The sequence below is a fragment of the Pseudomonas sp. AN3A02 genome, assembly GCF_011765255.1.
In the GTDB taxonomy this organism is placed as follows: Bacteria; Pseudomonadota; Gammaproteobacteria; order Pseudomonadales; family Pseudomonadaceae; genus Aquipseudomonas.
Genome location: NZ_JAARNI010000001.1, coordinates 276,905 through 728,790, shown reverse-complemented (window position 1 = coordinate 728,790; position 451,886 = coordinate 276,905). Strand labels below are relative to the sequence as shown.

418 protein-coding genes, 2 tRNA genes, 1 other RNA gene, 3 pseudogenes and 2 riboswitches (2 of these 426 running past the window's edge) are annotated in these 451,886 nt (G+C 60.3%); of the genes and pseudogenes, 230 read left to right on the top strand and 194 right to left on the bottom strand.

Translation table 11 applies throughout. The annotated features are described in order from the left end of the window. The 5 genes from HBJ59_RS03500 to HBJ59_RS03480 all read right to left on the bottom strand — a co-directional run. A protein-coding gene (locus HBJ59_RS03500) for a TonB-dependent receptor (protein WP_167662782.1) crosses the window boundary here: on the bottom strand, positions 1–1,279 show its start. It extends 1,280 nt beyond the left edge of the window; only the first 1,279 of its 2,559 coding nucleotides appear in the window; the start codon lies at positions 1,277–1,279; its stop codon lies off the left edge, out of view. A 128-nt stretch (positions 1,280–1,407) separates the two neighbouring features. Continuing rightward, entirely contained in the window at positions 1,408–2,376 is a 969-nt protein-coding gene (locus HBJ59_RS03495; protein ID WP_167662781.1) for a FecR domain-containing protein, read from the bottom strand. After that, on the bottom strand, positions 2,373–2,912 hold the full coding sequence (locus HBJ59_RS03490) for an RNA polymerase sigma factor (RefSeq protein WP_167662780.1): 540 nt from the start codon (positions 2,910–2,912) through the stop codon (positions 2,373–2,375). The genes HBJ59_RS03495 and HBJ59_RS03490 overlap by 4 nt, the downstream gene beginning before the upstream one ends. A gap of 206 nt (positions 2,913–3,118) precedes the next feature. Beyond that, complete coding sequence (locus HBJ59_RS03485; protein WP_167662779.1) at positions 3,119–4,006, bottom strand: dihydrodipicolinate synthase family protein; 888 nt, start codon at positions 4,004–4,006, stop codon at positions 3,119–3,121. A gap of 27 nt (positions 4,007–4,033) precedes the next feature. Then, positions 4,034–4,816: an aldolase gene (locus HBJ59_RS03480; protein ID WP_076015980.1), complete on the bottom strand. Its 783-nt coding sequence runs from the start codon at positions 4,814–4,816 to the stop codon at positions 4,034–4,036. Between the two features lie 104 nt (positions 4,817–4,920). Between HBJ59_RS03480 and HBJ59_RS03475 the strand changes: the two genes are divergently transcribed. After that, complete coding sequence (locus HBJ59_RS03475; RefSeq protein ID WP_093200858.1) at positions 4,921–5,463, top strand: helix-turn-helix domain-containing protein; 543 nt, start codon at positions 4,921–4,923, stop codon at positions 5,461–5,463. 845 nt (positions 5,464–6,308) lie between these two features. Here HBJ59_RS03475 and HBJ59_RS03470 read toward each other — a convergent pair. Next, a complete protein-coding gene (locus tag HBJ59_RS03470; protein ID WP_167662778.1) occupies positions 6,309–7,325 on the bottom strand; it encodes a DUF4917 family protein in 1,017 nt (338 codons plus the stop codon). A 127-nt stretch (positions 7,326–7,452) separates the two neighbouring features. Here HBJ59_RS03470 and yiaY point away from each other — a divergent pair, with 127 nt between their 5' ends. Continuing rightward, complete coding sequence (gene yiaY / locus HBJ59_RS03465) at positions 7,453–8,601, top strand: L-threonine dehydrogenase (protein WP_076015978.1); 1,149 nt, start codon at positions 7,453–7,455, stop codon at positions 8,599–8,601. On the opposite strand, the gene HBJ59_RS03460 is transcribed toward yiaY, so the two are convergent. Further along, entirely contained in the window at positions 8,568–9,755 is a 1,188-nt protein-coding gene (locus HBJ59_RS03460) for an MFS transporter (protein ID WP_167662777.1), read from the bottom strand. The genes yiaY and HBJ59_RS03460 overlap by 34 nt on opposite strands. Positions 9,756–9,870: 115 nt before the next feature. On the opposite strand from HBJ59_RS03460, the gene HBJ59_RS03455 reads away from it, so the two are divergent. The 5 genes from HBJ59_RS03455 to HBJ59_RS03435 all read left to right on the top strand — a co-directional run bounded on the left by HBJ59_RS03455 (position 9,871) and on the right by HBJ59_RS03435 (position 15,217). Continuing rightward, positions 9,871–10,545 carry an NAD(P)H-binding protein gene (locus HBJ59_RS03455; RefSeq protein ID WP_076015976.1) on the top strand — a complete coding sequence of 225 codons (675 nt, stop codon included), beginning with the start codon at positions 9,871–9,873 and terminating at the stop codon, positions 10,543–10,545. Next, positions 10,546–11,457, top strand: a complete 912-nt coding sequence (locus tag HBJ59_RS03450) for a LysR substrate-binding domain-containing protein (protein ID WP_102604146.1) — start codon at positions 10,546–10,548, stop codon at positions 11,455–11,457. It begins immediately after the preceding gene. Positions 11,458–11,697: 240 nt separating this feature from the next. Then, entirely contained in the window at positions 11,698–12,891 is a 1,194-nt protein-coding gene (locus HBJ59_RS03445; protein WP_167662776.1) for a CaiB/BaiF CoA-transferase family protein, read from the top strand. After that, entirely contained in the window at positions 12,888–13,826 is a 939-nt protein-coding gene (locus HBJ59_RS03440) for a hydroxymethylglutaryl-CoA lyase (RefSeq protein WP_167662775.1), read from the top strand. Before HBJ59_RS03445 ends, HBJ59_RS03440 begins: the two co-directional genes overlap by 4 nt. Before the next feature lie 59 nt (positions 13,827–13,885). Then, complete coding sequence (locus HBJ59_RS03435; protein ID WP_167662774.1) at positions 13,886–15,217, top strand: MFS transporter; 1,332 nt, start codon at positions 13,886–13,888, stop codon at positions 15,215–15,217. On the opposite strand, the gene HBJ59_RS03430 is transcribed toward HBJ59_RS03435, so the two are convergent. After that, entirely contained in the window at positions 15,218–15,706 is a 489-nt protein-coding gene (locus HBJ59_RS03430) for a DMT family transporter (protein WP_167662773.1), read from the bottom strand. A 68-nt stretch (positions 15,707–15,774) separates the two neighbouring features. On the opposite strand from HBJ59_RS03430, the gene HBJ59_RS03425 reads away from it, so the two are divergent. The 3 genes from HBJ59_RS03425 to HBJ59_RS03415 all read left to right on the top strand — a co-directional run bounded on the left by HBJ59_RS03425 (position 15,775) and on the right by HBJ59_RS03415 (position 17,834). Beyond that, entirely contained in the window at positions 15,775–16,698 is a 924-nt protein-coding gene (locus HBJ59_RS03425; protein WP_076015970.1) for a LysR family transcriptional regulator, read from the top strand. 27 nt (positions 16,699–16,725) lie between these two features. Then, positions 16,726–17,130, top strand: coding sequence for a fosfomycin resistance glutathione transferase (fos, locus tag HBJ59_RS03420; RefSeq protein ID WP_076015969.1), 405 nt, complete (start codon positions 16,726–16,728; stop codon positions 17,128–17,130). Between the two features lie 176 nt (positions 17,131–17,306). Beyond that, complete coding sequence (locus HBJ59_RS03415; protein WP_003212082.1) at positions 17,307–17,834, top strand: DUF4142 domain-containing protein; 528 nt, start codon at positions 17,307–17,309, stop codon at positions 17,832–17,834. 56 nt (positions 17,835–17,890) lie between these two features. Here HBJ59_RS03415 and HBJ59_RS03410 read toward each other — a convergent pair whose 3' ends face one another. Beyond that, entirely contained in the window at positions 17,891–18,304 is a 414-nt protein-coding gene (locus HBJ59_RS03410; protein ID WP_076015968.1) for a low affinity iron permease family protein, read from the bottom strand. 177 nt (positions 18,305–18,481) lie between these two features. On the opposite strand from HBJ59_RS03410, the gene HBJ59_RS03405 reads away from it, so the two are divergent. After that, positions 18,482–19,285, top strand: a complete 804-nt coding sequence (locus tag HBJ59_RS03405) for a GNAT family N-acetyltransferase (protein WP_076015967.1) — start codon at positions 18,482–18,484, stop codon at positions 19,283–19,285. Here HBJ59_RS03405 and HBJ59_RS03400 read toward each other — a convergent pair. The 5 genes from HBJ59_RS03400 to HBJ59_RS03380 all read right to left on the bottom strand — a co-directional run bounded on the left by HBJ59_RS03400 (position 19,255) and on the right by HBJ59_RS03380 (position 21,905). Further along, positions 19,255–19,764, bottom strand: coding sequence for a methylated-DNA--[protein]-cysteine S-methyltransferase (locus tag HBJ59_RS03400; RefSeq protein ID WP_076015966.1), 510 nt, complete (start codon positions 19,762–19,764; stop codon positions 19,255–19,257). The genes HBJ59_RS03405 and HBJ59_RS03400 overlap by 31 nt on opposite strands. A gap of 89 nt (positions 19,765–19,853) precedes the next feature. After that, complete coding sequence (locus tag HBJ59_RS03395; protein WP_167662772.1) at positions 19,854–20,186, bottom strand: hypothetical protein; 333 nt, start codon at positions 20,184–20,186, stop codon at positions 19,854–19,856. Positions 20,187–20,208: 22 nt separating this feature from the next. Next, on the bottom strand, positions 20,209–20,619 hold the full coding sequence (locus tag HBJ59_RS03390) for a type II toxin-antitoxin system HicB family antitoxin (protein WP_003212074.1): 411 nt from the start codon (positions 20,617–20,619) through the stop codon (positions 20,209–20,211). A 23-nt stretch (positions 20,620–20,642) separates the two neighbouring features. Beyond that, positions 20,643–20,825 (bottom strand): type II toxin-antitoxin system HicA family toxin, encoded by a 183-nt coding sequence (locus HBJ59_RS03385; RefSeq protein WP_003189411.1) that lies wholly within the window; start codon positions 20,823–20,825, stop codon positions 20,643–20,645. Between the two features lie 171 nt (positions 20,826–20,996). Then, a complete protein-coding gene (locus tag HBJ59_RS03380) occupies positions 20,997–21,905 on the bottom strand; it encodes a LysR family transcriptional regulator (RefSeq protein ID WP_167662771.1) in 909 nt (302 codons plus the stop codon). A gap of 95 nt (positions 21,906–22,000) precedes the next feature. Here HBJ59_RS03380 and HBJ59_RS03375 point away from each other — a divergent pair, with 95 nt between their 5' ends. Both HBJ59_RS03375 and HBJ59_RS03370 read left to right on the top strand, forming a co-directional pair. Beyond that, complete coding sequence (locus HBJ59_RS03375; protein WP_167662770.1) at positions 22,001–23,164, top strand: MFS transporter; 1,164 nt, start codon at positions 22,001–22,003, stop codon at positions 23,162–23,164. Beyond that, positions 23,161–24,351 carry an MFS transporter gene (locus HBJ59_RS03370; RefSeq protein WP_167662769.1) on the top strand — a complete coding sequence of 397 codons (1,191 nt, stop codon included), beginning with the start codon at positions 23,161–23,163 and terminating at the stop codon, positions 24,349–24,351. The genes HBJ59_RS03375 and HBJ59_RS03370 overlap by 4 nt, the downstream gene beginning before the upstream one ends. Here HBJ59_RS03370 and HBJ59_RS03365 read toward each other — a convergent pair. From HBJ59_RS03365 to HBJ59_RS03355, 3 genes are all read right to left on the bottom strand, one after another. Then, positions 24,344–24,652, bottom strand: coding sequence for an addiction module antidote protein (locus tag HBJ59_RS03365; protein ID WP_003212064.1), 309 nt, complete (start codon positions 24,650–24,652; stop codon positions 24,344–24,346). The two genes, HBJ59_RS03370 and HBJ59_RS03365, sit on opposite strands and share 8 nt — an antisense overlap. A gap of 2 nt (positions 24,653–24,654) precedes the next feature. After that, complete coding sequence (locus HBJ59_RS03360) at positions 24,655–24,948, bottom strand: type II toxin-antitoxin system RelE/ParE family toxin (protein WP_063032679.1); 294 nt, start codon at positions 24,946–24,948, stop codon at positions 24,655–24,657. Between the two features lie 161 nt (positions 24,949–25,109). Then, positions 25,110–25,922: a helix-turn-helix transcriptional regulator gene (locus HBJ59_RS03355; protein ID WP_167662768.1), complete on the bottom strand. Its 813-nt coding sequence runs from the start codon at positions 25,920–25,922 to the stop codon at positions 25,110–25,112. A 95-nt stretch (positions 25,923–26,017) separates the two neighbouring features. Between HBJ59_RS03355 and HBJ59_RS03350 the strand changes: the two genes are divergently transcribed. The 3 genes from HBJ59_RS03350 to HBJ59_RS03340 all read left to right on the top strand — a co-directional run bounded on the left by HBJ59_RS03350 (position 26,018) and on the right by HBJ59_RS03340 (position 28,002). Beyond that, entirely contained in the window at positions 26,018–26,914 is an 897-nt protein-coding gene (locus tag HBJ59_RS03350) for an SDR family oxidoreductase (RefSeq protein ID WP_076015960.1), read from the top strand. A 318-nt stretch (positions 26,915–27,232) separates the two neighbouring features. Beyond that, positions 27,233–27,472: a DUF6124 family protein gene (locus tag HBJ59_RS03345; RefSeq protein WP_167662767.1), complete on the top strand. Its 240-nt coding sequence runs from the start codon at positions 27,233–27,235 to the stop codon at positions 27,470–27,472. 80 nt (positions 27,473–27,552) lie between these two features. Further along, entirely contained in the window at positions 27,553–28,002 is a 450-nt protein-coding gene (locus HBJ59_RS03340; RefSeq protein WP_076015958.1) for a GNAT family N-acetyltransferase, read from the top strand. Between the two features lie 109 nt (positions 28,003–28,111). Here HBJ59_RS03340 and HBJ59_RS03335 read toward each other — a convergent pair. From HBJ59_RS03335 to HBJ59_RS03290, 10 genes are all read right to left on the bottom strand, one after another. After that, positions 28,112–28,185 (bottom strand) — tRNA-Gly (locus HBJ59_RS03335). Positions 28,186–28,322: 137 nt separating this feature from the next. Then, a complete protein-coding gene (locus HBJ59_RS03330; RefSeq protein WP_076015957.1) occupies positions 28,323–29,207 on the bottom strand; it encodes an alpha/beta fold hydrolase in 885 nt (294 codons plus the stop codon). Between the two features lie 305 nt (positions 29,208–29,512). Next, a complete protein-coding gene (locus HBJ59_RS03325; RefSeq protein ID WP_167662766.1) occupies positions 29,513–30,205 on the bottom strand; it encodes a pseudouridine synthase in 693 nt (230 codons plus the stop codon). Next, the gene (locus tag HBJ59_RS03320; RefSeq protein ID WP_076015955.1) at positions 30,205–30,417 is read right to left on the bottom strand and encodes a cysteine-rich CWC family protein; all 213 of its coding nucleotides are present in this window, start codon (positions 30,415–30,417) and stop codon (positions 30,205–30,207) included. Before HBJ59_RS03320 ends, HBJ59_RS03325 begins: the two co-directional genes overlap by 1 nt. A gap of 73 nt (positions 30,418–30,490) precedes the next feature. Next, positions 30,491–34,120 carry an urea carboxylase gene (uca, locus tag HBJ59_RS03315; RefSeq protein ID WP_167662765.1) on the bottom strand — a complete coding sequence of 1,210 codons (3,630 nt, stop codon included), beginning with the start codon at positions 34,118–34,120 and terminating at the stop codon, positions 30,491–30,493. A gap of 304 nt (positions 34,121–34,424) precedes the next feature. Further along, positions 34,425–35,057 (bottom strand): urea amidolyase associated protein UAAP2, encoded by a 633-nt coding sequence (locus HBJ59_RS03310; RefSeq protein WP_076015953.1) that lies wholly within the window; start codon positions 35,055–35,057, stop codon positions 34,425–34,427. Between the two features lie 9 nt (positions 35,058–35,066). Continuing rightward, positions 35,067–35,792: an urea amidolyase associated protein UAAP1 gene (locus HBJ59_RS03305; protein WP_167662764.1), complete on the bottom strand. Its 726-nt coding sequence runs from the start codon at positions 35,790–35,792 to the stop codon at positions 35,067–35,069. Beyond that, positions 35,789–36,553 carry an ABC transporter ATP-binding protein gene (locus tag HBJ59_RS03300; protein ID WP_076015951.1) on the bottom strand — a complete coding sequence of 255 codons (765 nt, stop codon included), beginning with the start codon at positions 36,551–36,553 and terminating at the stop codon, positions 35,789–35,791. Before HBJ59_RS03300 ends, HBJ59_RS03305 begins: the two co-directional genes overlap by 4 nt. Beyond that, on the bottom strand, positions 36,550–37,365 hold the full coding sequence (locus HBJ59_RS03295) for an ABC transporter permease (RefSeq protein WP_017479272.1): 816 nt from the start codon (positions 37,363–37,365) through the stop codon (positions 36,550–36,552). The genes HBJ59_RS03300 and HBJ59_RS03295 overlap by 4 nt, the downstream gene beginning before the upstream one ends. Before the next feature lie 12 nt (positions 37,366–37,377). Beyond that, positions 37,378–38,445 (bottom strand): putative urea ABC transporter substrate-binding protein, encoded by a 1,068-nt coding sequence (locus tag HBJ59_RS03290; protein WP_093200780.1) that lies wholly within the window; start codon positions 38,443–38,445, stop codon positions 37,378–37,380. Positions 38,446–38,506: 61 nt separating this feature from the next. Beyond that, a riboswitch (guanidine-I (ykkC/yxkD leader) is annotated at positions 38,507–38,607 on the bottom strand. Positions 38,608–38,909: 302 nt separating this feature from the next. On the opposite strand from HBJ59_RS03290, the gene HBJ59_RS03285 reads away from it, so the two are divergent. After that, a complete protein-coding gene (locus HBJ59_RS03285) occupies positions 38,910–39,263 on the top strand; it encodes a hypothetical protein (RefSeq protein WP_167662763.1) in 354 nt (117 codons plus the stop codon). A 159-nt stretch (positions 39,264–39,422) separates the two neighbouring features. After that, a complete protein-coding gene (locus tag HBJ59_RS03280; protein WP_076015948.1) occupies positions 39,423–39,857 on the top strand; it encodes a DUF3757 domain-containing protein in 435 nt (144 codons plus the stop codon). 10 nt (positions 39,858–39,867) lie between these two features. Here the strand turns inward: HBJ59_RS03280 and HBJ59_RS03275 are convergent, their stop codons facing one another. Beyond that, the gene (locus tag HBJ59_RS03275; protein WP_076015947.1) at positions 39,868–40,980 is read right to left on the bottom strand and encodes an enoyl-CoA hydratase/isomerase family protein; all 1,113 of its coding nucleotides are present in this window, start codon (positions 40,978–40,980) and stop codon (positions 39,868–39,870) included. Between the two features lie 132 nt (positions 40,981–41,112). On the opposite strand from HBJ59_RS03275, the gene ung reads away from it, so the two are divergent. After that, positions 41,113–41,805, top strand: a complete 693-nt coding sequence (gene ung, locus HBJ59_RS03270; protein ID WP_167662762.1) for a uracil-DNA glycosylase — start codon at positions 41,113–41,115, stop codon at positions 41,803–41,805. 139 nt (positions 41,806–41,944) lie between these two features. Here ung and HBJ59_RS03265 read toward each other — a convergent pair whose 3' ends face one another. From HBJ59_RS03265 to HBJ59_RS03245, 5 genes are all read right to left on the bottom strand, one after another. Next, a complete protein-coding gene (locus HBJ59_RS03265; RefSeq protein WP_167662761.1) occupies positions 41,945–42,982 on the bottom strand; it encodes an AbrB family transcriptional regulator in 1,038 nt (345 codons plus the stop codon). After that, positions 42,975–44,489, bottom strand: coding sequence for a tripartite tricarboxylate transporter permease (locus HBJ59_RS03260; RefSeq protein ID WP_076015944.1), 1,515 nt, complete (start codon positions 44,487–44,489; stop codon positions 42,975–42,977). Before HBJ59_RS03260 ends, HBJ59_RS03265 begins: the two co-directional genes overlap by 8 nt. 1 nt (position 44,490) lies before the next feature. Next, positions 44,491–44,949, bottom strand: coding sequence for a tripartite tricarboxylate transporter TctB family protein (locus HBJ59_RS03255; protein WP_167662760.1), 459 nt, complete (start codon positions 44,947–44,949; stop codon positions 44,491–44,493). A 130-nt stretch (positions 44,950–45,079) separates the two neighbouring features. Next, a complete protein-coding gene (locus tag HBJ59_RS03250) occupies positions 45,080–46,066 on the bottom strand; it encodes a tripartite tricarboxylate transporter substrate binding protein (protein ID WP_167662759.1) in 987 nt (328 codons plus the stop codon). A 28-nt stretch (positions 46,067–46,094) separates the two neighbouring features. Further along, positions 46,095–47,375, bottom strand: a complete 1,281-nt coding sequence (locus HBJ59_RS03245) for an OprD family porin (RefSeq protein WP_167662758.1) — start codon at positions 47,373–47,375, stop codon at positions 46,095–46,097. Between the two features lie 238 nt (positions 47,376–47,613). Here HBJ59_RS03245 and HBJ59_RS03240 point away from each other — a divergent pair, with 238 nt between their 5' ends. Together HBJ59_RS03240 and HBJ59_RS03235 are read left to right on the top strand one after the other, a co-directional pair. Then, positions 47,614–48,285: a response regulator gene (locus HBJ59_RS03240; protein WP_003212008.1), complete on the top strand. Its 672-nt coding sequence runs from the start codon at positions 47,614–47,616 to the stop codon at positions 48,283–48,285. Then, the gene (locus HBJ59_RS03235; protein ID WP_076015940.1) at positions 48,278–49,663 is read left to right on the top strand and encodes a sensor histidine kinase; all 1,386 of its coding nucleotides are present in this window, start codon (positions 48,278–48,280) and stop codon (positions 49,661–49,663) included. Before HBJ59_RS03240 ends, HBJ59_RS03235 begins: the two co-directional genes overlap by 8 nt. Here HBJ59_RS03235 and HBJ59_RS03230 read toward each other — a convergent pair whose 3' ends face one another. Both HBJ59_RS03230 and HBJ59_RS03225 read right to left on the bottom strand, forming a co-directional pair. Next, positions 49,664–50,485 carry an HDOD domain-containing protein gene (locus tag HBJ59_RS03230; RefSeq protein WP_167662757.1) on the bottom strand — a complete coding sequence of 274 codons (822 nt, stop codon included), beginning with the start codon at positions 50,483–50,485 and terminating at the stop codon, positions 49,664–49,666. A 36-nt stretch (positions 50,486–50,521) separates the two neighbouring features. After that, positions 50,522–51,463 carry a folate-binding protein YgfZ gene (locus tag HBJ59_RS03225; protein ID WP_167662756.1) on the bottom strand — a complete coding sequence of 314 codons (942 nt, stop codon included), beginning with the start codon at positions 51,461–51,463 and terminating at the stop codon, positions 50,522–50,524. Positions 51,464–51,602: 139 nt separating this feature from the next. Between HBJ59_RS03225 and HBJ59_RS03220 the strand changes: the two genes are divergently transcribed. Continuing rightward, positions 51,603–51,857 (top strand): succinate dehydrogenase assembly factor 2, encoded by a 255-nt coding sequence (locus tag HBJ59_RS03220; RefSeq protein WP_003212000.1) that lies wholly within the window; start codon positions 51,603–51,605, stop codon positions 51,855–51,857. Next, entirely contained in the window at positions 51,841–52,293 is a 453-nt protein-coding gene (locus HBJ59_RS03215; protein ID WP_167662755.1) for a protein YgfX, read from the top strand. Before HBJ59_RS03220 ends, HBJ59_RS03215 begins: the two co-directional genes overlap by 17 nt. On the opposite strand, the gene nadB is transcribed toward HBJ59_RS03215, so the two are convergent. Continuing rightward, positions 52,262–53,878: an L-aspartate oxidase gene (nadB, locus tag HBJ59_RS03210; protein ID WP_063032633.1), complete on the bottom strand. Its 1,617-nt coding sequence runs from the start codon at positions 53,876–53,878 to the stop codon at positions 52,262–52,264. The two genes, HBJ59_RS03215 and nadB, sit on opposite strands and share 32 nt — an antisense overlap. 467 nt (positions 53,879–54,345) lie before the next feature. On the opposite strand from nadB, the gene rpoE reads away from it, so the two are divergent. The 4 genes from rpoE to HBJ59_RS03190 all read left to right on the top strand — a co-directional run bounded on the left by rpoE (position 54,346) and on the right by HBJ59_RS03190 (position 58,200). After that, entirely contained in the window at positions 54,346–54,927 is a 582-nt protein-coding gene (gene rpoE, locus HBJ59_RS03205; protein ID WP_003172477.1) for an RNA polymerase sigma factor RpoE, read from the top strand. Positions 54,928–54,958: 31 nt separating this feature from the next. Then, entirely contained in the window at positions 54,959–55,546 is a 588-nt protein-coding gene (locus HBJ59_RS03200) for a sigma-E factor negative regulatory protein (RefSeq protein ID WP_003172479.1), read from the top strand. A 16-nt stretch (positions 55,547–55,562) separates the two neighbouring features. Continuing rightward, positions 55,563–56,519 carry a MucB/RseB C-terminal domain-containing protein gene (locus HBJ59_RS03195; protein WP_076015936.1) on the top strand — a complete coding sequence of 319 codons (957 nt, stop codon included), beginning with the start codon at positions 55,563–55,565 and terminating at the stop codon, positions 56,517–56,519. Between the two features lie 244 nt (positions 56,520–56,763). Beyond that, a complete protein-coding gene (locus tag HBJ59_RS03190) occupies positions 56,764–58,200 on the top strand; it encodes a DegQ family serine endoprotease (RefSeq protein WP_076015935.1) in 1,437 nt (478 codons plus the stop codon). Between the two features lie 67 nt (positions 58,201–58,267). Here the strand turns inward: HBJ59_RS03190 and HBJ59_RS03185 are convergent, their stop codons facing one another. Further along, the gene (locus tag HBJ59_RS03185) at positions 58,268–59,701 is read right to left on the bottom strand and encodes a M48 family metalloprotease (RefSeq protein ID WP_167662754.1); all 1,434 of its coding nucleotides are present in this window, start codon (positions 59,699–59,701) and stop codon (positions 58,268–58,270) included. 96 nt (positions 59,702–59,797) lie between these two features. Between HBJ59_RS03185 and HBJ59_RS03180 the strand changes: the two genes are divergently transcribed. Both HBJ59_RS03180 and HBJ59_RS03175 read left to right on the top strand, forming a co-directional pair. After that, a complete protein-coding gene (locus HBJ59_RS03180) occupies positions 59,798–60,037 on the top strand; it encodes a sulfurtransferase TusA family protein (RefSeq protein ID WP_003211989.1) in 240 nt (79 codons plus the stop codon). 40 nt (positions 60,038–60,077) lie between these two features. Then, positions 60,078–61,148 (top strand): AI-2E family transporter, encoded by a 1,071-nt coding sequence (locus HBJ59_RS03175; protein WP_003211986.1) that lies wholly within the window; start codon positions 60,078–60,080, stop codon positions 61,146–61,148. 110 nt (positions 61,149–61,258) lie between these two features. Here HBJ59_RS03175 and HBJ59_RS03170 read toward each other — a convergent pair whose 3' ends face one another. Together HBJ59_RS03170 and HBJ59_RS03165 are read right to left on the bottom strand one after the other, a co-directional pair. Next, the gene (locus HBJ59_RS03170) at positions 61,259–61,732 is read right to left on the bottom strand and encodes a peroxiredoxin (protein ID WP_017479251.1); all 474 of its coding nucleotides are present in this window, start codon (positions 61,730–61,732) and stop codon (positions 61,259–61,261) included. Between the two features lie 10 nt (positions 61,733–61,742). Next, on the bottom strand, positions 61,743–62,303 hold the full coding sequence (locus HBJ59_RS03165) for a glycine cleavage system protein R (protein WP_003172487.1): 561 nt from the start codon (positions 62,301–62,303) through the stop codon (positions 61,743–61,745). Between the two features lie 261 nt (positions 62,304–62,564). On the opposite strand from HBJ59_RS03165, the gene dapA reads away from it, so the two are divergent. The 11 genes from dapA (at position 62,565) to HBJ59_RS03110 (ending at position 69,745) form a co-directional block, all read left to right on the top strand. Beyond that, positions 62,565–63,443 carry a 4-hydroxy-tetrahydrodipicolinate synthase gene (gene dapA / locus HBJ59_RS03160; protein WP_076015930.1) on the top strand — a complete coding sequence of 293 codons (879 nt, stop codon included), beginning with the start codon at positions 62,565–62,567 and terminating at the stop codon, positions 63,441–63,443. A gap of 17 nt (positions 63,444–63,460) precedes the next feature. Beyond that, complete coding sequence (bamC, locus tag HBJ59_RS03155) at positions 63,461–64,576, top strand: outer membrane protein assembly factor BamC (RefSeq protein WP_076015929.1); 1,116 nt, start codon at positions 63,461–63,463, stop codon at positions 64,574–64,576. Positions 64,577–64,580: 4 nt separating this feature from the next. Then, positions 64,581–65,339, top strand: a complete 759-nt coding sequence (locus HBJ59_RS03150) for an MBL fold metallo-hydrolase (protein WP_167662753.1) — start codon at positions 64,581–64,583, stop codon at positions 65,337–65,339. Between the two features lie 28 nt (positions 65,340–65,367). Then, positions 65,368–66,081, top strand: coding sequence for a phosphoribosylaminoimidazolesuccinocarboxamide synthase (purC, locus tag HBJ59_RS03145; protein ID WP_003211975.1), 714 nt, complete (start codon positions 65,368–65,370; stop codon positions 66,079–66,081). An 83-nt stretch (positions 66,082–66,164) separates the two neighbouring features. Continuing rightward, positions 66,165–66,254: transfer RNA gene (locus tag HBJ59_RS03140), tRNA-Ser, on the top strand. Between the two features lie 121 nt (positions 66,255–66,375). Beyond that, positions 66,376–66,771 (top strand): nucleotidyltransferase domain-containing protein, encoded by a 396-nt coding sequence (locus HBJ59_RS03135; RefSeq protein WP_167662752.1) that lies wholly within the window; start codon positions 66,376–66,378, stop codon positions 66,769–66,771. Then, the gene (locus tag HBJ59_RS03130) at positions 66,761–67,195 is read left to right on the top strand and encodes a DUF86 domain-containing protein (RefSeq protein WP_167662751.1); all 435 of its coding nucleotides are present in this window, start codon (positions 66,761–66,763) and stop codon (positions 67,193–67,195) included. Before HBJ59_RS03135 ends, HBJ59_RS03130 begins: the two co-directional genes overlap by 11 nt. A 76-nt stretch (positions 67,196–67,271) precedes the next feature. After that, positions 67,272–67,829 (top strand): cytochrome b, encoded by a 558-nt coding sequence (locus HBJ59_RS03125; RefSeq protein WP_167662750.1) that lies wholly within the window; start codon positions 67,272–67,274, stop codon positions 67,827–67,829. Positions 67,830–67,872: 43 nt separating this feature from the next. Further along, positions 67,873–68,424: a tetratricopeptide repeat protein gene (locus HBJ59_RS03120; RefSeq protein WP_076015924.1), complete on the top strand. Its 552-nt coding sequence runs from the start codon at positions 67,873–67,875 to the stop codon at positions 68,422–68,424. Positions 68,425–68,483: 59 nt separating this feature from the next. Further along, the gene (locus tag HBJ59_RS03115; RefSeq protein WP_076016007.1) at positions 68,484–68,981 is read left to right on the top strand and encodes an RNA polymerase sigma factor; all 498 of its coding nucleotides are present in this window, start codon (positions 68,484–68,486) and stop codon (positions 68,979–68,981) included. Then, positions 68,978–69,745, top strand: coding sequence for an anti-sigma factor (locus tag HBJ59_RS03110; protein WP_167662749.1), 768 nt, complete (start codon positions 68,978–68,980; stop codon positions 69,743–69,745). Before HBJ59_RS03115 ends, HBJ59_RS03110 begins: the two co-directional genes overlap by 4 nt. Positions 69,746–69,787: 42 nt before the next feature. Here the strand turns inward: HBJ59_RS03110 and HBJ59_RS03105 are convergent, their stop codons facing one another. Beyond that, positions 69,788–70,729, bottom strand: a complete 942-nt coding sequence (locus HBJ59_RS03105) for a LysR family transcriptional regulator (protein ID WP_167662748.1) — start codon at positions 70,727–70,729, stop codon at positions 69,788–69,790. A gap of 159 nt (positions 70,730–70,888) precedes the next feature. On the opposite strand from HBJ59_RS03105, the gene HBJ59_RS03100 reads away from it, so the two are divergent. The 5 genes and pseudogenes from HBJ59_RS03100 (at position 70,889) to HBJ59_RS31950 (ending at position 76,293) form a co-directional block, all read left to right on the top strand. Beyond that, complete coding sequence (locus HBJ59_RS03100; RefSeq protein WP_076015921.1) at positions 70,889–72,199, top strand: MFS transporter; 1,311 nt, start codon at positions 70,889–70,891, stop codon at positions 72,197–72,199. Positions 72,200–72,221: 22 nt separating this feature from the next. Then, positions 72,222–73,451: a Zn-dependent hydrolase gene (locus HBJ59_RS03095; protein ID WP_167662747.1), complete on the top strand. Its 1,230-nt coding sequence runs from the start codon at positions 72,222–72,224 to the stop codon at positions 73,449–73,451. An 11-nt stretch (positions 73,452–73,462) separates the two neighbouring features. After that, on the top strand, positions 73,463–74,488 hold the full coding sequence (locus HBJ59_RS03090) for a histone deacetylase family protein (RefSeq protein ID WP_167662746.1): 1,026 nt from the start codon (positions 73,463–73,465) through the stop codon (positions 74,486–74,488). A gap of 155 nt (positions 74,489–74,643) precedes the next feature. Beyond that, positions 74,644–75,435, top strand: a pseudogene (locus HBJ59_RS31955) (MCP four helix bundle domain-containing protein); the annotation flags it as partial. Beyond that, positions 75,430–76,293, top strand: coding sequence for a methyl-accepting chemotaxis protein (locus HBJ59_RS31950; RefSeq protein ID WP_372241458.1), 864 nt, complete (start codon positions 75,430–75,432; stop codon positions 76,291–76,293). The pseudogene HBJ59_RS31955 and the gene HBJ59_RS31950, both read left to right, overlap by 6 nt. On the opposite strand, the gene HBJ59_RS03080 is transcribed toward HBJ59_RS31950, so the two are convergent. From HBJ59_RS03080 to HBJ59_RS03070, 3 genes are all read right to left on the bottom strand, one after another. Further along, positions 76,262–77,143, bottom strand: a complete 882-nt coding sequence (locus tag HBJ59_RS03080) for a hypothetical protein (protein WP_076015917.1) — start codon at positions 77,141–77,143, stop codon at positions 76,262–76,264. The two genes, HBJ59_RS31950 and HBJ59_RS03080, sit on opposite strands and share 32 nt — an antisense overlap. Before the next feature lie 97 nt (positions 77,144–77,240). Then, entirely contained in the window at positions 77,241–77,561 is a 321-nt protein-coding gene (locus HBJ59_RS03075) for a type II toxin-antitoxin system RelE/ParE family toxin (protein ID WP_167662744.1), read from the bottom strand. Then, positions 77,558–77,839, bottom strand: coding sequence for a type II toxin-antitoxin system ParD family antitoxin (locus HBJ59_RS03070; RefSeq protein WP_083676694.1), 282 nt, complete (start codon positions 77,837–77,839; stop codon positions 77,558–77,560). The genes HBJ59_RS03075 and HBJ59_RS03070 overlap by 4 nt, the downstream gene beginning before the upstream one ends. A 382-nt stretch (positions 77,840–78,221) precedes the next feature. On the opposite strand from HBJ59_RS03070, the gene HBJ59_RS03065 reads away from it, so the two are divergent. Then, positions 78,222–79,124 carry a LysR family transcriptional regulator gene (locus tag HBJ59_RS03065; protein WP_076015915.1) on the top strand — a complete coding sequence of 301 codons (903 nt, stop codon included), beginning with the start codon at positions 78,222–78,224 and terminating at the stop codon, positions 79,122–79,124. Here HBJ59_RS03065 and HBJ59_RS03060 read toward each other — a convergent pair. After that, entirely contained in the window at positions 79,116–79,874 is a 759-nt protein-coding gene (locus HBJ59_RS03060; protein WP_167662743.1) for a substrate-binding domain-containing protein, read from the bottom strand. The genes HBJ59_RS03065 and HBJ59_RS03060 overlap by 9 nt on opposite strands. A gap of 12 nt (positions 79,875–79,886) precedes the next feature. Next, a complete protein-coding gene (locus tag HBJ59_RS03055; protein ID WP_076015913.1) occupies positions 79,887–81,179 on the bottom strand; it encodes an MFS transporter in 1,293 nt (430 codons plus the stop codon). 198 nt (positions 81,180–81,377) lie between these two features. On the opposite strand from HBJ59_RS03055, the gene HBJ59_RS03050 reads away from it, so the two are divergent. Next, positions 81,378–81,524 (top strand): hypothetical protein, encoded by a 147-nt coding sequence (locus HBJ59_RS03050; RefSeq protein ID WP_008437901.1) that lies wholly within the window; start codon positions 81,378–81,380, stop codon positions 81,522–81,524. Positions 81,525–81,644: 120 nt separating this feature from the next. Here HBJ59_RS03050 and HBJ59_RS03045 read toward each other — a convergent pair whose 3' ends face one another. Beyond that, entirely contained in the window at positions 81,645–82,037 is a 393-nt protein-coding gene (locus tag HBJ59_RS03045) for a VOC family protein (protein ID WP_076015912.1), read from the bottom strand. Between the two features lie 135 nt (positions 82,038–82,172). On the opposite strand from HBJ59_RS03045, the gene HBJ59_RS03040 reads away from it, so the two are divergent. The 6 genes from HBJ59_RS03040 to HBJ59_RS03015 all read left to right on the top strand — a co-directional run bounded on the left by HBJ59_RS03040 (position 82,173) and on the right by HBJ59_RS03015 (position 88,427). Further along, positions 82,173–82,895 (top strand): GntR family transcriptional regulator, encoded by a 723-nt coding sequence (locus HBJ59_RS03040; protein ID WP_003211913.1) that lies wholly within the window; start codon positions 82,173–82,175, stop codon positions 82,893–82,895. Then, entirely contained in the window at positions 82,892–83,680 is a 789-nt protein-coding gene (locus HBJ59_RS03035; RefSeq protein WP_010176559.1) for an SDR family oxidoreductase, read from the top strand. Before HBJ59_RS03040 ends, HBJ59_RS03035 begins: the two co-directional genes overlap by 4 nt. An 83-nt stretch (positions 83,681–83,763) precedes the next feature. Continuing rightward, positions 83,764–84,696, top strand: coding sequence for a 3-keto-5-aminohexanoate cleavage protein (locus HBJ59_RS03030; protein WP_003211908.1), 933 nt, complete (start codon positions 83,764–83,766; stop codon positions 84,694–84,696). A 69-nt stretch (positions 84,697–84,765) separates the two neighbouring features. Beyond that, positions 84,766–85,644, top strand: a complete 879-nt coding sequence (locus HBJ59_RS03025) for an SMP-30/gluconolactonase/LRE family protein (protein ID WP_167663420.1) — start codon at positions 84,766–84,768, stop codon at positions 85,642–85,644. 75 nt (positions 85,645–85,719) lie between these two features. Further along, entirely contained in the window at positions 85,720–87,042 is a 1,323-nt protein-coding gene (locus tag HBJ59_RS03020; protein ID WP_167662742.1) for an MFS transporter, read from the top strand. A gap of 59 nt (positions 87,043–87,101) precedes the next feature. Continuing rightward, positions 87,102–88,427 carry an MFS transporter gene (locus tag HBJ59_RS03015; protein ID WP_076015908.1) on the top strand — a complete coding sequence of 442 codons (1,326 nt, stop codon included), beginning with the start codon at positions 87,102–87,104 and terminating at the stop codon, positions 88,425–88,427. Here the strand turns inward: HBJ59_RS03015 and HBJ59_RS03010 are convergent. Beyond that, positions 88,382–88,558, bottom strand: coding sequence for a hypothetical protein (locus HBJ59_RS03010; RefSeq protein WP_167662741.1), 177 nt, complete (start codon positions 88,556–88,558; stop codon positions 88,382–88,384). The genes HBJ59_RS03015 and HBJ59_RS03010 overlap by 46 nt on opposite strands. A gap of 130 nt (positions 88,559–88,688) precedes the next feature. Here HBJ59_RS03010 and HBJ59_RS03005 point away from each other — a divergent pair, with 130 nt between their 5' ends. The 3 genes from HBJ59_RS03005 (at position 88,689) to HBJ59_RS02995 (ending at position 91,271) form a co-directional block, all read left to right on the top strand. Further along, positions 88,689–89,624, top strand: coding sequence for a LysR substrate-binding domain-containing protein (locus tag HBJ59_RS03005; protein ID WP_167662740.1), 936 nt, complete (start codon positions 88,689–88,691; stop codon positions 89,622–89,624). Between the two features lie 26 nt (positions 89,625–89,650). Then, positions 89,651–90,838, top strand: a complete 1,188-nt coding sequence (locus HBJ59_RS03000; protein WP_167662739.1) for a low temperature requirement protein A — start codon at positions 89,651–89,653, stop codon at positions 90,836–90,838. Between the two features lie 70 nt (positions 90,839–90,908). Then, the gene (locus HBJ59_RS02995; protein ID WP_076015904.1) at positions 90,909–91,271 is read left to right on the top strand and encodes a 5-carboxymethyl-2-hydroxymuconate Delta-isomerase; all 363 of its coding nucleotides are present in this window, start codon (positions 90,909–90,911) and stop codon (positions 91,269–91,271) included. 110 nt (positions 91,272–91,381) lie between these two features. Here HBJ59_RS02995 and HBJ59_RS02990 read toward each other — a convergent pair whose 3' ends face one another. The 4 genes from HBJ59_RS02990 to HBJ59_RS02975 all read right to left on the bottom strand — a co-directional run bounded on the left by HBJ59_RS02990 (position 91,382) and on the right by HBJ59_RS02975 (position 96,980). Beyond that, entirely contained in the window at positions 91,382–92,317 is a 936-nt protein-coding gene (locus tag HBJ59_RS02990) for a LysR family transcriptional regulator (RefSeq protein WP_076015903.1), read from the bottom strand. 137 nt (positions 92,318–92,454) lie between these two features. Further along, positions 92,455–93,642: a cyanate transporter gene (locus HBJ59_RS02985; protein WP_076015902.1), complete on the bottom strand. Its 1,188-nt coding sequence runs from the start codon at positions 93,640–93,642 to the stop codon at positions 92,455–92,457. Between the two features lie 273 nt (positions 93,643–93,915). After that, positions 93,916–95,358: an aldehyde dehydrogenase family protein gene (locus HBJ59_RS02980; protein ID WP_167662738.1), complete on the bottom strand. Its 1,443-nt coding sequence runs from the start codon at positions 95,356–95,358 to the stop codon at positions 93,916–93,918. Continuing rightward, on the bottom strand, positions 95,355–96,980 hold the full coding sequence (locus HBJ59_RS02975; protein WP_167662737.1) for a 5-guanidino-2-oxopentanoate decarboxylase: 1,626 nt from the start codon (positions 96,978–96,980) through the stop codon (positions 95,355–95,357). Before HBJ59_RS02975 ends, HBJ59_RS02980 begins: the two co-directional genes overlap by 4 nt. A 111-nt stretch (positions 96,981–97,091) precedes the next feature. Between HBJ59_RS02975 and HBJ59_RS02970 the strand changes: the two genes are divergently transcribed. Continuing rightward, complete coding sequence (locus tag HBJ59_RS02970) at positions 97,092–97,970, top strand: LysR substrate-binding domain-containing protein (RefSeq protein WP_167662736.1); 879 nt, start codon at positions 97,092–97,094, stop codon at positions 97,968–97,970. Positions 97,971–98,088: 118 nt separating this feature from the next. Here HBJ59_RS02970 and HBJ59_RS02965 read toward each other — a convergent pair whose 3' ends face one another. Both HBJ59_RS02965 and HBJ59_RS02960 read right to left on the bottom strand, forming a co-directional pair. After that, positions 98,089–98,703, bottom strand: coding sequence for an NAD(P)-dependent oxidoreductase (locus HBJ59_RS02965; protein WP_167662735.1), 615 nt, complete (start codon positions 98,701–98,703; stop codon positions 98,089–98,091). A gap of 34 nt (positions 98,704–98,737) precedes the next feature. Further along, a complete protein-coding gene (locus tag HBJ59_RS02960; protein WP_167662734.1) occupies positions 98,738–99,610 on the bottom strand; it encodes an MBL fold metallo-hydrolase in 873 nt (290 codons plus the stop codon). Between the two features lie 104 nt (positions 99,611–99,714). On the opposite strand from HBJ59_RS02960, the gene HBJ59_RS02955 reads away from it, so the two are divergent. After that, positions 99,715–100,620 carry a LysR family transcriptional regulator gene (locus tag HBJ59_RS02955; RefSeq protein ID WP_167662733.1) on the top strand — a complete coding sequence of 302 codons (906 nt, stop codon included), beginning with the start codon at positions 99,715–99,717 and terminating at the stop codon, positions 100,618–100,620. A 100-nt stretch (positions 100,621–100,720) separates the two neighbouring features. After that, the gene (locus HBJ59_RS02950; RefSeq protein ID WP_167662732.1) at positions 100,721–100,897 is read left to right on the top strand and encodes a hypothetical protein; all 177 of its coding nucleotides are present in this window, start codon (positions 100,721–100,723) and stop codon (positions 100,895–100,897) included. Here HBJ59_RS02950 and HBJ59_RS02945 read toward each other — a convergent pair. Next, on the bottom strand, positions 100,881–101,777 hold the full coding sequence (locus HBJ59_RS02945; RefSeq protein ID WP_076015894.1) for a helix-turn-helix domain-containing protein: 897 nt from the start codon (positions 101,775–101,777) through the stop codon (positions 100,881–100,883). The genes HBJ59_RS02950 and HBJ59_RS02945 overlap by 17 nt on opposite strands. 189 nt (positions 101,778–101,966) lie before the next feature. On the opposite strand from HBJ59_RS02945, the gene pobA reads away from it, so the two are divergent. Both pobA and HBJ59_RS02935 read left to right on the top strand, forming a co-directional pair. Continuing rightward, on the top strand, positions 101,967–103,151 hold the full coding sequence (gene pobA, locus HBJ59_RS02940; RefSeq protein ID WP_178124255.1) for a 4-hydroxybenzoate 3-monooxygenase: 1,185 nt from the start codon (positions 101,967–101,969) through the stop codon (positions 103,149–103,151). A gap of 73 nt (positions 103,152–103,224) precedes the next feature. Then, positions 103,225–104,736 (top strand): MDR family MFS transporter, encoded by a 1,512-nt coding sequence (locus tag HBJ59_RS02935; protein ID WP_076015892.1) that lies wholly within the window; start codon positions 103,225–103,227, stop codon positions 104,734–104,736. A gap of 833 nt (positions 104,737–105,569) precedes the next feature. Here the strand turns inward: HBJ59_RS02935 and HBJ59_RS02930 are convergent. Genes HBJ59_RS02930 through HBJ59_RS02920 form a run of 3 tightly spaced genes read right to left on the bottom strand, consistent with a single transcriptional unit; the run spans position 105,570 to position 107,606 of the window. Then, the gene (locus HBJ59_RS02930; protein ID WP_076014822.1) at positions 105,570–106,409 is read right to left on the bottom strand and encodes a cache domain-containing protein; all 840 of its coding nucleotides are present in this window, start codon (positions 106,407–106,409) and stop codon (positions 105,570–105,572) included. Positions 106,410–106,464: 55 nt separating this feature from the next. Continuing rightward, on the bottom strand, positions 106,465–106,935 hold the full coding sequence (gene cynS / locus HBJ59_RS02925) for a cyanase (RefSeq protein ID WP_003210659.1): 471 nt from the start codon (positions 106,933–106,935) through the stop codon (positions 106,465–106,467). A gap of 29 nt (positions 106,936–106,964) precedes the next feature. Further along, on the bottom strand, positions 106,965–107,606 hold the full coding sequence (locus HBJ59_RS02920) for a carbonic anhydrase (RefSeq protein ID WP_063032552.1): 642 nt from the start codon (positions 107,604–107,606) through the stop codon (positions 106,965–106,967). 110 nt (positions 107,607–107,716) lie between these two features. On the opposite strand from HBJ59_RS02920, the gene cynR reads away from it, so the two are divergent. Beyond that, complete coding sequence (gene cynR / locus HBJ59_RS02915) at positions 107,717–108,583, top strand: transcriptional regulator CynR (protein WP_076014820.1); 867 nt, start codon at positions 107,717–107,719, stop codon at positions 108,581–108,583. Here cynR and HBJ59_RS02910 read toward each other — a convergent pair. Beyond that, on the bottom strand, positions 108,558–109,334 hold the full coding sequence (locus HBJ59_RS02910) for a transporter substrate-binding domain-containing protein (RefSeq protein WP_167662730.1): 777 nt from the start codon (positions 109,332–109,334) through the stop codon (positions 108,558–108,560). The two genes, cynR and HBJ59_RS02910, sit on opposite strands and share 26 nt — an antisense overlap. Before the next feature lie 386 nt (positions 109,335–109,720). On the opposite strand from HBJ59_RS02910, the gene HBJ59_RS02905 reads away from it, so the two are divergent. The 6 genes from HBJ59_RS02905 (at position 109,721) to HBJ59_RS02880 (ending at position 118,074) form a co-directional block, all read left to right on the top strand. Further along, on the top strand, positions 109,721–111,094 hold the full coding sequence (locus HBJ59_RS02905; protein WP_167662729.1) for a glutamine synthetase family protein: 1,374 nt from the start codon (positions 109,721–109,723) through the stop codon (positions 111,092–111,094). Positions 111,095–111,238: 144 nt separating this feature from the next. Beyond that, positions 111,239–111,889: a class I SAM-dependent methyltransferase gene (locus HBJ59_RS02900; protein WP_076014817.1), complete on the top strand. Its 651-nt coding sequence runs from the start codon at positions 111,239–111,241 to the stop codon at positions 111,887–111,889. A 122-nt stretch (positions 111,890–112,011) separates the two neighbouring features. After that, positions 112,012–113,145, top strand: a complete 1,134-nt coding sequence (gene rnd / locus HBJ59_RS02895) for a ribonuclease D (RefSeq protein WP_167662728.1) — start codon at positions 112,012–112,014, stop codon at positions 113,143–113,145. Further along, positions 113,142–113,435: a YcgL domain-containing protein gene (locus HBJ59_RS02890; RefSeq protein ID WP_003210667.1), complete on the top strand. Its 294-nt coding sequence runs from the start codon at positions 113,142–113,144 to the stop codon at positions 113,433–113,435. Before rnd ends, HBJ59_RS02890 begins: the two co-directional genes overlap by 4 nt. A gap of 117 nt (positions 113,436–113,552) precedes the next feature. Beyond that, positions 113,553–114,485 (top strand): D-2-hydroxyacid dehydrogenase, encoded by a 933-nt coding sequence (locus HBJ59_RS02885; RefSeq protein WP_076014816.1) that lies wholly within the window; start codon positions 113,553–113,555, stop codon positions 114,483–114,485. Between the two features lie 121 nt (positions 114,486–114,606). Beyond that, a complete protein-coding gene (locus HBJ59_RS02880; RefSeq protein ID WP_167662727.1) occupies positions 114,607–118,074 on the top strand; it encodes a hypothetical protein in 3,468 nt (1,155 codons plus the stop codon). An 84-nt stretch (positions 118,075–118,158) separates the two neighbouring features. Here HBJ59_RS02880 and HBJ59_RS02875 read toward each other — a convergent pair whose 3' ends face one another. Then, positions 118,159–118,758 carry a nitroreductase family protein gene (locus HBJ59_RS02875; RefSeq protein ID WP_076014814.1) on the bottom strand — a complete coding sequence of 200 codons (600 nt, stop codon included), beginning with the start codon at positions 118,756–118,758 and terminating at the stop codon, positions 118,159–118,161. Positions 118,759–118,911: 153 nt separating this feature from the next. Here HBJ59_RS02875 and HBJ59_RS02870 point away from each other — a divergent pair, with 153 nt between their 5' ends. After that, positions 118,912–119,361 carry a YcgN family cysteine cluster protein gene (locus tag HBJ59_RS02870; RefSeq protein ID WP_076014813.1) on the top strand — a complete coding sequence of 150 codons (450 nt, stop codon included), beginning with the start codon at positions 118,912–118,914 and terminating at the stop codon, positions 119,359–119,361. A 12-nt stretch (positions 119,362–119,373) separates the two neighbouring features. Further along, positions 119,374–120,612 (top strand): hypothetical protein, encoded by a 1,239-nt coding sequence (locus tag HBJ59_RS02865; protein ID WP_167662726.1) that lies wholly within the window; start codon positions 119,374–119,376, stop codon positions 120,610–120,612. Between the two features lie 106 nt (positions 120,613–120,718). On the opposite strand, the gene HBJ59_RS02860 is transcribed toward HBJ59_RS02865, so the two are convergent. The 3 genes from HBJ59_RS02860 to HBJ59_RS02850 all read right to left on the bottom strand — a co-directional run bounded on the left by HBJ59_RS02860 (position 120,719) and on the right by HBJ59_RS02850 (position 122,144). Next, the gene (locus tag HBJ59_RS02860; protein ID WP_076014811.1) at positions 120,719–121,069 is read right to left on the bottom strand and encodes a DUF2892 domain-containing protein; all 351 of its coding nucleotides are present in this window, start codon (positions 121,067–121,069) and stop codon (positions 120,719–120,721) included. Positions 121,070–121,138: 69 nt separating this feature from the next. Continuing rightward, positions 121,139–121,606: an RNA methyltransferase gene (locus tag HBJ59_RS02855; protein ID WP_167662725.1), complete on the bottom strand. Its 468-nt coding sequence runs from the start codon at positions 121,604–121,606 to the stop codon at positions 121,139–121,141. A gap of 163 nt (positions 121,607–121,769) precedes the next feature. Continuing rightward, complete coding sequence (locus tag HBJ59_RS02850; RefSeq protein WP_003210675.1) at positions 121,770–122,144, bottom strand: YajD family HNH nuclease; 375 nt, start codon at positions 122,142–122,144, stop codon at positions 121,770–121,772. A 286-nt stretch (positions 122,145–122,430) separates the two neighbouring features. Here HBJ59_RS02850 and HBJ59_RS02845 point away from each other — a divergent pair, with 286 nt between their 5' ends. The 3 genes from HBJ59_RS02845 to rarD all read left to right on the top strand — a co-directional run bounded on the left by HBJ59_RS02845 (position 122,431) and on the right by rarD (position 126,058). Further along, positions 122,431–123,675, top strand: coding sequence for an OprO/OprP family phosphate-selective porin (locus HBJ59_RS02845; protein WP_167662724.1), 1,245 nt, complete (start codon positions 122,431–122,433; stop codon positions 123,673–123,675). 33 nt (positions 123,676–123,708) lie between these two features. Further along, the gene (locus HBJ59_RS02840; protein WP_167662723.1) at positions 123,709–124,614 is read left to right on the top strand and encodes a ParB/Srx family N-terminal domain-containing protein; all 906 of its coding nucleotides are present in this window, start codon (positions 123,709–123,711) and stop codon (positions 124,612–124,614) included. A 559-nt stretch (positions 124,615–125,173) separates the two neighbouring features. Beyond that, positions 125,174–126,058, top strand: coding sequence for an EamA family transporter RarD (gene rarD / locus HBJ59_RS02835; protein WP_076014825.1), 885 nt, complete (start codon positions 125,174–125,176; stop codon positions 126,056–126,058). Between the two features lie 22 nt (positions 126,059–126,080). Here the strand turns inward: rarD and HBJ59_RS02830 are convergent, their stop codons facing one another. Then, a complete protein-coding gene (locus HBJ59_RS02830) occupies positions 126,081–126,767 on the bottom strand; it encodes a spermidine synthase (RefSeq protein WP_167662722.1) in 687 nt (228 codons plus the stop codon). Between the two features lie 78 nt (positions 126,768–126,845). On the opposite strand from HBJ59_RS02830, the gene HBJ59_RS02825 reads away from it, so the two are divergent. Further along, the gene (locus tag HBJ59_RS02825) at positions 126,846–127,133 is read left to right on the top strand and encodes a hypothetical protein (RefSeq protein WP_017479183.1); all 288 of its coding nucleotides are present in this window, start codon (positions 126,846–126,848) and stop codon (positions 127,131–127,133) included. Here HBJ59_RS02825 and HBJ59_RS02820 read toward each other — a convergent pair. Further along, positions 127,130–127,603, bottom strand: a complete 474-nt coding sequence (locus HBJ59_RS02820; RefSeq protein WP_076014807.1) for a cyclic nucleotide-binding domain-containing protein — start codon at positions 127,601–127,603, stop codon at positions 127,130–127,132. The genes HBJ59_RS02825 and HBJ59_RS02820 overlap by 4 nt on opposite strands. 84 nt (positions 127,604–127,687) lie before the next feature. Continuing rightward, complete coding sequence (locus HBJ59_RS02815; RefSeq protein ID WP_167662721.1) at positions 127,688–129,742, bottom strand: S9 family peptidase; 2,055 nt, start codon at positions 129,740–129,742, stop codon at positions 127,688–127,690. Positions 129,743–129,763: 21 nt separating this feature from the next. On the opposite strand from HBJ59_RS02815, the gene HBJ59_RS02810 reads away from it, so the two are divergent. The 3 genes from HBJ59_RS02810 to HBJ59_RS02800 are packed head-to-tail and all read left to right on the top strand — an operon-like array spanning position 129,764 to position 131,670. Continuing rightward, the gene (locus HBJ59_RS02810; RefSeq protein ID WP_167662720.1) at positions 129,764–130,309 is read left to right on the top strand and encodes an MFS transporter; all 546 of its coding nucleotides are present in this window, start codon (positions 129,764–129,766) and stop codon (positions 130,307–130,309) included. 30 nt (positions 130,310–130,339) lie between these two features. Beyond that, a complete protein-coding gene (locus tag HBJ59_RS02805) occupies positions 130,340–131,116 on the top strand; it encodes a class II glutamine amidotransferase (protein WP_003210683.1) in 777 nt (258 codons plus the stop codon). Positions 131,117–131,127: 11 nt separating this feature from the next. Next, complete coding sequence (locus HBJ59_RS02800) at positions 131,128–131,670, top strand: DUF2937 family protein (protein WP_017479178.1); 543 nt, start codon at positions 131,128–131,130, stop codon at positions 131,668–131,670. Between the two features lie 110 nt (positions 131,671–131,780). Here the strand turns inward: HBJ59_RS02800 and HBJ59_RS02795 are convergent, their stop codons facing one another. Further along, complete coding sequence (locus HBJ59_RS02795; protein WP_167662719.1) at positions 131,781–132,719, bottom strand: LysR family transcriptional regulator; 939 nt, start codon at positions 132,717–132,719, stop codon at positions 131,781–131,783. A 176-nt stretch (positions 132,720–132,895) separates the two neighbouring features. On the opposite strand from HBJ59_RS02795, the gene HBJ59_RS02790 reads away from it, so the two are divergent. From HBJ59_RS02790 to HBJ59_RS02780, 3 genes are read left to right on the top strand one after another with little or no spacing between them, the layout of a single operon-like run. Beyond that, complete coding sequence (locus HBJ59_RS02790) at positions 132,896–133,639, top strand: 5-oxoprolinase subunit PxpA (protein WP_076014803.1); 744 nt, start codon at positions 132,896–132,898, stop codon at positions 133,637–133,639. Further along, entirely contained in the window at positions 133,636–134,340 is a 705-nt protein-coding gene (locus HBJ59_RS02785; RefSeq protein WP_167662718.1) for an allophanate hydrolase subunit 1, read from the top strand. The genes HBJ59_RS02790 and HBJ59_RS02785 overlap by 4 nt, the downstream gene beginning before the upstream one ends. Continuing rightward, positions 134,337–135,260, top strand: a complete 924-nt coding sequence (locus HBJ59_RS02780) for a biotin-dependent carboxyltransferase family protein (protein ID WP_167662717.1) — start codon at positions 134,337–134,339, stop codon at positions 135,258–135,260. The genes HBJ59_RS02785 and HBJ59_RS02780 overlap by 4 nt, the downstream gene beginning before the upstream one ends. A gap of 136 nt (positions 135,261–135,396) precedes the next feature. On the opposite strand, the gene HBJ59_RS02775 is transcribed toward HBJ59_RS02780, so the two are convergent. The 3 genes from HBJ59_RS02775 to HBJ59_RS02765 all read right to left on the bottom strand — a co-directional run bounded on the left by HBJ59_RS02775 (position 135,397) and on the right by HBJ59_RS02765 (position 138,745). Beyond that, a complete protein-coding gene (locus HBJ59_RS02775; protein ID WP_003210689.1) occupies positions 135,397–136,575 on the bottom strand; it encodes a VWA domain-containing protein in 1,179 nt (392 codons plus the stop codon). An 11-nt stretch (positions 136,576–136,586) separates the two neighbouring features. After that, complete coding sequence (locus HBJ59_RS02770) at positions 136,587–137,432, bottom strand: MoxR family ATPase (RefSeq protein ID WP_003210690.1); 846 nt, start codon at positions 137,430–137,432, stop codon at positions 136,587–136,589. Between the two features lie 236 nt (positions 137,433–137,668). Continuing rightward, entirely contained in the window at positions 137,669–138,745 is a 1,077-nt protein-coding gene (locus HBJ59_RS02765; protein ID WP_167662716.1) for a DUF748 domain-containing protein, read from the bottom strand. Positions 138,746–138,868: 123 nt separating this feature from the next. On the opposite strand from HBJ59_RS02765, the gene cysK reads away from it, so the two are divergent. Both cysK and HBJ59_RS02755 read left to right on the top strand, forming a co-directional pair. After that, positions 138,869–139,843 carry a cysteine synthase A gene (gene cysK / locus HBJ59_RS02760; RefSeq protein WP_063032516.1) on the top strand — a complete coding sequence of 325 codons (975 nt, stop codon included), beginning with the start codon at positions 138,869–138,871 and terminating at the stop codon, positions 139,841–139,843. Positions 139,844–140,029: 186 nt separating this feature from the next. After that, complete coding sequence (locus HBJ59_RS02755; RefSeq protein ID WP_076014799.1) at positions 140,030–140,968, top strand: aspartyl/asparaginyl beta-hydroxylase domain-containing protein; 939 nt, start codon at positions 140,030–140,032, stop codon at positions 140,966–140,968. A 258-nt stretch (positions 140,969–141,226) separates the two neighbouring features. Here HBJ59_RS02755 and HBJ59_RS02750 read toward each other — a convergent pair whose 3' ends face one another. Continuing rightward, entirely contained in the window at positions 141,227–141,766 is a 540-nt protein-coding gene (locus HBJ59_RS02750; protein WP_167662715.1) for a hypothetical protein, read from the bottom strand. A 429-nt stretch (positions 141,767–142,195) separates the two neighbouring features. On the opposite strand from HBJ59_RS02750, the gene HBJ59_RS02745 reads away from it, so the two are divergent. After that, positions 142,196–143,056 (top strand): DMT family transporter, encoded by an 861-nt coding sequence (locus tag HBJ59_RS02745; protein ID WP_076014797.1) that lies wholly within the window; start codon positions 142,196–142,198, stop codon positions 143,054–143,056. A 109-nt stretch (positions 143,057–143,165) separates the two neighbouring features. Here the strand turns inward: HBJ59_RS02745 and HBJ59_RS02740 are convergent, their stop codons facing one another. Together HBJ59_RS02740 and HBJ59_RS02735 are read right to left on the bottom strand one after the other, a co-directional pair. Beyond that, positions 143,166–144,062 (bottom strand): DMT family transporter, encoded by an 897-nt coding sequence (locus tag HBJ59_RS02740; protein WP_167662714.1) that lies wholly within the window; start codon positions 144,060–144,062, stop codon positions 143,166–143,168. A 72-nt stretch (positions 144,063–144,134) separates the two neighbouring features. Continuing rightward, positions 144,135–145,745 carry a methyl-accepting chemotaxis protein gene (locus HBJ59_RS02735; protein WP_372241457.1) on the bottom strand — a complete coding sequence of 537 codons (1,611 nt, stop codon included), beginning with the start codon at positions 145,743–145,745 and terminating at the stop codon, positions 144,135–144,137. Between the two features lie 426 nt (positions 145,746–146,171). Here HBJ59_RS02735 and aceK point away from each other — a divergent pair, with 426 nt between their 5' ends. From aceK to HBJ59_RS02700, 7 genes are all read left to right on the top strand, one after another. Beyond that, positions 146,172–147,893 carry a bifunctional isocitrate dehydrogenase kinase/phosphatase gene (gene aceK / locus HBJ59_RS02730; RefSeq protein ID WP_076014794.1) on the top strand — a complete coding sequence of 574 codons (1,722 nt, stop codon included), beginning with the start codon at positions 146,172–146,174 and terminating at the stop codon, positions 147,891–147,893. 70 nt (positions 147,894–147,963) lie between these two features. After that, the gene (hrpA, locus tag HBJ59_RS02725; RefSeq protein ID WP_076014793.1) at positions 147,964–151,875 is read left to right on the top strand and encodes an ATP-dependent RNA helicase HrpA; all 3,912 of its coding nucleotides are present in this window, start codon (positions 147,964–147,966) and stop codon (positions 151,873–151,875) included. 355 nt (positions 151,876–152,230) lie between these two features. Further along, positions 152,231–153,352, top strand: a complete 1,122-nt coding sequence (locus tag HBJ59_RS02720) for a beta-ketoacyl-ACP synthase III (RefSeq protein WP_167662712.1) — start codon at positions 152,231–152,233, stop codon at positions 153,350–153,352. A 25-nt stretch (positions 153,353–153,377) separates the two neighbouring features. After that, entirely contained in the window at positions 153,378–153,992 is a 615-nt protein-coding gene (locus HBJ59_RS02715; RefSeq protein WP_017479164.1) for an RNA polymerase sigma factor, read from the top strand. Next, on the top strand, positions 153,986–154,219 hold the full coding sequence (locus HBJ59_RS02710; protein WP_167662711.1) for an anti-sigma factor: 234 nt from the start codon (positions 153,986–153,988) through the stop codon (positions 154,217–154,219). The genes HBJ59_RS02715 and HBJ59_RS02710 overlap by 7 nt, the downstream gene beginning before the upstream one ends. A gap of 338 nt (positions 154,220–154,557) precedes the next feature. Next, positions 154,558–155,892: an OprO/OprP family phosphate-selective porin gene (locus HBJ59_RS02705; RefSeq protein WP_167662710.1), complete on the top strand. Its 1,335-nt coding sequence runs from the start codon at positions 154,558–154,560 to the stop codon at positions 155,890–155,892. 228 nt (positions 155,893–156,120) lie between these two features. Next, positions 156,121–157,245 (top strand): GNAT family N-acetyltransferase, encoded by a 1,125-nt coding sequence (locus HBJ59_RS02700; RefSeq protein ID WP_167662709.1) that lies wholly within the window; start codon positions 156,121–156,123, stop codon positions 157,243–157,245. A 313-nt stretch (positions 157,246–157,558) separates the two neighbouring features. Here the strand turns inward: HBJ59_RS02700 and aqpZ are convergent, their stop codons facing one another. The 5 genes from aqpZ to HBJ59_RS02675 all read right to left on the bottom strand — a co-directional run bounded on the left by aqpZ (position 157,559) and on the right by HBJ59_RS02675 (position 162,660). Beyond that, complete coding sequence (gene aqpZ, locus HBJ59_RS02695) at positions 157,559–158,257, bottom strand: aquaporin Z (RefSeq protein WP_167662708.1); 699 nt, start codon at positions 158,255–158,257, stop codon at positions 157,559–157,561. A 179-nt stretch (positions 158,258–158,436) separates the two neighbouring features. Next, positions 158,437–160,269, bottom strand: a complete 1,833-nt coding sequence (locus HBJ59_RS02690; protein WP_167662707.1) for an ABC transporter ATP-binding protein — start codon at positions 160,267–160,269, stop codon at positions 158,437–158,439. Positions 160,270–160,352: 83 nt separating this feature from the next. Next, positions 160,353–160,916 (bottom strand): peptidylprolyl isomerase, encoded by a 564-nt coding sequence (locus HBJ59_RS02685; RefSeq protein WP_167662706.1) that lies wholly within the window; start codon positions 160,914–160,916, stop codon positions 160,353–160,355. Between the two features lie 3 nt (positions 160,917–160,919). Beyond that, on the bottom strand, positions 160,920–161,723 hold the full coding sequence (locus tag HBJ59_RS02680) for an alpha/beta fold hydrolase (protein ID WP_076014785.1): 804 nt from the start codon (positions 161,721–161,723) through the stop codon (positions 160,920–160,922). A 13-nt stretch (positions 161,724–161,736) separates the two neighbouring features. Further along, positions 161,737–162,660 (bottom strand): LysR family transcriptional regulator, encoded by a 924-nt coding sequence (locus HBJ59_RS02675; RefSeq protein WP_076014784.1) that lies wholly within the window; start codon positions 162,658–162,660, stop codon positions 161,737–161,739. 49 nt (positions 162,661–162,709) lie between these two features. Between HBJ59_RS02675 and HBJ59_RS02670 the strand changes: the two genes are divergently transcribed. The 5 genes from HBJ59_RS02670 to HBJ59_RS02650 all read left to right on the top strand — a co-directional run bounded on the left by HBJ59_RS02670 (position 162,710) and on the right by HBJ59_RS02650 (position 166,327). Further along, the gene (locus HBJ59_RS02670; protein WP_167662705.1) at positions 162,710–163,024 is read left to right on the top strand and encodes a 3-phosphoglycerate kinase; all 315 of its coding nucleotides are present in this window, start codon (positions 162,710–162,712) and stop codon (positions 163,022–163,024) included. 151 nt (positions 163,025–163,175) lie between these two features. After that, a complete protein-coding gene (locus tag HBJ59_RS02665) occupies positions 163,176–163,775 on the top strand; it encodes an FMN-dependent NADH-azoreductase (protein WP_167662704.1) in 600 nt (199 codons plus the stop codon). A gap of 203 nt (positions 163,776–163,978) precedes the next feature. After that, positions 163,979–164,848, top strand: a complete 870-nt coding sequence (locus HBJ59_RS02660) for a carboxylate/amino acid/amine transporter (RefSeq protein WP_167662703.1) — start codon at positions 163,979–163,981, stop codon at positions 164,846–164,848. 142 nt (positions 164,849–164,990) lie between these two features. Continuing rightward, the gene (locus HBJ59_RS02655) at positions 164,991–165,962 is read left to right on the top strand and encodes a hypothetical protein (protein WP_167662702.1); all 972 of its coding nucleotides are present in this window, start codon (positions 164,991–164,993) and stop codon (positions 165,960–165,962) included. A 2-nt stretch (positions 165,963–165,964) separates the two neighbouring features. Further along, on the top strand, positions 165,965–166,327 hold the full coding sequence (locus HBJ59_RS02650; protein ID WP_167662701.1) for a hypothetical protein: 363 nt from the start codon (positions 165,965–165,967) through the stop codon (positions 166,325–166,327). A 47-nt stretch (positions 166,328–166,374) separates the two neighbouring features. On the opposite strand, the gene HBJ59_RS02645 is transcribed toward HBJ59_RS02650, so the two are convergent. After that, positions 166,375–167,673: a mechanosensitive ion channel family protein gene (locus HBJ59_RS02645; protein WP_167662700.1), complete on the bottom strand. Its 1,299-nt coding sequence runs from the start codon at positions 167,671–167,673 to the stop codon at positions 166,375–166,377. A 193-nt stretch (positions 167,674–167,866) separates the two neighbouring features. On the opposite strand from HBJ59_RS02645, the gene HBJ59_RS02640 reads away from it, so the two are divergent. Further along, on the top strand, positions 167,867–169,213 hold the full coding sequence (locus tag HBJ59_RS02640; RefSeq protein ID WP_167662699.1) for a DEAD/DEAH box helicase: 1,347 nt from the start codon (positions 167,867–167,869) through the stop codon (positions 169,211–169,213). A 46-nt stretch (positions 169,214–169,259) separates the two neighbouring features. Here the strand turns inward: HBJ59_RS02640 and HBJ59_RS02635 are convergent, their stop codons facing one another. Next, positions 169,260–169,535, bottom strand: a complete 276-nt coding sequence (locus HBJ59_RS02635) for a hypothetical protein (protein ID WP_063032478.1) — start codon at positions 169,533–169,535, stop codon at positions 169,260–169,262. 154 nt (positions 169,536–169,689) lie between these two features. Between HBJ59_RS02635 and HBJ59_RS02630 the strand changes: the two genes are divergently transcribed. Continuing rightward, complete coding sequence (locus HBJ59_RS02630) at positions 169,690–170,079, top strand: transcriptional regulator (RefSeq protein WP_167662698.1); 390 nt, start codon at positions 169,690–169,692, stop codon at positions 170,077–170,079. Between the two features lie 3 nt (positions 170,080–170,082). On the opposite strand, the gene HBJ59_RS02625 is transcribed toward HBJ59_RS02630, so the two are convergent. From HBJ59_RS02625 to HBJ59_RS02615, 3 genes are all read right to left on the bottom strand, one after another. Continuing rightward, entirely contained in the window at positions 170,083–170,949 is an 867-nt protein-coding gene (locus tag HBJ59_RS02625) for a DUF6279 family lipoprotein (protein WP_167662697.1), read from the bottom strand. Positions 170,950–171,015: 66 nt separating this feature from the next. Next, positions 171,016–171,741, bottom strand: a complete 726-nt coding sequence (locus HBJ59_RS02620; RefSeq protein ID WP_003210721.1) for a TorF family putative porin — start codon at positions 171,739–171,741, stop codon at positions 171,016–171,018. 206 nt (positions 171,742–171,947) lie between these two features. Beyond that, positions 171,948–172,127, bottom strand: a complete 180-nt coding sequence (locus tag HBJ59_RS02615) for a hypothetical protein (RefSeq protein WP_003210722.1) — start codon at positions 172,125–172,127, stop codon at positions 171,948–171,950. A 324-nt stretch (positions 172,128–172,451) separates the two neighbouring features. Here HBJ59_RS02615 and HBJ59_RS02610 point away from each other — a divergent pair, with 324 nt between their 5' ends. From HBJ59_RS02610 to HBJ59_RS02600, 3 genes are all read left to right on the top strand, one after another. Then, positions 172,452–173,288: a S1 RNA-binding domain-containing protein gene (locus tag HBJ59_RS02610; RefSeq protein WP_076014775.1), complete on the top strand. Its 837-nt coding sequence runs from the start codon at positions 172,452–172,454 to the stop codon at positions 173,286–173,288. A 142-nt stretch (positions 173,289–173,430) separates the two neighbouring features. Continuing rightward, entirely contained in the window at positions 173,431–173,838 is a 408-nt protein-coding gene (locus tag HBJ59_RS02605; RefSeq protein ID WP_167662696.1) for a DUF2177 family protein, read from the top strand. A gap of 199 nt (positions 173,839–174,037) precedes the next feature. After that, entirely contained in the window at positions 174,038–175,480 is a 1,443-nt protein-coding gene (locus HBJ59_RS02600; protein ID WP_167662695.1) for an NCS1 family nucleobase:cation symporter-1, read from the top strand. Here HBJ59_RS02600 and HBJ59_RS02595 read toward each other — a convergent pair. Further along, entirely contained in the window at positions 175,392–176,600 is a 1,209-nt protein-coding gene (locus tag HBJ59_RS02595; protein WP_167662694.1) for an MFS transporter, read from the bottom strand. The genes HBJ59_RS02600 and HBJ59_RS02595 overlap by 89 nt on opposite strands. A gap of 104 nt (positions 176,601–176,704) precedes the next feature. Between HBJ59_RS02595 and HBJ59_RS02590 the strand changes: the two genes are divergently transcribed. The 3 genes from HBJ59_RS02590 to HBJ59_RS02585 all read left to right on the top strand — a co-directional run bounded on the left by HBJ59_RS02590 (position 176,705) and on the right by HBJ59_RS02585 (position 180,947). Continuing rightward, positions 176,705–177,598 (top strand): LysR family transcriptional regulator, encoded by an 894-nt coding sequence (locus tag HBJ59_RS02590; protein ID WP_167662693.1) that lies wholly within the window; start codon positions 176,705–176,707, stop codon positions 177,596–177,598. 137 nt (positions 177,599–177,735) lie between these two features. Beyond that, entirely contained in the window at positions 177,736–177,858 is a 123-nt protein-coding gene (locus tag HBJ59_RS31350) for a PA1414 family protein (protein ID WP_003210728.1), read from the top strand. Positions 177,859–178,847: 989 nt separating this feature from the next. Further along, positions 178,848–180,947 (top strand): FAD-dependent oxidoreductase, encoded by a 2,100-nt coding sequence (locus HBJ59_RS02585; protein WP_167662692.1) that lies wholly within the window; start codon positions 178,848–178,850, stop codon positions 180,945–180,947. Positions 180,948–181,009: 62 nt separating this feature from the next. On the opposite strand, the gene HBJ59_RS02580 is transcribed toward HBJ59_RS02585, so the two are convergent. From HBJ59_RS02580 to speB, 4 genes are all read right to left on the bottom strand, one after another. Further along, the gene (locus tag HBJ59_RS02580) at positions 181,010–182,392 is read right to left on the bottom strand and encodes a sodium:solute symporter (protein ID WP_167662691.1); all 1,383 of its coding nucleotides are present in this window, start codon (positions 182,390–182,392) and stop codon (positions 181,010–181,012) included. 111 nt (positions 182,393–182,503) lie between these two features. Continuing rightward, positions 182,504–184,009, bottom strand: a complete 1,506-nt coding sequence (locus HBJ59_RS02575; protein WP_167662690.1) for a cytosine permease — start codon at positions 184,007–184,009, stop codon at positions 182,504–182,506. Positions 184,010–184,030: 21 nt separating this feature from the next. After that, a complete protein-coding gene (locus HBJ59_RS02570; RefSeq protein WP_167662689.1) occupies positions 184,031–184,456 on the bottom strand; it encodes a nuclear transport factor 2 family protein in 426 nt (141 codons plus the stop codon). Next, the gene (speB, locus tag HBJ59_RS02565) at positions 184,456–185,406 is read right to left on the bottom strand and encodes an agmatinase (RefSeq protein ID WP_003210733.1); all 951 of its coding nucleotides are present in this window, start codon (positions 185,404–185,406) and stop codon (positions 184,456–184,458) included. The genes HBJ59_RS02570 and speB overlap by 1 nt, the downstream gene beginning before the upstream one ends. A gap of 244 nt (positions 185,407–185,650) precedes the next feature. Between speB and HBJ59_RS02560 the strand changes: the two genes are divergently transcribed. The 7 genes from HBJ59_RS02560 (at position 185,651) to HBJ59_RS02530 (ending at position 193,424) form a co-directional block, all read left to right on the top strand. Continuing rightward, positions 185,651–186,544: a LysR family transcriptional regulator gene (locus HBJ59_RS02560; protein ID WP_003210734.1), complete on the top strand. Its 894-nt coding sequence runs from the start codon at positions 185,651–185,653 to the stop codon at positions 186,542–186,544. 5 nt (positions 186,545–186,549) lie between these two features. Beyond that, the gene (locus HBJ59_RS02555) at positions 186,550–187,146 is read left to right on the top strand and encodes a tRNA-uridine aminocarboxypropyltransferase (protein ID WP_167662688.1); all 597 of its coding nucleotides are present in this window, start codon (positions 186,550–186,552) and stop codon (positions 187,144–187,146) included. Positions 187,147–187,246: 100 nt separating this feature from the next. After that, complete coding sequence (gene cysM, locus HBJ59_RS02550) at positions 187,247–188,149, top strand: cysteine synthase CysM (protein ID WP_076014758.1); 903 nt, start codon at positions 187,247–187,249, stop codon at positions 188,147–188,149. Then, complete coding sequence (rlmD, locus tag HBJ59_RS02545) at positions 188,149–189,501, top strand: 23S rRNA (uracil(1939)-C(5))-methyltransferase RlmD (RefSeq protein WP_167662687.1); 1,353 nt, start codon at positions 188,149–188,151, stop codon at positions 189,499–189,501. Before cysM ends, rlmD begins: the two co-directional genes overlap by 1 nt. A 135-nt stretch (positions 189,502–189,636) precedes the next feature. Then, entirely contained in the window at positions 189,637–191,880 is a 2,244-nt protein-coding gene (relA, locus tag HBJ59_RS02540; protein ID WP_076014756.1) for a GTP diphosphokinase, read from the top strand. A 139-nt stretch (positions 191,881–192,019) separates the two neighbouring features. Beyond that, complete coding sequence (gene mazG / locus HBJ59_RS02535) at positions 192,020–192,853, top strand: nucleoside triphosphate pyrophosphohydrolase (RefSeq protein WP_167662686.1); 834 nt, start codon at positions 192,020–192,022, stop codon at positions 192,851–192,853. 25 nt (positions 192,854–192,878) lie between these two features. Continuing rightward, positions 192,879–193,424, top strand: a complete 546-nt coding sequence (locus HBJ59_RS02530; protein WP_167662685.1) for a DUF2058 domain-containing protein — start codon at positions 192,879–192,881, stop codon at positions 193,422–193,424. A 234-nt stretch (positions 193,425–193,658) separates the two neighbouring features. On the opposite strand, the gene HBJ59_RS02525 is transcribed toward HBJ59_RS02530, so the two are convergent. The 4 genes from HBJ59_RS02525 to purM all read right to left on the bottom strand — a co-directional run bounded on the left by HBJ59_RS02525 (position 193,659) and on the right by purM (position 196,530). Further along, a complete protein-coding gene (locus HBJ59_RS02525; protein WP_076014753.1) occupies positions 193,659–193,847 on the bottom strand; it encodes a hypothetical protein in 189 nt (62 codons plus the stop codon). Positions 193,848–194,099: 252 nt separating this feature from the next. Then, positions 194,100–194,813, bottom strand: a complete 714-nt coding sequence (locus tag HBJ59_RS02520) for a DUF3108 domain-containing protein (RefSeq protein ID WP_003210742.1) — start codon at positions 194,811–194,813, stop codon at positions 194,100–194,102. A gap of 8 nt (positions 194,814–194,821) precedes the next feature. Beyond that, positions 194,822–195,472, bottom strand: a complete 651-nt coding sequence (purN, locus tag HBJ59_RS02515) for a phosphoribosylglycinamide formyltransferase (protein WP_167662684.1) — start codon at positions 195,470–195,472, stop codon at positions 194,822–194,824. Beyond that, complete coding sequence (gene purM, locus HBJ59_RS02510) at positions 195,472–196,530, bottom strand: phosphoribosylformylglycinamidine cyclo-ligase (RefSeq protein WP_063032448.1); 1,059 nt, start codon at positions 196,528–196,530, stop codon at positions 195,472–195,474. The genes purN and purM overlap by 1 nt, the downstream gene beginning before the upstream one ends. Before the next feature lie 359 nt (positions 196,531–196,889). On the opposite strand from purM, the gene HBJ59_RS02505 reads away from it, so the two are divergent. From HBJ59_RS02505 to HBJ59_RS02485, 5 genes are all read left to right on the top strand, one after another. Then, a complete protein-coding gene (locus tag HBJ59_RS02505; RefSeq protein WP_167662683.1) occupies positions 196,890–197,930 on the top strand; it encodes a DUF2066 domain-containing protein in 1,041 nt (346 codons plus the stop codon). 53 nt (positions 197,931–197,983) lie between these two features. Then, positions 197,984–199,057 carry an AI-2E family transporter gene (locus tag HBJ59_RS02500; RefSeq protein ID WP_076014750.1) on the top strand — a complete coding sequence of 358 codons (1,074 nt, stop codon included), beginning with the start codon at positions 197,984–197,986 and terminating at the stop codon, positions 199,055–199,057. 217 nt (positions 199,058–199,274) lie between these two features. After that, the gene (gene hda, locus HBJ59_RS02495; protein ID WP_167662682.1) at positions 199,275–199,979 is read left to right on the top strand and encodes a DnaA regulatory inactivator Hda; all 705 of its coding nucleotides are present in this window, start codon (positions 199,275–199,277) and stop codon (positions 199,977–199,979) included. A 213-nt stretch (positions 199,980–200,192) separates the two neighbouring features. Continuing rightward, positions 200,193–200,822, top strand: coding sequence for a C40 family peptidase (locus HBJ59_RS02490; protein ID WP_076014748.1), 630 nt, complete (start codon positions 200,193–200,195; stop codon positions 200,820–200,822). A gap of 144 nt (positions 200,823–200,966) precedes the next feature. Beyond that, positions 200,967–201,509, top strand: a complete 543-nt coding sequence (locus HBJ59_RS02485) for a C40 family peptidase (RefSeq protein WP_076014747.1) — start codon at positions 200,967–200,969, stop codon at positions 201,507–201,509. Between the two features lie 133 nt (positions 201,510–201,642). Here HBJ59_RS02485 and HBJ59_RS02480 read toward each other — a convergent pair whose 3' ends face one another. Beyond that, positions 201,643–202,956: a sorbosone dehydrogenase family protein gene (locus HBJ59_RS02480; RefSeq protein ID WP_167662681.1), complete on the bottom strand. Its 1,314-nt coding sequence runs from the start codon at positions 202,954–202,956 to the stop codon at positions 201,643–201,645. Between the two features lie 99 nt (positions 202,957–203,055). Beyond that, positions 203,056–203,293, top strand: a riboswitch (cobalamin riboswitch). Between the two features lie 79 nt (positions 203,294–203,372). On the opposite strand from HBJ59_RS02480, the gene cobO reads away from it, so the two are divergent. From cobO to HBJ59_RS02415, 13 genes are all read left to right on the top strand, one after another. Beyond that, entirely contained in the window at positions 203,373–203,984 is a 612-nt protein-coding gene (gene cobO, locus HBJ59_RS02475; protein WP_003210751.1) for a cob(I)yrinic acid a,c-diamide adenosyltransferase, read from the top strand. After that, positions 203,981–205,372 carry a cobyrinate a,c-diamide synthase gene (locus HBJ59_RS02470; protein WP_167662680.1) on the top strand — a complete coding sequence of 464 codons (1,392 nt, stop codon included), beginning with the start codon at positions 203,981–203,983 and terminating at the stop codon, positions 205,370–205,372. The genes cobO and HBJ59_RS02470 overlap by 4 nt, the downstream gene beginning before the upstream one ends. Next, complete coding sequence (gene bluB / locus HBJ59_RS02465; RefSeq protein ID WP_167662679.1) at positions 205,369–206,019, top strand: 5,6-dimethylbenzimidazole synthase; 651 nt, start codon at positions 205,369–205,371, stop codon at positions 206,017–206,019. Before HBJ59_RS02470 ends, bluB begins: the two co-directional genes overlap by 4 nt. Continuing rightward, the gene (cbiB, locus tag HBJ59_RS02460; RefSeq protein ID WP_167662678.1) at positions 206,016–206,924 is read left to right on the top strand and encodes an adenosylcobinamide-phosphate synthase CbiB; all 909 of its coding nucleotides are present in this window, start codon (positions 206,016–206,018) and stop codon (positions 206,922–206,924) included. Before bluB ends, cbiB begins: the two co-directional genes overlap by 4 nt. Next, positions 206,917–207,906, top strand: a complete 990-nt coding sequence (gene cobD / locus HBJ59_RS02455) for a threonine-phosphate decarboxylase CobD (protein ID WP_167662677.1) — start codon at positions 206,917–206,919, stop codon at positions 207,904–207,906. Before cbiB ends, cobD begins: the two co-directional genes overlap by 8 nt. Continuing rightward, positions 207,903–209,354, top strand: a complete 1,452-nt coding sequence (locus tag HBJ59_RS02450) for a cobyric acid synthase (RefSeq protein ID WP_167662676.1) — start codon at positions 207,903–207,905, stop codon at positions 209,352–209,354. The genes cobD and HBJ59_RS02450 overlap by 4 nt, the downstream gene beginning before the upstream one ends. Positions 209,355–210,085: 731 nt before the next feature. Further along, positions 210,086–210,607: a bifunctional adenosylcobinamide kinase/adenosylcobinamide-phosphate guanylyltransferase gene (gene cobU, locus HBJ59_RS02445; protein ID WP_167662675.1), complete on the top strand. Its 522-nt coding sequence runs from the start codon at positions 210,086–210,088 to the stop codon at positions 210,605–210,607. Then, a complete protein-coding gene (gene cobT / locus HBJ59_RS02440) occupies positions 210,604–211,659 on the top strand; it encodes a nicotinate-nucleotide--dimethylbenzimidazole phosphoribosyltransferase (RefSeq protein WP_167662674.1) in 1,056 nt (351 codons plus the stop codon). Before cobU ends, cobT begins: the two co-directional genes overlap by 4 nt. Next, positions 211,656–212,231: an alpha-ribazole phosphatase family protein gene (gene cobC, locus HBJ59_RS02435; RefSeq protein ID WP_076014739.1), complete on the top strand. Its 576-nt coding sequence runs from the start codon at positions 211,656–211,658 to the stop codon at positions 212,229–212,231. The genes cobT and cobC overlap by 4 nt, the downstream gene beginning before the upstream one ends. A gap of 2 nt (positions 212,232–212,233) precedes the next feature. Next, the gene (locus tag HBJ59_RS02430) at positions 212,234–212,962 is read left to right on the top strand and encodes an adenosylcobinamide-GDP ribazoletransferase (protein WP_167662673.1); all 729 of its coding nucleotides are present in this window, start codon (positions 212,234–212,236) and stop codon (positions 212,960–212,962) included. Between the two features lie 42 nt (positions 212,963–213,004). Next, positions 213,005–213,409, top strand: coding sequence for a MarR family winged helix-turn-helix transcriptional regulator (locus HBJ59_RS02425; RefSeq protein ID WP_167662672.1), 405 nt, complete (start codon positions 213,005–213,007; stop codon positions 213,407–213,409). 62 nt (positions 213,410–213,471) lie between these two features. Beyond that, a complete protein-coding gene (locus HBJ59_RS02420; protein WP_167663419.1) occupies positions 213,472–214,671 on the top strand; it encodes an MFS transporter in 1,200 nt (399 codons plus the stop codon). A gap of 150 nt (positions 214,672–214,821) precedes the next feature. Beyond that, on the top strand, positions 214,822–215,373 hold the full coding sequence (locus HBJ59_RS02415; protein ID WP_167662671.1) for a glutathione peroxidase: 552 nt from the start codon (positions 214,822–214,824) through the stop codon (positions 215,371–215,373). Positions 215,374–215,438: 65 nt separating this feature from the next. On the opposite strand, the gene HBJ59_RS02410 is transcribed toward HBJ59_RS02415, so the two are convergent. The 3 genes from HBJ59_RS02410 to HBJ59_RS02400 all read right to left on the bottom strand — a co-directional run bounded on the left by HBJ59_RS02410 (position 215,439) and on the right by HBJ59_RS02400 (position 217,847). Further along, positions 215,439–216,728, bottom strand: a complete 1,290-nt coding sequence (locus HBJ59_RS02410; protein WP_076014734.1) for an OmpP1/FadL family transporter — start codon at positions 216,726–216,728, stop codon at positions 215,439–215,441. 146 nt (positions 216,729–216,874) lie between these two features. Then, on the bottom strand, positions 216,875–217,357 hold the full coding sequence (locus HBJ59_RS02405) for a hypothetical protein (RefSeq protein ID WP_076014733.1): 483 nt from the start codon (positions 217,355–217,357) through the stop codon (positions 216,875–216,877). A gap of 265 nt (positions 217,358–217,622) precedes the next feature. After that, the gene (locus HBJ59_RS02400) at positions 217,623–217,847 is read right to left on the bottom strand and encodes a hypothetical protein (protein WP_003214941.1); all 225 of its coding nucleotides are present in this window, start codon (positions 217,845–217,847) and stop codon (positions 217,623–217,625) included. Between the two features lie 845 nt (positions 217,848–218,692). Here HBJ59_RS02400 and HBJ59_RS02395 point away from each other — a divergent pair. Beyond that, positions 218,693–219,016, top strand: a complete 324-nt coding sequence (locus HBJ59_RS02395; protein WP_076014732.1) for a hypothetical protein — start codon at positions 218,693–218,695, stop codon at positions 219,014–219,016. Positions 219,017–219,191: 175 nt separating this feature from the next. Continuing rightward, positions 219,192–220,556 (top strand): DNA recombination protein RmuC, encoded by a 1,365-nt coding sequence (gene rmuC / locus HBJ59_RS02390; RefSeq protein WP_167663418.1) that lies wholly within the window; start codon positions 219,192–219,194, stop codon positions 220,554–220,556. Positions 220,557–220,658: 102 nt separating this feature from the next. Here the strand turns inward: rmuC and HBJ59_RS02385 are convergent, their stop codons facing one another. Further along, complete coding sequence (locus HBJ59_RS02385; RefSeq protein WP_167662670.1) at positions 220,659–224,129, bottom strand: PAS domain-containing hybrid sensor histidine kinase/response regulator; 3,471 nt, start codon at positions 224,127–224,129, stop codon at positions 220,659–220,661. A gap of 120 nt (positions 224,130–224,249) precedes the next feature. Then, positions 224,250–224,996, bottom strand: a complete 747-nt coding sequence (locus HBJ59_RS02380) for a 3-oxoacyl-ACP reductase family protein (protein WP_063032408.1) — start codon at positions 224,994–224,996, stop codon at positions 224,250–224,252. Positions 224,997–225,110: 114 nt separating this feature from the next. Between HBJ59_RS02380 and HBJ59_RS02375 the strand changes: the two genes are divergently transcribed. Continuing rightward, a complete protein-coding gene (locus tag HBJ59_RS02375) occupies positions 225,111–226,034 on the top strand; it encodes a LysR family transcriptional regulator (RefSeq protein WP_076014728.1) in 924 nt (307 codons plus the stop codon). A 118-nt stretch (positions 226,035–226,152) separates the two neighbouring features. On the opposite strand, the gene HBJ59_RS02370 is transcribed toward HBJ59_RS02375, so the two are convergent. From HBJ59_RS02370 to HBJ59_RS02360, 3 genes are all read right to left on the bottom strand, one after another. Next, entirely contained in the window at positions 226,153–226,881 is a 729-nt protein-coding gene (locus HBJ59_RS02370; protein ID WP_167662669.1) for an aspartate/glutamate racemase family protein, read from the bottom strand. Positions 226,882–226,894: 13 nt separating this feature from the next. Then, positions 226,895–228,424 carry an NCS1 family nucleobase:cation symporter-1 gene (locus tag HBJ59_RS02365; protein WP_167662668.1) on the bottom strand — a complete coding sequence of 510 codons (1,530 nt, stop codon included), beginning with the start codon at positions 228,422–228,424 and terminating at the stop codon, positions 226,895–226,897. A gap of 352 nt (positions 228,425–228,776) precedes the next feature. Next, positions 228,777–229,511, bottom strand: a complete 735-nt coding sequence (locus HBJ59_RS02360) for a phosphoadenylyl-sulfate reductase (RefSeq protein WP_003214958.1) — start codon at positions 229,509–229,511, stop codon at positions 228,777–228,779. A 152-nt stretch (positions 229,512–229,663) separates the two neighbouring features. On the opposite strand from HBJ59_RS02360, the gene thrH reads away from it, so the two are divergent. After that, on the top strand, positions 229,664–230,281 hold the full coding sequence (gene thrH, locus HBJ59_RS02355; RefSeq protein WP_167662667.1) for a bifunctional phosphoserine phosphatase/homoserine phosphotransferase ThrH: 618 nt from the start codon (positions 229,664–229,666) through the stop codon (positions 230,279–230,281). A gap of 12 nt (positions 230,282–230,293) precedes the next feature. Here the strand turns inward: thrH and HBJ59_RS02350 are convergent, their stop codons facing one another. The 6 genes from HBJ59_RS02350 to HBJ59_RS02325 all read right to left on the bottom strand — a co-directional run bounded on the left by HBJ59_RS02350 (position 230,294) and on the right by HBJ59_RS02325 (position 235,581). Next, positions 230,294–230,650 carry a type II toxin-antitoxin system HigA family antitoxin gene (locus tag HBJ59_RS02350; protein WP_167662666.1) on the bottom strand — a complete coding sequence of 119 codons (357 nt, stop codon included), beginning with the start codon at positions 230,648–230,650 and terminating at the stop codon, positions 230,294–230,296. Then, positions 230,650–230,952: a type II toxin-antitoxin system HigB family toxin gene (locus HBJ59_RS02345; RefSeq protein WP_167662665.1), complete on the bottom strand. Its 303-nt coding sequence runs from the start codon at positions 230,950–230,952 to the stop codon at positions 230,650–230,652. The genes HBJ59_RS02350 and HBJ59_RS02345 overlap by 1 nt, the downstream gene beginning before the upstream one ends. A gap of 225 nt (positions 230,953–231,177) precedes the next feature. Next, entirely contained in the window at positions 231,178–232,518 is a 1,341-nt protein-coding gene (gene pabB / locus HBJ59_RS02340) for an aminodeoxychorismate synthase component I (protein WP_167662664.1), read from the bottom strand. Between the two features lie 5 nt (positions 232,519–232,523). Continuing rightward, positions 232,524–233,510, bottom strand: a complete 987-nt coding sequence (locus HBJ59_RS02335; RefSeq protein WP_003214969.1) for an alpha-L-glutamate ligase-like protein — start codon at positions 233,508–233,510, stop codon at positions 232,524–232,526. Beyond that, positions 233,510–235,042, bottom strand: coding sequence for an inactive transglutaminase family protein (locus HBJ59_RS02330; RefSeq protein ID WP_008432680.1), 1,533 nt, complete (start codon positions 235,040–235,042; stop codon positions 233,510–233,512). Before HBJ59_RS02330 ends, HBJ59_RS02335 begins: the two co-directional genes overlap by 1 nt. Positions 235,043–235,047: 5 nt before the next feature. Then, positions 235,048–235,581 (bottom strand): ATP-dependent zinc protease, encoded by a 534-nt coding sequence (locus tag HBJ59_RS02325; RefSeq protein ID WP_167662663.1) that lies wholly within the window; start codon positions 235,579–235,581, stop codon positions 235,048–235,050. 270 nt (positions 235,582–235,851) lie between these two features. Here HBJ59_RS02325 and HBJ59_RS02320 point away from each other — a divergent pair, with 270 nt between their 5' ends. The 6 genes from HBJ59_RS02320 to prpD all read left to right on the top strand — a co-directional run bounded on the left by HBJ59_RS02320 (position 235,852) and on the right by prpD (position 244,392). Continuing rightward, positions 235,852–236,565, top strand: coding sequence for a GntR family transcriptional regulator (locus HBJ59_RS02320; protein WP_026078184.1), 714 nt, complete (start codon positions 235,852–235,854; stop codon positions 236,563–236,565). Then, complete coding sequence (gene prpB, locus HBJ59_RS02315; protein ID WP_003214976.1) at positions 236,562–237,455, top strand: methylisocitrate lyase; 894 nt, start codon at positions 236,562–236,564, stop codon at positions 237,453–237,455. The genes HBJ59_RS02320 and prpB overlap by 4 nt, the downstream gene beginning before the upstream one ends. A gap of 201 nt (positions 237,456–237,656) precedes the next feature. After that, complete coding sequence (gene prpC / locus HBJ59_RS02310; protein ID WP_167662662.1) at positions 237,657–238,784, top strand: 2-methylcitrate synthase; 1,128 nt, start codon at positions 237,657–237,659, stop codon at positions 238,782–238,784. A 201-nt stretch (positions 238,785–238,985) separates the two neighbouring features. Then, on the top strand, positions 238,986–241,580 hold the full coding sequence (acnD, locus tag HBJ59_RS02305) for a Fe/S-dependent 2-methylisocitrate dehydratase AcnD (RefSeq protein WP_076014719.1): 2,595 nt from the start codon (positions 238,986–238,988) through the stop codon (positions 241,578–241,580). A 42-nt stretch (positions 241,581–241,622) separates the two neighbouring features. After that, positions 241,623–242,813 carry a 2-methylaconitate cis-trans isomerase PrpF gene (gene prpF, locus HBJ59_RS02300; RefSeq protein ID WP_167662661.1) on the top strand — a complete coding sequence of 397 codons (1,191 nt, stop codon included), beginning with the start codon at positions 241,623–241,625 and terminating at the stop codon, positions 242,811–242,813. A 94-nt stretch (positions 242,814–242,907) separates the two neighbouring features. Continuing rightward, positions 242,908–244,392 carry a 2-methylcitrate dehydratase gene (gene prpD, locus HBJ59_RS02295; RefSeq protein ID WP_167662660.1) on the top strand — a complete coding sequence of 495 codons (1,485 nt, stop codon included), beginning with the start codon at positions 242,908–242,910 and terminating at the stop codon, positions 244,390–244,392. A gap of 113 nt (positions 244,393–244,505) precedes the next feature. Here the strand turns inward: prpD and HBJ59_RS02290 are convergent, their stop codons facing one another. The 7 genes from HBJ59_RS02290 to HBJ59_RS02260 all read right to left on the bottom strand — a co-directional run bounded on the left by HBJ59_RS02290 (position 244,506) and on the right by HBJ59_RS02260 (position 253,254). Continuing rightward, complete coding sequence (locus tag HBJ59_RS02290) at positions 244,506–245,828, bottom strand: AAA-associated domain-containing protein (RefSeq protein WP_076017164.1); 1,323 nt, start codon at positions 245,826–245,828, stop codon at positions 244,506–244,508. Positions 245,829–245,842: 14 nt separating this feature from the next. After that, positions 245,843–247,588 carry an ABC transporter permease subunit gene (locus HBJ59_RS02285; protein WP_167662659.1) on the bottom strand — a complete coding sequence of 582 codons (1,746 nt, stop codon included), beginning with the start codon at positions 247,586–247,588 and terminating at the stop codon, positions 245,843–245,845. A gap of 226 nt (positions 247,589–247,814) precedes the next feature. Then, positions 247,815–248,543 (bottom strand): alanyl-tRNA editing protein, encoded by a 729-nt coding sequence (locus HBJ59_RS02280; RefSeq protein ID WP_076017166.1) that lies wholly within the window; start codon positions 248,541–248,543, stop codon positions 247,815–247,817. A 2-nt stretch (positions 248,544–248,545) separates the two neighbouring features. Further along, positions 248,546–249,538, bottom strand: coding sequence for a serine O-acetyltransferase (locus HBJ59_RS02275; protein WP_167662658.1), 993 nt, complete (start codon positions 249,536–249,538; stop codon positions 248,546–248,548). 22 nt (positions 249,539–249,560) lie between these two features. Continuing rightward, the gene (locus HBJ59_RS02270) at positions 249,561–250,475 is read right to left on the bottom strand and encodes a PLP-dependent cysteine synthase family protein (RefSeq protein WP_063034033.1); all 915 of its coding nucleotides are present in this window, start codon (positions 250,473–250,475) and stop codon (positions 249,561–249,563) included. 24 nt (positions 250,476–250,499) lie between these two features. Next, on the bottom strand, positions 250,500–252,359 hold the full coding sequence (gene moeB, locus HBJ59_RS02265) for a molybdopterin-synthase adenylyltransferase MoeB (protein ID WP_167662657.1): 1,860 nt from the start codon (positions 252,357–252,359) through the stop codon (positions 250,500–250,502). A gap of 1 nt (position 252,360) precedes the next feature. Beyond that, positions 252,361–253,254, bottom strand: a complete 894-nt coding sequence (locus HBJ59_RS02260) for a DMT family transporter (protein ID WP_167662656.1) — start codon at positions 253,252–253,254, stop codon at positions 252,361–252,363. 150 nt (positions 253,255–253,404) lie between these two features. Between HBJ59_RS02260 and HBJ59_RS02255 the strand changes: the two genes are divergently transcribed. Then, positions 253,405–254,829, top strand: a complete 1,425-nt coding sequence (locus HBJ59_RS02255; RefSeq protein WP_017479080.1) for a PLP-dependent aminotransferase family protein — start codon at positions 253,405–253,407, stop codon at positions 254,827–254,829. 172 nt (positions 254,830–255,001) lie between these two features. Here the strand turns inward: HBJ59_RS02255 and HBJ59_RS02250 are convergent, their stop codons facing one another. Further along, positions 255,002–255,820 carry a pyruvate, water dikinase regulatory protein gene (locus HBJ59_RS02250; RefSeq protein WP_003215001.1) on the bottom strand — a complete coding sequence of 273 codons (819 nt, stop codon included), beginning with the start codon at positions 255,818–255,820 and terminating at the stop codon, positions 255,002–255,004. A 178-nt stretch (positions 255,821–255,998) separates the two neighbouring features. Between HBJ59_RS02250 and ppsA the strand changes: the two genes are divergently transcribed. From ppsA to HBJ59_RS02210, 8 genes are all read left to right on the top strand, one after another. Then, on the top strand, positions 255,999–258,374 hold the full coding sequence (gene ppsA / locus HBJ59_RS02245) for a phosphoenolpyruvate synthase (protein ID WP_076017171.1): 2,376 nt from the start codon (positions 255,999–256,001) through the stop codon (positions 258,372–258,374). A 107-nt stretch (positions 258,375–258,481) separates the two neighbouring features. Next, positions 258,482–259,471: an alpha/beta fold hydrolase gene (locus HBJ59_RS02240; protein WP_076017172.1), complete on the top strand. Its 990-nt coding sequence runs from the start codon at positions 258,482–258,484 to the stop codon at positions 259,469–259,471. A 222-nt stretch (positions 259,472–259,693) separates the two neighbouring features. Then, positions 259,694–260,185, top strand: a complete 492-nt coding sequence (rraA, locus tag HBJ59_RS02235) for a ribonuclease E activity regulator RraA (RefSeq protein WP_003215007.1) — start codon at positions 259,694–259,696, stop codon at positions 260,183–260,185. Positions 260,186–260,210: 25 nt separating this feature from the next. Then, positions 260,211–261,206: a zinc transporter ZntB gene (locus tag HBJ59_RS02230; RefSeq protein WP_076017173.1), complete on the top strand. Its 996-nt coding sequence runs from the start codon at positions 260,211–260,213 to the stop codon at positions 261,204–261,206. An 86-nt stretch (positions 261,207–261,292) separates the two neighbouring features. Next, positions 261,293–261,538 carry a hypothetical protein gene (locus HBJ59_RS02225; RefSeq protein ID WP_003215011.1) on the top strand — a complete coding sequence of 82 codons (246 nt, stop codon included), beginning with the start codon at positions 261,293–261,295 and terminating at the stop codon, positions 261,536–261,538. Between the two features lie 2 nt (positions 261,539–261,540). Further along, a complete protein-coding gene (locus HBJ59_RS02220) occupies positions 261,541–262,365 on the top strand; it encodes a mechanosensitive ion channel domain-containing protein (protein ID WP_008432650.1) in 825 nt (274 codons plus the stop codon). 87 nt (positions 262,366–262,452) lie between these two features. Then, positions 262,453–263,043 carry an RNA polymerase sigma factor SigX gene (gene sigX, locus HBJ59_RS02215; RefSeq protein WP_076017174.1) on the top strand — a complete coding sequence of 197 codons (591 nt, stop codon included), beginning with the start codon at positions 262,453–262,455 and terminating at the stop codon, positions 263,041–263,043. Between the two features lie 107 nt (positions 263,044–263,150). Then, positions 263,151–264,134, top strand: a complete 984-nt coding sequence (locus HBJ59_RS02210) for an OmpA family protein (RefSeq protein ID WP_076017175.1) — start codon at positions 263,151–263,153, stop codon at positions 264,132–264,134. A 60-nt stretch (positions 264,135–264,194) separates the two neighbouring features. Here HBJ59_RS02210 and cobA read toward each other — a convergent pair whose 3' ends face one another. The 8 genes from cobA to HBJ59_RS02170 form a co-directional block, all read right to left on the bottom strand. Further along, complete coding sequence (gene cobA, locus HBJ59_RS02205) at positions 264,195–264,938, bottom strand: uroporphyrinogen-III C-methyltransferase (RefSeq protein ID WP_076017176.1); 744 nt, start codon at positions 264,936–264,938, stop codon at positions 264,195–264,197. A 9-nt stretch (positions 264,939–264,947) separates the two neighbouring features. Then, positions 264,948–267,656 carry a nitrate reductase gene (locus tag HBJ59_RS02200; protein WP_167662655.1) on the bottom strand — a complete coding sequence of 903 codons (2,709 nt, stop codon included), beginning with the start codon at positions 267,654–267,656 and terminating at the stop codon, positions 264,948–264,950. Next, the gene (gene nirD / locus HBJ59_RS02195) at positions 267,656–267,973 is read right to left on the bottom strand and encodes a nitrite reductase small subunit NirD (RefSeq protein WP_063032355.1); all 318 of its coding nucleotides are present in this window, start codon (positions 267,971–267,973) and stop codon (positions 267,656–267,658) included. The genes HBJ59_RS02200 and nirD overlap by 1 nt, the downstream gene beginning before the upstream one ends. Continuing rightward, a complete protein-coding gene (gene nirB, locus HBJ59_RS02190) occupies positions 267,970–270,423 on the bottom strand; it encodes a nitrite reductase large subunit NirB (RefSeq protein WP_076017178.1) in 2,454 nt (817 codons plus the stop codon). Before nirB ends, nirD begins: the two co-directional genes overlap by 4 nt. A gap of 232 nt (positions 270,424–270,655) precedes the next feature. Further along, complete coding sequence (locus tag HBJ59_RS02185; protein WP_167662654.1) at positions 270,656–272,326, bottom strand: bifunctional protein-serine/threonine kinase/phosphatase; 1,671 nt, start codon at positions 272,324–272,326, stop codon at positions 270,656–270,658. Then, positions 272,326–273,537 carry a NarK/NasA family nitrate transporter gene (locus HBJ59_RS02180; RefSeq protein WP_093200446.1) on the bottom strand — a complete coding sequence of 404 codons (1,212 nt, stop codon included), beginning with the start codon at positions 273,535–273,537 and terminating at the stop codon, positions 272,326–272,328. Before HBJ59_RS02180 ends, HBJ59_RS02185 begins: the two co-directional genes overlap by 1 nt. A 1,082-nt stretch (positions 273,538–274,619) precedes the next feature. After that, the gene (locus HBJ59_RS02175; protein WP_167662653.1) at positions 274,620–275,195 is read right to left on the bottom strand and encodes an ANTAR domain-containing response regulator; all 576 of its coding nucleotides are present in this window, start codon (positions 275,193–275,195) and stop codon (positions 274,620–274,622) included. 12 nt (positions 275,196–275,207) lie between these two features. Further along, on the bottom strand, positions 275,208–276,407 hold the full coding sequence (locus HBJ59_RS02170; RefSeq protein ID WP_076017181.1) for a CmpA/NrtA family ABC transporter substrate-binding protein: 1,200 nt from the start codon (positions 276,405–276,407) through the stop codon (positions 275,208–275,210). Between the two features lie 237 nt (positions 276,408–276,644). On the opposite strand from HBJ59_RS02170, the gene sctC reads away from it, so the two are divergent. From sctC to HBJ59_RS02150, 4 genes are all read left to right on the top strand, one after another. Beyond that, positions 276,645–278,108, top strand: coding sequence for a type III secretion system outer membrane ring subunit SctC (gene sctC / locus HBJ59_RS02165; RefSeq protein ID WP_167662652.1), 1,464 nt, complete (start codon positions 276,645–276,647; stop codon positions 278,106–278,108). A gap of 172 nt (positions 278,109–278,280) precedes the next feature. After that, positions 278,281–278,646: a winged helix-turn-helix domain-containing protein gene (locus HBJ59_RS02160; RefSeq protein ID WP_076017183.1), complete on the top strand. Its 366-nt coding sequence runs from the start codon at positions 278,281–278,283 to the stop codon at positions 278,644–278,646. Beyond that, complete coding sequence (locus tag HBJ59_RS02155) at positions 278,643–279,104, top strand: transglycosylase SLT domain-containing protein (RefSeq protein WP_167662651.1); 462 nt, start codon at positions 278,643–278,645, stop codon at positions 279,102–279,104. Before HBJ59_RS02160 ends, HBJ59_RS02155 begins: the two co-directional genes overlap by 4 nt. Positions 279,105–279,190: 86 nt before the next feature. Continuing rightward, positions 279,191–280,216, top strand: coding sequence for a quinone-dependent dihydroorotate dehydrogenase (locus HBJ59_RS02150; protein ID WP_076017185.1), 1,026 nt, complete (start codon positions 279,191–279,193; stop codon positions 280,214–280,216). A gap of 121 nt (positions 280,217–280,337) precedes the next feature. On the opposite strand, the gene rmf is transcribed toward HBJ59_RS02150, so the two are convergent. Then, complete coding sequence (rmf, locus tag HBJ59_RS02145; RefSeq protein ID WP_002553055.1) at positions 280,338–280,553, bottom strand: ribosome modulation factor; 216 nt, start codon at positions 280,551–280,553, stop codon at positions 280,338–280,340. Positions 280,554–281,084: 531 nt separating this feature from the next. Between rmf and rlmKL the strand changes: the two genes are divergently transcribed. Beyond that, positions 281,085–283,349 (top strand): bifunctional 23S rRNA (guanine(2069)-N(7))-methyltransferase RlmK/23S rRNA (guanine(2445)-N(2))-methyltransferase RlmL, encoded by a 2,265-nt coding sequence (rlmKL, locus tag HBJ59_RS02140; RefSeq protein WP_063032336.1) that lies wholly within the window; start codon positions 281,085–281,087, stop codon positions 283,347–283,349. 140 nt (positions 283,350–283,489) lie between these two features. Further along, a complete protein-coding gene (locus tag HBJ59_RS02135; protein WP_167662650.1) occupies positions 283,490–285,889 on the top strand; it encodes a diguanylate cyclase in 2,400 nt (799 codons plus the stop codon). Between the two features lie 77 nt (positions 285,890–285,966). Here HBJ59_RS02135 and dacB read toward each other — a convergent pair whose 3' ends face one another. Next, entirely contained in the window at positions 285,967–287,427 is a 1,461-nt protein-coding gene (gene dacB / locus HBJ59_RS02130; protein ID WP_167662649.1) for a D-alanyl-D-alanine carboxypeptidase/D-alanyl-D-alanine-endopeptidase, read from the bottom strand. Positions 287,428–287,663: 236 nt separating this feature from the next. Here dacB and HBJ59_RS02125 point away from each other — a divergent pair, with 236 nt between their 5' ends. Beyond that, the gene (locus HBJ59_RS02125; RefSeq protein ID WP_003219101.1) at positions 287,664–288,008 is read left to right on the top strand and encodes a YggL family protein; all 345 of its coding nucleotides are present in this window, start codon (positions 287,664–287,666) and stop codon (positions 288,006–288,008) included. A 54-nt stretch (positions 288,009–288,062) separates the two neighbouring features. On the opposite strand, the gene HBJ59_RS02120 is transcribed toward HBJ59_RS02125, so the two are convergent. Beyond that, positions 288,063–289,253, bottom strand: a complete 1,191-nt coding sequence (locus HBJ59_RS02120) for a benzoate/H(+) symporter BenE family transporter (RefSeq protein WP_167662648.1) — start codon at positions 289,251–289,253, stop codon at positions 288,063–288,065. 331 nt (positions 289,254–289,584) lie between these two features. Here HBJ59_RS02120 and HBJ59_RS02115 point away from each other — a divergent pair, with 331 nt between their 5' ends. After that, on the top strand, positions 289,585–290,349 hold the full coding sequence (locus HBJ59_RS02115) for a GntR family transcriptional regulator (protein ID WP_167662647.1): 765 nt from the start codon (positions 289,585–289,587) through the stop codon (positions 290,347–290,349). Positions 290,350–290,523: 174 nt separating this feature from the next. Here the strand turns inward: HBJ59_RS02115 and guaD are convergent, their stop codons facing one another. The 4 genes from guaD to xdhA all read right to left on the bottom strand — a co-directional run bounded on the left by guaD (position 290,524) and on the right by xdhA (position 296,641). Continuing rightward, positions 290,524–291,828, bottom strand: coding sequence for a guanine deaminase (guaD, locus tag HBJ59_RS02110; protein WP_076017190.1), 1,305 nt, complete (start codon positions 291,826–291,828; stop codon positions 290,524–290,526). 7 nt (positions 291,829–291,835) lie between these two features. After that, positions 291,836–292,678, bottom strand: coding sequence for a xanthine dehydrogenase accessory protein XdhC (xdhC, locus tag HBJ59_RS02105; protein ID WP_076017191.1), 843 nt, complete (start codon positions 292,676–292,678; stop codon positions 291,836–291,838). A 122-nt stretch (positions 292,679–292,800) separates the two neighbouring features. Then, positions 292,801–295,200, bottom strand: coding sequence for a xanthine dehydrogenase molybdopterin binding subunit (gene xdhB / locus HBJ59_RS02100; protein ID WP_167662646.1), 2,400 nt, complete (start codon positions 295,198–295,200; stop codon positions 292,801–292,803). Next, entirely contained in the window at positions 295,193–296,641 is a 1,449-nt protein-coding gene (gene xdhA / locus HBJ59_RS02095) for a xanthine dehydrogenase small subunit (protein WP_167662645.1), read from the bottom strand. Before xdhA ends, xdhB begins: the two co-directional genes overlap by 8 nt. 280 nt (positions 296,642–296,921) lie before the next feature. Between xdhA and HBJ59_RS02090 the strand changes: the two genes are divergently transcribed. From HBJ59_RS02090 to HBJ59_RS02055, 8 genes are all read left to right on the top strand, one after another. Continuing rightward, a complete protein-coding gene (locus HBJ59_RS02090) occupies positions 296,922–297,581 on the top strand; it encodes a GntR family transcriptional regulator (protein WP_076017194.1) in 660 nt (219 codons plus the stop codon). Positions 297,582–297,583: 2 nt separating this feature from the next. Further along, a complete protein-coding gene (gene smc / locus HBJ59_RS02085) occupies positions 297,584–301,072 on the top strand; it encodes a chromosome segregation protein SMC (RefSeq protein ID WP_167662644.1) in 3,489 nt (1,162 codons plus the stop codon). A 259-nt stretch (positions 301,073–301,331) separates the two neighbouring features. After that, positions 301,332–302,183, top strand: a complete 852-nt coding sequence (gene zipA / locus HBJ59_RS02080; RefSeq protein ID WP_076017196.1) for a cell division protein ZipA — start codon at positions 301,332–301,334, stop codon at positions 302,181–302,183. Positions 302,184–302,270: 87 nt separating this feature from the next. Then, positions 302,271–304,628 carry an NAD-dependent DNA ligase LigA gene (gene ligA / locus HBJ59_RS02075; RefSeq protein WP_167662643.1) on the top strand — a complete coding sequence of 786 codons (2,358 nt, stop codon included), beginning with the start codon at positions 302,271–302,273 and terminating at the stop codon, positions 304,626–304,628. A 136-nt stretch (positions 304,629–304,764) separates the two neighbouring features. After that, positions 304,765–305,928, top strand: a complete 1,164-nt coding sequence (locus tag HBJ59_RS02070; protein WP_076017198.1) for a putative zinc-binding metallopeptidase — start codon at positions 304,765–304,767, stop codon at positions 305,926–305,928. Positions 305,929–306,135: 207 nt separating this feature from the next. Beyond that, an RNA gene (ffs, locus tag HBJ59_RS02065) (signal recognition particle sRNA small type) lies at positions 306,136–306,232 on the top strand. A gap of 311 nt (positions 306,233–306,543) precedes the next feature. Further along, complete coding sequence (locus HBJ59_RS02060; RefSeq protein WP_167662642.1) at positions 306,544–307,590, top strand: N-acetylmuramidase family protein; 1,047 nt, start codon at positions 306,544–306,546, stop codon at positions 307,588–307,590. Position 307,591: 1 nt separating this feature from the next. Further along, entirely contained in the window at positions 307,592–308,206 is a 615-nt protein-coding gene (locus HBJ59_RS02055; protein WP_167662641.1) for a hypothetical protein, read from the top strand. A 116-nt stretch (positions 308,207–308,322) separates the two neighbouring features. Here the strand turns inward: HBJ59_RS02055 and HBJ59_RS02050 are convergent, their stop codons facing one another. Continuing rightward, positions 308,323–309,234: a DUF2167 domain-containing protein gene (locus tag HBJ59_RS02050; protein WP_167662640.1), complete on the bottom strand. Its 912-nt coding sequence runs from the start codon at positions 309,232–309,234 to the stop codon at positions 308,323–308,325. 61 nt (positions 309,235–309,295) lie between these two features. Then, a complete protein-coding gene (locus HBJ59_RS02045; RefSeq protein ID WP_167662639.1) occupies positions 309,296–310,159 on the bottom strand; it encodes a LysR family transcriptional regulator in 864 nt (287 codons plus the stop codon). Between the two features lie 97 nt (positions 310,160–310,256). Between HBJ59_RS02045 and HBJ59_RS02040 the strand changes: the two genes are divergently transcribed. Continuing rightward, the gene (locus HBJ59_RS02040) at positions 310,257–311,225 is read left to right on the top strand and encodes a DMT family transporter (protein WP_167662638.1); all 969 of its coding nucleotides are present in this window, start codon (positions 310,257–310,259) and stop codon (positions 311,223–311,225) included. Here the strand turns inward: HBJ59_RS02040 and HBJ59_RS02035 are convergent. Both HBJ59_RS02035 and HBJ59_RS02030 read right to left on the bottom strand, forming a co-directional pair. Beyond that, positions 311,139–311,510: a VOC family protein gene (locus HBJ59_RS02035; protein WP_076017204.1), complete on the bottom strand. Its 372-nt coding sequence runs from the start codon at positions 311,508–311,510 to the stop codon at positions 311,139–311,141. The genes HBJ59_RS02040 and HBJ59_RS02035 overlap by 87 nt on opposite strands. Before the next feature lie 147 nt (positions 311,511–311,657). Continuing rightward, entirely contained in the window at positions 311,658–311,972 is a 315-nt protein-coding gene (locus HBJ59_RS02030; protein WP_003219061.1) for a helix-turn-helix domain-containing protein, read from the bottom strand. Between the two features lie 460 nt (positions 311,973–312,432). On the opposite strand from HBJ59_RS02030, the gene HBJ59_RS02025 reads away from it, so the two are divergent. Together HBJ59_RS02025 and HBJ59_RS02020 are read left to right on the top strand one after the other, a co-directional pair. After that, entirely contained in the window at positions 312,433–313,998 is a 1,566-nt protein-coding gene (locus HBJ59_RS02025) for a PAS domain-containing methyl-accepting chemotaxis protein (protein ID WP_076017205.1), read from the top strand. Between the two features lie 18 nt (positions 313,999–314,016). Beyond that, positions 314,017–315,708 (top strand): bifunctional diguanylate cyclase/phosphodiesterase, encoded by a 1,692-nt coding sequence (locus HBJ59_RS02020; protein ID WP_076017206.1) that lies wholly within the window; start codon positions 314,017–314,019, stop codon positions 315,706–315,708. Positions 315,709–315,862: 154 nt separating this feature from the next. On the opposite strand, the gene HBJ59_RS02015 is transcribed toward HBJ59_RS02020, so the two are convergent. Further along, positions 315,863–316,612 (bottom strand): ABC transporter substrate-binding protein, encoded by a 750-nt coding sequence (locus tag HBJ59_RS02015; protein ID WP_167662637.1) that lies wholly within the window; start codon positions 316,610–316,612, stop codon positions 315,863–315,865. A 133-nt stretch (positions 316,613–316,745) separates the two neighbouring features. Between HBJ59_RS02015 and dnaX the strand changes: the two genes are divergently transcribed. The 5 genes from dnaX (at position 316,746) to HBJ59_RS01990 (ending at position 322,505) form a co-directional block, all read left to right on the top strand. Next, on the top strand, positions 316,746–318,800 hold the full coding sequence (gene dnaX / locus HBJ59_RS02010; RefSeq protein WP_167662636.1) for a DNA polymerase III subunit gamma/tau: 2,055 nt from the start codon (positions 316,746–316,748) through the stop codon (positions 318,798–318,800). A 43-nt stretch (positions 318,801–318,843) separates the two neighbouring features. After that, complete coding sequence (locus HBJ59_RS02005; RefSeq protein WP_003193199.1) at positions 318,844–319,182, top strand: YbaB/EbfC family nucleoid-associated protein; 339 nt, start codon at positions 318,844–318,846, stop codon at positions 319,180–319,182. A 271-nt stretch (positions 319,183–319,453) separates the two neighbouring features. Next, a complete protein-coding gene (locus HBJ59_RS02000) occupies positions 319,454–320,488 on the top strand; it encodes an NADP-dependent oxidoreductase (RefSeq protein ID WP_167662635.1) in 1,035 nt (344 codons plus the stop codon). A gap of 65 nt (positions 320,489–320,553) precedes the next feature. Beyond that, positions 320,554–321,156 carry a recombination mediator RecR gene (recR, locus tag HBJ59_RS01995; RefSeq protein WP_003219049.1) on the top strand — a complete coding sequence of 201 codons (603 nt, stop codon included), beginning with the start codon at positions 320,554–320,556 and terminating at the stop codon, positions 321,154–321,156. Positions 321,157–321,356: 200 nt separating this feature from the next. Further along, positions 321,357–322,505 carry an acyl-CoA dehydrogenase family protein gene (locus HBJ59_RS01990; RefSeq protein WP_167662634.1) on the top strand — a complete coding sequence of 383 codons (1,149 nt, stop codon included), beginning with the start codon at positions 321,357–321,359 and terminating at the stop codon, positions 322,503–322,505. A gap of 132 nt (positions 322,506–322,637) precedes the next feature. Here the strand turns inward: HBJ59_RS01990 and HBJ59_RS01985 are convergent, their stop codons facing one another. Together HBJ59_RS01985 and fnr are read right to left on the bottom strand one after the other, a co-directional pair. Beyond that, positions 322,638–323,186 (bottom strand): adenine phosphoribosyltransferase, encoded by a 549-nt coding sequence (locus HBJ59_RS01985; RefSeq protein WP_017477175.1) that lies wholly within the window; start codon positions 323,184–323,186, stop codon positions 322,638–322,640. 80 nt (positions 323,187–323,266) lie between these two features. Next, entirely contained in the window at positions 323,267–324,001 is a 735-nt protein-coding gene (fnr, locus tag HBJ59_RS01980; RefSeq protein WP_003219044.1) for a fumarate/nitrate reduction transcriptional regulator Fnr, read from the bottom strand. A 153-nt stretch (positions 324,002–324,154) separates the two neighbouring features. Between fnr and HBJ59_RS01975 the strand changes: the two genes are divergently transcribed. Next, positions 324,155–324,643, top strand: coding sequence for a hypothetical protein (locus tag HBJ59_RS01975; RefSeq protein ID WP_167662633.1), 489 nt, complete (start codon positions 324,155–324,157; stop codon positions 324,641–324,643). Between the two features lie 7 nt (positions 324,644–324,650). On the opposite strand, the gene hemN is transcribed toward HBJ59_RS01975, so the two are convergent. From hemN to ccoN (HBJ59_RS01895), 16 genes are all read right to left on the bottom strand, one after another. Further along, complete coding sequence (gene hemN / locus HBJ59_RS01970) at positions 324,651–326,033, bottom strand: oxygen-independent coproporphyrinogen III oxidase (RefSeq protein ID WP_076017212.1); 1,383 nt, start codon at positions 326,031–326,033, stop codon at positions 324,651–324,653. Between the two features lie 103 nt (positions 326,034–326,136). Then, positions 326,137–326,820, bottom strand: coding sequence for a sulfite exporter TauE/SafE family protein (locus HBJ59_RS01965; RefSeq protein WP_076017213.1), 684 nt, complete (start codon positions 326,818–326,820; stop codon positions 326,137–326,139). Then, positions 326,813–327,031, bottom strand: coding sequence for a cbb3-type cytochrome oxidase assembly protein CcoS (ccoS, locus tag HBJ59_RS01960; protein WP_003219033.1), 219 nt, complete (start codon positions 327,029–327,031; stop codon positions 326,813–326,815). Before ccoS ends, HBJ59_RS01965 begins: the two co-directional genes overlap by 8 nt. 22 nt (positions 327,032–327,053) lie before the next feature. Continuing rightward, complete coding sequence (locus tag HBJ59_RS01955) at positions 327,054–329,504, bottom strand: heavy metal translocating P-type ATPase (RefSeq protein ID WP_167662632.1); 2,451 nt, start codon at positions 329,502–329,504, stop codon at positions 327,054–327,056. An 8-nt stretch (positions 329,505–329,512) separates the two neighbouring features. Beyond that, positions 329,513–330,052, bottom strand: coding sequence for a FixH family protein (locus tag HBJ59_RS01950; protein ID WP_010176382.1), 540 nt, complete (start codon positions 330,050–330,052; stop codon positions 329,513–329,515). Between the two features lie 16 nt (positions 330,053–330,068). Further along, a complete protein-coding gene (gene ccoG, locus HBJ59_RS01945; RefSeq protein ID WP_076017215.1) occupies positions 330,069–331,484 on the bottom strand; it encodes a cytochrome c oxidase accessory protein CcoG in 1,416 nt (471 codons plus the stop codon). 207 nt (positions 331,485–331,691) lie between these two features. Next, positions 331,692–332,102, bottom strand: a complete 411-nt coding sequence (locus tag HBJ59_RS01940; protein ID WP_076017216.1) for a type II toxin-antitoxin system VapC family toxin — start codon at positions 332,100–332,102, stop codon at positions 331,692–331,694. After that, entirely contained in the window at positions 332,102–332,356 is a 255-nt protein-coding gene (locus HBJ59_RS01935; protein WP_010176379.1) for a type II toxin-antitoxin system Phd/YefM family antitoxin, read from the bottom strand. The genes HBJ59_RS01940 and HBJ59_RS01935 overlap by 1 nt, the downstream gene beginning before the upstream one ends. Positions 332,357–332,527: 171 nt before the next feature. Continuing rightward, on the bottom strand, positions 332,528–333,505 hold the full coding sequence (ccoP, locus tag HBJ59_RS01930; protein ID WP_076017217.1) for a cytochrome-c oxidase, cbb3-type subunit III: 978 nt from the start codon (positions 333,503–333,505) through the stop codon (positions 332,528–332,530). Continuing rightward, entirely contained in the window at positions 333,502–333,687 is a 186-nt protein-coding gene (locus tag HBJ59_RS01925) for a CcoQ/FixQ family Cbb3-type cytochrome c oxidase assembly chaperone (protein ID WP_008437575.1), read from the bottom strand. The genes ccoP (HBJ59_RS01930) and HBJ59_RS01925 overlap by 4 nt, the downstream gene beginning before the upstream one ends. 5 nt (positions 333,688–333,692) lie before the next feature. Continuing rightward, a complete protein-coding gene (gene ccoO, locus HBJ59_RS01920; RefSeq protein ID WP_003193167.1) occupies positions 333,693–334,301 on the bottom strand; it encodes a cytochrome-c oxidase, cbb3-type subunit II in 609 nt (202 codons plus the stop codon). Beyond that, positions 334,301–335,743, bottom strand: coding sequence for a cytochrome-c oxidase, cbb3-type subunit I (gene ccoN / locus HBJ59_RS01915; RefSeq protein WP_076017218.1), 1,443 nt, complete (start codon positions 335,741–335,743; stop codon positions 334,301–334,303). The genes ccoO (HBJ59_RS01920) and ccoN (HBJ59_RS01915) overlap by 1 nt, the downstream gene beginning before the upstream one ends. Positions 335,744–336,216: 473 nt before the next feature. Continuing rightward, the gene (gene ccoP / locus HBJ59_RS01910; protein WP_076017219.1) at positions 336,217–337,164 is read right to left on the bottom strand and encodes a cytochrome-c oxidase, cbb3-type subunit III; all 948 of its coding nucleotides are present in this window, start codon (positions 337,162–337,164) and stop codon (positions 336,217–336,219) included. Beyond that, positions 337,161–337,367 (bottom strand): cbb3-type cytochrome c oxidase subunit 3, encoded by a 207-nt coding sequence (locus tag HBJ59_RS01905; RefSeq protein ID WP_008437576.1) that lies wholly within the window; start codon positions 337,365–337,367, stop codon positions 337,161–337,163. The genes ccoP (HBJ59_RS01910) and HBJ59_RS01905 overlap by 4 nt, the downstream gene beginning before the upstream one ends. A 3-nt stretch (positions 337,368–337,370) precedes the next feature. Further along, the gene (gene ccoO / locus HBJ59_RS01900) at positions 337,371–337,979 is read right to left on the bottom strand and encodes a cytochrome-c oxidase, cbb3-type subunit II (protein WP_076017220.1); all 609 of its coding nucleotides are present in this window, start codon (positions 337,977–337,979) and stop codon (positions 337,371–337,373) included. Between the two features lie 10 nt (positions 337,980–337,989). After that, positions 337,990–339,414: a cytochrome-c oxidase, cbb3-type subunit I gene (gene ccoN / locus HBJ59_RS01895; RefSeq protein ID WP_167662631.1), complete on the bottom strand. Its 1,425-nt coding sequence runs from the start codon at positions 339,412–339,414 to the stop codon at positions 337,990–337,992. Positions 339,415–339,493: 79 nt separating this feature from the next. Here ccoN (HBJ59_RS01895) and HBJ59_RS01890 point away from each other — a divergent pair, with 79 nt between their 5' ends. Then, positions 339,494–340,183: an alpha/beta family hydrolase gene (locus tag HBJ59_RS01890; protein WP_167662630.1), complete on the top strand. Its 690-nt coding sequence runs from the start codon at positions 339,494–339,496 to the stop codon at positions 340,181–340,183. A gap of 81 nt (positions 340,184–340,264) precedes the next feature. Here the strand turns inward: HBJ59_RS01890 and HBJ59_RS01885 are convergent, their stop codons facing one another. From HBJ59_RS01885 to acnA, 3 genes are all read right to left on the bottom strand, one after another. Beyond that, positions 340,265–341,830 (bottom strand): PAS domain-containing methyl-accepting chemotaxis protein, encoded by a 1,566-nt coding sequence (locus HBJ59_RS01885; protein WP_167662629.1) that lies wholly within the window; start codon positions 341,828–341,830, stop codon positions 340,265–340,267. A gap of 84 nt (positions 341,831–341,914) precedes the next feature. Beyond that, the gene (locus HBJ59_RS01880; RefSeq protein ID WP_003219003.1) at positions 341,915–342,706 is read right to left on the bottom strand and encodes a CPBP family intramembrane glutamic endopeptidase; all 792 of its coding nucleotides are present in this window, start codon (positions 342,704–342,706) and stop codon (positions 341,915–341,917) included. Positions 342,707–342,817: 111 nt separating this feature from the next. Further along, positions 342,818–345,559, bottom strand: coding sequence for an aconitate hydratase AcnA (gene acnA, locus HBJ59_RS01875; protein ID WP_076017225.1), 2,742 nt, complete (start codon positions 345,557–345,559; stop codon positions 342,818–342,820). 191 nt (positions 345,560–345,750) lie between these two features. On the opposite strand from acnA, the gene rlmM reads away from it, so the two are divergent. Then, positions 345,751–346,824 (top strand): 23S rRNA (cytidine(2498)-2'-O)-methyltransferase RlmM, encoded by a 1,074-nt coding sequence (gene rlmM, locus HBJ59_RS01870; RefSeq protein WP_003219000.1) that lies wholly within the window; start codon positions 345,751–345,753, stop codon positions 346,822–346,824. Between the two features lie 94 nt (positions 346,825–346,918). Further along, entirely contained in the window at positions 346,919–347,170 is a 252-nt protein-coding gene (tusA, locus tag HBJ59_RS01865) for a sulfurtransferase TusA (protein WP_076017227.1), read from the top strand. Positions 347,171–347,260: 90 nt separating this feature from the next. Here the strand turns inward: tusA and HBJ59_RS01860 are convergent, their stop codons facing one another. Continuing rightward, positions 347,261–348,652, bottom strand: coding sequence for an MATE family efflux transporter (locus tag HBJ59_RS01860; protein WP_167662628.1), 1,392 nt, complete (start codon positions 348,650–348,652; stop codon positions 347,261–347,263). 190 nt (positions 348,653–348,842) lie between these two features. Here HBJ59_RS01860 and pdxB point away from each other — a divergent pair, with 190 nt between their 5' ends. Beyond that, the gene (pdxB, locus tag HBJ59_RS01855; protein ID WP_167662627.1) at positions 348,843–349,985 is read left to right on the top strand and encodes a 4-phosphoerythronate dehydrogenase PdxB; all 1,143 of its coding nucleotides are present in this window, start codon (positions 348,843–348,845) and stop codon (positions 349,983–349,985) included. A 51-nt stretch (positions 349,986–350,036) separates the two neighbouring features. Here pdxB and HBJ59_RS01850 read toward each other — a convergent pair whose 3' ends face one another. After that, a complete protein-coding gene (locus HBJ59_RS01850) occupies positions 350,037–350,210 on the bottom strand; it encodes a PA1571 family protein (RefSeq protein ID WP_010176367.1) in 174 nt (57 codons plus the stop codon). A gap of 255 nt (positions 350,211–350,465) precedes the next feature. Here HBJ59_RS01850 and HBJ59_RS01845 point away from each other — a divergent pair, with 255 nt between their 5' ends. Together HBJ59_RS01845 and HBJ59_RS01840 are read left to right on the top strand one after the other, a co-directional pair. Next, entirely contained in the window at positions 350,466–352,232 is a 1,767-nt protein-coding gene (locus HBJ59_RS01845) for an ABC transporter transmembrane domain-containing protein (protein ID WP_167662626.1), read from the top strand. 71 nt (positions 352,233–352,303) lie between these two features. Then, positions 352,304–353,068 (top strand): annotated as a pseudogene (locus tag HBJ59_RS01840) (Fic family protein); the annotation flags it as partial. Between the two features lie 87 nt (positions 353,069–353,155). Here HBJ59_RS01840 and HBJ59_RS01835 read toward each other — a convergent pair. Next, entirely contained in the window at positions 353,156–355,084 is a 1,929-nt protein-coding gene (locus tag HBJ59_RS01835) for a transglycosylase SLT domain-containing protein (protein WP_076017232.1), read from the bottom strand. 212 nt (positions 355,085–355,296) lie between these two features. Here HBJ59_RS01835 and HBJ59_RS01830 point away from each other — a divergent pair, with 212 nt between their 5' ends. Then, positions 355,297–357,219 (top strand): ATP-binding cassette domain-containing protein, encoded by a 1,923-nt coding sequence (locus HBJ59_RS01830; RefSeq protein ID WP_167662624.1) that lies wholly within the window; start codon positions 355,297–355,299, stop codon positions 357,217–357,219. Between the two features lie 198 nt (positions 357,220–357,417). Here the strand turns inward: HBJ59_RS01830 and HBJ59_RS01825 are convergent, their stop codons facing one another. Beyond that, positions 357,418–357,855 carry a universal stress protein gene (locus HBJ59_RS01825; protein WP_076017234.1) on the bottom strand — a complete coding sequence of 146 codons (438 nt, stop codon included), beginning with the start codon at positions 357,853–357,855 and terminating at the stop codon, positions 357,418–357,420. 105 nt (positions 357,856–357,960) lie between these two features. Here HBJ59_RS01825 and HBJ59_RS01820 point away from each other — a divergent pair, with 105 nt between their 5' ends. The 7 genes from HBJ59_RS01820 (at position 357,961) to HBJ59_RS01790 (ending at position 366,283) form a co-directional block, all read left to right on the top strand. Next, the gene (locus tag HBJ59_RS01820; RefSeq protein WP_076017235.1) at positions 357,961–358,398 is read left to right on the top strand and encodes a hypothetical protein; all 438 of its coding nucleotides are present in this window, start codon (positions 357,961–357,963) and stop codon (positions 358,396–358,398) included. Positions 358,399–358,850: 452 nt separating this feature from the next. Continuing rightward, positions 358,851–360,998 (top strand): fatty acid oxidation complex subunit alpha FadB, encoded by a 2,148-nt coding sequence (fadB, locus tag HBJ59_RS01815; protein WP_167662623.1) that lies wholly within the window; start codon positions 358,851–358,853, stop codon positions 360,996–360,998. A gap of 29 nt (positions 360,999–361,027) precedes the next feature. Continuing rightward, the gene (gene fadA, locus HBJ59_RS01810) at positions 361,028–362,203 is read left to right on the top strand and encodes an acetyl-CoA C-acyltransferase FadA (RefSeq protein ID WP_076017236.1); all 1,176 of its coding nucleotides are present in this window, start codon (positions 361,028–361,030) and stop codon (positions 362,201–362,203) included. Positions 362,204–362,300: 97 nt separating this feature from the next. Continuing rightward, the gene (locus HBJ59_RS01805) at positions 362,301–362,537 is read left to right on the top strand and encodes a DUF1653 domain-containing protein (protein WP_010176359.1); all 237 of its coding nucleotides are present in this window, start codon (positions 362,301–362,303) and stop codon (positions 362,535–362,537) included. Positions 362,538–362,651: 114 nt separating this feature from the next. Continuing rightward, positions 362,652–365,273 carry a type I DNA topoisomerase gene (gene topA, locus HBJ59_RS01800; protein ID WP_017477200.1) on the top strand — a complete coding sequence of 874 codons (2,622 nt, stop codon included), beginning with the start codon at positions 362,652–362,654 and terminating at the stop codon, positions 365,271–365,273. A gap of 146 nt (positions 365,274–365,419) precedes the next feature. Further along, the gene (locus tag HBJ59_RS01795) at positions 365,420–365,941 is read left to right on the top strand and encodes a DUF6586 family protein (protein ID WP_076017237.1); all 522 of its coding nucleotides are present in this window, start codon (positions 365,420–365,422) and stop codon (positions 365,939–365,941) included. Positions 365,942–366,049: 108 nt separating this feature from the next. Next, positions 366,050–366,283, top strand: coding sequence for a hypothetical protein (locus HBJ59_RS01790; RefSeq protein WP_003218969.1), 234 nt, complete (start codon positions 366,050–366,052; stop codon positions 366,281–366,283). Positions 366,284–366,394: 111 nt separating this feature from the next. Here HBJ59_RS01790 and sulA read toward each other — a convergent pair whose 3' ends face one another. Both sulA and lexA read right to left on the bottom strand, forming a co-directional pair. Further along, positions 366,395–366,868, bottom strand: coding sequence for an SOS-induced cell division inhibitor SulA (gene sulA / locus HBJ59_RS01785; protein WP_010176355.1), 474 nt, complete (start codon positions 366,866–366,868; stop codon positions 366,395–366,397). Between the two features lie 10 nt (positions 366,869–366,878). Next, complete coding sequence (gene lexA, locus HBJ59_RS01780) at positions 366,879–367,487, bottom strand: transcriptional repressor LexA (protein ID WP_003172575.1); 609 nt, start codon at positions 367,485–367,487, stop codon at positions 366,879–366,881. 262 nt (positions 367,488–367,749) lie between these two features. Between lexA and psrA the strand changes: the two genes are divergently transcribed. Both psrA and nagZ read left to right on the top strand, forming a co-directional pair. After that, positions 367,750–368,457 (top strand): transcriptional regulator PsrA, encoded by a 708-nt coding sequence (gene psrA / locus HBJ59_RS01775; protein ID WP_003218964.1) that lies wholly within the window; start codon positions 367,750–367,752, stop codon positions 368,455–368,457. 170 nt (positions 368,458–368,627) lie between these two features. Further along, positions 368,628–369,638, top strand: a complete 1,011-nt coding sequence (nagZ, locus tag HBJ59_RS01770) for a beta-N-acetylhexosaminidase (protein ID WP_076017238.1) — start codon at positions 368,628–368,630, stop codon at positions 369,636–369,638. Between the two features lie 112 nt (positions 369,639–369,750). On the opposite strand, the gene HBJ59_RS01765 is transcribed toward nagZ, so the two are convergent. Genes HBJ59_RS01765 through mfd form a run of 3 tightly spaced genes read right to left on the bottom strand, consistent with a single transcriptional unit; the run spans position 369,751 to position 376,481 of the window. Further along, on the bottom strand, positions 369,751–372,441 hold the full coding sequence (locus HBJ59_RS01765; RefSeq protein WP_167662622.1) for a DEAD/DEAH box helicase: 2,691 nt from the start codon (positions 372,439–372,441) through the stop codon (positions 369,751–369,753). Positions 372,442–372,450: 9 nt separating this feature from the next. Then, on the bottom strand, positions 372,451–373,020 hold the full coding sequence (locus HBJ59_RS01760; RefSeq protein WP_167662621.1) for a CsiV family protein: 570 nt from the start codon (positions 373,018–373,020) through the stop codon (positions 372,451–372,453). A gap of 11 nt (positions 373,021–373,031) precedes the next feature. Then, complete coding sequence (mfd, locus tag HBJ59_RS01755; protein ID WP_167662620.1) at positions 373,032–376,481, bottom strand: transcription-repair coupling factor; 3,450 nt, start codon at positions 376,479–376,481, stop codon at positions 373,032–373,034. 339 nt (positions 376,482–376,820) lie between these two features. On the opposite strand from mfd, the gene HBJ59_RS01750 reads away from it, so the two are divergent. Beyond that, complete coding sequence (locus tag HBJ59_RS01750; RefSeq protein ID WP_092247393.1) at positions 376,821–378,284, top strand: glyceraldehyde-3-phosphate dehydrogenase; 1,464 nt, start codon at positions 376,821–376,823, stop codon at positions 378,282–378,284. A 188-nt stretch (positions 378,285–378,472) separates the two neighbouring features. On the opposite strand, the gene HBJ59_RS01745 is transcribed toward HBJ59_RS01750, so the two are convergent. Together HBJ59_RS01745 and HBJ59_RS01740 are read right to left on the bottom strand one after the other, a co-directional pair. Then, entirely contained in the window at positions 378,473–379,771 is a 1,299-nt protein-coding gene (locus HBJ59_RS01745; protein ID WP_076017243.1) for an MFS transporter, read from the bottom strand. Positions 379,772–380,057: 286 nt separating this feature from the next. Next, on the bottom strand, positions 380,058–380,600 hold the full coding sequence (locus HBJ59_RS01740; RefSeq protein WP_076017244.1) for a chalcone isomerase family protein: 543 nt from the start codon (positions 380,598–380,600) through the stop codon (positions 380,058–380,060). A gap of 235 nt (positions 380,601–380,835) precedes the next feature. On the opposite strand from HBJ59_RS01740, the gene sthA reads away from it, so the two are divergent. Further along, a complete protein-coding gene (sthA, locus tag HBJ59_RS01735; RefSeq protein WP_076017245.1) occupies positions 380,836–382,230 on the top strand; it encodes a Si-specific NAD(P)(+) transhydrogenase in 1,395 nt (464 codons plus the stop codon). Between the two features lie 42 nt (positions 382,231–382,272). Here sthA and HBJ59_RS01730 read toward each other — a convergent pair whose 3' ends face one another. Together HBJ59_RS01730 and HBJ59_RS01725 are read right to left on the bottom strand one after the other, a co-directional pair. Continuing rightward, entirely contained in the window at positions 382,273–382,995 is a 723-nt protein-coding gene (locus HBJ59_RS01730; protein ID WP_167662619.1) for a glycerophosphodiester phosphodiesterase family protein, read from the bottom strand. 66 nt (positions 382,996–383,061) lie between these two features. Next, positions 383,062–383,646: a PilZ domain-containing protein gene (locus tag HBJ59_RS01725; protein ID WP_003218944.1), complete on the bottom strand. Its 585-nt coding sequence runs from the start codon at positions 383,644–383,646 to the stop codon at positions 383,062–383,064. 94 nt (positions 383,647–383,740) lie between these two features. Here HBJ59_RS01725 and HBJ59_RS01720 point away from each other — a divergent pair, with 94 nt between their 5' ends. Genes HBJ59_RS01720 through HBJ59_RS01710 form a run of 3 tightly spaced genes read left to right on the top strand, consistent with a single transcriptional unit; the run spans position 383,741 to position 386,985 of the window. Beyond that, entirely contained in the window at positions 383,741–384,991 is a 1,251-nt protein-coding gene (locus HBJ59_RS01720) for a lipoprotein-releasing ABC transporter permease subunit (RefSeq protein WP_076017246.1), read from the top strand. Positions 384,992–384,998: 7 nt separating this feature from the next. Continuing rightward, positions 384,999–385,682, top strand: coding sequence for a lipoprotein-releasing ABC transporter ATP-binding protein LolD (lolD, locus tag HBJ59_RS01715; RefSeq protein ID WP_167662618.1), 684 nt, complete (start codon positions 384,999–385,001; stop codon positions 385,680–385,682). Between the two features lie 58 nt (positions 385,683–385,740). Next, positions 385,741–386,985, top strand: a complete 1,245-nt coding sequence (locus HBJ59_RS01710; RefSeq protein WP_076017248.1) for a lipoprotein-releasing ABC transporter permease subunit — start codon at positions 385,741–385,743, stop codon at positions 386,983–386,985. A gap of 115 nt (positions 386,986–387,100) precedes the next feature. On the opposite strand, the gene HBJ59_RS01705 is transcribed toward HBJ59_RS01710, so the two are convergent. Together HBJ59_RS01705 and HBJ59_RS01700 are read right to left on the bottom strand one after the other, a co-directional pair. Further along, the gene (locus HBJ59_RS01705; RefSeq protein ID WP_167662617.1) at positions 387,101–388,453 is read right to left on the bottom strand and encodes a heavy metal sensor histidine kinase; all 1,353 of its coding nucleotides are present in this window, start codon (positions 388,451–388,453) and stop codon (positions 387,101–387,103) included. Then, positions 388,453–389,133: a heavy metal response regulator transcription factor gene (locus HBJ59_RS01700; RefSeq protein WP_167662616.1), complete on the bottom strand. Its 681-nt coding sequence runs from the start codon at positions 389,131–389,133 to the stop codon at positions 388,453–388,455. Before HBJ59_RS01700 ends, HBJ59_RS01705 begins: the two co-directional genes overlap by 1 nt. Positions 389,134–389,289: 156 nt before the next feature. Here HBJ59_RS01700 and HBJ59_RS01695 point away from each other — a divergent pair, with 156 nt between their 5' ends. Both HBJ59_RS01695 and queF read left to right on the top strand, forming a co-directional pair. Next, positions 389,290–389,820 carry a plastocyanin/azurin family copper-binding protein gene (locus HBJ59_RS01695; protein WP_076017251.1) on the top strand — a complete coding sequence of 177 codons (531 nt, stop codon included), beginning with the start codon at positions 389,290–389,292 and terminating at the stop codon, positions 389,818–389,820. A 57-nt stretch (positions 389,821–389,877) separates the two neighbouring features. After that, complete coding sequence (gene queF / locus HBJ59_RS01690; protein WP_167662615.1) at positions 389,878–390,708, top strand: NADPH-dependent 7-cyano-7-deazaguanine reductase QueF; 831 nt, start codon at positions 389,878–389,880, stop codon at positions 390,706–390,708. A gap of 126 nt (positions 390,709–390,834) precedes the next feature. Here queF and HBJ59_RS01685 read toward each other — a convergent pair whose 3' ends face one another. Continuing rightward, positions 390,835–391,101 (bottom strand): DUF4404 family protein, encoded by a 267-nt coding sequence (locus HBJ59_RS01685; RefSeq protein WP_076017253.1) that lies wholly within the window; start codon positions 391,099–391,101, stop codon positions 390,835–390,837. A gap of 110 nt (positions 391,102–391,211) precedes the next feature. Beyond that, entirely contained in the window at positions 391,212–391,823 is a 612-nt protein-coding gene (locus HBJ59_RS01680) for a phosphatase (protein WP_076017254.1), read from the bottom strand. Positions 391,824–392,019: 196 nt separating this feature from the next. Between HBJ59_RS01680 and HBJ59_RS01675 the strand changes: the two genes are divergently transcribed. The 3 genes from HBJ59_RS01675 to rssC all read left to right on the top strand — a co-directional run bounded on the left by HBJ59_RS01675 (position 392,020) and on the right by rssC (position 394,719). Further along, positions 392,020–392,709, top strand: a complete 690-nt coding sequence (locus HBJ59_RS01675; RefSeq protein WP_167662614.1) for a VacJ family lipoprotein — start codon at positions 392,020–392,022, stop codon at positions 392,707–392,709. A gap of 346 nt (positions 392,710–393,055) precedes the next feature. Further along, positions 393,056–394,237 (top strand): two-component system response regulator RssB, encoded by a 1,182-nt coding sequence (rssB, locus tag HBJ59_RS01670; protein ID WP_017477221.1) that lies wholly within the window; start codon positions 393,056–393,058, stop codon positions 394,235–394,237. Then, complete coding sequence (gene rssC, locus HBJ59_RS01665; protein ID WP_003218919.1) at positions 394,237–394,719, top strand: anti-sigma factor antagonist RssC; 483 nt, start codon at positions 394,237–394,239, stop codon at positions 394,717–394,719. Before rssB ends, rssC begins: the two co-directional genes overlap by 1 nt. Before the next feature lie 198 nt (positions 394,720–394,917). Here rssC and tal read toward each other — a convergent pair whose 3' ends face one another. The 3 genes from tal to HBJ59_RS01650 all read right to left on the bottom strand — a co-directional run bounded on the left by tal (position 394,918) and on the right by HBJ59_RS01650 (position 397,399). Continuing rightward, complete coding sequence (tal, locus tag HBJ59_RS01660) at positions 394,918–395,844, bottom strand: transaldolase (protein ID WP_167662613.1); 927 nt, start codon at positions 395,842–395,844, stop codon at positions 394,918–394,920. Positions 395,845–396,159: 315 nt separating this feature from the next. Then, on the bottom strand, positions 396,160–397,155 hold the full coding sequence (dusA, locus tag HBJ59_RS01655; protein ID WP_167662612.1) for a tRNA dihydrouridine(20/20a) synthase DusA: 996 nt from the start codon (positions 397,153–397,155) through the stop codon (positions 396,160–396,162). 106 nt (positions 397,156–397,261) lie between these two features. Beyond that, positions 397,262–397,399, bottom strand: a complete 138-nt coding sequence (locus HBJ59_RS01650; RefSeq protein ID WP_167410166.1) for a hypothetical protein — start codon at positions 397,397–397,399, stop codon at positions 397,262–397,264. Between the two features lie 226 nt (positions 397,400–397,625). Between HBJ59_RS01650 and HBJ59_RS31345 the strand changes: the two genes are divergently transcribed. After that, entirely contained in the window at positions 397,626–397,847 is a 222-nt protein-coding gene (locus HBJ59_RS31345) for a hypothetical protein (protein ID WP_167662611.1), read from the top strand. Positions 397,848–397,934: 87 nt separating this feature from the next. On the opposite strand, the gene HBJ59_RS01640 is transcribed toward HBJ59_RS31345, so the two are convergent. The 3 genes from HBJ59_RS01640 to HBJ59_RS01630 form a co-directional block, all read right to left on the bottom strand. Then, a complete protein-coding gene (locus tag HBJ59_RS01640; RefSeq protein WP_167662610.1) occupies positions 397,935–399,122 on the bottom strand; it encodes an MFS transporter in 1,188 nt (395 codons plus the stop codon). Between the two features lie 116 nt (positions 399,123–399,238). Next, complete coding sequence (locus HBJ59_RS01635) at positions 399,239–400,129, bottom strand: alpha/beta fold hydrolase (protein WP_167662609.1); 891 nt, start codon at positions 400,127–400,129, stop codon at positions 399,239–399,241. After that, positions 400,126–401,202: a sugar phosphate isomerase/epimerase gene (locus HBJ59_RS01630; RefSeq protein ID WP_076017262.1), complete on the bottom strand. Its 1,077-nt coding sequence runs from the start codon at positions 401,200–401,202 to the stop codon at positions 400,126–400,128. The genes HBJ59_RS01635 and HBJ59_RS01630 overlap by 4 nt, the downstream gene beginning before the upstream one ends. A gap of 109 nt (positions 401,203–401,311) precedes the next feature. Here HBJ59_RS01630 and HBJ59_RS01625 point away from each other — a divergent pair, with 109 nt between their 5' ends. Continuing rightward, positions 401,312–401,938 carry a TetR/AcrR family transcriptional regulator gene (locus tag HBJ59_RS01625; protein WP_167662608.1) on the top strand — a complete coding sequence of 209 codons (627 nt, stop codon included), beginning with the start codon at positions 401,312–401,314 and terminating at the stop codon, positions 401,936–401,938. Positions 401,939–402,215: 277 nt separating this feature from the next. Beyond that, a complete protein-coding gene (gene mqo, locus HBJ59_RS01620; RefSeq protein ID WP_167662607.1) occupies positions 402,216–403,862 on the top strand; it encodes a malate dehydrogenase (quinone) in 1,647 nt (548 codons plus the stop codon). 87 nt (positions 403,863–403,949) lie between these two features. On the opposite strand, the gene HBJ59_RS01615 is transcribed toward mqo, so the two are convergent. Continuing rightward, complete coding sequence (locus HBJ59_RS01615; RefSeq protein WP_167662606.1) at positions 403,950–404,603, bottom strand: NADPH-dependent F420 reductase; 654 nt, start codon at positions 404,601–404,603, stop codon at positions 403,950–403,952. 97 nt (positions 404,604–404,700) lie between these two features. Between HBJ59_RS01615 and HBJ59_RS01610 the strand changes: the two genes are divergently transcribed. Further along, positions 404,701–405,597: a LysR family transcriptional regulator gene (locus HBJ59_RS01610; RefSeq protein WP_256670779.1), complete on the top strand. Its 897-nt coding sequence runs from the start codon at positions 404,701–404,703 to the stop codon at positions 405,595–405,597. On the opposite strand, the gene HBJ59_RS01605 is transcribed toward HBJ59_RS01610, so the two are convergent. Next, positions 405,594–406,442 carry a LysR family transcriptional regulator gene (locus tag HBJ59_RS01605; protein ID WP_076017267.1) on the bottom strand — a complete coding sequence of 283 codons (849 nt, stop codon included), beginning with the start codon at positions 406,440–406,442 and terminating at the stop codon, positions 405,594–405,596. The genes HBJ59_RS01610 and HBJ59_RS01605 overlap by 4 nt on opposite strands. 97 nt (positions 406,443–406,539) lie before the next feature. Between HBJ59_RS01605 and HBJ59_RS01600 the strand changes: the two genes are divergently transcribed. Together HBJ59_RS01600 and HBJ59_RS01595 are read left to right on the top strand one after the other, a co-directional pair. Then, positions 406,540–407,439 carry a DMT family transporter gene (locus HBJ59_RS01600; protein WP_167662605.1) on the top strand — a complete coding sequence of 300 codons (900 nt, stop codon included), beginning with the start codon at positions 406,540–406,542 and terminating at the stop codon, positions 407,437–407,439. Between the two features lie 157 nt (positions 407,440–407,596). Beyond that, the gene (locus HBJ59_RS01595; RefSeq protein ID WP_167662604.1) at positions 407,597–407,926 is read left to right on the top strand and encodes a YXWGXW repeat-containing protein; all 330 of its coding nucleotides are present in this window, start codon (positions 407,597–407,599) and stop codon (positions 407,924–407,926) included. 15 nt (positions 407,927–407,941) lie between these two features. Here the strand turns inward: HBJ59_RS01595 and HBJ59_RS01590 are convergent, their stop codons facing one another. Both HBJ59_RS01590 and HBJ59_RS01585 read right to left on the bottom strand, forming a co-directional pair. Further along, positions 407,942–408,316 (bottom strand): hypothetical protein, encoded by a 375-nt coding sequence (locus HBJ59_RS01590; protein ID WP_076017269.1) that lies wholly within the window; start codon positions 408,314–408,316, stop codon positions 407,942–407,944. Positions 408,317–408,405: 89 nt separating this feature from the next. Next, positions 408,406–408,543: a hypothetical protein gene (locus tag HBJ59_RS01585; protein ID WP_167662603.1), complete on the bottom strand. Its 138-nt coding sequence runs from the start codon at positions 408,541–408,543 to the stop codon at positions 408,406–408,408. A gap of 115 nt (positions 408,544–408,658) precedes the next feature. Here HBJ59_RS01585 and HBJ59_RS01580 point away from each other — a divergent pair, with 115 nt between their 5' ends. Further along, positions 408,659–409,051, top strand: coding sequence for a RidA family protein (locus HBJ59_RS01580; protein WP_167662602.1), 393 nt, complete (start codon positions 408,659–408,661; stop codon positions 409,049–409,051). A gap of 1 nt (position 409,052) precedes the next feature. On the opposite strand, the gene ppnN is transcribed toward HBJ59_RS01580, so the two are convergent. Both ppnN and HBJ59_RS01570 read right to left on the bottom strand, forming a co-directional pair. Next, a complete protein-coding gene (gene ppnN, locus HBJ59_RS01575; RefSeq protein WP_003218868.1) occupies positions 409,053–410,426 on the bottom strand; it encodes a nucleotide 5'-monophosphate nucleosidase PpnN in 1,374 nt (457 codons plus the stop codon). A 147-nt stretch (positions 410,427–410,573) separates the two neighbouring features. After that, positions 410,574–411,398 (bottom strand): aspartyl/asparaginyl beta-hydroxylase domain-containing protein, encoded by an 825-nt coding sequence (locus HBJ59_RS01570; RefSeq protein ID WP_167662601.1) that lies wholly within the window; start codon positions 411,396–411,398, stop codon positions 410,574–410,576. 384 nt (positions 411,399–411,782) lie between these two features. Here HBJ59_RS01570 and fabV point away from each other — a divergent pair, with 384 nt between their 5' ends. Beyond that, a complete protein-coding gene (fabV, locus tag HBJ59_RS01565) occupies positions 411,783–412,976 on the top strand; it encodes an enoyl-ACP reductase FabV (protein WP_076017272.1) in 1,194 nt (397 codons plus the stop codon). Positions 412,977–413,076: 100 nt separating this feature from the next. Then, positions 413,077–413,700, top strand: coding sequence for an HAD family phosphatase (locus HBJ59_RS01560; protein ID WP_167662600.1), 624 nt, complete (start codon positions 413,077–413,079; stop codon positions 413,698–413,700). Here HBJ59_RS01560 and HBJ59_RS01555 read toward each other — a convergent pair. Next, positions 413,697–414,602, bottom strand: coding sequence for a LysR family transcriptional regulator (locus tag HBJ59_RS01555; RefSeq protein ID WP_167662599.1), 906 nt, complete (start codon positions 414,600–414,602; stop codon positions 413,697–413,699). The two genes, HBJ59_RS01560 and HBJ59_RS01555, sit on opposite strands and share 4 nt — an antisense overlap. Positions 414,603–414,705: 103 nt before the next feature. Between HBJ59_RS01555 and HBJ59_RS01550 the strand changes: the two genes are divergently transcribed. Next, entirely contained in the window at positions 414,706–415,875 is a 1,170-nt protein-coding gene (locus HBJ59_RS01550) for an aspartate aminotransferase family protein (RefSeq protein ID WP_167662598.1), read from the top strand. 61 nt (positions 415,876–415,936) lie between these two features. Here the strand turns inward: HBJ59_RS01550 and punR are convergent, their stop codons facing one another. Then, positions 415,937–416,866 (bottom strand): DNA-binding transcriptional activator PunR, encoded by a 930-nt coding sequence (punR, locus tag HBJ59_RS01545; RefSeq protein WP_076017276.1) that lies wholly within the window; start codon positions 416,864–416,866, stop codon positions 415,937–415,939. 122 nt (positions 416,867–416,988) lie between these two features. Here punR and punC point away from each other — a divergent pair, with 122 nt between their 5' ends. Beyond that, positions 416,989–418,182: a purine nucleoside transporter PunC gene (punC, locus tag HBJ59_RS01540; RefSeq protein ID WP_076017277.1), complete on the top strand. Its 1,194-nt coding sequence runs from the start codon at positions 416,989–416,991 to the stop codon at positions 418,180–418,182. Here the strand turns inward: punC and HBJ59_RS01535 are convergent. After that, positions 418,179–419,012 carry a nucleoside-binding protein gene (locus HBJ59_RS01535; RefSeq protein ID WP_167662597.1) on the bottom strand — a complete coding sequence of 278 codons (834 nt, stop codon included), beginning with the start codon at positions 419,010–419,012 and terminating at the stop codon, positions 418,179–418,181. The two genes, punC and HBJ59_RS01535, sit on opposite strands and share 4 nt — an antisense overlap. Positions 419,013–419,156: 144 nt before the next feature. Further along, complete coding sequence (locus tag HBJ59_RS01530; RefSeq protein ID WP_076017279.1) at positions 419,157–420,107, bottom strand: LysR family transcriptional regulator; 951 nt, start codon at positions 420,105–420,107, stop codon at positions 419,157–419,159. Positions 420,108–420,279: 172 nt separating this feature from the next. On the opposite strand from HBJ59_RS01530, the gene HBJ59_RS01525 reads away from it, so the two are divergent. Beyond that, positions 420,280–421,791: a nucleobase:cation symporter-2 family protein gene (locus tag HBJ59_RS01525; RefSeq protein WP_167662596.1), complete on the top strand. Its 1,512-nt coding sequence runs from the start codon at positions 420,280–420,282 to the stop codon at positions 421,789–421,791. Between the two features lie 115 nt (positions 421,792–421,906). Here the strand turns inward: HBJ59_RS01525 and HBJ59_RS01520 are convergent, their stop codons facing one another. Together HBJ59_RS01520 and HBJ59_RS01515 are read right to left on the bottom strand one after the other, a co-directional pair. After that, positions 421,907–422,839, bottom strand: coding sequence for a proline iminopeptidase-family hydrolase (locus HBJ59_RS01520; protein WP_167662595.1), 933 nt, complete (start codon positions 422,837–422,839; stop codon positions 421,907–421,909). Positions 422,840–422,934: 95 nt separating this feature from the next. Next, positions 422,935–423,699, bottom strand: a complete 765-nt coding sequence (locus HBJ59_RS01515; RefSeq protein ID WP_076017282.1) for a LuxR family transcriptional regulator — start codon at positions 423,697–423,699, stop codon at positions 422,935–422,937. Between the two features lie 182 nt (positions 423,700–423,881). Between HBJ59_RS01515 and HBJ59_RS01510 the strand changes: the two genes are divergently transcribed. The 6 genes from HBJ59_RS01510 to HBJ59_RS01485 are packed head-to-tail and all read left to right on the top strand — an operon-like array spanning position 423,882 to position 430,061. After that, entirely contained in the window at positions 423,882–424,769 is an 888-nt protein-coding gene (locus HBJ59_RS01510; protein WP_017477306.1) for a proline iminopeptidase-family hydrolase, read from the top strand. A 3-nt stretch (positions 424,770–424,772) separates the two neighbouring features. Further along, positions 424,773–425,720, top strand: coding sequence for an ABC transporter permease (locus tag HBJ59_RS01505; RefSeq protein WP_167662594.1), 948 nt, complete (start codon positions 424,773–424,775; stop codon positions 425,718–425,720). Continuing rightward, the gene (locus tag HBJ59_RS01500; protein ID WP_167662593.1) at positions 425,717–426,574 is read left to right on the top strand and encodes an ABC transporter permease; all 858 of its coding nucleotides are present in this window, start codon (positions 425,717–425,719) and stop codon (positions 426,572–426,574) included. The genes HBJ59_RS01505 and HBJ59_RS01500 overlap by 4 nt, the downstream gene beginning before the upstream one ends. Next, entirely contained in the window at positions 426,571–427,527 is a 957-nt protein-coding gene (locus tag HBJ59_RS01495; protein WP_076017285.1) for an ABC transporter ATP-binding protein, read from the top strand. Before HBJ59_RS01500 ends, HBJ59_RS01495 begins: the two co-directional genes overlap by 4 nt. Beyond that, positions 427,524–428,495, top strand: coding sequence for an ABC transporter ATP-binding protein (locus HBJ59_RS01490; protein ID WP_167662592.1), 972 nt, complete (start codon positions 427,524–427,526; stop codon positions 428,493–428,495). Before HBJ59_RS01495 ends, HBJ59_RS01490 begins: the two co-directional genes overlap by 4 nt. A 51-nt stretch (positions 428,496–428,546) precedes the next feature. After that, a complete protein-coding gene (locus HBJ59_RS01485; RefSeq protein ID WP_167662591.1) occupies positions 428,547–430,061 on the top strand; it encodes an ABC transporter substrate-binding protein in 1,515 nt (504 codons plus the stop codon). Positions 430,062–430,201: 140 nt separating this feature from the next. Here the strand turns inward: HBJ59_RS01485 and HBJ59_RS01480 are convergent, their stop codons facing one another. From HBJ59_RS01480 to HBJ59_RS01465, 4 genes are all read right to left on the bottom strand, one after another. Continuing rightward, on the bottom strand, positions 430,202–430,942 hold the full coding sequence (locus HBJ59_RS01480) for a YciK family oxidoreductase (RefSeq protein WP_076017288.1): 741 nt from the start codon (positions 430,940–430,942) through the stop codon (positions 430,202–430,204). Positions 430,943–431,130: 188 nt separating this feature from the next. Continuing rightward, positions 431,131–431,802: an N-acetylmuramic acid 6-phosphate phosphatase MupP gene (gene mupP / locus HBJ59_RS01475; protein WP_063032175.1), complete on the bottom strand. Its 672-nt coding sequence runs from the start codon at positions 431,800–431,802 to the stop codon at positions 431,131–431,133. A gap of 4 nt (positions 431,803–431,806) precedes the next feature. Next, positions 431,807–432,505 carry a bifunctional 2-polyprenyl-6-hydroxyphenol methylase/3-demethylubiquinol 3-O-methyltransferase UbiG gene (gene ubiG / locus HBJ59_RS01470; protein ID WP_017477312.1) on the bottom strand — a complete coding sequence of 233 codons (699 nt, stop codon included), beginning with the start codon at positions 432,503–432,505 and terminating at the stop codon, positions 431,807–431,809. Positions 432,506–432,569: 64 nt separating this feature from the next. Continuing rightward, on the bottom strand, positions 432,570–433,901 hold the full coding sequence (locus HBJ59_RS01465; protein WP_167662590.1) for a TRZ/ATZ family hydrolase: 1,332 nt from the start codon (positions 433,899–433,901) through the stop codon (positions 432,570–432,572). Between the two features lie 108 nt (positions 433,902–434,009). Here HBJ59_RS01465 and mtnA point away from each other — a divergent pair, with 108 nt between their 5' ends. From mtnA to HBJ59_RS01400, 14 genes and pseudogenes are all read left to right on the top strand, one after another. Further along, on the top strand, positions 434,010–435,086 hold the full coding sequence (gene mtnA, locus HBJ59_RS01460; RefSeq protein ID WP_167662589.1) for an S-methyl-5-thioribose-1-phosphate isomerase: 1,077 nt from the start codon (positions 434,010–434,012) through the stop codon (positions 435,084–435,086). Between the two features lie 301 nt (positions 435,087–435,387). Next, the gene (gene gyrA / locus HBJ59_RS01455; protein WP_167662588.1) at positions 435,388–438,042 is read left to right on the top strand and encodes a DNA gyrase subunit A; all 2,655 of its coding nucleotides are present in this window, start codon (positions 435,388–435,390) and stop codon (positions 438,040–438,042) included. 211 nt (positions 438,043–438,253) lie between these two features. Beyond that, the gene (gene serC / locus HBJ59_RS01450) at positions 438,254–439,339 is read left to right on the top strand and encodes a 3-phosphoserine/phosphohydroxythreonine transaminase (protein ID WP_167662587.1); all 1,086 of its coding nucleotides are present in this window, start codon (positions 438,254–438,256) and stop codon (positions 439,337–439,339) included. After that, positions 439,339–440,433, top strand: a complete 1,095-nt coding sequence (gene pheA / locus HBJ59_RS01445) for a prephenate dehydratase (RefSeq protein ID WP_003218812.1) — start codon at positions 439,339–439,341, stop codon at positions 440,431–440,433. The genes serC and pheA overlap by 1 nt, the downstream gene beginning before the upstream one ends. A gap of 9 nt (positions 440,434–440,442) precedes the next feature. Further along, the gene (hisC, locus tag HBJ59_RS01440) at positions 440,443–441,555 is read left to right on the top strand and encodes a histidinol-phosphate transaminase (RefSeq protein WP_076017293.1); all 1,113 of its coding nucleotides are present in this window, start codon (positions 440,443–440,445) and stop codon (positions 441,553–441,555) included. 28 nt (positions 441,556–441,583) lie between these two features. Continuing rightward, positions 441,584–443,794 carry a bifunctional prephenate dehydrogenase/3-phosphoshikimate 1-carboxyvinyltransferase gene (locus HBJ59_RS01435; protein WP_256670802.1) on the top strand — a complete coding sequence of 737 codons (2,211 nt, stop codon included), beginning with the start codon at positions 441,584–441,586 and terminating at the stop codon, positions 443,792–443,794. Continuing rightward, entirely contained in the window at positions 443,791–444,480 is a 690-nt protein-coding gene (gene cmk, locus HBJ59_RS01430) for a (d)CMP kinase (RefSeq protein WP_003172653.1), read from the top strand. The genes HBJ59_RS01435 and cmk overlap by 4 nt, the downstream gene beginning before the upstream one ends. Before the next feature lie 119 nt (positions 444,481–444,599). Continuing rightward, entirely contained in the window at positions 444,600–446,294 is a 1,695-nt protein-coding gene (rpsA, locus tag HBJ59_RS01425) for a 30S ribosomal protein S1 (protein ID WP_003218806.1), read from the top strand. A 339-nt stretch (positions 446,295–446,633) separates the two neighbouring features. Next, positions 446,634–446,930 carry an integration host factor subunit beta gene (gene ihfB / locus HBJ59_RS01420; RefSeq protein WP_003218804.1) on the top strand — a complete coding sequence of 99 codons (297 nt, stop codon included), beginning with the start codon at positions 446,634–446,636 and terminating at the stop codon, positions 446,928–446,930. Positions 446,931–446,954: 24 nt separating this feature from the next. Then, on the top strand, positions 446,955–447,197 hold the full coding sequence (locus HBJ59_RS01415; protein WP_167662585.1) for a LapA family protein: 243 nt from the start codon (positions 446,955–446,957) through the stop codon (positions 447,195–447,197). 395 nt (positions 447,198–447,592) lie between these two features. After that, the gene (locus tag HBJ59_RS01410; protein WP_167662584.1) at positions 447,593–448,867 is read left to right on the top strand and encodes a Wzz/FepE/Etk N-terminal domain-containing protein; all 1,275 of its coding nucleotides are present in this window, start codon (positions 447,593–447,595) and stop codon (positions 448,865–448,867) included. Between the two features lie 78 nt (positions 448,868–448,945). Next, positions 448,946–449,261 (top strand): annotated as a pseudogene (locus tag HBJ59_RS31340) (helix-turn-helix domain-containing protein); the annotation flags it as partial. Between the two features lie 270 nt (positions 449,262–449,531). After that, positions 449,532–450,764, top strand: a complete 1,233-nt coding sequence (locus HBJ59_RS01405; RefSeq protein WP_167662583.1) for an oligosaccharide flippase family protein — start codon at positions 449,532–449,534, stop codon at positions 450,762–450,764. Beyond that, a protein-coding gene (locus HBJ59_RS01400) for a glycosyltransferase (RefSeq protein WP_167662582.1) crosses the window boundary here: on the top strand, positions 450,761–451,886 show its 5' portion. 89 nt of this gene lie beyond the right edge of the window; the window shows 1,126 of its 1,215 coding nt (coding positions 1–1,126); its start codon is at positions 450,761–450,763; its stop codon lies beyond the right edge, outside the window. The genes HBJ59_RS01405 and HBJ59_RS01400 overlap by 4 nt, the downstream gene beginning before the upstream one ends.

Genomic DNA, 451,886 nt, shown 5'->3' with positions numbered 1-451,886 from the left:
TGGGGTCACGCTCGTCGGTCTGGTCGGTGTTGGATTCGGAGTACTTGATGGTCAAGTCCACCAGCGGGTTATTCATCGGCTGGTATTCGTACTTGCCGGACCAGGTGGTGTCGACGGTGTTGCGGTTGGCCAGGAAGCGTTTCAGCGCGGCTTCGTAGCCATAGCGGTCGATGTTGGCCTGGGTCGGCGGTGTCGGGTAGCTGGCGGCAGAGAAGGGCGTCCAGCGCTGGCTGTTGGAACGCGAATACGACAGGCCAAGGCTTTGCTCATCGGTGAAGTGAGCATTGAACTTGAACAGTTTGCCGTCCACATTCTGCGCGCTGTTGGGCAGGCGCTTGGGGTTGATCGGGTACTGGTTGTTGTCGTTGGGCAGAGTGGCAGCCAGCTTCATGTCGCCGCCGTCGCGTTGGGTCAGGTAGGCCAGGGCGTCGAAGCGGCCATCATCGGTACGCCCGTAGACCGCGCTGCTGTAGACCTGTTCATGGTCGTTGCTGGAGTAACCGTACTTGAGCATGGCGCCGCTGTTGCGGCCGTCCTTGAGCAGGTCCGGGGCATCCTTGGTGGTCATGTTGACCGTACCGCCAAAGCCGCCGTTGCCGCTGAAGGGCGAGTTGGGACCTTTCTCCACTTCGATGCTCTTGATCAGCTCGGGCTCGATAAACACAGTGCCCTGCTGATAACGCTCAAACCCGCTTTTGGTGGCGCCATCGACGGTCAGCGGCACGTCTTCGGCGTCGCCGAAACCCCGGATGTTGATGGTCTGGCCGCCGGGCTTCAGCGAGCCGCCCTGGCTGATACCGGGCAAGGTTTGCAGCAGGCTGGGGATGTTATTGGACTGGTAGCGGTCGATGTCGGCCTGGCTTAGGGTTGAACGGCCGACGGTGGTGGAGTCCACCTCGTTACCGGTGCCGATCACGCTCAGGGCCTCCAGCTGAATCGCGCTGCTGTTGGTGGTCTTGCCTTCTTCGGGGCGTACCACGTAGGTGCTGCCGACCTTGAGCAACACGAACTCGCCGTCCTTGAGCAAGGTGCGAATCGCCACTTCCGGTGTGAAGTCACCATTGAGGGCCGGCGCCTGGACGTTTTTCAGCAGCGCTTCATCGAACAGCAGCTGGATTTTCGCCTGCTGCGCCACCTGGCTCAAGGACGTGGCCAGGGATTGGGCCGGCAATTGCAGTTTGAACGACTCGGCCTGGGCATTAAGGCTGAAGGCCAGGCAGGCGGCAATGGCGGTGGGTCGAAGAAACAGGTGCTGAACGTGGCAAGGCGCGCGAAACATGTAATCCCCCGGAGTAGCCAAATGGCCAAAAAGGTGTGCGTATCAAACGCAGACCCGAGGAAGACGCGGCAGGAAAGATAATCCTCACATGCGAATGCAAAATATTCTCAAGTGAGCGTATCGAGGGATTATTTTCGAGGCTCAATCCTGATGTTGCCGTCGGCCAGGGGCACGGTTTTCACCGGCAGCAGGGCGGGCAGGGCGGTGAGCAGGGCGTCCGGATCATTCACGTCCAGATTGCCCGAGACCTTCAGCTGCGCCACTGCGCTGTCCACCAGCAACGGCGCCTGTGGCCGGTACAGGCTTAACTCGTCCATCAGGCTGGCCAGCTCGCGATTACGAAACGACACGTGCCCGCCGCGCCAATCGGCGACCTCGCCGACAGTGAGGGTTTGCTGCTGCAGCGTGCCCTTGGCATAACTGAACGTAGCGCGCTGATCGGCGCCGAGCAGGGTGGCCGGCAGCCTGGAATCCGGATCGAACGCCACTTGCCCGTGGGCCACACTGACCACCAGTTGCTGCTTGCTGCGCCGCACATCAAAGCCGGTGCCGACCACTCGCACATTGGCTTCGCCGGCCTGCACGTACAGTGGCCGTTCCTTATCAGGTGCCACTTCGATATACAGCTGGCCCTGATCCAGATGCACGATGCGCTGGTGACTGTTGAAGTCCACCCGCAGGCGCGTGTTGGCGTTGACGTACAAGGTGCTGCCATCGGGCAGATGCAAGGTGCGCGTGCCTTTGGCATGGGCCGCGACCTGGGCGTGGAACAGCTCGCGCGGGGCGCCGAGGTTGCTTGCCAACAGGGCACATACCAGGGCGGCAGCCACCGCCAGGGCCGGGCGCCAGGCGGGTGTCTTGCGCACGGGCATCGGTGTGGGTTTGTTCAGTTGCTGCAACTGGGCCAGGTCGGCCCACAGCTGTTCGAATTCGGCATAGGCACGGGCATGGGCCGGCTCGGATTGCCAGGCGGCAAACGCCTTGCGGTCGGCGCGGCCCGTGTCATTGCGGTTGCGCGCAAACCAGCTGGCGGCCTGGGCATCGATGGAGTCACTGGCCTCGATGTCACAGGTGTCGATATCGCTCAGGCGGGTCATTCTGGCTGCTCCTTGCCCTGGTCTTGTTGAAGTCGCTGCTTGCAATGCAGCAGGGCAAAAGCGATGTGCTTTTCCACCATGCTGACCGAGACGCCCATGCGCTCGGCGATCTGCGCCTGGCTCAGGCCCTCGAAGCGATGCAGCATAAGGGCTTCTCGTCTTCTGGGCGAGAGTTCAGAGAGGACTTCTTTCAGCTGTTCCAGGCGTTGCAGGCGTTGCGCGGCGGCCATGGGATCGTCTCGCGAGTCGCTGACAGGCTCGGCATCCAGTTCGGCCTGTTGCTGGTGGACGGTGTGCCGCACCTTTTGTTTACGCCAGTGATCGCGCAGTAGATTGCGCGCCATCTGGAACAGAAACGCCCGGGGCTGCTCGACCTTAGCCCGGTCGCGGTAGTCCAGCCATTGGGTAAAGACATCCTGGGTCATGTCTGCCGCGTCGCTGGCGTTGTCCGTGCGCTTGCGCAGGAAATGCAGGATATCTGCATAAAACCCGCGAAAGGCATCGGCCGACGGCGGGTCGGGCTTGAGACGAGACATGGATATCCTTCTTGACGAAGCACGACGTGGAAAAGTCGCGAATGATATCGAGAATTATTGTCATTTGTCTCTATTGAAATTCTACGGGGGGATGCGGACTAAATGTGGGAGCGGGCTTGCTTGCGAAGGCGGTGAGTCAGTCAATTAATTTGTCGACTGACTCACCGCCTTCGCGAGCAAGCCCGCTCCCACATTTGGATCGCGTTTCAGCGCAACAGGGTCAGCAGCTCCTGAAGCTGAACACGGCCAGCCTCACCCAACGGGAACACCGGCAACCGTGGATCACCCGACTCCAGCCCCGTCAGCCGCAAACCGGCCTTGATCGTCGCCGGCAAGCCGCCTTTGAGGATGAAGTCCAGCAGCGGCAACTGGCGATAGAACAGCTCCCGCGCTTTCTCCAAGTCATTGGCCAAAACGGCTTCATACAAATCCAGGTTGAGCTGCGCAATCAGGTTCGGCGCCGCCGTGCACCAACCCTTCGCCCCTGCGGCAAACGCCTCCAGTGCCAGCGGATTGCAGCCGTTGTAGAACGGCACCTCGCCCTCGCTGCGCCGATGCAGTTGGTGCATGCGCTGAATATCCCCGGTGCTCTCCTTGACCATGGTCACGTTATCGACGCTGTTGACGATGCGCAGGATCAAGTCCACCGACATATCGGTGCCGCTGGTGGCCGGGTTGTTGTAGAGCATGATCGGCACACCGATGCTGTCACCAATGGCCGCATAGTGAGCGAGGATTTCCGCTTCGCTGAGTTTCCAATAAGAGGCAGGCAATACCATCACCACGTCGGCACCGTGAGCTTCGGCAAACTGCGCGCGACGCACGGCCTTGGCGGTGGTCAGGTCGGAGACGCTGACGATGGTCGGCACGCGTTTGCCCACTTTCTGGAGGCTGTAGGCGGCGACTTCATCCCACTCAGCATCGCTGAGGTAGGCGCCTTCGCCGGTGCTGCCCAGCGGGGCGATAGCGTGCACGCCGCTGTCTATCAAGCGGTCGATCGAGAGCCCCAGGGCGTCCAGGTCAATGCGCTGGCCGTCTGTGCTGAACGGGGTGATGGTGTAGCCGATAATGCCGTGAATAGAAGGGCTGGACATGGAAAAGTCTCCGGTCGAAAAAGGGTTTCAGTTCAGGCAATCGGCGTGTTGACGCAGGTTCTGCCGAGCGTAGTAGTTGAACGCGGCGCCGTGGCGCTTGGGCTTGGAAATCCAGTCATGGGCTTCGCGGCCCAGCTCCGGCAGGATCGGTTTGATTGTGCCGGCGGCCATCGCCAGCAGCTGCAACTTGGCGGCACGTTCGATCAACTGTGCGATCACACACGCTTCCTCGATGCTCGCCCCGGTGGACAGTTGGCCGTGGTGAGAAAGCAAAATCGCGCGTTTATCCCCCAGGGCCGCCGTGATGATTTCACCTTCCTCGTTGCCTACCGGCACGCCGGGCCAGGCTTCGAGGAACGCGCAGTCTTCGTACAGCGGGCAGAGGTCCATGTGGGACACCTGCAGCGGCACTTCCAGCATCGACAACGCAGCGATATGAGTCGGGTGAGTGTGGATGATGCAGTTCACATCCGGGCGACCGCGGTACACCCAGCTGTGGAAACGGTTGGCCGGGTTGGGCATGCCGTGGCCTTCCAACACCTCCAAGTCTTCATTGACCAGCAGCAGGTTGCTGGCGGTGATTTCATCGAAACCCAGGCCGAGTTGTTGCGTGTAATAAGTGCCAGGTGTCGGGCCACGAGCGGTGATCTGCCCGGCGAGGCCGGAATCGTGGCCGTTTTCGAACAGGATCCGGCAGGTGAGTGCCAGCTTTTGCCGGTCGGTCCACGTATTATCCGCCAGGGTGTTTTGCATCTGGCTCAGCGCTTGCTTGACCAGTTGGTCTTTCGGGAGTGCTAATGTCTTGGCCATATCAGTGTCCTTGTTGGTCGCAAATGACACGAAAGAGACTATATGACACAAAGTGTCATTGGCAAGCATTCATCATCGCCTCTTTAATGGATTAACCGCTGCACATGTCTATCCGTTTGAAAATACTGAGAAAAAAACTTGGCGTGACCTTGGAGTCGCTCGCGGAAAAATCCGGGATGACCAAGAGTTACCTGTCGAAGGTCGAGCGCGGGCTGAATACGCCTTCGATCGCTGCGGCGCTGAAGTTGGCCAAGGCGTTGAACGTGAAGGTTGAAGAGCTGTTCAGTGAAGACAACGTCAGTCTCGACAGTTACAGCCTGGTGCGCAGCCATGAACGGCAGGCGTTGTCGGGTACCGATGCGTCACCGGGATATGCGGTGCTGGCGCATCAGGTCAGTGAGCGCAGTTTGTTGCCGTTTATCATTTACCCGCCGGCTGAGTTCACCGACAAGACCTTCAAGGAGCATTTGGGGGAGGAGTTTTTGTTTGTGCATGAAGGTCAGGTTGAGGTGGACTTCATGAGTGAGCGGGTGGTGTTGAATCGAGGGGATGCGTTGCATTTCAATGCGCAGAAGCCGCATCGGATTCGGTCGGTGGGGGAGGTTCAGGCGCAGCTTTTGGTGGTGGTGCATAGCGCTGAGGAGTGATTGCGGGGGTGGGGGCATATCCGTTATTTGGGTGATGGCTGGTATTGGTTCCGCTCTTACAGCGGCTCACTTTTGAAGAGCGCAAAAGTAAGCAAAACGCTCTTGCCCCACCACTCGGCACCTCGCCTAGGCTCGGTGTGCCCTCACTCCGGCTTTGGAGCGTGGGCCGCCGCGATGGGCCATCCTTGGCCCAGCGCGGCTAACCCGGCGTCCTGCCGGGTTACCCACGCTCCAAAGCCTGCGTTCGGCCAGCGTGGTTTAACGGGGCGCCTAAGATCAAGATCAAAAGCAGATCAAGAGCACAGCGGCCTACCGGCCGGCTTGAGTGTGGTGAAGCAACAGCAACAGCAGAATCAAAAGCTAAAGCGGGCACGGTCCAAATGTGGGAGCGGGCTTGCTCGCGAAGGTCGTTAACGATGACGCGGGCATTCTGATTCAACGCGGCGGTCTCAGGTTTTTCGCGAGCAAGCTCGCTCCTACAGGAAAGCAGCTCTGCTTTCGCTCTTAACACTCAAGCCGGCCGGTAGGCCGCTGTGCTCTTGCTTTTGATCTTGATCTGCGGGCCCCGTTAACCACGATGGCCGCAAGTAGGCACGGTGGAGCGGGTAAATCGGCAGGGAAGCCGATTTAGCCGCGCCGGGCCATGGATGGCCCGTCGCGGCGGCCCGCGGAGCCGAGCCGGAGTGCGGGCATGCCGAGCCTAGGCGAGGCACCGAGTGGTGGGGCAAAGCGTTTTTTGGTTACTTTTTTAGGCGTTTGTAAAAAAGTGACCCGCTGTAAGAGCGGAACCCTAAGTAGCCGTTACCGCAGCAACGGATATGTACACCTCACCCCCGCCCCCCCCATCACCGCTCCACGGGCACCGAAAGCCCCGAATCCCCAAGCGCATGACTACGCGCATCAAAAAACCGCAACTCCACCTCCACCCCTTCAAACAACTCCGCAAAACGCCGCTTCTGCTGCTGAATAAACCCCGCACTGCGCCCAAACACCGAAATCGCCAACGTCTTGATCTTCGCCTGCCGAATCGCCTGCACCAGATGCACATCCTGCGCGCCGAGGTGATGCCCGAAAATGCAAAGCGCGCCCTCATGGCTCAACAACTGCTCGTAACAGAACGACAAATAGTCAGAACTGCGAATAGTCTTCAGCTTCTCCTCAACCTTGCCCTCGCTGACAAACAACGGCACATCATCCAGCGTCTTGATCGTATTGTTGATCGCAAAACTGCTAAGCAACGTGCTGTCAGTGGTCGGTAATTTACGCGCCGTACCGTCAAGGTTACGCACCAAGTGCAAACCACCATGCAAATACAAAATGCGCGTGCTGTCGGTGACAGTATTACGCAGGTCAAAGCTCGCATCCGCGCTGCGAAACAGATCATCGATGCCCGGCGCCTGCAGGATCGCCCAGTAGTTGAGCAAGTCGTAATTGCTGGTGAAAACCGTCGGATAACTCGCCAACTCCTGATGAATCGTCGCCAGCGTCGAAGGCTTCACCAGGCGCCACGGAATATGCACGCTGTGGATCGTATTGATCAGCGCTTCCTTGATCGCGTAGTAGCGATTACGTGGCGCCGCCGAGCTGACCGCCAAGGCCTTGTTGACCCGGCTGGTGGTTTTCAGCGCGCCCAGCACCTGTTCGAAACTGCGGGTCTGCATCGCGTCAAACACGCTGAGTTCGGACTGGCTCAGAGGTTTTTCTTCCACGGCGCGGGCGTTTTCGAACAGTGAGTCGTAGGCAAAGTCTTCCCACACTGCGCGGCTGGCGCCGTTGCCGATCAGGATCCCGCTGAAGGCGGTACTGCTGCGCAAGGCGTTCCAGTCTTCAAGGTGGGCGTCAAAATCCTGGGAATCCTTCATTGCGGCGTGTCTACTCAAAATCGGCTGGGCGGTGACTTTATCACGAGCGGGCGTTGATCCTGGTCAAGATGCCGCAGGCAATCGAGGTCGATGCTGTAGGCATAACGACTTTCGAGGATTAGCCACCATGAGCAGCACCTTCTTCATTCCATCCGTCAACATCATGGGCATCGACTGCCTCGACGAAGCCATGATCGCGATTCGCAACTATGGCTTTCGCAAGGCGCTGATCGTCACTGACGCCGGGATGGCCAAGGCAGGTGTCGCCAGCATGATCGCCGAGAAACTCGCGATGCAGGACATCGACTCGGTGGTCTACGACGGCGCCAAGCCCAACCCGAATGTCGAGAACGTCGAAAAAGGCCTGGCGCTGCTGCAACAGAGTGCCTGCGATTTCGTGGTCTCCCTGGGCGGCGGCTCGCCCCATGACTGCGCCAAAGGCATTGCCCTGTGTGCGACCAACGGCGGGCACATCGGAGACTACGAAGGCGTCGACCAGTCGGCCAAACCGCAACTGCCGCTGGTGGCCATCAACACCACCGCCGGCACTGCCAGCGAAATGACCCGCTTCTGCATCATCACCGACGAAACCCGTCACGTGAAAATGGCTATCGTCGACCGCAACGTTACGCCGCTGCTGTCGGTCAACGACCCGGCGCTGATGGTCGGCATGCCCAAGGGCCTGACCGCCGCCACCGGCATGGATGCGCTGACCCACGCGATCGAAGCCTACGTGTCCACCGCCGCCAATCCGATCACCGATGCCTGCGCGATCAAGGCCATCGAACTGATCAGCGCCAACCTGCGGATTGCGGTGCGCGACGGCCAAGACATGGCCGCCCGGGAGAACATGGCGTATGCGCAGTTCCTTGCCGGCATGGCCTTCAACAATGCGTCCCTGGGGTTCGTGCACGCCATGGCGCACCAGTTGGGCGGGCTGTATGACTTGCCCCACGGCGTGTGCAATGCGGTGCTGTTGCCCCACGTGCAAAGCTTCAACGCCAGCGTCAGTGCCGAGCGCCTGAGCCATGTGGCACGGGCCCTTGGCGCAGACATCAAGGGGACCTCAGTGGAAGAGGGCGCCCAGGCGGCCATCGCGGCGATTCGCAGCCTGTCCCAGGACGTGGAAATTCCTGCCGGGCTGCGGGAGTTGGGCGCCAAGTTGCAGGACATCCCGCTGCTGGCGTCCAACGCCCTGAAGGACGCCTGCGGTCTGACCAACCCACGGCGCGCGGATCAGCGTCAGATTGAAGAGATCTTTCGCAGCGCGTTCTGATCAGCCCTGGCCATGGCGACGCACAGCAGTGCGCCGCCCGCCAGCGCCACGCATAACACCGCCAACGGCCAGGCCTGCTGACTCGCCAACAGGCTGGCCACCCCGCCGATCGCCGCCGCCATCAACTGATGCATGAAACCGCTCAAGGCCATGGCGTAGGAGCCGCTCACCGGTGATTCATCATTGGCCAGCGACAGGCTGATGGGATAACTCATCGACTGCCCGAACACCGCCAGGCAATACGGCAGCCACAGCAGGATCGCCAGCCCATTGGCGAACAGGCTGCCCAGCAACATCGTCGCGCTGCCGCACATCACCAACGCCACGCCCCAACTCATCATCGACAGGCGCCCGGTGCGGGCGACGAGGCGATTGACCATCAACGCCCCCGCCAGATACGCCCCGCTGATCGGCCAGCCGAGCCAGCCATATTGCGCAGCGCTCCACTCGAAATGGCCCTGCAAAATCAACGGTGCGCAGGTGTTGAACGCGATGATCACCCCGTAACCCAAACCGCCCGCCAATGCAGGCCGCAGGAACGCCGGATGGCGCAGGATCGTGCCGTAGATGCGCCAGGCCGAGGCGTGTCCAGAGGCGTTTTCCAATCTCGGAAACACCACCCGTTGCAGCGCTATCATCAAGCCGACAGCCGCCACCGACAGCCCATAAAAGATCGCCTCCCAGCCAAACGCCACCTGCAACAGCGAGCCCACAAACTGCCCGATGCCCAAGGCGATCACGAACGTCATCCCCAGCCACGACAAGCCTTTGGCCAACAGGGCACCGCTGAAACTGTCGCGGACCAACACCCGCGCCATCACCGACACGCCGCCCGCGCCGAGGCCTTGAACCAGCCGCAGGCCGAGGAACGATTCGAGGCTGTAGGCGGACGGAATCGCTGCACTGGCCAGCGCATACAGCGTCAACGCCGCCAGCAACACCGGCTTTCTGCCCAGCCGCTCACCGAGGCTGCCCCAGGCCAACATCGGCAACGCCATGCCGATCAAATACACCGCCAGGGCCAGTGCTACCTGATCCTCTGCGGCGGTCAATGACAAGGCAATTGCCGGCACGGCAGGCAGATAGCTGCTGATGCCAACCTGGGACAGAAAGGCCGCGCTGCAGGCGATGGCGAGGGTGGTGGTACTTTTCAAGGGGCAAAAGATCCTGTTGAGCAGTAAGCTGCAAGCCGCAAGCTACAAGCTGCTAGTGTGTTTGTCTCTAGCTGGCAGCCTGAAGCTAACCGCTTGTCGCTTAGGAACCAACCTTATGAGAGTTCTATTATTCGGCGCCACCGGCATGGTCGGCCAGGGCGTGTTGCGCGAGTGCCTGCTGGCCGGTGACGTGCAGGAAGTGGTCGCCGTAGGCCGTACCGCACTGGCCCAGGAACACGGCAAGCTGCACCAGGTGCTGCATGCCGACATGTTCGATTTCCAGCCGCTGGAGCATCTGCTGCAAGGTTTCGATGCCTGCTTCTTTTGCCTGGGTGTTTCTTCGGTGGGCATGGACGAGGTCAAGTACACCCATTTGACCTACGACCTGACCCTGGTGGCCGCCAGCACCCTGGCCCGGCTCAATCCGCAAATGACCTTCATCTACGTGTCCGGCGCCGGGACTGACAGCAGCGAAACCGGCAAAACCATGTGGGCGCGGATCAAGGGCAAGACCGAGAATGCGTTGCTGCGCCTGCCGTTCAAGGCGGTGTACCTGTTCCGTCCCGGGGTGATCCAGCCGTTGCACGGTGTGCGTTCGAAAACCCCGCTCTACCAGTCCATCTACACCGTGGTCGGCCCGTTGTTGTCGCTGCTGCGCCATGTGCGGCCGGCGTGGGTAGTGAGTACGGAAACCGTTGGTCGCGCGATGCTCTCGGCCGTCCGGCACGGCGCACCTCTGCCGGTGGTGGAGCAGGCCGATATCAATCGCCTGGCCACCGAGCGCGCCTAGATGCTGCACAAAAGCCTGGTTCGTCGCCTTGATCTGATCACGCTGCAGTTGTTTGTGGCGGTGCATGAAGAAGGCACGCTGACCCGCGCTGCCGCCCGTGAAGCCATCGCGGTCTCGGCGGCCAGCAAGCGTTTGATGGAATTGGAACAGGTGCTGGGCGTGAGCCTGTTTGTGCGCCAGGCCAAGGGCATGCAGCTCACGGCCGCCGGCGAGACCTTGCTGCACCATGCGCGGCAGATGCTGTTCAACGTCGAGAAAATGGGCCTGGAACTGGGCGAACACAGCCACGGCGTGCGCGGCTATGTGCGGATGCTGGCGAATCTCTCGGCGATCATTCAGTTCCTGCCTGAAGACTTGCGCGACTTTTCCGCGCTGCACCCGCAGGTCAAAGCCGACCTGGAAGAGCGGCCCAGCAATGGCGTGGTCCAGGGCGTGATCGATGGGGTGGCGGACCTGGGTATCTGCTCCAGCGACACCGACACCAAAGGCCTGCCCGGCGTGACCTATCGCCGGGACAAACTGGTGGTGCTGATGCCGGCGGATCACCCGTTGGCCTCGCGCAAGACACTGGCGTTCGCCGAGACGCTGGACAGCGACTACGTGGGGCTGCATTCCGCCAGCTCGATCAACATGCGCACCCACGCGGCGGCACGGGAGGCGGGCAAGGTGCTGCGCCTGCGGATCCATGTGCCGGGTTTTGATGCCATGTGCCGAATGGTCCAGGCCAACATGGGCATCGGCATCCTGCCGCAAAAGGCCTATGAATTGTTTGGCCGGGCGTTGGGTTTGCACGCGGTGCCGCTGACGGATGCCTGGTCGGATCGCAGCCTGATCCTGGTGGTGCGTGATGAAGCGCAGTTGTCGCCGGTGAGCCGGTTGTTGTTCGATTACCTGCGGCGGGAGCAGGCGTAAGCAAATACCCTGTGGCGAGGGAGCTTGCTGTGGCGAGGGAGCTTGCTCCCGCTGGGCTGCGTAGCAGCCCCAAAAAAAGCCGGGCGCTACGCACTCCAGCGGGAGCAAGCTCCCTCGCCACGACCAACTCTGACTCTAGCCTTCGCATTTGGCGAACGCTCGTTGCCAACTGACGGTTGGATTTCTACTGCCTGCGTCCTCTAGCCTTGGCCCACATTCCAAGAACAAGAGGTACACCCCATGACGGCTCCCCTGAGCGGTATCAAGGTGATCGAGATCGGCACCCTGATTGCCGCGCCGTTCGCCGCCCGGCTGATGGCCGAGTTTGGCGCCGAGGTGATCAAAATCGAAGCCATGGGGCAGGGCGATCCGCTTCGCAAATGGCGAAAGCTGCACGAAGGCACGTCGCTGTGGTGGTACCTGCAATCGCGTAACAAGAAGTCCCTGGCCCTGGACCTCAAGTCCGCAGAAGGCCTGGACCTGGTCAAACAATTGCTGTGTGACGCCGACGTGCTGATCGAAAACCTGCGCCCCGGCGGCCTGGAAAAACTCGGCCTGGGCTGGGACGTACTGCACGCCCTCAATCCCAAGCTGACGTTGGTGCGCATCTCGGGCTACGGCCAGACCGGCCCTTACCGCGACCGCCCGGGCTTCGGTGCCATCGGCGAGGCCATGGGCGGGATTCGCTACACCACCGGCAACCCGGACTCGCCACCGGCACGGGTGGGCGTGAGCCTCGGTGATTCCCTGGCCTCACTGCACGGTGTGATCGGTGCGCTGATGTCGCTGTTGCGGGTCAAGACCGGCCAGGGCGACGGCCAGATTGTCGACGTGTCCCTGGCCGAAAGTGTGTTCAACCTGATGGAAAGCCTGGTACCGGAATACGACATGCTCGGCCATGTACGCGAACGCAGCGGCGGCGCCTTGCCCGGCATCGCACCCTCCAACACCTACCTGACCGCCGACGGTGCCTATGTGGTGATCGCCGGCAACAGCGACCCGATCTACAAGCGCCTGATGCTCGCCATCGGGCGCGCCGACCTGGCCGAAGCGCCGGAGTTTGCCCACAACGATGGCCGCGCCGCCAAAAGCGGCCTGCTCGACGCCGCCATCACCCACTGGACCAGCAGCCTGCCCATCGACCAGGTGCTCAGCGCCCTGGAAGCCGCCGAAGTACCGGCAGGGCGCATCTATTCAGTGGCTGACATCGTCGCCGACCCGCACTACCAGGCCCGCGATATGTTGCTCAGCGCCGACCTGCCCGGCGGCCTCACGGTGAAGATGCCCGGCATCGTGCCCAAGCTGTCGGAAACCCCCGGCGCCGTGAACTGGCAGGGCCCGAGTCTGGGCCAGCACACCGATGCAATCCTCGGCGACCTGGGCTTGAACGGGGCCGATATTCAACGCCTGAAAACCTCGGGAGTGGTGCAATGAAAAGCTATTCCGATGCCTTGATCGTGCAGGAAGTCTCGCCTCGGGACGGCCTGCAAATCGAGCCGACCTGGGTCGAGACTGTCGATAAGATCGCGTTGATCGACCAACTGTCCCTGGCGGGTTTTTCCCGGATCGAAGCCGGTTCGTTTGTTTCACCCAAGGCCATTCCCGCCTTGCGCGATGGTGAGCAGGTGTTCCAGGGCATTACTCGCCGCCCCGGCATTATCTACGTGGCGTTGATCCCTAATCTCAAGGGCGCCCAGCGCGCCGTCGAGTCCCGGGCCGATGAGTTGAACCTGGTGATGTCCGCCAGCCAGACCCACAACCTGGCGAATATGCGCATGCGCTGCGAAGCGTCGTTGGCGGCGTTCGGCGACATCGTGAGTTTCGCTGCCGACTATCCGGTGCTCCTCAACGGCAGCATCGCCACCACCTTCGGCTGCCCGTTCGAGGGCAAGATTGATGAAGACCGTGTGCTGCAATTGGTCGACGCCTACCGCGAGTTGGGCATTCAAGGCATCAGCCTGGCGGACACCACCGGCATGGCCAACCCGCGTCAGGTCGAACGCCTGGTCACGCGTGTGCTGGAGCGTATTCCGGCGAGCGACCTGACCCTGCATTTCCACAACACTCGCGGCCTGGGTTTGTGCAACGTGCTGGCCGCGTACGAGGCCGGGGCCCGAAGGTTTGATGCGGCGTTGGGCGGCCTCGGCGGCTGCCCGTTTGCTCCGGGCGCGTCGGGCAATATCTGCACCGAAGATTTGGTCAACCTGTGTGAGGAAGTCGGGATTCACACGGGCATCGACCTGCCGCACTTGCTGAAAATGTCGCGGCAATTGCCGCCCCTGCTCGGCCATGAACTCCTGGGCCAGGTGGCCAAGGCCGGGCGCAATTGCGACCTGCATCCGCCACCGGCCTACATCGCCACCTTGTAAGCCGCCACCAGACAACAAAAACAATCGGACGCCTGTGAGCAGTCCGCTGGAGAGAAACAATGAGCCTTAATACGTTGGAGGCCGGCGTGCGCCCGGCCGCTGAGCACGATGCCGAAAAAGCCCTGGTCAGCAAGGTCGCCTGGCGCCTGATGCCGCTGATCATGGTCTGCTACCTGTTCGCGTTTTTTGACCGCATCAACATCAGCTTCGCCAAGTTCCAACTGCAGACTGACCTGAGTTTGAGCGACACCGCCTACGGCCTCGGCGCCGGGCTGTTTGTGGTCGGCTATGTGATCTTCGAAGTGCCGAGCAACATGATGCTGTACAAGGTCGGCGCCCGCCGCTGGATCGCGCGCATCATGATGTCGTGGGGGCTGGCGACGGCCGCCATGGTGTTCGTCACGGCGGAATGGCAGTTCTACGGCCTGCGCTTCATCATCGGTGCGATGGAGGCCGGGTTTGCCCCAGGCGTGTTGTATTACCTGACGTTGTGGTTCCCGCAGCACTACCGTGGGCGCATCACGTCGATGCTGTTCCTGGCGTCGGCGTTTGCCGGGCTGGTGGGCGCGCCGTTCTCCGGGCTGGTGCTGGAACACCTCGACGGCGTGCTGCAGATGCGCGGCTGGCACTGGTTGTTCCTGCTCGGTGGCTTGCCTTGCGTTGGGCTGGGTTTCCTGGTGCTCAAGCTGCTCAAGGACCGCATCGAGGATGCCCACTGGTTGACCTCGGCGGAGAAGACGCTGCTGGCCAGCCGCATTGCCGTGCATGAACCCCACAAGAGCGGCGGCTCATTGCTGGCGGCTCTCAGGATTCCCGGCTTCCTGATGCTGGGCTTTATCTACTTCCTGATCCAGGTAGCGTCCTACGGCCTGAACTTCTGGGCGCCACAGTTGATCCGCAGCGCGGGCACCCAGAGCCCGGTGATGATCGGCCTGCTGACGGCGATTCCCTACGTCTGCGGCGCCATCAGCATGGTGGTGATCGGGCGCTTGTCCGACGCTACCGGCGAGCGCCGCAAGTTCGTCAGTGGCCTGGTGGCGCTGGGCGCGGTGGGGTTCTTCTGTGCAGGAATCTTTGCGGACCACACCACGTTCTTGATCGTCGCTCTGAGCTTGCTGGGCGCGGGCATCATTGCCTCGATTCCGACCTTCTGGACCTTGCCGCCGAAGCTGTTGGCCGGTGCCGGGGCGGGCGCGGCGGGCGGGATTGCGGTGATCAACACCCTGGGCCAGTTTGGCGGCATCGTCAGCCCGGTGATGGTCGGCCGGATCAAGGACCTGACCGGCAGCACCACGCCGGCGCTGTATGTCATCGGCGTGTGTGCGCTGCTGGCGGCGGCGCTGTTGCTGTGGGGCTTGCCGCAGAAACTGCGCACCCTCGACAAACACTGATCAGCCCGCGGTTACCAGCGATCGGGTGGGCGTGGCGCTGAACTGAATCAGTGCCACGCCGCCGATCAACATCAACGCCCCGATCAAACGGGGCGCAGTGAGTTGACGCTCCACCAGCCCAAACAGGCCGAAGTGATCCAGCATCAACGAAGCGATGATTTGCCCGGCCATCGCCAGGGCGATAAACCCCGAAGCGCCGAGCTTGGGCATCAGGATCAGTGCCAGCGAGATAAAGCACACACCGAACGCACCGCCGCTCCACATCCACAGCGGCGCCTTGGTGATAAAGCCAAGGTTGGGCAGCGGCAGGCGTAGGGCCAGGATCACCGGCAGCAGCACGATAATGCTCACCAGCAGCGAGGCGAGGGTGGCCCACAACGGATGGCCCAGGCCGCGTCCCAGGTTGGCGTTGATCGCACTTTGAAACGGCACCACCGCCCCGGCGAACGCCGCCAACAGCAATAAACCTACCCAATGCATCGTCGTCATCATCAATCTCCCAGAGGTTTTGCTGGACTCTAGGCTATTCGTCGCGCAAATTTAAATTCCAAGTTCTTATGCAGAACATGCAGCTGATGAATGATCTTCGACGCATCGACCTTAACCTGCTGGTGATCCTCGACGCCTTGCTCAGCGAGCAGCACGTCACCCGTGCCGCCGAGCGCTTGCACTTGAGCCAGCCGGCGGTAAGCCACGCCCTGGCGCGGTTGCGGGATTTGCTCGGTGATCCGTTGCTGGTACGCCAGGGCAGCTCGTTGGTGCCCACCGCGCGCGCCCTGGAACTGGCAATGCCGCTGGCGGAGGCGTTGGCCCAGGTGCAGGCGTTGCTGGCGCCCAATCGCTTTGATCCGGCCTCGGCCAAACGTACTTTTCGGGTGGCGATGTCGGACTACGGCGCGGCGATTTTCTTGCCGGAGCTGGTGCGCACTTTGCGCCGGGAAGCGCCGGGGATTGATTTGCAGATTATCCAGGCCAGCCGCGAAGGCATGCTGGATGGCGTGCTCAATGGCGACATCGACCTGGCTGCCGGGGTGTTTCCCGACATGCCTGCCGAACTGCGCAGCACGCCGTTATTTGAAGAGCATTACGTATGCCTGGTGGACCGTGACAGCCTGCCTGACAACGGCGTGCTTGACCTGCCCACCTACCTGGCGCGGCCCCACGTGTTGCTGGAAATGCGCGGCAGCGGCACTCCGGAAATCGAACGGGCGCTGACGGCGATTCGTGAGCGCCGGCACGTGGCTATCAGCTTGCCTCATTGGGGTGTCGCGCCGCAGTTGATCCAGGGCACGGACCTGATTCTTACCGTGTCGTCTCGCGGGCTGCTCAACATTGATCACGAACGGCTACTGGCCGTGCCGCCGCCGTTTCATATCCCGTCGTTTGCGTTTGTGCTGGCATGGCATTCGCGGCGCGGTGGAGACCCGGCGTTGCAGTGGTTGAATGGGCAGGTGCAGGGTGTATTGTTTGAGCGCGTTTGATAAGCACAGTGTTTAAGGAAGAACTCCATGCTCTTAGGCCTCAATCACCTGACTCTCTCCGTCACCGACTTGAACCGCAGCATCCGTTTCTACAATGAGCTGCTGCAACTGCGCCTCGACGCGACCTGGGACAACGGCGCCTACCTGTCGCTGCCGGGGCTCTGGTTGTGCTTGTCCTTAGAGTCACTAAGTACACCCGCTGCCGGATACACCCACTATGCGTTCACCGTTGCTGCCGAGGACTTTGCCTCAGCGGTGGCCCGCCTGCGAGCCGTCGGTGTAGCCGAATGGCGCGACAACCGCAGTGAAGGCGCTTCGTTCTATTTCCTTGATCCCGACGGTCACAAGCTTGAGGTTCACGTTGGTGACTTGGCGTCACGCCTGCAAGCCTGTCGCGATAAGCCGTATGTAGGGATGAAGTTTTATCCTTAGCAGCAGAACAGGCAGAACGCTTCCAGCCCCGTGCGTTACCGGGCCTGTTTGGCAGCAAGGCCTGACGACCGTTCGTCGCACTGACAAGTTTTTTCTAAACCTTTATCGCCCTGAAAATTCAGATTCAGGGCGGGGTTCGTTTCCCTGCACCTGTTTATTACCTGGAGGAACCCATCATGAGCCGCATGGCTATCCGGTTACGCACCGCCAGTTTCGCGATGCTGCTGGGCCTCGGCGCCAGCAATGCTTTCGCCCAGTCGCCTGCCGATTTCATCGAGCAGGCTTCGGCCAAGGGCATGGCCGATATCGAGACCAGCCGCATGGCACACGCCAAGACTTCGTCCCAAGAGATCAAGGACTACACCATCGAAGTCATCAATGAACGCACCCTGGCCAATCAGCACCTGGCGGCAATCGCCAAGAAGCTCGATTTGCCGGTGGCCCCACGGGACAAGATCGTCGACAAGGCCGAATCGCTGATGCCCGAGCTCAAGGACGGCGATTCGTTTGACGCCGCCTACACCGCCCAGCAGATCAAGGCCAATGAAGACGCGATCGCCTTGTTCAAGCAGGAAGGCGCCGAGTCGGATATTCCGGAAATAAAGGCCCTGGTGGATGAGACCCTGCCCAAGTTGGAGGAGCGCCTGGAGAAAGCCCGGGCGCTGGCGTCGACTTACGGTAAAGGTCACCAGGGCGACGGTTGATTGCCTTGAGTCGTTCATAAAAAACGGCGGTTGGATAAGTTCCAACCGCCGTTTTTTTATGCTTGATTCAGGTCGGTCTTGGGCTGTTCGCGTTCAGTCGTCAGCGTGGTGACGGTGATGGTTTCGCTGTCGCCCATGGTCTTGTATTCCTTGCGCAATTTCTCAAGCTGCTTGCGATCAAGGCCATCGAGGCTCAGCACCGCGTTTTGCGCGTCCTTGGTGGCGCGCAGCAGTTCGTCGATCTTGATATGCAAAATGTCGTTGTCGCGGTTTTGCGTGTTCTGGATCAGGAACACCATCAGGAAAGTGATGATGGTGGTGGAGGTGTTGATGATCAGCTGCCATGTGTCGTTGTAGTGGAAATAAGGCCCGCTCAAACTCCACAGGAAGATCAACGCCACCGCCGCGTAGAACGTGCGGGCACTGCCTGCCCAACGGGACAGGGATTGTGAGACTGCGGAGAATTTCATGACCGTTTTCCTTAAAGGGTGGGTGATGAAAATACTGACCGCAGGCGTGCGCTGAAATTTCTTTTAACAAATGAGTTTTGAGCAGAATTGTATGTTTTTCCGTTGGCCCTTTAGGACGGGTCCTACGCTGCCTTGAAGCGCGGAGGGGAAGACTAGGCTTTTGTCCGGACTTGCCCCATGCATTCCACCGCAACCTGCGATTTGGTTACCCTTTATCACCATACCGAAGAGCATTTCTTAACGGCGCTCTGCCCGCTGCTTCACCGCTACAGTGCCTGCGTAAATGCGTATTTTGCCGACGAGCATTCCGTCCCCTGGAACCTGCTGATTGTCCTGGTGGGCAGTTCGGCACTGGAGCACTCAATGGACGCTCCGCTGGAGCTGATTCGCCGTACCCCACTGCCGACACGTGTCTTGATTCATGACGACAAGGTGGAGGGCCTGGGCGAAGTGCTGACAGGGATGGGCTTTGTTGCAACAGAGCGGACGACAGCCATGTTCCTGGAACTATCGACGTTTATCCCGGTGTCGGGAGACAGTCATCCGAACGTCCAGCTGACTCGGCACTTGAGCGAATGGGCCGGCCCGATTGGCCGGGCGTTCGGGATGTCGCAGGGCAGTGTCGGGCACTATCAGGCACGGCATCAGAGAGCCCTGGACAGCGATCAAGCCCTTTACCACTTCACACTGTCAGTCAGCGCCGGTGTGGTGTGTTCGTTGACGTTATCGATGTGCGATGGCGTGGCCCGGCTTAATGACATCGCGACTGAGATCGCCTGGCGGGGTAAAGGCTATGCCACCCAACTGATTCACGCGGCACTGGCTCATGCCCAGGCCCTGGGCGCCCGGCGCTGCTTTCTTGAGGCAACGTCACAGGGTTTCTCGCTTTATCGCAAGCAGGGTTTCAACCCGTTGTTCGAATATCAGGTGTTCATGCGTGAGGCCGTGGTTCAAGCGGAACCGGATGGCGTTTGTGCCTGAACGCCATCCTCAAGCTCCAAGAGGTATTGCTTGGCTTCAAGCCCGCCGGCGAAACCGGTCAAGCCGCCTGAAGCACCGATCACCCGATGGCACGGTGCGACAATCGAAATCGGATTGCGCCCATTGGCTGCGCCCACCGCACGCACTGCCTTGGGGTTACCGATCTGTGCGGCGATCTGGCTGTAGCTGCGGGTCTGTCCGAACGGGATGGTCAACAGCGCCTGCCAGACTTTCTTCTGGAAGTCGGTGCCGGCAAAGTCCAGTTCCAGCTCGAAACGGTTGCGGGTACCGGCGAAGTATTCTTTCAACTGCCGCTCGGTTTCCCGCAACACCGGGCTGTTGTTGGCCTCTTGCAGGACCCCCAGCCGAACACGGTTGGGGCGCTCTTTTTCCCAGAGGATGGCGGTGAGTTTTCCGTTACGGGCGACGAGAGTCAGTTGGCCGACGGGGGAGGGCATGTATTGGTATTCATAGGACATGGTCGGGCTCCTTGAGGGTGTACGGCTCTACTGTAGGTGGGCCGGTCCAGGGTGGAACTACGTTTCTTGCGGTCGAATTCGCGAAAGACTTAGAAGTTCCAGTAAACCCAATCGGCGTAATACGGATACCCGTAAAGCCACGAGAACCAGTACAGCGCCTTGAGTACCGATGCCGTGCCAATGACAAAAAATGAAGCGATGTTGAGCAGCGTGATGATCACGGCAAATACGGTTACACGTCGGCTGGCATGCAGTTGGGCAAACCGGGCGCCGTAAACGGAGGCTGCGATGGACGCCAGCGCCAAGACGAGTCCCAACGGAAAGGGCAGCCTGAGAAACGAGAGCAGCAGAGGCGCAATCAGCACCCAGCCCAGTACCTTGCGCAGTACGGGTTTTGGAGTGCGTTGTGCGGGAGGGAGCATTGAACGATTCCTTGAAGTGCTGTTACCGGTCTTGTTGCAACACTTTGAGCGCAGCAGACGCAAGAAAGCCCGAACGGCTTTTTTCTTCCGGATGATGCAGGACGTATTCGTCAATGCGGTTCAGCAGATAGCCGGGCAACGTGATATTGAGTTTCTGTGCCTTGCCCAGGTACTTGGTGACATCAATATCCACCACCGCCCAAGTGCAGCCGGCATATTGCGGGTTAGCGGCATGGAGGGTGACTTTCTGTGCTGTAGGAATGGGCGCACCGTCTTCTGCGAGGATCTCGAAGTGGCCTTCGATCGCTTCGCGGGCCATGGCCATGGCGTCGTCCAGATCATCTCCAGCTGAGAAGCAACCGGGAATGTCCGGGACTTCCACACCCCAGGCATGGTCCTCGTCACCGGTTGAAATTGCGATTGGGTACAGCATGTTTGTTGTCCTCCACGAACGTATTAGCTGAGCAGCGCCTGTTTCAAAATGCTCTTTGCGGTCTTGTCCAGCAGGTCCTTTTTAGGATGGGGAATCGTCACCAGCCCCGGCTTTGTCGGGTGCTTGAAATGGTGATGGCTGCCTCTGATTCGCACCAGATACCAGCCATCCGCAACGATGTGACCTATCAAATATCGGCTGTCCACATCACCTCCTTGTGGTGTGTGTTGGTGGTGACTATAACCACTGAAGATAAATTATCAACACTCTACCTACCAGCGGTCGACGACCGATGTTGCTGTAGGTGGCGTATGCAGTGTATGAGCGTGTGGGGACTGCGCCCGGCGGAGGTATTGCGAGGTTTTTCGGCAGAGCAATCAGGCTTGCTGACGAGCCTGTAGCAACTCATCAATCACGCTCAAAAATGCCCTAACCATCAAGCTGCTTACATCGTTGCGCGTCAGAACAAGTAAACGGGCATACGCATCCTCGTCCACCAACGGCCGATACGTCACGCCCTTATTCATCAAACTCTGAGTGCATTCCGGCACCAGTGCCACACCTTGGCCCGCCGCCACCAGCGCAATGATCGAGGTGATTTGCCGCCCCGAAGGCCCGGCTCGCAGTGGCAAACCCTTATGCCGATAAAGCTGCTCGATGGACTGGTTGAGGCCCGAGCCGTAATCGGCTGGAAACAGAATCAGTGGATACACGCTCAGCTGCGCCAGGCTGACCTCGGCCTGGCTCGCCAACGGGCTGTCGCTGGACACCGCAGCGACCAGCCGCTCCTCACCCAACGACAACGCTTGCACCTCAGTCTGACCTTCCTGGGGCAGTAACCGGCTGAGGCCAATATCCAGGCGCCCATCAGCCACCTGTGCGCCCAGGCTCCCGGAGGCGCATTCCACCAGTGTCAATTGCACATCGGGAAAGCGTTGGGCGAAGGCCTGAATCGCCTGGCTGAACAAATCCGACAGGGCTATGGAACTGACATAACCCAGCGCCAGTTGCCCGGCGGCACCTGCAGCCAGTTTGCCGGCAATGACCTCGGCGAGGTCGACCTGCTCCAGCACCGCCCGTGCATAGGGCAGAAACGAGCGCCCTTGGGCGGTGAGCGAAACCGTGCGACTGGTGCGGTCGAACAGGCGAAACCCCAGTTCAGCCTCCAGCGCGGAAATCTGCCGGGTCAACGGTGGCTGGGCCAGGTGCAGGCGCAGGGCGGCGCGGCCGAAGTGCAGTTCTTCGGCGACGGTCAGAAAGTAACGCAGCTTGCGTAGGTCGAGCATCCTGGCCCCGGGGTATTGATCGGTCCGAAATCGGTATTGGTCTCGGGTGTGCGGGTCATTCTATAAAGGCCTCTGATAATAAAACGAGAGGTTTCATGAAACCGCGCCTGCATTGTGCCCGTCTTGCCCTGTTCCTGTGTGGCTGCGCGGCGTTTCTCAGCCTCTACGCCACCCAGAGCATTTTGCAGACGCTTGCCGCCAACTTTGAAGTGAGTGCCAAGGCCGCCGGTTGGAGCATTACCGTCACTACGTTGGCGGTGGCGCTGACGGCGCCGTTTGTCAGCCGCCTGACCGGGCGGTTTGAGCAACGCACCGTGATCTCGGTGGCCGCGCTGTTGCTGGCGCTGCCGGCGCTGATGACCGCCTATGCCAGCAGCTTTGCCGAGTTGCTGGTGTGGCGCTTTATCGAAGGGATGCTGATTCCGGTAGTGTTTGCCACCAGCGTGGCCTACATCGGCGATCGCTGGCGCGGCGGCACCGTGACCGAAGTCACCAGCCTCTACGTGGCCGGCACCGTGCTCGGCGGTTTTGCCGGGCGCTTCGTCAGCGGGGTGATGACCGAGTATGTCGGCTGGCGTGAAGCCTTTGAACTGTTGGCGGTGTTGAGCCTGATGGTGGGCGGGTTTATCCAGTTTCTGCTGCCGGACAATCCTCCCCGTGTTGCCCAACCTGCAACTACCTGGAGCGATGTGCTCAGCACTCCGCTGTTGGCAGCCTACGCTGTAGGATTTTGCGTGCTGTTCTCCCAAGTGGCGACCTTTACCTACGCCGGACTTTACCTCAGCCAAGCCCCCTTCGACCTCGGCCCGGCGGCGCTGGGCACCCTCTACCTGGTGTTCCTGCTGGCACTGGTGGTGATCCCCATCGCCGGGCGCCTGAGCAAATCCCGCCCGCAATCCGAGCTGCTGACCGCCGCTGCGGCACTCGGCGTCTGCGGCTCGGCGCTGACCTTATTGCCGTCCCTGTGGTGCATCGTACTGGGCCTGGCCCTCAGCTCCACCGGCGTATTCCTCGCCCAGGCCGCCGCCAGCGCCTTCACTACCGCCACCGCCCGCCACAACAAGGCCGGCGCCGTGGGCCTGTACCTGACCTGCTATTACCTGGGCGGCAGCTTCGGCGCCATCGCCCCCGCGCTGATCTGGGGACGCTGGGGCTGGACGGGATGCGTAGCGCTGATCATCGGTTTCCAGTTACTGTCACTGGTGATCGCCCTGGCGGGCTGGAAGCCCCTCCAACCTGAACTGAGCAAGACCTCATGAACGACGCCGTTGCCTTGCCCGTGCCCGAGACTTCCGCCCGTCGCCGCTCGTTGATCGCAGGGTGCAGCGCCCACGCCATTCATGATGGCCTGACCGATGTGATCTACGTGCTGCTGCCGATCTGGCAAGCGCAGTTCGGCATGACTTACGCCCAGATCGGCCTGCTGCGTGGGGCGTACTCCGGGATGATGGCAGTGTTCCAACTAATGGCCAGCCGCGCTGCCAAACGTTGGGGGCGCACGCCGATGCTGGTGGGTGGCACGGCGCTTGCCGGTTTTGCCTATCTGTTGGTGGGGCAGGCGACCGGGTTGGGCATGTTGTTGCTGGCGCTGCTATTGGGTGGGCTAGGGGCGAGTACTCAACACCCGCTGGCTTCCTCGATGATCACCGACAGCTATGAGAGAGGAGGCGGGGTCAAGGAGGCGCTGTCTCAATACAACTTTTCCGGGGACATCGGCAAAACCCTGGTTCCCGGGTTGGTTGGCCTGTTGCTGACCGTCATCAGTTGGCGAGCGAGCGTCACGTTGTTGGGCCTGCTGGGATTGGCGGCAGCGGGGTTGCTGTGGTGGCTGATACCCACGCAGGCAGCTTCATCCACTTCCGGAAAAGCCGCCAAGACCTTGATCGGAAGTGGCTCGGTCAGCGGCCTGCGTGCGCTGATCGTTACGGGCACACTCGACAGTGCCGTGCGCATGGGCTTTCTCACGTTTTTGCCCTTTCTTCTGCAAGCTAAAGGCGCTGGTACTGCGGGTATCGGCCTGGCGCTGACCATGCTGTTTATCGGCGGCGCCTTCGGCAAATTGCTTTGCGGCTACCTCGGCGCACGTATCGGCATGATGAAAACCGTATGGCTGACGGAGACCAGCACAGCGCTGTTGATCGTCGCGGCGGTGTACCTGCCGTTGAGCGGGTTGATGGTGATGTTGCCGGTGTTGGGGCTGGCGCTGAATGGCACGTCGTCGGTGCTTTACGGCGCGGTCCCGGACCTGGCCCGCGCGGGGAAACGAGAACAGGCATTTGCGGTTTTCTACACCGGCACCATCGGCGGCGGCGCACTGGCGCCGGTACTGTTTGGTGGCTTGGGGGACTCGATGGGCGTGCCGGTGGCGGTGATGGTGCTGGCGGGGATGTTGTTGCTGACGTTGCCGTTGGCGTGGGTGGTGCAGCGGGGTTGCTCACTCAAATAATCGAATGATTGGCGACATGCCCCGGCTGCGCTTGCAGATCGATACCCAGGGCGTGAAGCACCTTAAGTACGGTTTCGAAGCGGGGCTTTGCTCCAGGGGCAAATGCCTTGTACAGGCTTTCACGGCCCATGCCCGTATCGGTCGCGACCCGCGCCATTCCACGAGCTTTGGCCACGTACCCGACGGCCCTGAGGAACTCCTCGTTATCGCCGTCTGCCAGGACTTGAGAAAGATATTCGCTGATGGCTTCGTCACTGTCGAGCAGTGCTGCCATATCAAATGTCGTCAGTGTTTGGCTCATTATCAAACTTCCTTTGCCAGTTTTTTTGCTCGCCGGATGTCGGCGTCTTGTGAGGATTTGTCGCCACCGGCCAGCAAGACGATGACGGTTCTTCCTCGCTGCGTGAAATACACTCGATAACCCAGACCGATATCTACGCGCATTTCCGAGACACCATTGCCTACCGTCTTTATATCGCCCAGATTGCCAGCAGATGCGCGATCGATGCGCCGGGCGATGGCGATTTTTGCGCGTAAATCACGTATTGCTGAATGCCAGGTAATGAAGGTCTGCGTTTGCTGGACAAGATAGTTCACGGGTTCTCACTGTATCCATATGGATACTGACTGGCAATAGGCATGAGCACGCGCGCGCGGTGCGGTTAGGCGCAGGAGAATGATGTGAGTAAGGCCAAGGATTCAAATGCTCTCTTGTTGCGAGCGATTGCAGTGTCGAAGTCTCTTGCAGTTGCTGACCCCTAATCCATCAAGGATGCGATCCGCTGCGCATCCTCCGGCGTCGCCGGGTTGTACACCACCATATTCAGATCCTTGCGCCCATCGACCGCAAACACCGAATACTCAAATTCGATCGGCCCCAACACCGAATGGCGTATTCGCTTGATGCGATCACCATGGGCACCCTGAACATCGTTTTCGCTCCACATCGCCTTAAATTCAGGGCTGCGTCGACACAGTTCATCCACCAGCGGCTGCACCTGCTCCGCCGCGCCTGAGCGCGCCGTATCAATCCTGAAAGCCCCCAACACAAACCGCGCCACGCTTTCCCAGTCGTATTGGGCCGCGCGGGAATTGGGATCAAGGAACATGAACCGCAGAATATTTCGCTGTTCCGGCGCCTGGGATCCGTAGTCCATCAACATGACCGTCGCCGCCTGGTTCCAGGCCACCACATCCCAGGTCGCCGTACGCAGGATCGCGGCGCTGGGGTTCAAGGCATCCAGCACCCGTTGCAGGCGTGGCGTCACCGTTTCGTTTTGCTGATAGCGCACTTCGGGTGGGCGTCCGAAGGCCAGCAGGAACAGATGCTCGCGTTCGATATCGGTCAGCATCAGGGATTGGGCAATCCGCTCCAGCACTTCCACCGACGGCGCGCCGCCACGGCCCTGTTCGAGCCAGGTGTACCAGGTGGGGCTGATGTTCGCGCGTTGGGCCACCTCTTCGCGGCGCAAACCTGGCGTACGCCGTCGTGCCGATGAGAAGCCGAATGCCGCCGGATCAAGCCGGGTACGTCGGTCTTTCAGATAGCTGCCCAACGGGTTCCCACTCATAGCCTGTTAGCCTCTATACCCTGATAACTTCACTACTTTACCCGTATAGGGCAAGCGCACAGATTAGTCTCTGAATACACACGGAGATACGGTTTATGCGCATATTTATCACGGGTGCCAGCGGATTTATCGGGTCGGCTGTCGTCAAGGAATTGATCTCGGCGGGCCATCAGGTGCAGGGGTTGTGCCGCTCGGATGACAAGGTGGCGGCGCTGGAGGCCGCCGGGGCTCAGGTACATCGTGGGTCGCTTGAGGACCTGGAAAGCCTCAAGTCTGGTGTTGCCCAGGCGGATGGCGTGATTCACCTGGCGTTCAATCATGACTTCTCGAAATTCGTCGCGAACTGCGAGGATGACCGCCGGGTTATCCGGGCATTGGGAGACGCACTTGCCGGGTCGGATCGACCACTGATCATTACCTCCGGTGTCGGGATCGCGAGCACCGTGCCGGGGCAGTTGGCGACGGAGGATGGTGCGGTGGTTACCTCAGCGCAAATTCCTCGTGCAGCGTCGGAAGAAGCGGCTAACGCTGTAGCCGCGACGGGGGTGAATGTGTCGGTGATGCGTTTGCCTCAAGTACACGACACCGTCAGGCAGGGGCTGGTTAGCCCGGTGATCGAGTTGTATCGCGAGAAGGGTGTTTGCGCTTACATCGCCGACGGGAAAAACCGTTGGCCGGCGGCACATATTCTGGATGTAGCTCGGCTCTACAGACTGGCGATTGAAAAGGCGGAGCCGGGCACGAGGTATCACGCGGTGGCGGAGGAGGGTGTGTCGCAGCGGGAGATTGCCGAGGTGTTGGGGACGCGGCTAGGGTTGCCGGTTAAATCCATTTCGGCACAAGAGGCTCAGGGGTTTTTTGGTTGGTTGGCAAGGTTTACCGCTCACGATATGCCGGCATCCAGTGCGATCACGCGCAAGAAGTTGGGATGGGAGCCTGTGGGGCCGGGGTTGCTTGCGGATCTTGCGCAGTTGGAGGGAATTGAAGGCTGAAGCGCGGATTGGTCTGAACATTTGAACCTTGCTCCATTGCCTACACAACCATCAGAATCGTCCCGGTTGTACGCCTTGGGCGACCTCTTTAAGGTTCGTCAGCCGCTGCCCATCAGCGGTCGGGTTTAGTAGCCCTGTGAAGTTTTGGCGTACGGCTGTTCTGTCGGTCAGGCATTTTATTGCCTGTGCCTAATGGTAGCTGTGCGCAGGGCGTCTTCGGGCGCGCCGGTTCTGAAACTTCCCGGTCTACTAACCTGCGTACAGCTGCCACCCTATTTTCCGTAACACTGGGTGGTGGTCCTTCTTGAGGATCAACAGATGTGTACTGAGTCGTATAATTCACCCGTAAGAATATTCAGCGTACGTCCCGAAATCGGTACCGATGCATTGCTCGCCAACGCCTACGAAACCATTGCTGGCGCTGGCGCAATGACCAACGAATTTGCCGATAACCTGCCAGACGAGCATCGCTGTCTGGCCTTGGCGATTCAGCAAATGATTGAGTTGGGGCTTTTGCTGGTAGAAGCCGTGCAGGACCGCGTGGATTGCGTTTCTTGAATTTGTAACAGGCTTTCCCTTCCAGGCCGCACATACCAAGGGAAGGGCAGCCGATTTTGATGTGTTGGGAGTCCGCACCGATGACCTGGAACAGCGAAACCAAAATAGCCCCGTTCATCCGAGAGGCAACGCTTGAAGACGTGAGTGCAATGGTTGAACTCGACGCTTTCGCGAAATCGAATGTCAGCCGTGGCGAGCTTATTCGCGAGGCCGTTGAGAGGCGTCAATGCCTGGTTGCAGTAGAGTCCGGCAGCGTCGTCGGTTATCTCGTACTTACCCACGATTTCTTCGGGAATGGCTTTGTTTCACTGGTGGTTATCTCTCCTGCACATCAGCGCAAAGGTATCGCGCTTCTGCTGCTTGTTGCCGCCGAATCCGCGTGTAAAACGGACAAGCTCTTCACCTCAACGAACCGCTCAAACGTCGCTTCACAGCAACTCATGTCCAAGGCTGGATTCTTGCGCAGTGGCGTTATTGAGAATCTGGATGAGGATGATCCGGAGCTTGTCTATTTCAAGGTTATTCGGTGATCGGCAGCCCTCTCAAATTTCGAGCATAAAAAAACCGGCCACCAAGGACCGGTTTTTTTTTTTACACATCCCCCGTCAAAACCATCCTGACGCTGGACCAAAATCTGAGTGGAGCGGGTAGAGGGAATCGAACCCTCATCTAAAGCTTGGGAAGCTTTCGTTCTACCACTAAACTATACCCGCTCAGAGCGGCTGACTTTGTACCAGATGTGCTCGCGGATTTGAAGTTTTTCTTCGAAAATTCTGTGTTTTACGTGCCAACGGTCGGCCGTGGGCAGGCGGACCCCTATGGAAATCCAGCCCACCCACAACCCCACCGCTCATACGGCAAATGCATGCTGTGGCTGCGACGCGTGGTACCGCAACCGGCTCGGTTGCTGCTCCGGCCTCAAAAAACCCATCAACGCCTCCCGGCTATCCCGGCAAGCAGCCTTGTGCTCCATATCCAAAAAGTGCCCGGTCGCTTGAATCGTCCCGAAGCTGCTTTTCGCAATATGCTGCCCAAACAACTTGGCATCCTGGGCGCTGGTGTACTCGTCCCATTCGCCGTTCAAAAACAACACCGGAATATCAATCTGCTTCGCCGCCTTGAGGTAGCAAAGCCGGTCGCTGTTGAGCACGTGGCTGATGTGAAAGTGCATCTGCCCATACTCATGCTCGGCCAGGCTGCTCACGTGTTTGTAGTTGAAGCGTTTGAACAGCGACGGCAGGTGTTTGCCGATGGTGCTGTTGACCAGGTTGCCCACGCGGTCGCGGTCGAGGCTGCCGAGGTAGTCGACGCCGCGCTCCAGGTAGTCGCGCATCGGTGCGTTGATCACCGGGGAAAATGAGCTGATCACGGCCTTTTCCACACGGCGCGGGCGGTGGGCGAGGGCGACGAGGGTCGCGGCGCCGCCCCAGGAAAAGGACAGCACGTGTTCGGCGGCGAAGTGGTCGATGAGTTCCAGAAGGATCTGGCCCTCGACTTCTTTCGTCAGCATATGCTCGTGGCGGTTGTGGATTTTTGAGCGACCGGCGTAGGGCTGATCGTACAAAACCACGTTGAACGTCGGATGCAGGCTTTTCACGGTCTGGGCGAAAGACGCAGTGGTGGCCATTGAGCCGTTGACCAGGATGATGGTCTTGGCAGCTGCGTCCGCGCGATAGAACTCCGTGTAAACCCGATACTGACCCTGTATATCCAGCACAGCGATTTCTGGCCTCATGTCGTAAGACTCCTGGCAAGCGGGTAATGCGCGCAGATCACTCTGCACGAGCTTTGTGACAGGTAGGCATACGCCTGGAAGTGAGGGCCCATGTCGATCCGGTGCTGGCTGGCCGACGGGTGTTGTTATGGCGGGCAATTTGCCGTGAGATGCCCGCAGATCAAGCGTGCGGACGGGCAAAGTGTTTCTTGTAGGTAGGGGTGACTCGCCAGTCAGTTTGCGGCTGGCTCGGTTGATTCAAGCATCAGGGATGCCAGTTCGCCAGTCGATGGCGTGGTTTTTTGCCATCATCGGCTGAACGGTCATCAGACCTGTTGGATTTCAGCGTCCGTAAGCGCCCGGTACTGGCCTTGGGCAAGGGCTGAGTCCAATTCCAAAGGCCCCATGCGCTCGCGGTGCAGGCGGGTCACTTTGTTGTTGAAGTGCCCGAACATGCGTTTCACCTGGTGATAACGCCCTTCAATGATGCTCAGGCGCGCCGTTCTGGGGCCCAATAGCTCAAGTTCTGCTGGTTGCGTGGTGAGGTCTTCAAACGCGAAGTACAGGCCGGCGGCAAAGGTGGCTGCGTATTCCGGGCCAATGTTTTGCTCTGTCTCGACGTAGTAGACCTTCGGCAATTTGGTTTGCGGCTGGGTCAGGCGGCGCGACCACTGGCCGTCGTTGGTGATCAGCAGCAGGCCGGTGGTGTTGAAATCCAGGCGGCCGGCGATGTGCAGCTCGTGCTTGTCCGGTTCGTCCAGCAGGTCGAGCACGGTGGAGTGTTGCGGGTCGGCGGTGGCGCTCACGCAGCCCTGGGGTTTGTGCAGCATGAAGTAGCGCGCGGGTTTGCCCGCTTGCAGCACTTCGCCATCCAGCAGCACACGGCTGAACTCGCTCACCGGGTGATGTGGATTGCTGACTGCCTGGCCGTCGACGGTGATCCGCCGCTCCACCAGCAACAGGCGTACTTGCTTGCGGTTGAAACGGGGCAGGTTGCTGAGGAAACGGTCGACACGCATTACGTGGGCTCGGCGCCGCGCAGTTGCTCGTCCACCTGGGCACAGCGCGGGCACAGGCAGGCTTTATTGCGCAGTTCCGGCGGCAAGGCTTCAAGCACCGCAGGGTCGATGCTGACGCTGTAGCACCAGCAGGCCTGGTCGGCAGTGCGCGGGTCGGCCAGGGCGCAATCGTTGCGGGCGCCGCAGGCGGGGCAGAGGGTTGGCGTGGTCATCGGTCGGTTCAGGCTGTATCGGACAAGGTCCCGGTGAAACCCGGTGTGCCTTGCACGATACAGCCCCGAGGCGTTATTGCAAATCACGCTCCAGCACGACCACCCGTTGCCCGGCGCCAATGCCGCTGCCCGGTTGCACAGGGATTTCCCTGACAGTGCCGGCAAACGGTGCGAGCACCGGGATTTCCATTTTCATCGACTCCAGGATCACCAGCACATCACCCGCCGCCACGTGTTCGCCAGCGCTCACCTGTACTTGCCAGAGATTGCCGGCGATGTGGCTGTCGATGCTGTATTCGTTGGCCTGCAACGGCGTGTCTTCGCCCAAGGGTGCTGCGAGTTCTTCGCTGTCGAAATGCGCCTGGCCGCTGGCGATCCAGCGTTCGCGTTCGGCGTTGAACGCGCGCTGCTGTTGCCCGCGAAACTCGCCAATGCTCTCGGCTTCCTGCGCGAGAAAGGCCTGGTAATCCGTCAGGTTCAACTGGCTGTGTTCGATGCTCAGTTCAAACCGCCCAAGGGGGAAATCCCGGCGGATCTGCACCAACTCATCCGCACTCACTGGGTAAAAGCGGATCTGGTCGAAGAAGCGCAGCAACCACGGTTTACCATCGAACGCCGCGACTTCGCGGTAGCGGTTCCACATCTGCAAGGTGCGCCCGACGAACTGATAGCCGCCGGGGCCTTCCATGCCGTACACGCACAGGTAGGCGCCGCCGATGCCCACGGAGTTTTCGGCGGTCCAGGTGCGTGCCGGGTTGTACTTGGTGGTGACCAGGCGGTGGCGCGGGTCCAGCGGCGTGGCCACGGGCGCGCCGAGGTAGACGTCGCCCAGGCCCATCACCAGGTAGCTCGCGTCGAACACGGTGTGGCGCACCTCGTCGAGGTTGGCCAGGTCGTTGATGCGGCGGATGAACTCCAGGTTGCTTGGGCACCACGGGGCGTCCTTGCGCACGGTGGTCATGTATTTTTCGATGGCCAGTTGGCAGGCGGGGTCGTCCCAGGAGAGTGGCAGGTGGACGATGCGCGACGGCACTTGCAGGTTTTGGCTGGCGCAGACGGCGTGCCATTCGGTGGTGATCAACGCCAAGAGGTCGGCGAGGGGCAGTTGTTCGGGCTGGTAGTGGATTTGCAGGGAACGGATGCCGGGTGTCAGGTCGATGACGCCGTGCAGGGCTCGGCTTTCGAAGGCTTGCATCAGGGCGTGGGCGCGAAAGCGCAGGACCAGGTCGAGCTCCGGGGCGCCGATTTCCAGGAGCAGGTGGGTGTCGCCGGCGAGGCGGGCGACGAGGCGGGTGTCGGCTTGGCCGATGTCCAGAACAACAGGCGACTCAATCAAATGTGGGAGCGGGCTTGCTCGCGAAAGCATCGCCTCGGTTTGCCTGTCGGACCGAGTTGCCTGCATCGCGAGCAAGCCCGGCTCCCACACTTGATCCCATTTCAGGGCCAGGTTTCGGGCGGTCTTGATGTCGACCGGAGTGAAGCGGATTTTGTCACCCGCCTTGAGCTGGCCCAACTGCCACAAGTCCGCCTCGATCACCGTCACCGGGCACACAAACCCACCCAGGCTCGGGCCGTCGGGGCCGAGGATCACCGGCATATCCCCGGTAAAATCCACCGCGCCAATCGCATAGGGATTGTCGTGAATGTTGGACGGATGCAGTCCCGCTTCACCCCCATCCGTACGCGCCCACAATGGCTTTGGCCCGATCAACCTCACGCCGGTGCGGCTGGAGTTGAAATGCACTTCCCACTGAGTGGCGAAGAACGTCTCGATGTACTCAGGCTTGAAGTATTCCGGCGCGCCGTGAGGGCCGTAGATCACCCGCAGTGTTCGCACCTCGGCAAGCGGTTCAGGCGCTAACGTGTTGCCGCAACTGACATCTTCCAACGGCAGCAAGTGCAACACGTCACCCGCCCGTAACGCCCGCCCGCCATGCCCGCCAAACTGTCCAAGGGTGAAGGTGCTTTTGCTGCCCAGATAATCGGGAACCTGCAGCCCGCCGCGCAGGCAAAGGTAGCTGCGCGCACCGGCCCCGGCGAGGGTGCCCAGGCTCAAGGTCGCACCCGCCGGCACCAGCAGCGCGGTGTTCATTGGTACCACTTCATCATTCAACCGCAGCGCAATGTCCGCCCCGGTCACCGCCACCACTGCCGCGCAATTGAAGCGCAGCATTGGCCCGCTCATGGTGATTTCCAGCGCGGCAGTACCTTCGGCATTGCCCAGCAAGCGGTTACCCAGACGCAGTGCGCGACTGTCCATCGGCCCTGACGGCGGCACGCCCACGGCCCAGTAACCGAGGCGCCCCGGATAGTCCTGGACACTGGTTAGTGTCCCGGCGCTGAGTACCTCAAACGTGTCTGCGCGGTAGACCAAATCCTCAAGGCAGCGCGTCCACGGCCGGCCACTGGCGAACGGTGCGGCGAGCAGGATCTGGCGCAAGTAATCGCGATTGGTTTCCACGCCGTACAGCTGGCTGCTGTTCAGGGCTTGATGCAGATCCAGGCGCGCCTGTTCGCGGGTCGGCGCCCAGGTGATGAGCTTGGCGATCATCGGGTCGAAGTAGGGCGGGATCTCGCAGCCGGCCTCCACCCAGGTGTCGACACGCAGGCCTTCAGCGATCGGAAAATCCACGCAGGTCAGAAGCCCCGGGCTCGGCTGAAAATCCCGTCCCGGATCTTCGGCGTACAGGCGCGCCTGAATCGCGTGGCCGTGAGGCTTCAATTCCAGCTCCCGCAGCGGCGGCATTTCTCCGGCGGCCAGTTGCACCATCCAGCGCACCAGGTCCACGCTCCACACTTGCTCGGTGACGCCGTGTTCCACCTGCAATCGGGTGTTCACTTCCAGAAAATAGAAGCGGCCGTCGGCGCTATCAAAGATAAATTCCACGGTGCCGGCGCTGCGATAATTCACGGCCTTGGCCAGGGTGATTGCGGCATGGCACAGCTCATCCGCCATCCCGTCGGGCAAGTTTGGCGCCGGGGTTTCCTCGAGCACTTTCTGGTTGCGCCGCTGCACCGAACAATCGCGCACACCGAGGGCGATCACCTCGCCACACCCATCACCAAACACCTGTACTTCCAGGTGCCGGGCGTGCTGGATGTACTTCTCGATAAACACGCCGGCGTCGCTGAAGTTGTTCTGGCCCAGGCGTTTGACTGCCTCGAAACAGTCGCGCAATTCATCGGTGCTGTTGCACACGCGCATGCCGATACCGCCACCGCCCGCCGTGCTTTTGAGCATGATCGGATAGCCCACGCTTTCGCCGGCCAGCAGTGCAGCGTCAAGGCTGTTGAGCAGCTCGGTGCCTTCCAGCAGCGGGATGTTGTGCTGCTTGGCCAACGCGCGCGCGGTGTGCTTGAGGCCGAACACTCGCAACTGCTCTGGCGTCGGGCCGACGAAGGCGATGCCTGCTGTTTCGCAGGCTTCGGCGAAGGCGGCGTTTTCCGAAAGAAAGCCATAGCCGGGATGGATCGCGGTGGCGCCACAGGCCTTGGCCGTGGCGAGGATTTTCTCGACCGACAAATAGGTGCCGGCCGCCGCGCCTTCGCCCAGGCTGTAGGCCTCGTCGGCTTGCTGGATGTGCAGGCTGGCGGCATCGGCTTCGGAATACACCGCCACGCCCTTGACCGAAAGCTCACGCAAGGTGCGCAGGATGCGGCAGGCGATGGCGCCACGGTTGGCGATCAACAGTTTTTCGAACATGGCAAAACCCCGCAGGCCGATGCATGTTCGGCCTTGTCCTGGGATGCGGGCCGTCCCGCAAATGTGGATGGCGCTACGGTCGTCCGGAGCGCATGCAGTCAGTGTGGGAGGTAGAGTGTGGGAGCGGGCTTGCTCGCGAATGCGGTGGTTCAGTCAATACATCAGTCGCCTGATACGCCGCTTTCGCGAGCAAGCCCGCTCCCACACAAGCCCGCTCCCACATTTGATCCTTAGCGCTTTTTGAGGCACTGCCCGGCTCGCGCCTGGCACAGGGCGAACAACCACTGACGCAACCGCTTCATTTTCAGTTCCATACCAGTAACTCCGCCGGGGTGGGGTTGTAGCCGTTGCACGGGTTGTTCAGTTGCGGGCAGTTGGAGATCAGTACGATCACGTCCATCTCGGCCCGCAGGTCGACGTACTTGCCGGGGGCGGAAATACCATCCTCGAACGTCAGCCCGCCATCAGCGGTCACCGGCACATTCATGAAGAAATTGATGTTCGGTCCGATGTCGCCTTTGCCCAGCCGGCCATCGTGGGCGCAGGCCCGCAGGTAGTTGTCGCGGCAGCTGTGCATGTAGCGTTTTTCCAGGGCGTAGCGCACGGTGTTGCTCTCTTGGGCGCAGGCGCCGCCGAGGGTGTCGTGGCGCCCGCAGGTGTCGTCGACGATGGTCAGCATCGGCTGGCCGAGGTTGGAATACAGCACGCTGCCGGTGCTCAGGTACACGCTGTTTTGCCGGCGCAAGGTGCGCTGCACGTCGTAGCGTTCTTTGGGGTTTTTCAGGCTGTAGAACAACGTGTCGACCGCCTGGTTGCCTTCAAGGTCAAGGATGCGCAAGGTCTGGCCGGCCTTGACTTCCATCAGCCAGGGTTCGCCGGCGGGGATGGTCGCGCGGTACACGGCGGCGTCCGGTTGGTTGGCGAGTGCGATAGACATGGCAGGTCCTCAGGCGAACAGACGGTCAGTGTTGATAAAACCGCGCTCGTTTTCCGGGCGCGAGGTGCGGCAGTGTTCGGCGACGCTGGGGCCGGCGTTCATCCAGCTGAGTTTCAGCGGCTGCGGCGCGTATTCGGGATTGGGGTCCATGGGGTGTTGCAGGGCGGTGAGCACCACCAGCGTGTCCATCGGTGCGTAGAGTTCGATGTAGTCGCCGGCCTTGGTATGGCCTTCGGCGAAGTGCAGCGTGCCGGCGTCATCCACGGTGATTTTGCTGAACAGGTTGAGGGTCATCAGCAGGTCGGACAGCCCCAGGCCCCACTTGCCTAACTCCACCAGCAGGTTGTCGGTGCCGTTGCGGTAGAAGCCGTTGCGCAGCTCTTGATAGCGGCCCTGGCCATATTTTTCCGCGACTTCGGAGGCGCATAACACGCCACCGATGCTGTCACTCCAGCCGCAGGTGTCGGCGGTGATTGCGGCCAGTACGCGGCCCATGTCCGAGTACAGGCAATGGCCGCTGGTGAGCTTGGCGGTGTGTTGGCATTTGAGGCTGTCGGGCAGGTTCAGGCGCTCGGTTTTTTCATTGGCGTTGAGCAGGGTCAGGCTGACGTTGGCCCCGCCGCGAATGTCGGTGAGGCGCAGCAGCTGGCCGCGCTTGAGCACAAAGGAGCGGTGGCCGCCGCCGGGGAGCATTTCCTCGGCGAAGGGTGGGAACAATTGAGTCGAGTCGGTCATTTGGAAGTGGCTCCAAGTTCGGCGGCGATCGCCTTGCGGCGCTCGCTGTTCAAAGGGATGTCGTAGGTGATGCGGGCGCCGTAAGCGCCGGGGGCGTGCGGGTCGAGGCGCACCTTGTCGAACACCAGCAAGCGGGTGCCGAGGCTGAAGCCTTCGCTCAGGTCGTGGGTGACCATGAACACCGTCAGCCTGGTTTCGCGCCACAGCTCCAGCAACAGCAAGTGCATGTCTTTGCGAATGCCCGGGTCGAGGGCGCCGAAGGGTTCGTCCAGCAGCAGCACGCGGGGCTTCATGATCAGCGCCTGGGCGATGGCCAGCCGCTGTTGCATGCCGCCGGAAAGCTGTGCCGGGTACTTGTCCAGGGCATGGCCCAAACCGACTTTGTGCAGCAGGGCCGCCGCCTGTTCGCGAGCGTGTTTTTTCGCAGTGCCAAACAGGCGACCGAGCAATGGCGAGCGCGGCAGTTCAAGGCCGAGTGCAACGTTGTTCAGCACCGTCAGATGCGGGAACACCGAGTAGCGCTGGAACACCACGCCACGGCTGGCGTCGGGTTCGGCGGCCAGAGGTTTACCGTCCAGCAGGATCTCGCCATGGCTGGCGGTTTCCTGCCCCAGCAACAGGCGCAGGAAGGTCGATTTGCCGCAACCCGAAGTGCCGACCAACGTGCAGAATTCGCCTTCGGCCACGTGCAGGTTCAGGCGCTCCAACACCACCTGGTCGCCATAGCGCTGCCACACATTGTTGACGCTGATAAAACTCATGCCCGCGCTCCTTCGTACCAGGGGAACGCACGCCGGGTCAGGGCCTTGAGGCCCCAGTCCATCAGCCAGGCGAGCAGGGTGATCCACACCACGTAGGGCAGGATCACGTCCATCGCCAGGTAGCGGCGCACCAGGAAGATCCGGTAGCCCAAACCGTCGGTGGAGGCAATGGCTTCGGCCGCGATCAGGAACAGCCACGCCGAGCCCAGCATCAAGCGCAGGGAGATCAGCAAGCGCGGCAGCAACTGCGGCAGCACCACCCGCAGCATCAGGGTCCAGGTCGAGGCGCCGAGGGTCTGCGCTTTCACCAGTAACTCGACGGGAATTTCCCGCGCCCGCTGTTCCAGGTCCCGCGCCAGGGCCGGGGTGATGCCGATCACGATCAGCATCACTTTCGACAATTCCCCCAGCCCAAACACGATGAACAGGATCGGCAGGATCGCCAGCGGCGGCACCATCGACAGCACCGTCAGTAACGGCGACAACGGTGCGCCAAACAACGGCAAGGTCCCGGCAGCGATGCCCAGGCACAGGCCGGCGAGGGCGCTGATACCGAGGCCGATCGCCAGGCGACGCAGGCTTGAGGCGCTGTCTTGCCACAGCACATATTCACCGGTGCGCGCGTCGGCACTGAAGGCCAGGCGTTTCACCGCGTCGCCCATTTGTGCGGCGCTGGGCAGCAGCTTGTCGTTGGGGTTGTCTGCCAGGCGCTCGGCCGAGCCCACGAAGTAGGCGAACAGCAACAAAGCGAAGGGCAGCAGCACCAACAGCAGGCGACTGGAGCGTTCCGGGTGACGGTTGATCAGGCGCATGGCCGGGTCCTCTTACAGCGTGCCGTCGGCGGCCATCTGTACGTAGCTGGGGTCGAAATGCAGCTTGAGGTTGGCGGTGTCGCCGCGGGTCACGCCGTTGGCGAAGCTCATGCCCACGGCGTTGGTGTCTTTGGCACCTTCACCGAGCAGGCCGTGTTTAAACGAGAACTCGGCGACCTTGCCCATGGTGGCGGGCAACTGCGCACTGGTGGCGAAGGCCAGGGCTTCCTTGGGCGTGGCGAACAGCTTGGTGGTGTCCAGTTGCGACTGGAAGCCCTTGAGGTCGGTGCCGGAAGCCTTGGCCATGTGTTCCAGGGCGTCGGTGCTGGCGGCATTTTTTGCGTTCATCAGCGCGACCACTTCAAACCAGGCGCCGGTGAGTGCTTTGCCCAGCTTGGGGTTGTCTTTGAGGGTTTGGGTGTTGACCACCATCATGTCCATGATTTCGCCGGGCACTTTGCTGGAATCGAACACTTCAGTGACGCCGGGCTTGGCTTTTATCTCCGAGAGCATCGGGTTCCAGGTGGTGACGGCCTTGACCTGGTCGGTGTTGAAGGCGGCGGCGATGTCGGCGTCGGATGTGTTGACCACTTTCAGGTCTTTTTCGGTGAGGCCGGCTGACTCCAGGGCGCGGGCCAGCAGGTAGTGGGACACGGAGAGTTCCACCAGGTTGACGTTCATGCCCTTGAGGTCGGCAACGGTCTTGCCTTCGCCCTTGATGACCACGCCATCGTTGCCGTTGGAGAAGTCGCTGACCACCAGCGCGGTGCTGTCCACGCCACCGGCGGCGGGGATGGTCAGGGCGTCCATGTTGGTCATGGTGCAGCCGTCGAACTGGCCGGCGGTGTACTGGTTGATGGACTCGACGTAGTCGTTGAGCTGCACCATGTCGATCTTGATGCCGTACTTCTTGGCCCACTTGTCGAGGATGCCTTGGCTGCCGGCGTACTCCCACGGCATCCAGCCGGCATAAATCGTCCAGCACACGCTGAAATGGTCTTTGGGGGCGGCTTGGGCGGAAAAGCTCACCACGGCGGCGAAGGCGGCGGCGAGCAGGGCGGGTAAACGTATCGAGGGCATGGATGCTTCTCCAGTTGATCAAGGGCGAGCAGGAGCAACGCGGCACCGTAAACGGTGGCTTGTCTCCCGGGCTTTTATCCCGCCGTGTAACCTCAACTGGAGGTCGCCAACTCTCGGACCAGCCACTCGCCTTAGCGAGCCGGAACCCTAGTCAGCCATTGCAAATTGTGGTGCCGCGAACCTGTGATGACTCTTGCACGGGAGAGGTAAAGCGAGAGTCGTGCCAAGTGGCATGGGCGCAGTAGCGGCGCGGGTTGGCGAGAGGAGGAGGGCGCAGGGCGCGCTGAAGGTGCGTTGTGCTGGTGCAAGGTTGCACTGCAATGAGGCGGTGAGCAGATGTATCAATCTATGTCTGAATCGCACCAGATTCCGATTTTGATGTCAGATATTTCGTCAGGCAGTGAAAGCTGTTTGCCGCCCCCCAGCGTCGCTGGGTGTGCTCTTCCGCGGTCCAGGAGGCCGCCATGTATCGTCGACTGCTTCTTATCGCTTTGTTCGGCTTGACCCTTTCTGCGTGCGCGCCTTATTACGGTGGCGGCCAGGCGTACTACGGTTCCGAGGTCTACACGGCGCCTGCGCCGTCGTATTACTACGGCGGCGGACCCTACTACCATTACCGTCAGGGTTACTACCCGCCACCGCAACGCTATTACCCGTCGCCGCGTTATTACCAGCCGGCGCCTCGCTATTACCCCGCGGGGCCGCGAGCCGGTTACCGGCCTTACCCAAACCAGGGTTGGGGCAACGGCCACTGGGGTAATGGTGGCGGACGTGGCCAGGGTGGCGGTCACGGTGGAGGCCGTGGCGGGCATCGCTGATCGTATTAATTGGAAAAACGGCGCTCAGGCGCCGTTTTTGCTGACCGCTGGTCGGTACTGTCATATTTGACAGCTATTCTATGGGCTGAGACTGTAGTTAATTGGGAGCGGACGCTATCTGGCGTGTCGTTTCCTGCATCGACTGACGGAGCCCATACCATGCGAGTCGGCCCGCTTTACTTGTTCTGTTTTGTTCTTTCAGGCTTCAGCACGTTGGCGGCGGCGCAAGGCTGTCCTTACCCGAGTGCCGTACGGTACGTTGATGGCCATTTTCAGGGAACTGACAAAGAGTCTCCATGGATAAGCCAGGCAATGAACGGCCAGGACCTTTTGGAAACCTTTGTGGGCGCGATTTTTATTCCGAGGGAGTCGGATGAGCGCAAGCATGGCTACCTGGAAAAGTGCGTGTACAAAACGGTGAGGGGCAATACGGTCGCCTTGAGGTACGGCCCGGCCAAGGGCGGGGGGACGATGTCACTGGCAGAAACCACGCACTGGCATCCGGGCACCGATGTTTTCGGGCAACCCACCTTCCAGTGCGACGACCGTCAGCCCGATAACTGCGCCTTCACTTTCGAGGCAGCAAAGCGCTGACGGCGCTCACTCAATAGTCAGACAAGTCCGCCAGCGGATGCCGCCCTTCCCACACCTTGTGGAAGTGCGCCTGCACCACGGCCTCGGGGATCAAGTTGATGTCCGGCCAATGCCAGTGGGGCCGTTGGTCCTTGTCGATCAACCGCGCCCGCACGCCTTCGCTGAATTCCGGGTGACGGCAGCAGTTCAGGCTCAAGGTGTATTCCATCTGGAACACCTGAGCCAGGGACAGGTGCCGCGCACGATGGATCTGCTCCCACACCAGTTGCGCGGTCAGCGGGCAGCCTTCGCTCAGGGTCTTGCCAGCGCGGCTGAACAGCGGGTCGGCGTGGTCGCGCAACTGGCTCAAGGCACGCCACGCGCAGCGCACATCGCCGACGTCCAGCCACTCGTCGATCTGCGCCCGGCGCGGCAGCCATTGGGCGTCAGGCAACTGACCGGTGGCTTCCTGGGCCAGGGCCTTGAGCAGGCTATTGAGCTGCATGTCGGTCTGTTCCTGCCAGTTCAGTTGCAGCAGGCCTTCGAGCAGCTCGTCTTGTTGTTCATCCAGCAGAAAACGGTCAGCCAGGCCCAGGTCCAGGGCGTCGCGGCCATTCATGTGGGCGCCGGTCAGGCCGAGGAACAAACCCAACTTGCCGGGCAGGCGGGACAGGAACCAACTGGCGCCCACGTCCGGGTACAGGCCGATGCTGATTTCCGGCATGGCCAGGCGGCTGCTCGGGGTGACGATGCGCACTGCGGCACTTTGCAGCAAGCCCATGCCGCCGCCCAGCACATAGCCGTGACCCCAGCAGATCAGCGGTTTCGGGTAGGTGTGCAGGCGGTAGTCGAGACGGTATTCAGCGGCGAAAAATTGCGCGGCCAGCGCCGGTACTTCCCCGGGATGTTCACGGCAGGCCTGGGCCAGGCTGCGTACTTCGCCGCCGGCGCAAAACGCCTTGGGGCCATTGCCGCGCAGCAGCACGCAGACGATTTGCGGGTCTTTGGCCCAGGCATCCAGGCGCTCGCTCAGGGCCAGGATCATCGGCAACGACAGGGCGTTGAGGGATTTTTCCGCGTCCAGGCTGGCGATGCCAATGCGGGCGCCGTCGGTGCCAATCAGCTCTTCGAAGTGCAGGTTCATCATGACCTCAATCGAGAAAGTGAAGGTTCAGTATGATCGCTTCACGGGAAAGTGTCGGTTCTGCGTCAGATCAATTGACAAGCAGGGTGGGCTTTCCTAGGGTTCGCACCATTGTTTTTTCTGGATGCAACCATGACCACCGACGACCGTATCAAACTCGAACCCAGCTGGAAACACGCCCTGCGTGACGAGTTCGACCAGCCGTACATGGCCCAGCTGCGGGAATTCCTGCGCCAGGAGCACGCGGCCGGCAAGGAGATCTACCCGCCGGGCCCGATGATCTTCAACGCGCTCAACTCAACGCCGCTGGACAAGGTCAAGGTGGTGATCCTCGGTCAGGACCCGTACCACGGCCCTGGCCAGGCCCATGGCCTGTGCTTCTCGGTGCAACCGGGCGTGCCGGCGCCGCCGTCGCTGGTCAATATCTATAAAGAACTCAAGCGCGACCTGAACATCGACATCCCCAATCACGGCTACCTGCAAAGCTGGGCTGACCAGGGCGTGCTGATGATCAACACCACCATGACCGTGGAGCGCGCGAATGCCAACGCCCATGCGGGCAAAGGCTGGCAGTTCTTTACCGACCGGATTATCGAAATTGTCAGCGCGCACCAGCCGCATCTGGTGTTCTTGCTGTGGGGCGCCCATGCGCAGGGCAAGCAGAAGCTGATCGACGCCACCAAGCACCTGGTGCTGACGTCGGTGCATCCGTCGCCGCTGTCGGCGTATCGAGGGTTTATTGGCTGCGGACACTTCAGCCGCACCAACAAGTTTCTTGAGCAGAATGGCGAAACGCCGATCGAGTGGCGATTGCCGCCGGTTTGACATAGATCCAATGTAGGAGCTGTCGAGCTTTAGCGAGGCTGCGAGACGGCGGCACAGTCAACATTAATGTTGCCTGACCCACCGCTATCGCAGCCTCGCTAAAGCTCGACAGCTCCCACATTTGAACGGGGTTATGGCTTCAAAGCTTTTCCGGTTGCCGGTTCCAGTGCCGAAACAACGGCTCCGCCAGGAACAACACAAACAACAAGCGCATCACCTGCATCGCCGTCACCAACGGCACCGACAGTTGCAGGGTTTCCGCCGTCAGGCTCATCTCGGCGATCCCGCCGGGCATCATGCCCAGTGTCAATGAGCGCAGATCCAGATGCGTCAAGGCACTCAAACCCACCGCCGCCAGCGTCGCGATCAACATGGTCAACGCCGTACCGATCAACGTACGCCCCATGAACATTGGCGCGCGCCGGAAGAACTGCCGGTTGAAGTGGCAGCCCAGGCCGCTGCCGATCAGCCACTGGCCGATCTGGCTGCCTCCATCGGGCAGGCCGATGTGCAGGTCCCAGGTGATACTGACGGCGGCACTGATCAGCAGCGGTCCGAACAGCCACGGGTTTGGCTGACGCAAACGCTGCCAACCCCAGGCCACCAAAGCACCGACGGGGAACAGCACCGCCAGCCAGGCCCAATCGACGGTCGCGGGATGAAACTGCGGAGCACCTTCGCCGAGCAAGTACTTGAACGCCGCCGGCACACACAGCACCACCACCAACACCCGCAAACTCTGGCCTGCCGCGACACGGCTGAGCACCGCGCCATTGCGTGCGCCAAGGTTGACCATCTCCCCCGACCCACCCGGCATGCTCGAGAAAAACGCCGTGGCGCGGTCTTCACCGCTACGCCGCATCAACCACACCCCCACAATACTGGAGAGGCTGGTGACCAGCGCGCCGAAAAAGATCAGGCCGAAGTGGCTCATCACCTGCTCCATCACCACCGGGGTGAAGTGCAGGCCGATGCCGATGCCCACCACCCATTGGCCGCATTTGCGGCCGCCGGGAATTTCTGCCAACTGCCAGGGTGTGAGGCAGCGCACGAGGATGATCGCCAGCAACGAGCCGACCATGTACGGCAGTGGCCAGCCGACCTGGCTGGCGAGGTACCCGCCCAGCAGACCGACCAGCGGTGTCGCCCACCAGTTTTTAAACGTGGCCTCAGACATCGGCCACGGCGCGACGCTGCAAGGAACGCTTGCGCCAGATACGCAGGATCGGGAACAACAGCATCAACGCGGTCAGGACCCAGACGCCGAAGGTGATCGGGCTCGACCAGAGGATCTGCAACTCACCGTTGGAAATCGACAGCGCACGACGCAGGTTCTGCTCCATCAAACCGCCGAGGATAAAGCCCAGCAACACCGGCGACAGCGGGAAATCCAGCTTGCGCAGGATATAGCCGAAGATACCGATGCCGACCATCAGGAACAGGTCGAAGGTGGTGGCGTGAACCGCGTACACGCCGATCGCGGTAATGATGGCGATCACCGGCACCAGCGCCCAGTTCGGCACGGCGAGGATGCGGGTGAAGATGCGGATCATCGGGATGTTGAGGATCACCAGCATGATGTTGGCGACAAACAACGAGGCGATCAGGCCCCAGACGATGTCTGGTTGCTGTTGGAACAGCAGCGGGCCGGGGGTGATGTTGTAAAGCGACAGCGCGCCGATCATCACCGCCGTGGTGCCCGAACCAGGTACGCCGAGGGTCAGCATCGGCACCAGGGCGCCGCAGGCGGAAGCACCGATCGCGGTTTCCGGCGCTGCCAGGCCGCGCATGTCACCCTGGCCGAATTTACCGCTGGCACCGGCCAGGCGTTTTTCGGTCATGTAGGCCACCGCGGAAGCCAGTGTTGCACCCGCGCCCGGCAGTACACCCATGATGAAACCCAGCAGGCCGCAGCGAATATTCACGACGAATACCGAGGAAGCTTCCTTCAGGTTGAACATCATCCGTCCGGTGGCTTTCACGGCTTCCTGGCCGCGGTGGGTTTTTTCCAGCAGCAGCAGGATTTCGCTGATGGAGAACAGGCCCAGCACCAGCACCACGAATTGAATGCCGTCGGTCAGATGGATGTTATCGCCGGTGAAGCGGTACACACCGCTGTTGGCATCGATACCCACCGCAGACAGAAACAGGCCGATCAACGCCGCGACAAAGGTCTTCAGCGGTTTGTCACCGGCCATGCCGCCCAGGCAGACGATGGCAAACACCATCAGTACGAAATATTCCGCCGGGCCGAAGGCAATCGCCCATTTGGCCAGCAGCGGGGCGAATAGCACCATGCCGCAGGTGGCGATAAACGCACCGATGAACGAACTCCATGCCGACAGCGACAACGCCACGCCCGCCAGGCCTTTACGGGCCATCGGGTAGCCGTCGAGGGTGGTCATCACGGTGGAGGCTTCACCCGGGATGTTCAGCAGGATCGAGCTGATGCGCCCGCCGTATTCGCAGCCCAGGTACACGGCGGCCAGCAGGATCAATGCCGACTCAGGCGGCAGCCCGAGGGCAAAGGCGATGGGGATCAACAGCGCCACGCCGTTGATCGGCCCGAGGCCCGGCAACAGGCCAACGACGGTGCCGATCAAGGTGCCGCACAGTGCGGTGATCAGGTTGTAAGGGGTCAGTGCAACGCCGAAGCCCTGGCCCAAATAGCTGAACGTATCCATATCAGTTCTCCAGAACTTCAAGCAGGCCGAGCGGCAGCGGTACATCCATGGCTTTGTCGAACAACAGGTAAAGACCGATGCTCATCAAGGTCACGATCACCACGCTGGGCTTCCAGCGGCCGCCATACAAGCGGGCCATCGGAATGCCGATCAGCATGCTGCTGAGGATGAAACCCAGGGATTCGAAGGTGCCGGCAAACACCAGCAACAGCGCGACGCACGCGCCGATCTTGATCAGGGTTTCGCGGTCCAGTGCCGGTTCTTCTTCAGTGTGCTGGGTGGGCTGTGGGCGAAACAGCATGTAGAGCAAACCCAGGCCCATCAGCCCGAGCATCAACAGCGGGTAGGCTCGAGGCCCTACCGGCTCGTAGGAAAACGACGCCTGATACGGCCAGGCCATCAGTGCGAGGCCGGCGCAGACCAACAACATCACTGAGGCGAAAATGCGTTGTAAGAGCATGGGGAACTCCTTGGAGACTCTTGTAGGCGCGAGCTTGCTCACGAAGAACGCCAGGACGTCGCGTTTATACAGGCGGCACGCGTCATCGTTGAAGTTTTTCGCGAGCAAGCCCGCTCCCACAGAGGGGCGATTACTGGATCAGGCCGAACTCTTTGGCCAGTACTTTGTAGTCGGCTACCTGTTTCTTCACGTAGGTGTCCAGCTCCGGGCCGGTCATGGCGAACGGGAACAGCTCGCGCTGGTCACGCAGCTTGGCGAACTCGTCGGAAGCCAGCAGTTTGTCGAAGGCGTCTTTCCACCAGGCGTAGTCTTCGTCGCTGACTTTTGGCCCGAGGTAGAAGCCGCGTACCACCGGCCAGACGATGTCGTAGCCTTGTTCCTTGGCGGTCGGAATGTTCTTCATTTCCGGCTCGTCCAGGCGCTCGTCGGAGAACACTGCCAGCAGGCGCATGTCGCCGCTGAGAATGTGCGGCATGGAGTCGGAGATGTCCGTGCTGCCCACCTGGATGTGGCCGCCAAGCAACGCGGTGGCGATTTCACCGCCGCCTTCCAGTGCCACATAACGCAGGTCACGCGGGTTGATCCCGGCGGCCTTGGCGATCAGTGCGGTTTGCATCCAGTCCTGGCTGCCGACGGTGCCGCCGGAACCGATGACTACGCTGCCCGGATCTTTCTTCAGGGCCTTGACCAGATCGTCGAGGTTTTTGTAGGGCGAATCGTTTTTCACCGCGATGGCACCGTAGCTGGTGCCAACGGCGGCCAGCCAGCGCACGGCGCTTTCATCGAAACGGCCAAACTTGCCCTGGGCCAGGTTCAGCAGCGAGCCGCTGGACCACGCCACCAACGTGCCGGCGTCGCCCGGGCGCTGGGCCACGACGGCGTTATAGGCCACCGCGCCCACGCCGCCAGGCATGTAGGTCACACGCATCGGCTTGCTCAGCAGCTTCTGGTTGACCAGCGCGCTTTGCGCCAGTTTGCAGGTCAGGTCAAAACCACCGCCCGGGGACGCCGGGGCGATGCATTCCGGGCGCTTGGGTTCGGCGGCCATCAATTGGCTGGCGAACAGCATGCAGCTGGCCGTCAGGGCAAATTTACGCAGTGAAAGGGTCATGTTCATCTCCATCGTTGTTGTTATGAGGTGGCGACTACCAAAGCGCGACGCTGTAGCTCACCAGCAAACGCACTTCATCCGCATCACGGGCCGAATAGTTGGAACGGTAGGTGGCATTACGCAGGCGCACGGCCACGTCCTTTAAGGTGCCGCTTTGCACCACGTAGCGAATCTCGCTGTTGCGTTCCCACTCCTTGCCGGTCTCGCCGTTTTTGAGCTTGATGTTGTCACCCGACAGGTAACGGCTCATGAAACTCAGGCCGGGAATCCCCAGCTTGGCGAAGTCGTAGTCGTAGCGTGCCTGCCAGGAGCGTTCTTCGGCGCCGGCAAAGTCGTTGATCTGCACGAAGTTGACAAGGTAAGGATCGCTACCGTCCACGTAGGGAAAGGCGCTATCGCCGGACATGTGCTGATAGCCGGCGCTGAGCTTATGGCCATTGAGGGCATAGCTGAAGAGACCGTTGAGGGAGGTGTTGTCGATCTTGCCGCCGCGGGCTGCGCCGGTGTCATCACTGACGGCCAGGCGCAGGTCGGCGCCGAAGGTACCGGGGCCCATTGGGCGCGAGGCGACCAGACCGAGGAAATGCTGGCGGTACACGTCGTCGAGTTGGGCAAAGTGATAGCTGCCGGTGATCTTGTCGGCGAACTTGTAGTCCACGCCGCCGAAATCGAAATGCTTGCCGGTGGCGCCGCTGAGAAAGCGGCTGTTCTTGTTGTTGAGGCCGATGTCTTCGTAGTTGGTGTCGTCGCGGTCCTTGGCCTTGTTCAGGCGGCCACCGGTGAACACCAGGTTCTTGAATTCCTTGGAACTCAGCAAGCCGCCCTCGAAGGTCTGCGGCAGGATGCGCCCGTCGTTGGGCTTGAGGATAGGCAGCTCGGGGATCAGCGCGCCGATCTTCAGCTCGGTGGCGGAGATCTTCACTTTGCCGGTCAGGCCGAGTTTGGAGTATTCGTTGGCGGCGCGGCCGTCATCGTGGGTGGGCAGCAGGCCGGTGCCGGTGCGGTCGGGGCTGGAGTCGAGCTTGACCCCAAGCATGCCCAGCGCATCCACGCCAAAGCCGACGGTGCCATCGGTGTAGCCCGACTGCAGGTTGAGCATGAAGCCCTGGGCCCACTCGTCGCGCTTGGATTGTTGCGCGCTGGTGCCGTCGCGAAAGTCGCGATTGAAGTACATGTTGCGGGTTTCGAGGGTGGCGGTGCTGTCGTCGAAAAAGGCGGCTTGGCCTACGGGCGAAAAGCCGGCAAAGGCGGCGGCACTGGCAAGGGCGGTCTGGGTGAGACGAGAAGAACGAGCGGGCGGCTGAGTGCGCAGCATCGTAGGTGTACTCCGTTTTATTGTTCTTATTTTGGCGAAAACGCTTCGAGGCGTTTTTCGGGCGCTACAGGTGAAATAGCTCGGCAGGCGAAACCCACCGTGGCTGGATGCTAAAGGGCGAAGCTTTCACTAACCTTTCAGTAGCCTTTCAATGTTTTCGGGCTTCACAGCGCAGGTGGCGCCTGTAAACTCCCCGGCAAAGCGTGGCGCCGACCACCCCCGAACGAGGTAAAACCCCATGCGTGTCCTTCTGGTTGAAGACCATTTGCAGCTAGCCGAAAGTGTCGCCCAGGCGCTCAAGAGCACGGGTTTGACCGTCGACGTGTTGCACGATGGTGTGGCCGCGGACCTGGCCTTGAGCAGCGAGGAATACGCGGTGGCAATCCTCGATGTAGGGCTGCCGCGCATGGACGGTTTCGAGGTATTGGCACGGTTGCGGGCGCGTGGGAAAAATCTGCCTGTACTGATGTTGACCGCCCGCAGTGACGTGAAAGACCGGGTGCACGGCCTCAACCTGGGGGCGGATGACTACCTGGCCAAGCCATTCGAACTGACGGAACTGGAAGCCCGAGTCAAAGCCCTGCTGCGCCGTAGCGTGCTGGGCGGTGAGCGCCAGCAGGCGTGTGGCGTGCTGATTTACGACCTGGATACACGGCGCTTCACCCTGGGCGGCGAACTGCTGACCCTGACCTCCCGCGAGCAGGCGGTGCTTGAGGCGCTCATTGCACGTCCGGGCCGGGTGATGAGCAAGGAGCAACTGGCCTCCCAGGTGTTCGGCCTGGATGAAGAGGCCAGCCCCGACGCCATCGAAATCTACGTGCACCGCCTGCGCAAGAAGCTCGATGGACAGCCGGTGGCCATCGTCACCTTCCGTGGCCTGGGGTACTTGCTGGAAGCCCGCGATGCATAAGCCCAGCAGCCTGCGCTGGCGCCTGCTGTGGAACCTCGCGCTGTTGCTGGTGGTATTGATGCTCGCCAGCGGCTTGAGCGCTTACTGGAATGGGCGCGAGGCGGCGGACACGGCTTACGACCGCACGCTGTTGGCCTCGGCGCGGACCATTGCGGCCGGCGTGTCTCATCGCGACGGGACCTTGAGCGCCGACGTGCCGTACGTGGCCCTGGATACGTTCGCCTACGACAGCGCCGGGCGAATCTACTACCAGGTCAACGATATTCACCAGAAGCTGATTTCCGGTTACGAAAACCTGCCGGGCCCTCCGCCGGGTACGCCGCGCACTGATGACTATCCGGCGCTGGCGCGCTTTTATAACGCCAAGTACCAGGGCCAGAACGTGCGGGTGGTCAGCTTGCTCAAGGCGGTGTCCGAGCCGAACATGAACGGCATGGCGGAAATCCGCGTGGCCGAAACCGACGAGGCGCGGGTCGCGATGGCCCGCAGCCTGATGGCCGATACCTTGCTGCGCTTAGGGATGCTGGCCATCGGTGCGTTGTTTTTGGTGTTCTTTGCGGTGAGTGCGGCGTTGCGGCCGCTGGAGCGTCTGCGCACGGCGGTAGAGGAGCGTCAGCCGGATGATCTGCGGCCGTTGCCCTTGGTGGAGGTGCAGCATGAGCTGGGCCCGCTGGTGCGTGCGCTCAACCATTTCACCGAACGCTTGCGCGGGCAGTTCGAGCGCCAGGCGCAGTTTATTGCCGATGCCGCCCATGAGCTGCGTACCCCGCTGGCGGCCCTCAAAGCCCGGCTGGAACTCGGCCTGCGCGCCGAAGACCCGGCCACCTGGCGCACCACCCTGGAAACCGCGGCCCAGGGCACCGATCGCCTGACTCATCTGGCCAATCAGCTGCTCTCACTGGCCCGCATCGAAAACGGTGCCCGGGCGATTGCCGAAGGCGGGGCGCAGTTGCTGGACCTGAGCCAGTTGGCCCGCGAATTGGGCATGGCCATGGCGCCGCTGGCCCATGCACGTGGCGTGGCCCTGGCGCTGGAAGCGGATGAGCCGGTGTGGCTGCGAGGCGAGCCGACCTTGTTGAACGAGTTGTTGAGCAACCTGGTGGACAACGCTTTGGCTCACACGCCACCGGGCGGCAACGTGATCCTGCGGGTAACGGCGCCAGCGGTACTTGAGGTGGAAGACGACGGCCCGGGTATCCCGCTGGATGAGCGGGACCGAGTGTTCGAGCGGTTCTATCGGCGCAGCCAACAGGGCTTGGGTTCGGGCTTGGGGCTGGCGATTGTCGGTGAGATCTGCCGGGCACATCTGGCGCAGATCAGCTTGCATGACGGTGAACTGGCGGGGTTGAAGGTGCGGGTCAGTTTTATTGCGGGGTAATCAGTAAAACATCGACCGCGCTTCATCCAGCTCGGCACGCAAGGCGTCGCTGCAGGGATCGAGGCGCAGTTTGTTGATTGCAGGCAGCGTCGCTATCGGCACGCTGGCCAGCGGGTGATTGGTGTTGCGGTGGCAATACAGCACGGCGATCTGCACCAGGTCGATATAGTCCAGGCGCGCGGAGTCGCGCTCCAGGTCGAGGTATTGCCCTGGCAGATTCACCAGCATTTCCGGGAAGTCCCAACGTCGCAGCAGTTTGTCCCCCAGCAGCGGGTGGATGCTTTCAATCACGTGGTTGAGGCTGACGGGGTCGGCCAGCAGTTCATAGTGATCTTCGGCGTAGGTCAGGATCGGCAGCACGCCAATCTGGTGCACCAAGCCACCGAGGGCCGCCTGATCAGGCTTCAACTGGCTGTGGTTGCGGCAGAGCGCGTAGCTCACGCCGGCCACTTCCAGGCTGCGTCGCCACACATCGCGCATCTTCTGTTCGACTACATCGGAGCGGGCGTGAAAGATCTGTTCCATAACCAGCCCGATCGACAGGTTACTGCTGTAGTTGGTGCCCAGCCGGGTGATGGCGGTGTGCAGGTCGGTGACTTCCTGGGTCGCGCGCAACAGCGGGCTGTTGACCACTTTGATCAGCCGCGCCGACAAGGCGGTATCGCGGCCGATCACTTTGCTCAGATGGCTGATGCTGATGTCCGGGTCTTCGGCGGCCTGACGAATCTTCAGGGCCACTTCCGGTAGCGTTGGCAGAACCAGGTCATCGTTATCGATGGCCACAACCAAAGCCTGTTGGACTTTTTCCGCCAGCTTGTTCATTCATGATCTCTAGGGTGTTGCAAAAAGGTACGACGATCAGCGCTGGATCTCGCGATCACGGTCCAGCTGGTAGGGGAGGTCGAGCAACTGCAGGCCCGGGCCTTCCAGTGTGCCTACATGCACATCGCCACTCTCTGCTGCTTCGGCTTGCAGCACCGCTAGAAGTTCAATCGCCTCGCCGGCCCGGGCGGCAATCACCACCTCGCCGATGGCGCTGTTGTGAGTCGGGGAAAACAGGGGGGTGCCAGGCTCCGGCAATTCGCTGGCATTCAAGCTCAGGCGGTACAGGCGACGCTTGAGCTTGCCCAGGTACTGCATGCGCGCGACGATTTCCTGGCCGGTGTAGCAGCCTTTCTTGAAGCTGACGCCGCCGACGGCTTGCAGGTTGAGCATCTGCGGGATGAACAGTTCGCGGGTCTGAGGCATGACCTGGCCGATGCCGGCACGGATCTGGCCCAGCAACCATTGGTTCAGTTCACCTTTGTTCAATTGCGCGGCGAGTTGGCTGTGCAGGTTTTCGGCTTGAGCGGCAGGGGCCCAGAGTTCGGCGCGGCCCGGCGATACGCGGATGGCGATCAGAACGTCGCTTCGCACCACGCTGTCGGTCTCGGTGGGTAGCTCGAGGCCGAGGCTGGCCAGTACCTGATCCGCATCCGACACACCGAAGCGCACCCAGGCGGCGCTTTCGTCGGTGAGTTTGGATTTGGAGAACACGGCGTACTTCTTCAGGTCCGCCAGTTGCGGCTCCAGCAACTCGGTGGCCATCGCCAGCAGCACGCCATCGCCTTGCAGCAGGATGCGGAAGCTCGACTGCATGCGCCCTTTTTGGGTGCAGCGCGCGCCCAGGCTGGCCTGGGTGTCACTCAGGTAGTTGAGGTTGCAGGTCAGTTGTCCCTGGAGGAACTTGGCAGCGTCGGAACCGCGGACGGCGAGAACGCCTTCGTGGGACAGGGAGCAGAAGAAAGCAGAGTCAGCCATGGGTCATCGCAGGTTAAAAAATCATGAGTGCATCATAGAGGGGCGCCCGGCAAATGGATAGTTTCGGTATGGCCGACCAAAGCCGACTGTTCCAGGCAACGTCGGCCTGTATACTTGCGCTCTATTTGAGGAGCGCTCCATGGTCGAAGATGTAGAACTCAATCGCCTCTACTGGCACAGTCGCCGCGGCATGCTTGAACTGGACGTGTTGCTGGTACCGTTCGTCAGGGAGGTCTATCCGCACCTCAACGACGTCGACCGCGACTGCTATCGCAAGCTGCTGGAATGCGAAGATCAGGACATGTTCGGCTGGTTCATGGAACGCGCCGAATCGGAAGACCCGGAACTGCAGCGCATGGTTCGGATGATTCTGGATCGTGTCCAGCCCAAGTAATACGTTCGAATGCCGCTGGCATGCCTCCGGGCAGTTGCTGGCGGTTTATCTTTTCGCCCAGGCGTTCGCAGTGGGTGCGTTGTGGTTTCTCGATGTGTCCCCGTGGGTTGCAGCCGTAGGCGCCTTGGTATGCCTGGTTCATGCCGGTTGGGTGCTGCCGCGTCATATCCTGTTGACTCACCGTTCGTCGATTCGTGGCCTGCGTCGCGGTGAGGATGGCTGGCACCTGTGGAGCGCTGCACGTGGCTGGCACAGCGTGCAACTGCGCCCCGACAGCCTGGCGTTGCCGTTGATCGTGGTACTGCGCTTTCGGGTGCAGGGTGACTGGCGGGTGCGTTCGATATGTGTGCCGCGGGATTCGCAGGCCACCGATGTGCATCGGCGCCTGCGGGTACGCTTGAAGTTCAGCCGCCGTAGGTGGTTGGCACCAGAATAGTGTCGCGCGCTTCGGGCAGCATCTGCGGGTAGTCGAGGGTGTAATGCAGGCCCCGGCTCTCCTTGCGCTCCATGGCTGAGCGGATCATCAGTTCCGCCACCTGGGCCAGGTTGCGCAGCTCGATCAGGTCGCGGCTGACTTTATAGTTGCTGTAGAACTCGTCGATCTCATCCAGCAGCAGCCGAACCCGGTGTTGCGCCCGCGCCAGGCGTTTGTTGGTGCGCACGATTCCCACGTAGTCCCACATGAAGCGCCGCAGCTCGTCCCAGTTGTGGGCGATGATCACGTCTTCGTCCGAATCGGTGACCTGGCTGGCATCCCAGCGGGGCAGGGCGGCCGGCACCGGGATGCGTGGCAGTTGTTCAAGGATGTCGGCGGCGGCGGAGCGGGCGTATACGAAACATTCCAGCAGCGAGTTGCTGGCCATGCGGTTGGCACCGTGCAGGCCGGTGAAGCTGGTTTCGCCGATGGCGTACAGGCCGGGTACGTCGGTGCGCCCGTGTTGGTCGACCATCACGCCGCCGCAGGTGTAGTGCGCCGCTGGCACGACCGGGATCGGGCCTTTGGTGATGTCGATGTTGAACGCCAGGCAGCGCTCGTAGACGGTCGGGAAGTGAGTCTTGATGAAAGCTTCGGGCTTGTGGCTGATGTCCAGGTAGACGCAGTCGATGCCCAGGCGCTTCATTTCATGGTCGATGGCCCGGGCGACGATGTCTCGCGGGGCCAGCTCGGCCCGTGGGTCGAAGCGCTGCATGAAGCGTTCGCCGTTGGGCAGTTTCAAGTGCGCGCCTTCGCCCCGCAGGGCTTCGGTGATCAGGAAACTCTTGGCTTGCGGGTGATACAGGCAGGTGGGGTGGAACTGGTTGAATTCCAGGTTCGCCACCCGGCAGCCGGAACGCCAGGCCATGGCGATGCCATCACCGCAGGCGCCGTCGGGGTTGCTGGTATAGAGGTAGACCTTTGCTGCGCCGCCCGAGGCGAGAATCGTGAAGCGCGCGCCGTAGGTGTCGACTTCGCCACTGGCACGGTTGAGCACGTAGGCGCCGAGGCAGCGTTCGCCCGACAGGCCCAGGCGTTTTTCGGTGATCAGGTCAACGGCGACTCGCTGCTCCAGCAGTTCAATGTTGGGGCGTTGTCGGGCCTGGTCGAGCAAAGTCTTGAAGATCGCGGCGCCGGTGGCGTCGGCGGCATGGATGATGCGCCGATGGCTGTGGCCGCCTTCGCGGGTCAGGTGGAACTCGAAGCCGCCGTCGTCGGTGCCGGAATGTTCATCGCGGGTGAAGGGCACGCCCTGGTCGATCAGCCATTGGATGGCTTCGCGGCTGTGCTCGACGGTGAATCGCACCGCCTCTTCATTGCACAGGCCGCCACCGGCATTCAGGGTGTCTTCGACGTGGGATTGCACGGTGTCGGTGTCATCCAGCACCGCTGCGACGCCGCCTTGGGCCCAGAATGTCGAACCGTTTGCCAGGTCACCCTTGCTCAGAACGGCTATGCGCAGGTGGCTCGGCAGGGTCAATGCAAGGCTCAAGCCCGCGGCGCCGCTGCCAATCACCAGGACATCGTGTTGAAACTGTTGGCTCATTTGAAGGATTCCGCAAAAAGCGATCCGAAGGGGGCGCAAACAGGACGCCTGGATCGGCGAATCAAAGGGTCACACGGCCCACTAGTATATAGCGGGGGGGAGCGGCACAATAGCCGGGCATTCGTGGCATTGTGAGACTACGGTCAACGAACTGCACGGCTTTCGTGAAACTGACAGCGATTGGGATGGGAACTTTTTGCATAAGCCCAGACTCAATAGCAGGATGCCCGAAAGCTGGGAACACGCTGGATTTGCTGATCGGCGCCTGTGTCAGGTGCGTCAGGAAACTGGCGACAGATTATTCGCGCAGCCGGCATAGCCCGCGCTGCGTTTTTCGTGTGTGCCAAATCAGTGCGTACCGGAAACTTGCTTGGAGGGGGAGAACTTTTGCGAAAAGCCCGAGTCTATGTTTGCAAGCCTGATCGATTAGTTATGCAAGCCTCCTTCAAGTACAACGAGGAGTGTTCATGCTAACCCAGGAAGAGGATCAGCAGCTGGTTGAGCGCGTTCAACGCGGCGACAAGCGGGCATTTGATCTGCTAGTGCTGAAATACCAGCACAAAATTCTCGGGTTGATCGTGCGGTTTGTGCACGACACCCATGAAGCGCAGGACGTTGCACAGGAAGCCTTTATCAAGGCGTACCGTGCACTCGGTAATTTTCGCGGTGATAGTGCGTTTTATACGTGGCTTTATCGCATCGCCATTAATACGGCGAAGAACTATCTGGTTTCTCGCGGTCGCCGCCCACCGGATAGTGATGTTAGTTCGGAAGATGCTGAATTTTATGATGGTGATCACGGCCTCAAAGATCTCGAGTCGCCGGAGCGTGCATTGCTGCGCGACGAGATTGAAGGAACCGTCCATCGCACTATTCAACAACTGCCAGAAGATTTGCGTACCGCGTTAACTTTACGTGAATTCGATGGTCTGAGTTACGAAGACATTGCGAGCGTCATGCAATGTCCGGTGGGTACCGTACGTTCCCGGATTTTCCGGGCTCGGGAAGCCATCGATAAAGCCCTGCAGCCGTTGTTGCAGGAAAACTGAGACAGCGGCGACAGCCAAGAGAGGAACCGCCATGAGTCGTGATGCCCTGCAGGAATCGCTGTCCGCAGTGATGGATAACGAAGCGGATGAACTGGAACTTCGTCGAGTGCTTAATGCATTTGATGATGCCGAAACCCGTGATACCTGGTCTCGTTACCAAGTCGCTCGGGCGGTGATGCACAAGGATCTTCTAATCCCTCGTCTGGATATTGCTGCGGCCGTTTCTGCTGCGCTGGCTGATGAAGCCGTTCCGGCAAAAGCTGCTCGCGGTCCTTGGCGTAGCCTGGGTCGTCTGGCAGTCGCTGCTTCGGTGACCGTCGCTGTACTGGCAGGTGTTCGCCTGTATAACCAGGACGAAATCGCCGGTGCCGAACTGGCCCAGCAGACCCAGCAACCGGTCATGGCCGGTCCACAGGTCAAGGGTCCAGCTGTGCTGGCCGGCTACAAGGAAAGCTCCGATACCACCGGGCCTATGGCCAACGGTGTACTTCAAGGGCAATCCGGCTGGCAAGATCAGCGTCTTCCAGGCTACCTGCGCCAACACGCACAGGAATCGGCCTTGAAAGGCACTGAAAGCGCCCTGCCATACGCTCGTGCTGCAAGCCTGGAAAACCGCTAGTCCGCCAAGGAGCTTTATGCGCGCCATACCGCTCCTTGCGCTTTTGCTCAGTGGCTGGTTTGTAGTCCCCGCCCATGCCGACGAAGCCCAAGACTGGCTGACGCGTCTTGGGCGGGCGGAGCAGCAGCAAAGCTTTCAGGGCACGTTCATCTACGAGCGTAATGGTAGTTTTTCTACCCATGACATCTGGCATCGTGTCCAGAATGGTCAGGTCCGTGAGCGGCTTTTGCAGCTCGATGGTTCCGCTCAGGAAGTCCTGCGCGTTGATGGCCGTACCCAATGCGTGAGTGGCACGCTGGTTGCCGGGCTTGGGGGCTCCCCCAACGCCGCAGCACGCGCCCTTGATCCGCAAAAACTCAAAGCTTTCTACGACCTTGCCGTCATCGGCAAATCGCGCGTGGCTGGTCGAAATGCGGTAATCGTCTCAATTACGCCTCGTGATGCATACCGTTATGGTTTTGAGTTGCATCTGGACCGCGAAACCGCCTTGCCGCTGAAGTCCTTGTTGCTTAACGATCAGGGTCAGTTGCTGGAGCGATTCCAGTTTACCGACCTCAGTACGTCGGTGCCTGACGATCGCGAGTTGCAGCCCAGTGGCGAATGTACGCCGGTCTCGGTAACCAGCGCCAAGGCTCCGGAAGTCGAACTCCCTCAGGATTGGCGTCTCGATTGGTTGCCGCCAGGCTTCCAGTTGGTCAACCGCAGTGCCCATAAAGACTCTCATACCAAGGTAATTGTCAGCAGTTTGATGTATGACGACGGCCTGGCGCGTTTTTCGGTATTCCTGGAGCCGCTCAACGGCGCGGCCGTGACCGAGACCCGTACCCAACTTGGTCCTACCGTCGCAGTTTCACGGCGTCTGAATACCCCGGAGGGTGAAGTAATGGTGACTGTCGTCGGTGAAATTCCGATCGGCACTGCCGAGCGAATTGCGTTGTCTCTCCGCAGCGGCACCACGCCCGCCAAGCCGTGAGTTGTTAATCCTATGTTCATCCTGATATTTCAATGTTGCGCAGGAGATAGTCGATGCCTGCCTCTGTCGAGAGACATGAAATGTCTGGATCATTTTTTTCACTTGCTAATATCCCCTATGTTTTTTATAGGTCAGGGCTTAACGGCCTTGGCCTTGTTTTGTTCGCGGAACAAAAATGTCGGTCGCAGTTTTCGACGTTTATTGAACCCTGTCGCTCAACCCTGCTCGTCGTAACGGGAGCTGTATGTCGATACCACGTTTGAAGTCTTACCTTTCCATAGTCGCCACGGTGCTGGTGCTGGGTCAGGCCGTTACCGCGCAAGCGGCCGAGCTGCCTGATTTCACCCAACTGGTGGAGCAGGCGTCGCCTGCCGTGGTGAACATCAGCACTACGCAGAAGCTGCCGGATCGCAAAGTCTCCAACCAGCAGATGCCTGACCTTGAAGGCCTGCCGCCGATGCTGCGGGAGTTCTTTGAACGTGGCATGCCCCAGCCGCGCACGCCGCGTGGCGGTGGTGGTCAGCGTGAGGCACAGTCCCTGGGCTCGGGTTTCATCATCTCGCCTGACGGCTACATCCTCACCAATAACCACGTGATTGCTGACGCCGACGAGATTCTGGTGCGCCTGGCTGATCGCAGTGAGTTGAAAGCCAAGCTGGTGGGCACGGATCCACGTTCCGACGTGGCCCTGCTGAAAATCGAAGGCAAGGACCTTCCGGTGCTGAAACTGGGCAAATCCCAGGACCTGAAAGCCGGGCAATGGGTAGTCGCCATCGGTTCGCCGTTTGGTTTTGACCACACCGTGACCCAAGGTATCGTCAGCGCCATCGGCCGCAGCCTGCCGAACGAAAACTACGTGCCGTTCATCCAGACCGACGTGCCGATCAACCCGGGCAACTCCGGTGGTCCGCTGTTCAACCTGGCGGGCGAAGTGGTCGGCATCAACTCGCAGATCTACACCCGCTCCGGTGGTTTCATGGGCGTGTCGTTCGCGATTCCAATCGACGTGGCCATGGATGTTTCCAACCAGCTGAAAACCGGTGGCAAAGTCAGCCGCGGCTGGCTGGGCGTAGTGATCCAGGAAGTGAACAAGGACCTGGCTGAATCCTTCGGCCTCGACAAGCCGGCAGGTGCCTTGGTCGCGCAGATCCAGGACGATGGCCCTGCAGCCAAAGGTGGCCTGCAAGTCGGCGACGTGATCCTGAGCATGAACGGCCAGCCGATCGTCATGTCCGCAGACTTGCCACACCTGGTGGGCGCACTCAAGGCCGGCAGCAAAGCCAAACTGGAAGTGATCCGTGATGGCAAGCGCCAGAACGTTGAACTGACCGTCGGCGCGATTCCGGAAGAAGGCGCGGCGCTTGATGCGCTGGGCAACAGTAAGCCGGGTGCCGAACGCAGCAGCAACCGCCTGGGCATTGCCGTAGCCGAGTTGACCGACGAGCAAAAGAAGAGCTTCGACCTCAAGAGCGGTGTAGTGATCAAGGAAGTCCAGGACGGTCCTGCCTCCCTGATCGGCCTGCAACCGGGTGATGTCATCACTCACCTGAACAACCAGGCCATCAACTCCACCAAAGAGTTCACCGACATCGCCAAGGCGCTGCCGAAGAACCGCTCGGTTTCGATGCGTGTCCTGCGTCAAGGCCGTGCCAGCTTCATTACCTTCAAGTTGGCCGAGTAATCCGCTAGCCCAATAAAAAGCCCCGCTCTCGAGCATCGAGAGCGGGGCTTTTTTGTGGCCGTAAGGTTTAGCTCATCATGCCTTTGACCAGGCGTTCCTGTTCAATCAGCTCACGCTGGCGTGCATCGATGCGCGAGGAGAGCGGGAAGTTGCTGCCTGCACGACGCTTGGCGAAATCCAATTGCTGGATGGCCTGCTGGAAATCACCCACCAGCGCGAAATACTCGGCGCGGGCCTGATGCAGGCCAATGATATTGCCCGACAAACCACGGGTTTCTGCGACCTGATACCAGACATCCGGGTCGTCCGAGCGTGATTTAAGCAGACCTTCAAGGGCTTTTTCCGCGTCAGCGGTGCGGTTCTGCTTGAGCAGCAGATCCACCCGCACCTGATTCAGCGGATAGTTGCCAGGATATTGCGTCAACATCCGGTCTGTACGCTGTTGTGCGTCCGGCAGGCGGTTGTTGGTCATGTCCAGCTCGATCTGCGCCAGGTTGTAGGTAATGTCGTTGGGCGCCTTGGCCAGCAGCAGCTTGAGGTTTTCCCGGGCGAGGTTGAACTGGGCACCTTTGATCTGGGCGATGGCGAGGCCATAACGTGCCACATCGTTTTTCGGGTTTTCATCCAGCTGGGCCTGGAAGCGTTTGGCTGCCAGTCCGGGAGTATCTTCGTAATACAGCTGCACGCGAGCGCGGATCAGCTGATAGCGCAGGCTGTCCTCAATACCGCCTTGCTTGGCTTGCTCTGCACGGTTGCGGGTGTCGGCGATCCGCGATTCGGTCACCGGGTGAGTCAGCAGGAATTCTGGCGGCTTGGCGTCGAAACGGTACTGGCGCATCAGGCGTTCAAACATGGTCGGCATGGAGCGCGGGTCGTAGCCAGCTTTCTCCAGGTTGAGAATGCCGATGCGGTCAGCCTCTTGCTCGTTTTGCCGGGAAAAGCGGCGTTGCTCCTGGATCGCGGCGGCCTGGCTGCCGGCAATCGCCGCAATGCCGGCATCACCTGCGCCAGCGGCAGCGGCGATGATGCCGCCGAGCAGTGCAGCCATCATCGGGATCTGCATGCGTTGCTGCGCTTCCACGCCTCGGGCGAAGTGGCGTTGGGACAAGTGAGCTAATTCGTGGGCCAATACCGAGGCATATTCGCCTTCGGTCTGGGCGTTGAGGAACAGGCCGCCGTTGACCCCGACGATGCCGCCCGGTGCAGCAAAGGCGTTCAACTGCGGGCTGTTGATCAGAATGAATTCCAGGCGCCGGTCGTTGACCTGGCTGGTCTCCACCAGTTTGTACACGCTGGTTTCGACGTAGTCCTTGAGCTGCGGGTCGTTGAGCTGCGAGACCTGGCCACGCAGGTAGGCCAGCCATGCCCGGCCCAAATCGTATTCCTGTTTTGGCGAGACAATGGCAGAACTGGCGTCGCCAAGTGACGGCAGGTCGTCAGCGAAGCCTGGAGAGGCCAGCAGGCAAGCCAGCGTCAGCAGGGTAGGGCGCAAAAAAGTCATGCACAAAGCCTTTCGACAAAGACCTTACTGTAGCCGGACACTGAGCTTCGGACCAGATATTCTAAGCGCCCCCCGATGCCCACCCGGAGCAAAACCATGACCGACGCTGTAGCCTTCGATGCCGAACTGGATGCCAGTGGCCTTAACTGCCCGCTGCCATTGCTCAAGGCCAAGCTGGAACTCAATCGGCTGGCCAGCGGCGCGGTGCTCAAGGTGATCGCCACGGACGCGGGCTCCCAGCGGGATTTCCGTACGTTTGCCAAGCTGGCCGGCCACACCTTGCTGCATGAAGAAGACGAAGCAGGCGTCTATCGTTACTGGTTGCGCAAGGCCTGAATCGCTTGAATGTGCTGTCCTTATCGCCTGAGGTTTATTGATGTTCAAAGTGTTACGTGACTGGATTCAGCGCTACTTCTCCGACGAAGAAGCCGTGGTGCTGGCCGTCCTGCTGTTTCTCGCCTTTACCGCCGTGCTTACCCTGGGTGGCATGTTGGCGCCAGTATTGGCGGGGATGGTGCTGGCGTACCTGATGCAAGGCCTGGTCTCCATCCTGGAGCGTTTGCGTTTGCCGGGTGGGGCGGCGGTGGGCCTGGTGTTCGCCTTGTTCATGGGGCTGCTGCTGGTGTTTATCGTGATCGTGGTGCCTTTGTTGTGGCATCAGTTGATCACCTTGTTCAACGAACTGCCGGGAATGCTCGCCAAGTGGCAGTCGCTGTTGTTGCTGTTGCCCGAGCGCTATCCGCACTTGGTGTCGGACGAGCAGGTACTCCAGGCGATTGAAGTAGCCCGCGGTGAAATCGGAAAGTTCGGACAATGGGCGCTGACCTTTTCCCTTTCGAGCTTGCCGCTGTTGGTCAACATCATGATCTACCTGGTACTGGTGCCGATCCTGGTGTTCTTCTTCCTCAAAGACCGCGAGATGATCGGTCGTTGGGTGCGTGGCTACCTGCCGCGTGAACGGGCGCTGATTACCCGGGTCGCCGAGGAAATGAACCGGCAGATTGCCAATTACATCCGTGGCAAGGTCATCGAGATCTTTATCTGCGGTGGTGTCACGTACATCGGTTTTGTCGCGCTTGGACTGAACTACGCTGCCCTGCTGGCGCTGCTGGTGGGTGTTTCAGTGGTGGTGCCATACGTCGGCGCGGTGGTGGTGACGGTGCCGGTGATGTTGATCGCGCTGTTCCAGTGGGGCTGGAGTGATCAGTTCATCTACCTGATGGCGGTGTACGGCATCATCCAGGTGTTGGATGGCAACGTGCTGGTGCCGCTGCTGTTCTCCGAGGCGGTGAACCTGCATCCGGTGGCGATCATCTGTGCGGTGTTGTTGTTTGGCGGGTTGTGGGGCTTCTGGGGGGTGTTCTTTGCGATTCCCCTGGCGACGCTGTTCAAGGCGGTGCTGGATGCCTGGCCCCGGCAGGAACCGGTGGTGGCGCCGTTGTTGTAACGGTAGGAGCGAGCTTGCTCGCGAAGAGTTCATAGGCAACGCGCCCATTCAGGTAGGGCGCGCTACCGTTAACGACCTTCGCGAGCAAGCTCGCTCCTACAGGTTCGGTGTCAGGCTTTATTCAGCGCCTGCGCCGCTGCCAGCACGGCATCCACATGCCCTGGCACTTTCACACCACGCCATTCCTGACGCAGCACGCCATCCTTGTCGATCAGGAAGGTGCTGCGATCAACACCCAGGTATTCCTTGCCATACAGCTTCTTCAGCTTGATCACATCAAACAGCTGGCAAACAGCCTCGTCCTTGTCGCTGATTAGCTCAAAGGGGAATTCCTGCTTGGCCTTGAAGTTCTCGTGGGACTTCACGCTGTCCCGGGACACACCAAATACCTCGGTATTGGCCGCCTTGAACGCTGCGTGCTGGTCACGAAAGCCCTGGCCTTCGGTGGTGCAGCCCGGGGTGCTGTCTTTCGGGTAGAAGTAGATCACCACTTGCTTGCCCTTGAGCCCTGCAAGGCTGAAGGTCTGCCCGCTGGTGGCCTGGGCTTCGAAGTCGGCTACCGGTTTGTCGATGACTACTGCCATGAAAACTTCCTTACATTGGGTTCTGTGGGCGCCAAGGCTCGATCAGTGCGTCGAGGTTCAGGGCATCGGCGAAATCCAGGAACTGGTCGCGCAGCCAACTGATCTGCACGCCGGCCGGCAAGGTCACGGTAAAGGTGGCGTTGAGCATGGTGCCGCCGGTCTGTGGGGCCTGATAGGTGTCGCAGGTCAGGTTTTCCAGCTCGACGTTATGGTCGATAAAGAACTGGCACAGCTCGTTGACGATGTCCGAGCGGTAGGCCGAACTGACATAGGCGACATAAGGCAGAGCCTGGGGGCGGTTCTCCAGGGCAGCGCTACGGACCACGTTGACGGTGAAATCGTGCTTCTTGGCCAAACCCGGCAAGCCGGTTTCAAGGCGGGCCAGGGCATCCCAGGTCCCGGAAATCTGCAGGACCAGCGCGCTGCACTCGCCATGGCGGGTCAGGCGGGAGGTCACGACGGCGCAGCGGTTTTCATGGCTGGCGCGGCACAGGACGTTAGTCAGCTCCATGGGGTTGGCGCCAAGGGCACTGATGACAAGGAATTGTTCGCGGACTGTGGGGGTGGACATGCAGCCTTCCTAAAGCGATGAGCGGTCGATACGATGAAAGCGGTATCAATCAAAGGATGAAGGGTAGCGAAAACCATCGCCAAGGGCTAGGAGGTGGCGTTTTCATTACGTAATCAGCTTCATCAAACCCAGCTTTGGCCGAATGATGGCGTTGCTGCGAACTAAGTTGATCCAGAACGCATCCTCAGGCGGTACTTCGCTTGTACAAGCATCTTGGCGCCAGTACCATTACCGCTCTCTTTTTCCGGCAGGAGCGGTTGCATGATTGCGGGCAGTATGGTGGCACTGGTCACACCCATGGATGCACAAGGTAATCTCGACTGGGACAGCCTGGGCAAACTGGTGGACTTCCACCTGCAAGAGGGCACCAACGCCATCGTGGCGGTCGGCACCACGGGTGAATCGGCCACACTTGATGTGGAAGAACACATCGAAGTGATCGAGTTCGTGGTCAAGCGCGTTGCAGGGCGTATTGCTGTCATCGCCGGCACGGGCGCCAATTCGACCCGCGAAGCGATCGAATTGACCAAGAACGCCAAGAAAGCCGGCGCCGATGCCTGCCTGCTGGTGACCCCGTACTACAACAAGCCGACCCAGGAAGGCCTGTACCTGCACTTCCGCGCTATTGCCGAAGCGGTCGACATCCCGCAGATCCTCTACAACGTGCCTGGCCGTACCGCCTGCGACATGAAGGCCGAGACCGTGATCCGCCTGTCCACCGTACCGAACATCATCGGTATCAAGGAAGCCACCGGTGACCTGCAACGCGCCAAGGACATCCTGGCCGGCGTCAGCAGCGACTTCCTGGTGTATTCCGGTGACGACGCCACTGCCGTCGAACTGATCCTGCTGGGCGGCAAAGGCAATATCTCGGTGACTGCCAACGTCGCACCGCGCGCCATGAGCGAGCTGTGCGCCGCGGCCATTGCCGGTGATGCGGTCAAGGCCCGGGCGATCCACGAACAATTGGCACCGCTCAACAAAAACCTGTTTATCGAATCCAACCCTATCCCCGTGAAATGGGCGCTGCATGAGATGGGCTTGATGCCGGACGGTATCCGTCTGCCGCTCACCTGGCTCAGCGAAGCCTGTCACGAACCGCTGCGACAGGCCCTGCGCCAGTCCGGCGTCCTGGTTTAATTGAGGAAGCACTACGCATGAAGCGATTGGCCGGACTTTCCGCACTTGCCTTGATTATCTCCAGCACCAGTGGCTGCGGTTGGATCTGGGGCCCGGAAGGCTACTTCCGCGACCGCGGTAGCGATTACCTGGAAGCCCAACAAACCGCCCCGATGAAATTGCCGTCGGACGTCAATGTCGCCAAGCGCCTTGACCCGTTGCTGCCGATTCCGCGCAACGTGGCCGACGACACCTTCAAGGGTGAGTACGAAGTGCCGCGTCCACAGCCGCTGTCGGCCGTGGCCGATGCCAGCGACTACAGCCTGCAGAAGAGCGGCGATACCCGTTGGGTCATGGCCCAGCGTCCGCCTGCCGAAGTCTGGCCGGTGGCCGTGCAGTTCTTCCAGGACAACGGTTTCCGCATCGATGAGCAACGCCCGCAGACCGGTGAATTCACCACCGCGTGGCAGCACACCAGCGAACTGTCGGCGTCCATGGCCAAGCGCCTGCAAGCCGGCGGCGTAGCCAATGACAGCGAAGCCCGCATCCGCGTGCGCATCGAGCCAGGCGTGCAGCGCAACACCAGTGAAGTCTATGTGGTAAGCGCCGAGCGTCCTGCCGGCAGCACCGCCAACGTCGACTTCACCCCACGTTCGGTCAACACCGGCGTGGACGCTGCCCTGGTCGACGAAATGCTCGCCAGCATGAGCCGTATCTCCGAGAAGGGCGGTTCCGTCTCCCTGCTCGCCGCCGGTAGCTTTGACACACCTAGCCGCGTCAGCCTCAGCGAAGACGGCAGCGGTAACGTCGTGCTCAACCTGGGTGAAGACCTGGATCGCGCCTGGTCGAGTGTCGGTCGCGCGCTGGAACACGGCGAATGGCGCGTTGAAGACATCAACCGCAGCCTGGGCCTGTACTACATCAACTTGGCTGAAAAAGCCGAGAAGAAAGACGAAGAGCCAGGTTTCTTCAGCAAGCTGTTCGGCAGCAAGCCGACCAAGGAAGAAGTCGAGACTCGCGCCGAGCGTTACCAGGTTCGTTTGAGCAAGGTAGGCGAAAGCGTGCAAGTCACCGTCGAGAAAAACATCAACACCGTGGCGCCGGCAGAAGTGGCGCGCAAAGTGTTGGGCGTGATTCAGGACAACCTGGGCTGATCCGATGCGTTTTGCCGTTCTCGGCAGCGGTAGCCAAGGGAACGGCACGCTTGTAGCCCACGACGACACGTACGTCCTGGTGGATTGTGGTTTCTCCCTGCGGGAAACCGAGCGGCGCCTGCTGCGCCTGGGGGTTCACCCTGCGCAGCTGAGCGCGATTCTGGTGACCCACGAACATGCCGACCACGTGCATGGCGTGGGTTTGCTGTCTCGGCGCTACAATCTTCCGGTGTACCTGAGTCGCGGTACCTTGCGCGGGATGCGCAAACCGATTGAACCCGCAGGTTTGCTGGCTGGTGGCGAGCAATTGCAGATCGGCGCCTTGAGCATCGCTGTGATTGAAGTGGCCCACGATGCCCAGGAGCCGACGCAATACGTATTCAGTGACGGTGAACGGCGCTTCGGCCTGCTCACCGACCTGGGTTCCTACTGCGCCAGGGTGCTGGACGGTTATCGCGACCTCGATGCATTGATGATCGAGTCGAACCACTGCCGTGACCTGCTTGCGCGGGGTCACTACCCGGCCTTTCTCAAGCGGCGGGTTGGCGGGCAGTTTGGACATTTGAACAACCACCAGGCGGCGTACCTGGTGTATGAGTTGGGCTGGCAAGACCTGCAACACCTGGTCCTGGCCCACCTGAGCAGCAAGAACAACCTGCCGCAGCTGGCCCGGCAATGTTTTGTCGACACTCTTGGGTGCGACCCGGACTGGCTGCAACTGGCCGATCAAGATTCAGGGCTTGACTGGCGGCACATCGCCTAGCCCACCTACTTAGCAAGCGGAGCCCATCATGGAAAAACGTGAAGAACTCTACCGCGGCAAAGCCAAATCGGTTTACAAGACCGACGACGCCAACCGCTTGATCCTGCTGTTTCGCAACGACACCTCGGCGTTCGACGGCAAGCGCATCGAACAGCTCGACCGCAAAGGCATGGTGAACAACAAGTTCAACGCCTTCATCATGCAGAAGCTCGAAGCGGCCGGCATTCCGACCCAATTCGACAAACTGCTGGGCGACAACGAATGCCTGGTGAAAAAGCTCGACATGATCCCGGTCGAGTGCGTCGTGCGTAACTACGCGGCCGGCAGCTTGGTGAAGCGTTTGGGCGTGGAAGAGGGGCTCAAGCTCAACCCTTACACCTTCGAACTGTTCCTCAAGGACGACGCCAAGGGCGACCCGTTCATCAACGAATCCCACGTAGTGGCATTCGGTTGGGGCACCGCTGAGCAACTGGCGCGCATGAAAGAACTGTCGCTGAAGGTCAACGACGTCCTGAGCAAACTGTTCGACGACGCCGGCCTGTTGCTGGTGGACTTCAAACTGGAATTCGGTGTGTTCCACGACGGCTCCATCGTCCTGGGCGACGAATTCAGCCCGGACGGCTGCCGCCTGTGGGACAAAGACACCCGCAAGAAGATGGACAAAGACCGCTTCCGCCAGGGCCTCGGTGACGTCATCGAAGCCTACGAAGAAGTCGCCAACCGTCTCGGCGTACCGCTGTAATCGACGCAAGCATCTGATAGCACGGAAAAAAATCGCTTTGGCGCTTTGCTTCCAGGAAACAGGCTGTTATGATGCGCGCCGTTGGAGAGATGCCAGAGTGGCCGAATGGGACGGATTCGAAATCCGTTGTACCTTCACCGGTACCTAGGGTTCGAATCCCTATCTCTCCGCCATTATTGAAAAATGAAAAACCCCCGATAACTTCAGTGTTGTCGGGGGTTTTTTGCTTTCAGTCAGAAACTGCATAATGAATTCTGCTACGGTCTTCGTTAATTGGCGCTTCGGACATCAGTCATGAATTTTAAAAAAGTACTGGCGCGTTTGCAGGCTGAAGTTCCCGAGCTATTGGCTGTGTATGTGTTCGGTAGCCAAGTGTCTGGTGAGGCTGGTAGTGAGAGTGATCTGGATGTTGCGGTACTTTCTGCGGGAACGGTCGAGCCTTTGTTGCTATGGCAGCTCTCCGGGGAGTTGGCCGATATAGTTGGAGTTCCAGTCGACTTGCTTGATTTGCGCGCAGCCTCAACAGTAATGCAATACCAAGTATTGACCACTGGGCGTCGGCTCTGGTCCGGGAATGTCCAGGCGGGTCTATTCGAGAGCTACGTCCTGAGCGAAAAAACCGCGCTGGACACGGCAAGGGCTGAGTTGTTGGCGGATATCCAGAAGGAGGGGAAAGTTTATGGTCGATGATGTTCTCATCAATAAAGCAGCCAGCATTGAACGGTGCGTTGCTCGCGCCCGTCAGGAATACGATAAAGATCCCACCAGCTTCGCCACAGATTTCACGCGCCAGGATGCGGCGATTTTGAATATTCTGCGTGCCTGTGAGGCAGCGCTGGACATGGGCCAACACTTGATTCGTCGTGAGCGCCTGGGGGTTCCACAAGGGGCTCGTGACGTGTTTGAGTTGTTGTGTCAGGGCGGTTGGGTCAATCCTGCGTTGCTGACCAACCTGAAGAACATGGTCGGGTTCCGTAACATTGCTGTTCACGAGTACCAGACGCTTCAGTTGCCGATTACCGTAGCGATCATCACAAAACACCTGGGTGAATTTCTAGCATTTAGTTCGCATATTTTGACCAAGGATGCTGGGTTGGAAAATAAACAGGTCTAATCTGTAAATTTTCCCCTCCCTCTGAATAAGTTTTCCTGCTGCGGTGTTCACCACACAGACCACCCAGGAAACGCCCATGAACAGCCTCGCCGACCGCTACGACCGCCTGACCCGCACCTTCCACTGGCTAACCGCCGCGTTGGTGATCTTCATGTTCGCCAGCGCCCACATCTGGGAAAACCTGGAAAAAGGCACGCCACTGCGCAAAGGCCTGCAATCCGTCCATATCTCCCTCGGCATCGCCATGGCAGTGCTGATCGCGGCACGTATCCTCTGGCGGCTGTTCGGTGGTAATCACCCAAAGGCCGACAACCACCCTGCGCTTAACCTGGCCGCCAAGATCGCCCACGGCTGTCTATACCTGTTACTACTGACGCAAGTGACCCTGGGCTTCCTGTTCCGCTGGGCCCAGGGCGAGCCGTTCAACTTTTTCGGACTGTTCCCCCTTCCCGCGCCATTCGTGATTGATCACGAATGGCGCGGCACCCTGGGTGGGCTGCACAACAATGTCGCCTGGGCGATCATCGTGCTTGCGGGGCTGCATGCCTGCGCTGCGCTGTGGCATCACTACATCCAGCGCGACGGTACGCTGCGCCGCATGCTGCCCGGCCCTTGGGGCGATCTTCAACACTGAGTTTGCTGCTGTACTTTCCCTATCGTTACGGAGCATGAGCGCCATGAACAATCGCCACGAACACGCTGTTGGTTACCGTACCGCTTTGTTCTTCGGTGCCTGTATGGCCGCCGCACTGCTGGCCGGTCAGGCTCATGCTTCCGGTGACGAATCGGCGCCACCCAAGCCCAACTGCCCCAAAGGCCAGGTCTGGGATACCAAGACCGGCAAGTGCGTGCTGCAAACCAGCAAAGCCACGTCGGACGCCGACCGCACTGATTACGCCTATCGTCTGGCCAAGGACGGGCGTTACGAAGAAGCCCTGTCACTGCTCGACACCCTGCAAAACCCGAACACTGCCAAGGCCCTGAACTACCGCGGCTACGCCACCCGCAAGCTGGGCCGCACCGACGAAGGCATCAGCTACTACCTGAAATCCGTGGCCCTGGACCCCAACTACGCACAAGTCCGTGAGTACTTGGGTGAGGCCTACGTCATCAAGGGCCGCGTGGACCTGGCCCAGGAGCAACTGGTGAAAATCAAGGCCTTGTGCAGTACCACCTGCGAAGAATACGAAGACCTGGCCGAAGCTATCGCCGCCGCGCCTCAGGCTTAAACCCGTGAGCGAACAGTCGGGAGATTGCCATCAGCAAAGACGCTGAGTTGCGTCGTGAGTTGAGCCAGTTGTTGCCACGTTTATGGCGATACGGGTTGGTGCTGTCGCGACAAAAGCATGTGGCGGATGACCTGGTGCAAGCCACTTGTGTGCGGGCACTCGAGCGTGCAGGCCAGTTCATGGCCGGCACGCGACTGGACCGCTGGTTGCTGACGATCATGCATTCGATCTGGCTTAACGAATTGCGCTCGCAGCGGGTACGGCAAGGCCAGGGGTTTGTCGACGCTGAGCAAGAGTTGTCGTTCGACGGTGAAACACTGGCTCAGGATCAAGTGCTGGCCGCGCAGGTGATCAAGCGCGTCAATGCGTTGCCTGAAGCCCAGCGAGAGACGGTGTTTCTGGCCTACGTCGAAGGGCTTTCATACAAGGAAATTGCCGAAGTCCTGCATATCCCGGTGGGAACGGTGATGAGCCGGCTGGCCGCTGCGCGCTTGAAACTGGCTGAAACGGCGCACTCAAGCGGCGTGTTGGATAAATCGAGCGGAGAACGACGATGACTCAAAACACCCCACCGTCGGATGAACTGCTGGTGGCTTATCTGGACGGTGAGTTAGACCCTAAGCAGCGTCAGGTTATCGATAACCTGCTGGGGATCGATCCAGCCATGACTGCCCGCGTAGAGCAGCTCAAGCGCGGGCACCTGTCGTTCAAATCAGCTTTCGATTCGGTACTCGATCAAGCCCCCACTGAACGTTTGCAGGCGATGCTCGATAGCCTGCCGCCGGCGCAAACATCGACCCTGAGTCGACGCAGGTTTATCGCGGTAGCGGCAAGCTTTGCGGTGGCCGGTGTGGTCGCCGATCGGTTGTTCATGACCTTGCCCCGGCCTGAACCGGGTTCGGGCTGGCGTGCCTCGGTCACCGAATACATGGCGCTGTATACGCCCCAGACCTTGGAAAACCTCAGCGCTGATCCCGACTCGCTTATCGCCCAACTGAGTTCGGTAGGGCGCCAGCTCGGTCTGCCGCTGAGCCCAGAGGCGATAAGCCTGCCGGGCGCCGAGTTCAGGCGCGCACAAATCCTCGATTACGATGGCGTATTAATTGGCCAATTAACGTACCTCGACGCACGTCACGGCCCGCTGGCGCTCTGTATTACGTCTGCGAAAAAAGGCCTGATGCCCATGGCCACCGAACAGCGTCGTGGAATGAACGTGGTTTTTTGGTCCAATCCAACCCATGCCTTCATGTTGATTGGCAGAAATCCATTTGAAGATTTGCAGATCATGGCGCGCAGTGCCGAGAAGGCCCTGGCCGTGTAGTCATTGGCATGGAATAACCCTTCGACTGTTCACCAATGGCACTCATTCGGCAGCCAATCGCGCCGACAGGCTTTCAATAAACACCGTCTCCGCCCGGCTCATCTTCTGCTCGCGGTTCCACAGCAGGTGGATATCCACGTCGGTAATCCCTTCGTCCGGCGGCAAGCGCCAGAGCAATCCATTCTTCACATCTTCGGCCACCACATGAATCGGCAGGCAGCCCAGGCCAAACCCGGCAATCACCAACCGCCGCACTTCCTCCAGGCTGGAGGAGGACGCCACGATGCGCCCGCTGAAGCCCTGCTGGTCACGAAAGATGGTCAACGGAGAGAGCATCCCGCCGATCTGGTCACTGGTGAAACTCACGAAGTTCTCCGACTGCAAATCGCCCTCCGCCAAACCGGTACGCCCGAATAACGGGTGATGTCGGCCGCAAAAAAAGGCATAGCGCTGACGCAGAAACAGATGCTGCTCCAGTCGTGGTTGCGGCCGGCGATTGAGGCTCAGGCCCAACGTCGCGGTTTTCTCCAGCAGGGCGCTGACGATGTCCGAGCTGCGCATCACCTCAACGTCCAGTTCGACCCTGGGATGCTGACGATGGAAGTCGGCGAGAAAGTCATCAAAGGTGTCTGAATTGATCCGGCTGATCATCAGCAACCGCACCTTGCCGATCACCTCGTCACCGGGCTTTTGCAGGGCGTTGCTCATCTGCGAGACCTGGCCGTACATCTCGCCGGCGATCGAGAATATCTGCTCGCCGGCTTCGGTCAGCACAAAACGTGGGCCGCGTCGGGCAATAAGCTGGCAGTCGAGTTGCTCTTCCAGGCGCTTGAGCGCCTGGCTGATGGCCGGTTGGGTCAGGTGCAGGCGCGCGGCGGCGCGGCTGATGCTCAGTTCCTGGCCGATTACCCGGAAGGTGCGCAACAGGTTCCAGTCCAGGCGGTCGTTGAGCAGCGGGTGAACATCGCGGCGGTTTTCAGACATGGCGACAGCTCGATAATAAGCAGGATTTATAATTGGAATAATAAATAGAAAATTGACTAATCATAGCGTCGAGACGAAAAATCACCCTCAACCAGCGCCATCAGAGCGCGAGCGCCAGACCTTTCTCCTGCCAAAAAAATAACCAAAGGAGCCAACCCCATGAAGCCTTCCGCTTCGCCGCAGCCTCGCCGTGCCGCGGCCGCCGCCTTCATCGGCACCATGATCGAGTGGTATGACTTTTACATTTACGCCACCGCCGCGGCGCTGGTGTTCGGTCAGCTGTTTTTCCCTTCCGACGACAAACTGTTCAGCACCATGGCCGCGTTCGGTACCTTTGCCGTGGGCTTCTTTGCCCGGCCGTTGGGCGGCATTGTGTTTGGGCATATTGGTGACCGTATCGGTCGCAAGAAATCCCTGGTGATCACGCTGGTGATGATGGGCGTGGTGACGGTGTGCATCGGGCTGTTGCCGACCTACGCACAGATCGGCGTAGCGGCGCCGGTGCTGTTGGTACTGCTGCGTGTCGTGCAAGGCATCGCCGTTGGCGGCGAGTGGGGCGGGGCGGTGCTGATGGCCGGCGAACATGCGCCCAAAGGCCGTCGCAACTTTTTTGCTTCCTTTGCGCAGTTGGGCAGCCCGGCGGGTTTGATCCTGTCGTTGCTGGCCTTCAGCGCGGTAACCCGTTTGCCGGAAGCCGACCTGCTCAGTTGGGGCTGGCGCGTGCCGTTCCTGGCCAGTGCCTTGTTGTTGATCGTCGGCCTGGCGATCCGCTTGGGCGTCAATGAATCGCCCGAGTTCCTCGAAGACAAGGCCAAGGCGGAAAAAGCCCGGGCCATCACCCAGGATCAGGCACCGGTGATCGAAGTGCTGAGGACTTCATGGCGCCCGCTGTTGCTGTGCATTGGTGCCAATACCTTGGGGATTGCCGGGGTGTATTTCACCAACACCTTCATGATTGCCTACACCACCCAGCAACTTAACCTGCCGCGCTCGTTGATTCTGGAATGCCTATTTGTCGTGGCCATCATCCAGTTCTGCGTCCAGCCGCTTGCGGCCTGGGTGGCGGAGAAGGTCGGTGCCACACGCTTTTTGTGTGCGATGACCGTGCTCGCGATGGCCTCGCCGTATCCGATGTTCGTGCTCGTCAGCAGCGGCCAGGCGCCGTTGATCATCCTCGGCATCGCGCTGGCCGTGGTGTGCATGGCTTCGTTTTATGCGGTGATCGCCGGCTTCGTCAGCGGCCTGTTCGAAACCCGCGTGCGCTACACCGCCATCTCCCTGGCCTATCAAGTGTGCGGCGCGCTGGCTGGCGGCCTCACGCCGTTGATCGGCACCTGGCTGGCCCATGAATACCAGGGCCAGTGGTGGCCGATGGCAGTGTTCTACAGCGCGATCGCGGCGGTTTCGCTGGTGTGCGTACTGGCGTTGTCCCGTCGCCACGCTACCGCCCACCGCCTTGAAATGGCTTGAAGCGTTTGATTGGAGAGTGTGTATGTTGAAGATTAATGGCGAGCGCCTGTGGGCCAGCCTGATGGCCATGGCCGAGATCGGCGCGACGGCCCGCGGTGGCAGTTGCCGCCTGGCGTTGAGCGCCGAAGACCAGGCTGGCCGCGCGCTGTTCAGCCGCTGGTGTGAAGACGCCGGGCTGACCTTGAGCGTGGACGCTATCGGGAACCTGTTCGCTCGCCGAGCGGGCAGCGATAACGAGGCTGCACCAGTAATGATGGGCAGCCACCTCGACACCCAGCCGGAAGGCGGGCGCTTTGATGGCGTCTATGGTGTGTTGGCTGGATTGGAGGTGATCCGCAGCCTCGACGACCACGGGATCAAAACGCGCAAGCCGCTGGAAATCGCCGTGTGGACCAACGAGGAGGGTGCCCGTTTTACTCCGGCCATGCTCGGCTCGGCGGTGTTCACCGGCACCTTGGCGTTGGACAAGGCGCTGGCCACCCAGGATGTCGACGGTGTCAGCGTGGCGGATGCGTTGCGCAGCACTGGCTACAACGGCGAGCGCCCATTGGGTGGCGCGGTGGATGCGTATTTTGAAGCGCACATCGAACAAGGCCCTATTCTGGAAGACAACGCCAAGAGCATCGGCGTGGTCACCGGTGGCCAGGCGATTCGCTGGCTCGATGTACGCGTGGAAGGCATGGCCGCCCATGCCGGGACCACGCCGATGCCGCTGCGCAAGGACGCCTTGTACGGCGCCGCGCAGATGATTCAATCGCTGGAAAACCTGGCGGCTGATTTTGCGCCTGAAGGCCTGACGACGGTGGGCGAATTGAACATCGCCAAGTCGTCGCGCAATACCATTCCCGGCCTGCTGAGTTTCACCGTCGACCTGCGCCATCACCGCGACGCCGACATCGAAGCCATGGAGCAACAAGTGCGCGTCCGTTTGCAGGATATCGCCGCGCAACGTGGCCTGAGCGTCACCGTCAGCCCGCACTGGATCAGTCCCGCCACGCCGTTTGATGCCGAGTGTGTGGCGTGTGTGCAGTCGGCGGTAGATACGTTGGGGTATGCGCAGCAATCCATCGTCAGCGGCGCGGGCCACGATGCTATCCACCTGGCGCGGTTCTGCCCGACGGCGATGGTCTTTATTCCGTGCGTCGGCGGCTTGAGTCATAACGAAGCGGAAGACGTGTTGCCCGAGGATGTTCGCCAGGGCACCGATGTATTGCTCAATGCCGTGTTGAAACGTGCCGGCCAGGTTCAGTAAGGAGAAATCCCATGCGTACTTTTTTTCATCCCGAACAACTTTTGCACCATCCTCGCAGCTACTACTCTCGTGGCCAGATGCGCACGCCGCAGGAGGTCCCGGAGCGCGCCCGCAACCTGCTGCTGGCCGCCCAGACCCTGGGCTTCGAGATCCAGCAACCGCACGACCACGGCCTTGATCCACTGTTGGCTGTACATGGCGCCGCCTACCTGACCTTCCTCCAGGAAGCCCACCAACGCTGGAAAGAAATCCCCGAAGACTGGGGCGACGAAGTCATGTCCAACATCTTCGTGCGCGAGCCCAACGCCCTGCGCGGCATCCTGGCCCAGGCGGCGCGCTATCTCGCCGATGGCAGTTGCCCGATTGGTGAACTTACCTGGCGTTCGGCGTATTGGTCAGCCCAAAGCGCGGTCGCCGCAGCCAAAGACATCCTCGACGGCGCGCCCGCCGCTTATGCACTGTGCCGCCCGCCAGGCCACCACGCCCGCTTCGATGCTGCCGGTGGGTTTTGCTACATCAACAATGCGGCGGTGGCGGCGCAGGCCTTGCGCGATGGCTTCGAGCGCGTCGCCGTACTCGATACCGACATGCACCACGGGCAAGGCATCCAGGAGATTTTCTACGACCGCGATGACGTGCTGTACGTGTCGATTCATGGCGATCCAACCAACTTCTATCCCGGCGTTGCAGGTTTTGAGCAAGAGCGTGGCCATGCTTCGGGCGAAGGCTTCAACCTCAACCTGCCGATGGCGCATGGTGCCAGTGAGGCGGTGTTCTTTGAAAAGCTGGAGCTGGCGTTAAAGGCGGTGAAGGACTTCTCGGCGGACGTGCTGGTGTTGTCGCTGGGGTTCGATATCTACGAGCTGGACCCACAGAGCAAAGTGGCGGTGACGCGGGAAGGGTTTGCGCGGTTGGGTGAGTGTATTCGTGGGTTGGGGCTGCCGTGTGTGATCGTGCAAGAAGGCGGCTATCACCTGCAAACGCTGGACAGTAATGCGCAGGCGTTTTTTGAAAGTGCTCAGGCGTGGTCGATCTAACCTGCTGAATAAAGAAACTCGGACTGCCTTGGAAATACATTCAAGGCGTGTCCGTTCCGTAGGGCTTTCAGGTAGGTAATTTATATCCGTTAACTTCTGGTCAATACCTCTCAAGTCCTGCCCAGGCTGGCCGAAACTCTGTCATACGATGTCGTATGCCCATAATGAGAACAATCGCCATGTCGCTTCGCAGCCTGTCCATTGCCCGCCGTGCGGGTCTCGGTTTTGCCTTGATTGCTTTGCTCGTGGCGCTGCTGGGGTTCTTTGCCCTCTCGAACATGGCGAGCATTCGCGAAAGCGCGGTGCAGGTGGAACGTGGCCTGGTGCCGAAAATGCGCCTGGTGTCGGACATTCGCGAAATCATGCTGCGTATCCGCACCATTTCCCTGCGCATGGCCCTTGATTCCAATGCTGCTAGCATCCCGCAATACCGCAGTCAGATGGACACCCGCAGCCAGGACCTGACGAAAAAACTCGCCGACCTGAATGCCGTCATCGACACACCCGAAGTGCGCACTCTCTACGATCAGTTCCAGGTGTCCCTGCGTCAGTACCAGCAAGGCCTGACTCAGTCGTTCATCCTCGCCGACAAGCAGCAGCTCGCCGAGCTGAACAAGTTGCTGCTGGTGGACATGAAAACCGTGGTCGACGGCTCCGGCAATCAGCTCAATGCCCTGGCCGACTACTACAACGCCCAGATAAATATGCAGGGCCAGATGGCAGAGCTGCAGTACAGCCGCTCGCGCACAATGGTCTTCGGTTTTGTTCTGCTGGCCGCGTTGAGCACCGTGGCGCTGGCCTGGTTGCTGACGCGCAGTATCGTTGGCCCTTTGAGCCACGCGGTGCGCGCTGCAGAAAATGTCGCCCAGGGCGATTTGACCCAGACCGTTGAAGTGACCGGTGACGACGAAGTCACGCGCCTGCTCGTGGCACTGCAAAGCATGCAAGGCAGCCTGCGCAGCACCTTGCAGTTGATTCGCCAGTCAGCCGGGCAGATGGCAGCATCGGCCACCGATCTCAATGGCATCACCGACCAGAGCAGCCGCAGCCTGCAAAAGCAGACCGCTGAAATCGAGCAAGCCGCCACCGCCGTCAATGAGATGACTTCGGCCGCCGATGAGGTGGCACGTAATGCCGTTTCCACCTCCGAATCGACCCGCCTCTCCAATGAAACGGCCCGCGACGGTCAGCAGCGCGTCGGTGAAACGGTCAGCGCGATTCAGGCGCTGAGTACCAACATCGGCGAAACCTCGAGCCTGGTGCAAAACCTCGCCGATCAGTCGCGGGACATCGGCAAGGTGCTGGACGTGATTCGCTCCATCGCCGAGCAGACCAATTTGCTGGCGCTGAACGCCGCCATCGAAGCGGCGCGTGCTGGTGAGTCCGGGCGTGGTTTTGCCGTGGTGGCGGATGAAGTGCGTGCACTGGCCCATCGCACCCAGCAATCGACCCTGGAGATCGACCAGATGGTCACTGCGATGCGCAGTGGTTCCAGCCAGGCGCTGACATCGATGCAATCGAGCACCCAGCGGGCCAGCGAAACGCTAATCCTGGCCGAAGGAGCCGGTGGCGCACTGAGCCAGATCACCGACTCGATCGACCAGATTCATCAGCGTAACCTGGTCATCGCCAGCGCCGCCGAGGAGCAGGCCCAGGTGGCGAAGGAAGTGGACCGCAACATCGTCAATATTCGTGACCTGTCCGCGCAGTCGTCCTCGGGTGCGGGGCAGATCAACGGATCGAGCCACGAGCTGGCGCGGTTGGCTGTGTCGCTTAATGAGGCTGTGGCGCGGTTTCAGCTGTAGCGCGGTTCTCCAGTGCCAGGGACGGCACCAGTTCCAGGATACGGTTACGGCCACCTTCGGCCACCAGGTACGTTCCCTTCGTCGTACGCACAATCGACTGTGGCGCCTTCAGGAAAGACAGAATTGTCTGCTGGCGCCCGTGCTTGTCGATCAACAACAAACGCGCACGGTGGGTTGAATCCTCGTTGATCCATAACCCGCGTTCATCGCACATCAGGAAGGTGGGTTTGTTCAACTGGCTCAGTACCACCGGGTCGCTACCGTCGATGGTCAGCTCTCGCACCACGCCCTTTTTCTTTTCTGTGTAGAGCATGCGCCCATCCGTGCAGCGAACAATCGACTCGCCTTCGCTGAGTTGGTCACGCACGACGCTCAGTGTTTTATCGCTCCAGTGATAGCGCAATATCCGGGCACCTACCTTGCGGTCTTCGATGGCATAGAGATACTCGCCGTCGTCCCATAGCCCTTGCACGCTTTCTCCCTTGAACAGCTCGGTGACGACGCCGTCCTTGAGGAAACTGACCGGCGCGCCATCCACTTCCTGGCTGAACACCCAGCCGCCCTGAGTGGCGACCATACCATCGGGCTTGGAGAGATTTCCTACCACCAGTTCGCGTTTTCCGTCCGGCAAGATGCGCACGATACTGCCAAGCCCATCGCTCAATTCCTGGCTCACCATCAGTGAACCGTCGGGCATCGGCATCAGTGATGCGGCCTTTGCTACGTCGCGGTGAACGACATGAACACTCCAGTCTTCGGCTGCACTGACCGGGTAGAAGCTTTGCCAGGCGAAGAAGCCCAGAGCTGCAAAACAGAGTGACCCCACGAGCCACAATCCCGGTCGAAACATGCGGTAGAGTGGTGCGGGGCGGAAAGTCCTTTTTATTGTTTTATCCATTGATTGAGTTACCGGTAGCTATTCGTGAATAGAACGATTGGAGCCGAAGTTAACCGTTGTCCTCGTCCTGCAAGAGGGCTGCGTAATCTTGCCCTCCGTAGAACACCCCTACAATCGATACCGTTTCAGTGTCGGCATCTACTGTAAAAGCGACGATGGTGGTGTGCCGATAGTGAGTGGTACGTAGAGTGGGTAACAAGTCTTCACGGCTGATGCCGCGCAGAGGAAACAGAGACAGGTTTTCGCAGTAAGTGATGATGGCATCTACATAGCGCGCAGCGACGACGGGTGAGCCGGCCTGGGTGATGTAGTCTTCAAGTTCTTCGAGTTGCGTTACTGCCTTGGGTGAAAAAGCTACCGTGTAGGTCACGACTTACGGTTGCCTTTCTGTTGGCGTTTGGCTGCCATGTGTTCGCGGACCTGGGCGGCAGACAGCGCGCTGTCTGGATCGGCCTTGAGGGCGACGGCTGCTGGAATCACTTGATCCCGAAGCCAGTTTTCCATTGCGCGGTCACGTGCCAGCAAGATTCGCAGCCCGTCGCGTATGACTTCACTTTCACTGGCATATTCGCCAGTGCTCACTTTGGCTTTGACGAGTGCAGCCATCTCAATCGGCAAGGTGATGCTCATTTGCTGGGTTGAGCGCATGGTAGCGTCCGCTTTTGCTGGGTAGGATTTAATCCTACTCAACGCTGGGCGTGTTGCAAGCGGTAACTGACCAGTGTGAGTCGCTAGAGTCTCCTGAACTGACCAGCGTGCTGTCTGTTTCGTGCAGATACTGATGGGGTAATCCATCGTCAAAGACTTTTCCATAGTGGGCCTAAAAGTGAGAGCTGGATTTGAGGCTGTCAGTATTGACGCTTTTCAGGAGTCTCGTTTCTCACCCACGCAAATTCCCTGCTGATATGTATGACCGCATATTTTCCGTAGGGTTATTGGCTGATCCCGAGTATGTGGGCCGCGCCAATAGCATCCCGCCAGCCCCCATACGATAATGCTCGCCACATCTGCTCAACCAACGGCTGCCCTCGTGATCATCAACTTCGACCTCAACGACCTCCAAGCCTTCCGTGCCGTCGTAGACAAGGGCAGTTTCCGTGCTGCAGCCGAAGCCATCCGTATCTCCCAGCCGGCCCTCAGTCGGCGCATCGAAAAGCTCGAGTCCGCCCTCGACGTCAAACTCTTCGAACGCACCACGCGCCGTGTCAGCCTGACCATGGTTGGTCGCGCGTTCCTGCCGCAAGTCGAGCGCATGCTCGATGACCTGGACATCGCCCTGATGGGCATCAGTAACGTGGCTTCAACCCGTATGGGCAATGTCACCATCGCCTGTGTGCCGTCTACGGCGTACTACTTCATGCCCCACGTGATCTCCGAATTCCACAAGCTCTATCCGAAGATTCGACTGCGGGTATTGGACGCGAGTGCGGGCGAGGTGTGTGCGGCGGTGGAAAGTGGCGAGGCGGATTTCGGCGTGAGTTTCAGCGGCAGCCTGGCGGATGGGGTGGAGTTCGAGCTGTTGTTGCAGGAGCGTTATGTGCTGGCCTGTCGCCGGGATCATCCACTGGCGGACCGTGCCAGTGTGACGTGGGCCGAGGCGTACGAGCATGACTACATCACCGTGGACAAGACCTCAGGCAATCGCTTTTTGCTGGACCAGGCCCTGCGCGGGGTGCGGGTGAAGAAGCAAAGCATCTGCGAAACCCATCACGTGACCACGATGATCGGGCTGGTGGAGGCGGGGTTGGGGGTGGCGATGGTGCCGTCGATTGCGATGCCGGGCGGCAAGCATCCGATTCTGACGAGTGTGCCGCTGGTGGAGCCGGAGGTGGTGCGCAACGTGGGGCTGATCAAGCGCCGCGGGCGTACGTTGACGCCGGCGGCACTCGAGTTGGAGCGGTTGACCCGGCAGATGCCCTTCCGGTCAGTGTGATACCGAGTCCAGGCCGGTGGCTTGTACCACCGGTTGCGCCTGGGGTGAGGCGAGGAATTGCAGGAGCTTTTTCGCCTGCGCCGGGTGTTCGGCATTCACTGGAATGCCTGCGGCAAAACGGGTGACGGACTGCACGTCTTCAGGGATTTTTCCGACGTAGGTCACGCCCGGAATCGGCAGCAGTTCGGACACCTGTTGCAAGCCCACTTCGTAGTCACCCTTGGCGACTTGGGAGGCTACCGGGATGCGTTCGATCATGGTGCCCTTGGACGGCATGCCGAGTTTCTTGAACAGTTCCTTTTCGACGTAGACGCCGCTGGCGCTGTCCGAATACGCGACGGATTTGGCGTTGCTCAGTACCGTCTTCAGTTCGGCGTCGGTGGCAATCGAAGGCTTGGTTGCGCCTTCCTTGACCACTAGGCCGATACGCGAATCCGCCAGTTCAACGCGAGAGGCCTTGTCGACCTTGCCTTGCTTGATCAGCTCATCCAACGCGTAGCCGACCATGATCACCACGTCGGCGTGTTCGCCACGGGCCAGGCGGTTGGGAATTGCTTCCGGCGCCTTGCCCATCGACGGGCCGAGGATGGTGTCGAGGGTATCGCCGCTCTGGGTGGCGTATTGCGCACCCAGCACCTTGTAGGCAGCGGTGAAGCCGCCTGAGGTCATGACTTTCAGCTCTTCAGCGTGGACCACCATTGCCAGGGAACCGATCGCCAGTGCCACCAGTGTTTTCAATAGGGTTTTCATCGACGTGACCCCTCAGGCAACTTGCAGACGGGCGCTGGCGCGGCGATACAGCGCAAACGTCGCGCACAGTGCGCACAGCGCGGCAAACATCAACCAGTAGGCCGGCGACGCCTTGTCGCCCGTCTCGTGGATAAACCAGGTTGAGATCGCCGGGGTAAAACCACCGAAGATCGCGGTCGCCAGGCTGTAGGCCAGGGAGAAGCCCGCCACGCGCACTTCCACCGGCATGATTTCGGTCAGCGCCGGGATCATCGCGCCGTTGTACATGCCGTAGAGGAAGGAGAACCACAGCAGGGTTTCCAGCATGTGCGCGAAGCTTGGCGCATTGACCACGTAGGAAAGTGCCGGGTAGGCGGTCAGCACAGTCAGAGTGGTCATGGCGATCAGCACCGGCTTGCGGCCAAAACGGTCACTCAGGGTGCCGCCGATGGGCAGCCAGATGAAGTTCGACACGGCCACCAGCAAGGTCACCAGCAGGGCGTCGGAGGTGGTCAGGTTAAGCACGGTTTTGCCGAAGGTCGGCGCGTATACGGTGATCAGGTAGAACGCGGTGGTGGTCATCGCCACCATCATCATGCCGCCGATGACGAGGGTCCAGTTCTTCACCAGGGTGGCCAGCACTTCGCGCATGGTGGGGCGGTGCTTGCGGTTGGCGAACTCTTCGGTTTCCTGCAGGTTGCGACGCAGGACGAAGATGAACGGGATGATCACGCAGCCGATGGCGAACGGAATACGCCAGCCCCAATCGGCAACCACCGCCGGTTCCATCCATTGGTTCAGGCCATAACCCAGGGCGGCCGCGACCACGATGGAGATCTGCTGGCTACCCGATTGCCAGCTGGTGTAGAAACCCTTGCGGCCCGGTGTGGCCATTTCGGCCAGGTACACCGATACACCGCCCAGTTCTGCGCCGGCCGAGAAGCCTTGCAACAGGCGGCCCATCAGCACCAGCAGCGGTGCCCACAAGCCGATGGTGTGATAGCCCGGTACCAGCACGATTAGCAGCGTGCCACTGGCCATAATCGCGAGGGTCACGATCAAGCCTTTACGGCGGCCCACATCGTCGATGTAAGCACCGAGGATAATTGCGCCCAGCGGACGCATCAAAAAGCCTGCGCCGAACACGGCGAAGGTCATCATTAATGACGCAAATTCATTAGCAGCGGGGAAGAAGGCGGCAGCGATATAGGTGGCATAGAAACCGAACAGAAAGAAGTCGAACTGTTCGAGAAAGTTGCCGGAGGTGACGCGAAAGACCGCGCCGACTTTGGAGCGGGCAGAGTCAGGCCGTGAAGGATTTTGCATTTTTTTGTGTCTCCAGCGTTCTTTTTAAAGTGCTTGTTTCGCTTAAGACCGCGGATAGTGGCTGACACATTTAGAAATGATAAGTGAGTAATTTACATGCATTGATGCGTCTTGGTTATCAATGACCGGAGTCACACAAAACCGCTCCCTCATCTATGCTTGCCCAGTGTGTCCAATTCTTACGGACGGGAGGTGGGTATGAGCAACGAACACAAGCAACGTGATGAGTTGGAGCAGGAGCGCGCCAGGAAGCTTCGCGAGGAAGAAAAACCGCAGACCTGGAAGCATCCGGACGATGGCACCGAGCTGTCCGAGCGTGACCAGGAGCGCCCGCTCAAGCCTTAAGTCCTTGTTTCCTGTAGGAGCGAGCTTGCTCGCGAAAAACCTGAGGGCGACGCGGGGCACCTGGTTTCCCGCGTTATCGTTAACGGCCTTCGCGAGCAAGCTCGCTCCTACAGTGTTTCTTCAGTTCTGAATCGGCGTACACAACTCCACCAGCGTGCCATCCGGGCAACGCACATACGACACCACCTGCCCCCAAGGCTTGGTGCTCGGCGCAGCAAGCTCTGTCGCACCCGCCGCCAGCGCTCTGGCATGGGCCTTTGACACATCCTCGGTAACAAACCCCAGCTCCATCCCCAGCGGCTGCTGTGAGGCATGCGCCTCCACATGCCCGCCCTTGAAGTTCATCTCGCCCAACTCATGCGCCGCGAAGGAGAGCGTGGTGCTACCCGTCTCCAACTCGCCATACGTTCCCGACTCATGCAGGAAACGACGACTCAAACCGAAGGCTTTTTCGAAGAACTGCAGGGAGGCAGCGACGTCCGGGACGTAGACGATGGTGTAGGCGAATTTCATGGTTCAGCGGTCCTTGCTTGAGAGAGGAGGGCATTAGAGTCAGGGTCGTTCATACCGTCAACGGGAAACTATTTGACATATTTGATTTGTGATCACATATTGGAGCCATAAGAACGACAACACAGGTTTTGACTCATGACAGATGGCCCGCTTCTCCTTCCCACCTTGCGCCAGGTGTCCCGCGATACCTTGCAAGACCAGGTCTATCGCCAGATCCGTGAAGCCTTGATGAGTGGTCGTTTTCAGCCCGGCCAGAAACTCACCATCCGCGGCCTCGCCGAAGCCCTCGGCTCCAGCCCCATGCCGGTGCGCGAAGCCCTCCAGCGCCTTAGCGCCGAAAACGCCTTTGAAGTCACCGAAACCTCCCGTCTACGGGTCCGCATGATGACGGTCGAACGCCTGCGCGAGATTCGCGATGCGCGGGTCGCCCTGGAAGGTTTGCTGGCAGAAAAAGCCGTACTGCTCCTGGAAAAAGCCGACCTCGACGAAATCTCCGACCTCTGCCAACAGATGCAACAAGCCGCCGACGAAGTCGACGTTTCCCGCTACCTGTGGACCAACTTCGCCTTTCACCGTCGGATCTATGCCGTCGCCCAGGCCGAATTGACCATGGCCGCCGTGGAAAACTTCTGGCTGCACATGGGCCCGTGTTTTGCCCTGGTCGCTCCCGATAAAGCTCACTTGCAGCGCTCGATGGAGGCGCACACGCGCATCGTCGAAGCCCTGGCCGCCCGCGATGGCGCCGGTGCCCGCGCTGCCGTGACCGATGACATCATGCAGGCCGCCGATTCCCTGGCGCGCCTGCTCGTCAAGAACGACCGTTCGCGGTCGTCTGTTTCAGGAGGTAAACGTGCATGAGTGTCCTACAGCGGCTGCAGCCCTATCCTGGGTTACGTGTGTTGATTTCCGGCGGGGCTGCCGGCATCGGTGAAGTGTTGGCGGCGGCCTATCTGGAGGCGGGTGCCAAGGTGCATGTGTGTGATGTCAGCGAACCAGCCCTGGCGGCGTTTCGCGACAAGTACCCGGGCACTGTCGCCACCCGTGCCGACGTGAGTGATGCCGCGCAGATCGAGGCGGTGTTCCAGGTGCAGCGCGAGCAATTTGGCGGGCTGGATGTGCTGGTCAATAACGCCGGGATTGCCGGTCCCACCGGCGGCATCGACGCCATCAGCGATGCCGAGTGGCAAGCCACGATCAATATCAACCTGACGGCGCAATACCGTTTTGCCCATCACGCGGTGCCGATGCTCAAGGAGTCGTCCCACGGCCATCTGCTGCATATCGCCTCGGTCGCGGGCCGTCTTGGCTACGCCTGGCGCACGCCGTATGCCGCGACCAAATGGGCCATCGTCGGCCTGATGAAATCCCTGGCCTCGGAGCTGGGCGAAAGCGACATCCGCGTCAACGCCTTGCTGCCCGGCATCGTCGAAGGCCCGCGCATGGACGGCGTGATTCGCGCCCGTGCCGAACAGGTCGGCGTACCGGAAGCCGAGATGCGCCAGGAATACCTCAACAAGATCTCCCTCAAGCGCATGGTCACCGCCGAAGACGTCGCGGCCATGGCTTTGTTTCTCTGCTCGCCCGCCGCCCGCAATGTCACCGGCCAAGCGATCAGTGTCGACGGTAACGTCGAGTACCTGTAGGCCGCGTCAGCGTTTAGCCAAGGAAGAACACACAAGCCACACCCGGGATTTTTTTTCATAAGAATAAAAGTCGGAGAATCGTCATGTCCAAAAATCGTCCTGTGATCATCACCTGCGCCGTCACCGGTGCCATCCATACGCCGTCGATGTCGCCGCATTTGCCGATCACCGCGCAGGAAATTGCCGACGCCGCCATCGGTGCCGCCGAAGCGGGCGCCGCTATTGTTCACCTGCATGCCCGTGATCCCATCGATGGCCGTCCCAGCCAGGACCCCGCGCTGTTCGCCGAATTCCTGCCGCACATCAAAGCCGCCAGCGACGTGGTGATCAACATCACCACCGGCGGCGCACCGACCATGGGTGTTGAAGAACGCCTGCAACCGGTGATGCAGTTCAAGCCGGAACTGGCCTCGCTGAACATGGGCTCGATGAACTTCGGCCTGTATGAAATGCTCAACCGCTTCACCGAGTTCAAGCACGACTGGGAGCGTCCGTACCTGGAAGAAAGTGACGACCGGATCTTTCGCAACACCTTCCGCGACATTACCCACATCCTCAATTCCTGCGCCGAGAACCGCACACGTTTTGAAATCGAGTGCTACGACATTGGCCACCTGTACACCGCCGCCCATTTCCTGGAGCGCGGCCTGCTCAAGCCACCGCTGTTTATCCAGTCGGTATTCGGTTTGCGTGGCGGTATCGGCGGCCACCCGGAAGACCTGGCCCACATGCGCCGCACCGCCGACCGGCTGTTTGGCGACGACTACGTGTGGTCGATCCTCGGCGCCGGCCGTGGGCAAATTCCGCTGGCCACCATGGGCCTGTCCATGGGCAGCAATGCCCGGGTCGGCCTGGAAGATTCGCTGTGGGATGGCCCGGGCAAACTGGCCGCGTCCAACGCCGATCAGGTACGGCGCATTCGCACGGTGATCGAAGCCCTCGGCCACCGGGTCGCCACGCCGGATGAAGCGCGAGAAATCCTCGGGCTCAAGGGGCGCGATCAGGTCAATTTTTAAGGCACAAACCGGCCGCGTCACGGCGCGGCCATGTCCATCCCGCACAACAACAAAAAAGGGGATAACACCATGCGTATCGAAGTGCTTGTGGACGTGAAGACCACCCTGGGCGAAGGCCCGGTGTGGGACGTCGAGCAACAACGGTTGTACTGGATCGACAGCGCCGACGGCCGAATCCTGCGCTGCACCGATGATGGCCGCGAACTGCGCGCCTGGGACGTGGGCCAGAAAATCGGCTCCATGGCCCTGCGGCATAGCGGCGAGCAAGCCATCGTCGCCCTGCAAAACGGCGTGCATCTGCTCGACCTGAACAGCGGCGAACAGACGCTGGTCATCGACCCGGAACCCGCACTGCCCAACAACCGCCTCAACGACGGCAAGGTCGACCGCCAGGGCCGCTTTGTCTTCGGCTCCATGGACACCCTCGAAGACAGCGCCAGCGCCAAACTTTACCGCCTCGACACGGACCTCAGCCTGCACACCCTGGACGAAGGCATCATCGTGTCCAACGGCCCGTGCTGGAGCCCGTCGGGCGACACCTTGTACTTTTGCGACACTTGGTCCGGCGAGATCTGGGCCTATGACTACGACCTCGCCACGGGGGCCGTGAGCAATCGACGCACCTTCGCCAAGGTCGACACCAGCAGCGGTGGCGCCGCCGACGGCTGCACCGTGGATGCCGAAGGCTGCCTGTGGCAGGCGCTGGTCTACGCCGGAAAACTGGTGCGCTACACACCGGATGGACAGGTCGACCGGATCATCCAGATGCCGGTGAAAAAGGTCACCAGCCTGACCTTTGGCGGGCCGAACCTGGACACCCTGTTTGTCACCTCCATGGCCAAGCCGCCGTTGCCGCGTTTTCCGGCCGACGGTCAGCAGCGCGGGGCGCTTTTTGCGATCACCGGGCTGGGCGTGCAAGGAATAGCCGAGCGACGGTTCGCCAGCTAGCGCGTTTTTTTCAACAAGGCACATTCCTTCCGCAACCTTGTGTCAGTGCGCGCCCTCGCGCGCCTGGAGAAACCCATGGCAACCTTGAAAAAAGCCTCGCTGCGCAGTATTCACCGGCACTCCTGGGTGTCGTTGCTGGTGTGCTGGATGATCTGGATCCTCAACGCCTACGACCGTGAGATCGTGCTGCGCCTGGGGCCGACCATCTCCAAGCATTTCGATTTGTCGGCTGATCAGTGGGGCACCATGGCCACGGTGATCATGCTCGCCCTGGCCCTGCTGGATATTCCCGGCTCGATGTGGAGTGACCGCTACGGCGGTGGCTGGAAGCGCGCGCGGTTCCAGGTGCCGCTGGTGCTGGGCTACACGGCGATCTCGTTTCTTTCCGGGTTCAAGGCTCTCAGCGGCAACCTCGTGACCTTTATTGCACTGCGGGTTGGCGTCAACCTTGGCGCAGGCTGGGGCGAGCCGGTGGGCGTGAGTAACACCGCCGAATGGTGGCCGGTGGAACGTCGTGGTTTTGCCCTTGGCGCGCACCACACCGGTTACCCGATTGGCGCCATGCTCAGTGGCATTGTCGCCAGCTTTGTCATCAGCACCTTTGGTGAAGACAACTGGCGCTACGTGTTCTTCTTCGCGTTTGTGGTGGCGTTGCCGTTGATGATTTTCTGGGCGCGGTATTCCACTGCCGAACGCATCACCGCGCTGTACGTCGACATTGCCGCCAAGGGCATGACCCCGCCAGACAACGCACCCGCCAGCCAAGTGAAGGGCCATGCCTGGCGCACGTTTATCGCCACGTTGCGCAATCGCAATATCGCCCTGACGGCGGGTAATACGATGCTGACCCAAGTGGTGTACATGGGCGTCAACATCGTGCTGCCAGCCTACCTGTACAACATCGCCGGATTGTCCCTGGCCGAGTCGGCGGGGATGAGCGTGGTGTTCACCTTGACCGGGATTCTCGGGCAACTGGTGTGGCCGTCGCTGTCGGACATCATTGGCCGGCGCGTCACCTTGATCATCTGCGGCGTGTGGATGGCCGCCAGTGTCGGCGCGTTTTACTTCGCCAACACCCTGACCCTGATCATCGTCGTGCAACTGCTGTTCGGCCTGGTGGCCAACGCGGTGTGGCCAATCTACTACGCGGTGGCCTGCGACTCGGCCGAGCCGTCGGCGACCTCCACCGCCAACGGCATCATCACCACCGCGATGTTTATCGGCGGCGGCCTGGCGCCGGTGCTGATGGGCAGCCTGATTGCCATGGGCGGCGGCTGGACCACCTTGCACGGCTACACGGTGTGCTTCTTCGTAATGGCCGGTTGTGCCCTGGGCGGGGCGCTGCTGCAACTGTTTTCCCATCGCCCGCCGGCGCTGGTTGCGCAACTCGAATCCTAGAACAACACCGATGCGTCCCCCAGCCGTTGCGCTGGCGGGGCGCCAAGAGGAATTGCCCGATGAAGACTGCCAACACTGCCCGTGAACCACGGGAGTTGAACAAACTGATGTTCGTCAAGTTGATGCCCTTGCTGATCATCGCCTACGTGCTGAGCTTTCTGGACCGCACCAACATCGCCCTGGCCAAGCATCACCTGGATGTTGACCTGGGGATTTCAGCGGCGGCTTACGGCCTGGGCGCGGGGTTGTTCTTCCTGACCTATGCGCTGTCGGAAATCCCCAGCAACCTGATCATGCACAAGGTCGGCGCGCGGTTCTGGATTGCCCGGATCATGGTGACCTGGGGGTTGATTTCAGCGGCCATGGCGTTCGTCCAGGGTGAGACTTCGTTCTATGTCCTGCGGCTGCTGCTGGGCATTGCCGAAGCCGGTCTGTTTCCCGGGGTGATGCTGTACCTCACCTACTGGTTCAACCGCGAGCAACGGGCGCGGGCCACCGGGTATTTTCTGCTCGGCGTGTGTTTTGCCAACATCATCGGCGGCCCGGTGGGCGCGGCGTTGATGCGCATGGATGGAATCCTCGGTTGGCACGGCTGGCAGTGGATGTTCCTGCTCGAAGGCCTGCCGGCAGTGGCATTTGCCTGGGTGGTGTGGCGCAAGTTGCCGGACCGTCCGAGCAAGGCGCCGTGGCTCTCGGCCGAAGAGGCGCGCGGGATTGAACAGCGCATCGCGATGGAGACCGAAGAGGGCGCAGGCGAGGGCGGGCATTCCCTGAAAAACTGGCTGACCCCGCAAATCCTGCTGGCGATCTTTGTGTATTTTTGCCATCAGATCACCATTTACACGGTGATCTTTTTCCTGCCGAGCATCATCAGCAAGTACGGTGAATTGAGCACCATGAGCGTCGGCTTGCTGACCTCACTGCCGTGGATTGCCGCAGCAGCCGGCGCGGTGTTGCTGCCGCGTTTTGCGACCACGCCCACCCGTGCCCGGCGGCTGTTGATTACCGGCTTGCTGACCATGGCGTTGGGGTTGGGTATTGCCTCGGTGTCCGGGCCGGTGTTCAGTCTGCTGGGCTTCTGTGTGTCGGCGGTGATGTTCTTTGTGGTGCAGTCGATCATCTTTCTCTACCCGGCTTCACGCCTCAAGGGCGTGGCACTGGCGGGCGGCCTGGGCTTCGTCAACGCCTGCGGGTTGCTCGGCGGGTTTGTCGGGCCATCGGTGATGGGCGCGATCGAAATGAGCACTGGCAACGCAATGAATGGTTTGAAAGTGATTGCCGTAGTGCTGGTGGTAGCCGCGTTGGCCGCCTTGCGTTTGCGCCAGGGACAGGAGCCCGATCACACCAGCAATGAGGTCGGAAACCCCGAAGCCAGCACCAGATAAGCCACGACGGCCGCCAGGCATAAACCGACAAATACCCGCAACAGTGTCCTGGCGGTAGGGTGAGCGACGAATTTGATGGCCCAGAGCAAAATCCCGGCAAGCAGGATGCTCAAGGCAGAAATGACCAGCACGATGGTGTTCTCACAAGCCTTGGAAGCTGCTTTATAGTCCCAAAGGCCCGTGTTGAACAGTGTGCGCATAGACGCAGGGCCCCGGGTGTTTCTAAACTGCTGCTTATCCAGGGCAGTGGGGCGAGCGCCGATGAATCGCAATGAATTACGCAAGGCCGACATCAACTTGATGGTGGTCTTTGAAACCTTGATGCTCGAGCGCAATGTGACCCGGGTGGCGGAGAAGCTGTTTCTCGGCCAACCCACCATCAGTTCGGCCCTCAATCGCCTGCGCACGCTGTTCAACGACCCGCTGTTCATTCGCGTCGGCCATCGCATGGAACCCACCGCGCGGGCCGAGGAAATCATCAAGCACCTGTCGCCGGCCCTCGACTCATTGTCGTCGGCCCTGAGCCTGACCCACGACTTCGACCCGTCCATCAGCACCATGACCTTTCGCATCGGCCTGTCCGATGACGTCGAGTTCGGCCTGCTGCCGCCGTTGCTGCGGGCGTTGCGCCAGGAAGCACCGCAGGTGGTGTTCGTGGTGCAGCATGTGGACTACTGGCGCATCCCTGACCTGTTGGCTTCCGGCGATATCACCGTCGGCATCACCCAGACGCGCGGCCTGCCGGCGAATGCCAAGCGCAAGCTGTTGCGGCATATCCGGCCGTGCCTGTTGCGGGCGGACGCCTCGGACAAACCCCTGACTCTCGATGAATACTGCGCACGGCCCCATGTGCTGGTGTCCCACACCGCCAACGTGTCCGGGTTTGCCGATGAATGGCTGGCGGAGATCGGTCGCAAACGCCACGTGGTGCTTTCGGTGCCGCAATACAGCGCGCTGCCGGCGCTGCTCGCCGGCACCGACATGATTGCCAGCCTGCCCGACTACACTGCCCAGGCCATGGCTGCCGGGGGGAATCTGTTCTGCGAGCCGTTCCCGTTCGAAACCCCGACACTGGACTTGTCCATGGTCTGGCTCAGCCACGTGGACACCGACCCGGCGGAACGCTGGATGCGTTCGCGGCTGGAGGCGTTCATGAGCGAGCGGGACATGCTGCCGGTAGTCGCCCCCAAATCTTGAGATAGACCTTTCAGGGAGATCCACCCATGACCCCATCCCGGTCCTTGCTGCGTGGGCGCGGCAGTCATGACAGCGGCAAGGTTGGCATGGTCGAGTTGTTCTTCGACCTGGTGTTCGTGTTCGCCGTGACCCAGTTGTCCCATTCGCTGCTCGCGCACCTGTCCATCGGCGGCGCGGTGCAAGTGGCGTTGATGATGGTTGCGGTGTGGTGGGTATGGATCTTTACCTCGTGGGTCACCAACTGGCTCGACCCGGAAAAAATCCCGATTCGTATCGGCCTGTTCGGCTTGATGGTGGCTGGCCTGCTGTTGTCCTCGTCGATTCCCAAGGCGTTTACCGACCGTGGCCTGCTGTTCGCCGGCGCCTATGTGTTCATGCAGGTTGGACGCACGCTGTTTGCCTTGTGGGCGGTGCGCGGCGAGTCGCTGAACATGACTCGCAACTTCCAGCGGATCCTGGCGTGGATGCTGCTTTCCGGGGTGTTCTGGATCACCGGCGCGCTGCTCGAAGGCGAACAGCGTTTGGCCTTCTGGGCCCTGGCGCTGTTGATCGAGTTGGTTTCCCCGTCGGTGTATTTCTGGGTGCCCGGGCTTGGTCGCTCCACGCTGTCGGACTGGAATGTGGAAGGCAACCACATGGCCGAACGCTGCGGTCTGTTTGTGATCATCGCCTTGGGTGAGTCGTTGCTGGTGACCGGCGCGACCTTCGCTGAATTGCCCTGGAGCGTGGAAGGGCTGGCGGCTTTCCTGGTGGCGGTGGTGGGCAGCATCGCCCTGTGGTGGATCTATTTCGACAGCGGCGCCGAGCGTGCCCACCACCGTATCGCCAGTTCTGCCGACCCCGGCCGTCAGGCGCGGATTGCTTACACCTACCTGCATGTATTGATCGTCGCCGGGATTATCGTCAGCGCAGTGGCCGACGAACTGGTGCTGGTGCACCCGGGGCACGCCAGCCAGGCCGGCGTGGTGGCGATTATCGCCGGCCCGTGGTTGTTTCTGCTGGGCAGCGCGCTGTTCAAGTGGGTGATGAGCGACCGGCCGTTGCCGCCTTTTTCCCACCTGGGCGGGCTGTTGATGTTGTTGGTGTTATTGCCGCTGGGATTGCAGCAGCTGTTTTCGGCGTTGGTGCTGGGCGCGCTGACTTCGGCAGTATTAGTGATCGTGGCGTTCTGGGAAAATCGTTCGCTGCGCAGCGTGACTGAAGTTTCACAGTGAAAGCAGTCTGGTTCAGCTTGGCCGCGTGCTATATGTATGACTCTTTTCCTACAACAATTCGGAGCCTTTCATGCCGCATCTGCATCTGGAATACACCGCCAACCTCACAGAACTGGCCGTTGAGAAAACCTTGTTGCGGCTCAACAACGTGCTGATGGCGTCCGGGCAGTTCGGTTCCGAGTTCGATATCAAAAGCCGGGCGCTGAAGGTGGAGACGTTCCAGGTCGGCACGTCCTTGAGCCCGCGGGCGTTTATCGCGGTGAAACTGTCGCTGCTCAGCGGGCGCTCACCGCAGGTCAAGAAACAGTTGTCGGAAAGCCTGCTGGCAGCGCTGCAGGACCTGGGCGATTGGCCTGCAGATTTGCAGGTTCAGCTAAGCGTCCTGTTGGTAGACATGGACCGCGAGTCCTACAGCAAAGTCACCATCGGCTAACTACTGTAGGAGCGAGCTTGCTCGCGAAAAACTAACAGACGACGCGGGAATCCTGAATGCCCGTGTCATCGTTAACGTTCTTCGCGAGCAAGCTCGCTCCTACAAAAAAGTTATAGCAACCCCTGATCCGCGCACACCTTCACCACCTGCTCCCTGAACCACGTGTTGGCGCTGTCCTGCTCGCTGTGTTCATTCCACTGCATATCCAGGGTAAACCCCGGCAACCCGTTCGGCGCTTCGCAATGGCCGAACACGGCCTTGTCTGCCAGCAGCTTCTGCACCCGACGGGGCAGGGTGACGATAAAGTCGGTGCCGGTGATCATCTTCAGCGCCGCGCTGTAGCTGTTGGCCCGGGCGATCACCTGGCGTTTGTGGGACTGGCGCGCGAGCCAGCCATCGATCATGTTGGTGTCGGAACTCCAGGGCGTCGGGAACACATGGCGCCGGGCGACAAAGGATTGCAGGCTGAACGCCGGCTCCCGTGGCGCCGAGTGCTTGTCGAACACGCACACCAGGTCGTCCTCCAGCAGCATCTGGGTCTTGATGTCCTTGTGCTCGCGATGAAAGTGCGGCCCGAAGCAGATCACCAGGTCCAGGCGCCCGTCGCGCAAGGCTTCGGCCGGGATCTCGGTTTCGAGCTTCTGCACATTGACGATCACCGGCAGGTCGGCGTGATCGAAGTTTTTCAGCAGGCGCGGCAGGATCAGTTGCTCGAAGTATTCGGGGGCGCAGACGCTGAAGGTCACGGCCTTCTGGGTGGGGTCGAAAGCTTGGCTGCCGGCATGGCACAGGTTGATGCTTTCGAGGATTTTCTGCACATGCCCGTACATGGTGGCGGCTTTGTACGTAGGACGCATGCCCGCCCGGGTGTTGATAAACAACTCGTCTTCAAAGCTGGTGCGCAGCTTCTTCAAGCTGTAGCTCACGGTGGACTGGCTGACGAACAGCGTTTCGGAGACCTCAGTGACGCTGCTTTGATCGTAAACAGCGACAAACACCATCAGGTCCTGCATATCGAGCTTTCTTAGCAAGTTGCTGTTTAGCATCCGTTCCGTCCGCAAGCGCTTTGTACCGAACTCGGTACAAGACAATACAAAATGTTAACGGAACGTTCGTGCCAATAGAAAGCGCTGTCGGACCTTTCTATGTTTAAGGTGGGACAAATAATGTTTACAACACGACGTCAGCGAATATGCCGCGCGTAATACCGCGGGTCGAAGCGCAGCAGGATCAGCAACATCACCACGACGACGGCCGTCAGTGACCACCAGGCCCACTCGAAGCTGCCCAGTTGGTCGCGGATCATCCCGGCAATCAGCGGCGAAAGACCGGCGATCAAGTAGCCGATGCCCTGCACAAAGGCAGTCAGGCCGCCGGCGCGGCGTGGGTTGTCGAGGTGGTCGAGGGACAGGATCAGGCTCATCGGAAACAACCCGCCAATCCCCAGGCCCAGCAGGCACGGCCACAGCAGGCTCAGGTGTTGCGGGCTGAGGATCAGGCCGCAGAAGCCGGCGATGATCAGCACCAGCAGCACCGCGACCACGCCGCGCTTGTCTTGGCGGCGGTTGGCGATGGCCGGGGTGACCAGGCCGGAGACCACTTCCATGGCCGTCAGAAAGCCCAGCAACAGGCCGGCATTCTGCTCGCTCCAGCCCAACTCCACGTAGTACGGCGCCAGCCAGGCCAGCACGCAGGTGTAGGCGGCGGTGCCGAGGCCGAAAAAGATCGCCAGCAGCCAGGCCCGGCGATTGCCGAAGAACGACTCCTGTTGGCCCGCGCCGGCTTGGGGCAGTGGCGGCAACACTGAGCGTTGGGCGTACCAGAACACCAGCGCCAACACGGCGAGAGCCGCCCAGATCGCCAGGCCAATGCGCCAGCTGCCGGTTTGCACCTGGATGAACGGTGAGAACGAAGCAGCCAGGGCTGCGCCGCCCATGATCGCGGTGACGTACAGGCCCATGAACAGTGAAACGTTGTCGCTGAAGCGCGACTTGATCAAGGCGGGCATCAGCGCCTGGATCATCGCGATGCCTACGCCGGCGGCGATGGCGCTGAGGATCAGCTCAACCGCCGAGTCCAGGAACAACCGGGAGACGGTGGCCAGGCCGATCACCACCAGCGACAGCACAATGCTGCGATGCTCGCCGAACCGTTTGGCCACGCCCATGCCAAAAAACATCGCCAGGCCCATGGCCATGACCGGCAGCATGGTCAGCAGGGAGGCGGTGCTGAAACTCAGGGGCACCTCTTCGCGGATCGACGACAACAACGGGCCGACTGCTGCCATTGAAGGGCGCAGGTTGAGAGCGACCAGCACGACGCTGATCATCAGCCAAAGGGCGGTGGCGGGTTTTGCGCGGACGTTTTCCATGGGCAGGCCTTGAACTGACAAGGGCAGTATTAGGCCGGGCGTGGGGGAGGCGGGGCAAATGAGAAAGTCGTTGGGGCTATTGAAAAAATGCGGGTGGGCTTTTTTGTGGTCGGGAAGCCTCCTGTGTAGAGGGGGTCTTGTCCTGTGGCGAGGGGGCTTGTCCCCCGTTGGAGTGCGAAGCGCTCCCGCTTTTTCTGGGGCCGCTTCGCAGCCCAACGGGGGACAAGCCCCCTCGCCACAAAAGCTCCCTCGCCACAGTGTTGTGTAGTGGTTTCAGATCGCCCGAATCACATGCTTGATCTCCTGAAACGCCTGCAACCCCCACGGCCCCAGTTCCCGGCCAATACTGCTCTGCTTGTAACCACCCCACGCCGTTTGCGGGAAGATCACCTGCGGTGCATTGATCCACACCAAGCCCACCTGCAGCGCATTGGCTACCCGCTCAGCCGCTTCCAGGTTGCTGCTCAGCACACTGGCGACCAGGCCAAACTCGCTGTCATTGGCCAGCGCCACCGCCTCGGCCTCATTGGCAAAACTTCGCACACATAGCACCGGGCCGAAGATTTCTTCGTTCCACAACGCGCTGTCCAGCGGCACCTCGGTGAAGAGCGTCGGGCGAATGAAATAACCGTGAGGCAAATCCGCCGGGCGCCCGCCGCCACACAGCAACTTCGCGCCGGCTTGCACGCCACGCTCGATATGCCCCAGCACCCGCTCGTACTGCGCACGGTTGACCAGCGCACCCATTTCCACGTCTTCGGCAAACGGGTCTGCCACGCGAATATTATCGGCCTTGGCCTGTAAGCGAGTCAGAAACTCGTCCGCCAATTCGTCGGCGACCAACACCCGGCTGGTGGCGGAGCACATTTGCCCGGCGTTGAAGAAACCACCGCCGCAGGCCAGTTCCACGGCCAGGTCGAGGTCGGCATCCGCCAGCACCAGCAACGACGATTTTCCCCCCAGTTCCAGGCTCACGCCCTTGACCGTTTCGGCAGCGCGCTGCATCACTTGCACGCCCACGGCATTGCTGCCGGTGAAGGAGATTTTCGCGATCCGCGGGTCAGCCGCCATTGGCGCGCCCACTGCCAGGCCAGTGCCGCAGACCAGGTTGAACACACCTGCAGGCAGCCCTACCGAGGCGATGATCCTGGCCAGTTCCAGCTCCGCCAACGGTGTGACTTCCGAAGGCTTGAGCACCACGCAGCAACCGGCCGCCAGCGCCGGGGCGAGTTTCCAGGCGGTGGTCACCATCGGGAAATTCCACGGCACGATCAGGCCCACCACACCGCACGGTTCCCGGCGTACACGGGCGCTGAAATCCTCAGTAGGCAGCACCACCGGACGGTCCTGGATGGCGTCCATTTCGTCCGCCACACCGGCGTAATACTCAAACGTGGCGATCACGTCGTCCACGTCAATGCCTGCCTCAAACAGCGGCTTGCCGTTGTTGCTCGATTGCAGGCGCATCAGGTGATCACGCTGGGTGCTTACGCCCTCGGCGATCTTGCGCAAAAGGGCGGCGCGGTCGCGGCCGGTGCTTTTTGACCAGTTCGGGAATGCGGCGCTGGCGGCACCGACGGCCTCGGTCACCGCACTTGCATCACCCACGTTCACTTGAGCCAACGTGGCCTCGGTCGCCGGGTTGATCACGTCCAGCACGTCATGGCCCGCACGCCACACGCCATTGATATACAGCCCGTTCAAGACCGCGCTCATACCGCCACCGCCTTCATCCAAAGTCCCTGGTCGATTTCAATCAGCGTCGGCCCCTGGCGATCCGTGGCGGCGCGCAATGCGCTACGCAGTTCTTCAACACCGTGCACGGCCTGGGCAGCGCAGCCCAGTGCCTTGGCCACGCCGATAAAATCCGGGGTGTAAATGTCCACGCCCACCGGCTCGATGGCGCGGTTGACCATGTATTTCTTGATCTCCTCATAGCCCTGGTTATTCCACAGCAGCACGATCACCGGCGTGCGCGCTTCCACGGCGCTGGCCAGTTCCGGCAGGGTGAATTGCAGGCCGCCGTCGCCGATCAGGCACACCACCGGTGCGCCGTTGCCGCGCCCCAGCCACGCACCGATGGCCGCCGGCAAGGCGTAGCCGAGGGTGCCGTAGCCGGTGGAGGAGTTGAACCAGCGACGCGGGTGGTCGAGGTTCAGGGTCAGGTTGCCGGTGTACACCGGTTGGGTAGAGTCGCCTACCAGTACGGCGTCGGGCAACTCATCCAATACCGTATTGAGGAACAGGGTTTGCGCGCGGGTCGCAGCGTCCCAGGTGGGTTCCAGTTCGCTCCACAGGCGGGCGACGCGATGTGCGCCCCAGTTGCTGTCGCGAGCGGCCAAAGGCTTGGTGCCCAGTTCGGCGAGCAAGGCTTGAGCAGCGATTTGCGCGTCAGCCACCAGCGCGACGTGCGGTGGGTAGTTACGTACGGTCTGGTCGGAATCAATGTCGATACGCAGCAGGGCACCGGGAATTTCGAAGCCGCCGGCGAAGGTCACGTCGTAGTCGGTTTCTGCCAGCTCAGTGCCGATCGCCAGTACTACGTCTGCCTCGGCGACCAAGGCGCGGGTGGCGACCAGGGTCTGGGTCGAGCCGATCAGCAGCGGGTGGTTGGACGCCAGCATGCCCTTGGCATTGATGGTCAGCGCCACTGGCGCGCCGAGGGCTTCGGCCAGTTGCGTCAACTCGGGTGCTGCGTCGATGGCGCCACCACCGGCAAGGATCAGCGGACGTTTCGCCGCCGCCAGCAGTTGGCTCATCTGCTTGACCGCCGACGGCGCAGCACCGGCGCGGGAAACACTGATGGGCTCGCTGCCGAGCAATGCGTCGGCGTTTTCCACCAGCACATCCAGCGGGATTTCGATATGCACCGGGCGCGGTCGCCCGGCTTGGAACAGCGCAAATGCCCGGGCCAACACGCCTGGCAATTCGGCCGCCGACATCAAGGTATGGGAGAACGCCGCCACGCCCGCGATCATCGCGCTCTGGTTCGGCAGCTCATGCAGCTTGCCGCGCCCGCCGCCCAGCTGACTGCGGGACTGCACGCTGGAAATCACCAGCATCGGGATCGAGTCGGCGTAGGCCTGGCCCATGGCGGTGGTGATATTGGTCATGCCGGGGCCAGTGATGATGAAGCACACGCCAGGCTTGCCGCTGGTGCGCGCGTAGCCGTCGGCCATGAAACCGGCGCCCTGTTCGTGACGCGGGGTGACGTGGCGGATGCTTGAGCGCGCCAAGCCCCGGTAGAGTTCCACGGTGTGCACGCCGGGGATGCCGAACACTTGGTCCACGCCGTAGCCTTCCAGCAGGTTGACCAATACTTCGCCGCAGGTCGCCATTGTCGTCGCTCTTATTGTTGATAAAGGCCCGTATTGGAACGGCTGGCCCGTAGCGGCAACAATCGATAAAAAGTCATACTAGCCATGTCCTCACGTCATGGCTGCGCCCTTATGAAACGCCTTCCGCCGTTGCCGGCCTTGCACACCTTTTGGGTCACGGCCCAGTGCTGCAATTTCACCCGTGCCGCCGAGCAATTGCACATCACCCAGGGTGCGGTGAGCCGGCAGATTGCCGGGCTGGAAAGTCATCTGGGCTATGCGCTGTTCCAGCGCCAGGCTCGTGGCTTGAGCCTGACCGAAGAGGGCCGTGAATGGTCGCTGCGGGCGCAGCAGGTGTTCGGCCTGATCGGTGACGCGGTGGAGCAGATCGGCACCCGCCGCGAGACCTTGCAGCTCAAGGCTTCCACCTGCGTGATGCGCTGGCTGTTACCGCGCCTGATGCAGTGGCAGCAAGAGCGCCCGGACGTGCCGGTGGAACTGACCACCACCGTGGCCTACACCGTCGACTTTCGCCGCGAGCAGTTCGATGCCGCGGTGATCTACGCACCGATTGCCGAGCAGTCGGCCCAGGCCCGGCATTTGTTTGATGAGCGACTGACGCCAGTGTGCGCACCGGCCTTGCTCGGTGGTTTGCACACGCCCGCAGACTTGCAGCAACAGGTGCTGCTGCACCCTACGCGGGATGAACGGGATTGGTCATTGTGGTTGAAGGCGGCGAATACACGTTTGAGCAATCTTGCCCAGGGGCATCATTTTGAAACGCTGGATCTGGCGATGACAGTGGCGTCCCAAGGTTCGGGCGTGGCGATTGGCGACAGCGCGCTGATTGGCGAGGATCTCAAGGCGGGGCGGTTGGCGACACCGTTTGAACTGCGGGTGCCGACGGGGATGGGGTATTACCTGGTGTACCCGCCGGGGACGGAGCCCTCGGCAGGGCTGGAGCAGCTTATGGATTGGTTGGTGAGCCAGGCGCAGTCGCCGTCACAATGAAGATCAAAATGTGGGAGCGGGCTTGCTCGCGAAGGCGCCGTGTCAGCCAATACATCTGTTGACTGAAACACCGCCTTCGCGAGCAAGCCCGCTCCCACATTTTTAGTGCGCGTCAGGCTTAATAACCGACCGTAAACCGCTGGTGCGAATGCTTCGGCGTTTCCACTTCGTCAATCAGCGCAATCGCAAAGTCGGCAAAGCTGATCCAGCTGCGGCCTTCGCTGCTCACCAGCAATTCATCCTGGCCCAGGCGGAATTTGCCGGTGCGCGCGGTCTCGGTGAACTCCGCCGAAGGCGAAAGGAAGGTCCAGTCCAGGTCTTTTTCCTGACGCAAGGTGTCGAGGAAAATACTGCCGGCGCTGGCTTCGGTTTTGTATTCCTCGGGGAAGCCCGGGCTGTCGATGACCTTGGTGCCGCCCGACAACAGCAACGAACCGGCACCGCCCACCACCAGCAGGCGCTTCACGCCGGCTTTTTTCACCGGGTTGATCACCGCTTCAGGCGGCAGGGTGGCGAAGTGCGCAGCACTGATTACCACGTCGTTGCCGCTGATGGCCTGTTCCAGCGCCTGGGCATCCAGCGCATCCACTTGCTTGAGGGTGACCCCTGGGCGCACGCCAATCTTGTCGGTATTCCGTGCGATGGCCGTGACGGTGTGCCCGCGACGCAACGCTTCTTCCAGCAGTTGGCTACCGGCACGACCGGTGGCACCAATGATTGCGATCTTGCTCATGACGTTCTCCAGTTCGGTTAAGGGTTGAATCAATTCACCACTGCATTTCGCCCTTGGCGACTTTGGCGCCCAGTTCCAGGGTGCTTTCGTCGCCCAGGTTCGGGTAACGCTTTTTCATCGCCGCGATCAGGGCGGCAGAGTCCTTGGCCTTGGCGGTTTCTTCGTCAAACGCCTTGATGTAGTCGGCGGTGAACGCCACGGATTTGAGCGACGGTGTGCCCAGGTAGTGACCCGGAATCACGGTGCGCGGTTTCAAGTCCTGGATACGTTGCAGGGTTGCCAGCCAATCGGTGTGGGACTTCGCGGTCTGCGTGTCGGCCATCCACACATGGATGTTCTCGGAGACGACCACGCCACCGACGACTGCCTTGATCGACGGGATCCACACAAAGGTGCGCTCCGGTTGTGCGCCGTCGAGACCGATCACTTCCAGTTGCTTGCCTTCGAGGGTCAGGCTGTGGCCTTCAAGTACCTGCGGGATGACAGCCTTGGCAGGCTTGTCGGCCCCCAGTTTCGGGCCCCAGAACGCCAGTTTGTGTTCAACGGTGGCCTTGATGTGGTCGACCACCGGCTGCGGCGCCAGGACTTTGGCCTGGGGGAAGGCGGCGGTCAGGGTGTCGAGGCCGAAGTAGTAGTCCGGGTCGCCATGGCTGATGTAAATGGTCGTCAGGTGCTTGCCGCTGGCGCGGATTTTTTGCACCAGTTGCTCGGCCTGAGTCTTGCCGAATTGGGCGTCCACCAGGATCGCGTCTTTGTCGCCACTGACCAGTACCGAGGTGACCGGCATCATCGCGCTTTCGCCCGGGTTGTAGGCGTCCAGAGTCAAGTCGGCAGCCGTGGCGTGCGCGGCGAAGGCCAGGGTGGCGGCGGTCAGGGCCACGCGCTTGAGCGGGGAGAATCCAAACATGTGCTGCTCCAGTCATCGGTAAGGTGTGGACAGAGCTTAGTTGCACTAAACGCTACAAAAAATGCGATGCTTGGACATAGTTTGTTTCTAAAAGCGGGCAAATCATGGATCGTCTTCAAGCAATGCGCGTGTTTGTGACCGTGGTGGACTTGGGCAGCCAGTCCGCAGCGGCCGACCATCTGGACTTATCACGCCCGGTGGTATCGCGCTACCTGGCGGAGCTGGAAGACTGGGTCGGCGCGCGGCTGATGCACCGCACCACGCGCAAACTCAGCCTGACCGCCGCCGGCAGCGAAACCTTGCCCCGTTGCCGGCAGATGCTGGAGTTGTGCAGCGACATGCAGGCCGCCGTCAGTGAGCCGGACGAAGCGCCCCGTGGCCTGCTGCGCCTGAGCGTCAGCACCTCCTTCGGCCAGGCGCAGTTGGCCGATGCCATGGCCGAATACGTCAAGCGCTACCCGCTGGTCAGCATCGACATGCAGATGCTAGATCGCACAGTGAACCTGGTGGACGAACGTATCGACCTGGCGATCCGCACCAGCTTTGAACTGGACCCCAACCTGATCGCCCGCCGCCTCACGTTGTGCCGTTCGGTGATCTGCGCATCGCCCGCTTACCTGCTGGAGCATCCGCAGCCCCGGCGGGTCCAGGACTTGGCCCGGCACAATTGCCTGACCCACTCCTACTTCGGCAAAAGCCTGTGGCACTTCGTGGAAAACGGCGAGCCGGTGTCGGTGCCGGTGCAGGGCAATATCAGTGCGAATGAGGCGAGCACCTTATTGCGGGTGACGCTGGCGGGGGCCGGGGTGTCGCGGTTGCCGAGTTATCAGGCCGGCGACTACATCCGCAGCGGCGAGCTGATCCGCCTGCTGCCCGAGGCCGAGCCGCAGCAGATGAACATCTACGCGGTGTACGCCTCGCGCAAGCACATGCCGTCGGCGCTGCGCAGCTTGCTGGATTTTTTGGTGTTGAGGTTTCCGGAGGAGCCAGTGTGGGACGTCGGTCTCTGAGCCGACATAAACATGTCGAATATCGTCCGATAATGGCGACTTGCCCCAGTTGACCTATGCTTATCAAAGCACCTTCTTGATCGGATCAGAGGTCAGCATCATGTCGATCAAAACAAGAAAGTACCTGATGATTTTCACCCTGTGCGCCGCCGCCACAGCGCTCTACGGCACTGCCGCCTACCGCGTCGAACAGGCCCGCATGCAGCCGAGCTACGCCTCCAGCTGCAATCACGGTCAATGCGTTGGCCACATGGCCGCCTTCAGTTCGCTGCGCTAGCGTCCTGGTCGGCTTTCAACTGCTCCCGAAACGCTTTCGGAGAGAACCCGACGCGACGGCGAAACAGCCGCGAGAAGTTGGTCGGGTCAGAAAAGCCCAATACCTCAGACATCTCATTGATGGTCATGCTGGTGTAAGTCAGCAGGCGCTTGGCTTCCAGCAATTGGCGGTCGTGCATGATCTGCAACGCGGGCTGCCCGCCCAACTCCCGACATGTACCGTTCAGGTGTGAGACCGAGATCCCGAGCTTGTGGGCCAGGTCTTCGATTTTCGGGTGTTCGCGGTAATGCTGTTCCACCAACTGGGTGAACCGGCGGAAATATTCGCGGCCCCGGGGCGCCCGTGGATGCCGGCGCTGGATGGCCTGTCGGCTGATCCAAACCAGCAGCACACTGACCAGCGCGTGCATCATCATGTCCCGTGCCGGTTGATCGCTGGCGTACTCGTCCTGCAACCGCGCAAAGAGGCTGTTGAGGTAGTCACTGTCGTTGCCGGCAGGGTAGCTGCCCAGGGCATTCAGGCCATCCAGCGCCGCGCCCAGTTGCCCCTGCAGGTGCGCCATCAGCGGCGCGGCCAGGGTCACCACAAAGCCTTCGACGTTTTCGGAAAACCGAAAACCATGCACGCACAACGGCGGCAGCACCTGCAGCGTCGCTTCGCTCAGGGTGCTGCGCTGGCCTTCAATTTCCAGTTGCGCCTGGCCCTTGTGCACGTAGAGCAATTGGCACAGGTCCGCATGCCGGTGGGGCTGGATTTCCCACTGGTACTCACGGCTGCGCCGGGAGATGGTTTCGCAGTGCAACAAATCCGGGGTCGGCCATTGCTGGCTCTCACCGTAGAGTTTGAATACTGGAATCGCGGCACTGGCAGTTTTGGTCATGGCTTCATCCGATACTTCGGGATAATTGTGCGGTAATCGCCCCAATTGGCGAAAAGCGCAGCTTTGGGCTCAGTTTTCACCTTCTTATGCCGGGCACTCAAGTGAAAAATGTCAGCAACACCTTCAATGACAACTCTTTCACCGGATACGTTCGGGTGAAGCTTGCGGGCCATAAAAATAATGAAAACGCTGAAAACCCAAGTCGCCATCATCGGCGCCGGCCCGTCGGGGCTGTTGCTCGGGCAACTGCTGCACAACGCCGGGATTGAAACCCTGATTCTAGAGCGCCAGACCCCGGATTACGTGCAAGGTCGCATCCGTGCCGGGGTGCTGGAGCAAGGCATGGTCGACCTGTTGCGCCAGGCCGGCGTCAGTGCGCGGATGGATGCCGAAGGCCTGGTACATGATGGCTTTGAGCTTGCACTGAACGGGCAACTGACCCACATCGACCTTAAGGCGCTGACCGGCGGCAAGACGGTGATGATCTACGGCCAGACCGAAGTCACCCGCGACCTGATGGCCGCGCGCCAGGCCAGCGGCGCCACTACTGTGTACGAAGCCAGCAATGTGCAGCCTCATGATCTGAAAAGCGCAGAGCCGTGGCTGAGCTTCGAGCATGAAGGTGAGCAGTATCGGCTGGACTGCGATTACATCGCCGGCTGTGACGGTTTTCACGGTGTGGCGCGTCAGTCGATTCCCGCTGAGGCATTGAAGGTCTTCGAACGTGTCTATCCGTTCGGCTGGCTCGGCATTCTCGCCGACACCCCGCCGATCCACGATGAACTGGTGTACGCCAAGCACGAGCGCGGTTTTGCCCTGTGCAGCATGCGCTCACCGACCCGCAGCCGCTATTACCTGCAAGTGCCGGCCGATGAGTCGGTTGGCGACTGGTCCGATGAGCGCTTCTGGGATGAACTGAAAACCCGGCTGCCTACGTCGTTGATCGAGCAACTGGTGACGGGCCCGTCCATCGAAAAGAGCATCGCACCACTGCGCAGCTTTGTGGTGGAGCCAATGCAATACGGCCGCCTGTTCCTGCTGGGCGACGCCGCGCACATCGTGCCGCCCACCGGCGCCAAGGGCTTGAACCTGGCGGCCAGCGATGTCAGCACCTTGTTCACTATTTTGCTCAAGGTGTACCGCGAGGGCCGAGTGGAATTGCTGGAGAAATACTCGCAGATTTGCCTGCGGCGGATCTGGAAGGCCGAACGGTTTTCCTGGTGGATGACCTCGATGTTGCACCAATTCCCGGAGGCCGACGGCTTCAGCCAGCGCATTGCCCAGAGCGAACTGGAGTACTTCGTCGACTCCGAGGCCGGGCGTAAAACCATTGCAGAAAATTACGTCGGGCTTCCTTATGAGGCTATCGAATAGCCAGCTATCTAGTACACTGACGAGCATTCCCGCGGGCCTCCTTTTCCCGTGGGGCTTGCTCGCAGGTTCTGCCGTGACCAACCTCAATCAGCCCGCCACACCCGCTATTCGCAGTGTCCTTGTCGCCTTGATGATGGCGATCTTTCTCGGGGCCCTGGACCAGACCATCGTTGCTGTATCCATGCCGGCGATTTCCGCCCAGTTCCATGACGTCAACCTGCTGGCCTGGGTGATCTCCGGCTACATGGTGGCGATGACCGTGGCGGTGCCGATCTACGGCAAGCTCGGCGACCTGTACGGGCGCCGGCCGATGATGCTGATCGGCATGGGCCTGTTCACCCTTGCTTCGCTGTTCTGCGGCATGGCCCAGAGCATGGAGCAGCTGGTGCTGGCGCGGATCCTCCAGGGCATTGGTGCCGGTGGGATGATTTCGGTCAGCCAGGCGATTATCGGTGACATCATTCCGCCCCGTGAGCGTGGGCGTTACCAGGGTTACTTCAGCAGCATGTACGCGGTGGCGAGCGTGGCCGGCCCGGTGTTGGGTGGTTACATGACCGAGTACCTGTCGTGGCGCTGGGTGTTCCTGATTAACCTGCCGCTGGGCGCGGGTGCCTGGTGGGTGGCCCATCGCACGTTGGTGGGGCTGCCGGTGCCGCAGCGCAAGCCGGTGATCGACTATCTCGGCACTGTGTTGATGATCGTCGGTTTGACGGCGCTGTTGCTGGGCATTACCGAAATTGGCCAGGGTCATCATTGGCGCGACGATGAAGTGCTGGGGTTGTTGGTTTGCGCGTTGGTGGCGTTGACGGTGTTTGTGTGGCACGAGCGCCGGGCGCGGGAGCCGTTGTTGCCGATGCACTTGTTTGCCAACCGCAGTGCGGTGTTGTGTTGGTGCACGATTTTCTTTACCAGTTTTCAGGCGATTTCCCTCACGGTGTTGATGCCGCTGCGTTACCAGACTGTGACCGGTTCCGGTGCTGACAGTGCCGCTTTGCACTTGCTGCCGCTGGCGATGGGGTTGCCGATGGGGGCGTATTTTGCCGGGCGTATGACTTCGGTGACTGGACGCTATAAGCCGATGATTCTGATGGGTGCTTTCCTGAGTCCGATCGCGATTCTCGGCATGGCGCTCAGTGCGCCGCAGGCTGTGGCAGTGACCAGTTTGTTTATGTTGCTGTGTGGGATTGCCGCCGGGATGCAGTTTCCGACTTCGCTGGTGGGGACGCAAAATTCGGTGGAGCAGCGGGATATTGGGGTGGCTACCAGCACCACGAATCTGTTTCGTTCCCTGGGCGGTGCGGTCGGGGTGGCGTGTATGTCGGCGCTGTTGTTGGCGTTGTTGCAGGATTCCAGTTTTGCGCACCTGGCCAGTGGGGCGTTGGTGGCTGAGGGGAGTTCCGGGAATGTGCTGTTGGATGGTTTGAATGCGGCGCCTGGGCCGGCGCAGGATGCGTTGCGGGGGGAGCTGCTTGTGACCTTCAGGCATTTGTTGATGGTGAGTGCGGGGGTTTCGTTGTTGGGGTTGGCGGCGGCGATTGCCATGCCTAATCGGGTGTTGCGGGGGCGGGAAGATAAGGCCAGGTAGTTTTGTGTACATATCCGTTATTTAGGTAACGGCCGCCTATGGTTCCGCTCTTACAGCGGGTCACTTTTGGCAAACGCCCGGAATGCCGGCCCAGCCAAAAGTAACCAAAAGGTCTTTGCCCCACCACTCGGTGCCTCGCCTGGGCTCGGCATGCCCGCACTCCGGCCCGGTTCCGCGGGCCGCCGCGACGGGCCATCCATGGCCCGGCGCGGCTAAATCGGCTTCCCTGCCGATTTACCCGCTCCACCGTGCCTACTTGCGGCCAGCGTGGTTGACGGGGCCCGCAGATCAAAATCAAAAGCAGATCAAAAGCCAGAGCACAGCGGCCTACAGGCCGGCTTGAGTGTTAAGAGCGAAAGCAGAGCTGCTTTCCTGTAGGAGCGAGCTTGCTCGCGAAAAACCTGAGACCGCCGCGTTCATCCAGAATGCCCGCGTCATCGTTAACGACCTTCGCGAGCAAGCCCGCTCCCACATTTGGACCGTGCCCGCTTTGGCTTTTGCTGTTGATTTACAACACTCAAGCCGGCCTGTAGGCCGCTGTGCCCTTGATCTGCTGTTGATCTTGATCTTAGGCGCCCCGTTAAACCACGCTGGCCGAACGCAGGCTTTGGAGCGTGGGTAACCCGGCAGGACGCCGGGTTAGCCGCGCTGGGCCAAGGATGGCCCATCGCGGCGGCCCACGCTCCAAAGCCGGAGTGAGGGCACACCGAGCCCAAGCGAGGTGCCGAGTGGTGGGGCAAGAGCGTTTTGCTTACTTTTGCGCTCTTCAAAAGTGAGCCGCTGTAAGAGCGGAACCCATATCAGCCCCAACCCAAAAAACGGATATACACCCATCAAGGACTGTAATACCCCACAGCCACCATAAAATGCCCAGCCTTGCGCAAGTACGCATGCTTGTTCTCAACCTTCCCGGTCACCGGATTTTTCCAGCGGTACTTGTATTCCCCCTGATCCTGCTCCGCCATGACCGCCAATATCGGCTCACCCACCGGCTTCCCGTCGGGATCCTTGATCTTGCTGAAATCCGTATTCACCAACCGCGGAGTCGTGCCATGAGCGACGTAGCGCTGGGTGTCGAGGTCAACCACAAACACATACAAATCGTCCTGCAGAAAACCCCCCTGCATGTCGTTGATCGCCTTCAGCGTCCCAACCGGGTCCTTCTCCAGCGCCTTGACGGCTTTGTTTCGCAGGGCTTTGGCATGTTCCGGCGTCGCCCGCGGCAGGTAGTAGCCGACGGCCAGAATCCGCTGCCCAACACGCTGGTAATACACATGTTTGCGCTCAACCTTACCGTCATTCCAATTCTGCCAACGGTAATCGGCCTGCTGAATGCCACTGCCCTCAGGCACCCCCAACGCATCCTTGAACGACTTGTTCAAATCCGGCCCCAGCACCTCGGAAACATTGCGCCCGATCAACGCAGAAGAGGGCCCGCCACTTGCCAGCAGCACGCCCTTGGTGTTGACCACGAACACATAACGGTCCTGATCGACGAACTCACCCTGTCGGCTGAACGCCGCAAAGGCTTTGTCGCCATTGCTCTGGTAATACGCCAAGGCCTTTTCCAACAAGGCCTTGGCGGCTTGGGCATCCGCCTCCTCAGCGGTGGCGGCGTGCACCTGGCCAAAACACAACAGCAGCAGCCAGGTGGCTCGGAGCATTGCCTTCATTACCCGTCCCTCGTTCTTGTTGGTGTGCCAAGAGCGTAGACGGTTTACCGGCCAATCAGAACGGTTTGGTCGGCAGGTATTTGCCATCCAGGGTGATCACCGCGCGGGAGCCGCCGTCCGGGTCTTCGACCTTCTTGATGTCCAGCTTGAAGTTGATCGCGCTGATGATGCCGTCGCCAAACTGCTCGTGCACCAGGGCCTTGAGGGTCGAACCGTAGACCTGCAGCATTTCATAGAAGCGGTACATGGTCGGGTCCGTCGGCACACCGCCGGGGAAGCTGCCGCGCAGGGGCACGGTTTGCAGCAGGCGGCTGGCGTCCTGGTCGAGGCCGAGCTTGTCGCAGACCACATCGGCAGCGTCTTTCGGCAGTGGATGCTGGCCGAGCAGGGCGGCGGTGACGAACGCCAGGCTCAGGCCGGTGCCGTCGGTGAGGTCCTGCCACGACAGGTTCTTGCGCGCCTTGATGTCGATGACGGTGTCGGCCAGGGCCAGGCGAGGGGATTGGGCGAATTGGGATTGCAACATGATGATTTCCTCTTGGGGTTGAATAAGGTTCAAGCCGCGTGGGCGCGGGTGGTCGGGTGGTCGAGCAGGGACACGAAGCGCCCGCTGCGGCCATCCAGGGCGTCGATGCCGCCGCTTTCAATATCGTAGACCCAGCCGTGCAGGCTCAGCCGGCCTTGTTCCAGGGCCAGGGCCACGGAAGGGTGGGTCTTGAGATTGGCCAACTGGGCGACCACGTTTTCCCTCACCAGCGAGTTCAGCCGGTCGGCGTCGGAGGCGTGAGTGCGGGCGGCGTTGATCACCTTGGCCGACTCGGCGTGGCGCAGCCAGTTGGCCACGGCAGGCAAGTGGTCGAGGCATTTGCAGGTGGAAATGGCGGTCATGGCGCCGCAGTCGGAGTGGCCGCAGATCACGATGTCGCTGACGCCGAGAACGGCTACCGCGTATTCGACGGTGGCCGACACGCCGCCGGGCTCTGGTCCGTAGGACGGCACGATGTTGCCGGCGTTACGGATTACAAACAGGTCACCAGGCTCCTGCTGGGTCAACAGCTCCGGGACTACGCGGCTGTCGGAACAGGACACGAACAGCGTGCCGGGGTTTTGTGTGGTAGCCAGGTGCTTGAACAGGTCGCTGCGTTGAGTGAAGGCTTCACCCTGGAACTTGCGAAAGCCGTCGATGAGGTCTTGCATGGTGGTTCTCCTTGCGTCGCTGATGGGGCAAGGATGGAAGTTTTCAGCTATAGCGTCCAAGACCGGCTTATTATAGTTTCTATAAGTCATGCCTATAGTTGGAGCCATTCATGTTGCTGCGTCATATCCGCTACCTGCTGGCCGTCGCCGAGCACCGTAATTTCACTCGGGCGGCCGAGGCGCTGCATGTGTCGCAGCCGACCTTGTCGCAGCAGATCAAGCAACTGGAAGATACCTTGGGCGCACCGCTGCTGGATCGCTCCGGCAGAAGCGTCAGCCTGACCGACGCGGGCGAGGCTTATGTGCGGTTTGCGCGCCTGGCGTTGCAGGATCTGCAGGCCGGCACCCGCGCCATGCATGACGTGCAGGACTTGAGCCGTGGCAGCTTGCGCCTGGCGATGACGCCGACCTTTACCGCTTACCTGATCGGGCCGTTGCTGGCCCGATTTAACGGGCTGTATCCGGGAATTACAGTGAGTGTCGAGGAACTGACCCAGGACCGCATGGAGGCAGCACTGACGGAAGATTTGCTGGATATCGGCATCGGTTTTACCGGCGAGCATTTGCCGGATATCGCGTGTGAAGGGGTGTTTGTCGAAGCGTTGAGTGTGGTGGTGAGTTCTGGCCATGCTGATATCGGCCAACAGTCGTGGCTTCAGCAACCGCTGGTGTTGCTGAACTCAGGCTTCGCCACGCGCCGCTATATCGATGAATATTTTCGCAGCCAGGCGGTGAAACCTCTGATTGCCGTGGAGGCCAATTCCATCAGCGCGATTATCGAAATCGTACGGAGCACCCAGTTGGCGACCATCCTGCCCAGTGCGATTGCCCAGGTACAACCGGGGTTGCAGGCGGTGCCGCTAAGCCCGCCGTTGCCGCAACGCACGGCGGCGTTGCTCAGTCGCAAGGGAGGCTATCGCAGCGCCGCGTGCAGGGCGTTTGTCGATCTGGTCAGGGCGCAGCCAACCACTGATTGATGATGCCGTCATACACCCCGGTCACCGTGCTCAAGTGCAGCCACTGGTCCACATAACTCTTCCATGCCACGTCATCGCGAGGCAGTAAAAACGCTTTCTCGCTGTATTGCATGTAGCGCTCGGGATTCACCGCACACAGCCCCGGCTTGAGTTTTTGCTGATACCGGGCTTCGCTGGCGTCGGTGATCATCACGTCGGCCTTGTTGGCCAGCAGCTCTTCGAAAATCGTCACGTTGTCCGGGAACAGCGTCAGCTGTGCCTTACCCAAGTGCGCCCGTGCAAACACTTCATTGGTACCGCCCGAAGGCTCGATCACCCGAACCTGCGGCTGGTTGATCTGCTCCACCGTCTGATAGCGCTGCACATCGGCGCAGCGCACCAGCGGGATCTTGCCGTCGACGCCCAATGGCTGGCTGAAAAATGCCTTCTTCTGCCGTTCGAGGGACACCGAAATACCGCCCACCGCAATATCACAGCGCTGGGCCAGGAAGTCCGGCATCAGGGTTTTCCAGGTGGTCGGCACCCACTTCACCTGCACCCCAAGGCTCTTGGCCAGGGATTGGGCCATGGCGACGTCGATGCCTTCGTAGCTGCCGTCCGGGCGCAGATAGGTGTAGGGCTTGTAGTCGCCGGTGGTGCAGACGGTCATTTCACCGCGTTGCAGCACTTCATCCAGGCGCGACACGGGGCTGTCGGCTAGGGCCTGGGCGGACAGGCCGGCCAGCAGGGAAAGGGTCAGCAAAGCTTTCATGCGGTCGGGTCCTTGGGCATGAGCAGGGACGCCATTATTTGCAAATGTTTAGCCACGGCACAACCAAACTCCGTCAAGACTGGATTTAACGGCTTAACCTCGCGTGTGAGGCTGCCCGGCATCTCTTCACTGTGATTTGCGCATGGACGGTTCCCCCGACACACACCCTGAGACATCGCCAGGCGCTACCGCGTCCAACCGTCCGGATCGTCGTCGGATCACCGCTGATGCGCTTCCCTCCGAGCTTGCCTTCTGGGCGCTGTGGCATTGCCGCCACGCACGCCCACCGGACACCTTTCTCCTACGTTGATTTGCCCCATGGATGCCCCGCGCATCTGCCCGGCAGCGCCTGCGCGCCTGCCTGACGCGAACGTATGAGAATGCCCATGAGCACGCCCTTTGCCACCCTGCACGAAGCCCAATCCTTTCTTGAACAGAACCCGGATATCGAGATGTTCGAGCTGTTCATCCTCGATAACAACGGCGTGCCCCGGGGCAAGCTGTTGCACCGCGATGAACTGCTGGCGGTGTATGAAAGTGGCCGGCCGCTGCCGAGTACGATCCTCGGTCTGACCATCAATGGCGACGACGTGGAGAACTCCGGGCTGGTCTGGGAAGTCGGCGATATCGACTGCCGCGCCTACCCGGTCAGCGGCAGTTTGCAGCGCATGCCCTGGCGGCTGATCCCGACGGCGGCGGTGCAAGTCAGCATGCACCCCACCGAAGGCATGCCCGCCACCGTGGCCGATCCCCGGCACTTGCTGGCCAAGGTGATCGACGACCTCAAGGCCGACGGCTATTACCCGGTGATGGCAGCAGAGCTGGAGTTTTATTTGCTCGACCAGAAACCCGACAGCAACGGCCGCCCGCAACCGGCGCGGGATGTCGATGGCGGCCGCCCGCGCTCGACCCAGGTCTACGGTTTGCGGGAGCTGGAACAGATCGAACCGTTCCTCGCCGACCTCTACAGCGCGTGCAAACTCCAGGGCATTCCGGCGCGTACGGCGATTTCCGAATACGCCCCGGGCCAGGTGGAAATCACCCTGGAACATCGCGGCGATGCCCTGCAAGCCATGGACGAGGCGGTGCGTTACAAACGGCTGGTCAAGGGCGTGGCCCACAAGCACGGGATGACCGCGTGTTTCATGGCCAAGCCTTTCGATGATCTGGCCGGCACTGGCATGCACATGCACGTCAGCCTGGCGGACCGCGACGGCAATAACCTGTTTGCCAGCGAAGCTCCCGACGGCACGCCGCTGTTGCGCCATGCGGTGGGCGGCATGCTCAGTACGTTGCTCGACTCGTTGCTGATGTTTTGCCCCAACGCCAACTCCTATCGGCGCTTCCAGACCAACAGCTACGCGCCGCTGGCCGCCACCTGGGGCGTGGACAACCGCACCGTCACACTGCGGGTGCCCGGCGGACCGGCGTTTTCCCGGCATATCGAACACCGCATCTGCGGCGCCGACGCCAATCCGTACCTTGCGGCGGCGGCGATTCTGGCCGGTATCCATCGGGGTATCCGCGAACAGCGCGACCCCGGCGCGCCGGTGGAAGGCAACGGTTACGCCCAGGCCAAGGAGTTGTTGCCCACCGATTGGCTGACCACCTTGCGCGCACTCGAGGGCTCGGCCTGGGCGCGGGAAGCGTTTGGTGGCGAATTCCTTGGCGTGTACCTGGCGGTCAAACGGGCCGAGTACCGCCAGTTCATGGGCGAGGTGGGCGAGCAGGATTGGCGCTGGTATTTGCATCAGGCCTGAAGATGAAGCCCTGATCACAGACAGTTAACAGACAGGCTGTGCGCTGGATACTGGCTCGGTACGAACGGCGAACAATCCTTCGACCTTTTTTTCACGAGTCAGTGGTTAAGCTGCGAATGTCTGATCCATTAACAGAGTCGTGTGATGCCGTCGCAACCGCCGTCTTCCATCGAGATTGAATTTGCCGAACGCACAGGCCAGGAGCATGCCCGGGTCTGCGCCGACACGCGCCCTCCGGGTTTGCTGCGGCGCCTGGGGTTTTGGCGCGATGAGCAGTTGGTGCGCCGTGCGCTGAAAATCGCCGGCGAGCCGGGGCTGATTCTTGACCTGGCGTGCGGCACGGGGCGGTTTTGGCCGGTACTGGCCGAGCACACCAATCGGGTGATCCTCGCGTCGGACAACTCCCAGGACATGCTCGACCACGCCCGTACCCACCACGCGCCTGCCTTGCTCAAGCGGATCAAGACCTTCCAGGGCTCGGCGTTTTCCATCGGCCTGTCGGCCAACGCGGTGGACTGCATTTTTTGCATGGAGTTGTTTCGTCATGTGCCGACGGCCGAAGGGCGCCTGGCGCTGCTCGTTGAATTTCACCGCGTGAGTCGCGACACGGTGATCGTCTCGGTCAACAGTGACAGCGGCTATCGAGCGTTGCAGCCCGCCGGGACGCCACTCGCCAGCCACCGGGCTCAAGTGGAAGCCGAGTTTCGCCAGGCCGGTTTCAAGGTCCTCACTCAACAGGAGTTCATGCCCGGTTCGGCCATGTGGCGGGTCTATGTCCTGCGTAAGAGAGGATAAGCACCGACTGTCGGACTATTCTTCAGCTCCTGTAAGAGTTTTCATGGCGGATGCTGTACTGCGAATGCTCGCAACTCCCTTTCGCGATATATACTGCGCGCCATTCTTCAAGGGAGAGCCGTGTGGCCATCGATATTCACTGGATCTGCGACAACGATAGCCTCGGCCAGCACTGCGCCGAATGGCAGCAGTTGCCATTCGTCGCCCTCGACACCGAATTCATGCGGGTCGACACCTTTTATCCCATTGCCGGGCTGATCCAGATCGGTGATGGCGTTCGCGCTTACCTGATCGACCCCCTGACCATCGACAATTGGCAACCCTTGGCCGCCTTGCTGGAAAACCCGGCGGTGATCAAGGTGGTGCACGCCTGCAGTGAAGACCTGGAAGTGTTGCTGCGCCTGACCGGCAGCTTGCCGGTGCCGTTGTTCGACACCCAACTGGCGGCGGCGTATTTGAACCTCGGCTTCTCCATGGGCTATTCGCGGTTGGTGCAAGCCGTCCTCGATATCGACCTGCCCAAGGGTGAAACCCGTTCGGACTGGCTGCAGCGGCCATTGTCCGAGACGCAAATCAGCTACGCCGCCGAAGACGCGGTGCACCTGGCGGAAGTCTACACACGCCTGCGCCCGAAGCTTTCCGACGACAAATACGCCTGGGTCCTGGAAGACGGTGCCGAGTTGGTGGCCAACCTGCGCCGCGAAGTCGACCCCTACGAGGTCTACCGCGACGCCAAGCTGGCCTGGAAACTGTCCCGTGCCCAGCTCGCGGTATTGCGCGAACTGTGCGCCTGGCGCGAGCAGCAAGCCCGTGCCCGGGACTTGCCGCGCAACCGGATCATTCGTGAACACTCGTTATGGCCCTTGGCCAAATCCCAGCCGGATAACCTCGCCGCGCTGGGCAAAATCGAAGACATGCACCCGCGCACCGTGCGCCAGGACGGCGAGTTCCTGCTGGGCCTGATCAAACGTGCCAGCAGCGTGCCCATGGACCAGTGGCCACCGGCGGTCGCCGAGCCATTGCCGGTGGACGCCGCCACGCTGATCAAGCAACTGCGCGCCCTTGGCCAGACCGAGGCTGAACGCCTGGACATGGCGCCGGAACTGATGCTGCGCAAGAAAACCCTCGAAGCCCTGGTCAAGAGTGGCTACCCCGAGGGGCCATACCAATTGCCAGATTCGCTGCGTGGCTGGCGCCGCGAATTGATGGGCCAGGCGCTGCTGGACAGCCTGGCCACTGCCGGAGAACAGCCTTGAAACGTATCTGCTCCATCTATCGCAGCCTCAAACGAAACGAGATGTACCTCTACGTGCTGAAAAGCGATGCACTGGAGCGCGTGCCGGAAAGTCTGCTGGCCGCTTTCGGCAAACCGCACCACGCCTTTGACCTGGTGCTGAGCCCGGAGCGCAAGCTGTCCCGCGAGGACATCACCGTAGTTCTGGAGAACCTCGAGAAGCAGGGCTACCACCTGCAAATGCCGCCGGCCGAGGACGAGTACATCGAACACTTGCCCGAAGAGCTGCTGCGACGGAATGACCCGATGTGATCGGTCAGTGCCCCGTCCGGGGCACATTCATCAATGGAATTCAATTTTTGGCGGCGGCCGCAAGGGACAGTGAAGTGGACCGGCGGCCGCCTGCAGTGTTTTTGAAAGGTTTGAACCATGCGCGTTCTGATTGCTGAACACGATCACCCGCTGTACGCCCGGCTGCTGCGCGAAGCGGCGCCGGACCTTGAGGTCATGACCAGCGGCGACTCCGCTGAATTGTCGCGCCTGGCGGCCGACTGCCCGGTGTGGCTGGGCCAGCCGGATCTCCTGGCCACCTTGTTGCGCCAGGGCCATCAGCCACAATGGCTGCAATCGACCTGGGCAGGCATCACGCCGCTGCTGGCTGAAGGCCTGCCCCGGGATTATCGCCTGACCCGCGCCGTAGGCATTTTTGGCCAGGTGATGGCCGAATACGTGCTGACTTACATGCTCGGCCATGAGCGTGAAGTGCTGGCGCGCCTGGTCAGCCAGGTCGAGCGCAAGTGGGATAACCGCATGGGCCAGAGCCTGGCGGGGCGCAAGGTGCTGATCGTGGGTACGGGTGATATCGGCCGTAGCGTCGCGCAATTCCTGCTGCCGTTTGGTGTTGAGTTGTATGGCATCGCCAGCGAAGCCCGTGAGCAGGCGCCGTTTATCGAAGTCGCCGGGCTGGAAGAGTTGCCGCGCCTGGTGGGCGAGGTGGACTACGTGGTAAACCTGCTGCCCAACACGCCGAACACCCATGATTTGTACAATGCGGCGTTGTTCAAACAGTTCAAGCCGACCGGGTTGTTCATCAACGTCGGGCGCGGTGTGGCGGTGGTCGATGCGGACCTGGTGGAAGCCTTGAAGGAAGGCCATCTTGCGGGCGCGGTGATTGACGTTTGCCGGCAAGAGCCATTGCCCCAGCGCCATCCGTTCTGGACCGCCTGGGGCTTGCTGCTGACTGGGCACAGCTCGGCGCCGACTTCGCCGGGGATGATGGTGCGGTTGTTTGTCGAGAATTTGCGGGCGTATCAGGCGCAGGAAACGTTGCGCGGCGAAGTGAGTTTCGAGCGCGGTTACTGATAGCGCGACGGCCCGGCGACGCATGTTGCCGGGCGCTTACAAATTTCTGCAAACACTAATCAGATGTCCGCTTTGCCGGTCGTATGTGAGGCTCGTACCCTTTTTATAATGGTACGTTCTCATGTTGAATGCTGGCACTGTACCCCTGTCTGCACGGGTAACTTCGGTCATTTACCCTCCTTCGATTGATCCGGCGGCGAGCTCGTCGACTCCGATCATTGCTACCGATCCCAACACGCAAATCAGTGCTCAAAACCCTCGACAACCGGGTCTTCAGGCTGCGTTGGGCGACCGCGAAAATTTGCATACCCTTGGGCAAAAACTCAGCGAAGTCGCCACCCGCCTGGGCGTGAATGCCAGGCCCCAGGCGGTGCTGGCTGCGTTGCAAACGACACCGATGCAGATACGCGCCGACTCGTCTTTCCCGGCTCAGGCGAATAAAGCCGCGACGCTAGAGACCTTTCTCAGAAGTATCGGCTTGGGGTTGCCCACCAATCATTTTCAACTGACCGGCCATGCCCACGCGGTGAGCGACAGGGCGTTGGAGCATCCGCTCGGCAATTTTGGCGGCGGGTTGTCCTGGCCTGTTCCCATGAGCGCCGGTCAGCTGCGCAGGGTGCTGGCGGCGGCGACCGACCATGGCAGCCAGAACCCCAATGCACCGCATATCGGCGCAAGCGTGGGTGTGCTGGAATATCTGAACGCGAACCAGCCTTTGTCTGGCGAGGCATTGACTGATCCTGCCAAGGCCCTCGAAACCCTCGTCAGCTCCACCCGGGGGCAGGCATTGGGGCAAGCCATCCAGGACCAGCTCGGGGGCGTCGCCACCCATGCCAGCGTGAACGAATACGCACTGAGCGCAATCCACCTGCTGCTGGATCCCGAGTCCATTACCGCGCCGCACCGCAACCGTGTGGCGGGTTTCGACCTCGCCCAACAAGCGCACTGGGGCAGGCCGGCTTCGGCAGTGCTCGAGCGCCTGAGCACTTACCTGCACGAAAATCACAAGACCAGTCCCGAGATGGCCAAGGCCGGTGCCTATCTGTTACTGGCAAGAAAGGCCCCCGAGTTTTTGATCAAGGACATTCCCGACCGTGTGACGTACGGCAGCCCGGCCTGGGTAAGCCTCACTGTCGCGGCGGCGGCCATAGAAGCGCAGTTCCCCGGAAAGGTGGCGCACATGACCTTTGCCCAGGTCATGTCCAGCGCTGAAAACGCGATGGTGACGAATCGGGCCGCCACTGAACACGCGCAGAAAGCGGCCCTGGTGGACTGGGGCGTGGTCAACGGGATTGTCACTGAGCAGCAAAGTGACCATTACAGCGCCGCCGAGATCGACACCGTAAGGACAGCGTTCAACGCACAACTGAAGTCGACGCTTGCGGCTACCGGTTTACTGGAAACCGCCATTCCGAGCCGTAGAGACATTGCCTTGGCTCACCTGAAGGAGCGGTTTGGAGAGGGCGTTCCCTTTGAAGAAAAACTGCTGAAGGTTGTCGACTCGAAACAATCTTCAGTCCAGCCGCTTTATGATCCGAACCGCGCACCTGCAGGGCATTTTTCGTTGCTGGATATCGCCATGAGCGGGCTTGGCCATTACAAATGGGAGAGTAAAGACCCGCGCGTCGTTGCGGCGATCAGAGGCAAGAGCCTTGATTTCGGCGTGAATGAAATTTTCAACGGACAATTCGAACAAGCGATCACCTCGCGCAAGCAAGGCGTTGGCACGACCATCAAGCACCTTGTGGCAACACTGCCACTGGCGGACCGAGAAAAGCTGGAGTTCGGAAAACTCGAGTTTTTTCAGAAAAACACTTACGAACTGGGCCTCGACTTCACCTCTAAAAAACTACAGGGCACGGAGAGCAAGCTGTGGGTCAAGGCCTCCAGAAAGGATGACGATACCGTTTATGAAATTGACTTGAAGGCAGGTGCAATCAAGGCGGTGCCACTCACGGAATTAACCAGACAAAGGGCGCGGGAAGCCAACAAGGTGTTCAAGACCGAACGCTTTACGCCCAAGGCTGTGAGCGATGCTGCCCTCAGCCAAAAAACTCAAGACCACTCATCAACGCCTCCCGCAAGCTTTTCCAGCGTGCGAACCCAGAGCATCGCCGACGCGTTTGTTGAGCATCTTGACCTCGACAGCGATGAGGTAAAGACCTACGCCAAGGGCGTCACGGCGTTCGATAAACAAATGGCAACCGAGTGGAACGTCACCAACTTCTTCCTGGACCTGATTCCCCTCAGGTCAGCCATTGTCAACTTTTCCAAGGGTAACCCTGTGGAGGGTGCAAGTGACCTGGCGCTGGATGTCTTCGGTTTTGTCACGGCCGGCGCAGGTGTGGCAGCAAAGGTTACGAAGGTCGGCGCCAAGGTTGCCAGCACCGCCGCCAAAGCCTTGCAGGTGGCAAAGGTGATCGGTGTGGCTGCTGTTCAAGCGTTCAACCCGTTGGATGGCGTGGGCGATCTGGTCGCGGGCGGTGCTCGGCTGCTGGGCAAGGGTGCCAGCTTTGTACGCTCAACCGGCGCAGAGGCGGTCGACAAACTCAAGGGCGCAAGCGGTAGCTATGACCTGTTGAAAGCGGCCAGCAAACACTATGACGCAGCGGCGTCGGGTACCTTCAAGGTTGCGGGCCAGAACGTTGATGGAGGCGCCGTACTCCACAGCGGTCGATGGTATGCGTTTGACGTGGACAGGATGCGGGCATACGGCAGCCCTCTTGAAGGGTTCACCCCGAAAACCAGTGCGATGGATGGCGCGATTATCACGACACCCATCGACCCCGGCAGCGCACTGAACAATCGGTTGTTTGGCGACTACAAGGTCCCTGAATCGAAAATTGCCGGGCTTGCGCGCAACAGTCAGGGCATCTATGTGGCGCCGGAGGGTCACCTGTCCCATATCCGCCATACCGATACCGCCGGCAACACTGCGGTGTACGAAGTACGGCAAGTGACTCGCACCGCCGACGATGCCGTGCAGGCGCAGATTTATCACAAGAACCGGCAAACGCCGGTGTTGGTGCAGCACCTTCAGGGGGACCAATGGCAGCGCCTGGGCGCCCGTGGCGGAAACGGGCCTACGGTCGCATCAGATCTGGGGCCCAGGATTGGCGGAGGCGGGGAGGGAGTAATCTACGAAAGTCTCGATGGGAAAAGCGTCTATAAAGACTATGGTCCTTCATCGTTGACACCTCCCGCCGGCTACGCCGATAACGAAACCCTATGCTTGAATAACTATTATGGTGAGGGATTCGCAGCAACAATGTATGAAAATGGTCGCCGCTATTTAAAGATGGGGAAAATAGACGGGGCTGATCTGAGCAAATTTTCCAAGGGAAGTTTGCCGCCAGAGGCTAGTTCGTTACTTGATGATGTATTCCGGGAAATGGAACAAAAAAATATTTATCATAATGACCTGCAACTGAAGAATTTTATGTACTCCGCAAAGGATAATAAAATTTATCCAGTGGATTTGAATGCACTGGAACGTGAGGAACTTGGGGCAATACTCTTTAATATGTATAAGCGCAGTAAAGAAGAACTGCGTAAAGCCTATGAAACGCTGATCGTAAAGCCGTCTTGACGTCGAAATTACACTTGGGTTAACCAACCCCGCTGTTTATAACAGCAGGGTTTTTTAAAGCCTCAACCCATTTTCAGGTCGTATTCAATCGTTGTGATTGAAATCGCCTTCCGACACCAGCTCACTCAATGGCTTGCGCGGGCTCGGGGTTTCCCGGGCTTGCAGGTACTCGGCCAGGGTTGATTTGTCACCCAGTTTGCCAATCGCCACGGCCGCGTGCAGGGCGTAACCTTCTGGTATCTTCAGTTCCTTGCGGGTCAGCTCTTGGTCGAAACCGGCCATGCCGTGGGTGTGCCAGCCGCTGAGGCTCGCTTGCAGCGCCAGGTGGCCCCAGGCCGAACCGGTATCAAAGGTGTGCCACAGGGCCGGGGTTTCTTCGGTGGCGCCCGGTACCAGGAAGTCGGTTTTCGACGCTACGATTACCAGTGCCGAGGCATGCTGCGCCCAGCCACGGTTGAATTCGTTCAGCAGGCCCAGGAAACGTTCCCAGTTCGGCGTGTCGCGGCGCGCGTAGAGAAAGCGCCACGGCTGCGAGTTGTAAGCCGATGGCGACCAGCGCGCGGCTTCGAAGAAGCTCAGCAGGGTGTCCACCGGGATGCTCTCGCCGGTAAAGGCGCGCGGTGACCAGCGGTCGGTAAATTGTGGGTGGATCGGGTAGTCGGCGACGCGTGGGTTGCTGCTCATTGGGCTGATCCTGATGAAAAACCGGGGTTCAAAACTACTTCGCCGCCGGGTGGCTGACAAGTCTTGTTCTACCGGCAGTCGTAAGCGCTTGGCCCCGGGGCCCATGGGCACTAGACTGGCGGCCTTTTAACATACCGATACTGATGTAGAGCCATGGCCGCTAAAGTCGAACCTTTCTGGATCCGCAAAACCCTCGAACAACTCGACCAGGATGAGTGGGAGTCGTTGTGCGACGGCTGCGGCCTGTGCTGTCTGCAAAAGCTCGAGGATGAAGACGACAACAGCGTCTATTACACGCGCATCGCCTGCAAACTCCTGGACCTGAAAACCTGCCAGTGCACCGATTACCCCAACCGCCGGGACTCGGTGCCCGATTGCATCCAGCTCACCCCGGGCCAGGCCGACCAGTTCAAATGGCTGCCGCCTACCTGTGGTTACCGGCTGGTCAGCGAGCGCAAGGAGCTGCCGCTTTGGCACCACTTGGTTTGCGGTGATCGCGACGTCGTGCACCAGCAACGCATATCCCAGTCCGGGCGCATGCTCAGCGAAGGCAGCGTGCCCGAGGATGACTGGGAGGATTACCTGATTTTCCGTGCGGGCTGAGAAGGAGTGTGTATGACGGTTGGAGCCAGGCTGGCGGCAAGCCTGCTGTTGCTCGCATTGAGTACGTCGGCATGGGCTGCGAAGAAAGTCGACCTGGACTATCACGTCAAGCTGCTGCCCCAAAGTGATCAGGCAGAGGTGCGCTTGAGCCTGTCCCAGGGCTCCGCGGTGCGCAGCCTCAACTTCGACCTGGGTCGCGACGGCGACTACAGCGACTTCAAGGCCGATGGTCAGTGGCAGGTGTTGCCCGGCAATACGCCGGGTGACAGCCGTGGCCTGTGGCAACCCGGCGCCGACAAGGCCAGCCTGACCTACCGTGTACGCCTGACCCACGCGCGCAAGAAAGGCGTTTACGAAGCACGCATGAGCCCGAGCTGGGCGCTGTTTCGCGGCGAAGACCTGGTGCCCGCCGCACGCCTGGATCAACAGGACGGCATTGAGCTGGTGTCGCGCCTGGTGTTTGAACTGCCCGCCGGCTGGAAAAGCGTCGAGACGTCCTGGCCGCGTATCGGCAAGAATAAATTTCGCATCGATAACGTTTCCCGCCTGTTTGACCGGCCTACCGGCTGGATGCTCGCCGGCAACCTGGGCAGCCGCCGGATGCGCCTGGGGGAAACCGAGATCACCGTGGCTTCACCTAAAGGCCAGGGTATGCACCGCATGGATGTGCTGACCTTGCTGACGTTTGTCTGGCCCCAAGTACAAGCGGCGTTCCCGCGGCACCCGGCAAAACTGCTGGTAGTAGGCGCCGGTGACCCAATGCGGCGCGGTGCTTACTCGGCGCGGGACTCGATCTACCTCAGCAGCCGTACACCGCTGGTCAGTGAAAACGGCAGCAGCCCGTTGATCCGCGAAGTGGTGCAGGCCATCGGTCGCTTCAACGACCATCAAGGCAGCGATTGGATCAGCGAGGGCTTGGCGCAGTATTACGCCATTGAACTGATGCGCCGTGCGGGTGGCATCAGCGACGATCGTTACGCCGCGATACAGGCCCGGCTGGCCAAGGAAGGCAAGGATGTGACCACCCTGCGGGTCGAGCACGCCAACGGCGCGACGGTGTCACGGGCGGTGGTGCTGTTGCAGGAGCTGGACCGCGAGATTCGTGTGAAAACCCACAACAAGCGCTCGCTGGATGATCTGACTCAGGCGCTGATGCGCTTGAACAGCATCAGCACAAAGGAGTTTGTGCAGTTGGGGGAGAGCATTATTGGCGAATCTTCGGTAGTGCTGGACACCAAGCTGCTGCACTGAAACCAATGTGGGAGCGGGCTTGCTCGCGAATACGGTGTGTCAGAAACACTTTCGATGACTGACACTCCGTATTCGCGAGCAAGCCCGCTCCCACATTTGATCGAGGTTAACCCGTGGTTTTGGTCGCTTTTTCGGCCGCCACTTCTGCCTTGGTCTTGAGGTTTTTCAATTCCTCACCGGCGCGTTCGATCTTGGTCCGCACGGTGTTCATCTCCTGGCGGCTGCGCTCCAGCAACTCTTTCGCCGAGCTGTGCCCGCTGATCCCGCGCGCCAGCGCCACGCCGCCAATCGCTACTTGGATCAAACCGAAAAAGCCGCCACGGCGCAGGCCTTTGCCCATCATCACTACACCGCCAGCCAGGGAGCCGATGCGTTCCCAGCCCTGGACGTTTTGCGTGGGCTGGCTCTCGAACGGCGTGGACCGGATAACGGGTCGCAGGGTTTTGCTGTCGCTCATGATCTGTCTCCAACAAGGGCTTATTGATATGCAACTGACTGCACACAGGCCTCGGACGTTCCCAAAAAATCAGTACTTGGGACCCGAACGGGTGTTGTTGCCCTTGGCCAAGCGGTCGTAGAGCACCACGTTGACGGTGGCGGCGAGGTTCATGCAGCCGGTGGTCGGGATGTAGATCACGTCTTCACACCAGTCGCGAATCTCTTTATCCAGGGAGCCGTCTTCCGGCCCGAAGATATACAGCGCGCGGTCCGGGTGGGTGTACTCGGGGAGAGGGCGTGCGCCTTCCACCAGCTCGACGGCGACGGGGATGCAGCCCAGGGGCAGGATCTTTTTCAGGTCGTCGATACCGATCAGCGGAATGTCGTGGTGGACCTTCTTGGTGTCGGTAATAAAGTCCCGGGCCCGCTCATAGCGCTTGCCGGTGTAGAACACCGAGGCCACGCCGTAGCAGCCGGCGGCGCGCATCACCGAACCGACGTTTTCGGGGGATTTGGGGTTGTACAGACCGATGCAACTGTAGCGTTTAGTGCCCACGGGAAAGGGTGCCTTCGAGAAAAGCCGCGATTATACGGCCTCGGGCTAATGTATTGCTTGGGCGATCGCTATCGCGGGCAAGCCCGGCTCCCACATTTGGAATGCATTCCCCTGTGGGAGCCGGGCTTGCCCGCGATGGGTCCTTCACATTCAGCGAAGATACTCAGTCGTCTTTCTTCATCAGCCCGGCCAGCGCCGCAAACGGGTTGTGGGTCGCCTTGGCAATCGTCGGGCTGCTGGTGGAGCCTTCGCCGAAATACTGCTGGTCGGTATAACGCGAGTGTTCGTTGTCGTGGCAATACAGGCAAAGCAACTCCCAGTTGGAGCCGTCCTGGGGGTTGTCGTCATGGTTGTGGTTGCGGTGGTGCACGGTCAGTTCGCTCAGGCGCTTGCCGGCGAATTCGCGGGCGCAGCGGCCGCACACGTGGGGGTACATCTTCAGGGCTTTGTCGCGGTAGCCCATTTCCCGGTCACGCTGGGCATCGGCGAGGATGCGGTCCAGCTTGGCGGTGTGGGAGGGCGGGTTGGTCGAGCTCATCATGGCTCCTGTCTTTTAGTGGATCACGGATAGCATTGATTCTAGCTGCTTGCGCGGTAATTAGCCCTTGGCTTTTTCGGTTGTAGGACCGGCTGTAGGACCTGATTATTTGTAATTGAATGTTTGAGCCGGTCCCGAAAACACGCGGCCAAATCAACGTCGACTGCCCTGTCATTAAATGTGCGTAGGGTTGCAACTTCCCTGAAATTGTTCGTCGCCAAGCTGCCGCCCCTCACAACTAACGGGTCCGACCATGCAGTCGGAGCCTGACCAAGGGGAGGTTGAAATGTCGATATTTTCCGCACGTCTCACGCTGGGCGCCACTGCGCTGCTTGGTGCCGTCCAGGTGCTCGCCGGGACTGTCACTACGGACGGCGCCGATCTTGTCATCAAGACCAAGGGCGGCCTTGAGGTGGCAACCACGGATGATCAGTTCGCTTTCCAGATTGGCGGCCGCTTGCAGGCGGACTTCGATACCTTCGACGGGCTATACACCGAAAACGGTAGCCGCGCCGACGCTGCCTATTTTCGCCGCAGTCGCCTGGAAATGTCCGGCAAGGCCTATGGCGTCTGGGGCTACAATTTTGCCCTGGAGTTGAGTAGTACAGATACGCCGATCAAGGAGGCCACCATCCGCTATCTGGGGCTGGATCCGGTGAGGTTCAAGGTCGGCCGTTTCGACCCGGACTTCAGCCTTGAGGGCGCTACCAGTTCCAAGTGGACCACCGCGATCGAGCGCAGTGTGCTCAACGACCTTGCGCCTTGGGTCAGTGACCGCGATGAAGGCTCGGGGGCACAGGTGTCGGGGGTGGCGGGAATGTTCTACGGCTCGGCGAGTGTCCTGCGCCCGTCTTCTAACAAAGACGCCGATGGCAAGGGCGCCAATAACTACAACCTGCGCTTGGTGTTTGCGCCTCTGGCGCGGCCGGGGCATGTCCTGCACTTCGGGCTGAGCTACGCCTACAGCGACGCCGAGAGTTTCGACGGAAGAATTCGCACCCGCCTGGGTGTTCGGGGCGTGTCGCAGACCACACACAACGGCAACCGTCCGGAACTGGCACCCAAGACCCTGGGTGCCTTTGACGGCGATTCGGCCGCCAGCTTGGAATTTGCCTACGCCGCCGGACCATTTTCCCTGCAGGGCGAGTATCTGCGGCGACAGTTGGTAGCCAAGTCTGGCGTCAGCAACCATGACCGTGATGCCACCGGCTACTACGGCCAGTTGGCGTATACCCTGACCGGCGAGGCGAGGGGCTATAAGCTCGACGGTGGTAAATTCGACCGGATCAAAGCGCAGGATAAACACCTCGGTGCCTGGGAAGTCTTCTATCGTTATGACCACCTCAATGTCCGGGAACACGATTTGTTGGATAACGCCGCCAAGGTGCACACCTTAGGTGTGAACTGGTACGCCAACGACGCAGTGAGAATCTCGGCCAACTACGTCAAGGCTTCGTCCGACGGCTTCGGGAACGCCGTCGGCGATCAGGACGGTGATGCCATGGCCTTGCGCGTGCAGTACGTGTTTTGAAGGATTGCCTCCATTGATTAAGGATTGAAATTCATGCGTTTGTTATTAGCCTTGCTGTTGTGCGCGAGCACCTTTCAAGCCCAGGCGTTCTCCACGCCCAAGCCGGGCCAGGTGATTGAGGTGGCACTGGAACAACTTCATCCGACCCAGGCGGTCATCGGCTTTGATCAGATCCATTACAAACTGGGGGCGTTTGCCGAATCACCCAAGTTGGTGTTCGACGAATATTGCGAAACCAATGGCCAGGGCGGCACCAAAAAGGTTCCCAAGGATGCGAACCTGCAGAATCCCGACAGCTTCACCTGCAAGGAGCCGGTGGGCGCTCATCCGGCGGACATGAAAACCGTGGTGGTCGGTCCTGCAGGCCAGTTGTACCTGACTGACGGTCACCACAGTTTCAGCACTTTGTGGGAACAGCCGGGCGCCGGGCCGCAGTTGAAGATGTGGGTAAGGGTGACGGACGATTTCAGCAATAGCCCGGACATGGCCACATTCTGGAAACGTATGGAACAAGGCCACAAGGTCTGGCTCAAGGACCGCAACGGCCAAGCCATAACGCCTGCGCAACTTCCCGCGCACTTGGGCTTCAAGAACCTGAGTGACGATTCCTTCCGCAGCCTGGTGTACTTCGCCCGCAAGGCGTCCTATGGCAAACCGAATTCGGGCGCGGTCGTGCCAGAATTTCTAGAGTTTTATTGGGGCAACTGGCTGCGGCCGCTGATTGACCTGCGCGCCTTCAACCTGAACAAGCAGGGCGGGTATCAGGATGCGATCAAAGCGGTTGCCCAGCGCATGGTCAGCCTGGCGCCGGATGCGCCGGTGGGAGACAGCGGCTTCAACGCCCGGCAACTCGGCGGTTTCACCACGCTGAATCGCAAAGAACTGAAGAGTACCTTCGAAAAGAAAGTGCCCTACGTTATCGACAGTAGAAGCAAATAGTTGGCGGCTGGCGGGGGCGACCTTGTGTCGCTTCTGCAAAGCGTATAACGGCTAAATATACAGTAATGGTCGACCTGATATCGATATAAACACCGTTAATTAGATGAAATCTAAAAATAGTTAGAGCGGGCAAGAAAGTAGTGGACTAACTTTGTCAGCTTCTTTAGTGTGGCGTCTCCTGGCCCACTGTCAGGTGTTCAATGGCTCAGGTCTTTCCTGGCAACTGTTAGTTTCCCGTAAATCGGGATTTCCCTTCACGATTTCAACCCCTGTGGCTGACGTTGTGGCGTTTCAAATCAGAGTCGCTCGTCCAGAGCGTGCTGCTTCCAATGACCGAAACCGGGTTGGTTGAAGAGTCTGATGATCGTCTTGAAAATAATAAAAAAACCGACGAATTAACCTGTTCTTGTAAGTTTATAACTTGGGGCTTATGTCTTCGTGAGTTATAAATTTGTGGTGTCTGTTAATAAGTTATGATGTTCATCTCGCTCCTATTCGCACTGCGTGAATATAACGACCGGCTTCAATTTAAAACATGCAATTTTTTGTAGAGGCTGTTGTGTCTAAAGGCGTTGTTCTGGCGGTTTCCGCTTCCTTCCTGTTTGGCGTGCTGTATTTCTTTACCTCCCTTCTTGAGCCCTTGAATGGTCAGCAGATATTTGGCTGGCGAATGCTCATTTCGTTGCCCTTCATGACGCTGCTGCTGGTCCTCTCCGGGGACTGGAAGTGGGTGCCGCTGATCTATAAACGGCTGCGGGAGAAACCCGCCCTACTGCCCTGTGTCGTGGTCACCAGTGCGCTGGTGGGGGTGCAGTTGTGGATATTCATGTGGGCGCCCCTCAACGGCCACGGCCTGGATGTGTCGCTGGGCTATTTCCTGTTACCGCTGACCATGGTCATCACTGGCCGCATCGTTTACGGCGAACGCCTTTCACATCTGCAAAAGATTGCCGCAGCGCTGGCGGCGGTGGGCGTGGCCAATGAGTTGTACCGCACGGGCGGGTTCTCCTGGACCACGCTGGTGGTGTGCGTGGGTTATCCAATGTATTTCGTGCTGCGTCGGCGCTGCGGGACCGACAACCTGGGCGGGCTGTGGCTGGACATGATGCTGATGATCCCGGTCGCACTGTGGTTCGTCGTGGGTGGTGAACCCATCGGCGAGACCCTGGCGCAGCGCCCGGCGCTCTATTGGCTGGTGCCACTGATGGGGTTGGTCAGCGCAGCGGCGGGTTATTCCTACATCATGGCCAGCCGGCTGTTGCCGTTCAGCCTGTTCGGGTTGCTCAGTTACGCGGAGCCGGTGCTGCTGGTGGCCGTGTCGCTGATGCTGGGAGACGCCCTCAAACCGGGCCAGTGGATGACCTACCTGCCGATCTGGCTGGCGGTGGTGGTGTTGGTGCTGGAAGGCTTGAGGCATTTGAATCGACTGCGCCGGTCGATCTGACGGCAACCCACGCAGTTAATGCTTAGCCCTTGAGCTTTTCAGCAATCCAGATGGTATGCCGCGTGCCCTTGTTGCCATGGGCAAACACCTGCACTTCCTCGGCCTTGAAGCCGGCCTTGCGCAGTTTTTCGCTGAACTGTTTGTCGGCGCTGGCCGACCACACGGCCAGCACGCCCTTGGGCCGCAGGGCCTTGGCGCAGGCGCTGAGGCCGCCGGCGGAATACAGCCAACTGTTGGCTTTTTGCGTCAGGCCTTCGGGGCCGTTGTCGACGTCCAGCATGATCGCATCAAAGCCCTGGGGCTCGGCCTGCAGCACCTTGGCCACGTCTTCCAGGCGGATCACGGTGCGCGGGTCCAGCAGCGGGCGGCCGGACTTTTCCCCCAGCGGCCCGCGATTCCATTCCACTACGCCGGGCACCAGCTCGGCAACCACCACTTCGGCGGTTTTACCCAGGTGCTTGAGCGCCGCAGCCAGGGTAAAGCCCATGCCCAGGCCGCCAATCAACACCCTGGAGCCGGGCCGACCGGCGACTTTACGGCACGGAATCTCCGCCAGCGCATCCTCGGAACCGTGCATACGGGTGTTCATCAACTGGCCACCGTCACCGCCCTGAATCTTGATGACAAAATCCTCACCGTATTCGAACAGGCACAAGGCACCGCCGTTGTCGGGGATCGGAGTGGTGTCCAGCAGAACAAAACGTTTCATGGAAATCTCATTGGGAAGGGCATTCTTGCGCGGTTGGGAGTAGCCTTACGACTTTACGGTCAGGCCATGGAGCCATCGATGAAGTGCAGCATTCTAACGGTCATTGTGTGGAGCGCGCTCGCCCTTGGCGGTGTGGCCCAGGCTCAGGAGTCGCAAACCGTACCGATTACCCCCGCGCCCACGGCGGGTTCGCCGGGTACTGCAACGCCCACACCGTACCCGCAAGTCACGCCACCGGCGACGCCAAAGGCGGCCGGCAGTGGTGAACCGTTGTTGGCGCCTATCGTGCTGCCCACGCCGCCGAAGGACCAGACAATCCCGGGCTTGCAGCAGAACGACATCAAGCCCAAGACCCCAGGCGGTTAAAACTGCTGGGACAGCAATTGCCCGTCCGCCATGCGCAGGCGCCTGGACAGGGCGATAGCAATCGCACGAATGATCTTGGCCGCGATTTTCGGTGCATCGTTGAGCATTTTTTCCAGGGAATCCTTGCCCAGGTTCAACAGCACGCAATCGCTGGCTGCCACACAGCTGGCGGACCGGCGCTCGCCATCCAGCACGGCCATCTCGCCGAAGGCCCGTCCACTGCGCAAGGTGGCGATGGTCAGCCGCTGACCTTCATGGTTGGTCTTCTGCACCGCCACCTGGCCTGAGTGGATGATGCACATGAAGGTGCCGGCGTCGCCCTCCAGAAATATCACTTCATCGCGGGCGATGGTGCTGATGTTGAAATAGCCCGCCGCTACGTGGAAGTCTTCCGGCAGCAACGGGTCGAACAGGCCGCAATCCATCAGCATGTCGCGGATTTCGTTATTGAGTAAGGTCGGTTCTGGCATGAGGCTTACAGTCTTCGTCCATAAATCGTGCAGGGCGCGCGCCCGGCGGTCAGGTGTTCAGACCCGTCCGCCAGGCGGAGTTCCTTAAATCAGCCCCAGCGCCTTGAAAACAAATGCATATTCGAGTGCTACGTCACGTAATCCCTGGTAACGCCCACTCATGCCGCCATGGCCTGCGCCCAGTTCGGTCTTGAGCAGCAGTAGGTTATCGTCGGTCTTGGTATCGCGCAGCTTGGCCACCCACTTGGCCGCTTCCCAATATTGCACGCGGCTGTCGTTGTAGCCGGCGATCACCAGCGTCGCAGGGTAAGCCTGGGCGCTGACGTTTTCGTACGGCGCGTAGGCCTTGATCCGCTCATACACCTCGGGCTCTTCAGGGTTACCCCATTCGTCGTACTCGGTGATGGTCAGCGGCAATTCAGGGTCGAGCATGGTGTTGAGCACGTCGACGAACGGCACTTCGGCAATCGCCGCCTGGAACAGCTCCGGGCGTTGGTTGAGCACCGCGCCAATCAACAGGCCGCCGGCGCTGCCGCCGCTGATGGCCAGTTGCTTGGAGGTAGTCAGGCCCTGGGCGATCAGGTGTTCGGCGCAGGCGATAAAGTCGCTGAAGGTGTTTTGCTTGTGCTCCTGCTTGCCGGCGCGGTACCAGGCTTCGCCCAGTTCGCCGCCGCCGCGCACATGGGCAATGGCGAAGGCCACGCCACGGTCCAGCAGGCTCAGGCGGGCGTGGGAGAACCACGGGTCGAGGCTCTGGCCATAGGCACCATAGCCGTACAGGTAGAGCGGCGTTGGCTTACCCAACTGGTCGCGTCGGACTACAAGGCTAATCGGCACCTGAATGCCATCGGCCGACGTCGCCCACAATCGTTGGCTGACGTAGTCGTCGGCGTTGAACACCCCCAGCACCGGGGTTTCCTTGAGCACTTGTTGTGCGCCGCTGGCCAGTTCCAGCTGACGGACCTGGGCCGGGCGGTTCAAGGCTTCATAACGCAGGCGGATCTTGTCGCTGACAAATTCCAGACTGTTTTGCACATAGAGGCTGTAGGCCGCATCCGGTAATTCCACCCGATAAGCGGCCTGGCCTTGTGGGCGCACTTCGATGATCGGCAAACCACCGATCCGCAAACTCAGGGTCATGGCCCGGGCGTTGAGGCTCACGCCATCCAGCATCACGGCGTCGTCGTGGGGGATCAGGTTCTGCCAGTCGTCTTGGGTCGGCACGCTGCCGGTGTCGGCGGCCTGGAACAGGGCGAAGTTGATGCCGTCGCGGTTGCTGCGGATAAACCAGGTCCACTGGTCGTCCAGCTTGCCGTGGTCGACGTCATATTCATGGCCTTCGACCCGTGGTGCCAGGCAGGTAAACGCCTGCTGCGGCTGCTCGGCGTCCAGGGCCCAGATTTCGCTGGTGGTCTTGCTGCCCAGGGCCAGCAGCAACTGGTGCTCGGAACTTGAGCGGTAGCAGTGCAGGAAGAAACGCCCGTCGGGCTCGTGGAACACTTCTTCGGCGGCGGTGCCGTCCAGGCGATAGCGATACAGCTTGTGCGGGCGGTGGGTGTCGTCCAGTTCAGTGAAGAACAGGGTCAGGCTGTCATTGGCCCAGGTCATGCTGCCGTCGCAATCTTCGAACTCCAGTTCGCTGACCTTGCCGGTGGCCAATTCCTTCACGTAGAGGGTGTAAATCTCTTCGCCATTGGTGTCCAGGCTGTAGGCCAGGCGCTGGTGGTCCGGGCTGATGCTGAAGGCACCAAGGGAGAAAAAGCCGCCATTGGCCAGCACGTTCGGGTCGAGCAGCAGCTCTTCCGCGCTTTCGTCGACCTGTTGGCTGTCATCCGCCGGGCGCGGGCAGCGGTAGTGGCGGGCGTATTCGTCGCCGGCGGTGGTGCGGGTGTAATACAGGTACGGGCCCCAGGGCGAGGGCAGGGACAGGTCGGTTTCGAGGATGCGGCCCTTGATCTCTTCGAACAGGGTCTCGCGCAGCGCCTGTTGGTCGGACAGTTGAGCGTCTTGCCAGGTATTTTCCGCCTTGAGGTAATCGAGCACCTCGGCGCTGTCCCGCGCTTGCAGCCAGGCGTACGGGTCGGTGCCTGGGGCCTTGCGGGCGATCGGGGCGGCAGTGATGTGGGTCGATGGGGGCATGGATCACTCTCTGTCTGGCGGTTGGCCGACGGCATTGCAGCCTCGGCACTGAAAAGCCGTTATCATAGCGGCCTGTTTGCCTACCTTGCCATGGACACCATGACCGAGAACGACTATCTGATCGCTTGGGGCCTCTACGCCTTCGCAGCCCTGGGTTGCCTGCTGGTGTGGTTTGCCATGACCCGCTGGATGTGGCGCTGGCTGCGCGAGCCGCTGCGGTTGCTGATGGCGGTGCTGCTGTTCAGCCCGACCATTGTCGACCCGGTGAAGACCCAGTTCGCCCCGGCCGTCGCCATCACCGCCCTGGACCTGGTGCTCAAGGTCGGCAACAACGCCTGGCGGGCGATTTCCGATTTGTTCATGTACTCCATGATCGCGTTTGGCGTGTACCTGGTGTTTGTGCTGATCCGCTGGCCCATCGAGCGTGCCTCCAGGGCCCGCCGGGAGCAGAAGGCCGCCGCTGCGGCAGCCGCTGCCGCCGAGCCGGATGACGACGAACCCTTCGCCGATGAGCGATACGGTCGCCCGGCCCCTGTCAGCGGTATGCGGGTCGAACCGCGCCTTTAACGTTGTACGCCCTGTATCGAGAAGCCTGGCATGTGTGAATTATTGGGCATGAGTGCCAACGTACCGACCGATATCGTCTTCAGCTTTACCGGGCTGATGCAGCGCGGCGGACGCACCGGCCCCCACCGCGACGGTTGGGGCATCGCCTTCTACGAAGGCCGCGGCCTGCGGTTGTTCCAGGACCCGGCGGCCAGCAGCGAATCGGAAGTCGCGCTGCTGGTGCAGCGTTATCCCATCAAGAGTGAAGTGGTGATTGGCCATATCCGCCAGGCCAATGTCGGCAAGGTGTGCCTGTCCAATACCCACCCGTTCGTGCGTGAACTGTGGGGCCGCAACTGGTGCTTCGCGCATAACGGCCAACTGGCGGACTTCAACCCCCGCGCCACGTTCTACCGCCCGGTGGGCGATACCGACAGCGAAGCGGCGTTCTGCGATTTGCTCAACCGTGTCCGCGAAGCGTTTCCGGAGCCGGTGGACATCGAACAGGTGCTGCCGGACCTGATCGCCGCCTGCAGCGAATACCGCAGCAAGGGCGTGTTCAATTGCCTGCTCAGCGACGGTGACTGGCTGTTCTGCTATTGCTCGACCAAACTGGCACAGATCACCCGGCGTGCGCCGTTTGGCCCCGCGCGGTTGAAAGATGTCGACGTGATCGTCGATTTTCAGGCCGAAACCACGCCTAATGATGTGGTGACGGTGATTGCCACCGAACCCCTGACCGAAAACGAGACCTGGACCCGCTACGAACCGGGCCAGTGGAGCCTGTGGCGACGCGGCGAATGTGTCAGCCAAGGCAAAACGGAATAAGGACGTCGAATATGTTGCTCAGCTATTTGCGACTGGTGTTGTTTGCCGTGGGTCTGTTGGTCGGTGTGCAGGTACCGGGGTTTATCAGTGACTACGCCAAGCGCGTCGAAGCCCACCTGATCGAGGCCCAGACCGGCCTGCGTGGCTTTGATGCCACGGCGCAGCAGTTCTTCAACGGTGACTTGCAGGCGCTGGTGGCCCACTACCGTGCCAGTGACGACCCGGTTTTTCGCAGCGATGCCAACAGCCTGGGCACGTTGCTTGACCGCCAGGTGGCGCTGGATAAACAGTTCCAGGCGATGCAGGGCCCGTGGTACATCCGCGCGCTGCAAGTGGCCGTGGCCGCCGACCCGGCGATTCGCCAGGAAACCTGGAACGGCTACAGCTACATGCTGTTGCTGACCCCGGAAGCCATGGGCTGGGGCCTGGGCGGCGCGATGCTGTTGTCGTTTGGCCTGGAATGCCTGTTCCGCCTGATCGACTGGGTGGTGTTGGGCGGCAAGCGCCTGCGCCAGAGCCGGCCGATTGAAGAGCGGGACCTCAAGGGGCTTTAAAGGCTGACGCGGTCAAATTGTGGGAGCGGGCTTGCTCGCGAATGCGGTGCGTCAGTGACATATAGGTTGGCTGGTACACCGCATTCGCGAGCAAGCCCGCTCCCACAGTTTTAAATCGGTTCCTTCAGTGGCATGGGTTTGCTCAGCACCATCAAACCCTCGCCGACCTTCTGCGCATACCGCCCCACCACGCTCTGGCACAGCGCCACAATCTCCTCCACCAATTCCACGCCCACTCGCCACGACACCACCACCTGCAGGTTCGGCGGTCGTTGTTCCATGGGCAGCATGGTCAATTCTCCTCGTGCCAGCTCTTCACTGACCAATACGGGCGGGAACGCACCAATCCCGAACCCGTCCCGCAGCAGGCGAGTGATCGCTGACACCGAGTTCACACAGTTCATCCGTGGGGAGGATACGCCGTTAGCCTGCATCAGGCTGAGCACATCCTGGTGCGGACAGGAGTTTTTCGAGTAGGTGATGATGCGCTCCTGGGCCAGTTCGGCGAGGGACGCGTAGTCACGGTTGTAGATCGAGTGGCTGGCGACGATCCAGCCCATTGGGTGGCTGGCCAGTTCCAGGCTGCGCAAGGTTTCCTGGCGCAGCAGGTCGGTTTGCAGGATCAGGTCGAGAAAGCCTTTTTGCAACTGATCGCAGAGGTTCAGCGCGGTATCGGCGACCAACTCGATTTCTACCCGCGGAAAGTTGTCCGTCAGTTCTGCCACCAGCGCGCTCAGCCAGGTGTGGATCACCGTGTCCATCACCCCGATGCGGATGCGCCCGACCTTGCTGCTGGTGGTTTCCAGGGACTGCTTGAGCCCTTGCATGGTCGCCATCATCTGCTCGGCATAATCGAGCACCTTCAAGCCTTCCGGCGTCAGGCTCACACCTCGGGAATCGCGCAGGAACAGCTTCACCCCCAATTCGCTTTCCAACACGGCGATGCGGCTGGAGATCGAGGCCTGGGTAGTGAACAGCTTCTCTGCCGTGAGGCGAAAGCTCTTGAGCTTGGCCACCCAGACGAAGGTTTCGAGGAACTTCAAATTCATGGGATCAACTTTTCTTATGCATGGATTGTTTTTTATTAGTTGGACGCAGCGTGCCGCAACCGCCAAAAATCGAGCTGTCTCACGATAAGCGTCGTTGGGGCTCGGGACAACATCGTTGCGAGATCTTGGTAAAAGATCCCACACTACAAAAAAATAAAGCCTACAGGAGCCCTACCGTGAGCCGCCTGCTATTGAACTGCGACATCGGCGAAAGCTTTGGCAACTGGACCTTGGGTCTGGACGCCGAGGTCATGCCGTTCATTGACTGCGCCAACGTTGCCTGCGGTTTTCATGCGGGCGACCCGAGCATCATGCGCAAGACCGTCAGCCTGGCCTTCGAGCATGGCGTGCAGGTGGGTGCGCACCCGGCGTACCAGGACCTGGTGGGTTTCGGCCGCCGTTCCATGGCCTACACCCCACAGGAAATCCAGGACCTGTTGCATTATCAGATTGGCGCCCTCGACGGCATTTGCCGGGCTCAGGGTGGGCGGGTCAGCTACGTCAAACCCCATGGTGCGATGTACAACGACATGATGGCCAAGCCGGCGCAATTGCGCGCGGTGATCCAGGCCGTGGCGGCCTACGACGCCAGCCTGCCCTTGATGCTGATGGCCACCCGCGACAACAGCGCCGCCCAGGCCCTGGGTGACGAATATGGCGTGACCCTGTGGTTCGAAGCCTTCGCCGACCGTGCCTATGACAGTGCCGGGCATCTGGTCTCCCGCCAGTTGCCGGGGGCGGTGCATCACGATCCGGAAAAGATCATCCAGCAAGCCTTGATCATTGCTCGCGGTGAGCACCTGGTCGCCAGCGACGGCAGCCCGCTGCACCTGCAGGCCAATACGTTGTGTGTACACGGCGATAACGCCAGCTCGGTGGCCGCCGTGCAGCGCATCCGCGAGGCGTTGACCCCAGCATGAAACCACGGATTGAAGTCGTAGCCATCGACAGCCTGATGGTGCGCCTGTTTGATGTGATCGCCGAAGACAACATGCCCTGGATGCTCGCCGCCACCCGCCGTTTGCGGGAAGGTTTTGGCGCGGCGCTGGTGGACCTGGTGCCGTCCTACACGACCCTGATGGTGCATTACGACCTGATGGCGCTGAGCCCGGCCCAGGCGCGGGAGCTGATCGATCAGGCGCTTAAAGCACTGCAACCAGAGCCCAAGGGGAGCGGGCAATGCCATGTGTTGCCGGTCTGGTATGACTTGAGTGTCGGCCCCGAGCTGCCGTTACTCGCCCAGCGCAGTGGGCTGGCGGTGGAGGAGGTGATCCGCCGCCACAGCCAGCACGAGTACCAGGTCTTCGCCTTGGGCTTTGCCCCGGGGTTTGCCTTTATGGGCCTGGTGGACGAACTGCTCGCAGCACCTCGGCTCAATACGCCGCGCAAGCGGGTGGCGGCCGGCAGTGTGGGGATCGCCGAGCGGCAGACGGCGGCCTATCCGGTGGTATCGCCGGGTGGCTGGAACCTGATCGGCCGCACACCGGCCAAGTTGTTTGATCGCGAACGCGACGGCTACAGCCTGATGCAGCCGGGGGACACCGTGCGTTACGAAGCGGTCAGCCATAGCGAATTCATCAACCTGGGTGGCGATGACACACCGTTGGAGGCCCAGGCATGAGCCGCTTGTTGATCGAGGCCAGCACCCCGCTGTGCCTGTTGCAGGACGCCGGACGTTTTGGTGTGAGGCATTTGGGCGTGACCCAGGGCGGCGCGCTGGATTGGGTGTCGATGTCGTGGGCCAATTGGTTGCTGGGCAACTCTCTGGATGCGCCTGTGGTGGAAATCACTTTGGGTGGTTTCACCGTGCAGGCCGAGGATTACTGTCTGCTGGCATTGGCCGGGGCGGATTTGGGCGCTTATGTCGATGAAAGAGCGATCAGCCCGGGGCGCACCTTTATTCTGCAAAAAGGCCAGCGATTGCGGTTTACCCAGCCGTTCAGCGGCGCGCGGGCTTACTTGGCCGCGCCGGGCGGGATTGATGCGCCGCAGGTGCTGGGCAGTTGCGCCACGGTGGCGCGTGAAGAACTGGGTGGGCTGGATGGCTTAGGCCGCGCGCTGGCGGAGGGCGGGCAACTGGCGTACTCAGGTGTGGGCGGCGCGATGCGGGAGTTGTCCGCCGGGCAATTGCCGAAACTGGATTCGAAGGCGCCACTGGAGGTCATCCTCGGGGCGCAGATCGGCCAGTTCGGCGGGCAGAGTCTGTTTGATGTGTTCAACAGCGAATGGACCCTCGACAGCCGCGCCGACCGCATGGGCATGCGCTTGTTGGGTACGCCGCTGGAATATCAGGGGCCGTCGCTGATTTCGGAAGGCATCCCGCTGGGCGCGATCCAGGTGCCACCGGATGGGCAGCCGATCGTGTTGCTCAATGACCGGCAGACCATTGGCGGTTATCCGCGACTGGGGGCGTTGACGCCATTGGCGCTGGCACGGCTGGCCCAGTGTTTGCCGGGGGAGAAAGTGAGGTTGGCGCCGGTGGTGCAGGAGACGGCGCATCGGCAGCAGGTGGAGTATTTACGCCGCTTCGCCAGAAACTAAAGGCCACCGCAGGACAAAGTGTGGGAGCGGGCTTGCTCGCGAAGGCGGTGTATCAGCCAATATATCCGGTGACTGACACCGCGCTTTCGCGAGCAAGCCCGCTCCCACATTTGTTCGTGGTTGTCTGGGAAACGGGTTACTTCGACAAAAAGCGCATCCCTTCCTCAAGCCCACGCAACGTCAACGGAAACATCTGGTCCTCGATCAAGTCTCGAACAATCCCGGTGGACGCCGTGTAGCCCCAGGTATCTTTTGGATACGGATTTATCCAGATCAGCTTCTTGTACTTCTCCATGAACCGCTGCATCCACACATAGCCTGGTTCTTCATTCCAATGCTCGACGCTGCCACCGGCCTGTGTGATTTCATACGGCGCCATGGCCGCATCACCGATAAAGATCACTTTGTAGTCGGCGCCGTACTTGTGCAGCAAATCCTGGGTCGAGGTGCGTTCCGAACCCCGGCGCATGTTGTTCTTCCACACCGATTCATAAATGAAGTTGTGGAAGTAGAAATACTCCAAGTGCTTGAACTCGGTCTTGCACGCTGAGAACAGCTCTTCGCAGGTCTTCACATGGGCATCCATCGAGCCGCCGATGTCGAACAGCAACAGCAGCTTGATGGTGTTACGCCGCTCCGGGCGCATCTGGATATTCAGCAACCCGGCATCCCGCGCCGTATGGTCGATGGTGCCGTCGATGTCCAGCTCTTCCGCCGCCCCCTGACGCGCGAACTTGCGCAGGCGGCGCAGGGCGATCTTGATGTTGCGGGTGCCCAGTTCCACCGAGTCATCGAGGTTCTTGTACTCGCGCTGGTCCCAGACCTTGACCGCCTTGCCCTGGCGCTTGCCGGCATCACCCACGCGAATGCCTTCGGGGTTGAAACCGCCGGAGCCGAACGGGCTGGTACCGCCAGTGCCGATCCATTTATTACCGCCGGCGTGGCGTTCCTTTTGTTCTTCGAGGCGTTTCTTGAATTCTTCGATGAGCTTGTCGAGGCCGCCGAGGGACTGGATCTGCGCGCGCTCTTCGTCGGTCAGCGAGCGTTCGAATTCCTTGCGCAGCCAGTCTTCGGGGATCAGTGCCTGCAGGTGATCGTCGAGCTTTTCCAGGCCGTTGAAGTAGGCGCCGAAGGCCCGGTCGAACTTGTCGAAATGCCGTTCGTCCTTCACCAGGATCGCCCGGGCCAAGTAGTAAAACTCGTCCATGTCGGCGAAGGTCACCCGCTGTTTCAGCGCGTTGATCAGGTCCAGCAGCTCACGCACCGACACCGGCACCTTGGCTGCACGCATTTCATTGAACAGGTTGAGCAGCATGGCAATCGCCCTTATCGGTTACCGCGACGGCTCATGAACGCCAGCCGCTCCAACAACTGCACGTCTTGCTCGTTCTTCACCAGGGCACCGGCCAGGGGCGGGATGGCTTTGGTAGGGTCGCGCTCGCGCAGTACCGCTTCGCCGATGTTGTCGGCCATCAGCAGCTTGAGCCAGTCGACCAGTTCGGAGGTGGACGGTTTTTTCTTCAGGCCCGGGACTTTGCGCACGTCGAAGAACACATCGAGGGCTTCGCTGACCAGGTCTTTCTTGATGTCCGGGTAGTGCACGTCGACGATCTTTTGCAGGGTGGTGCGGTCCGGAAAGGCGATGTAGTGGAAGAAGCAGCGGCGCAGGAACGCGTCCGGCAGCTCCTTCTCATTGTTGGACGTAATGATGATGATCGGGCGCTTCTTGGCCTTGATGGTCTCATCGATTTCGTAGACGTAGAACTCCATCTTGTCGAGTTCTTGCAGCAGGTCATTGGGGAATTCGATGTCGGCCTTGTCGATTTCATCGATCAGCAGGATGACCCGCTCCTCGGACTCAAAGGCTTCCCAGAGCTTGCCCTTTTTCAGGTAGTTGCGTACGTCGTGGACCTTGTCCACGCCCAACTGCGAGTCCCGCAGGCGGCTTACCGCGTCGTACTCGTACAGGCCCTGATGGGCCTTGGTGGTGGACTTGATGTGCCAGGTGATCAGCTTGGCGCCAAAGGATTCGGCCAGTTGCTCGGCGAGCATGGTCTTGCCGGTGCCCGGTTCGCCCTTGACCAGCAGTGGCCGTTCCAGCGTGATGGCGGCGTTGACGGCCAGTTTCAGGTCATCTGTGGCAACGTAGGCCTGGGTGCCTTCGAACTTCATCTATCAATCCTCGAACGTGACGCCGAACGGTCCGGGACCGAAGCGGGCGAGTAATCAGCTTGCCCCGACTATACCGCGCAGCCCCGGCGACTGTGAACGCAGACGGGCTATTCAGTCTCTGAATTGTAGGAGCGAGCTTGCTCGCGAAAAACGTCAACGATGACGCGTGCATTCTGAATAAACGCGGCGCCTTGAGGCTTTTCGCGAGCAAGCTCGCGCCTACAGGGGCCAATGTTTCAGTCTGCGCTGGGCTTGGGCTGTTCGTAGCGGGCGTTGAAGGCCTGAACGAAACCATTACGCAAAATCTGCAAAAACGCCTGGAACGCGCTGATATCTTGCTGGTGAACGTTGCCACTCAGCTCCACGCGGGTGGCGAACTGGTTTTTACGCTGATTCTTCAGCACCGTTTCGCTGACACCGACCACCGCCTCCCAGATCGAGCGGAAGATGCCCTTGTCCTTGTTCTCCACATCCTGTTGCCAGTTGAACACCTCGACGTTGCGCAGCAGGGGCTTGATATAGCCGGTCAACTGGCCTTTTTCAGCCTGGGCCTCCACCACCAGGTCGCCGTTGCCCGCACTGAAGTCGAACTTGCCGTAGGCCGAGGCGAAGTCATTCATGCGCTTGAGTTCGATGTCCCGGGCCCGGAAACGGAATTCGAAGTTTTCGAAATTGCTCAACGGGTCGAACGTGGCGGTGGCTTCCAGCGGCGCCTGGCCCAAAAACAGCGCCTTGCCGTCGAAGCGCGCGTCGCGCTGGCCTTTGACGTCCACCACATTGGTCAGGTTGTAGAAGCTGGCGTTGACCTGGGTCGCGTACATATTGACCGGAGGTTTCGAGCTGAAGTTGTGGAAGGCGATTTTCCCGTCGTCGATGCGCACCTCGTTCAGGGTGATCGGCAACAGTTTGCTCAGTTGGGCCCGCCAGTCGGTGCCTTGACCTGTCTGGGATGCCTGCTTGTTGGTGCCGCCGTCGACGAAGTTCAGCTCCGGCTTGATGAACTGTGCCTCCGCCACCACTGCATGGTCGTACCACAGCGAATGCCAACTCACCGACAGGTCGATCACCGGCGCCTTCACGAACGGTACCGGCACCTTGCCGTCGACCTTGACGATCTGCAACCCGTTGATTCGATAGGCGCCGCGCCACAGCGCCAGGTCGACATCGGTGACCTGGCCGCGGTAATCGCCCATGTCGGCGAGTTTGTCATTCAGGTAATTGCGCACCAGATAGGGCAGGGCGATATCCAGGACGACCAGCAGTACCACGACCCCGACAAGGGTCCAGAGCGGCCAACTGTAGCGACGTTTCATAGGAATTTTCTCCATCCGTGTAGGCGATTGACTCCTACAGCCGCTGGACGTTCGCTTGACTGGACGCTTCGCAACACGAGGCATACCCTTGGGACCTTCCTGAAATTGCCTTAAGGACCTGTTATGAGCCGCATTTTTGCAGACAACGCGCACTCCATCGGTAACACGCCCCTGGTTCAGATCAACCGCATCGCCCCGCGTGGCGTGACCATCCTGGCCAAGATCGAAGGGCGTAACCCGGGGTATTCGGTGAAGTGCCGGATTGGCGCAAACATGATCTGGGACGCCGAAGGCAGCGGCAAACTCAAACCGGGCATGACCATTGTCGAGCCGACTTCCGGCAATACCGGGATCGGCCTGGCGTTTGTTGCCGCCGCCCGTGGCTACAAGCTGTTGCTGACCATGCCCGCCTCCATGAGCATTGAGCGACGCAAGGTACTCAAGGCCCTCGGCGCCGAACTGGTGTTGACCGAGCCGGCCAAGGGCATGAAGGGCGCGATCGAAAAAGCCGGCGAAATCCTCGCCAGCGACCCGGCCAAGTACTTTATGCCGGCCCAGTTCGAAAACCCGGCCAACCCGGCGATCCACGAGAAAACCACCGGTCCGGAAATCTGGAATGACACTGATGGTGCGGTAGACGTGCTGGTGGCGGGCGTGGGCACTGGCGGCACCATCACTGGTGTGTCGCGCTATATCAAGAACACCCAGGGCAAGCCTATCTTGTCGGTCGCGGTAGAACCGATCAGCTCGCCGGTGATTACCCAGGCGCTGGCCGGTGAAGAGATCAAGCCCAGCCCCCACAAGATCCAGGGCATTGGCGCCGGGTTTGTGCCGAAAAACCTCGACCTCTCGATGGTCGACCGGGTCGAACTGGTCAGCGACGAAGAGTCCAAGGCCATGGCGTTGCGCTTGATGCAGGAGGAGGGGATTTTGTGCGGTATCTCCTGCGGCGCGGCAATGGCCGTGGCGGTGCGCCTGGCAGAGAAGCCGGAAATGCAGGGCAAGACCATCGTGGTGGTGCTGCCGGACTCCGGTGAACGTTACCTGTCGAGCATGTTGTTCGCCGATTTGTTTACCGATCAGGAAAACCAGGCTTGATTCAAATCAGCGCGATAGCGCGGCCCTTATGCATAATTGGCCCGTTATCGCGCACCGCTAGATGCTGATTGTTGGAGTGCGCGGGTTTTTCCCGAGGCCCGGAGTGTTTATCATGGCCGGCTGCTACGTCTGGTTTCCCCATAACGGGAGGCTAATGGCCAGACGCCTATTTCCAGGAGTTGCTGCATGACCTTTTCTTTGGCCGCCAAACTGTCGGTGTTGCTGCTGTTCATCGGCAGCACGCTGTATGTGCATTTGCGTGGCAAGGCCCGTTTGCCGATGTTGCGTCAGTTCGTCAACCATTCGGCGCTGTTCGCCCCGTATAACGCCTTGATGTACATCTTTTCCGCCGTGCCGTCCAAGCCGTACCTGGACCGCAGCAAGTTTCCGGAGCTGGACGTGCTCAAGGACAACTGGGAAGTGATTCGCGAAGAGGCCATGCACCTGTTTGACGAGGGCTACATCCGCGCGGCCGAGAAGAACAACGACGCCGGTTTCGGTTCGTTCTTCAAGAAGGGCTGGAAGCGTTTCTACCTCAAGTGGTACGACAAACCGTTGCCGTCGGCTGAATTGCTGTGCCCGAAAACCGTGGCCCTGGTCAGCAGCATTCCCAACGTCAAGGGCGCGATGTTTGCCCTGTTGCCCGGTGGTAGCCACCTCAACCCGCACCGTGACCCGTTTGCCGGTTCCCTGCGTTACCACCTGGGGCTGTCCACGCCCAACTCCGACGACTGCCGCATCTTCGTCGACGGCCAGGTGTATGCCTGGCGTGACGGTGAAGACGTGATGTTCGACGAGACCTACGTGCACTGGGTGAAGAACGAAACCGAGCACACCCGGGTGATCCTGTTCTGCGACATCGAACGCCCGCTGAGCAGCCGCGTGATGACGCGCATCAACCGTTGGGTCAGCGCCCAGTTGGGCCGCGCTACCGCGCCGCAGAACCTGGATGATGAACGCGTTGGCGGGATCAACCAGGCGTATGCCTGGAGCAAGCGCTTCAGCGACAGCTTCAGCGGCGTGGTCAAGCAGTGGAAGCGCAAGCATCCGAAGGCTTATCGCATCCTGCGGCCGGTGTTGGCGGTGGTGGTGCTGACGGCGTTGGGGTATTGGTTGTTTGGTTGATTTATGTGCCTGAGATGAAAAAAACCGCTCTGTTTGAGCGGTTTTTTTATGGGTGGGTTATTTGCGTCCCGCCAATACGCCTGTTGGCTCGTCGACCCCCTCAAGGAGGGCTCGGAGGATACGCGGATCAATAGCTGGGGGCTCATCGTTAAGCCGTTCGTGGCTACGGGCTGATTTTTTGCTTCTTGCTGTTTTACTTTCAACGAGACCTTTCATGGTGTCTCCGAATTGATCATTAATTGATCGATGGTCAGGATGCTAAGCGCTGCCTATTTCCTTTGCAAGCCTGCCTGACGCATCGAATGTAAAGCCCAGTTTTTCGTAGGATGGAACTGCACCCGGTAACGGCTCCTGTATTTCGATGGCCTTGCTGCCAACGATCTGTACGTAATGTTCAACGGCCATCAACGCAAGCGGGGCGATGTAACCGCGCAGTGGATGATCGCCTCTGGGTTTTGCTTCTAATCGGACGATTCGCATCCTCAGTCGGCTGTGGTTTGGGTTGGCAAAACACAACCCACAGAGTTCACGATCCAACCAGATTGAGATGTCGAAATACATCAGTTCCTTCGCTTTCCACTGTACGACCTCTTCCCATGAAAAGCAGGACGACTCCCATGTGTGGTAAGCATCCAGAGCAGCGCCATTGATGGCTTCAAATCTGACGTGTGTGAGGTCCGGTAGGCCGCCGGTTGCGTGCTTCAATTTGGTCGGTAACCGGGCAAGTGTTGCGTTGGCGAAGTTGCGGGCTTTTGATCTATTTAATTGGTACCTGAGAAAGGTATGTGGTCGTGGCATTTTTTCTCTTGAGGTCATGGGTGGCTGGTTTTTCCAGCCTAGGCACGCACCCCACGCCTGTCCTTACTGGCCTTTTGGCGAAGTCATTGCAAAGCATGTCCCCAGCTGGTTATAGTCGGCCGCAGGTGTTTTCAAAAACCTTGTTCATCCCCTCAAAAAAGATCAGCACATGCCAGCTTCCTTGCGCATAGCGGTAGTCGATTCAGCGGTCAACGCTGCGGTCGTGCCGTGCGGGAGCCAGCAGCCTGCGCAGATCAGTCACTACCCCCCACCTGTCAGTAGCACGCCGGTGTACGCAGTCGTATCACCGCCGGGTGTTGGCATTTCGGGCTGATCAGCTGATTGCTGTTTCCCTGTGCCCGCCTGAAATAACCTACTGAATTTCAGCCTTTGCTGAGTTGGCTTTTTGCCTGATTACAGGTGGTATCCATGTCTGTTCTTTCGAAACAATCCGTGGCCGCGGCGGCCTCGACGAGCCTGTTTGTCTTGCTGTGGAGCAGCGGGGCGATTTTCTCCAAATGGGGCCTGGCCCACGCTTCGCCCTTTGCGTTTTTGCTGATCCGTTTTGCCATCGCCCTGGCGGGGTTGGTGATACTGGTTCCGATCCTCAAGCTGAAGTTGCCGCGCCCTGGCAGGCCGATGCTCTACGCGGCGGCCACCGGGCTGGTGCTTTTGGGGGCCTACCAGATTTTCTATCTGCTGGCCCTGGACCTCAAAGTCACCCCCGGCATGATGGCAACCATCATGGGTGTGCAGCCGATCCTGACCGTGGTGTTGATGGAGCGTCAGCGTTCCTGGAGCCGGATGTTCGGCCTGGCGCTGGGGTTGGCGGGGTTGATCATGGTGGTGTATCAGGGCATCGGCATGTCCGGCATGTCACTGGCGGGCATGCTCTTTGGTCTGTTGGCCCTGGCCAGCATGACCTTTGGCTCGATCATGCAGAAGCGCATCACCGATAACCCGCTGGGCACGCTGCCGGTGCAGTACTTCGCAGGCTTGTTGTTGTGCTCGGTGTTTGTGCCGTTCCAGCCGTTCCACTTTGAACACAGCAGCGGCTTTTTCGTGCCGGTACTGTGGATGGGCTTGGTGGTGTCGCTGCTGGCGACGCTGTTGCTGTACCGGCTGATCGCTAGGGGCAACCTGGTGAATGTCACCAGTTTGTTCTATCTGGTGCCCGCGGTGACGGCGGTGATGGATTACCTGATCTTCGGCAACAAGCTGGCAATCCTGAGCTTGCTGGGGATGGGCCTGATCATTGTCGGATTGGCTTTTGTGTTCCGTAAGAGCTGATCAACCCCTGCCTTTGTAGGAGCGAGCTAGCTCGCGAAAAACGTCAAGGCGCCGCGTTCATTCAGACACGGCGCGTTATCGTTGACGTCCATCGCGAGCAAGCTCGCTCCTACAAGGATTTAGCCAATTTCCCCGGCCGAAGCACCAGCCACAACGCCCCCGCTATCAGCAGCCCGCCATACAGATGCGCCATGGACAGCGGCTCATCCAGAAGCAATGCACCCCATAACACCCCGAACGGCGGAATCATGAAGGTCACGGTCATCGACTTAACGGGCCCAATGGACGTCAGCAAGCGGAAGTACAGGATGTAGGCAAACGCCGTACACACCAGTCCCAATCCCAGCAACGACAACCACACAGGCCAGCCACCCCAACTGGCCGGTGGATGGCTGATGGCACTCCAGGCAAACAGCGGCAGCAGGAACAGCGTGGCCCCGAGCATGCTACCCAAGGCTGCGAGACGACTGTCCAGCCCGCCCCTTTGATCGAGCCAGCGCCGTGCCAAAAAGCCGGCAAAACCATAGCAGGTGGTCGCCAACAGGCACGCCAGCGCGCCCATCAGCAGTTCCATGTCGAAGGCCACCGGCCCGGCGCGGGTCAGGATGCCCACACCGAACAGCCCCAGGCACACCCCGGCAATTTTCGACGGCGTCAGGCGCTCACTGAAAAACAGCCCGCCAATCAGCACGCCCATCAGCGGCGTCGTCGCATTGAAGATCGCCGAGTAACCGGCCGGCAGCACTTGGGCCGCCACCGAATACATAGTCGCGGGAATCCCCGAGTTGATGACGCCCAACAACAGGACCGTCTTGAACTTGCCCTGGAAATCCCAACTTACCCGCATCATGGCGAGGATCACCAGCAGGCCGGTGGCGGCAATCGACACCCGGAAAAATGCCGTAGGAATGGTGCCGATTTCCGGTGCGATTATTCGCATGAACAAAAAACTCGCGCCCCAGATAGCGGCCAGCACCAACAGGTGCAGGGTGTCGACAGGTCTCACGGAAAAACTCCTGTTTGATAAGGGCGGAAGTGTTGCCCACGGACCTGTCTGACACAATCGCTAATACATGTTTTACAGCACGAAGCGCGTCACCAAACCATTGAGGTCCACCGCCAACCGCGACAGTTCCTGGCTGGCCGCCGAGGTCTGGGTGGCACCGGCGGCGGTTTGCGTCGACAGGTCCCGAATGTTCACCAGGCTGCGGTCCACCTCTCGGGCCACCAGTGCCTGCTGCTCGGCGGCGCTGGCGATCACCAGGTTGCGCTGGCTGATCTGCGAGATCGCCGCGGTGATTTTCTCCAGTGCACAGCCGGCGCTGTTGGCCCGCTGCAAGGTCTGGCCGGCGTGTTCGGCGCTGCTGTTCAAGGCACCGACGGTGTCCTGGGTGCCTTGCTGGATACCGTTGATCATCTGCTCGATTTCTTCGGTGGAGTCCTGGGTGCGTTGCGCCAGGGAGCGCACTTCGTCTGCCACCACGGCAAAACCGCGACCGGCCTCGCCTGCGCGGGCCGCCTCAATCGCCGCGTTGAGCGCCAGCAGGTTGGTCTGGCCGGCAATCCCGCGAATCACTTCCAGTACCTTGCTGATGTCCTGGGCCTGCACCGCCAGGCCTTCGGCCTTGGTCGAGGCCTCGAGCACTTCGTCCACAAGGTTCTGGATCGAGCTGATGGTTTCGCTGATCTGGTAGTGGCCGTGCTTGCTGTCTTCGTCGGAGGCCTTGGACGCTTCGGCGCTGGACACCGCATTGCCCGCCACTTCGTCCACTGCCGCGCTCATCTGCGTCACTGCGGTGGCAGCCAGTTCGATTTCATCGTTCTGCGCCTGCAGGCCGCGGGTGCTCTGTTCCATCACCGAACTCATCTCTTCGGCCGCCGAGGCCAACTGCTGCGACGATTCGCTAATGCCACGGATGGTGTCCTGCAGGTTGGTCTGCATGGTGGCCAATGCGGTGAGCAATTGCGCCGACTCATCCTTCCCTTCCACGACGATCGGCCGGCTCAGGTCGCCGGACGCGATGGTGCGGGCCACCGTCAGTGCCTGGCCAATGGGCGTGGTGATGCTGCGGGTCAGCAGCCAGGCCAGCAGTAATGTTGCCATCAGGGCGGTGACGATGATGCTGCCGACCACCCATTGGGCGCTGGTGTACATCTGCGCCGCCGACGTTGCGGCGTCTTCCACACCTTTTTGGTTGAAGGTGATCATGTCTTCCAGGCTTTTATTGAGGACCATGCCTTGGGGCGCCAGGCGGCTGTTGAGCAGGTCCATGGCATTTTGCTGCTGGTCCTGGTCGACCAGTTGAATCATCTGGGCGACGATCGTCATATAGCTCGCAACGTTGGCTTTCAACTGCTTGAGCAGGTCGCGTTCTTGCTCGTTGCTCAGCAGGGTTTCGTGACGGTTCAGCAGCTCTTCAAGGTCGCCGCGCTGGCGGGTGATCAGGTTTCTGCTGTTGTCACGCACCCGGGACTCGTCGGTGGTGAGCAAGCGCAACGCTTCCAGGCGGATGCTGGCGACATAGGCGGCGCTGTCGTGAATGTTTTCAATGCTTGGCATCCACGATTCTTCGATGATCAGCGCGCTTTCCCGCAGTTTGGCCATCTGGCCTAAACCAAACAGGCCGACCACGATCAACAGGCTGGCCAAAACCCCAAAACTCAGACTGGCGCGCAGACCGATCCCCATATTCCTCAATGACATCTCAATGCTCCTTGGGCGATTAGAACCTGTTCCCGGACCGGTCTTCTGACCTTGTTAGGTGGGAGAGGGCGCGCTATATAGCAAAGAGCCATCATGAAGGTAATCAGGGTTTCCCTTACGTTGGATCCAATGCTCCAAAGGGAACCGAGGTCCAGCGTGCTAGAGCAAATACTCGGGTTTTCCAGGGGCTCCCGGGGGAGGCCCGTGGTTAGAGGCCTTCAGATGAAACGTTTAACTTGGCTGAAATGACTTCGAGGTTTTTTATTGACCGAATGGTCTACTTAATAAAATTGAAAATAAATGTACAAAGTGAACAAACCTGTACAAGGCTGAACGAAAAAATGTCCCTTCTCCTGTTCCTGCACACTGGCTAAGCTCAGCTCACTCCAAATGCCCGCAGAGGTTTCCCAAATGCCGCAGCAAACGCCAGCCCTCGACATTGCACAGATGATCCTCGACGGCTTCGACGACTACCGCGAGCACTTCCGCCAGATCACCGATGGCGCCCGGGAGCGTTTCGAAAAGGCGCAGTGGCAGCAAGGGCAGGCGGCCTCGGCGGCACGTATCAACCTGTATGAAGACAAGGTCAGTGAAGTCACGGCGCGGCTGCGGGCAGCCTTCGATGAAGCTGTATTACTCGACATTGCGGCATGGCCGCTGGTGAAAAGCGCCTACATCAGCCTGATCGACCTGCGGTTTGACGATGAGCTGTCCGAGACCTGGTACAACTCGACATTTTGCGGGCTGTTCAGCCATGACCTGATCAGCGACGGTTGCATGTTCATTCACACCACGCGGCCCAGCCTGCGCCGTGCCCGAGCCGCGCAAACCCGCACCTACAAGCCGGAGGGCAATCTGACGGGAATGCTGGAACAGATTTTCGCCGACTACGGTTTCAGCGAACCCTACGCCGACTTGCCCGCCGACCTGCGCCGCCTGGAAGCGCAATTGCGCGAGAACCTGCCGGATTGGGTCTGCAAGGACCCGGACCTCAACGTCGAACTATTCTCCTCGGTGCTGTACCGCAACAAAGGCGCGTACCTCGTAGGGCGCATCTACACCCGCGACGAACAGTGGCCACTGGTGATCCCGCTGCTGCACCGGGAAGGGCGCGGCATCCAGATCGACGCGCTGATCACCGACGAAGCGGATGTGTCGATCATCTTCTCGTTCACCCGCTCCTATTTCATGGTGGATGTGCCGGTGCCGGCGGAGTTTATCGGCTTCCTCAAGCGCATCCTGCCGGGCAAGCACATCGCCGAGCTGTACACCTCCATCGGCTTCTACAAACACGGCAAATCCGAATTCTATCGGGCGCTGATCAACCACCTCGCCACCACCGACGACCAGTTCATCATGGCCCCGGGCGTGCGCGGCATGGTCATGAGCGTGTTTACCCTGCCGGGCTTCAACACCGTGTTCAAGATCATCAAGGACCGCTTTTCACCGTCGAAAAACGTCAACCGCGCCACGGTGATCGAGAAGTACCGGCTGGTGAAAAGTGTCGACCGAGTCGGGCGCATGGCTGACACCCAGGAGTTCGCCGACTTCCGTTTTCCGCTGAGCAAGTTCGAGCCCGAATGCCTGGCCGAATTGCTTGAAGTCGCCGCCGGTACCGTCGAAGTGGAAGGCGATACGGTACTGATCCGCCACTGCTGGACCGAGCGGCGCATGACCCCGCTCAACCTCTATCTCGAAAACGCCAACGAAGCCCAGGTGCGCGAAGCGCTGGAAGACTACGGCCTGGCGATCAAGCAACTGGCGGCGGCAAATATTTTCCCCGGCGACATGCTGCTGAAGAATTTCGGCGTTACCCGTCACGGTCGCGTGGTGTTCTACGACTATGACGAAATCTGCTTTCTCACCGAGGCCAACTTCCGCCACATCCCCGCGCCGCGTACCCCGGAAGATGAAATGGCCTCCGAGCCCTGGTACTCCATCGGTCCGCTGGATGTGTTCCCGGAGGAATTTCCGCCATTCCTGTTTGCCGATGCCAGCCAGCGCCGGCTGTTCGACGAACTGCACGGCGAGTTGTACAACGCCGACTACTGGAAAGGCCTGCAAGACGCGATTCGCGCCGGCAAGGTGATTGACGTGTTTCCCTACCGTCGCAAGGGTCTGGACAACGAATGAGGGGAGCGCGTGGCGGCGCTTTTCTGCGACAATCCGCCCCCTGCATACATAGACGACCTTTGCGTACCTGATGACTGACCAAGCGCCCGCTATCGACCAACTGCTGAAAAACCTCGATCACGCCATGCTCGCCGACCGCCACCGCTTGCGGCGGCAGCTGCTTGAGCTGCGCAAGAAACCCGATGAGGAAAAACTTGCGCAGTGGGTGACGCGGATGCAGGCCTCCTGCGCGCAAGTGACGGCGCGGCGTGCCAGCCTGCCGGTGATTCGCTATGACGACAGCCTGCCGATCGCCGCCAAGCGCGACGAAATCAAGGCGGCGCTGCTCAAGCATCAGGTGCTGATCATTGCCGGTGAGACCGGCTCGGGTAAAACCACGCAGTTGCCAAAAATCTGCCTGGAAATCGGCCGCGGCCAATACGGCCTGATCGGTCATACCCAGCCGCGGCGGATTGCGGCGCGCAGCGTGGCAAGCCGGGTCGCCGAAGAACTGGCGACGCCGTTGGGCTCGCTGGTGGGTTATCAAGTGCGGTTTGAAGATCAGAGTGATTCAAACACCCTGATCAAGCTGATGACCGACGGCATCCTGCTGGCCGAAACCCAGAACGACCGCTACCTCGAACGCTACGACACGATCATCGTCGACGAAGCCCACGAACGCAGCCTGAACATCGACTTCCTGCTGGGCTACCTGAAAACCCTGCTGCCGCGTCGTCCCGATCTGAAGGTCATCATTACTTCGGCGACCATCGACCTGGAGCGCTTTTCCAAGCACTTCGACGATGCGCCGATTGTCGAGGTGTCGGGCCGTACCTTCCCGGTGGAAACCTGGTACCGCCCGCTGACCCTGGAGCAGGACGAGGAGGGCAACCGCGTCGAGGACGACCTGACCGTCGACCAAGCGATTCTCGCCACCCTCGACGAAATTGCCGCCTTTGAACGCAGCGAGCGCAAGAGCCCAGGCGATGTGCTGGTGTTCCTGCCCGGCGAGCGCGAGATTCGCGACGCTGCCGACATGCTGCGCAAGGCCCAGCTCAAGCACACCGAAATCCTGCCGCTGTATGCGCGCCTGTCACCGGCCGAGCAACAGCGGATTTTCCAGTCCCATCCGGGCCGGCGCGTGGTGCTGGCGACCAACGTCGCGGAAACGTCGCTGACCGTGCCGGGCATTCGTTATGTGATCGACAGCGGCACCGCGCGCATCAGCCGCTACAGCTATCGTGCCAAGGTCCAGCGCTTGCCGATCGAGGCGATTTCCCAGGCCAGCGCCAACCAGCGTAAAGGCCGGTGCGGGCGGGTGGAGCCGGGCATTTGCGTGCGCTTGTTCAGCGAAGAAGATTTTATCGGGCGTCCGGAATTTACCGACCCGGAAATCCTGCGGACCAATCTCGCGGCCGTGATCCTGCAGATGCTGCACCTGCGCCTGGGCGAGATCACCGACTTCCCGTTTATCGAGCCGCCGGATGGCAAGGCCATCAGCGACGGTTTCAACCTGCTGCAAGAGTTGTCGGCGGTCGACCGCAACAGCCAACTCACCCCGATGGGCCGCCAGTTGGCGCGTTTGCCGGTGGACCCGCGCATGGGCCGCATGTTGCTGGAAGCCGCCAAGCTCGGCAGCTTGCAGGAAGTGCTGATCGTCGCCAGCGCCATGTCGATCCAGGACCCGCGCGAGCGTCCGCCGGAACGCCAGCAAGCCGCCGACCAGGCTCACGCACAGTGGAAGGACCCGGATTCGGACTTCGCCGGGTTGGTGAATCTATGGCGTGGTTTTGAAGAACAGCGCCAGGAACTGACCGCTAGCCCGTTGCGTAACTGGTGCCGCAAGAATTTCCTGAATTACCTGCGCCTGCGGGAGTGGCGTGATTCCCACCGCCAGTTGAGTTTGATCTGCCGCGACATGCAGCTGACCGTCAACAAGGAACCGGCGGATTTCCCGAAACTGCACAAGGCGGTGTTGTCCGGCCTGCTGAGCCAGATCGGCCAGAAAACCGAAGACGGCGATTACCTGGGCGCGCGTCAGCGGCGTTTCTGGATTCATCCGTCCTCGGGCATCGGCAAAAAGCGCCCGCAATGGCTGATGACCGCCGAACTGGTGGAAACCACCAAGCTGTATGCACGGATGGTGGCCAAGATCGACGCCGACTGGATCGAGCCGTTGGCCGGGCACCTGATCAAGAAAAACCACTTCGAACCCCATTGGGAGAAGAAGCGCGGCCAAGTGGTGGCGTTTGAGCAGATCACCCTGTTCGGGTTGATCATCGTCGGGCGCCGGCCGGTGCATTACGGGCCGATTGATCCGGTGACGTCCCGTGAGCTGTTTATCCGTGAAGGCCTGGTGCGCGGCGAGATTCAGTCCCGGGCCCGCTGCCTGACGGCCAACCAGCAACTGCTGGAGCAGCTCGACGAGCTGGAAGCCAAGGCCCGCCGGCGCGACATCCTGGCGGACGAAGAAACCCTGTACGCCTTCTACGATGCGCGCCTGCCCGCCGAGATCCACCAGACCGCAACCTTCGACAGTTGGTATAAGGTCAACAGCCAGAAAGACCCTCAACTGTTGATCATGCGCGAAGAAGACGTGCTGGCCCGCGAGGCCAGTGAGGTCACTGCTGCCCATTACCCGGACACCTTGCACCTGGGCGACCTGGCCCTGGCCTTGAGTTATCACTTCGAACCCAACCATCCCCGGGACGGCGTGACCTTGCGCGTGCCGGCGCCGCTGTTGCCGGCCTTGCCGCCCGAGCGCCTGGAGTGGCTGGTGCCGGGTGTGATCGAGGCCAAGTGCATTGCCCTGGTGCGTAACTTGCCCAAGGCCCTGCGCAAGAACTTCGTGCCGGTGCCGGATTTCGTCAAGGCGGCCCTGCAACGCATCGAATTTGGCCAAGGCTCGTTGCCCCAGGCGCTGGGGCGCGAATTGTTGCGTATGACCGGGGCAAGGGTCAGCGATGAAGCCTGGGCTGAGGCTGCGCAGCAGGTGGAAAACCACCTGAAGATGAACCTTGAAGTGGTCGACGGCCAGGGCAAGTTCCTCGGTGAAGGCCGCGACCTGGCCGAGCTGACCGCACGTTTCGCCGAAGCCAGCCAGGCCGCGTTGGCCGTACCGCAGACGGCGAAAAGCCAGCAGCCGGTGGAAGCCAAGGTGTTCGCAGCGGTGGCCGAGAAAACCCAGCAAAACATCGCCGGGTTGTCGATGACGGTGTATCCGGCATTGGTTGAAGAAAACGGTACGGTCAAGGAAGGGCGTTTCTCCACCGCCGCCGAGGCGGAGTTCCAGCACCGTCGGGCCTTGCAACGTTTGCTGCTGCAACAATTGGCCGAGCCGGCAAAATTCCTGCGGGGCAAGTTGCCCGGCCTGACCGAGTTGGGGCTGATGTACCGCGAGCTGGGGCGTATCGAAGCCCTGGTGGAAGACATTCTGCTGGCCAGCCTCGACAGCTGCGTGCTGGAAGGCGAAGCCAGCCTGCCGCGTGACGGCGCCGGCCTGGCCGCCTTGGCCGAGCGCAAGCGTGGCAGTTGGACCGAACATGCCGAGCGCCAGGCGCGCTTGACCCTCGACATCCTGAAACTGTGGCATGGCCTGCAAAAACGCTTCAAGGGCAAGATTGACCTGGCCCAGGCCGTGGCTCTCAATGACATCAAGCAGCAACTGAGCAACCTGGTGTATCCCGGTTTCGTGCGGGAAACCCCGGCGCAATGGTTCAAGGAGCTGCCGCGTTTCCTCAAGGCCATCGAGTTGCGCCTGGAGAAACTGCCGAGCCAGGTGCAGAAGGATCGGGTCTGGAGTACCGAACTGAGTGGGTTGTGGAGCCAGTATCAGAATCGCCTCAACAAACACGCCCAGGAAGGTAAGCGCGACCCTCAGTTGGAGCTGTATCGCTGGTGGCTGGAGGAATACCGGGTGTCGCTGTTTGCGCAGCAGTTGGGCACCAAGGTGCCGATTTCCGACAAGCGTCTGAGCAAGCAATGGAGCCTGGTCGAAGCGTGACCGACGTGCGGCAAGCAACTGTGGCGAGCGAGCTTGCTCGCGCTGGGCTGCGAAGCAGCCCCATAAGGTCTCTCTGAAACACCCGGGTAACTTTATTGGGGCCGCTTCGCGACCCAACGCGAGCAAGCTCGCTCGCCACAGGGAAGGTGTTTGTGCGGGATAGGCGCCAAGTTTCCGATGTTGTGGCAAACTTCGCGGTTATAAATGCCGGGATCGTCGAGTTGGGCTGTCGCAGCCGTGGCGCGATGGAATAAAGCGTTACCAGTTTGAAGGCCGCTGGGCGGCATAAAACTACTTACGGTTTGGTACGACGGTACCAATACCCTTCTGCCTGAACAGATTTAGAGGAACGACCGTGCATAACGTCGTCATCAGCGGCACAGGCCTGTACACCCCGGCCAACAGCATTTCCAACGAAGAGCTGGTGCAGTCTTTCAATGCTTACGTGCAACAGTTCAACCTGGATAACGCCGCAGCCATCGAACGCGGCGACGTCCAGCCACTGACCGAATCCAGCGCCGCCTTCATCGAAAAGGCCTCAGGCATCAAGAGCCGCTTTGTCATGGACAAGGCCGGCATTCTCGACCCGCAGCGCATGGCGCCGCGCCTGCCGGAGCGCTCCAACGACGAGTGGTCGATCCTCTGCCAGATGGCCGTGGGTGCTGCCGAGCAAGCCTTGCAGCGCGCCGGCAAGACCGCCGCTGACATCGATGGTGTGATCGTTGCCTGTTCCAACCTGCAGCGGGCGTACCCGGCAATTGCCATTGAAGTCCAGGAAGCGTTGGGTATCCAGGGTTTCGGCTTTGACATGAACGTGGCCTGCTCCTCGGCGACCTTCGGTATCCAGAATGCCGCCAACAGCATCCAGCTGGGCCAGGCCCGGGCGATCCTGATGGTCAACCCGGAGATCTGCACCGGCCACCTGAACTTCCGCGACCGCGACAGCCATTTCATCTTTGGCGATGCGGCCACCGCCGTGATTCTGGAGCGGGCCGACCTGGCCACTTCCGAGCATCAGTTCGACGTGGTGAGCACCAAGCTGCTGACCAAGTTCTCCAACAACATCCGCAATAACTTCGGCTTCCTCAACCGCGCAGCAGAAGAGGGCATTGGCGCCCCCGACAAGCTGTTCGTGCAAGAAGGCCGCAAAGTCTTCCGTGATGTCTGCCCGATGGTCGCTGAGTTGATCGGCAAGCACCTGTCGGAAAACCAGCTGAATGTCGGCGATGTGAAGCGCTTCTGGCTGCACCAGGCCAACCTCAGCATGAACCACCTGATCGTCAAGAAACTGCTGGGCCGTGAGGCTTCGGTGGAAGAAGCGCCGGTGATCCTCGATACTTACGCCAACACCAGCTCCGCGGGTTCGGTGATTGCGTTTCACACCTACCAGGACGACTTGCCCAAGGGCGCTGTGGCCGTGCTCAGCTCGTTTGGCGCCGGGTATTCGATTGGTAGCGTGATTTTGCGCAAACGCTGATCATGTTTTGAAATCGAGGTCTTGAATGGCAGCAGCGGACGACGCGCACCTGCTTGAACGATTGCTCAAGGGTGAGCAGCGGGCCTACAAGGAGTTGGTCACCACCTACCAGAGCGCGATGCGTGCCGTGGCCTATGCCATCGTTGGCCAGCGCCATGCCGATGAGGTGGTCCAGGACGCCTGGCTGTCGGTGGTGCGCAACCTGGCGAAGTTCGAGGGGCGCTCCAGCCTCAAGACCTGGCTGCTGACCATCACGGCCAACTCGGCAAAAGGCCGCTACAAGCAAAATCGCCGGGAAGTGCTGCTTGATGACCTGCCGTCACCCCACGGCACCATCGGCGATGATCGCTTTGTGCCTGACGATGGCCACTGGGCCGTCGCGCCGTTTGCCTGGCATCAGGACACTCCCGAAGCGCTGCTTACCGAAGACGAACTGCGTAAATGCCTTGAGCACACACTGGCGAGTCTTTCCGAACTGCAAAGCAGCGTGCTGCTGCTGCGCGAGCGTCAGGGCCTGGAGTTGGAGGAGATTTGTAATCTTCTGACGCTATCGCTCTCAAATGTTCGTGTGCTGCTGCATCGAGCACGGCTTAAAGTCTTCGCCACGGTGGAGCATTTTGAGGAAACCGGCGAATGTTGACCTGTAAAGAACAAGTGGCGCGTTCCAGTGACTATCTCGATGGGCAACTGACCTTTCGCGAGCGTCTGCTGGTGCGTCATCACCTGATGTTCTGCGCCAACTGCCGGCGCTTTATCCGGCAGATGCGCTTGATGCAGGCGACGCTGAAGATCCTGCCCGAGCCGCCCATCGCTGATGTTGACGCGCTGGCCGAACGCCTGGCCGCCGAGCGTTCCCGCGACCAGTAAAACCCGTCACTTTTCACACAAAAACCAAGCCCGCATCGATAAATGATGCGGGCTTTTTTTGATCAAAAAATAACCAACATGGAAAATATTTCATTTTTATCAGATGTTTTTACATTTTGTATCATCTGACATTTTCGACACTTTTAAGCGCTGGAGCCTTTATATTTTGGGGCTTCTGCTTATTTCCACTGGCTATTAAAAAGTTCCCTTGTAATAAAATCTTTATCTTCCAGCAACCCCGCTGAAATATCCCCTAACCAAGATCGCCCCCCAACACCAGCGGCTCTAAACCGCGTGTTTTACCAATGCATAAGACCATCAATTAGGGGAATTCTTCGATGATCCGTAAGCACTTCGCCGGTTTCGCGGCCAGCGTCTTGGCCCTGGCTGTTACCGCCCAGGCTTTCGCCGGTACTGTCACTACTGACGGCGACGATATCGTTGTCAAAACCAAGGGCGGCCTTGAGGTCGCAACCACCGACCAGAATTTCAGCTTCAAACTGGGTGGTCGTTTGCAGGCCGATTACGGCACGTTTGATGGCTTTTACACCAAGAATGGTGACTCGGCTGACGCCGCGTATTTCCGACGCGCCTACCTTGAATTGGGCGGCACGGTGTACAAGGACTGGAAATACCAGATCAACTACGACTTCTCCCACAACTCCGGCAACGCCGATGATGGTTACTTCGACGAAGCGTCCTTTTCGTACGTAGGCTTTAAGCCGGTGGTGATTCGCGCGGGCCGTTTCGACGAAGACTTCGGTCTGGAAAAAGCCACCAGCTCCAAGTGGGTCACCGGGGTTGAGCGCAACGCCGCGTATGAAGTCGCGGACTGGATCCACTCCCACGCCAACGGCATGGGCATCCAGGCCAGCTCGGTGGTCGGCGACATGGCTTACCTGTCGGCCAGCGTTTCTTCCAAGGACATCAACGACAAGAACGGCAAAGGCGTGAAGCAATTCAACGCCCGTGCGGTGTTCGCGCCGATGCATGACACCGGCAACGTGCTGCACCTGGGCCTGGATTACGCGGTACGTGACCTGAAGGACACGGCCTTCGACTCGCGTATTCGTCCACGTCTCGGCGTTCGCGGGGTGTCCACCAACGGCGGCAACGATGCGGGCGCCAACGGCAACCGTGCGACCTTCGGCGGCGGTGTGGGTCTGGATTCCGGCAGCCTGACGGCGAATGATGCCTACGACACTGACACCGTGTTCGGCGGCGAATTTGCATTCGCCCGTGGCCCGTTGTCCCTGCAGGGCGAATACCTGAACCGCAAGATGAAGGCCGACAGCAGTGCCTATCAGGACGTGAAAGCCAGCGGCTTCTACGGCCAGGTGGCCTACACCCTGACCGGCGAGTCCCGCGTCTACAAACTCGACGGTGCCAAGTTCGACACCATCAAGCCCGAGGACAAGCAGTACGGCGCGTGGGAAGTGTTCTACCGTTACGACAACATCACCGTTGATGACAAAAACGTAGTGCGCAACACCGCCACCCGTGAAGTGGGCGATGCCAAGGCCAACCTGAACATCATCGGGGTGAACTGGTACGCCAACGAGGCGGTGAAAGTCTCCGCCAACTACATCAAGGCCAAGACCGACAACGTGGTCAACGCCGCCGGCGACGACAGCGGCGACGCCATCGTGGCCCGCGTGCAGTACGTGTTCTAAGCACCTGTAATACCGCTTTAAAGCGCTCTTTCTTCATCCGTCAAAGCGCTCCTCATTTGGTTTGCCCCGCCGTTTGGCGGGGCTTTTTTTTGCGTCGGGTCTGGTCGGCGCGAGCTTGCTCGTGAAGAACCGGAGATCATCGCGTTCTGTCAGAATGGTCGCGTTATCGTTAACGACCATCGCGAGCAAGCTCGCTCCTACACAAAGCCGTGACCGTCGGGGAATGGGATGCCGTTACAACGTTTGAATAACCTGTCCGAGATTGCGCCCGATGAATGGAATGCGTTGGTCCCCGCTGATCAGCCGTTTCTGCGCTATGCGTTCCTCAGTGCCCTGGAAGACAGCGCCAGCATCGGCCCGCACTCTGGCTGGCAGCCGGAGCATTTGCTGCACTATGAAGGTGGCCGGCTGATCGCCGCGTTGCCCAGCTACCGCAAATGGCATTCCTATGGCGAATACGTGTTCGACCATGGTTGGGCTGACGCCTGCGAGCGTGCCGGCATTGATTACTACCCGAAGCTGCTGACGGCCGTGCCCTTCAGCCCGGTCAGCGGTCCGCGTCTGTTGGCTGCCAGCGCCGAGGACGGTTTCGAGCTGCTTAAAAGCCTGCCCGGTTACCTGGAGATCGAAGGCCTTTCCAGCGCCCATATCAACTTTACCGATGCCCTGGCGGATACCGCGCTGGCTCAACAGCCAGGCTGGTTGCAACGCCTGGGCTGCCAGTTTCATTGGCAGAATCGCGGTTACCGCGACTTCCAGGACTTCCTCGACGCCTTGAGTTCGCGCAAGCGTAAACAGATGCGCAAAGAGCGCGAACAGGTGGCGGGGCAGGGCATTGAGTTCGAGTGGTTGCAGGGCCATGAGTTGAGCGAGGCGCAGTGGGATTTTGTCTATGCCTGTTACGCCAATACTTACGCCATCCGCCGACAATCGCCGTACCTGACCCGGAATTTTTTCAGCCTGCTGGCCGAGCGCATGCCGGAAGCGATTCGCGTGGTGCTGGCCAAACAAGGTTCACGGCCGGTGGCCATGGCCTTTAGCCTGATCGGCGGCGACAGCTTTTATGGGCGTTACTGGGGCTGCCTGGCCGAGTTCGATAGGCTGCATTTCGAGACCTGCTTCTATCAAGGCATGGACTACGCGATTGCCCATGGCTTGCAGCGTTTCGACGCAGGCGCCCAGGGCGAGCACAAGTTGATTCGCGGGTTTGAGCCGGTGATCACGCATTCCTGGCATTACCTGCGCCATCCGGGATTGAAGACGGCGGTGGCGGATTTCCTGGCGCGCGAAAGCGTGGGGATTCTGGCGTATGCCGAGGAGGCGAGGGCAGCCCTGCCTTACCGGCAGGGCTAAATACCGTATAGGTGGGGCGAAGCAATCACCGATGGCGCATGGATCAGAACGAAGACGAATTAACTGCGCGCCTATCTTCTGATGACTGACGATGTTTTGGACGCAAAATCGATCAAGTGTGGGAGCTGTCGAGCCTTGGCGAGGCTGCGATGCAGGCGCTGCGGTCTGGCAGGTACAGCGCGGTGATCCCATCGCAGCCTCGCCGGGGCTCGACAGCTCCCACCTTGAGCTGCTTTGTTTGGACGCCGGCACTCTTTAACTGAACAGAATTAAGGGCAGCCCTGCCTTACCGGCAGGGCTGAACCCGTTTGGCTCAGGCGGTTTTTTCCGTGCCCAGCCAGCGATAGGTAATGCCGCCGACCACAGCACCGAGGATCGGCGCCAGCCAGAACATCCACAACTGTTGGAGCGCCCAACCGCCAACAATCAGCGCCGGGCCGGTACTGCGGGCCGGGTTGACCGAGGTGTTGGTGACCGGGATCGAGATCAGGTGGATCAGCGTCAACGCGAGGCCGATGGCAATCGGCGCGAAACCCGCCGGCACACGGCGGTCGGTGGCGCCGAGGATGATCAGCACGAACATCGCCGTCATCACCAGCTCACACACAAACCCTGCCGCCATCGAATAACCACCGGGTGAATGCTCGCCGTAGCCGTTGCTCGCCAGGCCCGTGGCCAGTTCGAACCCTGGCTTGCCGCTGGCGATGTAATACAGCAACGCGGCGGCGACGATGCCGCCGATGACCTGGGAGATGATGTACGCCGGTAACTCCCTGGCCGGAAACCTTCCGCCCACTACCAGCCCCACTGACACCGCGGGGTTAAGGTGGCAACCGCTGATGTGCCCGATGGCAAATGCCATGGTCAGCACCGTGAGCCCGAACGCCAGAGCCACACCGAGCACCCCGATCCCGACGGGCGACGATGCGGCCAGTACCGCACTGCCGCAGCCACCCAACACCAGCCAAAACGTACCCAGTCCTTCCGTAACGGAACGCTTGAACAGTGACATGAACACATCCTTAGTAGATTGCTCTATCTGATTAACGGGTCTGTGACGCTTCCCTGCTGCCTTAAATCAGGGCCCTCCTGGGGCCTGATTGCAGTACAGCAGGATTGTGTCGCAAGACCAGCTGGATAGAGAAAACTGTCAGAATTGTTCGGAATTGAGGGTGCAGTTAACCAACGGAATCAGTCTATTCCAACGAACCCGCCGGTCTGGTGTTGCCACAATCGCGCATACAAACCGCCGTGTGCGAGCAATTCGGCATGGCTGCCGGTCTCGGCAATCTGGCCTTTTTCCAGTACCACCAGCCTGTCCATTCTGGCAATGGTGGAAAGCCGGTGGGCAATGGCGATTACCGTCTTGCCCTGCATCAGGGTTTCCAGGCTTTCCTGGATTGCCGATTCGACTTCCGAATCCAGTGCCGAGGTGGCTTCGTCCATGATCAGGATCGGCGCGTCCTTGAGCAGTACCCGCGCGATGGCGATCCGCTGACGTTGCCCGCCGGAGAGTTTGACCCCGCGTTCACCGACGTGTGCGTCCAGGCCAGTACGGCCCTCGGCATCCGACAGCAACGGGATGAACTCGTCGGCGCGGGCCTTGTGCACCGCGGCCCACAGCTCTTCGTCGGTAGCGTCCGGCTTGCCATACAGCAGGTTGTCGCGGATCGAACGGTGCAGCAGCGAGGTGTCCTGGGTGATCATGCCGATCTGTTCGCGCAGGGTTTCCTGGGCGACTTCGGCGATGTTCTGGCCGTCGATCAGGATGCGTCCGCCTTGCAGGTCGTACAGGCGCAGCAGCAGGTTGACCAGGGTGGATTTGCCCGCGCCGGATGGACCGATCAGGCCGATTTTTTCACCCGCTTTAATGTCCAGGTTCAGGCCGCCGATGATTCCGCTCTTCTTGCCGTAGTGGAAGTCCACCTGATCGAACCGCACCTCACCATGGGGCACTTCCAGGCGCGGGGCATTCTCGCGATCGGTGACTGCCAGCGGCTGGGCGATGGTTTTCAGGCCGTCCTGAACCATGCCGATGTTTTCGAAAATGCCGTTGACCACCCACATGATCCAGCCGGACATGTTGACGATACGAATCACCAGGCCGGTGGCCAAAGCGATGGCGCCCACCGAAATCAGGGATTGGGTCCACAGCCACAGGGCGAGGCCGGTGGTGAAGACAATCAGCAGGCCGTTCATGGTGGTGATCACGATGTCCATGCTGGTCACGACGCGGCTGGCCAACTGGGTTTTCTCGGTCTGCTCGACGATGGCTTCCTTGGCGTAGTTCTGCTCGAAATTCGTATGAGCGAACAGCTTCAAGGTGGTGATGTTGGTGTAGCCGTCGACAATCCGTCCCATCAATTTGGAACGTGCCTCGGAGGAGATCACCGAGCGCTCCTTGACCCGTGGCACGAAGTAACGCAGGGCCAGGCTGTAGGCGATGATCCAGGTAATCAGCGGGATCATCAGGCGCCAGTCGGCTTCGGCGAACAGCACCAGGGCGCTGATGGCGTAGATCGCCACGTGCCAGATCGCGTCCACGGCGGCCACCGCGGAGTCGCGCAGGGAGTTGCCGGTTTGCATGATGCGCTGGGCAATGCGCCCGGCGAAGTCGTTCTGGAAAAAATTCAGGCTCTGCTTGAGCACATAGTTGTGGTTCTGCCAGCGGATCAGGCTGGTCATGCCCGGGCTGATGGTCTGGTGCACCAGCAGGTCATGCAGGGCGCCGAAGATCGGGCGCAGCAGCAGGGCGACCACGGCCATCCAGATCAGCTCATTGGCGTGGATCTGGAAGAAGTTGGCGGGCGGCGTGCCCTGGGCCAGGTCGATGATGCGACTCAGGTAGCTGAACAGCGCCACTTCGATCAGCGCACCGATCAGGCCCACCACCAGCAAGGCGGCAAAGCACGGCCACACCTGGCGCAGGTAATAGATGTAGAACGGCAGGACTTTATCGGGAGGGGCCGCGCTGGGAGCGTCGCGGAAGATGTCGATCAGTTGTTCAAAACGACGATAGAGCATTAGGTATGACGCCCGCGCGGCGGGCTCTCCTGTTCAAAGGCGCGCGGTGCCTCGGGGGCACCGCGCGAAACTCCCTGTAGCCTTCAGTCGATGCGCTTGGCCGACTTGATCAGGACAGGATCGATTGGCACGTTTTGCATGCCCTGTTTGGTGGTGGTTTGCGAGTTGACGATGATGTCGACCACGTCCATGCCCTTGACCACTTTGGCGAATACCGCGTAACCCGCATCACGGCCCGGGTCGAGGAAGGCATTGTCCGCAACGTTGATGAAGAATTGGCTGGTGGCGGAGTTCGGGTCGTTGGTACGTGCCATCGACAGGGTGCCACGCACGTTATGCAGGCCGTTGCTGGCTTCGTTCCTGATCGGTGCTTCGGTCGGCTTTTGCGACATTTGCGACGTGAACCCACCGCCCTGCACCATGAACCCCGGGATTACCCGGTGAAAAATGGTGTTGGTGTAGAAGCCCTTGTCGACATAGGCCAGGAAGTTCTTGGTACTGATCGGGGCCTTGACCGGGTCCAGTTCGATTTCGATGTCGCCATTGGTGGTGCTGATCAAGACGTGGGGTGCCTTGGCGGGTTCGGCCGCCATCAGGTTGGCAGCGAACAGTACGGAACCGGCAAAGAAGGCGATTTTTTTCAGCATGGGTCAGTGATCCTGGGTTGTGGTTTCGACTGTCTTGAGAAAATCGAGCAGGGTGTTATTGAAGTGTTCGGGTTGATCCAGCGGTGTGGCATGGCGGGAATCTTCGATCACCACCAGCCGCGCATCGGGCAGCAGTTTTACATAGATTTCTTTCTGCGCCACGGGGGTGTAGTCGTGGTCGGCGCTGATGACCAGGGTTGGACAGGAGATTTTCGAAAGTTGTTCCTGTACGCCCCAGCCAACAATCGCATCGAAGCTGGCGAGGTAAGCACGTTTGTCGTTTTTTGCCCAGCGTTCAGCCATCTTGCGGCGCAGTTCGGCTTGTTCGGGCTTGGGAAACAGCATGTTGCCCAGGGCTTTGCCGATGGTGCTCAGGCTGAGGACGCGTGCCAGGCTCCAGCGCTTGGCCCACTGCCAATAATCGCCGGCAGTGCGAACCTTGACCTGGGGCGCACTGTTGACGATGCACAGGCTCTTGAGCATTTGCGGCTCATCCACCGCCAGTTGAAAGGCGATCATGCCGCCCATGGACAGGCCCACCACGTGGGCCGGGGGCAGTTGCAGGTGTTCGATCAAAGCCACCAGGTCGGCGGTGAAGCCCGCGATGCTGTAGCGCTCCCGGGGTTTGTCGGAGCGTCCGTGACCGCGCACGTCTACCAACACCAGCCGGTAGTGCTGCGCCAACACGGGCACTTGCAGCTCCCAATCCAGGCAACTGGAGCCCAGGCCGTGGATCAGGATCAGCGGCGCGCCATGGCCATATTCCTCGTAATGCAGGGTGCAACCTTCATGTTCGAAATAGGCCATGGGAACTCCTTGTTCAGGCTTGCTGCGGTGCGGCGAACGGCGCGTCCAGTGGGGCGGTGTCGAAGGTGCGCAGCAACTCGACGAGAATCTGCGTGGCCGGGCCCAGGGGTTTGTCCTTGTTCGAGTAAAGATAGAAGGTCGGGTTGCGGCTGCCACCCCGTTCCAGGGGCAATAGCTTGAGCAGGCCTTCCTTGAGTTCGCGTTCGATCAGGTGCCGGGGTAACCAGGCGAAGCCCAGGCCGCTGCTGACGAAGGTCGCGGCGGTGGGCAGGCTGCCGACGGTCCAGCGCTGCTCGGCGCCGAGCCAGCCGACGTCCCGTGGCTGCTGGCGGCCGGAGTCGCGGATGACGACCTGCATGTGGCTTTCCAGGTCCTGGAAGCTCAGTTCGCGGTGCAGCCGATGCAGTGGGTGTTCCGGGTGGGCCACGGCGACAAATTCGACGTCGCTCATTTCTGTGCCCAGGTAACCGGGAATGATAAAGCTGCTGATGGCCAGATCGGCCATGCCGTCTATCAACAGCTCTTCGACGCCGGACAGCACCTCTTCACGCAGGCGCACCCGGCAGCCGCGGCTCTGCGGCATAAAGGCGGTAAGGGCACGCACCAGGCGGGCGTTAGGGTAAGCGGCATCGACCACCAGTCGCACCTCGGCTTCCCAGCCTTGTTCCATATGGTGGGCCAGGTCTTCCAGTTGGCTGGCGTTTTTCACCAGTTGCCGGGAGCGGCGCAGCAGTACTTCGCCGGCTTCGGTCAGTACCGCTTTGCGCCCGTCGATGCGCAGCAGCGGCACACCGAGTTGGTCCTGCATGCGGGCCACGGTGTAGCTTACCGAGGATTGCGAGCGGTGCAGCGCTTCGGCCGCTTGGGCGAAGCCGCCATGGTCGACCACGGCTTGCAGGGTGCGCCATTGATCGAGGGTAACGCGGGGCGCTTTCAAGATGAGCTCCTCTTGTCCTAAGCTGGCGGTCCTTATTGGAGACTGCCGAATGAGAAAATTCTGTTGTGTGCTGCTGGCGCTGCTGCCGTTGAGTGCGTTTGCATTCAGTACCGATGTGACGAAAGACATTCAGGGCGTGAAGATCGATTACAGCGCGTCGGACGTCGACAGCAATATCAGTTCGATCCAACTCACCAACTACGGCCCCAATGATGCGGAGTGCAAGGTGCGCTTTACCAATGGCCCGGAAGCCCCGCGTACCCGCAAGGTCACGGTTGCGGCGGGTAAAACCACCAACACCACGGTCAATTTCAGCCGTGCCGTTATCAAGATGCGTATCCAGCTCACTTGCGCACCGAAATAAGGCAAAAGCGGAGGATGCCCACAGCAATACTCCGCTTATAAACAAATTTCTAGATGGGTTATAGCAATTTTTTACGCTTTTTAATCGAACGGGCTCTGATTAACCTTCACTCCATCGCCTTACAGCATTCACCGATGGAGCTTACATAATCATGGCCCGTGTTCTGATCATCGAAAGCAGCGCCCGTCAGCAGGACTCAATCTCCCGCCAACTGACCCAACAATTCGTCAGCCAATGGAAAGTCGCTCACCCGGCTGATCAGATCACCGTACGTGACCTCGCCATCAACCCCGTTCCGCACTTGGACGCCAACCTGCTGGGCGGCTGGATGAAACCCGCCGAACAGCGCAGCACGCTCGAACAGGCTTCCCTGGATCGCTCCAACGAACTGACCGATGAGCTGCTGGCCGCCGATGTGTTGGTGATGGCTGCGCCGATGTACAACTTCGCGATTCCCAGCACTCTGAAAGCCTGGCTCGACCATGTGCTGCGTGCCGGTGTGACCTTCAAGTACACCGCCACCGGCCCCCAGGGCCTGCTGACCGACAAGCGCGCCTTTGTGCTGACTGCCCGCGGCGGCATTCATGCTGGCGGCAGCACCGACCACCAGGAACCGTACCTGCGTCAGGTCATGGGCTTTATCGGCATCCACGACGTCACGTTCATTCATGCCGAAGGGGTGAATCTGGGCGGTGATTTCCAGGAAAAAGGCGTGAACCAGGCCAAGGCACTGCTCGCCCAAGTGGCGTGAGATGTTAATCGTCAGATAATCGCCCGCTGTTTAGATAGCTCCACGCAACCCTTCAAGTACGCGTATCGAACCTCCCTTTGCACTTTTTGCTCCTGAGTGCTCCCGCCCGACTGACGCTTTTAGCGAGGTCGGGTTTTTTTTGCCTTGAGTTTCGTAAAGCCCGGAAAACCGCTAATGTCGCGCCCATTCAAAATGAGGCGAGCATGGGCTATCTACTTGTTGTGACGCTGATCCAGGCGTTTTCCTTCAGCTTGATCGGCGAATACCTGGCCGGTCACGTCGACAGTTACTTCGCGGTGCTGGTGCGCGTGCTGTTGGCCGGGCTGGTGTTTATCCCGCTGACCCGCTGGCGCTCGGTAGAACCGGCGTTCATGCGCGGCATGCTGTTGATCGGCGCGCTGCAGTTTGGCGTGACTTACGTGTGTCTGTATTTGAGCTTCAGAGTACTGACGGTGCCGGAGGTGTTGCTGTTCACCATCCTGACGCCGTTGCACGTGACCCTGATCGAAGACGCCTTGAACCGCCGCTTCAATCCGTGGGCGCTGGTGGCCGCATTGGTAGCGGTGACGGGAGCGGCGGTGATTCGCTTTGACCAGATCACCCCGAACTTCTTCGTGGGATTCCTGTTGCTGCAACTGGCCAACTTCACCTATGCCGCCGGGCAGGTGCTTTATAAGCACTTGGTGGCCCGTCATCCGAGTGATCTGCCGCACTACCGGCGTTTTGGTTACTTCTACCTGGGTGCATTGGCGGTGGCATTGCCGGCGTTCCTGATGTTCGGCAAGGCCAACTTCTTGCCGGAAGCGCCGTTGCAATGGGGCGTTTTGGTGTTCCTCGGGCTGGTCAGCACGGCACTGGGCATGTACTGGTGGAACAAGGGCGCGTGCATGGTCAACGGCGGCACATTGGCGGTGATGAACAACCTGCATGTGCCAGTGGGGCTGCTGCTGAATTTGCTGATCTGGAATCAGCACGAGCCGTTGGGCAGGTTGCTGCTGGGCGGGTTGGTGATTCTGGGAGCGGTGTGGATCAGCCGGCTGGGCATAAAGTCGTCCGGCAGTTTGGCTCGTTAACTCGAGGTGTTTTTGTAGGCCTTGATCACTTGCTGAGTAGGTAATTTCCCAAATGTGATTTCAGCCTTTCCAGGCTTGTGTCCCGGGCGTACTCGCCTGCTTATATTCCGACGCCATATTCATTACATCAGGGATGTAAGTTGTGGCGCAGGGATACATCAATGAGCGCACCACGGACTACCTCAGTTTGAAATCCCGGTTGCTGACCGGGTCCAATCGGCAACGCTCCGATCAATTCGATGCGCTGAATCTGCATTTGCGCCAGGACCTGCTGGTAACGCCGGGACAGATGGTGATCATTCCAGACGACTACGGTGTGGCGTGTACCGCCGACGATGCGTGGTTGATGCGCCATGCCCAAGAGATTCGCCGCAATCTGGAACTGGACGCATCGGCGGGGGCGGCGGTGATCAATAACTATGACTTGTTGCAAAGTTTGCTGGGGTACAGCTCGATTGGCATCGGCAGTGCGGCGTCTGCCTGGGGGCGGCATTTGGATGAGGTCAAGCACACGCTGGAAGAGATTGAACGGTTGCATCAGCAACTGAAGAGTGGTGCTTTGAACAAGGATGTGTTTATCCAGCAGCGGCAAATGTTATTCCGTCGTTTGGATGCTCAACTGCAAGGCGCGGCGCGGTTGGGTACCAGCCTGCAAACGAATAAGTCGCTGAAGAAAGTGTTGGGGATTTCCACCAAGAGCTATTTGCACAAGAGTGAAATCGTCGGGTATACGCAGCGGATTCGCAGTATTGCTGAAACGTCGAAATTTTTGGGCAAGGGGACTTATGTGGGGATGGCCTTGGATGTGGGCGTGACGGGTTTGGAGATCAAGGAGGCGTGTATGCAGGGGCGGGAAGCGCAGTGCACTCGGGCGAAGTATGTGGAGGGGGGGAAGTTGGTGGGGGGTGTGGTGGGAGCAGCACGAGGCGGAATTGCTGGCGCTGAGGCTGCCCGGCGTGTTTGCAGCTTGGTCCTGGGAGTGGTTCTGAAGGGCGCTGGAAAGCTTGCTTGCGGGATAGTGGGCGGAGCGGCTGGAGGTTATGCGGGAGGTAGCCTTCTAGGGGCAGGTGGAGAAGAGGTAGGCGATCTTATGTATGAATCAGTAGGGCAATAATCATGTCCCTGGGTATTGCCTTCGTAATGGTTCTGTTCATTGAGGCCTTAGTCATGTTGGGCGCAGACCTGTTTGTCAAATACAAAAAACTGGATGAGCTGGAAAGCTATTTTAGTGAAAACGAAGCCATTCAGCGCAACAAGCGTTTCTGGCGAAAAAATCGACTGATCGATAAAACTATGCGTTTGAGCGTGATTATTGGTTTTCTGATGCAACCTCAGGCTCATATTAAAGCTGGGGAGGTTACTGCGAAGGAGCTGGCGTCAGTTCCTTTGGCCCTAAGACGTTGGGCAACCTGGCCGTTTTACTTTGGGATCGCTTGGCTCCTGGCTTGCTGCATGGGGCTTGTTTGGCAAAAATGGTGACGCCCGTGGCGAGGGAGCGGCCCTCTCGCCACGGCATGCCGACCTAGTCAACCATGACGTATTTCAACCTCCGGCAAATGACTGGCCCCCAGCACCGCCGGCAACATCCCCGCCCGCAAGTCACCGCCACTCGGCTGCTGGTACAGGCTCAAGCCAAATTCCGGCAGCACCGCCAGCAGGTAATCGAAGATATCGCCCTGAATCCGCTCGTAGTCGGCCCATGCGGTGGTGCGGGTGAAGCAGTAAATCTCCAGCGGAATGCCCTGGGCGGTGGTCTGCATCTGCCGCACCATGCAGGTCATGTTCGGCTGGATTTCCGGGTGGCTTTTCAAATAAGCCAAGGCATACGCGCGGAACGTGCCGATATTGGTCATGCGCCGGCGGTTGGCCGACATCGCGGCGACATTCCCCTGGGCTTCGTTCCAGGCTTTGAGCTCGGCCTTTTTGCGGCTCATGTAGTCGGTCAGCAGGTGTACCTGGGTGAGCTTCAGCTCTTCGTCGTCGCGGATGAAACGCACGCCGCTGGCGTCGATGTACAGGCTGCGCTTGATCCGCCGGCCGCCTGAGGCTTGCATGCCGCGCCAGTTCTTGAACGACTCGGACATCAAGCGCCAGGTGGGAATCGAGACGATGGTCTTGTCGAAGTTCTGCACTTTGACGGTGTGCAGGGTGATGTCCACTACGTCACCGTCGGCGCCGACCTGGGGCATTTCGATCCAGTCGCCGACCCGCAGCATGTCGTTGCTGGTCAATTGCACGCTGGCGACGAACGACAGCAGGGTGTCCTTGTAGACCAACAGAATCACCGCCGACATTGCACCCAGACCGGAAAGCAGCAGCAGCGGCGAGCGGTCGATCAGCGTGGCGACGATGATGATTGCGCCAAACACGAACAACACCATTTTCGCCAACTGCACGTAGCCCTTGATCGAGCGGGTGCGGGCGTGTTCGGTACGGGCGTAGATGTCCAGCAGGGCGTTGAGCAGGGCGCTGATCGCCAGCACCATGAACAGGATGGTGAACGCCAGGGCGACATTGCCGATGAACAGGGTGGCGGTCTTGCTCAAGTCCGGCACCAGGTACAGGCCGAACTGGATCACCAGTGACGGCGTCATCTGCGCCAGGCGGTGGAAGACTTTGTTGTGCCGCAGGTCGTTGAGCCAGTGCAGTGCGGGTTGCCGGCCCAGCAACTTGACGGCGTGCAGGATGAGGTAGCGAGCCACTCGTCCGAGCAGCAATGCCACCACCAGCAACACCATCAGCGCCAGGCTGGAATGCAACAACGGGTGCTCGTCGAGGGTGCCCCAAAGGTCTTTGACGTTGAGCCAGAGCTGTTTGATATCCATGGGTAAACGCGATTCTTCTGTAGGACGTGACGGGGCGATTAGAGCATTTAAGTAAGTCAAAGTTGTCGTTGTGGACAAATTCCCTGACAAAAAAGCGGCTGATTAACGCAGTTCGCGTAAAGAAACTCGGCCTGAGCGCCCGAAACCGTTACCCTATGCAGCTGTTTTTTTGTATTTCTTCGAGGTAGCACCCGTGTTTTCCCAATTCGCCCTGCACGAACGCCTGCTCAAAGCCGTGGCCGAGCTTAAATTTGTCGAGCCAACGCCTGTGCAAGCAGCGGCCATCCCGCTCGCGCTCGAAGGGCGTGACCTGCGGGTGACGGCTCAAACCGGGAGTGGCAAGACCGCCGCTTTCGTCCTGCCGATTCTTAACCGTCTGATCGGCCCGGCTAAAGTCCGCGTCAGCATCAAGACCCTGATCCTGCTGCCAACCCGCGAACTGGCCCAGCAGACCTTGAAGGAAGTGGAGCGCTTCTCGCAGTTCACCTTCATCAAGTCCGGCCTGATCACCGGCGGCGAAGACTTCAAGGTCCAGGCCGCCATGCTGCGCAAGGTGCCGGATATCCTGATCGGCACTCCGGGCCGGATGATCGAGCAACTGAACGCCGGCAACCTGGACCTCAAGGAAGTTGAAGTCCTGGTGCTCGACGAAGCCGACCGCATGCTCGACATGGGCTTTGCCGACGACGTGCAGCGCCTGGTGCAAGAGTGCGTGAACCGCCAGCAGACCATGCTGTTCTCGGCCACCACCGGTGGTTCAACCTTGCGCGAGATGGTCGCCAAGATCCTGAACAACCCTGAGCACTTGCAGGTCAACAACGTCAGCGACCTGAACTCGACCACCCGTCAGCAGATCATCACCGCTGACCACAACGTGCACAAAGAGCAGATCCTCAACTGGTTGCTGGCCAACGAGACCTATCAAAAGGCTATCGTGTTCACCAACACCCGGGCCATGGCGGACCGCATCTACGGTCGCCTGGTGGCTCAGGAGTACAAGGCGTTCGTCCTGCACGGTGAGAAAGACCAGAAGGACCGCAAGCTGGCCATCGACCGCCTCAAGCAAGGCGGCGTGAAGATCCTGGTCGCCACCGACGTTGCCGCCCGCGGCCTGGATGTTGACGGCCTGGACATGGTGATCAACTTCGACATGCCCCGCAGCGGCGACGAATACGTACACCGTATTGGTCGTACCGGGCGTGCCGGCAACGATGGCCTGGCGATCTCGCTGATCTGCCATGGTGACTGGAACCTGATGTCGAGCATCGAGCGCTACTTGAAGCAGTCGTTCGAGCGCCGCACCATCAAGGAAGTCAAAGGCACTTACGGCGGGCCGAAGAAGGTCAAGGCATCGGGCAAGGCTGTTGGCGTGAAGAAGAAAAAAGTCGACGCCAAGGGCGAGAAGAAGAAGGCCGGTGCCAAGTCGCCGACCAAGCGCAAGATTGCCAACCGCCCGAAGACCGACAACCTGTCGTTGGTCAGCAAGGACGGCATGGCGCCTCTGAAGCGCCGCAAGCCGGAAGCTCCGGCTGCCGAGTAAGGCTTTAGCCACAAAAAAACCGGACGATGTCCGGTTTTTTTTCGCCTCAGTTTTTGGCTTTTGCAGCGGCCTCGTCCATTTCCTTGAGGCGCTGGTCGATCAGTTGGCACTTGTCGGGCAGGTCTGCGCTGGCGGTTTCCAGCTTCATGTTCTGCAGCTCTTCGTTGATCTCCTTGGCCTTCTCTGGATTCTGTTGGGTGAGCTTGGTCACCTCCTTGGCCAGTTGCTCACGTTTGGCGGTGGCTTCTTCCAGCGTGCAGGCCCACGCGGGTAGCGCTGCGAGCAGGGTGGCGGCGACGGCCATATTCAGCAGGGTTTTCATTGTTCGGACCTCCATGGCGATGATGTTCGGTTGAGGGCCGCAAGCGCTGAAAAGTTCAGCAAAATTGCGCCTGTCCGCTAGGCTGAACGGACGATGGGTCCGGCATGTCACACCTTTGAAGGGCCTATTTCGTGTGCCTTCAGGAGGAATCAGGATGACGACTTACGATTGGGATTTGATCGAACGATTGCTGCATGAGGTACAGAACGGTGGCGCCAGCTTCGCCCCGCGCAAATATGCCGAAGAGGAAGCGACTAAAAGGGCTGCCGCCGGAGAGCGCATCGGTAATCTCGATGAGTTTAAAAAGCTTGCAGCAGATTACGAGGCGTTATTGTTCAAGCACGGCTTTATTGAGTCGAGGTCAGAGGAAGAGTGCGGCAATGGTGAGAATTTCAAATTAACCCCGCGCGGCTCACAGTTGCTGAGCCTGATCGACAGCAGCATCCCCGGCGATAATCACCCGCGGCAGGTGCTGGACGAGCAGGCGGATGCGCTGGATCCGGCGACGTTTGATGAAGTGGCGTCGAAAGCACAGATTGCCTGATGACTACGGGGTGCCAGCCTTCAGGCATTTAAGGGCTTTGAAGTCGCTGCGCACCTTGTCGATCTTCTGTGTCAGCTTCTGGCGTTGCTGCACGGTGCTTTCAGCCATCAAATCGACGATCAGGCTGCGGGCGGCAGTTTCGGTCTGGGCGTAGGCCTGGCGATATTCCGGCGTCCACAGGCTTTCGCGGTCCACCAGCAGTTGCTCGATCTTCTGGGGGAAGTCGCTGCTGTGGCGGTCTTTGACCGCTGCGATAAAGAGCGTTTGCCAGTGGGCGCGGTTGCCAATCCATTGTTGGTTCTGCTCACCCAAGGCGATCGACCAGGCGGTGACGCGATTCTGCTGGCTGGCACTTAGCGGGCCGAGCCAGGCATCGAGGCGCTTGTTCATGCGCTCGGCGCGTTCCTTGATCTGCTGCTCGAGGGGTGGTTTCAGGTACTCGTCCTGACGCTTGCGAAGGTCCTTGGCGAATGCTTGCTCCATATCCCGTACTTGCTGGTCGTCCAGCCCCTGCAATAATTCGACGGCGGATGGCGTGATTGCGCGGGCGCTTTCGGCAATGGCTTGCTTGGCCTCGGCGGTGCGGGTTTGCAGGGCGGCGTCGGTGACCTGGTTGTTGTCGACCATCTGTTGCAGGCGGTCGAGCCAGTCCAGGTAACCCGGTAATTGGGTGGTGCAATGCCAGGCCAGGTGTTCCTTGAGGGTGTCGTTGAACCAGCTCTTTTGCCCGGCATTCATGTCCAGGTAGTCGCTGAGGGTCCAGGGGATGATCACATCCAGATTCCGATAAGCCAAGCCTACCCGATTGCAGCCGGCGAGCACCATGCTGAGGGTCAGCAACATCACCAGTAGTTTTAAGCGACGCAGCATGAGCGAGTCCTTGCGCAGACGAGGTTATTGCATCTGAACCCGTCAGTGCAGCGACAGTTCAGCTCATCAATAAAACGCTCGCTCTGCTTTTAAGGTCAATAGCCCGTCGCATTGCGAGTTGTGTCCGGAGTAGGCCGAGCAATCGCCGCCGCTGAGGCTGGAATCGCTGTAGATCAGGTTCAGGTCGACGCCCATCCACGGCCGGGAGAATTGCACCGACCAATCACTGAAACTGCGGATGGAGCTGCCATCGGCAACCGACACCGGGGTGCCCAACTGGTGGGTGGTGTACTTCATGCTGACGCCGATGCCGAAAGGCTTGGTGCCGCCGAGGTCGGCAAACAAGGTGCTGTCCTGGCGGTCCGGGTCGTTGCTGAAGGACGCGCCGAAACGGTTGCCCAGTAAGGTCAGGCCGCCGTAGAACTCCTGGCTGTCGAGTGGGCTCAGCTTGGGATAGCTGTAGTGAATCATCCCCAGTTCATAACCCAGGGTCTGGTCGAAGGGGCGCTTGAAGCCCAGGTAGGAGTCGACTTCCAGGTTGCTGGTAGGGGAAATCCCCATGCTCGGTGAGAATTGGCCGAGATACAGGCCGCTGCCGTGGCTCAGGTCGAGTCCGCCGTGGAACGAGTCGCTCCCGGGTGCGGTGGGTTTTACCAGGCCTTGGGCCATGCTGCGGCTGGGCGTGGTGCCCAATTTAAGGTCGAAGTCACCCAATTCACGCTGGAAAACCTGCGCTTCGGCGAGGGGGCTGGCCAACAAGGCACCGGCCAGGAAAATGCAGGATTTGAGCATGCTTCACTCCATGAAAAGCGAGGAGCAGTAACGGGAAATATCAGGCAAATGCCCGATCTAGACGTGTGCAAGCATACCGGCGATGGTTCGCAGATGAAGCCCGTTCGTCGATTGGTGTTAAAGGGGGTGGATCAGAGGGTGTTACGGGCTCTAGTCCTAGCGCCTTGAAAGGCAAAGCGCTTAGGGACCAGGTGTGATGCGCGGTATTACTTTTTACCCAGGGTGATCTGCTTGGACGGGCCGAAAGTCTGGCCGCTTACGCCTTTGGCAATTTGCTGGATTTCGCCGCCCTGCTTGAGGAATGCAGCAATTTGGCTGTTGATCGATTCGCTGGTTTCAACGGCGGGAGCTGGCTTTGCTTTGCTGTTGGATGCTTTTACGCGCATGGCGGCCACTAACCTGTAGAAAATTAACTTGGCCATGCATCGTACATGAAATGCTTGACAATTGCTTGGCAAATATCCCCCTGAAATATACGGAGGGTTTATGAATTGTCCGAAATTAGTGATTGCAATAGTCACCTAACTCGCTGTTTTAACTACAAACCCAGGGGAAAAACAGGCCGTGGGCACCGGCAGAATTCAGGTGGCTGATCTGACGAGCGGGGCGCTGCCCGGCAAACCCGTGATTTTTCAGGCCTGTGCGCCGGTACGCGGGACCGCCGCCGTCAACTCGGGTAGAATGCCGCCCACGCAATGAGGGTATTGGAAATGGCTTTAGTCGGGCGCTACAACAGCTTGCAAGTGGTTAAACACACTAACTTTGGTTTGTACCTGGATGGTGATCAAGAGGGCGAAATCCTTTTGCCCAACCGTTATATCCCCAAAGATATTCCCAGTGAAGATGAAGACTGGCTCAACGTTTTTATTTATCTGGACAGCGATGACAAACTTATCGCGACCACCGAAAAACCAAAAGTACAGGTGGGTGAATTTGCCAGTCTGAAAGTGGTTGAAGTCAACAGCATCGGTGTATTCCTCGATTGGGGCCTGCCCAAGGATCTGCTGCTGCCTTACTCCGAAGAAAAGCGCCAGCTGACCGCCGGTGAGTATTGCGTGGTGCACGTCTACCTCGACAAACACACCAAGCGCATCACCGCCACCGCGCGCCTTGACCGTTACCTGGACAAGACTCCGGCCACCTACAAGGTTGGCCAGGAAGTTGACCTGCTGGTGGCTGAGGCTACCGACATGGGCTTCAAGGCCATTATCAACAACAAGCACTGGGGCCTGATCCACAAGAACGAAGTGTTCAAGTTCCTGCGCCCGGGCAAGGAAGAGAAAGGCTTCATCAAGGAAATCCGCGCCGACGGCAATATCAGCCTCAGCCTGCAGCCGGTGGGTGAAGAAGCGGCCTCCAGCCTGAACTCGAAGATCCTCGCCAAGTTGCGTGACAACAACGGCACCTTGCCGGTCAGCGATAAAAGCGATCCGGCACTGATCAGCAGTTTGTTCGGTGTCAGCAAAGGCAACTTCAAGAAGGCCATCGGCGCCCTCTACAAGCAGGGTCACATTGTGATCCACGCGGATCGCATTGAACTAAGCTGATCGCGGTTTGCTCTTTTGTAGGAGCGAGGGGGACGCCTAGTTCTTGCTCGCGAAGAACGTCAAGGTAACGTGTTCATTCAGACTGGGCGCGTTATCGTTGACGACCATCGCGAGCAAGCTCGCTCCTACAAGGGTCACGACGATGTCCAGGAAAACGCTCTTCGCCTACCTCGGTACCTTGCTCGCCTTTCTGATCCTTGACGGCCTGTGGCTCGGCGTCCTTATGGGGCCGACCTACAAAGCGCTGCTCGGCCCGCTGATGCTTGATCAGCCGCGGCTGTTCCCGGCTGTGGCGTTCTATCTCCTCTATGTCTTCGGTTGTCTGGTGTTTGTCGTCCTTCCGGCTTTGGGGAGTGGCGGCTGGCAACGTGCCGCTCGGCTTGGCGCACTTCTTGGGTTGGTGGCTTATGGCACTTATGACCTGAGCAATTGGGCGACCTTGCAAGGCTGGTCTGCCGGGCTGGCCGTCATGGACATCGCTTGGGGCACCTTTCTGAGTGCGGTTTGCTGCACCGTGGGCTATCAATGTGCACGCAGGGTGCACAATTGATTGTGTACAGGAATCATCTGCACCATCCCTGAGCGAAGCTGCACTGCCTATCTCCGGATAGTCCCGCGTGCCAGAGGGATTGTGCCGAGTTTCATTCCATTGGCACGCATTCTGCTCATCAACTCGTATACAAACCATGCCGCCTCCCGTACGCACTCCCGTCGCGGGTGGCAGGCCGGTATTTACGAGGAGCCCTGCGATGACCGAACAATTGCCCAAAGGCTACAGCCCGCGCCTGTACAACCAGGACCTGGGGCCGCTGCCGCAAAAGTGGAACTGGTACAACATCTTCGCCTTCTGGATGAGCGACGTGCACAGCGTCGGCGGTTACGTATTCGCCGCCAGCCTGTTTGCCCTGGGGCTGGCGAGTTGGCAAGTATTGATCGCCTTGCTCGCCGGGATCTGCATTGTGCAATTGATCGCCAACCTGGTGGCCAAACCGAGCCAACAGGCGGCGGTACCGTACCCGGTGATCTGCCGGCTGGCCTTTGGTGTATTCGGTGCAAATATTCCGGCAGTGATTCGCGGCTTGATTGCGGTGGCCTGGTACGGAATCCAGACGTACCTGGCGTCCAGCGCACTGATCATTGTGGTGCTGCGCTTTTTCCCACAGATGGCGGTATACGCAGAGCCGCATTTTGCCGGCCTGTCGTACCTGGGCTGGTTCGGTTTCCTCAGCCTGTGGACGCTCCAGGCGCTGGTGTTCTGGGCCGGCATGGAATCCATCCGTCGTTTCATCGACTGGGCGGGGCCCATTGTCTATGCGGTGATGTTTGCCCTGGCCGGCTGGATCGTCTGGAAGGCGGGCTGGGCGAATATCAGCTTCACCCTGGCGGAAAAGTCGCTGTCAGGCTGGCAGGCGTTTGGCCAAATCATCGTGGCGACGGCATTGGTGGTCTCGTACTTTTCCGGGCCGACCTTGAATTTCGGTGATTTCAGCCGCTACTGCCGCACGATGAAGGATGTGCGTCGCGGAAACTTCTGGGGCTTGCCGGTAAATTTCCTGGCGTTCTCCCTGGTCACCGTGGTCATCGTCTCGGGCACCTTGCCGGTGTTCGGCGAAATGCTCCACGACCCGATTGCCACCGTGTCGCGCATCGACAACGACATGGCCGTGCTGCTGGGGGCGTTCGCCTTCGTCACCGCGACCATCGGCATCAACATCGTGGCGAACTTCGTCTCGCCGGCCTTTGATTTTGCCAACGTGGCACCCAGCAAAATCAGCTGGCGCGCCGGCGGGATGATTGCGGCGGTGGCCTCGATCTTCATCACTCCGTGGAACCTGTTCAACAACCCGTTGATGATCCACTACACCCTCGACATCCTCGCGGCGTTTATCGGGCCGTTGTTCGGGATTCTGCTGGTGGATTTCTATCTGATCAAAAAGCAGAAGATCGATGTGGATGCGCTGTTCGATGACAGCCCGAGTGGGCGCTACTACTTTGATGGAGGCGTGAACTGGACGGCGGTCAAGGCACTGGTGCCCGCGACGCTGGTGGGCGTCGCGATCACCTTTACCCCGGCGCTGCAGGGCATGGCCAACTTCGCCTGGTTTACCGGCTGCTTCCTGGGTGGGCTGTTTTTCCTGGTGTTGGCGCGGCGTGAACAGGTTCGTGCGCCTGCACCGATGGTTGCCGGCTGACCAGTACCGAGCCTGCCACTAATAAACCGGCGCCGGCGACCACCAGCGCCGGTTGCAGGCCACCACTGAGGTGGCTGCTGACCGACGCCAGCAACGGCCCGCTCAATTGGCCGATTGCAAAGCTGGCGGTCAGCAACCCGGTGCTGCGCTGGTAGCCGTGGGGGGCGACCTCACGCAAGCGCGCCATCACCAGTTGCATGCACGCCAGGAATGGCCCACCGCACAGCAACACTCCCAGTGCCAGACCCCACCCGTTGCCCAACAGGCAGGCAAACACCCCGGCCGCTTGCAGCCAAAGGGACGTCATCAGCCAGCGGCGGGTGGTGTCCGGGTCCTTGCGGCGCAGGCTCGCGACCACCACGCCAATCGCGGCGGCCAGGCCAAAGCAGGGCCAAAACAGGTCTGCTTGCCAGGCGCCTTTGAATTGCGCGCTGGCCATCTGTGACAGGAACGTCGCCGGGATGATGTAGCCGAGGCCGTACAACACGTAGATCCAGCACAGGTGTTTGATGCTGCCGTTGTTGGCCATGTCGGTGTGGCTGGCAACGGGCGCGTTGGCAGCGGAAGGCTTGGGCAGGAACGGCAGGATTGCCAGCAGCATGACCAGGGCGACCACGCCATACACCAGCCATAAAGTGGCAGAGTTTTGCCCCAACAGGTTGGAGCCCAACGCCAGCAACCCGGTCAACAGAATCCCCAGCCCCGGTCCGGCAAACACCAGTGCACCCAAGCGTGGGCGCCCGGCCGCAATGGCCAGCGGTTGGCTCAGGCTGGTGATCATCACCAGCGCCCAAGCGCTCGCCACACCGGTACCGAAGCGCAACAGCAGGTGCGGCCAGAACCCGTGGGCCCAGTACGACGCCAGGGTCAGCAGCACACATAACCAAAGCCCACCGTACAAACGTCCGCGTACATGGTGATGGCTGCGGGCAAAGATCGAATCCACCGCCCCGACGAAATAACCCAGGTAGTTGGCCGCCGCGATCAATCCGGCGCCGGTCAGGTCGATCTGGCCTTCACTGAGCAAATGCGGCATTTGCGGGGTAAGCGCGAAGCGGCCAATGCCCATGGCCATCATCAAGGCGATAAAGCTGGCGAGTAAGCGGATCAGCGGTGACATGGTCAAGGTTCCTACGCAAAGCGAGTAACCATGAGGCTAAAGCGGATTGACTTTCTTTAAAAATGAATAATAGTGAGTAACTTGTTCAGTTTTGGAGAAAGGTGATGGAGTTTAGTCAATTGCGGATTTTCCAGGCCGTGGCCGAGGAGGGCTCCATCACCCGTGCCGCCGAGCGTTTGCACCGGGTGCCGTCCAACTTGTCGACCCGACTTAAACAAATGGAAGAACAGCTCGGCGTCGAACTGTTCGTACGCGAGCGCCAACGTTTGCAGCTTTCTCCCGCAGGCAAAGTGCTGTTGGACTACAGCGCGCGCCTGCTGGCTCTGCACGACGAAGCCCATGGCGCGGTGCAAGGCGGTCAACCGGCCGGCGACTTTGTGCTGGGCAGCATGTACAGCACGGCGGCGATTCACTTGCCCAAGCTGCTGGCGCGTTACCACAAGGCGTATCCGATGGTGAACCTGCAGGTGCAGTCAGCCCCCAGCGGCGAACTGCTGGAAGGTTTGATTACCGGGCGCCTGGACGCCGCCCTCGTGGACGGGCCGCTGGCCCTGGCCACTCTCGATGGCGTGCCGCTGTGCGAAGAGCGTCTGTTGCTGATTTGCGAGGCCGATCATCCGCCCGTTCGTGGGCCGCAGGATGTGGCTGGCCGCTCGGTGTTCACTTTCCGACGCAGCTGTTCCTACCGGGCACGTCTGGAAGCCTGGTTTTCCCACGACCGTGTGGCCATGGGCCGGGCCATCGAAATCGAGTCCTACCAAGGCATGCTGGCCTGTGTGATCGCCGGTTCCGGCGTGGCATTGATGTCTGAATCGATGCTCGACAGCCTGCCGGGCAAGGACAGCGTGTCCATTCATCCGTTGGCAGAGCCTTTTGCCAGCGCTACCACCTGGTTGATGTGGCGCAAGGGCATGCTCGGCGCTAATCTCAATGCATGGATTGACCTGCAGCAAGAGGGCAAAGTCGTACCCGAAGCAGACAGACGAGCGATTGCTTGAACGATCCGTCAGGATTTTGATCAATTCAGTAATAGTTCGTTGTGGTTTCGTTCAAGCAATACGTAGGACTTAAGACTATTATCTGTAGGAAGCGGCTACAGAATTCCAGCCGCTCGGCACTACCCCAAGGGGGCACCATGAAAGAGAAACTGCAAAACTGGCTGCACGACCTCGGCGTCGCACTCGGCTTGATCGAGCCACCGCTGCAACCGGTGCCAATTCGCACCGATGACGAGCAGCGTCGCCCGCGTCGCAGGTAAGTCCTGAAAAGCGCTCTCGCGACTGTAGGTTTTATCGTGTGGGCGCTGACGGGCTGGTCATTTCCAGGGTGTATTCCTGTCACCTGAAGTGTTGCTTGCAGGTGTGATTTTTCTGCCACTCCAACAAAACCTATCTGTCTGACTGCGGAAGTATCCTGGTCGGACATTTCCTGTTGTTCTGTCGTCTCGATTATTTCAGCGCTCTATATTTCTGCCTTTCTTGAAGAAGGAAGTCGTCATATGTCGATGCATGGCTCCAGCGTGGTTCGCAAGTGAAACGCATGCTCTGGTTGGCGGCGCTGCTGACACTCCTGGCCGGTTGCGCACAGCCGCACACGTTTGACTCTAACAACTTGGGAGACATCGCCGTCTCCGGCTTCCAGCCCCAAGAGCCTGGTAGTTGCCGACCCTCCGACATACCTCTCGACCAGAACCAGGTATTGAGCTTTTTCCAGCGCGCCATAACCATTGATAGCCGAGCGTTGCATGACGACTACGAATGGGCGCCTTGTTACCTTGAAGGCACATTGAAATACAGCGGGAACGCTTGCACTTGGCAGGTGAGGGCGGGGGCAATTGGTGTGATTGCGTGCCCTGCGGCGGAGCAATATTTCGCCTGCAAAGAGTGCGGCGATATGTTTTCAAGTGCAACGCACTAGCTCGGACAGGCAAAAAACGGGTGATCTGAACGATCGTTCGGATTGAAGCGCCTGCTCTCAGGAAAAGCTCTTCAAATATATTGTTTAATAGTTTCACCGTCATACAGATAAGTAGTCCGAATTCGTGCACATCAGTCAGGCTTTGGCGTTAAGTGTCGGAATTGGACTACCTATTTATCAGAGTCGGCTGGCTTATTTGATTTTAAAGACAAGCGTAGGTTGAGTTTCATCACGAAAAGATTTGTATCGTTTGCATTTATGCGATCCCCCAACTTTATTGAATTCCGCTCTCCTGGGCATAAGTCAGTCAGAATTGTTGGAGACAAAACTATGGTGTTCTCTTCCGTTCCGCCAGTCGCCGCGTCACTCATCGCCACAACCGAAAATATTTTACATATCGCACCTGTATCGAGAGGCTGGAAGGCTGACGCACCCAGCAACGTAGTGTTTTTCCCTCCGACATTAACCAAGCAAGTTCTGCTCATACAGATCGGTCTCCTGCGCCCGTCAACGATCATTGTCGGGGACCAAACTATTGATGCAGATATCATTGCTCAATGGCGTATATCGCACCCATTTGGAGACCTTTACTTAGTCCGCAGAGGTGCGAGTCTGGATAAAGTTCGGCTGGATCTTTGCGAATCTAACAATATTCGAGTGATCAATACGCCAGGGGTTAACGCGCCGCATGTTGCTGCTTATATTGCGCACTGGCTGACACAATCCGATGGCTCCATACCCCGTGAAATCTGCGTGCTGGGATACGGTAATGTAGGGAAAGAGCTTGTTAAGTTGTTGCTTGATCGAGATCCGGATGTTCGGATTAAGGTGTTGGAGCGGCGCGATCGCGTGCCTGACAAGATCGGGAAAGCCTCTTCCAATTGCAGAGTTTCATTTGTCACAGACTGGCTCGAGGCGTTGGAGGGTGCCTATGCGGTCGCCATATGCTTGTCGTTGAATGATGAATCCGCGCATCGCATTGATCGGACCCTCATTCAGTGCATCCACAGACAAGCTCGCCTGGTCTGTGTCGCCAAGCCAGATGTCTTCAGCGATGACGCTTTGCAGACCCTGGCAACGGCCGAAGACATCCAACTGGTATTGGACTACGGGCCCAGGACACTGGATGCGTTTCGGGTGCGCACACAAGCGCTCGGTTGCAGTGTCTCCACATGGTACAAGCCGGCGACGCTGACGACACAGGCGGCAACCACTGAAGCCTGCCATTGCGACCTCGACTATGCGGTCTCAGTGCAACTGAGCTTGATGGCCTTGCACGGCCTTGTCAGACGAAAACTTGCACAATCATTGATGATCCCCGCTGAACAGGCAGAGGCCGGTGCGCCGCGTGTGTCGATCATTGGCAGAGGTATCAACGGCCTGCTCCAAGCCGTGATGTTCCGCCTGGCGAATTATCAGGTCATGGTTTACGGAGGAAATCAGGAACGGGATGGTGCCAGTCATAAGCAGGTGAACATGCGTCATTTGTCAGCAACGGAGACGACTGCAAAGCCGCTGCGTAACGATTACCTGACTCCTGGAAATCAGTATCTGGCCGTCGAGTGCAATCGTGCAGGTATCGAACTTTTTGAAAAGCTCCTGGCTGACAACCCATCGCTGGCAAAATTTGCGCGCTCGCGGATTGTACGAGCCTATGTGGACGACGCCAGTAGCGTAGAGGCCGCGATCTGCGAACAACGTGATATCGAAAACAGGCCTTGGCCGAGTGGTAAGCCGGGACGTGAACTTGCTGAGATCAGTCAACTGCAATTCCAGGCAACTTATGGAGTGCCCGGGGTCGGTCGGGCTATTGAGGTATCTGGCTACGATCTGGAATTTGGCGATCTTATGGCTGAAATAGAGACGCTTTTGCAACGCTCTGGGGTTAGGTTCATGTCCCAGCACCTAAGCCCGGTCCAAATTGCTGATCTGAGTAGAGAGCATTTCGTCGTCACTGCCATGGGGGTAGAGGAGCCCGAAGTAGTCGCGATCATTGGCTGGTTTTTCAAGCTTCGCGCTGTTGGCAATGAAGGTGTCGAAATGCGCGGACTCAAGCTGCAGTACGATCTGCCAATCGGTGTCATGAATTGCCGGTTGGACGGGGACTACATTCTTGTCTCCGGCGGGCAGGTTCCGCCCGATTCGACGCCGCAGTACAAGGAGCAGATACGGGCGGCGTGTCTGGCTGCTGTCTCTCGGCACTTTCCACAGTCCTACACCATGGCCATCGAACGTGACGACTTGCACATTATCGAGTGTGCCAGGCCCGGCACCGCAGATGGACTTTCAATCGTTTATTGGTCGGCATACAACCGAATTGTCGCCGGGGCAACGTATGCCGCAGGCACAACCCAGGGATTGGTATGGGCGTCTTTGGTCCAGGAAGTCATCCAGGCAAGAGCGCCAGCAGTCTCGGCAATGTGGGGATGAAAAAAAACGGGTGCGACATCCGACGTCGCACCCGCTGAAGAAAGCTTCTTTCAACTGTTCGTTCAGCTAGCCCGAGCCGCTAAAGCCTCCGGACGACGCGACAGCAAACTCACCACCACAAAACTCACCAGGCCCACGCCCAGGCTATAGTAGATCGGCGTGTTGGCATCCAAGCCATCCTTGATCATGAACACTAGCGCCGTCACAAAACCCAGGGTCATGGACGTGATCGCCCCGGACGTCGTCGCGCGTTTCCAGAAAATCGCGCCGATCAGCGGGATCAACATGCCGCCCACCAACAGGTTGTAAGCCAGGGTCAGTGCGCTGATTACATCGGTTACCACCAGTGCGATGCCCAGCACGGAGATACCGGTCAGCAAGGTAAACAGGCGGTTGATCTTCAGGCTCGACTGTTTACCGCCCCGCAGGCGTGGCAGCAGGTCTTCGGTCAGTACGGTGGAGGCGGCGAGCAAGCCGGCGCTGGCGGTGGACATCATCGCAGCCAGTGCGGCGGCGATTACCAGGCCGCGGATACCGTCCGGCAACGAGACTTTGACGATGGCGGCAAACGCATTGTTGACGTTGTCCAGGTCCGGGATCAGTACGTGGGCGGCCATGCCGATCAGCGCACAGGCCAGGCCGTAGAGGATGCAGTAGAAACCGGCGAACGTGCCTGCGTACTTGGCGACCTTTTCGTCACGGGCAGTGAACACCCGTTGCCAGATGTCCTGGCCGATCAGGATGCCGAAGAAGTAGATCATGAAGTAGGTGATGATGGTGTCCCAGCCGATTTCAGTGAAGCTGAAATTCGACGCGGGCAGTTTGGCCACCAGTTCGTCCCAACCGCCGACGCGGTACAGGCAGATCGGCAGCAGGATAAACATCAGGCCAACGGTCTTGATCACGAACTGCACGATGTCGGTCAGGGTCAGCGACCACATGCCGCCGATGGTCGAGTACACCACCACCACGCCACCGCCCACCAACACCGAGATCCAGAACGGCAGGTCGAACAGCACTTGCAGCACGGTGCCGATGGCGAGGATCGAGGTCACGCCGATCATCAGCGCGTAGGCCAGCATGATCACTGCACTGGCCTGGCGGGCCATGGGGTTGTAGCGTTTCTCCAGGACCTGGGTCACGGTGAAGATTTTCAGTTTCAGCAGCGGCTTGGCCAGGAACAGGTTCAGCGCAATGATCCCGGCGCCCAACGCGGCGCATAGCCAGAAGCCGGAAATACCATGCACATAACCCAAGCGTACAGTGCCGACGGTGGAGGCACCGCCCAGTACGGTGGCGGCCATTGTGCCCATGTACAGCGTAGGGCCGAGGTTGCGGCCCGCCACCAGGTAATCTTCATGGGTCTTGGCGCGGCGCATGCCGTAGTAGCCGAGCACCAGCATGCCGGCGGCGTAGATGAGGACGACGAATAGATCTAAAGCCATGACGGCGAGTCTCCGATTATCTTTTTTATGTGGGGCTAAGGGGCGCAATGTGGCGAGGGAGCTTGCTCCCGTTGGGCTGCGGAGCAGCCCCAGTGCTCTCAAAACAATTCATCAGGCGGCCTCGCGACTGCTGCGCAGTCGAACGGGAGCAAGCTCCCTCGCCACAGTCGGCCCGTAGACGGAAGCCGGTTCAGGGAACATGCGAAGCAGCGTCAGGTACACCAGCGAGGCCAGCCCAAGCGTCACCGGCAAGCTGATGTCGATGCCGTCGGCGAGGTTGCCCAGCGGCCCGACAAACTGTCCCGGCAGGTTGACGAAGCACAGGCCCACCAGTGCACTCGGGATCCAGGCCCCCAGGCCGCGCCAGTTCCAGCCGTGGCTGAACCAGTAGCGCCCGCCGGTTTCACCGCGAGTGAACACTTGCAGGTCGTCCGGGCAGTAGTAGCCCCGGCGTACGATCAGGCCGATGATCATCATCACCATCCACGGCGTGGTGCAGGTGATGATCAGCACGGCGAAGGTCGACACGCTCTGCACCAGGTTGGCGGCGAAACGCCCGATAAAGATGAAGGCAATCGACATCACCCCGATCAGCAGCGTCGCCTTGACCCGGGACAGCAGGCGCGGGAACACGCTGGACATGTCCAGCCCGGTGCCATACAGCGACGTGGTGCCGGTGGACATGCCGCCGATCACCGCGATCAGGCACACGGGCAGGAAGAACCAGCTCGGTGCCACCGCCAGCAGGCCGCCGACATAGTTGTTGGCCGCGATATAGTCCGGTGCCTTGACCGCCACGATGGTCGCGGTGGCCAGGCCGAACAGGAACGGGATCAACGTCGCGATCTGTGCGAACACCACCGCCAGCATGATCCGCATCTTCGAGGTTTCCCGTGGGATGTAGCGCGACCAGTCACCGAGGAACGCCCCGAAGGAAATCGGGTTGCTCATGGCCACCAGTGCCGCACCGATAAACGCCGCCCAGAAACCGGTCTGGCCGAGGGCGACTGTGCCGGCGAAGTGACTGTCGAAAGCGGGTGCGAAGGCGAAGATGCCCAACAGGAACAGCAGGCTCGCCGCCCATACTGCAATGCGGTTGACCCACAGCATGAAGCGAAAGCCGTAGATGCACACCGTCAGTACCAGAATGGCGAACACGCCGTAGGCCAGGCCCAAGGTCAAGTCGGTTTCCGGCAAGCCCACCAGCCGTTTCGCACCGCCTACCAGCGCATCGCCTGAACTCCACACCGACAGTGAGAAGAACGCGATAGCGGTCAGCAGTGACAGGAACGAGCCGACAATCCGCCCGTGCACACCAAAGTGCGCACCGGAAGACACGGCGTTATTGGTGCCATTGAGCGGGCCGAACAGGCCCATGGGCGCCAGGATCACCGCACCCACCAGCACGCCCAGCACAATTGCCCAGACGCCGGCCTGGAACGACAAGCCAAACAGCACCGGAAAGCTCCCCAGCACGGCGGTGGCGAAGGTGTTGGCACCGCCGAAAATCAGGCGAAACAAATCCTTCGGCCCAGCGGTACGTTCGTGGTCCGGGATTTGTTCGACGCCGTTGGTTTCTATGTTGCGAATACTGTTTTCGTTGTTTTTATTATTCATGATCTGCTCCGATCACATTGGCTAATGGGGCGGCAGCCCTTCCGGCATAGCGGATAAATGTTCGTGACAGGCCAGCCACAGGCCTTCTTTTTGTTGTGGGCGATCCCCTTGTCGCTTGAAGACAATGGTCTCGCGTTCCTGGCTAAAGCATTGCTCCCCGTTCATGCGCAGCTCGGTGGCCACGTCATGCACAAATACCGCGACGTCACCGTGCAGGCTGACGAAAGCGTTGCTTGAGGTGCAGGACAGCACCTCAAAACCCTCGTCCCGGCGCCAGCTGTCCCACAACACCTGATAGGCATCGCGACTCAGCAGCGGCTGGGGGAGGGTGTAGAACACGAAGCTGGCGTCGGCACTGAACGCGCAGAAGTAGGCGGCGCGGTCATTGCGGGCGAAGGCCGACACCAGGTCGGCCGCGGCTTTTATTACCTCGGCCTGGGCGCTCATCAGCGGTGCGCCACGCCCGGCAGTACGCAGAGCATTTCGTACAGCAGGTTGGCGCCTAGCAGCGAGGTGTTGCCGGTGGTGTCGTAAGGCGGCGAAACTTCTACCAGATCGCAACCAATCAGATCCAGGCCTTGGCAGCCGCGGATGATTTCAATCGCCTGGATCGTGGTCAAGCCACCGATTTCCGGGGTGCCGGTGCCAGGCGCCCAGGCCGGGTCGATGCCGTCGATGTCGAAGCTCAGGTACACCGGGCCGCCGCCGACTTTCTCGCGCACTTCAGCCATCAGTGGCGCCAACGAGTGGTGCCAGCATTCTTCGGCCTGGACCACACGGAAGCCCTGTTTACGGCTCCAGTTGAAGTCTTCGGCGGTGTAGCCTTGGGCGCGCAGGCCGATCTGGACCACGCGGTCGCAATCCAGCAAGCCTTCTTCCACCGCGCGGCGGAAGGTAGTGCCGTGGGCGATTTTCTCGCCGAACATATGGTCGTTGACGTCAGCGTGGGCATCGATGTGCACCAGCCCGACCTTGCCGTGTTTCTTGTGGATCGCCCGCAGGATCGGCAGGGTGATGGTGTGGTCGCCACCCAGGGTCATCGGGATCACGTTGTGTTCGAGGATTTCGTCGTAGGCTTCTTCGATGATGCGCACGGCGTCCAGCAGGTTGAAGGTGTTGATCGCCACGTCGCCGATGTCGGCAACCGACAGCGAGTCAAACGGTGCGGCACCGGTGGCCATGTTGTAAGGGCGGATCATCACCGACTCAGCGCGGATTTCCCGCGGCCCGAAACGGGTGCCGGCACGCAGGGAGGTGCCGATGTCCAGGGGCACACCGACAAACGCGGCGTCCAGGCCCTTGGCCGATTGCAGATGGGGAAGACGCATCATGGTGGCGATGCCGGCGAAGCGCGGCATTTCGTTGCCGCCCAGTGGTTGGTGGAAAATCTTGTCCACGGGATTGCCTCATCGTTGTGTTTATTAGAGGCCGATTCTGCGAAATGCAGGGGAAGGGAAGAATCGGCAGGGGCAAATACTTAGTTCAGATTTTTCTAAACTAATGCCTGAGGTAGACTCGGTTCAAATGTGGGAGCGGGCTTGCTCGCGAATACGGTGTGTCGGTCACGGAGGGTTCGATTGATCCACCGCATTCGCGAGCAAGCCCGCTCCCACAGGTTTTATGTTTGCCTCTGGAGAGCCCATGGCCAACGCCTTGCCCGACCTGAAACTCCTGCGCATCTTCGTCAGCGTCGTGCGGCACCAGGGTTTCGCCAATGCCCAGCACGAACTCAACCTGTCGACCTCGGCCATCAGCACTTACATGAGCCAACTGGAAGCCGCGTTGGGCCTGGTGCTGTGCCATCGCGGCCGGGGTGGTTTCAGCCTCACCAGCAAGGGCGAGTTGTTCCATCAGGAAACCTTGCGCCTGCTGGGCGAGCTGGAAGGCTTCGAGCAATACGCCGCTGCGCTGAAAGGCGAGTTGCGCGGCACCCTGAAGCTTGGCGTGCTCGACTCCACCGTCAGTGACAAAGCCCTGCCGTTTGCCGAAGTCATCGGCGCCTACAGCCAGGAACACCCGGCGGTGCATTTGCACCTGTCGGTGATGAGTCCTTACGAGTTGCAGCTCGGCGTCCAGGACAATCGCCTGGACCTGGCCATCGGCGCCTTCTCCAACCGCATGAGCGGGCTGATCTACATGCCGCTGTACCGCGAACAGCACTGGCTGTATTGCAGCACCCGCCACCCGTTGTTCAACGAGCGGCGCATTCCCGAACAGGTGATCACCCAGCAACGCATGGTCGGTCGTGGTTACTGGAGCCAGGCCGAACTGGCGCGCCACGGCTTCAAGCACAGCGCTGCCACGGTGGAAAGTATGGAGGCGCAACTGATCCTGGTGCTGTCCGGCGCCTACATCGGCTACCTGCCGGAACACTACGCCCAGGCCTGGGCCGACAAGGGGGATTTGCGGGTGCTGCTGCCGGCGACCTTTGGTTACCAGGCTCCGTTCTCGATGATCATGCGCCGGGGCCGCAGCCGCGAACCCCTGATCCAGACCTTCCGCGATTTACTCAAAGCCCAGCTCAACCAGGCCTGAAAACCATGTCCAGACCCCAATGCCCCCGCTGCCTGCGGCCCACCACTCATTGCCTGTGCGCGCTGATCCCCAGCCTGGATAGCCGTACCCGCGTGTTGCTGTTGCAGCATCCAAGCGAGGTCAATCATGCCTTGAATACGGCGCGGCTGGCGGCGCTGGGGTTGGTGAATGCGCAGTTGGTAGTGGGCGAGGTATTTGAGGATTTGAAGGCGTTGTTGAATCCGCCGGGTTATCAAGCGCGATTGTTATTCCCTGCCGAGGATGCACAACCGTTGCAGGCCTACGCGCCATCCGACGAACCGTTGCTGCTGGTGGTGCCGGACGGCACCTGGCGCAAAGCGCGCAAGTTGCTGCACCTCAATCCGTTGTTGGCAGCATTGCCAAGAGTGACGCTGGCGGAAGGCGCTGTGTCCCGTTACCGGCTGCGCAAGGCGCCGGGGCCCGGGGCATTGTCGACGGTGGAAGCCATCGTGCAGGCATTGCAGGTGCTCGAAGCGCCCACGTCATTTGAGCCGCTGCTGAAACCTTTTGAGGCATTGATCGACGGACAAATTGCAGCGATGGGCGATGAAGTGTTTCAGCGAAACCACGGCCCCGCCTGACTTATTCCATTAAGCGATAAACACCACACTTTGCGTGATATGGCCCGCCAGCCTTTCCCGGTATGATGGTCGCCCCCGCAGTCTGGATTGCGAATACGCCATGACCTTGCAGTACCCCACCATCGCCGATTGCGTCGGCAACACCCCGCTGGTCCGCTTGCAGCGCCTGCCGGGCAACACCAGCAATACCTTGTTGCTCAAGCTCGAAGGGAACAACCCGGCCGGCTCGGTCAAGGACCGCCCGGCGTTGTCGATGATCACCCGCGCCGAGTTGCGTGGGCAGATCAAGCCCGGCGACACCCTGATTGAAGCCACCTCCGGTAATACCGGGATTGCCTTGGCCATGGCTGCGGCGATCAAGGGCTACAAGATGGTCCTGATCATGCCCGACAACGGCAGCGCCGAGCGTAAGGCAGCGATGACCGCCTATGGCGCCGAGTTGATCCTGGTCACCCAGGAAGAAGGCATGGAAGGCGCCCGCGACCTCGCCGAGCGTATGGCCGCCGAAGGCCGTGGCCTGGTGCTGGACCAGTTCGCCAACGGCGACAACCCCGAGGCGCACTACACCACCACCGGCCCGGAAATCTGGCGTCAGACCCAGGGCACCATCACTCACTTCGTGAGCTCGATGGGCACCACCGGGACCATCATGGGCAACTCGCGCTACCTCAAGGAGCAGAACCCCAAGATCCAGATCGTCGGCCTGCAACCGATGGAAGGCTCGGCGATCCCGGGGATCCGTCGTTGGCCCGAAGAGTATTTGCCGAAGATCTACAACGCCGCTCGGGTTGATCGCATCATCGACATGGCCCAGCGTGAAGCCGAAGACACCACCCGCCGGTTGGCCCGTGAAGAGGGCATCTTCTGCGGCGTGTCGTCCGGTGGCGCCGTGGCCGGGATGTTACGCTTGTCCCAGGAGTTGGAAAATGCGGTGATCGTCGCGATCATCTGTGACCGTGGCGACCGTTACCTGTCGACCGGCATTTTCGACGCGCCCAACTGATGGCCAAGCACGAGAGAGGCCTGCGCTTCCAACCGACGGGCGGCAGCCGCGCCCCGCAGATTCCCGTAGGCAAGAAGCAGCGCCTGACCATCGAGCGCCTGGCCAATGACGGCCGTGGCATCTTGTTCTTTGAAGGCCGCACCTGGTTTGTGGTGGGTGCCCTGGCTGGCGAAGAGGTTGAGGCGCGGGTGTTGGGCGCCCACGGCAAAGTGGTCGAGGCCCGCACCGAGCGCGTATTTACCGCCAGCGAACTGCGCCGTCCGGCACCCTGTGTCCACGCCGGCCGCTGTGGCGGTTGCAGCCTGCAACACTTGCCCCATGACGAACAACTTGCCCTGAAACAGCGCATGCTCGCCGAGCAATTATCCCGTGTGGCCGGTGTCGAACCCCAGGAGTGGGCCGCGCCTTTGAGCGGGCCGGAATTCGGCTATCGCCGCCGCGCCCGTGTGGCCGTGCGCTGGGATGCCAAGGCGAAGAAACTCGAGGTGGGTTTCCGTGCCGTGGCCAGCCAGGACATCGTCGCCATCGACGATTGCCCGGTGCTGGTACAGGCCTTGCAGCCGATCATGCAGCGTTTGCCAAACATGCTGCGACGCTTGAGCAAACCTCAGGCGTTGGGGCACGTGGAGTTGTTCAGCGGATCGTCGATCGCCGTGTTGTTGCGACACATGGCGCCCTTGTCCGAAGCGGACCTGACGATCCTGCAGGAATTTTGTAACTTCCATGAAGCCCAGCTGTGGCTGCATGGCGAGGGCCAGCCGCAGCCTTTCGAGCCAGACCAGGCGTTGGGCTACCGGTTGGAGCAGTGGGATTTGCAGTTGGCGTACCGCCCGGGAGACTTTGTGCAGGTCAACGCCGGGGTCAACGAGGCGATGGTCGCCCAGGCCCTGGAATGGCTGGCGCCGAAGCCCGACGAGCGGGTACTGGATTTGTTTTGTGGCTTGGGCAACTTCGCCTTGCCGCTGGCCCGCCAAGTGCGGGAAGTGGTGGCGGTGGAAGGCGTGCAGGCCATGGTGGACCGGGCGGCACAAAATGCCGCCAGTAATAATTTGCATAATGTGCAGTTTTTTCAGGCCGATTTGTCCCAGCCTTTGACCGACGCGGAATGGGCCAAACAGGGCTTTTCTGCGGTACTCTTGGACCCACCCCGCGATGGTGCCCTGGAGGCTGTGCGCAAGCTCGCCACTCTGGGGGCTGATCGCCTGGTGTATGTGTCCTGCAATCCGGCAACGCTGGCGCGGGACACGGTCGAGTTGGTCAAGCAAGGCTACCGGCTAAAACGTGCCGGGATCCTCGACATGTTTCCCCAGACGGCCCATGTCGAGGCCATGGCGTTATTTGAAGCGGGCTAGGATGCCCGTTTAATCCGACTGGCCTGCATCTCCTGGGCCTGTGACCTGCCAGGGAGCGTGCACAAGCTTTTTTGTAAAGCAGGTCAGCGATGATTTTGACGCACTAAAAGGTGCGTCGTAGGGAAGGTAAGCAAGATGGTACAGGTGAGAGCACACCAGCCGATCAACACCGACGGCAGTATCAATCTCGAGGCATGGCTGGATCATGCCATCAGTGTCGACCCGGCACTGGACCGTGAAGCCTTGAAAGCAGCCTGCGAGTTCGCTCGTGAGTCTGAGCAGCAAGACAATGCGGCCAAGAACCTGTGGGCCGAAGGCACTTCAAGCTTTCGCACAGGGTTGGAAATCGCCGAGATCCTCGCCGATCTCAAGCTCGATCAGGATTCGCTGATCGCGGCAGTGCTGTATCGCGGCGTGCGCGAAGGGCATATTCAACTGCCCACCGTCAGCCAGCGCTTCGGCACGGTGGTGGCCAAGCTGATCGACGGCGTGCTGCGCATGGCGGCGATCAGTGCCAGCCTCAGCCCGCGCCAGTCCATGGTGCTGGGCACCCAGGGCCAGGTGGAAAACCTGCGCAAGATGCTGGTGGCGATGGTCGACGACGTGCGCGTCGCCCTGATCAAGCTGGCCGAACGCACCTGCGCGATTCGGGCGGTGAAAACCGCCGACGACGAAAAGCGCAACCGTGTCGCCCGCGAGGTGTTCGACATCTACGCGCCGCTGGCCCACCGCCTGGGCATCGGCCATATCAAGTGGGAACTGGAGGACTTGTCCTTCCGTTACCTCGAACCCGATCAATACAAACAGATTGCCACGCTGCTCCATGAGCGGCGGCTGGACCGTGAGCGCTTCATCGCCGACGTGATGAGCCAACTGCGCACGGAATTGCAGGCCACCGGCGTTGAAGCCGACATCAGCGGCCGCGCCAAACACATCTATTCCATCTGGCGCAAAATGCAGCGCAAGGGCCTGGCCTTCAGCCAGATCTACGACGTGCGTGCCGTGCGCGTGCTGGTGCCGGAAATGCGCGACTGCTACACCGCGCTGGGTATCGTGCACACGCTGTGGCGGCACATCCCCAAGGAATTCGACGACTACATCGCCAACCCCAAGGAAAACGGTTACCGCTCGTTGCATACGGCAGTGATCGGTCCCGAGGGCAAGGTGCTGGAAGTACAGATCCGCACCCATGCGATGCACGAAGAAGCGGAGCTGGGTGTATGCGCGCACTGGCGCTACAAGGGCACCGACGTCAAGGCCGGGTCCAACCAGTACGAAGAGAAAATCTCCTGGTTGCGCCAGGTGCTGGAATGGCACGAAGAGCTGGGCGACATCGGTGGTTTGGCCGACCAGTTGCGGGTGGACATCGAACCCGACCGGGTCTACATCTTCACCCCCGACGGCCATGCGATCGACCTGCCCAAGGGCTCCACGCCGCTGGATTTTGCCTACCGTGTGCACACCGAGATCGGCCACAACTGCCGTGGCGCCAAGATCAACGGGCGCATCGTGCCGCTCAACTACAGCCTGCAGACCGGTGAGCAGGTCGAGATCATCACCAGCAAGCACGGTACGCCGAGCCGCGACTGGCTGAACCCGAACCTGGGCTACATCACCACCTCCCGGGCGCGGGCGAAGATCGTCCACTGGTTCAAATTGCAGGCGCGCGACCAGAACGTCGCCGCCGGCAAAACCTTGCTTGAGCGCGAATTGGCACGCCTGGGCCTGCCGCAGGTGGACTTCGACAAGCTGGCCGACAAGGCCAACATGAAGATCGCCGAAGACATGTTCGCTGCCTTGGGTGCCGGCGATTTGCGCTTGGCGCAGTTGGTGAATCTGGCCCAGCAACTGGTTGAGCCGGAGCGTGGCAGCGAGCAGCTTGAGCTTATTCCGCGTAAAGCCACCGGCTACAAGCCAGGCAAGCGTGGCGATATCCAGATCCAGGGTGTCGGCAACCTGATGACGCAAATGGCAGGCTGCTGCCAGCCGTTGCCGGGCGACGCTATCGTCGGTTACATCACTCAAGGCCGTGGGGTGAGTATTCACCGCCAGGACTGTGCCTCGGTGTTGCAACTGGGCGGGCGTGAGCCGGAGCGGATTATCCAGGTCAGTTGGGGCCCGGTGCCGGTGTTGACCTATCCGGTGGACATCGTCATTCGCGCCTACGACCGTTCCGGCCTGCTGCGCGACGTGTCGCAAGTGCTGCTCAACGAGCGGATCAACGTGCTGGCGGTCAACACCCGCTCGAACAAAGAGGACAACACTGCGTTGATGTCCCTGACCATCGAGATTCCGGGGCTGGACGCGTTGGGTCGGTTGCTGGGGCGTATTTCCCAGTTGCCGAACATCATTGAGACCCGGCGCAACCGTACGCCCTAAATCGGGAGCGCTTTACTGTAGGAGCGAGCTTGCTCGCGAAGGAGGTCAACGATAACGCGTGCTTTCTGGATAAACGCGTCGTTGCTGAGTTTTTCGCGAGCAAGCTCGCTCCTACAGGGGGTGATAAAGAGACTGACTGATGTATTCACTTGAAGACCTGCTGCACCTGATGAACCGCCTGCGCGACCCGCAATACGGTTGCCCGTGGGACATCAAGCAAACCTACGCCACCATCGTGCCCCATACCCTGGAAGAAGCCTACGAAGTCGCCGACGCCATCGAGCGCGGGGATTTTGATCACCTGCAAGGAGAGCTGGGCGACCTGTTGTTCCAGGTGGTGTATTACAGCCAGCTGGCGCGGGAAGAAGGGCGCTTCGAATTTGCCGGGGTGATCGACAGCATTACCCGCAAGTTGATTCGTCGCCATCCGCATGTATTCCCCACCGGCGACCTGTATGCGCCGCTGGACATCCCGCAGTTGAGCGAGGAACAGGTCAAGCAGCGCTGGGAAGAGATCAAGGCCGAGGAGCGTGCGGAAAAGTCCGACGCACCACAGCAATTATCCCTGCTGGATGACGTACCCACGGCCTTGCCGGCGCTGTCTCGCGCCGCCAAATTGCAAAAGCGCGCCGGGCAGGTGGGTTTTGACTGGCCAGCCGCGTTGCCAGTAGTGGATAACGTGCGCGAAGAGCTGGATGAAGTGCTCGAAGCCATGGCCGATAACGACCCGGTTGCCATCGCGGATGAGGTGGGTGACCTGCTGTTTGCAGCGGTCAACCTGGCTCGTCACCTCCAGGTCGACCCGGAAGCGGCCTTGCGTTTAGCCAACGCCAAATTCGAACGACGTTTCCGATTTATCGAACAGGCATTGCGCGACACACGCCAATCCATAGAAGATTGCACCCTCGAAGAGTTGGACGCCCTCTGGGGCGAAGCCAAACGCCAGGAAAAGAATCTGTCCAGCTGCGGCTGAGCCGTTGCCCAAGTGAGTAAGCACCATGAGCATTTCCCTTCGCGACCAGTTGCTCAAAGCAGGCCTGGTCAACCAAAAGCAGGCCAAGCAGGTCGGCAAAGAGAAACAGAAACAGCAGCGCCTGGTGCATAAAGGCCAGGTCACGGCGGACGATAGCCAGGCGCGCCTGGCCATTGAGGCGCATGCCGAGAAGGTCAAGCGCGACCAGGAGCTGAACCGTCAGCAGCAGGAAAAAGCCGAGGCCAAGGCCCGTGTTGCACAGGTCAAGCAACTGATCGAAACCTCGCGCCTGCCCAAGCTGACCACCGAGGACTACTACAACTTCGTGGACGACAAGAAGGTCAAGCGCCTGTCGGTCAACACGCTGATGCGCAACAAGCTGAGCAACGGCTCCCTGGCGATCGTGCATCACGGTGGCGGTTACGAGGTGATCCCGCGCGAGGCGGCGCTGAAGATCCAAGAGCGGGCGCCAGAGCGTATCGTCCAGATGAACGTCCTGACCGAAAGCCAGGTGCCGGATGAGGATGATCCGTACGCCGCCTACCAGATCCCTGATGATCTGATGTGGTAAGGCTATAGAAACGACATTGTGGCGAGGGGGCTTGTTGTGGCAAGGGAGCTTGCTGTGGTGAGTGAGCTTGCTGTGGCGGGGGAGCTTGCTGTGGCGAGGGAGCTTGCTCCCGCTGGGGCGCGAAGCGCCCCCAAGATCCCAACCCCCAAAAACACAAACCCCGCTCAAAAGGCGGGGTTTGTGTTTTAGATACTCCAGCTGCGTGGGGCTGGCTATCTACAGGATTTCAGAGTTTCAGGAGCTTTGCGCCTGCCGTTTCATCTCAAGGGTCTCGAGCTCGTTTTTATAATTATGAGCTTCGCTCTCGTCGTGAAACATGCCGACCAGCAGGTCTTGCTGGTGTACATCCCAGATGTGAATCCCGTGGGCTACTGCTTCGTGGGACATATGTTCATCGTCGCGTTCAGTTACTTTTACAGTCATCTGCTTGCTCCAATCTCTGGTTGATCTGCGGCAAGGCGTCGCAGGCCTTTGTTATATGATTTGTTAGCTTGCTAAGTAAATAACCAGGAATTGCAACACACCTTTACAGAAATTGAAGTAATCGCCCGAGCCCACGCAAACCGCGACATTGCGTCGCAGGGCGCTGAGTTATATGACAAAAGTTTCATGTTGGCGTCAGGAGACAGGCGAAAAAAAGCCCCGCATACGCGAGGCTCTTTTATTGCGCAGAGATCAGCTGCCTTTGACAGCCTTGCCGTCAACGGTGCCGTCTTGCAGCATGATGTTGTATTCCTTGCCGTCGGTCTCAACCTGACGCAGGGCAACCAGGATGCCGCCCCAGTCCTTGGCAAACCACATTTGGGTAATGCGCTTGCTTTGAGTCGGGTCACGCACGCGCTCGACCTTGATCGCATCGATGGAGCCGGCTTTGGTCTGGACCTTTTCCGGGCCAATCACGCGGAAGTCGTAGGTATCGACATCAGTACCTTCGACGACGTTGTAGCTCATGCTTTTCTTGCCGGCTGCCACATCGCGCTGCAGTGCCAACTGGTAGGTCGACTTGTCGAGCATGCCGCTTTGAAGGGCCACGTTGACCGGGTCCTTGTTTTCAAAGCCGGTGACTTTCTTGGCCGTCTGATCGAAGTCGAGGTTGATCTTCTTCGTCTTGCCCAGGCCGCCGCGTTCGAAGGTGTAGCTCACCGGCTGCAGGGCATCTTTGTCGAAGCGAATCACGCTGGTTTCAGTCAGGCTGGCGATCATCATGGAAGCCTTGAAATTCAAGGTCCAGCTGCCGTTGTCATTCTTGGTCAGGCTGCGTTCTGCCGAACCACTCATGGGCAACTGTTTCCAGTCGGCGGTGTAGCTGGCGGAGAAAGGGTGAAGGTCTGCCGCTTGCACGGCAGGCAAGGCGAACAGCGCAAAGGCGAAGAGCAGGGCGCGACGCATAAAGTCTCCTAGGTTCGAATCAAGTGGCCGCTGGCCGCAAGTAACTGACCGTCCAATAATGCACCGTGGTCGCCAAGAATCAACCGCCCCTCAGCGAACCAGCGAACAGCCAGCGGGTAAATCCTGTGTTCCTGGGTGTGAACCCGTTGCGCAAGCGTCTGCGCAGAGTCCGCAGACTCTACCGGAACTACTGCCTGTACGACCAGAGGCCCGCCATCGAGTTCCTCGGTAACAAAGTGCACGCTGCAGCCGTGCTCGGTGTCGCCGGCCTCAAGGGCACGCTGGTGGGTGTGTAACCCTTTGTATTTGGGCAGCAGGGACGGGTGGATATTCAGCAGGCGCCCGTTGTAGTGGCGCACGAAGTCAGCGCTGAGAATGCGCATGAAACCGGCCAGTACCACGAGTTTGGGGTTGAAGGCGTCGATCAGTTCGATCAAGGCGTTGTCGAAGGCCTCGCGACCTTCGAAAGCCTTGTGATCCAGGGAGCGGGTGTCGATGCCCGCGTCCCTGGCGCGTTGCAGGCCGTAGGCGTCGCTGCGGTTGGAGATCACCGCAGCGATGCGCACCGGGCTGTCGCCGGTGCGCGTGCTGTCGATCAGGGCCTGCAAGTTACTGCCGGTGCCGGAGAGCAGCACCACGACATCACAGGTTGCAGGCATCAGTGCGCCTTAAGGTTCTTCAGTTCAACCTGAGCCGCGCCTTCAGGAGCGGTTGCGATCTGGCCGATGACCCAAGGCTGCTCGCCGGCTTCACGCAGTACGTTCAGCGCGGTTTCAACGTGCTCTTGAGCCACGCAGATGACCATGCCCACGCCGCAGTTCAGCACGCGGTGCATCTCGGTTTCGTTGACGTTGCCTTTCTCTTGCAGCCAGTCGAAGACTGCCGGGCGCTGCCAGCTGGCCACGTCGACAATCGCCTGGGCGCCTTTAGGCAGTACGCGCGGGATGTTGTCCAGCAGGCCGCCGCCGGTGATGTGGGCCATGGCCTTGACGGCGCCGGTGTCCTTGATCAGCTTGAGCAACGGCTTCACGTAGATGCGGGTCGGTGCCATCAGCAGGTCGGTCAAAGGCTTGCCGTCGAGCTGGATGGTTTCGATGTCGGCACCGGAAACTTCGATGATCTTGCGGATCAGCGAGTAGCCGTTGGAGTGCGGGCCGGACGATGGCAGGGCCAGCAGGGCGTCACCGGCAGCGACTTTGGAGCCGTCGATGATTTCGGATTTTTCTACAACGCCGACGCAGAAACCGGCCAGGTCGTAGTCTTCGCCTTCGTACATGCCTGGCATTTCAGCGGTTTCACCACCGACCAGGGAGCAGCCGGACAGTTCGCAGCCAGCGCCAATGCCGGTAACCACTTGGGTCGCGGTCTCGACGTTGAGCTTGCCGGTGGCGTAGTAGTCAAGGAAGAACAGCGGCTCGGCGCCACACACCACCAGGTCGTTCACGCACATGGCAACCAGGTCGATGCCGATGCTGTCGTGCTTGTTCAGGTTCAGTGCCAGGCGCAGCTTGGTGCCCACACCGTCGGTGCCGGAGACCAATACAGGCTGCTTGTAGCCGGCCGGGATCTCGCAGAGGGCGCCAAAACCGCCCAGGCCGCCCATGACTTCGGGGCGCGCAGTGCGCTTGGCGACGCTCTTGATGCGTTCGACCAATGCTTCACCGGCGTCGATGTCTACACCGGCGTCCTTGTAGCTCAGGGAGGGTTGCTTGCTCATGATCCAGGCCTTTAGGGGGGATTCAGGGGTAACGACCGAATGCGGCGGGAATACCGAAACCTGACGTTTCAGCATGGCCTGCCATTGACGGTCTGCGAAGGCGCGCGATTTTATCAGGCTTGAGGGGCAGCGGCCATCCTCGGGCCGACGGGCAGGGGCAATAGCTGTTAAAAAAATCGCTAATCGAGTCGGTCACGGGCCGTATTAAGGTATAGCCTTTAACTCGCTATCGTTATGACAGTACAAAAACTTACCGAGACCCTGTGAATGTTTTGCCGGTCGCTGTGGTCACAGCCTTGCTCAACAGTGTTCACGCGGTCTGTTCCAACCGCTTATTTGTCGTTCGGGAATCTTCTTTCATGGGTCTGAGTAAATATTTTTTTGTGGGCTGCTTGTCGTTGGTCAGCCTGGCGAGTCATGCCGAAACCCTCAATGGCCTCTATCAAGTGTTGGAGCCAGTCAGCAGCCAATCTCCCCAGGAGCGTGACCAGGCTACCCAGCGTGCCCTGCAAACCCTGGTGATCCGCCTGACCGGCGACGCCAAGGCAGCCGATGGCCCGGGCCTGGCGGCGATTCGCAAGGACCCGCAACAGATCATCAGCCAATACGGCTACGACGCCGGCCCACCGGAAAGCCTGCAAGTGGATTTCGATCCCGTCAGTACCGACCGCGCCTTGCGTGGGGCAGGCTTGGCGCTGTGGGGCAGCAATCGGCCGTCGATCCTCGGTTGGTGGCTGAACGACTCCGTCGAAGGCAGCAGCCTGGTGGGTGATGGCCAGGCCATCGCCCAACCGCTGCGTCGCGCGGCCCAGCACCGTGGTTTGCCTTTGCGCCTGCCGCTGGGTGACCTGGACGAGCAAATCGTCGCCACTGCCCCGAATCTTGAAAGCCCCGACGCCACGCCGCTGCGTGCCGCGTCCGAACGTTACGGCGCCGACGCCTTGCTGGCGGTACATGCCCGCGAAGACGGCGGCCAATGGTCGGCCAAATGGCGGCTGTGGTTGGGCGATAAAAGCGAGCAGGGCACCGCTACCGGTACTGACACCGCCGCGCTGGCCGACGCCGTGCTGCTGGCTGTCAGCGAGCGCCTGGCACCGCGCTTTGCGGTCAAGGCCGGCGCGGCCACCAGCGATCAGTTGCTCGAAGTGCAGGGCATGAACCTGGAGCATTACGCCGCCTTGGGTCATCTGCTGGAGGCGTTTGGTGCCCAGCCGGTGCGGGTGGATGGCAGTCGCATCGTCTACCGTGTGAATGGCAGCGCCGAGCAGTTGCGCACCCAGTTGAGCCTGGCCAAGTTGCAGGAAATCCCGGCGGGTGAAGTGCCGGCTCCGCAGCCGGTGGTGGAAGGCTCGCAACCGGCGCCGGTCGAGCCGACGCCGCAGCTACGTTTTCATTGGTAAGCGTTCTTCCTTCTTATATAGAAGCAGGAAGCAAATAACAGAGGGAAGGGTTTATGGCGGATACGCGTCGTTGGGTGTGGCTTGGCGGGATTGTCCTGCTGTGCGTTTTTGTGTTCCTGCTGCATTCGATCCTGACGCCGTTCCTGGTCGCGTTACTGCTGGCTTACCTGTTCGATCCCGTGGTGGATCGCCTGGAAAAGATCGGCCTGTCACGTACCTGGGGCGTGGTGGCGGTGTTTGCGTTGTTCACCTTGATCATCACGGCGTTGGTGCTGGTGCTGGTGCCGATGCTGGCCAAGCAATTGTTTAAGCTCTATGAACTGGCGCCGCAGATGCTCGACTGGCTGCAACACACGGCCATGCCGTGGGCGCAGGCCAAGCTGGGGCTGGCAGACGGGTTCTGGAAGTTTGACAAGGTCAAGGCCGCCATCAGCGAGCACATGGGACAGACTACCGATATCGTCGGCGTGGTATTGAGCCAGGCGACGGCTTCGAGCCTGGCGCTGATTGGTTGGCTGACCAACCTGGTGTTGATCCCGGTAGTGGCCTTCTACCTGTTGCGGGACTGGGACATCATGATGGCCAAAATCCGCGGCTTGCTGCCGCGTGACCGCGAGGAGCGCATTGTCTCCCTGGCCGGGGAATGCCATGAGGTGCTTGGTGCCTTCGTCCGTGGCCAGTTGCTGGTGATGCTGGCGCTGGGGATCATCTATGCGGCGGGGCTGATGGCTATCGGCCTGGAGCTGGGGTTGTTGATCGGCCTGATCGCCGGCCTGGCGGCCATCGTGCCGTACATGGGCTTTGTGATCGGTATTGGCGCGGCGCTGGTGGCCGGGCTGTTCCAGTTTCACGGCGACCTGTACCCGATGCTCGGGATTGTCGCGGTGTTTATGGTCGGCCAGGCCCTGGAAGGCATGGTGCTGACGCCGTTGCTGGTGGGTGACCGGATCGGTCTGCACCCAGTGGCAGTGATCTTCGCGATTCTGGCGGGCGGCGAGCTGTTCGGCTTCACCGGCATCCTCCTGGCGCTACCGGTGGCGGCGGTGATCATGGTGCTGGTGCGCCATGTGCACGACCTGTACAAGGACTCGGACATGTACGCCGGGGTCGAGGATCCGGAGTTATAACCGCAGCCTCACAAACCCGGCTCAAGGCCGGGTTTGTCGTTTATCGGCTCTGGCGTTTCGCCATTGCGTCAAACAATCTTCACCAAATCCAACAAGTTAACGCAAACCTTTGATTTTGCTTGTGGTCTGCTGCATTGTGCGCCCAGCGTCACGGGTATAAACTTTGCAAACTTTACACAGAGGTCACTAACGGTTCGATTGGAGCCGTTCAGTCAGCATGAAACCGATTCAGCTGCCCCTAGGTGTGCGTCTGCGTGACGACGCTACCTTTATCAATTACTACCCAGGCGCCAATGCCGCTGCACTCGGCTATGTCGAGCGGCTCTGCGAAGCCGACGCCGGGTGGACCGAAAGCCTGATCTACCTCTGGGGCAAGCATGGCGTGGGGCGTACCCACTTGTTACAGGCCGCTTGCCTGCGCTTCGAGCAGATGGGTGAGCCGGCAGTTTATTTGCCGCTGGCAGAGCTGCTGGACCGTGGTATCGAGATCCTCGACAACCTTGAGCAATACGAACTGGTTTGTCTGGACGACTTGCACGCGGTAGCAGGGCTGGCGGATTGGGAAGAGGCGCTGTTCCATCTGTTCAACCGCTTGCGTGACAGCGGCCGGCGTTTGTTGATTGCCGCGTCCACCTCGCCACGTGAGTTGCCGGTGAAGCTGGCCGACTTGAAGTCGCGGCTGACCCTGGCGCTGATCTTCCAGATGCGGCCGTTGTCCGATGAAGACAAATTGCGTGCCCTGCAACTGCGTGCGTCCCGCCGCGGGCTGCACCTGACCGACGAGGTCGGGCATTTTATCCTCACTCGCGGCACCCGTAGCATGAGCGCACTATTCGACTTGCTCGAACAGCTCGATCAGGCCTCCTTGCAGGCCCAGCGCAAGCTGACGATTCCCTTCCTTAAAGAAACCCTGGGCTGGTAGCCAGCCCTTTAAAATCGGGGTTTGCGGCAAGTTCCAGGCGTCAGAAAACCCGCGTTTGGGCCGTTTTGGCCACGCATATGGGTTGAATAGGGTGTTAAGGGCTTAGATGTCATAGTCCAAACAAGAAGTCACATAGATCACGATTGAATTTGCAAATCGATGTGATAGAGGGCATAGTCTCGGCTTCTTTACACATCAGCCACGGTCGTGCCCATGCTAAATCGCTTCGCACCCCTCGTGCCTCTCGCACTCGTTACCCTGTTGTTTGGTTGCGCCACCCACACTCAAAACGTGGCTGAGCAGCAAAAACCAGCACAACAGTCCCAGGCAAAATTCGTTGCATCCCAATCTTCTACTGTTTACGAAGAAGAGATCGCAACCGAAAAAGAACTCGCCGACTTCGCCGGCAGCAAGCCTTACCAGCTTCCAGTTCTGGCCGACAGCATTCTCGAACGCGGCATGTCCCTGATCGGTACCCGTTACCGTTTCGGCGGTACCTCTGAAGCCGGTTTCGACTGCAGCGGTTTCATCGGCTACCTGTTCCGTGAGGAAGCCGGCATGAATCTGCCGCGCTCCACCCGCGAAATGATCAACGTGGATGCACCGTTGGTCGCGCGGAACAACCTCAAGCCCGGTGATCTGCTTTTCTTTAGTACGGCTGGCCGTGGTCGTGTCAGCCACGCCGGTATCTACCTGGGCGACAACCAGTTTATCCACTCCAGCAGCCGCCGCAGCGGTGGTGTACGAGTCGACAACCTGGGTGACAGTTACTGGAGCAAAACCTTCATCGAAGCCAAGCGCGCCCTGGCGATGGCTCCGACTACCGTTACCGCCAGCAAGTAAAGTTAAAGTGATACTTGAAGTTTGACGTGTAAGCGCTAGAATCCCTGGACATTGTTGTAAATCGATCGCGCGAGCTCTGCTTGCGCGTTCTGTTTTTCAACGTTCGGCAGCGAAAGCCGCATCCAGATCAGGATTGTTCTGCCCATGTCGACCTCGGCCCGCCTAATTCTTCTCGTTTGCGCCGCGCTGCTCAGCGCCTGCGCAAGTCGTCCTCCGCCTGCTCCCGTGGCCGTCAAGCCCAAGCCGGTGTTCAATACCTACGCTACCCAAAATTTCTCGCCTGCGGCCGAAGATGTGCTCTTTCGTGCGCTGGGCCTGGTCGGCACGCCTTATCGTTGGGGCGGCAACACGCCGGACTCGGGGTTTGATTGCAGCGGCTTGATCGGTTTCGTCTACCGTGATGCCGCGGGCATCTCCCTGCCGCGTACCACCCGCGAGCTGATCGTGATGCGTGCCCAGGACGTGAGCGAAAACAACCTGCAAACCGGCGACCTGATCTTCTTCGCCACCGGTGGCGGCTCGCAGGTCAGCCACGCCGGGATCTACGTGGGTGAAGGGCGCTTCGTGCATGCGCCGCAAACCGGCGGTACGGTGAAGCTGGACACGCTGTCCAAGGCCTATTGGCAGAATGCCTACCTGAGCGCCAAGCGCGTGTTGCCGGCCGATCGCCTGGCACGAAACCCCTAGGAAAACACGAAACCAAATGTGGGAGCGGGCTTGCTCGCGAATGCGGTGGATCAGCCGACAACCAGGTGACTGACACACTGCATTCGCGAGCAAGCCCGCTCCCACATTTGTTTTGCGGTGTTTGCGAAGTTGGCTATTTAGCCGCCGACACTCGCCACACTTTGTTCCCCACATCGTCTGCCACCAACAAATCCCCCTGCTTGTCGATCACCACGCCGACCGGACGGCCCATGGCTTTCTCATCACTGTTGAGGAACCCGGTCAGCACATCCACCGGCTGGCCTTTGGGCTTGCCGGCCTCAAACGGCACAAAGATGACCTTGTAGCCACTGTGAGGCTTGCGGTTCCACGAACCATGTTGGCCGATAAACGCGCCATTGCTGAATTGAGCGGGTAACTTGCTGCCGTCGGCAAAGGTCAGCCCGAGCGAGGCGGTGTGCGGGCCTACTGCATAATCCGGTGCAATCGCTTTGGCTACCAGGTCCAGGTTCTGCGGTGTGACCCGCACATCCACGTGCTGCCCGTAGTAACTGAATGGCCAGCCGTAGAAGGCGCCATCCTTGACCGAGGTGATGTAGTCCGGCACCAGGTCGCTGCCGATTTCATCGCGCTCGTTGACGGCCGTCCATAGCGCGCCGCTTTGCGGCTCCCAGGCCATGCCGTTGGGGTTGCGCAGGCCGGAGGCGAAGATGCGGTGCTGGCCGGTGGCGCGGTCCACTTCCCAGATCGCGGCCCGGCCTTGTTCGGCTTCCAGGCCGTTTTCCCCGACGTTGCTGTTGGAGCCCACGCTGACGTACAGCTTGCTGCCGTCTTTGCTGGCGATCACGTTCTTGGTCCAGTGATGGTTAATGCTGCCGCCCGGCAAGTCGGTGACGGTGGTGCCGGCGTCCTTGATCGAGGTTTCCCCTGGCTGATAAGGGAAGCGCAGCAATTTGTCCGAATCGGCGACATACAGGTCGTTGCCCACCAGGGTCATGCCGAACGGCGAGTTCAGGTTCTCCAGGAACACCGTGCGGGTTTCGGCCACACCGTCGTGGTCGGCGTCCCGCAACAGGGTGATGCGGTTCGGGCTCGGCACGCCGGCCCCGGCACGGCCCATGACTTTCTCCATCACCCAGCCACGAATGCCCTTGGCATCATCCGGCTTGGGCGGCGCGTTGGTTTCCGCCACCAGCACGTCGCCATTGGGCAGCACGTATAGCCAGCGCGGGTGATCCAGGCCTTCGGCAAACGCTGCCACCTGAGTACCCGCCGCGGGGGTTGGCTTGGCGCCTTCGGGCCAGCCGATGGCCGTGGCGATATTCACCGTGGGGATCAGGGTTTTATTCGGCTCGGGTAGTTTGGGCGAGGGCCCGGTGCCGTCGGACACCTGAAGGGTAGAGCTTTCACCACAGGCGGCGAGGGTGCCGGCGACCATGATCAGTAGGGCAAGTCGGGTCTTGTGCATGGTTTTCTCCTTAATACCTGTAGTGGTAGAGGCGCACAGCGGCCCGATGGTTCACGCGCATGTCCGGCTTTAATTGACGCTCCACCCCCAACCCACTAACCTTCGCGGCTTGTTTCAGGTGCTCTGTGGCGTACGCGCCGACTGAGTGAAACAGGGAAGCCGGTGAGTGAGCGCATTTTTCTACAGTGCCGCCACGATCCCGGCGCTGCCCCCGCAACGGTAAATGAGTCAAGACGGTGCCTTAAGCCACTGTATCGCCCGCGATATGGGAAGGCGCACCCTCGGCATCCAATGCCACTCATGAGCCCGGAGACCGGCCTGATCCATCCAACAGCATCACGGTGGGCGATGCTTGGCTGTCTGTATGTGTCTTTTTCCTGCCCGCCGTTTTTGTCCAGCCCCAACGGAGAGCTGCCATGACTGAATCCCCCGATCGTGACGAACGCCACCTGGCGCGCATGCTGCGCAAAAAAGCCGTGATTGATGAGCGCATTGCCAATTCACCGAACGAGTGCGGGTTGCTGCTGGTGCTCACCGGCAATGGCAAGGGCAAGAGCAGCTCCGCTTTCGGCATGCTGGCCCGGGCCATGGGCCACGGCATGCAGTGCGGTGTGGTGCAGTTCATCAAGGGCCGCAACAGCACCGGTGAAGAACTGTTCTTCCGGCGTTTCCCCGAGCAGGTGCGCTTCCACGTGATGGGCGAAGGTTTTACCTGGGAAACCCAGGACCGTGCGCGCGACATCGTGGCCGCCGAAGCCGCCTGGGCGGTCTCCCGGGAAATGCTGCAGAACCCGGCCATTGGCCTGGTGGTGCTGGACGAGCTGAACATCGCCCTCAAGCACGGCTACCTCGACCTGGACCAGGTGCTCAGCGACCTGCAGGCCCGCCCGCCCATGCAGCACGTGCTGGTGACCGGCCGTGGCGCCAAACCCGAATTGATCGAAATGGCCGACACCGTGACTGAAATGGGCATGCTCAAGCACGCCTTCCAGGCCGGTATCAAGGCGCAGAAAGGCATCGAACTTTGAATCAGCCCCGTCACTGTCCTGCTGTCCTGATCGCCGCACCGGCGTCCGGCCAGGGCAAAACCACCGTCACCGCCGCGCTGGCCCGTTTGCACCGCAACCTGGGGCGCAAGGTGCGGGTATTCAAATGCGGCCCGGACTTTCTCGACCCGATGATCCACGAGCGCGCCAGTGGTGCGCCGGTCTATCAATTGGACATGTGGATGGTGGGCGAGCAGGAAAGTCGCCGGTTGCTGTGGGAAGCGGCGGGGGAAGCCGACCTGATCCTGATCGAAGGCGTGATGGGCCTGTTCGACGGCACGCCGTCCAGCGCCGACCTGGCGCGGCACTTTGGCGTGCCGGTACTGGCGGTGATCGACGGCACGGCCATGGCCCAGACCTTCGGCGCCCTGGCATTGGGCCTGGCGCGCTACCAGCCGGACCTGCCGTTTGCCGGCGTGCTGGCCAACCGTGTTGGTACGCTGCGCCATGCGCAATTGCTCGAAGGCAGCCTTACCGAAGGCCTGCGCTGGTACGGCGCGCTGTCCCGGGAAACCGGCATCGAATTGCCCAGCCGCCACCTTGGCCTGGTGCAGGCCAGCGAACTGAACGACCTTGATCTGCGCCTCGACGCCGCCGCCCAGGCCTTGGGCAGCAGTTGCGAGGTAGCGCTGCCACCGCCGGTGGAATTCGCCGCACCCGAGGTGATCGAGACCCAACCGTTGCTGGCCGGCGTGCGCATTGCCGTGGCCCGCGACGAAGCCTTCGCCTTTACCTACGGCGCCAGCCTCGACCTGCTGCGGGCGATGGGCGCCGAACTGTGCTTCTTCTCGCCGATTCGCGACCGCGCGCTGCCCGAAGCCGACAGCCTCTACCTGCCGGGCGGTTACCCGGAACTGCATCACCAGGCGCTGTCGGAAAATACCCCGATGCTGGACGCCATTCGCGCCCATCACGCTGCAGGCAAACCGCTGCTGGCCGAATGCGGCGGCATGCTCTATCTGCTGGATTCGCTCACCGATGTCGACGGCACCCGTGCCGAACTGGTCGGGCTGCTCCAGGGTGATGCCGTGATGCAAAAGCGTCTGGCGGCACTGGCCCTGCAAAACGTCGAACTGCCCGAAGGCCTGTTGCGCGGCCACACCTACCATCATTCGTTGACCAGCACCGAGTGGCAGCCGATTGCCCGCGGCCTGAGCCCGAATGGCGGGCGCGGCGCCGAGGCGGTTTATCGTCAGGGCCGGATGACGGCTTCCTACGTGCACTTTTACTTCCCGTCCAACCCGACAGCGGTGGCTGCCCTGTTTGCGCCAAGCCTTGAGACCGCCATCGCAGGCAAGCCCGCTCCCACAGTTGACCGAGTTGAAACGCAATCTACTGTGGGAGCGGGCTTGCTCGCGAAGAGGCCATGACTGACAACGCCTTTCCCCAGGCCGACCGCGAAGCCGTCTACCGCGCCATCGCCGAACGCCGCGACATGCGCCACTTCAGCGGCGGCACCGTCGCGCCTGAATTGCTCCACCGCCTGCTGCAAGCCGCTCACCAGGCGCCGAGCGTCGGCTTGATGCAGCCCTGGCGTTTTATCCGCATCAGCGACCGCAACCTGCGCGGCCAGATCCAACAGTTGGTGGAAGAAGAACGCGTACGCACCGCCGAAGCCCTCGGCGAGCGCTCCGACCAGTTCATGAGGCTCAAGGTCGAAGGCATCAACGACTGCGCCGAAGTACTGGTGGCGGCGTTGATGGACGATCGCGAACGGCATATCTTCGGGCGCCGCACCTTGCCGGAAATGGACATGGCCTCGTTGTCCTGCGCGATCCAGAATCTATGGCTGGCAGCCCGGGTCGAAGGGCTGGGCATGGGCTGGGTCTCGCTGTTCGAGCCTCAGGCCCTGGCCGACCTGCTGGGCCTGCCGCCCGGCGCCAAGCCGTTGGCCGTGCTGTGCCTGGGCCCGGTGACCGAGTTCTACCCGGCACCGATGTTGCAGCTCGAAGGCTGGACCGAACCACGGCCACTGAGTGACATGTTGTATGAGAATGTTTGGGGAGTGAGTCAATGAGTGTGGCCTTGCTGAGTGTCGCTGCGGTGGCGCTGGATGCGCTGCTGGGCGAGCCCAGGCGCTGGCATCCGCTGGTGGCGTTCGGCAATTTTGCCGGGCGCATCGAGCAGCGTTTCAACTCCGGCGGCCGTGGCTGGCGCAGTCATGGGGTCACCGCGTGGGTGATCGCGGTGGTGCCGTTGACCCTGTTGGCCACGGCCCTCTCGTGGGCGCCGTATATCGGCTGGGTATTGGAAATCCTTGCGCTGTACTGCGCCCTGGGCATGCGCAGCCTCGGCGAACACGTGCTGCCGGTGGCGCAGGCGCTGCGCAGCGATGACCTGGACGAGGCACGCCAACGCGTCAGCTACCTGGTGAGCCGCCAGACCAGCGAACTGGACCAAACGGAAGTCGCCCGCGCGGCCACCGAATCGGTGCTGGAAAACGGCAGCGATGCAGTGTTCGCTGCACTGTTCTGGTTTGTGGTGGCTGGCGTGCCCGGTGTAGTGCTCTATCGGTTGAGCAACACCCTGGATGCCATGTGGGGCTATCGCAATGAACGCTTTGAGCGTTTCGGCTGGGCCGCGGCAAAGATCGACGACGTGCTCAACTACATTCCGGCGCGCCTGGTGGCGTTGACCTACGCGCTGCTGGGCAAAACCCGCCTGGCCCTCAAATGCTGGCGCACTCAGGGTCCGACCTGGGACAGCCCCAACGCCGGCCCGGTGATGGCGGCAGGTGCCGGCGCCCTCGGCGTGGAGCTGGGTGGTGCAGCGATTTATCACGGCGAGTTGCACCAGCGCCCGCAACTGGGCGAAGGCCCGCCGGCAGATGCGGATTCCATCGAGCGCGGCTGGCAACTGGTGCAACGCGGCGTGTGGCTGTGGTTGTTGATCCTGTGTGTGGGGGCTGAATTTTATGCTTGAGCACGGTGGCCGCCTGCGCAAGGCGGCGTTGCAATACGGCATTCCGGAGGCCGATTGGCTCGACCTGTCCAGCGGCCTGGCGCCGTGGCCGTTCCCGATCCCGGACATCCCGCTGCGGGCCTGGGCGCGCCTGCCTGAAACCGATGACGGCCTGGAACAGGCCGCCTGCGAATATTACGGCGCGACCCACGTACTACCAGTGGCCGGATCCCAGGCCGCGATCCAGTTATTGCCGCGCCTGCGCCGGACGGGCAAGGTCGGGGTGCTGTCGCCGTGCTACGCCGAGCATGCTGAAGCCTGGCGTCGCGCCGGCTATATCGTGCGCGAAGTGTTGGAGCAGGAAGTCGACTTCTTCCTCGACAGCCTCGACGTATTGGTGGTGGTCAACCCCAACAACCCCACCGGCCTGAGCCTGACGCCACAACGCCTGCTGGACTGGCATGCACGGTTGGCCCAGCGTGGCGGCTGGCTGGTGGTGGACGAAGCGTTTATGGACATCACCCCGCAACTGAGCCTGGCGAGCCAAGCCCATCAGGTTGGCCTGATTGTGCTGCGCTCCTTTGGCAAATTCTTCGGTCTGGCCGGCGTGCGGCTAGGGTTTGTGCTGGCCGAGCGCAAGCTGCTCAAGCTGCTTGCCGAACAGGTGGGGCCGTGGGCGGTCAGTGGGCCGACGCGGGTGCTTGGGCAAGCATGCCTGCGTGATACCGCCGGCCATGCGCAACAGCGGTTGCGTTGCGAGTCGGCCAGCCAGCGTCTGTTTGACCTGCTTGAACGCCATGGCCTGCGGCCTCAGGGTGGCTGCGCGTTGTTCCAGTGGATGATCACCGACCGCGCCGGGCAGTTGCATGAATTCCTGGCCCAGCGCGGGATTCTGCTGCGCCTGTTTGTCGACAACAGCAGTCTGCGTTTCGGCCTGCCGGATACCGAGGCCGACTGGCTGCGGCTCGATCAGGCGCTAAGCGCCTACAAGGAAGCCCCATGAGTACCTTGATGGTGCAGGGCACCACATCCGACGCGGGCAAAAGCACGCTGGTGACCGCACTTTGCCGCTGGCTGGTGCGCCAGGGCATACCGGTGGTGCCCTTCAAGCCGCAGAACATGGCGCTCAACAGCGCCGTGACTGCCGAAGGCGGCGAAATCGGCCGAGCCCAAGCGGTGCAGGCCCAGGCCGCCAACCTGGCGCCCCACACCGACATGAACCCGGTGCTGCTCAAACCCAACAGCGACACGGGCTCCCAAGTGATTATCCATGGGCGCGCCGTGACCACCATGAATGCGGTGGCTTATCACGATTACAAAGCCATCGCGATGCAGGCGGTGTTGGCCTCCCATGCGCGGTTGAGTGCGGCGTATACGGTGGTGATGGTCGAGGGCGCGGGTTCGCCGGCCGAGATCAATCTGCGGGCGAACGACATTGCCAACATGGGCTTTGCCGAAGCGGTGGACTGCCCGGTGCTGTTGATTGCCGACATCAATCGTGGCGGGGTGTTTGCGCACCTTGTGGGTACGCTGGAATTGTTGTCGCCGAGCGAACAGGCGCGGGTCAAAGGCTTCATCATCAATCGGTTTCGCGGGGATATTGCGCTGTTGCAGCCGGGGCTGGATTGGCTGGAAGCGCGTACCGGCAAGCCGGTGGTGGGGGTGTTGCCGTATGTGATGGATTTGCATCTGGAGGCTGAGGACGGCATCGACCAGCGCCAGATCGACAAGGCGGCGCAGGTGCTCAAGGTGGTGGTGCCGGTATTGCCGCGGATCAGTAATCACACGGATTTTGATCCGTTGCGGTTGCATCCGCAGGTGGATTTGCAGTTTGTGGGACCGGGGCAGGCGATTCCTGCGGCGGACCTGATTATTTTGCCGGGCTCGAAGAGTGTGCGCAGTGATTTGGCGTATTTGCGGGCCAATGGGTGGGACACGGCGGTGGCGCGGCATCTGCGTTATGGCGGGAAGGTGTTGGGGATTTGTGGTGGGTTGCAGATGCTCGGGGAGCAGGTGCATGACCCGCTTGGGTTGGAAGGGCCTTGCGGATCGAGTGTGGGGTTGGGGTTGTTGGCGTTCAGTACGACGCTTGCGCAGGAGAAGCAGCTGCGTAATGTGCGGGGGCGGTTGTTGCTGGAGGATGCCGAGGTGAGTGGGTATGAGATCCACGCGGGCGTTACCAGTGGCGCTGGTTTGGTGCGGGCTGCGGTGCAGTTGGACGATGGGCGTCGGGATGGGGCGCAGAGTGAGGATGGGCAGGTTCTTGGGACCTATTTGCATGGGTTGTTTGAGAGCCCAGCGGCGTGTGGGGCGTTGTTGCGGTGGGCTGGGTTGGAGGATGTGCAATCGGTGGATTATCACGGGTTGCGGGAGCGGGATATTGAGCGGTTGGCGGATTTGGTAGAGCGGCATTTGGATACGGGTTTGTTGCGTTCGTTGTGTGGGGTTTGAGTTGGTTGTAATGGACCGTGTACATATCCGTTGCTGCGGTAACGGCCGCTTAGGGTTCCGCTCTTACAGCGGGTCACTTTTGGCAAACGCCCCAAAAGTAACCAAAAGGTCTTTGCCCCACCACTCGGTGCCTCGCTTAGGCTCGGCATGCCCGCACTCCGGCCATCGTGGTTGACGGGGCCCGCAGATCAAGATCAAAAGCCAGATCAAAAGCAAGAGCACAGCGGCCTACAGGCCGGCTTGCTTCTCTGTAGGAGCGAGCTTGCTCGCGAAAAACCTGAGATCGCCGCGTTGAATCAGGATGCCCCCGTCATCGTTAACGACCTTCGCGAGCAAGCCCGCTCCCACATTTGGACCGTGCCCGCTTCTGATCTTGCTGTTGCTTCACCACACTCAAGCCGGCCTGTAGGCCGCTGTGCCCTTGATCTGCTTTTGATCTTGATCTTAGGCGCCCCGTTAAACCACGCTGGCCGAACGCAGGCTTTGGAGCGTGGGTAACCCGGCAGGACGCCGGGTTAGCCGCGCTGGGCCAAGGATGGCCCATCGCGGCGGCCCACGGTCCAAAGCCGGAGTGAGGGCACACCGAGCCCAGGCGAGGTGCCGAGTGGTGGGGCAAGAGCCTTTTGGTTACTTTTGGGCTCTTTTCAAAAGTGACCCGCTGTAAGAGCGGAACCCATATCAGCCGTTACCTAAATAACGGATATACACACAGTCAAAAACAGGCACAACCCATGCTCCAGTTGATCCTCGGCGGCGCCCGCTCCGGCAAAAGCCGCCTGGCTGAAAAACTCGCCACCGACAGCGGCCTAAGCGTCACCTACATAGCGACGAGCCAACCCCTGGACGGCGAAATGAACGCACGCATCGCCCACCACCGCGAGCGCCGCCCGGCCGAATGGGGCCTGATCGAGGAGCCCATCGAACTGGCCCGTGTCCTCAAGGAAAACGCCACCCCGAACCATTGCCTGCTGATCGACTGCCTGACCTTATGGCTCACCAACCTGCTGATGCTCGAAGACCCCGACCGTCTCAACGACGAGCGCGAGGCCTTGCTACAAACCCTGGCCACCCTCCCAGGAGAAATCATTTTTGTCAGCAACGAGACCGGAATGGGTGTCGTCCCGCTGGGCGAATTGACTCGCCGCTATGTCGATGAAGCCGGATGGCTGCATCAAGCCTTGGCCGAACGTTGTCAGCGCGTTGTCCTGACCGTCGCCGGCCTGCCCCTGACTTTAAAAGGTACTGCGTTATGACCGACACCTGGTGGCTCAACCCCTGCAAAGCAATCGACACCCAAGCCCACGAACAAGCCCTGGCCCGTCAGCAGCAACTGACCAAGCCCGCCGGCTCCCTCGGCCAACTGGAAGCCGTGGCAGTCCAACTGGCCGGCCTCCAGGGCCAGGTCAAACCCAGCGTCGACCACCTGTGGATCGCCATCTTCGCCGGCGACCACGGTGTAGTCGCCGAAGGTGTCTCCGCCTTCCCCCAGGAAGTCACCGGCCAGATGCTCCACAACTTCGTCACCGGCGGCGCCGCCATCAGCGTGCTTGCGCGCCAACTGGACGCGAAACTGGAGGTAGTCGACCTGGGCACCATCACCCCCACCTTGAACCTGCCCGGCGTACGCCACCTCAATCTCGGCGCCGGCACCGCCAACTTCGTCAACGGTCCGGCCATGACCGAAGCCCAGGGCCGACTGGCCCTGCAAGCCGGCCGCGACAGCGTGCATCGCGCCACCGCGAGTGGCGCGCAACTGTTTATCGGCGGCGAAATGGGCATCGGCAACACCACCGCCGCCAGCGCCCTGGCCTGTGCACTGTTGGACTGCCAGGTCAGCGACCTGACCGGCCCCGGTACCGGCCTGAACGCCCAGGGCGTCAGCCACAAAGTCGCCGTCATCCAACGCGCCCTGGCACTGCACGCAGGCGACCGTGACGACGCACTGAAAACCCTGTTCAACCTCGGCGGCTTTGAAATTGCCGCGCTGGTCGGCGCCTACCTGGCCTGCGCTCAAGAAGGTGTCGTGGTGCTGGTGGACGGTTTTATCTGCACGGTCGCGGCGCTGGTCGCCACGCGCCTGAATCCCGGCTGCCGCGAATGGCTGCTGTTCGGCCATCGCGGTGCCGAGCCTGGCCATCGGCACGTGCTGCAAAGCCTTAATGCCGAGCCGCTGCTGGAACTCGGCCTGCGCCTGGGCGAAGGCAGCGGCGCCGCGCTGGCCGTGCCGTTGCTGCGCCTGGCCTGCGCGCTGCACGGGCAGATGGCAACCTTCGCCGAAGCGGCCGTGGCGGACCGTCCGGCATGACGTTGCACCTGGACCTGCTGCGCCATGGCGAAACCGAACTGGGCGGTGGCTTGCGCGGCAGCCTGGACGATGCCCTCACCGCCAAGGGCTGGGAGCAGATGCGTGCGGCGGTGGTGGAGCAGGGCCCGTGGGATCGACTGGTCAGCTCGCCGCTGCAACGTTGCGCACGGTTTGCTGATGAGTTGGGCGCGCGCCTGAACCTGCCGGTCACCCTGGAAAAAGATCTACAGGAGCTGCACTTCGGCGCCTGGGAAGGGCAGAGCGCCGCAGCCTTGATGGAAACCGATGCCGAAGCGCTGGGTCTGTTCTGGGCTGACCCCTACAGTTTTACACCGCCGCAGGGCGAGCCTGTTTCGCAGTTCTCCGCGCGCGTACTGGGTGCTGTCGCTCGCTTGTATCAAGCTTATGACGGCCAGCGAGTGCTGCTGATCAGCCACGGTGGAGTCATGCGTTTGCTATTGGCCCAGGCGCGTGGTTTGCCTCGTGAGCAACTGCTGAATGTCGAAGTCGGCCACGGTGGCCTGTTCAGCCTGCGGATCGAGGCTGATGGCGTATTAAGGGAAGGAATCTGAGCATGTTGCCGCTCTGGATCGCGTTGCAGTTTCTCAGCAGCCTGCCGATTCGCTTGCCGGGTATGCCGCAGCCGCAGGAGTTGGGGCGGTCATTGCTGTTTTATCCGCTGGTGGGGCTGTTGTTCGGGCTGCTGCTTTGGGGCTTGAACGCCGTATTGATGGGCGCGCCATTGCTGCTGCACGCCGCGCTGCTGTTGACCGCGTGGGTGTTGCTCAGCGGCGGCCTGCACCTGGACGGCCTGGCCGACAGCGCTGACGCCTGGCTCGGTGGCTTCGGCGACCGCGAGCGCACCCTGACCATCATGAAAGACCCGCGCAGCGGGCCGATTGCGGTGGTCACCCTGGGCCTGGTGCTGCTGCTCAAGTTCACCGCGCTGGTGGCGTTGATCGAGCAGCACAACGGCGCCGCGCTGATCCTCGCACCGTTGATTGGCCGCGCTTCGATGTTGGCGCTGTTTCTCACCACGCGCTATGTGCGTGCCGGTGGGTTGGGGCAGGCCTTGGCGGATCATTTGCCACGCATCGTCGGCCAACAGGTGCTGATCCTCAGCGGTCTGGCGTGTATCCTGATCGGCGGTTTCAGCGGCGGGATTGCCGTGTTGCTGGCGGCCGTTTGCTTTATCGGCTTGCGCCAACTGATGGTCAATCGCCTCGGTGGCACCACCGGCGACACCGCAGGCGCGCTGTTGGAGTTGCTGGAAGTGGCTGTGTTGGTCGGTCTGGCGCTGTAACAGTTTCTTGCATTTCATTAATCCCGGGTATATACACGCTCTATGCTTGCTTCCCAATGTTTATGCACCAACCTGCGTCGCGCCGCTCGTGGCGTCAGCAGGCATTACGACGGCGCTCTCGATGGCTTCGGGATCAACGTTGCCCAGTATTCTTTGCTGTGTAACCTGCAGCGCCTCGATCAACCGAGCATTTCCAGCCTGGCCGACGCCATGGGCCTGGATCGCAGCACGCTGGGGCGTAACCTGCGGGTGCTGGAGGGCGAGGGCCTAGTGCAAATGGTGGAGGGCGATGACCTGCGCAACCGCCTGGTTCTGCTGACTGAGGCAGGTAACGAACGGCTTGCTGCGGCATTGCCGGCCTGGGAAGCGGCGCAGCAGAAATTGATTGATAAATTGGGCGCCGAAAAGCGCGAAACCCTGTTGGCCTTGCTGGACGAACTCGCTTGACGCGAGTTTGTTCGATGACAAGCGGGTATATACCCGCGACCGGAGAATAAGAAATGACCTCGATGTGGCGCACCAGCGGCTGGATTCTTGTAGGGAGTGCGCTGATCCTCGCGTTGTCCTTGGGCGTGCGGCATGGCTTTGGCCTGTTCCTGGCGCCCATGAGTGCCGAGTTCGGCTGGGGCCGTGAAACCTTTGCCTTTGCCATCGCCTTGCAAAACCTGATCTGGGGCCTCGCACAGCCTTTTACCGGCGCTTTGGCCGACCGCTTCGGCGCTGCCAAGGTGGTGATGATCGGTGGTGTGCTGTATGCCCTGGGCCTGGTGTTCATGGGCTTGTCGGATTCAGCGTGGTCGCTGTCCCTGAGTGCCGGGTTGCTGATCGGCATTGGCCTGTCGGGCACCTCGTTCTCGGTGATCCTTGGCGTGGTAGGGCGCGCCGTGGCGCCGGAAAAACGCAGCATGGCCATGGGCATCGCCAGCGCTGCCGGCTCCTTTGGCCAGTTCGCCATGTTGCCAGGCACCCTCGGTTTGATCGGCTGGCTCGGCTGGTCCGCCGCGTTGCTGGTGCTGGGTGTGATGGTGGCGCTGATCGTGCCGTTGGTGACCATGCTCAAGGACCGGCCGCTGCCAACAGTAGCGGGTCAACAGACCCTGCGTGAGGCCTTGAGCGAAGCCTGCTCCCATTCAGGATTCTGGCTGTTGGCGTTCGGTTTTTTTGTCTGCGGTTTCCAGGTGGTGTTTATCGGCGTGCACTTGCCGTCGTACCTGGTGGACCAGCACTTGCCGGCTTCTGTGGGTACCACGGTACTGGCATTGATCGGCCTGTTTAATATCTTCGGCACATATACGGCGGGATGGCTCGGCGGGCGTATGTCCAAGCCACGCTTGTTGACCGGTTTGTACCTGCTGCGAGCGGTGGTGATAGTGATCTTCCTGTGGGCGCCGGTGACGCAGACCAGCGCCTACCTGTTTGGCATGGCCATGGGCTTCTTGTGGCTGTCCACGGTGCCGCTGACCAACGGCACGGTCGCGACCTTGTTTGGTGTCAGAAACCTTTCCATGCTCGGTGGGATCGTGTTCCTGTTCCACCAACTGGGTTCATTCCTCGGCGGCTGGCTGGGCGGGGTGGTCTATGATCGAACCGGTAGCTACGATTTGATCTGGCAGGTGGCAATCGTCCTGAGCCTGGTGGCAGCGGCCCTGAACTGGCCGGTGCGCGAGCGCCCGGTAGCACGTTTGCAGGCGCAAATGGGGGTGGCATGAATTCGACCTGGCATTGGCTCGGCGCCGCAGGGGCTGCAATCTTGCTGCTCCTGGCGTGGTGGGGCTGGCAACAGGGTGGCCTGGCATTGATGCAGTTGGGCATGGCGATCTGTTAAGTTCTGTGTCTGAGACTTTTCAAGGACACCTGATATGCAGATGCGCTGGCTTGCAGTACCCGCTCTGATGGTGGCTTTTGGCGGTGTCGCCATGGCTGCCGATTGCCCGCCGTTGCTTGAAGGGCAGTTGCCCAAGCTGCGCGCCAAGGAATCCATCGACCTGTGCCAGCGCTTTGCCGGCAAGCCGCTGGTGATCGTCAACACCGCCAGCTTCTGCGGGTTTGCGCCGCAGTTCAAAGGGCTAGAAGCCTTGTACCAGCGCTACAAGGGCCAGGGGCTGGAAGTGATCGGCGTGCCGTCCGATGACTTCAAGCAGGAAGCTAAGACCGGGGAGGAAACTGCCAAGGTTTGTTATGTGAACTACGGCGTGACCTTCACCATGACCGAGCCACAGAAGGTCAAGGGCCCGGACGCGGTGCATCTGTTCAAGATCCTGGCGCAGCAGGCCAGCGCGCCGAAATGGAATTTCTACAAGTACGTAGTGGATCGCCAAGGCAAGGTGATCGCCAGTTTCTCCAGCCTGACCAAGCCGGATAACCCGGATCTGATCAAGGCAGTGGAAGAGGCGCTGGCTTCCAAACCCTGATCGCCGCCTACTAAAAAGCCCCGCCTCTTTTGCAAGAGAGCGGGGCTTTTTTATGTCGCTTTACATCAGAACTTGTACGTCACACCCAGGCCGAAACCGTTGGCGCTGTTTTCGTACTTGGCGTTGTAGGACTGGCCCAATGCGTTAGCGCGTGCAACTTTGACAGGCTCTTCCTTGAGGTAGGAGTAAGCCAGGTCGACGGTCATGTTCGGCATTACGTCGTAGCCCAGGCCGAGACTGAAGATCGTCCGATCACCGGTAGGGATGCGAGGCGAGCGATCAGTGTTGTTGGTCGGCGACTGGTCAAACGTCAGGCCGGTACGCAGTACCACCTGCTTGGTCACGCGGTACGAAGTACCCAAGGCGTAGGCCCAGGTATCGTGCCAGTTCTGGTCTTCCTTGATGGTGCCGACAATTTGCGGAGCCAGAGCGCCACTGCCTGCGGCGGCCGATACGCCTTCGTTATTGACGGTGATGTCTTTCAGGCGGCTCCAGCGAGTCCATGTTGCGCCCGCGTAGAGTTTCCAGGCGTCGCTCAGGTCTTGAGTAACAGACAGATCCCAGGATTCAGGAGTGTCGATCTTCAACGAAGCGTCGTAACGACCGTTGTTCAAGAGACTGGCAGGAACGTTGGCCCCCTTGGTCACTTCGGTATGGCCTTCGAGCTTGTACTTCACTTTCGAGTGATAGGTCAGGCCCACTCGAGTGGTGTCAGTGGCTTGTACCAGCAGGCCGGCATTGAAGCCGAGTGCGGTGTCATCACCCTTGATCTTGATGTTGTTGGAACCGGTCCCCGCGATTGGCAGGTTGATATCGGACTCAAGCGTACCGGCGATACGGTTGATAGTCGGACCAAAACCAATCGATACCCGGTCGTTGAAGGCATAGCTGACGGTTGGCTGGAAGGTGATGACCTTCACTTCGCTCTTACTGCCGAATGCTTTGCCCTGGAAGCCGCTTTCGTAGTCAGTCACCAGGCCAAAGGGTGCATAGACGCCGAAACCGACAGCCCATTGCTCATTGAGTTTATTGGTGTAGAAACCGAAAGGAACGGCAGTGAAAGGGACCATGTCGCCTTTGTTGCTACCGCTGGAGCGGCCACTGACATCTTTGATGTTGGTGGAGGCATCGATCGCAGCAACACCACCTGTAACTTGCTGGCCTTCAAGGCGAGCCATACCGGCAGGGTTACCATAAACGGTGCTTGCGTTTTCGGCAGATGAAGAACGTCCCGCAAAACCGGTACCCATCCCGGCAACGTCTTGTTCGTTGAGGGCAAAGCCGCTCGCGAACACGTGGGAGGATGCCATTGCAACGGCGAGGCTAAGTGTCGTCTTGAGCATTACTTTTTTCATTATTAGAACTCCGTGGTGATCACCGCTGCGGAAAGTAACAATAAATTTATGTTTGCGCTATAGGCTGAAACATAGGAGATAGAGCGGTTTTGTAGGACAATCCGACCAAAATCAACGTTTTTAGCCGAATCTTGCAAATCGCCCGGTCAACAGGCGACGTGATTCATGGTTGAAACACAGGTTTGCCAGGCCTGGGTGAAATCCCGAAGCCGACCCTGAGGGTGAAATATTTCTTTCCAGATACGCGCCATCGCCAATACATCGTCGGCTGGCGGCAGGGAAGGGCGGTGCTGTTCCACCAGCAGCCAGGCGATGGCGGTGGCGTAACGCAGGTTGACCGTCAGCTCAAGCTGCGGCCCGCTGAGGAAGGCATGCTGGCTGGCGAGGCCGCGAACCAGGCTGGCGCGCTCGGGGTCCAGCGCCAGGTAGTTATCCCACAACGCACGGTGGCGCGGTTCGGTGATGCTGTAGAGGCCATGGCCGCGGCGGTCGTGCAGGGCTGATCCGAGTGCCGACTGGCTGGCGGCGATGCCCAGCAGCAGGGATTCAGCAGTCGGGTTATCACGACCCAGGTAAAGCAGGGTGGGCCGGATCACATAACGACACAATTCGCTGGCGGCGATGCCCATAAAAGCCTCAATCCATGAAATTGGTCGGCGATACCTGAGAGGGGGCTTGGCAGCAGTGAATCGGATCTCAGGCTCGCCGGAAGCGGATCATGCCGCTTGAGTTGAAGTGTAGTGTCATATTTACGACGTAAAGGACTGTTTTTAAAATATTTTTATCATTTAGTTATATCGTTTATATCAATTTAAACTTAGCGCGCCTGAATTTCAGGCAATAAAAAACCCCGGGTTTTAACCGGGGTTTTTGTGTTTCAGCGATCCGGGTCGATCAGGCAACCAGTGCCTGGCGAGTACGATCGATCACGGCCTGCAGCGGTTCTGCGCTGGAGTATTGATCGGGGTACAGGCGTTCGCTGTGACGAGCGATGCCGTGTTCGTTGACCAGGGTAAAGCTGAAGCAGCCTTTGCGAGCGGCCATGATCAGGCAGTTCATTGGTGCAAAAGCGTTGGTGAGGGTGCGAATGGCATCCTGAGTGTGGATTTGAGTGGACATATTATTGGTGTTCCTACAAATGACACGGTTAAGAACCGTGCAACGTTAAAACGTTCCAGTGACGTTGATCACTATTGATCGAACGAAGAACCCGACTGGAACAAAGCAGCCAGTTTGAAGCGCTATTAAGTTGGCGCGCTTGGGCTGGCAGGTAGGTACTTAGGAGGGCAGGCAACACAACAGGGGCAAAGGTTCTGGGCCCAGGGTGAAGATCCTGATCAATCTGCAGGTTGGTTCTTTCAGAGTATTGAGACTTCGCGACACCCTTTGCTTGTTCAAAGGCTGTGTCGTCGCAAGTGATACCTGGAAACCATCGAGGTGGTCGATCCCTTTTTGTCGGCGGTGCCGTGAGGGAGTTGTTCGACCAGAATTGACTTTCAGCTTGGTACTAACGCCGCGGATAGTAACGGATTGAAACGATGAAAGGAAGTGTGCTAGACAAAAAACTTTTCTGGCCGTGGTGCGTCGGTAACATCCATCAGCAGCCGTCTGACAAAAAAACACGGTTGATATAACCGCCAGATGGGTAGTTGTGCACATTGGTTGCGCGCTGTGTCACCGTCCTGACATAAACCCATCAGCGCCCCCGGGTGCCTGCAACTAAAATTTAAGTCAATGAAAAATCGAGCTTTTTTTTATTGGTGAAAAAATCGTCAGTTTGACTGCGGCCCCCATTCCATGGGCCTTTGCGGGAGTTACAGAACGGTTGTCCACTGAGTTATCCACAGCTTCTGTGGATTGTCCCAAGCGCTTGCTCTAGGACGGGCGTGCAGGGTTTTTTCAGCTTTACCTGTACGAAAAAAAGAGTAGAGTGGCGCGCCTTCCGTTCTGTCCCACAGTGCTTTATGAAGTTTCGCTCAGTATCACCTTCTGTTACCGACAGCCCTCAGGTTGTTACCGCACCCAAGCGTTTTTCCCTGAAAGTTGCCTTGTGGCTGCTCGACAGCCCGCGCCTGGGCCACAGCTCCAACGTCAAGCATTTCGCCGGGCATTTGCTCAAGCAACCGGCTCGCGCTGGCGTGGTGGTAGCGCAAAGCCGCCTGGGCCAGTTGATGTGCCGCGAGTGCGGCAACGCCCGGGACCGCCGCATTGGCCACGACCTGCTGCGCCAGGCCGCCCGCGCCGGCGACCGCATCGCCCAGCGTGAACTGGGCCAGATCGAAGACTGAGCTGTCCTCAATGCGCAGGCTTGGTTAACCTTCTTCTTTTCGGGTGACGGCAGGAATCGCTATGGCTTTTGACTGGACCAGTGTTGCGCTGGGTCTCGCCGGTGCTGGATTGCCGCTGTTGGGGCTGTGCTGGCAGATTCAGCGAAAACTGACGGCGCGAATGGCCGGCTGGGAATTGCTCGAAGAGCGCCTGGCCACCGCACAAATGGCCCAGGAAGGGCTGGCCGCGCAGCTGGACGCCAGCCGCGACGAAATCAGCGACCTCAGCCAGGCCAATGCGGCCAAACAGGCCGACCTGGCTGCGGTGCGCCGCGAAGTCGAACTGCTGCAGATCGACCGCGACAATGCCCGCGACGCCGCCCACGCCTGGAACCTCGACCGTTCCGCCAAAGAAACCGAGCTTCGCCGCCTGGACGCCTTGTCTGCCTCCCTGCGTGCCGAACTGCGCGAGCAACAGGAAAGCCATCAGCAACGCCTCAGCGATCTGCAAGGTTCCCGCGACGAGCTGCGCGCGCAATTCGCTGAACTCGCCGGGAAGATCTTCGACGAGCGCGAACAGCGCTTTGCCGAAACCAGCCAGCAGCGCCTCGGCCAATTGCTCGACCCGCTCAAGGAGCGCATTCAGTCGTTCGAAAAGCGCGTCGAAGAAAGCTACCAGAGCGAAGCCCGTGAGCGGTTTTCCCTGGCCAAGGAACTGGAGCGCCTGCAACAGCTGAACCTGCGACTGTCCGATGAAGCCACCAACCTGACCCGCGCCCTTAAGGGTCAGAAAACCCAGGGCAACTGGGGTGAGTTGATCCTGGAGCGAGTGCTGGAACATGCAGGCCTGGAAAAGGGTCGCGAGTACCAGACTCAGGTCAACCTCAAGGGCCCGGACGGCGAGCGCTTCCAGCCTGACGTGTTGATCATGTTGCCGGGTGACAAGCAGGTAGTGGTGGACTCCAAGGTCAGCCTGACCGCCTATCAACAGTACGTTTCCGAGGATGACCAGGCGATCGGCCAGGTGGCCCTCAAGCAACACGTACTGTCGTTGCGCAACCACGTCAAAGGCCTTGCCGGCAAGGACTACAAACGTCTCGAAGGCCTGCACAGCCTGGATTTCGTGCTGCTGTTCGTGCCCATCGAAGCCGCGTTTTCGGCTGCGCTCCAAGCCGAGCCGAACCTGTTCCAGGAAGCCTTTGACCGCAATATCGTGATCGTCAGCCCGACCACGCTGCTGGCCACCTTGCGGGTGATCGACAGCCTTTGGAAACAGGAACGGCAAAGCCAGAACGCCCGGGAAATCGCCGAGCGTGCCGGCTGGCTGTACGACAAGTTCGTGCTGTTTATCCAGGACCTGGACGAGGTGGGCAACCGCCTGCAGCAGTTGGACAAAGCCTACAGCGCAGCGCGCAACAAGCTGACCGATGGGCGCGGCAACCTGGTGAGCCGCACCGAACAACTGAAGCTGCTCGGTGCCCGCGCCAGCAAAAGCCTGCCGGCCGACCTGCTGGAACGCGCGATGACCGATGAAGACGGCGTGGCGCAGTTGCCAGAATAGTCACCGGTCTCTGTAGGAGCTGGCTTGCCTGCGATGCAGACACCTCGGTCCTCCAGATACACCGAGGCGATGCCATCGCAGGCAAGCCAGCTTCCACAGGGGCTAAAGCGGCAGGTGCCGGCTTAACAAGGCCCGCAATGCCGCCGGCTTCACCGGCTTGGCCAGGTAGTCCAACCCTGCCGCATGCACCTGGGCCACCATCTCCGGCCGTCCATCGGCACTGATCACCACACCCGGAATCGGCTCCGCCAGTTGTGCACGCAGCCAGCCCATCAATTCGGTGCCGGTTTCGCCGTTGTCCAGGTGGTAATCCACCAGGGCCAGTTGCGGGCGCACACCCTCGGCCAGCAGCGCGGCACATTGTGCCTGGTCACGCGCGGTCCAGACCTCGCAGCCCCAGCGCGTGAGCAGACTGCGCATGCCGATCAGGATGCTTTCTTCGTTATCCACACACAGCACCTGCGCGCCACTCAACGGCTGGCCGCTTTCCTGCGCTGGCTTGGCAGGCGCGCTGACCTGGCTGCGCGCCAACGGCACGCGCACGCTGAACACGCTGCCTTTGCCCGGCCATGAACGCACACTCAAGCGATGCCCCAGCACGCGGCACAAGCCGTCGGCAATCGCCAAGCCCAGACCGAGGCCTTTCTCGGCACGGGTCTGGTGACTGTCCAGGCGTTTGAATTCCTCAAAAATGACTTTTTGCTTGTCCTGGGGAATGCCGGGACCACGGTCCCACACCTCAAGGCACAGTTCGCCACGCCGGCGCCTGACACCCAGCAACACCGGCCCGTCGGCATACCGGAACGCGTTGGTCAGGAAATTTTGCAACACCCGCCGCAACAACTTGATGTCGCTGTCGACCCGCAAACGGCTGCCCCGCAGGCGGAAGCGCAAACCCTGTTCCTGGGCCAGCGCCTTGAACTCGGCGCCCAACGTATCGAACAGTTCATTGAGCACGAAGGGCTGGCGCTGCGGATTGATCTTGCCGTTTTCCAGGCGTGAAATATCCAGCAAGTCGCTGATCAGGTCTTCCGCCGAACGCAGTGAACTGTCCAGATGCTGCACCAGCTGCCGGGCGTCCGGCGACATGCCGTCGTTCTGGTGGGAGAGGGCGGCAGAGAACAGCCTTGCGGCGTTCAACGGCTGCATCAAGTCGTGACTGACCGCCGCGAGGAACCGGGTTTTCGACTGGCTGGCCGTCTCGGCGACACCCTTGGCATCGGTCAGGGCAACGTTGAGTTGCGACAGTTCGTGAGTACGCTCGGTCACCCGCTGCTCGAGGCCTTCGTTGGCCTCGGTCAACGCCTGCTCGGCTTCGCGGAACGCGGTGATGTCGGTGAAACTCATGACAAACCCGCCGCCCGGCATCGGGTTGCCGATCAGCTCGATCACCCGGCCATTGGGAAACAGCCGTTCGGAGGTATGCGCGCGGCCCTGGCGCATCCAGTGCAGGCGGCGCGCCACGTGCACTTCGGCCTCGCCCGGGCCGCACAGCCCGCGCTCGGCGTTGTAGCGAATGATGTCGGCAATCGGCCGGCCCACGCTGATCAGCCCCTCGGGGTAATTGAATAGCTCCAGGTACCGCCGGTTCCACGCCACCAGCCGCAACGACTGGTCCACCACGCTGATGCCCTGGGTGATGTTCTCGATGGCGCCTTGCAGCAATGCCCGGTTGAACTGCAGTACTTCCGACGCTTCGTCGGCGATGCGTACTACGTCCTCCAGCTGCATTTCCCGGCCTTCAATGGCGGCTTTCACCACCGCCCGGGTCGACGAAGCGCCGAGCACACCGGCCAGCAGGCGCTCGGTGTGGGCGATCCAATCGTTGTCGGCGTTCTGGTTAGGGTTAAAGCCTTTGCCCTGGCGATAGGCGAAGCGCACAAAACTCTGGTGAGCCCGTTCTTCACCGACAAACCGCGCCGCGAGGCTGAGCAAATCATTGATCTGCACCGAAAGCATCGAGCGGGCGCTGGCCCGCTGGCTGGTTTCCTGGCCGATAAAACGCCCGGCCTGCCAATGCTCCGACACCCGCGTACGCGACAGCATCGAGACCCACACAAACAGTGTGAAGTTACCCGCCAGGGAAAACACGGTGCCCAGCGTCAGGGACGTCACCGACAAGCCCAGCGGGTGCGAATGCAGCCACGTCATGCCTGGGAAAAGGCTGAACGACCAGCCGAGACTTTTCGCCGTGACCGGTAGGACCAAGGTGTAGAACCACAGGAATGTACCCGCCGCCAACCCGGCAAATACTCCGCGTCGGTTGGCCTGTTTCCAATACAGCGCACCGAGCATGGCCGGTGCCAGTTGCGTCACCGCCGCAAAGGCAATCTGGCCAATGGTTGCAAGGCTCGCAGAGGATCCCAGCAACCGATAACTGACGTAAGCCAGCAGCAGGATGATGACAATGCTCACCCGGCGCACCGACAGCATCCAGTGACGGAAGACTTCGAACGGCCGCTCGGCGCTGGAGCGTCGCAGCAGCCAGGGCAGCAGCATGTCGTTGGAGACCATGGTCGACAGCGCGATGCTCGCGACGATCACCATGCCCGTCGCCGCCGAGGCTCCGCCGATAAACGCCAGTACCGCCAGGGCCGGATGGGCTTCGGCCAATGGCAGGCTGATCACGTAGGAATCCGGCAATACCGAGCCTGGCAGCAGCATTTTCCCGCCGAGGGCAATCGGGATCACAAACAGGGCGGCCAGGATCAGATAGGCCGGGAACACCCACTTGGCCAGGCGCAGGTCCTGGGGGTCGATATTCTCCACCACGGTGACGTGGAACTGCCGCGGCAGGCAGATGATTGCCATCATCGCGACGCCGGTCTGCACCACCATCGAGGGCCAGTTGACGGTCTCTTTCCAGTATTCCTCCAGTCGCGGCGCAAGCATCGCCTGGCTGAACAAATCCTCGAACCCGTCGTACAGCCCGTAGGTCACAAACGCACCGACGGCGAGAAACGCGAACAGCTTGACCAGGGATTCAAACGCAATCGCCAGCACCATGCCTCGGTGGTGTTCCGTGGCGTCCAGGTTGCGGGTACCAAACACAATGGTGAACAACGCCAGCACCAGCGACACAATCAGCGCCGTGTCCTGGGAACGGGTGCCCGTGGTGTCGGCGTTGGCCCCGATCAGCAGGTTCACCCCCAGCACAATGCCTTTGAGCTGCAAGGCGATATAAGGCAGGACGCCCACCAGACAGATCAGCGCCACCACCACTGCAAGGGATTGGGATTTGCCATAACGGGCGGCGATAAAGTCGGCGATGGAGGTGATGTTTTCCTGCTTGCTGATCAGCACCATCTTTTGCAGGACCCACGGCGCCAACACCAGCAGCAGCACCGGCCCCAAGTAGATCGGTAAAAACGCCCACAACTGTTCGGCCGCCTGGCCTACGGCACCAAAGAATGTCCAGCTGGTGCAATACACCGCCAGCGACAGGCTATACACCCAGGCACGCATCCGCGGCGGCAATGGCGCATGGCGACGGTCACCGTAAAAGGCGATGGCAAACATAATGGCCATATAGGCCAGGGCAACGGCGGCGATCAGCCCGCTGGACAGCGTCATGAGAACTCCAGACATAAGAACGCCCGGGCATTCCCGGCCCGGGCGAACAGTCTCGCATGATGCTTGGCGTTAGTCAGTGTCGACCAAGGTCGGAGCGTGGTGTGATGTCGCAGCTTGGGTTCAGGCGCCGAAGCCGCCGTCGATGGTCAGGCTGGCGCCGGTGATATAGCCGGCTTCAGGGCCAACCAGGTAAGCGACGAAACTGGCGATCTCTTCCACATGGCCGTAACGGCCCACGGCCATGAAGCCGATCAGGCTCTCGGCGAAATCACCGCTTGCCGGGTTCATGTCGGTATCCACCGGGCCTGGCTGCACGTTATTGATGGTGATGCCCCGTGGCCCCAGGTCGCGTGCCAGGCCTTTGGTCAGGCCGACCAGCGCCGATTTGCTCATGGCGTACGGGCCGCCACCGGCAAACGGCATGCGATCGGCGTTGGTGCTGCCGATGTTGATGATGCGGCCACCTTCGCCCATGTGTCGCGCGGCTTCCTGGGTAGCGACAAACACGCTGCGCACGTTGATGGCAAGGGTGCGGTCGAAGTCTTCCAGGCTGAAATCTTCCAGCGGACCGACGGCCAGCACGCCTGCGTTGTTCACCAGGATATCCAGGCGCCCGAAGGCCTCGACAGTGGCGTTGACGGCGCTGCGGATGGCGGCTGCGTCGGCGCTGTCAGCATGGATCGCCAGGGCTTTGCCGCCTTCGCTGATCACGCTGTTCTGCAATGCTTCGGCCTTGGCAGCGGAGCTGACATAGGTGAAGGCGACGGCTGCGCCTTGGGCGGCCAGGCGCTTGACGATGGCGGCGCCGATACCGCGAGAACCGCCCTGGATCAAGGCGACTTTGCCGCTGAGGTTCTGTGTGGTCATGTCGATCTCCAAAAGGTGTGTTGAGGTTGGAGTCGAGTATCGACCTCGTATGGCGCCCTCGGTAGACCGTGATTGCTATAGTCTGTGTAAATCAAAAGTTTAGAGTGGGGCGATATGGAAAGCTTTGGCAGTATCGAATGCTTTGTGCGCAGCGCCGAAGGTGGCAGCTTTGCCGAAGCCGCCCGGCACCTGAGCCTGACACCGGCGGCCGTGGGTAAAAGCGTGGCCAAGCTGGAAGGACGCCTGGGTGTGCGGCTGTTTCAGCGCAGCACCCGGCGCCTGACCCTGACTGAAGCCGGCAAGCTATTCCTGGAAGAAGTCAGCGGCAGCCTCACCACGATTCAAAATGCCGTGGCCAACCTGGCCAGCGCCGAAGGGCGGCCGGTGGGAACGCTGAAAGTGAGCATGGGCACCGTGTTCGGCACCCGCTACGTGGTGCCGTTGCTGAGTGAGTTTCTGCAGCGTTATCCGGATATCAGCCCCGACTGGCATTTCGACAATCGCCAGGTGGACCTGATCGGCCAAGGCTTTGATGTCGCTATTGGCGGTGGTTTTGAGCTGCCCCAAGGCGTGGTCGCGCGCAAGTTGGCACCGGCGCACCGGATCCTGCTGGCCTCACCGGACTACCTTGCCAAGCGCAAGCCTGTGCTCGCGCCCGAGGACCTGGGTCTCTGTAACGGCATCCTGATCCGCTCACCGCAAACCGGACGCGTGCGCTCCTGGCAACTCACCCATCGCAACCGCGAACAGCGCCCGCTGGTGCTCAAGCCGCGCATGACCATGAGCGACTCCGGCGCCGCCTGCTGCGCCAGCGCCCAAGGCCTGGGGATTGCGCTGGTCAGCATGCCGATGGCGGTGCCGTTCCTCGACAGTGGCCAGTTGGTGCGAGTGCTGCCCGACTGGTACGTCGATGACGGCAACATCTCGCTGTACTACGCCGAACACAAGCTGCTGCCCGGCAAGACCCGGGCGTTTGTGGATTTCATTCTGGAGCAGTTTGCCGAACGCGAGTTGGGGCGTCGGTTCAGTGCCATTTGATCCTTGTGGGGATCAAAGTGTGGGAGCGGGCTTGCTCGCGAAGGCGGTGTGACAGTCACCAGATGCATCGACTGATCCACCGATTTCGCGAGCAAGCCCGCTCCCACATTTTGGATCTTCAGTGTCCGAACTTTCCGGGCCAGCCAATCACTTTCTTCGGCCTCGGCGTCGCATACGTGCGGATCTTCGAGGTCGACAGCCCCAACCGCACCAGCCCTTCAGCAATGGCGACCGCTGCGGTCACGCCGTCCACCACCGGCACGCCCGTGCGGTGGCGAATCTGCTCGTCCAGCCCGGCCATGCCGCCGCATCCCAGGCAGATCACTTCGGCCTTGTCTTCGCTGATCGCCAGTTCAGCCTGGCGCACGATGGCCTCCATGGCCCGCAGCGGGTCTTCTTCCAGCTCCAGCACTGCCATGCCGCTGGCTCTTACCGACGCGCAACGCTGATACAAACCCGCCAGTTTCAACCGGTCTTCGATCAGCGGCACCGTGCGGTCCAGGGTGGTCACCACCGAGTAGGCATGCCCGAGGAACATCGCAGTGCTGGCCGCCGCTTCGGTGATGTCCACCACCGGTACGTTGAGCAACTCCTGCAAACCTTCGCGGCCGTGCTCGCCGTAACCTGCCTGGATCACCGCATCGAACGGCTGGTCGTAGGCCATGACCCGGTCCATTACCGCAATGGCCGCCAGGTAGCTTTCGAAATTGCCTTCTACCGATTCGGCACCGAAAAACGGGGTCAGCCCGACGATCTCGGTACCCGGGGACGCCACCGCCCGTGCCTGTTTGGCGATGGCCTCGGTGATGGATTCAGTGGTGTTGACGTTGACCACAAGGATGCGCATGGAATGTCCTTACTTAATGACTGACGTTATCGACTGCAATGCTTTCGCCGCTCACATCGGCGTAGTACGGCTGGCGCTTGGCGAGCAGCAGGTACAGCAGCCCTGCAATACCGGCGCCAATCAGCCAGGAGAACGGCGAGACAAGGGCGAAACCGGGCAGCAGGGCGAGGAGAATGGCGATCACTGCCGCAGGAATAAACGCCGCAACGGCGCGTAGATTGACGCCACGGCTGTAGTAATAAACCCCCATCGGGTCTTCGCTATACAGTTGCGGCACGTCCACCTGGCTTTTGCGGATCAACCAGTAGTCGACCATGATCACCCCGTACAACGGCCCCAAAAGAGCGCCGAGCCCCGAGAGGAAATACACGATCACCAGCGGGCTGTTGTAGAGGTTCCACGGCAGAATCAGCACTGCCACGGTGGCGCTGATCAGCCCGGCGCGGCGGAAGTTCAGGTACTTGGGCGCCAGGTTGCTCAGCACGAAGGCGGGTGCGACGAAGTTGGCCATGATGTTCACCGCCACGGTCACAATCAGGAACGCCAGGCAGCCCAGCACCAGGAAGAACGTATTTGGAATCGCCGCAATGATTTCGGTGGGGCTCTCGATCACCCGGCCATTGAGGTGGAACTGCCCGCCGCACAGCAACACGGTGATGGCGGCGAACACCAGGATATTCACCGGCAGGCCCCAGAAGTTGCCGACCTTGATGGTCTTGCGGCAGGGCGAAGAGCGGGCAAAGTCACAGAAATTCAGGATCAGCGTGCCGTATATCGCCAGCCACAGCGCGCCGCCGGCGAAGATATTGCGCCACATCTCGCCACCGGTGAGTGGCTCGCGGATCGACCAGGCGATCTGGCCGCCGGCCTGGAAATACATCCAGCCGGCGAGTGATGCCACCGTCAGCAAAATCACTGGCCCGGCGAAGGCTTCATAGCGGCGCACCATCTCCATGCCATAGGCGAGGATGGCGAGCTGCACAAACCAGATCGCCACAAAACACGCCCAGCCGAGGCTCGACAGGCCGAGGATAGAATCGTGGTCGTAGTCGGCAAAACCTGGATGAACCGCCGTCAGCAGCACGCGGAAAACCACCGAGGCCAGGTAGGTCTGAATTCCGAACCAGGCAATCGCGATCACCGCACGAATCAGCGCCGGAATCTGCGCGCCATGGATACCGAAACTGATGCGGCTGATCACCGGAAACGGCACGCCGGTCTTCTGGCCCATGTAGCCGGACAGGTTCATGAAGAAGTACACCAGCGCCGCGCCGATCCCCAGGGACAGCAGAATCTGCCAGCCGCCCAGGCCCAACGCATATAGGCCGATGGCGAAGGAATAGTTGGCGATGTTGTGCACATCGTTAGTCCACAGGGCAAAGATGCTGTAGCGGCCCCAGCGCCGGCCTTCGGCCTTGGTGGGTGCAAGATCCTTGTTGTGCAGGCGCGGGCTGAGTACCAGCGGGCCGGGGCTCGTGGCCTCGGGGTTCAGGGCGGAGGAGGGCAGATCCAGTGCGATGTTATTGGAGAGACTTGTACGCATTCCGGCAGGCTCCTGGACACCAGCAGGAGAGCGGCTGATGTCAAAGTGTATGTATCTTTTTTATTGATTGTATACAAAGTGTGTTTTGCCTTAAGCCACATGCGTGCCAGATTTTTGCCGGGAAAATTATCAGTTGATTTGGTTTTTAGAGTGATTGGAAATAAATAGCTGAATTTAAAGCGATATAAATTGACCATTTGAACAGCTATTTATTTTGTAGCGCAGGGAGGGAAGAGGATTTAACGAGAGGTGTGACGGGGGATGATGTAACTTTTCGGTGCAGGATTTTATAAGTGCACACAAAAATGGCACCGATGGTGACATTTCTGTGTACAGGATTTTGGCTCAGGTGTTACGCCTTGCTGATGATGTTCCCGGCGTGCAACCCGCATTCTTTCTGGGTTGCTTCTTCCCACCACCAACGGCCTTCGCGTTCGTGCTGGTTCGGCAGTACCGGGCGCGTGCAAGGCTCACAGCCTATGCTGATGAAACCGCGCTCGTGCAGGCTGTTGTACGGCAGCTCCAGCATGCGGATGTAACCCCAGACTTCCTCACTGGTCATCTGCGCCAGCGGGTTGAACTTGTACAGGGTGCGTTCCGGGGTGGAGAAGGCGGTATCGATTTCCAGCGCGGCCACCTGGCTGCGGGTGCCGGGGCTCTGGTCGCGGCGCTGGCCGGTGGCCCAGGCGCTTACGCCGGAAAGCTTGCGGCGCAGCGGTTCGATCTTGCGCACGCCGCAGCACTCGCCATGGCCGTCCTTGTAGAAGCTGAACAGGCCCTTTTCCTTGACGAAGGGTTCCAGCTTGCTCTGGTCCGGCGAGATCAGCTCGATGTCGATCTTGTAGAACTCGCGCACCTGCTCGATAAACCGGTAGGTCTCCGGGTGCAGGCGGCCGGTGTCGAGGCTGAACACCTTGACGTTCTTGTTCAGCTTCCAGGCCATGTCTACCAGCACCACGTCCTCGGCACCGCTGAAAGAGATCCACAGGTCGTCGCCAAACTGGCTGAAAGCCAGCTTGAGAATATCCTGGGCGGATTTGTTGGCATAAGTCGCGGCGAGTTCAGCGACGTCGAAGGCTTGGTTCATCAGGACGGTTCCTACAGGTCAATGGCGCTGAGCGCTCTATAGGAGGGCGATGGTAACAAAATCCCGCCTGCGTTGCGGCGGCTGGCGTGAATCGCTAGAGTTCGGCAGTCCTTTTGCTCGCTCAACTCAATAACTTTAAATGGGAGTGTCTTGTGGAAATTGCCTGTCTCGACCTGGAAGGAGTGCTGGTCCCGGAAATCTGGATCGCCTTCGCCGAAAAAACCGGTATTGAATCCTTGCGGGCCACCACCCGGGACATTCCCGACTACGACGTGCTGATGAAACAGCGCCTGCGCATTCTTGATGAACACGGGCTGAAGCTCTCGGACATCCAGGAAGTGATCGCCACCCTCGAACCCCTCGACGGCGCCATCGAGTTCGTCAACTGGCTGCGCGAGCGCTTCCAGGTGGTGATCCTGTCGGACACGTTCTATGAGTTCTCCCAGCCGCTGATGCGTCAACTGGGATTCCCGACCTTGCTCTGCCATCGGTTGATCACCGACGAGAACGACCGGGTGGTGAGCTACCAACTGCGCCAGAAAGATCCCAAGCGTCAGTCGGTGCTGGCGTTCAAGACCTTGTACTACCGAGTGATTGCCGCCGGCGATTCCTACAACGACACCACCATGCTCGGTGAGGCGGATCGCGGGATTCTGTTCCACGCACCGGAAAACGTGATCCGCGAGTTCCCGCAGTTCCCGGCAGTGCATACGTTTGAGGATTTGAAGAAAGAGTTCATCAAGGCGTCGAATCGTTCCTTGAGCCTCTAATCAAGTGATCGACTAAACGCCTGCAAGCAAACTCTCATAAGGAATGCGCAAGCCTTCATGCAGGCGTTTGATCATCGACAAGCTCAGCTTACGCTTGTGGTTCAGCACTTCAGAAACTCGCCCGCTCGGACCTATGAAAGGCTCCAGGTCTCGGGCCGTCAGACCTAGTTGCTCCATTCGAAATTTAATCGCTTCTATGGGATCCGAAGACGGCATCGGGTAATGCTCTGCTTCGTACTTTTCGATAAGTATTGCGAGAATTTCCAGCTCGTCACCCTCAGGCGAACCGATTTCCGCTTCCCAAAGCTGCTCGACGCGCGCGAGCGCAGCGGTCAGGTCTTCCTGGGAATGAATAGGTTTGATGTTCATCACACGGTCTCCGCATTGATCTGATCGTACTGCGCGTGGGTCCCCACGAAGCGTATGAACGCAAGCTGTCGCTGATAGTTGATCGCCATGATCACTCGATATTTGTTGCCGCCTATGTTGAACACAACCCTGCCCGCTTTGAGAATGCTCGCCGTTCTTAGCTCCGCTTTGAGGGCTTGTGGCGTTGGGTAAGTGGCTTTTTCCATATGGCGATACAGCTCGACCAGCGGCGTTTTGGCATCCCTATAGCCGGGCTGGCTTTCCCAGAATATTCGCAAGGCAGACAGCGCGATTATCCGCATCGCTACAACCTCCCAATTTGGGAGATGATAGGTGTGGTTAAGGGGAGATGCAATCTCGGAAATCTTTTCTGACGAGTAGGCAGTCGTTTCATGTGATCCTTCACAGACGGCTGGTGGACGTTCGAGGCCAGACGCTATCGTCCGACTTCAACTCCGTCCACTTCGGTACTGATTCAGGTTTTTTCTGCTGCCTTGCTATACGTCCAAGGCTGGGAAGGGTGGGCGCTACAGGCTTTCCAGCGTTTGTAACAACACTCGCACCTTGGTCATCGACTCCTGGTACTCCGCCTGCCACTCCGAGTCCGCGACAATCCCGCCGCCACCCCAGCAACATACCTGCCCATCCTTGACCAACAGGCTGCGAATGGCGATGGAGCTGTCCATCTCGCCGCGTACGTCCAGGTACAACAAGGAGCCGCAATACAACCCGCGCCGGGTCGGCTCCAGCTCGTCGATGATCTGCATCGCGCGGATCTTCGGGGCGCCGGTGATGGAGCCGCCGGGGAAGCTGCCGGCGATCAGGTCGAGGGCGTCTTTGTCGTCCGCCAGCTCACCGGTGACGCTGCTCACCAGGTGATGCACATTCGGATAGCTTTCGAGGCTGAACAGCTCCGGCACTTTCACCGTGCCGGTACGGCAGGTGCGGCCCAGGTCGTTGCGCAGCAGGTCGACGATCATCAGGTTCTCGGCCCGATCCTTGGGGCTGGCCAGCAATTCAGCGGCGTTGGCCGCATCTTCCACAGGCGTTGTACCCCGTGGCCGAGTGCCCTTGATCGGGCGGGTTTCCACCTGGCGCTGGCTGATTTTGACGAAGCGCTCCGGAGACAAACTCAATACCGCGCCATCATCCGGCAAGCTTTGGAACCCGGAAAACGGTGTTGGGCAGGCTGCGCGCAGGGCGCAATAGGCCACCCACGGGTCGCCGACGCATGGGGCGCGGAAGCGTTGGGCAAAGTTGACCTGGTAGCAGTCACCCGCCTGGATGTAGTCCTGGATACGGGCGAGTGCGTGTTTGTAGGTGTCGGCTGTCACGTCCGGGGCCATCGGGCCTTGCAGCTTGAAGGTGGCCGATGCGCTGATGGCCGGCTGACCGAACAAGGTAATCAGGCGTTGCCGTTCGCTTTCCGCCAGTTTGGGATGGAACACCAGTTGGCTGGTCTGCGCCTGGTGATCGCTGATCAAGGCCCAGGCGTAAAGGCCAAACCGCGCATCGGGCAGGTGCAGGTCGTCTACGGCCAGGTGCGGCAGTTGTTCAAGATGGCGACCGAAGTCGTAGCTCAGGTAACCGATCAGGCCACCGGCAAACGGCAGTTCGTAGGGCGCAGGAATTGTGGCCTCACCCAACAACGTCAGGTTTTCCCGCAAGCGTTGCAGGAAATCGCCGCCGCTTTCGTCCGGCAGTACCGTCAGTGTCGTCTCGGGCCAGGCGCTCAGCAGGTCATACCGACCACGCTCGGCAGCGGGTCGGCCGCTGTCCAGCAGCACTGCGCCGGGAGCATGGCGGATCGCTGCAAAGTATTCGGCAGGGTTCGCCCGATAGGGCAGCGGGTGTACGGAACAGGTCACTGGGTTTATCCCTCGACCGCCGGAATATGCCCAAACATCTCCTGCACAAACTTCACCCGCTCTTCCGGCGTTTCCGTCACGCCCGCCGCCTTCAGCTCTTCCAGTCGAGCCTCCACCGCATGGGTGCGCAAGGTCAGGCCGCAGTCGTTGGCGATCTGGATGTTCAGCCCCGGGCGAGCGTTAAGTTCCAGGATCAGGGGGCCTTTCTCCTGGTCCAGCACCATGTCGACGCCGATATAACCCAGGCCGCACAGCTCGTAGCAGCCGGCGGCGAGCTTCATGAAACCGTCCCAGTTGGGCAGTTGCACGCCGTCCACCGCGTTGGTGGTGTCAGGGTGCTTGGTGATGATGTTGTTCAGCCAGGTGCCGCGCAGGGTCAGGCCGGTGGCCAGGTCGACACCGACGCCAATCGCGCCCTGGTGCAGGTTGGCCTTGCCGCCGGACTGGCGGGTCGGCAAGCGCAGCATGGCCATCACCGGATAGCCCATCAGCACAATGATGCGGATGTCCGGTACGCCTTCGTAGCTGATGCTTTTGAAAATCTGGTCGGGCACCACCCGGTATTCGATCAGCGCCCGGTCACGGTGGCCGCCGAGGGAATACAGGCCGGTGAGGATGCTGGAAATCTGATGCTCGATCTCTTCATGGCTGATGATCTTGCCGGAGACCGTGCGATAGCGCCCTTCGAAACGGTCGGCGATCACCAGGATGCCGTCACCGCCGGCGCCCTGGGCCGGCTTGATCACGAAGTCGCTGCGCCCGCCGATGATCTCGTCGAGCTTGTCGATTTCCTTCTCGGTGGAAATGACCCCGTACATTTCCGGCACATGGATGCCGGCGGCCATGGCCCGTTCCTTGGTGATGATCTTGTCATCCACGATCGGGTACAGGCTGCGCTTGTTGTACTTGAGCACGTAGTCGGCATTACGCCGGTTGATGCCCATGATCCCCCGCGCTTCCAGGGCCTTCCAGGTTTTCCAGAAGCCGAACATTACGAGTCAGCCTTGAGGAAGGCCTTGAAACGTACCAGTTCGGTGAGGCGGTAACCGCGATAACGACCCATGGCCAGCATGAAGCCCACCAGGATCAACAGGATCGCCGGGAAGGTGAACACGAAGTAGATCAGCTCCGGCACGCTCATGATGATGTGGGCCAGGGACGCGGCGAACAGCGTGCCGATCGCGACTTTCATCGCATGGCCGCCACCGCGCTCTTCCCAGGTGATCGACAGGCGTTCGATGGTCATGGTCAGGATCACCATCGGGAACAGCGCCACCGACAGCCCGCGCTCCAGTCCCAATTTGTGGCTGAACAGGCTGATGGCCGCGATCAGCACCACCACGAACGTCAGCACCACCGAGAGCCTCGGCAACATCTGCAGCTTCAGGTGTTCCAGGTAAGACCTGAGGGACAGCCCCAGCGCCGTAATAATGGTGAACAACACAATCCCGAAGCCCAGTTGCGTCTCGCGGAACGCCAGGGCAATCAGCACCGGCGTAAACGTGCCGAGGGTCTGCAGGCCGATCAGGTTGCGCAGGATCAGGATCACCAGCACGCCAATCGGGATCATCACCATGATCATGAAGGTCTGCTGGGTTTGCAGCGGCAGGCCGTACAGCGAGTATTCGAGGAAGTTGGCGTCGGTGTTTTCGTCCGTCAGCTTGGCCAGGCGAATCGCGTTCATTTCGCTGTTGTTGAGGCTGAAGGTCACCATGGCCTTTTTGCCGCCATCGACGGTGATCAGGTTTTCATCGCCGGTCCACCACAGCAGGCGGTCAGCCGGCAGGCCTTGCTCGCCGGTGTCGGGGTTGAAGTACAGCCAGTCATTGCCGTTGAAGCTGCGCAGCCAGAGTTCCGGGGTTTGCGGCTGGTCGGCCACCAGGCGGATGGTGTGGACCTTTTCCACCGGCACGTGGGCGATAGACAGCAGCAGCTCGACGATCTTGGCCTTGTGCGGCGTCGACGGGTCGCCCGCCAGCAGCAGCTTCACGTTGTCGTCGTTGAGGTTGTTGGTGCGCTTGATGGCTTCGCTGATAAAGGTCTCGACGTCGGCCGAGTGCTGGCGGATCGGCGCCAGCAGGGCTTCGGCGGCGATTTTTTCCGGGCCTTCGACGGCGATGCTGTCGCGGAAGGTCGGGCCCTTGACCTTGATCTTTTCACCGCTGTAACGCTTGGTCAGCACCAAGCGGTAATAGAGGGTCTGGTTGCCCTTGGCCCGGCGGGCCGACCAGGTGACCTTGCGGTTGCCGTCGAGGCGATTGACGCTCACGCCGTAGTTATTCGAGATAAAGCTTTCGTTCAGGCTGACGAAGTCGCGGCTCAGGGGCGGCACGAACATCTGGATTTTCACCGGGTCCTTGGCACTGGCGACGAACTCGACCTTGGCGTCGATGTTCCACAGGTCGTCGGTGGCGTCCTCGGTGACGGGAATCCCCAGCACGAAAATCTGATAGGCGGTGACCGAAATGCCCAATACCACCAAAACGGCGATCAGGATTTTCAGGTGCAGATTAAGAGAGCGCATTCAAATTACTCAGCGGTATGAGCGTCGGAGGCGCAGGCAGGTTTGCCCGCCGCGTATTTAAGACTGGGGTCGACCAGCGCATCAAAGCGTTTCAGCGCTTCGGAGCCGATCAGCAGCGGGTATTGGAAGGCGCTGCGGTCAGTCAAGTTCACTTCGATACTGCGTAAAGCGGTGCCCATGCAGATGTCCAGGGCAATCACTGGACGGGCGGTGTAGTTCTTGTCTTCATCGGGGTCGTAGTCACCGGCACGGCGCTTGATCTTGCTCACGCGGGCCAGGGGACGCTCGATGGGGTGGGAATGTGCGGTGTCGATGGCCAGGTAGAAGCGCACCCAGGATTCACCGTTGCGCTTGAAACGCTTGATGTCGCGGGCGCTCAAGGAAGCGGTCTTGGCACCGGTGTCGAGTTTGGCGGCCACTTCCAGGTCAATGCCGGCCAACTTGGCGTATTCATTGAGCCCATACACGGTCTTCTCGGCAGCAACGCCAAGGCCCGGCAAAAGCAGTAGAAGCAAAAGGGGGAAGGGCTTGAGTCTCATAAATCCTGACGCGATGCAGTGCGATGTTCAATTCAAGGCGACTGGCATTGCTGCGCAATCTCTGGTGCGCCTTTTCATCCATGGATGTCAGGCAAAAGTGGCCGGCATTCTAACATGAAGGTTTTCTGGCGCCAGCGCTGGCAGCCGGCCATGCCCTGATAGGGTGCGACACCGGTTATTAGACGATTGTCGACAATGTGTATTTATTCTTTGACTATTAAGGGCTGATTGGCTAGTTTTTGCGGCATTGCTTTTAAAGGTGTCGACAATATGCTGGATCAACTGGAAACCCCAGTGATAGCGTCAGACGATTCCCAGACCATGTCGGAGAACGTCTTTCGGCGTATCCAGGCCGCCATCGTCAAGGGCGAGATCGCCCCCGGCAGCAAGATCTCCGAGCCGGAACTGGCGCGCACCTATGGCATCAGCCGTGGCCCGCTGCGTGAGGCAATCCACCGGTTGGAAGGCCAGCGCCTGCTGGTGCGCATCCCCCATGTGGGCGCGCGAGTGGTGTCCTTGAGCCATGAAGAGCTGATCGAACTCTACGAAATCCGCGAATCCCTGGAAGGCATGGCCTGTCGCCTGGCCGCCGAGCGCATGACCGACGCCGAGATCGAAGAATTGCGCCAGGTGTTGCACACCCACGAGCGCGATGCGGCCTTCCAGGCCGGTGTCGGCTACTACCAGCAGGAAGGCGACTTCGATTTTCATTACCGGATAATTCAAGGCGCCGGTAACCGCACCCTGACCCAAATGCTGTGCGGCGAGCTGTATCAGTTGGTGCGCATGTACCGCATCCAGTTCTCCGCCACCCCCAATCGTCCACGCCAGGCCTTTGCCGAGCATCACCGCATTCTTGACGCGATTGCCGATCGCGACGGTGAACTGGCCGAGTTGTTGATGCGCCGTCATATCGGCGCCTCCAAACGCAACATTGCCCGTCACTTCCCGGACGGCGCTCCCCAATCACGAGGTGAGTCATGAGTTCCAATAACAACACTACTCCAGGCCAGCGTTTCCGTGACGCCGTCGCCAGCGAGCACCCATTGCAGGTGGTCGGCGCGATCAACGCCAACCACGCGCTGCTGGCCAAGCGTGCCGGGTTCAAGGCGATTTACCTGTCGGGTGGCGGGGTGGCTGCCGGCTCCCTTGGTGTGCCGGACCTGGGCATTACCGGCCTGGATGACGTGCTGACCGACGTGCGCCGCATCACCGACGTATGCGACCTGCCGCTGCTGGTGGACGTGGACACCGGTTTTGGCTCCTCGGCGTTCAACGTCGCGCGCACCGTGAAGTCGATGATCAAGTTCGGCGCGGCGGCGATCCATATCGAAGACCAGGTGGGCGCCAAGCGTTGCGGTCACCGTCCTAATAAAGAAATCGTGTCCCAGCAGGAAATGGTCGACCGCATCAAGGCCGCCGTGGATGCGCGCACCGACGACAGTTTCGTGATCATGGCCCGCACCGACGCACTGGCGGTGGAAGGTCTGGAGTCCGCCCTGGAACGTGCCGCCGCCTGCATCGAGGCCGGCGCCGACATGGTGTTCCCGGAGGCCATCACTGAGCTGGAGATGTACAAGCTGTTCGCCTCCCGCGTGAAAGCGCCGATCCTGGCCAACATCACCGAATTCGGCGCAACGCCTCTCTATACCGTCGATCAACTGAAATCTGCGGATGTTTCCATCGTGCTGTACCCGCTCTCGGCCTTCCGCGCGATGAACAAGGCGGCCGAGAACGTCTACACCGCGATCCGTCGCGACGGCACCCAGCAGAACGTGATCGACACCATGCAAACCCGCATGGAGCTTTACGATCGCATCGACTACCACACCTTCGAGCAGAAGCTCGACGCGCTGTTCGCCGCCAAAAAATAACGGACCCTGATACTTGTAGGAGCGAGCTTGCTCGCGAAGATCGTTAACGATAACGCGCTTAGCCTGAATGAACGCGGCGCCCTGAAGTTTTTCGCGAGCAAGCTCGCTCCTACAGGGGCAGCGTGAAGATTTAGCGATTCGTGGGGTGGTGTGAAGCTTCAGCGAGACGCTTCCCTAATAAATACAAAATTGGAGATAACCATGGCCGAAGCAAAAGTACTCAGTGGAGCCGGCCTGCGTGGCCAGGTCGCCGGGCAAACCGCACTGTCCACCGTGGGCCAGGCCGGTGCCGGCTTGACCTATCGCGGCTACGATGTGCGCGAACTCGCTGCCGACGCGCAGTTTGAAGAAGTCGCCTACCTGCTGCTCTACGGCGAACTGCCGACCAAAGCCGAACTCGCGGCCTACACCGCCAAACTCGGCAAACTGCGTGACCTGCCCCAGGCGCTGAAAGAAGTGCTGGAACGCATCCCGGCCGACGCCCATCCGATGGACGTGATGCGCACCGGTTGCTCGTTCCTGGGCAATATCGAGCCGGAGAAAGACTTCTCCGTGCAGCGCGACGTGACCGACCGCCTGCTCGCCGCGTTCCCGGCGATCATGTGCTACTGGTACCGCTTCAGCCACGACGGCCAGCGCATCAATTGCGTGACCGACGAACCGACCATCGGCGGCCACTTCCTGCACCTGCTGCACGACAAGAATCCCAGCGACTTGCACGTCAAGGTGATGAACGTCTCGTTGATCCTCTACGCAGAGCACGAGTTCAACGCCTCGACGTTCACCGCCCGCGTGTGTGCGTCGACCCTGTCGGACCTGTATTCCTGCGTCACCGCCGCCATCGGCTCTCTGCGCGGCCCGCTGCACGGCGGCGCCAATGAAGCGGCGATGGAGATGATCGAGCGTTTCTCTTCCGCCCAGGAAGCGGTGGAAGGCACCCTCGGCATGCTGGCGCGCAAGGACAAGATCATGGGCTTCGGCCACGCGATCTATAAAGACAGCGACCCGCGTAACGAGGTGATCAAGGGCTGGTCGAAAAAACTCGCGGACGAAGTGGGCGACACGGTGTTGTTCCCGGTTTCCGAAGCCATCGACAAGACCATGTGGGAGCAGAAGAAACTGTTCCCCAACGCCGATTTCTACCATGCCTCGGCGTACCACTTCATGGGCATCCCGACCAAGCTGTTCACGCCGATTTTCGTCTGCTCGCGGCTTACAGGATGGGCCGCGCATGTATTTGAACAGCGTGCCAACAACCGCATCATCCGTCCGAGCGCCGAGTACATCGGCGTTGAGCAGCGCAAGTTCGTGCCAATCGAACGTCGCTGAATGGAGAAACCGCTGATCTCGGGGTGAAACCGGATCAAAAATGTGGGAGCGGGCTTGCTCGCGAAGGCGGTGTGACAGTCGCCATGTGTGTTGAATGACACACCGCTTTCGCGAGCAAGCCCGCTCCCACATTTCGATCGCATTCCACCTTGGATCAGCACCGGTTCTTCCTTTTGCAACTACCGTGACCGAGTCCTGACGATGAACACTGAACACCGCAAACCGCTACCCGGCAGCCGCCTCGATTTCTACGACGCCCGTGCGGCGGTCGATGCAATCACCCCCGGCGCCTACGCCACACTGCCGTACACCTCCCGCGTACTCGCCGAGAACCTGGTGCGTCGCTGCGACCCGGCGACCCTCAATGCATCCCTGAGCCAACTGATCGAGCGCAAACGCGACCTCGACTTCCCATGGTTCCCGGCCCGCGTGGTGTGCCACGACATCCTCGGCCAGACCGCCCTGGTGGACCTCGCCGGTCTGCGCGATGCCATCGCCCTGCAAGGCGGTGACCCGGCCCAGGTCAACCCGGTGGTGCCGACCCAACTGATCGTCGACCACTCCCTGGCCGTCGAAGCCGGTGGCTTTGACCCGGAGGCGTTCGAGAAAAACCGCGCCATCGAAGACCGCCGCAACGAAGACCGTTTCCACTTTATCGAGTGGACCAAAAAGGCCTTCAAGAACGTCGACGTGATCCCTCCGGGCAACGGCATCATGCACCAGATCAACCTGGAGAAAATGTCTCCGGTGATCCAGGTGCGTGACGGTGTGGCCTTCCCGGATACCTGCGTCGGCACCGACAGTCACACCCCTCACGTAGACGCGCTGGGCGTGATCGCCATCGGCGTTGGCGGCCTCGAAGCGGAAAGCGTGATGCTTGGCCGCGCGTCGTGGATGCGCCTGCCGGAAAGCGTCGGTGTGGAACTGACAGGCAAGCTGCAACCGGGCATCACCGCCACCGACATGGTGCTGGCGCTGACCGAGTTCCTGCGCAAGCAAAAGGTCGTGGGTGCGTGGCTCGAGTTCTTCGGCGAAGGCGCCTCTGCGCTGACCCTGGGCGACCGCGCCACCATCTCCAACATGGCCCCGGAATACGGCGCCACGGCGGCGATGTTCTACATCGACCAACAGACCATCGCCTACCTCAAGCTCACCGGCCGTGAAGACGAACAAGTCGCCCTGGTCGAGCAATACGCTCGCCACACAGGCCTGTGGGCGGACGACCTCAAGGGCGCGCAATACGAGCGTGGCCTGAGCTTCGATTTGTCCAGCGTAGTGCGCAACATGGCCGGCCCGAGCAACCCCCACGCCCGCGTCGCCACCAGCGATCTGGCGGCCAAAGGCATCTCTGGCCAGTGGGATGACGTGCCGGGGCAAATGCCCGACGGCGCGGTGATCATCGCCGCCATCACCAGTTGCACCAACACCAGCAACCCGCGCAACGTGATTGCCGCCGGCCTGCTGGCGCGTAATGCCAACAAGCTTGGGCTGGTGCGCAAGCCGTGGGTCAAGTCGTCCCTGGCACCGGGTTCGAAAACCGTCGCCATGTACCTCGACGAAGCCGGGCTGACCACCGAGCTGGAGCAGTTGGGTTTCGGCGTGGTGGCGTTTGCCTGCACCACCTGCAACGGCATGTCCGGCGCACTCGACCCGGTGATCCAGCAAGAGATCATCGACCGCGACCTGTACGCCACCGCCGTGCTTTCGGGTAACCGCAACTTCGACGGCCGTATCCACCCGTACGCCAAGCAAGCGTTCCTTGCTTCGCCGCCGCTGGTGGTGGCCTATGCGATTGCCGGCACCATCCGTTTCGACATTGAAAAAGACGTGCTGGGCCTGGACGCCAACGGCAAGGAAATCCGCTTGAAGGACATCTGGCCGAGCGACGAAGAAATCGACGCAGTGGTCAAGGCGTCGGTCAAGCCGGAGCAGTTCCGCCAGGTCTACATCCCGATGTTCGCGATCCACGAAGACACCGGGCCGAAAGTCACGCCGCTGTACGACTGGCGCCCGCAGAGCACCTATATCCGCCGCCCTCCATACTGGGAAGGCGCCCTGGCCGGCGCGCGTCCGCTCAAGGGCATGCGTCCGCTGGCGGTGCTGCCGGACAACATCACCACCGATCACCTGTCGCCGTCCAACGCGATCATGCTCGACAGCGCCGCCGGTGAATACCTGGCGAAAATGGGCCTGCCGGAAGTCGACTTCAACTCTTACGCGACCCACCGCGGCGACCACTTGACCGCTCAGCGCGCCACCTTCGCCAACCCGAAACTGTTCAATGAAATGGTCATCGAAGACGGCAAGGTCAAGCAAGGTTCACTGGCGCGCCTGGAGCCGGAAGGCAAGGTCACGCGCATGTGGGAAGCCATCGAAACCTACATGGAGCGCAAGCAGCCGCTGATCATCATCGCCGGAGCCGACTACGGCCAGGGCTCGTCCCGTGACTGGGCGGCCAAGGGCGTGCGCCTGGCGGGTGTGGAAGCGATTGCCGCCGAAGGTTTCGAGCGTATCCACCGTACCAACCTGGTGGGCATGGGCGTGTTGCCCCTGGAGTTCCTGCCGGGCACTGACCGCAAGACCCTGAACATCGACGGCACTGAAACCTACGACGTGATCGGCGAACGCACCCCGCGTGCGCAACTGACGTTGGTGATCAACCGCAAGAATGGCGAGCGTGTCGAGGTGCCGGTGACCTGCCGCCTGGACACGGCTGAAGAGGTGTCGATCTACGAGGCGGGCGGCGTGTTGCAACGCTTTGCTCAGGACTTCCTGGAATCGGCTGTTACCGCCTGACAACTGTGGCCGGGGTTCGCGCCCCGGCCCATGAGGACCACCATGGCACACGTACCGCAGATCAAGATTCCCGCCACCTACATGCGTGGCGGCACCAGTAAAGGCGTGTTTTTCAGCCTCAAGGATTTGCCCGAATCGGCCCAGGTGCCGGGCGCGGCGCGGGATGCGCTGTTGTTGCGGGTGATCGGCAGCCCCGACCCGTACGACAAGCAAATCGACGGCATGGGCGGCGCGACGTCCAGCACCAGCAAAACCGTGATCCTGGCCAAAAGCACCCGTGCCGAGCACGACGTGGACTATCTGTTCGGCCAGGTTTCCATCGACAAGCCGTTCGTGGACTGGAGCGGCAACTGCGGCAACCTGTCGGCGGCGGTGGGTTCGTTCGCCATCAGCGCAGGCCTGGTGGACGCCGCGCGCATTCCGCACAACGGCGTGGCCGTGGTACGGGTCTGGCAGGCGAACATCGGCAAGACCATCATCGCCCACGTACCAATCACTGACGGCGCGGTGCAGGAAACCGGCGACTTTGAACTCGACGGCGTGACCTTCCCGGCCGCCGAAGTGCAGCTGGAATTCATGGACCCGGCGGCGGAAGAAGAGGGCGGCGGTGGCTCGATGTTTCCTACCGGCAACCTGGTGGATGATCTGGAAGTGCCGGGTGTCGGCACGTTCAAGGCGACCCTGATCAATGCCGGGATTCCCACCATCTTTATCAACGCCCAGGACCTGGGCTACACCGGCACCGAGCTGCAGGGTGCGATCAATAGCGACCCCAAAGCCCTGGCGATGTTTGAAACCATTCGTGCCCACGGTGCGTTGCGCATGGGCTTGATCAAGCATCTGGACGAAGCGGCCCAGCGGCAGCACACACCGAAAGTTGCGTTCGTGGCACGGCCTGCGGATTACGTGGCGTCCAGCGGCAAGGCGATCAAGGCGGCCGATGTCGACCTGTTGGTGCGGGCGTTGTCCATGGGCAAATTGCACCACGCAATGATGGGCACGGCAGCGGTGGCGATTGGCACGGCGGCGGCGATTTCCGGCACGCTGGTGAATCTGGCGGCGGGCGGCGTGGAGCGCAATGCCGTGCGGTTCGGGCATCCGTCCGGGACGCTGCGGGTAGGCGCCGAGGCCAGCCAGGTCAACGGTGAATGGGTCGTGAAAAAAGCCATCATGAGCCGCAGTGCGCGGGTGTTGATGGAAGGGTTCGTGCGCGTCCCCGGCGATTCGTTTTAAGCAATCAACAGGCAGGCACCAAGACCTGCCTTTTATAAAACTTCAACCCTGACCCTGAGGATGGACCACACCTAACCCACTTTGGAGTACTGCCATGAGCGCCAACGTCGACCAGAACAACCGCCCCGACTACGACCAGGTCCTGCAGGATATCGCCGACTACGTCCTGAACTTCAGGATCGAATCCCGCGATGCCCTGGACACCGCCCGCAACTGCCTGATGGACACCCTCGGTTGCGGCCTGCTGGCCCTGCGTTTCCCGGAATGCACCAAGCACCTGGGGCCGATCGTGGAAGGCACGGTGGTGCCGTTCGGCGCACGGGTGCCGGGCACCTCGTTCCGCCTGGACCCGGTCAAGGCCGCGTGGGACATCGGCTGCATCGTGCGCTGGCTCGACTACAACGACACCTGGCTCGCCGCCGAGTGGGGGCACCCGTCGGATAACCTCGGTGGCATCCTCGCGGTCGCCGATCACCTCTCGCAAAAACGCGTGGCCAACGGCGAGGCGCCGCTGACCGTACGGGCCGTGCTGGAGGCGATGATCATGGCCCACGAAATCCAGGGCGTGATCGCCCTGGAAAACTCCTTCAACCGCGTCGGCCTGGACCATGTGCTGCTGGTGAAAGTCGCCTCCACTGCCGTCATCGCCAAGTTGATGGGCGCCAACCGTGAGCAACTGCTGTCGGCACTGTCCCAGGCGTTTGTCGACGGCCAGGCGCTGCGCACTTATCGCCATGCGCCGAATGCCGGTTCGCGCAAGTCGTGGGCGGCGGGGGATGCGTCGAGTCGCGGGGTGCGTCTGGCCGACATCGCGATGCGTGGCGAGATGGGGATTCCCGGTGTGTTGAGCGCGCCGCAGTGGGGCTTTTATGACGTGCTGTTCAGCCACACCAACAAGGACCTGGCGCTCAAGCCCGAAGACAAGCGCGCCTTCAGCCTGTCGCAGCCCTACGGCACTTATGTGATGGAGAACGTGCTGTTCAAGATCAGTTTCCCGGCCGAGTTCCATGCGCAAACCGCGTGTGAAGCGGCGGTCACCTTGCACCCGCAAGTGAAGAGTCGCCTGCATGAGATCGACAGGATTGTCATCACCACCCACGAGTCGGCGATTCGCATCATTTCCAAAGTCGGGCAGTTGGCCAATGCGGCCGACCGTGATCACTGCCTGCAATACATGACCGCCGTGCCGCTGGCGTTTGGCAACCTGGTGGCCGAGCAATACGAAGATGAGTTCCACGCGGCCCATCCGATCATTGATGAATTGCGGGAGAAGATGGTCATCGTCGAAGCCCCGCGCTACAGCCGCGAGTACCTGGAGGCCGACAAGCGCTCCATCGCCAATGCGGTGCAGGTGTTCTTCAAGGATGGGACCCGTACAGAGCAGGTGGCGGTGGAATACCCGATTGGCCATCGTCGTCGTCGGGTGGATGGCATTCCGTTGCTGGAAGACAAGTTCAAGGCCAACCTGGCGACCCGGTTTACTGCGCAGCGCAGCGCCGAGATTTTTGCGCTGTGCAAGGATCAGGCGAAGCTTGAGACCACGCCCGTAAACCGGTTTGTCGACCTGTTCGTCATCTAAAGAACACCACTGATCAAATGTGGGAGCGGGCTTGCTCGCGAATGCGGAGTGTCAGCCAATACATGTGTGGCTGATCCACCGCATTCGCGAGCAAGCCCGCTCCCACATTAAACCTACATGCTGCCTTCCACATCATCCAGGCTGAACGTCTCGGTATGGTCGTCATAGGAGAAAATCTCCGCATACCGTCCCCACGCCACCACGCTTTCCAGGGTCTTTTCCACAAAGGCTTCCGTCATCGAATCTTCCAGTTCCTGCTCGAAACGCACCCGTGGCGCCCGATGGCCGCTGCGCTCAAGCAACACCTGGTGAATACGTGCGGCCAATGGCACGTGGCGGATCAAGTGTTCGGCAAACAGGGTTTTACGCTCCTGGGTGCCGTAGTCGGCGAACAGTTTGCCGGCGTCGGTGAGGGTGATGTCGGCACCCTTGAGTTCGGCGAAGCCCAAATGCTCAAGCATCTCCGCCACCGGGAACAGATCGTCGACTTCCAGCAAACGCCGTTCGGCCACGGTCGGCAGGCCGGCGTGGCCGTTGTAGGGCTCGGCGGCCAGGGTTTCGATCAGGCCGGCCATCAGGTTGGTGGAGACTTCCGGCAACAGGCTGCCCATTTTCAGCTCAGGCAAACCTCTGCTGGCGTCAGCGCTGCGCCGGTCGGTCATCAGGGCGTAGATGTCGTCGACCATTTGCCGGAAGGTCGGGTCCAGCCGGTTGCGCGGGTGGGCAAACGGCACCTTGATCTCGGCCACCACCCGGCCAGGGTTGGACGACAGCACCAGGATGCGGTCGCACATCAGCACCGCTTCTTCGATGTTGTGGGTCACGATCAGGATCGATTTGATCGGCAGTTGCTTGCCGCTCCACAGATCCAGCAGGTCGGTGCGCAGGGTTTCAGCGGTGAGCACGTCCAGCGCCGAGAACGGTTCGTCCATCAGCAGCAGGGTCGGGTTCACCACCAGCCCGCGGGCGAAACCCACGCGTTGGCGCATGCCACCGGACAGTTCGCGCGGGTAGGCGTTTTCAAAACCGTCCAGGCCGATCAGGTCGATGGCCGCCAGGGCGCGCCTGCGGGATTCCTTGCGCTCGACCTGCAAGGCTTGCAGGCCGGCCTCGACGTTTTCCAGCACGGTCAGCCACGGGAACAGTGCAAAGGTCTGGAACACCATGGCCACGCCTTCGGCCGGGCCGGTGAGTGGTGCGCCGTTGTAGCGTACTTCGCCCGACGATGGCTGAATCAGCCCCGCGATGATGCGCAGCAAGGTCGACTTGCCCGAGCCGGAACGGCCGAGCATGCCGACAATCTCGCCTTCGTGCAGGCTCAAGTCCACGCCGCTGAGGACTTGCAGCTCATCTTTACCTTTGCCGAACACCCGGTTCACATTTTTCAACGAGTAGATTTCCGGGGTGTCGGCGGCATGCTCGGTATAGGTAGTCATCACTGCGAATCCCATCAATTCAGACGAAGTTTGTTTTCAGCCAGGGCGTACATCGGCCGCCAGACCGCGCGGTTGAACGCCACCACGAAGATCGACATCACCACCACGCCCAGGGCAATTTTCGGGAAGTCGCCGGCGGCGGTGGTCTGTGCGATGTAGGCGCCGAGCCCGTGGGCGACTACGTTGTCCTGGCCCCAGGACACGTACTCGGACACGATACTGGCGTTCCAGGCACCGCCCGAGGCGGTAATGGCGCCGGTGACGTAGTACGGGAAAATCCCCGGCAGCATCACTTTGCGCCACCACAACCAGCCGCGAATGCGGAAGTTGGCCGCGGCTTCCTTGAAGTCATTCGGGAACGCGCTGGCGCCGGCGATCACGTTGAACAGGATGTACCACTGGGTGCCCAGCACAATCAGCGGGCTCAGCCAGATATCCGGGTTGAGGTTGTAGTGCAGGATCACGATGACGAACACCGGGAACAGCAGGTTCGCCGGGAATGCCGCGAGGAACTGCGCCAGCGGCTGGATTTTTTCCGCAAGCGCAGGGCGCAAGCCGATCATCACGCCCAACGGCACCCAGATCAGCGAGGCGATCAGGATCAGGCCGACCACCCGCAACAACGTGATCAGCCCCAGCACGAATACATGGCCGACTTCGGCGAGGGTCACTTCGGTGCCGACGTACTGCACGATGTGGTACAGCGCATAAGCGGCCAGCAGCGCGATGAGCGTGCCCCACACCCAGTCGATCACTTTTGACGCCTTCGGTGTTTCTGCCGGCAACGCCTTGAGTGCGCCGCCCGCCAGGCTGAAGCGCTTGTTGCCAATGCGGCTGATGGTGCGGGTGAGCGGCCGCAGGATGCGCTGGACGATGCGCGTGCGCTGGATCAGGTTCAGCAGCCAGGATTGCGGCGCGGCGCCTTGGGAGGCAGTGGTTTCCATGCGGAACTTGTCGGCCCAGGCCACCAACGGGCGGAACAGGAACTGGTCGTACATCAGGATGACCACAATCATCGCCAGGATCACGTAACCCACGGCGTGCAGGTCTTTTTGGGCAATCGCCAGGGCCAGGTAGGAACCTACACCCGGCAAGGTGATGGTCTTGTCGCCGACGGTAATGGCCTCGGAGGCGACCACGAAAAACCAGCCGCCGGACATGCTCATCATCATGTTCCACACCAGCCCGGGCATGGCGAAGGGTACGTCGAGCTTCCAGAACCGCTGCCAACCTGAAAGCCGCAGGTTGGTCGACACTTCCACCAGGTCATTGGGCAGCATGCGCAGCGACTGGTAGAAGCTGAACGTCATGTTCCAGGCCTGGCTGGTGAAGATCGCAAAGATTGCGGCGAACTCCGCACCGAGCACGCGCCCGGGGAACAGCAGCAGGAAGAACGTCACGGTAAACGAGATGTAGCCCAGTACCGGTACCGATTGCAGGATATCCAGCACGGGCACCAGCAGTTTCTCGGCGCGCCGGCTTTTGGCGGCCAGGGTGCCGTACAACAGGGTGAACACCAGCGCTGCAACCATCGCCGCCAGCATGCGCAGGGTGGTGCGCATCGCGTATTCCGGCAGGTTGGCCGGGTCGAGGGAGATGACTTCACTTTGCAAGGTGGCGATGGGCGCCCAGGTTTCCCGGGCAGTGATGGAGAAAAACAGTAAAAAGCCGATCACCAGGGGCAGGGCGACCAAGTCCCAGCGGTTGGGCAACAAACGCAATGTGGACGCAGGGATGTAGTGACGGAGCACTCTTTTCATAGGCAGTCAGTCCTGCAGCGTTCAGGTTCAGGGGCGTGATGGGAGTGAGCTTAGCTGCTGCACGAATGACCCTCCGAGAAGGAAGGGCGCTGTTTTCGCGAGTCAGGGCAACGAGGCGTTGCAGGCGGGATTGTACGTTTCTAAATGTTACAGGCACATAAATTTGCTGTCAGTTTCCTGTACGAACTGCAGCTAGGGCGGTGGCGCCCCAGCTGCTTCTCGGCTGCTATTCAAACCGCAGGATCACCCGACGGTTGTGCTTGCTCTTCTTCTCGATTTTTTCGCAGAACACCCGGCCGATTTCCTCGGTATTGGTCACATGGGTGCCGCCACAGGGCTGTATGTCGATGCCGGCAATTTCGATCACCCTTACTGAGCCTTGGATCACCGGTGGCGCCACCGCCTGGGTGCGGGTGATCTGTAGCAGGGTCGAGTACTCCGAGGCGGGCATCGACAGGGTTTTCACCGCGTGAGCCTGTTCGATCAAGGCATTGAGGTCGCGGGTGATGGTGTCTTTGTCGAGGGTCATTTCCGGCAGGTCGAAATCCAGGCGGCCCTTGTCGGCACCGATGCTGCAACCGGTCACCGGTGCATCGATGATCGAGCACAGCAGGTGCAGGCAGGTGTGCATTTTCATGTGCTGGTAGCGCCGCTCCCAGTCCAGGCTGGCGTCCACCTGCATGCCGGCGGCCAGTTGTTCAGGGCACTGTTCGACTTGATGCCAGATGATCGAGCGCAGCACCGGATCACGCACCGTGCCGGTGATGTCCACGCGGCTGCCGTCGGGCAGGATGAAGTGCCCGGTGTCGCCCGGCTGCCCGCCGCCGGTGGGGTAGAACAGCGTGTGCTCCAGGGCGATCCCCTGTTCGCTGACGGCAATCACCCGCGCACTGAACGCATTCTGGTAAGGCGCGCTGTCGAACAGCGCGAGGGTTTCCATGGTGTGCACGGACATGTTCAACCTCCGACGATCAGTGGGCTGGCTTGCAGCAAGCGACGAACCATCGCGCTCAAGCCAGGGGGAGATAGCAGGGTGATTTCAAATTCGGGCCCGGTCACTTTCAGGTTCAGCGGCAGGCGCGGCGGGTAGGCCGTAGTCTCGATATGACGCAGGCGGAACTGCAAATGGTGGCGTTCCTTGACCGTTGGCTCCAGCAGCAGGCCGGGCAAGGGATGGAAATCGGCGTCGAGCACCATCACCTTGTGGCTGGCGTTGACCTCGCCCACCACGTGCAGGCGTTCGTCGAGGGCAAACGCACCGAGGTAATTGCTGTGGTCTGACTCATCGTTTTTCTGCAACTGGATCTGATTGACCACCTTGACCTTGGTGCCGGCCGGCACGTCCTGGGTGATCACGCAGGACGGGCTGATAAACACGTTGTCGCCGATCAGCACATAACCCAGCACCCGCGCGCCGGAGCCGACCTCCACGTTGTTGCCCAGCCGTGGGTGACGCTTGCCGTCCGGATTGTTGGCGATGCCCCGGGCGCCGAGGGTCACGCCGCAAAGGATGTAGCAGTCGTTGCCGATCTCGCAGGTTTCACCGATGACCGTGCCGTAACCGTGGTCCAGCACAAAGCGTCGGCCGATCCGCGCAGCGGGGTGGATTTCGGCGCCGGACAGAATCTTGCCCTGGTTGCTCAGCTTCAGGGCGATGGTGGAAAACACGCCGTTGTTCGTGTCCGGGAAATTCCACACCAGGTGCGCCAGCCGGTAGTACAGCACGGCCTTGAACGAGGCGTAGGACTCCAGGATCAGTTCACCCCGCCCACGGGACGCCGGGTCGCGCCAGGCATAGGCGATCAGGTCTTCGGCCACCGCCTGGGCCGCCGCCTGGATCAGCGGCGCAAGATGCGCCTCCAGCTGCTTCAACTGCGCAGGCGTAAGCGTGGTGATGAGGTGGGTGAGCAACTCATCGTGCAGCTGTTGCATGTCGATAAAGCCCCCCATGGAGGCACCCCCGCAATAGTTGTTATTCAAAACAGGGCAAATAACTGTCGGCACTGTCGTAGACCATGGTCAGCACGACGGTGTCGGTGGGCAGTTCCGGCGCCAGCTTGGCGATCGCCACCATGTTGGCGGCCGACGACAGCCCGAGGCTGATGGCGTCGGTGCGCATGATGCGTTTGATCATGTCGAGGCATTCCTGGCGGGACACCTTGAGCATTCCGTCAATGATTGCGACGTTGAGAATGCTCGGGATCAAGCCGATCGACAGGCCCTGGATATGGTGCGGCGCGTGGCGGTCGCTGAGCAGGTCGCATTCTTCCGGTTCCACGCCCATCACGCGGATCGCTGGCCAGGTGCTCTTGAGGGTTTCGCCGATGCCGGTGATATGGCCGCCGGTGCCGATGCCGCTGACGAAGTAGTCCACCCGCAGCTCGCCGAAGGCACGGATGATTTCCCGGGCGGTGGTGTCACGGTGGGTCTGTGGGTTGGCGCCGTTGCGCTGCTGGTTGAGCATCACGTAGCTGGGGTTTTCCAGCTGCAGCTCCATGCATTTTTCGCCGTGGGAATTGTTGCCCTGACGGCTGTCCGACAGCACCACCTTGGCGCCATACAGGCGCAGCAGTTTCTGCTTCTCGGGACTGTAGTTGTCGGGGATCACCAGCACCACCTTGTAACCCAGCACGTTGCCGGCCATCACCAGGCCGATGCCGGTGTTGCCGCCGCTGGGCTCGATGATGGTTTGCCCGGAGCCGCGAATCAGAATGCCCCGGCGCTCGGCGTCGAGGATCATGCCCAGGGCGATGCGCGCCTTGTGGCTGCCGCCGGGGTTGAGGGATTCCAGCTTGGCGTAGACCTCAATGCCAAGGTCTTCGGAAAACTGTTCCAGACGCACGATGGGCGTTTGGCCAATGGCGTCGAGTATCGAGTTATGCAACATCAAGTAAGAGCCCATGGCCGCTGATCAGTACAAAGGCATGTCGGGTTCGACGTCGCGAACCCAGTGTTTCATGCCACCTTGCAGTACTTTGGTGTTGGCGAATCCGGCGGCCAGCAACGTGCTGGCGGCTTGCTCCGCGCGGGTTCCGGCGTAGCAGATGAGGTAGTGCGTGTTGTCGCGGCTGAGGTTGGCAAGTTGCCCGTCGAGCTCGGCCAGCGGGATGTGCACCACCCCCGGCAATTTGCATACTTCCAGCTCACTGGCGTCGCGCACGTCCAGCAACACGTCGGCCTTGCTGTGGCGTTCGAGCAGTTGCTTGAGTACACGCGGCTTGATGTAGCGTTCTTCGGCCAGTGACGGTTGGCTTGGCATCGCATCGGCGCAGACGGCGGGTGCGATGCTTTGGGTGTGGCGCAGTTCGGAACAGCAGGGGCAGTCAGCGCGGCGTTTGAAGCGGATCTCGCTGAACTTCATCGCCAGCGCATCAAAGCGCATCAGCCGGCCCGAGAGCGGTTCGCCGATGCCGATCAACAGCTTGATCGCCTCGGTGGCCTGGATCATCCCGACCACGCCGGGCAATACGCCGATGACGCCGCCGGCGCTGCAATTGGGCGCCAGTTCCGCCGGTGGTGCCTGGGGAAACAGGCAGCGGTAGCACGGCCCGCCTTTATAGTTGAGCACGCTGATCTGCCCGTCGAAGCGGTAGATGGCGCCGTACACCAACGGTTTGCCCAACTGCACGCAGGCGTCGTTGACGAGGTAGCGGGTTTCGAAATTGTCGGTGCCGTCGATCACCAGGTCGTAGGCGCCCACCAGTTCCAGGGCGTTGTCGGTGTTGAAGGCGGTGTCGTAGGTGTTGATCTGGATGTGGCTGTTGAGGTCCTGCAAACGCTGCTTGGCGGACTCGACCTTGGGCAGGCCCAAGGTGCTGTTGCCGTGGACGATCTGGCGTTGCAGGTTGCTGCTTTCAACCACGTCGAAATCCACCAGGCCCAGGGTGCCGATGCCGGCTGCCGCCAGGTACAGGCTGATGGGCGAACCGAGGCCGCCGGTGCCGATGATCAGCACCTTGGCTTTCTTCAGGTTCAGTTGGCCTTCGCGGCCGACGCCGGGCAGGGTGATGTGGCGCACGTAGCGCTGCACTTCTTCGTTGCTCAGTTGGTCGACGTCCATGCCGCCGGAGGTGGCCAGCAGTACTTCGATTTTGGCCTTTTCGGGCAACGGGTCGTTGGCGTCGATCAGTTCCTCTTCGGCGGTGAACAGGAAGTGTTCCTTGAGCTGGTTGTTCTCGTAGAGCAGGTGAGCCCGCAATTGCGGGTGCTCAATGCAGAGGTTTTCAATGACTTCGCGCAATGTCGATCCGGCACCCTCGAGGGTCGATGCTGGCAGCTTGGCCACGCGGACCAGGATGTCGGGGAAAGAGACAGCGTTCATGCACAACTCCGTTTGCAGGTCGTTGAAGGGGTTTTGGGCGAAGTGTCTGCCATCCCAGGCAAACAGCTTGGAACCTTGGGTCTTGCCCTGGCGAACATCCACCACCAGGTAACTTACGGGGTAGATCGGCTCGCCCATGAAAAGGGCTTTGTCCTGGTCTTCGTCGCTGAAATACGCGCCGACGTCAGGGTGGGAGTGGTAGATCACCACCACTGGGTTATCACTGCGAAAAGCCTTGTTCATCATCAGCGTGTCGGCCACCGAAAAGGTGTAGCCGTTGGCGGCGCTGCGTGAATACATCTCGGGGTTCTTGCGGTGCAGCTCGTTCTGGATATTGCTGCCCAGGTACACGCTGCCATCGGCGAAAACGAAACCGCAGCATTCCTCGGGGTAGCTGCGGTCGGCGTGGGCGTAAATCTGCTCCAGGGCGCTTGGGCTCAGGACCTTCATCTCAGTTTTTCTTCGCCAGGAGCTTTTCGATGGGCAGCTTGGTGATCGCAAAACCGGCCAGCAGGATCGCCGAGTACATCATCAGGTCCTTGGAAATCTGCATGCCTTCGTACCAGGCACCGATGATCACCGCGAACACCGGGAAGATGATGAACACGAAGGACAGAATGATCGGACTCAGGCGCTTGAGCAGCATGAAATACACGATAAACCCGCCCACCGAGGCCACCAGGCCGAGGTAGAACAGCGCGCTCCAGGACCGCAGGGTGATGTCTTCAAAGGTCGGGGTTTCAAAGAAAAGCCCGGCGACAAACAGCATCAGCCCGGCAATGCCGATGGGCAGGGTGTTGTAGGTGATCACGCTGATGGCGCTGCCTTGTTTCTTGGTAATCACGTAGCACAAGGCATGCATGATCGCCGCGGCCAGGATCGCCAGCACCCCGAAGAACTCGGCGTGGTCCAGGTGCAAGCCCTGGCTCTTGATGATCATGTACAGGCTACCGAAACCGATGGCGATACCGACCACTTGTGAAAAGTAGATGCGCTCGCGCAAAAACAACGCAGAGAAAATCAGGATAAACACCGGCATGCAGCTGAACAGCAGCGCGGTAAGGCCGGACGAGACATGCATCTCGCCGTAATTGAGCAGGTAATACGGAACGCTGAAGTAGGACAGCGTCACAAACACGAAGAACCAACGGCTCTCCCGGGGAAACAGGATCGGCTCGCGGCGCACCCAGGCGAAACACAGGAACAGCGGAAACGCGATCAAAAACCGCAGCCCGGCAGAGGTCAGCGGCGGCACGCTTTCCACGGCGATTTTAATGCCCAGCCAGGTGGTACCCCAGCTCAGACACACGATCAGAAACATGACGCTGGTAATTAGCCCAGCCAACCACTGCTTGTGAGTTTTTGTTTTTTCAGCATTTTCGAGAACGGCGGACATTGGCATCGTGACATTGCTTCCATGAGACCGAATTGACCTCTATATTGAGAGCCTTGATTCGGTGATTGAACCCGTAAAAGCACACTATTAGGGCGAAAGATGGCTGTCAAAACAAATATTGACATGGTGTCAATTATGCGGGAAGGACTCTCCAACGGGCAGGGCGTGAAGTACAAACGCCTGTCCGATGTCATGGAGCGGGGCATTCTTGAAGGCTTGATTGAACCGGGAAGAAAGCTGCCGCCCCATCGGGTGCTTTCCGACAATCTGGGGGTCACCATCGGCACCATCAGCCGCGCCTACGGTGAGCTGGAGCGGCTGGGGTTGGTGGTGGCGCGAGTAGGTGACGGCACCTTCGTGCGCAAGCGTGGGATGGAACGCCAACGGGATGAAGGCTTTCGCAACTTCAGCGACGAGCCGCGGCAATACTTTGATATGAGCCGCAATATGCATATCCCGGGGCAGGAGACCACGTTCCTGGCCCAGAGCTTCCAGACGCTGGCCACCAACGCCAAGTTTTTGCAGGACATCAGTGCCTACACCCCGGATGCCGGCCTGCCGCGCTATCGGGCGGCGGGTGCGCAGTGGCTGGTGCAGCGGGATTTCCACCCGATTCCCGAGCAAGTGATCTGTGTGAACGGCGGCCAGCATGGGCTGCTGTGTGCACTGATGGCGCTGCTACGGGCCGGCGACACGGTGGTCACCGAACAGTTGACCTACCCGGGGCTGATCACCGCCGCGCGGATGCTGGGGATACGCCTGATTGGCCTGGAAATGGATGAAGAAGGGTTGCTGCCCGGGGCGCTGGATGAAGTCTGTCGCAATCATCGGGTTTCGGCGTTGTACTGCACGCCGACCATCCAGAATCCTACGACAGCCGTGCTGTCGGTCGCGCGCCGTGAGGCGCTGGTCAAGGTGTGCCGTGAACACAATCTGCTGATTCTTGAGGACGAGGCCCACGGGGTACTGGTGGAAGACCGTCCGCCGCCCCTGAGTCATTTCGCCCCGGAACGTACGATTCTGATCAGCAGCCTGAGCAAGGCGGTGTCGGCGGGGTTGCGCGTTGGGTACGTGCATGCGCCGCCGGCGCTGGTCAGCCGGATTTCTGCGGCCTTGCGTTCGACCTGCTGGATGGCCACGCCGGTCACCCTGGAACTGGCCACGCAATGGATCGAAAACGGCACCGCAGAACACCTGCTGCACCAGCAGATCCAGGAAATCAGCCGCCGCAAGGCACTGGTTGAAGGGTTGTTGATTGGGTTGGAGTACCGCACTCACCTGAACAGCCCGCACTTCTGGATCGAAGTCCCGGAGCCTTGGCGCGCGTCGGAAATCGAGGCGGAGTTAAAGCAGAACAATTACCTGATCGCGACAGCCGAAGCGTTTGCGGTGGGGCAGACGGCGGTGCCGCAGTTTATCCGGGCGAGTATCTGCAATACGTCGGGAGATGATCAGTTGCTGCTGGATGGGTTTGATGCGCTGGCGACGGCGCTGGGGCAGGGTGGGGGGAGATTCCACTTGTGAAGATAGACCCTTGTGGCGAGGGGGCTTGTCCCCCGTTGGGCTGCGCAGCAGCCCCAAACCTGGCGACGCCGTTCTGTCTGAGAGACTGCGGTGGCATTACTGGGGCCGCTTCGCAGCCCAACGGGGGACAAGCCCCCTCGCCACAGGTGAGCGGTGGTTTCTGAGCTGCCGGTTACTTAAACCGCCGCTCCACCCCTTTCTCCACCAGAATCTTCGCCGAAATCTCTTCCACCGAAAAATGCGTGGAATTGATGTGCGCAATATTCTCCCGGCGGAACAGATTTTCCACTTCCCGCACTTCAAATTCGCACTGCGCATAGCTGGAGTAACGGCTATTGGGCTTGCGCTCGTTACGAATCGCCGTCAGTCGGTCTGGGTCGATGGTCAGCCCGAACAGCTTGTGCTGGTGCGCCCGCAGGGCGCTCGGCAGCGTCAGGTGCTCCATGTCGTCTTCGGTCAGCGGGTAGTTGGCCGCGCGAATCCCGAATTGCATGGCCATATAAAGGCAGGTCGGCGTCTTGCCGCAGCGGGACACGCCCACCAGGATCAAATCAGCCTTGTCGTAGTAGTGGGTGCGGGCACCGTCGTCGTTATCGAGGGCGAAGTTCACCGCCTCGATCCGCTCCATATAGTTGGAGTTGTGGCCAATGGAGTGAGATTTTCCGACGGAGTATGACGAATGTTCACTTAACTCTTGTTCCAGCGGCGCCAGGAAGGTAGAGAAGATGTCGATCATGAAACCATTGGAGGTGGCGAGGATCTCACGAATGTCCTGATTGACGATGGTGTCGAAAATGATCGGACGAAATCCGTCTTTTTCGGCCGCCAGATTGATTTGTTGTACCATGGCTCGCGCTTTATCCACGCTATCGATATAGGGTCGCGTGAATTTGCTGAAGGTAATGTTTTCGAACTGCGCCAGCAGGCTTTGACCCAGGGTTTCGGCTGTAATGCCGGTGCCGTCGGAGATAAAGAAAGCAGATCGTTTCATTTGAGCCTTGGGCCTTAAGCTGATGACGAATCTTGGATATGATAGGCGCGATTTTGCCGTCCCGCAGTGGGCCGCATTCTCACTTATTTTCCAGGTCCAGGCCACAAACGCCGGTAACTGCTCCTACTGAGCCGCCGGCGTCCTGAGCTTTTCCAACACAGAAAGTGGAGAGATCACCTTGGTAGAGTACGTAGTTTCCCTCGATAAGCTCGGCGTCCATGATGTGGAGCACGTAGGGGGCAAGAACGCATCCCTGGGCGAGATGATCAGTAATCTTGCGGGCGCCGGTGTATCGGTGCCAGGTGGTTTTGCCACCACTGCCCAGGCTTACCGTGATTTCCTCGAGTTGAGCGGCCTCAACGATCAGATCCACGCCGCCCTCGATGCGTTGGACGTCGATGACGTCAACGCCTTGGCCAAGACCGGCGCCCAGATCCGTCAATGGATCATGGAAGCCGAGTTCCCCGAGAAGCTCAACGCCGAGATCCGCACCGCGTTTGCCACGCTGTCGGCCGGTAACCCGGACATGGCCGTCGCCGTGCGCTCCTCGGCTACCGCCGAAGACCTGCCAGACGCTTCCTTTGCCGGCCAGCAAGAAACTTTCCTGAACATCCGCGGCGTGGAAAACGTGATCCGCGCGGCCAAGGAAGTATTTGCTTCCCTCTTTAACGATCGCGCCATTTCCTACCGCGTGCACCAGGGTTTCGACCACAAGCTGGTGGCCCTGTCTGCCGGTGTGCAGCGCATGGTGCGTTCGGAAACCGGCACCGCCGGCGTGATGTTCACCCTGGACACCGAGTCGGGCTTCCGCGACGTGGTGTTCATCACCGGCGCCTACGGCCTCGGCGAAACCGTCGTACAAGGCGCGGTGAACCCGGACGAATTCTACGTCCACAAACACACCCTTGAAGCCGGCCGCCCGGCCATCCTGCGCCGTAACCTCGGCAGCAAGGCTATCAAGATGATCTACGGCGACGAGGCCAAGGCCGGTCGCTCGGTGAAAACCGTTGATGTCGACAAGGCCGAACGCGCGCGTTTCTGCCTGAGCGACGCCGAAGTCAGCGAATTGGCCAAGCAAGCGATGATCATCGAGAAGCACTACAAGTGCCCGATGGACATCGAATGGGCCAAAGATGGCGACGACGGCAAGCTGTACATCGTTCAGGCCCGCCCTGAAACCGTGAAGAGCCGTACTTCGGCCAACGTCATGGAACGCTACCTGTTGAAAGAAACCGGCACCGTGCTGGTGGAAGGCCGTGCCATCGGCCAGCGCATCGGCGCCGGCAAGGTGCGGATCATCAAGGACGTGTCCGAGATGGACAAGGTTCAGCCAGGCGACGTGCTGGTCTCCGACATGACCGACCCGGACTGGGAACCGGTGATGAAACGCGCCAGCGCTATCGTCACCAACCGTGGCGGGCGTACCTGCCATGCGGCGATCATCGCCCGTGAGCTGGGGATTCCGGCAGTGGTTGGCTGCGGCAACGCGACCCAACTGTTGAAAGACGGCCAGGGCGTGACCGTATCCTGCGCTGAAGGTGACACCGGCTTTATCTTCGAAGGTGAGCTGGGTTTCGACATCAAGCAAAACTCCATCGACGCCATGCCGGACCTGCCGTTCAAGATCATGATGAACGTCGGTAACCCGGACCGCGCCTTTGATTTCGCGCAGTTGCCGAACGCCGGTGTGGGCCTGGCCCGCCTAGAGTTCATCATCAACCGCATGATCGGCGTGCACCCCAAGGCACTGTTGAACTACGACGGCCTGCCGCTGGACATCAAGGAAAGCGTCGACAAGCGCATCGCCGGCTACAACGACCCGGTGGGCTTCTACGTCGAGAAGCTGGTGGAAGGCATCAGCACCCTGGCGGCGGCGTTCTACCCGAAAAAGGTCATCGTGCGGCTGTCGGACTTCAAGTCCAACGAATACGCGAACCTGATCGGCGGCAAACTCTACGAGCCGGAAGAAGAAAACCCGATGCTGGGCTTCCGTGGTGCCTCGCGTTACATCAGCGAAGCCTTCCGCGACTGCTTCGAACTGGAATGCCGTGCCCTCAAGCGCGTGCGCAACGAGATGGGCCTGACCAACGTCGAAATCATGGTGCCGTTCGTACGCACCCTGGGTGAGGCGAGCCAGGTGGTGGACCTGCTGGCAGAAAACGGCCTGTCCCGTGGCGAGAACGGCCTGCGCGTCATCATGATGTGCGAGCTGCCGTCCAACGCCATCCTGGCCGAAGAGTTCCTGGAGTTCTTCGACGGCTTCTCCATCGGCTCCAACGACCTGACCCAGCTGACCCTGGGCCTGGACCGCGACTCGGGGATCATCGCTCACCTGTTCGACGAGCGTAACCCTGCGGTCAAGAAGCTGCTGGCCAACGCCATCCAGGCATGCAACAAGGCTGGCAAGTACATCGGCATCTGCGGCCAAGGCCCTTCCGATCACCCGGACCTGGCCAAATGGCTGATGGAACAGGGCATCGAAAGCGTCTCGCTGAACCCCGATTCCGTACTGGAAACCTGGTTCTTCCTGGCTGAAGGCCAAGCGCCAGCGTAAGGTGTAGCACCCCAAAGTGCCGGTCAATCTTGCGGTTGGCCGGCATTTCTCATTCTGTACAGGGCGGAACTCCTTCCGGACGCCGCCCTTTTTTGTGCAAGAGCATTATGCAAAGCAGCAGCAACCTGTTCCCCGTCGCCTTGATCAGCGCTGAGCGTCGTGGCGACCTGAGTGAAGATGTGTACCGGCTGAAACCTGGCAACAGCCCCGACGGCACCGTCGAGCTGGCCGTGACCCGCCTGGGTCTGGCTGATGTCCCGGAAAACCGGGGCGTGCCGGTGGTTTTGTTGCACGGCAGTTTCTCCAACCGCCGCTTCTGGTATTCGCCCAAGGGTATTGGTTTGGGTGCCTACCTGGCTCGCGAGGGGTTCGATGTCTGGATTCCGGAAATGCGCGGCCATGGGCTGTCCCGACGTAACCACGATTACGCCAAAAACCGCGTCGCCGACTATGCTCGCTACGACTTGCCGGCCATTGCCGCTTTTGTGCGTGAGCAAAGCGGGCAGATTCCCCACTGGGTCGGGCATTCCCTCGGCGGCACAACCTTGGCAGCGGCCCTGGGTGGGCAGCACCTGGGCGCGCCGGCGGTGGCCTCGGTGGCGCTGTTTGGCTGCCAGGTCAGCCGCACCCATTGGCCGTTGAAGCTGCCACCGGTGGAATGGACCGGTCGCCTGCTCTTGAAGCGTTTTGGCGAGTTGTCTGGCTCTCGGCTGAAACGCGGCCCAGAGGACGAGCCAGCCGGCGTGTTGATTGAAGCCATGCGCTGGAATGGTCTGTTCGGCCGCTTTGGCGAAGGAAAGCAGGATTGGTGGAAAGGCCTGGCAGGTGTCGACGTGCCGCTACTGGCGGTGAGCGCTGCCGGCGATCACCAGGACCCGGACTGGGCCTGTCGCAAGCTCTTCGAACAGGTCGGCTCCGAGCATCGCCAGTACCTGTGCCTGGGGCGCCAGCAAGGGTTTAGCGGGGATTTCGGGCATGTCGAGATGCTCGTCAGCAAGGCTGCCCAGGCTGAAGTGTGGCCGTTGGTAAGGCGTTGGTTGAAAGATCCGCTTACACCTTTGGCGGCGGCGGAGGCACGGGAGCTTGTAGCGGTTTGAGCGGGAGGCTCTATCAAGGGCGTTTCGCTTGTTTGCCGTAGCGGATAAGATATGACGCGTTGGGTAGTTCTGGTCATATTCAGTCGCGCAGTAGGTCTTGCGTTGCTGTCCGATGGGCCCGACTATCCGACCCGGATTAAAGAACCTTCATGGCAAAGCGTTTCCAGATGTAAGTAAACAGTGGGATGTTCGACACCTTCTTTCACCTACAGGAGTTTCTCGATGAACCATTACCTTACCCCCGACCTGTGTGACGCCTACCCGGAGCTGGTGCAGGTGGTTGAGCCGATGTTCAGCAATTTCGGCGGCCGAGACTCCTTTGGTGGCGAGATCGTGACCATCAAGTGCTTTGAAGACAATTCCCTGGTCAAGGAACAAGCCGAACTCAACGGCGCCGGCAAGGTGCTGGTGGTTGATGGTGGTGGTTCCCTGCGCCGCGCGTTGCTGGGCGACATGATCGCCGAGAAAGCCGCGAAAAACGGCTGGGAAGGGCTGGTGATCTACGGCTGCATCCGCGATGTGGACGTGATCGCCCAAACCGACCTCGGCGTGCAGGCCCTGGCCAGTCACCCGATGAAGACTGACAAACGCGGTATTGGCGATTTGAACGTGGCGGTGACATTCGCCGGCGTGACCTTCCGTCCGGGCGAGTACGTGTATGCCGACAATAACGGTGTGATCGTCTCCCCCAGCCCGCTGAAAATGCCTGAATAAATAGCCGTAGCCGACAGGGGTGAGGATGTTCGAGGAAGAAAACGCGCAGTGGGGGCTGGTGCATGCCCTGGTGCTGGACGGTAAAGGTGGCGCGCGTTCGATTGCCCGGACAGAGCTTGATGAGCTGCAACTGCAGCCTCAGGAAAGCCTGTGGCTGCATTGGGACCGTAGTCACCCCCAGACCCAGACCTGGTTGCGCAAATCCAGCGGTTTGAGCGAGTTCGCCTGTGACCTGCTGCTGGAGGAGAACACCCGCCCACGCCTGTTGCCACTGCCGGACGCTGAACTGTTGCTGTTTTTACGCGGGGTCAACCTCAATCCCGGCGCCGAACCGGAAGACATGGTCTCGGTGCGGATCTTTGCCTCGGCAGCGCGAGTGATTTCCCTGCGTTTGCGCCCGTTGCGCGCCACCGACGAGTTGCTGGTGCAACTGGCGGACGGCAAGGGGCCGAAGACTTCCTCGGAACTGGTCCTGTATATGGCGCAGTACCTGACCAACAAGGTCCAGGATCTGGTCAGCGATCTGTCCGAAATCGTCGATATCGAAGAAGAAAAACTGGATGCCGACGAACGGTATACTCCGGAGCATGGCAGCGTTTTGCAGATCCGTCGGCGCGCCGCCGGGCTGAAGCGTTTCCTGTCGCCGCAGCGGGATATTTTCGCGCAGTTGACCCGGATCAAATTGCCCTGGTTCTGTGACGACGATGCTGACTACTGGAACGAATTGAACAACAGCCTGACCCGTTACCTCGAGGAGCTGGAATTGTCCCGGGAGCGCGTGGGGCTTGTGCTGGAGACCGAAGACCGGCGTTTGAGCCTGCGCATGAACCGCACCATGTACCGCTTCGGGATCATCACCGGGATCTTCCTTCCGATGAGTTTTCTGACCGGTTTGCTGGGGATCAATGTGGGCGGAATTCCGTTCTCTTCCAGCCCTTACGGATTCCTGATTGCCTGCCTGATGATGGTATCGGTGGCGGTCGGGCAGTGGTGGTTGTTTCGACGTTTACGTTGGGTTTGAGCTGAATGTGACCTGAACGTGGAAAGAGGTCATGTGACCCGAAGAATTTTACCCTCGTCTTTTAAATCACTTGCGAGAGGTTTTTTATGCACGATCCGTTCGAACAGTCTTTGCGTGACATGCTGAATGCCTCGCCGTCCAACCGGGACGACGATGCTTGCCTGGGTCGCGTTTTGAAAACCGCCAACCGCCAGGTCGGGGCGGGGGATCTGTTCGGTCTGCTCGGCCGCTGGTTGCCGGCATTGATGATGGCGTTGAACAATGGTTCGGCCCACGTTTCACCGGTTTCCCGTCGTAAACCTCTTGCTCGCACTGCTGATAAGGCTGAATGAATATGGAACTCGATCTCTGGACCCAGAGTCTGGTAACTGCAATGACTGCACTGTGGACCAAGGTGGCGAATTTCATTCCCAACCTGTTTGGTGCATTGGTGGTGGTACTGCTGGGGTTTGTCGTGGCCAAGCTGCTCGACACCCTGCTTTCCAAATTGCTGGCTAAACTGGGTCTTGATCGATTGATGGGTGGTACCGGCCTGACCAAGATTTTGGGGCGTGCCGGGTTGCAGGTACCGATCTCGACATTGATCGGCAAGATCGTTTATTGGTTTGTTTTGCTGATTTTTCTGGTTTCTGCGGCTGAATCACTTGGACTTGAACGAGTTTCAGCTACGCTCGACATGTTGGCGCTATATTTGCCGAAGGTATTCGGTGGCGCGCTGGTACTGCTGGTAGGGGTTTTGCTGGCGCAACTGGCCAATGGCCTGGTGCGCGGGGCGGCTGAAGGCGTCGGGCTGGATTACGCCAGCGGCCTGGGGCGAATAGCCCAGGGCCTGGTGATTATCATCAGTATTTCGGTCGCGATCAGCCAGTTGGAGGTCAAGACTGACCTGCTGAACCACGTGATTGTGATTGTTTTGATTACCGTTGGTCTGGCCGTTGCGCTGGCCATGGGGTTGGGAAGCCGGGAAATTGCCGGGCAGATTCTTGCGGGAATCTATGTGCGTGAGCTATATCAGGTTGGGCAACAAGTGCGTGTGGGCGAGGTCGAAGGGCAGATCGAGGAGATCGGCACGGTCAAGACGACAGTGCTGACTGACGACGGCGAACTGGTGTCGCTTTCGAACCGGATCTTGCTGGAACAGCATGTGACTAGCCGCTAACGCGGCGAATCCTGCTAATGTACGCCGCCGCGAACCTGGGTATCCAGACTCTGGCGGACATTGACCTGACTGTCGGCACGACTTGTTTTGAATAAAGCCCAAACGCTGTCCACGCGCTATGACCCCCGTGAGCTCTCTGATGAGGAGTTGGTCGCGCGCTCGCACACGGAGCTGTTTCACGTAACACGCGCGTACGAAGAATTGATGCGCAGGTATCAACGCACTCTGTTCAACGTTTGTTCAAGGTATTTAGGGAACGATAGAGATGCGGATGATGTCTGTCAGGAAGTGATGCTCAAGGTGCTCTACGGCCTGAAGAACTTCGAGGGCAAATCGAAGTTCAAGACATGGCTCTACAGCATCACGTACAACGAGTGCATCACGCAGTATCGGAAGGAACGGCGAAAGCGTCGCTTGATGGATGCTTTGAGTCTGGACCCACTTGAGGAAGCGTCTGAAGAAAAGGCGCCAACCCCGGAAGAGAAGGGCGGACTCGATCGCTGGCTGGTGTATGTGAATCCGATTGACCGGGAAATTCTGGTGCTACGATTTGTCGCAGAGCTGGAGTTCCAGGAGATCGCTGACATCATGCATATGGGTTTGAGTGCTACAAAAATGCGTTACAAACGCGCTCTTGATAAATTACGTGAGAAATTTGCGGTCAGCACTGAAACTTAGTGCGTGGCAAATATCTCTTACGTGTAGGCAAGTTCTGTTAGACTTGTCGCCGAGTTGTCCCCCGGTATGTGGGACTGCTTTACAATCACCAGATGGGGATTTAACGGATGAAACTGAAAAACACCTTGGGCTTGGCCATTGGTACTCTTATTGCTGCCACTTCAGTCGGCGCTCTGGCACAAGGCCAAGGCGCAGTTGAAGGCCAGCTGTTCTACAAAAAGCAGTTCAACGATAGCGTTAAGCATATCGAAGACGGCTTCAACCCTGGCGCCAGCATCGGTTACTTCCTGACCGACGACGTGTCGATCAACCTGAACTACGACACTACCAACCACACCCGTTCGAACGACGGTACTGGTAGCCAGAAGATCAAAGGTGATACCGGCAGCGTTACTGCCCAGTACCACTTCGGTCAAGCTGGTGTCGACTCCCTGCGTCCATACGTAGAGGGCGGTTTCGGCCACCAGAGCCGTACCAACGTTGAAGCTGATGGTCACAAAGGTCGCGATCAATCGACCCTGGCTATCGCTGGCGCTGGCGTGAAGTACTACTTCACCGACAACCTGTTCGCACGTGCTGGCGTTGAAGCTGACTACGCTATCGACAACGGCAAGTGGGACTACTCGGCACTGGTTGGTCTGGGCGTAAACTTCGGCGGCAACGCTGGCAAAACTGCTCCAGCTCCTACCCCAGCACCAGCTCCAGAGCCAGTTCCAGAGCCAGAAGCTCCGGTTGCTCAGGTTGTTCGTGTTGAGCTGGACGTGAAGTTCGACTTCGACAAGTCGGTTGTTAAGCCTAACAGCTACGGCGACGTGAAAAACCTCGCTGACTTCATGAAACAGTACCCACAAACCACCACCGTTGTTGAAGGTCACACTGACTCCGTCGGTCCTGACGCTTACAACCAGAAGCTGTCCCAGCGTCGTGCTGACGCTGTTAAGCAAGTCCTGGTCAAAGACGGTATTGCTCCTAACCGTGTAAGCTCGGTTGGTTATGGCAAATCCCGCCCAGTTGCTGACAACGCAACTGAAGCTGGCCGTGCTATCAACCGTCGCGTAGAAGCCTCGGTAGAAGCACAAGCAGCTCAGTAATTACTGAGTTGTAGAAAAAAGCCCGGCTTAGGCCGGGCTTTTTTTCGCCTGCAATTTGTCTCACGCAGTAGCGCTGGCCAGGGCCTCAACCGCTTGCGTTGCCTGGATTACCCGGCCAATCACCAGGATTGCCGGGCTCTTCAGGGCGAAATCCTGTGCATCGTCCTGCATCCGGGAAAGGCTGCTGCGACACTCACGTTGCTGTGGCAATGAAGCGTTTTCAATCATCGCCACCGGCATGTCGTCGCTCATTCCACCTTCCAGCAACTGTTGGCGAATCTCCCCCAACTTGGCCACACCCATGTAAATCACCAGCGTCGTACCACTCTCGGCCAGTGCTCGCCAATTGAGGCTACTGTCGTCCTGAGTGTGAGCCGTGACCAGCGTGACGCCCCGGCTGATACCGCGCAGTGTCAGCGGAATATCACAGTTCGTTGCACCGGCCAGCCCCGCCGTAATGCCATTGACCAACTCCACCTCCACCCCTTGCTGCCTGAGCCATGCCGCCTCTTCGCCGCCGCGACCAAAAATGCACGGATCGCCGCCCTTGAGCCGCACCACGCATTTGCCTTGCCGGGCATAGCGCAACATCAGGCGATGAATAAATGCCTGTGGTGTGGAACGGCAACCGCCGCGTTTACCCACGGTGATCAGCCGTGCAGTGGGGCAATGCTCCAGCAGCGCCGGGTTGACCAGATCATCGATCAGCACCACATCGGCTTCCCGCAGGGCTCTCACCGCCTTGAGTGTCAGCAGCTCCGGATCGCCGGGACCTGCGCCCACCAGCCAGACTTTTGCGCTCATATGCTTTCCTCACACCGTGATCGCGATTGGCTGCGTGCCGTTCGCCAATAGCCGTTTGATTTCCGGCACACAGGAGCCGCATTGCGTACCGCAACCCAACTCCTGCTTCAGCCCATTCAGGTCCAGGCCCCGGGCAATGCCGGCGCAGACCGCGTTTTCGCTGACGTTCCTGCAGTTGCACAACGTCTTGTTGCGGGTCGAACCGCCCCCCGGTGGCGCACTCAATGGCGCCAGCAGCCAGCGTCGCAACTGTTCATCGGTGCGACCTTCCAACCACAGGCTTTGCAACCAGTGGCGAGCCAGGGTTTCGCCGGCCAGGCGGATCGCGGTGATACGGCCCTTTTCAATTTTTACCCGCTTACCAATGGAGCGCCGCGGGTCGTCGTAGGCCATGACCGGACCGTCATTGAGGCCCAGCAACTGGTCAATCTGCTTGAGCAGGTCAAGCGCAGGCGCCTCGTGATGCGCCGCACGAATCAGCAGGGCGGGCCGCTCGCGCCCGGTCAGGCTCAGGCTGACGTAGGCAAAGCCCTCACACAGCGGTCGCAACGCTTCGAAGTGTTGCTGCACATCGCCCTCAATCAGCGCAAACAAGTGCCAGGGCAGTTGCACCGCCTCCAGGCGCACGCCGCTGTGTTTGAGTTCCGGCTGTTTGGACAGCGGATCGAACGCCGGCTGGGTGAGCGCATTGACGCCACCTTTAAGAAACCGGTCGCCCCAATGCATCGGCAGGAAAGCCTGGCCGGGACGCACGCTGTCATCGCTGTTGACCGCCACGATCACGCTGGCGCGCCGACTTTTCAGGCTGATCAGTTCACCTTCCTTCAAACGATGTCGGCGCAGTTCATCCGGGTGCAGGCTGAGCAACGCTTCACTGACATGCCCGAACAGCTGCGCAGCAGTACCCGTGCGGCTCATGCCATGCCATTGGTCCCGCAGGCGCCCGGTGATCAGGGTCAGTGGGAAACGCGCATCACGCTGCTCCTTGGCGGCGCGATAAGGGTCGGCGACAAAGTGCGCACGGCCAGTCTCAGTAGGGAAAATCCCGTCGGTATACAGACGCGGTGTTCCGCCCACGGCATCGGCCGGGAATGGCCATTGCTGTGGGCCGATCCGGTCCAGCAGGGCGTGACTGATACCCGAGAGGTCCAAGTCGCGCCCACGGGTCAGCAATTTGTATTCTTCAAAGATCTGCGCGGGTTGCTCAAAGGCAAAAAGACCCGGTTTTCCGGGACGAAGACGCCGCTCCAGGCGCTGGGCAAAATCCACGGTGATGGCCCAGTCTGGCCGCGCTTCCCCTGGTGGGTCGATGGCCGGCCGGACGTGGGAAATGCGCCGTTCAGAGTTGGTGACTGTGCCTTCTTTCTCGCCCCAGCTCGCCGCCGGCAACAACAGGTCGGCGAAACGTGCGGTCTCGGTTGTACGAAAGGCTTCCTGTAGCACCACGAACGGACACGCCTCCAGGGCCTGGCGCACGCTGTTTTGGTCAGGCAGTGATTGGGCCGGGTTGGTACAGGCGATCCACACGGCCTTGATCTTGCCAGTCTGCATCTGTTCAAACAGTTCGATGGCCGTGAGCCCGGTGCTGGCGGGGAGTTGTTCTACACCCCAATACGCGGCCACTTCTGCCCGATGTTCAGGATTGGCAGCCTCACGATGGCCTGGCAACAGATTCGACAAGCTTCCTGTTTCCCGTCCACCCATGGCATTCGGCTGACCCGTCAGGGAGAAAGGTCCACAGCCCGGACGGCCGATGGTGCCGGTCGCCAGATGCAGGTTAATCAGCGCGCTGTTCTTTGCGCTGCCTGCTGTGGACTGGTTCAGCCCCATGCACCACAACGACAGGAAGCTCGCCGAGGTGCCGACCCATTCTGCGCACAGGCGCAGTTGCTCGATACTGATCCCGCACAGCTGCGTAACCATCTGCGGCGTGTAGTCGTGAACCAGGCGTTTGAGCTCCATCAGCCCGTCGGTATGGGCCTGGATAAAATCGCGGTCGATCCAGTCTTCCCACAACAACAAGTGCAAGATCCCATGGAACAACGCGACATCCGTACCCGGCAGGATCGCCAGGTGCAGGTCCGCCAGGTCGCAGGTGTCGGTGCGCCGAGGATCAATCACCACCACCTTCATCTGTGGCCGACGGGCCTTGGCTTCCTCCAAGCGACGGAACAACACCGGATGCGCGTAGGCCATGTTACTGCCGACGATCATCACGCAGTCGCTCGACTCCAGGTCCTCATAACTGCAGGGCGGCGCGTCGGCCCCCAGGCTGCGCTTGTAGCCGACCACCGCCGAAGACATGCACAGCCGCGAGTTGCTGTCGATATTGTTGGTGCCCACCAGCGCCCGCGCGAGTTTGTTGAAGCTGTAGTAATCCTCGGTCAGCAACTGCCCGGAGATATAAAACGCCACGCTGTCCGGCCCGTGTTCGGCGATTGTCTCGGCGAACACATTGGCCGCGTGTTCCAGGGCGGTGTCCCAGTCCGTGCGGGTGCGGGCCAGGCCTTTGCCCAGCCGCAGTTCCGGGTACAACGCACGGGCAGCAAGATCGCCAGTAAGATGCAGGCTTGCACCCTTGCTGCACAGCTTGCCGAAGTTGGCCGGATGGCTCGGGTCGCCACTGACGCCGAGGATCTGCGAGCCATCATGCTCGATCAGCACGCCGCAACCGACCCCGCAGTAGCAGCAGGTGGACGCGGTGGTCTGGCGGTTCATCAACCGGCGTCCCGCAGGGCCAGCATCACCCGGCCGTTTTCCACACGGGCCGGGTGGTGATGGGCGCAGCCGACGTCCGGTGCCTGGGCTTCACCGGACTCCAGGTCGATCTGCCAGTTATGCAGCGGGCAGGCCACGCGCTTGCCGTAGATCAAACCTTGGGACAGTGGACCTCCCTTGTGCGGGCAGCGGTCGTCGAGGGCGAAAACTTCGTCGTCACTGGTACGAAAAATCGCGATGTCACCTTTGGGCCCGGTGATGATGCGCGAGCCCAGGGCGTTGATTTCTTCAAGGGCGCAGATATCCAGCCAGTTCATGCCGGCACCTCCAGCAGTTTGACGGGGAGGGTGTCGAACTCCTTTTTCAGCAGTGGCTGTTCCAGGCGTTCTTTCCACGGGTCCTGTTCGAACGACAGGGAGAATTGCAGGCGGTCATTGAGCGCCTGGCGCCGCGCCGGGTCTTCCAGGACGGCCTTCTTGATGTGCTCCATGCCCACCCGTTGCAGGTAGTGCACGGTGCGCTCCAGGTAGAAGGCTTCTTCCCGGTAGAGCTGTAGGAAAGCGCCGTTGTATTCGCGCACTTCTTCGGCGGTTTTCAGCTTGACGAAGAACTCGGCAACTTCAGTCTTGATCCCGCCGTTACCGCCGATGTACATCTCCCAGCCGGAATCGACGCCGATAATTCCCACGTCCTTGATCCCCGCTTCCGAGCAGTTGCGCGGGCAGCCGGACACTGCCAGCTTGACCTTGTGGGGCGACCACATATTGAACAGGTCATGTTCCAGCTCAATCCCCAGCTGTGTGGAATTCTGCGTACCAAAGCGGCAGAACTCGCTGCCAACGCAGGTCTTCACGGTGCGGATGGATTTGCCGTAGGCATGGCCGGACGGCATGTCGAGATCCTTCCATACACCGGGCAAGTCCTGCTTCTTGATGCCCAGCAAGTCGATACGCTGCCCGCCGGTGACCTTGACCATCGGCACGTTGTACTTGTCGGCCACATCGGCGATGCGCCGCAGTTCCGATGGATTGGTCACACCGCCCCACATCCTCGGGACTACCGAGTAGGTACCGTCTTTCTGGATATTGGCGTGGGCCCGTTCGTTGATCAGGCGCGATTGCGGATCGTCTTTCGCCTCGCCGGGCCAGGTGGAAATCAGGTAATAGTTGAGTGCCGGGCGGCAGGTGGCGCAGCCGTTCGGGGTGCGCCAGTTCAGGTAGCTCATGGTGCCGGCGATCGTCAGCAGGTGCTGGTCGCGGATGGCCTGGCGGATTTGCCCATGGTTGAGGTCGCTGCAGCCGCAGATGGCTTTTTCGCTTTTCGGTTTGACGTCCGCTGCGCCGCCCACGGTGTTGATCAGGATCTGTTCCACCAAACCGGCGCAGGAGCCGCAGGAGCTGGCGGCCTTGGTGTGTTTTTTCACGTCGTCGACGCTGAACAGCCCGTGTTCCTGAATCGCCTTGACGATGGTGCCCTTGCACACGCCGTTGCAGCCGCAGACTTCAGCACTGTCGGCCATGCTCATGGCCTTGTCCTGGCCTTGGTGGCCTACATCGCCGATGGCGTTTTCGCCGAACATCAGGTGATCACGGATCTCGCCAATGGCATGGTTCTCACGGATCTGCCGGAAATACCAACCGCCGTCAGCCGTATCGCCGTACAGGCAGGCGCCGACGAGGATGTCGTCCTTGATCACCAGCTTCTTGTAGACGCCGCCAATCGGGTCGGAAAGGGTGATGGTTTCGGTGCCTTCGCCACCCATGAAATCCCCGGCGGAGAACAGGTCGATGCCAGTGACTTTCAATTTGGTGGAGGTCACCGAACCCTGATAACGCGCGAAACCCAACTGGGCGAGGTGGTTGGCGCAGACCTTTGCCTGTTCGAACAGCGGTGCGACCAGGCCATAGGCGATCCCGCGATGGCTGGCGCATTCGCCGATGGCATAGATGCGCGGGTCGTAGGTTTGCAGGGTGTCGTTGACCAGAATCCCACGGTTGCACGGGATGCCGGATTTTTCCGCGAGCTCGGTGTTGGGGCGGATACCGGCAGCCATCACCACCAGGTCGGCGGGGATCACATCGCCATTCTTGAACTGCACCGAGCCGACGCGGCCGTTGCCGGCGTCATGCAGCGCTTGGGTTTGTTCCTGCAGGCGGAACACCAGGCCGCGGCTTTCCAGTTCGGTTTGCAGCAGTTGGCCGCTGGTCTTGTCCAGTTGCCGCTCCAACAGCCACTCGCCGATATGCACCACAGTCACGTGCATGCCGCGCAGCATCAGGCCGTTGGCGGCCTCCAGGCCCAGCAGCCCGCCGCCGATCACCACGGCGTGCTTGTGGGTCTTGGCGGTGTCGATCATGGCCTGGGTGTCGGCGATGTCGCGGTAGCCGATTACACCCTGCAACGTATTGCCGGGGATCGGCAGGATAAACGGCGTGGAGCCGGTGGCGATCAGGAGGCGATCGTACTCGGCCTCGCTGCCGTCTTCGGCGATGACTTTGCGTTTGACCCGGTCGATTTGCACCACTTTGCGGTTGAGCAGCAACTTGATGTTGTTATCGAGGTACCAGCTCAAATCGTTAAGCACGATCTCTTCGAAGGTCTGCTCACCGGCCAGCACCGGCGACAGCAGGATGCGGTTGTAATTGGTGTGGGGCTCGGCGCCGAAGACGGTGATGTCGTACAGGTCGCTGCTCAGCTTGAGCAATTCTTCAAGGGTGCGAACCCCGGCCATGCCGTTGCCGATCATCACCAGTTTGAGTTTCTTCATGTCGTTCTCCGCAGTGGCTCGACAAATCGTGCGCAACAAAAAAAGGCGTCCCCGCTAGATAAGTAGCGAGGACGCCTTTGTCCTGGTCCCGTTCTCTCGGGAAGCTCGACCTTCGACGTTGAAGGTGCGGCTATATGTGTGTTGATGGAAAAGCTAATGCAGTGGTTGTGCCAAGTGGCGGTTTGGCCGGATTTGTTCGGTCTGGCGCCGATGTGTCGGGGGATTTCGCCTCTTAGTGGTGCAACAGCCAGTACAACAGCACCAGATTGATCAGCAGCGACAGCACCGCCAATGTTTGCCAGACCTTGAGCGGTTCGCGCTCCAGCAGTGGTTTTGGTCGCGTGCTCAACTCGCGGCGGTCTGCCTGCTCTAGCACCAGCAACCATTCCTCGGCGGTTTCATAACGTTGCTCGGGTTGCGCGGCGACGGCGCGCTCCAGACTTTGTTGCAGCCAGTCGGGCAGATCGGGGCGGTAACGGCTGGCGCTGACAGGCGCGGTGAACCGGGGGCGCTGGAAAGCTTCGATTTCGCCGTAGGGATAATGCCCGGTGAGCAGGTAATACAAGGTCACGCCGACGCTATACAAATCCTGTTGCGGAGTAGGGCGTTCGCCGTTGAAGGCTTCCGGGGCGATAAAACTCGGCGTGCCAGGCAGCAGGTGCGCGCGATCCTCGGAAAGCCCGGGGCAGTAGGCCAGGCCGAAATCCAGCACGCGCAATTCGTTATCGTCGCCCAGCAGCAGGTTTTCCGGCTTGATGTCGCGGTGCAGGATCTGCCGGCGGTGCAGCAACCCGACCGCGCGCAACAGGCGTTCGGCCAGGGACTGCCACTGCGCCAGGGGCAGTGGGCCCTGGTGCTTGAACAGTTCGGCCAGGGTTTGCCCGGCATATTCACGCATCACGTAGTACAAATGCTGACGACCGTTGGCGGGATGGACTTCAGGAAACGCGCGGCCGGCGACGCGGCGCAGGAACCATTCCTCCGACAGCAATGCCTGAGCGGCGAACACGTCATCGTCATGGCTGACCGGCAAGGTTTTCAGCAGCCAGGCCTGTTGCTGGGCATCGCGCACCCGGTAGAGCAAGGATTGGCGGCTTTGCCCCAGCAGCGTTTCCACCTGCCAGCCTTCGAAACGCTGGCCGGCTTTCAAGGGCGGCGGCAGCGGCCATTGCTGCAACTGCACCAGTGCATCACCCAGGGTGGCAGCGCCGAGCTGGTCGACACGCACCAGCAGGGCGCTGGCATTGTCCTGACTGCCCGCCAGGTGCGCAGCGCTGACCAAGGTGTTTACCGCGAGGTTCAGGTCCGACTGTTCCCGCAGGATTGCGCTGATGCGGGTGTCATCCAGGGTCGCCCACACACCGTCGCTGAGCAGCAGAAAACACTCACCGGCCCGCAACTCGCCGTCGAGGAAATCCAGTACCAGATGTTGATCCAGGCCCATGGCGCGCTTGAGCACATGCTGCATGCCCGGTTGCTCCCACACATGCTCTTCGCTCAGGCGCTGCAACTCGCCATCGAGCCAGCGATACACCCGGCAATCACCCACATGGGCCAGGGTGAAGCGCTGGCCGCGAAACACCAGGGCGCTCAGGGTAGTCAGCAACGGCTGGCCGCCGCCGTTGGCTTGCAGCCAGCGATTCTGTGCCACCAGCAAGCGTTCCAAGGCCTGGGCCACGCCCCAGGTTTGCGGCGTGGCGTAGTAGTCCAGGGCCAGGGCTTGCAAGGTCGAACGAGCAGCCAGTCCGCCATCGGCGCATTGGCTGACGCCATCGGCGATGGCGCACAGGTAGCCTTTGCTGGCTGCCAGCTCCGGGGCTGGCGTGACCAGGCGCAAGGCGTCCTGGTTTTCCTGCCGAGGGCCGGTGGCGCTGGCTTGGGCGAAGCTCAGTTGCAGGCTCATCAGACCCGGGCAGCCGTCACCGCTGCCGAGCCCCAGGTGGTTCTCCAACGACGCTTGACGCCGTACAGGCCGAACCACGCCAGTACGCCCAGGCTGGCGAACAACCACAGTGCCAGTTGATAGCTGCCGGTGCTTTGCTTGATCGCGCCCATGCCCGCCGCCAGGGCGAAACCGCCGATGCCGCCGGCCATGCCGATCAGGCCGGTCATGACGCCGATCTCCCGATGAAAACGCTGGGGCACCAGTTGGAACACTGCGCCGTTTCCTGCACCCAAACCGAGCATGGTGCAGACGAAAAGCGCCAGGGCGGCGTAGGAACTTGGCAGGTTAAACCCCACCGCCGCGATGCAGATCGCGGCCACGCCGTACATGCCGAGCAGGGTGCGAATCCCGCCAAAACGATCGGCCAGGGCGCCGCCCAAAGGCCGCATCAGGCTGCCGCCGAACACACAGGCAGCGGTGTAGTAACCGGCGGTCACCGGGCTCAAGCCGTATTGGTCATTGAAGTAGCCGGGCAGGGCGCTGGCCAGTCCGATAAAACCGCCGAAGGTCACGCTGTAGAAGAACATGAACCACCAGCTATCGCGGTCGCCCAGTGCCTTGAAGTAGTCGGCCATGGACTTGGCTTTGGGCCGTTGCGGGGCATTGCGGGCGAGCCAGGCGAAGACGATCAGGGTCAGGATCAGCGGGATCAGCGCAAAGCCGAACACGTTGCTCCAGCCAAATGCGGCGGCCAGTACGGGTGCCAGCAAGGCCGCAAATACTGTCCCGGAGTTGCCGGCGCCGGCGATGCCCATGGCCTTGCCCTGATGCTCGGCGGGGTACCACTGGGACGCCAGGGGCAGGGCGACGGCGAACGAGGCACCGGCCATGCCGAGGAACATCCCCAGCAGCAAGGCTTGTTCGTAGCTGTGAATCCCGAGTTTCCAGGCGCCGAAGAGGGCGCAGATGACGATCACCTGGCCAATCAGGCCGGCGGTCTTGGGCGAGAGTTTGTCGGCGAGCATGCCCATCAGGAAGCGCAGCACTGCGCCGGCGAGGATCGGGGTGGCGACCACCAGGCCGCGTTGTTGGGTGGTGAGGTGCAGGTCGGCGGCGATTTGCACCGCCAGTGGGCCTAACAGGTACCAGACCATGAAACTCAGGTCGAAATACAGGAACGCGGCGAACAGGGTTGGGGTGTGGCCGGATTTCCAGAAGCTTGATTTCATCACGCACCTCAGCGGTAAAGGGGTCTTATAAGAAGGCCTGGTGATGGAACGGCTGTGGCCGCCCCACCGGCCCCGGGCTATGGGGCCAAAACGAAAAAACGCCGCCACCGGGTTCGCGAGGGCAAACCGGGTGTGCGACGTCTTTGTCGTGGAGGGGGCAACCGCCGTTGGCTACCTGTGGGGATTCTTTAGCAAGAGGTGGGCCAACAGGGGGTGGGTGGTTTTTTTGATTGTGTGTATATCCGTTATTTAGGTAACGGCGGCTTATGGTTCCGCTCTTACAGCGGGTCACTTTTGGCAAACGCCCCAAAAGTAACCAAAAGGTCTTTGCCCCACCACTCGGTGCCTCGCCCAGGCTCGGCATGCCCGCACTCCGGCCCGGTTCCGCGGGCCGCCGCGACGGGCCATCCATGGCCCGGCGCGGCTAAATCGGCTTCCCTGCCGATTTACCCGCTCCACCGTGCCTGCTTGCGGCCATCGTGGTTTAACGGGGCCCGCAGATCAAGATCACAAGCAGATCAAAAGCAAGAGCACAGCGGCCTCCCGGCCGGCTTGAGTGTTAGAAGCAGAGGCAAGATCCAGAGCGAAAGCAGGGCTGCTTTCCTGTAGGAGCGAGCTTGCTCGCGAAAAACCAGAGGGCGCCGCGTTCATCCAGGATGCCAGCGTCATCGTTAACGACCTTCGCGAGCAAGCCCGCTCCCACATTTGGACCGTGCCCGCTTTAGCTTCTGATTTGGCTGTTGCTTCACCACACTCAAGCCGGCCTGTAGGCCGCTGTGCTGTTGATCTGCTTGTGATCTTGATCTTAGGCGCCCCGTTAAACCACGCTGGCCGAACGTAGGCAGTACGGAGCGGGTAAACCGGCAGGACGCCGGTTTAGCCGCGACGGGGCAGGGACGCCCCGTCGCGGCGGCCCGCTTCGTGCTGCCGGAGCTGAGGGCACACCGAGCCTAGGCGAGGTGCCGAGTGGTGGGGCAAGAGCGTTTTGCTTACTTTTGCGCTCTTCAAAAGTGAGCCGCTGTAAGAGCGGAACCAATACCAGCCATCACCCAAAAAACGGATATACACACAACAAGAAGCCCTCACCCCAACAACTCACTCATCGCAATAATCTGCTCCGCCACCTGAATCAGCTTCTGCTGCCGACTCATCGCCTGACGCCGCATCAGCGTGTAGGCCTCGTCCTCATTACACCCCTTCATTTTCATCAACAGCCCCTTGGCCGTTTCAATCCGCTTACGCTCCGACAACTGCTGATCCCGAGCCTGCAACTGCGCGCGCAGCGCCTGGTCACTCTCGAACCGCGCCATCGCCACATCCAGAATCGGCTGCAACCGCTGCGCCTGAATCCCCTCGACAATATAGGCACTGACCCCGGACTTGATCGCCTGACGCATCACCCCCGGATCATGCTCATCGGTAAACATCACAATCGGCCGCGGCTGGTCGCGACTGACCAGCACCACCTGCTCCATCACATCCCGCCCCGGCGACTCGGTATCGATCAAAATCACATCCGGGCGCACCGCCTCAACCCGCGCCGGCAGGTCAATCGTCAACCCCGACTCATCGATCACTTCAAACCCGGCCTCGGTCAACGCGGCCTTGAGCCGCCCAACCTTGCGCGGCGTGTCGTTGATCAACAGGATTCGCAACATAAGATCCTCCTGTCAGCGCAAGGCCTGGCGACTGGAAACGTCGGCCATGGCGTGCAGGCGAAAGCTGCGGGCATACCCGGCCGGGTCCGAACCGTCCCAGACCTTGCCGTCGATCAACTGGCTGCTGCGCATGGCCTCGCCTCCGGCGGGCACACCCACGGCGCTGGCCGCCTGGCGATAGATATCCAGTTGCTGCACGCGGCGGGCAGTGCCGAGGTAGTCCGGGTCTTCCCGCAGCAGGCCCCAGCGGCGGAACTGGGTCATGAACCACATGCCATCGGACAGGTACGGCAAGTTGACTTCGCCATGGCCAAAAAAGCGCAGCGCATGGAGATCCTGCCAGTGGTTGCCGAGGCCGTCGTCATAGTTGCCCAGCAGCCGCGGTTCGATGCAGTCCAGCGGCGCGTCGAGGTATTGCGGGGCGCTCAGCAGTTGCGCGGTAGAGCGCCGGTTCTCAATACTTTCCTCGATAAAACGGCTGGCTTGCAGAATCGCCATCACCAGTACCCGGGCGGTGTTGGGGTATTGCTCGACAAACGCCTGGGTGCAGCCGAGGACTTTTTCCGGATGATCCGGCCAGATCGCCTGGGTAGTCGCCAGGGTGAAGCCTTGATTTTGCTTCACCGCACTGGCGCACCAGGGTTCGCCAACGCAAAAACCATCGATGCGCCCGGCTTGCAGGTGCGCAACCATTTGTGGCGGTGGCACCACCACACTGTCCACATCCTGCAACGGATGGATGCCCTGGCTCGCCAGCCAGTAATACAGCCACATGGCGTGAGTGCCTGTGGGAAAGGTCTGGGCGAAGGTGAGTTTTGTTCGGCTTTGGTGCACGCGACGATCCAGTGCCTCAGGACTGGTCACCCCCTGCTGCTGCAGGCCACGGGACAGGTTGATGCTCTGGCCGTTCTGGTTCAGGCCCATCAGCACGGCCATGTCGGTGGGCGCCACGCCGCCGATGCCCAGGTGCACGGCGTAGATCAGGCCGTACAGGCTGTGGGCGGCGTCCAGTTCGCCGCTGACCAGGTTGTCCCGCAGGCTGGCCCATGACGACTGACGCTTGAGATTCAACGTCAGGCCATAGGGCTGCGCGAAGCCCTGGGTGGCGGCGACCACCACCGAGGCGCAATCGCTCAGGGCCATGAATCCCAGGTTGAGACTGCTCTTTTCCGGGGCATCGCTGCCGTTGACCCAAGCCAGGGGATCACTCATCAATACGTACCTTTCATAAAAAAACGCCGTTCCGTCGGGCCACTCACAGGAGAAGCCCGGGGTAACGACGTCTGTGTCCTTGAGCCCGTTCCGCCGTTGGCGCGGGCTGCGATAGACAAGGCAAAGCAAGGCACATGCCACGACGTGCGCAGGATAGGCGGGGCGTCAGCTTTCCATCAGGATTGAAATTGACGTGCCTCGCAGTATGGCCGCTCTTTCAGCCCGGGCCATGCAGGCATGTTCATCAACCCTCACCGTTTTTCGACGCTGCTTTTCTGGCTGTTGATGCTGGGCAGTTCCTGCGTGCTCGCGCAGTCCTATCAGGCCCGCGATGAAAGCCTGCACACCTTTTTTACCGCGCTGTCGTTGCCACTGGGGCAGCCGATCGTTGTCAGTCAGGCGGCGGCGCGCAAGCGTATCAGCGGAGCGTTCGATTTTGATTCGGCGCAACCGCTGCTGGAGTCGGTCGCCCGGCAGCAAGGCCTGATCTGGTACAGCGACGGCCAGGTGCTTTACCTCTATGACGCCGACGAGGCGAAAAGCTCAGTGGTGACCTTGCGGCACATTTCGGTCGATATCCTGCGCGGGTTCATGCGCCGCTCAGGGCTCGACGAGGTGCGTTATCCGCTGCGGGCGAGTGGGGCGCGGATGTTCTATGTGTCCGGGCCGCCGAACTATGTCGACCATGTGTTGCGCCTGGCGCAACTGATGGACCGCCAGCGTGCGGAGTTGCGCATGGGGTCGCAGCGGATCGGGGTGGTGCAGGTACTCAACACCCACGTTGCAGACCGTGAGTACGACATGGGCGACAAAACCGTCACGGTACCGGGCATGGCCTCGATGATCGAAAAACTGCTGGCCGTCGGGCAGAAGCCTGACTCCCCGGGGCAACCCGGACTACTGGACGACAGGGATATTTCGGTGCTGGCGTACCCGGACACCAACAGCTTGTTGATCAAGGGCAAGCCTGAGCAGGTGAGCTTTATCGAAAGCCTGGTGGCGGAACTGGATGTGCCGAAACGTGCGGTGGAGGTCTCGTTGTGGCTGGTGGATGTGGATCGTGATGAGCTCAAGAAGCTGGGTGCGGCCATGCACGAGGGGGCCGGCGAGCCTTCCGCAACCCGGGTCATGGCGCCCGTCGATGACGACACCTTCATGAAGCGGATCTCGGCACTGGAGCCGCGTCGGCGCGCAAAGGTCACGGCGCTGCCGGTGATTCTTACCCAGGAGAATGTGCCGGCGGTGTTCAACGATAACCAGACGTTCTATCTGCCCCGGCCAGGTGAGGACAGCGATGAGTGGCAACCGGTGGTCTATGGCACACAGTTGAGTGTGTTGCCGCGCTTCGCCGAGGCGGGTGAAATCGAGATGCTGCTCACCGTTGAGGATGGCCGCCAGATGGGCAAGGCTGGCAGTCGCGACAAGCGCTCGGCGGCGGTGGAGCGTGTGGGGATCAGCAGCGTCGTGCGTGTGGCACCGGGCAGACGGCTGCTGGTGGGGGATTTTCAGCGCGATACCGGAGCGGCCTTGTCCGGACGTTATTACGGGCCTATGGCCAACAGTGTGCGTCTGTTTGTCATTCAGGCGACATCGGTCAGGGACGCCGTGCATGCCCGGGCGGAGCCTGGGCAGGCGCCGCCGCTGACACCCTCCCAGCACGAGCGGGTGAAACGTGCATTTACCCGCGTGATTGAGGGATAAACCGTCGTTGTCCTGTGCGGGGTGGTGTCGAAAAATCCTACGCAGCCTGTCTGGAAAAAAACAGTGCCTGCGGGCTTTGTCCTCTCCTATATCGCCGGTGAGCTTTTTATAGTCGCGACTTTCCGGGAAAACCATTGTTGGAAATAAGGGTGAGTTGGGTGCAGAGGACTGAATGGCCGTGTTGAATGATGGGGTGCTGGCTGCCCCGATGGTCTTTGATCGCTGGACATTGCATGGCGACGGCAGGCTGACCGATGAAGACTCGGATATTCAACTACCGCCCAAGGAAGGGCAGGTGCTGCGCGTGCTGCTGGCGTCGGCCGGTGTGTTGGTGACCAAGGATCACTTGCTGGAACAGGCATGGCCTCATAACGAGGCCACCGAAGAGTCTCTGACCCGTTGCATCTGTTCGCTGCGTAAAATTTTGAAGGACGGCAGGGGCCTGATCAAGACGGTGTACGGCAAAGGGTACCGAGTGACCTGTGCGGTCACGGTGACGAGCCATGTCTGTTCCACCTGCGGTCGAGGTCAGGCATGAGAAGCGCCTGGCGCAATAGCGCGCTGCTGCTCGCGCTCTGCTTGAGCAATGAAGCCAGGGCCTATTGCTGGGCAGAGGCCGCCAGCGTGCACGGCATCGAACCGGAGTTGTTGCAGGCCATCGCTGCGGTGGAATCGGGCTATCGCGCCGAGGCCATGAATTACGCCAACAACAACGGCACCCGTGATATCGGGCTGATGCAGATCAACAGCATTCACCTGCCACGCCTGCTCAAGTTGGGCATTACCGAACAACGCCTGCTGGATGAGCCTTGTCTGTCGGTGGAAGTCGGCGCGTCGATCCTTGCCGACTTTATCAAACAGTTCGGCTACAACTGGACGGCCATCGGTTCCTACAATGTGGGCGGAGGTCCCGGGCCTCAGCGCGAGGCTCTGCGTCTTCGCTATGCGCAAAAAATCTGGGTTCGCTACGAGGAACTGATGGCGTACCGCAACTGACGTTTGGACGGCACGCCTCGCATGCAGCCCTTCACCCCGGCTATAATCGCCGCCACCTTTCGCCGCCATCCGAGTCAATCCCGCCCATGTATACCCTGGCCCGCCAGCTGTTGTTCAAACTCTCTCCGGAAACCTCCCACGATCTGTCCCTGGATTTGATCGGTGCCGGTGGCCGCCTGGGGCTCAATGGTCTGGTGTGCAAGGCCCCGGCGAAAATGCCGGTGTCGGTGATGGGGCTCGATTTCCCCAACCCGGTGGGCCTGGCTGCCGGCCTGGACAAGAACGGCGCGGCCATCGACGGTTTTGCGCAGTTGGGTTTTGGCTTTGTCGAAATCGGCACCGTGACCCCACGACCGCAGCCGGGCAACCCGAAGCCGCGGATCTTCCGCCTGCCGGAAGCCGAGGCGATCATCAATCGCATGGGCTTCAACAACCTGGGTGTGGATAACTTGCTGTCACGGGTTCAGGCGTCGAAGTACAAGGGCATCCTGGGGATCAACATCGGCAAGAACTTCGACACGCCGGTGGAGCGTGCGGTGGATGACTACCTGATTTGCCTGGACAAGGTCTACGCCCACGCCAGTTACGTCACCGTCAACGTCAGCTCGCCGAACACCCCGGGCCTGCGCAGCCTGCAATTTGGCGACTCCCTCAAGCAATTGCTCGAAGCCTTGCGCCAGCGTCAGGAAGATCTGGCTGTGCGTCACGGCAGGCGTGTGCCGTTGGCGATCAAGATTGCCCCGGACATGAGCGATGAAGAGACCGTACTGGTGGCCCAGGCCCTGGTGGACTCGGGAATGGATGCGGTGATTGCTACCAACACCACCCTGAGCCGCGTCGGTGTCGAAGGCCTGGCTTTTGGTGATGAGGCGGGCGGCCTGTCCGGTGCGCCGGTACGCGACCAGAGCACTCACATCGTCAAGGTGCTGGCGGCAGAGTTGGCAGGGCGTTTGCCGATCATTGCGGTGGGCGGCATCACCGAGGGCAAGCACGCGGCCGAGAAGATCGCCGCTGGCGCCAGCCTGGTGCAGTTGTATTCCGGTTTTATCTACAAGGGCCCGGCATTGATTCGCCAGTCGGTGGATGCGATCGCGGCGTTGCCAAAAGGTTAATCGAGGCCCATTAAAAAGGGCTCCTCGAAGGAGCCCCTGGGCCGAAGCCCGCCGCCCGGATGGGGCGTGCGTGGTTAAGTGGTTGCGTATTCGTGCTGGTGTCGGAATTAAATGCCCTTGATTAGCCGACGGCGTGAAGTTCGTTGAGTCTGTGGATTCCCGCAGTGCCAGTCATACCGTCCCAGTTGTCGCCGCGTCCTTCTCGCCAGCCGTTGATCCAGGCTTGGCGTACCGACGGTAGAGTAAATGGGCAAAGCTCACGGGATTTGCCATGAACGCCATATTGATATCCGCGTAAAAATGCTCTTTCCAACGGATCACGCTTAAGTCTTCTCATAGGGTGTTTCCCTCACTTGTTGACTGTCTTGATATCCTTCGGCCCCGTCCGAGGCCGGGCAGAGTTTTTCTGCCGTTGGTGCGCTCGCTGCCGGCGTGGCGAGCACTGTGTCGGCGTCGTTACGGCGCCAACCTGTGTTGAGTTCTAACCAATAGGTCACATGGATTCAATGATCGTTTTGTCATAAGCACGTAACGATAATGATGCTATAGCCATAAGCTGGCATGGCTTTTCGCCCCTTTTCTTGGGCAAACCCAGCTATGATGTGCCCTTCAAAGAGGATGGGTTTAATCCTTTAGTGAGAATGCCCACCCGATGCAGTCGGTTATTATTCGACGAAGGGTCAGAATATTTCTTTTTGTTGCTTCAAATACTTGAACTGCCCCGTCGATAAAGGCCCAAAAGGCGTGTAGCCGGGGTGGAACGGCACATTCGTGCCACACGAGCGCTCTTCAAGAAAAGCGCTTGATTGAAAACCGAGCGCGCGATGCGTCGCCCGTTCACTTATTGCTGAAAAGCCTGGAATGCCCCATGTCGGACCGTTTTGAACTCTTCCTCACTTGCCCAAAGGGCCTCGAAGGCCTGCTGATCGAGGAAGCCGTCGGGCTTGGCCTTGAGGAAGCACGCGAGCACACCTCGGCCGTGCGCGGCATGGCCGACATGGAGACTGCTTACCGCCTGTGCCTCTGGTCGCGCTTGGCCAACCGCGTATTGCTGGTGCTCAAGCGCTTCCCGATGAAGGACGCCGAAGACCTGTACCACGGCGTGCTGGACATCGAGTGGGAAGACCACATGCTCGCCGACGGCACCCTGGCCGTTGAATTCAGCGGCCATGGCTCGGGCATCGACAACACCCACTTCGGCGCGCTGAAGGTCAAGGATGCGATTGTCGACAAGCTGCGCACCCCGACCGGCGAACGTCCGTCCATCGACAAGATCAACCCGGACCTGCGCATTCACCTGCGCCTGGACCGTGGCGAAGCGATCCTCTCCCTCGACCTGTCCGGCCACAGCCTGCACCAGCGCGGCTACCGCCTGCAGCAGGGTGCCGCACCGTTGAAAGAGAACCTGGCGGCAGCGATCCTGATTCGCTCCGGCTGGCCGCGTATTGCTGCCGAAGGCGGCGCGCTGACGGACCCGATGTGCGGCGTCGGTACCTTCCTGGTGGAAGGCGCGATGATTGCCGCCGACATGGCCCCCAACCTGAACCGTGAGCTGTGGGGTTTCACCGCCTGGCTCGGCCACGTTCCGGCGCTGTGGAAGAAACTTCATACAGAGGCCAGCGAACGTGCCGCCATCGGCATGGCCAAGCCACCGCTGTGGGTTCGTGGTTACGAAGCTGACCCACGCCTGATCCAGCCAGCGCGTAATAACATCGAACGCGCCGGCCTGAGCCACTGGATCAAGATCTACCAGGGCGAAGTCGGCACCTTCGAGCCGCGTCCGGACCAGAACCAAAAGGGCCTGGTGATCTGCAACCCGCCTTACGGCGAGCGCCTGGGTGATGAAGCCAGCCTGTTGTACCTCTACCAGAACCTCGGCGAGCGTCTGCGCCAGGCGTGCCTGGGCTGGGAAGCGGCGGTGTTCACCGGTGCCCCGGACCTGGGCAAGCGCATGGGTATCCGCAGCCATAAACAGTACTCGTTCTGGAACGGCGCCTTGCCGTGCAAATTGCTGCTGATCAAGGTCACCCCGGACCAGTTCGTCACCGGCGAGCGTCGCACCCCGGAACAACGCCAGGCCGAGCGTGAGCAAGCGGCCTACGACCAGGCGCCGACCGAGCCGCAAGAGCGCCAGTACAACAAGAACGGTAACCCGATCAAACCTGCCCCGGCCCCGGTGGTCGAGCAGGCGCGTTTGAGCGAAGGCGGGCAGATGTTTGCCAACCGCCTGCAAAAGAACCTGAAGCTGCTGGGCAAATGGGCCAAGCGCGAAGGCGTCGATTGCTACCGTGTTTACGATGCCGACATGCCGGAATACTCCATGGCCATCGACCTGTACCACGACTGGGTTCACGTCCAGGAATACGTGGCGCCGAAGTCGATTGACCCGGAAAAAGCCTCGGCACGCATGTTCGATGCCCTGGCGGCCATTCCTCAGGCGCTGGGCATCGATAAGAACCGCGTGGTGGTCAAGCGTCGCGAACGCCAGAGCGGCACCAAGCAGTACGAGCGCCAGAGTGCCCAGGGCAAGTTCACCGAAGTCAGCGAAGGCGGCGTCAAGTTGCTGGTCAACCTGACCGATTACCTGGACACCGGCCTGTTCCTCGATCATCGCCCAATGCGCATGCGCATCCAGAAAGAAGCGGCCGGCAAACGCTTCCTCAACCTGTATTGCTACACCGCCACCGCCAGTGTGCACGCCGCCAAGGGTGGCGCGCGCAGCACCACCAGCGTCGACCTGTCGAAAACCTACCTGGACTGGGCGCGCCGCAACTTCTCCCTCAACGGATTCTCCGACAAGAACCGCCTGGAGCAGGGCGACGTGATGGCCTGGCTGGAAGCCAGCCGCGATGAGTTCGACATGATCTTCATCGACCCGCCGACCTTCTCCAACTCCAAGCGCATGGAAGGCATCTTCGACGTGCAACGTGACCACGTGCAGTTGCTCGACCTGGCCATGGCGCGCCTGGCGCCGGGCGGCGTGTTGTACTTCTCGAACAACTTCCGCAAGTTCCAGCTGGAAGACAACCTCGTCGAGCGTTATGCCGTCGAGGAGATCAGTGACAAGACCATCGACCCGGATTTTGCGCGCAACGCCAAGATCCATCGGGCGTGGAAAATCACCGCTCGCTGATCACTGCGTTCTGAAGCCGCAAGCCCGGATCATTCCGGCCTTGCGGTTTTTTTTGCGCTGGTCAAACGCAGGTCCTGTGGCTATAACTTAAGGCTTGGCCAAAGTGACGCACCCGCACGCTGGCGTTCCGAGTCTTGTCTATGCCGCTGCATGCCGTCCGCCCGAAAATCCTAGGCTTTATCAGTGAGCAGGTATCGGCGTGGCTAGTCGCGGTGGTGGTGTTTCTGGCCGGTATTGCGCTGACGAGCATCGTCGCCTGGGCCGCCTCCGATCTCTATCAGCAGCAAGTGCGGCAACGCTTCCAGTTGCTGGTCAACGAGCGTTACAGCCGCCTCCAGGAGCGTTTCGAGGACCAGGAACAACGCCTGGGCAGCCTGCGGCGGTTCTTCGTCAATTCCAATTCGGTCTCCCGCAACGAGTTCGACGGTTTTGCGCAGCCCTTGCTGTTGCGTACCCGTGCCTATGCCTGGGCTCCTCGGGTTTTACGTGACCAGCGCAGCGCGTTTGAACAAGAAATTACGGCTGAGCGCGGCGCGAGTTTTGCCATTCGCGAATTGAACGCGGCGGGCGAACTGGCCCCGGCCGCTCAGCACGATGAGTATGTGCCGGTGCTGTACAGCCAGACCCAGAGCCTGCTCGGCTCGCCGCTGGGTTTTGACCTGTTGGCCCAGCCACTGCGGCGCTCGACGGTGGAGCGTGCGCAACAGTCAGGGAAAATGGCGGTGTCCCAGCCCATGCAACTGGTCGGCGTGGAGCCGGCCTATGCCATGGGCGTGCTGCTGGTGGCGCCGGTCAGCCGGGCACCGACGCCACAAGCGCCCATCAGTGAACCTTACGGCTACGTAATGGCAGTGATCAGCATGCGCCAGCTGGTGGCCGATGGCTTGCCCAAGGCTGAGCGGGACAATCTGGTGACGCAGATCATCGATACTTCCGACGCAGAAAAACGTGTGCTGTACGAATCCGGCAATGCCGTGGCAGACAGCGACCTGATGGCCGCACGCCGGCTGACCCTTGGCGACCACATCTACGCCTTGAGCCTGCGCCCCAGCCTGGTGTTCCAGCAGGGCAATCATTCTTCGCAGGTGACTATCCTGGTCATGGGCAGCCTGCTGAGCCTGCTGCTCAGTGCGCTGCTCTACGTGTTGGTCAGCCAGCGCCAACGCGCGTTGAAACTGGTGGAGCAGCGCACGGCCCAATTGCGTCAGCGCGAACAGGAGCTGCGGGGCACCCACGGCCAACTGCGCAGCGTGCTGAATGCGGCGACCCAGGTGGCGATCATTGCCACTGACCTGCGTGGTGTGATCACCACTTTCAACGCTGGCGCCGAGCAGATGCTGGGTTTTGAGGTGGATGAGGTGCTCGGGTACCTGACCCTCGAAAGCCTGCACCTGGCGCCCGAGCTGGAAGCCCGTGCCGCGCAGTTGAGTGCGGCGCTGGGCAAGCGCATTGCGCCTGGCCAAGCGATGCTGGTGGACGGCGCCGATGCGGTGCACCAAGCCCGTGAATGGACGCTGGTGCGCAAGGACGGCAGCCACCTGACGGTGAACATGCTTGCCACCGTATTGCTGGATGAGCATGGCCTGTGGGTCGGGCACCTGGCGATCTGCCTGGATGTCACCGAACAAAAGCGTGCCTATGAGGCACTGGCCGCGCGGGACCGCCTGCTGAAGAAACTCAGTGCCCATGTGCCCGGCGGTATTTTCCAGTTCATCCTGGAACCGAATGGCGACTCGCGTTTCATTTATGCCAGCGACGGCATTCGCGATATCTACGAGATCGAGCCGGGGGTGCTGCAACAGGATGCACGAAAGGTCTTCGAGCGCATTCATCCGCTGGACGTCGAGCGGGTGCGGGATTCCATTCGTCTGTCCACCCTGCAACTGAGCCATTGGCGTGAAGAGTACCGGGTGCAATTGCCCCAGCGTGGGCTGCGCTGGATTCGCGGTGAAGCGACGCCGGAAGAACTGCCCGGCGGCGGTACGGTATGGCATGGGTACGTGTCGGATATTTCCGATCTCAAGCGGGTCGAGGAAGAGCTGCGCGCGCTGTCGATTACCGATTCGCTGACGGGCATTCATAACCGACGCTACTTTCAGGACCGCTTGAAGGCTGAAATGATTCGAGTCAAACGCGCCTCTGGATCGTTGTCGGTGATCATGTTCGACATCGACCACTTCAAGCGGATCAACGACCAGCACGGCCATGCGGTCGGCGATGAAGTGCTCAAGGAATTGTGCCGGCGCATCAGCCAACGATTGCGGCGTACGGATGTGTTTTGCCGCCTGGGGGGCGAAGAGTTCGTGGTGCTGTGCCCCAATACCGACGGCAGCCAGGCGTTCAGTGTTGCCCTGGAGTTGTGGCAGGCGTTGCGCAGTGCGCCGATGGAGGGTGTCGGTACTGTGACGGCGAGCTTCGGCGTGGCCAGTTGGCGGGTCGAGGAGGGCGTTGACGGCTTGTTGCTGCGAGCGGATTCGGGGGTGTATGCGGCGAAGCAGGCGGGCCGGGACAGAGTTGAGGCAGAGCGGGCGCTTGCCTGAAGTGCACGGCCATTCAAGCTATTAGAGATCAATGTGGGAGCAGGCAAGTCAGCTCCCACATTTGATCTTTGTTGCCGTTAGAGCACCGGCGCAGCCGCCGCGAGCTTCGGCTGGCGATACAGGTCCAGCAGCACCTGGTCCAGCACCGAAGACGCACCCCACGGTTTTGTATCGTTGAGAATCGCCACCACCGCCCAGGTATTGCCATTGTTGTCGCGGCTGAACCCGGCGATTGCGCGCACGGTGTTCAGGGTGCCGGTCTTGACGTGGGCTTCGCCGCGCATGGCCGTGGTCTTCAGGCGTTTACGCATGGTGCCGTCGGTACCGGCAATTGGCAGCGAGCTGATAAATTCCGCCGCGTACGGGCTTCGCCACGCTGCTTGCAGCATGGTCGCCATTTCGCGGGCGCTGACCCGTTCGGCACGGGACAAGCCGGAACCGTTTTCCATCACAAGGTGCGGTGCGGTGATGCCTTTTTTCGCCAACCACTGGCGCACCACGCGCTGGGCCGACTTGGCGTCGTCGCCGTCGGCATCGGTGCGGAACTGCGCGCCCAGGCTCAAGAACAACTGCTGGGCCATGGTGTTGTTACTGTATTTGTTGATGTCGCGGATGATTTCCGCCAGGTCTGGCGAGAACGCCCGGGCCAGCACCTTGGCGTTCTTCGGTACCGGCGCCTGGATGTCGCGGCCCTGGATGCTGCCGCCCAGTTCCTTCCAGATCGCCCGAACGGCGCCGGCGGTGTAGGTGGCGTGGTCCAGCAATGACAGATAAGTCTGCGAGCTGCAGCCGTCCGCCAACTGGCCGCTGACGGTCACGGTGACGCTGCCATCGGCGGCGGTCATCGGGCTGTAGCGCACGTCACCGGTGCACTGCTTAGCGTTGGAGACCTTGACCTGGTTGTCGATGCGAATGCTCGCAATCGGCGGCTCTACCGATACCAGCACCTTGCCCGAATCATTACGGGTGACAAAGCGCAGCGCCTTGAGGTTGACCATCAGGGCGTCGGGCTTGACCAGGAACGGCTTGTTCTCGTCGTTGCCGTCGTCGTTGAACTCCGGCAGTTGCGGCGGGATGAAGAAGCCGCGGTCCAGTACCAGGTCGCCGGTCACTTGCTGCACGCCGTTGGCCCGCAGGTCGCGCATCAGCAGCCAGAGTTTTTCCATGTTCAGCTTGGGGTCGCCGCCGCCCTTGAGGTACAGGTTACCGTTCAGAATGCCGCCGCTGAGGGTACCGTCGGTGTAGAACTCGGTTTTCCACTGATGGTTGGGGCCGAGCATTTCCAGGGCCGCGTAGGTGGTGACCAGCTTCATGGTCGAGGCCGGGTTGACCGACACGTCGGCGTTAAACACGGTGGGTGTGCCCGGGCCATTGAGGGGAATCATCACCAGAGACAGGGCGTTGTTTTGCAGCTTGGCTTTCTGGAGGGCTTCCTGGACCTTGGGTGGCAAGGAAGTGTTGATCGGGGCAGCGGTAACGGAAAAGGCCAGGGGGAGAAGAAAACCGGCGAGTAACAATGGACGCAAAGATTTGATCATAAGAATTAAAACCCTACTGCTGAGGGGTAAAAAAGGTGAGGGGTATGTACGAAAAATCCCTCAATGGTCATGAAAGTGTCGGCATTATGCCCCAAGGCAGTCGCACTTGTGCCTGAACGATAGCTGCTAATCACGGTTTTTTTTACTGGCACTCTGCCGCCTGTCCCAGAGAAGCGGGCAAAGGCCGGCTTAAACTGCTAAAGTGCCGCCCGTTATTACTTAAGAGGATTGTTCCAATGGCGACTAACCGTTCCCGGCGTCTGCGCAAAAAACTGTGCGTTGATGAATTTCAAGAGCTGGGTTTCGAACTGAACCTGGACTTCAAAGAAGGTTTGGACGATGAAGCGGTTGACGCTTTCCTCGAAGCATTCCTGACTGAAGCAATGGACGGCAACGGCCTGGACTACGTCGGCGGTGATGACTTCGGTCTGGTTTGCAAAGCCACCCGTGGTTCGGTCAACGAAGAACAGCGTGCCGCTGTTGAAGCGTGGCTGAAGGCTCGTCCAGAGCTGACCCGCGTTGAAGTCAGCGCCCTGTTGGACGCTTGGCATCCAGAAAAGCCGATCAACCCGGCAGTCTGATGTCATGAAAAAGCGACCCGCCCGGGTCGCTTTTTCGTTACTGGGTCTAAAGAGTCAGGCCTTGCGCCAGTTCAGAATCACCAGCGTCAACACCCCCGCGACAATCCCCCAGAACGCCGAACCGATGGAAAACAACGTCAACCCCGACGCTGTGACCATAAAGGTGATCAACGCTGCTTCGCGTTCCTTCGGCTCATTCATGGCGATACTCAGGCCATTGATGATCGAGCCAAACAACGCCAGTGCCGCAATCGACAGCACCAACTCCTTGGGCAACGCAGCGAACAACGCCGCCAATGTCGCGCCAAACACCCCGGCAATCCCGTAGAAAATCCCGCACCAGACTGCGGCGGTATAGCGCTTGTTACGATCTTCGTGGGCATGGGGCCCGGTGCAGATCGCCGCGCTGATGGCCGCCAGGTTGATGCCATGGGAGCCAAACGGCGCCAGCACCAGTGAGGCCAGGCCGGTGGTGGTGATCAGGGGTGAAGCCGGCACGTTATAGCCATCGGCCCGCAGCACGGCGACCCCGGGCATGTTTTGCGAGGTCATGGCCACCACGAACAGCGGGATGCCGATGCTGATGGTCGCGGCCAGGGAGAAGTGCGGTGTGGTCCACACCGGCGTTGCCACTTCAAGGTGGAAACCGCTGAAATCCAGCAGCCCCATCAGCCCGGACAGCGCCGTGCCGATCAGCAATGCCGCGAGCACGGCATAACGCGGCGACAGGCGCTTGATGACCAGGTAAGTGAAGAACATCCCCAGTACCAGACCGGTGCGGTGCTGCGCGGCGACGAAAATCTCGCTGCCGATCTTGAACAGAATCCCCGCCAGCAAGGCTGCCGCCAGGGAAGCCGGGATGCGCTTGACGAGTTTTTCGAAGCTGCCGGTCAACCCGCAGATCGTCACCAGCACCGCACAGGTGATGTAGGCGCCGATGGCTTCGCCGTAACTCACACCGCCCAGGCTGGTGATCAACAACGCCGCGCCCGGGGTAGACCAGGCAATGGTAATCGGCGTGCGATAGCGCAGGGACAGGCCAATGCTGCACACCGCCATGCCGATGGAAATCGCCCAGATCCACGAGGAAATTTGCGCCGTGGTCAGGCCGGCGGCTTGGCCAGCTTGAAACATCAGCACCAGGGAACTGGTGTAGCCGGTCATCATGGCGATGAAACCGGCGACGATGGCCGAAGGCGAAGTGTCGGCCAGTGGGCGTAATCGCGCTGGGGAGACGTCTGACATGGGGCGGTGTTCCTTTTACCGGGTTGTTTTTGTAGGAGCGAGCTTGCTCGCGAAGGTCGTTAACGATGACGCTGGCATCCTGAATGAATGCGGTGCTTATACGTTTTTCGCGAGCAAGCTCGCTCCTACAAAGGAGAAAGCGTGGAATCAAGCCTAAACTCAAACGTAACGATTCATTGCAATACAGCCGGCGCCGCAAACAGCCGTACAGTGTGTTGGCGCAGTGGGTTGTGTACAATGTGCGCTGATTTTACGCGATACTTGCCAGCGACCCTCTGTGCCGTATTACAGTCAACGTCAATTCGCCGCCGTTCTCCCGACCCGAGTGCCCATGAACGAACAGTTGCAGCCCCTCAAGAAACAACCGCGAGCCGGTAAGGCCGGTCGCAGTGGAACCCAGGACGATATCGTCTACGCGCATATCTTCGAGGCGATCCTCGAACAACGCCTGGCGCCCGGTACCAAATTGAGTGAAGAAGCGCTGGGCGAAATCTTTGGCGTCAGCCGCACCATCATCCGCCGCGCTCTGTCGCGCCTGGCCCATGAAGGCGTGGTACTGCTGCGGCCCAATCGCGGCGCGGTAGTGGCCAGCCCGAGTGTCGAGGAAGCACGTCAGGTGTTCCTCGCCCGGCGTCTGGTGGAGCGAGCGATCACTGAATTGGCGGTACAGCATGCCACGGCCGAGCAACTGGCCGAGCTGCGGCAGATGGTCAACGACGAGCGCGACAGCTTTTCCCGGGGTGATCGCGGTGCGGGCATCCGGCTTTCTGGCGAATTCCACCTGAAACTGGCTGAGGCGGCGAAGAATGCGCCGCTGATCAGCTTCCAGCGCAGCCTGGTGTCCCAGACCTCGTTGATCATCGCCCAGTACGAAAGCGGCAACCGCTCCCACTGTTCCTACGATGAGCACACCCAGTTGATCGACGCGATCGAAGCGCGGGATGCGGGTCTGGCGGTGAACCTGATGATGCATCACATGGATCACATCGACAGCAAGCTCAACCTCGATGAGGAGAGCGCTTCGGATGACCTGCATGCGGTGTTCTCGCATTTGTTGCAGACCAAGAAGTCGGGGCGCTCGTCTGTAAAGTTGTGATGTGATCGACTCCACTGTAGGAGCGAGCTTGCTCGCGAAAACCGCATAGGCGCCGTGTTCATCCAGGATGCCAGCGTTATTGTTAACGACCTTCGCGAGCAAGCTCGCTCCTACAGAGAAGGGCGCAAAAAAATCCCCGGTTCAATGAACCGGGGATTTTTGTTTCTGGACCGTTTAGCGTTGGTGCACCAATTGCCCCGCCGCATACGTCTGCAACACCGCCCGGTCATCCCCCAGCGTCATCAACACAAACAACGTCTCGGCAATGTTATTGGCCTGCTTCAGGCGATAGCTGAGCAGCGGGGTGGCGTTGTAATCCAGCACCAAAAAGTCCGCGTCAGTGCCCGGCTGCAATGTGCCGATCTTGTCTTCCAATCGCAATGCCCGCGCACCGCCCAGGGTCGCGAGGTACAGTGACTTGAACGGACTCAAGCGCGCGCCTTGCAACTGCATCACTTTGTACGCTTCGTTCAAGGTTTGCAGCAGCGAGAAGCTGGTGCCGCCACCGACATCCGTACCCAGGCCCACATTCAACTTGTGCTTCTCAGCCATTGGCAGGTTGAACAACCCGCTGCCCAGGAAGAAGTTCGACGTCGGGCAGAATGCGACTGCCGACCCGGCTTCCGCCAACCGCGCGCACTCGTCATCGCACAGGTGCACACCGTGGGCGAACACCGAGCGCTCACCCAGCAGTTTGTAATGGTCGTACACGTCCAGGTAGCCCTTGCGCTCCGGGAACAGTTCTTTCACCCACTCCACTTCCTGCAGGTTTTCACTGATGTGGGTCTGCATGTACAGGTCCGGGTATTCCCCCAGCAGCTGCCCGGCGAGGGTCAGTTGTTCAGGCGTACTGGTCGGTGCGAAACGTGGCGTGACCGCGTAGTGCAAACGGCCCTTGCCGTGCCAGCGCTCGATCAGCGCCTTGCTTTCCTGGTAGCCGGACTCGGCGGTGTCGGTCAGATAGTCCGGCGCGTTGCGGTCCATCATCACCTTGCCGGCGATCATCCGCAGGTCGAGCTTCTCGGCCGCTTCAAAAAACGAGTTCACTGACTGCGGGTGCACACTGCCGAATACCAGGGCGGTGGTGGTGCCGTTGCGCAGCAGTTCCTTGATGAAAATGTCCGCGACTTCTTCAGCGTGGGCCTTGTCGGCGAACTGGCTTTCACACGGGAAGGTGTAGGTATTGAGCCAGTCCAGCAACTGCTCGCCATAGGCACCGACCATGCCGGTTTGCGGCAGGTGAATGTGAGTGTCGATCAGGCCGGGGGTGATCAGAGCGTCCTGGTAATGGGTGACTTCGATGTCAGCGGGCAGGGTAGCGAGCAATTCGCTGGCGTGGCCCAGGGCGCTGATCTGGCCGTTGTCGATCACCAGCAGGCCGTCTTCGAAATACTCGTAGGAGGCTTCGATCCCTACTTCGGCAGGGTCGGCGATGCTGTGCAAAATGGCGGCACGGTAGGCTTTGCGAGTCAAAGGCATGGTCGTCTCAGTTAGTCGCTTGGCTGCGGCGTGAAGCCGGCAGCAGTTTGGCAATGGGTTCGGCGCTCGCAGTGTGCTGGCCGAAATTGGCGTTATAGGTGGCGATGATTTCGCCGGCGATGGAGATGGCGATTTCAACAGGCAGTTTGCCTTTGACCTCAGTCAGCCCCATCGGGCAATGCATGCGTTGCAGTTGCGCGGTGTCGAAACCGCGATCCCGCAGGCGGTGTTCAAACTTGACGCGCTTGGTCTTCGAGCCGATCAGGCCGAAGTAGGTGAAGTCATTGCGCTTGAGCAGGGCGGCGGTCAGTTCCAGGTCCAGCGCATGGTTGTGGGTCATGACAATGCAGTAACTGCCTACAGGCAAGTGGTCGATTTCATCCACCGGCTCTTCGCTGACGATTTTACGCACGCCTTGGGGGATGTGTTCCGGGAATTCCTGTTCCCGGGAATCGATCCAGCGCACCCGGCAGGGCAGGCTGGCCAGCAACGGCACCAGCGCGCGGCCCACATGGCCGGCGCCGAACACGGCGATCTGCGCCTGCACCTGGCCCATCGGTTCAAACAACAACACCGTCACGCCGCCGCAGCACTGGCCCAGGCTGGCGCCGAGGCTGAAGCGCTCCAGATGCGTGTTCTGCTGGCCGCGCACGAGCATGTCCCGGGCGATCTGCATGGCCTTGTATTCCAGGTGCCCGCCACCGATGGTGTCGAACGTCTGGGCGGCACTGATGACCATCTTCGAGCCGGCATTGCGCGGCGTTGAGCCGAGCTCTTCGATGATGGTCACCAGCACGCAGGGTTCACCCTGGTTCTGCAGGTCGGCGAGGGCGCTGATCCAGTTGTTCATGTTTACCTCAGCATCTCTGTTGTCAGTTCGACCGCCTTCGCGAGCAAGCCCGCTCCCACATTTTGATTTGTGAACACATTCAAATGTGGGAGCGGGCTTGCTCGCGAAGGCAGCGCCTCGGTCTAGAGCGAAGCCAACTCGGTTTCCGTTTCCACAGCTTTTGCAGCGGTCAGTTGGCGCATCTGCTCACACCCCCACAACACCCGCTCCGGGGTCGCCGGTGCATCAATCTTCGGCTGATGACGATAGTCACCCAGGCTCGCCACGGCATCCTTGATCGCACACCACGAGGCGATGCCGAGCATGAACGGCGGCTCGCCCACGGCCTTGGAATGGAACACGGTGTCTTCCGGGTTCTTGCGGTTTTCCACCAGTTTCACCCGCAGGTCCAGCGGCATGTCGGCGACGGCCGGGATCTTGTAGCTGGCCGGGCCGTTGGTCATCAGCTTGCCTTTGTTATTCCAGACAAGCTCTTCCATGGTCAGCCAGCCCATGCCCTGGATGAAGCCGCCTTCGACCTGGCCGATGTCGATGGCCGGGTTCAGCGAGGCGCCCACGTCGTGCAGGATGTCGGTGCGCAGCATTTTGTATTCGCCGGTCAGCGTGTCGACGATCACTTCGCAACAGGCCGCGCCGAACGCGAAGTAGTAGAACGGCCGGCCACGCGCCTGGCTGCGGTCGTAGAAGATTTTCGGGGTCTTGTAGAAGCCGGTGCTCGACAGTGAAACCTGGGCGAAATACGCCTGCTGGATCAACGCTTCAAACGTCAGGATGTGATCGCGAACCCGCACATGCCCGTTGTGGAATTCAACGTCGGCCTCGCTGACTTCATACTTGCGCGCGGCAAATTCCACCAGGCGCTGCTTGATGGTTTCGGCGGCATTCTGCGCAGCCTTGCCGTTCAGGTCGGCGCCGCTGGAAGCCGCCGTCGGCGAGGTGTTCGGCACCTTGTCGGTGTTGGTGGCGGTGATCTGTACGCGGTCGATTTCTACCTGGAAGATCTCGGCCACCACCTGCGCGACCTTGATGTTCAATCCCTGGCCCATTTCGGTGCCGCCGTGGTTCAGGTGGATGCTGCCGTCGGTGTAGATGTGGATCAGCGCACCGGCCTGGTTGAGGAAGCTGGCGGTGAAGGAAATCCCGAATTTCACCGGCGTCAGCGCCAGGCCTTTTTTCAGGATCGGGCTGTTGGCGTTGTAGCGACGGATCGCTTCGCGGCGCTCGAAATACTGGCTGCTTTGTTCCAGTTCGGCGGTCATCTCTTCGAGCATGTTGTGCTCGACGGTCTGGTAGTAGTGGGTGACGTTGCGCTCGGTCTTGCCGTAGTAGTTGGCCTTGCGCACGGCCAGCGGGTCGAGGGCCAGATGCCGGGCAATCGCGTCCATCACTTCCTCGATGGCGACCATGCCTTGGGGGCCGCCGAAGCCACGATAAGCCGTGTTGGACGCGGTGTTGGTCTTGCAGCGGTGGCCGTTGACCGTGGCGTCGCCCAGGTAATACGAGTTGTCGGAGTGGAACATCGCACGGTCGACAATCGAGTTCGACAGGTCCGGTGAGCAACCGCAGTTGCCCGCCAGTTCCAGATTGATACCGTGCAGGCGGCCGGTGTCGTCGAAGCCCACGTCGTACTCGATATAGAACGGGTGGCGCTTGCCGGTCATCAGCATGTCTTCCACGCGCGGCAGGCGCATTTTGGTCGGCTGGCCGGTGAGGCGCGCGACCACCGCACACAGGCATGCCGGGCTGGCGGCCTGGGTTTCCTTGCCGCCAAAACCACCGCCCATGCGGCGCATGTCGACCACGATTTTGTTCATCGATACGTCGAGTACTTCGGCCACCAGCTTCTGTACTTCGGTGGGGTTTTGCGTGGAGCAGTAGACGATCATGCCGCCGTCTTCGGTGGGCATTACCGAGGAGATCTGGGTTTCCAGGTAGAAGTGTTCCTGGCCGCCGATGTGCAGGGTGCCCTGGATGCGATTTTTTGCCGTCGCCAGCGCGCCCGCCGAATCACCGCGTTGGTGGGTGTGGCTGTCCAGCACAAAATGCTTTTTGCGAAACGCCTCGACCACGTCCAGCACCGGCTCGAGGTCTTCGTATTCGATCACGGCAGCCATCGCGGCTTTGCGTGCGGTTTCCAGGTCGCGGGCGGCAACGGCCAGCACTACCTGGCCGACGAACTGCACGGTGTCGATGGCCAGCAACGGGTCGCCGGGCATCAACGGGCCGATGTCTTTCAGGCCCGGCACGTCTTCGTGGGTGATGACGATGCGCACGCCTTCAAAGGCGTAGCAGGGCGCAGCGTCGATGCTGATGATCTTCGCGTGGGCGCGGTCCGACATGCGTGCGTACAGGTGCAACTGGTTCGGAAACTCGAGGCGGTCATCGATGTACTGCGCCTCGCCCGAGACGTGCTTGGCGGCGCTGTCGTGCTTGACGCTGCGACCGACTCCGCTGGTCAGGTCCTTGGCGAACAGTTCGGCGAGTTCGGCCTGGGATTTTTCCACGGCATGATGGTTAGACATAAGCGGTCACCCGAGTCTCGATGTGCGGCGTTTGCAGTTCGATGAAGTATTTGCGCAGCAGGTTTTGTGCGCTGAGCAGGCGGTATTCCTTGCTGGCGCGGAAGTCCGACAGCGGGGTGAAATCTTCGGCCAGCGCGGCGCAGGCTTTTTCCACGGTGGCGGAATTCCAGGTGGCGCCGTTCAGCGCAGCTTCGCAGCTTTTCGCACGTTTTGGGGTGGCAGCCATGCCACCGAACGCCACGCGGGCATCGGCGATCACGCCGTTATCAAGCTTCAGGTTGAAGGCGGCGCAGACGGCGGAAATGTCATCGTCCAGACGCTTGGAAACCTTGTAGGCACGGAACAGCGGCACGCCTTTGGGCACGATGATTTTTTCGATGAATTCGCTGTCCTGGCGGGCAGTGACACGGTAGTCGATGAAGTAGTCTTCCAGCGCCAGGGTGCGGCGAGTGTTGCCTTTGCACAGTACGATCTGCGCACCGAGAGCGATCAGCAGTGGAGGCGAATCACCGATGGGCGACGCGTTGCCGATATTGCCGCCCAGGGTGCCCTGGTTGCGGATCTGCAACGAGGCGAAGCGGTGAAGCAATTCGCCGAAGTCCGGGTATTCGTTGTTGAGTGCGGTGTAGCAGTCGGAGAGGGAAGTGGCGGCGCCGATTTCCAGGCGGTCGTCGAAGCTTTCGATGCGCTTCATTTCTTCGATATTGCCGACGTAGATCATCACCGGCAGCGTGCGGTGGAACTGCGTGACTTCCAGCGCCAGGTCGGTGCCGCCAGCCAACAGCCGGGCTTGTGGGTAAGCGTCGTAAAGGTCGGCCAGGTCGGCGACGGTCAACGGCACCAGGCAGCGTTTGTCGCCGCTGTTCAACTCGCCGGTTTGAGTCGGCGCGATGGATTTCAGGCGGGCGATGGTTTCGGCCTGGCGACTGTCGAACTGGTCCTGGGGCTTGTTGCAGCAGGCCTGTTCGGCGGCGGCGAGAATCGGGCGATAACCGGTGCAGCGACAGAGGTTGCCGGCCAGGGCTTCATGGGCTTTCTGGCTGTCGGGTGCATCACTGTTTTTTTGCAGGGCGAACAGCGACATCACAAAGCCCGGGGTGCAGAAGCCGCATTGCGAACCGTGGCACTCCACCATGGCTTGTTGCACGCTGTGGAGTTGGCCCTGGTGCTTGAGGTCTTCGACGCTGATCAGTTGTTTGCCGTGCAGGGACGAGACAAAGGTCAGGCACGAGTTGAGGCTGCGATAGCGAATCTGCTCCGCGCCTTGATCGTCGGTGTGCAGCTCGCCGACCACCACGGTGCAGGCGCCACAGTCGCCGCTGGCGCAGCCTTCCTTGGTGCCGGATTTGCCCAGGTGCTCACGCAAATAGTTGAGCACTGTCAGGTTCGGGTCCAGGGCGTGCTCACTACGGAGTTCCTGGTTTAGTAAAAACTGGATCACGGAAGGCCTCGCAGACTCATTATTGTTGTTAACCGCTTTGCGCCGAATCTAGTCATGTCTGACTTTTCGGTCAACGATTTTCTGACCTAAGGGTCAAGAAAGTGCGATTTCAACATCCTTAATTATGGTCCAGTTCTCTGGAACCGCCGTTTTTGGGGGCTTCTGGACTTTAACGGCTGCTTATTTCATGCCAAATTCGTGCTTGTGGGCCGTACGCCATCAACCGGCAAGTGCGCTACACTGCCGCGCTTGTACCGATAGAAGATTTTGAAGGGAAAACATGACGTTCAAGGCGCCGGATAGTCTTGCCGAGCAAATCGCTCACCACCTCGCCGAACGTATCATTCGCGGCGACCTCAAGCCTGGGGAGCGGATCCAGGAGCAGAAGGTCACACTGGCGCTTAATGTCAGCCGTGGTTCCGTGCGCGAAGCCTTGCTGATCCTTGAGCGTCGGCACCTGATCGCGATCCTGCCGCGCCGTGGCGCCCATGTCACCGAGCTGACTGCCCACAAGGTGCAGAGCCTGTGCACGCTGATGGGCGAGCTGTATATCTTGCTGGGCAACGCCGTCGCCGCCGGCTGGCAGACCCAGGCCGACATGGCGCCGTTCGTGCAGATCCAGCAGCGCCTGGTCGCCAGCTTCGAACGTCAGGACATTCGTGCCTTCGTCGAGGAAAGCTTCAATGTGATGCGCGCTGCGTATCCGTTCGCCAACAACCCGTATTTGCAGGAAACCGTCGAGAACCTGCAGCCGGCGATGAACCGCGCCTATTACCTGGCGCTGGATCAACGCAAGGCGTCCATGAGCGAGTACCTGGTGCTGTTCGAGCAATTGCTCGCCGCCGTGCTGGCCCGTGACCTGCCACAGATTCGCGAAGTACTCTCGGCCTACGGCGAGCGCAGTTGCTCGCTGGTCATTGCTGCGTTGGCGGAAGCCTAAGCGTGCGGCTCAAGTGCATCAAACTGGCGGGGTTCAAATCCTTCGTCGATCCGACCACGGTGAACTTCCCCAGTAACATGGCGGCGGTGGTCGGGCCCAATGGCTGCGGCAAGTCGAACATTATCGACGCCGTACGCTGGGTGATGGGCGAGAGCTCCGCGAAAAACCTGCGTGGCGAGTCGATGACCGACGTCATCTTCAACGGCTCCACCAGCCGCAAGCCGGTGAGCCAGGCCAGTATCGAGCTGGTGTTCGACAACTCCGACGGCACCCTGGTGGGCGAGTACGCGGCCTATGCGGAAATTTCCATCCGCCGCAAAGTGACCCGCGACAGCCAGAACAGCTACTTCCTCAACGGCACCAAGTGCCGCCGCCGGGACATTACCGACATCTTCCTCGGCACCGGCCTGGGCCCGCGCAGCTACTCGATCATCGAGCAGGGCATGATCTCCAAGCTGATCGAAGCCAAGCCCGAGGACCTGCGTAACTTTATCGAAGAAGCAGCCGGCATCTCCAAGTACAAGGAGCGCCGCCGCGAGACCGAAAACCGTATCCGTCGTACCCATGAAAACCTCGCCCGGCTGACTGACCTGCGTGACGAACTGGAGCGCCAGTTGGAGCGCCTGCACCGCCAGGCCCAGGCGGCCGAGAAGTATCAGGAATACAAGGGCGAGGAGCGTCAGCTCAAGGCGCAACTGTCAGCCCTGCGCTGGCAGGCGTTGAACGACCAGGTGGGCCAGCGCGAAGCGATCATCGGCACCCAGGAAATCAGCTTCGAAGCCTTGGTGGCCGAGCAGCGCAATGCCGACGCCAGCATCGAGCGCCTGCGGGACGGTCACCATGACCTGTCCGAGCGCTTCAATCTGGTGCAGGGGCGCTTCTATTCGGTGGGCGGTGACATCGCCCGGGTCGAGCAGAGCATCCAGCACGGCCAGCAACGCTTGCGCCAGTTGCAGGACGACCTGAAGGAGGCCGAACGCGCGCGCCTGGAAACCGAATCTCACCTGGGCCACGACCGCACCTTGCTGCTGACCCTCGGGGAAGAGCTGGACATGCTCACTCCCGAGCAGGAAGTCACCAGCGCTGCCGCCGAGGAAGCCGCTGCGGCCCTGGAAGAATCCGAAACCACCATGCACGCCTGGCAGGAGCAGTGGGACACCTTCAACCTGCAATCCGCCGAGCCGCGCCGTCAGGCTGAGGTGCAGCAGTCGCGCATCCAGCAACTGGAAACCAGCATGGAGCGCCTGGCCGAACGTCAGCGGCGTTTGGTGGAAGAGCGCGTGTTGCTCGCGGCCGACCCGGAAGACGCGGCGATCCTCGAGCTGAGCGAGAAACTCGCCGAAAGCGAAATGACGCTGGAAGAGCTGGAAGCCAGCGAAGAACAACAAGTGGAACGCCTGGAGCAATTGCGTCAGCAACTGCAACAGGCGACCCAGGCACAACAAACCGCCCAGGGTGATTTGCAGCGGCTTAACGGTCGATTGGCCTCCCTGGAAGCTTTGCAGCAAGCGGCGCTCGACCCGGGCACCGGCACGGCCGAATGGCTGCGCGATCAACACCTGGCCGAGCGCCCGCGCCTGGCCGAAGGCTTGAAGGTTGAAGCCGGTTGGGAACTGGCGGTGGAAACCGTGCTTGGTGCCGACCTGCAAGCCGTGTTGGTGGATGATTTTGGCGGTTTCGACCTGGCGGGGTTTACCCAGGGCGATCTGCGATTGCTTAGCCCCGCGGCAGACGGCACACGCGTACCGGGCAGCTTGCTGGACAAGGTCGAGGCGTCGATTGATTTGTCGCCGTGGCTCGGCCAGGTCAAGCCGGTGGACAGCCTCGAGCAGGCTCTGGCCCAACGCGGCCAATTGGCGGCCGGGCAAAGCCTGATCAGCCGTGACGGTTTTTGGGTCGGCCGGCACTTTTTGCGAGTGCGTCGCGCCAGCGAAGCGGAAAGCGGCGTTCTGGCCCGTGGCCAGGAAATCGTCAACCTGACCGCCGAGCGCGAAGAGCGCGAAGCCACACTCGAATCCCTGGAAAACCAGCTGCAAACCCTGCGCGCCACCCAGCGTCAGCAAGAGACCGGCCGCGAACACCTGCGCCGGCTGTTGCAGGACGAAGCGCGCCAGCAAGGCGAATTGAAAGCCCAGCTCTCGGCGAGCAAGGCCAAGGTCGAACAACTGACCTTGCGCCGCACCCGGCTCGATGAAGAAGTGGCCGAGATGGGCGAGCAGCGCGCCCTCGAACACGAACAAGTCGGCGAAGCGCGCCTGCAACTGCAGGAAGCCCTCGACAGCATGGCCCTGGACACCGAGCAGCGCGAGTTGCTGCTGGCCCAGCGCGACAGCTTGCGTGAACGCCTCGACCGGGTGCGTCAGGAAGCCCGCCAGCACAAGGACCACGCCCATCAACTGGCCGTGCGCCTCGGCTCCCTGCGGGCGCAACACGACTCCACACGTCAGGCCCTCGAGCGTCTGGAAATGCAGTCCGAACGCCTGACCGAAAAGCGCGAGCAACTGAGCCTCAACCTGGAGGAGGGCGAAGCCCCGCTGGAAGAGCTGCGCCTGAAGCTTGAAGAGTTGCTCGACAAGCGCATGACCGTCGACGAAGAACTCAAGACTGCACAAATCGCCCTGGAAGACGCCGACCGTGAACTGCGCGACGCCGAAAAGCGTCGGACCCAGGCCGAACAGCAATCGCAACTGATCCGTGGCCAGCTCGAACAACAGCGCATGGAATGGCAGGCCCTGACGGTTCGCCGCAAGACCCTGCAAGACCAGTTGCTGGAAGACGGCTACGACTTGCACGGCGTGCTCAATACCCTGACCGCCCAGGCCAACGAGAAAGAAGCCGAAGAAGAACTTGAGCGGATTGCTGCACGCATTCAACGACTCGGCGCGATCAACCTCGCGGCCATCGACGAGTACCAGCAGCAGTCCGAGCGCAAACGTTATCTGGACGCGCAGAACGCCGACCTGGTGGAAGCGTTGGACACCCTGGAAAACGTGATCCGCAAGATCGACAAGGAAACCCGTAATCGCTTCAAAGATACCTTTGATCAGATTAATGGCGGTTTACAGGCGTTATTCCCGAAAGTTTTCGGTGGTGGCAGCGCTTACTTGGAACTGACGGGCGAAGATCTACTCGATACAGGGGTAACGATCATGGCGCGGCCTCCGGGCAAGAAGAACAGCACCATCCATTTGTTGTCCGGTGGCGAGAAGGCACTGACCGCATTGGCCCTGGTATTTGCGATCTTCAAGTTGAACCCGGCACCGTTCTGCATGCTCGACGAAGTTGACGCCCCGCTGGATGACGCTAACGTTGGACGGTATGCGCGACTGGTTAAAGAGATGTCCCAGACCGTGCAGTTCATCTATATCACCCACAACAAGATCGCCATGGAAATGGCCGATCAGTTGATGGGCGTGACGATGCACGAGCCGGGCTGTTCGCGATTGGTGGCGGTGGATGTCGAAGAGGCGATGGCGCTGGTGGAATCCTGAGGCGCACTTCGTAGGAAGATTTCCAGCGCGATGTAGGGTGATTTACCGGTCTGGGAAAAGTGGCAAATGGACATATTTGTTCAAGGCATTTTGACAGACGGTGTAAAGTTATCTTTGGTCGTGCTAGTTTAATGTCAAATTTTCGTATGCGTGGGCAAAACGTCATTCAGAACATAGAGTTGGCGCCACGTTTTAAAGCGGTTTGCACGGTGCTAAACCCCTTATTTTTCAGCATTTTTTATTAGAGGCACGGGATTACATGGAAATCGGTCTGCGCGAGTGGCTGATCGTCATCGGCATTATTGTCATTGCCGGTATTCTTTTTGATGGCTGGCGTCGGATGCGCGGCGGCAAGGGCAAGTTGAAGTTTCGCCTGGACCGCAACCTGTCCAATTTGCCGGACGACGACGGCAGCGCCGAGCTGCTGGGGCCTCCACGTGTCCTGGATAACCATAAAGAGCCGCAACTGGACGAGCACGACCTGCCGTCGATGAGCGCACCGGTGCGTGAAGCCCGCGAGCCCAAGCGCGGCAAGCGCAGCGCGGCCAGCGAGCCATCGCAGGGCGACCTGAACCTGGACCTGGAAGAAGGCCCGAGCTTCAGCAGCCGTGATGATGACTTCCCGGATGAGTCCCCGACCAAGAGTGCCCATAAAGAATCCGTCAAGGATCAACCGGCTGCCGAAGAGGTGCTGGTGATCAGCGTGATCTGCCGCGACGCCGCCGGCTTCAAAGGCCCGGCCCTGCTGCAAAATATTCTGGAAAGCGGCCTGCGTTTCGGCGAGATGGATATTTTCCACCGCCACGAAAGTATGGCCGGCAACGGTGAAGTCCTGTTCTCCATGGCCAACGCGGTCAAGCCGGGCATCTTCGATCTGGACGACATCGACCATTTCAGCACCCCGGCAGTGAGCTTCTTCCTTGGTTTGCCAGGCCCGCGTCACCCGAAACAAGCGTTCGACGTGATGGTGGCTGCAGCCCGCAAGCTGTCCCAGGAACTCAACGGCGAACTCAAGGACGACCAGCGTAGCGTCCTGACCGCCCAGACCATCGAGCACTACCGTCAGCGCATCGTCGAGTTCGAGCGTCGCGCCCTGACACAGAAGCGCTAAGGTCCAAGCTTACGCGTTGCCTGTAGAATCCATGCACTAACATATTGAGCAGCTTCGGCTGCTCTTTTGCTTTATGAGAGAACACCCATGACCGCCGCCCACACCCGCATCCTCGAACTGCGCGCTGAACTGGATCAGCACAACTACCGTTACCACGTCCTCGACGAACCGAGCATCCCGGACGCTGAGTACGACCGGTTGTTCCACGAGCTCAAGGCCCTGGAAGCCGAGCACCCGGACCTGGTAACCCGTGATTCACCGACGCAGCGGGTCGGCAGTGCGGCGTTGTCGGCGTTCACTCAGGTGCGTCACGAAATCCCGATGCTCAGCCTGGGCAATGCCTTCGATGAAAGCACCATGCTTGAATTCGATCGCCGGGTTACCGAAGGCCTCGATCTGCCGGTGGGCGACCTGTTTGGCGGCGGCGCGGCGGTGGAATACAGCTGCGAGCCGAAGCTTGATGGCCTGGCGGTCAGCCTGCTGTATCAGGACGGTGAACTGGTGCGTGGCGCCACCCGCGGCGACGGCACCACCGGCGAAGACATCAGCGTCAACGTGCGCACCGTGCGCAATATTCCTTTGAAACTCCAAGGCACCGGCTGGCCGGCGACCCTCGAAGTGCGCGGCGAAGTGTTCATGTCCAAGGCTGGCTTCGAGCGGCTGAACGCCACGCAACTGGAAGTTGGCGGCAAGACCTTCGCCAACCCGCGCAACGCGGCGGCGGGCAGCCTGCGTCAGTTGGATTCGAAGATTACCGCCAGCCGCCCGCTGGAGTTCTGCTGCTACGGCGTGACCACGGATATCAGCGACACCCATATCGGCAACCTGCAACAGCTGAAGAAGTGGGGCATGCCCATCAGCCATGAGTTGAAACTGGCCAAGGGGATTCAGGATTGCCTCAACTACTACCGCGATATCGGTGAGCGACGGAATGCCTTGCCCTATGAAATTGACGGCGTGGTGTTCAAGGTCAATAGCATTGCCTACCAACGTGAACTGGGCTTCCGTGCTCGCGAACCACGTTGGGCAATCGCCCATAAATTCCCGGCGATGGAAGAACTGACCGAACTGCTGGACGTTGAATTCCAGGTGGGTCGTACCGGCGCTGTGACGCCCGTGGCACGCTTGAAACCGGTCAAGGTCGCGGGTGTGACCGTGTCCAATGCCACCTTGCACAACATGGACGAAGTGGCGCGCCTGGGCCTGATGATCGGCGACACCGTGATCATCCGCCGTGCCGGTGACGTGATTCCCCAGGTGGTGTCGGTGGTCACCGAGCGTCGCCCGGAAAACGCCCGCGCGGTGCAAATCCCCGAGAGCTGCCCGGTGTGTGGTTCTCACGTTGAGCGCACGCAACTGGTCAAGCGCAGCAAGGGCAAGGAAACCGTCAGCGAAGGCGCGGTATACCGCTGCGTCGGGCGCCTGGCCTGTGGTGCGCAGCTCAAGCAGGCGATCATTCATTTCGTTTCGCGCCGCGCCATGGACATCGATGGCCTGGGCGACAAGACCATCGAGCAACTGGTGGATGAGAAACTGATCGGCTCGCCGGCTGACCTCTACAAGCTCAAGTACGATCAGATCATCGACCTGGAAGGTTTCGCCGACGTCTCCAGCAAGAAGCTGATCACCGCCATCGAAAACAGCAAGACGCCGACCCTCGCACGGTTCATCTATGCCCTCGGCATTCCCGATGTAGGCGAGGAGACGGCCAAGGTGCTGGCACGCTCGCTGGCGTCCCTGGAGCGCGTGCAGCAGGCCTTGCCGGAAGTGCTGACGTACTTGCCGGACGTTGGCCTGGAAGTGGCCCACGAGATTCACAGCTTCTTTGAAGACAGTCATAACCAGGACGTGATCGGTGCCTTGATCTCCAAGGACGAGTGCGGGCTGGAAGTGCAGGAGCAGGGCGACCTGAGCGCCGAGTTCGCGGCCAGCACCACGTTGGGCGGCTTGCTCGACAAGCTGCACGTACCGTCCGTAGGGCCGGGCGCCGCGCAGAAACTGGCCGACAAGTTTGGCTCCCTCGAAGGCGTGATCAAGGCCGACTGGCTCGACATGCGCCAGGCGTTGCCGGAGAAGCAGGCCAAGGCTGTCCGGGATTTCTTTGACATCGAAGAAAACGCCAATCGTGCGCTGGCCATCGAGCAACAGCTCAAGGACTTCGGCATGCACTGGCAGAGCGAGAAGAAGGTCGTCGAAGGTTTGCCCGAGGCGGGTCACACCTGGGTGCTTACCGGCTCCCTGGAACTGATGAGCCGGGATGTCGCGAAGGAAAAACTCGAAAGCCTTGGCGCCAAGGTGGCGGGTTCGGTGTCGGCGAAAACCCACTGCGTGGTGGCCGGGCCAGGTGCCGGGTCGAAGCTGGCGAAGGCCAGTGAGCTGGGCTTGAAAGTGCTGGATGAAGAGGCGTTTGTGGCGTTTTTGGCCAAGCACAACATCACGGCCTGATACTTTTTGTGATGAGCGGGCTTGTTGTGGCGAGGGGACAAGCCCCCTCGCCACAAGTAATAGGCTGCCAATAAAAAACTGGAACGATCAGCTCGTAACCATGATCTAGTCTTGGGCAGCCCAGGGAGAGATCGCCATGTACCGCTTCTTCGAACAACTCAGTTCGCGCATTGCCGCACCGTTCATGGCCGAGACCTCGCGCAACAGCAAGGTTTGGCAGTGCCGTTGCGGGCAGTCCCTGTTCTTTCGCAACAGCCAGTGCCTGGCCTGTTCGGCGCTGCTGGGCTATCAGCCGGAGCAGAGTCGCCTGTCATCCCTGCAGCCCGGCCCATATGCCGATACCTGGCTGCTGGACGCCGACCCTGAAGCGGGCGCATTTCGCCGCTGCGCCAACCTCGAGACGCCAGCCGCCTGCAATTGGCTGCTGCCCGCCGACAACGGCCAGACCTTGTGCGTGGCGTGCAGCCTGAACCGCACCATTCCCGACCTGTCGATCCCTGAAAACCCCGAACGCTGGCGCAAGGTCGAAACCGCCAAGCGCCGCCTCGTGGCGCAACTCATCAGCCTGGGCTTGCAGGTCATTCCCAAGACGGCCGATGAAGACACCGGCCTTGCGTTTGATTTCGTCGGCATCGACCTGGAAGGCAACGCACCTACCACCGGCCATGCCAACGGCCTGATCACCCTCGATATCAAAGAAGCCGACGACGCTCATCGCGAGCAGATCCGCGTACAGATGCGCGAGCCTTACCGCACCTTGCTCGGTCATTTCCGTCATGAGGTCGGCCATTACTACTGGGACCGCCTGATCGCCAACAGCCACTGGCTGGAGCCGTTCCGCAGCCTGTTCGGCGACGAGCGCGCCAGCTACGCCGACGCCCTCGAGCAGCACTATCAGAACGGCCCGCGCGCGGACTGGCAGCAAACCTGCGTCAGCGCCTACGCCACCATGCACCCGTGGGAAGACTGGGCGGAAACCTGGGCGCATTACCTGCACATGATGGACGCCGTCGACACCGCGCTGGGTTTCGGCATGAGTGCCCGGGAGATGGACCTGGACTATCAACCATTCCCCCTGAGCACCCTCTACGACCCTGAACATCCCGGTGGCACGGCGTTCCTGTCATTCGTCAACGCATGGATCGAACTGGCCGGCATGCTCAACGAACTGTCCCGCAGCATGGGCCAGCCGGATTTCTATCCGTTCGTCCTGCCGCCGGCGGTGATTGCCAAGCTGCACTTCATTCACCTGGTGATCCAGCAAGAGGGCGGCAGGGCAGATGAGGTCGTGCTTTTGTAGGAGCAAGCTTGCTCGCGAAGGTCGTCAACGATAACGCGCCTATCCTGAATGAACGCAGTGTCTTTGGGTTCTTCGCGGGCACACTCACTCCTGCAGGCAAGTACTTGAACCATCAGATATTTTAATCCCGCGCGAACGGTTGTAACTTCCGATGAGATCGGTACAATGGCGCGGCTTGCCGAGAGGCGAGCGTCGTTATGGTGATCCCATCGGTCCCCCCGCAACGATTACCCGTGAACCTGGTCAGAGCCGGAAGGCAGCAGCCACAGCGGGAACATTGTGTGCCGGGGTGTGGCTGGTGGGGTTGCCTCCATAACGCCACCCTCCTTGATTCAAAAAAATACCTTTATGAAACCCTTCGCTGGCAATCGTCATCTGCGAAGCGATTTCTGCTGTTCGTCCTTCAGCTCAGTGCTCACAAGCCCGAAAGCAATCGTTACCGGCAAAAGACTGTGAGGGCTCTTTCACAACTTCAAGCTTCCACTCTGGACAACCCAAAACCACCTTGCTAGTTTGCGCCAGTCACATATTTCAAAATATGTTGACGGCACATGGATGATATTAAAGTGATGGCGCTTTATTGCTCATTCACCCTAACTAACAAGGATGTCGGTCATGAAAAGCCTGCAAGGGTTGCCCACGCTCATCAGCGCTTCCGTCGGTGCCCCCGGCAAAGCCCGCAACTTGCCCGCCGACGTTCAGTGCATCCAGTATTTGTTCAACTTGATCATTCCCAAGTTGAGTTTCCCCCTGGCCGAAAATGGCAAGTGCGACGGCCAGTTGGTGCAGTGCATCAGCCAGTATCAGTTTCGCTACCTCAAGTACGCCCATCCCGACGGGGTTATCGACCCCACCGGGCGCACCTTCAATAGCCTGATCGAAGAGGCGGTGAAGGTGGCGGTCAAGCCAAATCCGGCCCTGCGTATTCCGACCTTCCTGAATGTGTTCGGCAACACCAGTTCGGATATGGTCCAGGCCACGGTCAACCATTACCTGGATCGCATGCGGGCGATGATCGAGGCCGAGCGGCGCAACCGGCAGATGATGCTCCAGGCCACGTGCGACGGGGGCACGACGCTCACGGACACGGACTTCCAGAACGCCGCCACGCAGTTGGGCAGCGGGATTTCGGTCAATATCATCAAGGCCTTCGCCACGGTGGAGTCGGGCGGGCGCTCCGGGTTCGGGCCGGCCAAGTTGCCGGTGATCGCTTTTGAAGGGCACCACTTTCGCAAGTACACCAACCATAAATACGATCAGACCCACCCGCTGTTGTCGTACCCCTACGTGAAAAAAGCCGGCCCCCAGTGGAAGGCCAATAACAAGGACCAGACCAAGGCCTGGGAAACCATGGCCACGGCCTTTGCGCTGGATCAGGAAGCGGCCTTGAAGTCGGCCTCCTGGGGTATGTTTCAGATAATGGGGTCCAACTTCACGGCATGTGGTTATAAAACGGTGTTTGAGTTTGTCGTGGCCATGAAGATTAATGCCGGGCATCAACTCAAGGGCTTCCTCGGTTTTTGCGGTCAGAGCCCGGCCCTGGTCAAGGCCATGAAGAACAAGGATTACGCCGCCATGGCGCTGAACTATAACGGCAAGGATTATGGCGACTATGACCATCGAATCAAAAAAGCCTACGAAGCACTTGAAGGGAAAAAATAGAATGCCGTTCAAACGTTGCCTGTCCCGATTGCTGGTTGCCTCTTTCGTGTGTGTTGCTGCGGGAACGCCGGCGTTTGCCGCTGCGCTGCACTCGGGCAAGTATGAAGGGCTGATGCTGGCCGTGACGCCTGAGCATCAGGTGGAAGGTTTTTATGCTGAAGAGATGGGCGAGGGCGTGACCCGCACGTGCACGTTCTTCCTGCAGGGCAAGGTCGACGGTGCGAAGGCGTCGGTGTCCACGTGGCTGGATGCGACTTACCCGGGAACCGTTGCGGCTTCCTCGGACGGTGTGACGCTGACGGTGGAGAAGGGCCGCGAACATCCCGGTTGCATCAGCGTGCTGATGCCCGAAATCGCCACCGGCCTGGACCTGACCCAGACGGCTGCCAAGAAGTGGATTGGCCTGGTGACCGTTTCAGCCGACAAGGCCTTCCTGCAGAAGACGCCGGACGCCAAGGCCAGTCATCGTGCCTATGTGGTCAAGGACGATGTGGTCGCGGTGCTGGCGTTCAAGGATGGCTGGGCCCAGGTCGAGTTCACCAATGGCGAAGGCCGCTCTTCCAAGGGCTGGATCAGCCAGGACCAGTACGCCAGGCTGACCCCGGCAAAAAGCTGAGGCTGTTCCCCGCGCCGCGGTGTGCCAGGCACGCCGCGACTTTTTTGATCGTTCCCTCGCTCTGCGAGGGAATGCAGCCTGGGGCGCTCCGCGTCCCGCCTTGCTTCTCTCAGTATTCAGGCCTTGTTGCGGTTGAACAGCTTGCGGATAACGGCGAACAGCGCCACGACGCCGATCACCAGGAATTTCTTCGCCGCCAGCAGGAAGATGCCGATCTTGGCAAACAGCCCGGCCTTGGCCGCGATACCGCCAGCAACCAGTGCGGCAAGGCCGTAGGTCGCGAGTTTGTCGGTCTTCGGGTTGAAGTCGGTGTACAGGTTGCCATCAGTGAAGTTGGTAAAGGCCAGGACCTTGGGTAACTCCTGCTTGATGGTGGCCAGGTCGGCCATGGCGGCGACGGCGTTGAGTTCCAGCACGCCTTCACGGCCCAGCACGCGGATGCTGTAGTTGAGGGTGGTTTGCTTGGCGTCGTCGGCTTTCAGTTCGCGGGCCCAGTACATCTTGTGGGTGGTGTCGTCGTAGTGCGGCGGCTCGGCCCAGCCCAGCAGGTGCAGGCCTGCGTAGCCTTGTTTCTGGCGTTCTTTGTTGTCTTCGACGTCTTCTTCCTGCATTTGCTTGAGCAGTTCGGTGTAGTCGATTTTCGCAGCGTCTTCGTCAGAAATGTGCCCGTCGGCCTTGTAGCTGACGATCACGCCCCATCCGCGCTCTGACAATGGGCTGACGGCTTTTGGCACGATCATGCCCAGGGTCTTGAAGCCTGGCGGGTTGCCCCAGCCATCGGTCAGCAGGCGCTCGGTGTCTGTGGGGTCGAGGTAGTAGAACTCGTCGTTGAGCTTGAGGGTCGCAATGCCGCCCGGCAGCGTGACGGTGCCGGTCTTCTGCTTCAGGGAGCCGAGAAAGTGTTCGGCGGTTTCGGGCGCTTCGGCGGGTGCAGCGGCTTCAACGGGGGCAGGCTTGGCGGCAGCAAAGGCGGGCGCGACGGGCACGCTCAGGGCGGCCGCCGCCAGCAACAGGCGGAAGTAATTCATGGTAGTCCCTTACAATTTGAATTAATTTCGCGGGAGGATAACTGAAACATGCTGTAACGGGTTAGCTGAATGTCTCCCGCAGCAGTCCCGCAAAGGCGTCCCGTGCCAGGTGGCGTTGGGTGTCTTTGTGCCAGAACAGCAGGTTATCCACCGCCGCCAATTCGTCGAAGCGGTAGGACGTCAATTGGTTGGCCTGCTCGTAGCGCGCCAGGATGCCTTCCGGCGCCAGCGCCACGCCAATCCCCGCGCTGACGCAGCCAATGATCGTGCCCCAACTGGCGTAGCTGGCAATGGCCGGCTTGATGTCGTGGGGCTTGAGCCAGTTTTCCAGGGCGGCGCGGTAGGGGCAGCCGGGCGGCCAGACCAGCAAGGTACGGCCGGCCAGGTCCCGGGCATCCTCGATAGGCGCGCTGGAGGCGCTGGTGATCAGCACCAGGCGCTCGCTGTAGACCACGCTTTGTTCAAGCTTCGGGCGTTTGCCGCCGGCGGCCACCAGCGCCGCATCGATGCGGTGATGTTGCAGGTCATCCAGTAGCTGGGCCCAGGCGCCGGTCACCAATTCCAATTCCACCTGTGGATAGCGCCGATGGTATTCAGCCAGCAACGGCGGCAGGCGGCCACTGGCACTCGACTCCACCGCGCCGATGCGTAGCTTGCCGCGTGGAATTGCATTGCTGTCGACGGCGCGCTTGGACTCTTCCACCAGCGCCAGGATGCGCTCGCAGTAGTCGAGAAATACTTCGCCGGCTGCACTGATCGCCAACCCGCGCCCGGCACGAATGAACAGCGGGGTGCCCAACTCGCTTTCCAGCTGCTTGATGCGCGTGGTGATGTTGGACGGCACGCAGTGCAGTTGCAGGGCGGCCTGGGCCACGCTGCCGGTTTGCGCCACGGCTTTCACCATTTTCAGTTGGGCCAGTTCCATCGCTCAGTTCCAGTGATTACAGAAGTCAGAAACGGTTAATTGTCCTGCGCCGTGCCGGGGCCAAGACTGACGGCATTCCCACTGCTGGACGCCGTTCATGAATGCCCCCTCACCCGTAAAGCTTACGCTAGTCACTGCCAGCGTCATCCTCTGTTGGGCATATTCGCCGATTGGCGTGCACATGGCCTTGCACAGTTACAGCCCGGGCCAACTGGCCTTGGGGCGGTTTCTGATTGCTTCGGTGTTGATGGCCGGCGTGGCATTGGTCGGGAAGATCGAGCGGCCACGGCTGCGGGACCTGCCGTGGCTGCTGGTGCTGGGGTTCTTCGGGATTTTCCTGCACCACCTCACCATCAATTTCGGCCAGCAATTTGTCACGGCTGCGGCGTCCAGTGTGCTGGCGCAGTCCGTTCCGCTGTTTACAGTGCTGGTGGCGTTTTTTGGCTTGAAGGAGCGGGTCACCGGCTGGCGCTGGGGTTGCGTGTTGCTGGGTTTGAGCGGGGTACTGGTGGTGATCTGGGGTGAGCATGGCCTGGGGGAGATTGACCCCCGTGGCTTGATGATCCTGGTGGCGGCGCTGTCGTGGAGCCTTTATTTCACGATCCAGAAACACTATTCCCGGCGCTACAGCCCGCTGACCACGGTGTGCTACACCGTGTGGTCGGGCACCTTGCTGCTGTGTGTGTATTTGCCGGATTTACCGGCAGTGGTGGCGCAGTCATCAGCCCAAGCCAACTGGGCGGTGTTGTTGCTCGGCGTGTTTCCCAGCGCCCTGGCGTACCTGGCCTGGGCCTATGTGTTGCGGCATGCCGAAGTCAGCCGTGCTTCCGTGGCGTTGTACCTGGTGCCGCCGGTGGCGATGGTGATGGCCGCCTCGCTGCTGGGCGAGCAGGTTTCGATGCGCGTGGTGCTGGGTGGCCTGATTGTGCTGGCCAGTGTCGGCGCCATCAGCCTGGAAGGGCGCTGGCGCCGCAAGCCGTTACGGGTTCACGGTGAACACCCGCAGGCGGTGACCGTCGGGGTCCTGGGCGACAAAGGTGTAGCCGAAATCCGCCTCGACCGGTGACTGGATGATGCTCAACCCCAGTTGCACCCAGCGCGCGTGCAGTTCATCGACCGCTGCTATATCAGCGACGCAGAATCCCACCTCGCCACCGCCGACTGTGGCCTGGGCCGCCGGTTCCACGGTATGGCGCGACCACAGGCCGAGTTTTACCCCGTTGTCGAGGATGAACAGTGCGAAGGTCGGCCCCAGCTCTACAGGTGCATTGTCCAGCAGGCGGCTATAGAGGTTGGCGCTGGTGGCCGGGCTGTCGACGTACAACAAAAAGTAATGGGCAAGGCTATTCATGATGACTCCCTGATAGTGCGCAGCAATGCTGCGGCTCAGTCCCTAGTCTAAGGGGCTGTCCTGTCAGTTCATGTCAGGAGTCATCAAGCAAAGAGCAGACAGTCTCGCTGTCTGCTCTTTTTATTGCGTGCACTGGTGTTGCGAGCTCTAAGGCTTGGACAAGGCCTGGTCTACCGCTGCGATCAGCTTTCCCAGATCCTTCGGGGTGGCTTTATGAATGACACCGAACAGATAAGCGCGCTGTTCCTCTTCGTCGACCAGGTCTGCGAAAAAGACTTTCAGCTTCACTCCCAGCGCCTCTGCGAACAAGAACAGAGCCTCGACGCTGGGTGTATAGGTGCCGGTTTCGAAGCGGCTGATGGTTTTAGGGTCAAAACCGGTTTTTTCACCTAGTTCAGCCTGAGTAAGCCCTGCGACCTTGCGGTAACGTCTGATGGCCGGACCCAAACTTGAAATGTGCATCGCTCAATTCCCATTTAGAATCAAGAACTTAACGATAAATCTTAAAAATAGACAACCGCATATACCATCACCTTTTCTTGCAAAATGTGATGTAATTCGTAGAATCGGCATCTAGGACAAGTATTTGGTGGTCTCGTTTCAGAAGGCAGGTTTATGAAACAGGAAATCATTGCTTTCTCCTTACTCTCATAAATGTGCCCATAAAACGGACGCTTGGCAGGGACTGAAACGTCGCTCGTCAGTGCCACGCTTCATTGCGCCTCACGTGCTGGATACCCGAAATCAAGCCTAGTTGATCATCTCTGAATGGATGATGAATTGCTGTGCAAAATCGTGGGTTTGCGCCCGTTTGCGGCCAACCAGCCGATCGACGGCGCAGCCCGACTGGAAATACGAATCCGCCTGTCCTGCCTACCCGGTAGTCCAGAGAGCGATCGAATGCTGTCCATGGAGCTTTAACGTGCGTCTCAACTTGCCGGTCACTGCTGTTGAACAGACTTTTGGGGAGCAGCAACGGCTAATTTCCGCGACTGACGTCAACAGCCACATTACCTACTGCAACGCCGAGTTTGCCGCCATGAGCGGTTTTACCCAGGCCGAGCTGATCGGCAGCACCCATAACCTGGTGCGCCACCCGGACATGCCGCCCGCCGTATTCCAACTGATGTGGAGCTACCTCAAGGCCGGGCAGAGCTGGATGGGCGTGGTGAAGAACCGCTGCAAGAACGGCAACTACTACTGGGTCAGCGCCTATGTGACGCCGATCCTCGAAGACGGGCGGCTGACCGGATACGAGTCGGTGCGGGTCAAGCCCACCCGCGAACAGGTACGGCGCGCCGAAGCGCTTTACGCGCGCTTGCAGGCCGGTGGTGCGGCGGTCGCGCCAGTGCGGCGCCTGGCATCCATGGCCCAGGCCCTGGCTCTGCCATTGGTGGCCGCCGCCGCCAGCGTCGCCGCCTTTCAATGGGTTCCGGGTGTGTGGGGTCAGGCGGTGACCGTTGGCCTGTTTCTCGGTGTAGGCATCTGGGCCCATCAACGCTTGGGACTACAGCTCAAGCGGATTGTGCAGAACACGCCTAACGCCTTTTCCGACCCTATCAGCGCCATGACCTACAGCGATGCGCTGGGGCCGACCGCGCAGTTGGAAATGATCCTGATCAGCGAAGAGGCACGACTTAAGACTGCGCTTACGCGCCTCAGCGATCTGGCCAACCAGATGGCCGAAGCGGCCGCCCATTCCAGCGTGCTGTCGAGCACCACCGAGTCGGCGCTGTTGGAACAGCGTGCCGAGACCGACATGACTGCCGCCGCCATGACCGAGATGGCCGCGTCCATCGCCGAAGTGGCGGTGCACGTGCAGCAAACCGCCAGCGAAGCCCACACCGCCAACACCCTCGCCGAGCAGGGCAGCCAGGTGGCCGGCACGTCGCGCGAGGCGATCCAGTTGCTGGCCGGCACCGTCACCCAGATCAACCAGGCGGTGGGCAACCTCGCCGGGCAGACCCAGCAAATCCAGGTGGCCGCGAGCATGATCCAGGCGATCGCCGACCAGACCAACCTGTTGGCGCTCAACGCGGCCATTGAAGCGGCCCGCGCCGGTGAGCAGGGCCGCGGTTTTGCCGTGGTGGCCGACGAGGTGCGCGCATTGGCGGGCAAGACCCGCGAGTCGACCCAGCAGATCCAGGGCATCATCCAGAACCTGCGGGCCGGCGCCGATGAGGCGGTCGAGATCGCAAGCCTGGGCATTCACGAAGCCGAGCAGGGCGTGCAGCAGGTGCTTGAGGCGCAGCAGGCGCTGCAGGGTATTCGCCACGCGGTGGAACGGATTACCGACATGAGTCAGCAAATGGCTGCCGCCTCCCAGGAACAATCCCACGTCGCCGAGGAAGTTTCACAACAGATCAATAACGTCGCCGCCACGGTGCAAAAGACAGCGGGCAATGCCAACGCTGCAGTCACCCGTGGCAGGGAACTCGAAAGCATCTCTTCCGGGTTGCGCGCCCTGGTCGAGCGGTTCAACCGCTAGCCACAGTGAGCCTCACTCATGGAAGAGAAATACCGCAGGGCCGTGGATGCAGCCGCCATTTTCTCCGAGACTGACCTGGCGGGCTGCATCACTTACGTCAATGACCAGTTCTGCGGCATGTCCGGCTACGGGCGTGACGAGTTACTGGGGCAAAACCACCGGATCCTGAGTTCTGGCCTGCACCCTGCCGCATTCTTCCAGGGCATGTGGCAGGCCATCAGCGAAGGCCGGGTATGGCGTGGGGAAATCTGCAACCGGGCCAAGGATGGAACCCTGTATTGGGTGGACAGCACCATGGTGCCACTGGTCGATGAAAAGACCGGGCGGGTACAGAAGTACGTGTCGATCCGCTTCGATGTGAGCGAAAAACGCCAGTTGTTGCACACCCTGCAATGGCGGGTAGGCCACGACGTGCTGACCGGCTTGCCCAACCGTGCCTATCTGTCCGAGCTGCTCAACCAGTCCCTGGAGTTCTCCCGCAGCGAAAACATTCCGCTGGCGCTGTGCATGCTCGATCTGGATGGCTTCAAGGCGGTCAACGATGGCTATGGGCATGCCTGTGGCGATCTGTTGTTGGTGGAGGTGGCCACACGCCTGCGGGAGATCATTCGCGGCGAGGACGTGGTCGCCCGGCTGGCGGGTGATGAGTTTGTGCTGATCCTGCGTTACGTGCGCGATATCGACGAGCTTAACGCCGCCTTGCTGCGCATCCTCAAGGCGATTTCCGAGCCTTACTCGATCCAGGGGGCCGAGCTGAACGTGTTCGCCAGCATTGGCGTCACCCTGTTCCCCTTGGATGACGAAGACGCCGACACCTTGCTGCGTCATGCGGACCAGGCGATGTATGTGGCCAAGCAGAGCGGGCGCAACCGTTACCAGTTGTTTGACGTGTCCCTGGAGCAGGAGGTGAAAGCCAGTCACCAAACCGTGGAGCAGATTCGCCAGGCCCTGGCGGCGGGCCAGTTGTGCCTGCATTACCAGCCCAAGGTCAATCTGCGCTGCGGCACGGTGGTGGGGTTCGAGGCGTTGTTACGCTGGCAGCACCCCGAGCGCGGGTTGGTGACGCCGGGGGATTTCCTGCCGCTTATCGAGCAGACCGACCTGATTGTCGACATCGGCGAGTGGGTGATCGACCAGGTGTTGGGGCAGATGCACCGCTGGCAGGTGCATGGGCACTGGTGGTCGGTGAGCGTGAATATCGCGGCGCGGCATTTCCAGCGCGAGGATTTTGTCGAGCGGCTGCAGGATTTACTGGCGCAGTACCCGCAGGTGGAGCCGCACCGGCTGGACCTGGAAATCGCCGAGTCGGTGGCCATCGACAATATCCAGCGCGTCACCCAGCACCTGCAAGCCTGCCAGGCCCTGGGCGTGCAGTTCTCCCTGGATGATTTTGGCACTGGCTATTCTTCCCTGAGTTACCTCAAGCGCCTGCCGACCCAGACCATCAAGATCGACAAGTCATTTGTGCGCGACATCCTGCACGACAAAGACGACCTGGCGCTGACCAAGGCGGTGATCGGCCTGGCCCGGGCGTTTGGTCGCGAAGTGATTGCCGAAGGTCTGGAAACCCTGGAGCACGGGCAGCTATTGATGCGCATGGGCTGCGAAGTGGCCCAGGGCTATTTCATCGCCCGGCCGATGCCGGCGGGGGACGTGCCGGGGTGGGTTGAAGGGTTCAGGCCGCCGGCGCAGTGGCAAAAGCTTGAGTGATGTTTGTGGCGAGGGGAGCTTGCTGTGGTAAGGGAGCTTGCTGTGGCGAGGGAGCTTGCTCCCGCTGGGCTGCGTAGCGGCCCCAAGATCTTTGGGAGCGCTGCGCACTCCAGCGGGAGCAAGCTCCCTCGCCACAAAGGTAAATCAGGTGATCTTAAGGGGAGGGCGCGCTGTTCCCGGTATAGAGATTGATGATTTCATCAATCTCACCGGACATTTTCATTCGCAACAACGTGCGCAGAATCTGCTGGACCGGCACCAGCGGGTCGTTGCGCACATAGCAACCGAGGCTTTGCTCCTCAATCACGGCCACCGTGTGCAGGCGCTGTGTGGGCGGTAACTGCTGATTGAAGCGGTCGAGAATCCATTCGTTGCTCACCGCGTACTTGAAGCGTCCGGCCACCAGCTTTTGCAGCACTTGCTCTTCACTGCGGCTGTCGTCGCGGCTGAGCTGACCGCTGGCGAAGCGTGCCTCCAGGGTCGGGTAGCTATAGCCGAGTACCGTGCCGATGTGTTGCGGCGCCAGTCTGTCCAGTACCACCGAAGGCGGCGGCACGTGCGCCGTGACCAGCACATTGCGCTGCACCAGCAGCGGGATGCTCCAGGTGTAGTCACCCGACAGGTTGTTCAGCCACGCCGGCGTCACGTAGCAGCGCACATCAACGTCGCCACGCTCCATGGCGGTGTCGATGCGCGCCCGGGGGAGTACATGGAATTTCGCGGGGCGCCCGACCTGGGTGGCCAGGCTCAACATCAGGTCATACAAAATCCCTTGGGTCGGCTGGCCCTGGTCGAGTTGCACCATGGGCATGGTCCAGCTGTCGGAAATCGAGAAACGCAGAGGTGCGGGCGCCGCCACGCTGACCGTGGCAATCATCCACAAGGCGCCCAGGACTGCGCGCATAAACTCTCCGGGTTCAGCCTTTTACGGGCTTGGTTAGACCAGCTTAGTCAGATTAGACGAGCGTGCCGGATGCAATTTCCCCCTTGCTCCGCTAGCATTACCCGCTTCCGCTTCCCAGTTGCGACGGTTTTCGATGAGTTATCAGGTTCTTGCACGTAAATGGCGTCCGCGCTCGTTCCGCGAAATGGTCGGCCAGACCCATGTGCTCAAGGCTCTGATCAATGCCTTGGACAGCCAGCGGCTGCACCACGCCTACCTGTTCACCGGTACCCGCGGTGTGGGCAAGACCACCATTGCGCGCATCATCGCCAAGTGCCTGAACTGTGAAACCGGCATCACCTCGACGCCGTGCGGTACGTGCTCGGTGTGCCGGGAGATCGACGAAGGGCGCTTTGTCGACCTGATCGAGATCGACGCCGCGAGCCGCACCAAGGTCGAAGACACCCGCGAACTGCTCGACAACGTGCAGTACGCGCCCAGCCGTGGCCGCTTCAAGGTCTACCTGATCGACGAAGTGCACATGCTGTCCAGCCACTCTTTCAACGCCTTGTTGAAAACCCTGGAAGAGCCGCCGCCCTACGTCAAATTCATCCTGGCCACCACCGACCCGCAGAAACTTCCTGCAACGATTCTGTCGCGGTGCCTGCAGTTCTCCCTGAAAAACATGACCCCGGAGCGCGTGGTCGAGCATTTGACCCACGTGCTGGGTGTCGAGAACGTGCCGTTCGAAGACGACGCCCTGTGGTTGCTGGGCCGCGCCGCCGACGGCTCGATGCGCGACGCCATGAGCCTCACCGACCAGGCCATCGCCTTCGGTGAAGGCAAGGTTATGGCCGCCGACGTGCGGGCGATGCTCGGCACCCTCGACCACGGCCAGGTGTTCGGTGTGCTGCATGCACTGATCGAAGGCGACGCCAAGGCGTTGCTCGAAGCCGTGCGCCACCTGTCCGAGCAAGGCCCGGACTGGAATGGCGTGCTCTCGGAGATTCTCAACGTGCTGCACCGCGTCGCCATCGCCCAGGCCCTGCCTGAAGGTGTCGACAATGGCCACGGCGACCGCGACCGTGTGTTGGCCCTGGCCCAGGCGTTGCCGGCCGAAGATGTGCAGTTCTACTACCAGATGGGCCTGATTGGCCGACGTGACTTGCCGTTGGCCCCCGACCCGCGTGGCGGCTTTGAAATGGTCCTGCTGCGGATGCTGGCCTTCAGGCCCGCGGACACGGCGGATGCACCGAGACAGCCGCTAAAGCCAGTGGGGATCAGCCAGGCCACAGTTGATTCCGCCAAACCAGTGGCTGGCCCGGCTGTTGTCGCGCCAGTGGTTGCGCCGCCTGTGCCTGTTGCTCCGGCGCCGGCCCCGGTTGTTGCCGAGCCGGTGGCGCCTGTGGTCGTGCCTGAGCCGGTGGTCGAGCCTGCGCCCGTGCCTGAAGTCGACCTGCCGTGGAACGACCCGGTAGAGGCCGAGGTCGAACTGCAGCCTGCTGTCGAGCCGGTGCTGGAAACGGCCGCCGAGCAGCCCGAACTTACGCCGATGCCGTCGCCGACCCCGGACAGCGTGGTGCCGGATGCTCCGGAATGGGTTTCGGCCCCGGTGCCGGAGCCGACCGTCGCGCAAGTGGACGCTGCCACCCCGGGCACCGACCTCGACGACGAGCCGCCGCTGGACGAAGACTACATTGAGCCGGACATCGATTCGGCTTACAGCTACCTGGACGACCTGGCGAGCGAACACACCGCCGAGCCTGCCCCGGAGCCTGAACCTGAACCTGCCGCGATGCCGGCCACCGGCCTGGCGTTGCAATGGCTGGAGCTGTTCCCGAAACTGCCGATCTCGGGCATGACCGGCAGCATCGCCGCCAACTGCACGCTGATTGCCGTGGATGGCGACCATTGGCTGTTGCACCTGGACCCGGCCCACAGCGCCCTGTTCAACGCGACCCAGCAGCGCCGGCTCAACGATGCCCTGAACCAGTTCCACGGCCGCACGCTGACCATCAGCATTGAGCTGATCAAGCCCGAACAGGAAACCCCGGCCCAGGCTGCGTCCCGCCGCCGGGTCAACCGCCAGCGCGAAGCTGAAGAGTCGATCCAGGGTGATCCGCTCATCCAGCAGATGATGCAGCAGTTTGGCGCGGTGGTGCGTCACGATACTATTGAACCTGTAGAAGCCCCGGTTCAGGCGTCATAAGCCGGGGCCAATAATTGATCCACGTACTTTTGAGGTGATTCCCATGATGAAAGGTGGCATGGCCGGCCTGATGAAGCAGGCGCAGCAGATGCAGGAAAAGATGGCCAAGATGCAGGAAGAACTGGCCAACGCCGAAGTCACCGGTAAAGCCGGTGGCGATATGGTCAGTGTGGTGATGACCGGTCGTCACGACATCAAGCGCGTGAGCATCGACCCAAGCGTGTTGCCGGGCGTGGGCGAAGACGACCTCGAAATGCTCGAGGCGTTGTTTGCCGCGGCCGTCAACGACGCCGTGCGCAAGATTGAAGCCAACAGCCAGGACAAAATGTCCGGCGTGACCGCTGGCATGCAACTGCCGCCGGGTATGAAGCTGCCGTTCTGATCGGCAAGCGCAGCACCGAAAATGCCAGGCCCCGTGCCTGGCATTTTTTTGGCCGGCTATTTTCCATACCCGTAGCAGCTGTCGAGCCGCAGCGAGGCTGCGTCGGCAGCGACTCGGTGCCACGTCTGGCATGAAAGCAGCGGTGCGGCTAACGTAGCCTCGCTGGCGCTCGACAACTGCTACTGCGAGAGTTTTGTCGAACCCTGGGCCCTGTTTTGGGGTCTGCACCCTATACCGTTGAATTCAATCACCGATAGAAGGAGCCTCGCTGATGTCCGAAGCATTGACCCTCAACCAGCGCATTGTGCTGGTCTCACGCCCCCACGGCGCACCGGTGCCGGAAAACTTTCGCCTGGAGCGCGTCGCGCTGCCGGAACTGGCCGACGGCCAGGTCCTGCTGAAAACCCTTTACTTGTCGCTGGATCCCTACATGCGCGGGCGCATGAGTGATGCGCCGTCCTACGCCGCGCCGGTGGAAATCGACGAGGTGATGACCGGTGGCGCTGTCAGCCGTATCGAGCAATCACGTAATCCCAAGTTCGAAGTGGGTGACTTGGTGGTCGGTTCCACCGGCTGGCAGAGCCACAGCATCTCCGATGGCCGCAACCTGATGCCGGTGCCCAAGGGCCTGGCCAGTCCGTCCATGGCCTTGGGCGTGCTGGGTATGCCCGGCATGACCGCTTACATGGGCCTCATGGATATCGGTCAACCCAAGTCCGGGGAAACCCTGGTGGTGGCGGCGGCTTCCGGCGCGGTGGGCTCGGTGGTCGGCCAGGTGGCGAAGATCAAGGGCCTTAGGGTGGTCGGCGTGGCGGGTGGCGCCGACAAGTGCCGCTATGTGGTGGACGAGCTGGGCTTTGATGCCTGCGTCGATCACAAGAGCGACAACTTTGCCGAGGAACTTGCCCAGGCGTGTCCCGAGGGCATCGACATCTACTTTGAAAACGTTGGTGGCAAGGTGTTCGACGCGGTTGTGCCGCTGCTGAATGCCAAGGCCCGAATCCCGTTGTGTGGCCTGATCGCCGGCTACAACGCCCACGAAGCCCCCAGCGGCCCCGACCGGCTGCCAGTGCTGCAGCGCACCTTGCTGACCAAGCGTGTGCGCATCCAGGGCTTTATCGTGTTCGACGACTATGGCGACCGTCAGCCGGAATTCCTCAGCGCCATGGCGCCGTGGGTGCGGGACGGCAAGATCAAGTTCCGCGAAGACGTGGTGGAAGGCCTGGAGCAGGCGCCCGAAGCCTTTATCGGTTTGCTGGAGGGGCGCAACTTCGGCAAGTTGGTGGTGCACGTCGCACAAGATTGAGCATTTGACGCTAATCCGGGGCGCGGGTATAAACCGCGTCTCGTTGTTTTGTCGGACCTTTCCCCATGAGCTTCAGCCCCCTGATTCGTCAACTGATCGACGCCCTGCGCACTTTGCCAGGCGTGGGTCAGAAAACCGCCCAGCGCATGGCGCTGCAACTGCTGGAACGTGATCGCAGCGGCGGCTCCCGACTGGCCCAGGCCTTGAGCCAGGCCATGGAAGGGGTAGGCCACTGCCGCCAGTGCCGCACCTTGACCGAGGAAGAGCTCTGCCCGCAATGCGCCGACCCGCGTCGCGACGACACACTGTTGTGCGTGGTTGAAGGGCCGATGGACGTGTACGCGGTGGAGCAGACCGGTTACCGCGGGCGCTACTTTGTGCTCAAGGGCCACCTGTCGCCGCTGGACGGCCTGGGGCCGGAAGCTATTGGTATTCCGCAACTGGTGACGCGGATCGAGGAGCAGGGCACCTTCGTCGAGGTGATCCTGGCCACCAACCCTACGGTGGAAGGCGAAGCGACGGCCCATTACATCGCGCAGTTGCTGACCAACAAAGGCCTGATCACCTCGCGCATCGCCCACGGTGTACCGTTGGGTGGCGAGCTGGAACTGGTGGATGGCGGTACCTTGGCGCATTCGTTTGCGGGTCGTAAGCCGATCGCCCTGTAACAAACACCGCAGGACAAAATGTGGGAGCGGGCTTGCTCGCGAATGCGCTGGTTCAGTCGATGCATTTGGCGACTGATACACCGCATTCGCGAGCAAGCCCGCTCCCACATTCGTTTTGTGGCGGTCACAAGCCTTTCTTCTTGCTTGATAACCAAGCAAGCGCTTGGTAAGTTCGCTCCACCTTCCCGTGGAGCTTGCCGATGTCTGCCTATCAGGAATACTTCGACCCCAGCCACCAATTGGTCCGCGACAGCGTGCGCCGTTTCGTCGAACGCGAGCTGTTGCCGGGCATCGAGCAGTGGGAGGAAGCCGAGAGCTTCCCCCGGGAGTTGTACCTGAAGGCCGGCGCGGCGGGGATCCTGGGGATCGGTTACCCCGAAGCCCTCGGCGGCAGCCACGAAGGTGATCTGTTCGCCAAGGTCGCGGCCAGCGAAGAGCTGATGCGCTGCGGCTCCGGCGGTGTGGTGGCGGGGTTGGGCTCGCTGGATATCGGCTTGCCACCCATCGTCAAATGGGCCCGGCCTGAAGTACGCGATCGTGTCGCGCCGCAGGTTTTGTCCGGCGAGAAGATCGCCGCCCTGGCGGTCACCGAGCCCGGTGGTGGCTCCGATGTCGCCAACCTGCAAACCCGTGCCGTGCGCGACGGTGATCATTACCGGGTCAGCGGCAGCAAAACCTTTATCACCAGCGGCCAGCGCGCCGACTTCTATACCGTCGCAGTACGTACCGGTGGGCCGGGCTTTGCCGGTATCAGCCTGTTGTTGATTGAAAAGGGCACGCCTGGTTTCACCACCGGCACACCGCTGAAGAAAATGGGCTGGTGGGCGTCGGACACTGCCGAATTGTTCTTCGATGATTGCCGCGTACCGGTAGGCAATCTGATCGGCGCCGAGAACATGGGCTTCGCCTGCATCATGGGCAACTTCCAGAGCGAGCGGCTGGCCCTGGCGTTGATGGCCAACATGACCGCGCAGATGGCCCTGGAAGAAAGCCTCAAGTGGGCGGCCCAGCGCGAGGCCTTCGGCAAACCCATTGGCAAGTTCCAGGTGCTCAAGCATCGCTTGGCGGAAATGGCCACGGCAGTGGAAGTCTCCCGGGAGTTCACCTACCGCCAGGCCGCCAAGATGGCCGCAGGCAAGAGTGTGATCAAGGAGATTTCCATGGCCAAGAACCTCGCCACCGACACCGCCGACCGCGTGACCTACGATGCCGTGCAGATCCTCGGAGGCCAGGGTTACATGCGCGGCAACCTGGTGGAGCGGCTGTATCGCGACAACCGCATCCTGTCCATCGGTGGCGGGACTCGGGAAGTGATGAACGAAATCATCAGCAAGCAGATGGGCTTGTAGAAAGCGCTTTTGTGGCGAGGGAGCTTGCTCCCGCTGGAGTGCGCAGCGCTCCCAAAGATCATGGGGCCGCTTCGCAGCCCAGCGGGAGCAAGCTCCCTCGCCACACAAGCTCCCTCGCCACCGAATCCCGGGTTATTGGTCCGTCAGCGCAAACTGGGTCAGGCAGAACGTCGGAATCCCCATGTCTTCCAGGCGCTGGGACCCACCCAGCTCCGGCAGATCAATGATCGCCGCAGCTTCGAAAATCCGTGCGCCCATGCGCCGGGCCAGGTTGGCCGCTGCGATCAGCGTGCCGCCGGTGGCGATCAGGTCATCGAACATCAGCACCGAATCACCTTCGCACAGGCTGTCGGCGTGCACTTCCAGGAAGGCTTCGCCGTACTCGGTCTGGTAACCCTCGGCCAGCACGTCAGCCGGCAATTTGCCTTGCTTGCGGAACAGGATCAGCGGTTTGTTCAACTGATAGGCAATGATCGAACCGATCAAAAAACCGCGGGCATCCATCGCACCAATGTGCGTGAACTCAGCTTCGACGTAGCGGTGTACGAAGGTATCAGCCACCAGGCGCAAGGCCTTGGGCGACTGGAACAGCGGCGTAATGTCGCGAAAGATCACCCCGGGCTTGGGGAAGTCGATGACTGGGCGAATCAGGGATTTGATGTCGAACGAATCGAAGACCATCGTCGAGGAGTCCTGGGGAGGAAAACGGACTCGAAGTATACCTGCGGCCCAGCCGATTGGCTCGGCCGCAAGCGTCTGGATCAACCGTCGAGCGAACCGCCAGCGAGTGCGCAGAGCTGGATCGGGTCGAGGATGTGCACTTCCTTGCCTTCAGCGGCAATCAGCTCATTCTGCTGGAAGCGAGTGAATACCCGGGACACGGTTTCCACCGCCAGGCCCAGGTAGTTGCCGATTTCATTGCGCGACATGCTCAGGCGGAACTGGTTGGCCGAGAAACCCCGGGCGCGGAAACGTGCGGAGAGGTTGACCAGGAAGGTAGCGATCCGCTCGTCGGCGGTTTTCTTCGACAGGAGCAGCATCATCTGCTGGTCGTCGCGGATTTCACGGCTCATCACGCGCATCAATTGGCGGCGCAATTGCGGCAACTGCAGGGCCAGTTCATCCAGGCGCTCGAACGGGATTTCACACACCGAGGTGGTTTCCAGGGCCTGGGCCGACACCGGATGAATCTCGGTGTCCATGCCCGACAGCCCGACCAGTTCGCTCGGCAGGTGGAAACCGGTGATCTGCTCTTCGCCGCCATCGCTCAGGCTGAAGGTTTTCAACGCGCCAGAACGTACTGCATAAACGGAATCAAACTTGTCGCCCTGGCGAAACAGAAACTCGCCTTTTTTCAGTGGGCGACCGCGTTTAACGATTTCGTCCAGCGCTTCCATATCTTCCAAATTCAACGAAAGTGGCAGGCAGAGGGGGGCCAGGCTGCAATCCTTGCAATGGGCCTGGCTATGAGCGCGCAGTTTAACTGGCTCGGACATTTCTTAAATCCTTGTGGGAAAACACACATAAGACGTAAGGGTACCGCACTGGGGGATGATCCGGCCAGCGTGTACAAAAAAGCAGCAGCGGTATAAAGGTTTATGTATCGGCGCCGATACATGGACGTATCTCTATGAGCTGGAGCTCAGATCATGTCAGTGAGCACTGTCCAAAACCCGATTATCAACGCGCCTGCGGTGTCGATTTGGAAGGCTGCCGATGCAGCCAAGGAAAAAGAAGCCGCCGCCAACGCGCCAGCCTCTGATACCAAGCCTGCCGAGCCCAACGCCACTGAAGGCGTGAAGGTCACCATTTCCGGTGCGGGGATGGGCATGGCCTCGGCTGAGAAATCCTCCAATAGCGATATTGATGAGAGCAGCCTGAGCGACAGCGCCAAGCAGCTGTTGAAAATGATCCGCGAGCTGAGAAAGCAGCTGGCCGAAAAGATGGCTGAGCTCTCTACCGCCATGTCCGACACGTCCATGAGCCCGGAGGCGCGCCAGGCCAAAGTGGCAGGCTTGCAGGGCGAAGTGGCGGCCATTCAGGCCGGCTTGATGACAGCCCAGACGCAATTGGCCAAAGTCCTGAAAGACGAGCCGCCTCAGGCTCAGATGGAAGCCATGAGCCTGATGGCGAAGTAACACGCGATCAGATGACCCGGGAGAAGCGTTGCCGATTCTGGTGCTCGAGGTAAGCATCGAACACCATGCACACCGAGCGCACCAGCAGGCGTCCAGCCGGTAATACGCGGATGCCCTGGGGGTCGAGTTCGATCAGCCCGTCCTCGGCCATCGCTTCCAGTTGTGGCCACAGCTCATCGAAGTAACCACGAAAATCGATGTTGAAAGCCTGTTCGATTTTTTCGAATGCCAGGCTGAAATTGCAGATCAACTGCTGAATCACTTCCCGCCGTAACCGATCATCCGTGGTGCACAACAGCCCTCGGCTGGTAGCCAGTTGCGCGCCGGCCAGAGCGTTCTGGTAGTGGTTCAGGTCACTGCTGTTCTGGCAGTACAGGTCGCCAATCTGGCTGATCGCCGACACCCCAAGCCCGATCAAGTCGCAATGCCCGTGGGTGGTGTAGCCCTGAAAGTTGCGTTGCAGCCTGCCTTCCTCCTGAGCGACGGCCAGTTCGTCATCCGGCAGTGCAAAGTGGTCCATGCCGATGTAGCGGTAGCCGGCCTGGGTCAACTGCTCGATGGTGGTTTGCAGCATCAGCAGCTTTTCGGCCGGGGAGGGCAGGTCATCAGTATCGATCCGCCGCTGGGGCATGAAACGCTCCGGCAAGTGTGCGTAGTTGAACACCGAGAGGCGGTCCGGTTGCAGGCTGATTACTTCTTCCACGGTGCGTGCGAAATTCAGCGGCGTTTGTTTGGGCAAGCCGTAGATCAGGTCGATATTGATCGAACGAAACTGCAGGGTGCGTGCTGCGTCGATCACTGCGCGGGTTTCTTCCAGGCTTTGCAGGCGGTTCACCGCACGCTGCACTTCAGGATCGAGGTCCTGCACGCCGATGCTGACGCGGTTGAAACCCAGCTCACGCAGCAGGCCCATGGTCGCCCAGTCGGCTTCTCGTGGGTCGATTTCGATCCCGTAGTCGCCGGAATCATCGTCCAGCAGGTTGAAGTGCTGGCGCAGCCGGCCCATGACCTGACGCAGCTCGTCATGGCTGAGAAAGGTCGGGGTGCCACCGCCAAAATGCAGTTGCTCCACCGGCTGCTTGGGGTCGAGGTGGCAGGCCACCAACTGGATTTCCTGCTCCAGGCGTTGCAGATAGGCGTGAGCCCGGCCGCGGTCCTTGGTAATGACCTTGTTGCAGGCGCAGTAGTAGCAAATATTCGCGCAGAACGGCACATGCACATACAGCGACAATGGCCGTGCGGCCTTGCGACTGTCGCGCAGGGCGTGAAGCAGGTCGAAGGTGCCGACCTGGCTGTCGAATTGTACGGCGGTGGGGTACGAGGTGTAGCGTGGGCCCGCCAGGTCGTAGCGGTGAATCAGATCAGTGTCCCAACGAATGGCGTCGAGCATGCGGGCGTTCCCCCGGATAGGCTTGTGGGCCGAGTCTAGGGGCTGGGTGGGCAGGCCATCTTGATTTGCATCAACGGGGAGCGGCGCTATGCCACATGGCCTTTTAATGGCCCATTAGCCAGTGCTGGTGCGGGCCGGGTAGCGTCCACAGGCCAAATACAATCACCAGCACGCCACCGGTCATGCGCACGCTTCGTTTGCGCAACAGCGCGGTGACACGCTCGGCCGCCAGCCCAGTGGCCAGCAGCACCGGCCAGGTGCCGAGGCCGAAGGCGAGCATCAGCACTGCACTGTCCAGTGCGTTGCCCTGGCTGGCCGCCCACAGCAGGGTGCTGTAGACCAACCCGCACGGCAGCCAGCCCCACAGCGCGCCCAGCAGTAATGCCCGGGGCAGGCTGGACACCGGCAGCAAACGGTTGGCAAACGGCTGGATATGGCGCCACAGGCCGCGCCCGAGGCTTTCGATACGGGTCAGGCCGCTCCACCAGCCGGCCAGGTACAAGCCCATGCAGATCAGCAACAGCCCGGCGAGGATGCGCATGAACATCGCCGCCGGGCTATTGGCCACGGCCCAGCCCGCCAGGCCGATCAACAGGCCGGCGGTGGCATAGCTGAGGATGCGTCCGAGGTTATAGGCCAGCAGTAGGCGAAAGCGCCGACTGCGTTGTTCCTTGGGAATCGCCAGGGTCAGCGCGCCCATCAGGCCCCCGCACATGCCCAGGCAATGGCCGCCGCCGAGCAGGCCGAGGATTACAGCCGAGACCAGCAGGGGCGCCAGTTCAAGCATGGGGCGGGTCTTTGGGCTTGGGCGGTTGCTCAGGGCCGTTGGCTTCGTCGACGGCGGCCAGGTGATTCGGGTCCTGGTCGTCGAACAGCACGCTGTGGGCCGGGCCATCGAGGTCGTCATACTGGCCGCTGTCCACCGCCCAGAAGAAGATGTAAATGGCGATGGCCACGATCAACAGCGCCGCCGGGATCATCACGTAAAGAGCTGGCATCTGCACTCCATTCCCGCGCGGCTCAAGCCGGCAGCGGACGGGTTACGGGGGCGGCGTTCGCGGCTGGCGTGCTCGGCATGCGAGTCAGGCGCAGGGCGTTGAGCACCACGGTCAACGAACTGAGGGACATGCCAATCGCCGCCCAGATCGGGGTGATCCAGCCGAGGGCGGCAAACGGCAACATCAGGCCATTGTACAGCCCGGCCCACAGCAGGTTTTCAATGATTACCCGACGGGTGCGCCGGGCCAGGGTAAAGGCTTGTACCAGGGCGTCGAGGCGGTTCGACAGCAGTACCGCGTCGGCACTGGTCTTGGCCAGGTCGGTGGCCGAGCCCATGGCCACGCTGATATCGGCGGCGGCCAGCACCGGCACGTCGTTGACGCCGTCACCGAGCATCAGCACCTTGCGGCCTTCCTTGTGCAACTGTTGCAGCATTTGCAGCTTGTCGTCTGGGCGCAGGCCGCCGTGGGCTTCATCGATGCCCAGCTCAAGGGCGACGCTGGCGACCATTGGCGAGCTGTCGCCGGACAGCAGCAAGGTGCGCCAGCCGCGGGCCTTGCAGGCGGCGAGCAGGGCGGGGGCGTCGCTGCGCAGGCGATCATCCAGAACAAACCAGGCGAGTGCGCCGTCGGCGTCCCCCAGCAGCAACCATTGCCCGGCTTCCTTTGGCGAGGCGGGAAGAGCGCAGCCGCTCAATTCGCAGACAAAACCCGGCTGGCCAATGCGCAACCGGCGTTTACCGACAATGCCTTCCAGCCCCAGTCCCGGCATGCTGAGCACTTCATCCGCCGCCAGTGGTGCGCGGCCGAATGCGCGGGCAATCGGGTGTTCAGAACGTTGCTCCAGCGCGGCAGCAAGGCTCAGGCATTCGTCGCTGCCCAGCACACCCAGCGCACGGATGGCGCGCAAGGCCAGGCGGCCTTCGGTGAGGGTGCCGGTCTTGTCGAAAATCACTGTGTCGATCTGGTTCAGGCCTTCCAGCACGTGGCCCCGGGTCAACAGCAGGCCGAGTTTGTGCAGGGTGCCGGTGGCTGCCGTCAGGGCGGTTGGCGTCGCCAGGGACAGGGCACAAGGGCAGGTTGCAACCAGCATCGCCAAGACAATCCAGAACGCCCGTGACGAGTCCAGCTCCCACCACACCAGACCGATCACAGCAGCGGCGATCAACGAACACAACAGGAACCATTGGGCGGCGCGGTCGGCGATTTCCGCCAGCCGGGGTTTTTCCGCCTGGGCCCGCTCCAGCAGGCGCACGATGGCCGACAGGCGCGTGTCGTGGCCCACGGCGCGGACTTCGACGGTCAGCGCGCCTTCGACGTTGAGGGTGCCGGCGGTAACGGCATCGCCGACCTGGCGCGGCTGCGGCAGGTACTCGCCGGTCAGCAGGGATTCGTCGATGCTCGACTGGCCGTCGAGGATGATGCCGTCTGCCGGCAGCACCGCGCCCGGATGCACCAACACCCGGTCGCCCAAGGCCAGTTCGCTGAGCAGGATCCGTTCACTTTGCCCATCGGCACTCATGCGCAGGCACGAAGCCGGCAACAGATTGACCAACTGCGCGGTCGCCGCCGCCGTACGTTCCCGGGCGCGGCGCTCCAGGTAGCGTCCGGCCAACAGGAACAGGGCAAACATGCCGACTGCATCGAAATACAGCTCGCCGGTGCCGGTGATGGCAGTCCAGATCCCGGCCAGGTACGCACCGCCGATCGCCAGCGACACTGAGACATCCATGGTCAGGTGGCGGGTACGCAGGTCACGCATCGCGCCTTTGAAGAAGGGCGCGCAGCTGTAGAACACGATTGGTGTTGTAAGAAACATCGCGACCCAGCGCAGGATCACGTGCAGCTCGGGGCTCAGGTCGATATTGAATTCCGGCCAGGTGGCCATCGTTGCCATCATTGCCTGGAACCACAACAGCCCGGCCACGCCCAATTGACGCAACGCCAGACGGTTTTCGCTGGCCAGTTGTTCGGCGGCGCGGTCGGCTTGGTACGGGTGGGCGGCGTAGCCGATGTGGCGCAACTCGCCGAGCAGCTGGCTCAGTGGCAGTTGCCCATCGGCCCAACGCACGTGCAGGCGGTGGTTGGACAGGTTCAGCCGCGCCTCGGCCACGGCCGGCAGGTTGCGCAGGTGTTTTTCGATCAGCCAGCCACAGGCAGCGCAACTGATGCCCTCCATCAACAGCGTGGCTTCCGACAGATCACCGTCGTGGCGCACGAAGGGCTTTTGCACATCTGCACGGTCATACAGCGCCAGCTCGTCCACCAGTTGCACCGGCAGCGCATCGGGGTTGGCCGAGGCTTCGCTGCGGTGCTGGTAATAGCTTTCCAGGCCACCGGCGACAATCGCCTCAGCCACCGCCTGGCAGCCCGGGCAACACAGCTCGCGGGACTCGCCGAGAATCACGGCGGTGAACCGGCTGCCGGGCGGCACGGGCAGGGCGCAGTGGTAGCAAGGAATTGGGGTGGTCATGGCCGATGCTATTTTTTCAGGTCTTCAGCACCCTGCAGCGGCTCGTCGCCCAGCAGCAAGTCCTTGTCATGGCTGACCTGTTCTTCTTCAAACATGCGCCAGGTCCTGTCGCCTTCCACACCCAGCAATTCGACGAAGCGGCGGCCTTCGACCTTGTCGGTCACCTGGCCGATGTAGCGGCCAGGCTCGCTGTCGCTGCGGGTCAGGATGATCTTGCGATCCTTCTCCGGCTGGGTCGGCGAAATCAGGTTCAGTTCCAGCGTGCCGGGCCCGCTGTTGCCGGTCAGGTGCAACTCGACTTCGCCGGTCAACTCATCCAGGTGCACCTTGGCACGCAGTTGCAGGGTCTGGGCCAGTAGCTCGCGGTCCAGTGAGCGGTTGATGCCTTTGCCGGCCTCGTAGTAGTTGTCGTTGACCAGGTTGTCGGGGTTGTTCACCGCGATGGTCACCATGGACAAGGTCAACGTCACCGAGCAGGCCAGGATCCCAATGATGATCCAGGGCCAGAGGTGCTTGTACCAGGGGCTTGCGGCAGTTGCTGCGGGCATTGTTCTGCTCTCTTGTTTAGCGAATTTGTGGGCCGATGAATCGGCTCTTGGCTTCAATGTGGACGCTGTCGTCATCGGCATCCTTGAGGATGAATTTCACCTCGTTGGTGCTCGACGGCAGTTGTTCCGGTGCGCTCGACAGCTCCACCGGCATGCTGAAGATTTCCCCGGCAGCCACCTTGATCTCGCGCCGGCCTTGCAGCTTGAGGTCCGGCAGGCCTGCGGCTTCCAGCACGTAAGTGTGGTCGCGCTGGTCCTTGTTCATGATCTTCAGGCTGTAGACGTTTTCGATCCGGCCTTCGGCGTTTTCGCGGTACAGCACTCGGTCCTTGCTGACGTCGAAACCCACCAGAGAACGCATGAAGAATGCGCCTGCCAACAAGCCCATCATCGCCAGCAGCACCAGGGCATAACCGATCAGGCGCGGGCGCAGTTTATGGGTTTTCTGCCCCGACAGGTTGTGCTCGGTGGTGTAGCTGATCAGCCCGCGCGGATACTCCATCTTGTCCATGATGTTGTCGCAGGCGTCGATGCAGGCCGCGCAGCCGATGCATTCGATCTGCAGGCCGTCACGGATGTCGATGCCGGTGGGGCACACCTGCACGCACATCGTGCAATCGATGCAATCCCCCAGGCCCTCGGCCTTGTAGTCGATACCTTTTTTGCGCGGGCCACGGGTTTCGCCACGGCGCGGGTCGTAGGACACGATCAGGGTGTCCTTGTCGAACATCACGCTCTGGAAACGTGCGTATGGGCACATGTAGATGCACACTTGCTCGCGCAGCCAACCGGCGTTGCCGTAGGTAGCGAGAGTGAAAAAACCTACCCAAAAATACGACCAGCCATCGGCCTGGCCGGTGAAGAAGTCGAACACCAGTTCCCTGATCGGTGAGAAGTAACCGACGAAGGTCATGCCGGTGACGAAGCCGATGATCAGCCACAGGCTGTGCTTGCTGAGCTTGCGCAGGAACTTGTTGGCGCTCATCGGCGCCTTGTCCAGTTTGATGCGCTGGTTGCGGTCGCCTTCGGTGACTTTTTCGCACCACATGAAGATCCAGGTCCACACGCTTTGCGGGCAGGTGTAGCCGCACCAGACGCGTCCGGCATACACGGTGATGAAGAACAGGCCAAACGCCGCGACGATCAGGATGCCCGACAGCAGGATGAAATCCTGGGGCCAGAAGGTCGCGCCAAAAATAAAGAACTTACGCTCCGGCAGGTTCCACCACACGGCCTGGTGGCCACCCCAGTTCAGCCACACGGTGCCGAAGTAGAGCAGGAACAAACCGGCGCCACCGAGCATCCGCAAATTGCGGAACAAACCGGTGAAGGCGCGGGTGTAGATTTTCTCCCGCGATGCGTAGAGATCGACGGTGTTGCTTGAATTTTTGGCAGGCGGGGTAACGTCATGTACCGGAATCTGGTTGCTCATCATTGCATCCCACGGCAGTGGAGATTTGCCTCGGCCAGTACGTGCCAACCGGGGTCAAAATAGGGGTGTTGCAGTGGCCTAATGATACGCCCCTGGTACCCTTCGACGGGTGCGACCTTTGGTCGCGTTGGGGGAAATCAATTGATGGTGTACGTGATCTGGATCAATTGACTTGTGAAGTATGGACGGTTTTTGCAGCCTTACCGGTCATTCGTCCCAGGGATTGATCAGCGCGACGCCGCTGGATTGAAAGTCACTGATGTTGCGGGTGACCACTGTCAGACCATGAACCAGCGCGGTCGCAGCGATCAGCGAGTCACTTTCGTTTGCTTGGTCTGGCACATGCAAGCTGGCACAGCGCAGGGCAACGGCTGCATCAATCGGAAGGATTCTGGCATCAAACGCCGGCATTACATGGCGCTTGAGCCATGTGCGCAAAACCTTCCCCTGAGCGGGGTCACGCCGCTCCATGCGCAGGACCCCTGTTTCCAGTTCCTTCAAGGTAATGGCTGAAATATACATCCGTGGTGCGATGACACTTTTGGCCCAGGCGACCACGTTGGCATCGGCCTGGGGTTTGCGCAGTTCAGAAATGACATTGGTGTCGAGTAGATACATCAAGAGAAGTCCACGGGTCGATGAATGATCACGGCGCGTTCGGTTTCGAACTCGATATCTGCCGCTTCTGGCATCACCAACAGGTCAACGATGTCGGCATTGAGGCCTGTCAGTTTTTGGTAGTCCTCAATGCTTAGCAGTACATGGGCAGGCTTGCCCCGATCAGTGATAAAAACCGGGCCCTGGCGGGCGGCTTTTTTGGCACCGCTTGTGTCTTGATTGAATTCACGGCTGGAGATGGTGGTGATGGTCATGGGGGCTAGCCTCCTCATGGGGTACGAATGTAGATACGTTACTACTGCGGTTTTTCTTGATCAACCTCAAATGTAGATACGTTGCTAGGTAGCGCCGGATTTTTTTGGATTGAAATCAAAACGGCCCAGCCAACTTTCGCTGGCGGGGCCGTTTTTTATTACCGTTTTGCCTTACTCGGCGTCCGCCGGCTTGTCCCCATGGGACAGGCTGTAAACATACGCCGCCAGCAGGTGCACCTTGTCGTTCCCCTGCAACTGCTCTTGCGCAGGCATCTGGCCCTGACGGCCATAACGGATGGTCTGCTGCAGTTGCGCGAAGCTCGAACCGTAGATGAACGCGCCCGGGTGGGTCAGGTCAGGTGCGCCCATGGCGGGGGTACCTTTCCCGGCGGGACCGTGGCATGCCACGCAGTTGGCGGCGAAGAGTTTCTCGCCGTTGGCCACGTCAGCCTTGGCGCCTTCCGGCAGTTTGCGGCCATCCAGGTTGGTCACCACAAAGCCGGCCACGTCGGCCACGCCTTGCTCGCCAATGACTTCGGCCCAGGCCGGCATCACCGCGTGGCGGCCTTTCATGATGGTTTCCTTGATGGTGGCCGGCTCACCGCCCCAGCGCCAGTCGGCGTCGGTCAGGTTGGGGAAGCCATACGCGCCCTTGGCGTCGGAACCGTGACACACCGAGCAGTTGGAGGCGAACAGGCGGCCACCCATCTTCAAGGCTTGCGGGTCCTTGGCCACTTCTTCAATCGGCATGGCAGCGAACTTGGCGAAGATCGGCCCGAACCGGGCGTCCGACTTGGCCATTTCCTTTTCCCATTCGTGCACGCCGGTCCAGCCGGTCTGACCGTTGGCGAAGGGGGTTTGCTTGTCGTTGTCGAGGTAGTTGTAGCCCGGCAGCAGGCCTTTCCAGTTGCCCAGGCCGGGGTACAGCGCCAGGTAACCGAGGGCGAAGATGATGGTGCCGACGAACAGCATGAACCACCATTTTGGCAGCGGGTTGTCGTACTCCTCGATACCGTCGAACGAGTGGCCAACGGTTTCATCGGTTTGCTCGGCGCGCTGGCCCTTGCGGGTCGACAGCAGCAGCCAGGTCAGGGCGAAAATGGTACCCAGACTGAGGACTGTGACGTACAGACTCCAGAACGTAGTCATTCTTTGTTACTCCTAGACGCTTCTACGACGTGCTTGATGGCTTCGGGATCATCCGCGAAGGGCAGCAACGTCGCGTCTTCAAACTCCGACTTGCGCTTGGGGCTGAACACCCACAAGGCCAGGCCGATAAAGGCCACCATCACGACAACGGTGCCCAGGCCTCGAATCATCCCGATATCCATCTCGATCACCGTTTGCTTTTGATGATGGTGCCAAGGCCTTGCAAGTAGGCCACCAGTGCGTCCATTTCGGTCTTGCCCTTCACGGCAGCTGCCGCGCCGGCGATGTCTTCGTCGGTGTAAGGCACGCCGAGGGTGCGCAAGACTTCCATCTTCTTGGCGGTGTCCTTGCCGTCGAGTTTGTTTTCGACCAGGAACGGGTACGCCGGCATTTTCGACTCGGGCACGACGTTGCGCGGGTTGTACAAGTGCGCACGCTGCCAGTCATCGGAGTAACGACCGCCGACCCGGGCCAGGTCCGGGCCAGTGCGCTTGGAGCCCCACAGGAACGGGTGGTCCCATACGCTTTCACCGGCTACCGAGTAGTGGCCGTAGCGTTCGGTTTCGGCGCGAAACGGACGGATCATCTGCGAGTGGCAGCCGACACAGCCGTTGGCGATGTAGACGTCGCGGCCTTCCAGCTCAAGGGCGGTGCGCGGCTTCATGCCTTCCACCGGCTTGTTGGTCACGTCCTGGAAAAACAGCGGAACGATCTGGGTCAGGCCGCCGATACTCACGGCGATGACCATGAAGAAGGCCAGCAGGCCGATATTCTTCTCGACTACTTCATGCTTCATCAGTGAGCTCCCACAACGGCGATCTGGGTGGCGGCTTCGGCTTCTTTAGGGTCGGAGGCACGCACGGTGCGCCAGACGTTGTAGGCCATGAAGAACATGCCGCTGGCAAAGATCGCACCGCCGAGGGCGCGCACGATGTAACCCGGATGGCTGGCTTGCAGCCCTTCGACGAAGGAGTAAGTAAGGGTGCCGTCGTCGTTGATCGCACGCCACATCAGGCCCTGGGTGATGCCGTTGACCCACATCGAGGCGATGTAGAGCACGGTACCGATGGTGGCCAGCCAGAAGTGTGTGTTGATCAGGCTGACGCTGTGCATCTGCGCACGGCCGAACAGTTTCGGGATCATGTGGTACAGCGCACCGATGGAGATCATCGCTACCCAACCGAGAGCGCCGGCGTGTACGTGGCCGATGGTCCAGTCGGTGTAGTGGGACAGCGAGTTGACGGTCTTGATGGCCATCATCGGGCCTTCGAAGGTCGACATGCCGTAGAACGCCAGGGATACCACGAGGAACCGCAGGATCGGGTCGGTGCGCAATTTATGCCAGGCGCCCGACAGGGTCATCATGCCGTTGATCATGCCGCCCCAGCTTGGGGCCAGCAGGATGATCGACATCGCCATGCCCAGGGACTGTGCCCAGTCCGGCAATGCGGTGTAGTGCAGGTGGTGCGGACCGGCCCAGATGTACAGGGTGATCAGCGCCCAGAAGTGCACGATGGACAGGCGATAGGAGTAGATCGGACGCTCGGCCTGTTTCGGCACGAAGTAGTACATCATCCCCAGGAAACCGGTGGTGAGGAAGAAGCCTACGGCGTTGTGGCCGTACCACCACTGGATCATCGCGTCCGTCGCACCGGCGTAGGCCGAGTAGGACTTGAAGAAGCTCACCGGCAAGGAAGCGTGGTTGACGATGTGCAGCATCGCCGTTACCAGGATAAACGCCCCGTAGAACCAGTTGCCGACGTAGATGTGCTTGGTCTTGCGCTTGACGATGGTGCCGAAGAACACCACCGCGTAGGTCACCCAGACAATCGCCAGCAAAATGGCGATCGGCCATTCCAGCTCGGCGTATTCCTTGGTGGTGGTGTAGCCCAGCGGCAGGGTGATGATCGCGCCAACGATGACCGCTTGCCAGCCCCAGAAGGTAAAGGCAGCCAATGCATCGGAAATCAGTCGCGTTTGGCAGGTTCGCTGCACGACGTAGTAAGAAGTGGCAAACAGTGCACATCCACCGAAGGCGAAAATCACCAGGTTGGTGTGCAGCGGGCGCAGGCGTCCAAACGTCGTCCATGGCAGGCCAAAATTCAACTCTGGCCAAACCAGTTGCGAGGCGATGAAGACACCGAGCCCCATGCCAAGGATCCCCCAGACCACCGTCATGATGGCGAACTGGCGGACTACCTTATAGTTATAAGCAGTCGGACTGATTGCTGTGCTCATTCTAAGGTTCCACGGTTTAGGTTTTTTTATAGGGTAAAAATCGGTCGCAAGTATGGAGAAAGCAAGATTCCATTGCAACGCAAGGTGACCTGCGTCAATGCGTTCCAAACCAGATTCTGCGCCCTTTCCATGTTTGGCGTAAGGACAAAATTCAGGGTTAAAAGTTGACGACTTGGACAGGATTTTAAGCGGGTCGAAGGTACTTGTAACTGAGTGTGTGTAAACAAGCAGCTCGGGTGACGAGTGGTCAGTGGCACGACAGCCGGTAAGTACCAGCCTTTGCGCCTGTCATCGAGCAGAAATGTTTCAACCCATCGAGTGCAAGTCGGCCGTCGACCGGCCAATGCCAGTCCACTGTGCAAACAAGCGTAGACCCGAATGGCAGGAGGGGAAAGTCGCTGATCGGAAGGGTGCGACAATGGGTCGCAAAAAAGCCGCACCTGAATCAGGCGCGGCTTTTGGGTATTGCGCGATTACTCGGGTTGGCTGTCAGGCGTTGCGCCATCGGCGTTATGGGACAGGCTGTAGACGTAGGCCGCGAGCAAATGCACCTTGTCATTGCCTTGCAGCACTTCCTGCGCGGGCATCTGGCCTTGGCGGCCGTGGCGAATGGTCTGCTGCAACTGCGCCAGGCTGGTGCCGTAGATAAAGCCGCTGGGCTGCGTCAGGTTCGGTGCGCCCATGGCTTCCACACCATGGCCTTGCGGGCCGTGGCAGGCGACACAGGTGGTGCTGAACGCCACCTGGCCCGCCGCGACATCCGCCGTGCTGTCGGCCGGCAACGGCAGGCCCGCCAGTTCATGGCGCACGTAGGCCGCGACGTTTTTCACACCGTCTTCACCCAGCACTTCACCCCAGGCCGGCATCGCTGCATGACGGCCATTCATGATGGTCATCTTGATTGCGTCCGCCGAGCCGCCCCAGCGCCAGATGTTGTCTGCCAGGTTCGGGAAGCCATAGGCGCCCTTGGCGTCCGAGCCGTGGCACACCGCGCAGTTGGAGGCAAACAGGCGGCCGCCCATTTTCAGCGCTTGCGGGTCCTTGGCGACTTCTTCTACCGGCATGGCCGCGAATTTGGCGAAGATCGGCCCGAACTTGGCGTCGGCCTTGGCCATCTCCTTGTCCCATTCCTTGGTCTGGGTCCAGCCGTCTTCATAGCCCGGCAACACGCCTTTCCAGTTGCCCAGGCCCGGGTAGAGGATCAGGTAGCCGACGGCAAACACCAGGGTGCCGGCGAACAGCATGAACCACCATTGCGGCAGCGGGTTGTCGTACTCCTCGATCCCGTCAAAGGCGTGGCCCATGGTCTGGTCCACGCTGCCCTTGGTCTCGCCCTTGCGGGTGCCGATCAACAGCCAGGTCAGCCCGATCAGGCTGCCGAGGGTCAGTACACAGATCCATGTACTCCAGAAGGTAGTCATGGCCGGTTGCTCCTTGTTGCAGGCTCTTCTTGAGCGTCGGGGGTTGGCGGTAGCGGTTCATCGGCAAACGGCAGCAGGCAGGCTTCGGCGAACTCCGAATTGCGCCGGGAGTTGAACACCCACAGCGACAAGCCGATGAAGGCGATGGCCACGACCAGCGTGCCAAGCCCGCGGATGGTTCCAGCATCGAAATCAAATCCCATGGCTCACCTCTTGCTCTTGATGGCAGTGCCGAGCACTTGCAGGTACGAAACCAGCGCGTCCATCTCGGTCTTGCCCTTGAGGGAGGCCACGGCGCCGGCGATGTCGTCGTCGGTGTACGGCACGCCGAGGGTGCGCATCACTTTGAGCTTGGTCTCGGTGTGGCTGCTGTCGACCGCAGCGGTGACCAGCCATGGGTACGCCGGCATCTTCGATTCCGGCACCACGTTGCGCGGGTTGTACAAGTGCGCGCGGTGCCAGTCGTCCGAGTAGCGCGCGCCGACGCGGGCCAGGTCCGGCCCGGTGCGCTTGGAGCCCCACAGGAACGGGTGATCCCACACACTTTCACCGGCCACCGAGTAGTGGCCGTAGCGCTCGGTTTCGGCGCGGAACGGACGGATCATCTGCGAGTGGCACTGTACGCAACCTTCGCGGATGTAGATGTCGCGGCCTTCCAGTTGCAGCGCGGTGTAGGGCTTCATGCCTTCCACCGGCTTGTTGGTCACATCCTGGAAGAACAGCGGCACGATCTGGGTCAGGCCGCCGATGCTCACGGCGAGCACCATCAGCAGCATCAACAGGCCGACGTTCTTTTCAATGGTTTCGTGTTTCATCATCGACTCCTCAGGCCATCTGCGCGGCGTTGATCACTTCGGCAGGCTGCGCCGAACGCACGGTGCGCCACGTGTTGTAAGCCATCAGGAACATGCCGCTGAGGAAGACCGCCCCGCCCACCAGCCGCACGATGAAGCCTGGGTGGCTGGCCACCAGGGTTTCGACGAAGGAGTAGGTCAAGGTGCCGTCTTCGTTGACCGCACGCCACATCAGGCCCTGGGCAATGCCGTTGACCCACATCGAAGCGATGTAGAGCACGGTGCCGATGGTGGCCAGCCAGAAGTGCGCGTTGATCAGGCCGACGCTGTACATCTGCTCTCGACCGAAGATTTTCGGGATCATGTGGTACAGCGCGCCGATGGAAATCATCGCTACCCAACCGAGGGCGCCGGCGTGAACATGGCCGATGGTCCAGTCGGTGTAGTGGGAGAGGGCGTTGACCGTCTTGATGGCCATCATCGGCCCTTCGAAAGTCGACATGCCGTAGAACGCGAGAGACACGACAAGGAAGCGCAGGATCGGGTCGCTGCGCAACTTATGCCAGGCGCCCGACAAGGTCATCATGCCGTTGATCATCCCGCCCCAGCTTGGCGCCAGCAGCACCAGCGACATCACCATGCCCAGGGACTGTGCCCAGTCCGGCAACGCGGTGTAGTGCAAGTGGTGAGGGCCGGCCCAGATGTACAGGGTGATCAGTGCCCAGAAGTGCACGATGGACAGGCGATAGGAATACACCGGACGCTCGGCCTGTTTCGGCACGAAGTAGTACATCATCCCCAGGAAGCCTGCGGTGAGGAAAAAGCCTACCGCGTTATGCCCATACCACCACTGCACCATGGCATCCGTCGCACCGCCGTACAGCGAGTAGGACTTGGTCAGGCTGACCGGGATTTCCAGGTTGTTGACGATATGCAGAATGGCCACGGTGATGATGAACGCACCGAAGAACCAGTTACCGACGTAGATGTGCTTGGTGTTGCGCTTGGCCACCGTGCCGAAGAACACGATGGCGTAGGCCACCCAGACGATGGTGATCAGGATGTCGATCGGCCATTCCAGCTCGGCGTATTCCTTGGAGCTGGTGTAGCCCAGCGGCAAGGTGATCGCGGCCAGCACAATGACCAGTTGCCAGCCCCAGAAGCAGAACTGCGCGATCCTGGGGGCGAACAGCTGGGTCTGGCAGGTGCGTTGCACCGAGTAGAAAGAGCTGGCAAACAGCGCGCAACCGCCGAAGGCAAAGATCACCGCGTTGGTGTGCAGCGGGCGCAAACGGCCGAAACTGGTCCAGGGCAAATTGAAGTTGAGTTCGGGCCATACCAACTGGGCAGCGAGAAAAACCCCGAGCCCCATGCCGACGATGCCCCACACCACCGTCATAATGGCGAATTGGCGGACCACCTTGTAGTTATAGGCGGTACTTAAAGTAGTGTTCATGGTTCCCCATCCACGGTTCAACCCAAGCAAATGCGGCACTTGGGCTGGAGTTATAGGCAGACTAAAAAGCGAGGCAAGCATGGGCAAAGAGCACAAGGCCAGTATTGACGGGGATCAATGGGCGCAGTGTGTGCGGGAACGCGGCTGGTTGTGGGATGTCGCCACAGGGTCTATCGCGCGTACGCCCGCGACGTTGATCCTGGCCCACGGCGCGGGTGCGCCGATGGACTCGGGATTCATGAATGACATGGCTGCACGCCTTGCCGGGCATGGCGTGAACGTGTTGCGCTTCGAGTTTCCCTACATGGCCCAGCGCCGTGTGGACGGCGGCAAACGCCCACCCAATCCGGCCCCGAAACTGCTGGAATGCTGGCGTGAGGTGTATGCCGAGGTGCGACGTCATGTCGCTGGGAAACTGGCGGTTGGCGGCAAGTCCATGGGCGGGCGGATGGCCAGTTTGCTGGCGGATGAACTGGGCGCGGATGCGTTGGTGTGCCTGGGTTATCCGTTTTATGCGGTGGGCAAGCCGGAGAAACCCCGGACCGAGCATCTGGCCGGGCTGAAGACGCCGACGTTGATTGTGCAGGGTGAGCGGGATGCGCTTGGCAATCGGGCGGCGGTGGAGGGGTATGTGTTGTCGGCGAGCATCGAAGTGATGTGGTTGGTAGCGGGGGATCATGATTTGAAGCCGTTGAAGGCTTCGGGGTTTAGTCATGAGCAGCATTTGGAGGCTGCGGCGGTGAGGGTGGCCGGGTTTCTCGGCGCCTGATAGGACCCTTTCGCGAGCAAGCCCGCTCCCACATTTGAAATGCATTCCAAATGTGGGAGCGGGCTTGCTCGCGAAAGCGATTTACCGGTTGAACCGCTCCACCAGCGAGTACTGGGTATTGGCGGTATGCGTCAGCTCTTCACTCAATTGCGCCGAGTTCAGGGCCTGTTCCGATGTCTGGTCCGCCAACAGCGCAATGGTGCTGATATTACGGCTGATCTCTTCCGCCACCGAGCTCTGCTCCTCGGTCGCCGCCGCAATCTGCGCTGTCATGTCGGTGATGTGCGCCACCGCTTCACTGATCCCGATCAGCGCCTGGTCCGCTTCCATCACCCGCGCCACACCTTCCTCCGCCTGGCGATGCCCGGCGTCCATGGTCTGTACGGCGGCATTGGCGGTCTGTTGCAGCTTGGCGATCAGCGCGTGAATCTGCCCGGTGGACTCGCTGGTACGCTGAGCCAATTGCCGCACTTCGTCGGCCACCACTGCGAAGCCCCGGCCCATCTCGCCGGCACGGGCCGCTTCGATGGCCGCGTTCAGCGCCAGCAGGTTGGTCTGGTCGGCGATGCCTTTGATCACATCCACCACGCCGCCGATCTCATCGCTGTCCTTGGCCAGTTGGGTCACCGTCACACCGGTTTCCCCGACCGCCACCGACAGGCGCTGAATCGCCTCGCGGGTTTCGCCGGCGATATCACGGCCGCGCCCGGTCAAGCGATTGGCTTCCTGGGTGGCATCGGCGGTGCGTTGCACATGGCTGGCGACTTCCTGGGTCGTCGCGGCCATTTGATTGACCGCCGTGGCCACCTGTTCGGTCTCCACGCGCTGACGCTCAAGACCGCTGGAGCTGTTATGCGCCAGGGTATTGGACTGCGCCGCCTGGGAGTTGAGGTGTTCAGCCGTGTCCTGCAAACGGGTAAGACACGTCTTCAGGCGCGCCTCCTGGCTGAGGATCGACATCTCCAGGCGCGCCTGGGCGCCGCGGCTGTCGGTGTACATCTGCGCAATCAGCGGGTCGGACGTGGTCTGCTCGGCCAAGCGCAGCAAACGCTTGAGCCCGCGCTGTTGCCAGCTCAGGCCCAACAGGCCCAGCGGCACCGACAGTGCGGCGGCCAGGGCAAAGCCCCAATGAGAGTCGAGCCATACACCGATCAGGAAGCTCAGTTGGCTGACCAGGATAAACGGCAGCCAGTCCTGCAACACCGGCAACCACTTGTCACTGCTCGGAATCGCCGACTTGCCCTGGTTGATACGCTGGTAAAGCGCCTCGGCACGGCGGATCTGCTCGGCGGTGGGCTTGACCCGCACCGACTCGTAGCCGATCACCTGATTGCCGTCGAAGACCGGTGTCACGTAGGCGTTGACCCAATAGTGATCACCGCTCTTGCAGCGGTTCTTGACGATGCCCATCCATGGCAAGCCTTGTTTGAGCGTCGACCACATATGTGCGAACACTGCCGCCGGAACATCCGGATGACGAACCAGGTTGTGCGGGGCACGCAACAGTTCGTCATGGGAAAACCCACTGATCTCGACAAAGGCGTCGTTGCAGTAGGTGATCACGCCTTTGGCATCCGTGGTGGAGATCAACCGTTGCTGAGCGGGGAAGGTACGTTCGCGCTGGGTAACGGGTTGGTTATTACGCATGATTGTTCAATCCGCAAGGCTTTGATGAGTTGTCGGCCGCTACGGGGTTTTATTTAACTTATTTTTGCAACAATCGGCTCAGCCTCAGCCCGCCAGCATCGGATAGGTAAACAACCCGAAATGCAGCAGGTTCAAGCCGAAGTGCGTGACGATCGCCGCGCCCAACCCACCAAAGCGATACGCCAGGCCGTAGCCCAGGCCGGCGATGGTCGCCAGCAGGGTCCACTGCCAGCCTGCGCCCAGGTGGACTAGGCCGAACAAAAGCGCGGCCAGCAACAGCGCGAGGTTTTCACCATAGGGCAACTGCTTGAAGCGCCGGCTCAGGCCGCCCTGGATATACCCACGAAACAGCGCTTCCTCCACCAGGGTTACCAGCAGCAGGTTGTTCAACACCCACAGCCACGCCTGTTCCGGCCACTTCGGCGCCCAACTGATGACGCCCAGCAACGCAGCACCGCCCAGTGCGGCAATCGCCGTCAGGGTCAATGCCAGCGCCGTGGCATAGATCGACAGGCGCAATGACCGTCGCGCCACAATCCATGGGCAGGCCAGCAGCAGCCAAAAGCCGATCAGCGGCTTGTCCTGGTTCAGGTACATCGAGAACGGCACGGCATCATCAGTAAAGCGCTGCGGTGCTATCCCGCGACCGTTGTAGAACCCCGGCAGCCAATGCATCGCCAGCCCCAGCGCCAGCACGATAAACAGGCCGTGGCCGAGATAGCGCACCCAAGGATTTCGCTGCTGGCGCACGGCAAACCCGGCCAGCAGCAACATGGCGACGGACAACGCCGCCATCAAACCCAGTTGCCCGTAGCTCAAGGCGAGTACATAGCCGATGGAAAGAAGCGCCAGATACAGCCATGGCAGAGCAAGCATGTGGAATCCTTGTGACTATCGAAATCTGAGGGCGGCAGTATAACGAGCGTCACCGACGGTAAAAATGAAAACACCGCCTGGGGAGGCGGTGTTTTGTGTAGCGCGTGTCAGTTACGAGGCAATCAGCTGCCGCAACACGTAGTGCAGGATCCCGCCGGCCTTGAAGTACTCGACCTCATTCAGCGTATCGATACGGCACAGCACTTCGACCTTCTCGCTGCTGCCGTCTTCACGGGTGATCACCAGCGTCAGGTTCATGCGTGGCTCGATCTCGGCATGGGTCAGCCCGAGGATGTCGATCTTCTCCTTGCCGGTCAGCTTGAGTGCCTTGCGGTTCTGGTCCAGCTTGAACTGCAGCGGCAGCACGCCCATGCCCACCAGGTTGGAGCGGTGGATCCGCTCGAAGCTCTCGGCGATCACCGCCTTGACCCCCAGCAGGTTGGTGCCCTTGGCGGCCCAGTCGCGGCTTGAGCCGGTGCCATATTCCTGGCCGGCGATCACCACCAGTGGGGTGCCCGAGGCCTGGTATTTCATGGCGGCATCGTAGATCGGCATTTTCTCGCCGGTCGGGATGTAGATCGTGTTGCCGCCTTCCTCACCGCCGAGCATTTCGTTGCGGATGCGGATGTTGGCGAAGGTGCCGCGCATCATCACTTCATGGTTGCCGCGACGTGAGCCGTAGGAGTTGAAGTCCCGCGGTTCGACACCTTGCTCGCGCAGGTATTTGCCGGCCGGGCTGTCGGTCTTGATGTTACCGGCGGGGGAGATGTGGTCGGTGGTCACCGAGTCCCCCAGCAACGCCAGCACGTTGGCGCCCTTAACGTCTTCGATCACCGGCAGCGGGCCACCAATGTCGTCGAAGAAGGGTGGATGCTGAATGTAGGTGGAATCCTTCTGCCACACGTAAGTAGCGGCCTGTGGCACTTCAATGGCCTGCCACTGTTCGTCGCCGGCAAACACCTCGGCGTATTCCTTGTGGAACATCCCGGTGCTGACTTGGGCGACGGCGTCGGCGATTTCCTTGCTGCTGGGCCAGATGTCCCGCAGGTACACCGGTTTCCCGTCCGAGCCGGTGCCCAGCGGTTCGCTGCTGATATCCATACGCACCGTGCCGGCCAAGGCGTAGGCCACGACGAGGGGCGGGGAGGCCAGCCAGTTGGTTTTCACCAGCGGGTGCACCCGGCCTTCGAAGTTACGGTTGCCCGAAAGCACCGAAGCTACGGCCAGGTCGGCTTTCTGGATGGCTTTTTCGATCGGCTCGGGCAGCGGCCCGGAGTTGCCGATGCAGGTGGTGCAGCCATAACCCACCAGGGCGAAGCCCAGCTTGTCGAGGTATTGGGTCAGCCCCGCCGCTTTGTAGTAGTCGGTGACCACCTTGGAGCCGGGTGCCAGGGAGGTTTTCACCCATGGCTTGCTCTTCAATCCTTTCTCCACGGCCTTTTTCGCCACCAGGCCCGCCGCCATCATCACGCTGGGGTTGGAGGTGTTGGTACAGGAGGTAATCGCCGCGATCACCACCGCGCCGTTTTTCAGGCGGTAGGTCTGGCCTTCGAAGTCGTAATCGGCTTCACCGATCAGGTCGGCGTTGCCCACCGCAACGCCACCGCCGCCTTCACTTTCCAGGCGGCCTTCTTCCTTGTTGGTGGGTTTGAATTGCAGGTCGAGAAAGTCGCTGAAGGCTTGGCCGACGTTAGGCAGAGAAACACGGTCTTGCGGGCGTTTCGGCCCGGCAAGGCTGGCTTCGACGCTGCCCATGTCCAGCGCCAGGCTGTCGGTGAAGATGGGCTCCTGACCGGCGTTGCGCCACAGGCCCTGGGCCTTGGTGTACGCCTCTACCAGTTTGACGGTTTCCGCAGGACGGCCCGACAGGCGCAGGTAGTCCAAAGTCACTTCGTCCACTGGGAAGAAGCCGCAGGTGGCGCCGTATTCCGGTGCCATGTTGGCAATGGTCGCACGGTCGGCCAGTGGCAGGTCGGCCAAACCGTCGCCATAGAATTCGACGAATTTCCCGACCACACCCTTTTTACGCAGCATCTGGGTGACGGTCAGCACCAGGTCGGTGGCGGTGATGCCTTCTTTCAGTTTGCCGGTGAGCTTGAAGCCGATCACTTCCGGGATCAGCATCGACACCGGCTGGCCGAGCATCGCGGCTTCCGCTTCGATCCCGCCCACGCCCCAGCCCAGTACGCCGAGGCCGTTGATCATGGTGGTGTGGGAGTCGGTGCCTACCAATGTGTCGGGGAAGGCGTAGGTGCGGCCGTCTTCATCTTTGGTCCAGACGGTGCGGCCGAGGTATTCCAGGTTGACCTGGTGGCAGATGCCGGTGCCCGGTGGTACTACGCTGAAGTTGTCGAAGGCGCTCTGGCCCCAGCGCAGGAAGGCGTAGCGTTCGCCGTTGCGCTGCATTTCGATATCGACGTTTTCTTGAAAGGCGCCGGTGGTTGCGAACTTGTCGACCATCACCGAGTGGTCGATCACCAGGTCCACCGGTGACAGCGGGTTGATGCGCTGCGGGTCACCGCCGGCCTTGGCCACCGCGGCGCGCATGGCAGCCAGGTCGACCACCGCGGGCACGCCGGTAAAGTCTTGCATCAGCACGCGGGCGGGGCGGTATTGAATCTCGCGGTCGGAGCGGCGCTCCTTGAGCCAGGCGGCAATGGCCTTGAGGTCGGCGCCGGTGACGGTCTTTTCGTCTTCCCAGCGCAGCAGGTTTTCCAGCAGCACCTTGAGGGACATCGGCAGTTTGTCCAGGTCACCCAGGCTCTTGGCGGCTTCGGGCAGGCTGAAGTAGTGATAGGTCTTGTCGTCAATCTGTAAGGTTTTAAGGGTTCTCAGGCTATCAAGGGATGACATTACATGACTCCTTATGGTCCGCACGGCTACGGACCTGACGGGACGAACAGAGCTTCTAAATTAGCCCTGTTTTAAGTAGCTGGCTAATTACTGGACTCTATGGACAAGTCCAAGGTTCCGAACTCGGCTATCATGCGCGCGTTTTCATGACAGGCATTGCGCTATAGCAAGCCCGTGATCCAGGAGAGTTGATGAACACCCTTTTTATGCACTGCCGCCCGGGTTTTGAAGGCGAAGTCTGTTCCGAGATCGCGGAACACGCCGCTCGCCTGAACGTTTCGGGCTATGCCAAGGCCAAGACCGGCAGCGCCTGCGCCGAATTTGTGTGCACCGAAGAAGACGGCGCCCAGCGCCTGATGCGCGGCCAACGCTTTGCCGAGCTGATCTTCCCAAGGCAGTGGGCGCGTGGAGTGTTCATCGATTTGCCGGAAACCGACCGCATCAGCGTGATCCTCGCGCACCTGCGGGATTTCCCGGTGTGCGGCAGCCTGTGGCTGGAAATGGTCGACACCAACGATGGCAAGGAACTCTCGAACTTCTGCAAGAAATTCGAAGTGCACCTGCGCAAGGCGCTGATGGCTGCCGGCAAGCTGGTGGAAGACGCCAGCAAGCCGCGCCTGTTGCTGACCTTCAAGAGTGGCCGTGAAGTGTTCATGGGCCTGGCCGAGTCGAACAACTCGGCGATGTGGCCGATGGGCATTCCGCGCCTGAAATTCCCACGGGACGCGCCAAGCCGTTCGACCTTGAAGCTGGAGGAGGCCTGGCACCACTTTATCCCCCGTGATCAGTGGGACGAGCGCCTGCACAGCGACATGACCGGCGTCGACCTCGGCGCAGCGCCTGGCGGCTGGACCTGGCAGTTGGTCAACCGTGGCATGCTGGTGACCGCCATCGACAACGGCCCGATGGCCGAAAGCCTGATGGACACCGGCCTGGTGCAGCACTTGATGGCCGACGGCTTCATCTACACCCCCAAGCAGCCAGTGGACTGGATGGTGTGCGACATCGTCGAGAAACCGGCGCGTAACGCGGCCCTGCTGGAAACCTGGATCGGCGAAGGGCATTGCCGCGAGGCGGTGGTCAACCTGAAGCTGCCGATGAAGCAGCGTTATGCCGAAGTGAAGCGCCTGCTTGAACGCATCGCGGAAGGCTTCAAGGAGCGGGGCATTCGGGTGGAGATTGGCTGCAAGCAGCTGTACCACGACCGTGAAGAAGTGACCTGCCATCTGCGTCGGCTGGATGTAAAGAAGCCGAAGGCCCGGTAGCCGAGCGAGCTCGCTCGCGAAAACCTTGAGGGCGCCGCTGCCTACCTGGCGCCCCGCATTACCGCTAAAATGCCGGCCTGTTTAGGAGTAAACCATGAGCCTGACCCCTGATTTACCCGTCGACGCCACCCTCGACGCCACCGGCCTCAACTGCCCCGAACCGGTGATGATGCTGCACCAGCACATCCGTGACCTGGCGCCTGGCGGCTTGCTCAAGGTGATCGCGACCGATCCGTCGACCCGTCGCGATATCCCCAAGTTCTGCGTGTTTCTCGACCATGAGCTGGTGGACCAACAGGAACAGGCTGGCACCTACCTGTACTGGATCCGCAAGAAGTCCCTGTAGGAGCGAGCTTGCTCGCGAAGGTCGTTAACGATAACGCGGGCTGCCAGGCTTAACGCGGCGCTCCAGGGTTTTTCGCGAGCAAGCTCGCTCCTACAGTTTTTTTTCGTGGCGAATCCGCTTGCGTGCACTGCGCACCAGGCGGATTACCAGCATCGCCGCCGCACAGCTCAGGCCCACGATCAGCCCCTGCCACAAACCACTCGGGCCGCGCGCCTGGCCCAGCCACTCGGTCAGCCCCAGCGCGTAGCCCACCGGCAAGCCCACACCCCAATACGCAAACAGCGTCAGCACCATGGTCACCCGTGTGTCCTGGTAACCGCGCAACGCGCCGGCGGCCGTGACCTGGATCGCGTCCGAGAACTGAAACAACGCCGCAAACACAATCAGCATCGCCGCCACCTGGATCACCAGCGGGTCCTGGGTGTAGATGGTGGCGATCTGTTCGCGAAACAGCAGCATCAGGCTGCAGGACAGGCAGGCATACACCAGCGCCGTGCCCATCCCAACACCTGCCGCGAAGCGCGCCTCGCGAGGTTCGCCACGGCCCAGGGCCTGGCCCACGCGCACGGTGACGGCCATGCTCAGGGAGTAGGGGATCATGAACACCAGCGAGCTGAAGTTCAGCGCAATCTGGTGCCCGGCTACCACGGTGGCGCCGAGGCTGCCGATCAGCAGCGCGATCACCGCAAAGATGCTCGACTCTGCAAACACCGCAATCCCGATCGGCAAGCCGATGCTCAGCACGCGCTTGATCACCGACCATTGCGGCCAGTCAAAGCGCTTGAACAGCTCGCTGCTCTGATACACCGGCGCCCAGCGGGTCCAGGCGGCTAGGCCGAGCATCATTACCCACATCACGATCGCCGTGGCCCACCCACAACCAATACCGCCCATGGCCGGCACGCCGAAGTGGCCGTAGATAAACACATAGTTCAGCGGAATATTCAGCGCCAGCCCGCACAGGCCCATGACCATGCTCGGCCGCGTTCGGCCCAGGCCGTCGCTGAAACACCGCAACACGTAATACAGCGCAATGGCCGGCATGCCCGAGGCGATGCCGTGCAGGTAGCCCATGCACGGCTTGATCAGCTCGGGATCGACCTTCATCAAATGCAGGATTGGTTCGGCGCTGATCAGCAACAGCAGCGCGGTGATCCCCACCACCAGGGCCAGCCACATCGACTGGCGCACCAGCGGGCCGATTTCACCGTGGGTGCCGGCGCCAAAGCGCTGGGCGACTTTCGGCGTGGTGGCCAGCAGCGTGCCGGTCATCAGCAGGTACACCGGGATCCAGATGGAGTTGCCCAAGGCGACCGCCGCCAGGTCCCGGGAGCTGACACGCCCGGCCATGACCGCATCGACAAAACCCATGGCCGTGGTCGCCAGTTGCCCGATCATGATCGGCAAGGCCAGGGCCAGCAGGTTGCGTACTTCAAGGCTGACGCGGGCGGGGCGGGAGAGGGCGGTGGTGGCAGTGTTCACGTACAGATGTCCGATAAGGGGAAGCGCAGGACGGCGCATTCTACGCCTTGACGTGTTGGTCAGGAAAAAACCTGTGTTGTGGATTTGTAAACACATCCCAGCGCAAATGTTGCTTTTTTTGGCGAGGGAGCAAGCTCCCTCGCCACAAGGAAAACCGCTGTACACTGCTGATCCGCGAAAGGAGCCTGCCATGCTGATTGTTGCCGACGAAAATATCCCGCTGCTCGATGCATTCTTCGAAGGATTCGGCGAGATTCGCCGGGTTCCGGGCCGGTCCATCGACCGCGCGACTATCGAACAGGCCGATGTGCTGCTGGTGCGTTCGGTGACCAACGTCACCCGTGCCTTGCTCGAAGGCACGCCGGTGAGGTTTGTCGGCACCTGCACCATCGGCACTGATCACCTCGACCTTGATTACTTCCAGCGCGCCGGCATCCAGTGGTCCAGCGCTCCTGGCTGCAACGCCCGTGGCGTGGTCGACTATGTGCTGGGCAGCCTGCTGACCCTCGCCGAGATCGAAGGCGCCGACCTGGCCCAACGCACCTACGGCGTGATAGGCGCCGGTGAAGTCGGCGGGCGCCTGGTCAAGGTGCTCAAGGCGCTGGGCTGGAAGGTGCTGGTGTGCGACCCGCCCCGGCAGATCGCCGAGGACGGTGACTACGTCAGTCTGCAGCAGATTGTCGAGCAGTGCGATGTGATCAGCCTGCACACGCCGCTGAACAAATCCGGCAACGGTTCTACCTGGCACTTGTTCGATCGCGAGCGCCTCAACCAGCTCAAGCCCGGCGCCTGGCTGATCAACGCCAGCCGCGGCCCGGTGGTGGACAATGCCGCCCTCAGGGACGTGCTGCTGGAGCGCGAAGACTTGCAGGCGGTGCTGGATGTGTGGGAAGGCGAGCCTCAGGTGGACGTCGACCTGGCCGACTTGTGTGTGCTGGCCACCCCGCATATCGCCGGCTACAGCCTGGACGGCAGGCAGCGCGGCACGGCGCAGATCTACCAGGCGCTGTGCCGGTATCTTGGCCAGGAGGCGACCATTCAACTCAGCGACTTGCTGCCGGAACCGTGGTTGGCCGAGGTCACCCTCAACGCCAATACCGACCCGGCCTGGGCGCTGGCGGCCCTGTGCCGTGGGGTGTACGACCCGCGCCGTGATGACGCGGATTTTCGCCGCAGCCTCGTAGGCACCGTGGACGAGCAGCGCAAGGCGTTTGACCAACTGCGCAAGCACTACCCGCCGCGGCGCGAGATTGAGGGTTTGAAGGTGCGAATCAGCGGCGACTCTGCGGCCTTGTCTAACATCGTGGCGGCATTGGGCGCGCAGGCAATCTGAAGGCATAAAAAACCCGGCCATCAAGGCCGGGTTTAAAAGAGCGTGGGCGATTCAGCCTCGCTTGGCAGGCTTGACCAATTTCTGTTCCAGTTCGGCGCAGGCGCTCTGGATCATCTCTTCGGTGATTTGCACTTCGCGGCCTTGAGCGTCGATGTATGAGCAAGGCAACTGCTGCGGTTGGCGGATCACTTCAATTTTGGCGTTGCTGCTGTTTTGCAAGGACATGGCCCGTCTCCTCATCAGGTTGTGTACCTACTTTAAAATCACCGCGTGACCGCGTTGTTACAACTCCTTGCGCGGTCAGCAGATCGAATGCCTAGTCCAGCAGAAACCGATACAAATTTCCAGCCGGGCCTTAGACCGATAGCCTCTAGGGCCTGGGTTCGGTAAGCATAATTAACCTGACTCATTGTGATTCGCTCAAGTTCCCCCCATGTAGCTATGTAGGTTCCCGTCTCCCACCCTCAGGTGAAACCCTCCATGCTCTCAGCCCGTCAACGCCGCGCGATTCGCCTGGCCAGCCGCTTCGTCGCTCCCTACCGCTGGCAGGCCCTGGGGGCCTTGTTGGCGTTGATCGTCACCGCCGGCATCACCTTGTCCATGGGGCAGGGTATTCGCCTGCTGGTAGACCAGGGCTTCATGACCCAGTCGCCGCACCTGCTCAACCAGTCCATCGGCCTGTTCATGATTCTGGTGCTGGGCCTCGCGGTGGGCACTTTTGCGCGGTTTTACCTGGTGTCGTGGATCGGCGAACGGGTGGTGGCAGACATCCGGCGGCAGGTGTTCAACCATTTGATCTACCTGCACCCGGGCTTCTATGAAAACAACCGCAGTTCGGAAATCCAGTCGCGCCTGACCACCGACACTACCTTGCTGCAATCGGTGATCGGCTCCTCGCTGTCACTGTTCCTGCGCAACGCCCTGATGGTGATCGGCGGGATCGTGCTGTTGTTTGTCACCAATCCCAAGCTCACCAGCATCGTGGTAATAGCGCTGCCACTGGTACTGGCGCCGATCTTGATCTTCGGCCGCCGGGTGCGCAGCCTGTCGCGCCAAAGCCAGGACCGGATCGCCGATGTCGGCAGCTACGTGTCCGAGACCCTCGGCCAGATCAAGACCGTGCAGGCCTACAACCACCAGGTGCAGGACGAGCAGCGCTTTGCGGTGACGGTGGAAGAGGCGTTCACCACCGCACGCAAGCGTATCCTGCAGCGTTCGTGGCTGATTACCCTGGTGATCATGCTGGTGCTGGGCGCCGTGGGCGTGATGCTCTGGGTCGGCGGCATGGACGTGATTAGCGGGCGGATTTCCGGTGGTGAACTGGCTGCGTTCGTGTTCTACAGCCTGATCGTCGGCAGTGCCGTGGGCACTTTGAGTGAAGTGTTGGGCGAGTTGCAGCGGGCGGCCGGTGCGGCAGAGCGGATTGGGGAATTGCTGCAATCGAGTAATGAGATCAAGGCGCCCGAGGCTAACGTCATCAAGCTGCCGGAGCGGGTCAGCGGCCGCCTGGAAATCCAGGATCTGCGCTTCTCCTATCCGTCGCGCCCAGATCGTTTTGCTATCGACGGCTTGAGCCTGAGCATCAATGCCGGTGAAACCCTGGCCCTGGTCGGCCCGTCGGGCGCGGGCAAATCGACGATCTTCGATCTGTTGCTGCGTTTCTACGATCCTCAGCAAGGCCGCATCCTGCTTGAAGGTCAGCCGCTGACCGAACTGGACCCGCTGGACCTGCGCCGCTGTTTCGCCCTGGTGTCCCAGAGCCCGGAGCTGTTCTTCGGCACTGTCGAAGAGAACATCCGCTACGGCAATCCATCGGCCACCTTTACCCAGGTCGAAGAAGCGGCGCGCATCGCCCACGCCCATGATTTTATCCTGCAAATGCCCGACGGCTACCAGACCCACCTGGGCGATGGCGGCATGGGCCTTTCCGGCGGCCAGCGTCAACGCCTGGCCATCGCCCGGGCGCTGCTGGTGGACGCACCGATCCTGCTGCTGGACGAAGCCACCAGCGCACTGGATGCCCAGAGCGAACACCTGATCCAGCAAGCGCTGCCACAGTTGATGGAAGGGCGCACCACGCTGGTGATTGCCCACCGGTTGGCCACGGTGAAGAACGCGGACCGGATTGCCGTGATGGACCAGGGGAAGCTGGTGGCGGTGGGGACGCATCAGCAGTTGATCGCCAGCAATCCGCTGTATGCACGGCTGGCGGCGTTGCAGTTCAGTGATGGTACTGAAGTTGATTGAGGCAGTGAGGCTGTGGTGCGACCGTTCCTTAGGGCATTATGTTGGCTTTCGTTACAGACTTGGATGAGGAAATGAGCCGCTATCAACCTCCGTTGACCCTGACTGCCAAGATGTTGAGTCTGGTTGCTGATATCAGTGAGCAGATTGGTCAGCTTTCAGCTGGCGACGACAGCCGGCAGACCCCGCAATTGAGGCGTGGCAACCGGATTCGTACGATTCAGGCTTCGTTGGCCATCGAGAACAACACCCTGAGTGTCGAACAGGTGACCGCTGTGCTGGAAGGCAAGCGTGTGTTGGGCTTGCCCCGGGAGATTCAGGAAGTACGCAACGCTTTTTCCGCTTACGAGGCTATGCCGCAGTGGGCACCGGGCGAACGTGCGGACCTGCTGCGTGCCCATAAGTTATTGATGTATGGCTTGATCGACGATGCGGGTCGGTTTCGTCAGGCGGGCGTAGGGATCTATCGGGGCGAACAGTTGGTGCACATGGCGCCGCCGGCGAGCCGTGTTACGCATTTGGTTGATGATTTGCTGAAGTGGCAGTCCGCCTCTGACTGGCATCCACTGATCGTTAGCTGCGTCTTTCACTATGAATTCGAGTTTATCCATCCTTTTGCCGATGGAAACGGGCGTATGGGCCGCTTATGGCAAACCCTGATTCTCAGTCAGTGGCGCCCGGTGCTGGCTTACTTGCCGGTAGAGGCGGTGATTCGCGAGCAGCAGGATGCTTATTACGCCGCATTGTCGGCGGCGGACAAGCAGGCAGAGGCAACGCCCTTTGTCGAGTTCATGCTGCAAGCCTTGAACCTTGCGCTGGCAGAAGCGGTGCAAAGCGAGTCCCCGGCAGCGCCATAAAAAATGCCCGCATCTCTCAATGCGGGCATTTTTTTTCAGCTTCAAGCTTGCTGCTTGCAGCTGCTCCCCTTACTGATCATCAAAATAGCGCTCATGCCAATCCACCAGCGGCTGTGGTGCATTGAGCTTCTGCCCGTAGATCACCGAATAAGACAGCACGTTCTGCACATACTGACGGGTTTCGTCGAACGGGATGCTTTCCACCCACACATCGAAACTCAGGTGATCGGCGCCGCGCAACCATTGGCGTACGCGGCCTGGGCCGGCGTTGTAGGCGGCGGTGGCGAGCACGCGGTTGCCGTTGAACTGGGCATGAACCTGGCTCAGGTACGCCGCGCCGAGCTGGATGTTCTTGTCCGGGTCGAGCACCTGCTGTTGCGAGGCCAGCGGGATGCTGAACTTGCGTGCGGTCTCTTTGGCGGTGCCGGGCATCAGTTGCATCAAGCCGGTGGCGCCGACGCCGGAACGCGCGTCGTCCATAAAGGCGCTTTCCTGGCGGGTGATTGCAAACACCCAGCTTGAATGCACGCCGCGGACCTTGGCTTCACGTACCAGGGTGTCGCGGTGGGCCATCGGGAAGCGGATGTCCAGGTCGTCCCAGTACTGGGCCTGGCTGATGGTGCGGATCGCCGGGAAGTACCACTTCATGTCGTAGGCCAGCTTGGCCTGGGCGACCATTTCGTCACGGTTGAAGTGCCGGCTGACGTGGTACCACTCGCGACGGCCATCAACGATCTGGCCGCGGGCGTAGAACTCCAGGGCGCGGCGTACGCCCGGGGTGTTACGCACTTTGTTCATCAGCGCCTGGCTCATCACCAGCGGCTTGTTGTTCAGTTGGTACGGGGACTGGGAGCGGTCCGCGGCCAGGAAGCCGTAGAAGTCTCGTTCCTTGGCCAGGCCCTTGTACATCACCAGGGCTTGCGGGTTCTTCGGCTCTGCCAGTTCCAGGCTGCGGGCCTGCCAGTAGCGCCAGCGGTTGGTGGTGGCCAAATCCTGGGGCAGCTTGCGGGTCAACTGGTAGGCGTCTTCCCAACGGGCCAGGCGCAACAGCAGGCGCAGGCGCCATTCGGAGACGGTGTTGTCCCGCAGTTCCGGATCGTATTTGGTCATCACGTCGAGGGCGCGCGGGTCGTAGCGGCGCGCGAGGGTCAGGCCGATTTCCCGGGCGATCGACACTTTTTCGTCACGAGAGAAGTGCATGCTGCTGGCATAACCGTCGAGCAGGGCCATGGCCTTGTCCGGGTCCTGGCGTGCCAGGCGGCGAAGGCCCAGGCCGACGGCGTCGGACATGGCCTCGTTGGCTGGCAGGAAGCGCGACGGGTCGCTGAGCATGTCGGGTTTTTGCGCCACGTCCACCATCAGGCGGCCTTGGGCGCCGAGGGTCGGCAGGGTTTTCACCAGGCTGTTGGCCAGCGGGTAGTTGCGGGCTTCGGCGGCGAGTTTGGCGCGGTCCCAGATTTTCTGTTCGGTGAGTTGGCCGTCGGCGGCCCACTGGCCAAAGGTTGCATCACAGGCAGCAGGCTGGGATTTACCGGTCAGCCACAGCTTCTCGGTGGTTTTATAACCTTCGGCTTTTTGATTATGGGTCAGCTGGAACTGGCCGTGCAGGCAGTCCAGTTCGACGAAATTGAGTTTGGCGTCGTAGTACTTTTCAAAGGTTTGCCAGTCGCCACGGTCGGCCAGCCAGCGCAACCAGCGCAGCTTCATCCAGTTGGCCTGGGGCAGGTCGCCGTTCTTGGCGAGGAATTGTTCGATTTCCTCGTTGCTGGCGGTTTTCAGGCGCGCGGTCAGTTCGTCGTAAGCGAGGTACGGCGTCAGCGGGTAGTCGGCCAGGGCCTGGCTGTATTGGAAATACGGGCCGCTGTCGCCTTTGGCGAGGGCTCGTTTGGCTTCATCGTAATATTGACGTTGGGTGGTGAGGTCCACGGCCTGGGCAGATTGAACGGCGGTGGCAGAAAGAAGCAGACAAGATAAAAAGCTGAAAAGGCGACTGCGCATGAGACGTCCGTGCAGAGGAATCTGGACTAGTGCCGACGTCGCCGACACTGATTGCCCCTAGCTTAGCCTTTTGGCTGCAACCGGTGAAAGCTTTGCCGGTCGCTTCGTTCAAGTTCATCTGAAATGTCCGACAGAACATGTCAGAGACGAAAATGCCGGCCGCCTCGAGCCCTAAGTCAGGTAGAATGCGCGCCCAGTTTTTGGAGAAGCGTATGACCCTGCTCAAATTCAGCGATGTGTCCCTTGCTTTCGGCGCTATGCCGTTGTTGGACAAGGTGTCCTGGCAGATCGCCCGTGGTGAGCGGGTGTGCATCATCGGCCGCAACGGCACCGGCAAGTCCAGCATGATGAAGCTGGTAAAAGGCGACCAGAAGTCCGACGAAGGCTCTGTATGGCGCGCGCCGGGCCTCAAGATCGGCGAATTGCCGCAAGAATTGCCGGTGGCCGACGGACGGACAGTATTCGACGTGGTTGCCGAAGGCCTGGATGGCGTGGGCGCACTGCTCGCCGAATACCATCACCTGGCACAGAACTGCGTCACCGAAGAAGACCTGGACAAGCTGATGCACGTCCAGCAAGACCTTGAAGCCCGTGACGGCTGGCGCTTGCAGCAATTGGTCGACAGCACGTTGAGCCGCCTGCAACTGCCGGCCGACAAGACCCTCGCCGAATTGTCCGGCGGCTGGCGTCGCCGCGTCCTGCTGGCCCAGGCGCTGGTTTCCGAACCAGACCTGCTACTGCTCGACGAACCGACCAACCACCTGGACATCGGCGCAATCGCCTGGCTGGAAGAAGCCCTCAAGGATTTCCAGGGCGCCGTGCTGTTCATCACGCACGACCGTTCCTTCCTGCAAAACCTCGCCACGCGCATCCTCGAACTGGATCGCGGCGGCCTGATCGACTGGAACGGCGACTACGCCAGCTTCCTGGTGCACAAGGAAGCCAGCCTGGCTGCCGAAGACACCGCCAACGCGTTGTTTGACAAGAAACTGGCCCAGGAAGAAGTCTGGATCCGCCAGGGCATCAAGGCGCGTCGCACCCGTAACGAAGGTCGCGTGCGCGCCCTCAAGGCCCTGCGTAACGAGCGCAGCGAGCGTCGTGAGCGCACCGGCAAGGCCAACATTCAGCTGGATACCGCCGACAAGTCCGGCAAGCAAGTGATGGTCCTGGAAAATGTGAGCTTCCATCACCCGGACGGCCCGTTCCTGATCAAGGACTTCTCCATGGTCCTGCAGCGCGGCGACCGTATCGGCCTGCTTGGCGCCAACGGTACCGGCAAGACCACCTTGCTCAAGCTGATGCTCAACGGCCTGCAACCGACCAGCGGCACAGTGGAAGAGGGCACACGCATCGACGTGGCCTACTTCGACCAGTTGCGCCACCAGTTGGACCTGGAAAAAACCGTGATCGACAACGTCGCCGAAGGTCGCGACTTTATCGACATCGACGGCCAGAGCCGCCACGTGTTGAGCTACCTGGGCGACTTCCTGTTCAGCCCGCAGCGTGCACGTACGCCGGTTAAAGCCTTGTCTGGTGGTGAGCGTGCGCGCCTGCTGCTGGCCAAGCTGTTCAGCAAACCAGCCAACCTGCTGGTGCTCGACGAACCGACCAACGACCTCGATGTTGAAACCCTGGAACTGCTGGAAGAGGTCTTGCTGACCTTCAACGGCACCGTGCTGATGGTCAGTCACGACCGGGCATTCCTCGACAACGTGGTCACCAGCACCCTGGTCTTCGAAGGTGAAGGCAAGGTGCGTGAATACGTCGGTGGTTATCAGGACTGGCTGCGTCAGGGCGGTTCGCCGCGCTTGCTGGGCGTGACCGAGAGCAAATCCGGCAAGGCTGACCTGACCTCGGCCGTGGTTGCCCCGGTGGCTGCTGCCGCTTCTGCTCCTGCGCAAGAAGCGCCTGCAGCCAAGAAGAAGCTCAGCTACAAGCTGCAACGTGAGCTGGAAGCGCTGCCGGGCGATATCGACGCCAAGGAACAGCAGATCGCTGCCGTTGAAGCTGAAATGGCTGACGCGGGTTTCTATCTGCGTCCTGCTGCAGAAACTGCCAAGGTGATTGCATCCCTCGAGCAGTTGAACAGCGAGCTGGAAGCCTTGGTTGAGCGCTGGGCCGAGCTGGATGCCTGAGTGATTCAAGCGCAATAAAAAACCCGGCGCTCATTTGTATGAGCACCGGGTTTTTTGTATGAAACGCGGTTCAAATGTGGGAGCGGGCTTGCTCGCGAATGCGGTGTGTCAGTCCATATAATTGTCGACTGATCCACCGCTTTCGCGAGCAAGCCCGCTCCCACACAAGCCCGCTCCCACATTAGATTGCCGTTGGTCTTACGAGCTCTTTACCAGTTTCACTGCCAGCACATCGCAAGGTGCGCCGTGCAGCACGTCATTGGCGGTGGAGCCCAGCAGCAACGCCAGGCCGTGACGGCCGTGGCTGCCGACCACGATCAGGTCGCAATTTTGTTCCTTGGCCAGGTGGTGTATTTCCTGGCGCGGCTGGCCGTAGGTCAGGTGGCTCTGGTCTTTTTTCAGGGCGGGGTACTTGTTGATCAGTCGATCAAGACGCTCCTTGGCCTGGTCGAACTGCTGCTGTTGCAGTTGGGAAAGGTCCATCGGCACGTCGCCACCAAAGGCCATGGCCATCGGTTCGACGATATGCACCAGGGACAGTTTCACCGAGTCGCCTGCAAGGCCTACGGCCCGCTTGATCACGGGGTCGCATTCTTCGGTCAGGTCCACGGCGACCAGAATATGTTCGTAGGGCATGAGAGGTTTCTCCAAAGGAAAGCGATAAGTTCAGTATGGCTGGTTTCAAGCGGATGGGGTTGCGTCGGGTCAAATCCGCTCATCAAGAAATTCGGGAGTACACATATGACGGTCTGGATAGTGGTGTCAATCCTTGCGCTCGTTTTGAGCCCTCTGGCGTGGTTGCGTCCTTCGCGCCATTCGAGTGGGCGCATGGCGTTACGCATGGAGGCACGGCGCATCGGTTTGACCATGCAACTGACACCTCAGGAATGGCCGCACTGGCTCAAGCACGAGCCGCCCAGCCCGTGTGCGCAGTATCACCGGCCACGACGCGGTACCAAGCGGGTGACCTGGAGTTATTGGCAGTTGGAACCGGGGATTTGGGTCAATCAGTGGCAGGAAACCTGCGTTGATGAAAAGTTGTTGCCGCATTTTGCGACGCTGCCTGCGAACGTCTACAAAGTCGAAGCGGACAAGCAAATGATCACCCTGTACTGGGGCGAGAAGGGCGAGTTGAGTGTGTTGCAGGACATTGACGCGGTGCTCAAAGCGCTGGCTTGAGATTCCTGCAGGCATTAAAAAGCCCGAAAGTATCATCGGGCTGGAGTTGGCCAGGCAGGCCGGTAATTCGTTTTACGTGCCGCTAGCCTAGCCGCATATTCGGTTCTGTACAGCCCTTTAAATCAAAATTCACATTATTGATTTCGCGAATGATTAAACATTGGCGGGGCGATGCCGGCTGCCTCGGGTTCTGAAATGACTGAAAAGTCGCGTTTTTCCGGCCCTTTCGAGCGATTGACAATTCTTCGGATTTGGCTGAAGGTGACGTACCCAAATCAAACGGGCGTATGAATTGAGCGTTTGTCTTTCAGACCGTTCGTACAGAATCCCGACTATCGCGTTGGCGGGTGTGCCTGGCAAATTGGCGTTAGCATCGACGGTAACGTCAGTGTCTACGCTGAATCCTGCGTCCGACGTGTACTGTTCAGCTTCCATATCGTGGAGATCAGTTGATGATTTACGAAGGTAAAGCCATCACGGTTAAGGCTCTTGAAAGTGGCATCGTCGAATTGAAATTCGACCTCAAGGGTGAGTCCGTCAACAAGTTCAACCGTCTAACCCTGAATGAATTGCGTCAGGCCGTAGACACCATCAAAGCAGATGCATCGGTCAAGGGCGTGATCGTCTCCAGTGGCAAGGACGTGTTCATCGTCGGCGCTGACATCACCGAATTCGTCGACAACTTCAAGCTGCCCGATGCCGAGCTTGTGGCTGGCAACCTCGAAGCCAACAAGATTTTCAGCGATTTCGAAGACCTCAACGTGCCGACCGTTGCCGCGATCAATGGCATCGCCTTGGGCGGCGGTCTGGAAATGTGCCTGGCCGCCGACTTCCGCGTGATGTCTGCCACCGCGAAAATCGGCCTGCCGGAAGTTAAGCTGGGCATCTACCCAGGCTTCGGCGGTACCGTGCGCCTGCCGCGCATCACCGGCGCCGACAACGCCATCGAGTGGATTGCCGCCGGCAAGGAAAACCGTGCTGAAGACGCGCTGAAAGTCGGCGCCGTGGATGCTGTGGTCGCTCCCGACAAGCTGGCAGAAGCCGCATTGAACTTGATCAAAGGCGCCATCAGCGGCGAATTTGACTACAAGGCCAAGCGTCAGCCAAAGCTGGAAAAACTCAAGCTCAACGCCATCGAACAGATGATGTCGTTCGAAACCGCTAAAGGTTTCGTTGCTGGCCAAGCCGGCCCGAACTACCCGGCGCCGGTTGAAGCGATCAAGACCATCCAGAAGGCCGCGAACTTCGGTCGCGACAAGGCCCTGGAGATCGAAGCCGCTGGTTTCGTCAAACTGGCCAAGACCTCTGCTGCGCAGAGCTTGATCGGTCTGTTCCTGAACGACCAGGAACTGAAGAAAAAGGCCAAGGCCTACGACGAAATCGCCCGCGATGTGAAGCAGGCTGCCGTACTCGGCGCCGGTATCATGGGCGGCGGTATCGCCTATCAGTCGGCGTCCAAAGGCACGCCGATCCTGATGAAAGACATCAACGAGCACGGTATCGAGCAGGGTCTGGCAGAAGCCGCGAAACTGCTGGTTGGCCGCGTTGATAAAGGCCGCATGACTGCAGCGAAAATGGCTGAAGTGCTTAACGGCATTCGTCCTACGCTGTCCTACGGCGATTTCGGCCACGTCGACCTGGTGGTCGAAGCGGTTGTCGAGAACCCGAAGGTCAAGCAGGCGGTACTGGCTGAAGTTGAAGCCCAGGTTAAAGAAGACACCATCCTGGCTTCCAACACCTCGACCATTTCCATCACCTTGCTGGCCAAGGCCCTCAAGCGTCCGGAAAACTTCGTCGGCATGCACTTCTTCAACCCGGTGCACATGATGCCGCTGGTGGAAGTGATCCGTGGCGAGAAGTCCAGCGAGCTGGCCGTTGCCACCACCGTTGCTTACGCCAAGAAAATGGGCAAGAACCCGATCGTCGTCAACGACTGCCCGGGCTTCCTGGTCAACCGCGTGCTGTTCCCGTACTTCGGCGGTTTCGCCAAGCTGGTCAGCGCCGGTGTGGATTTCGTGCGCATCGACAAAGTCATGGAAAAATTCGGCTGGCCAATGGGCCCGGCGTACCTGATGGACGTGGTCGGCATCGACACCGGCCACCACGGTCGTGACGTGATGGCTGAAGGCTTCCCGGACCGCATGAAAGACGACCGCCGCTCGGCGATCGACGCGCTCTACGAAGCCAAGCGCCTGGGCCAGAAGAATGGCAAGGGTTTCTACGCTTACGAGACCGACAAGAAGGGCAAGCAGAAGAAAGTGGCCGACCCGTCGGTTCACGAAGTACTCGCGCCGGTCATCTACGAACAGCGTGAAGTGTCCGACGAGGACATCGTCAACTGGATGATGATCGCCCTGTGCCTGGAAACCGTGCGCTGCCTGGAAGACGGCATCGTTGAAACCGCAGCCGAGGCCGATATGGGCCTGGTCTACGGTATTGGTTTCCCTCCATTCCGTGGTGGTGCGCTGCGTTACATCGATTCCATCGGTGTGGCCGAGTTCGTTGCCCTGGCTGATCAATACGCTGATCTGGGCCCGCTGTACCACCCGACTGCGAAGCTGCGTGAGATGGCCAAGAACGGCCAAAGCTTCTTCGGTTAAGTGCCCAGACGACTAGAGCGAGAATATTTATGAGCTTGAATCCAAGAGACGTCGTGATTGTCGACTTCGGTCGTACGCCGATGGGCCGCTCCAAGGGCGGCATGCACCGCAACACCCGCGCTGAAGACATGTCGGCGCACCTGATCAGCAAATTGCTGGAACGCAACGTCAAGGTCGACCCGAACGAAGTCGAAGACGTCATCTGGGGCTGCGTCAACCAGACCCTGGAGCAGGGCTGGAACATCGCCCGCATGGCATCCTTGATGACGCAGATCCCGCACACCGCTGCCGGCCAGACCGTCAGCCGCCTGTGTGGCTCGTCCATGAGCGCCTTGCACACCGCTGCCCAAGCGATCATGACCGGTAACGGTGATGTGTTCGTGGTCGGCGGCGTGGAGCATATGGGCCACGTCAGCATGATGCACGGTGTCGATCCGAACCCGCACATGTCCCTGTACGCGGCGAAAGCCTCGGGCATGATGGGCCTGACCGCTGAAATGCTCGGTAAAATGCACGGCATTACTCGCGAAGCCCAGGATGCATTCGGCCTGCGTTCCCACCAGCTCGCCCACAAGGCGACCCTGGAAGGCAAGTTCAAGGATGAAATCATCCCGATGAACGGCTACGACGAGAACGGTTTCCTGAAACTGTTCGACTACGACGAAACCATTCGTCCGGACACCACCCTGGAAAGCCTGGCGGCCTTGAAGCCTGCTTTCAATCCAAAGGGCGGCACCGTGACAGCCGGTACTTCGTCGCAGATCACCGACGGTGCTTCGTGCATGATCGTGATGTCGGCCCAGCGTGCCCAGGACCTGGGTATCCAGCCGATGGCGGTGATTCGTTCGATGGCAGTCGCAGGTGTGGACCCGGCAATCATGGGCTATGGTCCAGTACCGGCCACACAAAAAGCATTGAAGCGCGCAGGCCTGAGCATCTCCGACATCGACTTCTTCGAGCTCAACGAAGCTTTCGCCGCACAGGCCCTGCCAGTGCTGAAAGATTTGAAAGTGCTCGACAAGATGAACGAGAAGGTTAACCTGCACGGCGGCGCGATTGCCTTGGGTCACCCGTTTGGGTGTTCCGGTGCTCGTATCTCCGGCACGTTGCTTAACGTGATGAAGCAAAATGGCGGCAACCTTGGGGTTGCGACCATGTGCATTGGCCTCGGCCAAGGCATCTCCACCGTCTTCGAACGTATCTAAACGTTTCGCTGACGGAAGCCGGGGCCCAGTGCCCCGGTTTTTGTTTTTTGGAATTTTTTATATTTTTTTTTAACTAATTTTGTAAGAGGGCCAGAGCATGAAAGTCGAACCAGGGCTCTACCAGCATTATAAAGGTCCGCAGTACCGCGTTTTTAATGTGGCGCGGCATTCCGAGACCGAAGAGGAAGTGGTGTTTTACCAAGCACTGTATGGCGATTACGGCTTTTGGGTGCGTCCCTTGAGCATGTTCCTGGAGACCGTCGAAGTTGACGGCGAACAGGTCCCGCGCTTTGCTTTGATCCAGGTCGAACCCAGCCTTTTTTCCGCGCAATAAAGGCAGGCCGCGCAGAATGCTGCGCTTGACCTCACCTTGTTGCCACTATATATAGCGTTGCCGCGTCAGGCGCCAACCGCCTTTCACTTCTCGAATTCAGGAATTTTCCGATCCATGGGCAAATCGCTGGTCATTGTGGAATCCCCGGCTAAGGCCAAGACCATCAACAAGTACTTGGGTAACGAGTACGTGGTGAAGTCGAGTATCGGCCATATCCGAGACCTGCCCACCAGCGGTTCGGCTAGCGCCAGCAAGGAGCCTGCCGCCAAACGCGGCAAGGCGGCTGCGGGCGAAGGTCCGGTGCTCACGCCTAAAGAGAAAGCGCGCAAGCAGCTCGTCTCGCGCATGGGTGTCGATCCCGATCATGGCTGGAAAGCCAAGTACGAGATCCTCCCGGGCAAGGAAAAGGTCATCGAAGAGCTGCGCCGGCTCGCCAAAGATGCTGACACCATCTATCTCGCAACCGACTTGGACCGCGAAGGGGAGGCTATTGCCTGGCACCTGCGGGAAGCCATCGGTGGTGACGACAGCCGCTACAAGCGCGTGGTGTTCAACGAAATTACCAAGAAGGCGATCCAGGAAGCCTTCTCCAAGCCGGGCGAACTGGACATTGACCGCGTCAATGCCCAGCAGGCCCGCCGCTTCCTCGACCGCGTCGTGGGTTACATGGTTTCGCCGCTGCTGTGGGCGAAGATCGCCCGAGGCCTGTCCGCCGGCCGTGTGCAGTCGGTGGCGGTAAAGCTGGTGGTGGAGCGTGAGCGCGAGATTCGTGCGTTCAACCCCGAAGAATACTGGGAAGTGCACGCTGACCTGGGCACCGCCAAGGGCAACAACGTGCGCTTTGAAGTGGCCCGCGAGAAAGGCGAGGCCTTCAAGCCGCTCAACGAAGCCCAGGCCATGGCCGCGCTGGAGAAGCTCAAGGCTTCCAGCTACAGCATCGTCAAGCGTGAAGACAAGCCCACCAGCAGCAAGCCGTCGGCGCCGTTCATCACTTCCACCCTGCAACAGGCTGCGAGCAACCGCCTGGGCTTCGGGGTGAAGAAGACCATGATGATGGCCCAGCGTCTGTATGAAGCGGGCTACATCACATATATGCGTACCGACTCCACCAACCTGTCGCAAGACGCGGTGGCAATGGCGCGCACTTATATTGAAAGCGAGTTCGGCAAGAAGTACCTGCCAGAGAAGCCGAACGTCTATAGCAGCAAGGAAGGCGCACAAGAGGCTCACGAAGCGATTCGTCCCTCCGACGCCAACACCGAGCCAAGCAAGCTGAGCGGCATGGAGCGGGACGCTGAGCGCCTCTACGAGCTGATCTGGCGCCAGTTCCTGGCCTGCCAGATGCTGCCGGCGCAATACCTGTCTACTACTGTCAGCGTGGGTGCTGGTGACTTCGAGCTGCGTGCCAAGGGCCGTATCCTCAAGTTCGACGGTTACACCCGCGTGATGCCGCAAATCGCCAAGCCGGGCGACGATGACGTGCTGCCGGACATGGCCCAGGGCGATGTGTTGAAGCTGATCAAGCTCGACCCGTCCCAGCACTTCACCAAGCCGCCGGCGCGTTATTCGGAAGCAAGCCTGGTCAAGGAGATGGAAAAACGCGGTATCGGTCGTCCTTCGACCTATGCGGCGATTATTTCCACCATCCAGGACCGCGGCTACGTTGCCTTGCACAACCGTCGTTTCTACTCGGAAAAGATGGGCGACATCGTCACCGAGCGCCTGTCCGAGAGCTTCTCCAACCTGATGGACTACGGCTTCACCGCCGGCATGGAAGAGAACCTCGATGACGTGGCCCAGGGCGAACGCGACTGGAAAAACGTGCTCGACGAGTTCTACGGCGACTTCAAGAAGAAACTCGAAGTAGCTGAAAGCGCCGAGAACGGCATGCGTGCCAACCAGCCGGTGATGACGGATATTCCGTGCCTCACCTGCGGTCGCCCGATGCAGATTCGTACGGCATCCACCGGTGTGTTCCTCGGTTGCTCGGGTTACAGCCTGCCGCCGAAAGAGCGCTGCAAGGCCACCGTCAACCTGGTGCCGGGCGATGAAATCGCGGCCGATGACGAGGGTGAGTCCGAGTCGCTGGTACTGCGTGGCAAGCACCGTTGCCCGATCTGCAGCACGGCGATGGACGCCTACCTGCTGGACGAGAAGCACAAGCTGCACATCTGCGGTAACAACCCGGATTGTAACGGCTATGAGATCGAAGAAGGCACTTACCGCATCAAGGGCTACGAAGGTCCGAGCCTGGAATGCGACAAGTGCGGCAGCGAGATGCAGCTCAAGACTGGCCGTTTCGGCAAGTTCTTCGGTTGCACCAACCCGACGTGCAAGAACACCCGCAAACTGCTGAAAAGCGGTGACGCGGCGCCGCCGAAGATGGACCCGGTGAAGATGCCTGAACTCAAGTGCGAGAAGGTCAACGACACCTACATCCTGCGTGATGGCGCTTCGGGGCTGTTCCTGGCTGCCAGTCAGTTCCCGAAAAACCGCGAGACCCGTGCTCCGCTGGTGATCGAGATCGTGCCTCACAAGGACGAGATCGATCCTAAGTACCACTTCCTTTGCGAAGCGCCGAAGAAGGACCCGGACGGTCGTCCGTCCGTGATCCGCTACAGCCGCAAGACCAAGGAGCAGTACGTGCAGACCGAAGTGGAAGGCAAGCCTACCGGCTGGAAAGCGTTCTACGACGGCGGCAAGTGGAAGGTCGAGGACAAGCGCCAGGGCGCTTGATACGGATTGTAGGAGCGAGCTTGCTCGCGAAGGTCGTTAACGATAACGCGGGAAGCCTGGCACCCAGTGGTATGCTCAGGTTTTTCGCGAGCAAGCTCGCTCCTACACCGTCAGCATTACGCCTTTTCGTTGTGGAGACTGCCTTCATGGCCAACGAACTCTATACCCGTACCAACCAGAAAATTTACTTCGCGGGTTTGTCCCTGGAAGCCCTCGGCCGCGCCGAGGAAGGAAAGGAGATGAACGCTATCGCGCTGGTACAGGCCGGGCGTGAAGCGGCGCTGTTCCACCTGTATGGCGCCTTGCTTGGCCTGTGCCATGAGATTGCCGGGTTCTATCGCCTGCCTCAGGCCGGTTCACCGCGTGCAGAGATGATCATCAACCGTGACGTGCTGGAGACCATGGCCATCCCGGAGTTGGCCGAGTTGGTGGAAATGGCGCAGAGCCCGGACAGCTGGCTGGCCCGATTGCTGGTAGCCCACGCCGATATGTTTCAGCCGCCACGGGTGAAACACACCCCCAAAGGCGATGTGACCCAGCCGCTGATCGTAGCCGTGAGCCTGGACGAAGAAGGGCCTGAGCCATTAAGCCGAGAGGAGCTGGAAAGCTGGAGGCAGGAGTTGAAGAAACTGGCCGTTCGGTTTCGAGATGGATTGAACGAGTGCTGAGTTAAGTTGGGCACCATTCATCAAGCCGTAAAGAAAGCTGTCCAGATCCTGAGCGAGGCCGCGCTGATGACTGATATAATGCCGGCCTTTCGTGGAGAACAGACTTTTATGCCAACGTCCTTTCTGGAAATTGTTGAATTGCCCGACGGCCGAATCGAGTTGCGCCGGGCCGAGGACGAGGGTTCTCTGGTTATTTTGGATTTTTCCGAAGACGCAAAAGCATTCCTGCAAGGCCAGCACGTGGAAGTGGCAAAAGCCATGTTGAGCGTAGGTGTGCAGATGGCAGGGCGCCTGGCTGAAGGCGAGCCGGAGAAGGAAGACGGCCCACGGATTCTTCACTGAGTCCGTTTGTCGGTTTTTTGTAAGATTGAATCGTGAAGATCGGCTTCTCAATCCTGAAGAAGCCTCGCGTCATGGCGGACCCTGACAGACGTCAGTTATCCGCGCATCGTTTTATCCCAACCGAATGTTCAAGCTCTGTGCATCGCCCGTACGTGCGGCGCTGACCAGCTGTTGCCTGGCCGCTGTGGTCAGCGGGTTCAGCCAACTGACCACCGTATGGCTACGACCCAGGCGCAAGGCTTCGCAGGTCAACTGCTGCGCACTTTGGGCACCTCGGGGTTGCAGCAACAGGATGCGCTCGCGGTTCAGGCCTGCATCCCGCAGCCAGGCCTGGGTCAGGCTGGACGGCGGGGCGATCAGCGTCAGCCAGCGTGCGTCCTGCTCTTCGCTCAATTCGCGAAGGATCGGCGCCAGCAGGCTCAGGCAGCTCCCGGCAGCACCGCGCAACGACAGTTCACTGAACGCCTCGGGTTCGGCGCTCCAGGGCGCTTCGACCGTTTCCTTGAGGATGGGCGCAAGGGGCTGGGCCATAAAGGCCTCAAACAGCGACAGCTGAGTGTGTTGTGGGGTCTGTAGGAACTGCATGATGCCTCCGTTAGCGGCGAATAACGCCGACGCTCAAGCCTTCAATCACCAGGTCCTGATCCTTCAGGTTCACTTCAATCGGCGCAAACTCAGGGTTCTCGGCCAGTAGCCAGACCTTGCTGCCTTCGCGCTTGAAGCGTTTGACCGTCACTTCATCGCCAATACGGGCGACGACGATCTGGCCATTGCGGGCTTCACGTGTGGTGTGGACGGCCAGCAGGTCGCCGTCGAAAATACCCACGTCCTTCATGCTCATGCCATGGACTCGCAGCAGGTAGTCGGCACGGGGATGGAAGAACGTCGGGTTGATGTTGCAGGATTCCTCGACGTGCTGTTGCGCCAGGATCGGCGCACCGGCTGCGACCCGGCCAATAATCGGCAGTGTCGACTCGTCGGCCTTGGCTTCGAAGCCAGGGATACGAATGCCTCGTGAGGCACCCGGCGTCATTTCGATCGCGCCTTTGCGGGCGAGGGCCTTGAGGTGTTCTTCAGCGGCGTTGGGCGACTTGAATCCCAGCTCCAGCGCAATTTCTGCCCGGGTCGGCGGGTAGCCGTTGTCATCGAGGCAGCGCTTGATAAAAGCCAGAATCTCAGCTTGGCGTGGCGTCAGTTTTAGCATGTTGATCGCTCTGTCTTTTTATACAGTGACTGGGATTATATACAGTGGACTGCGCTTGGCAATCACCGTTTTCAGTCACTCCGCTGGACGGTCGTTTGTCATCCGTCCTACAGGGTTAAAACAGCGCCGCCTACAGACGTTGGCGAATGTGATTAAATGGCCATGAAATCGGTGACCGACCAGCCGCAAACCGACCTGCAGGCTTGACAAGACATAGCTTGAAACGTATGTTTCAAACAAGTGTTTGTCAGGCGGAGTAGCCATGGCCCAGTCGGAAACCGTTGAACGCATTCTCGATGCTGCCGAGCAGTTGTTCGCGGAAAAAGGATTTGCTGAAACCTCATTGCGGCTGATCACCAGCAAGGCCGGGGTCAACCTGGCAGCAGTGAACTACCATTTCGGCTCCAAGAAAGCGCTGATCCAGGCCGTGTTCTCACGTTTCCTGGGGCCTTTCTGCATCAGTCTCGACCGTGAGCTGGAACGTCGCCAGGCGAAGCCTGAAAATAAGCCAAGCCTGGAAGACCTGCTGGAAATCCTCGTCGAGCAAGCCCTGGTGGTCCAGCCTCGCAGCGGTAACGACCTGTCGATCTTCATGCGCCTGTTGGGCCTGGCGTTCAGCCAGAGCCAGGGTCACCTGCGTCGCTACCTGGAAGACATGTACGGCAAGGTATTCCGCCGCTATATGTTGCTGGTTAACGAAGCCGCGCCGCGTATTCCGCCGATCGAACTGTTCTGGCGCGTGCACTTCATGCTCGGTGCCGCGGCGTTCAGCATGTCCGGGATCAAGGCCCTGCGTGCGATTGCCGAGACCGACTTTGGCGTCAACACCTCAATCGAGCAGGTGATGCGCCTGATGGTGCCGTTTCTCGCCGCCGGCATGCGTGCCGAAACCGGCGTTACCGACCAGGCCATGGCCGCCGCCCAGTTGCGTCCCCGCAGCAAGTCGGTACCGGTCCCGGCCAAGGTTTAACCCCGTCCGGGTGTGCGCGGCCGCTTGCATCCGCTAAGCTAGCCGCCCATGCCGATTTCAGCTATTTACCCACAGCCCGTTGCTCCCGCTGAGCGTCCGTTTCCAGATTCAATCCTGGCGATGCGATCTCGCGAGGGCTCCGGGCTGCGCGCGTTATTTAAGGAAGCTTTATGACCCAAGCCCTGCAAGGCTCTTTGATGGTGGACGTCGCCGGTACCTGGCTGACGGCTGAAGATCGCCACTTGTTGCGCCAGCCCGAAGTGGGCGGCCTGATCATTTTTGCACGCAATATCGAGCACCCGCGCCAAGTGCGTGAGTTGAGCGCCGCGATTCGCGCCGTGCGCCCGGACCTGCTGCTGGCGGTCGATCAGGAAGGCGGACGCGTGCAGCGCTTGCGCCAGGGCTTTGTCCGCCTGCCGGCGATGCGCGCCTTGGCCGACAATCCGAATGCCGAGCAACTGGCCGAGCAGTGCGGTTGGGTCATGGCGACAGAAGTGTTGGCAGTCGGCCTGGACCTGAGCTTCGCCCCGGTGCTGGACCTCGATTACCAGCGCAGCGCAGTCGTAGGCACGCGCGCATTTGAAGGCGACCCCGAGCGCGCTGCCGTGCTTGCCGGTGCCTTTATCCGTGGGATGAACAGCGCCGGCATGGCGGCCACCGGAAAACACTTCCCCGGCCACGGCTGGGCTGAAGCCGATTCCCACGTCGCAATTCCCAATGATGAACGCAGCCTGGAACAGATTCGCGCCAATGACCTGGTGCCTTTCGCACGCCTGAGCAAGCAGTTGGCGGCCGTCATGCCGGCCCACGTGATTTATCCACAGGTCGACGCGCAACCGGCCGGCTTCTCCCGGCGCTGGTTGCAGGACATCCTGCGCGGTGAGTTGCAGTTCGACGGGGTGATTTTCAGTGACGACCTGTCGATGGCAGGCGCCCATGTGGTCGGTGATGCTGCGAGCCGTATCGAGGCGGCGCTGACTGCGGGCTGCGACATGGGCCTGGTGTGCAACGATCGCGCTGCCGCTGAATTGGCGCTGAGTGCTGCCCAGCGCATGAAGGTCACGCCATCGGCGCGTATCGCGCGGATGCGGGGCCAAGCTGTGGCTTCGACCGAGTACAAGCAGGATCCGCGTTGGCTGGCAGCGCTTGGTGCGCTGCGAGATGCTCAGTTGATCGACTGACAACTGCGGTGCGCCCTTCGCGAGCAAGCCCGCTCCCACATTTGACCGCGTATCCACTGAGGAAATGCGATCGAATGTGGGAGCGGGCCTGCTCGCGAAGGCGATCTAACAGTCAGCGCTTTTCTTGCTTGTGAGGTAGCGGCGCAAACAACGCCTCAATATCCTCATTCCCCAGCTTCCAGTCCCCCGTCGTCCGCCCATCCAGAACGCCCGCCGCAAGATCAGACTTTTCCTTCTGCAAATGCTGGATTTTCTCTTCAACGGTGCCTCGGGCAATCATCTTGTAGACGAACACCGGCTTCTCCTGGCCAATACGATACGCACGGTCGGTCGCCTGGTTTTCCGTCGCCGGGTTCCACCACGGGTCGTAGTGAATCACCGTGTCTGCTTCCGTCAGGTTAAGCCCGACGCCACCGGCCTTCAGGCTGATCAGAAAGATCTGCAGCTTGCCGCTCTGGAAATCCTTCACCGGCGTGCGGCGATCCCGGGTTTGCCCGGTCAACAGCGCATAGGCAACGCCACGCTTCTTCAGTTCGGCTTCGATCAGACTCAGCATCGAAGTGAACTGGGAAAACAGCAGGATCCTGCGGCCTTCGGCAAACAGCTCTTCGAGCATCTCCATCAAGCTGTCGAGCTTGCCCGAGCTGCTGCCTTTCGCCGGCAATGCCGCATCATTGACCAGGCGCAAGTCACAGCACACCTGACGCAACTTGAGCAGCGCTTCCAGGATGATGATCTGGCTACGGGCCACGCCCTTGCGGGTGATCTCGTCGCGAACTTTCTTGTCCATCGCCAGGCGCATGGTCTCGTACACGTCGCGCTGGGCTTCGTTGAGGTCGACCCAATGAATGATCTCGGTCTTGGGCGGCAACTCCGTCGCCACCTGCTCCTTGGTACGGCGCAGCAGGAACGGCTTGATCCGACCATTAAGGTGCTGCAATCGCACATCGCTGCCGCGTTTTTCGATTGGCACGCGGTAATCGCGGTTGAAGCTTTTCACATCCCCCAGCCAACCCGGCAGCAGGAAGTGGAACAGCGACCACAGCTCGCCCAAGTGGTTTTCCAGCGGTGTACCGCTGAGGCACAGGCGCTGGCGGGCGTTCAGCTCGCGGGCAGCTTGGGCGGCCTTGCTGTTGGGGTTCTTGATGTACTGCGCTTCGTCGAGGATCAACACGTGCAAGGGCAGGGCGGCCAGTTGCTCGATGTCCTTGGGCAGCAGGGCGTAGGTGGTCAGCAGCAGGTCGTAGTCCTGCAATTGAGCGAAATGTTTCTTACGCCCGGCACCGTACAACGCCAATACTTTGAGCTGCGGCGTGAAGTGCGCCGCTTCGTCGAGCCAGTTCGGGATCAGGCTGGTGGGCATCACCACCATGCACGGCCGGTCGAGGCGTCCGGCGATTTTCTCGCTGAGAATATGCGCCAGGGTTTGCAGGGTTTTGCCCAGGCCCATGTCGTCCGCAAGAATCCCGCCGACGTCGAGCTGGCGCAGCGACTGCATCCAGCTCAGGCCTTCCAGTTGGTAAGGACGTAACGTCGCGTTCAAGCCTTCAGGCGCATCGCAGCTGAAATCCTTGATGTCCCGCAGACGCTGGGCGAAGTTGCGGATCTTTTCGCCGCCTTCCCATTGCAGCGGCAAGTCTTCCAGCGGGTTCAGGCGAATGGCGTCGGCCTTGGCCAGGCGCAGCGCAGTGGTACCGGGCTCTTGCAGGTAGAACTCGCCCAAGGTCGCCAGCACCGGTTTCAGCCGCCCGTAAGGCAGCGCCACTTGCAGCGGGCCGTGGCCGTTGGGCAGGCCGGGAATGTTCACCAGGATCAGTTCGTCATCGCGGCGCCGAGCGAGTTTTTCCGGGTTGAGGATCTCGGTGTGGGAGCGCATCAGGTTCAGCAGGATCGGCAGCAAACTCAGGCGTTCGCCGTTGACGATGATCCCCAGCTCCAGGTCGAACCAGTCACGCTCCGGCACTTCGTCGACGCTGGCATACCAGTCGTCTACGGCACTCAGGTCAAAACCGAAATCTTCGTCGATCTGCAATTCCCAACCCTGGGCGCGCAGGGTCGGCGATGCATTCAACGTGAAGTTCAGCCACGCGCTGTCATTGACCATCTCGAACAGCTCGCCGGCGCTTTCCGGCAGGGCCTTGCTCTGGCGGGTGGCGATCTTGAAGCCCAGCAGGCGCAGTTGTTCGCGAAACTGCTGCTCAATCTCGGGGTGGCGCTTGATCCGCAGACTCTGCTGTTCCTGGCGCACGATAATGTCGGCGTTCTTCTGGCCGCTGACGTAGTTGCCCAAATAGTTGAAGGACAACGCTGCACGGTGCTGGATATAACGCTGCATCTTGCCGTTGCGCGGCTCGAAGGCGCTGAACTCGATACTCGCCAGCCACAATCGCGGCTCCGGTTGCACGTTTTCCATCACCACTTGCGGCAGCACTACGCGGTTATCCAGCACTGCCTGGAGCTTCTCCAGCAACTCCGCGTCCTGAGCCGCCGCCGGGTAGGCCAGGGTTTCCTGGACCTTGAGCAGCACTGCGGCGATGTGTTTGCAGTTGGTGTGCACGGGGCAGGTGCAGCGGCTATCCACCAGGATCAGCGTGCCTTTGGCAGACTCGCGCAGCGAAATGGTCTGGCGGTAGACATTGCCGCCCGAGCCTTCGCAACTGGCAATGATGGTGCTGTCGCCGGACTCGACGATACGCACACGGTTTTCCAGGGCGTAGCGTCGGCCGCGCTCAAGGCTTTGCTCTTTAAAGCGATTGGCCCACGAAGGGGCCAGGGGTTTGGTCAACGACGACGTCAGGGGCATGGTGCTGGATCAGTCCTGGACATCGGGCGGTGGTGCGCTGGGCGGCTTGGCGGTCAGCGAAGTGATCTTGATCAGCAGGGCGAGGTGGCCGCCGTCCAGGTAGTTGAGCTGGTTGTTCTTGGTGCGCACGTCTTGCTGGCTGAGGTGTTCGCTGGCAATGACGCTGCCGTTGGCGTCGAACTGGTTGACCCAGAAGTCGGCGTCGATATCGGTAAAGCGCCCGAGCTGCAGGCTCAGGGTGCCTTCGATGGGAAACTGACCGAACTGTTCCTGGCCGTCGCTGATGGCCAGCTTCACCGGTTGTTCACCGAGGTTCTGATCCCAGGCCCGGTGCAGCAACACGGTGTAATTATTGTCGGCGCTGAGCTTGTCGACGATGTTGCCCAGCCGCGGCGGGCTCATTTTGTCGGCCGGCAGGCGAGGTGCCCCCGCGTCCCAGTCTTCCGGCGCCGCGCGGCTATTGATCACCGGCTCGGCGTTCTGGCGCACCAGGATCATTTCCACCAGGTACGGGCTGTCGGCAAACGCCGAAGGGGCAACGACCACCAACAACAAGCTCAAAATGCGGAACAGGCGCATTGGGGCGTCCTTCAAGCAGATTTCGGGATGAGGCGCTCAAACAGCGCCTCCAGTGTATTAAAGCGTTCTTCGGCGCGTTCCATCGGCACCATGAACTTGAACAGCGTAGCCCCTTCGAACTTGTAGCGATTGGGCTGGCCCTGAATCAGCTTGATCAGCACCAGTGGGTCCACCGGCGTCTGCGCTTCGAACTCGATACGCCCACCTTGCGGCCCGGCGTCGACCTTCTTGATGCCCAGTTGCTCGGCCTGCAATTTGAGCAGGGTCAGGCGTACCAGGTTCTTGGTCGGTTCCGGCAGCAGGCCGAAGCGGTCGATCATCTCCACTTGCAGGTCCTTGAGGCCGTCTTCATCGGTGGCCGAGGCGATGCGTTTGTACAGGATCAGCCGCGCATGCACATCCGGCAGGTAGTCTTCGGGAATCAATGCCGGCAAGCGCAGGTTGATTTCCGGGCCGCCACCCAGCGGTTGGTCAAGGTTCGGTTGCTCGCCCTTGCGGATGGCTTTTACCGCCCGTTCGAGCATTTCCATATAAAGGGTGAAACCCACGGCCTGGATCTGTCCGCTCTGGCCATCGCCCAGCAGTTCACCGGCACCACGGATTTCCAGGTCGTTGGTGGCCAGCACAAAGCCGGCGCCGAGGTCCTGGGTATTGGCGATCGCTTCCAGGCGCTTCTCGGCGTCGGAAGTGATCTGCTGGCGCGGCGGCGTCAGCAAATAGGCGTACGCCTGGTGGTGACTGCGCCCGACCCGGCCGCGCAGCTGGTGCAGCTGGGCCAGGCCGAACTTGTCGGCGCGCTCGATGATGATGGTGTTGGCGCTCGGCACGTCGATGCCGGTCTCGATGATGGTCGAGGCGATCAGCACGTTGAAGCGCTTGTGGTAGAAGTCGCTCATCACCTGTTCGAGTTCGCGTTCGCGCATCTGCCCGTGGCCGATGGCGATCCGGGCTTCCGGTACCAGTTCGGCGAGGTCGGCGGCGCATTTCTCGATGGTTTTCACATCGTTGTGCAGGTAGTACACCTGGCCGCCACGCAGCAACTCACGCAGCAGGGCTTCCTTGACCGTGCTTTTGTTCTGCTCCATGACGAAGGTGCGCACCGACAACCGGCGCGCCGGCGGCGTGGCGATGATCGACAGGTCACGCATGCCCGACACTGCCATGTTCAGTGTGCGCGGGATCGGCGTGGCGGTAAGGGTCAGGATGTCGACTTCACTGCGCAGGGCCTTGAGCTGTTCCTTCTGACGAACACCGAAGCGGTGCTCTTCGTCGATGATCACCAGGCCGAGGTTCTTGATCTTCACATCGTCCGACAGCAGCTTGTGAGTGCCGATGACAATGTCGATCTTGCCTTCTGCCAGGTCAGCGATGGCTGCGTTCACTTCCTTGGCCGACTTGAAGCGGCTCATCACTTCCACGGTCACCGGCCAGTCGGCAAAGCGGTCGCGGAAGCTGTTGTAGTGCTGCTGGGCGAGCAGGGTGGTCGGCACGAGGATCGCCACTTGCCGGCCGCCATGCACCGCGATAAAGGCCGCGCGCATCGCCACTTCGGTCTTGCCGAAGCCCACGTCGCCGCACACCAGGCGGTCCATCGGCTTGGGCGCCAGCATGTCGGCGCGCACGGCGTCGATGGTGGTTTGCTGGTCCGGGGTTTCTTCGAAGGCGAAGCCGGCGCTGAACGTGGCGTAGTCGGCTTTTGGATCGGCGAAGGCATAACCTTCGCGGGCGGCACGGCGGGCATAAATGTCGAGCAACTCGGCGGCCACGTCGCGTACCTGTTCGGCAGCCTTGCGCTTGGCTTTCTGCCAGGTCTCGGAGCCGAGGCGGTGCAACGGCGCGAGGGCGTCGTCGCTGCCGGTGTAGCGGGCGATCAGGTGCAGGTTGGCCACGGGCACATAAAGCTTGGCGCCCTCGGCGTATTCCATGGTGAGGAATTCGGCGACCTGGTTGTCGATTTCCAGGGTCTGCAGGCCCAGGTAACGGCCCACACCGTGGTCGATATGCACCACCGGCGCGCCTTCGCGCAGCTCGGTGAGGTTCTTGATCACCGCGTCGTTGTTGGCGTCGGCGCGTTTTTCGCGACGGCGACGCTGCATGACCCGCTGACCGAACAGCGGGCTTTCGGCAATCAGTGCCAGGGCCGGGTCGTCCAGCAGCAAGCCTTCGTCCAGCGGCGCGATAGTGATCGCCAGGCGATCCTTGCTCGCGACAAAGTCCGGCCAGCTGTCGACGGTTTTCGGCCGCAGCTTCAGGCGTTCCAGCAACTCCAGCAGCACCTCGCGGCGCCCGGCGGACTCGGCGGTAAACAGCACGCGGCCGGGGAAGTCGCCGAGGAAATTCGACAGCGCTTCCAGCGGCTGGCTGGCCTTGGCTTCAATTGCCAGGTTCGGCAGCGCTTGTGCCGGGAAGCGCTCGCGGCCGGCACCGGCGTCCACGTCCTGTTGGCTGGCGACTACGCGCGGCCAGTTTTTCAGGCGGGCGAAGCAGTCTTCCACCGGCAGGAACAGCTCGGCCGGTGGCAATAAAGGACGGGACGGGTCGACGCGGCGTTCTTCATAACGGTTGCGCACGTCATTCCAGAAGTTCTCCGCCGCCTGTTCGATGCCCGGCAGCGAGAACACTTGGGTGTCCTGGGGCAGGTAATCGAAGAGGGTCGAGGTTTCGTCGAAGAACAATGGCAGGTAGTACTCGATACCGGCGGGGGTAATCCCGCTGCTCAAGTCCTGGAAGATCGGGCAGCGGCGGAAGTCCACGTCAAAGCGCTCGCGGAAACGCGCCTTGAAGCGCGTGACCGCGTCTTTTTGCAGCGGGAACTCCCGGGCCGGCAGCAGCTTGACCGAGTCGACCTTGTCGATGGAGCGCTGGTTTTCCGGATCGAAGGTACGCAGGGTTTCGATTTCGTCGTCGAACAGGTCGATCCGGTAAGGCAGTTTGCTGCCCATCGGGAACAGGTCGATCAGCGCGCCACGCACCGCGAACTCGCCGTGCTCGTACACCGTGTCGACGCAGCGATAGCCACTGGCCTCAAGCCGGGTGCGCATTTGCTCCACATCGAGCTTCTGGCCGATATCCAGCACCAGGCTGCTGCCCAGCAGGAACTTGGTGGGCGCCAGGCGATGCAGGGCCGTGGTGATCGGCACCACCAGCACGCTGTGGGCCAGTTCCGGCAAGCGGTACAGGCTGGCGATGCGCTGGGAAATAATGTCCTGGTGCGGCGAGAACAGATCGTAGGGCAGGGTTTCCCAGTCCGGGAAATGCAGCACCGGCAAATCGGGGGCGAAGAAACTCAGCTCCTGTTCCAGCCGCTCGGCACTTTGGCTGTCGGCGGTGAGCAGCAGGGTAAAGCGCTTGGCAGCGCTGGCAGCCTCGGCGATGGCCAGGCTGAGGGCGGCACCGGGCAGATTGCCCCAGTGCTGTTTACCTGCCGCGGCAGGGAGAAGCGGTAGACGCAGAACGGGCACGGAAGGTTGAGCTCCAAGCGTTGCGACAAAGTCGGTAATTGTAACGGCCCGGAGTGCCGCCTGTCAGTTGCTGACTGAGCCTATTACGGTTTGTAGGAAATGTAGTGGCTAAGACAAACAAAGGCGTCTTTTGACTCATTATGTAGTGCCGAAATCGGTGTATGTTTCGGAGGGTTACGGACACTTTGTCACAATGGCCCAGAAGGGGGTGCGCTGGAAGCCACGTATTTACTGGGCTCCAGCGCGGTGATATTTTTTTGCAAGGGGTTTTGTTGTGGTGCGCGCATTGCTCCGAGGGCGGTCGGGCGGCATAATGTAGCCCCTTTTTTCTGCCCCTACATGTGGAAGGTTCCCGTGACTCAGAAGCCCGACCAGTGTCTTGGTGAATGGATCGACCGTGAAGCACTCGCTGAAGCGATGATTCCGCTTATCGGTCAGCTCTACCGCAATAACAACGTGGTGAGCTCGATCTATGGCCGCAGCCTGATCAACCAATCAGTCATCGCGATTCTCAAGGCTCATCGCTTTGCTCGCCATCGTTCCGCCGACGACAGCGAACTCTCCGTCCACGAAACATTCCCCCTGCTCAAGGCCATGAGCGAGCTCAAGCTCGGCGCGGCCTCGGTAGACCTGGGCAAGCTGGCCTATAAATTCCGCAAAGAAGGCGCTGGCCGCACCGCCGAGCAGTTCGTGCGTGAAGAAATGGCCGATGTGGTTGGCCAGCAAAACGCTGCTGCCCGCAAAGGCACCGACGTTGTGCTGTACGGCTTCGGTCGTATCGGCCGTCTGCTGGCGCGCATCCTGATCGAAAAAACCGGTGGCGGCGACGGCCTGCGCCTGCGTGCCATCGTGGTTCGTAAGGGTGCAGAAAACGACCTGACCAAACGCGCCAGCCTGCTGCGTCGCGACTCGGTACACGGTCCGTTCAACGGCACCATCGTCATCGACGAAGAAAACAACACCATCACCGCCAACGGTAACCTGATCCAGGTGATCTACGCGAAGAACCCGTCTGAGGTGGATTACACCCAGTACGGCATCAAGGACGCACTGCTGGTGGACAACACCGGTGTGTGGCGTGACGCCGAGGGCCTGGGCCAGCACCTGGCTTGCCCGGGTATCGACCGCGTTGTCCTGACTGCGCCTGGCAAGGGCAAGCTGAAGAACATCGTGCACGGCATCAATCATGCTGAAATCACCGCTGACGACAAGATCGTGTCCGCCGCTTCCTGCACCACCAACGCCATCGTGCCGGTGCTGAAAGCTGTGAACGACAAGTTCGGCATTGTTAACGGTCACGTTGAAACGGTTCACTCGTACACCAACGACCAGAACCTGATCGACAACTTCCACAAGGGCGATCGCCGTGGCCGTAGCGCCGCGCTGAACATGGTAATCACCGAGACCGGTGCTGCCACCGCTGCTGCCAAGGCCCTGCCTGAGCTGGCTGGTAAGCTGACCGGTAACGCGATCCGTGTTCCGACGCCGAACGTGTCGATGGCCATTCTCAACCTGAACCTTGAGAAAGCCGCCACCCGTGAAGAGATGAACGAGTACTTGCGCTACATGGCGCTGCACTCCGATCTGCATAAGCAAATCGACTTCGTCAACTCGCAGGAAGTGGTGTCCACCGACTTCGTTGGCTCGCGCCACGCTGGTGTGGTGGACGCTGAAGCGACCATTACCCAGGATAACCGCGTTGTTCTGTACGTCTGGTACGACAACGAATTCGGTTACAGCTGCCAGGTGGTTCGTGTGATGGAAGACATGGCCGGGGTTAACCCGCCAGCATTCCCGCGCTAAGCATCAGCGGTAAATGAAAAAGCCCCGACTGGTTCGGGGCTTTTTTATGTCTGTGGGTTTTGTAGTGGCTGGCAGGGCCTCTTCGCGAGCAAGTCGAATCGTCGCACCGCCGCTCCCACATTCGACCGCATCTCTTCAGGTGATACGCGGGTAAATGTGGGAGCGGGCTTGCTCGCGAAAGCGACCTATCAAGCGCCGCCGACTATCGAAGCCTGCGCGGTACGCAGTTCATGCCGATTGCCTTTAAACAGGATCAATGTGGCGATCAAACCCAGCACCGCTGCGCCGCTAAGCCAGATGCCCGGTGCCGCCTTGTTGTCCAGCACGTGGATCAGGTAGGTGCAAGCTGCCGGAGTAAAGCCGCCAAAGGTCGCCGTCGCCAGGCTGTAGGCCAGGGAGAAACCGGTGGTACGCACTTCTACCGGCATGATTTCGGTCAGCGCTACAACCATCGCGCCGTTGTACGAGCCATACAGGAACGACAGCCAGAGCAGCACGATCAGCAGATGGCTGAAGCTCGGGTTGACCACCAGCCAGGACAGCGCCGGATATGCGGTGAGGATCGCCAGAATCGTCGCCCCCAGCAGCAGGGGTTTACGTCCGATCTTGTCGGACACTGCACCCATCACCGGCAGCCAGATGAAGTTTGAGATGCCGACGCACACGGTTACCAGCAAGGCGTCGAAGTCCGACAGGTGCAATTCGGCCTTGCCGAAGGTCGGGGTGTAGGCGGTGATCAGGTAGAACGACACGGTGGTCATCACCACCAGCGCCATGCCGGCGATCACGATGCCGAAGTTCTGACCGATCGAGCGGACGATTTCCTGCAGGGTAGGGCGGTGTTTACGTGCCTGGAATTCCGGGGTTTCTTCCAGAGAGCGACGAATCACGAAGATCACCGGCACGATCAGGCAGCCGATCAGGAACGGCACGCGCCAGCCCCAGTCACCCATTTCTTCCGGGCTGAGCCAATGGTTCAGGCCCACGCCCAACAGACCGGCGAATACCACCGCGGCTTGCTGGCTGGCGGACTGCCAACTGACGAAGAAGCCTTTGCGGCCCGGGGTGGCGATTTCCGCCAGGTATACCGACACGCCGCCCAGCTCGACACCGGCGGAGAAGCCTTGCAGCAGGCGACCGAACAGCACGATCAGCGGCGCCGCGACGCCCAGGGTGGCGTACCCGGGCACGCAGGCAATCAGGACGGTACCGGCAGCCATCATCGCCAGGGTGATCACCAGGCCCTTTTTACGGCCGTGACGGTCGATGTAGGCACCGAGGAAAATCGCGCCCAGCGGACGCATCAGGAACCCGGCACCAAAGGTCGCCAGGGACAGCATCAGGGACGCGAAAGCGCTGTCGGTGGGGAAAAATGTCTTGGCAATGGCCGTGGCGTAGAAGCCATAGACCATGAAGTCGAACATCTCAAGGAAGTTACCGCTGACAACGCGAAAAATCGCCTTGCCCTTGCCCGTTGTAGTGGACATGTCATGCACTCATTTTGGCTATCTTATTGGTAATCCCTGGTCGCAACCGTCCTTGCTGTTGAAGCTCTGGCACGAGGCTGGCGCTGAACAGTTTTGTAACGATATGTGTATAAGACACCACAGGCAACAAAAAACCGATAGCAAGCTGGCAAATTGCCGCAGGCCTGCGGGTGATGAAAATCCAATGTGGGAGCGGGCTTGCTCGCGAAAACGGTGTGTCAGTCAGCTTATGAGTCACTGATACACCGCATTCGCGAGCAAGCCCGCTCCCACAAGGTTTTTGCGATCAGTTGAGGAGGGTGTTTCGCAGGCTGTCGGACAAGCCCTTTGGTGCCAGCCAGATTCCCAGATAAGCCTTGGCCAACTCGTCATTGCGACTGCTGAACACCACCGTGCCGTTGATTTCCAGGTTCAGGCCGCGTTGAGGCTGGAAGTCCAGCGCATAACGGTCACCGCTGCGGATGTTGCGAAAGCTTTTGTGCAATTGATCCAGTTCAGGTTTCAGGCGGGCGAGGGCGGCGGGTGTTTGCTGGCGTTCAAGGCTGGCGGTGGCGGCCTTGATGACATCGTTGCGGTCGATATCGCGGAAGTAATACAGCTCCAGGCGCAGGTCTTTTTGCTGGTCCAGGGCCTGTTTGGCGCTCAGGTCAGGTTGGGCGAACAGCGCTGCGGCATACACATCCGCCCACAAATAGGTCAGGACGGCCTGGTTTTTTAGAATCAGTTGACGGGAGTGCGCAGGAAAGTCGGCCTGTTTGAGGCGATCAGCCTCATTCGCCAGCGCCGGGATCGAAAACATCAGCAATAAACAAACAATCACATGTCGCATAATGGCCCGTCCTGAAAGGTGCTTGCCTACAGGTTAATTCAATAACGAACGCTGTGTAGTAAAGGCAAAACTGGCCTACGACGCGACCAAGGGTTAATGTGCGCGGCGTTGAGCCTTCTATAGACTGTGCCCCGGCTCACACACTTGAGCCACATTGATCCTTCATGACCGCTGGCCGCGGCATGATTTAGCCAGGCGCCCAACCGTGCGCCCTGGCCTGTTCTGAGGAGTACGCATGGCTGTCTACAACTACGACGTAGTGGTACTGGGTTCCGGCCCAGCTGGAGAAGGTGCGGCGATGAACGCCGCCAAAGCAGGGCGCAAGGTGGCGATGGTCGATAGCCGTCGCCAGGTCGGCGGTAACTGCACCCACCTGGGTACCATCCCGTCCAAGGCCTTGCGTCACTCGGTGCGCCAGATCATGCAGTTCAACACCAACCCGATGTTCCGGGCCATTGGTGAGCCGCGCTGGTTCTCGTTCCCGGACGTGCTCAAGAGCGCTGAAAAAGTCATTTCCAAGCAGGTTGCATCGCGTACCGGCTTCTATGCCCGTAACCGCGTCGACCTGTTCTTCGGCACCGGCAGCTTCGCCGACGAGCAAACCGTCGAAGTGGTCTGCGCCAACGGCGTGGTCGAGAAGCTGGTGGCCAAGCACATCATCATCGCCACCGGCTCGCGTCCGTATCGCCCGGCGGATATCGATTTCCACCACCCGCGTATCTACGATAGCGACACCATCCTCAGCCTGGGCCACACCCCGCGCAAACTGATCATCTATGGCGCCGGCGTGATCGGCTGTGAATACGCCTCGATCTTCAGCGGCCTGGGTGTATTGGTCGAGCTGGTGGATAACCGCGACCAGTTGCTGAGCTTCCTCGACTCGGAAATTTCCCAGGCGTTGAGTTACCACTTCAGCAACAACAACATCACTGTGCGCCACAACGAAGAGTACGAGCGGGTCGAAGGCCTGGACAACGGTGTGATCCTGCACCTGAAATCCGGCAAGAAGATCAAGGCCGACGCCTTGCTGTGGTGCAACGGCCGTACCGGCAACACCGACAAGCTGGGCATGGAAAACATCGGTGTGAAGGTCAACAGCCGTGGCCAGATCGAAGTCGACGAGAACTACCGCACCTGCGTGACCAACATCTACGGTGCCGGTGACGTGATCGGCTGGCCAAGCCTGGCGAGTGCCGCCCACGACCAGGGCCGCTCGGCCGCTGGCAGCATTGTTGACAACGGCAGCTGGCGCTACGTCAACGACGTGCCGACCGGGATCTACACGATTCCCGAGATCAGCTCCATCGGCAAGAACGAACACGAACTGACCAAGGCCAAGGTGCCTTACGAAGTCGGCAAGGCGTTCTTCAAGAGCATGGCGCGTGCGCAGATCGCCGGTGAGCCCCAGGGCATGCTGAAGATCCTGTTCCACCGCGAGACGCTCGAAGTGCTCGGCGTGCATTGCTTCGGCTATCAGGCGTCGGAGATCGTGCACATCGGCCAGGCGATCATGAACCAGCCGGGTGAGCAAAATACCCTCAAGTATTTCGTCAACACCACGTTCAACTATCCGACCATGGCTGAAGCCTATCGGGTAGCGGCCTACGACGGCCTCAACCGGCTTTTTTGAGCGGCTCCGGCCGGTGGCCTGAGCCGGCCGGGGAGACCGATTTCAGTAATTCCCGAGGGTGGCAGTGGCCAAACCGGGAAAGTCTGTAATCAGGCTATCTACGCCGAAGTCGGCGAGCCTGCGCATCAGCGCGGGTTCGTTGACTGTCCATACGGACACGTGCAAACCCTGGCGCTGGGCTTTTTCCAGACGCTCAGGGGTGCACAGCGTCCAGTTCAACGCCAGAATCTCACAGCCATAGTTGGCCGCGACCTTCAACGGGTCGAGCCAGGCGTATTCGGCTACCAGTCCGCGGGACAGGTCCGGGGTGAGGTCCAGCGCTGCTTTCAACACTTCCCGCGAGCTTGAGGTCACGGTGACCTTGTCCATCAGCCCGAAACGCTGAGCCATTTCCCGGATCGCCAGCACGGTGGTTGCCGCGCGGGTGCGCGATGCGCTTTTGACTTCCAGTTGCCAGTGGTCGAAATCGCACTGTTCGAACAACGCTTCCAGGCGTGGGATCGGGCAAGGATTGACCCACCCCGGGCCGCCTTTGCGTGCGTCCATCTTGACCAAGTCGGCAGCCGAATACTCGACGACCTTGCCGCGCCGGTCGGTGGTGCGCTTGAGCGTCGGGTCGTGAATGACCATCAGCTCGCCGTCCATGGACAGGTGCAAATCCAGTTCGCAACGGCGCACGCCGTGCTTGAGGCATTCCTGGAAGCTGGTCAGGGTGTTTTCCGGTGCTTCGCCTTTGGCACCGCGGTGGCCATAAATCAGGGTCACAGTTGCTCCTTTACGCCAGGATTGCTGGCTGGATGGATGACGCGACGCGCCATTCAGTGTTCGTGTTCAGGTGTCGGATTCGTCGCTTTTTTCCCGCGCCAGGCGCCGTTCCTGGGCCTGTTTCTGCAGGATATAGCGCGCCAGCAACTGGCGTTGGGCATCGGTCATGGCTTCGAATTCCGTGCCGATTTCAAAGCCGCCGGTCTTGGCGTCGCAATGGGTGACCTTGGCCCGCAGCAACAGGCCGAGGGCTTGTGGCATCAGCACCAGCTTGACCGCCAGGTGGCTGTCGGGCTGGATCGCCGTGGGGTTCAGAAACTCGATGCCGCCTTCGGAAATGACCACGGGCTGCGGCGTACCGATCTCGCCCAGCAGGCTTTGCGCCATGATCTGGCTGAGCAGATCCATGCGTTTGTTCTGCACTTTGAGGAAGGCGGCCAGGGTGCGGTCCCGCTCGCCGATCTGGCGCAGCAGGTGCTGGGATTCGAATTCACTCAGGTGCAACTCGCTGAGCAGATTGAACAGCGGCGAATCATCCAGCAACACTTCCTTGCTCAGCGCTTCCGGGCCCGACAGCGGGGTAATTTCCAGTGCGATCATGTCCTCGATACGGTAGTATTCGCGGCGATCTTCTTCATCTAATGTCGACATGGCGAACCCAAGGCAGCGGTGATGGTCTGAGTGTAAAGCTGCTTACCTGACCCCGCCACAAGGACGTCTTCTTTTCCTCCGAACAAGCCCCGACATGTTCAGACCTCTCTTCGTATTTATTGGCACGCGTTATACCCGTGCAAAACGTCGCAATCATTTTGTGTCGTTCATTTCCTTGACCTCGATGATCGGGCTCGCCCTTGGCGTTGTCGTGATGATTGTGGTGCTGTCGGTGATGAACGGCTTCGATCATGAGATGCGCACCCGCGTGCTGGGCATGGTGCCCCACGCGACCATCGAGTCGGGTGAGCCCATCAGCGACTGGCAAAGCCTGGCCGCCAAGGTCAAGCAGAACCCCAAAGTGCTGGCGGTTGCGCCCTTCACCCAGATGCAGGGCCTGTTGACCAACGACGGCAAGGTGCAGAAAGTCCTGCTCAATGCCATCGACCCGGCGCAGGAACGCAACGTCTCGATCATCGATAACTTCATGCAACAGGGCAAACTGGACGACTTGTCGCCCGGCAGCTTTGGCATTGCTATCGGCGACAAGGCCGCGGCCAAGCTCGGCGTGGGCATCGGCGACAAGCTGACCTTTGTCGCGCCGGAAGTCACCGTGACTCCGGCCGGCATGTTCCCGCGTATGAAGCGCTTTACCGTGGTCGGCATCTTCCATGTCGGCGCCGGTGAAATCGACGGCTACCTGGGCCTCACCAACCTGACCGACCTGGCCCGCCTGCATCGCTGGAAGCCGGATCAAGTACAGGGCCTGCGCCTCAAGTTCAACGACCTGTTCGACGCACCGCGTACCTCGTGGGAAATCGCCCAGCACCTGGGCGAAAACCAATACTACGCCCGTGACTGGACCCGAACCCACGGCAACCTGTACCAGGCCATCCGCATGGAAAAAGCCATGATCGGCCTGCTGTTGCTGCTGATCGTCGCCGTCGCCGCCTTCAATATCATTTCCACGCTGGTGATGGTGGTGAATGACAAGAAGGGCGATATCGCCATCCTGCGCACCCTTGGCGCCACGCCGGGGCAAATCATGGCGATCTTCATGGTCCAGGGCACGGTGATCGGCGTAGTCGGCACCTTGATTGGCACCGTGGTGGGGATTCTCGCCGCGTTGAACGTGAGTGCCGCCATCGCCGGGCTGGAAGTGTTGATCGGCCACAAATTCTTGAACTCCGACGTCTACTTCATTGACTACTTGCCGTCCCAGGTGCAGAGCCAGGACGTGTTGATGGTTGGCGCTTGCGCGTTGGTCCTGAGTTTCCTTGCCACCCTGTATCCAGCCTGGCGCGCGGCACGTACCCAGCCGGCGCAGGCTTTACGTTATGAGTGAATCGGGCATGATTGAAAAAGCAATCCTGAGCTGCCGCAACCTGGGCAAATCCTACGAGGAAGGCCCGGAATCCGTGGTGGTGCTGTCCAACCTGCAGCTGGAACTGCACCCGGGCGAGCGCGTGGCGATCGTCGGCAGTTCCGGTTCCGGTAAAAGTACCTTGCTGAACCTGTTGGGCGGCCTTGATACGCCGTCCCAGGGTAGCGTCTGGCTGGCCGGCGAAGAACTGTCGGCCCTGGGCGAGAAGGCCCGTGGCCAGTTGCGCAACCGTTCGCTGGGTTTTGTGTACCAGTTCCACCACTTGCTGCCTGAGTTCACCGCCCTGGAAAACGTCTGCATGCCGCTGTTGATCGGCAAGACCGCGATTCCCGAGGCGCGCCAGCGTGCCAAGGCGTTGCTGGAGCGGGTCGGCCTGGGCCATCGCCTGGAGCACAAACCGGCTGAATTGTCCGGCGGCGAGCGCCAGCGTGTGGCGATTGCCCGTGCCCTGGTCAACAACCCGGGCCTGGTAATGCTCGACGAGCCCACCGGTAACCTCGACGCCCACACCGCCCAGGGCATCAAGGACTTGATGCTGGAACTGAGCACCCAGATGCGCACCGCGTTCCTGGTGGTGACCCATGACATGAGCATGGCCCGTCAGATGGACCGTGTGCTGCACCTGCAGGAAGGTCATCTGGTCGCCATCTGACCTGTTTCAAGCCCGGCGCCCGGCGCCGGGTTTTCTATTTTTTCAACGGTGCCCGCGAATGTTCAGACCGTTATCGATTTTCATCGGCACGCGCTATACCCGCGCCAAGCGCCGCAACCGTTTTGTTTCGTTTATCTCGATGACCTCGATGATCGGCCTCGCCCTGGGCGTGCTGGCGATGATTGTGGTGTTGTCGGTAATGAACGGCTTCCAGCGGGAAATGAGCTCACGCATCCTTGGCATGGTGCCCCACGCGACCATCGTGGGTGTGAAGCCGATCAGCGACTGGCAGCCGGTGGCCGCCGCTGCAATGAAGAACCCTGAAGTGACCGCCGCCGTGCCGTTCACCGAGATGGACGGCATGCTCTCCTACAAGGGCGCGATGCAGCCGATCCAGATCAGCGGTGTGGACCCTGCCCAGGAAGGCAAGGTGTCGATTGTTGCCCAGCATATCGTCCAGGGCCATCTGGAAGACCTGAAGCCGGGCGAGTTTGGCGTGGTGATCGGTGAGATCACCGCCCGGCGTTTCCGCCTGAACGTTGGCGACAAGCTGACCCTGATCGTGCCGGAAATCAGCAGCGCGCCCGGTGGCATCACCCCGCGCATGCAGCGGTTGAACGTGGTCGGTGTGTTCAAGGTAGGCGCTGAGCTGGATGGCTCCATGGCCTTGATCCACATGGCCGACGCCGCCGAGATACAGCATTGGGAGCCGAACCAGGTGCAAAGCGTGCGCCTGGCGGTGAAAGACTTGTATGCCGCACCCAAGGTCTCGGCGGATATCGCCGCCAGCCTCGGCGCCGACTACAAGGCCGATGACTGGACCCACACCCAGGGCAGCCTGTTCAGCGCGATGAAGATGGAAAAGACCATGATCGGCCTGCTGTTGCTGATGATCGTTGCCGTGGCGGCGTTCAACATCATCGCGACCTTGATCATGGTGGTGAACGACAAGGGCGCCGACATTGCGATCCTGCGCACCATCGGCGCCACGCCACGGCAGATCATGGCGATCTTCATGGTGCAGGGCACGGTGATCGGGATCGTCGGTACCTTGATCGGCGGCATTCTCGGTGTAATTGCGGCGCTGAACGTCAGTGAACTGGTGGGGTGGCTGGAGCGGGTGACCGGGCAGCATATCTTCAGTTCGGACGTGTATTTCGTCAGCAACCTGCCTTCGGAGTTGCAGGGCGGGGATGTGTTGCTGATTTGCTCGGCAGGGTTTGTGTTGAGCTTTTTGGCGACGATCTATCCGGCGTATCGGGCTGCGAAGATTGAGCCGGCGCATGCCCTCAGGTATTCGTAATTCTTAAGACCGCCTTCGCGAGCAAGCCCCACACATTTCGATCGCGTTCTTCCTGAATGCACTCGGTCAAAATGTGGGAGCGGGCTTGCTCGCGAAAGGGCCGGTACAGCTTGCATCAATGCCTTTGCGGCAACACCATCACAAACCGCGTCCAGCCCGCCCCCGACTCACAGAAAATCCGCCCTCCATGGGCTCGCACAATCGACTGGGTAATCGCCAACCCTAGCCCCGCATGCTCGCTGCTCCCTTCGTGACGCGCCGGATCTGCCCGGTAAAACCGGTCAAACAACCTTGGCAACAACGCCTCTGGAATGCCTTCCCCGGTATTTTCCACGCTCAACGTTACGCCTTGCATATCCTCGACAATCCGCACACTGACATCGCCACCCGGAGGGGTGAACCGCAGCGCGTTATCCAGCAGATTGGAAATCGCCCGGCGCAACATGCTGCGGTCACCTGAAGTGTTGGCACCCCCTTCCCGAACCAACCGCACCTGAAGGTCTTCCGCCAACGGCGCAAAAAACTCCAGCAGTGCATCCACTTCGTCCGCCAGCACCAGGGGTTCGCGCTTGGGCGCCAGCAGCCCATGGTCCGACTTGGCCAGGTACAACATGTCATTGACCAACTGTGCCATCCATTGCAGTTCCTCGAGGTTGCTGTGCAGGGCCTCGCGGTAGTCTTCCAGCGCCCGTGGCTGCGTGAGGATGACCTGGGTCTGTGTCAGCAAATTCGACAGTGGCGTGCGCAATTCATGGGCAATGTCGGCAGAAAATGCCGAGAGCCGCTGGAAGGCATCGTCCAGGCGCCCAAGCATCGCGTTGAAGGACTGGGCCAGTTCCGCCAGTTCGACCGGCATTTGTTCCTGGGGCAGGCGCTGGGTCAGGGACTGGGCGGATACGCTGCCGGCCACTTCGCTCATGCGCCGCAGTGGTCGCAACCCGCTGCGGGCGGCCCAGGCACCGAGCAGGGCAGTGGCCAGGGCGGAAAGTCCGACGGTCAACCAGATCAGATGCTGCATGCGTTGCAGGAAGTGTTGATGGTGGGTGATGTCGAGCATCAGCGTCAGTCGTGGAGAGTCCGCGTTACCAGGCACCAGCGGCACGTTGTACACGCGGTAATCGGTTCCGGCGTTCTGCACGCTGTGCAGGCCAGGCGCCTGGGGCAGGGTGATGCCGGGGGCACCGTCGAACCAGCGCTCATCGCCAGCGGTAATGCGCAGGGCCAGGTCGGGCTGGCGGTTGAGCTCCTCCCGCAGCTTTGTTTCTCGTAAGGCAAATCGTTCGGGCGTGTCGGCACCTTGCAATGTGCTGCGCAGCGCTATCAGCTTGCCGTCGAGCAACTGCTGGTCCAGCTCGATAAAGTGCGCCTCGCTGGCATGGTTGAACAGCACGCCGGCCAACAGCGAAACCACGGCGGTACAACCGGCAAACAGCAGTGCCAGGCGGCTGGTCAGGGAAATCCGTTTCATCAACTGAATCGCTCCTCAAGCACATAGCCCATGCCGCGCACGGTATGGATCAGCTTGTTGGGAAAGTTATCGTCGACCTTCAGGCGCAGGCGGCGGATCGCGACTTCGATGATGTTGGTGTCGCTGTCGAAGTTCATGTCCCACACCTGAGAGGCAATCAGCGACTTGGGCAAGACTTCGCCCTGACGTCGCAGCAGCAGTTCCAGCAGGGAAAACTCCTTGGCCGTGAGGTCGATGCGTTGGCCGTCGCGTTCTACCCGGCGGCGGATCAGGTCCATGCGCAGGTCGGCCAGTTGCAGGCTGGTTTCCTGGGGCGGGCTGCTGCCACGGCGCAACAGGCTGCGTACCCGGGCCAGCAGTTCGGAAAAGGCAAAGGGCTTGACCAGGTAATCGTCGGCGCCCAGTTCCAGGCCATGCACCCGGTCTTCCACGGCGTCCCGCGCGGTGAGGAACAGCACCGGTATGTCGAGCCCGGCATTGCGTACGGCCTGGAGGATTTGCCAGCCATCGCGACCCGGCAGCATCACATCGAGGATCAACAGGTCGTAGTCGCCGGTCAGCGCCAGATGCTGGCCAGTGGTGCCGTCGGCCACCAGTTCGGTGTTGAACCCGGCCTCGGCCAGGCCCTGGCGCAGGTAGTGGCCGGTTTTCGGTTGGTCTTCGACGATCAGCAGTTTCATGGGCGGCTCATGGCTTTACGTAAACACAGACTTTATACAGCGCAGGTCCTGAGGCAGGCTCAAGCTGACAAAGTTGTAATCTGGCCGTCAGCTGGCTGGCAGCGGCGCGTTCGTAAAGTGTCCCACAGACTGATTCCGAACCTTTGGAGTGTGACCATGTTTTTGCATAAATCCTGGCTGTTGGCGGGCTGCCTGATGGCGCTGAGTCTTCCGGTGCTGGCATCTCCAGCTGAAACCTTCGCCTTCGGTGAGGCTGCGCCCGCCGCCAAGGCCACGCGCACGGTGGAAGTGGTGCTGCAGGACATTTCCTTTTCGCCCAAGGCCATCGATGTAAAAGCCGGTGAGACCGTGCGCTTTGTGCTGGTCAACAAAGGCCAGTTGCTCCACGAGTTCAATCTTGGCGACGCTGCGATGCACGCCGCGCATCAGCAAGAAATGCTCAAGATGCAGGCCAGCGGCATGCTGACGGCCACCGGCATGAAAATGGGCGATATGGACCACAGTGCAATGGGCCACGGCGACATGGGCGGCATGAAACATGACGATCCCAACAGCGTGCTGGTAGAGCCCGGCAAGACTGCCGAACTGACCTGGACCTTCACCAAAGCCACCGGCCTGGAGTTTGCCTGCAACATCCCCGGTCACTACCAGGCGGGCATGGTCGGCAAGCTGACGGTCAGCCAGTAAGCCATTGACGGGCAAAGGCGGGTAGAATAGCGGCGTTTATTTAGCCAGGTTTCCGCCATGCATCCCGCAGCCGAACATTCGCCGCTGGGCAAGTCCAGTGAATACATCTCCACCTACACCCCGTCGTTGCTGTTCCCGATTCCCCGCGCTGCCAAGTGGGCCGAGCTGGGCCTGAGCGCCGAGACCCTGCCGTATAAAGGCGTGGACTTCTGGAACTGCTTCGAACTGTCCTGGCTGCTGCCCTCCGGCAAGCCAGTAGTGGCCATCGGTGAATTCAGTATTCCGGCCGACTCGCCGAACATCATCGAGTCGAAGTCGTTCAAGCTGTACCTCAATTCGCTGAACCAGACCGAGTTTGCCGATGTGCAAAGCCTTGAGGCCACCTTGAGTACCGACCTGAGTGCCGCTGCCGGCAAGCCGGTTGGCGTGCGCATCCGCAGCCTGGGCGAGGTTGAAGCCGAAGGCGTGGTCGCGTTGCCAGGTGTGTGCATTGATGACCTGGACATTACCGTCAGCAACTACGAGCACCCGCGCCCTGAACTGCTGCGCTGCGACGATTCGCGCGTGGTGGAGGAGAGCGTCCACAGCCATTTGCTCAAGTCCAACTGCCCGGTGACCAGCCAGCCTGACTGGGGCAGTGTGGCGGTGGAGTACCGCGGCGCGGCGCTGGATCACGCCAGCCTGCTGGAGTACCTGGTGAGCTTCCGTCAGCACTCGGACTTCCATGAACAGTGCGTGGAGCGAATCTTTCTCGACCTGCAACGCTTGCTCAAGCCGGAAAAACTGACGGTGTATGCGCGGTATGTGCGTCGCGGCGGGCTGGATATCAACCCGTATCGCAGTACTGAAGATCTGCAGTTCCAGAACCTGCGCCTGGCTCGTCAGTAGCCTTCACACAAAATAAATGTGGGAGCGGGCATGCTCGCGAAAGCGGTGTATCAGCCAGCCTATGTATCAGCTGACGGACCGCATTCGCGAGCAAGCCCGCTCCCACATTTGATAGGCGTCCGGCTATTAAATCCCGATGTTACCCAGGGTCACCACAATATTGCGCAAGGTCCCGGCAATGCCCGGGTGGTCCAGTTCGAAGCGTTCTACCGCCAGGTTCACACCATCTGCGATGCTTGGATCCTGAATGGCGCCTTCCAGTGGCTCCTGAACTTCGAGTTCAGCGATCAATGTTTGCAGCTCTTCGCGCTTTTCCAGGGGCATTTCTGGATTCTGATCCAATTGCTCGCGCAAAGTTTTGACCTGTTCTTGCAGTTGTTCGCGGGCAGGCATGGCGTTCTTCCTTTTATCGATAGGCACTGGCATAGACCGCGGCACGCCGTGAAAGGTCTACGGGCTGACCTGTAGATTAATCCACTGGCGCCGACTGTGCATGATCTCGATCAGGGCTTCTCGCCTTTGAGCTGGCGCAGGCTGATGTCGGCCAGGCAGGTGTGCAGTTCGCCAAGGTGGTCAATGACCGAATGCACGCCCAGGCCATAGAGCGCGACAGTGGCTTTGGCGCGCTTATGCTCGCGTTCCTTCTCGGTAAGTGCTTGCCATTGCTCCGGGGAAAGCCCGCACAGTGAGCCGCAGGACGCCAGGCCGATGGTCCACAGGCCGGCGTTGAGCCCCGATTGCAGCAGGCGCGGTTCGCCACTGACCAGGACGCAGCCTTCCAGGCGCTCGATGTTCAGCTCCATCAAGGCCTGCCAGCACGCGTGGGGCGCGGGCCAGCGGGTGGAGGAGGGTTTGGCGGCCTTGATCCAGCGTGGCAGCCCTGCAGCCAGAGGTGTGGAAACCGAAAGAGGTAGCTCGTCCAGCCATGCGCAGGGGATGCGCTGTTCTTCGAGGCTGCGCAGAATCTTCAGGGCGCCGACAGTGGCATGCGGATCGCTTGAAGGTGTGGAGTCGGCACGGGCCAGGGAACCAAAATCCACCAGGCAGCCACTCAGCCCGAACAGTACGGCCGTCAAGGACGGGGCGCTGGCAGTAACAATTTCGGCGTGTGGCATTTCGACGTCCCTGAAATAGCAGTGACGCTATCGAACGCGGATGACAAGCAAGTTACATCTGCGGCATTTGTAGGATTTTTGTGCATTTACTCGAATGACATTTCTGCAAGGCTGCCTAATCTGACACTTCCGTCATATACTGACGGCCTCATTCAGGGCATAGCGCCCATGACAGACCATTCAAGGAGTTCAAGCTATGCGCTGGAGCCAATGTCTAGCTCAGCTGTCCGTATGTGCGAGTATTTTGCTGGTTCCTTTCGTGGCCCAGGCGGCCTCGGAAGATGATCCATGGGAAAGCGTCAACCGCCCGATCTTCACCTTCAACGACACCGTTGACACCTACGCCCTCAAGCCTTTGGCCCAAGGCTATCAGTTCGTGACCCCGCAATTCGTGCAGGACGGCGTGCACAACTTCTTCCGCAACATCGGCGACGTCGGCAACTTTGCCAACGACGTGTTGCAACTCAAGCCGCACGCGGCTGGCGTCGACACGGCCCGCCTGCTGATGAACACCACGTTCGGCGTGCTGGGTTTCATTGATGTCGGCACCAAAATGGGGCTGCAACGCAACGATGAAGACTTCGGCCAGACCCTCGGTCACTGGGGCGTCGACAGCGGTCCTTACGTGATGCTGCCACTGCTGGGCCCAAGCACCCTGCGTGACGCGCCGTCCAAATATGTGGACAGCTACACCCAGCCATACCGCTACATGAACGATATCGGCTGGCGCAACAGCACCTTCGGCCTGAATATCGTCGACACACGTGCCAGCCTGCTGTCCTCCGAGAAGCTGATCAGCGGCGACAAATACACCTTCATCCGCAATGCTTACCTGCAGAACCGCGAGTTCAAGGTCAAGGATGGCAAGGTTGTAGACGATTTTTAAGCTTCAGGCTTGAATCAGGAAGGCGGCCCTCGGGTCGCCTTTTTTGTGGGCGGCATTCGAGGTTTATCCGTGGGTTACGTGCTTACTTTAAGTCGCGGTTTTATGCGTTCTTATAACTACCGGTGATTTGCGATGTAAAGACGCCCGGCGACCATCGCCGTGAGCTTGAAACCCCTGGCGGATGGGAGTACCGTCTGCGCCTTAGAAGGGCACCTCTGCTTTACCTTTGTGCATGGGCAATATCCCGGCACTTTGTAGGACAGAGAGGCTAGAAAGCGAATCCAGTAGTACGCCCGGCCATTGTCGAGCTGCCTACGCCAACCTAATTCTGGCGCCGTTTGCCCACATGCAGAAAACCAGTGCCACGCTGCTGATAATCGATGACGACGAAGTAGTGCGCGCGAGTCTCGCGGCCTATTTGGAAGACAGTGGCTTCAGCGTCCTGCAGGCCAGCAACGGCCTCCAGGGTCTCCAGGTATTCGAGCGCGACAAGCCCGACCTTGTGATCTGCGACCTGCGCATGCCCCAGGTGGGCGGCCTCGAGCTGATCCGCCAGGTGACTGACCTTTCCCCGCAGACGCCGGTGATTGTCGTGTCCGGTGCCGGTGTGATGAATGATGCCGTCGAGGCCTTGCGCCTGGGCGCCGCCGACTACCTGATCAAGCCCTTGGAAGATTTGGCCGTACTGGAGCACTCGGTACGCCGTGCCCTGGATCGTGCACGCTTGCTGCTGGAAAACCAGCGTTACCGTGAAAAGCTCGAAACCGCCAACCGCGAACTCGAAGCCAGCCTGAACCTGCTCCAGGAAGACCAGAACGCCGGTCGCCAAGTGCAGATGAACATGCTGCCGGTGAGCCCGTGGAGCATCGACGAGTTCAAGTTTGCCCACCAGATCATCCCGTCGCTGTACCTGTCGGGTGATTTTGTCGATTACTTCCGCGTTGATGAGCGGCGAGTCGCGTTCTACCTGGCCGACGTTTCCGGCCACGGCGCCTCCTCGGCATTCGTGACCGTGTTGTTGAAGTTCATGACCACACGGCTGTTATTCGAATCCAAGCGTAATGGCACCTTGCCGGAGTTCACCCCTTCGCAAGTGCTGGGCCACATCAACCGGGGCCTGATCAGCTGTAAGCTGGGCAAGCACGTGACGATGGTCGGCGGCGTGATTGATGAAGAAACAGGTCTTTTGACCTACAGCATTGGCGGTCACCTGCCATTGCCGGTTTTATACACTCCAGACAGTGTGCGCTACCTGGAAGGGCGTGGTTTGCCAGTGGGCTTGTTCAATGAAGCCACCTACGAAGACCACATCCTGGAATTGCCACCGACTTTCAGCTTAACGCTGATGTCCGACGGTATCCTGGACCTTTTGCCAGAGCCTACACTCAAAGAGAAAGAAGCCGCCTTACCCCAACGGGTCAGGTCGGCGGGCGGCAGCCTGGATGGCCTGCGGCAGGTTTTTGGATTGGCCACGCTAGGGGAGATGCCGGATGATATCGCCCTATTGGTGTTGAGCAGGAATCTTTGATGAGTACCGGAAGAATCCAATTCGCCGAGCAAGACGGGACTTTTGTCCTGAAGTTTGTCGGTGAAGTGCGCCTGACCTTGTGTTCGGCGCTGGATGCGACGATTGAGCGGATCTTCACAGCCTTGAATTTCTCGGCGATCGTGATCGATCTGACCGAAACCCGCAGCATCGATAGCACCACCCTTGGGCTGTTGGCCAAGTTGTCCATTCTGTCTCGGCAGAAGGTCGGACTGCTGCCGACTGTCGTCACCACCCACGAAGACATCACCCGTCTGTTGCAGTCCATGGGCTTCGATCAAGTGTTCAACATCGTTGACCGCCCGATCCCGTGCCCGGAATGCCTGACCGACCTGCCATCCCAGGACCAGTCCGAGGAAGTGGTACGGGTCAAGGTGCTGGAAGCCCACAAGATCCTGATGGGCTTGAACGACTCCAACCGCGAGGCGTTCCACGACCTGGTGAATGCGCTGGAGCGGCACTAATTCCCAGCTGAAACACTGTCAAAGTGTGGGAGGGGGCGTGCTCCCGAAAGCGGCGGGTCAGCAGTGAATGTAGCGACTGACGCCCTGTATTCGGGAGCAAGCCCCCTCCCACATTTTTAACTGAGTTCGGCTCGAAATCGGCTAATACAAAAAAGGGCGGCACCCTCACAGGTGCCGCCCTTTTTGTCGCCGCCGCTTTTACAGCTTGGCGGCCAACAGCGCTTCGAGCTTTTCCTGGTCGCGGGCGAACTGACGAATGCCCTCGGCCAGCTTCTCGGTAGCCATCGCGTCTTCGTTGGATTCCCAACGGAACTGCGCCTCGGTCAGGTGCACACGCGCCTCACCGGCATGGCCTAGCGCCAACTTGCGCTCCAGCTTGCCATTGTCGGCAGCCAGTTTTTCCAGCAAGTCCGGGCTGATGGTCAGGCGGTCGCAACCGGCCAACTCTTCGATCTGGCTCAGGTTACGGAAGCTCGCACCCATTACCACGGTCTTGTAGCCATTGGCCTTGTAGTAGTTGTAGATGCGCGTCACCGACTGCACCCCTGGATCCTCGGAACCGGTGTAGTCGTTGCCGTTGGCCTTCTTGTACCAGTCGTAGATACGGCCTACGAATGGCGAAATCAGGAACACGCCGGCTTCAGCGCAAGCCACGGCCTGGGCGAAGGAGAACAGCAGCGTCAGGTTGGTCTGGATGCCTTCCTTTTCCAGCTGCTCGGCGGCGCGGATGCCTTCCCAGGTGGAAGCGATCTTGATCAGTACGCGGTCGCGGCCAACGCCGGCCTTGTCGTACAGGTCGATCAGGCGATGCGCACGCTTGAGTACGGCGTCAGTGTCGAACGACAGACGGGCATCCACCTCGGTGGAAATACGGCCGGGCACCACTTTCAGGATTTCCTGGCCGACGGCTACCGCAAAACGGTCGCTCGCCAGGCCTACGTCGCCGTTGCAGTCGGCAACGCACTCGTCCAGCAGCTTGGCATAGCCTGGGATCGACGCGGCCTTGAGCAGCAGGGAAGGGTTGGTCGTGGCATCTTGCGGCTTGAGCTTGGCGAGGGTAGAAAAATCGCCGGTATCGGCTACTACAGTGGTGAATTGCTTGAGTTGTTCCAGCTTGGAAGTCATGGGCGTGCTCTGTCCTGTGGGTCTGATGACATTACCCGAGCGCCGACAGCCGCTCAAGGGCGCAAATGCATTCGATCGTTTGCGAGGGCAACAACCTGAAAACAGCCGTTTGAATCAACGGCCAATGCTGAATAGGAGGCCAAAACAGCCGGCAGGTTCAACCCAACTGCCCGATGACCACCCGATCAAACGTTGGGAGCAGCCTTGCCTCTGCAGCCACCCCCATCTTCCTGACATCCCCCCATCCAAATGTGGGAGCGGACTTGCTCGCGAAGGCGTCGTGTCAGCCACCCAATAAACCCACTGACACCCAAATCACCGCCCCTCCAGCAACTCCCCAGCCTTATCCAGCAACGCCAGCGGATCACTGGCCTTATGAATATCCACCGACAACAACTGCCGAAACTTCCGCGCCCCCGGGAAACCCGTCCCCAGCCCCAGTACGTGGCGGGTGATGTGGTGCATCGAGCCACCTGTCGCCAGGTGTTCGGCTATATAAGGACGCAACTGCGCCAACGCCTCGGCGCGGGTGATCACAGGTGCAGTGCTGCCAAACAGTTGTTGATCCACCTCCGCCAACAGATACGGATTGTGATAAGCCTCGCGGCCCAGCATCACACCGTCGAAGGTCTGTAGATGTTCCTGGCACTGTTCGAGGGTCTTGATTCCGCCGTTGAGGATGATCTCAAGCTCAGGAAAGTCCTGCTTCAACTGCGCCGCCACGTCATAGCGCAACGGAGGAATGTCCCGATTCTCCTTCGGTGACAGCCCTTCCAGAATGGCGATTCGTGCATGCACGGTGAAACTGGTGCAGCCCGCGTCCTTCACCTGGCCGACGAAATCGCACAGCTCGGCGTAACTGTCCCGGCCGTTGATGCCGATGCGGTGCTTCACCGTCACCGGGATCGAGACCGCGTCCTGCATTGCCTTTACGCAATCCGCCACCAAGGCAGGGTGGGCCATGAGGCAGGCGCCGATCATATTGTTTTGCACCCGGTCGCTTGGGCAGCCGACGTTGAGGTTCACTTCGTCGTAACCGGCGTCCTGGGCCATGCGGGCGCAGGCGGCCAGGTCCGCCGGGACGCTACCGCCCAACTGCAGGGCAAGCGGGTGCTCGGCCTCGTTGTGGCGCAGGAAGCGTTCGTGGTCGCCGTGGAGGATTGCGCCGGTGGTGACCATCTCGGTGTAGAGGAGGGCGTTTTTGGAGAGAAGGCGCAGGAAGAAGCGGCAGTGTCTGTCTGTCCAGTCCATCATCGGAGCAACAGAGAAGCGACGGGAGAGCGATGGCGTTGGTGCTATAGATGAGGACATTAGGATCTGGGATGGATAAGGCGAAGGGCCGACAGTTTAACAGGAATGCTCCTGGTCCCGTGGTGGTCAGTGCCAGAGCTTCAGCCACCCTGGCACGGTTTTCAGCTTATTTCTTCTTTTTGTCCGGCGCTTGAGTCAGCGCTGAAGCCGCCACCGATTTCACATCCGGCGGAGTGGTTGGATCCGCCAGCAGCTTGGCTGCTTTTGAAGCGACGCTTTCACTGGTTTTTTCGTCTTTAGCCATTACTTGAGCTTTCCTCTACGTAGTTCGCAGGATCATCTGAATGGATGCCTGGTCGGCTTTAATATGTAGGGGCTAACGGTTGATATCGCCAATCAGAATATGTGCCGGGATAATTCGTCGCCAAAACGACATCAACCTGAACCGATCCTGTCCCACGGCAAAGTTTCATAATTCCCACCGGTATTGAGGCCTACGCTCAGCCCATAAGCCCAAAGGGAACTGAAAAATGATCTCCAATCTGGTCAAAGTCGTGATGATCGCTGGCACGTTGCTGTTGGCCGCTTGTTCGACGGGGTCGTCGGACGTGAGTAGCGATCCGTGTTTTTCAGGGGGATGCCAGGCCTTTGGGGATCATAGCCCCAGCAAGGCCGCCAAGATGAATTTTGGAGGCAGTGCGCTTGGGAGTAGTTATGGGGAGTATGGTTCGGGGTTGTTGCATGATGACTGACTGAGCGGGGGGGGCAGTCATTTACTCAGTGACTGACCCACCGCTTTCGCGAGCAAGCCCGCTCCCACATTGGATCGTGGGAGGGCTTTAGTGACCGCCTTTCATACGTCGGGCGATCAGGTAGATGCCCAAACCTACCAACGCTGTTGCAGCACCGATGTATCCCGTGCTGGTCCACCCATACCCCGCCGTAATCGCCATCCCACCGAACCACGGCCCCAGCGCATTTGCCAGGTTGAACGCCGCGTGGTTGGACGCCGCCGCCAGGCTCGGTGCCTCATGCGCAATGTCCATCAAGCGGATTTGCAGCGGCGCGGCCATGGCGATCATGGTGCCGACCAGGCCAATACCCAGCAGTACGCTCCACAGCGAACTGGCGGCGAAGGTGAAGAAGATCAGCACGGCCATCGACCACACCATAATCCAGCCCACTGCGCGAAATTGCAGGCGGTCAAACAGTTTGCCGCCGGCGATGTTGCCGATGATGCCGCCTACGCCAAACGCGGCCAGACCGAATGGAATCCACTGCGGCGAGACTTTGGTCACTTCGAGCATGGTCGGTGCCAGGTAGCTGAACACGCAGAACATCCCGGCAAACCCAATAGCGCCAATCGACAGCGCCATCCACACCTGTGGTTTGGTGAAGGCGCGCAGTTCTTTGCGTGGGTCGCTGCGGGGTTCGTCGTGGCGATCCGGTACGAATTGCCAGACCAGCGCGATGGTGCACAGGGCGATGGCGCTGACCAGTGCAAACGCCGAGCGCCAGCCAAAATGTTGACCGAGGAAGGTGGCGATAGGGTTGCCGAGCAGCATGGCCAGGGTCAGGCCCATCATCACTCGCGCGACAGCGCCGGCACGTTTGTCGTTGGGCACCATGCTGGAGGCGACCACGGCGGCGATGCCGAAGTAGGCGCCGTGGGGCAGGCCGCTGATAAAGCGGAAGGCCACCAGCGAGCCGAACGTCGGGGTAAACGCCGTGGCCAGGTTGCCCAGGGCATAAAGGCCCATCAGCAACAGAAGCATGTGTTTACGCAGTAACTTGGCGCCGAGGATCGCCAGCAGCGGGGCGCCGACCATCACGCCCAGCGCATAGGCGCTGATGGCGTGGCCGACTTGCGGTTCGCTGAGATTGAGGTTGTGGGCGATGTCGGGCATCAGGCCCATGATGGCGAATTCGCCGGTGCCGATAGCGAACGCGCCCACGGCCATGGCAGCTTCCATTTTGGCGGCGCTGCGCGCGGGCAGCAGGTGCCCGGGGGTTTGGTGGATAGACATGGATCGCTCTGTTTGGATGGATGACACGGTGGAGAGCCGCCGATGCTACGCAAGCAGCGGCTAGGGTGTCTAGAACAGCCTTTTGCGCGAGCGTTCCATCTCTTTGGCGAAAGCCTTCATTCCGATGTGTGCTCCTCCAGGAAGTCCAGCAAATGCTCGCAAAACACTTGCGGCGCTTCTTCCATCACGAAATGCCCGCAGTCAGCAATGATCGCCCCGCGCAGGTCAGATGCGCGCCCCTCCAGCGTCACCAGCGGTGCGTCGTTGGTGGCGTGTTCGGCACCGATGGCTAACACCGGCATTTCCAAAAGGCGAGTTGCTCGGCATTGGTTTTGTCGGATGGTTTCGGGAATCGCGCGGTAATAATCAAACCCTGCGCGCAGCCCACCTGGGGATGAATAGGCGCGGATGTAGACGTCGGAGGCGACGGCATCGCGGTGAAAGGCCCAGCGATCAAACATGAAATTGAGATAGGTTTCTTCACGTCCGGTAATCAGCGCTTCGGGCAGGTCCTGGACTTGATTGAATAGAAAGTGCCAGAGAAAGATGTTCTGTTGCGGCGCGACGAATATCGGGGGCGGTGGGGCAAGGCCAGGTATGACGGCTTCGGTTAGGGTGAGTGTACGCACGGCCTGTGGCTGGTCACTCGCCAGCGCATAACCCACCCACATCCCGACGTCGTGTCCCACGACGTGGTAACGCGTGATATCAAGCGCCAGCAAGGCCCTGTGCAGCACATCGGCAATATTGCCGGTGTCGTAGCCCTTTTCAGGCTGATCTGAATTGCCCAGCCCTGGCGGGTCCACGGCGATAGCCTTGAAGCCCTTATCAGCCAAGGCTTGCATGACATGTCGAAAGGCGTACCAGGTTTGTGGCCAGCCCGGTATCAGCAACACGGGGGCGCCGCTGCCTGCCATCACGCAGTGGAGCTTCCTGCCATCAACTCGCACGTAATGATGAGTGAACCCGTCGGAGGAACTCAGGGATGTAGCATTCGCTGCGTTCATTGGCGTGCCTCAAGCGGTTGAGTCAGGCCGAGCATGGCCTGGATTTGCTGCGGGTTTACCGGTGCTCCGGCGAAGTCATCGAAGATGCGGTCGGTGACGCCGATGATGTGGCGGTTGATGAAATCAACGCCTTCCCGAGCGCCGTCCTCCTGGTTTTTCAGGCAGCACTCCCATTCCAGCGTCGCCCAGCCTGGGTAATCGTATTGGGCAAGCTTGGAGAAGATGCCTTTGAAATCCACCTGCCCATCCCCCAGCGAGCGGAAGCGTCCAGCACGCTCGGCCCATGGGCTGTAGCCGCCGTAGATGCCTTGGCGGCCAGTGGCGTTGAACTCGGCATCCTTGACGTGAAACATGCGGATGAAAGATTGGTAAATGTCCAGGTAGCTCAGGTAATCCAACTGCTGCAGCACAAAGTGGCTAGGGTCGAACAGGATTTTGCAGCGCGAATGCTGGCCTACGCGCTCATAGAAACGCTCGAAGCTGGTGCCGTCGTGCAGGTCCTCACTGGGGTGGATCTCGTAGCAAAGGTTGACGCCGTTTTCTTCAGCCAAATCCAAAAGTGGTCGCCAGCGTCGTGCCAACTCGTCGAATGCGGCGTCGATGAGCCCTTCCGGGCGTTGGGGGAAGGGGAACAAATAGGGCCAGGCGAGGGAGCCGGAAAACGTGCCCAGGTCTGCGAGCCCCAGCCGTTGGGAGGCGATGATGCTCATCTGCATGCGTTCGATGGCCCACTCCGTGCGTGCCTTGGGGTTACCCCGCAAAGGCGCAGGGATGGACGCGTCCCACATCGCGTCGTAGGCAGGATGCACGGCGACCAACTGGCCGAAGATGTGGCTGGTCAGTTCGCTGATCTGCAAACCGTAACCAGCGAGCTTGTCATTGATCTCATCGCAGTAGCTTTGGCTGCGGGCTGCCAGTTCGACGTTGAAGAAGCGGGTATCCCATGCGGGAATCTGCAGCGCTTTGAATCCCTTCGCTTTGGCCCACCCAGCGATGCTGTCCAAGCTGTTGAACGGCGGTTCGTCATGGCTGAATTGCGCCAGATGCAAGCTGGGGCCTTTAAGAGTACGCATCGAAATGTTCCTATTGTTTGTCGGTCGACAAAGAATAGGGGCGCAGGTTTGTTAACGTCAACCCGATATGCGTTAAAGTGACGAAATTACACCGACAGGTAACTGATTAATGGCCGGACGTCCGCGCGAATTTGATAGGGAAGCCGCTCTGGAGCGCGCCATGTGGCTATTCTGGGAGCAAGGTTACGAGGGCACGAGCATGTCTGCGTTGGTAGCTGCCCTGGGGATTGCTTCGGCGAGGATCTATGCTGCTTTTGGCAGTAAAGAAGCGTTGTTCCGCGAAGCCGTGGCCTTGTATGAACAAGATGAAGGTGGTTTTGCTGACCGCGCGCTGCAGATAACGGGTGTGAGAGAGGCGATCAGGCGCATGTTGGACGATGCCATCACCACCTATACGCAGCCCGGTCGGCCCAGTGGTTGTCTGGTCGTCAGTGCCGCAAGCAGTACCAGCCCGGACGGCGACGATATTCAGCAATGGTTGTGTGAACACCGCAGGCAACGCACCGATTCAATCATCGCCAGGCTGCAGCAAGCCAAGGCCTGCCAGGAGCTTGGCGAGGACGCAGATGTGCAGGCCATGGGCGATTTTTACGCGACCTTCCTGCACGGTATTTCGATTCAGGCACGGGATGGTGTGCCTGCCGACCGCCTGCGTCAGTCGGTCGACCTGGCGTTAAGCCTGCTGCCCGTAGAACCACCGAGTCTAGAACAGACGCCCGATCTCGTCCGAGCGTGATATTCTGCGCGCCATCTTGGTCTAGTCTCTATCGGGTACGTACATCCGTATACGTCCCGGCGGTTGGCTGTCGCCCAGGTAGCTGAAGCCAATAATGATAAGAAGTCAGCGCAGAAGGGACATAAAAGTGAGGTCGATACGTCGGCCTTGTGTGCCCACCCTGCGGTCCCCGAATGAATGTGCAAACCCCGCGGTGCGTTGCCTGGCGCAGCGTGATTGAAGGTTGCCCATGATCAGGGGCGGTGGGGCGGATGGCGTTTTATCATAGGTGCTACTGATGTTTAAAAAAGTAAACACTGCCCTGCTGGGGCTGGCTTTGTCGATGGGGATCACTTCCGTTCACGCGGAAGAGGCAAAGAAAGTCGATGTGCTGCTGATCGGCGGCGGCATCATGAGTGCGACCCTGGGTGTGTGGCTCAATGAGCTGCAACCGGATTGGTCGATGGAGATGGTCGAGCGCCTTGATGGCGTGGCCGAAGAAAGCTCCAACGGCTGGAACAACGCCGGTACCGGTCACTCGGCTTTGGCTGAGCTGAACTACACCCCGGAAGACAAGAACGGCAACGTTGAAATCCCGAAAGCGGTCGAGATCAACGAAGCGTTCCAGATCTCCCGTCAGTTCTGGTCCTGGCAGGTTCAGCAGGGCGTCCTGAAGAACCCGCGTTCGTTCATCAACTCCACTCCGCACATGAGCTTCGTGTGGGGCGATGACAACATCAAGTTCCTGAAGAAGCGTTACGAAGCGCTGCAAGCCAGCCCGCTGTTCGCCGGCATGCAGTACTCCGAAGACCCGGTTCAGATCAAGAAGTGGGTCCCGCTGATGATGGAAGGGCGTGACCCGAACCAGAAAATCGCGGCCACCTGGACCCCGATCGGTACGGACGTGAACTTCGGCGAGATCACCCGCCAGTTCGTCGCTCACCTGCAAACCACGCCGAAGTTCGACCTGAAACTGTCGAGCGAAGTGCAGGACATCACCAAGAACGCCGATGGCACCTGGCGTGTCAGCTACAAGAACCTGAAAGACGGCACCAAGACTGAAACCGACGCCAAGTTCGTGTTCATCGGCGCGGGCGGCGGTGCACTGCACCTGCTGCAGAAGTCGGGCATTCCTGAAGCCAAGGAATACGCGGGCTTCCCAGTTGGCGGTTCGTTCCTGGTGACCGATAACGCAACGATTGCCGAGCAGCACCTGGCCAAGGCCTACGGTAAAGCTTCGGTTGGCGCACCGCCGATGTCGGTTCCGCACCTGGACACCCGCGTGCTGGATGGCAAACGCGTGATTCTGTTTGGCCCATTCGCGACCTTCTCGACCAAGTTCCTGAAAGAAGGCTCGTACCTGGACCTGCTGACCAGCACCACCACCCACAACATCTGGCCAATGACCAAAGTCGGTATCCGCGAATACCCACTGGTCGAGTACCTCGCCGGCCAACTGATGCTGTCGGATGACGACCGCTTCAAGGCGCTGCGAGAGTACTTCCCGAACGCCAAGAAAGAAGACTGGCGCCTGTGGCAAGCCGGTCAGCGTGTGCAGATCATCAAGCGTGACGAAGAGCAGGGCGGCGTCCTGAAACTCGGTACCGAAGTGGTCAGCTCGGCTGACAACACCATTGCAGGACTGTTGGGTGCATCGCCAGGCGCGTCCACCGCGGCTCCGATCATGCTGACCGTGCTGCAGAAAGTGTTCAAGGAACAGGTTGCTTCCCCGGCGTGGCAGGAAAAGCTGCACCAGATCGTGCCTAGCTACGGCACCAAGCTGAACGACAGCCCGGAAGCCGTTGCAAAAGAATGGGCCTACACCGCCAACATTCTGCAACTGACCCCTCCGCCAGCGATTCCGCAGTTGACTGCTCCTAAAGCCACCGAGGCTGCCAAGCCTGCGGCTGAGCCGAGCAAGCCAGCTTCTGACATCGCGCTGTAAGACGTTGGCGAGGTCCTGATTCAGGATCAACCCGATGTAAAAAAAAGCCCGCTGAACCGGTAACGGTCAGCGGGCTTTTTGCAGGTGTTACCAGCGCGCGGGCAACTCGACCTGGCGCTCTGCAGCTGCCAACGCTGCCTTCAGTCCCTCTTTATCCAGAGGTATGCAGTACGCCGGCTTGGCGCGTTCAAACCTCCAGCTCTCATCCAGCCCACCGGCATCTACTGCGTCGAAGCCGATCTCGTCCAACAGGGCGATGACTTGCGCCTTGGCTGCCGGGTCATCCGCTGCGACCGGGAGCGCACGCCGGTCCGGCGCACCGCGGGTGCGGGCGTCCTGGGTCAGGTCCGGCGCCAGGATGGCATTGAACACTTTCACTACATTCGACTGCGACAGATGCTCGGCCACCAACCGGCTGGTGGTGGTTTCGAAACGGTCGAGCACGGGAATATGGCCGTCGCGATTCGGGTAGTAGTTGTTGGCATCCATCACGGTTTTGCCTTCCAGCCACTGCGCCGGCACGCTGCGGTAATGCTCGAACGGAATGGCCAGCAGCACTAATTCGCCAAATTGCGCCGCCTCTTGCGCGGTGCCCACTTGAACCCCACGAATGCCACTCAGCACGCTGCTCATGGACTGCGGGCCACGGGAGTTGCTCAACATCACTTCATGGCCGGCGGCCAACGCCAATTGCGCAACAGCGCGCCCGATAAAGCCTGCTCCGATGATGCCAATTTTCATGTCAGTGCTCCTTTGTTGAGAGAGCCGTTATGATGATTGGCTACTGAATGAGGATAAATGGCCGTTCTGGTCTTGGTGTTGTTACTGGGAGTAGTGAATGATGGACCGCCTTTCAAGCATGAGTGCCTTTGTGATGGCTGCCGAGTTGGGGTCCTACGCCCGGGCCGCCGAGCGCCTGGAAATGTCGCCGCAGATGGTGGCCAAGCATGTGGCGGCCCTGGAGCGGCGCCTGGGCGCGCGCTTGCTCAACCGCACCACGCGCCGACAAAGCCTGACGGAGTTGGGGAGCGCGTACTACGAGCGTTGCAAACATATCCTGACGGAAGCAGAGGCGGCGGATTCCCTCGCGCAAATCATGAATGACACGCCGCGGGGCAAACTCAAAATCAGCGCTCCCGTGACCTTTGGCTCCTACAGCCTGATGCCACTGGTGACCGAATTTTTACGGGACAACCCCGAGGTGGAAATCGACCTGCACCTGACCGACCGGTTTGTCGACCTGGTGGAGGAGGGCTACGAGGTGGCGTTTCGCATCGGCCCGCTGGCGAACAGCAGCCTCACCGCCAGGCCGCTGCAGCCTTACCGCTTGGTAGTTTGCGCGGCGCCGAAATACCTGGCCGAGCGGGGTACGCCGCTGACGCCCGCAGACCTCGAACACCACGAGTGCCTGGGATACGCCTACTGGTCACGCCCGGCTGATCGCGAATGGTCGTTCTACCAAGGCTCCGTGTTGCACAAGGCGCAGGTCGCCAGCCGCCTGCACGTGAATGAAAGCCGGGCCCTGATGTCTGCCGCGCGGGATGGTTTTGGGATTGTGCTCGGGCCTGAGGATTTTTTACGTTCGGCCTTGAACAGCGGCGAACTGGTACGCCTGCTGCCGGACTTCGAGGCGCCGAGCCGGCAGATGCATCTGCTCTACACCGCGAACCGCCAGCGCACCGCTAAGCTGCGGCGATTTATCGACGCAGTGCTGCTGCGTTTCGGCCCGCCCTAAACGCTGTAGCCGGATTTGACTTGTTCATACACATGCAGCGCTAACAGGTTGCTGCTATCGCAGAGCAAATACAGATGATGCACCGGCAACGGCGGCAATTCTGCCCCGGCGATCACTCGCGTCAATCCCTTGCCCATCCGGCTCTCTTCCACCAAACCCACCGCCATCCCGCTGCGGATGCAGGCTTCAACGGCCGGCGAACTCGCGCTTTCCAGCAGCACCCGATAGTAAGTGCCGTGCTCCTTCAGGGCCCGAATCGCTGCGGCGCGATAGGGGCAACCTGACAGTTGCACGGCAATCGGCAGCGGCGCCTGCGGTGGATAGCTGAAGTGTTCGGCGGCGACCCATAGCGGCTGGATTTCCCCCAGGCGCTCGCCTTGTTCCAAGGGCTGGGCGCTGACAATCAGGGCCAGGTCCAGCTGCTTGCTGCTGAACAACGTCAGCAGTTCGCCACTGGAGCGCGCTTCTACCTCCAGCTCCAACAGTGGGTTGTCGACGACCAGGCGGGGCAGAAAGTCCTGCATGAAGTCCGGGGCATATGAATCAGGTAGGCCCAGGCGAATTTTGCCCTGCATGCGTTGCGGCGTGAGCGAGGCCAGCAAGCGGTCGTGGCTCTTGAGAAACTCGGTGGTTTCACCCAGAAGTTTCTTGCCGTACATGGTCAGCTCAACCCCTTGGTTGCTGCGGCTGAACAGGCGTTGGCCGACCTGATCTTCGAGCTTTTTGATTTGCGTGGTCACCGTCGAAGCACTGCGGTGCACGTGATTGGCCGCTTCGTTGAATCGCTGAAAGCGGGCAACGGCGTGGAAGGTACGCAATAGATCGATGTTCAGTTGTTTGCTCATGATTCCACTTTTCAGGATTAGTGGTGCGGCTTATTCAAATATACAGAATCATGCGCGGCACTTAGCCTTTTGGTCAATCAAGCGAACCGGAGGCTCAATGAAACGATCAATCTTAGGGCTGCTGCTGTTACAGATGGTGTTCGTCCTGTCTTGGAGTTCGGGCTTTATCGGCGCGAAATTGGCGACCCAGAGTGACGGTATTTTCAATGTGCTGTTTTGGCGTTTTTTATTGGTGTCGTTGTGCCTGGCGCTGTTTTTGAACGTGCGACTGCTGAAGGTTTCCTGGGCGCAGATCCGCCATCACGCGGTGGTCGGTTTCCTCTCGCAGTTTCTGTATTTGACCTGTGTCTACGTGGCGATCCAGAACGGCTTGCCGCCGGGGATTGCGGCGATCATCGCCGCATTGCAGCCATTGATGACGGCGGCACTGTCATCGGGCAGCGTGGCCGAGCGCAGTGGTGGCTGGCAATGGCTGGGGTTGATGATCGGTTTCGCCGGCGTGTCGATTGTGATCGTGGGTCAGTACCGAAACAGCGGAGCCGAAGTCGGGTTGGTCATGTATTTACTGCCCCTGGTGTCGGCGCTCGGTCTGACCGTGGCCACGCTGTACGAACGCCGGTCGGCCCAGACTCAGTCCGGTAACCTCAGCCTGGCGCTGTTTATTCAGGCATTGCTGACCTTGATCGGATTTGCGGCGGCAGTGCTGTACACCGATACGCTGAGCATTCCCCGGGCTCCCAATGTGTTGGTTTCCATCATTTGGCTGACGGTGTTTTCAACCTTCGTGGCTTACCTGAGTTTGTGGATGTTGCTGCGGGTCATGACAGCCACCCATGTGGCGGCATTGGTGTACCTGGAACCGCCGGTGACACTGGTGTGGGCCGCACTGATGTTTGGCGATGTGATTTATGCCTCCACGTACATAGGTATCGCCGTGGTGGTGGCGGGGCTGATTTTGGTGCGTTTGAAACAACCGGCCGTAGCGTGTACATCCTGAAAAGGTCAGTTTTTCTTTACCTGCCGTCCGCCCGTGGGTTCAGCAATCTGACAGTTGGCACCTGTTAAAAAGTCTTATAGCCAAGCAGGAGCGCGGCTGGAGCAAGGGGGCATTTTTACTGGTGTAAACGCTGGGCGGTGACGCCCGAGGATTCTGTATGTTGTTACGTTATGCGGCATTGGCGGCTCTGGTCGTCGCGGCTTCCGGGTGTGTAGAGGAGCGGGTCGTGCATGATCGACGACCGGTGCAGCGTGAATATGTAGAAGTCGTCGCGCCGCAACCGCCGCCGGTGCAGGTCATCGAGGTCGAGCCGGAAGGGCGGCAAGGTTACCTGTGGTCGCGTGGCTACTGGCGTTGGGAAGGCGGGCGGTATGTGGCGGTGCATGGTCACTGGGAGCCGGAGCGACCGGGTTATCGCTACGTGCATCCGCACTGGGTACAGCGCAATGATGGCTATCACTGGCAAGGCGGTGGTTGGGTTCGCTGACCGTTTTCCATTGGCTTAAATCGGCTTCTTCGTACCCAGAAGCCGAACTTCCCTGAGCAGCGCCGCGCCCAACTGGCCGGTGCCGAGCTCCTTGTAACCCACGGCTTTTACATCACCGTTCTCTTCCGCCTGGATGAGGATCACCGGTGTTTCCTTGCCTGTGCCTTCGTCAACATGCATCGCGTATTGCGGGATATCCAGCTTGATCGGCGTGCCTGCCGGCTTGCCCTTCACATTGATCAGAAACGCGGCACAACCGGTGTCCACATCCTGGCTGGTAGCGGAACGACCGCTGACGAAGCAGGTGACGGGCAGGTCGGGCCAGGTGATGGATTCGGCGAGGGCGAGAGTGGGGATCAGCGTCAGGAAAAGTAGTGTGAGTTTGCGCACTTTGGTTCTTCCAGATTTGGGTCAGTCGTCATGTGTATGACGCGGATAGGCCGAAGGTTACGCGAACCGTGAACGAGAGTTCCAGCCAGCTAGGAGGATTTTGACGCCTGTTTGGCGCAGGCTTGTGTCATCTGATCGATGCTGATCGGTTTATCGGGGCAGCGAATCAAACCTTTCAGCGCTTGAACACTGACGTTTTTTGGTTGAGGGGCAGGTTTGCTGTTCATTGATCAGATTCCTTGGGCAAAGTTTTGGATGCGCTGAGTATCGCCAGGCGGTAAAAAGATAGCCCAACCGCTTTCTTTCCAGCATCGAATACTGCAGCTCAAAGAGATACAGCATATGACCGACCGCCACCTCATCATCCCCACCTCCATGCACCCCATCGTCGAGCGCGCCGGCTACGTTCCTGCGGTAAAAGTCGGCAAGACGTTGTACTGCGCAGGCCAGGTCGGCCGCACGGAAAATCTGGAAGTCATCGCCGACCCCGAGGCGCAGTTCATCGCAGCCTGGGAGAGCCTGCGGCTGGTATTGGAGGAGGGTGGGTGTACCTTCGAAGACGTGGTCGACATGACCACCTACCACGTGAACCTTAGCGAACACATGGCGGTTTTCCGTGAAGTGAAAAACCGCCTGTTCCCGCGAGGGTTGTGCGCCTGGACGGTCATTGGCGTATCAGAACTGGCCAATCCGGGCTTGCTGCTGGAGATCAAGTGCGTAGCGGTTCAGCGCTGACTCACTGCACCACGCGGTAGCACGGTACATACGCCGCGCCGCCCGGCAGTTTCATCCGGTGCTGCTCCACAAATGCCTTCAGCAACTCGTCCAGCGGCTTCATGATCGCCGGGTCGCCATGAATCTCATACGGCCCGTTCTGCTCGATCAAGCGGATGCCCTTGTCCTTGACGTTGCCCGCCACGATCCCGGAGAACGCCCGGCGCAGGTTGGCCGCCAGTTCATGGGGCGGCAGGGCGTGGCTCAGTTGCAGGCTGGCCATGTTGGCGTGGGTCGGGTCGAACGGGCGCTGGAAGCCTTCGTCGATCTTCAGCAGCCAGTTGAAGTGGAACGCGTCGTTGCGCTCGCGGCGGAACTGTTTGACCGCTTTCAAACCGACGGTCATCTGCCGTGCCACTTCAGCCGGGTCGTCGATGATGATCTGGTAGTGGGCCTGCGCTGCTTCACCCAAGGTTGCGCCGACGAACGCGTGCAACTGTTGCAGGTACGGCGCGGCGTGTTTCGGCCCGGTGAGGATCACCGGGAACGGCACGTCGCGGTTGTCCGGGTGCATCAGGATGCCCAGCAGATACAGGAACTCTTCGGCGGTGCCGGCGCCGCCCGGGAAGATGATGATGCCGTGGCCGACGCGCACGAAGGCTTCCAGGCGCTTTTCGATGTCCGGCAAAATCACCAGCTCATTGACGATCGGGTTCGGCGCCTCGGCGGCGATGATCCCAGGCTCGGTCAGGCCCAGGTAGCGCCCGCCGGTAATGCGTTGCTTGGCGTGGGAAATGGTTGCGCCCTTCATCGGGCCTTTCATCACGCCGGGGCCGCAGCCGGTGCACACGTCGAGGCTGCGCAGGCCGAGTTCGTGGCCGACTTTCTTGGTGTATTTGTATTCTTCGGTATTGATCGAGTGCCCGCCCCAGCACACCACGATCTTCGGCTCGACGCCCGGGCGCAGGGTGCGGGCGTTGCGCAACAGGTGGAACACGTAGTCGGTGATGCCCTGGGAGCTGCTCAGGTCGATGCGCTGGCTGTCCAGTTCGTTTTCGGTGTAGACGATGTCGCGCAGGGCGCTGAACAGCATTTCCCGGGTGCTGGCGATCATTTCGCCATCGACGAAGGCGTCGGCCGGTGCGTTTAGAAGTTCGAGGCGTACGCCGCGGTCCTGCTGGTGGATGCGCACTTCGAAGTCTTTATAGGCGTCGAGGATGGTCTTGGCGTTGTCGATGTGCGCGCCGGTGTTGAGGATGGCCAGGGCGCATTGACGGAAGAGGGTGTAGATGCTGCCGGTACCGGCTTCGCTCAGTTGCTGGACTTCACGTTGCGACAGCGTTTCGAGGCTGCCTTTAGGGCTTACGGAGGCATTGATGACTTGTCTTTGGGGCATTCTGATTCCCTGAAAGCACAGCCACCGGACCATGGAAGGCCCGTGGCTTGAGGATAGTGCGCGCCGTTTTCGGTCGCATTGGACTGGCATTTTCCCCGGCACTGGAGCCGAGCGCAAACACCGTCGCGCACCATCATGCCGCAGAAGTTACTGAATCAGCTTCCAGTTTTTGTAGAAAAACCGCCGCAAGGTAAAGACCGCTCCGGCAAAGCCCGCGATCAGGCCGTTAAGCAAGGACGGCACCAGGGTTGGCCGCACGATATCGATAAACAGGCAGTAGCGCTTGGCGTCGTTCTTGTTGAAGGAGGCGTGCATCAGCGTGTCATCGAAGATAAACAGCGGGTCATCGTGCCAGTAGTGCTTGTGCTTGCCGACCTGGATGTACACGCCGTCGTGATGGGGCGCCGGTGCCATGTTGTAGAGCACGCGGAACATCATGCGCAGCGGGCCGAAGTGAAACGAGGTGGAGCGGTTTTCGTTGAATACCGACACGCCGATGGTTTTCACGTAGGGCAGTTTTTCCCGCAGTTGCGGGATATCCAGGGTGGTCTCGATCGGGCGACCGTACCATTGGAAAAACAGCATGCCGCGTTTTTTCTCGGCCATGCGCTCATCCAGGTACTGGATGATTTCGTCTTTGTTGGCCATGGCGTCGTCGATCACCTTTTGCAGGTCTTCGCGCCAGGCTGGCGGCAGGTCGTTCATCTTGTAAACGTGGCGATTGCGCAGGCTCAACAAATCAAACAGCGTGTTGAACGGTGCCAGCAGCCAGGTATTGCGGCCGTTGCCGACGAAGTACTTCTTGATGGTCGGGCCGTCGTACAGGCCATTGCGCAGGAAGTCGTACAGCCCGCAGAACACCACCAACAGCAGAAACACGAGGGTGGTACGCGGGAAGCAATAAATGAACAGCAATACGCCAAGGACCCAGGCGGCGGACGCCAGGCGTTTGCGGATGACACTCTTACTCATGAAACTGGGCTCCATCGGGCGGTTTTCGATTGCTTCAAAACCGTCCGCGATTGACTGGCAGGCCAGGCAAAGGAGTCAGTCAACCCGTTGGGCATCATGCCTGAGCTGAAACATATCGAAATAATATGGTCATGATAGGGTGTTATCGCCCTGACGTGGCGTTTTAAATGCTGGAAATTTGTGAAGTCGCTGCACAGATTTTTACCGTTGTCCCCCTAAAATACCTCGGCGGATGGCCAGGTCGGCGGTGTTGCGGATAGCATTTTGTGAACAGAAGATTTGCGACTATCGTGACGCTTCGGTTTTCCGGACGTCATAGACCGGTACGATTGACGCTGTAATGGCCACCATTGGCCTTCGGCACCTTGGAAGAGGCAGAAATTTATGATCATCAAACCGCGGGTTCGTGGCTTTATCTGTGTGACCGCTCACCCGGTTGGCTGTGAAGCGAACGTCAAAGAGCAGATCGACTACGTGACCGAACACGGTGCCATCGCAGGCGGCCCGAAAAAGGTGCTGGTCCTCGGGGCTTCCACCGGCTACGGCCTGGCCGCGCGCATCAGCGCTGCCTTTGGCTGCGGCGCTGACACCCTGGGTGTGTTTTTTGAGAAAGAAGGCGAAGAAGGCAAGCTCAGCTCTGCCGGCTGGTACAACAGCGCCGCCTTCGAGAAGTTTGCGCTGGAAAAAGGCCTGTATGCCAAGAGCATCAACGGCGATGCGTTCTCCGACGAGATCAAGCGCCTGACCATCGAAACCATCAAGAAAGACCTGGGCAAGATCGACCTGGTGGTCTACAGCCTGGCCGCGCCACGCCGTACCGACCCGCAAGGCGTGGTGCACACCTCCACTCTGAAACCGATCGGCAAGGCCGTGACCCTGCGCGGTATCAATACCGACAAGGGCATCGTGGTCGACACCACCCTTGAGCCGGCTACCCAGGAAGAAATCGACGGCACCGTGAAAGTCATGGGCGGCGAAGACTGGCAGCTGTGGATCGACGCCCTGCGTGACGCCGACGTGTTGGCCGAAGGCGCCAAGACCACCGCGTTCACCTACCTCGGCGAGAAACTGACCCAGGATATCTACTGGAACGGCTCCATCGGCGAAGCCAAGAAGGACCTCGACAAGAAAGTCCTGACCCTGCGCGACAACCTGGCTGCACTGAAGGGCGACGCCCGTGTGTCGGTACTCAAGGCTGTGGTGACCCAGGCCAGCTCGGCGATCCCGATCATGCCGCTGTACCTGTCGCTGCTGTTTAAAGTGATGAAAGAGCAGGGCACCCACGAAGGTTGCATCGAACAGGTCTATGGCCTGTTCAAGGACAGCCTGTATGGCAAAGAGCCCAAGCTCGACGCCGACGGCCGCCTGCGTGCCGACCTGAAGGAACTTGAGCCGAAGGTTCAAGACGCGGTAGCGGCCCTGTGGAATCAGGTCTCTGACGACAACGTCAACGAGATCAGCGATTTTGCCGGCTACAAGGCAGAATTCCTGCGCCTGTTCGGTTTCGAGATCGACGGCGTGGACTACGACGCTGACGTCAATCCGACCGTGAAGATCAAGGGCCTGGTTCAGGCTTAAGCGCTTCGGGTAATGAAAAAGCGGCCTCCAGGGGCCGCTTTTTTGTGCGCGTCATGCCAGACTGAGGCCGTTATCACACCCACGCTAACGGAGGATCTTCATGACGATTCGTGCAGTCGTTTTCGATTTCGGCGGTGTCCTGTTCGACTGGAACCCGCACCATCTCTACCGCCAGCTGATTGCCGACGACCATGAGCGCCAGCAGTTCCTGGACACCGTCTGCACCCAGGCCTGGAACACCGAGCAGGACGCCGGGCGCACCCTGGCCGAGGCGACCCGCACGCTGATTGCCGAACATCCGCAGCATGAACCACTGATCCAGGCGTACTACGACCGCTGGCACGAGATGCTGCGTGGTTCATTGCCTGAGGGCGTGGCGATCCTCGAAGCCTTGCATGAGGCGAAGATGCCGCTGTTCGGCCTGACCAACTGGTCCGCCGAAACCTTTCCCTATGCCCGTGCCAACTACCCGTTCCTGCAGTATTTTCGCGACATCGTGGTGTCCGGCGAAATCAAGTTGATCAAGCCCGATCCCGCGATCTACCACGCCAGCCTGGCGCAGGTGCGCGCCCATCTGCCGGATATCCAGCCGGGGGAAGTGGTGTTTATTGACGACGTGGCCGGCAATATCGAGGCGGCCATTGCGCTTGGCTGGCAAGGGATTCACCACGTATCTGCCGCGCAGACCCGCGAACGCTTGCGCGAACTCGGGGTGGACCTCTAGCGCGCCCACTTCTCCATGACGAAATCCACAAATGCCCGCAGCTTGGGCAGGCGATAACGGTCTTGGGCGTAGAGCAAGTGCATTGGTCGGCTGGGCAGTTGGTAGTCCGTCAGTAATGCCACCAGTTTCCCGGCCCGCAAGTCTGGCTCGACCAAGGCGTCAGGCAGCATCACGATGCCCATGCCTTCCAGTGCAGCCTGGCGCAAGGCCTGCGAACTGTTAATGGTCAACGAGCCGGAAACGGGGATTTCCACGTCGCCCTCTGCGCCGCGCATTCGCCACAACTTGTCGGCGTTGCGCCAATCGTCGGTCGCCGGGTAAGCGAACGCCAGGCAGTCATGTTGCTGCAGATCATCGGGGCGTTGAGGTGTGCCACGTCGCGCCAGGTATTCCGCAGAGGCGCAGAGGGTGATGGTGTAATCCTGCATGGGGCGCGCAATCAGGCTTGGAGCGTCCAGCTCGCCCAAGCGGATGGCCACGTCAAAGCCGCTGTCGACCATGTCCATCCGTTGATTGCTCAGCACCACGTACAGCTTGATCTGTGGATAGCGCTGGGAAAATTCGCTGAGTGCGGGTGCCAGGCGCTCGGTGCCAAAAGCCGGTGGTGCGGTGATCCGCAGCAGGCCCTTGGGCACGTCGCTGTTGGCTTGTTCGGCCATTTGCTCAGAGTCTGCCACCAACCCCAGCACTTCCAGGCAACGCTGATAATACAGGCCGCCAAACTCCGTCAGGCTTTGCTTGCGTGTGGTGCGCTTGAGCAGGCTGACGCCCAGCCTTTGCTCCAGGGCACGCAGGTGATTGCCGACCATGGTGGTGGACATGCCGCAGGACTGCGCGGCGGCCGTCATGCTGCCGGCTTCCACCACTTTCACGTACACCGTCATCGCCTGGAACAGATCCATTATCAAGTCCTGGTTTAAAGTGATTGCAGATTTATGCAGTTTATCCAGCTCAGATGGCTAACGATACTGGCGCCATCACTACGATGCACTGGAGCCTGATGCCATGACCGCCGCCTGCCTGATGACCACTTATCAACCGTCGCCCCTGAGCTTTACCCGTGGCCTTGGCACGCGCCTGTGGGACCAGCAGGGTCGCGAATACCTGGACGCCGTGGCGGGTGTGGCGGTGACCAACGTCGGTCACTCCCACCCGCGCCTGGTGACGGCCATCAGTGAACAGGCGGGCTTGCTGCTGCACACCTCCAACCTCTACAGCATCGACTGGCAGCAGCGGCTGGCCCAACGACTGACCGAGCTTTCCGGGCTGGACCAGGCGTTCTTCAACAACTCCGGTGCCGAAGCCAACGAGACGGCACTGAAGCTGGCCCGTCTGCATGGCTGGAAAAAGGGCATCGAACAGCCGCTGGTGGTGGTGATGGAGAATGCCTTTCACGGGCGCACCCTGGGCACCATGTCCGCCAGTGACGGACCTTCCGTGCGGCTAGGGTTTCAACAGTTGCCGGGGGATTTCATCAAGGTCGGCTTTGGTGACTTGAAGGCGCTGGAAGCCGTGACCCAGAAGTTTGGTGCGCGCATTGTCGCGGTGCTGCTGGAGCCGATCCAGGGTGAAAGCGGCGTGCAAGTCGCGCCGCCGGGTTATCTGAAAGCCTTGCGCGAGCACTGTACCCGGCAGGGCTGGTTGTTGATGCTCGATGAGATCCAGACCGGAATCGGCCGCACCGGTCGCTGGTTTGCCTTCCAGCATGAAGGCATCGTGCCGGACGTGATGACTTTGGCCAAAGGCCTGGGCAACGGCGTGCCGATTGGCGCGTGCCTGGCCCGGGCTGCTGTTGCGCAACTGTTCACGCCCGGGAGCCACGGCAGCACCTTTGGCGGCAACCCGCTGGCCTGTCGCGTGGGTTGTACAGTGCTGGAAATCATCGAAGAACAAGGCCTGCTGTACAACGCGGCGCAACAGGGCGAGCGGCTCCTGGCGCGCCTACGGGTGGAGTTGAGCGAACATCCCCGGGTGCTGGCGATTCGCGGGCAAGGGCTGATGATCGGTATCGAACTGGCAACACCTCACCGCGACCTGGCCCAGCGCGCGGCGCAAGAGCATGGCCTGCTGATCAACGTCACGCGGGGCAAGATCATTCGCCTGCTGCCGCCGCTGACTATCGATGGCAAGGAGGTGGAAATGATCGTGCGTGCGCTTTCCCGGTTGCTGGACTAGACATGGATGAGGCTGACGCGGAGCGTCACTGGCTGCATTCCCACGCAGAGCGTGGGAACGATCAGGGGTAGCCGGAGCCCACCTGCACCCCGTTCAGCCATTCCTGGTTCAGGGTCTCGGTATCCCCCAGGTAATCCAGCAACCACGCCATGGCCGGCGACAGTTTGTTCTGCGCCCACGCCACACACGACGGGCTGGCGGGGAAGGGCCGGGACAGTTGCAGGGCGCTCAACTCGCCACGCTCGATCCATGGCTGCACCAGGTGCGCCGGCGCCATGCCGACGCACAGGCCATCCCGCAGGCAATCAATCGCCGAAGCCCAATGCGGCACCACCAACCGGCGCTGGTTATCCAGGGTCCAGGTGTCGCGCTTGGGCAGGTTGCGTGAGGTGTCGGTCATGCACAGGGAGGCGAAGGGCCGTAACTGGTCATCGCTGAGCAGGCCTTCTACGGACGCAAGCGGATGCCGACTGCTGACCACGCACAGCCAGTTCAACAGGCCCATGTCGCGAAACGTGAAATGACTGGCCACCGGTACCGCGCTGGTGGCGCCGATCACGATGTCGGTACGGTCATCGGCCAGGGCATCCCACACGCCGTTGTACACCTCGTATTCCATCAGCAATTCCACCTCCGGGAACTGGCGATAGAAATCCAGCACCAGTTGCCGGCAGCGCTGCTGTTTGACGATGGAGTCCACCGCGACTTTCAACTGACCGCTCCAGCCATTGGCCACTTGCTGGCATAGCCGACGGGTGCCGAGCATTTTTTTCATGACGCCCCGGGCCTCGTCGACGAACAATTTACCGGCGGGCGTCAGCTCTACGTCTCGATGACGTCGGACAAACAACGGTACCGCCAGCCATTCTTCGATTTGCCGCACGGTATAGCTGATGGCCGACGGCACGCGGTGCAGTTCCTGGGCGGCGGCGCTGAAGCTACCGTGGCGGGCTACCGCATCCACCACATCGAGGGAATATTCAGACCACATGAAAGTTGCCTTCAAAAATATTGATAAGAGCGTTCAATTATTATCGCTTCACAGGGAAATGCTCAGCTTCATAATAGGCGCCAGTCAGCAAATAGTTTGATGGCAGTTTATACAAGGCTTCAATGAAAAATTCTTTTGGATTCACCTGGTACCTGGCGGGGCTGAGCATGCTCGGCTATCTGGCCATGGATATGTACTTGCCGGCGTTTGGCGCCATGGGCGAGCAACTGCAAATTTCCCCCGGCGCCGTGGGCGCAAGCCTGAGTATTTTCCTCGCCGGCTTCGCCGTCGGGCAGTTGTTGTGGGGGCCGTTGTCCGACCGGCTTGGGCGCAAGCCGGTCCTGCTCACCGGCCTTTCCCTGTTTGTTCTGGGTTGCCTGGGCATGTTCTGGGTCGAGACCGCGCCGCAGCTGTTGGCCTTGCGTTTTGTCCAGGCGATTGGCGTGTGCTCCGCCGCCGTCAGTTGGCAAGCGCTGGTGATCGACCGCTACCCGGCGGACAAGGCCCATCGGGTGTTCGCCGGCATCATGCCGCTGATGTCACTGTCTCCGGCCCTAGCGCCACTGCTGGGGGCGCTGATGTTGAATCATTGGGGCTGGCAGGCGATCTTCGGTGTGTTGTTGGTGGTGTCGTTGCTCCTGCTGCTGCCCACGTTGTTTCTCCGGCCGCTGCCGAAACGCCTGACAACCGATGCCGAACCTTCCCGGCTCGGCTATGGGCAACTGCTCAAGTCGCGGGTGTTCACCGGCAACGTGATGATCTTCGCCGCATGCTCGGCCAGCTTCTTCGCCTGGCTTACCGCCTCGCCGTTCATCCTCGGCGGCATGGGCTACAGCCCCAATGACATTGGCTTGAGCTACGTGCTGCCAACGCTGTCGTTCCTGATCGGTGGCTACAGTTGCCGCAGCGCGTTGCAGCGGTTCCAGGGCAAGACCTTGTTGCCGTGGTTGCTGCTGGCGTACTGCATCAGCATGGTCGCGTTGTACCTGGTCGCGACCTTGACGGTGCCGACGCTCGCCACCTTGCTGATTCCGTTCTGCCTGATGGCGCTGGTCAATGGCGCCAGCTATCCGATCGTGGTGGCGAATGCGCTGATGCCGTTTGCGGAAAATTCCGGCAAAGCGGCAGCCTTGCAGAACACCTTGCAGTTGGGCCTGTGCTTTCTCGGGAGCCTGATTGTGTCGTCGATGATCGACCAGCCGCTGTTGATCACCGCGATCGTGATGCTGGCGACCGCGCCATTGGCCGTGTTGGGCTACTGGATGGCGCGGCCGAAGGTTGACGATGCGGATGCCGACCTGGTGCGCGCCCGCTAGAACGTCACTTCCATGTTCACCGTCGGCGTTGATGTGCGGCTGCCCCGGCCGCCGTCGACGCCGAACTTGTTATGCCAATACTCGTAACCCACTCCCAGGTACAGGTTCGGCTTGACGCTTTTTCCCGGCCGCACCGCCACCATCAGCGCGGCGCGCATCAGGGTTTCCGGCGCGGTGTCGCGGCCATGGAAGTCCTCGCCTTTTTCCCCGACGTGATTGATAAACCCCTGAAACTTCGCCCCGTGGTTGCCGATCTCGAAAGGCCGCATCCAGGTCAGGTTGAGCATGTAGGTATCGTCGAAGGTGTGGTCGGGTTCTTTTGCACCGGGGATGCCGGAATGGTTCCTTTCCTTGTAGTACATCAGGCTCAGGTCCAGCACGCCGACGGTGTTGAACTTCAAGGTCGGGCCAATCACCAGCGCACGTTTTTTCGCCGAGGCCATGTTGTTGTTGCGGTTGGCATCAAAGCCGAAGGTCAGCGCGTAATCCTTGATCACCCCGGTGCCCAGCGGCACATCGAATACCCGTGAGGCGTACAGCTGGTGCCGGTACACGGCATACACTTCGCTGCCGCCGTGGTCGGTGCCCTTGCGCGGGTCGCGGCTGTCAGACAGGAACACATCGAGGTTCAGGTAGTTGCTGCCGTACTGGTAGCCGCTGGCGTGGGTGAAGCTGTAGATGCGCTTGCTGAAGTCGTCCGGGTTGTTCGGATTGGTGAACTGCTGTCCGTAGCGAAATCCTACGCTGTTGTTCATCCATTCCAGCGCGACAGCCTCCCCGCCGCCGAACAGTGTGAGTAATACGGTTGCGCCGTGCAGTGCCTTTTTCATTGTTTTAATTCCTTTGGCGTTTTGGCTCATGGCGACCGCGCAAGGGTCGTCGGGCGCAGTATCTGCACATCCTTTGCGGGTTCCAAAGAACAGAATCTCGCCTGGGGCGATGCCGAAACGGCAGCACTGAAGCTGGCCTGAGAGTCAGGAAATACGTGGCGCCGAGGATGTTTCCTGATGTTCGCGCAAGCTGATTTCTTCACTGAGCAGATGGGCCATGGCTTGCACCGCCATCGGCAAGTCCCGGTCTTTGCGGGCGTACAAGCCGAGGTCGCTGAAGATCCCGCCCTGGTCGCTGAGTGGGATGTGCAACAGTTCGCCGCGGGCCAAATCAGCCTCCACGCCGATGCGTGTCTGGAACGCGATGCCCAGTTGCTGGCGCGCCAGTTGCCGGGCCAGCTCCATCGAATTGCTTTGCAGCAGCGGCTTGTTCGCCGCCGCCGAACGCTTGTGCAGCGGCGCGATCAGGTGATGAACCGAGAGTTCGCTCTTGGCCTGGATCACCCCATGTTCACAGCAACGTGCATAACTCACGCACGCCTCGCCGGCCAATGGATGCCCCGGTGTCATCAGCGCACCCAGGCGGAAATGGCCGACACACACCTGGATGGTTTCGCTGCTGCGCGGTAACGCAAAAGCCAGCCCCAAGTCAGCCTGGCCGTTGATCACCGCACCGGGAATCGACTGCGAACCTTGCACCGTGACGCCAATGGTGACTTTCGGATAACGCTCACGCATGCGCTTGAGGGCGGCGGGCAGCAGTTCCACGGTGGCGCCTTCCACCGTGGCGATTTCCACATGGCCGGTCTGCACGCCGTTCAAGCCATCGAGTTCGCCGCGCACACGCTCCACATCCTGCAACAGAACACTCACGTGACGGGTCAGGATCTCGCCGGCCGCCGTCAGGCGCAGCCCGCCGGGCAAACGTTCGAACAGCGCCGCGCCCACTTCGTCTTCCAGCTTGAGGATCTGCCGGTTCACCGCCGAAGACGCCACGTTCAGGCGGCGCGCGGCTTCGCGGATCGAGTGGCAACGGCGAACCATGTCGAAGTAGTAAATCGCCGGAGCGTGGATGCGCAGCTTGCGGTTGAGCATTTTTTTCAAGTCCTTGTGCGCAGCACTTCGAGCCACGGGGCAGGGCGGCTGAATGGGTTTTTGTAACGCCGTTGGAGGTCTCTTTGTGAAATTGATTGTATACAACTCTATGGACATCCAATCTTTCTATTGCATACAGTGAGCGCACAACAAAAACAGAGAACCCCTCACCATGACTATCCCGAAGGCGTCACCGCAGCGGCCAGAAGATGAGAATCTCGGCGTCGCAGCCAACATGGCTTACGGCCTGCAGCATGTGCTCACCATGTACGGCGGCATCGTGGCCGTACCGTTGATCGTCGGCCAGGCTGCCGGGTTGTCGCCGGCGGATATTGGCTTGCTGATCGCCGCTTCGCTGTTTGCCGGTGGCCTCGCCACGCTGTTGCAAACCCTGGGGTTGCCGTTCTTCGGCTGCCAGTTGCCGCTGGTGCAAGGGGTGTCCTTTGCCGGGGTGGCGACCATGGTGGCGATCGTCGGCAGCGACGGCGCGGGCGGTATCCCGGCGATACTCGGGGCGGTGATGGCTGCGTCCTTGATCGGCTTGCTGATCACCCCGGTGTTTTCGCGAATAACCAAATTCTTCCCGCCGCTGGTCACCGGGATTGTGATCACCACCATCGGCCTGACCCTGATGCCCGTCGCCGCTCGCTGGGCCATGGGTGGCAACAGCCGCGCGGCGGATTTCGGCAGCATGCCGAACATCGGCCTGGCGGCGCTGACCCTGGTGCTGGTGTTGTTGCTGAGCAAGATCGGCAGCGCGACCATCTCGCGGCTGTCGATCCTGCTGGCGATGGTGATCGGTACGGTGATCGCGGTGTTCCTCGGCATGGCGGACTTCTCCAGCGTGACCCAGGGCCCGATGTTCGGCTTTCCCACACCATTCCATTTCGGCATGCCAACCTTCCATCTGGCGGCGATCATTTCCATGTGCATCGTGGTGATGGTGACGCTGGTGGAAACCTCGGCGGACATTCTCGCGGTGGGTGAAATCATCGACACCAAAGTCGACTCCAAGCGCCTCGGCAATGGCTTGCGCGCGGATATGCTGTCGAGCATGTTTGCACCGATCTTCGGCTCGTTTACCCAAAGTGCCTTTGCCCAGAACGTCGGGCTGGTGGCGGTGACCGGGGTCAAGAGCCGCTATGTGGTCGCTACCGGCGGGATATTCCTGGTGATCCTCGGCCTGCTGCCATTTATGGGCCGGGTGATTGCGGCGGTACCGACTTCAGTGCTGGGCGGGGCCGGGATCGTGCTGTTCGGCACAGTGGCAGCCAGTGGTATCCGGACCTTGTCCAAGGTTGATTACCGCAACAACATGAACCTGATCATCGTCGCCACTTCCATCGGTTTTGGCATGATCCCGATTGCGGCACCGAGTTTCTACGATCACTTCCCGAGCTGGTTCGCGACTATTTTCCATTCGGGGATCAGTTCGTCGGCGATCATGGCGATCCTGTTGAACCTGGCGTTTAACCACTTCACCACCGGCAACTCGGATCAGCAGTCGGTGTTTGTTGCCGGGACTGAGCGCAGCCTGTGCTTCCAGGACGTGGCGGCGTTGCGGGACGGGGATTACTTCAGCGGCGGCAAGTTGTTTGATGCCGAGGGCAAGGAGATTCCGTTACTGGCAGACGTGCCGAAGAAAGCGGTGGTGCAGGGCAGGGCGCAGACCAGCGAGGTGTAATAGTCACAACGCCTCAAATGTGGGAGCGGGCTTGCTCGCGAATGCGGTGTGTCAGTCGCTGATAGGTTGACTGAATCACCGCATTCGCGAGCAAGCCCGCTCCCACATTTTGATCTCAGCCAGTCTTGAGTGCTTTGTGGGGAACAGAGCAGGCCTGATCCAAAAACTGCACCACCGTCCCCATGCACGCCTGTCGCTCTTCAACATGCGGCATGTGGCTGGAGTCTTCGAACAGCGCCCAGCGCACATCGGCAATCTCATCCAGGAACGGCTTGACCACCAGCGGCGTGGCCTCGTCATGCCGGCCGGAAATCACCAGGGTCGGCACATTGACCTTCGACAGCCGGCCAATCACGTTCCAGTCTTTCAAACTGCCAATCACATGGAACTCCGTCGGGCCGCTCATGGCGTGATACACCGTCGGGTCCGAATCCACTTGGGCGAAGGTGCGGGCGACTTCTTCCGGCCATGGATTGACCCGGCATACGTGCTGGTCATAGAAAATCCGCGAGGCGGCCAGGTATTCGGGGTCTTGGTAGGTGCCGGCCTGTTCGTGCTTGAGCAGGGTTTCGTGCACGCCTTCAGGCAGTAACTTGCGCAGGCGGTTGGCCTCGGCGACCCAGGTCCGCATGCAGGTCGGCGAGTTGGCCGGGATAAACGCACGCAGACCCTTGGGTTGCAGGATGGCGTGTTCGCTGCCGAGCATGCCGCCCCAGGATTGACCCAGGATTGCGTAGTTATTGCTGATTTGCAGGTGGTCCAGCAGGTTGTCCAGTTCTTCCAGGAACAAGCCCACGGTCCAGAACGAAGGGTCTTTTTCAGGCAGGTGCGTGGAGCGGCCGTTGCCCAGTTGGTCGTAGTGAATGACCGCGTGGCCACTGGCAGCCACGTCCTTGTAGGCGTCGACATAATCATGGGTGCAGCCCGGGCCGCCATGGAGGATGACCAGTGGCGTGAGGCCGCTGTCCAGGTCGCCGGTGACCCGATACCAGGTCTGGTAGTCGCGAAAAGCCGCATAGCCTTCGCGGATGGTTTCGATGAATTCCATTTCGTGCCCTGCCCTGAGAAAAAAGTGATCAGGCACACGATAGTCGGCACAGAAAGTTTAAGTAACTAGCAAAACAGCTAGGTTTTGCCTTTGGATCAGTCTTCCAGCAACCGGTAATGGGTGGCTCGCACGACCGCTTGTACCCGGTTCTTGGCCCCCAGCTTATGCATGGCCGACGCCAGGTGCAGGGTGACAACGGCCAGGGAGCGGCTCAATTGCGTGGCGATTTCGGCGGCGGTCAGGCCGTCGGCAGCCCATTTCAGGCACTCGCGCTCGCGTTTGGTCAGACGGATGTGCGGGTAGGAGCGCAGTTCCTTGCTGAAAAGCGGGTAGGCCGCTTCCTGCAAGGCGTGGGTAATCAGGTTGAAATCCGACAGGGTCTGACGGGCATCCTCCAGCACCGTGCTGGCCTTGCCGGTGCGCAGGCCGGTCAGTGAGGCGAAGCCGCCACGGGGCAAATGGATCGGAACGCTGACGCCGCAGGTCATCTGCTGGTCGTGCAGGTAGCTGGAAACGGGGGCGTGGCAGGGGTCGATGATCTTTTGCAGCGCGGTGTCGGCCTTGGCCTCGTAGGACCAGACAAACGGTGAAACCGTCGACAGTGCGAGGTGTTGCACCGGATCGATCTGATAAAAACCGGAACTGCACCACAAGCTGTACCAGTCTGGCGGCGTATTGCGCAGTTGCAGCACAGAAGGGGTGATCAGTGCACCATTATGGTCAATGGGCACGGGGGTGTAGTCGTAGACCAGCGCATCAAAACCCAGGTCCTGGGCCAATACGAGGGTGTTGTCCATCTGTTCATCCAGGCTCCTGCCGGGGATGAGACGGTCATTAAAGGCAGTTAACCTGGCCAGCATCCGTTCTGCTCCCGAATTCGTTTGAATCTCGTCTTGCTGCAAGTAGAATGCCACGCCCCGGCGAAGGACTGCCAGACCAAACCTATAAGAATTACCAGGTTATGGACGCGCGGCATCCTCGGTAGTGTTGGCCTTTAAACGGCCACTATCCACAGGGCCGACACACAACAAGGAATGTACGCATGTGGCGTGAAATTGCCCCCGACCAGCAGTACAACGTGCAAGTCGATGGCCACAACCTCGTGGCCTACAGCTTTGGCGAAGGCGATGAGGTGTTGCTGTGTCTCAATGGCGGCCCGGGGCTGCCTTGCGACTACTTGCGCGACGCCCATGGCTGGCTCAAGGACAACGGCCTGCGAGTGGTTGCATTCGACCAGCTTGGCACCGGCGCATCAGCCAGACCGACCGATGTTTCGCTGTGGGAAATCAGCCGTTATGTCGAGGAAGTCGAGACGGTGCGCCAGGCCCTGGGCCTGGGTCGCGTGCACCTGCTGGGGCATTCCTGGGGCGGATGGCTGGGCATCGAGTACGCCATTCACTATCCCGACGCGCTGAAAAGCCTGATCCTGGAAAACACCGTCGGCGACATTCCGCACCTGTCCCTTGAGCTGGAACGCCTGCGCGGCGCCCTCGGTAGCGAGACCGTGGCGATGATGCAACGCCACGAAGCCATGGGCACTCTCGACCATCCGCAGTACCAGGCCGCCATCACCTTGCTCAACTACCGCCACGTCTGCCGCCTGGACGAGTGGCCGGCACCGGTCCAGCGCTCCCTCGGCGACTGGAACATGGGGCCCTACGAAACCATGCAGGGCCCCAACGAGTTCCTCTACATCGGCAACCTCAAGGACTGGAACCGCATCCCCGAGATGGCGGAGTTCAAGATGCCGATACTGATCACCACCGGCCAGCACGACGAACTGACCCCGGCCTGCGCCATGCGTATGAAAAGCGCGGCCAGGCACGCTGAATTACACGTGTTCCCCAACAGCAGCCATATGCCGTTTTACGAAGAGCCCCAGGCTTACTTCCCGGTGCTGCTGGACTTCCTTGCTCGTCACCGAGGCTGACGGATGAACCTGGCGCGTTACCGTTTTGTGCTGTCCCGGCCGCTGCAATTGCTGCCGGTGCTGTTTGGCATCAGCCTGATCACCTTCGTGCTGGTGCGCTCGATTCCCGGTGACCCGGCGCGGGCCCTGTTGGGATCGCGCAGCACCCCGGACGCCTTGCTGAAGATCCGCGCCCAATACGGCCTCGACCAGCCACTCTGGTTGCAATATTTCTACTTCCTGAAGAACCTGCTCAAGGGCGATCTCGGCCAGTCGCTGCTGTACAAGGTCGACGCGCTGAAACTGATTGTCACCCGCATCGAGCCGACCCTGTTCCTGGTGCTCGGCAGCGTGCTGCTGGCGCTGTTGATCGCCGTGCCGATGGCCACCGTGTCCGCACGCAATAAAGGCGGCTGGGCGGATAACCTGATCCGGCTGTTCACCACGGTGGGCCTGGGCATGCCGGCGTTCTGGCTGGGCTTGATGCTGATTCTGTTGCTCAGCGTGCAATGGGGCCTGTTCCCGGTCTCCGGCTATGGGCGCACCTGGCTGGACAAGGCGCACCACATGGTTCTGCCGTGCCTGACCATCGCCTTGGCGCTGTCGGCGGTGCTGGTGCGCAACCTGCGGGCGAGCATGCTGATGGAGTTGCAGGCTGATCACGTGACTGCCGCCCGGGCGCGCGGCTTGTCGGAGGCGGCGGTGTTTCGTCGCCACGTTTTGCCCAATTCCCTGGTGCCGGCGGTCAACCTGTTGGCGGTGAACATTGGCTGGCTGATCAGCGGCACGGTGGTGATCGAAAGCCTGTTTGCGATTCCCGGCATCGGCCAGTTGCTGGTGCGCGGGATTTTCACCCGCGACTACATGGTGGTGCAGGGCGTGGCGATGGTGCTGGCCTGTGCGACCGTGCTGGTCAACTTTGTCGCCGATGTGGTAACGGTCGCGCTGGACCCGCGAGTGAAGATGCAATGAGCAGTCGCCCCTTGATTGCCCCGTGGCGCTTGCGCCTGCGCTTTGGTTTTCGCAATGGCCGGCTGACGGCGGCCTGGGGCCTGTTGATTCTGCTGACATGGCTGGCGCTGGCGCTGTTCGCTCCGTGGGTCGCACCGTTCGATCCAATTGCGCAAATCACCGACATCAGTTTGCTGGCCCCCAGCCTCGCCCATCCATTTGGCACGGACAATTACGGCCGCGACATTCTTTCGAGGGTGATCTGGGGCGCGCGCATCGACCTGCAACTGGCGGTGGTCGGGGTGATCTTTCCGTTCCTGATCGGCACCTTTGTTGGCGCGGTGTCCGGTTATATCGGCGGGCGTTTTGACAGTTTCTGCATGCGGGTGATCGACGTCATCCTCGCGTTCCCCTTTCTAGTGCTGATGCTCGCGATCATGGCGATCCTCGGCCCTGGTTTGAAAAGCTTTTATATCGCCATGGCGCTGGTGGGTTGGGTGTCCTACGCACGACTGATCCGCTCGCAAATCCTGGTGCTCAAGGAAAGCGACTTCGCCCTGGCCGCCAAGAGCCTGGGCTTTGGCCATGGGCGCATTCTGTTTCGGCATTTGTTGCCCAACGCGATGTTCGGTTCGATTGTGTTTTCCATGTCTGACGCGGTGCTGGTGCTGCTCAACGGCGCAGCGGTCAGCTACCTCGGCCTGGGCGTGCAACCGCCGACCGCCGAGTGGGGCACCATGGTTGCCGAAGGCCAGGCGTTTATCACCACCGCCTGGTGGATTTGCACCTTCCCGGGCCTGGCCATCGTGACATTGGCCATGGGTTTCAGCCTGCTGGCCGATGGCGTGGCGCAAGTGCTGGGGGATCGCTCATGAGTCTTCTGCAAGTGCAGGACCTGAGTGTGATCGCCAATAACACCGGGCGCGATGTGACCCTGGTGGACCGGGTGTCCTTCGACCTGGCCGAAGGTGAAATCCTCGGTCTGGTGGGCGAAAGCGGTTCGGGCAAGACCATGGCCTGTCGCGGTCTGATGCGTTTGCTGCCGTCCTCGAGCCTGCGGGTGCAGGGCGGTTCGGTGCGCCTGGCGGGCAAGGACCTTCTGACACTGGATGACGCGGGCATGCGTGCGGTTCGTGGCGGGCAACTGGGCATGATTTTCCAGAACCCCAGCAGCCACCTCGACCCGCTGATGCGCATTGGCGAGCAGATCGCCGAAGGCATCCGCCTGCATCAGGGTGCGTCGAAAAAAGACGCGCGATTGCAGGCTATCGAAGTGCTGCGCCAGGTCGGTATTCCCGATCCCCAGGCGCGTATCGACAACTATCCTCACGAGTTTTCCGGCGGCATGCGCCAGCGGGCGATGATCGCCGTGGCCCTGGGCTGCAATCCAAAAGTGCTGATCGCCGACGAGCCGACCACCGCCCTCGACGTGACCGTGCAGGCCCAGATTCTGCGCTTGTTGTTGGACCTGCGGGACCAGCGCGGCCTGTCGATCATCATGATCACCCACGACCTGGGCGTGGTAGCGCAAACCTGCGACTCCATCGCCGTGATGTACGCCGGGCGCCTGTGCGAGCACGGCAGCAAATACGAGCTGCTGGCACACCCGCAACACCCGTACACCGCCGGCCTGATCGAGTGCCAGCCCGCCACCAGCAGTGGGCACGCCTTGTTGCGCACTATTGCCGGGCAACCGCCGTTACTCGATGCCTTGCCCAAGGGCTGCCGGTTCAACCCGCGATGCCCGCAAGTCGGCAGCTTGTGCACCGAGCTGTTGCCGGAAGGCGCACGGGTTGCCTGCCACTATCCTCTGGGAGTTCGCCCATGACGCTTTTACAGGTGAATGACCTTGAAGTGCGTTTTGCCGCCTCCGGCAGTGGCCTATTTGGCCTGAATAAACAGTGGGTGAGGGCGGTCAACGGCGTGTCGTTGACGCTGGCTGCTGGCGAAACCCTTGGGTTGGTGGGTGAGTCCGGCAGCGGGAAAAGCACCCTGGGGCGGGCGATCCTGCACCTCAACCCGATCAGCGCCGGGCAGGTGGTGTTTGACGGCATCGACATGGCCCACGCCGGGCCTGTCGACATCGCGCGTTTGCGGCACGAGACGGCGATGATCTTCCAGGATCCCTACGCGGCCCTGAACCCGCGTCTGACGGTCGGCCAAACCATCGCCGAAGTCCTTCGGGTGCAGCGCAAGGTGGCGTCAGAAAACATTCCACGCCGGGTCGACGAATTACTCGACCTCGTAGGCCTGCGCCCTGAACTCGCCAGCCGCAAGCCCGGCTCTCTCAGCGGCGGCCAGTGCCAGCGCGTCGGCATCGCCCGGGCGCTGGCGGTGGAGCCGCGGCTGATCATCGCCGACGAATGTGTAGCTGCCCTGGATGTGTCGATCCAGGGCCAGATCATCAACCTGCTGCTGGAACTGCAACAGCGCATGAACCTGGCGATTCTGTTTATCGCCCACGACCTGGCCATTGTCCGCCGCCTGTGCGACCGGGTGGCGGTGATGTACCTGGGGAAAATCGTCGAGGAAGGCCCGGTGGAAGCGGTGTTCACCGCGCCGCGCCATCCCTACACCGCCGCGTTGATCCAGGCGATCCCGGAGATTGATCCGTACCGCCCACTGCCCAGCGAACCTTTACCGGGCGAGCCGCCGAGCCCGCTGAAATTGCCCAGTGGGTGCGCCTTTCACCCGCGTTGCCGGCATGCACGAGCCGTGTGTGCCGAGGTATTGCCGCCGACTCACGTTGTGCAAACGCATCGGTACAGTTGCGTGCTTGAAGAACCTTTGCTTTGAACCCTTCCTGCCGATCATGAACAACCGCCGTTATAGACAAGGAGTTATGACATGCAATCCCGTCACTTGAAGTTGCTCGCCGCCGCCACGCTCACTGCGTGGTCGCTGACCGCCGGCATCGCCCACGCGGCCGGTGTACTCACCATCGGTTGCCGCGAAGACAGCACCACGTTTGACCCGATCAAAAGCGCGCAGAACCGCGACACCTGGGTGTTCGCCAACGTTTACGACACCCTGGTACGCGTGGATAACCTGGGCACCAAGATGGAGCCGGGGCTGGCAGAAAGCTGGGACATTTCCAAGGACGGCCTGACGTACACCTTCAAACTGCGGGCCGCGAAGTTCTCGGATGGCTCGCCGATCACTGCTGACGACGCCGCCTTCAGCCTGTTGCGCATTCGCGACAACAAGGCCTCGCTGTGGAGCGACCCGTTCAGCCTGATCAACACCGCCAAGGCTGCTGATCCGCAGACGCTGGTCGTGACCTTGAAAACCCCGGCGGTCGCCTTCCTCTCGCAACTCGCTTCGCCGACGGTGTCGATCCTGTCGGAAAAAGCCATGACCAAGATGGGCGAAGACGCCTACTCGGAAAACCCGGTGACCTCCGGCGCGTTTACCGTGGAAGAGTGGCGCAAGGGCGATCGGGTGATCCTGAAGAAGAACCCGAACTTCTGGCAGGCCAGTAACGTGAGCCTGGATGGCGTGGAGTGGGTGTCGGTCACCGACGACAACACGCGCATGCGCATGGTGCAGAACAACGAACTGGACACGGCGATCTTCGTCCCGTTCTCCCGGGTTGAAGAGCTTAAGAAAGACAAGAACGTGGTGGTCCACTCCGACCCGTCGACCCGTGAAGATCACCTGTTGATCAACCATGCCCACGGCCTGTTGGCCAAGCCGGAAGTGCGTCAGGCGCTGGACATGGCCATCGATAAACAATCGCTGGTGAAAACCGCCACCTTCGGCCAGGGCACCGTGGCCTATTCCTACATCCCAAAAGGCTCGCTGTACCACTACGCCAACAACCTGCAACGCCCTTATGACCCGACCGAAGCCAAGAAACTGCTGGCCGCCGCCGGTGCCCAGGACTTGAAGTTGAACTACGTGGTCAACGCCGGCAACGAAGCCGACGAGCAGATTGCGGTGATGATCAAGGATCAGTTGGCCAAGGTCGGCGTGACGGCCAACCTGCAAAAGGTCGACCCGACCCAAAGCTGGCAGATGCTGGTGGACGGCGAATACGACATTTCGGTGATGTACTGGACCAACGACATCCTCGACCCGGACCAGAAGACCACCTTCGTGCTGGGCCACGACACCAACCAGAACTACATGACTCGCTACAAGAACGACAAGGTCAAGGACCTGGTGGCGGCCGCACGGATCGAGGCGGATCCGGTCAAGCGTGAGCAGATGTACGTCGACCTGCAGAAAATGGCGAAACAGGATGTGAACTGGATCGATCTTTACTACAGCCCGTACATCAACATCTCACGCAAGAACGTGAGCAACTTCCTGCAAAACCCGCTGGGGCGTTTCACCCTTGAGGAAGTGGTGAAGAACTAAGTTCTAGAGAACACCGCAATACAAATGTGGGAGCGGGCTTGCTCGCGAAGGCGGAGTGTCAGTCAACAGAGATATCGACTGATCCACCGCCTTCGCGAGCAAGCCCGCTCCCACATTAGATTGCGCTATGTTCCAGATAGTTATTGCGCGTCAAACGCCTGCCCATTGATGCCGGTACTGTCCGGCCCCATCAGGTACAGGTACACCGGCATGATTTCTTCCGGTGTCGGGTTATCGGTCGGGTTCTCCCCTGGATACGCTTGCGCCCGCATGCTGGTGCGGGTTGCGCCCGGGTTGATGCTGTTGGCACGCACTGGTGCAACGTTATCCAACTCGTCCGCCAAGGTTTGCATCAGGCCTTCGGTGGCAAACTTCGACACCCCGTACGCCCCCCAATAAGCCCGGCCCTTGCGGCCCACGCTGCTGGAAGTGAACACCACCGACGCATCCTGGGACAGCTTGAGCAGCGGCAACAGCGTGCTGGTCAGCATGAACATCGCGTTGACGTTCACGTGCATCACCCGCATGAAGTTCTCACCGGACAACTGTTCGATGGGCGTGCGCGGGCCGATGATCGAGGCGTTGTGCAGCACGCCGTCGAGGTGGCCGAATTCCTTTTCGATCATCGCTGCCAACTCATCGTATTGATGGGGCAGGGCGGTCTCCAGGTTGAACGGGATCACCACGGGCTGTGGCTGGCCGGCGGCTTCGATTTCGTCATACACCTGGGCCAGGTTGGCTTCGGTCTTGCCCAGCAACAGCACGGTGGCGCCGTGGGCAGCATAGGTTTTTGCCGCTGCGGCACCGATTCCGCGACCGGCGCCAGTGACCAGGATGACTCTGCCCTTGAGCAGTTCTGGACGTGCGGAGTAATCAAACATAAACAACCTCGACAAAGTTCACAGAAAATCCATGTGATTGATTGCGGCTAAGGCTGGCTAAGGCTTCTGTGGCGAGGGAGCTTGCTCCCGTTCGACTGCGCAGCAGTCGCGAAAAGCGGGGCTGCTTCGCAACCCCACGGGAGCAAGCTCCCTCGCCACAAAGTTGCATCTACCTCAGGCAGTCCCAATCAGCAGCTGCACAGTGCGCTATCCAGCACTTTGCGCAATTCCAGCGGGTGATCCACCACCACGTCGGCACCCCAGTTACGCGGGTTGTCGTCCGGGTGGATATAGCCGTAGGTGACCGCCGCAGTGCGGGTGCCGGCGTCGCGGCCCGATTCGATGTCCCGCAGGTCATCACCCACGAACAGCACGCTCGCCGGGTCCAGGTCGAGCATCTTGCACGCCAGGATCAACGGCTCCGGGTCCGGCTTGCTGTTCTTCACGTGGTCCGGGCAGATCAACAGCGCCGAGCGTTCGGCCAGGCCCAGTTGCTGCATGATCGGTTCGGCAAAGCGCAGTGGCTTGTTGGTGACCACGCCCCAGATCAGCTTGGATTTCTCGATATCCACCAGCAGCTCTTCCATGCCCTCGAACAGCTTGCTGTGAATCGCGCAGCCCTTGAGGTAACGCTCCAGGAATTCCTGGCGCAGCTCTTCAAAGCCTGGGGACTCGGGGTCCATGGAAAAGGTCACGGCAACCATCGCCCGGGCGCCGCCGGAGATTTCATCGCGGATGTGTTGGTCGTTCATCGGTGCCAGGCCGCGGTCAGCCCGCATGGCCTGGCAGATGGCGATAAAGTCAGGCGCGGTGTCCAGCAGGGTACCGTCCATGTCGAAAAGAACCGCTCGCAACTTCACAGGCTTACTCCTCGCGCAGGGTCTGGATCATGTAGTTGACGTCAACGTCGCTGGCCAGTTTGTAGTGCTTGGTCAGCGGGTTGTAGGTCAGGCCGATGATGTCCTTGACGGTCAGCCCGGCCTGGCGGCTCCAGGCGCCCAGCTCGGAAGGGCGGATGAATTTCTTGAAGTCATGGGTGCCGCGAGGCAGCAGCTTCATGATGTATTCGGCGCCGATGATCGCGAACAGATAGGCCTTCGGATTGCGGTTGATGGTGGAGAAGAACACCTGGCCACCGGGCTTGACCATGCGGAAGCAGGCACGGATCACCGAGGATGGGTCCGGCACGTGCTCGAGCATTTCCAGGCAGGTGACTACATCGAACTGCCCGGGCATCTCTTCGGCCAGCTCTTCGGCGGTGATTTGGCGGTATTCGACGCTCACGCCGGATTCCAGCTGATGCAACTGGGCCACGGCCAATGGCGCTTCACCCATGTCGATACCCATCACGGTGGCGCCGCGCTGGGCCATGGATTCGCTGAGAATCCCGCCGCCGCAACCCACATCCAGCACTTTCTTGCCGGCCAGGTTGACGCGTTCGTCAATCCAGTTGACCCGCAGCGGATTGATGTCGTGCAGGGGTTTGAACTCGCTTTCGCGGTCCCACCAGCGATGGGCGAGGGCTTCGAATTTGGCGATTTCAGCGTGGTCGACGTTGCTCATGGGGAATCCTCTAAATCTGATAAAACGTTTTTGCCCGCCCTGGCATGTGCTGCCAGGGCCGGCGTTATTCGCTGTGTCCGCTGATGCGCTGGCCCCAGGCGATGGCCGTGGCGCACAACTGTTGTTCATCCAGGCGGGTCAGTTGCCGGTCGTCGAGCAATTGCTTGCCGCCGACCCAAAGGTGTTTCACACAATCGCGTCCGGTGGCATATATAAGCTGTGAGACAGGATCGTAGATCGGTTGTTGCGCTAGGCCCGACAAGTCGAAGGCCACGATATCCGCGGCCTTGCCGACTTCCAGCGAGCCGATTTCACTTTCCAGGCCCATGGCCCGGGCGCCGTTGAGGGTGGCCATGCGCAAGGCGCGGTGGGCATCCAGGGCGGTGGCCGAGCCGGCGACGGCCTTGGCCAGCAACGCGGCGGTGCGGGTTTCGCCCAGCAGGTCGAGGTCATTGTTACTGGCGGCGCCGTCGGTGCCTACTGCCACATTGACGCCGGCTTGCCACAGGCGTTCCACCGGGCAGAAGCCGCTGGCCAGTTTCAGGTTGGATTCCGGGCAGTGGATCACGCTGGTGTTACTTTCTACCAGTAAAGCCAGGTCGTCATCGCTGATTTGGGTCATGTGAACAGCCTGGAAGCGCGGCCCCAGCAAGCCGAGGCGGCCAAGCCGTGCCAGCGGGCGTTCACCGCGCTGTTCAACGGACTGCTGCACTTCGAAGGCGGTTTCATGCACGTGCATGTGGATCGAGGCGTCCAGCTCCTCGGCAATCATGCGGATTTTTTCGAGGTTTTCATCGCAGACGGTGTACGGCGCGTGGGGGCCGAAGGTGATTTTGATCCGTGGGTGATGCTTGAGGTCGCCGAACAGCTCGACGCCCTGGCGAATCGCCTCGTCGGCGTCAGCGGCACCGGGAATCGGGAAATCCAGGATCGGGATGGCGATTTGCGCACGGATGCCTGCGTTGTGCACGCGTTCGCTGGCGACTTTCGGGAAGAAGTACATGTCCGAGAAACACGTGATACCACCCTTTATCTGCTCGGCGATCGCCAGGTCAGTGCCGTCGCGCACGAAGGCTTCGTCGACCCACTTGGCTTCGGCGGGCCAGATGTGGTTTTCCAGCCAGGTCATCAGCGGCAGGTCGTCGGCCAGGCCGCGAAACAGCGTCATGGCCGCATGGCCGTGGGCGTTGATCAGGCCGGGACTGAGCAGCATGCCCGGCAGTTCGCGCACTTCGGTCGCAGCGAGCTTCAGGGCCGCGGCGCGTGGGCCGATAAACGCAATGCGCCCGTCACGAATGCCCAGGCCGTGCTCCTTGAGCACTACGCCGGCAGGCTCGACAGGTACCAGCCAGGTGGGCAGCAGCAATAAGTCGAGCGGGGCGGCAGTTAGCGTCATCGAGGGTGGTTTCCCTGGCATCTATAAAGAACGGCGAAGTATACCCGAGCGTCCTGGCTGGCGGATCGCTATAATCGGCGGCTTTTGTTCATGAGTACGGGGTGAGGGATGCGCGATCGACTGTTGGCTGCGGAGAAAGTGAAGGCCATCGACTGGCGTGATGGCGCACTGTACCTGCTCGATCAGCGTGTTTTGCCGTCTGCAGAAACCTGGGTCGTCTGCAGCAGTGCTGCCGAGGTGGCTGAGGCCATTCGCTCGATGGTGGTGCGCGGTGCGCCGGCCATTGGCATCAGTGCGGCGTATGGCCTGGTGCTGGCCGCCCGTGCTCACATCGCCGAGGGCGATGACTGGCAGGCTGCCTGGGAGGAGGACTACGCATTGCTGGCGGATACCCGTCCGACGGCGTCGAATCTTTTCTGGGCCATGAAGCGCATGCGTGATTGCCTCGATCGCCTCAAGAAACACGCCGACCCGCTGGCGGTGCTGGAAGCCGAGGCGGTAGCGATTCACCAAAGCGATCGCGAAGCCAACCTGACCATGGCGCAACTGGGTGTGGAACTGATCCGCAAGCATCAGGGCAACGTCCAGGCGATCCTGACCCATGGCAATGCGGGCGCGCTGGCGACGGGCGGCGTGGGTACGGCCCTTGGCGTGATTCGCGGGGCGTTCCTGGAGGGCATGGTGGAGAGGGTCTACGCCAACGAAACCCGGCCCTGGCTGCAAGGCTCGCGGCTGACGGCCTGGGAGTTGGCCAATGAGGGCATCCCCGTGACCGTGAATGCGGATTCGGCGGGCGCGCATATCCTCAAGACCAAGGGCGTGACGTGGGTGATCGTCGGTGCCGACTGCATTGCCGCCAATGGTGACGTGGTCAGCAAGATCGGCACCTATCAACTGGCGGTGTGCGCCATGCACCACGGCGTGCGCTTCATGGTGGTGGCAGCCAGCTCCAGCATCGACCTGATGGCGGCCAGTGGTGATGACGTGCCGCTTGAAGAGCGCGACGCCCGGGAGCTGCTGGAAGTCAGCGGCACCCGCGTCGCTGCCGATGTAGACGCCTTCAATCCGGTGTTTGATGTAACGCCGGCGGACCTGATTGATGTGATCGTCACTGAAAAAGGCATCGTCGAACGCCCGGACACGGCGAAGATGGCGCAATTGATGTGTCGTAAACGCCTGCATTAAGGCAATTCGCCCCCAAAAACATCCTGGATTCAGTTCTAAGCCCCTCTCGTCGCCGTCAAGCCTGTCATCCGTCAACTTACTATGCTCCATGCGCATCAGGGGGATAGGTGCGTGGCGGCGATTGTGATAACATCCGGCGGTTTCCAGGGTCACCCCAAGGGGTAACCTTTAATGCGCAGATCCGTGTCATAACTCGTTGATTTGTCGTAAGTCGTTGCCAGGCATCATGCCAGCAGCGGCGAGCTTCGTTCGTCCCATAGGATGTGACGAGGTTTCACCCGAAAAAGGAATCAGGCTTCTCATGGGCGAACTGGCCAAAGAAATCCTCCCGGTCAATATCGAAGACGAGCTGAAACAGTCCTACCTCGACTACGCGATGAGCGTAATTGTCGGTCGGGCACTGCCTGATGCGCGCGATGGCTTGAAGCCCGTGCACAGGCGTGTGCTGTTCGCGATGAGCGAGCTGGGTAACGACTGGAACAAGCCGTACAAGAAATCTGCCCGTGTTGTCGGTGACGTGATCGGTAAGTATCACCCTCACGGCGACACTGCGGTGTACGACACCATCGTTCGGATGGCCCAGCCGTTTTCCCTGCGCTACCTGCTGGTAGACGGCCAGGGCAACTTCGGTTCGGTCGACGGCGACAACGCTGCGGCCATGCGATACACCGAAGTGCGCATGACCAAGCTGGCGCACGAGCTGCTGGCTGACCTGCACAAAGAAACCGTGGACTGGGTGCCGAACTACGACGGCACCGAAATGATCCCGGCGGTCATGCCGACCCGTATTCCCAACCTGCTGGTCAACGGCTCCAGCGGTATCGCCGTGGGCATGGCCACCAACATCCCGCCACACAACCTCGGTGAAGTCATCGACGGTTGCCTGGCCCTCATCGACAACCCTGAGTTGACCATCGATGAGCTGATGCAATACATCCCGGGTCCAGACTTCCCGACTGCCGCAATCATCAACGGTCGCGCCGGCATCATCGAAGCCTACCGCACCGGTCGTGGCCGCATTTACATGCGCGCCCGCTCGATGATCGAAGACATCGACAAGGTCGGTGGCCGTCAGCAGATCGTCATCACCGAACTCCCTTACCAGTTGAACAAGGCGCGTCTGATCGAGAAGATCGCCGAGCTGGTTAAAGAGAAGAAGCTGGAAGGCATCACCGAACTGCGCGACGAGTCCGACAAAGACGGTATGCGCGTGGTGATCGAGCTGCGTCGTGGCGAAGTGCCTGAGGTGATCCTCAACAACCTCTACGCCCAGACCCAGCTGCAAAGCGTGTTTGGTATCAACGTGGTTGCGCTGATCGACGGCCGGCCGCGCATCCTGAACCTCAAGGATCTGCTGGAAGCCTTCGTGCGTCACCGCCGCGAAGTGGTGACCCGCCGTACCGTGTTCGAACTGCGCAAGGCCCGTGAACGCGGCCACATCCTGGAAGGCCAGGCGGTTGCGTTGTCGAACATCGACCCGGTCATTGCCCTGATCAAGGCTTCGCCGACCCCGTCGGAAGCTAAAGAAGCGTTGATCAAGATGCCGTGGGAATCCAGCGCCGTAGTGGCGATGGTTGAACGGGCCGGTGCCGATTCGTGCCGTCCGGAGACTCTGGACCCACAATACGGCCTGCGCGACGGCAAGTATTTCCTGTCCCCGGAACAGGCCCAGGCCATTCTGGAACTGCGTCTGCACCGTCTGACCGGCCTGGAACACGAGAAACTGCTGGCCGAGTACCAGGAGATTCTCAACCAGATCGGCGAGCTGATCCGCATCCTCAACAGCGCCGTGCGCCTGATGGAAGTGATCCGCGAAGAACTGGAAGTGATCCGCGCCGAATACGGCGACGTGCGCCGCACCGAGATTCTCGATGCCCGTCTCGACCTGACCCTGGGTGACATGATCCCGGAAGAAGATCGCGTCGTGACCATCTCCCACGGCGGCTATGCCAAGACCCAGCCGTTGGCTGCGTACCAGGCCCAGCGTCGTGGCGGTAAAGGGAAATCGGCTACCGGCGTCAAGGATGAGGACTACATCGCTCACCTGCTGGTTGCCAACAGCCACACCACGCTGCTGCTGTTCTCCAGCAAGGGCAAGGTGTACTGGCTGAAAACCTACGAAATCCCGGAAGCGTCCCGCGCTGCCCGTGGTCGTCCGTTGGTCAACCTGCTGCCGCTGGACAGTGATGAATACATCACCACCATGCTGCCGGTGGACGAGTACACCGAAGGTCACTTCATCTTCATGGCCACCGCCAAGGGCACCGTGAAGAAGACCCCGCTGGAATCCTTCAGCCGTCAACGCAGCGTGGGCCTGATCGCCCTCGAACTGGACGAAGGCGACGTATTGATCAGCGCGGCCATCACCGACGGCGAGCGTGAAGTTATGCTGTTCTCCGACGGCGGCAAGGTTACGCGCTTCAAGGAGTCCGACGTTCGTGCCATGGGCCGTACCGCCCGCGGTGTGCGCGGCATGCGTCTGCCAGAAGGGCAGAAGCTGATTTCGATGCTGATCCCGGAAGAAGGCAGCGAGATCCTCACCGCTTCCGAGCGTGGTTATGGCAAGCGCACCGCCATCAGCGAGTTCCCGGAGTACAAGCGTGGTGGCCAGGGCGTTATCGCCATGGTCAGCAACGACCGCAATGGCCGTCTGGTCGGCGCGGTCCAGGTGCTCGACGGCGAGGAGATCATGTTGATTTCCGACCAGGGCACCCTGGTGCGTACCCGGGTTGATGAAGTGTCGAGCCTGGGGCGTAACACCCAGGGTGTGACCTTGATCAAGCTGGCCAAGGACGAAAAACTGGTCGGCCTTGAGCGTGTCCAGGAGCCGTCGGAAGTGGAAGGCGAAGAGCTGGAAGGTGAGGAGTTTGAAGGCGAGGTGATCGCAGCAGGCGATGACAACGTCGACGAGCCAACACTCGACGCTGCCGCAGACGAAGAAGAACCGCAGGAATAAGCGGACACACAGGGGGCGGATGAAGATTCGCCCCCTTGTTGTTTGTCCCCTTTGAAATACAACGCCGCCCCCTGTAGGAGCGAGCTTGCTCGCGAAAATCGCCAACGATAACGCGGGCTGCCTGATACGCCCTTGCGCTCTCGGGTTTTTCGCGAGCAAGCTCGCTCCTACAGTGTTTGATTTCAGTCCCACCAGATCAGAGAGATTGGATGTGAGCAAGAGAGCCTATAACTTCTGTGCCGGCCCCGCGGCGCTTCCTGAAGCAGTCCTGCAGCGCGCGCAGGGTGAACTCCTCGACTGGCATGGAAAAGGCCTCTCCGTGATGGAAATGAGCCATCGCAGCGATGAGTTCGTGTCCATTGCCATCAAGGCCGAGCAGGATATGCGCGACTTGCTGGACATCCCGTCTGACTACAAAGTGTTGTTCCTGCAAGGCGGTGCGAGCCAGCAGTTCGCCCAGATCCCGCTGAACCTGCTGCCGGAAGATGGCACTGCCGACTATATCGACACCGGTATCTGGGGGCAGAAGGCCATTGAAGAGGCTTCCCGTTACGGTCACGTCAATGTGGCGGGCACTGCCAAGCCTTACGACTACTTCGCCATCCCTGGTCAGAACGAGTGGAAGCTTTCGAAAGACGCGGCCTATGTTCACTACGTAGCGAACGAAACCATCGGCGGCCTGGAATTCGACTGGGTGCCGGAAGTGGGTGATGTTCCGCTGGTGTGCGACATGTCGTCGGACATCCTCTCGCGGCCTATCGATGTGTCCAAGTACGGCATGATCTACGCCGGTGCGCAGAAGAACATCGGCCCGAGCGGCATCCTGGTCAACATCATCCGTGAAGACCTGCTGGGGCGTGCGCGTTCGCTGTGCCCGACCATGCTCAACTACAAGGTCGCGGCCGACAACGGCTCGATGTACAACACGCCGCCGGCCTTCGCCTGGTACCTTTCTGGTCTGGTGTTCGAATGGCTGAAAGAGCAGGGCGGCGTGGCTGCCATGGGCAAGCTCAACGAAGAGAAGAAACGTACCTTGTACGACTTCATCGACGCCAGCGGCCTGTACAGCAACCCGATCAACCTGACTGACCGTTCGTGGATGAACGTGCCGTTCCGTCTGGCTGACGACCGCCTGGACAAGCCATTCCTGGCCGGCGCCGACGAGCGCGGCCTGTTGAACCTCAAGGGCCACCGTTCGGTAGGTGGCATGCGCGCCTCCATCTATAACGCTGTGGATATCCACGCCGTCAAGGCGCTGGTGGCTTACATGGCAGAGTTCGAAAAGGAACACGGCTAATGTCTGAGCAAGAACTCAAGGCCCTGCGCGTACGCATTGACAGCCTGGACGAGAAAGTCCTGGAGCTGATCAGTGAGCGCGCGCGGTGTGCCCAGGAAGTTGCACGGGTGAAAATGGCGTCCCTGGCTGAAGGCGAAGTGCCGGTGTTCTACCGGCCGGAGCGTGAGGCCCAGGTGCTCAAGCGCGTGATGGAACGCAACAAGGGCCCGTTGGGCAACGAAGAGATGGCACGGTTGTTCCGTGAAATCATGTCTTCGTGCCTGGCGCTGGAGCAGCCGCTGAAAGTGGCTTACCTCGGTCCTGAAGGCACCTTCACCCAAGCCGCGGCCATGAAACATTTTGGCCACGCGGTGATCAGCAAGCCGATGGCGGCGATCGACGAAGTGTTCCGTGAAGTGGCAGCCGGGGCGGTGAATTTTGGCGTGGTGCCGGTGGAAAACTCCACTGAAGGCGCCGTCAACCACACCCTCGACAGCTTCCTTGAGCACGACATGGTGATCTGCGGCGAAGTTGAGCTGCGGATCCACCACCACTTGTTGGTGGGCGAAAACACCAAGACCGACAGCATCAGCCGCATCTATTCCCACGCTCAGTCCCTGGCCCAGTGCCGCAAGTGGCTGGACGCGCACTACCCGAACGTGGAGCGCGTGGCGGTGTCCAGCAACGCCGAAGCGGCGAAGCGGGTCAAGGGTGAGTGGAATTCGGCGGCAATTGCCGGCGATATGGCCGCGGGCCTCTACGGCCTGACGCGCCTGGCCGAGAAAATCGAGGATCGCCCGGATAACTCCACGCGCTTCCTGATGATCGGCAGCCAGGAAGTGCCGCCGACCGGCGACGACAAGACGTCGATCATCGTTTCCATGAGCAACAAGCCTGGCGCGCTGCATGAGCTGCTGGTGCCGTTCCACGACAACGGGATTGACCTGACGCGAATCGAGACGCGTCCTTCGCGCAGCGGTAAATGGACTTATGTGTTCTTTATCGACTTCGTCGGCCATCACCGCGACCCACTGGTCAAGGGTGTGCTCGAGAAAATCAGTCAGGAAGCCGTGGCACTCAAGGTGCTGGGCTCTTACCCGAAAGCGGTTTTGTGAGGCTTTAACATGAGTGGCAACTTCCTCGCCCTGGCACAGCCGGGCGTGCAACAACTGTCGCCTTACGTTCCGGGCAAGCCTGTGGACGAGCTGGCGCGTGAGTTGAACCTGGATCCGTCGAAGATCGTAAAACTGGCCAGTAACGAAAACCCGATGGGCCCAAGCCCCAAGGTATTGGCTGCGATTCGTGACGCGCTGGCTGAGCTGACGCGTTATCCGGATGGGAATGGTTTTGAGCTCAAGTCCTTGTTGGCGGAAAAATGCCGCGTTGAGCTGAATCAGGTGACCTTGGGTAACGGCTCCAACGACATTCTTGAGCTGGTCGGGCGTGCCTATCTGGCGCCGGGCCTGAACGCTGTGTTCAGTGAGCATGCGTTTGCGGTCTATCCGATCGTGACCCAGGCCGTGGGCGCTGAAGCTCGCGTGATTCCTGCGAAGGATTGGGGGCATGACCTGCCGGCCATGCTGGCGGCCATCGACGAGCAGACCCGCGTCGTGTTTATCGCCAACCCGAATAACCCGACCGGTACCTGGTTCAGCGCCGAGGTGCTGGACAACTTCCTGCAAGACGTCCCTGAGCACGTGCTGGTGGTGCTGGACGAGGCTTACATCGAGTACGCCGAAGGCAGCGACCTGCCGGACGGCCTGGACTTCCTCGCGGCTTATCCGAACCTGCTGGTCTCGCGTACGTTCTCCAAGGCTTACGGCCTGGCGTCGCTGCGGGTCGGCTATGGCCTGTCCACGCCGGTGGTGGCCGATGTGCTGAACCGCGTTCGCCAGCCATTCAACGTCAACAGCCTCGCGCTGGCGGCGGCTTGCGCTGCGGTGCAGGACGCTGAATACCTTGAAGAAGGCCGTCGCCTCAACGAAAGCGGCATGCTGCAGTTGCAGGAAGGCTTCCGTGAGTTGGGCCTGGGCTGGATTCCGTCCAAGGGCAACTTCATTTGTGTCGACCTGGGTCAAGTGGCCGCTCCTGTGTTCCAGGGCCTGTTGCGTGAAGGTGTGATCGTGCGTCCGGTGGCCAATTACGGCATGCCGAACCACTTGCGCATCACCATTGGACTGCCTGCTGAAAACAGCCGCTTCCTCGAGGCGCTGGCCAAGGTTCTGGCTCGTGGTTGATGTCACTGCATTGCAACCTGCTATGCCTATGATCGGTCGCCTGGTGGTGGTCGGTCTGGGATTGATCGGCGGCTCCTTCGCCAAGGGCCTGCGGGAAAGCGGCCTGTGTGGCGAAGTGGTCGGTGTGGACCTGGACCCGCAGTCGCGCAAGCTGGCGGTGGAGTTGGGCGTGGTGGACCGCTGTGAGGCGGACCTCGCCGTTGCCTGCCGGGGTGCGGATGTCATTCAGTTGGCGGTACCGATCCTGGCCATGGAGAAGTTGCTGGCGCTGTTGGCCGGCATGGACCTTGGGCAGGCAATCCTGACCGATGTCGGCAGTGCCAAGGGCAATGTGGTGCGTGCGGCGCGGCTGGCCTTCGGTGGCATGCCTGCGCGCTTTGTCCCCGGGCACCCGATTGCCGGGTCCGAGCAGAGCGGCGTTGAGGCGTCCAATGCGCAGCTGTTCCGTCGCCATAAAGTGATTCTGACGCCGCTGGATGAAACCGATCCTGCGGCATTGGCCGTGGTGGATCGGCTCTGGCGCGAGCTGGGGGCGGATGTCGAGCATATGCAGGTCGAGCGCCACGATGAAGTGTTGGCCGCGACCAGTCACCTGCCGCATTTGCTGGCGTTTGGCCTGGTGGATTCGCTGGCCAAGCGCAACGAGAACCTCGAGATTTTCCGTTACGCCGCCGGTGGTTTCCGCGACTTCACCCGGATCGCCGGCAGTGACCCGGTGATGTGGCACGACATATTCCTCGCCAACCGCGATGCAGTGTTGCGCACCCTGGATACGTTCCGCAGCGACCTCGACGCCCTGCGCGACGCAGTTGATGCGGGCGACGGGCATCAGTTGTTGGGCGTGTTCACTCGTGCGCGGGTGGCGCGGGAGCATTTCAGCAAGATTCTGGCGCGCCGGGCTTATATGGATGCTGCCGCAAACGCTGATGACCTGGTGTTTCTCGCCAGTCCCGGTGGCCGCTTGAGCGGGCAGATTCGGGTGCCTGGGGATAAGTCGATCTCCCATCGTTCGATCATGCTCGGCTCCCTGGCGGACGGCGTTACCGAGGTAGAGGGTTTCCTGGAGGGTGAGGATGCCCTGGCGACCTTGCAGGCGTTTCGCGACATGGGTGTAGTGATTGAGGGCCCGCACCATGGGCGCGTCACCATTCATGGGGTTGGCCTGCATGGCTTGAAGCCGGCGCCAGGACCGATTTATCTCGGTAACTCCGGCACTTCCATGCGGCTGTTGTCTGGCTTGCTGGCGGCCCAGAGCTTTGACAGCGTGTTGACGGGTGATGCCTCGCTGTCCAAGCGCCCGATGAGTCGCGTGGCCAAGCCATTGCGCGAAATGGGCGCGGTGATCGAGACCGGGCCGGAAGGGCGCCCACCTCTGACGATTCGCGGTGGGCAGGCACTTAAAGGTCTGACCTACGCATTGCCGATGGCCAGTGCTCAGGTTAAATCCTGCCTGTTGCTGGCCGGGTTGTATGCCGAGGGTAAAACCTCGATTACCGAGCCGGCGCCGACCCGTGACCATACCGAGCGGATGCTGCGTGGTTTTGGTTATCCGGTGGAGGTGGCGGGTGCTACGGCTTCGGTCGAGTCCGGTCACGCTCTGACCGCTACGCATATCGAAGTGCCGGGGGATATTTCCTCTTCGGCGTTCTTCCTGGTGGCGGCGTCGATTGCCGAAGGCTCCGAGCTGTTGCTTGAGCATGTGGGCATCAATCCGACCCGTACCGGAGTGATTGATATCCTGCGGCTGATGGGCGCGGATATCACCCTGGAAAACCAGCGGGAAGTGGGTGGCGAGCCTGTTGCTGATTTGCGTGTTCGCGCGGCGCCGTTGAAGGGGATCGAGATTCCCGAAGCGTTGGTTCCGCTGGCTATCGATGAGTTTCCGGTGCTGTTCGTGGCTGCGGCATGCGCCGAAGGCCGAACGGTATTGCGCGGAGCAGAGGAGTTGCGGGTCAAGGAGTCCGATCGGATTCAGGTCATGGCCGACGGTCTGCTCGCCCTGGGCGTGAAGTGTGAACCGACACCTGATGGGATTATCATCGACGGTGGCGTGATAGGCGGCGGCGAAGTGCATGCCCATGGCGACCACCGGATTGCCATGGCTTTCAGCGTGGCCTCCCTGCGAGCGGCTGCGCCGATTCGTATCCATGACTGTGCCAACGTGGCTACGTCTTTTCCGAATTTTCTTACACTGTGTGCCCAAGTCGGCATTCGTGTTGCCCAAGAGGCTCAATTGTGAATATCAAAGCACCGGTGATTACCATCGACGGGCCAAGTGGCTCGGGCAAAGGCACGATCGCCGGCATCCTGGCCAAGCGCCTGGGCTGGTGCCTGCTGGACTCCGGGGCGCTGTACCGCTTGCTGGCCTTCGCCGCACGCAACCATGGCGTCGACCTGACCAACGAAGAATCGCTGAAGCTGCTGGCTGCGCATCTTGACGTGCAGTTCGTCGGGGCGACGGAAGGTCATCCCCAGCGCATCATCCTGGAAGGGGACGATGTGACCGACGACCTGCGCAACGAGCAAGTCGGTTCCTGGGCTTCCCAGGTCGCCGCATTGCCGGCGGTGCGCGACGCTTTGCTGCAGCGCCAGCGGGCTTTCCAGGAACCGCCGGGTCTGGTGGCTGACGGCCGCGACATGGGCACGGTGGTGTTTCCCGAGGCGCCGCTGAAGATTTTCCTGACTGCCAGTGCCGAGGAGCGGGCCCGCCGCCGTTACTTGCAGTTGAAGGGCAAAGTCGATGGTGTTAGTCTGTCGAGTCTGCTAGATGAGATCCGTGCACGCGATGAGCGTGATACCCAGCGTGCGGTAGCCCCGCTCAAGCCGGCGGCTGACGCCATACAGCTGGATTCCACGGAGTTGTCCATCGAGCAGGTGCTGGAACGCATCTTGAGTGAAATCGCCATTCGCGATATCGCCGGGTGACCAAGAAGGCCGCAGGGGACCAGTCATAGTCCTGTGGTGCTTCTTTTAATTGAAACTGACCCACACCGTCTGGGGTGTGGAGATGGGCGTATTCTTCGCCCTTATCAACAGGAATTAAAATGAGCGAAAGCTTTGCGGAACTCTTTGAAGAAAGCCTAAAAACCCTGAACCTTCAGGCAGGCTCCATCATCACCGGTGTTATCGTTGATATCGATTACCAAGCTCGCTGGGTAACCGTTCACGCTGGTCTGAAGTCTGAAGCTCTGATCCCGCTGGAACAGTTCTACAACGATGCTGGTGACCTGACTATCAATGTCGGTGACGAAGTTCACGTTGCTCTGGACTCGGTTGAAGACGGTTTCGGTGAAACCAAGCTGTCCCGTGAAAAAGCCAAGCGCGCTGAATGCTGGATTGTTCTCGAAGCAGCCTTCGCAGCTGAAGAAGTGGTCAAGGGCGTTATCAACGGTAAGGTTAAAGGCGGCTTCACTGTCGACGTTAACGGCATCCGTGCGTTCCTGCCAGGTTCTTTGGTCGACGTTCGTCCTGTGCGCGACACCACGCACCTGGAAGGCAAAGAACTCGAATTCAAGGTCATCAAGCTCGACCAGAAGCGCAACAACGTTGTCGTTTCCCGTCGCAGCGTCCTGGAAGCAGAGAACTCCGCCGAGCGTGAAGCTCTGCTGGAATCCCTGCAGGAAGGCCAACAAGTCAAAGGTATCGTCAAGAACCTCACCGATTACGGCGCATTCGTCGATCTGGGTGGCGTCGATGGCCTGCTGCACATTACCGACATGGCTTGGAAGCGTATCAAGCATCCATCGGAAATCGTCAACGTTGGCGACGAGATCGATGTCAAGGTTCTGAAGTACGATCGTGAGCGCAACCGTGTCTCCCTGGGCTTGAAGCAGCTGGGCGAAGATCCATGGGTCGCTATCAAGGCTCGTTATCCAGAAAGCACTCGCGTTACCGCGCGTGTTACCAACCTGACCGACTACGGCTGCTTCGCAGAGCTGGAAGAAGGCGTGGAAGGCCTGGTACACGTTTCCGAAATGGACTGGACCAACAAAAACATCCACCCTTCGAAAGTCGTACAAGTCGGCGACGAAGTGGAAGTTATGGTTCTGGACATCGACGAAGAGCGTCGTCGTATCTCCCTCGGCATCAAGCAGTGCAAATCTAACCCATGGGAAGATTTCTCTGGCCAGTTCAACAAGGGCGATAAAATCTCCGGCACCATCAAGTCGATCACCGATTTCGGTATCTTCATTGGTCTGGACGGCGGCATCGACGGCCTGGTTCACCTGTCCGACATCTCCTGGAACGAAGTTGGCGAAGAAGCTGTTCGTCGTTTCAAGAAGGGCGACGAGCTGGACACCGTTATCCTGTCGGTTGACCCAGAGCGCGAGCGCATCTCCCTGGGTATCAAGCAACTGGAAAGCGATCCGTTCTCCGAGTACGTTCAAGAGAACGACAAAGGCGCAATCGTTAAAGGCATCGTGAAGGAAGTTGACGCTAAAGGCGCCATCATCACTCTGGCCGACGATATCGAAGCGACTCTGAAAGCCTCCGAAATCAGCCGTGACCGCGTTGAAGACGCGCGCAACGTTCTGAAAGAAGGCGAAGAAGTAGAAGCCAAGATCATCAGCGTTGACCGCAAGAGCCGCGTAATCCAGCTCTCCATCAAGTCGAAAGACGATGCTGAAGAGAAAGAAGCCATCCAGAGCCTGCGCGACAAGCCAGCTACCTCTGAGCCTTCTGCTGGTCCTACCACTCTGGGCGACCTGCTGCGTGCACAAATGGAAAAACAGAACTAAGTTCTGTCAGACCATAGAAAAAGGGCGACTTCGGTCGCCCTTTTTTGTGGCTGGGATTTGGTGTTGTGTGCAGCGTCGCCTTGGCGTTCTGCGGCTGGAGCGCTGTCGTCACGCTGGCAGCGCATTCGCGCTTGTAGGCTCTATCTGGCAGTGATCGCGCTGGAGTGGCTCCAGTGAGGCTGAGCGAGAGCTGGCTGCCGTGGGGTGCAATGCCTGCTCTCTTCGAGTTACACCCCAAGTCTTTGAATATAAGTCAATACATGGGCTGTTCAAACTCCTCCGGTCATGCTAAAACCTTCGAAGCGCTTTTCCTAGCTGCTTGAAAAAGAAGGGAAAAATATGACGAAGTCGGAGTTGATCGAACGAATTGTCACCCATCAAGGGCTGCTCTCATCCAAAGATGTTGAGCTGGCCATCAAGACCATGCTTGAACAGATGTCACAGTGCCTGGCTACCGGCGATCGGATTGAGATTCGTGGGTTTGGTAGTTTTTCGCTGCATTATCGGGCGCCTCGTGTAGGGCGTAACCCGAAGACTGGTCAGTCTGTCAGTCTCGACGGCAAATTTGTGCCTCACTTCAAGCCGGGCAAGGAATTGCGGGATCGGGTGAACGAAGACGAGGAAGAAGGCGTCTGAGTGTTTTTGGGGTAGGAGAAGGTTATGCGTGGGGTTAAGCGCGTTGCAGTTGTGCTGGCGGTGCTGATTGTTGCTTTGGTGGTGGTGGCATTTGTGCTGGAGAATCAACAGGGCGTGTCTCTCTCGTTCTTGGGGTTGGCTACCGGGCAAATGCCGGTGTCGGTTTTCGTCGTGGTGGCTTTGATCGTTGGGATGTTATTGGGGCCGTTGTTGAGGGTCTTGGTCCTTCGTCGGCGCTCTAAACCGGTCTCAGTCGTACGGGGCTGACGTTTCGATTGCTGAGCGGGATTTATGACCGTTTGTCAGAAAATCTGTTTTTTATTCCTCTATCGTTTTGTGTGGGTGTGGACGCGTTTTCGCTTGCAAGCCAGAGGTATCGTCCACTGTTAGCTTGTTTCTTTGAGCTTCCTTTCTTTCTCATGCTCCAGAACGAGCTCTGCCAGGCTTGCCCTTAAACGATCAGGATATCTCCTACAGACATGTCAAGACTTGTAATGTGTCAGAGAGATGGCAGAATGCAATCTGTTCTCGATAACGGGCATTTTGTGCGCTCAGAATTCGGCAGAGACGCTGGGTTTTGGCGGTCATCCAATTAGAATAAAAAATGCACAAATTGTCTGCATAACGAGCCCGCAGTTTCTCTTTGAAGGCAGGTTTTTGTTGTGAGTAGTAGCCTCCGTACGGCCTTGGTGCCTTCCGCACACGAAATTGATCTTTTAACAATGTTCCAGTGTGTCTGGAAGCAAAAAATACTGGTAGTGCTTGTGACTGCAGGCATAGGTTTAATTGCAGCAGTTTATGCCTACATGGTTACTCCTGAATACCAGGTAAGCGGCGTTCTGCGACCTGCTGCAATCAATGAGCTGGATGCCTTAAATCGGTCGGAGGTTTATAAGCTCCCCCCAAATGAAGCTCTTACTAGGGTTGGAGCTTCTCTTGAGTCATATGACACACGTTTGGGTTTTTTTCGGGCCAATCAGGTGCTATTTAAAGAATTTCAGCAACCAGGGCGCTCCTTAGAGCAGAGCTTTGAAGAGTTTAACCGTAACTCGATCAATTTAATTTTGCCTGATCCCAATAAATCCGACTCCCTAAGTGACTATATTCGTCTCGAAATGGTTTATCCCAAGGGTATCGACGGAGTAGCGATTCTTAACCGTTTTGTCGATTACGCAATCAACAATGAGCGCGGACGAATTACAGCGGACATGGAGGTTATTGTACGCAACCGTCTAAATGAGCTAAATGGCAAACTCGCTGCCGCACGTGCAAGCTACGACAATGAAAAAGAGGCAAGAATTGCGATTCTGCTTGAGCAGGATAATTTAAAGCGTTCGCAGCTGCAGGATGAATTGACTGCGCTTCGGGCTTTATTGAAGACGCACCGCATTGATCGAATTGCGCAGCTCAACGAGGCTATAGGAATTGCGCGATCCCTGGGTATTCGCAAGCCGACGACGCCCTCATCATTGAGTGAATCGGAGCGATCTGGGGCGAGTATTATGCGTACCGAGGTAAATAACCAACAAATTCCTCTTTACTTCATGGGCGTTGATGCGCTTGAAGCTGAGCGCAGTGCTCTTCAACAGCGTAAATCTGACGAATTTACTGAGGTTCGGATAGCGCAGATCGCAAAAGAATTACAGTTGCTCAAAGATAATCGTCAGGTTGAAATATTAAAAAATCGCAAAAATGAAGAACTTTATCTCAGTGGTGTTGAGCCTTTACGTGCCGAGATTGCTCGTCTCAATAATCTGAATATTGACACTAGTAATCTTAAGCTCGTCACCGTTGATAGGCAGGCGCTCGAGCCATTGTCACCCATTAAACCAAAAAAACTACTTATCATCTTAGGTGGCTTGATCGTTGGTGGCGTGCTGGGTGTTGCGCTGGCATTATGTAAAATACTCTTCAGTTCCCGCCCCAAGCTCATCTAGCGTGTCGTCTCAATAATAAGTTCTCTATGAACTCATTTATGCTTGCCCGCTGATTACATTATTTGGGGGGGCGAACATATAAGCGTCCAAGATATTGTCCTGAGTCCTGAAGAGCGCGCTGAGCTGACGTGCTTACAAGATCAGCTGCCATCAGTCAGGGTGACGTTCGTCGCGCAGGTTTAACTGTTCGCCGCACAGGGAACTCGCGGATTGAAATAGCCCGCTTGGTTGGGTTCTCTCTGCGCTCGGTCACTCACTGGTGCAAGCTTTTTTAAGTCAGCACTAAACGGGCTTGGCCCACAGGCCCGGGCGCGGAGGTAAGTCGTTCTTGACACCGCAAGTGCTGACTCAGGCGATAGAGCAATGGTTCAATCCCCTTGTCGGTCAGCCTCGCTAGAGTTGCCGAAGCATGGCGCGAGTCGCAAGTTAAAAAAACGTTACGCAGGATCCCAACGAAAAAATCGGAGCTTAGACGTAGTAAGCTAGCCGTCGTCTTACCGGCTAGGTAGAATGTGATGGCGGCTGGATTGCTGGCTATCCAAGCAGGTAACAAAGATAATCCGAAATTTGAAAAGGGTGAAGGTCCGCCATCGGGCATCGATGCAAATTCTAGGTAGGTATAGGGGTAGGTAGTGAACAGTTTTGCTAACTGGGTGGCATTTCAATGAGGAGGACGATTTATATCGGATGTTCGTTCGGATATAAAACGCTTTGCTCCTTAATAGTCTTAAGAGTTCTAGCCGTTGAATTCGGTGAAGAGGGCTTCGGCTATTTAGCTCAGTATATGGCATTTTTGGCGATCATATTTGGACTTTCATTGGGGGGGGCAACTAACTTTCTAATAAAAAATCTGTCTGTTTCACATGATTCTAAAAAATTCCAAAATGAGATTTCGGTTGTTTTTAGCTATAGTTTTGTTTTTTTAAGTGTGATGACACTGGTGTTAATATGTTTGAAAAAGCAGTTAGAGGAGTTTGTTTTTTTTAGTGAGGTATCTTGGTGGGTTATAGTATATATACTCGTTTTATTCTATATTTCAAATGTATACGGCTGTTTAATGGCGGCGACGCTTGCCCAAGGTAAAATAAGAAAGTTCGCATTATCTAGTGTTGGTGGCTCATCAATCTTTACTCTTGCTGTTATTTTGTTAGTGCGGTCGGGATATGCAGATGCAATATATCTGGTTTTACCATTGTCATATGTGTTGCCTATTGTTTTTCTTTATAATTCGTACGAAGGAAAAATTAAACTAGATTTAGTTATGATGTTTTCAGAGCGACGTGCTCGGGAGATTTTCAGATATAGTTTGATTGTATATGTAGGATTGGTTTCTCTCCCTCTAGTTAGTATCTTTGTGCGAGAAAACTATCAGTCTCTTTTTGGGCCGGTATCTTTAAGTAATTGGCAGGTGGCCGTAAAATTTTCAGATACACTGCAGCAGTTTTTTGGCATGTTTTGTGCCGCGGTGCTTTTGCCATATCTTTCAAGGAACGTACACAATTTTAATATTCTGACCTGGGGGATGAGGCTTGGGGGGTTGGCGTTACTGTACATTCCTTTAGCCACCATCGTCTTGGTGTTTAGCGGCACAGTCGTTTTTCTGCTGTTCGGTGGCGGTTATGAGACGTCCAAAGCATATTTGCAATATTATCTGCTAGGGGATCTATTTCGAATGTGTGCTCTTTTCTGCTCGTACACATTGATTTCAGTAGATAGATTTGGCCGAGTGCTTATATTTGAGTGTTTACAGGGCATCATATATGTTGCTTTATACATGTATTTACCTGTGCATGACGAAATAACTAAAGTTGGATATGCCTATTTGCTTACTTATGTAATTTGTTTTTGTTTCATGCTGGTGTTCGTATTTTCTTACTTTAAAAGGAGATTAAATTGAATTTGCTTTTGTTGTGTACAGCTTATTCGTTGGAGCATAACCATTCATGGCTATCTGATAGCCTTGCGGAACAACTGGCTTTAAGACATAAGGTTACTGTGGTTTTGTTGGATTGGTCTGGAAAGCACAAAAATAATTTCAGGGTTCAAAAGAATGGTGTCGACATATTGGTATTTTCTACTGATCGGAAGATATTTTTGGGCCCCGCTGGTAAAATATTTAAGTGGTTATTTGCTTCAAGGTTAATCAGTTCGACAGTAAAAAAATCACTTGCGAATGAAACCTTTGATTTAGTCGTTAATTTCACACCAGCATTAGTGATGCATCCAATTTATTCTAAGTTAAAAACAAATGCTTCTCGGGGCTACTTAATTCTTTGGGACTTTTTTCCTATCTATCATTCTGAGCTAGGTCTCATCCCCAAGTGTTTATTTTCACCTTTAAAATATCTAGAAAATGCAGCTTATCATGGTTACGACCGATTAGGTTTGATGTCAGGAGAGAACGTTAAGTTTCTTAAAAGCAATTACAATCTTCGGTCTTCTACTACAGCGGAGGTATTAAATCTATGGGGGCCGAATACCGTTTTGACACGTGACAAAGATACTCAATACGCTGCGAGGCTTGCAAATGATATCCACGATGAACTGGTTTGTGTTTTTGGAGGTCAACTTATTAAAGGGCGGGGAATAGGCAAAATTATTGAACTCGCAACATACGCGAAGAAGCAAGGGTTGAAAGCTAAATTTTTTATTTTTGGGGATGGCCCAGAAAGAGAAAAAATTCTCGATGATATTGTTAAGTTTGATGTAGCTGAATTTGTCATCTACAAAGGTTTTAAACCTAGGGAAGAATACTTAGATTTTCTAAAGTGTGCTGATTTAGGGTTGGTATTCAATTCAGGCGATGTGAGCGTGCCTACATTTCCATCAAAAGCCGTCGACTATTTGAGATCGGCTGTACCAATTTTATCTTTTGTTGAGGATGCAACCGATTTTGGGGAGATTTTGCAAAATCAAATTCGTGCTGGTTGGAGCGCATCGCCTAAAAATGAGTCTAGGCTATTTGCTAAATTTAGCGAAGCTGCAAACATGGAAAAGCATCAGCTTCTTGAGATTGGAA

Excerpts from the sequence above, each read along its gene's own strand:
- purM (WP_063032448.1), bottom strand. The coding sequence starts at position 196,530 with ATGAGCAAGCAACCCTCCCTGAGCTACAAGGACGCCGGTGTAGACATC.
- HBJ59_RS03355 (WP_167662768.1), bottom strand. The coding sequence starts at position 25,922 with ATGAGTGGGAACCCGTTGGGCAGCTATCTGAAAGACCGACGTACCCGG.
- HBJ59_RS02380 (WP_063032408.1), bottom strand. The coding sequence starts at position 224,996 with ATGACCACACAGAACCTCAGCGGCAAAGTCGCCTTGATCCAGGGCGGT.
- HBJ59_RS03300 (WP_076015951.1), bottom strand. The coding sequence starts at position 36,553 with ATGAGTTTTATCAGCGTCAACAATGTGTGGCAGCGCTATGGCGACCAG.
- HBJ59_RS02700 (WP_167662709.1), top strand. The coding sequence starts at position 156,121 with ATGCCGTTACAACGTTTGAATAACCTGTCCGAGATTGCGCCCGATGAA.
- HBJ59_RS03060 (WP_167662743.1), bottom strand. The coding sequence starts at position 79,874 with ATGAAAACCCTATTGAAAACACTGGTGGCACTGGCGATCGGTTCCCTG.
- HBJ59_RS01700 (WP_167662616.1), bottom strand. The coding sequence starts at position 389,133 with ATGAAACTGCTGATCGTCGAAGACCAACCGAAAACCGGCCACTACCTG.
- yiaY (WP_076015978.1), top strand. The coding sequence starts at position 7,453 with ATGAGCAGCACCTTCTTCATTCCATCCGTCAACATCATGGGCATCGAC.
- ccoP (WP_076017219.1), bottom strand. The coding sequence starts at position 337,164 with ATGACTACCTTCTGGAGTACATGGATCTGTGTACTGACCCTCGGCAGC.
- HBJ59_RS01530 (WP_076017279.1), bottom strand. The coding sequence starts at position 420,107 with ATGCTCAACCGCAAGCTGCGCATCCACGCTCCGGCGATTTACTACTTC.
- prpC (WP_167662662.1), top strand. The coding sequence starts at position 237,657 with ATGGCCGAAGCAAAAGTACTCAGTGGAGCCGGCCTGCGTGGCCAGGTC.
- HBJ59_RS02485 (WP_076014747.1), top strand. The coding sequence starts at position 200,967 with ATGTCGACCTCGGCCCGCCTAATTCTTCTCGTTTGCGCCGCGCTGCTC.
- rlmKL (WP_063032336.1), top strand. The coding sequence starts at position 281,085 with ATGTCGGACCGTTTTGAACTCTTCCTCACTTGCCCAAAGGGCCTCGAA.
- HBJ59_RS02755 (WP_076014799.1), top strand. The coding sequence starts at position 140,030 with ATGACCTTTTCTTTGGCCGCCAAACTGTCGGTGTTGCTGCTGTTCATC.
- HBJ59_RS02405 (WP_076014733.1), bottom strand. The coding sequence starts at position 217,357 with ATGGGCATCGCCGCCAGCGAATTGTGTCGTTATGTGATCCGGCCCACC.
- rssC (WP_003218919.1), top strand. The coding sequence starts at position 394,237 with ATGAGTACCGGAAGAATCCAATTCGCCGAGCAAGACGGGACTTTTGTC.
- dapA (WP_076015930.1), top strand. The coding sequence starts at position 62,565 with ATGATTGCGGGCAGTATGGTGGCACTGGTCACACCCATGGATGCACAA.
- HBJ59_RS01615 (WP_167662606.1), bottom strand. The coding sequence starts at position 404,603 with ATGAAAATTGGCATCATCGGAGCAGGCTTTATCGGGCGCGCTGTTGCG.
- HBJ59_RS01480 (WP_076017288.1), bottom strand. The coding sequence starts at position 430,942 with ATGTTTGATTACTCCGCACGTCCAGAACTGCTCAAGGGCAGAGTCATC.
- HBJ59_RS01415 (WP_167662585.1), top strand. The coding sequence starts at position 446,955 with ATGCGTGGGGTTAAGCGCGTTGCAGTTGTGCTGGCGGTGCTGATTGTT.
- HBJ59_RS03475 (WP_093200858.1), top strand. The coding sequence starts at position 4,921 with ATGTCTATCCGTTTGAAAATACTGAGAAAAAAACTTGGCGTGACCTTG.
- HBJ59_RS03295 (WP_017479272.1), bottom strand. The coding sequence starts at position 37,365 with ATGCGCCTGATCAACCGTCACCCGGAACGCTCCAGTCGCCTGCTGTTG.
- HBJ59_RS02850 (WP_003210675.1), bottom strand. The coding sequence starts at position 122,144 with ATGAGCTCGACCAACCCGCCCTCCCACACCGCCAAGCTGGACCGCATC.
- HBJ59_RS01760 (WP_167662621.1), bottom strand. The coding sequence starts at position 373,020 with ATGCGCCTGTTCCGCATTTTGAGCTTGTTGTTGGTGGTCGTTGCCCCT.
- HBJ59_RS03485 (WP_167662779.1), bottom strand. The coding sequence starts at position 4,006 with ATGTCCAGCCCTTCTATTCACGGCATTATCGGCTACACCATCACCCCG.
- HBJ59_RS02775 (WP_003210689.1), bottom strand. The coding sequence starts at position 136,575 with ATGCTGCTCAACCTGTTCAATGAAATGCGTGCAGCCAAGGTGCCGGTG.
- HBJ59_RS02285 (WP_167662659.1), bottom strand. The coding sequence starts at position 247,588 with ATGAAAAGAGTGCTCCGTCACTACATCCCTGCGTCCACATTGCGTTTG.
- HBJ59_RS02525 (WP_076014753.1), bottom strand. The coding sequence starts at position 193,847 with ATGACTGTAAAAGTAACTGAACGCGACGATGAACATATGTCCCACGAA.
- HBJ59_RS02795 (WP_167662719.1), bottom strand. The coding sequence starts at position 132,719 with ATGAATTTGAAGTTCCTCGAAACCTTCGTCTGGGTGGCCAAGCTCAAG.
- HBJ59_RS01850 (WP_010176367.1), bottom strand. The coding sequence starts at position 350,210 with ATGTCCTTGCAAAACAGCAGCAACGCCAAAATTGAAGTGATCCGCCAA.
- HBJ59_RS01925 (WP_008437575.1), bottom strand. The coding sequence starts at position 333,687 with ATGGATATCGGGATGATTCGAGGCCTGGGCACCGTTGTCGTGATGGTG.
- punC (WP_076017277.1), top strand. The coding sequence starts at position 416,989 with ATGAAAAATTCTTTTGGATTCACCTGGTACCTGGCGGGGCTGAGCATG.
- HBJ59_RS02240 (WP_076017172.1), top strand. The coding sequence starts at position 258,482 with ATGCAAAGCAGCAGCAACCTGTTCCCCGTCGCCTTGATCAGCGCTGAG.
- xdhB (WP_167662646.1), bottom strand. The coding sequence starts at position 295,200 with ATGTCTAACCATCATGCCGTGGAAAAATCCCAGGCCGAACTCGCCGAA.
- HBJ59_RS01765 (WP_167662622.1), bottom strand. The coding sequence starts at position 372,441 with ATGCCCCTGACGTCGTCGTTGACCAAACCCCTGGCCCCTTCGTGGGCC.
- HBJ59_RS03190 (WP_076015935.1), top strand. The coding sequence starts at position 56,764 with ATGTCGATACCACGTTTGAAGTCTTACCTTTCCATAGTCGCCACGGTG.
- HBJ59_RS02960 (WP_167662734.1), bottom strand. The coding sequence starts at position 99,610 with ATGTTTGGATTCTCCCCGCTCAAGCGCGTGGCCCTGACCGCCGCCACC.
- rmf (WP_002553055.1), bottom strand. The coding sequence starts at position 280,553 with ATGAGAAGACTTAAGCGTGATCCGTTGGAAAGAGCATTTTTACGCGGA.
- HBJ59_RS02975 (WP_167662737.1), bottom strand. The coding sequence starts at position 96,980 with ATGGCGACCTGCGGCGAAGTATTGGTCAACCTGCTGGAAGGCTACGGC.
- HBJ59_RS02715 (WP_017479164.1), top strand. The coding sequence starts at position 153,378 with ATGGCAGCAGCGGACGACGCGCACCTGCTTGAACGATTGCTCAAGGGT.
- HBJ59_RS02600 (WP_167662695.1), top strand. The coding sequence starts at position 174,038 with ATGACCGAACAATTGCCCAAAGGCTACAGCCCGCGCCTGTACAACCAG.
- HBJ59_RS02335 (WP_003214969.1), bottom strand. The coding sequence starts at position 233,510 with ATGTTCGGCTTCTGGAAAACCTGGAAGGCCCTGGAAGCGCGGGGGATC.
- mqo (WP_167662607.1), top strand. The coding sequence starts at position 402,216 with ATGTTTAAAAAAGTAAACACTGCCCTGCTGGGGCTGGCTTTGTCGATG.
- HBJ59_RS01560 (WP_167662600.1), top strand. The coding sequence starts at position 413,077 with ATGACGATTCGTGCAGTCGTTTTCGATTTCGGCGGTGTCCTGTTCGAC.
- HBJ59_RS01695 (WP_076017251.1), top strand. The coding sequence starts at position 389,290 with ATGTTTTTGCATAAATCCTGGCTGTTGGCGGGCTGCCTGATGGCGCTG.
- bluB (WP_167662679.1), top strand. The coding sequence starts at position 205,369 with ATGACTGACAACGCCTTTCCCCAGGCCGACCGCGAAGCCGTCTACCGC.
- HBJ59_RS01520 (WP_167662595.1), bottom strand. The coding sequence starts at position 422,839 with ATGGAATTCATCGAAACCATCCGCGAAGGCTATGCGGCTTTTCGCGAC.
- HBJ59_RS02385 (WP_167662670.1), bottom strand. The coding sequence starts at position 224,129 with ATGACGCTGTCCAGCGGGCTGATCGCCGCCGTTGCCCTGGCCTATATG.
- sctC (WP_167662652.1), top strand. The coding sequence starts at position 276,645 with ATGTTCATCAACCCTCACCGTTTTTCGACGCTGCTTTTCTGGCTGTTG.
- HBJ59_RS02575 (WP_167662690.1), bottom strand. The coding sequence starts at position 184,009 with ATGAATAATAAAAACAACGAAAACAGTATTCGCAACATAGAAACCAAC.
- HBJ59_RS02745 (WP_076014797.1), top strand. The coding sequence starts at position 142,196 with ATGTCTGTTCTTTCGAAACAATCCGTGGCCGCGGCGGCCTCGACGAGC.
- HBJ59_RS01500 (WP_167662593.1), top strand. The coding sequence starts at position 425,717 with ATGAGCAGTCGCCCCTTGATTGCCCCGTGGCGCTTGCGCCTGCGCTTT.
- HBJ59_RS02610 (WP_076014775.1), top strand. The coding sequence starts at position 172,452 with ATGGCTTTAGTCGGGCGCTACAACAGCTTGCAAGTGGTTAAACACACT.
- HBJ59_RS03285 (WP_167662763.1), top strand. The coding sequence starts at position 38,910 with ATGTATCGTCGACTGCTTCTTATCGCTTTGTTCGGCTTGACCCTTTCT.
- ubiG (WP_017477312.1), bottom strand. The coding sequence starts at position 432,505 with ATGAGCAACGTCGACCACGCTGAAATCGCCAAATTCGAAGCCCTCGCC.
- ihfB (WP_003218804.1), top strand. The coding sequence starts at position 446,634 with ATGACGAAGTCGGAGTTGATCGAACGAATTGTCACCCATCAAGGGCTG.
- HBJ59_RS03340 (WP_076015958.1), top strand. The coding sequence starts at position 27,553 with ATGACCTGGAACAGCGAAACCAAAATAGCCCCGTTCATCCGAGAGGCA.
- HBJ59_RS03430 (WP_167662773.1), bottom strand. The coding sequence starts at position 15,706 with ATGACGACGATGCATTGGGTAGGTTTATTGCTGTTGGCGGCGTTCGCC.
- HBJ59_RS03470 (WP_167662778.1), bottom strand. The coding sequence starts at position 7,325 with ATGAAGGATTCCCAGGATTTTGACGCCCACCTTGAAGACTGGAACGCC.
- HBJ59_RS02955 (WP_167662733.1), top strand. The coding sequence starts at position 99,715 with ATGGATCGTCTTCAAGCAATGCGCGTGTTTGTGACCGTGGTGGACTTG.
- HBJ59_RS02900 (WP_076014817.1), top strand. The coding sequence starts at position 111,239 with ATGCCGTCGCAACCGCCGTCTTCCATCGAGATTGAATTTGCCGAACGC.
- dusA (WP_167662612.1), bottom strand. The coding sequence starts at position 397,155 with ATGTCCTCATCTATAGCACCAACGCCATCGCTCTCCCGTCGCTTCTCT.
- rlmD (WP_167662687.1), top strand. The coding sequence starts at position 188,149 with ATGGCCAAGCACGAGAGAGGCCTGCGCTTCCAACCGACGGGCGGCAGC.
- HBJ59_RS03035 (WP_010176559.1), top strand. The coding sequence starts at position 82,892 with ATGAGTGTCCTACAGCGGCTGCAGCCCTATCCTGGGTTACGTGTGTTG.
- acnD (WP_076014719.1), top strand. The coding sequence starts at position 238,986 with ATGAACACTGAACACCGCAAACCGCTACCCGGCAGCCGCCTCGATTTC.
- ligA (WP_167662643.1), top strand. The coding sequence starts at position 302,271 with ATGACCGCCGCCCACACCCGCATCCTCGAACTGCGCGCTGAACTGGAT.
- HBJ59_RS01845 (WP_167662626.1), top strand. The coding sequence starts at position 350,466 with ATGCTCTCAGCCCGTCAACGCCGCGCGATTCGCCTGGCCAGCCGCTTC.
- HBJ59_RS03135 (WP_167662752.1), top strand. The coding sequence starts at position 66,376 with ATGAATTTTAAAAAAGTACTGGCGCGTTTGCAGGCTGAAGTTCCCGAG.
- HBJ59_RS02530 (WP_167662685.1), top strand. The coding sequence starts at position 192,879 with ATGAGCATTTCCCTTCGCGACCAGTTGCTCAAAGCAGGCCTGGTCAAC.
- HBJ59_RS03325 (WP_167662766.1), bottom strand. The coding sequence starts at position 30,205 with ATGCGTGTCGACCGTTTCCTCAGCAACCTGCCCCGTTTCAACCGCAAG.
- HBJ59_RS02175 (WP_167662653.1), bottom strand. The coding sequence starts at position 275,195 with ATGTTGCGAATCCTGTTGATCAACGACACGCCGCGCAAGGTTGGGCGG.
- HBJ59_RS01595 (WP_167662604.1), top strand. The coding sequence starts at position 407,597 with ATGTTGTTACGTTATGCGGCATTGGCGGCTCTGGTCGTCGCGGCTTCC.
- HBJ59_RS02690 (WP_167662707.1), bottom strand. The coding sequence starts at position 160,269 with ATGCTCTATCGTCGTTTTGAACAACTGATCGACATCTTCCGCGACGCT.
- rraA (WP_003215007.1), top strand. The coding sequence starts at position 259,694 with ATGAACCATTACCTTACCCCCGACCTGTGTGACGCCTACCCGGAGCTG.
- HBJ59_RS02645 (WP_167662700.1), bottom strand. The coding sequence starts at position 167,673 with ATGGATATCAAACAGCTCTGGCTCAACGTCAAAGACCTTTGGGGCACC.
- HBJ59_RS03415 (WP_003212082.1), top strand. The coding sequence starts at position 17,307 with ATGAGCCGCATGGCTATCCGGTTACGCACCGCCAGTTTCGCGATGCTG.
- ccoO (WP_003193167.1), bottom strand. The coding sequence starts at position 334,301 with ATGAAGCATGAAGTAGTCGAGAAGAATATCGGCCTGCTGGCCTTCTTC.
- HBJ59_RS03265 (WP_167662761.1), bottom strand. The coding sequence starts at position 42,982 with ATGTCTGAGGCCACGTTTAAAAACTGGTGGGCGACACCGCTGGTCGGT.
- HBJ59_RS02005 (WP_003193199.1), top strand. The coding sequence starts at position 318,844 with ATGATGAAAGGTGGCATGGCCGGCCTGATGAAGCAGGCGCAGCAGATG.
- ppnN (WP_003218868.1), bottom strand. The coding sequence starts at position 410,426 with ATGCCCCAAAGACAAGTCATCAATGCCTCCGTAAGCCCTAAAGGCAGC.
- HBJ59_RS02685 (WP_167662706.1), bottom strand. The coding sequence starts at position 160,916 with ATGCTGAAAAAAATCGCCTTCTTTGCCGGTTCCGTACTGTTCGCTGCC.
- lolD (WP_167662618.1), top strand. The coding sequence starts at position 384,999 with ATGATTGAAAAAGCAATCCTGAGCTGCCGCAACCTGGGCAAATCCTAC.
- HBJ59_RS02480 (WP_167662681.1), bottom strand. The coding sequence starts at position 202,956 with ATGCACAAGACCCGACTTGCCCTACTGATCATGGTCGCCGGCACCCTC.
- prpF (WP_167662661.1), top strand. The coding sequence starts at position 241,623 with ATGGCACACGTACCGCAGATCAAGATTCCCGCCACCTACATGCGTGGC.
- HBJ59_RS02370 (WP_167662669.1), bottom strand. The coding sequence starts at position 226,881 with ATGCGCATCCTTGTGGTCAACGTCAACACCACTGAATCCATCACCGAG.
- HBJ59_RS02155 (WP_167662651.1), top strand. The coding sequence starts at position 278,643 with ATGAGAAGCGCCTGGCGCAATAGCGCGCTGCTGCTCGCGCTCTGCTTG.
- HBJ59_RS01525 (WP_167662596.1), top strand. The coding sequence starts at position 420,280 with ATGACTATCCCGAAGGCGTCACCGCAGCGGCCAGAAGATGAGAATCTC.
- HBJ59_RS02330 (WP_008432680.1), bottom strand. The coding sequence starts at position 235,042 with ATGCGCTCTCTTAATCTGCACCTGAAAATCCTGATCGCCGTTTTGGTG.
- HBJ59_RS02170 (WP_076017181.1), bottom strand. The coding sequence starts at position 276,407 with ATGAGTGATCCCCTGGCTTGGGTCAACGGCAGCGATGCCCCGGAAAAG.
- HBJ59_RS03250 (WP_167662759.1), bottom strand. The coding sequence starts at position 46,066 with ATGAACATGACCCTTTCACTGCGTAAATTTGCCCTGACGGCCAGCTGC.
- fnr (WP_003219044.1), bottom strand. The coding sequence starts at position 324,001 with ATGTCCGAGCCAGTTAAACTGCGCGCTCATAGCCAGGCCCATTGCAAG.
- HBJ59_RS01790 (WP_003218969.1), top strand. The coding sequence starts at position 366,050 with ATGCCAACGTCCTTTCTGGAAATTGTTGAATTGCCCGACGGCCGAATC.
- HBJ59_RS03100 (WP_076015921.1), top strand. The coding sequence starts at position 70,889 with ATGAAGCCTTCCGCTTCGCCGCAGCCTCGCCGTGCCGCGGCCGCCGCC.
- ccoN (WP_076017218.1), bottom strand. The coding sequence starts at position 335,743 with ATGAGCACAGCAATCAGTCCGACTGCTTATAACTATAAGGTAGTCCGC.
- HBJ59_RS03455 (WP_076015976.1), top strand. The coding sequence starts at position 9,871 with ATGAGAGTTCTATTATTCGGCGCCACCGGCATGGTCGGCCAGGGCGTG.
- HBJ59_RS03200 (WP_003172479.1), top strand. The coding sequence starts at position 54,959 with ATGAGTCGTGATGCCCTGCAGGAATCGCTGTCCGCAGTGATGGATAAC.
- HBJ59_RS03280 (WP_076015948.1), top strand. The coding sequence starts at position 39,423 with ATGCGAGTCGGCCCGCTTTACTTGTTCTGTTTTGTTCTTTCAGGCTTC.
- HBJ59_RS03350 (WP_076015960.1), top strand. The coding sequence starts at position 26,018 with ATGCGCATATTTATCACGGGTGCCAGCGGATTTATCGGGTCGGCTGTC.
- sulA (WP_010176355.1), bottom strand. The coding sequence starts at position 366,868 with ATGCAGTTCCTACAGACCCCACAACACACTCAGCTGTCGCTGTTTGAG.
- HBJ59_RS02415 (WP_167662671.1), top strand. The coding sequence starts at position 214,822 with ATGCAGATGCGCTGGCTTGCAGTACCCGCTCTGATGGTGGCTTTTGGC.
- HBJ59_RS02055 (WP_167662641.1), top strand. The coding sequence starts at position 307,592 with ATGCCGTTCAAACGTTGCCTGTCCCGATTGCTGGTTGCCTCTTTCGTG.
- HBJ59_RS02035 (WP_076017204.1), bottom strand. The coding sequence starts at position 311,510 with ATGAATAGCCTTGCCCATTACTTTTTGTTGTACGTCGACAGCCCGGCC.
- nirB (WP_076017178.1), bottom strand. The coding sequence starts at position 270,423 with ATGAAGAAACTCAAACTGGTGATGATCGGCAACGGCATGGCCGGGGTT.
- HBJ59_RS01580 (WP_167662602.1), top strand. The coding sequence starts at position 408,659 with ATGACCGACCGCCACCTCATCATCCCCACCTCCATGCACCCCATCGTC.
- HBJ59_RS03400 (WP_076015966.1), bottom strand. The coding sequence starts at position 19,764 with ATGTCCTATGAATACCAATACATGCCCTCCCCCGTCGGCCAACTGACT.
- HBJ59_RS01990 (WP_167662634.1), top strand. The coding sequence starts at position 321,357 with ATGTCTGCCTATCAGGAATACTTCGACCCCAGCCACCAATTGGTCCGC.
- HBJ59_RS02820 (WP_076014807.1), bottom strand. The coding sequence starts at position 127,603 with ATGCCAGAACCGACCTTACTCAATAACGAAATCCGCGACATGCTGATG.
- cobC (WP_076014739.1), top strand. The coding sequence starts at position 211,656 with ATGACGTTGCACCTGGACCTGCTGCGCCATGGCGAAACCGAACTGGGC.
- fadB (WP_167662623.1), top strand. The coding sequence starts at position 358,851 with ATGATTTACGAAGGTAAAGCCATCACGGTTAAGGCTCTTGAAAGTGGC.
- HBJ59_RS02995 (WP_076015904.1), top strand. The coding sequence starts at position 90,909 with ATGCCGCATCTGCATCTGGAATACACCGCCAACCTCACAGAACTGGCC.
- HBJ59_RS03150 (WP_167662753.1), top strand. The coding sequence starts at position 64,581 with ATGCGTTTTGCCGTTCTCGGCAGCGGTAGCCAAGGGAACGGCACGCTT.
- HBJ59_RS01635 (WP_167662609.1), bottom strand. The coding sequence starts at position 400,129 with ATGAACGCAGCGAATGCTACATCCCTGAGTTCCTCCGACGGGTTCACT.
- HBJ59_RS03105 (WP_167662748.1), bottom strand. The coding sequence starts at position 70,729 with ATGTCTGAAAACCGCCGCGATGTTCACCCGCTGCTCAACGACCGCCTG.
- gyrA (WP_167662588.1), top strand. The coding sequence starts at position 435,388 with ATGGGCGAACTGGCCAAAGAAATCCTCCCGGTCAATATCGAAGACGAG.
- HBJ59_RS02270 (WP_063034033.1), bottom strand. The coding sequence starts at position 250,475 with ATGTTGCATAACTCGATACTCGACGCCATTGGCCAAACGCCCATCGTG.
- HBJ59_RS03110 (WP_167662749.1), top strand. The coding sequence starts at position 68,978 with ATGACTCAAAACACCCCACCGTCGGATGAACTGCTGGTGGCTTATCTG.
- HBJ59_RS02320 (WP_026078184.1), top strand. The coding sequence starts at position 235,852 with ATGCTGGATCAACTGGAAACCCCAGTGATAGCGTCAGACGATTCCCAG.
- HBJ59_RS01795 (WP_076017237.1), top strand. The coding sequence starts at position 365,420 with ATGGCCAACGAACTCTATACCCGTACCAACCAGAAAATTTACTTCGCG.
- HBJ59_RS03440 (WP_167662775.1), top strand. The coding sequence starts at position 12,888 with ATGAAAAGCTATTCCGATGCCTTGATCGTGCAGGAAGTCTCGCCTCGG.
- HBJ59_RS02290 (WP_076017164.1), bottom strand. The coding sequence starts at position 245,828 with ATGACTACCTATACCGAGCATGCCGCCGACACCCCGGAAATCTACTCG.
- HBJ59_RS01570 (WP_167662601.1), bottom strand. The coding sequence starts at position 411,398 with ATGAGTAAGAGTGTCATCCGCAAACGCCTGGCGTCCGCCGCCTGGGTC.
- HBJ59_RS01950 (WP_010176382.1), bottom strand. The coding sequence starts at position 330,052 with ATGCCCGCAGCAACTGCCGCAAGCCCCTGGTACAAGCACCTCTGGCCC.
- HBJ59_RS03480 (WP_076015980.1), bottom strand. The coding sequence starts at position 4,816 with ATGGCCAAGACATTAGCACTCCCGAAAGACCAACTGGTCAAGCAAGCG.
- HBJ59_RS02705 (WP_167662710.1), top strand. The coding sequence starts at position 154,558 with ATGATCCGTAAGCACTTCGCCGGTTTCGCGGCCAGCGTCTTGGCCCTG.
- nagZ (WP_076017238.1), top strand. The coding sequence starts at position 368,628 with ATGACCCAAGCCCTGCAAGGCTCTTTGATGGTGGACGTCGCCGGTACC.
- acnA (WP_076017225.1), bottom strand. The coding sequence starts at position 345,559 with ATGTCATCCCTTGATAGCCTGAGAACCCTTAAAACCTTACAGATTGAC.
- recR (WP_003219049.1), top strand. The coding sequence starts at position 320,554 with ATGAGCTTCAGCCCCCTGATTCGTCAACTGATCGACGCCCTGCGCACT.
- lexA (WP_003172575.1), bottom strand. The coding sequence starts at position 367,487 with ATGCTAAAACTGACGCCACGCCAAGCTGAGATTCTGGCTTTTATCAAG.
- HBJ59_RS03170 (WP_017479251.1), bottom strand. The coding sequence starts at position 61,732 with ATGGCAGTAGTCATCGACAAACCGGTAGCCGACTTCGAAGCCCAGGCC.
- HBJ59_RS02615 (WP_003210722.1), bottom strand. The coding sequence starts at position 172,127 with ATGCGCGTAAAAGCATCCAACAGCAAAGCAAAGCCAGCTCCCGCCGTT.
- mazG (WP_167662686.1), top strand. The coding sequence starts at position 192,020 with ATGTATTCACTTGAAGACCTGCTGCACCTGATGAACCGCCTGCGCGAC.
- HBJ59_RS01985 (WP_017477175.1), bottom strand. The coding sequence starts at position 323,186 with ATGGTCTTCGATTCGTTCGACATCAAATCCCTGATTCGCCCAGTCATC.
- HBJ59_RS03390 (WP_003212074.1), bottom strand. The coding sequence starts at position 20,619 with ATGCTGTACCCAATCGCAATTTCAACCGGTGACGAGGACCATGCCTGG.
- HBJ59_RS02950 (WP_167662732.1), top strand. The coding sequence starts at position 100,721 with ATGTCGATCAAAACAAGAAAGTACCTGATGATTTTCACCCTGTGCGCC.
- topA (WP_017477200.1), top strand. The coding sequence starts at position 362,652 with ATGGGCAAATCGCTGGTCATTGTGGAATCCCCGGCTAAGGCCAAGACC.
- HBJ59_RS02345 (WP_167662665.1), bottom strand. The coding sequence starts at position 230,952 with ATGCGGATAATCGCGCTGTCTGCCTTGCGAATATTCTGGGAAAGCCAG.
- relA (WP_076014756.1), top strand. The coding sequence starts at position 189,637 with ATGGTACAGGTGAGAGCACACCAGCCGATCAACACCGACGGCAGTATC.
- HBJ59_RS01820 (WP_076017235.1), top strand. The coding sequence starts at position 357,961 with ATGACGGTCTGGATAGTGGTGTCAATCCTTGCGCTCGTTTTGAGCCCT.
- psrA (WP_003218964.1), top strand. The coding sequence starts at position 367,750 with ATGGCCCAGTCGGAAACCGTTGAACGCATTCTCGATGCTGCCGAGCAG.
- HBJ59_RS03195 (WP_076015936.1), top strand. The coding sequence starts at position 55,563 with ATGCGCGCCATACCGCTCCTTGCGCTTTTGCTCAGTGGCTGGTTTGTA.
- HBJ59_RS02430 (WP_167662673.1), top strand. The coding sequence starts at position 212,234 with ATGTTGCCGCTCTGGATCGCGTTGCAGTTTCTCAGCAGCCTGCCGATT.
- HBJ59_RS03320 (WP_076015955.1), bottom strand. The coding sequence starts at position 30,417 with ATGACCACGCCAACCCTCTGCCCCGCCTGCGGCGCCCGCAACGATTGC.
- HBJ59_RS01975 (WP_167662633.1), top strand. The coding sequence starts at position 324,155 with ATGTCAGTGAGCACTGTCCAAAACCCGATTATCAACGCGCCTGCGGTG.
- HBJ59_RS03220 (WP_003212000.1), top strand. The coding sequence starts at position 51,603 with ATGGTCGAAGATGTAGAACTCAATCGCCTCTACTGGCACAGTCGCCGC.
- zipA (WP_076017196.1), top strand. The coding sequence starts at position 301,332 with ATGGAAATCGGTCTGCGCGAGTGGCTGATCGTCATCGGCATTATTGTC.
- HBJ59_RS03130 (WP_167662751.1), top strand. The coding sequence starts at position 66,761 with ATGGTCGATGATGTTCTCATCAATAAAGCAGCCAGCATTGAACGGTGC.
- HBJ59_RS01675 (WP_167662614.1), top strand. The coding sequence starts at position 392,020 with ATGCGCTGGAGCCAATGTCTAGCTCAGCTGTCCGTATGTGCGAGTATT.
- HBJ59_RS03000 (WP_167662739.1), top strand. The coding sequence starts at position 89,651 with ATGACCCCATCCCGGTCCTTGCTGCGTGGGCGCGGCAGTCATGACAGC.
- HBJ59_RS03025 (WP_167663420.1), top strand. The coding sequence starts at position 84,766 with ATGCGTATCGAAGTGCTTGTGGACGTGAAGACCACCCTGGGCGAAGGC.
- aceK (WP_076014794.1), top strand. The coding sequence starts at position 146,172 with ATGCCGCAGCAAACGCCAGCCCTCGACATTGCACAGATGATCCTCGAC.
- HBJ59_RS01880 (WP_003219003.1), bottom strand. The coding sequence starts at position 342,706 with ATGCTTGCTCTGCCATGGCTGTATCTGGCGCTTCTTTCCATCGGCTAT.
- HBJ59_RS03490 (WP_167662780.1), bottom strand. The coding sequence starts at position 2,912 with ATGTCTCGTCTCAAGCCCGACCCGCCGTCGGCCGATGCCTTTCGCGGG.
- HBJ59_RS02945 (WP_076015894.1), bottom strand. The coding sequence starts at position 101,777 with ATGACCAAAACTGCCAGTGCCGCGATTCCAGTATTCAAACTCTACGGT.
- HBJ59_RS02580 (WP_167662691.1), bottom strand. The coding sequence starts at position 182,392 with ATGGCTTTAGATCTATTCGTCGTCCTCATCTACGCCGCCGGCATGCTG.
- tal (WP_167662613.1), bottom strand. The coding sequence starts at position 395,844 with ATGACTTCCAAGCTGGAACAACTCAAGCAATTCACCACTGTAGTAGCC.
- HBJ59_RS02605 (WP_167662696.1), top strand. The coding sequence starts at position 173,431 with ATGTCCAGGAAAACGCTCTTCGCCTACCTCGGTACCTTGCTCGCCTTT.
- HBJ59_RS01535 (WP_167662597.1), bottom strand. The coding sequence starts at position 419,012 with ATGAAAAAGGCACTGCACGGCGCAACCGTATTACTCACACTGTTCGGC.
- HBJ59_RS02665 (WP_167662704.1), top strand. The coding sequence starts at position 163,176 with ATGGCCCGTGTTCTGATCATCGAAAGCAGCGCCCGTCAGCAGGACTCA.
- HBJ59_RS02365 (WP_167662668.1), bottom strand. The coding sequence starts at position 228,424 with ATGCGTACAAGTCTCTCCAATAACATCGCACTGGATCTGCCCTCCTCC.
- HBJ59_RS02970 (WP_167662736.1), top strand. The coding sequence starts at position 97,092 with ATGAAACGCCTTCCGCCGTTGCCGGCCTTGCACACCTTTTGGGTCACG.
- HBJ59_RS02920 (WP_063032552.1), bottom strand. The coding sequence starts at position 107,606 with ATGCAAGACCTCATCGACGGCTTTCGCAAGTTCCAGGGTGAAGCCTTC.
- HBJ59_RS01705 (WP_167662617.1), bottom strand. The coding sequence starts at position 388,453 with ATGAAACGGATTTCCCTGACCAGCCGCCTGGCACTGCTGTTTGCCGGT.
- HBJ59_RS03365 (WP_003212064.1), bottom strand. The coding sequence starts at position 24,652 with ATGAGCCAAACACTGACGACATTTGATATGGCAGCACTGCTCGACAGT.
- HBJ59_RS01710 (WP_076017248.1), top strand. The coding sequence starts at position 385,741 with ATGTTCAGACCGTTATCGATTTTCATCGGCACGCGCTATACCCGCGCC.
- HBJ59_RS02635 (WP_063032478.1), bottom strand. The coding sequence starts at position 169,535 with ATGAAAACCCTGCTGAATATGGCCGTCGCCGCCACCCTGCTCGCAGCG.
- HBJ59_RS02930 (WP_076014822.1), bottom strand. The coding sequence starts at position 106,409 with ATGAAGGCAATGCTCCGAGCCACCTGGCTGCTGCTGTTGTGTTTTGGC.
- HBJ59_RS02680 (WP_076014785.1), bottom strand. The coding sequence starts at position 161,723 with ATGGCCTATTTCGAACATGAAGGTTGCACCCTGCATTACGAGGAATAT.
- HBJ59_RS03230 (WP_167662757.1), bottom strand. The coding sequence starts at position 50,485 with ATGAACAAGCTGGCGGAAAAAGTCCAACAGGCTTTGGTTGTGGCCATC.
- HBJ59_RS02765 (WP_167662716.1), bottom strand. The coding sequence starts at position 138,745 with ATGAAACGTCGCTACAGTTGGCCGCTCTGGACCCTTGTCGGGGTCGTG.
- HBJ59_RS03435 (WP_167662774.1), top strand. The coding sequence starts at position 13,886 with ATGAGCCTTAATACGTTGGAGGCCGGCGTGCGCCCGGCCGCTGAGCAC.
- pdxB (WP_167662627.1), top strand. The coding sequence starts at position 348,843 with ATGCTGATTGTTGCCGACGAAAATATCCCGCTGCTCGATGCATTCTTC.
- HBJ59_RS02865 (WP_167662726.1), top strand. The coding sequence starts at position 119,374 with ATGACGGTTGGAGCCAGGCTGGCGGCAAGCCTGCTGTTGCTCGCATTG.
- rlmM (WP_003219000.1), top strand. The coding sequence starts at position 345,751 with ATGAACACCCTTTTTATGCACTGCCGCCCGGGTTTTGAAGGCGAAGTC.
- rpsA (WP_003218806.1), top strand. The coding sequence starts at position 444,600 with ATGAGCGAAAGCTTTGCGGAACTCTTTGAAGAAAGCCTAAAAACCCTG.
- HBJ59_RS02625 (WP_167662697.1), bottom strand. The coding sequence starts at position 170,949 with ATGCTGCGTCGCTTAAAACTACTGGTGATGTTGCTGACCCTCAGCATG.
- HBJ59_RS01600 (WP_167662605.1), top strand. The coding sequence starts at position 406,540 with ATGAAACGATCAATCTTAGGGCTGCTGCTGTTACAGATGGTGTTCGTC.
- HBJ59_RS02490 (WP_076014748.1), top strand. The coding sequence starts at position 200,193 with ATGCTAAATCGCTTCGCACCCCTCGTGCCTCTCGCACTCGTTACCCTG.
- ccoP (WP_076017217.1), bottom strand. The coding sequence starts at position 333,505 with ATGACTACGTTCTGGAGTCTGTACGTCACAGTCCTCAGTCTGGGTACC.
- HBJ59_RS02210 (WP_076017175.1), top strand. The coding sequence starts at position 263,151 with ATGAAACTGAAAAACACCTTGGGCTTGGCCATTGGTACTCTTATTGCT.
- HBJ59_RS01515 (WP_076017282.1), bottom strand. The coding sequence starts at position 423,699 with ATGCTGGCCAGGTTAACTGCCTTTAATGACCGTCTCATCCCCGGCAGG.
- HBJ59_RS02620 (WP_003210721.1), bottom strand. The coding sequence starts at position 171,741 with ATGCTCAAATCCTGCATTTTCCTGGCCGGTGCCTTGTTGGCCAGCCCC.
- nirD (WP_063032355.1), bottom strand. The coding sequence starts at position 267,973 with ATGAACTGGCTGGATATCTGCGCCCTTGAAGAAATCAACGCCCTGGGC.
- HBJ59_RS03125 (WP_167662750.1), top strand. The coding sequence starts at position 67,272 with ATGAACAGCCTCGCCGACCGCTACGACCGCCTGACCCGCACCTTCCAC.
- HBJ59_RS01825 (WP_076017234.1), bottom strand. The coding sequence starts at position 357,855 with ATGCCCTACGAACATATTCTGGTCGCCGTGGACCTGACCGAAGAATGC.
- HBJ59_RS02585 (WP_167662692.1), top strand. The coding sequence starts at position 178,848 with ATGGTGTTCTCTTCCGTTCCGCCAGTCGCCGCGTCACTCATCGCCACA.
- HBJ59_RS02015 (WP_167662637.1), bottom strand. The coding sequence starts at position 316,612 with ATGCGCGCAGTCCTGGGCGCCTTGTGGATGATTGCCACGGTCAGCGTG.
- HBJ59_RS03260 (WP_076015944.1), bottom strand. The coding sequence starts at position 44,489 with ATGGATACGTTCAGCTATTTGGGCCAGGGCTTCGGCGTTGCACTGACC.
- HBJ59_RS03330 (WP_076015957.1), bottom strand. The coding sequence starts at position 29,207 with ATGAGGCCAGAAATCGCTGTGCTGGATATACAGGGTCAGTATCGGGTT.
- fadA (WP_076017236.1), top strand. The coding sequence starts at position 361,028 with ATGAGCTTGAATCCAAGAGACGTCGTGATTGTCGACTTCGGTCGTACG.
- HBJ59_RS02395 (WP_076014732.1), top strand. The coding sequence starts at position 218,693 with ATGAAGTTTCGCTCAGTATCACCTTCTGTTACCGACAGCCCTCAGGTT.
- purN (WP_167662684.1), bottom strand. The coding sequence starts at position 195,472 with ATGCCTGCAACCTGTGATGTCGTGGTGCTGCTCTCCGGCACCGGCAGT.
- cynS (WP_003210659.1), bottom strand. The coding sequence starts at position 106,935 with ATGTTGCAATCCCAATTCGCCCAATCCCCTCGCCTGGCCCTGGCCGAC.
- HBJ59_RS02670 (WP_167662705.1), top strand. The coding sequence starts at position 162,710 with ATGAGAAAATTCTGTTGTGTGCTGCTGGCGCTGCTGCCGTTGAGTGCG.
- HBJ59_RS01745 (WP_076017243.1), bottom strand. The coding sequence starts at position 379,771 with ATGTCCACTACAACGGGCAAGGGCAAGGCGATTTTTCGCGTTGTCAGC.
- HBJ59_RS03275 (WP_076015947.1), bottom strand. The coding sequence starts at position 40,980 with ATGAACCTGCACTTCGAAGAGCTGATTGGCACCGACGGCGCCCGCATT.
- HBJ59_RS02870 (WP_076014813.1), top strand. The coding sequence starts at position 118,912 with ATGGCCGCTAAAGTCGAACCTTTCTGGATCCGCAAAACCCTCGAACAA.
- mtnA (WP_167662589.1), top strand. The coding sequence starts at position 434,010 with ATGCGCGATCGACTGTTGGCTGCGGAGAAAGTGAAGGCCATCGACTGG.
- HBJ59_RS02090 (WP_076017194.1), top strand. The coding sequence starts at position 296,922 with ATGACGTTCAAGGCGCCGGATAGTCTTGCCGAGCAAATCGCTCACCAC.
- HBJ59_RS02185 (WP_167662654.1), bottom strand. The coding sequence starts at position 272,326 with ATGAGCCTGCAACTGAGCTTCGCCCAAGCCAGCGCCACCGGCCCTCGG.
- aqpZ (WP_167662708.1), bottom strand. The coding sequence starts at position 158,257 with ATGTCACTGTTCAAGCGTTCCGTTACGGAAGGACTGGGTACGTTTTGG.
- HBJ59_RS03225 (WP_167662756.1), bottom strand. The coding sequence starts at position 51,463 with ATGGCTGACTCTGCTTTCTTCTGCTCCCTGTCCCACGAAGGCGTTCTC.
- HBJ59_RS02770 (WP_003210690.1), bottom strand. The coding sequence starts at position 137,432 with ATGAAGTTCGAAGGCACCCAGGCCTACGTTGCCACAGATGACCTGAAA.
- HBJ59_RS01640 (WP_167662610.1), bottom strand. The coding sequence starts at position 399,122 with ATGTCTATCCACCAAACCCCCGGGCACCTGCTGCCCGCGCGCAGCGCC.
- hrpA (WP_076014793.1), top strand. The coding sequence starts at position 147,964 with ATGACTGACCAAGCGCCCGCTATCGACCAACTGCTGAAAAACCTCGAT.
- HBJ59_RS01490 (WP_167662592.1), top strand. The coding sequence starts at position 427,524 with ATGACGCTTTTACAGGTGAATGACCTTGAAGTGCGTTTTGCCGCCTCC.
- HBJ59_RS01830 (WP_167662624.1), top strand. The coding sequence starts at position 355,297 with ATGACCCTGCTCAAATTCAGCGATGTGTCCCTTGCTTTCGGCGCTATG.
- cobO (WP_003210751.1), top strand. The coding sequence starts at position 203,373 with ATGACTGAATCCCCCGATCGTGACGAACGCCACCTGGCGCGCATGCTG.
- HBJ59_RS02875 (WP_076014814.1), bottom strand. The coding sequence starts at position 118,758 with ATGAGCAGCAACCCACGCGTCGCCGACTACCCGATCCACCCACAATTT.
- HBJ59_RS02425 (WP_167662672.1), top strand. The coding sequence starts at position 213,005 with ATGCTTGCTTCCCAATGTTTATGCACCAACCTGCGTCGCGCCGCTCGT.
- ccoO (WP_076017220.1), bottom strand. The coding sequence starts at position 337,979 with ATGAAACACGAAACCATTGAAAAGAACGTCGGCCTGTTGATGCTGCTG.
- guaD (WP_076017190.1), bottom strand. The coding sequence starts at position 291,828 with ATGCCTTTGACTCGCAAAGCCTACCGTGCCGCCATTTTGCACAGCATC.
- prpD (WP_167662660.1), top strand. The coding sequence starts at position 242,908 with ATGAGCGCCAACGTCGACCAGAACAACCGCCCCGACTACGACCAGGTC.
- HBJ59_RS01890 (WP_167662630.1), top strand. The coding sequence starts at position 339,494 with ATGGGCAAAGAGCACAAGGCCAGTATTGACGGGGATCAATGGGCGCAG.
- HBJ59_RS02020 (WP_076017206.1), top strand. The coding sequence starts at position 314,017 with ATGGAAGAGAAATACCGCAGGGCCGTGGATGCAGCCGCCATTTTCTCC.
- HBJ59_RS02250 (WP_003215001.1), bottom strand. The coding sequence starts at position 255,820 with ATGAAACGATCTGCTTTCTTTATCTCCGACGGCACCGGCATTACAGCC.
- HBJ59_RS02570 (WP_167662689.1), bottom strand. The coding sequence starts at position 184,456 with ATGAGCGCCCAGGCCGAGGTAATAAAAGCCGCGGCCGACCTGGTGTCG.
- cysK (WP_063032516.1), top strand. The coding sequence starts at position 138,869 with ATGAGCCGCATTTTTGCAGACAACGCGCACTCCATCGGTAACACGCCC.
- HBJ59_RS02375 (WP_076014728.1), top strand. The coding sequence starts at position 225,111 with ATGGAAAGCTTTGGCAGTATCGAATGCTTTGTGCGCAGCGCCGAAGGT.
- HBJ59_RS02050 (WP_167662640.1), bottom strand. The coding sequence starts at position 309,234 with ATGAATTACTTCCGCCTGTTGCTGGCGGCGGCCGCCCTGAGCGTGCCC.
- HBJ59_RS02125 (WP_003219101.1), top strand. The coding sequence starts at position 287,664 with ATGGCGACTAACCGTTCCCGGCGTCTGCGCAAAAAACTGTGCGTTGAT.
- HBJ59_RS03245 (WP_167662758.1), bottom strand. The coding sequence starts at position 47,375 with ATGCTGCGCACTCAGCCGCCCGCTCGTTCTTCTCGTCTCACCCAGACC.
- HBJ59_RS03095 (WP_167662747.1), top strand. The coding sequence starts at position 72,222 with ATGTTGAAGATTAATGGCGAGCGCCTGTGGGCCAGCCTGATGGCCATG.
- HBJ59_RS03235 (WP_076015940.1), top strand. The coding sequence starts at position 48,278 with ATGCATAAGCCCAGCAGCCTGCGCTGGCGCCTGCTGTGGAACCTCGCG.
- rssB (WP_017477221.1), top strand. The coding sequence starts at position 393,056 with ATGCAGAAAACCAGTGCCACGCTGCTGATAATCGATGACGACGAAGTA.
- HBJ59_RS02350 (WP_167662666.1), bottom strand. The coding sequence starts at position 230,650 with ATGAACATCAAACCTATTCATTCCCAGGAAGACCTGACCGCTGCGCTC.
- HBJ59_RS02520 (WP_003210742.1), bottom strand. The coding sequence starts at position 194,813 with ATGCGTCGCGCCCTGCTCTTCGCCTTTGCGCTGTTCGCCTTGCCTGCC.
- HBJ59_RS01935 (WP_010176379.1), bottom strand. The coding sequence starts at position 332,356 with ATGACCATCACCACCATCTCCAGCCGTGAATTCAATCAAGACACAAGC.
- HBJ59_RS02220 (WP_008432650.1), top strand. The coding sequence starts at position 261,541 with ATGGAACTCGATCTCTGGACCCAGAGTCTGGTAACTGCAATGACTGCA.
- HBJ59_RS02750 (WP_167662715.1), bottom strand. The coding sequence starts at position 141,766 with ATGCCACGACCACATACCTTTCTCAGGTACCAATTAAATAGATCAAAA.
- HBJ59_RS03255 (WP_167662760.1), bottom strand. The coding sequence starts at position 44,949 with ATGCTCTTACAACGCATTTTCGCCTCAGTGATGTTGTTGGTCTGCGCC.
- HBJ59_RS01610 (WP_256670779.1), top strand. The coding sequence starts at position 404,701 with ATGATGGACCGCCTTTCAAGCATGAGTGCCTTTGTGATGGCTGCCGAG.
- HBJ59_RS02885 (WP_076014816.1), top strand. The coding sequence starts at position 113,553 with ATGCGCGTTCTGATTGCTGAACACGATCACCCGCTGTACGCCCGGCTG.
- sthA (WP_076017245.1), top strand. The coding sequence starts at position 380,836 with ATGGCTGTCTACAACTACGACGTAGTGGTACTGGGTTCCGGCCCAGCT.
- HBJ59_RS02500 (WP_076014750.1), top strand. The coding sequence starts at position 197,984 with ATGGCGGATACGCGTCGTTGGGTGTGGCTTGGCGGGATTGTCCTGCTG.
- HBJ59_RS01940 (WP_076017216.1), bottom strand. The coding sequence starts at position 332,102 with ATGTATCTACTCGACACCAATGTCATTTCTGAACTGCGCAAACCCCAG.
- ccoN (WP_167662631.1), bottom strand. The coding sequence starts at position 339,414 with ATGAACACTACTTTAAGTACCGCCTATAACTACAAGGTGGTCCGCCAA.
- HBJ59_RS02230 (WP_076017173.1), top strand. The coding sequence starts at position 260,211 with ATGTTCGAGGAAGAAAACGCGCAGTGGGGGCTGGTGCATGCCCTGGTG.
- fos (WP_076015969.1), top strand. The coding sequence starts at position 16,726 with ATGCTCTTAGGCCTCAATCACCTGACTCTCTCCGTCACCGACTTGAAC.
- HBJ59_RS02120 (WP_167662648.1), bottom strand. The coding sequence starts at position 289,253 with ATGTCAGACGTCTCCCCAGCGCGATTACGCCCACTGGCCGACACTTCG.
- HBJ59_RS03305 (WP_167662764.1), bottom strand. The coding sequence starts at position 35,792 with ATGACCGACTCGACTCAATTGTTCCCACCCTTCGCCGAGGAAATGCTC.
- HBJ59_RS01720 (WP_076017246.1), top strand. The coding sequence starts at position 383,741 with ATGTTCAGACCTCTCTTCGTATTTATTGGCACGCGTTATACCCGTGCA.
- cynR (WP_076014820.1), top strand. The coding sequence starts at position 107,717 with ATGTTGCTGCGTCATATCCGCTACCTGCTGGCCGTCGCCGAGCACCGT.
- HBJ59_RS01835 (WP_076017232.1), bottom strand. The coding sequence starts at position 355,084 with ATGCGCAGTCGCCTTTTCAGCTTTTTATCTTGTCTGCTTCTTTCTGCC.
- HBJ59_RS02225 (WP_003215011.1), top strand. The coding sequence starts at position 261,293 with ATGCACGATCCGTTCGAACAGTCTTTGCGTGACATGCTGAATGCCTCG.
- HBJ59_RS03425 (WP_076015970.1), top strand. The coding sequence starts at position 15,775 with ATGCAGAACATGCAGCTGATGAATGATCTTCGACGCATCGACCTTAAC.
- HBJ59_RS03185 (WP_167662754.1), bottom strand. The coding sequence starts at position 59,701 with ATGACTTTTTTGCGCCCTACCCTGCTGACGCTGGCTTGCCTGCTGGCC.
- HBJ59_RS03395 (WP_167662772.1), bottom strand. The coding sequence starts at position 20,186 with ATGCTCCCTCCCGCACAACGCACTCCAAAACCCGTACTGCGCAAGGTA.
- HBJ59_RS02280 (WP_076017166.1), bottom strand. The coding sequence starts at position 248,543 with ATGTCCGTGCACACCATGGAAACCCTCGCGCTGTTCGACAGCGCGCCT.
- HBJ59_RS02800 (WP_017479178.1), top strand. The coding sequence starts at position 131,128 with ATGTTGCTCAGCTATTTGCGACTGGTGTTGTTTGCCGTGGGTCTGTTG.
- bamC (WP_076015929.1), top strand. The coding sequence starts at position 63,461 with ATGAAGCGATTGGCCGGACTTTCCGCACTTGCCTTGATTATCTCCAGC.
- HBJ59_RS01465 (WP_167662590.1), bottom strand. The coding sequence starts at position 433,901 with ATGACGCTAACTGCCGCCCCGCTCGACTTATTGCTGCTGCCCACCTGG.
- HBJ59_RS02845 (WP_167662724.1), top strand. The coding sequence starts at position 122,431 with ATGTCGATATTTTCCGCACGTCTCACGCTGGGCGCCACTGCGCTGCTT.
- HBJ59_RS01630 (WP_076017262.1), bottom strand. The coding sequence starts at position 401,202 with ATGCGTACTCTTAAAGGCCCCAGCTTGCATCTGGCGCAATTCAGCCAT.
- HBJ59_RS03370 (WP_167662769.1), top strand. The coding sequence starts at position 23,161 with ATGAACGACGCCGTTGCCTTGCCCGTGCCCGAGACTTCCGCCCGTCGC.
- HBJ59_RS01485 (WP_167662591.1), top strand. The coding sequence starts at position 428,547 with ATGCAATCCCGTCACTTGAAGTTGCTCGCCGCCGCCACGCTCACTGCG.
- HBJ59_RS01805 (WP_010176359.1), top strand. The coding sequence starts at position 362,301 with ATGAAAGTCGAACCAGGGCTCTACCAGCATTATAAAGGTCCGCAGTAC.
- HBJ59_RS02840 (WP_167662723.1), top strand. The coding sequence starts at position 123,709 with ATGCGTTTGTTATTAGCCTTGCTGTTGTGCGCGAGCACCTTTCAAGCC.
- HBJ59_RS03045 (WP_076015912.1), bottom strand. The coding sequence starts at position 82,037 with ATGAAATTCGCCTACACCATCGTCTACGTCCCGGACGTCGCTGCCTCC.
- HBJ59_RS03345 (WP_167662767.1), top strand. The coding sequence starts at position 27,233 with ATGTGTACTGAGTCGTATAATTCACCCGTAAGAATATTCAGCGTACGT.
- HBJ59_RS02000 (WP_167662635.1), top strand. The coding sequence starts at position 319,454 with ATGTCCGAAGCATTGACCCTCAACCAGCGCATTGTGCTGGTCTCACGC.
- HBJ59_RS02785 (WP_167662718.1), top strand. The coding sequence starts at position 133,636 with ATGAAACCACGGATTGAAGTCGTAGCCATCGACAGCCTGATGGTGCGC.
- HBJ59_RS02115 (WP_167662647.1), top strand. The coding sequence starts at position 289,585 with ATGAACGAACAGTTGCAGCCCCTCAAGAAACAACCGCGAGCCGGTAAG.
- HBJ59_RS02450 (WP_167662676.1), top strand. The coding sequence starts at position 207,903 with ATGAGTACCTTGATGGTGCAGGGCACCACATCCGACGCGGGCAAAAGC.
- cobA (WP_076017176.1), bottom strand. The coding sequence starts at position 264,938 with ATGAGCGCAAAAGTCTGGCTGGTGGGCGCAGGTCCCGGCGATCCGGAG.
- rpoE (WP_003172477.1), top strand. The coding sequence starts at position 54,346 with ATGCTAACCCAGGAAGAGGATCAGCAGCTGGTTGAGCGCGTTCAACGC.
- HBJ59_RS01495 (WP_076017285.1), top strand. The coding sequence starts at position 426,571 with ATGAGTCTTCTGCAAGTGCAGGACCTGAGTGTGATCGCCAATAACACC.
- HBJ59_RS02030 (WP_003219061.1), bottom strand. The coding sequence starts at position 311,972 with ATGCACATTTCAAGTTTGGGTCCGGCCATCAGACGTTACCGCAAGGTC.
- HBJ59_RS02780 (WP_167662717.1), top strand. The coding sequence starts at position 134,337 with ATGAGCCGCTTGTTGATCGAGGCCAGCACCCCGCTGTGCCTGTTGCAG.
- uca (WP_167662765.1), bottom strand. The coding sequence starts at position 34,120 with ATGTTCGAAAAACTGTTGATCGCCAACCGTGGCGCCATCGCCTGCCGC.
- HBJ59_RS02910 (WP_167662730.1), bottom strand. The coding sequence starts at position 109,334 with ATGAAAGCTTTGCTGACCCTTTCCCTGCTGGCCGGCCTGTCCGCCCAG.
- hda (WP_167662682.1), top strand. The coding sequence starts at position 199,275 with ATGAAACCGATTCAGCTGCCCCTAGGTGTGCGTCTGCGTGACGACGCT.
- HBJ59_RS01585 (WP_167662603.1), bottom strand. The coding sequence starts at position 408,543 with ATGAACAGCAAACCTGCCCCTCAACCAAAAAACGTCAGTGTTCAAGCG.
- cobU (WP_167662675.1), top strand. The coding sequence starts at position 210,086 with ATGCTCCAGTTGATCCTCGGCGGCGCCCGCTCCGGCAAAAGCCGCCTG.
- HBJ59_RS01680 (WP_076017254.1), bottom strand. The coding sequence starts at position 391,823 with ATGCCACACGCCGAAATTGTTACTGCCAGCGCCCCGTCCTTGACGGCC.
- cbiB (WP_167662678.1), top strand. The coding sequence starts at position 206,016 with ATGAGTGTGGCCTTGCTGAGTGTCGCTGCGGTGGCGCTGGATGCGCTG.
- HBJ59_RS03005 (WP_167662740.1), top strand. The coding sequence starts at position 88,689 with ATGAATCGCAATGAATTACGCAAGGCCGACATCAACTTGATGGTGGTC.
- HBJ59_RS02825 (WP_017479183.1), top strand. The coding sequence starts at position 126,846 with ATGAAGTGCAGCATTCTAACGGTCATTGTGTGGAGCGCGCTCGCCCTT.
- HBJ59_RS02735 (WP_372241457.1), bottom strand. The coding sequence starts at position 145,745 with ATGGGGATCGGTCTGCGCGCCAGTCTGAGTTTTGGGGTTTTGGCCAGC.
- HBJ59_RS03070 (WP_083676694.1), bottom strand. The coding sequence starts at position 77,839 with ATGCGCTCAACCCAGCAAATGAGCATCACCTTGCCGATTGAGATGGCT.
- punR (WP_076017276.1), bottom strand. The coding sequence starts at position 416,866 with ATGTGGTCTGAATATTCCCTCGATGTGGTGGATGCGGTAGCCCGCCAC.
- HBJ59_RS01965 (WP_076017213.1), bottom strand. The coding sequence starts at position 326,820 with ATGCTTGAACTGGCGCCCCTGCTGGTCTCGGCTGTAATCCTCGGCCTG.
- HBJ59_RS02180 (WP_093200446.1), bottom strand. The coding sequence starts at position 273,537 with ATGAAATCAAGCTTCTGGAAATCCGGCCACACCCCAACCCTGTTCGCC.
- fabV (WP_076017272.1), top strand. The coding sequence starts at position 411,783 with ATGATCATCAAACCGCGGGTTCGTGGCTTTATCTGTGTGACCGCTCAC.
- HBJ59_RS02660 (WP_167662703.1), top strand. The coding sequence starts at position 163,979 with ATGGGCTATCTACTTGTTGTGACGCTGATCCAGGCGTTTTCCTTCAGC.
- HBJ59_RS02815 (WP_167662721.1), bottom strand. The coding sequence starts at position 129,742 with ATGCCCCCATCGACCCACATCACTGCCGCCCCGATCGCCCGCAAGGCC.
- HBJ59_RS01510 (WP_017477306.1), top strand. The coding sequence starts at position 423,882 with ATGTGGCGTGAAATTGCCCCCGACCAGCAGTACAACGTGCAAGTCGAT.
- dacB (WP_167662649.1), bottom strand. The coding sequence starts at position 287,427 with ATGATCAAATCTTTGCGTCCATTGTTACTCGCCGGTTTTCTTCTCCCC.
- HBJ59_RS03375 (WP_167662770.1), top strand. The coding sequence starts at position 22,001 with ATGAAACCGCGCCTGCATTGTGCCCGTCTTGCCCTGTTCCTGTGTGGC.
- purC (WP_003211975.1), top strand. The coding sequence starts at position 65,368 with ATGGAAAAACGTGAAGAACTCTACCGCGGCAAAGCCAAATCGGTTTAC.
- tusA (WP_076017227.1), top strand. The coding sequence starts at position 346,919 with ATGAGCCTGACCCCTGATTTACCCGTCGACGCCACCCTCGACGCCACC.
- HBJ59_RS01555 (WP_167662599.1), bottom strand. The coding sequence starts at position 414,602 with ATGGATCTGTTCCAGGCGATGACGGTGTACGTGAAAGTGGTGGAAGCC.
- HBJ59_RS02160 (WP_076017183.1), top strand. The coding sequence starts at position 278,281 with ATGGCCGTGTTGAATGATGGGGTGCTGGCTGCCCCGATGGTCTTTGAT.
- HBJ59_RS03445 (WP_167662776.1), top strand. The coding sequence starts at position 11,698 with ATGACGGCTCCCCTGAGCGGTATCAAGGTGATCGAGATCGGCACCCTG.
- hemN (WP_076017212.1), bottom strand. The coding sequence starts at position 326,033 with ATGCTCGACGCCATTCGTTGGGACACTGATCTGATTCACCGCTACGAC.
- HBJ59_RS02905 (WP_167662729.1), top strand. The coding sequence starts at position 109,721 with ATGAGCACGCCCTTTGCCACCCTGCACGAAGCCCAATCCTTTCTTGAA.
- HBJ59_RS02595 (WP_167662694.1), bottom strand. The coding sequence starts at position 176,600 with ATGTCACCGCTGATCCGCTTACTCGCCAGCTTTATCGCCTTGATGATG.
- HBJ59_RS01605 (WP_076017267.1), bottom strand. The coding sequence starts at position 406,442 with ATGAGCAAACAACTGAACATCGATCTATTGCGTACCTTCCACGCCGTT.
- HBJ59_RS02060 (WP_167662642.1), top strand. The coding sequence starts at position 306,544 with ATGAAAAGCCTGCAAGGGTTGCCCACGCTCATCAGCGCTTCCGTCGGT.
- HBJ59_RS03290 (WP_093200780.1), bottom strand. The coding sequence starts at position 38,445 with ATGCCCTCGATACGTTTACCCGCCCTGCTCGCCGCCGCCTTCGCCGCC.
- HBJ59_RS01650 (WP_167410166.1), bottom strand. The coding sequence starts at position 397,399 with ATGGCTAAAGACGAAAAAACCAGTGAAAGCGTCGCTTCAAAAGCAGCC.
- HBJ59_RS01955 (WP_167662632.1), bottom strand. The coding sequence starts at position 329,504 with ATGACCACCCCAATTCCTTGCTACCACTGCGCCCTGCCCGTGCCGCCC.
- HBJ59_RS02650 (WP_167662701.1), top strand. The coding sequence starts at position 165,965 with ATGTCCCTGGGTATTGCCTTCGTAATGGTTCTGTTCATTGAGGCCTTA.
- ccoG (WP_076017215.1), bottom strand. The coding sequence starts at position 331,484 with ATGAGCAACCAGATTCCGGTACATGACGTTACCCCGCCTGCCAAAAAT.
- HBJ59_RS02555 (WP_167662688.1), top strand. The coding sequence starts at position 186,550 with ATGTCCAGACCCCAATGCCCCCGCTGCCTGCGGCCCACCACTCATTGC.
- HBJ59_RS02360 (WP_003214958.1), bottom strand. The coding sequence starts at position 229,511 with ATGAACCAAGCCTTCGACGTCGCTGAACTCGCCGCGACTTATGCCAAC.
- HBJ59_RS01505 (WP_167662594.1), top strand. The coding sequence starts at position 424,773 with ATGAACCTGGCGCGTTACCGTTTTGTGCTGTCCCGGCCGCTGCAATTG.
- xdhC (WP_076017191.1), bottom strand. The coding sequence starts at position 292,678 with ATGAACAACTGGATCAGCGCCCTCGCCGACCTGCAGAACCAGGGTGAA.
- HBJ59_RS01725 (WP_003218944.1), bottom strand. The coding sequence starts at position 383,646 with ATGTCGACATTAGATGAAGAAGATCGCCGCGAATACTACCGTATCGAG.
- HBJ59_RS02070 (WP_076017198.1), top strand. The coding sequence starts at position 304,765 with ATGTACCGCTTCTTCGAACAACTCAGTTCGCGCATTGCCGCACCGTTC.
- HBJ59_RS03030 (WP_003211908.1), top strand. The coding sequence starts at position 83,764 with ATGTCCAAAAATCGTCCTGTGATCATCACCTGCGCCGTCACCGGTGCC.
- HBJ59_RS31950 (WP_372241458.1), top strand. The coding sequence starts at position 75,430 with ATGCAAGGCAGCCTGCGCAGCACCTTGCAGTTGATTCGCCAGTCAGCC.
- cobT (WP_167662674.1), top strand. The coding sequence starts at position 210,604 with ATGACCGACACCTGGTGGCTCAACCCCTGCAAAGCAATCGACACCCAA.
- HBJ59_RS03015 (WP_076015908.1), top strand. The coding sequence starts at position 87,102 with ATGAAGACTGCCAACACTGCCCGTGAACCACGGGAGTTGAACAAACTG.
- HBJ59_RS02880 (WP_167662727.1), top strand. The coding sequence starts at position 114,607 with ATGTTGAATGCTGGCACTGTACCCCTGTCTGCACGGGTAACTTCGGTC.
- HBJ59_RS01685 (WP_076017253.1), bottom strand. The coding sequence starts at position 391,101 with ATGCCTGCCCGCGAACAACTGCAAGAACAGGTCAAAACTTTGCGCGAG.
- HBJ59_RS02560 (WP_003210734.1), top strand. The coding sequence starts at position 185,651 with ATGGCCAACGCCTTGCCCGACCTGAAACTCCTGCGCATCTTCGTCAGC.
- HBJ59_RS31350 (WP_003210728.1), top strand. The coding sequence starts at position 177,736 with ATGAAAGAGAAACTGCAAAACTGGCTGCACGACCTCGGCGTCGCACTC.
- HBJ59_RS03495 (WP_167662781.1), bottom strand. The coding sequence starts at position 2,376 with ATGACCCGCCTGAGCGATATCGACACCTGTGACATCGAGGCCAGTGAC.
- HBJ59_RS03120 (WP_076015924.1), top strand. The coding sequence starts at position 67,873 with ATGAACAATCGCCACGAACACGCTGTTGGTTACCGTACCGCTTTGTTC.
- HBJ59_RS03405 (WP_076015967.1), top strand. The coding sequence starts at position 18,482 with ATGCATTCCACCGCAACCTGCGATTTGGTTACCCTTTATCACCATACC.
- HBJ59_RS02805 (WP_003210683.1), top strand. The coding sequence starts at position 130,340 with ATGTGTGAATTATTGGGCATGAGTGCCAACGTACCGACCGATATCGTC.
- HBJ59_RS03165 (WP_003172487.1), bottom strand. The coding sequence starts at position 62,303 with ATGTCCACCCCCACAGTCCGCGAACAATTCCTTGTCATCAGTGCCCTT.
- pheA (WP_003218812.1), top strand. The coding sequence starts at position 439,339 with ATGTCTGAGCAAGAACTCAAGGCCCTGCGCGTACGCATTGACAGCCTG.
- moeB (WP_167662657.1), bottom strand. The coding sequence starts at position 252,359 with ATGAAGGTCCTGAGCCCAAGCGCCCTGGAGCAGATTTACGCCCACGCC.
- HBJ59_RS02200 (WP_167662655.1), bottom strand. The coding sequence starts at position 267,656 with ATGAACCGCCAGACCACCGCGTCCACCTGCTGCTACTGCGGGGTCGGT.
- HBJ59_RS02400 (WP_003214941.1), bottom strand. The coding sequence starts at position 217,847 with ATGTCCACTCAAATCCACACTCAGGATGCCATTCGCACCCTCACCAAC.
- HBJ59_RS02630 (WP_167662698.1), top strand. The coding sequence starts at position 169,690 with ATGACGACTTACGATTGGGATTTGATCGAACGATTGCTGCATGAGGTA.
- HBJ59_RS02965 (WP_167662735.1), bottom strand. The coding sequence starts at position 98,703 with ATGAGCAAGATCGCAATCATTGGTGCCACCGGTCGTGCCGGTAGCCAA.
- HBJ59_RS02830 (WP_167662722.1), bottom strand. The coding sequence starts at position 126,767 with ATGAAACGTTTTGTTCTGCTGGACACCACTCCGATCCCCGACAACGGC.
- nadB (WP_063032633.1), bottom strand. The coding sequence starts at position 53,878 with ATGAGCCAACAGTTTCAACACGATGTCCTGGTGATTGGCAGCGGCGCC.
- HBJ59_RS02985 (WP_076015902.1), bottom strand. The coding sequence starts at position 93,642 with ATGGAAAACGTCCGCGCAAAACCCGCCACCGCCCTTTGGCTGATGATC.
- cysM (WP_076014758.1), top strand. The coding sequence starts at position 187,247 with ATGACCTTGCAGTACCCCACCATCGCCGATTGCGTCGGCAACACCCCG.
- HBJ59_RS02410 (WP_076014734.1), bottom strand. The coding sequence starts at position 216,728 with ATGAAAAAAGTAATGCTCAAGACGACACTTAGCCTCGCCGTTGCAATG.
- HBJ59_RS03410 (WP_076015968.1), bottom strand. The coding sequence starts at position 18,304 with ATGAAATTCTCCGCAGTCTCACAATCCCTGTCCCGTTGGGCAGGCAGT.
- HBJ59_RS03240 (WP_003212008.1), top strand. The coding sequence starts at position 47,614 with ATGCGTGTCCTTCTGGTTGAAGACCATTTGCAGCTAGCCGAAAGTGTC.
- HBJ59_RS01435 (WP_256670802.1), top strand. The coding sequence starts at position 441,584 with ATGATCGGTCGCCTGGTGGTGGTCGGTCTGGGATTGATCGGCGGCTCC.
- queF (WP_167662615.1), top strand. The coding sequence starts at position 389,878 with ATGCATCCCGCAGCCGAACATTCGCCGCTGGGCAAGTCCAGTGAATAC.
- HBJ59_RS01550 (WP_167662598.1), top strand. The coding sequence starts at position 414,706 with ATGACCGCCGCCTGCCTGATGACCACTTATCAACCGTCGCCCCTGAGC.
- hisC (WP_076017293.1), top strand. The coding sequence starts at position 440,443 with ATGAGTGGCAACTTCCTCGCCCTGGCACAGCCGGGCGTGCAACAACTG.
- HBJ59_RS03080 (WP_076015917.1), bottom strand. The coding sequence starts at position 77,143 with ATGTTTCGACCGGGATTGTGGCTCGTGGGGTCACTCTGTTTTGCAGCT.
- HBJ59_RS02860 (WP_076014811.1), bottom strand. The coding sequence starts at position 121,069 with ATGAGCGACAGCAAAACCCTGCGACCCGTTATCCGGTCCACGCCGTTC.
- HBJ59_RS02150 (WP_076017185.1), top strand. The coding sequence starts at position 279,191 with ATGTATACCCTGGCCCGCCAGCTGTTGTTCAAACTCTCTCCGGAAACC.
- HBJ59_RS02040 (WP_167662638.1), top strand. The coding sequence starts at position 310,257 with ATGAATGCCCCCTCACCCGTAAAGCTTACGCTAGTCACTGCCAGCGTC.
- HBJ59_RS02275 (WP_167662658.1), bottom strand. The coding sequence starts at position 249,538 with ATGGGGGGCTTTATCGACATGCAACAGCTGCACGATGAGTTGCTCACC.
- dnaX (WP_167662636.1), top strand. The coding sequence starts at position 316,746 with ATGAGTTATCAGGTTCTTGCACGTAAATGGCGTCCGCGCTCGTTCCGC.
- HBJ59_RS02505 (WP_167662683.1), top strand. The coding sequence starts at position 196,890 with ATGGGTCTGAGTAAATATTTTTTTGTGGGCTGCTTGTCGTTGGTCAGC.
- prpB (WP_003214976.1), top strand. The coding sequence starts at position 236,562 with ATGAGTTCCAATAACAACACTACTCCAGGCCAGCGTTTCCGTGACGCC.
- HBJ59_RS03055 (WP_076015913.1), bottom strand. The coding sequence starts at position 81,179 with ATGCAAAATCCTTCACGGCCTGACTCTGCCCGCTCCAAAGTCGGCGCG.
- HBJ59_RS03090 (WP_167662746.1), top strand. The coding sequence starts at position 73,463 with ATGCGTACTTTTTTTCATCCCGAACAACTTTTGCACCATCCTCGCAGC.
- HBJ59_RS02420 (WP_167663419.1), top strand. The coding sequence starts at position 213,472 with ATGTGGCGCACCAGCGGCTGGATTCTTGTAGGGAGTGCGCTGATCCTC.
- HBJ59_RS31345 (WP_167662611.1), top strand. The coding sequence starts at position 397,626 with ATGATCTCCAATCTGGTCAAAGTCGTGATGATCGCTGGCACGTTGCTG.
- HBJ59_RS03450 (WP_102604146.1), top strand. The coding sequence starts at position 10,546 with ATGCTGCACAAAAGCCTGGTTCGTCGCCTTGATCTGATCACGCTGCAG.
- HBJ59_RS01750 (WP_092247393.1), top strand. The coding sequence starts at position 376,821 with ATGTGGAAGGTTCCCGTGACTCAGAAGCCCGACCAGTGTCTTGGTGAA.
- ung (WP_167662762.1), top strand. The coding sequence starts at position 41,113 with ATGACCACCGACGACCGTATCAAACTCGAACCCAGCTGGAAACACGCC.
- HBJ59_RS01405 (WP_167662583.1), top strand. The coding sequence starts at position 449,532 with ATGAGGAGGACGATTTATATCGGATGTTCGTTCGGATATAAAACGCTT.
- HBJ59_RS01885 (WP_167662629.1), bottom strand. The coding sequence starts at position 341,830 with ATGCGTAATAACCAACCCGTTACCCAGCGCGAACGTACCTTCCCCGCT.
- HBJ59_RS02590 (WP_167662693.1), top strand. The coding sequence starts at position 176,705 with ATGGAGTTTAGTCAATTGCGGATTTTCCAGGCCGTGGCCGAGGAGGGC.
- HBJ59_RS01740 (WP_076017244.1), bottom strand. The coding sequence starts at position 380,600 with ATGCGACATGTGATTGTTTGTTTATTGCTGATGTTTTCGATCCCGGCG.
- HBJ59_RS03050 (WP_008437901.1), top strand. The coding sequence starts at position 81,378 with ATGAGCAACGAACACAAGCAACGTGATGAGTTGGAGCAGGAGCGCGCC.
- HBJ59_RS03310 (WP_076015953.1), bottom strand. The coding sequence starts at position 35,057 with ATGTCTATCGCACTCGCCAACCAACCGGACGCCGCCGTGTACCGCGCG.
- HBJ59_RS02255 (WP_017479080.1), top strand. The coding sequence starts at position 253,405 with ATGGCTGTCAAAACAAATATTGACATGGTGTCAATTATGCGGGAAGGA.
- HBJ59_RS02135 (WP_167662650.1), top strand. The coding sequence starts at position 283,490 with ATGCCGCTGCATGCCGTCCGCCCGAAAATCCTAGGCTTTATCAGTGAG.
- HBJ59_RS02980 (WP_167662738.1), bottom strand. The coding sequence starts at position 95,358 with ATGAGCGCGGTCTTGAACGGGCTGTATATCAATGGCGTGTGGCGTGCG.
- HBJ59_RS02325 (WP_167662663.1), bottom strand. The coding sequence starts at position 235,581 with ATGAGACTCAAGCCCTTCCCCCTTTTGCTTCTACTGCTTTTGCCGGGC.
- HBJ59_RS02710 (WP_167662711.1), top strand. The coding sequence starts at position 153,986 with ATGTTGACCTGTAAAGAACAAGTGGCGCGTTCCAGTGACTATCTCGAT.
- ccoS (WP_003219033.1), bottom strand. The coding sequence starts at position 327,031 with ATGCCAGCTCTTTACGTGATGATCCCGGCGGCGCTGTTGATCGTGGCC.
- HBJ59_RS03180 (WP_003211989.1), top strand. The coding sequence starts at position 59,798 with ATGACCGACGCTGTAGCCTTCGATGCCGAACTGGATGCCAGTGGCCTT.
- HBJ59_RS03040 (WP_003211913.1), top strand. The coding sequence starts at position 82,173 with ATGACAGATGGCCCGCTTCTCCTTCCCACCTTGCGCCAGGTGTCCCGC.
- cobD (WP_167662677.1), top strand. The coding sequence starts at position 206,917 with ATGCTTGAGCACGGTGGCCGCCTGCGCAAGGCGGCGTTGCAATACGGC.
- HBJ59_RS01905 (WP_008437576.1), bottom strand. The coding sequence starts at position 337,367 with ATGGGATTTGATTTCGATGCTGGAACCATCCGCGGGCTTGGCACGCTG.
- HBJ59_RS01625 (WP_167662608.1), top strand. The coding sequence starts at position 401,312 with ATGGCCGGACGTCCGCGCGAATTTGATAGGGAAGCCGCTCTGGAGCGC.
- HBJ59_RS03175 (WP_003211986.1), top strand. The coding sequence starts at position 60,078 with ATGTTCAAAGTGTTACGTGACTGGATTCAGCGCTACTTCTCCGACGAA.
- HBJ59_RS03380 (WP_167662771.1), bottom strand. The coding sequence starts at position 21,905 with ATGCTCGACCTACGCAAGCTGCGTTACTTTCTGACCGTCGCCGAAGAA.
- HBJ59_RS03020 (WP_167662742.1), top strand. The coding sequence starts at position 85,720 with ATGGCAACCTTGAAAAAAGCCTCGCTGCGCAGTATTCACCGGCACTCC.
- HBJ59_RS02045 (WP_167662639.1), bottom strand. The coding sequence starts at position 310,159 with ATGGAACTGGCCCAACTGAAAATGGTGAAAGCCGTGGCGCAAACCGGC.
- HBJ59_RS02990 (WP_076015903.1), bottom strand. The coding sequence starts at position 92,317 with ATGCTAAACAGCAACTTGCTAAGAAAGCTCGATATGCAGGACCTGATG.